The sequence below is a fragment of the Corynebacterium glutamicum ATCC 13032 genome (assembly GCF_000011325.1).
GTDB lineage: Bacteria > Actinomycetota > Actinomycetes > Mycobacteriales > Mycobacteriaceae > Corynebacterium > Corynebacterium glutamicum.
In genome coordinates, this window is record NC_003450.3 from 862746 (window position 1) to 1324118 (window position 461373).

426 protein-coding genes, 3 tRNA genes, 6 pseudogenes and 2 riboswitches (2 of these 437 running past the window's edge) are annotated in these 461373 nt (G+C 54.3%); of the genes and pseudogenes, 252 read left to right on the forward strand and 183 right to left on the reverse strand.

From position 1 onward, the window contains the following. On the forward strand, positions 1–10 hold the end of the coding sequence (locus CGL_RS04095; RefSeq protein WP_011013907.1) for a pyridoxal phosphate-dependent aminotransferase. 1154 nt of this gene lie to the left of the window's left edge; only the last 10 of its 1164 coding nucleotides appear in the window; its start codon lies beyond the left edge, outside the window; it ends in the stop codon at positions 8–10. Here CGL_RS04095 and CGL_RS04100 read toward each other — a convergent pair. From CGL_RS04100 to CGL_RS04110, 3 genes are read right to left on the reverse strand one after another with little or no spacing between them, the layout of a single operon-like run. Then, a complete protein-coding gene (locus tag CGL_RS04100; protein WP_011013908.1) occupies positions 5–646 on the reverse strand; it encodes a DUF3239 domain-containing protein in 642 nt (213 codons plus the stop codon). The two genes, CGL_RS04095 and CGL_RS04100, sit on opposite strands and share 6 nt — an antisense overlap. A 1-nt stretch (position 647) precedes the next feature. Next, on the reverse strand, positions 648–2321 hold the full coding sequence (locus CGL_RS04105) for a DNA repair helicase XPB (protein WP_003858302.1): 1674 nt from the start codon (positions 2319–2321) through the stop codon (positions 648–650). Between the two features lie 49 nt (positions 2322–2370). Then, a complete protein-coding gene (locus tag CGL_RS04110; protein WP_011013909.1) occupies positions 2371–4572 on the reverse strand; it encodes a helicase-associated domain-containing protein in 2202 nt (733 codons plus the stop codon). Between the two features lie 65 nt (positions 4573–4637). Between CGL_RS04110 and CGL_RS04115 the strand changes: the two genes are divergently transcribed. Continuing rightward, the gene (locus tag CGL_RS04115) at positions 4638–4829 is read left to right on the forward strand and encodes a hypothetical protein (RefSeq protein WP_003858306.1); all 192 of its coding nucleotides are present in this window, start codon (positions 4638–4640) and stop codon (positions 4827–4829) included. A gap of 225 nt (positions 4830–5054) precedes the next feature. Here the strand turns inward: CGL_RS04115 and rpf1 are convergent, their stop codons facing one another. Further along, positions 5055–5636 (reverse strand): resuscitation-promoting factor Rpf1, encoded by a 582-nt coding sequence (rpf1, locus tag CGL_RS04120; RefSeq protein WP_003862355.1) that lies wholly within the window; start codon positions 5634–5636, stop codon positions 5055–5057. A 6-nt stretch (positions 5637–5642) separates the two neighbouring features. Next, a riboswitch (cyclic di-AMP (ydaO/yuaA leader) is annotated at positions 5643–5811 on the reverse strand. Between the two features lie 381 nt (positions 5812–6192). Here rpf1 and CGL_RS04125 point away from each other — a divergent pair. Continuing rightward, complete coding sequence (locus tag CGL_RS04125; RefSeq protein WP_003858310.1) at positions 6193–6576, forward strand: cold-shock protein; 384 nt, start codon at positions 6193–6195, stop codon at positions 6574–6576. A 54-nt stretch (positions 6577–6630) separates the two neighbouring features. On the opposite strand, the gene CGL_RS04130 is transcribed toward CGL_RS04125, so the two are convergent. Genes CGL_RS04130 through CGL_RS04140 form a run of 3 tightly spaced genes read right to left on the reverse strand, consistent with a single transcriptional unit; the run spans position 6631 to position 8674 of the window. Continuing rightward, the gene (locus CGL_RS04130; protein ID WP_003858312.1) at positions 6631–7158 is read right to left on the reverse strand and encodes a DUF2771 domain-containing protein; all 528 of its coding nucleotides are present in this window, start codon (positions 7156–7158) and stop codon (positions 6631–6633) included. 11 nt (positions 7159–7169) lie between these two features. Next, positions 7170–7997 (reverse strand): glutaminyl-peptide cyclotransferase, encoded by an 828-nt coding sequence (locus CGL_RS04135; RefSeq protein ID WP_042383007.1) that lies wholly within the window; start codon positions 7995–7997, stop codon positions 7170–7172. Further along, on the reverse strand, positions 7973–8674 hold the full coding sequence (locus CGL_RS04140; protein WP_011265629.1) for an aminotransferase class IV: 702 nt from the start codon (positions 8672–8674) through the stop codon (positions 7973–7975). The genes CGL_RS04135 and CGL_RS04140 overlap by 25 nt, the downstream gene beginning before the upstream one ends. Before the next feature lie 450 nt (positions 8675–9124). Between CGL_RS04140 and CGL_RS04145 the strand changes: the two genes are divergently transcribed. Together CGL_RS04145 and CGL_RS04150 are read left to right on the forward strand one after the other, a co-directional pair. Further along, positions 9125–10468: an NCS2 family permease gene (locus tag CGL_RS04145; protein ID WP_003862359.1), complete on the forward strand. Its 1344-nt coding sequence runs from the start codon at positions 9125–9127 to the stop codon at positions 10466–10468. Then, complete coding sequence (locus CGL_RS04150; RefSeq protein WP_003862361.1) at positions 10468–11298, forward strand: TrmH family RNA methyltransferase; 831 nt, start codon at positions 10468–10470, stop codon at positions 11296–11298. The genes CGL_RS04145 and CGL_RS04150 overlap by 1 nt, the downstream gene beginning before the upstream one ends. 22 nt (positions 11299–11320) lie before the next feature. On the opposite strand, the gene CGL_RS04155 is transcribed toward CGL_RS04150, so the two are convergent. From CGL_RS04155 to serC, 3 genes are all read right to left on the reverse strand, one after another. After that, complete coding sequence (locus CGL_RS04155; protein WP_003858320.1) at positions 11321–12193, reverse strand: DUF6928 family protein; 873 nt, start codon at positions 12191–12193, stop codon at positions 11321–11323. 9 nt (positions 12194–12202) lie between these two features. Further along, on the reverse strand, positions 12203–13138 hold the full coding sequence (sepH, locus tag CGL_RS04160) for a septation protein SepH (protein ID WP_011013912.1): 936 nt from the start codon (positions 13136–13138) through the stop codon (positions 12203–12205). Positions 13139–13236: 98 nt separating this feature from the next. Next, positions 13237–14367 carry a phosphoserine transaminase gene (serC, locus tag CGL_RS04165; protein ID WP_011013913.1) on the reverse strand — a complete coding sequence of 377 codons (1131 nt, stop codon included), beginning with the start codon at positions 14365–14367 and terminating at the stop codon, positions 13237–13239. A 725-nt stretch (positions 14368–15092) separates the two neighbouring features. Here serC and CGL_RS04170 point away from each other — a divergent pair. Both CGL_RS04170 and fkpA read left to right on the forward strand, forming a co-directional pair. After that, complete coding sequence (locus tag CGL_RS04170) at positions 15093–16406, forward strand: citrate synthase (protein WP_011013914.1); 1314 nt, start codon at positions 15093–15095, stop codon at positions 16404–16406. Between the two features lie 124 nt (positions 16407–16530). Further along, entirely contained in the window at positions 16531–16887 is a 357-nt protein-coding gene (fkpA, locus tag CGL_RS04175) for an FKBP-type peptidyl-prolyl cis-trans isomerase FkpA (protein WP_003858324.1), read from the forward strand. Positions 16888–16893: 6 nt separating this feature from the next. Here fkpA and CGL_RS04180 read toward each other — a convergent pair whose 3' ends face one another. Further along, positions 16894–18348 carry an acetyl-coenzyme A carboxylase carboxyl transferase subunits beta/alpha gene (locus CGL_RS04180; protein WP_011013915.1) on the reverse strand — a complete coding sequence of 485 codons (1455 nt, stop codon included), beginning with the start codon at positions 18346–18348 and terminating at the stop codon, positions 16894–16896. 553 nt (positions 18349–18901) lie between these two features. Between CGL_RS04180 and CGL_RS04185 the strand changes: the two genes are divergently transcribed. The 3 genes from CGL_RS04185 (at position 18902) to CGL_RS04195 (ending at position 21799) form a co-directional block, all read left to right on the forward strand. Then, positions 18902–19243, forward strand: a complete 342-nt coding sequence (locus tag CGL_RS04185) for a DUF485 domain-containing protein (RefSeq protein WP_011265632.1) — start codon at positions 18902–18904, stop codon at positions 19241–19243. Positions 19244–19249: 6 nt separating this feature from the next. Continuing rightward, complete coding sequence (locus tag CGL_RS04190; protein WP_011013917.1) at positions 19250–20905, forward strand: solute symporter family protein; 1656 nt, start codon at positions 19250–19252, stop codon at positions 20903–20905. A 117-nt stretch (positions 20906–21022) separates the two neighbouring features. Continuing rightward, complete coding sequence (locus tag CGL_RS04195; protein WP_011013918.1) at positions 21023–21799, forward strand: hypothetical protein; 777 nt, start codon at positions 21023–21025, stop codon at positions 21797–21799. A 1-nt stretch (position 21800) separates the two neighbouring features. Here CGL_RS04195 and CGL_RS04200 read toward each other — a convergent pair whose 3' ends face one another. After that, positions 21801–22643 carry a DUF1906 domain-containing protein gene (locus CGL_RS04200; protein WP_011013919.1) on the reverse strand — a complete coding sequence of 281 codons (843 nt, stop codon included), beginning with the start codon at positions 22641–22643 and terminating at the stop codon, positions 21801–21803. Positions 22644–22926: 283 nt separating this feature from the next. On the opposite strand from CGL_RS04200, the gene CGL_RS04205 reads away from it, so the two are divergent. Both CGL_RS04205 and CGL_RS04210 read left to right on the forward strand, forming a co-directional pair. Then, complete coding sequence (locus tag CGL_RS04205; RefSeq protein ID WP_011013920.1) at positions 22927–31836, forward strand: type I polyketide synthase; 8910 nt, start codon at positions 22927–22929, stop codon at positions 31834–31836. Positions 31837–31957: 121 nt separating this feature from the next. Continuing rightward, the gene (locus tag CGL_RS04210) at positions 31958–32449 is read left to right on the forward strand and encodes a septum formation family protein (protein ID WP_011013921.1); all 492 of its coding nucleotides are present in this window, start codon (positions 31958–31960) and stop codon (positions 32447–32449) included. Positions 32450–32847: 398 nt separating this feature from the next. Here CGL_RS04210 and CGL_RS04215 read toward each other — a convergent pair whose 3' ends face one another. The 3 genes from CGL_RS04215 to CGL_RS04225 form a co-directional block, all read right to left on the reverse strand. After that, positions 32848–33897: an alpha/beta fold hydrolase gene (locus tag CGL_RS04215; RefSeq protein ID WP_003862382.1), complete on the reverse strand. Its 1050-nt coding sequence runs from the start codon at positions 33895–33897 to the stop codon at positions 32848–32850. 73 nt (positions 33898–33970) lie between these two features. Beyond that, on the reverse strand, positions 33971–34399 hold the full coding sequence (locus CGL_RS04220) for a hypothetical protein (RefSeq protein WP_003862384.1): 429 nt from the start codon (positions 34397–34399) through the stop codon (positions 33971–33973). Positions 34400–34484: 85 nt separating this feature from the next. Then, positions 34485–34557: transfer RNA gene (locus tag CGL_RS04225), tRNA-Arg, on the reverse strand. Positions 34558–34677: 120 nt separating this feature from the next. On the opposite strand from CGL_RS04225, the gene CGL_RS04230 reads away from it, so the two are divergent. Next, positions 34678–34947: a hypothetical protein gene (locus CGL_RS04230; protein ID WP_003862386.1), complete on the forward strand. Its 270-nt coding sequence runs from the start codon at positions 34678–34680 to the stop codon at positions 34945–34947. A 31-nt stretch (positions 34948–34978) separates the two neighbouring features. Here CGL_RS04230 and CGL_RS04235 read toward each other — a convergent pair whose 3' ends face one another. Genes CGL_RS04235 through CGL_RS04250 form a run of 4 tightly spaced genes read right to left on the reverse strand, consistent with a single transcriptional unit; the run spans position 34979 to position 37263 of the window. Continuing rightward, the gene (locus CGL_RS04235; RefSeq protein WP_011013923.1) at positions 34979–35218 is read right to left on the reverse strand and encodes a mycoredoxin; all 240 of its coding nucleotides are present in this window, start codon (positions 35216–35218) and stop codon (positions 34979–34981) included. Positions 35219–35230: 12 nt separating this feature from the next. After that, positions 35231–35689: a dihydrofolate reductase gene (locus CGL_RS04240; protein WP_011013924.1), complete on the reverse strand. Its 459-nt coding sequence runs from the start codon at positions 35687–35689 to the stop codon at positions 35231–35233. Further along, positions 35686–36486: a thymidylate synthase gene (locus CGL_RS04245; RefSeq protein WP_003862391.1), complete on the reverse strand. Its 801-nt coding sequence runs from the start codon at positions 36484–36486 to the stop codon at positions 35686–35688. Before CGL_RS04245 ends, CGL_RS04240 begins: the two co-directional genes overlap by 4 nt. Before the next feature lie 18 nt (positions 36487–36504). Beyond that, positions 36505–37263, reverse strand: coding sequence for a 3'(2'),5'-bisphosphate nucleotidase CysQ (locus CGL_RS04250; RefSeq protein WP_003862394.1), 759 nt, complete (start codon positions 37261–37263; stop codon positions 36505–36507). A 34-nt stretch (positions 37264–37297) separates the two neighbouring features. On the opposite strand from CGL_RS04250, the gene CGL_RS04255 reads away from it, so the two are divergent. From CGL_RS04255 to CGL_RS04265, 3 genes are read left to right on the forward strand one after another with little or no spacing between them, the layout of a single operon-like run. Then, entirely contained in the window at positions 37298–41860 is a 4563-nt protein-coding gene (locus CGL_RS04255) for an ATP-dependent helicase (protein WP_011013925.1), read from the forward strand. Between the two features lie 9 nt (positions 41861–41869). Continuing rightward, positions 41870–42640 carry an Fpg/Nei family DNA glycosylase gene (locus CGL_RS04260; RefSeq protein WP_003862398.1) on the forward strand — a complete coding sequence of 257 codons (771 nt, stop codon included), beginning with the start codon at positions 41870–41872 and terminating at the stop codon, positions 42638–42640. A gap of 3 nt (positions 42641–42643) precedes the next feature. Beyond that, on the forward strand, positions 42644–43054 hold the full coding sequence (locus CGL_RS04265) for a YccF domain-containing protein (protein WP_003858364.1): 411 nt from the start codon (positions 42644–42646) through the stop codon (positions 43052–43054). Here the strand turns inward: CGL_RS04265 and CGL_RS04270 are convergent. The 6 genes from CGL_RS04270 to CGL_RS04290 form a co-directional block, all read right to left on the reverse strand. Then, positions 43044–43646 carry a DedA family protein gene (locus CGL_RS04270; RefSeq protein ID WP_011013926.1) on the reverse strand — a complete coding sequence of 201 codons (603 nt, stop codon included), beginning with the start codon at positions 43644–43646 and terminating at the stop codon, positions 43044–43046. The genes CGL_RS04265 and CGL_RS04270 overlap by 11 nt on opposite strands. Next, positions 43643–43801 (reverse strand): hypothetical protein, encoded by a 159-nt coding sequence (locus tag CGL_RS15430; protein WP_165442296.1) that lies wholly within the window; start codon positions 43799–43801, stop codon positions 43643–43645. The genes CGL_RS04270 and CGL_RS15430 overlap by 4 nt, the downstream gene beginning before the upstream one ends. Positions 43802–43810: 9 nt before the next feature. Continuing rightward, positions 43811–44986 (reverse strand): CynX/NimT family MFS transporter, encoded by a 1176-nt coding sequence (locus tag CGL_RS04275; protein WP_011013927.1) that lies wholly within the window; start codon positions 44984–44986, stop codon positions 43811–43813. Between the two features lie 24 nt (positions 44987–45010). Then, a complete protein-coding gene (pgi, locus tag CGL_RS04280) occupies positions 45011–46633 on the reverse strand; it encodes a glucose-6-phosphate isomerase (protein WP_011013928.1) in 1623 nt (540 codons plus the stop codon). A gap of 139 nt (positions 46634–46772) precedes the next feature. Further along, entirely contained in the window at positions 46773–47945 is a 1173-nt protein-coding gene (locus CGL_RS04285) for an HNH endonuclease signature motif containing protein (protein WP_230622908.1), read from the reverse strand. Positions 47946–48106: 161 nt separating this feature from the next. After that, complete coding sequence (locus CGL_RS04290) at positions 48107–48412, reverse strand: chorismate mutase (protein ID WP_003858377.1); 306 nt, start codon at positions 48410–48412, stop codon at positions 48107–48109. Positions 48413–48480: 68 nt separating this feature from the next. Here CGL_RS04290 and pcrA point away from each other — a divergent pair, with 68 nt between their 5' ends. Beyond that, a complete protein-coding gene (gene pcrA / locus CGL_RS04295) occupies positions 48481–50772 on the forward strand; it encodes a DNA helicase PcrA (protein WP_011013929.1) in 2292 nt (763 codons plus the stop codon). Here the strand turns inward: pcrA and CGL_RS04300 are convergent. The 4 genes from CGL_RS04300 to CGL_RS04315 form a co-directional block, all read right to left on the reverse strand. Then, positions 50729–52954, reverse strand: a complete 2226-nt coding sequence (locus CGL_RS04300) for an ABC transporter permease (RefSeq protein ID WP_011013930.1) — start codon at positions 52952–52954, stop codon at positions 50729–50731. The genes pcrA and CGL_RS04300 overlap by 44 nt on opposite strands. Further along, a complete protein-coding gene (locus CGL_RS04305; RefSeq protein WP_011013931.1) occupies positions 52951–53619 on the reverse strand; it encodes an ABC transporter ATP-binding protein in 669 nt (222 codons plus the stop codon). Before CGL_RS04305 ends, CGL_RS04300 begins: the two co-directional genes overlap by 4 nt. Further along, positions 53620–54129 (reverse strand): PadR family transcriptional regulator, encoded by a 510-nt coding sequence (locus CGL_RS04310; RefSeq protein WP_003862411.1) that lies wholly within the window; start codon positions 54127–54129, stop codon positions 53620–53622. A 92-nt stretch (positions 54130–54221) separates the two neighbouring features. Continuing rightward, positions 54222–54935 carry a M23 family metallopeptidase gene (locus CGL_RS04315; protein WP_011013932.1) on the reverse strand — a complete coding sequence of 238 codons (714 nt, stop codon included), beginning with the start codon at positions 54933–54935 and terminating at the stop codon, positions 54222–54224. Positions 54936–55290: 355 nt separating this feature from the next. On the opposite strand from CGL_RS04315, the gene CGL_RS04320 reads away from it, so the two are divergent. From CGL_RS04320 to CGL_RS04335, 4 genes are all read left to right on the forward strand, one after another. Then, on the forward strand, positions 55291–56610 hold the full coding sequence (locus CGL_RS04320; protein ID WP_011013933.1) for a cell division protein PerM: 1320 nt from the start codon (positions 55291–55293) through the stop codon (positions 56608–56610). Further along, positions 56585–57214 (forward strand): phosphoribosylglycinamide formyltransferase, encoded by a 630-nt coding sequence (purN, locus tag CGL_RS04325; protein ID WP_003858391.1) that lies wholly within the window; start codon positions 56585–56587, stop codon positions 57212–57214. The genes CGL_RS04320 and purN overlap by 26 nt, the downstream gene beginning before the upstream one ends. 7 nt (positions 57215–57221) lie before the next feature. After that, complete coding sequence (purH, locus tag CGL_RS04330; protein WP_011013935.1) at positions 57222–58784, forward strand: bifunctional phosphoribosylaminoimidazolecarboxamide formyltransferase/IMP cyclohydrolase; 1563 nt, start codon at positions 57222–57224, stop codon at positions 58782–58784. 64 nt (positions 58785–58848) lie between these two features. Continuing rightward, positions 58849–59670 (forward strand): HpcH/HpaI aldolase/citrate lyase family protein, encoded by an 822-nt coding sequence (locus CGL_RS04335; protein ID WP_011013936.1) that lies wholly within the window; start codon positions 58849–58851, stop codon positions 59668–59670. On the opposite strand, the gene amtR is transcribed toward CGL_RS04335, so the two are convergent. The 8 genes from amtR to CGL_RS04375 all read right to left on the reverse strand — a co-directional run bounded on the left by amtR (position 59648) and on the right by CGL_RS04375 (position 64497). Then, positions 59648–60316: a TetR/AcrR family transcriptional regulator AmtR gene (gene amtR / locus CGL_RS04340; RefSeq protein WP_011013937.1), complete on the reverse strand. Its 669-nt coding sequence runs from the start codon at positions 60314–60316 to the stop codon at positions 59648–59650. The genes CGL_RS04335 and amtR overlap by 23 nt on opposite strands. Positions 60317–60389: 73 nt before the next feature. Next, positions 60390–61244 (reverse strand): putative nucleotidyltransferase substrate binding domain-containing protein, encoded by an 855-nt coding sequence (locus CGL_RS04345; protein ID WP_003862417.1) that lies wholly within the window; start codon positions 61242–61244, stop codon positions 60390–60392. A gap of 166 nt (positions 61245–61410) precedes the next feature. After that, on the reverse strand, positions 61411–61662 hold the full coding sequence (rpsR, locus tag CGL_RS04350) for a 30S ribosomal protein S18 (RefSeq protein WP_003858407.1): 252 nt from the start codon (positions 61660–61662) through the stop codon (positions 61411–61413). 14 nt (positions 61663–61676) lie between these two features. Then, positions 61677–61982, reverse strand: coding sequence for a 30S ribosomal protein S14 (gene rpsN, locus CGL_RS04355; RefSeq protein ID WP_011013938.1), 306 nt, complete (start codon positions 61980–61982; stop codon positions 61677–61679). 3 nt (positions 61983–61985) lie between these two features. Then, positions 61986–62150: a 50S ribosomal protein L33 gene (gene rpmG, locus CGL_RS04360; RefSeq protein WP_003858439.1), complete on the reverse strand. Its 165-nt coding sequence runs from the start codon at positions 62148–62150 to the stop codon at positions 61986–61988. 2 nt (positions 62151–62152) lie between these two features. Next, a complete protein-coding gene (rpmB, locus tag CGL_RS04365; RefSeq protein ID WP_003858441.1) occupies positions 62153–62389 on the reverse strand; it encodes a 50S ribosomal protein L28 in 237 nt (78 codons plus the stop codon). A gap of 187 nt (positions 62390–62576) precedes the next feature. After that, positions 62577–64190 (reverse strand): SulP family inorganic anion transporter, encoded by a 1614-nt coding sequence (locus tag CGL_RS04370; RefSeq protein WP_011265637.1) that lies wholly within the window; start codon positions 64188–64190, stop codon positions 62577–62579. Further along, the gene (locus tag CGL_RS04375) at positions 64183–64497 is read right to left on the reverse strand and encodes an ArsR/SmtB family transcription factor (RefSeq protein WP_003858445.1); all 315 of its coding nucleotides are present in this window, start codon (positions 64495–64497) and stop codon (positions 64183–64185) included. Before CGL_RS04375 ends, CGL_RS04370 begins: the two co-directional genes overlap by 8 nt. A gap of 231 nt (positions 64498–64728) precedes the next feature. On the opposite strand from CGL_RS04375, the gene CGL_RS04380 reads away from it, so the two are divergent. The 7 genes from CGL_RS04380 to CGL_RS04410 all read left to right on the forward strand — a co-directional run bounded on the left by CGL_RS04380 (position 64729) and on the right by CGL_RS04410 (position 69745). Then, positions 64729–64995 carry a type B 50S ribosomal protein L31 gene (locus tag CGL_RS04380; RefSeq protein ID WP_003858446.1) on the forward strand — a complete coding sequence of 89 codons (267 nt, stop codon included), beginning with the start codon at positions 64729–64731 and terminating at the stop codon, positions 64993–64995. 11 nt (positions 64996–65006) lie between these two features. Further along, entirely contained in the window at positions 65007–65180 is a 174-nt protein-coding gene (gene rpmF, locus CGL_RS04385; protein WP_003858448.1) for a 50S ribosomal protein L32, read from the forward strand. A 191-nt stretch (positions 65181–65371) separates the two neighbouring features. Further along, on the forward strand, positions 65372–66070 hold the full coding sequence (locus tag CGL_RS04390) for a response regulator transcription factor (protein WP_011013940.1): 699 nt from the start codon (positions 65372–65374) through the stop codon (positions 66068–66070). A 68-nt stretch (positions 66071–66138) separates the two neighbouring features. Continuing rightward, positions 66139–67506: a sensor histidine kinase gene (locus tag CGL_RS04395; RefSeq protein WP_011013941.1), complete on the forward strand. Its 1368-nt coding sequence runs from the start codon at positions 66139–66141 to the stop codon at positions 67504–67506. Positions 67507–67580: 74 nt separating this feature from the next. Beyond that, on the forward strand, positions 67581–68906 hold the full coding sequence (locus tag CGL_RS04400) for a S1C family serine protease (RefSeq protein WP_011013942.1): 1326 nt from the start codon (positions 67581–67583) through the stop codon (positions 68904–68906). Between the two features lie 54 nt (positions 68907–68960). After that, positions 68961–69548: a MogA/MoaB family molybdenum cofactor biosynthesis protein gene (locus tag CGL_RS04405; protein ID WP_003858456.1), complete on the forward strand. Its 588-nt coding sequence runs from the start codon at positions 68961–68963 to the stop codon at positions 69546–69548. A gap of 11 nt (positions 69549–69559) precedes the next feature. Further along, entirely contained in the window at positions 69560–69745 is a 186-nt protein-coding gene (locus CGL_RS04410) for a hypothetical protein (protein ID WP_374057886.1), read from the forward strand. 76 nt (positions 69746–69821) lie between these two features. On the opposite strand, the gene mscL is transcribed toward CGL_RS04410, so the two are convergent. The 3 genes from mscL to CGL_RS04425 form a co-directional block, all read right to left on the reverse strand. Next, positions 69822–70229, reverse strand: a complete 408-nt coding sequence (mscL, locus tag CGL_RS04415; protein WP_011013943.1) for a large conductance mechanosensitive channel protein MscL — start codon at positions 70227–70229, stop codon at positions 69822–69824. Between the two features lie 82 nt (positions 70230–70311). Further along, positions 70312–70866 carry an SAF domain-containing protein gene (locus CGL_RS04420; RefSeq protein ID WP_011013944.1) on the reverse strand — a complete coding sequence of 185 codons (555 nt, stop codon included), beginning with the start codon at positions 70864–70866 and terminating at the stop codon, positions 70312–70314. 118 nt (positions 70867–70984) lie between these two features. Continuing rightward, complete coding sequence (locus CGL_RS04425) at positions 70985–71557, reverse strand: 5-formyltetrahydrofolate cyclo-ligase (RefSeq protein ID WP_011013945.1); 573 nt, start codon at positions 71555–71557, stop codon at positions 70985–70987. Positions 71558–71629: 72 nt separating this feature from the next. Here CGL_RS04425 and CGL_RS04430 point away from each other — a divergent pair, with 72 nt between their 5' ends. The 8 genes from CGL_RS04430 to CGL_RS04465 all read left to right on the forward strand — a co-directional run bounded on the left by CGL_RS04430 (position 71630) and on the right by CGL_RS04465 (position 79183). Next, positions 71630–72577 carry a UTP--glucose-1-phosphate uridylyltransferase gene (locus CGL_RS04430; RefSeq protein ID WP_003858460.1) on the forward strand — a complete coding sequence of 316 codons (948 nt, stop codon included), beginning with the start codon at positions 71630–71632 and terminating at the stop codon, positions 72575–72577. 28 nt (positions 72578–72605) lie between these two features. Beyond that, complete coding sequence (gene glp, locus CGL_RS04435) at positions 72606–73865, forward strand: molybdotransferase-like divisome protein Glp (RefSeq protein ID WP_003858461.1); 1260 nt, start codon at positions 72606–72608, stop codon at positions 73863–73865. Positions 73866–73869: 4 nt separating this feature from the next. Beyond that, positions 73870–74532 (forward strand): GNAT family N-acetyltransferase, encoded by a 663-nt coding sequence (locus tag CGL_RS04440; protein WP_011265642.1) that lies wholly within the window; start codon positions 73870–73872, stop codon positions 74530–74532. Positions 74533–74645: 113 nt separating this feature from the next. Next, complete coding sequence (glpR, locus tag CGL_RS04445; protein ID WP_003858464.1) at positions 74646–75659, forward strand: divisome protein SepX/GlpR; 1014 nt, start codon at positions 74646–74648, stop codon at positions 75657–75659. A 22-nt stretch (positions 75660–75681) separates the two neighbouring features. Continuing rightward, entirely contained in the window at positions 75682–76884 is a 1203-nt protein-coding gene (locus CGL_RS04450; RefSeq protein ID WP_011013946.1) for a CynX/NimT family MFS transporter, read from the forward strand. A 56-nt stretch (positions 76885–76940) separates the two neighbouring features. Then, a complete protein-coding gene (locus tag CGL_RS04455) occupies positions 76941–77348 on the forward strand; it encodes a DoxX family protein (RefSeq protein WP_011013947.1) in 408 nt (135 codons plus the stop codon). Beyond that, positions 77341–78012: a zf-HC2 domain-containing protein gene (locus CGL_RS04460; protein ID WP_003858471.1), complete on the forward strand. Its 672-nt coding sequence runs from the start codon at positions 77341–77343 to the stop codon at positions 78010–78012. Before CGL_RS04455 ends, CGL_RS04460 begins: the two co-directional genes overlap by 8 nt. A gap of 10 nt (positions 78013–78022) precedes the next feature. Next, on the forward strand, positions 78023–79183 hold the full coding sequence (locus tag CGL_RS04465; protein ID WP_011013948.1) for an alpha-amylase family protein: 1161 nt from the start codon (positions 78023–78025) through the stop codon (positions 79181–79183). A gap of 449 nt (positions 79184–79632) precedes the next feature. Here the strand turns inward: CGL_RS04465 and CGL_RS04470 are convergent, their stop codons facing one another. Then, positions 79633–81195, reverse strand: coding sequence for a dolichyl-phosphate-mannose--protein mannosyltransferase (locus tag CGL_RS04470; RefSeq protein WP_011013949.1), 1563 nt, complete (start codon positions 81193–81195; stop codon positions 79633–79635). Between the two features lie 47 nt (positions 81196–81242). Between CGL_RS04470 and rsmI the strand changes: the two genes are divergently transcribed. The 4 genes from rsmI (at position 81243) to CGL_RS04490 (ending at position 88097) form a co-directional block, all read left to right on the forward strand. Further along, complete coding sequence (gene rsmI, locus CGL_RS04475) at positions 81243–82091, forward strand: 16S rRNA (cytidine(1402)-2'-O)-methyltransferase (protein ID WP_011013950.1); 849 nt, start codon at positions 81243–81245, stop codon at positions 82089–82091. Positions 82092–82250: 159 nt separating this feature from the next. After that, a complete protein-coding gene (betP, locus tag CGL_RS04480) occupies positions 82251–84038 on the forward strand; it encodes a glycine betaine transporter BetP (protein WP_011265645.1) in 1788 nt (595 codons plus the stop codon). Between the two features lie 56 nt (positions 84039–84094). After that, positions 84095–85927 carry a methionine--tRNA ligase gene (metG, locus tag CGL_RS04485; protein WP_011013952.1) on the forward strand — a complete coding sequence of 611 codons (1833 nt, stop codon included), beginning with the start codon at positions 84095–84097 and terminating at the stop codon, positions 85925–85927. A 118-nt stretch (positions 85928–86045) separates the two neighbouring features. Continuing rightward, the gene (locus CGL_RS04490; RefSeq protein WP_011013953.1) at positions 86046–88097 is read left to right on the forward strand and encodes a RecQ family ATP-dependent DNA helicase; all 2052 of its coding nucleotides are present in this window, start codon (positions 86046–86048) and stop codon (positions 88095–88097) included. Here the strand turns inward: CGL_RS04490 and CGL_RS04495 are convergent. Then, a complete protein-coding gene (locus CGL_RS04495; RefSeq protein ID WP_011013954.1) occupies positions 88080–88715 on the reverse strand; it encodes a cyclase family protein in 636 nt (211 codons plus the stop codon). The two genes, CGL_RS04490 and CGL_RS04495, sit on opposite strands and share 18 nt — an antisense overlap. A gap of 95 nt (positions 88716–88810) precedes the next feature. Between CGL_RS04495 and CGL_RS15620 the strand changes: the two genes are divergently transcribed. Further along, positions 88811–88909, forward strand: coding sequence for a hypothetical protein (locus CGL_RS15620; RefSeq protein ID WP_326998608.1), 99 nt, complete (start codon positions 88811–88813; stop codon positions 88907–88909). 176 nt (positions 88910–89085) lie between these two features. Here CGL_RS15620 and CGL_RS04505 read toward each other — a convergent pair whose 3' ends face one another. Both CGL_RS04505 and CGL_RS04510 read right to left on the reverse strand, forming a co-directional pair. Further along, positions 89086–90246, reverse strand: coding sequence for a cupin domain-containing protein (locus CGL_RS04505; protein WP_011013955.1), 1161 nt, complete (start codon positions 90244–90246; stop codon positions 89086–89088). Positions 90247–90294: 48 nt separating this feature from the next. Then, on the reverse strand, positions 90295–90828 hold the full coding sequence (locus CGL_RS04510; RefSeq protein ID WP_011265646.1) for a prolyl oligopeptidase family serine peptidase: 534 nt from the start codon (positions 90826–90828) through the stop codon (positions 90295–90297). Positions 90829–90971: 143 nt separating this feature from the next. Between CGL_RS04510 and CGL_RS04515 the strand changes: the two are divergent. Both CGL_RS04515 and CGL_RS04520 read left to right on the forward strand, forming a co-directional pair. Next, positions 90972–92164, forward strand: a pseudogene (locus CGL_RS04515) (IS3 family transposase). Between the two features lie 40 nt (positions 92165–92204). Continuing rightward, a pseudogene (locus CGL_RS04520) lies at positions 92205–92547 on the forward strand (transposase); the annotation flags it as partial. 390 nt (positions 92548–92937) lie between these two features. Here CGL_RS04520 and dld read toward each other — a convergent pair. Further along, the gene (dld, locus tag CGL_RS04525; protein ID WP_011013960.1) at positions 92938–94653 is read right to left on the reverse strand and encodes a D-lactate dehydrogenase; all 1716 of its coding nucleotides are present in this window, start codon (positions 94651–94653) and stop codon (positions 92938–92940) included. 442 nt (positions 94654–95095) lie between these two features. Beyond that, complete coding sequence (locus tag CGL_RS04530; RefSeq protein ID WP_011013961.1) at positions 95096–96253, reverse strand: DNA methyltransferase; 1158 nt, start codon at positions 96251–96253, stop codon at positions 95096–95098. A gap of 826 nt (positions 96254–97079) precedes the next feature. On the opposite strand from CGL_RS04530, the pseudogene CGL_RS04535 reads away from it, so the two are divergent. From CGL_RS04535 to CGL_RS04575, 9 genes and pseudogenes are all read left to right on the forward strand, one after another. After that, positions 97080–98272, forward strand: a pseudogene (locus CGL_RS04535) (IS3 family transposase). A 279-nt stretch (positions 98273–98551) separates the two neighbouring features. Then, positions 98552–98911, forward strand: a complete 360-nt coding sequence (locus tag CGL_RS04540; RefSeq protein WP_011013963.1) for a Cd(II)/Pb(II)-sensing metalloregulatory transcriptional regulator CmtR — start codon at positions 98552–98554, stop codon at positions 98909–98911. Beyond that, a complete protein-coding gene (locus tag CGL_RS04545) occupies positions 98869–99507 on the forward strand; it encodes a cadmium resistance transporter (RefSeq protein WP_197526092.1) in 639 nt (212 codons plus the stop codon). Before CGL_RS04540 ends, CGL_RS04545 begins: the two co-directional genes overlap by 43 nt. 556 nt (positions 99508–100063) lie before the next feature. Continuing rightward, positions 100064–100897 carry a TatD family hydrolase gene (locus CGL_RS04550; protein ID WP_011013965.1) on the forward strand — a complete coding sequence of 278 codons (834 nt, stop codon included), beginning with the start codon at positions 100064–100066 and terminating at the stop codon, positions 100895–100897. Positions 100898–101067: 170 nt separating this feature from the next. Beyond that, a complete protein-coding gene (rpf2, locus tag CGL_RS04555; protein WP_003858490.1) occupies positions 101068–102192 on the forward strand; it encodes a resuscitation-promoting factor Rpf2 in 1125 nt (374 codons plus the stop codon). A gap of 36 nt (positions 102193–102228) precedes the next feature. Beyond that, the gene (rsmA, locus tag CGL_RS04560; RefSeq protein ID WP_011013966.1) at positions 102229–103110 is read left to right on the forward strand and encodes a 16S rRNA (adenine(1518)-N(6)/adenine(1519)-N(6))-dimethyltransferase RsmA; all 882 of its coding nucleotides are present in this window, start codon (positions 102229–102231) and stop codon (positions 103108–103110) included. After that, a complete protein-coding gene (locus CGL_RS04565; protein ID WP_011013967.1) occupies positions 103107–104042 on the forward strand; it encodes a 4-(cytidine 5'-diphospho)-2-C-methyl-D-erythritol kinase in 936 nt (311 codons plus the stop codon). Before rsmA ends, CGL_RS04565 begins: the two co-directional genes overlap by 4 nt. Positions 104043–104082: 40 nt before the next feature. After that, on the forward strand, positions 104083–105918 hold the full coding sequence (locus tag CGL_RS04570) for an ABC-F family ATP-binding cassette domain-containing protein (protein WP_011013968.1): 1836 nt from the start codon (positions 104083–104085) through the stop codon (positions 105916–105918). Between the two features lie 3 nt (positions 105919–105921). Next, positions 105922–106716: a pyridoxal kinase gene (locus tag CGL_RS04575; RefSeq protein WP_011013969.1), complete on the forward strand. Its 795-nt coding sequence runs from the start codon at positions 105922–105924 to the stop codon at positions 106714–106716. Here the strand turns inward: CGL_RS04575 and CGL_RS04580 are convergent. Beyond that, positions 106713–107195, reverse strand: coding sequence for a peroxiredoxin family protein (locus CGL_RS04580; RefSeq protein ID WP_011013970.1), 483 nt, complete (start codon positions 107193–107195; stop codon positions 106713–106715). The two genes, CGL_RS04575 and CGL_RS04580, sit on opposite strands and share 4 nt — an antisense overlap. Positions 107196–107283: 88 nt before the next feature. Here CGL_RS04580 and CGL_RS04585 point away from each other — a divergent pair, with 88 nt between their 5' ends. The 3 genes from CGL_RS04585 (at position 107284) to ppk2 (ending at position 109081) form a co-directional block, all read left to right on the forward strand. After that, complete coding sequence (locus CGL_RS04585) at positions 107284–107607, forward strand: putative quinol monooxygenase (RefSeq protein WP_020948541.1); 324 nt, start codon at positions 107284–107286, stop codon at positions 107605–107607. A 65-nt stretch (positions 107608–107672) separates the two neighbouring features. Further along, a complete protein-coding gene (locus CGL_RS04590) occupies positions 107673–107996 on the forward strand; it encodes an antibiotic biosynthesis monooxygenase family protein (protein WP_011013971.1) in 324 nt (107 codons plus the stop codon). A 122-nt stretch (positions 107997–108118) separates the two neighbouring features. Beyond that, positions 108119–109081: a polyphosphate kinase 2 gene (gene ppk2 / locus CGL_RS04595; RefSeq protein WP_011013972.1), complete on the forward strand. Its 963-nt coding sequence runs from the start codon at positions 108119–108121 to the stop codon at positions 109079–109081. Positions 109082–109495: 414 nt separating this feature from the next. Here the strand turns inward: ppk2 and CGL_RS04600 are convergent, their stop codons facing one another. Beyond that, a complete protein-coding gene (locus CGL_RS04600) occupies positions 109496–110290 on the reverse strand; it encodes a Cof-type HAD-IIB family hydrolase (protein ID WP_003858506.1) in 795 nt (264 codons plus the stop codon). 103 nt (positions 110291–110393) lie between these two features. On the opposite strand from CGL_RS04600, the gene CGL_RS04605 reads away from it, so the two are divergent. Together CGL_RS04605 and CGL_RS04610 are read left to right on the forward strand one after the other, a co-directional pair. Beyond that, complete coding sequence (locus CGL_RS04605; RefSeq protein ID WP_011013973.1) at positions 110394–111413, forward strand: enoyl-CoA hydratase/isomerase family protein; 1020 nt, start codon at positions 110394–110396, stop codon at positions 111411–111413. An 84-nt stretch (positions 111414–111497) separates the two neighbouring features. After that, on the forward strand, positions 111498–112220 hold the full coding sequence (locus CGL_RS04610; protein WP_003858512.1) for a hypothetical protein: 723 nt from the start codon (positions 111498–111500) through the stop codon (positions 112218–112220). Here the strand turns inward: CGL_RS04610 and CGL_RS04615 are convergent. Continuing rightward, positions 112217–113413 (reverse strand): DUF6882 domain-containing protein, encoded by a 1197-nt coding sequence (locus tag CGL_RS04615; protein WP_011013974.1) that lies wholly within the window; start codon positions 113411–113413, stop codon positions 112217–112219. The two genes, CGL_RS04610 and CGL_RS04615, sit on opposite strands and share 4 nt — an antisense overlap. 127 nt (positions 113414–113540) lie before the next feature. On the opposite strand from CGL_RS04615, the gene CGL_RS04620 reads away from it, so the two are divergent. Beyond that, positions 113541–114992 carry an alpha/beta hydrolase gene (locus CGL_RS04620; protein WP_011013975.1) on the forward strand — a complete coding sequence of 484 codons (1452 nt, stop codon included), beginning with the start codon at positions 113541–113543 and terminating at the stop codon, positions 114990–114992. A 59-nt stretch (positions 114993–115051) separates the two neighbouring features. Here CGL_RS04620 and CGL_RS04625 read toward each other — a convergent pair whose 3' ends face one another. Together CGL_RS04625 and CGL_RS04630 are read right to left on the reverse strand one after the other, a co-directional pair. Beyond that, positions 115052–115633 (reverse strand): TetR/AcrR family transcriptional regulator, encoded by a 582-nt coding sequence (locus CGL_RS04625; RefSeq protein WP_011013976.1) that lies wholly within the window; start codon positions 115631–115633, stop codon positions 115052–115054. Next, positions 115620–117995: an MMPL family transporter gene (locus CGL_RS04630; protein ID WP_011013977.1), complete on the reverse strand. Its 2376-nt coding sequence runs from the start codon at positions 117993–117995 to the stop codon at positions 115620–115622. The genes CGL_RS04625 and CGL_RS04630 overlap by 14 nt, the downstream gene beginning before the upstream one ends. A gap of 246 nt (positions 117996–118241) precedes the next feature. Here CGL_RS04630 and rraA point away from each other — a divergent pair, with 246 nt between their 5' ends. Further along, positions 118242–118748 (forward strand): ribonuclease E activity regulator RraA, encoded by a 507-nt coding sequence (gene rraA / locus CGL_RS04635; RefSeq protein ID WP_011013978.1) that lies wholly within the window; start codon positions 118242–118244, stop codon positions 118746–118748. Positions 118749–118912: 164 nt separating this feature from the next. Continuing rightward, positions 118913–119545 (forward strand): hypothetical protein, encoded by a 633-nt coding sequence (locus CGL_RS04640; RefSeq protein WP_011013979.1) that lies wholly within the window; start codon positions 118913–118915, stop codon positions 119543–119545. Here the strand turns inward: CGL_RS04640 and CGL_RS04645 are convergent. After that, positions 119546–119980 (reverse strand): annotated as a pseudogene (locus CGL_RS04645) (DUF2199 domain-containing protein); the annotation flags it as partial. Between the two features lie 374 nt (positions 119981–120354). Between CGL_RS04645 and CGL_RS04650 the strand changes: the two are divergent. Next, a complete protein-coding gene (locus tag CGL_RS04650) occupies positions 120355–121908 on the forward strand; it encodes an HNH endonuclease signature motif containing protein (RefSeq protein ID WP_011013981.1) in 1554 nt (517 codons plus the stop codon). Between the two features lie 207 nt (positions 121909–122115). Here the strand turns inward: CGL_RS04650 and CGL_RS04655 are convergent, their stop codons facing one another. Then, positions 122116–123765 (reverse strand): peptide chain release factor 3, encoded by a 1650-nt coding sequence (locus tag CGL_RS04655; RefSeq protein ID WP_011013982.1) that lies wholly within the window; start codon positions 123763–123765, stop codon positions 122116–122118. 228 nt (positions 123766–123993) lie between these two features. On the opposite strand from CGL_RS04655, the gene urtA reads away from it, so the two are divergent. Genes urtA through urtE form a run of 5 tightly spaced genes read left to right on the forward strand, consistent with a single transcriptional unit; the run spans position 123994 to position 128672 of the window. After that, positions 123994–125265, forward strand: coding sequence for an urea ABC transporter substrate-binding protein (gene urtA / locus CGL_RS04660; protein ID WP_003860043.1), 1272 nt, complete (start codon positions 123994–123996; stop codon positions 125263–125265). A gap of 12 nt (positions 125266–125277) precedes the next feature. Then, positions 125278–126162 (forward strand): urea ABC transporter permease subunit UrtB, encoded by an 885-nt coding sequence (gene urtB / locus CGL_RS04665; RefSeq protein ID WP_003856680.1) that lies wholly within the window; start codon positions 125278–125280, stop codon positions 126160–126162. Next, positions 126159–127238, forward strand: coding sequence for an urea ABC transporter permease subunit UrtC (urtC, locus tag CGL_RS04670; RefSeq protein ID WP_011013983.1), 1080 nt, complete (start codon positions 126159–126161; stop codon positions 127236–127238). Before urtB ends, urtC begins: the two co-directional genes overlap by 4 nt. Then, positions 127235–127963 (forward strand): urea ABC transporter ATP-binding protein UrtD, encoded by a 729-nt coding sequence (urtD, locus tag CGL_RS04675; RefSeq protein ID WP_011013984.1) that lies wholly within the window; start codon positions 127235–127237, stop codon positions 127961–127963. The genes urtC and urtD overlap by 4 nt, the downstream gene beginning before the upstream one ends. Before the next feature lie 7 nt (positions 127964–127970). Further along, positions 127971–128672, forward strand: a complete 702-nt coding sequence (gene urtE / locus CGL_RS04680; RefSeq protein WP_011013985.1) for an urea ABC transporter ATP-binding subunit UrtE — start codon at positions 127971–127973, stop codon at positions 128670–128672. On the opposite strand, the gene pth (CGL_RS04685) is transcribed toward urtE, so the two are convergent. Further along, the gene (pth, locus tag CGL_RS04685) at positions 128669–129283 is read right to left on the reverse strand and encodes an aminoacyl-tRNA hydrolase (protein ID WP_011013986.1); all 615 of its coding nucleotides are present in this window, start codon (positions 129281–129283) and stop codon (positions 128669–128671) included. The two genes, urtE and pth (CGL_RS04685), sit on opposite strands and share 4 nt — an antisense overlap. A 29-nt stretch (positions 129284–129312) precedes the next feature. Between pth (CGL_RS04685) and CGL_RS04690 the strand changes: the two genes are divergently transcribed. The 3 genes from CGL_RS04690 to CGL_RS04700 all read left to right on the forward strand — a co-directional run bounded on the left by CGL_RS04690 (position 129313) and on the right by CGL_RS04700 (position 132096). Further along, positions 129313–130338: a nitronate monooxygenase gene (locus CGL_RS04690; protein ID WP_011013987.1), complete on the forward strand. Its 1026-nt coding sequence runs from the start codon at positions 129313–129315 to the stop codon at positions 130336–130338. A 90-nt stretch (positions 130339–130428) separates the two neighbouring features. Continuing rightward, positions 130429–131871 carry a glyceraldehyde-3-phosphate dehydrogenase gene (locus tag CGL_RS04695; protein ID WP_011013988.1) on the forward strand — a complete coding sequence of 481 codons (1443 nt, stop codon included), beginning with the start codon at positions 130429–130431 and terminating at the stop codon, positions 131869–131871. 33 nt (positions 131872–131904) lie between these two features. After that, complete coding sequence (locus tag CGL_RS04700; RefSeq protein WP_011265654.1) at positions 131905–132096, forward strand: hypothetical protein; 192 nt, start codon at positions 131905–131907, stop codon at positions 132094–132096. On the opposite strand, the gene pth (CGL_RS04705) is transcribed toward CGL_RS04700, so the two are convergent. Both pth (CGL_RS04705) and CGL_RS04710 read right to left on the reverse strand, forming a co-directional pair. Further along, on the reverse strand, positions 132097–132630 hold the full coding sequence (pth, locus tag CGL_RS04705) for an aminoacyl-tRNA hydrolase (RefSeq protein ID WP_011265655.1): 534 nt from the start codon (positions 132628–132630) through the stop codon (positions 132097–132099). A 148-nt stretch (positions 132631–132778) separates the two neighbouring features. After that, entirely contained in the window at positions 132779–133381 is a 603-nt protein-coding gene (locus CGL_RS04710; protein WP_011013990.1) for a 50S ribosomal protein L25/general stress protein Ctc, read from the reverse strand. Between the two features lie 275 nt (positions 133382–133656). Here CGL_RS04710 and CGL_RS04715 point away from each other — a divergent pair, with 275 nt between their 5' ends. Beyond that, positions 133657–134088 carry a VOC family protein gene (locus CGL_RS04715; protein ID WP_011013991.1) on the forward strand — a complete coding sequence of 144 codons (432 nt, stop codon included), beginning with the start codon at positions 133657–133659 and terminating at the stop codon, positions 134086–134088. Here the strand turns inward: CGL_RS04715 and CGL_RS04720 are convergent. From CGL_RS04720 to CGL_RS04735, 4 genes are all read right to left on the reverse strand, one after another. Beyond that, entirely contained in the window at positions 134085–134711 is a 627-nt protein-coding gene (locus CGL_RS04720; protein ID WP_011013992.1) for a DNA alkylation repair protein, read from the reverse strand. The two genes, CGL_RS04715 and CGL_RS04720, sit on opposite strands and share 4 nt — an antisense overlap. Positions 134712–134717: 6 nt before the next feature. Then, a complete protein-coding gene (locus tag CGL_RS04725; RefSeq protein WP_003860060.1) occupies positions 134718–135695 on the reverse strand; it encodes a ribose-phosphate diphosphokinase in 978 nt (325 codons plus the stop codon). 11 nt (positions 135696–135706) lie between these two features. Beyond that, positions 135707–137164: a bifunctional UDP-N-acetylglucosamine diphosphorylase/glucosamine-1-phosphate N-acetyltransferase GlmU gene (glmU, locus tag CGL_RS04730; RefSeq protein ID WP_011013993.1), complete on the reverse strand. Its 1458-nt coding sequence runs from the start codon at positions 137162–137164 to the stop codon at positions 135707–135709. Between the two features lie 103 nt (positions 137165–137267). Then, entirely contained in the window at positions 137268–138497 is a 1230-nt protein-coding gene (locus CGL_RS04735; protein WP_011013994.1) for an MFS transporter, read from the reverse strand. Positions 138498–138580: 83 nt separating this feature from the next. Between CGL_RS04735 and CGL_RS04740 the strand changes: the two genes are divergently transcribed. From CGL_RS04740 to CGL_RS04760, 5 genes are all read left to right on the forward strand, one after another. Further along, a complete protein-coding gene (locus CGL_RS04740; protein WP_011013995.1) occupies positions 138581–140122 on the forward strand; it encodes a multicopper oxidase family protein in 1542 nt (513 codons plus the stop codon). Positions 140123–140267: 145 nt separating this feature from the next. Then, the gene (locus CGL_RS04745) at positions 140268–141188 is read left to right on the forward strand and encodes an ABC transporter ATP-binding protein (protein WP_011013996.1); all 921 of its coding nucleotides are present in this window, start codon (positions 140268–140270) and stop codon (positions 141186–141188) included. Positions 141189–141207: 19 nt separating this feature from the next. Beyond that, positions 141208–142041, forward strand: a complete 834-nt coding sequence (locus CGL_RS04750; RefSeq protein WP_011013997.1) for an ABC transporter permease — start codon at positions 141208–141210, stop codon at positions 142039–142041. 42 nt (positions 142042–142083) lie between these two features. Continuing rightward, entirely contained in the window at positions 142084–143343 is a 1260-nt protein-coding gene (locus tag CGL_RS04755) for a sensor histidine kinase (RefSeq protein WP_011013998.1), read from the forward strand. Beyond that, positions 143344–143955, forward strand: a complete 612-nt coding sequence (locus tag CGL_RS04760) for a response regulator transcription factor (protein WP_003860075.1) — start codon at positions 143344–143346, stop codon at positions 143953–143955. A 30-nt stretch (positions 143956–143985) separates the two neighbouring features. On the opposite strand, the gene CGL_RS15810 is transcribed toward CGL_RS04760, so the two are convergent. Beyond that, positions 143986–144120, reverse strand: coding sequence for a hypothetical protein (locus CGL_RS15810; RefSeq protein ID WP_003856716.1), 135 nt, complete (start codon positions 144118–144120; stop codon positions 143986–143988). 183 nt (positions 144121–144303) lie between these two features. On the opposite strand from CGL_RS15810, the gene CGL_RS04765 reads away from it, so the two are divergent. The 4 genes from CGL_RS04765 (at position 144304) to CGL_RS04780 (ending at position 149048) form a co-directional block, all read left to right on the forward strand. Beyond that, positions 144304–145410, forward strand: coding sequence for a YihY/virulence factor BrkB family protein (locus tag CGL_RS04765; protein ID WP_011013999.1), 1107 nt, complete (start codon positions 144304–144306; stop codon positions 145408–145410). A gap of 103 nt (positions 145411–145513) precedes the next feature. Further along, positions 145514–145789 (forward strand): hypothetical protein, encoded by a 276-nt coding sequence (locus CGL_RS04770; RefSeq protein WP_011265657.1) that lies wholly within the window; start codon positions 145514–145516, stop codon positions 145787–145789. A 129-nt stretch (positions 145790–145918) separates the two neighbouring features. Further along, positions 145919–147319: an ABC transporter transmembrane domain-containing protein gene (locus tag CGL_RS04775; RefSeq protein WP_011014000.1), complete on the forward strand. Its 1401-nt coding sequence runs from the start codon at positions 145919–145921 to the stop codon at positions 147317–147319. Next, positions 147312–149048, forward strand: a complete 1737-nt coding sequence (locus CGL_RS04780; protein ID WP_011265658.1) for an ABC transporter ATP-binding protein — start codon at positions 147312–147314, stop codon at positions 149046–149048. The genes CGL_RS04775 and CGL_RS04780 overlap by 8 nt, the downstream gene beginning before the upstream one ends. Here the strand turns inward: CGL_RS04780 and ggt are convergent, their stop codons facing one another. Further along, positions 149049–151022, reverse strand: a complete 1974-nt coding sequence (gene ggt, locus CGL_RS04785; protein WP_011014002.1) for a gamma-glutamyltransferase — start codon at positions 151020–151022, stop codon at positions 149049–149051. Between the two features lie 248 nt (positions 151023–151270). Between ggt and CGL_RS04790 the strand changes: the two genes are divergently transcribed. Continuing rightward, on the forward strand, positions 151271–151522 hold the full coding sequence (locus CGL_RS04790; protein WP_011014003.1) for a hypothetical protein: 252 nt from the start codon (positions 151271–151273) through the stop codon (positions 151520–151522). Between the two features lie 72 nt (positions 151523–151594). Here CGL_RS04790 and CGL_RS04795 read toward each other — a convergent pair whose 3' ends face one another. Beyond that, positions 151595–152020: an excalibur calcium-binding domain-containing protein gene (locus CGL_RS04795; RefSeq protein WP_011014004.1), complete on the reverse strand. Its 426-nt coding sequence runs from the start codon at positions 152018–152020 to the stop codon at positions 151595–151597. A gap of 376 nt (positions 152021–152396) precedes the next feature. Then, entirely contained in the window at positions 152397–153107 is a 711-nt protein-coding gene (locus tag CGL_RS04800; RefSeq protein WP_011014005.1) for an IS6-like element IS1628 family transposase, read from the reverse strand. A 129-nt stretch (positions 153108–153236) separates the two neighbouring features. Between CGL_RS04800 and CGL_RS04805 the strand changes: the two genes are divergently transcribed. Beyond that, positions 153237–153818, forward strand: coding sequence for a hypothetical protein (locus CGL_RS04805; RefSeq protein ID WP_174694927.1), 582 nt, complete (start codon positions 153237–153239; stop codon positions 153816–153818). Further along, the gene (locus tag CGL_RS04810; protein WP_003858644.1) at positions 153818–154276 is read left to right on the forward strand and encodes a hypothetical protein; all 459 of its coding nucleotides are present in this window, start codon (positions 153818–153820) and stop codon (positions 154274–154276) included. The genes CGL_RS04805 and CGL_RS04810 overlap by 1 nt, the downstream gene beginning before the upstream one ends. Before the next feature lie 249 nt (positions 154277–154525). Here CGL_RS04810 and CGL_RS04815 read toward each other — a convergent pair whose 3' ends face one another. After that, positions 154526–155125: a hypothetical protein gene (locus CGL_RS04815; protein ID WP_011014008.1), complete on the reverse strand. Its 600-nt coding sequence runs from the start codon at positions 155123–155125 to the stop codon at positions 154526–154528. 545 nt (positions 155126–155670) lie between these two features. Between CGL_RS04815 and CGL_RS04820 the strand changes: the two genes are divergently transcribed. Then, positions 155671–156324 carry a TetR/AcrR family transcriptional regulator gene (locus CGL_RS04820; protein ID WP_011014009.1) on the forward strand — a complete coding sequence of 218 codons (654 nt, stop codon included), beginning with the start codon at positions 155671–155673 and terminating at the stop codon, positions 156322–156324. A gap of 5 nt (positions 156325–156329) precedes the next feature. Next, complete coding sequence (gene mfd / locus CGL_RS04825) at positions 156330–159974, forward strand: transcription-repair coupling factor (RefSeq protein WP_011014010.1); 3645 nt, start codon at positions 156330–156332, stop codon at positions 159972–159974. Here the strand turns inward: mfd and CGL_RS04830 are convergent. The 5 genes from CGL_RS04830 to CGL_RS04850 form a co-directional block, all read right to left on the reverse strand. Next, on the reverse strand, positions 159951–161921 hold the full coding sequence (locus tag CGL_RS04830) for an ABC transporter ATP-binding protein (RefSeq protein ID WP_011014011.1): 1971 nt from the start codon (positions 161919–161921) through the stop codon (positions 159951–159953). The two genes, mfd and CGL_RS04830, sit on opposite strands and share 24 nt — an antisense overlap. Beyond that, positions 161918–163651, reverse strand: a complete 1734-nt coding sequence (locus CGL_RS04835; RefSeq protein WP_011014012.1) for an ABC transporter ATP-binding protein — start codon at positions 163649–163651, stop codon at positions 161918–161920. The genes CGL_RS04830 and CGL_RS04835 overlap by 4 nt, the downstream gene beginning before the upstream one ends. 105 nt (positions 163652–163756) lie before the next feature. Next, positions 163757–166255 carry a bifunctional lysylphosphatidylglycerol flippase/synthetase MprF gene (locus CGL_RS04840; protein ID WP_011265662.1) on the reverse strand — a complete coding sequence of 833 codons (2499 nt, stop codon included), beginning with the start codon at positions 166253–166255 and terminating at the stop codon, positions 163757–163759. Positions 166256–166257: 2 nt separating this feature from the next. Further along, positions 166258–167538 (reverse strand): alpha/beta hydrolase, encoded by a 1281-nt coding sequence (locus CGL_RS04845; RefSeq protein ID WP_011014014.1) that lies wholly within the window; start codon positions 167536–167538, stop codon positions 166258–166260. Positions 167539–167620: 82 nt separating this feature from the next. Beyond that, positions 167621–169126: an amino acid permease gene (locus CGL_RS04850; RefSeq protein WP_011014015.1), complete on the reverse strand. Its 1506-nt coding sequence runs from the start codon at positions 169124–169126 to the stop codon at positions 167621–167623. Between the two features lie 100 nt (positions 169127–169226). Between CGL_RS04850 and CGL_RS04855 the strand changes: the two genes are divergently transcribed. Both CGL_RS04855 and CGL_RS04860 read left to right on the forward strand, forming a co-directional pair. Further along, positions 169227–169439, forward strand: a complete 213-nt coding sequence (locus CGL_RS04855; RefSeq protein WP_003856746.1) for an antitoxin — start codon at positions 169227–169229, stop codon at positions 169437–169439. An 11-nt stretch (positions 169440–169450) separates the two neighbouring features. After that, the gene (locus CGL_RS04860; protein ID WP_011014016.1) at positions 169451–170038 is read left to right on the forward strand and encodes a MazG nucleotide pyrophosphohydrolase domain-containing protein; all 588 of its coding nucleotides are present in this window, start codon (positions 169451–169453) and stop codon (positions 170036–170038) included. On the opposite strand, the gene CGL_RS04865 is transcribed toward CGL_RS04860, so the two are convergent. Continuing rightward, positions 170012–170383 carry a hypothetical protein gene (locus tag CGL_RS04865; protein ID WP_011014017.1) on the reverse strand — a complete coding sequence of 124 codons (372 nt, stop codon included), beginning with the start codon at positions 170381–170383 and terminating at the stop codon, positions 170012–170014. The genes CGL_RS04860 and CGL_RS04865 overlap by 27 nt on opposite strands. A gap of 137 nt (positions 170384–170520) precedes the next feature. After that, complete coding sequence (locus CGL_RS04870; protein ID WP_011014018.1) at positions 170521–170901, reverse strand: porin; 381 nt, start codon at positions 170899–170901, stop codon at positions 170521–170523. Between the two features lie 331 nt (positions 170902–171232). On the opposite strand from CGL_RS04870, the gene CGL_RS04875 reads away from it, so the two are divergent. The 6 genes from CGL_RS04875 to CGL_RS04900 all read left to right on the forward strand — a co-directional run bounded on the left by CGL_RS04875 (position 171233) and on the right by CGL_RS04900 (position 175844). After that, positions 171233–171997, forward strand: a complete 765-nt coding sequence (locus CGL_RS04875; protein ID WP_011014019.1) for a lytic transglycosylase domain-containing protein — start codon at positions 171233–171235, stop codon at positions 171995–171997. A gap of 206 nt (positions 171998–172203) precedes the next feature. Next, positions 172204–173481, forward strand: a complete 1278-nt coding sequence (gene eno / locus CGL_RS04880; RefSeq protein ID WP_003856756.1) for a phosphopyruvate hydratase — start codon at positions 172204–172206, stop codon at positions 173479–173481. An 89-nt stretch (positions 173482–173570) separates the two neighbouring features. After that, positions 173571–174113 (forward strand): FtsB family cell division protein, encoded by a 543-nt coding sequence (locus tag CGL_RS04885; protein WP_011014020.1) that lies wholly within the window; start codon positions 173571–173573, stop codon positions 174111–174113. 35 nt (positions 174114–174148) lie between these two features. After that, positions 174149–174703 carry a DUF501 domain-containing protein gene (locus CGL_RS04890; RefSeq protein ID WP_011014021.1) on the forward strand — a complete coding sequence of 185 codons (555 nt, stop codon included), beginning with the start codon at positions 174149–174151 and terminating at the stop codon, positions 174701–174703. Further along, complete coding sequence (gene ppx2, locus CGL_RS04895; RefSeq protein WP_004568167.1) at positions 174703–175668, forward strand: exopolyphosphatase Ppx2; 966 nt, start codon at positions 174703–174705, stop codon at positions 175666–175668. The genes CGL_RS04890 and ppx2 overlap by 1 nt, the downstream gene beginning before the upstream one ends. A gap of 99 nt (positions 175669–175767) precedes the next feature. Further along, a tRNA-Leu gene (locus tag CGL_RS04900) sits at positions 175768–175844 on the forward strand. Positions 175845–175972: 128 nt separating this feature from the next. Here CGL_RS04900 and CGL_RS04905 read toward each other — a convergent pair. After that, the gene (locus CGL_RS04905; protein ID WP_011014022.1) at positions 175973–176905 is read right to left on the reverse strand and encodes a threonine/serine dehydratase; all 933 of its coding nucleotides are present in this window, start codon (positions 176903–176905) and stop codon (positions 175973–175975) included. Between the two features lie 132 nt (positions 176906–177037). On the opposite strand from CGL_RS04905, the gene CGL_RS04910 reads away from it, so the two are divergent. The 5 genes from CGL_RS04910 (at position 177038) to CGL_RS04930 (ending at position 180100) form a co-directional block, all read left to right on the forward strand. Beyond that, positions 177038–177235 carry a hypothetical protein gene (locus CGL_RS04910; RefSeq protein WP_011014023.1) on the forward strand — a complete coding sequence of 66 codons (198 nt, stop codon included), beginning with the start codon at positions 177038–177040 and terminating at the stop codon, positions 177233–177235. A 21-nt stretch (positions 177236–177256) separates the two neighbouring features. Next, positions 177257–177583, forward strand: coding sequence for a dihydrofolate reductase family protein (locus CGL_RS04915; RefSeq protein WP_231838287.1), 327 nt, complete (start codon positions 177257–177259; stop codon positions 177581–177583). A gap of 165 nt (positions 177584–177748) precedes the next feature. Then, entirely contained in the window at positions 177749–177940 is a 192-nt protein-coding gene (locus CGL_RS04920) for a PspC domain-containing protein (protein WP_011014025.1), read from the forward strand. A 239-nt stretch (positions 177941–178179) separates the two neighbouring features. After that, entirely contained in the window at positions 178180–179175 is a 996-nt protein-coding gene (locus CGL_RS04925; RefSeq protein WP_011014026.1) for an AraC family transcriptional regulator, read from the forward strand. Positions 179176–179281: 106 nt separating this feature from the next. Further along, a complete protein-coding gene (locus CGL_RS04930) occupies positions 179282–180100 on the forward strand; it encodes a Bax inhibitor-1/YccA family protein (RefSeq protein WP_011896994.1) in 819 nt (272 codons plus the stop codon). 449 nt (positions 180101–180549) lie between these two features. On the opposite strand, the gene CGL_RS04935 is transcribed toward CGL_RS04930, so the two are convergent. From CGL_RS04935 to CGL_RS04945, 3 genes are all read right to left on the reverse strand, one after another. Next, positions 180550–181002, reverse strand: a complete 453-nt coding sequence (locus CGL_RS04935; RefSeq protein WP_011014028.1) for a hypothetical protein — start codon at positions 181000–181002, stop codon at positions 180550–180552. A gap of 23 nt (positions 181003–181025) precedes the next feature. Next, positions 181026–181550, reverse strand: a complete 525-nt coding sequence (greA, locus tag CGL_RS04940) for a transcription elongation factor GreA (protein WP_011014029.1) — start codon at positions 181548–181550, stop codon at positions 181026–181028. Between the two features lie 178 nt (positions 181551–181728). After that, complete coding sequence (locus CGL_RS04945; RefSeq protein WP_003856773.1) at positions 181729–182214, reverse strand: DUF4307 domain-containing protein; 486 nt, start codon at positions 182212–182214, stop codon at positions 181729–181731. Positions 182215–182412: 198 nt separating this feature from the next. On the opposite strand from CGL_RS04945, the gene mca reads away from it, so the two are divergent. The 5 genes from mca (at position 182413) to CGL_RS04970 (ending at position 186301) form a co-directional block, all read left to right on the forward strand. Then, a complete protein-coding gene (mca, locus tag CGL_RS04950; protein ID WP_011014030.1) occupies positions 182413–183288 on the forward strand; it encodes a mycothiol conjugate amidase Mca in 876 nt (291 codons plus the stop codon). A 39-nt stretch (positions 183289–183327) separates the two neighbouring features. Continuing rightward, positions 183328–183648, forward strand: a complete 321-nt coding sequence (locus tag CGL_RS04955) for a hypothetical protein (RefSeq protein WP_003856779.1) — start codon at positions 183328–183330, stop codon at positions 183646–183648. Positions 183649–183864: 216 nt separating this feature from the next. After that, the gene (locus tag CGL_RS04960; protein WP_011014031.1) at positions 183865–184965 is read left to right on the forward strand and encodes a 3-deoxy-7-phosphoheptulonate synthase; all 1101 of its coding nucleotides are present in this window, start codon (positions 183865–183867) and stop codon (positions 184963–184965) included. Positions 184966–184988: 23 nt separating this feature from the next. Then, complete coding sequence (locus tag CGL_RS04965; protein ID WP_003856785.1) at positions 184989–185759, forward strand: isoprenyl transferase; 771 nt, start codon at positions 184989–184991, stop codon at positions 185757–185759. A gap of 20 nt (positions 185760–185779) precedes the next feature. Continuing rightward, the gene (locus CGL_RS04970) at positions 185780–186301 is read left to right on the forward strand and encodes a flavodoxin domain-containing protein (RefSeq protein ID WP_011014033.1); all 522 of its coding nucleotides are present in this window, start codon (positions 185780–185782) and stop codon (positions 186299–186301) included. A 377-nt stretch (positions 186302–186678) separates the two neighbouring features. Here CGL_RS04970 and coaA read toward each other — a convergent pair whose 3' ends face one another. After that, complete coding sequence (gene coaA / locus CGL_RS04975) at positions 186679–187650, reverse strand: type I pantothenate kinase (protein WP_011014034.1); 972 nt, start codon at positions 187648–187650, stop codon at positions 186679–186681. Positions 187651–187878: 228 nt separating this feature from the next. On the opposite strand from coaA, the gene glyA reads away from it, so the two are divergent. The 3 genes from glyA to CGL_RS04990 all read left to right on the forward strand — a co-directional run bounded on the left by glyA (position 187879) and on the right by CGL_RS04990 (position 191860). Continuing rightward, entirely contained in the window at positions 187879–189183 is a 1305-nt protein-coding gene (glyA, locus tag CGL_RS04980) for a serine hydroxymethyltransferase (RefSeq protein ID WP_003856790.1), read from the forward strand. Between the two features lie 92 nt (positions 189184–189275). Beyond that, complete coding sequence (pabB, locus tag CGL_RS04985; RefSeq protein ID WP_011265665.1) at positions 189276–191138, forward strand: aminodeoxychorismate synthase component I; 1863 nt, start codon at positions 189276–189278, stop codon at positions 191136–191138. Beyond that, entirely contained in the window at positions 191135–191860 is a 726-nt protein-coding gene (locus CGL_RS04990) for an aminotransferase class IV (protein ID WP_011014036.1), read from the forward strand. The genes pabB and CGL_RS04990 overlap by 4 nt, the downstream gene beginning before the upstream one ends. A gap of 31 nt (positions 191861–191891) precedes the next feature. Here CGL_RS04990 and CGL_RS04995 read toward each other — a convergent pair whose 3' ends face one another. After that, complete coding sequence (locus tag CGL_RS04995; RefSeq protein ID WP_003856795.1) at positions 191892–192287, reverse strand: DUF5997 family protein; 396 nt, start codon at positions 192285–192287, stop codon at positions 191892–191894. An 18-nt stretch (positions 192288–192305) separates the two neighbouring features. Between CGL_RS04995 and CGL_RS05000 the strand changes: the two genes are divergently transcribed. Together CGL_RS05000 and CGL_RS05005 are read left to right on the forward strand one after the other, a co-directional pair. Beyond that, positions 192306–192980: a LysR family transcriptional regulator substrate-binding protein gene (locus CGL_RS05000; RefSeq protein WP_011014037.1), complete on the forward strand. Its 675-nt coding sequence runs from the start codon at positions 192306–192308 to the stop codon at positions 192978–192980. A 57-nt stretch (positions 192981–193037) separates the two neighbouring features. Further along, the gene (locus CGL_RS05005; protein ID WP_011014038.1) at positions 193038–193577 is read left to right on the forward strand and encodes a GNAT family N-acetyltransferase; all 540 of its coding nucleotides are present in this window, start codon (positions 193038–193040) and stop codon (positions 193575–193577) included. Here the strand turns inward: CGL_RS05005 and CGL_RS05010 are convergent. Genes CGL_RS05010 through CGL_RS05025 form a run of 4 tightly spaced genes read right to left on the reverse strand, consistent with a single transcriptional unit; the run spans position 193574 to position 197186 of the window. Then, a complete protein-coding gene (locus CGL_RS05010; RefSeq protein ID WP_011014039.1) occupies positions 193574–194455 on the reverse strand; it encodes a biotin-dependent carboxyltransferase family protein in 882 nt (293 codons plus the stop codon). The two genes, CGL_RS05005 and CGL_RS05010, sit on opposite strands and share 4 nt — an antisense overlap. Continuing rightward, positions 194452–195105 carry a 5-oxoprolinase subunit B family protein gene (locus CGL_RS05015; RefSeq protein WP_011014040.1) on the reverse strand — a complete coding sequence of 218 codons (654 nt, stop codon included), beginning with the start codon at positions 195103–195105 and terminating at the stop codon, positions 194452–194454. The genes CGL_RS05010 and CGL_RS05015 overlap by 4 nt, the downstream gene beginning before the upstream one ends. Next, complete coding sequence (locus tag CGL_RS05020) at positions 195095–195853, reverse strand: 5-oxoprolinase subunit PxpA (protein WP_011014041.1); 759 nt, start codon at positions 195851–195853, stop codon at positions 195095–195097. Before CGL_RS05020 ends, CGL_RS05015 begins: the two co-directional genes overlap by 11 nt. A 22-nt stretch (positions 195854–195875) precedes the next feature. Then, on the reverse strand, positions 195876–197186 hold the full coding sequence (locus CGL_RS05025; RefSeq protein ID WP_011014042.1) for an NRAMP family divalent metal transporter: 1311 nt from the start codon (positions 197184–197186) through the stop codon (positions 195876–195878). A 210-nt stretch (positions 197187–197396) separates the two neighbouring features. Here CGL_RS05025 and CGL_RS05030 point away from each other — a divergent pair, with 210 nt between their 5' ends. Together CGL_RS05030 and CGL_RS05035 are read left to right on the forward strand one after the other, a co-directional pair. After that, a complete protein-coding gene (locus CGL_RS05030; protein WP_011014044.1) occupies positions 197397–198050 on the forward strand; it encodes a GntR family transcriptional regulator in 654 nt (217 codons plus the stop codon). Between the two features lie 109 nt (positions 198051–198159). Then, positions 198160–199404: a hypothetical protein gene (locus CGL_RS05035; RefSeq protein ID WP_004568112.1), complete on the forward strand. Its 1245-nt coding sequence runs from the start codon at positions 198160–198162 to the stop codon at positions 199402–199404. A 58-nt stretch (positions 199405–199462) separates the two neighbouring features. Here the strand turns inward: CGL_RS05035 and CGL_RS05040 are convergent, their stop codons facing one another. Beyond that, positions 199463–200872 (reverse strand): class II fumarate hydratase, encoded by a 1410-nt coding sequence (locus CGL_RS05040; protein ID WP_003856814.1) that lies wholly within the window; start codon positions 200870–200872, stop codon positions 199463–199465. A gap of 318 nt (positions 200873–201190) precedes the next feature. On the opposite strand from CGL_RS05040, the gene CGL_RS05045 reads away from it, so the two are divergent. Beyond that, entirely contained in the window at positions 201191–201682 is a 492-nt protein-coding gene (locus CGL_RS05045) for a flavin reductase family protein (protein WP_011014045.1), read from the forward strand. A gap of 47 nt (positions 201683–201729) precedes the next feature. On the opposite strand, the gene CGL_RS05050 is transcribed toward CGL_RS05045, so the two are convergent. The 3 genes from CGL_RS05050 to CGL_RS05060 form a co-directional block, all read right to left on the reverse strand. After that, entirely contained in the window at positions 201730–201993 is a 264-nt protein-coding gene (locus CGL_RS05050; protein ID WP_011014046.1) for a hypothetical protein, read from the reverse strand. Between the two features lie 12 nt (positions 201994–202005). Continuing rightward, positions 202006–202455 carry a hypothetical protein gene (locus CGL_RS05055; RefSeq protein ID WP_011014047.1) on the reverse strand — a complete coding sequence of 150 codons (450 nt, stop codon included), beginning with the start codon at positions 202453–202455 and terminating at the stop codon, positions 202006–202008. A gap of 100 nt (positions 202456–202555) precedes the next feature. Further along, positions 202556–203122, reverse strand: coding sequence for an NADPH-dependent FMN reductase (locus CGL_RS05060; protein WP_003856821.1), 567 nt, complete (start codon positions 203120–203122; stop codon positions 202556–202558). A gap of 242 nt (positions 203123–203364) precedes the next feature. Here CGL_RS05060 and CGL_RS05065 point away from each other — a divergent pair, with 242 nt between their 5' ends. The 4 genes from CGL_RS05065 (at position 203365) to CGL_RS05080 (ending at position 208392) form a co-directional block, all read left to right on the forward strand. After that, a complete protein-coding gene (locus tag CGL_RS05065; RefSeq protein ID WP_011014048.1) occupies positions 203365–204828 on the forward strand; it encodes an LLM class flavin-dependent oxidoreductase in 1464 nt (487 codons plus the stop codon). Further along, positions 204825–205907 (forward strand): acyl-CoA dehydrogenase family protein, encoded by a 1083-nt coding sequence (locus CGL_RS05070; protein ID WP_011014049.1) that lies wholly within the window; start codon positions 204825–204827, stop codon positions 205905–205907. Before CGL_RS05065 ends, CGL_RS05070 begins: the two co-directional genes overlap by 4 nt. Then, entirely contained in the window at positions 205904–207103 is a 1200-nt protein-coding gene (locus CGL_RS05075; protein ID WP_011014050.1) for an acyl-CoA dehydrogenase family protein, read from the forward strand. Before CGL_RS05070 ends, CGL_RS05075 begins: the two co-directional genes overlap by 4 nt. A gap of 110 nt (positions 207104–207213) precedes the next feature. Continuing rightward, entirely contained in the window at positions 207214–208392 is a 1179-nt protein-coding gene (locus CGL_RS05080) for an LLM class flavin-dependent oxidoreductase (protein WP_011014051.1), read from the forward strand. 338 nt (positions 208393–208730) lie between these two features. Here the strand turns inward: CGL_RS05080 and glpX are convergent, their stop codons facing one another. Next, complete coding sequence (gene glpX, locus CGL_RS05085) at positions 208731–209738, reverse strand: class II fructose-bisphosphatase (RefSeq protein WP_003856830.1); 1008 nt, start codon at positions 209736–209738, stop codon at positions 208731–208733. A 192-nt stretch (positions 209739–209930) separates the two neighbouring features. Here glpX and CGL_RS05090 point away from each other — a divergent pair, with 192 nt between their 5' ends. Further along, positions 209931–210503 (forward strand): DUF4245 domain-containing protein, encoded by a 573-nt coding sequence (locus tag CGL_RS05090; RefSeq protein WP_011265667.1) that lies wholly within the window; start codon positions 209931–209933, stop codon positions 210501–210503. Between the two features lie 88 nt (positions 210504–210591). Here CGL_RS05090 and CGL_RS05095 read toward each other — a convergent pair whose 3' ends face one another. From CGL_RS05095 to xseA, 4 genes are all read right to left on the reverse strand, one after another. Further along, a complete protein-coding gene (locus CGL_RS05095; RefSeq protein WP_020948547.1) occupies positions 210592–212496 on the reverse strand; it encodes a vWA domain-containing protein in 1905 nt (634 codons plus the stop codon). 84 nt (positions 212497–212580) lie between these two features. Then, positions 212581–212808: a hypothetical protein gene (locus tag CGL_RS05100; RefSeq protein WP_011014054.1), complete on the reverse strand. Its 228-nt coding sequence runs from the start codon at positions 212806–212808 to the stop codon at positions 212581–212583. Between the two features lie 110 nt (positions 212809–212918). Then, a complete protein-coding gene (locus tag CGL_RS05110) occupies positions 212919–213164 on the reverse strand; it encodes an exodeoxyribonuclease VII small subunit (protein ID WP_003856839.1) in 246 nt (81 codons plus the stop codon). Between the two features lie 20 nt (positions 213165–213184). Continuing rightward, positions 213185–214438 carry an exodeoxyribonuclease VII large subunit gene (gene xseA / locus CGL_RS05115; protein WP_011014055.1) on the reverse strand — a complete coding sequence of 418 codons (1254 nt, stop codon included), beginning with the start codon at positions 214436–214438 and terminating at the stop codon, positions 213185–213187. A gap of 113 nt (positions 214439–214551) precedes the next feature. Here xseA and CGL_RS05120 point away from each other — a divergent pair, with 113 nt between their 5' ends. After that, a complete protein-coding gene (locus tag CGL_RS05120) occupies positions 214552–215529 on the forward strand; it encodes a 4-hydroxy-3-methylbut-2-enyl diphosphate reductase (RefSeq protein WP_004568094.1) in 978 nt (325 codons plus the stop codon). 41 nt (positions 215530–215570) lie between these two features. On the opposite strand, the gene CGL_RS05125 is transcribed toward CGL_RS05120, so the two are convergent. The 5 genes from CGL_RS05125 to CGL_RS05145 form a co-directional block, all read right to left on the reverse strand. Next, positions 215571–216401: a DUF6542 domain-containing protein gene (locus CGL_RS05125; RefSeq protein ID WP_011265670.1), complete on the reverse strand. Its 831-nt coding sequence runs from the start codon at positions 216399–216401 to the stop codon at positions 215571–215573. A 71-nt stretch (positions 216402–216472) separates the two neighbouring features. Then, the gene (locus CGL_RS05130; protein ID WP_011014057.1) at positions 216473–217945 is read right to left on the reverse strand and encodes an AI-2E family transporter; all 1473 of its coding nucleotides are present in this window, start codon (positions 217943–217945) and stop codon (positions 216473–216475) included. A 92-nt stretch (positions 217946–218037) separates the two neighbouring features. Then, the gene (gene metS / locus CGL_RS05135; RefSeq protein ID WP_011014058.1) at positions 218038–218220 is read right to left on the reverse strand and encodes a methionine/alanine import NSS transporter subunit MetS; all 183 of its coding nucleotides are present in this window, start codon (positions 218218–218220) and stop codon (positions 218038–218040) included. Positions 218221–218223: 3 nt separating this feature from the next. After that, positions 218224–219915: a sodium-dependent transporter gene (locus tag CGL_RS05140; protein WP_011014059.1), complete on the reverse strand. Its 1692-nt coding sequence runs from the start codon at positions 219913–219915 to the stop codon at positions 218224–218226. A 287-nt stretch (positions 219916–220202) separates the two neighbouring features. After that, entirely contained in the window at positions 220203–221438 is a 1236-nt protein-coding gene (locus CGL_RS05145) for an alpha/beta hydrolase (RefSeq protein ID WP_011014060.1), read from the reverse strand. 196 nt (positions 221439–221634) lie between these two features. On the opposite strand from CGL_RS05145, the gene ychF reads away from it, so the two are divergent. The 4 genes from ychF to CGL_RS05165 are packed head-to-tail and all read left to right on the forward strand — an operon-like array spanning position 221635 to position 224175. Continuing rightward, a complete protein-coding gene (gene ychF, locus CGL_RS05150) occupies positions 221635–222720 on the forward strand; it encodes a redox-regulated ATPase YchF (RefSeq protein WP_011014061.1) in 1086 nt (361 codons plus the stop codon). A 33-nt stretch (positions 222721–222753) separates the two neighbouring features. Next, entirely contained in the window at positions 222754–223035 is a 282-nt protein-coding gene (locus tag CGL_RS05155; RefSeq protein ID WP_011265672.1) for a type II toxin-antitoxin system RelE/ParE family toxin, read from the forward strand. A gap of 10 nt (positions 223036–223045) precedes the next feature. Further along, positions 223046–223345, forward strand: a complete 300-nt coding sequence (locus tag CGL_RS05160; RefSeq protein ID WP_011014062.1) for a HigA family addiction module antitoxin — start codon at positions 223046–223048, stop codon at positions 223343–223345. After that, on the forward strand, positions 223342–224175 hold the full coding sequence (locus CGL_RS05165; protein WP_011265673.1) for an ornithine carbamoyltransferase: 834 nt from the start codon (positions 223342–223344) through the stop codon (positions 224173–224175). The genes CGL_RS05160 and CGL_RS05165 overlap by 4 nt, the downstream gene beginning before the upstream one ends. A 120-nt stretch (positions 224176–224295) precedes the next feature. On the opposite strand, the gene CGL_RS05170 is transcribed toward CGL_RS05165, so the two are convergent. The 3 genes from CGL_RS05170 to CGL_RS05180 form a co-directional block, all read right to left on the reverse strand. Then, positions 224296–224799, reverse strand: coding sequence for a GNAT family N-acetyltransferase (locus tag CGL_RS05170; RefSeq protein WP_011014064.1), 504 nt, complete (start codon positions 224797–224799; stop codon positions 224296–224298). 116 nt (positions 224800–224915) lie between these two features. Beyond that, complete coding sequence (locus tag CGL_RS05175; protein WP_011014065.1) at positions 224916–225473, reverse strand: SDR family NAD(P)-dependent oxidoreductase; 558 nt, start codon at positions 225471–225473, stop codon at positions 224916–224918. A gap of 313 nt (positions 225474–225786) precedes the next feature. Further along, entirely contained in the window at positions 225787–226995 is a 1209-nt protein-coding gene (locus CGL_RS05180; RefSeq protein ID WP_011014066.1) for an IS110 family transposase, read from the reverse strand. Positions 226996–227429: 434 nt separating this feature from the next. Here CGL_RS05180 and CGL_RS05185 point away from each other — a divergent pair, with 434 nt between their 5' ends. The 4 genes from CGL_RS05185 to CGL_RS05200 all read left to right on the forward strand — a co-directional run bounded on the left by CGL_RS05185 (position 227430) and on the right by CGL_RS05200 (position 232642). Next, entirely contained in the window at positions 227430–230474 is a 3045-nt protein-coding gene (locus CGL_RS05185; RefSeq protein ID WP_172820732.1) for an EAL domain-containing protein, read from the forward strand. A 7-nt stretch (positions 230475–230481) separates the two neighbouring features. Beyond that, a complete protein-coding gene (locus tag CGL_RS05190; RefSeq protein WP_011014068.1) occupies positions 230482–231951 on the forward strand; it encodes a glycosyltransferase family 2 protein in 1470 nt (489 codons plus the stop codon). Then, positions 231948–232169 (forward strand): hypothetical protein, encoded by a 222-nt coding sequence (locus tag CGL_RS05195; RefSeq protein WP_011014069.1) that lies wholly within the window; start codon positions 231948–231950, stop codon positions 232167–232169. Before CGL_RS05190 ends, CGL_RS05195 begins: the two co-directional genes overlap by 4 nt. Before the next feature lie 137 nt (positions 232170–232306). Further along, the gene (locus CGL_RS05200; protein ID WP_011014070.1) at positions 232307–232642 is read left to right on the forward strand and encodes a hypothetical protein; all 336 of its coding nucleotides are present in this window, start codon (positions 232307–232309) and stop codon (positions 232640–232642) included. Here CGL_RS05200 and CGL_RS05205 read toward each other — a convergent pair. Next, a pseudogene (locus tag CGL_RS05205) lies at positions 232639–233604 on the reverse strand (ISL3 family transposase); the annotation flags it as partial. The gene CGL_RS05200 and the pseudogene CGL_RS05205 overlap by 4 nt on opposite strands. Positions 233605–233651: 47 nt before the next feature. On the opposite strand from CGL_RS05205, the gene CGL_RS05210 reads away from it, so the two are divergent. Next, the gene (locus CGL_RS05210) at positions 233652–233891 is read left to right on the forward strand and encodes a hypothetical protein (RefSeq protein ID WP_041625411.1); all 240 of its coding nucleotides are present in this window, start codon (positions 233652–233654) and stop codon (positions 233889–233891) included. 106 nt (positions 233892–233997) lie between these two features. On the opposite strand, the gene CGL_RS05215 is transcribed toward CGL_RS05210, so the two are convergent. Further along, on the reverse strand, positions 233998–234366 hold the full coding sequence (locus CGL_RS05215) for an SMI1/KNR4 family protein (protein ID WP_011014074.1): 369 nt from the start codon (positions 234364–234366) through the stop codon (positions 233998–234000). Between the two features lie 117 nt (positions 234367–234483). On the opposite strand from CGL_RS05215, the gene CGL_RS05220 reads away from it, so the two are divergent. The 3 genes from CGL_RS05220 (at position 234484) to CGL_RS05230 (ending at position 236187) form a co-directional block, all read left to right on the forward strand. Then, the gene (locus CGL_RS05220) at positions 234484–234984 is read left to right on the forward strand and encodes a 2'-5' RNA ligase family protein (protein ID WP_011014075.1); all 501 of its coding nucleotides are present in this window, start codon (positions 234484–234486) and stop codon (positions 234982–234984) included. A gap of 62 nt (positions 234985–235046) precedes the next feature. Further along, on the forward strand, positions 235047–235850 hold the full coding sequence (locus CGL_RS05225; RefSeq protein WP_011014076.1) for an aldo/keto reductase: 804 nt from the start codon (positions 235047–235049) through the stop codon (positions 235848–235850). A gap of 13 nt (positions 235851–235863) precedes the next feature. Continuing rightward, complete coding sequence (locus tag CGL_RS05230) at positions 235864–236187, forward strand: carboxymuconolactone decarboxylase family protein (protein ID WP_011014077.1); 324 nt, start codon at positions 235864–235866, stop codon at positions 236185–236187. Between the two features lie 179 nt (positions 236188–236366). On the opposite strand, the gene CGL_RS05235 is transcribed toward CGL_RS05230, so the two are convergent. Continuing rightward, the gene (locus CGL_RS05235) at positions 236367–237023 is read right to left on the reverse strand and encodes an SDR family oxidoreductase (RefSeq protein WP_011014078.1); all 657 of its coding nucleotides are present in this window, start codon (positions 237021–237023) and stop codon (positions 236367–236369) included. Positions 237024–237213: 190 nt separating this feature from the next. Between CGL_RS05235 and CGL_RS05240 the strand changes: the two genes are divergently transcribed. The 4 genes from CGL_RS05240 to CGL_RS05255 all read left to right on the forward strand — a co-directional run bounded on the left by CGL_RS05240 (position 237214) and on the right by CGL_RS05255 (position 240782). After that, positions 237214–238911, forward strand: coding sequence for a SulP family inorganic anion transporter (locus CGL_RS05240; protein WP_011265677.1), 1698 nt, complete (start codon positions 237214–237216; stop codon positions 238909–238911). Positions 238912–239417: 506 nt separating this feature from the next. Further along, a complete protein-coding gene (locus CGL_RS05245; RefSeq protein WP_227747745.1) occupies positions 239418–239897 on the forward strand; it encodes a hypothetical protein in 480 nt (159 codons plus the stop codon). 97 nt (positions 239898–239994) lie between these two features. After that, the gene (locus CGL_RS05250) at positions 239995–240450 is read left to right on the forward strand and encodes a hypothetical protein (RefSeq protein WP_227747746.1); all 456 of its coding nucleotides are present in this window, start codon (positions 239995–239997) and stop codon (positions 240448–240450) included. Next, positions 240447–240782 carry a hypothetical protein gene (locus CGL_RS05255; protein ID WP_011014082.1) on the forward strand — a complete coding sequence of 112 codons (336 nt, stop codon included), beginning with the start codon at positions 240447–240449 and terminating at the stop codon, positions 240780–240782. Before CGL_RS05250 ends, CGL_RS05255 begins: the two co-directional genes overlap by 4 nt. Positions 240783–240966: 184 nt before the next feature. Here CGL_RS05255 and CGL_RS05260 read toward each other — a convergent pair whose 3' ends face one another. Next, on the reverse strand, positions 240967–241176 hold the full coding sequence (locus CGL_RS05260) for a hypothetical protein (protein ID WP_041625415.1): 210 nt from the start codon (positions 241174–241176) through the stop codon (positions 240967–240969). Positions 241177–241205: 29 nt separating this feature from the next. Between CGL_RS05260 and CGL_RS15435 the strand changes: the two genes are divergently transcribed. Further along, positions 241206–241361, forward strand: a complete 156-nt coding sequence (locus CGL_RS15435) for a hypothetical protein (RefSeq protein ID WP_011014083.1) — start codon at positions 241206–241208, stop codon at positions 241359–241361. Here the strand turns inward: CGL_RS15435 and CGL_RS05265 are convergent. Beyond that, entirely contained in the window at positions 241355–243313 is a 1959-nt protein-coding gene (locus tag CGL_RS05265) for a VWA domain-containing protein (protein WP_011014084.1), read from the reverse strand. The genes CGL_RS15435 and CGL_RS05265 overlap by 7 nt on opposite strands. A 24-nt stretch (positions 243314–243337) precedes the next feature. Then, complete coding sequence (locus CGL_RS05270; RefSeq protein ID WP_020948549.1) at positions 243338–244702, reverse strand: AAA family ATPase; 1365 nt, start codon at positions 244700–244702, stop codon at positions 243338–243340. Between the two features lie 55 nt (positions 244703–244757). Here CGL_RS05270 and CGL_RS05275 point away from each other — a divergent pair, with 55 nt between their 5' ends. The 4 genes from CGL_RS05275 to abc-f all read left to right on the forward strand — a co-directional run bounded on the left by CGL_RS05275 (position 244758) and on the right by abc-f (position 248690). Continuing rightward, positions 244758–245459 (forward strand): histidine phosphatase family protein, encoded by a 702-nt coding sequence (locus CGL_RS05275; protein WP_011014086.1) that lies wholly within the window; start codon positions 244758–244760, stop codon positions 245457–245459. Continuing rightward, positions 245456–246163 (forward strand): SCO1664 family protein, encoded by a 708-nt coding sequence (locus CGL_RS05280; protein WP_011014087.1) that lies wholly within the window; start codon positions 245456–245458, stop codon positions 246161–246163. The genes CGL_RS05275 and CGL_RS05280 overlap by 4 nt, the downstream gene beginning before the upstream one ends. A gap of 84 nt (positions 246164–246247) precedes the next feature. Further along, positions 246248–247012, forward strand: a complete 765-nt coding sequence (locus CGL_RS05285; RefSeq protein ID WP_011014088.1) for an isocitrate lyase/PEP mutase family protein — start codon at positions 246248–246250, stop codon at positions 247010–247012. A 34-nt stretch (positions 247013–247046) separates the two neighbouring features. Then, entirely contained in the window at positions 247047–248690 is a 1644-nt protein-coding gene (abc-f, locus tag CGL_RS05290) for a ribosomal protection-like ABC-F family protein (RefSeq protein WP_011014089.1), read from the forward strand. Here the strand turns inward: abc-f and CGL_RS05295 are convergent. Then, on the reverse strand, positions 248677–249075 hold the full coding sequence (locus tag CGL_RS05295; protein WP_011014090.1) for an OsmC family protein: 399 nt from the start codon (positions 249073–249075) through the stop codon (positions 248677–248679). The two genes, abc-f and CGL_RS05295, sit on opposite strands and share 14 nt — an antisense overlap. Positions 249076–249143: 68 nt before the next feature. Between CGL_RS05295 and CGL_RS05300 the strand changes: the two genes are divergently transcribed. Beyond that, positions 249144–249488, forward strand: a complete 345-nt coding sequence (locus CGL_RS05300; RefSeq protein ID WP_003856918.1) for a zinc ribbon domain-containing protein YjdM — start codon at positions 249144–249146, stop codon at positions 249486–249488. 247 nt (positions 249489–249735) lie between these two features. Here CGL_RS05300 and CGL_RS05305 read toward each other — a convergent pair whose 3' ends face one another. After that, positions 249736–250212, reverse strand: coding sequence for a MarR family winged helix-turn-helix transcriptional regulator (locus tag CGL_RS05305; RefSeq protein ID WP_011014091.1), 477 nt, complete (start codon positions 250210–250212; stop codon positions 249736–249738). 144 nt (positions 250213–250356) lie between these two features. Between CGL_RS05305 and CGL_RS05310 the strand changes: the two genes are divergently transcribed. Both CGL_RS05310 and CGL_RS05315 read left to right on the forward strand, forming a co-directional pair. Continuing rightward, the gene (locus tag CGL_RS05310; RefSeq protein WP_011014092.1) at positions 250357–251577 is read left to right on the forward strand and encodes an MFS transporter; all 1221 of its coding nucleotides are present in this window, start codon (positions 250357–250359) and stop codon (positions 251575–251577) included. Between the two features lie 163 nt (positions 251578–251740). After that, complete coding sequence (locus CGL_RS05315; RefSeq protein WP_011014093.1) at positions 251741–253051, forward strand: ISL3-like element IS31831 family transposase; 1311 nt, start codon at positions 251741–251743, stop codon at positions 253049–253051. A gap of 32 nt (positions 253052–253083) precedes the next feature. On the opposite strand, the gene CGL_RS05320 is transcribed toward CGL_RS05315, so the two are convergent. From CGL_RS05320 to CGL_RS05335, 4 genes are read right to left on the reverse strand one after another with little or no spacing between them, the layout of a single operon-like run. Further along, on the reverse strand, positions 253084–254160 hold the full coding sequence (locus CGL_RS05320; RefSeq protein WP_011014094.1) for a cysteine desulfurase family protein: 1077 nt from the start codon (positions 254158–254160) through the stop codon (positions 253084–253086). Then, positions 254160–254999, reverse strand: coding sequence for a carboxylating nicotinate-nucleotide diphosphorylase (gene nadC, locus CGL_RS05325; RefSeq protein ID WP_011014095.1), 840 nt, complete (start codon positions 254997–254999; stop codon positions 254160–254162). The genes CGL_RS05320 and nadC overlap by 1 nt, the downstream gene beginning before the upstream one ends. 3 nt (positions 255000–255002) lie before the next feature. Further along, entirely contained in the window at positions 255003–256289 is a 1287-nt protein-coding gene (gene nadA / locus CGL_RS05330) for a quinolinate synthase NadA (RefSeq protein ID WP_011014096.1), read from the reverse strand. A gap of 48 nt (positions 256290–256337) precedes the next feature. Next, a complete protein-coding gene (locus CGL_RS05335; protein ID WP_011014097.1) occupies positions 256338–256982 on the reverse strand; it encodes an NUDIX hydrolase in 645 nt (214 codons plus the stop codon). 156 nt (positions 256983–257138) lie between these two features. Here CGL_RS05335 and CGL_RS05340 point away from each other — a divergent pair, with 156 nt between their 5' ends. Continuing rightward, positions 257139–258062: a DMT family transporter gene (locus CGL_RS05340; RefSeq protein WP_011014098.1), complete on the forward strand. Its 924-nt coding sequence runs from the start codon at positions 257139–257141 to the stop codon at positions 258060–258062. Positions 258063–258084: 22 nt separating this feature from the next. On the opposite strand, the gene CGL_RS05345 is transcribed toward CGL_RS05340, so the two are convergent. Genes CGL_RS05345 through CGL_RS05355 form a run of 3 tightly spaced genes read right to left on the reverse strand, consistent with a single transcriptional unit; the run spans position 258085 to position 260128 of the window. Further along, positions 258085–258687 carry an MBL fold metallo-hydrolase gene (locus CGL_RS05345; protein ID WP_020948551.1) on the reverse strand — a complete coding sequence of 201 codons (603 nt, stop codon included), beginning with the start codon at positions 258685–258687 and terminating at the stop codon, positions 258085–258087. 32 nt (positions 258688–258719) lie between these two features. After that, positions 258720–259064: an MmcQ/YjbR family DNA-binding protein gene (locus CGL_RS05350; RefSeq protein ID WP_011014100.1), complete on the reverse strand. Its 345-nt coding sequence runs from the start codon at positions 259062–259064 to the stop codon at positions 258720–258722. Between the two features lie 5 nt (positions 259065–259069). After that, positions 259070–260128 carry a lipoate--protein ligase family protein gene (locus tag CGL_RS05355; RefSeq protein WP_011014101.1) on the reverse strand — a complete coding sequence of 353 codons (1059 nt, stop codon included), beginning with the start codon at positions 260126–260128 and terminating at the stop codon, positions 259070–259072. On the opposite strand from CGL_RS05355, the gene CGL_RS05360 reads away from it, so the two are divergent. Further along, on the forward strand, positions 260127–260285 hold the full coding sequence (locus CGL_RS05360; RefSeq protein ID WP_157665531.1) for a hypothetical protein: 159 nt from the start codon (positions 260127–260129) through the stop codon (positions 260283–260285). The genes CGL_RS05355 and CGL_RS05360 overlap by 2 nt on opposite strands. 20 nt (positions 260286–260305) lie before the next feature. Further along, positions 260306–260719: a VOC family protein gene (locus CGL_RS05365; protein ID WP_011014102.1), complete on the forward strand. Its 414-nt coding sequence runs from the start codon at positions 260306–260308 to the stop codon at positions 260717–260719. 66 nt (positions 260720–260785) lie between these two features. Here the strand turns inward: CGL_RS05365 and CGL_RS05370 are convergent, their stop codons facing one another. Further along, a complete protein-coding gene (locus CGL_RS05370) occupies positions 260786–262081 on the reverse strand; it encodes an MFS transporter (RefSeq protein ID WP_011014103.1) in 1296 nt (431 codons plus the stop codon). 6 nt (positions 262082–262087) lie between these two features. Beyond that, complete coding sequence (locus CGL_RS05375) at positions 262088–263275, reverse strand: 4-hydroxybenzoate 3-monooxygenase (RefSeq protein WP_011014104.1); 1188 nt, start codon at positions 263273–263275, stop codon at positions 262088–262090. Positions 263276–263560: 285 nt separating this feature from the next. After that, positions 263561–263670: riboswitch (TPP riboswitch) on the forward strand. On the opposite strand from CGL_RS05375, the gene CGL_RS05380 reads away from it, so the two are divergent. The 6 genes from CGL_RS05380 to CGL_RS05405 all read left to right on the forward strand — a co-directional run bounded on the left by CGL_RS05380 (position 263662) and on the right by CGL_RS05405 (position 268686). Then, a complete protein-coding gene (locus CGL_RS05380; protein WP_003858584.1) occupies positions 263662–264267 on the forward strand; it encodes an ECF transporter S component in 606 nt (201 codons plus the stop codon). Its footprint overlaps the riboswitch before it by 9 nt. Then, positions 264268–265608, forward strand: a complete 1341-nt coding sequence (locus tag CGL_RS05385; RefSeq protein WP_003862124.1) for an ABC transporter ATP-binding protein — start codon at positions 264268–264270, stop codon at positions 265606–265608. Beyond that, entirely contained in the window at positions 265605–266360 is a 756-nt protein-coding gene (locus CGL_RS05390) for an energy-coupling factor transporter transmembrane component T family protein (RefSeq protein ID WP_011014105.1), read from the forward strand. Before CGL_RS05385 ends, CGL_RS05390 begins: the two co-directional genes overlap by 4 nt. Continuing rightward, positions 266357–266890, forward strand: a complete 534-nt coding sequence (locus tag CGL_RS05395; RefSeq protein WP_011014106.1) for a hypothetical protein — start codon at positions 266357–266359, stop codon at positions 266888–266890. The genes CGL_RS05390 and CGL_RS05395 overlap by 4 nt, the downstream gene beginning before the upstream one ends. 19 nt (positions 266891–266909) lie before the next feature. After that, positions 266910–267962 (forward strand): calcium:proton antiporter, encoded by a 1053-nt coding sequence (locus CGL_RS05400; RefSeq protein WP_011014107.1) that lies wholly within the window; start codon positions 266910–266912, stop codon positions 267960–267962. 19 nt (positions 267963–267981) lie between these two features. Further along, entirely contained in the window at positions 267982–268686 is a 705-nt protein-coding gene (locus tag CGL_RS05405; RefSeq protein ID WP_011265681.1) for a PIG-L deacetylase family protein, read from the forward strand. On the opposite strand, the gene CGL_RS05410 is transcribed toward CGL_RS05405, so the two are convergent. Further along, a complete protein-coding gene (locus CGL_RS05410; RefSeq protein ID WP_011014109.1) occupies positions 268653–269378 on the reverse strand; it encodes a YwaF family protein in 726 nt (241 codons plus the stop codon). The two genes, CGL_RS05405 and CGL_RS05410, sit on opposite strands and share 34 nt — an antisense overlap. A 6-nt stretch (positions 269379–269384) precedes the next feature. Further along, positions 269385–271727, reverse strand: coding sequence for an ATP-binding cassette domain-containing protein (locus tag CGL_RS05415; RefSeq protein WP_011014110.1), 2343 nt, complete (start codon positions 271725–271727; stop codon positions 269385–269387). A gap of 88 nt (positions 271728–271815) precedes the next feature. Between CGL_RS05415 and tpx the strand changes: the two genes are divergently transcribed. Further along, positions 271816–272313 carry a thiol peroxidase gene (gene tpx, locus CGL_RS05420; protein ID WP_003858595.1) on the forward strand — a complete coding sequence of 166 codons (498 nt, stop codon included), beginning with the start codon at positions 271816–271818 and terminating at the stop codon, positions 272311–272313. Here the strand turns inward: tpx and CGL_RS05425 are convergent. Beyond that, on the reverse strand, positions 272310–274088 hold the full coding sequence (locus tag CGL_RS05425; RefSeq protein ID WP_011014112.1) for a hypothetical protein: 1779 nt from the start codon (positions 274086–274088) through the stop codon (positions 272310–272312). The genes tpx and CGL_RS05425 overlap by 4 nt on opposite strands. Positions 274089–274189: 101 nt before the next feature. Further along, on the reverse strand, positions 274190–275146 hold the full coding sequence (locus tag CGL_RS05430) for a DUF808 domain-containing protein (RefSeq protein WP_011014113.1): 957 nt from the start codon (positions 275144–275146) through the stop codon (positions 274190–274192). Positions 275147–275214: 68 nt separating this feature from the next. On the opposite strand from CGL_RS05430, the gene CGL_RS05435 reads away from it, so the two are divergent. The 3 genes from CGL_RS05435 (at position 275215) to CGL_RS05445 (ending at position 276875) form a co-directional block, all read left to right on the forward strand. Beyond that, positions 275215–276117, forward strand: a complete 903-nt coding sequence (locus CGL_RS05435; protein WP_011014114.1) for a 2-dehydropantoate 2-reductase — start codon at positions 275215–275217, stop codon at positions 276115–276117. A gap of 17 nt (positions 276118–276134) precedes the next feature. Further along, positions 276135–276503: a DUF2218 domain-containing protein gene (locus CGL_RS05440; protein WP_003858604.1), complete on the forward strand. Its 369-nt coding sequence runs from the start codon at positions 276135–276137 to the stop codon at positions 276501–276503. Positions 276504–276611: 108 nt separating this feature from the next. After that, positions 276612–276875 (forward strand): hypothetical protein, encoded by a 264-nt coding sequence (locus tag CGL_RS05445; RefSeq protein ID WP_011265683.1) that lies wholly within the window; start codon positions 276612–276614, stop codon positions 276873–276875. An 11-nt stretch (positions 276876–276886) separates the two neighbouring features. On the opposite strand, the gene CGL_RS05450 is transcribed toward CGL_RS05445, so the two are convergent. Genes CGL_RS05450 through arsC form a run of 3 tightly spaced genes read right to left on the reverse strand, consistent with a single transcriptional unit; the run spans position 276887 to position 278500 of the window. After that, positions 276887–277276: a DUF3592 domain-containing protein gene (locus tag CGL_RS05450; protein WP_011014117.1), complete on the reverse strand. Its 390-nt coding sequence runs from the start codon at positions 277274–277276 to the stop codon at positions 276887–276889. 3 nt (positions 277277–277279) lie between these two features. Continuing rightward, positions 277280–278116 carry a S1 family peptidase gene (locus CGL_RS05455; protein WP_011014118.1) on the reverse strand — a complete coding sequence of 279 codons (837 nt, stop codon included), beginning with the start codon at positions 278114–278116 and terminating at the stop codon, positions 277280–277282. A 36-nt stretch (positions 278117–278152) separates the two neighbouring features. Next, on the reverse strand, positions 278153–278500 hold the full coding sequence (arsC, locus tag CGL_RS05460; protein ID WP_003862103.1) for an arsenate reductase (glutaredoxin): 348 nt from the start codon (positions 278498–278500) through the stop codon (positions 278153–278155). 27 nt (positions 278501–278527) lie between these two features. Here arsC and CGL_RS05465 point away from each other — a divergent pair, with 27 nt between their 5' ends. Further along, a complete protein-coding gene (locus CGL_RS05465) occupies positions 278528–279730 on the forward strand; it encodes a YkvI family membrane protein (RefSeq protein ID WP_011014119.1) in 1203 nt (400 codons plus the stop codon). On the opposite strand, the gene CGL_RS05470 is transcribed toward CGL_RS05465, so the two are convergent. Beyond that, entirely contained in the window at positions 279731–280270 is a 540-nt protein-coding gene (locus CGL_RS05470; protein WP_003858618.1) for a DUF402 domain-containing protein, read from the reverse strand. A 7-nt stretch (positions 280271–280277) separates the two neighbouring features. Further along, entirely contained in the window at positions 280278–280994 is a 717-nt protein-coding gene (locus CGL_RS05475) for an Rv1157c family protein (RefSeq protein WP_011014120.1), read from the reverse strand. Positions 280995–281372: 378 nt separating this feature from the next. Here CGL_RS05475 and typA point away from each other — a divergent pair, with 378 nt between their 5' ends. The 8 genes from typA to CGL_RS05515 all read left to right on the forward strand — a co-directional run bounded on the left by typA (position 281373) and on the right by CGL_RS05515 (position 289628). Further along, positions 281373–283286: a translational GTPase TypA gene (gene typA, locus CGL_RS05480; RefSeq protein WP_011014121.1), complete on the forward strand. Its 1914-nt coding sequence runs from the start codon at positions 281373–281375 to the stop codon at positions 283284–283286. A 122-nt stretch (positions 283287–283408) separates the two neighbouring features. Then, entirely contained in the window at positions 283409–284860 is a 1452-nt protein-coding gene (locus CGL_RS05485; protein WP_162467871.1) for an ABC transporter family substrate-binding protein, read from the forward strand. Continuing rightward, complete coding sequence (gene mshB / locus CGL_RS05490; protein ID WP_003858626.1) at positions 284847–285719, forward strand: N-acetyl-1-D-myo-inositol-2-amino-2-deoxy-alpha-D-glucopyranoside deacetylase; 873 nt, start codon at positions 284847–284849, stop codon at positions 285717–285719. The genes CGL_RS05485 and mshB overlap by 14 nt, the downstream gene beginning before the upstream one ends. Positions 285720–285726: 7 nt before the next feature. Continuing rightward, positions 285727–286140, forward strand: a complete 414-nt coding sequence (locus CGL_RS05495; RefSeq protein ID WP_003858629.1) for a hypothetical protein — start codon at positions 285727–285729, stop codon at positions 286138–286140. Between the two features lie 67 nt (positions 286141–286207). Continuing rightward, a complete protein-coding gene (gene fdxA / locus CGL_RS05500; protein WP_003858631.1) occupies positions 286208–286525 on the forward strand; it encodes a ferredoxin in 318 nt (105 codons plus the stop codon). 8 nt (positions 286526–286533) lie between these two features. Next, positions 286534–287637 (forward strand): succinyldiaminopimelate transaminase, encoded by a 1104-nt coding sequence (dapC, locus tag CGL_RS05505; protein ID WP_011014123.1) that lies wholly within the window; start codon positions 286534–286536, stop codon positions 287635–287637. A 58-nt stretch (positions 287638–287695) separates the two neighbouring features. After that, positions 287696–288286 carry a GtrA family protein gene (locus CGL_RS05510; protein ID WP_003858634.1) on the forward strand — a complete coding sequence of 197 codons (591 nt, stop codon included), beginning with the start codon at positions 287696–287698 and terminating at the stop codon, positions 288284–288286. Between the two features lie 175 nt (positions 288287–288461). Beyond that, the gene (locus CGL_RS05515) at positions 288462–289628 is read left to right on the forward strand and encodes an HNH endonuclease signature motif containing protein (RefSeq protein ID WP_011014124.1); all 1167 of its coding nucleotides are present in this window, start codon (positions 288462–288464) and stop codon (positions 289626–289628) included. Here the strand turns inward: CGL_RS05515 and dapD are convergent. From dapD to CGL_RS05530, 3 genes are read right to left on the reverse strand one after another with little or no spacing between them, the layout of a single operon-like run. Next, entirely contained in the window at positions 289625–290518 is an 894-nt protein-coding gene (gene dapD / locus CGL_RS05520; protein WP_003863790.1) for a 2,3,4,5-tetrahydropyridine-2,6-dicarboxylate N-succinyltransferase, read from the reverse strand. The two genes, CGL_RS05515 and dapD, sit on opposite strands and share 4 nt — an antisense overlap. Before the next feature lie 28 nt (positions 290519–290546). Continuing rightward, positions 290547–291938 (reverse strand): aromatic amino acid transport protein AroP, encoded by a 1392-nt coding sequence (gene aroP / locus CGL_RS05525; protein ID WP_011014125.1) that lies wholly within the window; start codon positions 291936–291938, stop codon positions 290547–290549. 42 nt (positions 291939–291980) lie between these two features. After that, positions 291981–292931 carry a DapH/DapD/GlmU-related protein gene (locus CGL_RS05530; protein WP_011014126.1) on the reverse strand — a complete coding sequence of 317 codons (951 nt, stop codon included), beginning with the start codon at positions 292929–292931 and terminating at the stop codon, positions 291981–291983. Positions 292932–292985: 54 nt separating this feature from the next. On the opposite strand from CGL_RS05530, the gene dapE reads away from it, so the two are divergent. The 7 genes from dapE (at position 292986) to CGL_RS05565 (ending at position 297986) form a co-directional block, all read left to right on the forward strand. Beyond that, positions 292986–294095: a succinyl-diaminopimelate desuccinylase gene (gene dapE / locus CGL_RS05535; RefSeq protein ID WP_011014127.1), complete on the forward strand. Its 1110-nt coding sequence runs from the start codon at positions 292986–292988 to the stop codon at positions 294093–294095. A gap of 61 nt (positions 294096–294156) precedes the next feature. Further along, positions 294157–294927, forward strand: coding sequence for a TIGR00730 family Rossman fold protein (locus CGL_RS05540; protein ID WP_003863794.1), 771 nt, complete (start codon positions 294157–294159; stop codon positions 294925–294927). Positions 294928–294948: 21 nt separating this feature from the next. Beyond that, complete coding sequence (gene folP / locus CGL_RS05545; protein WP_003855021.1) at positions 294949–295782, forward strand: dihydropteroate synthase; 834 nt, start codon at positions 294949–294951, stop codon at positions 295780–295782. An 11-nt stretch (positions 295783–295793) separates the two neighbouring features. Continuing rightward, on the forward strand, positions 295794–296510 hold the full coding sequence (locus tag CGL_RS05550) for a glucosyl-3-phosphoglycerate synthase (protein ID WP_003863795.1): 717 nt from the start codon (positions 295794–295796) through the stop codon (positions 296508–296510). A gap of 11 nt (positions 296511–296521) precedes the next feature. Continuing rightward, positions 296522–296830 carry a hypothetical protein gene (locus CGL_RS05555; protein ID WP_011014129.1) on the forward strand — a complete coding sequence of 103 codons (309 nt, stop codon included), beginning with the start codon at positions 296522–296524 and terminating at the stop codon, positions 296828–296830. 59 nt (positions 296831–296889) lie between these two features. Next, positions 296890–297057 carry a DUF3117 domain-containing protein gene (locus tag CGL_RS05560; protein ID WP_003855015.1) on the forward strand — a complete coding sequence of 56 codons (168 nt, stop codon included), beginning with the start codon at positions 296890–296892 and terminating at the stop codon, positions 297055–297057. A 62-nt stretch (positions 297058–297119) separates the two neighbouring features. Further along, the gene (locus CGL_RS05565) at positions 297120–297986 is read left to right on the forward strand and encodes a methyltransferase domain-containing protein (RefSeq protein WP_011014130.1); all 867 of its coding nucleotides are present in this window, start codon (positions 297120–297122) and stop codon (positions 297984–297986) included. A gap of 3 nt (positions 297987–297989) precedes the next feature. Here the strand turns inward: CGL_RS05565 and CGL_RS05570 are convergent, their stop codons facing one another. Both CGL_RS05570 and glgA read right to left on the reverse strand, forming a co-directional pair. Next, the gene (locus tag CGL_RS05570; RefSeq protein ID WP_011014131.1) at positions 297990–299486 is read right to left on the reverse strand and encodes a glycoside hydrolase family 32 protein; all 1497 of its coding nucleotides are present in this window, start codon (positions 299484–299486) and stop codon (positions 297990–297992) included. Between the two features lie 144 nt (positions 299487–299630). Further along, positions 299631–300803, reverse strand: coding sequence for a glycogen synthase (glgA, locus tag CGL_RS05575; RefSeq protein ID WP_011265689.1), 1173 nt, complete (start codon positions 300801–300803; stop codon positions 299631–299633). A gap of 141 nt (positions 300804–300944) precedes the next feature. Between glgA and glgC the strand changes: the two genes are divergently transcribed. After that, positions 300945–302174 (forward strand): glucose-1-phosphate adenylyltransferase, encoded by a 1230-nt coding sequence (gene glgC / locus CGL_RS05580; protein ID WP_011014133.1) that lies wholly within the window; start codon positions 300945–300947, stop codon positions 302172–302174. Between the two features lie 51 nt (positions 302175–302225). On the opposite strand, the gene CGL_RS05585 is transcribed toward glgC, so the two are convergent. Then, the gene (locus CGL_RS05585) at positions 302226–302867 is read right to left on the reverse strand and encodes an O-methyltransferase (protein WP_003863800.1); all 642 of its coding nucleotides are present in this window, start codon (positions 302865–302867) and stop codon (positions 302226–302228) included. A 133-nt stretch (positions 302868–303000) separates the two neighbouring features. On the opposite strand from CGL_RS05585, the gene sigE reads away from it, so the two are divergent. The 3 genes from sigE to tatB all read left to right on the forward strand — a co-directional run bounded on the left by sigE (position 303001) and on the right by tatB (position 304835). Continuing rightward, positions 303001–303642, forward strand: coding sequence for an RNA polymerase sigma factor SigE (gene sigE, locus CGL_RS05590; protein ID WP_003855001.1), 642 nt, complete (start codon positions 303001–303003; stop codon positions 303640–303642). Positions 303643–303830: 188 nt separating this feature from the next. After that, positions 303831–304325, forward strand: a complete 495-nt coding sequence (locus tag CGL_RS05595) for a hypothetical protein (RefSeq protein WP_003855000.1) — start codon at positions 303831–303833, stop codon at positions 304323–304325. Between the two features lie 39 nt (positions 304326–304364). After that, on the forward strand, positions 304365–304835 hold the full coding sequence (gene tatB, locus CGL_RS05600) for a Sec-independent protein translocase subunit TatB (protein WP_003854998.1): 471 nt from the start codon (positions 304365–304367) through the stop codon (positions 304833–304835). A gap of 3 nt (positions 304836–304838) precedes the next feature. On the opposite strand, the gene CGL_RS05605 is transcribed toward tatB, so the two are convergent. Genes CGL_RS05605 through CGL_RS05615 form a run of 3 tightly spaced genes read right to left on the reverse strand, consistent with a single transcriptional unit; the run spans position 304839 to position 307865 of the window. Next, positions 304839–305963 (reverse strand): Mrp/NBP35 family ATP-binding protein, encoded by a 1125-nt coding sequence (locus CGL_RS05605; protein ID WP_011014134.1) that lies wholly within the window; start codon positions 305961–305963, stop codon positions 304839–304841. A 35-nt stretch (positions 305964–305998) separates the two neighbouring features. Further along, on the reverse strand, positions 305999–306580 hold the full coding sequence (locus CGL_RS05610; RefSeq protein ID WP_003854995.1) for a DUF1003 domain-containing protein: 582 nt from the start codon (positions 306578–306580) through the stop codon (positions 305999–306001). Further along, the gene (locus CGL_RS05615; protein WP_003854992.1) at positions 306573–307865 is read right to left on the reverse strand and encodes a magnesium transporter MgtE N-terminal domain-containing protein; all 1293 of its coding nucleotides are present in this window, start codon (positions 307863–307865) and stop codon (positions 306573–306575) included. Before CGL_RS05615 ends, CGL_RS05610 begins: the two co-directional genes overlap by 8 nt. An 82-nt stretch (positions 307866–307947) precedes the next feature. Between CGL_RS05615 and CGL_RS05620 the strand changes: the two genes are divergently transcribed. After that, positions 307948–308445 (forward strand): general stress protein, encoded by a 498-nt coding sequence (locus tag CGL_RS05620; RefSeq protein WP_011014135.1) that lies wholly within the window; start codon positions 307948–307950, stop codon positions 308443–308445. A 15-nt stretch (positions 308446–308460) separates the two neighbouring features. Beyond that, a complete protein-coding gene (locus CGL_RS05625) occupies positions 308461–309129 on the forward strand; it encodes a hypothetical protein (RefSeq protein WP_011014136.1) in 669 nt (222 codons plus the stop codon). On the opposite strand, the gene CGL_RS05630 is transcribed toward CGL_RS05625, so the two are convergent. The 5 genes from CGL_RS05630 to CGL_RS05650 all read right to left on the reverse strand — a co-directional run bounded on the left by CGL_RS05630 (position 309121) and on the right by CGL_RS05650 (position 318930). After that, entirely contained in the window at positions 309121–309654 is a 534-nt protein-coding gene (locus tag CGL_RS05630) for a CueP family metal-binding protein (RefSeq protein ID WP_011014137.1), read from the reverse strand. The genes CGL_RS05625 and CGL_RS05630 overlap by 9 nt on opposite strands. Positions 309655–309752: 98 nt before the next feature. Next, entirely contained in the window at positions 309753–313418 is a 3666-nt protein-coding gene (locus CGL_RS05635) for a multifunctional oxoglutarate decarboxylase/oxoglutarate dehydrogenase thiamine pyrophosphate-binding subunit/dihydrolipoyllysine-residue succinyltransferase subunit (RefSeq protein WP_011014138.1), read from the reverse strand. A 141-nt stretch (positions 313419–313559) separates the two neighbouring features. Beyond that, positions 313560–317303, reverse strand: a complete 3744-nt coding sequence (locus CGL_RS05640) for an ABC transporter ATP-binding protein (RefSeq protein WP_011014139.1) — start codon at positions 317301–317303, stop codon at positions 313560–313562. Between the two features lie 69 nt (positions 317304–317372). Continuing rightward, a complete protein-coding gene (locus CGL_RS05645) occupies positions 317373–318092 on the reverse strand; it encodes a hypothetical protein (protein ID WP_011014140.1) in 720 nt (239 codons plus the stop codon). 31 nt (positions 318093–318123) lie between these two features. Beyond that, entirely contained in the window at positions 318124–318930 is an 807-nt protein-coding gene (locus CGL_RS05650) for a shikimate 5-dehydrogenase (RefSeq protein WP_011014141.1), read from the reverse strand. A 290-nt stretch (positions 318931–319220) separates the two neighbouring features. Here CGL_RS05650 and CGL_RS05655 point away from each other — a divergent pair, with 290 nt between their 5' ends. The 3 genes from CGL_RS05655 to CGL_RS05665 all read left to right on the forward strand — a co-directional run bounded on the left by CGL_RS05655 (position 319221) and on the right by CGL_RS05665 (position 322413). Then, positions 319221–320861: a carboxylesterase/lipase family protein gene (locus CGL_RS05655; protein WP_041627491.1), complete on the forward strand. Its 1641-nt coding sequence runs from the start codon at positions 319221–319223 to the stop codon at positions 320859–320861. Then, complete coding sequence (locus tag CGL_RS05660) at positions 320862–321515, forward strand: (2Fe-2S)-binding protein (protein ID WP_011014143.1); 654 nt, start codon at positions 320862–320864, stop codon at positions 321513–321515. Between the two features lie 94 nt (positions 321516–321609). Beyond that, entirely contained in the window at positions 321610–322413 is an 804-nt protein-coding gene (locus tag CGL_RS05665) for a hypothetical protein (protein ID WP_011014144.1), read from the forward strand. Positions 322414–322469: 56 nt separating this feature from the next. Here the strand turns inward: CGL_RS05665 and CGL_RS05670 are convergent, their stop codons facing one another. Next, positions 322470–322967: a hypothetical protein gene (locus CGL_RS05670; RefSeq protein ID WP_011014145.1), complete on the reverse strand. Its 498-nt coding sequence runs from the start codon at positions 322965–322967 to the stop codon at positions 322470–322472. 112 nt (positions 322968–323079) lie between these two features. Here CGL_RS05670 and CGL_RS05675 point away from each other — a divergent pair, with 112 nt between their 5' ends. Both CGL_RS05675 and CGL_RS05680 read left to right on the forward strand, forming a co-directional pair. Then, a complete protein-coding gene (locus CGL_RS05675) occupies positions 323080–324297 on the forward strand; it encodes an MFS transporter (RefSeq protein ID WP_011014146.1) in 1218 nt (405 codons plus the stop codon). Then, entirely contained in the window at positions 324298–325647 is a 1350-nt protein-coding gene (locus CGL_RS05680; RefSeq protein WP_011014147.1) for a DHA2 family efflux MFS transporter permease subunit, read from the forward strand. It begins immediately after the preceding gene. On the opposite strand, the gene metE is transcribed toward CGL_RS05680, so the two are convergent. After that, on the reverse strand, positions 325640–327877 hold the full coding sequence (gene metE, locus CGL_RS05685; RefSeq protein ID WP_011014148.1) for a 5-methyltetrahydropteroyltriglutamate--homocysteine S-methyltransferase: 2238 nt from the start codon (positions 327875–327877) through the stop codon (positions 325640–325642). The two genes, CGL_RS05680 and metE, sit on opposite strands and share 8 nt — an antisense overlap. A gap of 575 nt (positions 327878–328452) precedes the next feature. Here metE and CGL_RS05690 point away from each other — a divergent pair. From CGL_RS05690 to CGL_RS05705, 4 genes are all read left to right on the forward strand, one after another. Further along, on the forward strand, positions 328453–328800 hold the full coding sequence (locus CGL_RS05690; protein WP_003863814.1) for a hypothetical protein: 348 nt from the start codon (positions 328453–328455) through the stop codon (positions 328798–328800). Between the two features lie 852 nt (positions 328801–329652). Then, the gene (locus tag CGL_RS05695) at positions 329653–331065 is read left to right on the forward strand and encodes an NAD(P)-binding domain-containing protein (protein WP_011014150.1); all 1413 of its coding nucleotides are present in this window, start codon (positions 329653–329655) and stop codon (positions 331063–331065) included. Positions 331066–331121: 56 nt separating this feature from the next. After that, on the forward strand, positions 331122–331448 hold the full coding sequence (locus CGL_RS05700; protein WP_011014151.1) for a hypothetical protein: 327 nt from the start codon (positions 331122–331124) through the stop codon (positions 331446–331448). Positions 331449–331470: 22 nt separating this feature from the next. Beyond that, positions 331471–332367, forward strand: a complete 897-nt coding sequence (locus CGL_RS05705; protein WP_003854943.1) for a patatin-like phospholipase family protein — start codon at positions 331471–331473, stop codon at positions 332365–332367. Positions 332368–332376: 9 nt separating this feature from the next. On the opposite strand, the gene CGL_RS05710 is transcribed toward CGL_RS05705, so the two are convergent. After that, positions 332377–333171 carry an alpha/beta fold hydrolase gene (locus tag CGL_RS05710; protein ID WP_011014152.1) on the reverse strand — a complete coding sequence of 265 codons (795 nt, stop codon included), beginning with the start codon at positions 333169–333171 and terminating at the stop codon, positions 332377–332379. Positions 333172–333375: 204 nt separating this feature from the next. Between CGL_RS05710 and CGL_RS05715 the strand changes: the two genes are divergently transcribed. After that, on the forward strand, positions 333376–334878 hold the full coding sequence (locus tag CGL_RS05715) for a peptide synthetase (protein WP_165442300.1): 1503 nt from the start codon (positions 333376–333378) through the stop codon (positions 334876–334878). Between the two features lie 363 nt (positions 334879–335241). On the opposite strand, the gene cydC is transcribed toward CGL_RS05715, so the two are convergent. The 6 genes from cydC to CGL_RS05745 all read right to left on the reverse strand — a co-directional run bounded on the left by cydC (position 335242) and on the right by CGL_RS05745 (position 344478). Next, positions 335242–336798 carry a thiol reductant ABC exporter subunit CydC gene (gene cydC / locus CGL_RS05720; RefSeq protein ID WP_011014154.1) on the reverse strand — a complete coding sequence of 519 codons (1557 nt, stop codon included), beginning with the start codon at positions 336796–336798 and terminating at the stop codon, positions 335242–335244. Next, the gene (locus CGL_RS05725; protein ID WP_011265694.1) at positions 336795–338330 is read right to left on the reverse strand and encodes an ABC transporter ATP-binding protein/permease; all 1536 of its coding nucleotides are present in this window, start codon (positions 338328–338330) and stop codon (positions 336795–336797) included. Before CGL_RS05725 ends, cydC begins: the two co-directional genes overlap by 4 nt. A gap of 11 nt (positions 338331–338341) precedes the next feature. Next, positions 338342–339343 (reverse strand): cytochrome d ubiquinol oxidase subunit II, encoded by a 1002-nt coding sequence (gene cydB / locus CGL_RS05730; RefSeq protein ID WP_011014156.1) that lies wholly within the window; start codon positions 339341–339343, stop codon positions 338342–338344. Positions 339344–339345: 2 nt separating this feature from the next. After that, complete coding sequence (locus tag CGL_RS05735) at positions 339346–340887, reverse strand: cytochrome ubiquinol oxidase subunit I (protein ID WP_011014157.1); 1542 nt, start codon at positions 340885–340887, stop codon at positions 339346–339348. Positions 340888–341167: 280 nt separating this feature from the next. Further along, complete coding sequence (locus CGL_RS05740; protein WP_011014158.1) at positions 341168–344083, reverse strand: DUF3427 domain-containing protein; 2916 nt, start codon at positions 344081–344083, stop codon at positions 341168–341170. Next, positions 344083–344478 (reverse strand): (deoxy)nucleoside triphosphate pyrophosphohydrolase, encoded by a 396-nt coding sequence (locus CGL_RS05745; RefSeq protein WP_003854931.1) that lies wholly within the window; start codon positions 344476–344478, stop codon positions 344083–344085. The genes CGL_RS05740 and CGL_RS05745 overlap by 1 nt, the downstream gene beginning before the upstream one ends. Before the next feature lie 228 nt (positions 344479–344706). Between CGL_RS05745 and CGL_RS05750 the strand changes: the two genes are divergently transcribed. After that, positions 344707–345396 (forward strand): hypothetical protein, encoded by a 690-nt coding sequence (locus tag CGL_RS05750; RefSeq protein WP_231838288.1) that lies wholly within the window; start codon positions 344707–344709, stop codon positions 345394–345396. A 67-nt stretch (positions 345397–345463) separates the two neighbouring features. On the opposite strand, the gene CGL_RS05755 is transcribed toward CGL_RS05750, so the two are convergent. Continuing rightward, positions 345464–346870, reverse strand: coding sequence for an amino acid permease (locus CGL_RS05755; protein ID WP_011014160.1), 1407 nt, complete (start codon positions 346868–346870; stop codon positions 345464–345466). A gap of 318 nt (positions 346871–347188) precedes the next feature. Here CGL_RS05755 and CGL_RS05760 point away from each other — a divergent pair, with 318 nt between their 5' ends. Next, on the forward strand, positions 347189–349387 hold the full coding sequence (locus CGL_RS05760) for a DEAD/DEAH box helicase (protein ID WP_011014161.1): 2199 nt from the start codon (positions 347189–347191) through the stop codon (positions 349385–349387). Positions 349388–349680: 293 nt separating this feature from the next. Here the strand turns inward: CGL_RS05760 and CGL_RS05765 are convergent, their stop codons facing one another. Then, a complete protein-coding gene (locus CGL_RS05765) occupies positions 349681–350370 on the reverse strand; it encodes a TetR/AcrR family transcriptional regulator (protein WP_011014162.1) in 690 nt (229 codons plus the stop codon). A gap of 153 nt (positions 350371–350523) precedes the next feature. On the opposite strand from CGL_RS05765, the gene CGL_RS05770 reads away from it, so the two are divergent. The 3 genes from CGL_RS05770 to CGL_RS05780 are packed head-to-tail and all read left to right on the forward strand — an operon-like array spanning position 350524 to position 354094. After that, complete coding sequence (locus CGL_RS05770; RefSeq protein ID WP_011014163.1) at positions 350524–352116, forward strand: bifunctional 3-(3-hydroxy-phenyl)propionate/3-hydroxycinnamic acid hydroxylase; 1593 nt, start codon at positions 350524–350526, stop codon at positions 352114–352116. 9 nt (positions 352117–352125) lie between these two features. Beyond that, positions 352126–353196 (forward strand): maleylacetate reductase, encoded by a 1071-nt coding sequence (locus CGL_RS05775; protein ID WP_011014164.1) that lies wholly within the window; start codon positions 352126–352128, stop codon positions 353194–353196. A 10-nt stretch (positions 353197–353206) separates the two neighbouring features. Further along, positions 353207–354094 (forward strand): protocatechuate 3,4-dioxygenase subunit beta, encoded by an 888-nt coding sequence (locus CGL_RS05780; protein WP_003854925.1) that lies wholly within the window; start codon positions 353207–353209, stop codon positions 354092–354094. A 61-nt stretch (positions 354095–354155) separates the two neighbouring features. Here the strand turns inward: CGL_RS05780 and CGL_RS05785 are convergent, their stop codons facing one another. The 3 genes from CGL_RS05785 to putP form a co-directional block, all read right to left on the reverse strand. Next, positions 354156–354629 carry a hypothetical protein gene (locus CGL_RS05785; protein WP_011014165.1) on the reverse strand — a complete coding sequence of 158 codons (474 nt, stop codon included), beginning with the start codon at positions 354627–354629 and terminating at the stop codon, positions 354156–354158. A gap of 65 nt (positions 354630–354694) precedes the next feature. Further along, positions 354695–355237: an HNH endonuclease family protein gene (locus tag CGL_RS05790; RefSeq protein WP_011014166.1), complete on the reverse strand. Its 543-nt coding sequence runs from the start codon at positions 355235–355237 to the stop codon at positions 354695–354697. A 45-nt stretch (positions 355238–355282) separates the two neighbouring features. Then, entirely contained in the window at positions 355283–356857 is a 1575-nt protein-coding gene (gene putP / locus CGL_RS05795) for a sodium/proline symporter PutP (RefSeq protein ID WP_011014167.1), read from the reverse strand. Between the two features lie 292 nt (positions 356858–357149). Here putP and CGL_RS05800 point away from each other — a divergent pair, with 292 nt between their 5' ends. The 5 genes and pseudogenes from CGL_RS05800 to CGL_RS15630 all read left to right on the forward strand — a co-directional run bounded on the left by CGL_RS05800 (position 357150) and on the right by CGL_RS15630 (position 366353). Further along, positions 357150–360254, forward strand: a complete 3105-nt coding sequence (locus CGL_RS05800) for a DEAD/DEAH box helicase (protein ID WP_011014168.1) — start codon at positions 357150–357152, stop codon at positions 360252–360254. Next, positions 360247–361101, forward strand: a complete 855-nt coding sequence (locus CGL_RS05805; protein WP_003854920.1) for a 2-oxo acid dehydrogenase — start codon at positions 360247–360249, stop codon at positions 361099–361101. The genes CGL_RS05800 and CGL_RS05805 overlap by 8 nt, the downstream gene beginning before the upstream one ends. Positions 361102–361141: 40 nt before the next feature. Next, positions 361142–362317 carry a metallophosphoesterase family protein gene (locus CGL_RS05810; protein WP_011014169.1) on the forward strand — a complete coding sequence of 392 codons (1176 nt, stop codon included), beginning with the start codon at positions 361142–361144 and terminating at the stop codon, positions 362315–362317. A gap of 3 nt (positions 362318–362320) precedes the next feature. Next, positions 362321–364951 (forward strand): AAA family ATPase, encoded by a 2631-nt coding sequence (locus CGL_RS05815; RefSeq protein WP_011014170.1) that lies wholly within the window; start codon positions 362321–362323, stop codon positions 364949–364951. A 193-nt stretch (positions 364952–365144) separates the two neighbouring features. Then, positions 365145–366353: pseudogene (locus CGL_RS15630) on the forward strand (TIGR00366 family protein). Between the two features lie 78 nt (positions 366354–366431). Here the strand turns inward: CGL_RS15630 and CGL_RS05830 are convergent. Then, the gene (locus CGL_RS05830) at positions 366432–366971 is read right to left on the reverse strand and encodes a YceI family protein (protein ID WP_003854913.1); all 540 of its coding nucleotides are present in this window, start codon (positions 366969–366971) and stop codon (positions 366432–366434) included. Between the two features lie 278 nt (positions 366972–367249). On the opposite strand from CGL_RS05830, the gene rosR reads away from it, so the two are divergent. Continuing rightward, complete coding sequence (gene rosR / locus CGL_RS05835; RefSeq protein ID WP_003861276.1) at positions 367250–367738, forward strand: MarR family transcriptional regulator RosR; 489 nt, start codon at positions 367250–367252, stop codon at positions 367736–367738. Between the two features lie 135 nt (positions 367739–367873). Beyond that, entirely contained in the window at positions 367874–368089 is a 216-nt protein-coding gene (locus tag CGL_RS05840; protein WP_011014173.1) for a PspC domain-containing protein, read from the forward strand. Positions 368090–368165: 76 nt separating this feature from the next. Here CGL_RS05840 and CGL_RS05845 read toward each other — a convergent pair whose 3' ends face one another. Next, on the reverse strand, positions 368166–368588 hold the full coding sequence (locus tag CGL_RS05845; RefSeq protein ID WP_011014174.1) for a hypothetical protein: 423 nt from the start codon (positions 368586–368588) through the stop codon (positions 368166–368168). Between the two features lie 477 nt (positions 368589–369065). Between CGL_RS05845 and CGL_RS05850 the strand changes: the two genes are divergently transcribed. The 4 genes from CGL_RS05850 (at position 369066) to CGL_RS05865 (ending at position 372870) form a co-directional block, all read left to right on the forward strand. Further along, entirely contained in the window at positions 369066–369737 is a 672-nt protein-coding gene (locus tag CGL_RS05850; RefSeq protein ID WP_011014175.1) for a Crp/Fnr family transcriptional regulator, read from the forward strand. 120 nt (positions 369738–369857) lie between these two features. Continuing rightward, a complete protein-coding gene (locus CGL_RS05855) occupies positions 369858–370094 on the forward strand; it encodes a heavy-metal-associated domain-containing protein (protein WP_003861284.1) in 237 nt (78 codons plus the stop codon). Between the two features lie 167 nt (positions 370095–370261). Further along, a complete protein-coding gene (locus tag CGL_RS05860) occupies positions 370262–372139 on the forward strand; it encodes a heavy metal translocating P-type ATPase (protein ID WP_011014176.1) in 1878 nt (625 codons plus the stop codon). A 98-nt stretch (positions 372140–372237) separates the two neighbouring features. Further along, complete coding sequence (locus CGL_RS05865) at positions 372238–372870, forward strand: GTP pyrophosphokinase (protein WP_011014177.1); 633 nt, start codon at positions 372238–372240, stop codon at positions 372868–372870. A gap of 780 nt (positions 372871–373650) precedes the next feature. Here CGL_RS05865 and CGL_RS05870 read toward each other — a convergent pair. Together CGL_RS05870 and CGL_RS05875 are read right to left on the reverse strand one after the other, a co-directional pair. Continuing rightward, positions 373651–373723: transfer RNA gene (locus tag CGL_RS05870), tRNA-Arg, on the reverse strand. A gap of 73 nt (positions 373724–373796) precedes the next feature. Next, a complete protein-coding gene (locus CGL_RS05875; RefSeq protein WP_011014178.1) occupies positions 373797–375305 on the reverse strand; it encodes an alpha/beta hydrolase in 1509 nt (502 codons plus the stop codon). Positions 375306–375528: 223 nt separating this feature from the next. Here CGL_RS05875 and argS point away from each other — a divergent pair, with 223 nt between their 5' ends. Both argS and lysA read left to right on the forward strand, forming a co-directional pair. Further along, positions 375529–377181 carry an arginine--tRNA ligase gene (gene argS / locus CGL_RS05880; RefSeq protein WP_011014179.1) on the forward strand — a complete coding sequence of 551 codons (1653 nt, stop codon included), beginning with the start codon at positions 375529–375531 and terminating at the stop codon, positions 377179–377181. Positions 377182–377183: 2 nt separating this feature from the next. Continuing rightward, positions 377184–378521 carry a diaminopimelate decarboxylase gene (lysA, locus tag CGL_RS05885; protein WP_011014180.1) on the forward strand — a complete coding sequence of 446 codons (1338 nt, stop codon included), beginning with the start codon at positions 377184–377186 and terminating at the stop codon, positions 378519–378521. A 284-nt stretch (positions 378522–378805) separates the two neighbouring features. Here lysA and CGL_RS05890 read toward each other — a convergent pair whose 3' ends face one another. Further along, positions 378806–379411 carry a hypothetical protein gene (locus CGL_RS05890; protein ID WP_011014181.1) on the reverse strand — a complete coding sequence of 202 codons (606 nt, stop codon included), beginning with the start codon at positions 379409–379411 and terminating at the stop codon, positions 378806–378808. Positions 379412–379761: 350 nt separating this feature from the next. Here CGL_RS05890 and CGL_RS05895 point away from each other — a divergent pair, with 350 nt between their 5' ends. Together CGL_RS05895 and thrB are read left to right on the forward strand one after the other, a co-directional pair. After that, on the forward strand, positions 379762–381099 hold the full coding sequence (locus CGL_RS05895; protein WP_003854900.1) for a homoserine dehydrogenase: 1338 nt from the start codon (positions 379762–379764) through the stop codon (positions 381097–381099). 10 nt (positions 381100–381109) lie between these two features. Next, positions 381110–382039, forward strand: a complete 930-nt coding sequence (gene thrB / locus CGL_RS05900; RefSeq protein WP_011014183.1) for a homoserine kinase — start codon at positions 381110–381112, stop codon at positions 382037–382039. A gap of 55 nt (positions 382040–382094) precedes the next feature. On the opposite strand, the gene CGL_RS05905 is transcribed toward thrB, so the two are convergent. The 6 genes from CGL_RS05905 to CGL_RS05930 form a co-directional block, all read right to left on the reverse strand. After that, positions 382095–382787, reverse strand: a complete 693-nt coding sequence (locus tag CGL_RS05905; RefSeq protein ID WP_011014184.1) for a helix-turn-helix transcriptional regulator — start codon at positions 382785–382787, stop codon at positions 382095–382097. 184 nt (positions 382788–382971) lie between these two features. Beyond that, complete coding sequence (narI, locus tag CGL_RS05910) at positions 382972–383751, reverse strand: respiratory nitrate reductase subunit gamma (protein ID WP_003854891.1); 780 nt, start codon at positions 383749–383751, stop codon at positions 382972–382974. 8 nt (positions 383752–383759) lie between these two features. Continuing rightward, entirely contained in the window at positions 383760–384446 is a 687-nt protein-coding gene (gene narJ / locus CGL_RS05915; protein ID WP_011014185.1) for a nitrate reductase molybdenum cofactor assembly chaperone, read from the reverse strand. Between the two features lie 4 nt (positions 384447–384450). Then, complete coding sequence (gene narH / locus CGL_RS05920) at positions 384451–386046, reverse strand: nitrate reductase subunit beta (protein WP_011014186.1); 1596 nt, start codon at positions 386044–386046, stop codon at positions 384451–384453. Next, on the reverse strand, positions 386046–389792 hold the full coding sequence (locus CGL_RS05925) for a nitrate reductase subunit alpha (RefSeq protein WP_011014187.1): 3747 nt from the start codon (positions 389790–389792) through the stop codon (positions 386046–386048). The genes narH and CGL_RS05925 overlap by 1 nt, the downstream gene beginning before the upstream one ends. Positions 389793–389808: 16 nt before the next feature. Further along, on the reverse strand, positions 389809–391146 hold the full coding sequence (locus CGL_RS05930; RefSeq protein ID WP_011014188.1) for a nitrate/nitrite transporter: 1338 nt from the start codon (positions 391144–391146) through the stop codon (positions 389809–389811). A 257-nt stretch (positions 391147–391403) separates the two neighbouring features. Here CGL_RS05930 and CGL_RS05935 point away from each other — a divergent pair, with 257 nt between their 5' ends. Next, entirely contained in the window at positions 391404–391892 is a 489-nt protein-coding gene (locus CGL_RS05935) for a MogA/MoaB family molybdenum cofactor biosynthesis protein (RefSeq protein ID WP_011014189.1), read from the forward strand. A 96-nt stretch (positions 391893–391988) separates the two neighbouring features. Here the strand turns inward: CGL_RS05935 and CGL_RS05940 are convergent, their stop codons facing one another. From CGL_RS05940 to CGL_RS05970, 7 genes are all read right to left on the reverse strand, one after another. Next, entirely contained in the window at positions 391989–393857 is a 1869-nt protein-coding gene (locus tag CGL_RS05940; protein ID WP_011265699.1) for an acid phosphatase, read from the reverse strand. A gap of 245 nt (positions 393858–394102) precedes the next feature. Continuing rightward, positions 394103–395113 carry a CNNM domain-containing protein gene (locus tag CGL_RS05945; RefSeq protein WP_011014191.1) on the reverse strand — a complete coding sequence of 337 codons (1011 nt, stop codon included), beginning with the start codon at positions 395111–395113 and terminating at the stop codon, positions 394103–394105. Positions 395114–395116: 3 nt separating this feature from the next. Next, complete coding sequence (locus CGL_RS05950; RefSeq protein ID WP_011014192.1) at positions 395117–396520, reverse strand: hemolysin family protein; 1404 nt, start codon at positions 396518–396520, stop codon at positions 395117–395119. Between the two features lie 160 nt (positions 396521–396680). Beyond that, positions 396681–397244: a molybdenum cofactor guanylyltransferase gene (locus CGL_RS05955; protein ID WP_011014193.1), complete on the reverse strand. Its 564-nt coding sequence runs from the start codon at positions 397242–397244 to the stop codon at positions 396681–396683. Beyond that, positions 397245–398456, reverse strand: a complete 1212-nt coding sequence (locus CGL_RS05960; protein WP_011014194.1) for a molybdopterin molybdotransferase MoeA — start codon at positions 398454–398456, stop codon at positions 397245–397247. Between the two features lie 483 nt (positions 398457–398939). Next, the gene (moaA, locus tag CGL_RS05965) at positions 398940–400073 is read right to left on the reverse strand and encodes a GTP 3',8-cyclase MoaA (protein WP_011014195.1); all 1134 of its coding nucleotides are present in this window, start codon (positions 400071–400073) and stop codon (positions 398940–398942) included. A 64-nt stretch (positions 400074–400137) separates the two neighbouring features. Further along, positions 400138–401865: a long-chain fatty-acid--CoA ligase gene (locus CGL_RS05970; protein WP_011265702.1), complete on the reverse strand. Its 1728-nt coding sequence runs from the start codon at positions 401863–401865 to the stop codon at positions 400138–400140. A gap of 531 nt (positions 401866–402396) precedes the next feature. Here CGL_RS05970 and rho point away from each other — a divergent pair. From rho to CGL_RS15635, 17 genes are all read left to right on the forward strand, one after another. After that, positions 402397–404685 carry a transcription termination factor Rho gene (rho, locus tag CGL_RS05975; protein ID WP_011014197.1) on the forward strand — a complete coding sequence of 763 codons (2289 nt, stop codon included), beginning with the start codon at positions 402397–402399 and terminating at the stop codon, positions 404683–404685. Further along, the gene (gene prfA, locus CGL_RS05980) at positions 404685–405761 is read left to right on the forward strand and encodes a peptide chain release factor 1 (RefSeq protein ID WP_003854866.1); all 1077 of its coding nucleotides are present in this window, start codon (positions 404685–404687) and stop codon (positions 405759–405761) included. The genes rho and prfA overlap by 1 nt, the downstream gene beginning before the upstream one ends. Then, on the forward strand, positions 405762–406601 hold the full coding sequence (gene prmC / locus CGL_RS05985; protein WP_011014198.1) for a peptide chain release factor N(5)-glutamine methyltransferase: 840 nt from the start codon (positions 405762–405764) through the stop codon (positions 406599–406601). Between the two features lie 49 nt (positions 406602–406650). Then, positions 406651–407301: an L-threonylcarbamoyladenylate synthase gene (locus CGL_RS05990; protein ID WP_003861324.1), complete on the forward strand. Its 651-nt coding sequence runs from the start codon at positions 406651–406653 to the stop codon at positions 407299–407301. Continuing rightward, positions 407302–408450, forward strand: a complete 1149-nt coding sequence (locus CGL_RS05995) for an MraY family glycosyltransferase (RefSeq protein WP_011014199.1) — start codon at positions 407302–407304, stop codon at positions 408448–408450. It begins immediately after the preceding gene. A 56-nt stretch (positions 408451–408506) separates the two neighbouring features. After that, positions 408507–408956, forward strand: coding sequence for a hypothetical protein (locus tag CGL_RS06000; protein ID WP_003854858.1), 450 nt, complete (start codon positions 408507–408509; stop codon positions 408954–408956). 638 nt (positions 408957–409594) lie between these two features. Further along, positions 409595–410407 carry a F0F1 ATP synthase subunit A gene (gene atpB / locus CGL_RS06010; protein ID WP_003854856.1) on the forward strand — a complete coding sequence of 271 codons (813 nt, stop codon included), beginning with the start codon at positions 409595–409597 and terminating at the stop codon, positions 410405–410407. Positions 410408–410540: 133 nt separating this feature from the next. Further along, positions 410541–410783 carry an ATP synthase F0 subunit C gene (locus CGL_RS06015; protein WP_003854855.1) on the forward strand — a complete coding sequence of 81 codons (243 nt, stop codon included), beginning with the start codon at positions 410541–410543 and terminating at the stop codon, positions 410781–410783. Between the two features lie 30 nt (positions 410784–410813). Then, positions 410814–411380, forward strand: a complete 567-nt coding sequence (locus CGL_RS06020; RefSeq protein WP_011014201.1) for a F0F1 ATP synthase subunit B — start codon at positions 410814–410816, stop codon at positions 411378–411380. 5 nt (positions 411381–411385) lie between these two features. After that, positions 411386–412201, forward strand: coding sequence for a F0F1 ATP synthase subunit delta (locus CGL_RS06025; protein WP_003854845.1), 816 nt, complete (start codon positions 411386–411388; stop codon positions 412199–412201). A 61-nt stretch (positions 412202–412262) separates the two neighbouring features. After that, positions 412263–413906: a F0F1 ATP synthase subunit alpha gene (gene atpA / locus CGL_RS06030; RefSeq protein ID WP_011014202.1), complete on the forward strand. Its 1644-nt coding sequence runs from the start codon at positions 412263–412265 to the stop codon at positions 413904–413906. A gap of 56 nt (positions 413907–413962) precedes the next feature. Beyond that, positions 413963–414940: a F0F1 ATP synthase subunit gamma gene (locus CGL_RS06035; RefSeq protein ID WP_011014203.1), complete on the forward strand. Its 978-nt coding sequence runs from the start codon at positions 413963–413965 to the stop codon at positions 414938–414940. 2 nt (positions 414941–414942) lie between these two features. Continuing rightward, complete coding sequence (gene atpD / locus CGL_RS06040; RefSeq protein WP_011014204.1) at positions 414943–416394, forward strand: F0F1 ATP synthase subunit beta; 1452 nt, start codon at positions 414943–414945, stop codon at positions 416392–416394. An 11-nt stretch (positions 416395–416405) separates the two neighbouring features. Next, a complete protein-coding gene (locus CGL_RS06045) occupies positions 416406–416780 on the forward strand; it encodes a F0F1 ATP synthase subunit epsilon (RefSeq protein WP_003861337.1) in 375 nt (124 codons plus the stop codon). Between the two features lie 244 nt (positions 416781–417024). Then, positions 417025–417498, forward strand: coding sequence for a DUF2550 domain-containing protein (locus CGL_RS06050; RefSeq protein ID WP_003854831.1), 474 nt, complete (start codon positions 417025–417027; stop codon positions 417496–417498). Positions 417499–417524: 26 nt separating this feature from the next. After that, entirely contained in the window at positions 417525–418217 is a 693-nt protein-coding gene (gene nucS / locus CGL_RS06055; protein WP_011014205.1) for an endonuclease NucS, read from the forward strand. 4 nt (positions 418218–418221) lie between these two features. After that, the gene (locus tag CGL_RS15635) at positions 418222–418509 is read left to right on the forward strand and encodes a hypothetical protein (RefSeq protein ID WP_011014206.1); all 288 of its coding nucleotides are present in this window, start codon (positions 418222–418224) and stop codon (positions 418507–418509) included. Between the two features lie 4 nt (positions 418510–418513). Here CGL_RS15635 and mce read toward each other — a convergent pair whose 3' ends face one another. Next, on the reverse strand, positions 418514–418969 hold the full coding sequence (gene mce, locus CGL_RS06065; protein ID WP_011014207.1) for a methylmalonyl-CoA epimerase: 456 nt from the start codon (positions 418967–418969) through the stop codon (positions 418514–418516). Positions 418970–419057: 88 nt separating this feature from the next. On the opposite strand from mce, the gene CGL_RS06070 reads away from it, so the two are divergent. The 6 genes from CGL_RS06070 to CGL_RS06095 all read left to right on the forward strand — a co-directional run bounded on the left by CGL_RS06070 (position 419058) and on the right by CGL_RS06095 (position 424257). After that, positions 419058–419363 (forward strand): thiamine-binding protein, encoded by a 306-nt coding sequence (locus tag CGL_RS06070; protein WP_003854825.1) that lies wholly within the window; start codon positions 419058–419060, stop codon positions 419361–419363. Positions 419364–419448: 85 nt separating this feature from the next. Further along, positions 419449–420372 carry a thioredoxin family protein gene (locus tag CGL_RS06075; protein ID WP_011014209.1) on the forward strand — a complete coding sequence of 308 codons (924 nt, stop codon included), beginning with the start codon at positions 419449–419451 and terminating at the stop codon, positions 420370–420372. A gap of 206 nt (positions 420373–420578) precedes the next feature. Next, positions 420579–421724 carry an LLM class flavin-dependent oxidoreductase gene (locus CGL_RS06080; protein WP_011014210.1) on the forward strand — a complete coding sequence of 382 codons (1146 nt, stop codon included), beginning with the start codon at positions 420579–420581 and terminating at the stop codon, positions 421722–421724. Positions 421725–421771: 47 nt separating this feature from the next. Then, on the forward strand, positions 421772–422542 hold the full coding sequence (locus CGL_RS06085; RefSeq protein ID WP_011014211.1) for an ABC transporter permease: 771 nt from the start codon (positions 421772–421774) through the stop codon (positions 422540–422542). Between the two features lie 14 nt (positions 422543–422556). Then, positions 422557–423288 (forward strand): ABC transporter ATP-binding protein, encoded by a 732-nt coding sequence (locus tag CGL_RS06090; protein ID WP_011014212.1) that lies wholly within the window; start codon positions 422557–422559, stop codon positions 423286–423288. Between the two features lie 9 nt (positions 423289–423297). Continuing rightward, positions 423298–424257 carry an ABC transporter substrate-binding protein gene (locus CGL_RS06095; RefSeq protein WP_011014213.1) on the forward strand — a complete coding sequence of 320 codons (960 nt, stop codon included), beginning with the start codon at positions 423298–423300 and terminating at the stop codon, positions 424255–424257. A gap of 275 nt (positions 424258–424532) precedes the next feature. On the opposite strand, the gene glgB is transcribed toward CGL_RS06095, so the two are convergent. Then, complete coding sequence (gene glgB / locus CGL_RS06100) at positions 424533–426728, reverse strand: 1,4-alpha-glucan branching protein GlgB (protein ID WP_011014214.1); 2196 nt, start codon at positions 426726–426728, stop codon at positions 424533–424535. 37 nt (positions 426729–426765) lie between these two features. Continuing rightward, positions 426766–428793, reverse strand: a complete 2028-nt coding sequence (locus tag CGL_RS06105) for an alpha-1,4-glucan--maltose-1-phosphate maltosyltransferase (protein WP_011014215.1) — start codon at positions 428791–428793, stop codon at positions 426766–426768. 160 nt (positions 428794–428953) lie between these two features. Here CGL_RS06105 and CGL_RS06110 point away from each other — a divergent pair, with 160 nt between their 5' ends. The 6 genes from CGL_RS06110 to CGL_RS06140 all read left to right on the forward strand — a co-directional run bounded on the left by CGL_RS06110 (position 428954) and on the right by CGL_RS06140 (position 435597). After that, complete coding sequence (locus CGL_RS06110; RefSeq protein ID WP_011014216.1) at positions 428954–429835, forward strand: ABC transporter ATP-binding protein; 882 nt, start codon at positions 428954–428956, stop codon at positions 429833–429835. Positions 429836–430482: 647 nt separating this feature from the next. After that, the gene (locus CGL_RS06120) at positions 430483–431283 is read left to right on the forward strand and encodes an NUDIX hydrolase (protein WP_003854804.1); all 801 of its coding nucleotides are present in this window, start codon (positions 430483–430485) and stop codon (positions 431281–431283) included. A 17-nt stretch (positions 431284–431300) separates the two neighbouring features. Further along, positions 431301–432464 (forward strand): THUMP-like domain-containing protein, encoded by a 1164-nt coding sequence (locus CGL_RS06125; RefSeq protein WP_011014217.1) that lies wholly within the window; start codon positions 431301–431303, stop codon positions 432462–432464. 225 nt (positions 432465–432689) lie between these two features. Beyond that, the gene (locus CGL_RS06130) at positions 432690–433478 is read left to right on the forward strand and encodes an electron transfer flavoprotein subunit beta/FixA family protein (protein ID WP_011014218.1); all 789 of its coding nucleotides are present in this window, start codon (positions 432690–432692) and stop codon (positions 433476–433478) included. Positions 433479–433507: 29 nt separating this feature from the next. Continuing rightward, complete coding sequence (locus CGL_RS06135; protein WP_011014219.1) at positions 433508–434461, forward strand: electron transfer flavoprotein subunit alpha/FixB family protein; 954 nt, start codon at positions 433508–433510, stop codon at positions 434459–434461. Between the two features lie 5 nt (positions 434462–434466). Beyond that, complete coding sequence (locus tag CGL_RS06140; protein WP_011014220.1) at positions 434467–435597, forward strand: cysteine desulfurase family protein; 1131 nt, start codon at positions 434467–434469, stop codon at positions 435595–435597. Here CGL_RS06140 and CGL_RS06145 read toward each other — a convergent pair. From CGL_RS06145 to CGL_RS06155, 3 genes are all read right to left on the reverse strand, one after another. After that, positions 435594–435875 carry a hypothetical protein gene (locus CGL_RS06145; protein ID WP_231107905.1) on the reverse strand — a complete coding sequence of 94 codons (282 nt, stop codon included), beginning with the start codon at positions 435873–435875 and terminating at the stop codon, positions 435594–435596. The two genes, CGL_RS06140 and CGL_RS06145, sit on opposite strands and share 4 nt — an antisense overlap. Before the next feature lie 376 nt (positions 435876–436251). After that, positions 436252–437400, reverse strand: a complete 1149-nt coding sequence (locus CGL_RS06150; protein ID WP_011014221.1) for a type II toxin-antitoxin system HipA family toxin — start codon at positions 437398–437400, stop codon at positions 436252–436254. Further along, positions 437397–437618 carry a helix-turn-helix transcriptional regulator gene (locus CGL_RS06155; protein ID WP_020447892.1) on the reverse strand — a complete coding sequence of 74 codons (222 nt, stop codon included), beginning with the start codon at positions 437616–437618 and terminating at the stop codon, positions 437397–437399. Before CGL_RS06155 ends, CGL_RS06150 begins: the two co-directional genes overlap by 4 nt. A gap of 188 nt (positions 437619–437806) precedes the next feature. Between CGL_RS06155 and CGL_RS06160 the strand changes: the two genes are divergently transcribed. Then, a complete protein-coding gene (locus tag CGL_RS06160) occupies positions 437807–438313 on the forward strand; it encodes a GNAT family N-acetyltransferase (protein WP_011014222.1) in 507 nt (168 codons plus the stop codon). On the opposite strand, the gene CGL_RS06165 is transcribed toward CGL_RS06160, so the two are convergent. Both CGL_RS06165 and CGL_RS06170 read right to left on the reverse strand, forming a co-directional pair. Continuing rightward, complete coding sequence (locus CGL_RS06165; RefSeq protein ID WP_011014223.1) at positions 438240–439184, reverse strand: spermidine synthase; 945 nt, start codon at positions 439182–439184, stop codon at positions 438240–438242. The two genes, CGL_RS06160 and CGL_RS06165, sit on opposite strands and share 74 nt — an antisense overlap. A 42-nt stretch (positions 439185–439226) precedes the next feature. Beyond that, on the reverse strand, positions 439227–440369 hold the full coding sequence (locus CGL_RS06170; RefSeq protein WP_011014224.1) for an AAA family ATPase: 1143 nt from the start codon (positions 440367–440369) through the stop codon (positions 439227–439229). Between the two features lie 184 nt (positions 440370–440553). Between CGL_RS06170 and CGL_RS06175 the strand changes: the two genes are divergently transcribed. From CGL_RS06175 to CGL_RS06185, 3 genes are all read left to right on the forward strand, one after another. After that, a complete protein-coding gene (locus CGL_RS06175) occupies positions 440554–440952 on the forward strand; it encodes a hypothetical protein (RefSeq protein WP_011014225.1) in 399 nt (132 codons plus the stop codon). A gap of 131 nt (positions 440953–441083) precedes the next feature. Next, a complete protein-coding gene (gene mnmA, locus CGL_RS06180; protein WP_003861382.1) occupies positions 441084–442181 on the forward strand; it encodes a tRNA 2-thiouridine(34) synthase MnmA in 1098 nt (365 codons plus the stop codon). 5 nt (positions 442182–442186) lie between these two features. Then, on the forward strand, positions 442187–443179 hold the full coding sequence (locus tag CGL_RS06185) for a hypothetical protein (protein ID WP_011014226.1): 993 nt from the start codon (positions 442187–442189) through the stop codon (positions 443177–443179). Here the strand turns inward: CGL_RS06185 and CGL_RS06190 are convergent. Then, positions 443176–444639, reverse strand: a complete 1464-nt coding sequence (locus CGL_RS06190) for a DHA2 family efflux MFS transporter permease subunit (RefSeq protein ID WP_003854772.1) — start codon at positions 444637–444639, stop codon at positions 443176–443178. The genes CGL_RS06185 and CGL_RS06190 overlap by 4 nt on opposite strands. A gap of 74 nt (positions 444640–444713) precedes the next feature. Then, positions 444714–445427 carry a 3'-5' exonuclease gene (locus tag CGL_RS06195; protein ID WP_003861387.1) on the reverse strand — a complete coding sequence of 238 codons (714 nt, stop codon included), beginning with the start codon at positions 445425–445427 and terminating at the stop codon, positions 444714–444716. A gap of 157 nt (positions 445428–445584) precedes the next feature. Between CGL_RS06195 and ligA the strand changes: the two genes are divergently transcribed. After that, positions 445585–447627: an NAD-dependent DNA ligase LigA gene (gene ligA / locus CGL_RS06200; RefSeq protein ID WP_011014227.1), complete on the forward strand. Its 2043-nt coding sequence runs from the start codon at positions 445585–445587 to the stop codon at positions 447625–447627. A gap of 59 nt (positions 447628–447686) precedes the next feature. Here the strand turns inward: ligA and CGL_RS06205 are convergent, their stop codons facing one another. Continuing rightward, on the reverse strand, positions 447687–448352 hold the full coding sequence (locus tag CGL_RS06205) for a hypothetical protein (RefSeq protein WP_003861389.1): 666 nt from the start codon (positions 448350–448352) through the stop codon (positions 447687–447689). A gap of 222 nt (positions 448353–448574) precedes the next feature. On the opposite strand from CGL_RS06205, the gene gatC reads away from it, so the two are divergent. The 3 genes from gatC to CGL_RS06220 all read left to right on the forward strand — a co-directional run bounded on the left by gatC (position 448575) and on the right by CGL_RS06220 (position 451376). Beyond that, the gene (gene gatC, locus CGL_RS06210; protein WP_003854761.1) at positions 448575–448874 is read left to right on the forward strand and encodes an Asp-tRNA(Asn)/Glu-tRNA(Gln) amidotransferase subunit GatC; all 300 of its coding nucleotides are present in this window, start codon (positions 448575–448577) and stop codon (positions 448872–448874) included. A gap of 5 nt (positions 448875–448879) precedes the next feature. After that, positions 448880–450373, forward strand: a complete 1494-nt coding sequence (gatA, locus tag CGL_RS06215) for an Asp-tRNA(Asn)/Glu-tRNA(Gln) amidotransferase subunit GatA (protein WP_011014228.1) — start codon at positions 448880–448882, stop codon at positions 450371–450373. Between the two features lie 151 nt (positions 450374–450524). After that, the gene (locus CGL_RS06220) at positions 450525–451376 is read left to right on the forward strand and encodes a siderophore-interacting protein (protein ID WP_011014229.1); all 852 of its coding nucleotides are present in this window, start codon (positions 450525–450527) and stop codon (positions 451374–451376) included. A gap of 345 nt (positions 451377–451721) precedes the next feature. Here CGL_RS06220 and CGL_RS06225 read toward each other — a convergent pair whose 3' ends face one another. Continuing rightward, positions 451722–452042, reverse strand: a complete 321-nt coding sequence (locus CGL_RS06225; protein WP_011014230.1) for a hypothetical protein — start codon at positions 452040–452042, stop codon at positions 451722–451724. 267 nt (positions 452043–452309) lie between these two features. On the opposite strand from CGL_RS06225, the gene CGL_RS06230 reads away from it, so the two are divergent. The 9 genes from CGL_RS06230 to CGL_RS06270 all read left to right on the forward strand — a co-directional run. Next, positions 452310–453341: a 6-phosphofructokinase gene (locus CGL_RS06230; protein WP_011265707.1), complete on the forward strand. Its 1032-nt coding sequence runs from the start codon at positions 452310–452312 to the stop codon at positions 453339–453341. Positions 453342–453592: 251 nt separating this feature from the next. After that, on the forward strand, positions 453593–454702 hold the full coding sequence (locus tag CGL_RS06235) for a LacI family DNA-binding transcriptional regulator (protein ID WP_011014232.1): 1110 nt from the start codon (positions 453593–453595) through the stop codon (positions 454700–454702). Then, positions 454689–456263, forward strand: a complete 1575-nt coding sequence (locus CGL_RS06240; RefSeq protein ID WP_011014233.1) for a sugar ABC transporter ATP-binding protein — start codon at positions 454689–454691, stop codon at positions 456261–456263. Before CGL_RS06235 ends, CGL_RS06240 begins: the two co-directional genes overlap by 14 nt. A 56-nt stretch (positions 456264–456319) precedes the next feature. Next, a complete protein-coding gene (locus tag CGL_RS06245) occupies positions 456320–457234 on the forward strand; it encodes an ABC transporter permease (protein WP_011014234.1) in 915 nt (304 codons plus the stop codon). Between the two features lie 21 nt (positions 457235–457255). Next, positions 457256–458200 carry a D-ribose ABC transporter substrate-binding protein gene (locus tag CGL_RS06250; RefSeq protein WP_011014235.1) on the forward strand — a complete coding sequence of 315 codons (945 nt, stop codon included), beginning with the start codon at positions 457256–457258 and terminating at the stop codon, positions 458198–458200. A 6-nt stretch (positions 458201–458206) separates the two neighbouring features. Then, positions 458207–458578 carry a D-ribose pyranase gene (rbsD, locus tag CGL_RS06255; protein ID WP_011014236.1) on the forward strand — a complete coding sequence of 124 codons (372 nt, stop codon included), beginning with the start codon at positions 458207–458209 and terminating at the stop codon, positions 458576–458578. A 152-nt stretch (positions 458579–458730) separates the two neighbouring features. After that, positions 458731–459369: a GNAT family N-acetyltransferase gene (locus CGL_RS06260; protein WP_003854745.1), complete on the forward strand. Its 639-nt coding sequence runs from the start codon at positions 458731–458733 to the stop codon at positions 459367–459369. Between the two features lie 278 nt (positions 459370–459647). Continuing rightward, positions 459648–460664: an iron-siderophore ABC transporter substrate-binding protein gene (locus tag CGL_RS06265; RefSeq protein WP_011014237.1), complete on the forward strand. Its 1017-nt coding sequence runs from the start codon at positions 459648–459650 to the stop codon at positions 460662–460664. A gap of 123 nt (positions 460665–460787) precedes the next feature. Continuing rightward, on the forward strand, positions 460788–461373 hold the 5' portion of the coding sequence (locus CGL_RS06270) for a bile acid:sodium symporter family protein (protein WP_003854741.1). It continues 422 nt past the right edge of the window; 586 of the gene's 1008 nt are visible here — the first part of the coding sequence; it begins with the start codon at positions 460788–460790; the stop codon falls past the right edge of the window.

Sequence of the window (461373 nt, forward strand, 5' to 3'; positions counted from 1 at the left end):
GAAACTATAGTTTGAACAGGTTGTTGGGGGTCTTTTTAACGTCCTCCAACTTGCCGCGGTTCTTTTCTAGTTTGGCCCAGAGTTCGTGGGGGATAGTTTTCTCGGCTTCACGGATGATGTCTTTGTCCGTGGTGCCCCAGGTAATTGGCATGGGGCTGATTTCATCCCAGTGGTCTTGGTCTTTGACGGTGCGTCGGCCGGTGATTGCGACGGATGGGATACGTTCGCCGAGGCGACGTTCGTGTGCTCCGACGCGAACGATCGTGCGGGTGGCCAATGCCCACTCTGGTTTGGCTTCGGGGTTCACATTGCGGTTGACGAGTGCCAGGAGGACCACATCGCGGGGGTTTACTTCTGCGATGATGGCGGGGGCTAGTTCGTAGTCATCGTAGAGCGTTTGTGCGTTGCCCATTTGGCGGGGGATCACAGGAATCATGATGAAGCTCAACAGGGCGAGGAAGACCATGACGATGGCGATCATCCACATCCACACTGCTCCGTTAGAAAACAGGTAGACGGCTACGGCTCCGCCGCCGAGGATGAGTCCAAGGCACAGTGCTGAGATCTGGAGTCGCTTTGCGTCGCGGAGGATTTCGTTGTTCTTCTTGGCGTAGGATTCGTCCACGTCGAAGGAGAAGTTGTGCACGTTATAGCTCTTTCTTGGGTAGTGGGAAGAGGATGTCGTCGGCGTCGAGGATGCGGTATGCGTAGCCTTGTTCGGCGAGGAATCGCTGGCGGTGGGCTGCGTATTCGGTGTCGAGGGTGTCGCGGCTGACGATGGAGTAGAAGTGGGCTTCGCTGCCATCGTGCTTGGGTCGCAGGAGGCGGCCTAAGCGTTGGGCTTCTTCTTGTCGGCTGCCGAATGTTCCAGAGACCTGGATGGCTACGGATGCTTCGGGCAGGTCGATGGAGAAGTTCGCCACTTTGGAGACAACCAGTACGGAAAGCGAGCCGGAACGGAATTGATCAAAGAGGGCTTCACGCTTTTTGTTGGGCGTTTTGCCGTCGATGACTGGTGCGTTGAATTCTGCACCTAGTTCTTCCAACTGATCGAGGTATGCGCCGATGATCAGCGTGGGCTTACCAGCGTGCTCTTCGAGGAGTTTGCGCACCACGGCCACCTTAGTGTGGGCAGTGGCGGCTAGACGGTAACGATCTGCCGACTCGGCAGTCGCGTACACCATGCGCTCAGCATCGGTCATGGTGGATCGGATTTCTACGCAGTCGGCGGTGGCGATGAACCCTTGGGACTCGAGGTCTTTCCATGGTGCGTCGTAACGCTTGGGGCCGATCAGGCTGAAGACATCGCCTTCTCGTCCGTCTTCGCGCACGAGGGTGGCAGTCAGTCCGAGGCGTCGCCTGGATTGCAGGTCGGAGGTCATGCGGAAAACGGGGGCGGGAAGAAGATGGACTTCGTCGTAAATAATTAAGCCCCAGTCGCGGGAATCAAAAAGCTCGAGAGCTTTGTATTCGCCTTTGGTACGCCTGGTGACTACTTGGTAGGTGGCGATGGTGACGGGTCGGATTTCTTTGCGTTCGCCGGAGTACTCACCGATTTCGTCTTCGGTGAGTGTGGTGCGGCGAAGAAGTTCGTCTTTCCACTGTCGGCCGGCCACGGTGTTGGTGACAAGGATCAAGGTGGTTGCCTGTGCGCGAGCCATGGAGGCTGCACCGACCATGGTTTTACCCGCGCCACAAGGCAGCACGACTACGCCGGAACCGCCTTCCCAGAAGGAATCGGCTGCCATTTGCTGATAATCGCGCAGCGACCAGTCTTCAAATTCAGTGGAGAGACCAATGGGGTGGGATTCACCGTCCACATATCCCGCGAGATCTTCCGCTGGCCAACCGACCTTGAGCAGTTCCTGCTTGAGGCGCCCGCGTTCTGACGGATGGACCACGATGGTTTCAGGATCCACTTGTGCGCCCAGCATGGGTTTGATCTTTTTGTGCCGGGAGATTTCCACCAGGATCGCAGGTTCGCCAGATTCAAGGATCAGCCCGTGTGCGGGGTGACGGTGCAGGCGCACACGTCCGTAGCGGGACATCGTCTCTGCGATGTCGATCAGGAGCGCTTGCGGAACGGGGAAGCGTGAAAAACGCTCCAGCATGTCCACGACTTGTTCGGCGTCGTGGCCTGCGGCGCGCGCGTTCCACAACGCCAGAGGGGTGATGCGGTAGGTGTGAATATGCTCGGGTGCACGCTCGAGCTCTGCAAAAGGTGCTAGAGCTATGCGTGCTTCGCCTGCTTGGGGGTGATCTATTTCTAGCAGGACTGTCTTATCGGATTGGACGATTAAAGGTCCATCGCCAAAAGCCACGAAATGCTTCTCCTAACGAGGTTTAAACGTCCATTATGTCACTTCTAGGCTAGTTATCCACTATTACTTCTGTGATCCTGTGCAACATGAAACGATGCACCGCACCTGTGGCTTCATCCACAGCGTCCACCTGCCCGGCGTTGACGGTTAAAGGCTTGACGACGCGGTGCACGGCCACGCCTTGCTTATCGACGAACCCCAACGTCACCGTGCGCTGCCCTCGCACTGCAGCCTGCAGCACCGAAAGAGTTGGCTGTGTGGAAACAGTTCCTTGAGATGCTGAATTTTCCCGTCGGATTGCTTTGACTGCTGCCTGTACCCGGCTTTCATCCAGTGCCGGAACAACTGGTGGTGGGGAAGCTGCGGGCACACGTGCAGGGGATGGCGAGATATTCAGACTTGCGCCTTCGCCGTCTTCTGCCACAGGTTGGAACCCGGCAGCACGCAGCACAGTGATCACCTGAAGCAGGGGTGCTTGAGCAATCGCAACGGTGGGAGCGATCTGCCGAAGCGCCACATCGGCGCCCGCCTCCACTGCGGAATGCAGCAAAGCGGGATCGTCGCTACGGATATAGGACAGTGCAGGGCCGCCTCGGAGGGTGCCGTGCTTTCTGGCGATATCGCTGAGCAAATAGCCCACAGATTGGGGCAGATCTGTCATGGAATGTTCTTTGAGAAACTCCAAGATTTCCGGGGTGGTGAGCCCAAGATCCAGAGCATGCCTGATGGATTTCTCGCTGAGTCGATACACCGAGGCCAAACCAGGTGATTCCAACGATGCGATCGAATCCATGGTTTTTTGCATCGCAGGGGTTAGTGGTCCTGGAACCATGATGGTGAAATCGCCTTGCACGATGAAATTCTCCACCGGCGCAGGAGCCTTGATTACCTCCGTAGGGTTTTCGCCATCAATTAAGGCCTGACCCGCTGCGGTCACGCCTTGAGAATATGCTCCGATCCACTGGGCTTCCTGTACCAGCTGTGTGATGGTGTCAGGATTCATCCGACTCGCCGCAAGGGGATAATGGAATGCTAAATCCGCGTGCAGATTGTCCACTAAAACCCTAGATAAAGAGGACAGGATCTTCGCACGAGCATCAGGAAGCGAATCAATGATGCTTGTTTTACTGAGAACATGGATCGGCTTGTCCTTATCATCAGCCCGACCCACCAACCACGGCGCGTAAGTTTGCTTCCACCAACCAGACATCAACGTGCCCAATTGGTGCGCCAGATCATATTCCATCCATTCGTCAGCCAGCGGGGTGGGAGCGACGTAATCGCCGCCATCATCATCCATGGGCAATGGATCGGGCACGCCTTTACGGATTAGACCGCTGGCCATACCCAAACTCAGTAGACGTGCCAGCTCGGTCTCATCAAGGTCTAATTCCTTGCTCAGGCGAGTCACCACGCGCACACCGAGGGCTCCGACTTTCAGCGTGGGGGCGGGAACGTGGCTGAGGGCGTCGATAAGCAATCGCATGTGCCGCACCACCTCAAGGCCGGCTGCAATGCCGCCATCATTCGAACCTGGCGCCGCCGTGCGCGGAATTGGGCGCACCTGAGCGGGCAGCTGCTCGCGGCCCTCAATCACACGCCGCACCATCGCCGGCAGGCGCACGGTCTGCTCATCCACGCGCGCCAACAACCCCGACGCCAGCAACTGCGGAATCGGCCGCGACGGATCCGCATCAGGCGCCGCATCGCGCGTCAGACCGAAGCCACCCGAGGCCGCAAGCGTGTGCAAAAGTTTGCGGTGCCTATCAGAAAGCTTATCGACGCTTTCCCTCACCTGTTCCTCACTCTGCCCGCGATCACTTACCTCCGGAAGCAACCGCCAATGAACAGGCAACGCAGGCATCGTCTCCTGAGCAATCATCAACTGGTCATCGCCATAAACCAACGCGAAATTTTTCAGCGTGGCAAGAGCCGCACCAATCGTGTCTTGCGCTGGAAGATCCTCTGCCAACGCCACATGCAAATATTCCACCACTTCGGGGGCAGTAACCGGGTGGAGTTCACCACCAAGGTTGGCCACGGCCTCCAACACACCAAGTTCCAACGCATTGAGTTTCAACACCGCGCGAATCGCAGACGCCCTCAGCTGTAAACGCGCAGCAAGAGAGGCCAAATTAGGTGGTAAAGGGAGAACCGTATCGGGTCGATTTCTAAGGATTGTGGAGAGCTGATCATCACTTTGAGTATCCAACCACCCCTTGAGGGTGGGGATGGGGGAGTCTTTTTTCATGATGTTGTTAAGTTTAAGCCTTGTTGAGGTGACTTTTGTTCCCAGAGTTTGAAAGAATGTATGACATGGCAAACGTAGAGAAGAAGCACTTCGTCGATCCGGCATGGCCGGAGCACAATCCAGCTGACGGACACGTCGTTACTGAACTCATCTCCAAGGTCGCAGGCGCGTCCAGCCCATGGGGCGATGACAAGGAATTCCCAGTTTCTGCAGAAGAGACCGGATACGTTCACCCGTACACCCGGATCAACCGCTAAGAAACTTAAAAAAGAGGCAACCCGTTTCGGCGGTGTTGCCTCTTTTTTCATGCGGTTTTTCTACTGGGCGTACTTTCGGCACCAAGGTTTCGGCAAAATGGTGGCCAAAATCAGGAAATCTTGGTGCCCAATTCACAAAAGGATGACTGGCGCGTCGTGAAATGGCATGCAAAAAGGGAGGGAACCCGTTTAAGGTTCCCTCCCTTTTAAAAAGTGCAGCTAGATTTAGCCGACGAAAGCGTTGTAGTAAGACTCAACCTCAGCTGGAACGGTGATGCCGTACTGAGCGAGGGTGCCGGTGACAGCGCCGTAGGTGGACTTGATGGTGTTCAAGTCGGTGGAGCCAACTGCGATGTTGGCTGCAGGAGCGTTGTACTCAGCAACAGCTGGTGCAGCTGCAGCTGGCTCTGGGGTGGAGGTGGTAGCGGAGAGGTCACGCTGGGTTGGAGCGGAGTTCAGTCCAAGGGAAGCGGAGCAAGCAGGCCATGCGCCCCAGCCCTGACCAGCCAAGGTGCGCTCTGCAACAGCGATCTGCTGCTCACGGGTTGCCTGGTATGCGTAGGTAGCGAACTCCTGGCCGCCGTAAGCAGCCCAGGTGCTAGCGGAGAACTGCAGACCACCGTGGTAGCCGTTACCGGTGTTGATTGCCCAGTTACCACCGGACTCGCACTGTGCGAGGCGATCCCAGTCGGAATCAGGTGCAGCAGATGCAGAAGGAGCCATGATGGTTGCAGCAGCACCGAAAGCGATGGTGGAAGCTGCGAGCTTGGTGAACGCGGAGCTAGTCTTAGTGGAGTGACGTCCCATGAAAAGTTTTCCTCTCATTTGTCGCCGTCGAGGTTAGCTGTCGGGTTAGAGCGGAGGAGTTGCTCTGCCAGTGGATGTCTGGCTTCACCCCAAGGAGTTGGCCTCCATGCCTTCTTTTGTGAAAAGATGGTGGGTGGTTTCCCCGTCCCTGTCTGCAATATGGCCCACATGAATGCGGGAGTTTGTGGTTTAAAGTTCTGTTGCACCAAGGAGGTTGTTCAACTTCCGACCCCAGACAGGGTTTGGCGATGAGCCGGACTTGCAGATGAACTGTTGCGGTGCCTGGGATACACGGTAACCCGAAGGTCACGATTGTGTCACGTTATTTACGAAATCTATATCAATCTGACTTTGGTGCGACCTTGAAGTCGCAGGTCATCCCGCCTGAATCATCGGGTGTGATTTATGTTACATATTTGGAATATTTCGGGTAGCGATGTAACTTTCCGGGAAATTTTTACCGCGATGCTTGCGGTGTATAATAATTTCTTCTGGTCAAAAATAGTTGATCAATTTGAATCAGCATATGAATTAGGAATGAAAGTGGTGAGGACAAGTGCCTGTCGGAACAGTGAAGTGGTACGACGCGGAGCGTGGTTTCGGCTTTGTCTCCAATCCAGGTGGTGAAGATTGCTTCGTAGGTAAGCAAGTACTTCCCAAGGGAGTCACCGAATTGCACAAGGGACAGCGAATCGATTTTGACTTCGCCGCAGGCCGTAAGGGCCCTCAAGCACTTCGAATAAAGATTCTTGAAACTCCACGCAGGCGTCCACAGCACAAATACAAGCCAGAAGAGCTCAACGGAATGATCTCTGACCTCATCACGCTTCTAGAAAGTGGAGTGCAACCAGGCCTTGCCAAAGGGCAATACCCGGAGCACAAAGCTGGAGCGCAGGTAGCAGAAATTCTTCGCGTTGTTGCGAAGGAGCTTGAGTCTTAAAACAATAAGGAGAGGATCCGAAAACGGATCCTCTCCTTATTGTTTGTGAGTGAGTTACTCGTTCATCGTGGATAGCGACCACGTGACGGTGTAAGGGCTTTCCTCACCATTTTCATCCTCACCGATCATCACAGCGGACACTTCCACTACGACCAGACGTGGGCGCTCCGCACCCTCTTCGGTTGGATCCACAGAACCAGGAACGGTTGCCTCGGTGGCGTCGTAACTGGTGTGGTAGAACTCGTCATTTGCAGCCGGATCATCATAAATGGTCAACAAGTACCAGTCATGATCATGAATTGCCTCTGGAATCGTCAGGTGCAACTCTTCATCAGCACCAACTTCCAGCGTTGGCACCTCGTTCTCTTCGCATTCAACACCTGGTTCACACATGCTGAATGGGAATACCTCGATTTCACCAGCGGGAGAAGATGCTGAGATAGAGATCTCTTGGGGGAGTGGCTCTGGGCGATTGTTCCACCATTGCTGGAACACCACAGACAAAATCACCACCAATAACACAGCAACGATAAGGCTGAGAATCTGAATGAGGTTTTTACGCTTGGTCTTCCGGCTTGCCATGAGTCTTGATTCTAGTCAGCAGGGACGAATCTAACCTCATAGAGGTCAGGCCAACGCTTACCAGTGATATAAAAACGATCGGAATCCGGAATATGTGCAATGCCGTTGAGCACATTGTTTGTATCTGGTGTGGCGTTGTTAGGAATATTTGAGGCATCGATCACTGCGGTGACTTCGCCGGAGTTCGGATCGATTCGCATGATGTCTGTATCGAGGAAAATATTGGCATATACCTCGCCATCAACGCATTCGAGCTCATTGAGGTTCCCAACCGGAGAGCCGTCTAGTGTCACATCTACAGTGCTGTTCTCTGCAAAGGTTTCCGGATCCCTAAAGGTGAGGGTGGAGCTTCCATCAGAGGTGATGAGGGCATCGTCAGTTGAGCAAATTCCCCACCCCTGGCCATTATATGAAACGCGATCTAACTCCTCGAGAGTATCTGCATCACGCTTGAAAGCGACACCTTCATTCCATGTCAGCTGCCAGATGGCATCACCAGACTTGGTGATGCCTTCACCGAAGAATTCTGGATCAAGCGATTGGGAAACAGATTCCTGGCCATCAACGGAGCTGCGATAGATTCGGGAACCACCGTATTGGCCAGTTCCCACAATCAGCTCGTCGCCATCTAATTCCAACCCCTGAGTAAACGAGGTGGAATCAAAAGAGTGGGTGGAGATAATTTCTGGAACCAGATGCTCAACGACAGCCTCTGAATCTGTTGGAGGAGTGGAACACGAAGCCAAAGGGAGGCTGGAGAGGATCGCTATGGATGCAAGCTTTTTCACAGCCCCGAGAATAACAGTCGAGCGACCTACACTTGCTGTGCAGTGCTCCATAGGTAGTCATTGACTTCAGAAAACGTCGGCACGAAAGCTGCCACAGGTCGCGTTTCTGAGACTGGGAATTTGGAACCGTATTCGAGCCATGCAGCGACGCGACGGATGCCGGACAAAGAATCCACCAGCCACACTTCCGAAGAGCGCAAATCATTGATGTTGAAGCCTTGCTCTCGAGGCTTTGCATTACAGCCTTGTTCCTGCAGGTAGGCAATGACCGTTGATTCCAGAACAGACGGCAGCGACCTGGGGTGCGTGGAATGAAACACGGTGTCGCCCTTAATCGCCAAGAGAGAGGCATTGATAGCCATGATCACCTGGCCGGACTCGTCGACAAGCAATCCATCATCGGCGCCCTGGCGGCGGCTGTTTGCGGTGGCCGTGTTCTGCCACGCGATATCGTGGCCTTTAATCTTTGGATGTAGGCGCTCATCGCGGTGGCCGTGGGTATCAAGGGTGACCAGTGAATTTAACTTGCGGGGCGGGCGCAGCTCGACGTTATAGTGGTTATTTTCAATCGTGACAGCTGCCTGAACACTGCCCGGAGCTTCACGCAATTGAGTGATGATGCGATCATGGAACTGTGAAGCAGTAGGGGCTGCCGCCTCGAGGCGATCGATGTGGCCCTGAAGATTGCGGATGTGTCCGTCAACCATGAGAAAACTTGTGGTCACCACGACGTGTAGTTAGACCTTCCGGAATCGAAAAAGCTGGTGAAAGTGCATTTTATTTGAGATTATCACCCTACTAGCCAAACTGCGGATTTAGCGTGTCCACCCCTTGAGTTACAGTGTGGGCGTAGGTGAAATTGGTTTGGGCCACTGGGGTGGGTTTTTGGTGGGTTCATCACTTTTAGGCGGTGGACTTGCCCCATCTGGTAGGCAGATGGAAAAATTCTGTTGCGCTAAAGGTTTCAGCTAAAAGAAGAATCCTTGCTAGTGGAATCAGCTGAGTTTTCCACGAGTTTTCCAGCTTTCTCACAACTTGAATAGAAATTGAGGTATCCGGCAATGACGTCAGGGAAATCAACGAGTACTAGGGGAGCCCTAGACCGGTATTTCAAAATCTCGGAGCGAGGATCAAGCATTGGCACGGAAATCCGTGCAGGTGTGGTCACATTCTTCGCGATGGCCTACATCATCATCCTCAACCCCTTGATCCTTGGCACCACCCCTGACGTAGAGGGCAACACCCTAGGCATCGCACAGGTTGCAGCGGCAACAGCGCTTGCCGCTGGTGTCATGACCATCGCGTTTGGTTTGATTGCGCGTTATCCATTCGGCATTGCTGCTGGCCTGGGAATTAACACCATGGTCGCCGTGACACTGGTTTCAGGTGAGGGCCTGACCTGGCCGGAAGCAATGGGACTTGTGGTCCTTGACGGTGTGGTCATTGTTATTTTGGCTGTGTCCGGCTTCCGTGTTGCTGTGTTCCGTGCGATCCCAGCATCCATGAAGGCGGCCATCAGCGTGGGTATCGGCCTGTTCATCGCCATGATCGGCCTCGTGGATGCAGGCTTTGTTCGCCGTATTCCAGATGCTGCCGGTACTACTGTGCCAGTGACTTTGGGCATTGATGGTTCCATTGCGTCTTGGCCAACGTTCGTGTTCGTTGTCGGTGTTCTTCTCTGTGGCATCCTTGTTGTCCGTCGAGTTCGCGGTGGACTGTTTATCGGCATTTTGGGAACCACCATTTTGGCGATCATCGCAGAAGCAATCTTTGATTCCGGTGCGTCCTTTGAAAATGGTGAAGCAAACGCAGAAGGCTGGTCACTCGCCGTTCCTGGTCTCCCAGACTCCTTCGGTGGCATCCCGGATCTTTCCATCGTCGGCGCAGTTGATTTGATCGGTGCGTTCAGCCGCATCGGTGTGGTCGCCGCGACCTTGCTGATCTTTACCCTGGTCCTTGCAAACTTCTTCGACGCCATGGGCACCATGACCGCTCTTGGTAAGCAGGGCAACTTGGTTGATGATGAAGGCAACCTTCCAGACATTAAGAAGGCACTGGTTGTGGAAGGCGCAGGTGCCATTGTCGGTGGTGCTTTCTCTGCATCCTCCAACACCGTGTTCGCTGACTCTTCTGCAGGTGTTGCAGACGGCGCACGAACCGGCCTTGCCAACGTGGTCACCGGCTCCTTGTTCTTGGCTGCCATGTTCTTGACCCCACTGTATGAAATCGTCCCCATCGAAGCAGCAGCACCAGTGCTTGTAGTTGTTGGCGCGATGATGATGGGGCAGGTTACCGAGATTGATTTCTCCAAGTTCTACATCGCATTCCCAGCGTTCTTGACCATTGTGATCATGCCTTTCACCTACTCCATTGCAAACGGCATTGGCGTTGGATTCATCATGTACGCCATCATGGCTGCAGCGGCAGGCAAAGCAAAGCAAGTGCACTGGCTGATGTGGCTGGTCGCTGGACTCTTCGTCGTGTTCTTCGCGATTGATCCCATCATGGAAGCTGTCGGCTAATGACAACGCGCACGGTAATTTCTGATCCCGCAGATCCTCGTCTGGATGATGTCCGCGATCTCAACCATTCCGATTCCCGGCCAGACCTACCCGGTGGCAAAGGCCTTGTTGTTGCCGAAGGTCCGTTGGTGGTTGGTCGGCTTCTGGAATCGCGTTACCCAGTGCGTGCGATCGTCGGGTTTAAAAACAAGCTGGATTCTTTCCTCGACAGCATCGATGCATCCCTTGTTGAAGGCATCCCAGTGTATGAGGTATCCCGCGAGCTCCTCGCAGAGGTCGCAGGTTTTGATATGCACCGCGGACTTCTGGCGACAGCCGATCGCACCGAGGAAGCAAGTGTTGCGCAGGTTCTAGAAAACGCCCGCACCGTGGTGGTGCTGGAAGGCGTAGGCGATCACGAAAACATCGGATCCATGTTCCGCAACGCAGCAGGCATGGGCGTTGACGCCATCTTGTTCGGCAACGGTTGTGCCGATCCTTTGTATCGACGTGTCGTTCGAGTCTCAATGGGCCACGTGCTCCGCCTGCCGTTCGCACACTTGGAAGGCACCTACACCACGTGGCAGCGCAGCTTAGAGCAGCTCAAAGAAGCCGGATTCCACCTCGTTTCACTCACCCCAGATCCAGAGGCGGAACACCTCGAAGATGCGCTCGCAGGCAAAGACAAAGTGGCTCTACTCGTGGGCGCTGAAGGCCCAGGCCTGACCGAGCATGCGATGCGCGCCACCGATGTCCGCGCCCGCATCCCGATGGCGCCGGGTACCGATAGCTTGAACCTGGCTACCTCGGCGGCGATTGCGTTTTATGAACGGGATCGCTCACAGCGTTAAGTAACAGCGCTAAGTAGTAGCGCTAGCGGTCAGTGTGGCGGAGTCTTTCCGCCATGTTTGACCCGAATTCGCGGCTGGCTCGCCACAGAGATTTACCAAATTTCTGTGCTGAGCTGGCCGCTTTTTTCGCGTTTGAGGTAATGCGCTTGGACACCACTCGATCGGGTGCCTCGTATTCTTCGTAGTCGTCGTAGAAGGCGGATTCGCGCAGTCCTAGCTTTTCGACGGCGGACCTTGTCACTTCCTCGCTGTTAATTATGCGGGGTGCAGCGATGCGCGGCTCGGGGCGACCATCGGTGGCATAGGCAACGACGTTGATGTCAGGGGAGGTGGTGGCGTCGAATCCGAGCCATGCACGTTGTGCTTCGTGGACTAGTTCGATGGGGTTGAAGGGCAACGACAGCGCAGTTTTCCGGGTGCCTTTTTTGCCTGCCCAGTAGGGGGTTTCAAAGCCGCCGGGGATGCCGTTGTCTTCGAAGACGCGCTCTTCATAGGCGATGAAGGATCGTTTGATCTCACCGTTGTAGATGTGTGCGAAGCCACCAAGGGTGGTTTCTTCATTGACGGCGAAAATGTAGACATCTGTTGCCGGGACGCTGCGCAGTAACCGAGGATTCAGCTTGGATAAAGAGGTGACATCTTCCAACACGGTTTGAATGATGGTGATGCCGGGAAAACCAGCGATGTAGAACTCGTTGGCACTAGCAGGAACGGATCTGTTGAGGGCGAACTGCCCGATGGGGGTAATTGGCCACGTTGGGTTGAGCTGTGCCAACAGTTTTCGGCCATATCCACGATCCGCCCGAGGTTCCGAGCGGATGATGGATTGGGGATCGGATGCGCTAACAAACCAGAGGGTGACGATCGCCGCGTTTTCTCCCAATTGACTTGGCATCAGCACATCCTATTTCTTCGGGCGCTTTGTGTTTGCGCGAACTCCTAAAAGAACATCTTCCCAGTGTGGGGTTACTGCTTTTCGACGCCTGTTGCGTGGGCCTTCCGCATCGACTTCAGGTTCGTTGTCGTTGGTGATTTCAGCAACGGCATCGGATTCTGAGTCTGGTGCGTCGTCAGGGCTTGGTACGGTGTCGAAAACATCGGTTTCGTCGTCGTACTGTTCCTGGGTGGAGTTTACGGACGTCAAGGTACGTACCGGCTGAATGAATTCAGGATCGATCAAATCGGCTGCGACTGGGGTCCGCGGATCAGCGGTGGGATTGCTGGTGTTGTGCAGGTTTAACGTCCACTCCGCGTAGTTGTCGCTGAGTCCTGCTTTCCAATCAACTCGCACGATCCACTGGTTGGTGGCGTCTTTGTAGGCGTCCCAGCGTGCTGTGGTGAGATCGTGGCCGCGAGTGGCAAACGCCGTTGCAAGAATTTCCCAGAGAGTCAGTTTTGCAGGACCATTTTCCCTGATGGGGTGTGATTGCTTAGCCAAGTCGGCAATGCGGGCACGTTCCAGCAAAACGGGGTGGGCATAGGGCTCAACGCGGGCTTCGGTGACGCCGATTTCTTCGGCTAATTCTTCGATGGTGGCGCCTGAGCGAACCCGAATCTGAATTTCGCGGGGTGACATCGTCAGGGGAGCGCTGATACGAGGGTCAATTTCTTTTTCCTCACGGGGCTCTTCTACCGCAGCGACCGGCTCTAGAACAGGAGGTGGGACCTCTTTGTGTTCTTCGGGTTCTGGGGCGCTCTTAATCTCGCTATGACCTGCAAGAATGGCGTGGAGTTCATCTGTTACAGCAATGAAAAATTCCTCAGCGCCGTCCTCTTCGGAGGTCTTGAAAACCAAGGATGATTCGGTGGAATCACCGCTGATCAGGAATATTTCCCGCATGTTGACTCCTTCTAGCTGGGTTAAGTGATCACCCAAGCTTAACTAAAAAACACCCCGTACTGGTGTAACTGTACGGGGTGTTTTTCAAAGTGGGGGTATTACTTCCTTGCAAAACCGCCATCGAGGATGAAGTCGATTGCTCCGGTGAGCTTTTCCACATCGGTGGAATCGATCGCTGGGAACATACCGATGCGCAGCTGGTTGCGTCCCAGCTTGCGGTAAGGCTCGGTGTCCAGGATGCCGTTTGCGCGCAGTATCTTAGCGATCACTGCTGCGTCGATGGAGTCATCGAAGTCGATGGTGCCGACAACGAGGGAGCGCTTAGCTGCATCTGCCACGTATGGGGATGCCTCCTCGCGAGCCTCAGCCCAGTTGTACAGGGCGGAGGAGCTTGCTGTGGTGCGAGCAACCATTCCATCCAGGCCGCCGTTGGAGTTCATCCACTTGACCTGGTTGTCCAGCATCAGCAAGGTAGCAACAGCTGGGGTGTTGTAGGTCTGGTTCTTCAGGGAGTTATCCACTGCGGTCTGCAGGTTGAGGAACTCAGGGATGAAGCGATCGGAAGCGTTGATCTTCTCGATGCGCTCGAGAGCTGCTGGGCTCATCGCTGCAAGCCACAGGCCACCGTCGGATGCGAAGCACTTCTGTGGGGAGAAGTAGTAAACATCGGAGTTCTTGATGTCTACTGGCAGTCCACCAGCGCCGGAGGTTGCGTCAATGGCAACCAGGGAGCCTTCAGAGCCTTCGGGGCGAAGAACTGGAACCATGGCGCCAGTGGAGGTTTCGTTGTGTGCCCATGCAATAACATCGGCGCCTTCGAATGCCTGTGGGGCCGGAGAGTCACCGGTTTCTGCGGTGACGATCTCTGGCTCGTCGAGCCAAGGAGCAAGCTTAGAAGCCTTTGCGAACTTGGAGGAGAACTCACCGAAAGAAAGGTGACCGGACTTCTTTTCAATGAGTCCGAAGGTTGCTGCATCCCAGAATGCGGTCGCACCACCTAGGGAAAGGATGATCTCGTAGCCTTCTGGAAGGGAGAAGAGGTCGGAGAGTCCCTCGCGGATTGAACCCACGACGTTTTTTACTGCCGGCTGACGGTGTGAGGTACCGATGACGGATGCGGATCCGTCGACAATAGCCTGAATCTGTTCTGGTCGAACCTTGGAAGGTCCGCAGCCGAAACGGCCGTCGCCAGGGATGAACTCAGAGGGCAGGGTGGGGAAGTCGGTCATGTCTTCGGGCAACTTTCTGCGCTTGGAAGTAAAAGGGCCAGGGATCGTTAACGATCTGACCCAACAACTATAACCCTGAAGCTGTCAGTTCCTAGCACCCTAGATTCTTCACGCAGTCTCCCAAACGATGAAAAACGCCCAAAACTGGCGACACCGAACTATTGAAAACGCGGGGATTAGTTGACCAGCCACCAATTTGGGGGTAGCTCAAAGTTTTGCAAAGTTTTCAATTTCTAGGTTGTTAATATCCCCTGAGGTTGCGTTATAGGGTGGCGAATTGCATGGGGAAAGCTACTCGGCACCCATCCTTGTCGCGTGCATCACAAACTTTGCTAAACTGTGCACCAGTCCACTTATTGTGGGATTTTTAATGCCTTAAAGGCCAGCATTTTCACCCTCTAGCGGGGTTGAATGCTGGCCTTGAGGGTGCAGAACTAAATAGCAGCACATCGGCACAATTGATCTGAGTTCTATTGGCGTGACCGTGGCTACTGATTACGGTGGCTGTGGGTGGTCGGGAATGATGTAACCAACGTGATTGTGGGGGAATTGGCTCTCACTTCGGATATGGCTAAACCGCATTTATCGGTATAGCGTGTTAACCGGACCAGATTGGGAAAGAAATGTGTCGAGTAACAAAAACTGACATGCGCTTGGCGCATCCCAGTTGGTAAGAATAAACGGGACTACTTCCGTAATCCGGAAGAGTTTTTTTCCGAACAAATATGTTTGAAAGGGATATCGTGGCTACTGATAACAACAAGGCTGTCCTGCACTACCCCGGTGGCGAGTTCGAAATGGACATCATCGAGGCTTCTGAGGGTAACAACGGTGTTGTCCTGGGCAAGATGCTGTCTGAGACTGGACTGATCACTTTTGACCCAGGTTATGTGAGCACTGGCTCCACCGAGTCGAAGATCACCTACATCGATGGCGATGCGGGAATCCTGCGTTACCGCGGCTATGACATCGCTGATCTGGCTGAGAATGCCACCTTCAACGAGGTTTCTTACCTACTTATCAACGGTGAGCTACCAACCCCAGATGAGCTTCACAAGTTTAACGACGAGATTCGCCACCACACCCTTCTGGACGAGGACTTCAAGTCCCAGTTCAACGTGTTCCCACGCGACGCTCACCCAATGGCAACCTTGGCTTCCTCGGTTAACATTTTGTCTACCTACTACCAGGACCAGCTGAACCCACTCGATGAGGCACAGCTTGATAAGGCAACCGTTCGCCTCATGGCAAAGGTTCCAATGCTGGCTGCGTACGCACACCGCGCACGCAAGGGTGCTCCTTACATGTACCCAGACAACTCCCTCAATGCGCGTGAGAACTTCCTGCGCATGATGTTCGGTTACCCAACCGAGCCATACGAGATCGACCCAATCATGGTCAAGGCTCTGGACAAGCTGCTCATCCTGCACGCTGACCACGAGCAGAACTGCTCCACCTCCACCGTTCGTATGATCGGTTCCGCACAGGCCAACATGTTTGTCTCCATCGCTGGTGGCATCAACGCTCTGTCCGGCCCACTGCACGGTGGCGCAAACCAGGCTGTTCTGGAGATGCTCGAAGACATCAAGAGCAACCACGGTGGCGACGCAACCGAGTTCATGAACAAGGTCAAGAACAAGGAAGACGGCGTCCGCCTCATGGGCTTCGGACACCGCGTTTACAAGAACTACGATCCACGTGCAGCAATCGTCAAGGAGACCGCACACGAGATCCTCGAGCACCTCGGTGGCGACGATCTTCTGGATCTGGCAATCAAGCTGGAAGAAATTGCACTGGCTGATGATTACTTCATCTCCCGCAAGCTCTACCCGAACGTAGACTTCTACACCGGCCTGATCTACCGCGCAATGGGCTTCCCAACTGACTTCTTCACCGTATTGTTCGCAATCGGTCGTCTGCCAGGATGGATCGCTCACTACCGCGAGCAGCTCGGTGCAGCAGGCAACAAGATCAACCGCCCACGCCAGGTCTACACCGGCAACGAATCCCGCAAGTTGGTTCCTCGCGAGGAGCGCTAAATTTAGCGGATGATTCTCGTTCAACTTCGGCCGAAGCCACTTCGTCTGTCATAATGACAGGGATGGTTTCGGCCGTTTTTGCATGAAACCAAAAAATACGATTTTCAAGGAGCATGTACAGCACATGGAAAAGCCACAGATTGAGCTACCGGTCGGTCCAGCACCGGAAGATCTCGTAATCTCTGACATCATCGTTGGCGAAGGAGCAGAAGCCCGCCCAGGTGGAGAAGTTGAGGTCCACTATGTGGGCGTTGACTTTGAAACCGGCGAGGAGTTTGACTCTTCCTGGGATCGTGGACAGACCAGCCAGTTCCCACTCAACGGCCTCATTGCAGGTTGGCAAGAGGGAATTCCAGGCATGAAGGTCGGCGGACGTCGTCAGCTGACCATTCCGCCAGAGGCTGCTTACGGCCCTGAGGGTTCCGGCCACCCACTGTCTGGCCGTACCCTGGTGTTCATCATCGATTTGATCAGCGCATAATTTTCTTTACTGCGCTAAACGCTCAAATCGTGTGAAGCGACTGTCGCGTCCCGCCCTCTCCGGATTGTTATCCAATTCGGAGAGGGCGTTGCTGATTGTGCCGAGAATTTCTTCAACAAAGTGCTCGGTTTCGGCGACGATCCCGTCGATAAGCCCTTGGCTTAAAAGTGCGTGCGCCTGCACGCCTTGTCGCTCTATGATTTCCGCGGCGTGGTTGGTGTCGCGGAAGAGGATGGCCGAGGCGCCCTCTGGTGGCAATGCGGACAGCCACGCGTTTTCGGCCGCGTAGACCAGATCGGCGGGCAGCATGGCCAGCGCGCCACCGCCAACGCCCTGACCAATAATGACCGAAACGGTGGGGAGGGGAGCGTCGATAAGCTTGGACAAGGTGCGCGCAATCGAGCTTGCGATGCCGAGCTCCTCAGCCGCCTGCGACAATTCGGCGCCGGAGGTGTCGATGATGGACACGATCGGCAGGTTTAGCTCGCGCGCCAGCGAAATGCCACGACGCGCAAAACGCAGCTCCTGCGGCCCAAGCGTGAAGCGGCGATCCTGCCCAATCAGCACCACGGGCCGGCCCCCGATGCGCGCCAGGGCAACGCGCACAGCCGGGCTCAATGCGCCAGCACGCGCACCAGAAAGCTTGACGACGTCTGCCCCCAACGTTTCCATAATCTCCCCGATTCCAGGCCTCTGCGGGTCACGAGAACGCGCAATCGCCTCCATCACCGGAAGTGCCACGCCAGGAGTTGTTGGAGAAAAACGATCCGTTGCCTCTACCGGCTGAATAACCTTGAGGGTTTTTGCCACCGCTGCACGCAATTGGAGTGGCGACACAATTCCATCAATCACACCAGTTTTCACCAAATTCTCCGCCTGCTGCACACCGTCTGGAAGCGCATGCCCAGTGGTTAACTCCACCACGCGAGGACCCAGGAAACCTATCTGCGCGCCGGGTTCCGCAAAAGTGAGATGCCCAGATGAACCCCACGAGGCCATGGCGCCACCCATCGTGGGATTGCGCAAATACACCAGGAACGGCAAATGCGCCTCGCGGTGACGCTGCACAGCCGCGGTTATGGACACCATCATGACAAAAGCTCGATTGTCTTCCTGCATGCGCGCACCACCGGAAGCAGGGGAGACCAGCAGTGGGAGTTTCAGCTCTGTGGCGCGGTGAATCGCCTTCATGATGCGCACCGACGCGACCGTGCCCAAAGAACCGCCGAGGAAGGAAAAATCGGACAAAATAACGGCTACCGGAATGCCCTCCACGGTGCCTTCTCCAGTAATTACCGATTCATCGCATTTGGCCTTGCTTCGAGCCCGCTCCAAGGTCTCTGCATAGCCTTGATTGAGGTTGTCATATTGGGGAGTTTCATTCCAAGAAATGAAGCTGTCAGGGTCCAAAACCGAGTCTATGAGCGTCAATGCTGAAGTGTGTTCCATGCCCCACACCATAGTCGGAAAACGCTTCTCCACGGCCGAAAAATGGCTTTGTTAATTAATTCGAATGTCTCTGCATACCTATTTAGAGGCGGAAGATCTAAGCCCAATTTAGGCTATCGATTGCGTAAAAAATGACGGATTATGCGTTTCATCTCACAAAACTACTTTTGCCTAGACGTCCCGAACATAGCCTAAAACCGGACAGAATGGTGACGTGTGAAGCCCGTTAACTATTGCACTGTTGTGTTTGCAATCTTTGCAAAAGGGGTATTTCGGGGTAAAGAGGGGGTAGATCGGGAACTTTTATAAATGCAGGTAAAACACTACTTTTAAGTTTAAGTTAAGATATTGGGGGGAGTGAGTTTTCCAAATCGCTATCGCATTGCAATGTGAGTTAGGTAACTTCACATTCACACGTTTAGCTGTGATCGACAACATACTTCGTGGTCGTCGGCCAGATGTGGTGAGAAACATATAAGTTGCTTTATTTTAAAGCCGGCATTGCTTAGAGAGTGGCCGATCACCGACTCCCGCTCGAGGGATATGAAAGCGAGATAAGTTTCCAGTGAATGCAGAACAAATCACCCAGGGGCGTCGCCAGCCGACGGCTCAAGAGTTTCGGGACATGCAGGCGAGCCCAGAATTTGGAGAGCTCCGCAGCAAGTTCCGTTCCTTTGCTTTCCCAATGACCGTTGCCTTCTTCTTGTGGTACGTCGTCTACGTTCTGGTTGCATCCTTTGCATCAGAGTGGATGGCAACCCCAGTTTTCGGCGCAATCAACATTGGCCTAATCTTCGGCTTCCTTCAGTTCGTAACCACATTCGTCATTACTTACATCTATGTCATGTTTGCGAACAAGAACTTGGAGCCTCGTCAGGCTGCTATTCGCCAGAAGATGGAAGGTTAATCAGATATGAATTCCACTATTCTCCTTGCACAAGACGCTGTTTCTGAGGGCGTCGGTAATCCGATTCTTAACATCAGTGTCTTCGTCGTCTTCATTATTGTGACGATGACCGTGGTGCTTCGCGTGGGCAAGAGCACCAGCGAATCCACCGACTTCTACACCGGTGGTGCTTCCTTCTCCGGAACCCAGAACGGTCTGGCTATCGCAGGTGACTACCTGTCTGCAGCGTCCTTCCTCGGAATCGTTGGTGCAATTTCACTCAACGGTTACGACGGATTCCTTTACTCCATCGGCTTCTTCGTCGCATGGCTTGTTGCACTGCTGCTCGTGGCAGAGCCACTTCGTAACGTGGGCCGCTTCACCATGGCTGACGTGCTGTCCTTCCGACTGCGTCAGAAACCAGTCCGCGTCGCTGCGGCCTGCGGTACCCTCGCGGTTACCCTCTTTTACTTGATCGCTCAGATGGCTGGTGCAGGTTCGCTTGTGTCCGTTCTGCTGGACATCCACGAGTTCAAGTGGCAGGCAGTTGTTGTCGGTATCGTTGGCATTGTCATGATCGCCTACGTTCTTCTTGGCGGTATGAAGGGCACCACATACGTTCAGATGATTAAGGCAGTTCTGCTGGTCGGTGGCGTTGCCATTATGACCGTTCTGACCTTCGTCAAGGTGTCTGGTGGCCTGACCACCCTTTTAAATGACGCTGTTGAGAAGCACGCCGCTTCAGATTACGCTGCCACCAAGGGGTACGATCCAACCCAGATCCTGGAGCCTGGTCTGCAGTACGGTGCAACTCTGACCACTCAGCTGGACTTCATTTCCTTGGCTCTCGCTCTGTGTCTTGGAACCGCTGGTCTGCCACACGTTCTGATGCGCTTCTACACCGTTCCTACCGCCAAGGAAGCACGTAAGTCTGTGACCTGGGCTATCGTCCTCATTGGTGCGTTCTACCTGATGACCCTGGTCCTTGGTTACGGCGCTGCGGCACTGGTCGGTCCAGACCGCGTCATTGCCGCACCAGGTGCTGCTAATGCTGCTGCTCCTCTGCTGGCCTTCGAGCTTGGTGGTTCCATCTTCATGGCGCTGATTTCCGCAGTTGCGTTCGCTACCGTTCTCGCCGTGGTCGCAGGTCTTGCAATTACCGCATCCGCTGCTGTTGGTCACGACATCTACAACGCTGTTATCCGCAACGGTCAGTCCACCGAAGCGGAGCAGGTCCGAGTATCCCGCATCACCGTTGTCGTCATTGGCCTGATTTCCATTGTCCTGGGAATTCTTGCAATGACCCAGAACGTTGCGTTCCTCGTGGCCCTGGCCTTCGCAGTTGCAGCATCCGCTAACCTGCCAACCATCCTGTACTCCCTGTACTGGAAGAAGTTCAACACCACCGGCGCTGTGGCCGCTATCTACACCGGTCTCATCTCCGCGCTGCTGCTGATCTTCCTGTCCCCAGCAGTCTCCGGTAATGACAGCGCAATGGTTCCAGGTGCAGACTGGGCAATCTTCCCACTGAAGAACCCAGGCCTCGTCTCCATCCCACTGGCATTCATCGCTGGTTGGATCGGCACTTTGGTTGGCAAGCCAGACAACATGGATGATCTTGCTGCCGAAATGGAAGTTCGTTCCCTCACCGGTGTCGGTGTTGAAAAGGCTGTTGATCACTAAATCTAGTTTCTGAAGTTATTTAAACCGCCCACTCTCCAGTCGGAGGATGGGCGGTTTTCGCATGCAGTACTATTAGTGGACGTGTCAAGAACTTCTAAGGTTCACCCGGGATGGCGGGTGTCTACTGTCCTTTTAGCAGGAGTAGTTATTATTGGCGGAATTTTTACTCTCCCTCAGAAGGAGGAAGTAAAGGTTTCCGAATTGCAGCCACAGGCCAGCGCTGCATCCATCCCGTCTTCATCTTCCACAGCTGGGAAAGCAGTGGAAGAAAGCCCTCTAACGCAGTTTGTGGAAAACTCGACAGGCTCCCAAATTACGTACATGAGCCTGAAAGACGATTTCCATACTGGCACGTCTACGGAACGTTTTGCGCGCCCAGCGTTAAGTTTGTCTAAGCTCTACATCGCTGAATATGTGCTCGAGCACGGCACGAATAATGAGAAGTCTTTGGCGATGGAAATGATCAAAGATTCCTCCGACGTATCCGCCGAAATCTTGTATGAGGCGTACCCAGAATCAATTGAGGAGATTGCGGATCAATACGGATTGCTCTCCACAAGGGGAGACGCGCACTGGGGATACTCGGTGACATCCACTTACGATTTGGTGAAATTTGTCAGCGCTCTCATTATCGATGATCCAGATTCACCGATCCTTGAAGCGATGCGTAATGCCAGCGCAGTCGCGGCTGACGGTTATCCGCAAGACTGGGGGACAGCGGTGCTTGATGAGGCAGAAGGATCCAAATGGGGATGGTCTGATGATCTCATGCTGCACTCCTCTGTGACCTTTGGCGAAGACTATGTTGTGGCAGCTGCTGTGACTGGATCAAAAGAAGACCTCACCCAATTGGTGGAAAACCAATTGGGTGAGGTTGTGAGTCAGCACGGCTAGTTTAGCTAGATAGGGTGCCAAGAATCTTGATTACTTGGTTGATGGTGTCAGCATCAATTCCAGTACCTGTTCCCGTGTTGGAGTTTCCAGGAATGGTGGGGATGGCATCGTCAACCGCGTTGCCTGGGGTCCACTGACCCCAGTCGTCTGCATAGACATTGTTCATGTCGATGCCGACTCCGTCGAGGGTGTCCTTATCAATGCGGATCTGGTGGATGGTGGTGCGTGGGTGGATCTTTCCTTCTGATCCCCAGTTGTGCATCCAGAAGAATTCTCCAAGGCCGTCGGCGATAGCCCAATTAATGACGTTGTAGTTGCCGTAGACACCTAACTGGTAGCCGGCAGCGGACAGCGCAACATTGAATGCCTGGAGGTAGGGGCGAATCTGATTGGTGTATTCAGACCAGCTTGGGTTGTCGTCGATCGCCACGTAGATGGGGCGATTTTTAGGGCCACCAGCTGCCACGTGAAGCGCAATTGCCTGTGGAGCGTGGGTTGCCGCTCCTGCGGCGCCGTTCTTCCAATCGGCGGTCTCTGCCTTTCCGTATTGATAGACGGATGCGGTTTTGAGGCCGTTTTGTTCAAAAGCTCGGGTTTCTGCCAGTGTGACTGGCTTGCCGATCATCCAGGATTCAGTGCCGGGGCGTCGCTGTGACACGTAACGGACAGCTCCAAGGTGCCCTGCATTTTTAATGGATGCTGCGCTGGGGACGCCTGCTGCGTAGTCGATGACGGTGCCCTTGATTGCTCCAAGGGCGTTGGCCTTTGGCATAAACATGCTGGCAGCGCCGATAGTGGCAAGTCCTGTGGTGGCTTTTAAGAAGCCTCGGCGGTTTATTTGCATGTCCAAAAGTTCTCCCAAAAATAAGTATTAATCCCACCAGTAACAGTGGTTAACAATAACAACACTCATTTAAAAGGGCTAGGGGTGGGATTTTTCGACCTTTAACGACACCGTTATCTTGTGATGTTGCTCACGGTGAAAGGTTTGTTTCCTGCAAAAACAAGAAATTGCCAGAAAAACATGAGGGTTTAGTCATCTATTTCGGCTACGCTCACGTAACCTACGCATTCGTAAGTGGTCATGGGTCCAAGAAGCCCATTCCAAGACTTAGGAGCTTTATTTCGTGAGTATTTCTTCACTGACACCGCTGCACTCTTTCAAAGAGCCAGCAATTCTGTACGCCGGTCAGGCTTCTGCCTGGCAGCAGGTGATCGCTGATTCCAGCGAAGACCACATCACCGCAACGCACCTGCGCGAGCTCCTGTCTCGCTCCCGTGCAAAGACTGCACCTTTCGCTCGCCAAATCACCGCCATCGTGCCTGGCTCACTTGCTCGTCTTGAGGAACTGACCCGCGAAGACGCACAAATCGGTGCAGACATCGACGCACAGCCTGCCGTTTCCATTCCAGGCATTCTGCTGGGACAGATCGCTGCAACCCGTCAGCTGCGTGACCTCGGACTCGATGTCGCAGCAGCTTCCCGCCTTGGACACTCCCAGGGCATTTTGGGCGTTGAAGCAGTAGACAATGAAGAAGACGTTTTAGCTTTCGCCATCCTGCTGGGCGCAGCAGCTTCCCAGTTCGCTGGCAAGGGCGCACATATGCTCTCTGTTCGCGGCCTGTCCCGTGAGATCATCCAGGACACCATCGCTGGTGTCGATGGGGTAGAGGTCTCCCTGCGCAACGCTCGTGCACACTTTGTTGTCTCTGGTAAGCCAGAGGCACTGAAGAAGGCTGCTGCTGCTCTACAGCGCGCAGCTGATGTTTACAACGAAGACATCAACGAAAAGCGCAAGGGTGGATCCCTGGCAGAGCCTAAGTTTGACTACTTGGATGTGGCCATTCCTTTCCACCACTCCTCCATGCAGGACGCAGCCGACTTGGCTGTCGAGTGGGCAACCACCTGTGGCCTAAACGTCAACGCGCGCGCGTTGGCAGAAGCAATTCTAGTTAACCCAGCTGACTGGGTTGAGCAGATCGCAAACCTCAAGGCTGATTACGTTCTTTCCCTCGATGCAGGCGTCAGCCGTTTCACCGCTCCATTGCTAGACGGTCGCGGAATCTCTTTGGTTCCTGCGTTCTCCGCTGCAGAGCGCGACAACTTGGCTCGCCCTGGCTTCCACGTTCCTACCGCTGAGGATTGGTCCGAGTTCGCTCCAAAGCTGGTTAAGCTTCCAAACGGTGAGCACAAGGTTCTCACCGGGTTCTCCCGCCTGACTGGTTATTCCCCAATCGTCCTGGCTGGCATGACCCCAACCACCGTTGATCCTGAGATCGTTGCAGCTGCAGCGAACGCTGGACACTGGGCCGAAATGGCCGGTGGCGGACAGTACTCTGAAGAAGTCTTCACCAAGAACAAGGAAAAGCTCGTTTCCCTGCTCAAGGTTGGACGCTCCGCACAGTTCAACTCCATGTTCTTCGACCGCTACATGTGGAACCTGCAGTTCGGTGCACAGCGCATCGTTTCCAAGGCACGTGCAACCGGTACCTCCATCAACGGTGTTGTTGTCTCCGCTGGTATCCCAGAGGTTGAGGAAGCAACTGAGCTGATCAACGATCTGAACGCTGATGGCTTCCCATACGTTGCATTCAAGCCAGGCACCGTGGATCAGATCCGCGCAACCCTGAAGATTGCTGATGCAAACCCAGAGACCAAGATCATCATCCAGATCGAGGACGGACACGCTGGTGGCCACCACTCCTGGGTCAACTTGGACGATCTGCTCCTGACCACCTACGCAGAGCTGCGTTCCCGCAAGAACGTTGTCGTCATGATCGGTGGCGGCATCGGAACCCCTGCAAAGGCTGCTTACTACCTGACCGGTGAATGGTCCACCGATTTGGGCTTCCCAGCAATGCCAGTGGACGGCATCCTCGTGGGTACCGCTGCCATGGCAACCAAGGAAGCAACCACTTCTCCTCAGGTCAAGCAGGCACTGGTCGACACCCCAGGTGTTGATCCACACGACGCTGGCGGCTGGGTTGGCCGTGGCGATGCTCGTGGTGGCGTGACCTCTGGTCTGTCACACCTGCACGCTGACATGTACGAGCTGGACAACGATTCTGCTGCAGCTTCCCGCCTGATCTCTTCCATCGATTCTGATGATTACGCAGATCACCGCGAAGAGCTCATCGAGGCTATCAACAAGACCGCTAAGCCTTTCTTCGGCGAGGTCGAAGAGATGACTTACGCAGAGTGGATCCAGCGTTGGGTTGAGCTTGCTTACCCAACTCAGGACCCAACCTGGGATGATCGTTTCCTCGATTTGGTTCACCGCATTGAAGCTCGTCTCAACGAGGCAGAGCACGGCGCCATCACCACACTGTTCCCAGACCATGCGTCTGTGGAAAATGAGGAAGAGGCCGTCGAAAAGCTTCTTGCTGCTTACCCGCAGGCCCGCGAGATCCAGGTCTCTGCGCGCGACGCCGCGTGGTTTATTGGTCTGTGCCGCAAGCACCACAAGCCTATGCCTTGGGTTCCAGCAATCGATGCTGACCTAGCACGCTGGTGGGGCCTTGACACCCTGTGGCAGTCCCAGAACGAGCGCTACGGCGCGAACTCAGTCCGCGTTATCCCAGGACCAGTCTCCGTCGCCGGCATCGACCGTGTTGACGAGCCAGTTGCAGAGCTGCTCGGCCGCTTCGAAGCTGCCTGCGTTGACGCTCTCGACGGCGAGCCAGAAGAGATCTTCGCTCGCCTCAATGAGTCCAAGAACGAGCGCGAATTCCTGCTGGCTACCCCACACATCGTGTGGCACGGCAACCTGATCGACAACCCAGCTCACGTCCTCAACGAGGGTGCTTTCGAGCTCATCGAGGAGGATGGCTACTGGGTCATCCGTATCCTGGCTGATTCCTACTTCGACGATCTGCCAGTTGAGCAGCGCCCATACCTGGTTCAGCATGTTGACATCCCAGTTGAGCTGGGTGACGCTGTTGCAACCGGTGGCTCCCCAGTTGTTTCCCGTGAGAAGCTGCCTGAGTCTGTCTTCGCACTTCTTGCTGGCGTTGCTGGTGTTGGATCTGTTTCCGCTGCTGGCGATGAGATCAAGGCACTTCCAGAGGCAGTTCAGGACGGCACCCCATTCGGCACCGTCCGCGATTCTTTCACCCTGCCTGCATCCCTGCTGACCGCACACACCGCAGTCACCGGCGCAGCGCTGGAAGCACACAACGTTGGCACCCCAGACGTCCTGATGGGCGCTTGCTGGCCAGCAATCTACGCGGCCCTAGGCACCGGTAAGCTCTCCGATGGCTATCCAGTCATCGAAGGCCTGCTCAACGCAGTCCACCTGGATCACCTTCTTGATCTGCGCATCCCACTCGAGGAGCTGGCAAACGGCCGCACCATCGATGTTGAGGCACGCACCGACTCCATCGAAGAGTCCGCATCCGGCCGTATCGTTACCGTGCGCATCGTGCTCACCACCGAAGGCGAAGTAGCAGCCAAGCTGGTTACCCGCTTCGCAATTCGTGGACGCATCACCACCAACGAAATGGCTGCACCAGCAGATTCCTACGGCGCACGCGACGAAGTTGTCGAGGCAACCCCTCGTTCCTTCATCCGCCAGGCAACTGTTTCTGCACCTGCAGACATGACCCCATTCGCCATGGTTTCTGGTGACTACAACCCAATTCACACCTCTGACAACGCTGCAAAGCTTGTTGGCCTGGACGCAGCTCTTGTCCACGGCATGTGGCTGTCCGCTACCGCACAGCACCTCGCTGGTCTTGGCTCTGAGGTCATTGGTTGGACCTACTCCATGTACGGCATGGTTCAGCTCAACGACGTTGTTGACATCACCGTCGAGCGTGTTGGCCGCGCAGGTCTGAAGCCTGCATACGAGGTCACCTGCCGCATTGATGGCAACGTTGTCTCCCGCGGACAGGCACTGCTCAAGGCTCCTTCCACCGCTTATGTTTACCCAGGCCAGGGCATCCAGGCTAAGGGCATGGGCCAGGGCGATCGCACCGCAAGCGCAGAGGCTCGCGCTGTGTGGGAGCGTGCAGATGCACACACCCGCGCAAACCTGGGCTTCTCCATCCAGCAGGTCATTGATGAAAACCCAACTGAGCTGAAGGTCGGGGACACCACCTTCGTGCACCCAGCTGGCGTTTTGAACCTCACCCAGTTCACGCAGGTCGCGCTCGCCGTGGTTGCCTACGCTCAGACCGAGCGCCTCAAGGCTGCAAACGCAATTGTCGACGGCTCCCTCTACGCAGGCCACTCCCTCGGCGAGTACACCGCACTGGCATCCTTGGGCAACATCTTCGAACTCGAAGGCGTCATCGACGTTGTGTTCTCCCGCGGTTCCGCAATGCACTCCCTGGTTCCACGTGATGAGAAGGGCCGTTCCAACTACGGTCTTGCCGCATTCCGTCCGAACATGATCAACGTTGCAGCCACCGAGGTGGAGAACTGGGTTGACCGTGTCGCTGAAGAATCCGGCGAATTCCTGCAGATCGTTAACTACAACGTTGATGGCCAGCAGTACGCAGTCGCAGGTACCTTGGCTGGCCTGAAGGCCCTCAAGGCTTCTGCATCTGCAAACCCACGTGCTTACGTGAACATTCCAGGCATTGACGTGCCATTCCACTCCAGCGTCCTGCGCCCAGGCGTTCCTGCTTTCGCAGAGAAGCTGGACGAGCTGCTGCCAGAGACCATCGACATTGATGCTCTTCGCGGCCGCTACATCCCGAACCTGGTTGCTCGTCCTTTCGAGCTCACCCAGAGCTTCGTGGATGCCATCCTTGCTGTTGTTCCATCCGAGCGCCTCAAGGGCATCAAGGTGGAGGACACCGACGAGAACACCCTGGCACGTCTGCTCCTCATCGAGCTGCTGTCTTGGCAGTTCGCATCCCCTGTGCGTTGGATCGAAACCCAGGCTCTGATCATCGATACCGTCGATCAGATCATCGAGGTCGGCTTGGCAGCATCGCCAACCCTGACCAACCTGGCACTGCGCACCATGGATGTCATTGGCAAGTCCCGCCCAGTATTCAACGTGGAGCGCGACCAGGACACCGTTATGCTCAACGATGTTCGCCAGGCACCTGTTGCTGAGGTTGAAGAAGAAGCAGTTGAGGAAGCACCTGCAGCAGCCGCAGCTCCAGCAGCTGAGGCACCAGTTGCTGCAGCTCCAGTAGCCGCAGCCGCACCTGCACCTGTTGGAAACGCACCTGAACTGAAGTTCAACGCTGCCAATGCCATCATGGTTCTCTTCGCTGTCCAGAACAAGATCAACATTGATCAGATCACCGCAGCGGATACCTCTGAGACCCTGACCAACGGTGTGTCCTCACGCCGTAACCAGATGCTCATGGACATGTCCACCGAGCTGTCCGTCCCAACCATCGACGGCGCAGCTGACGCTGACGTAGCTACCCTGCAGGGACGTGTTGTCACCGCAGCTCCTGGCTACAAGCCTTTCGGACCAGTTCTTTCCGAGACCGTTCGTGCACGTCTTCGCGCACTGACCGGTGCAGCAGGTCTGAAGACCTCCTACATCGGCGATCGCGTGACCGGCACCTGGGGACTTCCAGAAAGCTGGACCGCACACGTTGAGGTTGAATTGCTGCTGGGCACCCGCGAAGGCGAGTCCGTCCGCGGCGGCAACCTGGGTAGCCTGCCTGCTAACGCATCCAGCAAGGGCGACGTCGATGCGCTTATCGACGCAGCCGTGCAGAATGTTGCTGCAGCCAACGGCACCAGCGTCTCCATGTCCTCCGGCGGTGCAGCTTCAGGTGGCGGAGTTGTTGATTCCGCAGCACTTGATGCCTACGCATCCACCGTCACTGGTGAAGAAGGCGTCCTGGCAAACGTTGCTCGCGGCATCCTGTCTCAGCTTGGTCTCGACACCAAGGACGAGGTTGAAGGCGCAGAGATCGACACCGAACTCTACGACGCTGTCGAAGCAGAACTGGGCACCGGCTGGCTGAAGCTTGTCACCCCAGTGTTCTCCGCTGATCGTGCGATCTTGTTCGACGACCGTTGGGCATCTGCACGTGAAGATCTGGCACGCCTTGCCAACGGCGAGGATATTGCCGTCGAGCGCTTTGCTGGAACGGGGGAGACCGTCGTCAAGCAAGCTGCATGGTGGGCTGAGCACGTTGAAGACACCGCTCTCGCTGCAACCCTGAAGCAGGTTTCCGAGGTGGCTGCGAAGCCAGCCAACGAGCCACACATCGACGATGTTGCGCTGGTTACCGGTGCGGCTCCTGAGTCGATCGCCGGTGCAGTTGCGGCTCGCCTGCTGTCCCAGGGCGCGACCGTCATTCTCACCGCATCGAACGTCTCCCAGGCGCGTAAGGAATACGCACGCAAGCTCTACGCTGCGAACGCAACCCCTAACGCAAAGCTGTGGATTGTTCCTGCGAACATGTCCTCCTACCGCGATGTTGATGCAGTCATCGATTGGATCGGCAACGAGCAGCGCGTCACCGTCGGCAGCACCGTCACCGTGACCAAGCCAGCTCTGACCCCAACCCTTGCGTACCCATTCGCAGCTCCATCCGTATCCGGTACCTTGGCGGATGCAGGCCCACAGGCTGAAAACCAGGCACGCCTGCTCCTCTGGTCCGTGGAGCGCACCATCGCAGGACTTGCAGATCTTGCATCCCGCGGTGTCGATGGACGCGTCCACGTTGTACTCCCAGGTTCCCCGAACCGCGGAATGTTCGGTGGCGACGGCGCTTACGGCGAAGTCAAGGCTGCTTTCGACGCCATCCTTGCCAAGTGGGGCTCCGAGACCGGCTGGCCACAGTTTGTCTCCCTCGCACAGGCACGCATCGGCTGGGTCGCAGGCACCGGCCTCATGGGTCGCAACGACGTGCTCATCCCTGCCGCTGAAAAGCTGGGCATCCACGTCTACACCCCTGAAGAGATCTCTTCCGAACTGCTGGGTCTTGCATCCGCAGAATCCCGCGAAAAGGCTCTGGAAGCACCGATCGATTACGACCTGACCGGTGGACTTTCCGGTGGCGTATCCATCGCAGCACTGGCAGCATCCCTCGAGTCCGACGCAGTAGAGACCACCTCTGCAGCAGAAGACACCATCAAGGCGCTTCCATCACCTAAGCACCCAGAGCAGCCAGTGGGCACGCCAGTTGGAGAGGTCAAGACCGATCTCGAAGACATGGTTGTCATGGTTGGCGTTGGCGAAGTCTCCTCATGGGGCTCCGGACGTACCCGCTTCGAAGCTGAGTACGGCATCCAGCGCGACGGCTCCGTTGACCTCACCGCAGCAGGCGTCCTTGAGCTTGCATGGATGATGGGTCTGATCTCCTGGAGCGAAGATCCAAAGCCAGCCTGGTACGACGCTGACGGCACCGAAGTGCCTGAAGAAGAGATCTACGAGCGCTTCCGCGACGAAGTCATCGCACGATGCGGTGTTCGTGAGCTTGTCGACGACGCATTCCTCGTCGACGGCGGCTCCCTCGACGCAGCTGAAGTCTTCCTCGACCGCGACATCTCCTTCTCCGTAACCTCTGCTGAAGAAGCACAGGCCTACGTCGATGCAGATGCTTCCGTGACCGTTGAAGAAGCAGACGGCGAATGGATCGTGACCAAGAAGAAGGGCTCCACCTCCTTCGTGCCACGCAAGGCAACCCTGACCCGCTCCGTAGCAGGCCAGCTGCCAACCGACTTCGACCCTGCCAAGTGGGGTATCCCAGCCTCCATGATCGATGCACTCGACAACATCGCAGCGTGGAACCTGGTCACTGCAGTCGACGCCTTCCTGTCCTCCGGCTTCAGCCCAGCAGAACTCCTGCAGTCCATCCACCCAGCTGACGTGTCCTCCACCCAGGGCACCGGTATCGGTGGCATGCAGTCCCTACGCAAGCTGTTCGTCAACCGCTTCCTCGGCCAGGATCGTCCATCCGACATCCTCCAGGAGACCCTGCCAAACGTTGTGGCTGCACACACCATGCAGTCCTACGTCGGTGGCTACGGCCAGATGATCCACCCAGTGGCAGCATGTGCAACCGCAGCTGTCTCCGTGGAAGAAGGCGTGGACAAGATCCGCCTCAACAAGGCAGATTTCGTTGTCGCCGGTGGTATCGATGACATCCAGGTTGAATCCCTGACCGGCTTCGGTGACATGAACGCCACCGCAGACACCCAGGCAATGCTGGACAAGGGCATCGACCCACGCTTCATCTCCCGCGCAAACGATCGACGTCGCGCAGGCTTCCTCGAAGCAGCAGGTGGCGGTACCGTCCTCCTGGCACGTGCATCCGTTGCTGCTGAACTGGGACTGCCAGTTCTCGCAGTTGTTGCACACGCACAGTCCTACGCCGATGGTGCTCACACCTCCATCCCAGCACCGGGACTTGGCGCACTGGGTGCAGCACGTGGTGGCAAGAAGTCCGTACTTGCTCGCGAACTGAACAAATTGGGTCTGACCCCAGATGACGTTCGCGTGGTCTCGAAGCACGACACCTCCACCAACGCCAACGATCCAAACGAGTCCGAGCTGCACAACCTGCTGTGGAAGACCATTGGACGCGAAGCCGACAACCCGATGTTCGTCGTCTCCCAGAAGTCCCTTACCGGACACTCAAAGGGCGGTGCAGCACTCTTCCAGATCGGTGGACTTGTCTCCATCCTGGAAACCGGCAAGCTGCCACAGAACGCATCCCTTGACTGCGTTGACCCAGAGATGGAAGCAAAGGGCGAGAACTTCGTCTGGCTGCGCAAGCCACTGGATCTCGGCGCAGGCTCCATTAAGGCCGGCGTACTTACCTCACTGGGCTTCGGCCACGTGGCTGCAGTCGTCGTGCTGGCAACCAGCGGCATCTTCGAGCAGGCAATGCGCAACGCAGGCCTCGACGTCGAAGCATGGCGTGCACGCGCAACCCAGCGCCTGCGCACCGGTGCAAACCGCCTAGAAGCTGGCATGGTTGGCCGAGCACCATTGTTCGAGCAGGTCGACGGACGTCGCCTGCCAGAGCATGGCGCTCACCAAGCAGAGATCAACTTGCTTATCGACGCTGACGCTCGCCTCGGTGCTGACGGCATCTACCAGGGCTAAACGTTAGATAGCTAAGAAAGCTGCATTCCCTAACGGGAATGCAGCTTTTTGTGTTCCTAGTGCAAATCGAAATCTCATGTGATTTACTTAAAACCTAATTAAATCTACTATCGGAGATCTCATGAAACTTCTCAAGTTTGCTGCAGCAGGAACCTTCGCACTAGCCCTGGCTGGCTGCACACAGACTGAGTCTCTCGTAGCAACAATCGAATCTGCAACCTCTGCAGCACAGGCATCCGGAAACGACGTAGAAGGAGACCAAACCTCCGCGTTCGAACTCTCCGTTGGCGAATGCTTCAACGACACCTACGAAGAAGAAATCTCCGAAGTACCCATCGTCGACTGCGCAGAACCTCACGACAACGAGATCTACTACCTCTACGACATCGAAGGCGACGACTTCCCAACCGACATCACCACCACAGGCTACGAAGGCTGCCTCCCAACATTTGAAGGCTTCGTAGGAGCTCCTTACGAAACCTCCATCTACGAGGTCTACCCAATGACCCCAACCTTTGGCTCCTGGACAAACGGCGACCGCGAGGTAGTGTGCTCCGTGTACTTGGCCACCGGTGAGCAGATGACCGGAACCGCAGCAGGAACCGCGCAGTAGATTTTGGATAGGGAATTTTGAGCTACCAAAAATTGTTAGAAGACTTCATCACAGAAGCACGGGATATTACAGATTCCATGATTGCCAATGCGCAGCGTTACGGCATCATCGACAGCAATCCCCGGGGTGAAAAATCCTTGAATTCGGTAGCTTCAAAATTTTGAAGAGGAGGACTTCACCAAAGAATCCTTAGCGTTATTCTTTGGTGAAGGGTTGGTTCGAGTCCACGGCGGTCAATGGAAGATCATGGCCGGTGAAAGAACTGAAAACCTCCAAATCTCACTTGTCTTTTACGTGGACTTCGGAGAAAAGGGAGGAACACTCCCATATGGGACCATCAACTATTTCTCAGATAGCCAGGATCCCACTGGGCTGAAAAGGCTCTTTGACATCAGTGTTTAGCTCTCGAACAGCTCTTTCAGATTTTTGTCGATCTGTGGGATGTAATTCTCAGAGACGTTAAAAAGCCCAAGGTGACCGGCGATGTCTTCGATCACTCGAAGCTCGCTGCCTGGGATGAGTGCTTGTTCTGCGGCACAGTCACGAACAGGAAAGAACATGTCCTCGCTGATGGGCATAACGAAGGTCTTAGCCTTCACTCGGCCAAGAGCCGCTGCCAAGTCGCCGCCGGTGTGGCGAGAGACATCGCCATGCTGCCACTTCCAAGCGTTGTTGAGCAAGGTATTAGGATCCATGGACATGAACAGCGGATCCAGGAAGTCCGCGAGCACTGACTCCTTACTTTCAAGTCCCAGGCGACGCCATGCCTCCTGCTTCCAGAACTCTGTGGAAAATCCCATGGCAGCCCAAAGATGCGATTGACGGCGAAGTCCATCAGCTACCTCTTCATGGGAGGAGTATTCGCCGCCATTGAACCCTGGATCGGCCTCAACGGTCTCATTAAGAGTCTGGGTGAAGATGAAATCATGAGGAGTGTTCTTCGCAGTGCCCGCGATCGGAGCTGCTCGATGAACTTGGTCAGGGAAGCGAACAATCCACTCATAGGTTTGCTGCGCACCCATCGAACCACCAACGACGGCAAAGAGCTCGGTAATACCAAACTCTTGGCGCAAGAGCCGGTCCTGGGCAACGACATCATCACCAATGCGAACATTCGGGAACTTGGACATCGAGATGCTGTCATCAGCCGTGTTGGCAGGGGAGACCGACAAACCATTACCGATTTGGTTGATGGAGATGATGAAATACTTTGATGGATCCAGCGCATGATCAGTGCCGATGTACTGCTGGAACCAGGTCTGATGGGTTCCGGAGTACCACGTCGGAATGAGGATGGCGTTGGACTTGTCCTCGTTGAGCGTTCCAGCTGTAGCGTAAGCCAACCAGCAATCCTCAATCACACCCCCTTCTTCGAGTTCGAGCCGGCCAATGGAAGCGGTTTCGTATGGGCCCTGAACCTCTGCGGTGTAAAAACTATTGTCGAGCATGAAAACTCCTAACAGTATGGGGTGTAGGTCACAATATACGACAAAGTTAATCTACGGAACACTCGGGCTTTGATCAAGGGTGTACAGACTCGAGAATCCAGCCATCGTTAGCGGTGAATTCCAGCGTTGCAGCAGTGGGGAAGAGCGTGAAGTCAATCCTTGGTTCAGAGCAAAAGTCGAGGTTTGACCTGCGATATCGCACCCATTTGTATTCGCCCGTGTCACTTTTTAGGAGAAGAAAATTGGTTTGTTCGTCTGGCCACTTATCTGGCCAGGGGGTATCTCCGACGTCAAGTTCCGCCTTCGCATAGTCACTTGGCGTGTAGGGGCAAACGACTGCAAATTCGGACCATTGATCGTTGTAAATGTCGTTGAGGGAAACTTGAGCTGTAGCTGTCTCAATGGAGGTGAGATAACTGGAAAGCTCGTCGTTTGCCCCACACGCGGTGAGCGTGAGCAATGCGGCGGACAGGCCGATGGCTCTCTTCGGGCTCTGTAGCATGATCTACAGTGTACGTAAGCGTGTATTTTTGCACTTTGGAGGAAATGATGAACCCCCATTGATGCAGTTCAATGGGGGTAAATTGTGCCCTGGAGAGGAATCGAACCTCCGACACCCGCTTTAGGAGAGCGGTGCTCTATCCACTGAGCTACCAAGGCGTACCGAACTAGATTACAACACGCGGGGGTGGGAAGAAAAAGAGGGGGTTGCTTTTGCTTCGACAAGCTGTTTCCACAGGTAAGGTGGGAGTTAATACTTCCCGACCTTAAGGAGCAGAAATGACCAGGTATAAGCCTTCGTTCCATGATGTGCAGCGTCGTCCAATTGTGGTCAATCAGATCACTAAAGATAGTGTTCCAGTGCTGGCGGTTGATGAGATCCAAGATGATGGAACGCCTCGCCGGATTATGCTGCTCAACAAGTATGATGCCAAGCAGTTGAGTGCGGCATGTGACCGTTATTTGCAGGAGATTTTCTCCGCGACATTTGCGGGAGTTAATACGGATTTGTCTCCCGATGATATGGCCAAACTGTTTGGTGATGAATAAGAAAAAAGAGCCGAAAGGCTCTTTTTTGCGTTTAGGCTAATGCTTCGATTTTGGCGATTACTTCCGCAGCTAGGGGATTAGTTGCGTGGGTGCCATCGGAGTAGCGCACGGTTGGGACGATGCGGTTGCCGTCGTTGACTGACTTAACCCACTCGCCGGCTTCCTCATCTTGGTCGACGTCGATGAGGTCGTACTCTTGGCCGTCGAGACCTTTGAGGAGGGATCGGCAGTAAGGGCACCAATCTGTGGCGTAAATGGTTACGTTGCTCATGTTGTTTGCTCCTTAAACCTTGATGTAGCGCTGGAACTTGTAACGATACTCGCCTGAGGTAAACCACTCGGATTCGTCATCGAGGTTGAAGTTCGCCGGGATTTCGGGTGCGTAGACGGGAGTGGAAACATCGAAGGTGGCGTCGATAAGCGTTATTTCTAAAACGTCGGCGCTGCCGACGGTGGCCTTGTAGACCTCGCCGCCGCCCATGATCCAGCCGCTTTTAGGGATTTCGGTGACCACTGTGCCGCCGGCGGACCAGTCGCCGGGCTCGCGTGAGGAGAGAATGAAGTTCTCGCGGCCGGGAAGCGGCTTGAACGGCAAAGACTCCCACGTGCGACGACCCATGATGACCGGCTGGCCCATGGTGGTTTTCTTGAAGTGTTTGAGGTCTTCCGGGATGTGCCAGGGCATGTCGGTGCCGTCGCCGATGATGCCGTCGCGGCCTTGTGCCCAAATCGCACCGATCATACGGCGACCTTGCCGCGGATCAATGGGTGTGGATCGTAGCCGGACACGGTGATGTCATCGAAGCTGTACTCAAACATGGACGCTGCCTTGTTGAGCTCCAAGGTGGGGTAGGGGCGAGCTTCGCGGCTCAGCTGCTCCGCGACCTGTTCCTTGTGGTTGTCATAAATGTGGCAGTCGCCGCCAGTCCAAATGAACTCGCCGACTTCCAAGCCTGCCTGCTGGGCAAACATGTGGGTGAGCAGTGCATAAGATGCGATGTTGAAAGGCACACCCAGGAACATGTCCGCAGAACGCTGGTAGAGCTGGCAAGACAGTTTGCCATCGGCGACATAGAGCTGGAAAAGCAAGTGACAAGGGGGAAGAGCCATGTTTTCAAGCTCGGAAACATTCCACGCCGAGACAATATTGCGACGTGAATCAGGGTTGTTTCGCAGAGTTTCTAAAGCACCTGAGATCTGGTCAATGTGACGACCATCAGGGGTTGGCCAAGAACGCCACTGGACACCATAAACAGGGCCCAGCTCGCCGTCCTCATCTGCCCATTCATTCCAAATGCGGATGTTGTTATCCTGCAGCCATTTGACGTTGGAATCCCCCTGAAGGAACCACAAAAGCTCACCCACAACAGAGTGGAAATGGACCTTCTTGGTGGTCAGAAGGGGAAAACCTTCATTGAGATCAAAGCGGATTTGTTGTCCGAATAAAGAAGTAGTGCCGGTGCCGGTGCGGTCGTCCTTGTGGGACCCTTCTTCAGCAATCTTCCGAAGAAGGTCTTCATAAGGCGTTGGAACAGTCATGCCGTCATCATAACAGCGTTAGTAAGTTCCATTCTCCTCGTAGAACTTCGCGCACATCTCGAGAAGTTCATCTGCAAGTTCAGGGCGACAGATCAAGATGTCTGGCATGTAGGTGTCTTTGTTGTTGTAGGTCAGCTCGGAACCGTCGAGCCTGGAGCAGTGCAAGCCTGCTGCCTTGCAGACGCCGACTGGTGCTGCGGAATCCCACTCGTATTGGCCGCCGGCGTGGATGTAGGCGTCGTAGTCACCGAGGAGAACGTGCATTGCTTTAGCGCCTGCGGATCCAAGGGCCTTGGTTTCAAAGCCGAGCTGCTCTGCGCAAGATAGAGCAACCTTTGGTGGGCGGTTGTGGGAGATGGCGATGACCTTGGAGTAAGGGCCAGTCACGGCGCGGGCATCAGCGGAGTGGAACACCACGCCAAGGTCGGGGAGGCCAACAGCGGCGTGGGTGGGAACACCGTTTTCTACCAGTGCGATGTGTACTGCCCAGTCCTGGCGGCCGGTGGCGAATTCTTTGGTGCCGTCGAGGGGATCGATGATCCACACGCGGTCCTTGGATAGGCGGTCTGGGTTGTCGGCGGCTTCTTCAGACAGGAATCCATCGTTGGGGCGGTGCTGCTCCAACACTCGAGCAATCCAACTTTGTGCGAGTTCGTCGCCGGCATCACCGAGATTCCGACCTCTTAACACCCCAACATTGCGGACACCTTTGAGGATTTCTCCGGTGCCTTGGGCGAGACGATGGGTGAGGATCGAATCATCAATCTGAGCAGTCATGTTCTCAATTCTAGATGTTTGGTTACATTAAGGCATGGCTAAAAGCATTCTTTCCCGATTCCGACCTCAAGTAGCGGAGTGGTTCCGGGATGTCTTTGCATCTCCGACCCCTGTTCAGGAGGGAACGTGGGAGGCGGTATCTAAGGGGAAGAATGCCCTCGTGGTGGCGCCGACCGGTAGTGGTAAAACCTTGGCTGCGTTTTTGTGGGCGTTAGATTCCCTCACTGAACAAACAGGTCAACAGGTTTTAGACACGGGAACACCGGTGCCTGTTCGTGGTGGGAAAGTGAAAGTGCTCTACATTTCCCCACTCAAAGCGCTTGGCGTGGATGTAGAAAATAATCTGCGTGCACCGTTGACCGGTATTGCGAGGACTGCCTCTCGGATGGGTTTGGATGTGCCCAATATCACTGTGGCGGTTCGTTCGGGTGATACGCCATCGGCGGAGCGGGCCCGGCAGGTGCGTAAGCCTCCAGACATTTTGATCACCACTCCGGAGTCGGCGTATTTGATGTTGACCTCAAAAGCGGGGGCGACCCTTTCGGATGTTGATGTGGTGATCATCGATGAAATCCACGCCATGGCCGGAACCAAACGGGGAGTGCATCTGGCGTTGACGCTGGAGCGTTTGGAAAAGCTCGTGGGGCGGCCTGTGCAGCGAGTTGGTTTGTCTGCAACGGTGCGTCCTTTGGAAACGGTGGCGGGTTTCTTGGGCGGTGGCAGACCCGTTGAGATTGTGGCTCCACCTGCGGAGAAAAAGTGGGATCTCACTGTCACTGTGCCGGTGGAAGACATGTCGGATTTGCCGGTTCAGGAGCCGGGATCAACTATTGGTGAACTAGTCATGGATGATCCGTTGGGGATTACTGGCGAATCAGCGCTGCCTACTCAAGGCTCGATTTGGCCACACATTGAGCAGCAGGTGTACAACCAGGTGATGTCGGCGAAATCGACCATCGTGTTTGTAAATTCCAGGCGTTCCGCGGAGCGTTTAACCAGTCGGTTGAATGAAATCTGGGCGATGGAACACGATCCGGAATCGCTGTCGCCGCAGCTGCGAAGAGATCCGGCGCAGATTATGTCGTCAGCGGATGTGGCAGGAAAAGCACCACAGGTGATCGCACGTGCGCACCACGGATCCGTATCCAAAGATGAACGTGCCACCACCGAAACCATGCTGAAGGAAGGTCGGTTGCGCGCAGTTATTTCCACCTCCTCGCTGGAGTTGGGCATTGATATGGGTGCCGTGGACCTGGTGATTCAGGTGGAATCGCCACCGTCCGTGGCAAGTGGCCTGCAGCGCGTGGGGCGTGCGGGGCACACGGTGGGGGCGACGTCGATAGGCTCCTTTTATCCCAAGCACCGCTCCGACTTGGTGCAAACCGCGGTGACCGTGCAGCGGATGAAGGAAGGGCTGATCGAAGAGATCCACGTGCCCAAAAACGCGCTTGATGTACTGGCACAGCAGACGGTGGCGGCTGTCTCGATTAAAGATGTGCAGGTCGATGAGTGGTACGAGACTATTCGCAAGGCGTATCCGTACCGGGATTTGGCGCGCGAAGTCTTCGATTCCGTCATCGACCTGGTCAGCGGTGTGTATCCCTCCACAGATTTTGCCGAGCTGAAGCCACGTGTGGTGTACGACCGGGTTTCAGGCGTGCTGGAGGGCCGGCCAGGATCCCAACGCGTAGCAGTGACCAGTGGCGGAACAATTCCCGATCGAGGAATGTTCGGAGTCTTCCTCGTCGGCGATGGTCCCCGGCGCGTCGGCGAGCTCGATGAGGAAATGGTCTACGAATCCCGCGTGGGCGATGTGTTTACGCTCGGGGCGTCGAGTTGGCGGATTGAAGAGATCACCCGCGACCAGGTACTGGTCACTCCCGCGCCGGGTCACACGGGTCGGCTGCCTTTTTGGACGGGCGATGCCGCAGGCCGGCCCGCTGAGCTGGGTAAAGCTTTAGGCGCTTTTCGACGCTCGACCCTCACCGATCCATCCAGCTCCGGCTTGGAAGGCTGGGCGCACGACAACCTGATCGCCTTTTTACAGGAGCAGGAAGAATCCACCGGTGTGTTGCCGGATGAGAAGACGTTGGTGTTGGAGCGTTTCAAAGATGAACTAGGCGACTGGCGCATTGTCCTGCACACTCCTTATGGACGAGGAGTAAACGCAGCATGGGCTTTGGCCGTCGGGGCGAAAATCGCTGAAGAGACCGGCATGGATGCGCAAGCCGTGGCAGGTGATGATGGCATTGTGCTTCGGTTGCCGGAAGGGGATGAAGATCCCAGCGCAGCGTTGTTTATGTTTGAGGCGGAAGAGATCGAAACGCTAGTGACAGAGCAGGTGGGTAACTCTGCGCTGTTTGCCAGCAGGTTCCGTGAATGCGCCGCGAGGGCCCTATTGCTGCCGAGACGAAACCCCGGCAAGCGCGCACCGCTGTGGCAGCAACGACAACGAGCAGCACAGCTTCTTGATGTGGCCAGAAAGTACCCGAGTTTCCCGATCATTTTGGAAACAGTGCGCGAATGTCTTCAAGATGTTTACGATCTGCCCGCTCTGAAGAATCTCATTGAGGATCTACAGCTGCGGAAGGTAAGAATCGCGGAAGTCACCACCCAGCAGCCCAGTCCTTTTGCCTCCGCATTGCTGTTCAATTACACCGGTGCATTCATGTACGAAGGCGACAGCCCGCTCGCAGAGAAACGTGCCGCAGCGTTGGCCCTGGATCCGGCACTGTTGGCGAAATTGCTGGGTGAGGTGGAGCTTCGACAATTACTGGATCCCGACATCATCGCAGAAGTGCACCAACAATTGCGCAGGCAAGGCGATCGTGCGGCGAGAAACAATGAAGAACTCGCAGATTCTTTGAGGATTTTAGGACCGATTCCTTTGGATGAATTGGGCGAACACATCACCTTTGAAAACCCAGACCTGGAGGATCGAGCAATGACTGTTCGGATCAACGGTCGGGAACATTTAGCGCAGGTCTTGGATGCACCTTTGCTTCGAGATGCCTTAGGTGTTCCCGTACCGCCTGGTGTGCCTGCGCAGGTAGAAACCATTACGGATGCGTTGGAACAGTTAGTCAACAGGTGGGTTCGTACCAGAGGGCCATTTACTGCGAATGATTTGGCAGAAGCCTTTGGACTGGGCATCGCCACGGCGATCACCGCCCTTCAAAGCGCACCTGTGATTGAAGGCCGCTACCGACAAGGCGTGGACGTGCAGGAATACTGTGCGACAGAAGTGTTGTCGATCATAAGGCGACGCAGCCTCGCAGCAGCGAGGAAACAAACCAGGCCGGTATCGCAATCAGCCTTTGCGCGATTCCTGCTTGATTGGCAACAGATCGCACCGGTGGGCGCCACACCTGAACTCCGAGGCGTTGATGGCACCTACACAGTCATTGAACAACTCGCCGGTGTACGTCTTCCCGCCAGTGCGTGGGAAGATCTCGTGTTGCCGCGCCGGGTTGCCGACTATTCACCGATCCATCTCGATGAGCTGACCTCCAATGGGGAAGTCCTCATCGTGGGAGCGGGCCAAGCCGGAAGCCGCGATCCGTGGATTAGCTTGCTGCCCGTGGATTATGCGGCGCAGTTGGTGGGGGAGGCGTCGACAAGCATGAGCCCATTGCAGGACGCCGTGCTTGACCAGCTGCGTGCGGGAGGCGCCTTCCTGTTTTCTGACATTCTCGAAGAGAATTTCGGCTACACCACAGCCCAGCTGCAAGAAGCGATGTGGGGGCTGGTGGAAGCAGGCCTGGTCAGCCCTGATAGCTTCGCGCCGATCCGCGCGCGCCTAGCGTCGGGAACCACGGCGCATCGGGCGAAACGTCGACCAGCGAGATCCCGGCTGCGCACCCGCACCAGCTTCGCGAGCGACGTGCCCCCAGACATGCGCGGACGATGGACGCTGTCCGTGCAACCCGCCGACGCCACCAGCCGCTCCGTCGCACACGGCGAAGGCTGGCTCGACCGCTACGGCGTGCTCACCCGCGGGAGCGTCGTCGCCGAAGACATCGTCGGAGGCTTCGCCCTGGCCTACAAAGTGCTCTCCGGCTTCGAAGAAAGCGGCAAAGCGATGCGCGGCTACTTCATCGAAGGGCTCGGCGCCGCGCAATTCTCCACGCCCGCCATCATCGACCGCCTCCGCGGCCACGACGATTCCCCCGACGTCGAAGGCTGGCCCTCCGGCGCCACCGACCCAGACGTCTACCTCATAGCCGCCGCCGACCCCGCAAACCCCTACGGCGCCGCACTTCCCTGGCCTGAGCAGGGGCCCAGCCGCGCCGCCGGAGCTATGGTCGTGCTTTGCGACGGACTCCTCCTCGCCCACCTCACCCGCGGCGGGCGCACCCTCACCGTGTTCTCCGACAATATCCCCAAAATCGCGACAGCCCTAATCACATACGAAAGGCTCACGGTAGAAAAAATCAACGGCGACAACGTCTTCGACTCCCCACTCCTGGAACAATTCCGCAAACACGGCGCCACCATCACCCCGAAGGGAATGCGATTTCGACCACCAGTGGCACGGGAAACCCCCTCAGATACGCTTCCCACCAGGACTTTTCGTGGAGGCTTCGGACGGCGCTAACCTGATGACATGCCAGAAGGTGATTCCGTATTCCAACTCTCCCGCAAACTTCAATTCATGCGCGGAAGAGAAGTGCTGGAAACCTCCCTGCGTGTGCCATCAGTGGCACTTCACGATTTCACCGGTCAAACCGTCAACCGCGTATGGCCCTACGGAAAACACCTCTTCATGCAATTCGGTGAAGAGATCCTCCACACCCACCTCAAAATGGAAGGGACGTGGGCTGTCCACCGCAAAGGCGATCGCTGGCGCAAACCTGGACACACCGCGAGGGTAGTGCTTGTGCTGTCGGAAAACATCGAGGTGGTGGGGCATTCCCTCGGCTTTGTCAGAGTGTTCCCCGCAAACCGCTACTCCGAAGAGATCGCTTACCTCGGCCCCGACGTCCTTGCCGAAGAATTCGACATCAACACCGCACGGAACAATATTGCATCGAACCCTTCCCGAACAATTGGCGAAGCCCTCCTCGACCAATCCAACCTCGCTGGAGTAGGCAACGAATACCGCGCTGAGATCTGCTTCCTCATGGGCGTCCACCCGGCGACACAAGTAGGATACGTTGACGTCGAAAAGGCTCTGAAGATTACCCGAAGACTCATGTGGGAAAATCGAAATTCGCCGATTCGAGTGACCACCGGGGTTCGACGCGCCGGGGAATCCACCTATGTGTTTGGGCGTAACAATAAACCGTGCAGGAGATGCCGAACCCCAATCGTGAAAGCCGAGTTGGGGGAGCGAATAATCTGGTGGTGTCCGCGCTGCCAACCGCTAAACTCGTGAAGCATGAGACTAATACTCAACCTGATTTGGTTATTCTTCGGTGGCATTTGGCTCGCGTTGGGATACGTATTCTTCGGAATCATCGCATGTATCTTCATCGTGACGATTCCCGCCGGTATCGCAAGCTTCCGCATGGCTAACTACGCGCTGTGGCCGTTTGGTAGGACGGTTGTTCGTAATCCTAAAGCCGGAGGGTTTTCTGCCCTGAGCAACGGACTGTGGTTTATCATTGCTGGACTGTGGCTGGCGATCGGGCACCTCACCACCGCGGCTGCCCAGGCGATCACCATCATCGGAATTCCACTGGCGATCGCAAACATCCGAATGATCCCCGTGACGTGTTTCCCGTTCGGCAAAGAAATCTATGACAGCAACCGCATTCCCTTCGGCTACGAACCGATGGTTAAGTTTTAATTCGGCGACGGACTAAAACAAACAACACATAAGCCACGATGAGCGCGATACCTACGTAAATGATCGTTGAATAGCTCTCAAACCACATCGACACCGTCTCCCATTCCGCCCCCAACCACACACCAGTCCAAATCAGAACCGCATTCCAAATGGTGCTGCCCACCGCAGTGAGCACACCGAAGAGAACCGGATTCATCTTGTCGACGCCCGCCGGAATCGAAATCAAACTTCGGACACCCGGCACCAACCGACCGAAAAACACCGAATACTTCCCGTACTTTTCGAACCACGATAGGGATTTATCCACGTCGGTCGCGTCGACAAGCCACATCCAGTCGGCGACCTGCCGCAACCGTGCCGCCCCGATTGAGCGCCCCAACCCGTAAAGCAAAAACGCTCCGGAAACCGACCCGATCACCGACCACATAAGCGCCGCCCACACATTGAGATCGCCTTGCGTGGTGGTGAAACCCGCGAGCGGAAGCACCACCTCACTTGGAATCGGCGGGAAAACGTTCTCCAAAAACACCGCGACACCCACGCCAACGGCGCCGAGTGCCTCCATGATGGAGATAACCCAATCCAAAATCATCGTTTACTCCGCGCGATCACCGCATGTGAAACAAGCGGATACGCAATGAGCATCCCCCACGCCCACTGCACATTAAACACCCAATTCAACACCGCAAAACCCACCAAAAACAGCAGCGTCGCGATCACACAAGCAGCGTCAGATCTTTGCGGCATAGCGCCATCCTAGCGATTTAAAAGCTTTTCGACGTAAACCTGCCTTGTCGCAAAGTAACCGCCTCTAATAACGAAGAGTGTTGCAACCGCAAAAAGCACAAAGATTGTTCGGAAGCTGCCTGTCGCATCGACAATGAAACCAGTCAACAAGGGACCGAAACACGCAATCGTATAACCCAAACCCTGCCCGAAGGAACTCAACGCAGAAGCACCAGCACTAGTTTCAGCACGAATATTAATGAGCGTCAACGCCATCGGGAACGCAAGGGGACCAAGACCAGACAACGTCGCCCACAACCACGGCGCAACATCCGGAGCCAAACAAAACCCACCATTACCGATGAGAAACATGACACTGGCGATAACAACCATCGGGAAGCAGTTAGTGAAACGCGTCACCAACCACGGTCCCAGAATGTTCAGCGGCAATCCCAAAATTGACCACCAGCCTAACAACACCGCACCGAGCTGAGGATCACCTACCATCTGCGGCATAAAACCCATGAGGATATACGTCGCAAACGAAGTAAACCCAAACATCAACCCGAGCCCCACACCAACCGAAGACTTCCACACAGGAAGAGAAACCTTCGACGGCGCCGCAACAACCCTGGCACCCTGCAAACTCAACAGCGGAATCCACGAAATCGCCGCAACCAACCCCAGCAGCGCCCACGAACCGAGCGACACCCTCCAACCGGTCAACCCCACATGTGTAGCCCACTGAGAAATCGGCACGGCAAGCGTCGGAGCAAGTGCCTGAACAATCTGGAACGACACCAGATAAGTTGTCGACATTCCACCGACGTGACGCGGAAAATACTCCCTAACAGCAATCGGAAGCAACACATTGGTAACTCCGATCGCAAACATCGCGAACACAGTACCGACCATCAACAGCGAAGCAGGTCCAGCGACACGAATAATCTGACCGGCAGCAGTCAACAGCATGGCAAACATCAACAGTTGGGAAGTAGTGAACTTCCTCTTCAACGACGGAAGCGCAAACGCAGCAACCGCGAACATAGCAGTCGGGATCATGCCCAACACACCAATAAGAGAAGCACTAACCCCTAAATCATCCCGAATCTCAGAAACCAGCGGAGCTAAAGCAGTAATAGCTGTTCGCAGATTGAACGAGGTCAGGATGATAGCGGCCAGTGCTATGAGGCGAGGATTCTTCACGCCCCTGACCCTATAAGCAAGCGACTACCTATTTGCGCGGTACCACTTAATCAGTGAATCAGTGGAAGAATCTCCCGAGTCAACATCCTCTTCACCAGAGACAGCCGGAGCGAGGTCATTTGCCTGCTGTTTGCCCAGTTCAACACCCCATTGGTCGAAGGAGTTGATGTCCCAAATCACGCCCTGAACCATCACGATGTGTTCGTACAAAGCGATCAACGCACCGAGAATAGAAGGGGTAAGTTCCTCCGCCAAAATGGTGGTGGTTGGGCGATTACCTGGCATGACCTTGTGGTTGACCAGCTCAGGTGCGACACCTTCCGCAGCGATCTCTTCAGCGTTCTTACCGAAAGCCAAAACCTTGGTCTGTGCGAAGAAGTTGCTCATCAAAAGGTCATGCATGGTGCGCTCACCGGCAGGAAGATCCTGCTTTGGACGAGCGAAACCAATGAAATCAGCTGGAACAAGGCGAGTGCCCTGGTGGATCAGCTGGAAGAAAGCGTGCTGGCCATTTGTGCCAGGCTCACCCCAGTAAATTTCGCCAGTGCCAGTGGAAACAGGGGAGCCGTCGCGGTGGACTGACTTGCCATTTGATTCCATGGTCAGCTGCTGGAGGTAAGCAGCAAAACGGCTGAGATCCTCGGAATAAGGTAGGACAGCGTGGGTTTCTGCACCATAGAAATCGGAGTACCAGACACCGAGCAGAGCCATCAAGATTGGAACGTTCTCTTCGAACTTGGTGGTGCGGAAGTGTTCATCCATCGCGTGGAATCCACCGAGGAAACGCATGAAGTCGCGAGGGCCGATCACTGCCATGAGGGAAAGACCAACTGCGGAGTCCACGGAGTAACGACCTCCGACCCAGTCCCAGAAGCCGAACATGTTGTCCGTGTCGATACCGAACTCTGCGACCTTTTCAGCATTGGTGGACACTGCGACGAAGTGCTTCGCGACAGCCTCTTCACCGAGCTTCTCTACCAGCCAAGCACGAGCTGCACGAGCGTTGGACAGCGTCTCCTGGGTGGTGAAAGTTTTCGAAGCGATCACGAACAATGTGGATTCTGCATCGAGGTCTTCCAACACAGAAACGAGGTCTGCTGGGTCGACGTTGGAGACGAATTCTGCTGAGATACCAGCGGTCGCGTATGCACGCAGAGCCTTCGTAGCCATGGCTGGTCCGAGGTCAGAGCCACCGATACCAATGTTGACGATCTTCTTGATCGTGTGGCCGGTGTGTCCCAACCAGTTGCCTGAGCGCAGCGCAGTAGCGAAGTCACGCATGCGTCCCAAAACTTCGTGGACATCAGCAGCAACATCTTGGCCATCTACTGACAGATCAGCTTCGGCAGGAAGGCGCAGCGCGGTGTGGAGGACAGCGCGGTCTTCGGTGTTGTTGAGGTGTTCACCGGCAAACATCGCGTCAATGCGTTCGCGAAGGCCAGATTCTTCGGTCAGTGCAAGGAGCTTGGTGAGGGTGGCGTCGTCAAGCAGATTCTTCGACAGGTCGACGTGGAGGCCAGCCGCGGAGAAGGTGTACTTCTCGGCGCGGTTTTCTTCCTTGAAAAGTTCACGCAGAGTGGTTGCCTGGAAGTTTGAGTAATGATCGGTCAGGTCTTGCCAAACCTGGGTGGTCGAAATGTCCGCCATGAAAACTCCTTTATTGTCGTTAAATAACATCTTCAGGTTAGCTTGCTTTTGTGGCCAAGCGCATCGAAGAGTGTTCAAAGTGGGAAACACGACAAATTTAGGTGCGTTTATTGGGCTGCTTTTCGACGTGGCCATCCGGCTACTTGGCGTCCTCCTTAACCCAACGCTTGTGGTGGCGTGCCCGGTGTTGGGCGACTGTTTGCGCCCATCTCGCATTTTTGGGATTGAGCGGCCCGTTGGGTTCTGACACTGCCCATGTTCCGTCTCCCATGAGCCAGACGATGATGCCGGAGAAGGGATCGAGAAGGTAGGTGACTCGGCCGTCGGTTTTCATGTTGTGGTGGTGTTGACAGAGGCAGCCGATTCCGCCTAGGCAAGTTTCTCCGCCTTCTTCGTAGGGGATGCGGTGGTCGGCTTGGGTTTTGAGCGCTGGGACTGAACAGCCAGGGAATCGGCAGGTGCCATCACGACCAATGAGTGCGTCACGCAACGCTGGTGGAGGATCGTGTTTGTCGGTGCTGATTTTGGCAGCCGCATCCATGTCTTGTTCTTTGTTGGCTTTCTCTGACCAGAATGTTCCAGTCTTGGCATCCAACCAGCCGATTCCGCTGGCCCACACTGGGGCGTTGGCGAGGTCTTTGGCGGTGTACAAGTTGAGGACTACCTTGACTTGGATATTGTTCCGAAGGATGTCGCTGAAAGCTTCGCCGTAGGTGAGGTCGTTTTTCTTCGCGTGTTGGGTGACGGCGTCGTTGATGATGTGCCCGTCCACAGCATCGACGGAGGCTCCGATTTCGGCGGTTCCGTCTGGGGAGAAGGTCACTCCGAAAGAGCTGTCGTCTTGGGTACCGCGCGAACCGGTGGCTCTTGCGTCGTCAAGCAAATCTCTTATTTCTTTTATCTTGCGTCCTATGGACGCCGGGCTTGGCAGAATCTGGTTGGGGCTGGTGGCGGTGAGGTATTCGGTGAGGATTGCGTCGGCGCCGGCGAGGTTGTCGGGGTTGATGCCGGCGAGTTCGTTGCTAATGGTGATCAGTCGGGAGAGGTCGAGGTGGTACAGCTTTTGTTGCAGGGCTTTGAGTTCGGGCAAGTCGGCGAGCGTGGCAAACGCGATGGATATGCGGGAGACCTGCGCTTTTGTTAGACCTGTGACGATGGCGAGGCTGGAGATTGCGGTGGAATGGTCATCGTCGTCGCCTGGCAGGTGTTCTTGCCAGAAGCGGTGTTCCAGTTCTCTGAGTTTGGTTTTTTGTCGTGCGGGCGGACTGTCTGGGTTGTTGACTGCGAAGAAGTTGGTAAACAAGGAAGGCACCTCCATTCGGGATTCTGCCCTGTAACCTATCCACTATTTTCTTCGTCGGAAACCAGCTCGCTAAAAACCTGTGGATAACTCTGCCCATCAACGGCTAAAACCCTGACCAAAACTAAAAGCCCTGGTCAGGGTATATAAATATTTTTCTACCTGTGGATAACTTATCCGAGTTTTCCGCGTCCCATGCGCAGCAAAATTCCAGCGAGGGCAGGGCCTTCCTCGCCGATCTCTTCACGGAATTGGTTGATGATTGCTACTTCTCGGGTGTGCACGAGACGTGTTCCGCCCGAGCTCATGCGTGTTTTTCCGATGGTTTGGGAAATCTTCGTGCGGCGTTTCACCGCATCGAGGATTTCGCGGTCCAAGCGGTTGATCTCCTCGCGATACTTTTGGATCTCCGCATCGGACAATGGGTCATCCGTGCCAGAAGGCATCCTGATCTCGAAGTTGTCACCTGCATTAGTCATGCACACTATTCTGCCACGTCTGGCTGTCGACTATGCGTGTCCACCCCACCTAGTAGGTTATTGGGGTAATGAATACTTCTCCTTTTACCCCAGGTTCCCCCGATCTCATCGATGGCTTGAATGAGCAACAGCGTGCTGCTGTGGAGCATATCGGTTCTCCGCTGCTGATTGTCGCTGGTGCTGGTTCAGGCAAGACTGCTGTGTTGACCAGGCGTATTGCTTATTTAATGCGTTACCGTGGTGTGCATCCGCAGCAAATTTTGGCCATTACCTTTACCAATAAGGCTGCCGCTGAGATGCGTGAGCGTGTCAGTCAGCTGGTGGGCCCGGTTGCGGAGCGCATGTGGGTGGCTACGTTCCACTCGGTGTGTGTGCGTATTTTGCGTCAGCAGGCGCAGTTGGTGGAGGGGCTGAACACTAACTTCACTATTTATGATTCGGATGATTCGAGGCGTTTGCTCACGATGATCGCCAAGGATCTGGAGTTGGATATTAAGAAGTTCTCGGCGCGTACGTTGCTGGGTGCTATTTCTAATTTGAAAAATGAGTTGGTTACTCCGCAGGAGGCTCTTGCGGATGCTGAACGCACGCACAATCCTTATGAAACAGTCGTGGCCAGGGCGTTTTCGGAGTATCAGAGCAGGCTTCGCCGTGCCAACGCTGTGGATTTTGATGATTTGATTGGGGAGACTGTTCGGATTTTCCGGGAGCATCCACCTGTTGCGGAGTATTACCGCAGACGTTTCCGCCACGTGCTGATCGATGAGTATCAGGACACCAACCACGCTCAGTATGAGCTGATTTCTACGCTCGTCGGCAAGCCTGACCAGGATCCGTCTGAGCTGTGTGTTGTGGGTGATTCGGATCAGTCTATTTATGCTTTCCGTGGCGCCACGATCCGCAACATTGAAGAGTTTGAGCGCGATTTCTCCAACGCCCGCACCATTTTGCTGGAGCAGAATTACCGTTCCACCCAGACGATTCTTTCTGCTGCCAACGCGGTGATTTCTCAAAATGAGAACCGTCGACCTAAAAACCTGTGGACTGCGCTGGGGGAGGGCGAGCAGATCATTGGTTATGTTGCCGACAATGAGCACGATGAAGCCCGTTTTATTGCTAGTGAGATCGACAATTTAGTTGACCACGGCATGAGCTATTCCGACATCGCGATCATGTACCGCACGAACAATTCCTCGCGCGCACTAGAGGATGTCTTCATGCGCACCGGCGTCCCCTACAAAGTAGTCGGCGGCACGAAGTTCTACGAACGCAAAGAAATCCGTGACATCATCGCTTACCTGCGCGTTTTAGAAAACCCCGATGACACCGTCAACCTCCGTCGCATCATCAACACCCCCAAGCGCGGCATCGGCGATCGCGCGCAGGCGTTCATCGCGCTGCACAGCGAGAACAATCAGATCAGCTTCGGGCAAGCGCTTCTCGACGCCGCCCTCGGCAAGGTCGACCTGCTTGGAGCGCGCGGCAAGAATGCGGTGATTAAGTTCAATGAGCTTTTCGACGCCCTCCGCTCCGAACTCCCCACCATGGTCAATGAGGTCACCGGCCTGCCAGACATCGGCCAAGTCATCAGTCGCATCCTCGACATCACTGGCTACAAGGCAGAACTTGAGGCATCCAACGACCCTCAAGATGGCGCACGCCTAGACAACCTGAACGAGCTTGTCTCCGTGGCCCGCGAGTTCTCCTCCGACGCCGCAAACCGCATGGTTAATGAAGTTCCAGAAGGCGAAGCCCAACCGGGCAGCTTACAGGCATTCTTGGAGCGAGTCTCCCTGGTTGCCGACGCCGACCAAATCCCCGATTCCGACAACGGCGTAGTCACCCTCATGACCCTGCATACCGCCAAGGGCCTTGAATTCCCCATCGTGTTCCTCACAGGCTGGGAAGACGGACAGTTCCCACACCTGCGTTCCCTTGGTGATGCCAAAGAACTTGCCGAGGAACGCCGCCTCGCCTACGTGGGTATCACCCGCGCCCGCAAGCGCCTCTACATGACCAGAGCCATGCTGCGTAGCTCCTGGGGCAACCCGGTGACCAACCCACCGTCACGTTTCCTCCAAGAAGTGCCCGCAGAACTCATCGATTGGAGGCGCGAAGAACCCCAGATGTCTTCCGCCTGGGCTCCTCGACCCACCCGAAGCATCCCCACCAAAACTCGCACCAACAATAAGCAGTTGGATCTGTCGGTGGGGGATCGCGTCAATCACGACAAGTACGGCTTGGGAACCGTGCTCTCTTCAGATGGCAGCGGCCCCCGAGCCACCGTCACCATCGATTTCGGTTCCTCCGGCAAGGTTAGATTGATGCTTCTTGGTGGCGTCCCGATGGAGAAGCTATAGCCCCAATCACGGCGCACACCAGCGGCGCCACAACGAGGAGGCTTACCAACAGAGGCCACGGCAGCATCATGTGTTCAAGCGTGCCGTAGTTCAAAATTGCTCCATCAACAATTTCATCAGTGGTGCCTGTCAGCAGCGCTGCAATCCATCCGGAGACAAGGCCCATGATGCCTCCGACAAGGGCAAGCAACGCTGCATTTAAGGCATTGACTTTGTAGATTGTTCCAGGTGTTGCTCCGATGGCAATCAATGCGTGCTGTTGGAGTTTGCGATTAGCCAGCACGATCACAAGGGAAACGACCACAATTGCCACCGCAGTTAGTGCAGCACTGGAAGCAAGTGAAGAATTATGGCCGTCGTGGCTGAAATGCGCATCTCTTGACCGATTGATTGCTTGTACAGTTTGGTCATCTAGTTCTTGGGGAAGCACGATTGTTCCCAAGAATTCTGTTTGTCCTCCGATTTCTTCAAAAGTTTCTGGGCTTAATAAAACATGTGAGTACAGCGGCGGTAAAACAGCAGCGGTGTCTAGCATGTAGGTTTCATCGCCGGGGTATATTGCGTATTCTTGCAGCCCGGAATTATAGGTTGATGGCGCGTAGATGTCGGCTTGTTCGTGGACACCGAACATGTCTAAAATCTTGGGCGTGGCAATAACTGGTCCGCCAAAAAATGAGGTCAGTGCGGGCACATAGTTGGCCGAGTAAAAATCTACATCTAGTTCATAGATACCAAAGCCATGGTTATCACCGTATACATCGATTTTTTGCCCCATGAGTCCAGGGATTTGTGTGTCACCGCGTAAGAATACGGCCTCAGGATACACCGAGGCGGTAGCTTCTCTATCGCTGGCTTGGGTTGCAAGTCCAGTTGTTTGCATAAATGTACCAAGCATAATCACTGCCGCCAGCGCACCAATCGCAGGAATGGAGTGCATTGATCGGCGCAGCATATCGCGCGTAGCTAGTTTGAATGTCAAACCAGGCAGGCGCCCAAGCGCCCACAACACCGCAGGCACTGAGGCCGGCAGGGCGATGACGGCTGCCAGGAAGCATAATTGCTTGACGACGCCTCCCCACTCTCCGTCACCGATAAACAAGGCGATTACCGCAGCTGCAATTAAGACGATTGGCCCGATGAGCATTCGAGGGCTCCACCGGATGATTTTGTCGGAGATTCCTCCGTAGATTCCGTTGATGATGCTTGATCTACTGACAAAAACTGCCGGTAAGAATGCAGCAATCGTTGAAGCGATGATTGCCAGCGCCCAAAAACCTACAAGAACTAGCCAGGGGGTGGTGAGGGAGAATTCAGGATAGGTGTATTTCCACCAGCCGTAGATGCCTATTTGCCCCAGAACTAAACCAATGGATGCCCCAACAAGACCTGCGAAGAGCCCATATGTAAGCACTGCCCACCGAATGTGTCTAGGTGTGGCACCCTGTGAGGCGAGCAGTGCGAAAGTTCTGGTTTGCCTTGAGGCGGAAATTGTAAATACTGGTGAGATCAGCATGAGTGCAACGACGGCGAGAATTGTCGTCGATAAAAATCCCATGATGTAGCTTGGGATCAAATTTGGGTCGACGGATATGGGGCCGCGCCGATATTCATTAACTTCAAAGCCAACTGCTTCTAGTGCTTGTCGGTTTTCTTCGGTGAAATTCGATCCGGGGAAGTACCAGGTGCCGGAAAAAGTTTCTGATTCGGAGAAATTCTCAAGAGAAAACAGAGTACCTTCGGGCAATAAGATATTTGTGGGAGAAATCGACTGAACTTCCACCGGGGTGCCGTGAATGGTCACGGTATCACCGATTGTGGCACCTAAAACATCGAGTGCATCGGCGGGAAATGAGGCTTGTTGTACGTTTGTTGATTGCACAACAAAGAAATTGACTTCCTCATCACCGAAGGAGACTTCTGGATAACCATTGGCAAAGAGTTCCAGGTGGAAGTCTTCTGGAAGGTTTTCTTGGAGGAGTTGGTAGGCTCCTTCTCCGTCATAGTGAGCTTGTACCTGGGAACCAGGATAGCTAGCTGCATTGTTGATTGATTGATCATAGGTAAGAAAGAAACTCACCAGGAACATCGGTACGGCCACCAACAAGATGGCTGCCAGCGATCGCCATGGGTGTTTAAAGGCATCGCGCAGGGTGGGGCGGGTTGCTGCTAGAAGTGTGGTCACTGGATTTCACCATCCCTAAGCATGATTGTTCGGTCTGCCCACGCGGCGAAGCGGGGTTCGTGGGTGACAAGGAGGCCTGCGGCACCGGAATCGATTCTTTGGCGGAGGACGCGGAGGACTGCGTCGCCGGTGGAGGTGTCGAGGGCGCCGGTGGGTTCGTCGGCAAGCAAGATTTTTCGGGGGCCGATGAGGGCTCTCGCGATGGCGACGCGCTGGGCTTGGCCGCCGGAGATCTCTTCGGGGAAGCGGTCGTCGAAGCCTTCGAGGCCGACTTCCGCGAGTGCGATTGCTACTGCCTGGCGGTCGGTTTTGCCGTCGAGTTCTAGGGGCAGACCGACGTTTTCTCCGACGGTGAGGGTGGGGACCAGGTTGTAGTTTTGGAAAATAACTCCGATGTGGCGACGCCTGGTTTCAGCTGCGCGTTTGGCGTTGAGGTCTGAGGCGCTGGCACCGTCGATAAGCACATGGCCAGAGGTTGCGCGCTGCAGGAGGCCGGCGACGTTGAGCAAGGTGGATTTTCCTGAGCCGGACGGGCCCATGATGGCAACGAGTTCGCCGGGATTGACTGCCAGCGAGACGTTGTTGAGCGCGGAGACGTGGCGTGGGCCTTCTCCGAAGGCGCAGGAGATGTTTTGAAGTTCAAGGGGGAAAGGCGTGTTTGTCATTTACTGCTCCAATGCTTCAATTCGGTCGAGCCAACGTGCCTGGGCTTCTAGTTCAAAGATTCGCTTTTCGACGAGGAGCCGCTGGGTGTTTCTGGTTTCGGCGAGATCGCGGCTGGATTTGTTGAGTGCGCGTAGTTCCGCCATGACTGTGTTGCGTTGAATGTCTAAAAGTGGAATCAAATTGAGGCCACGTGATTCTGCGATGGCGATTTTGGTGACTAATTCATCGCGTTCGGACAGTGTGACGGTGACGGGACTTTCGAACCACTGCGCGACAAGTTCGCGACCTAAGTCCGTGGGCTGGAAAGTATCTACGGTGCGGCCGTTGGAACTGACGGTGGTGCCTGCGGTTTCCGCCAGGCCGTCGCGCTGTAGCCGCTGGATGGTTTGGGTGACTTGGCCGATATTGAGCTGCCAGATCCCCATTGTTTCTTCAAACTTGGTTTGCAGCTGACTTGCCGAGGTTGGTTCGTCGAGCATGAGCACCAAGAGTGCATGTTTTATGGACATTGTTCCCCAATCAAGAGTTGGATACCCAGTAACTTACTGGGTATGTTTTGGGAACGCAAGAGGACGACCGTAAAGGGTCGCCCAAAAGTTAATTAAAGAGTAATGCCGCGCTCTGCAAGCCAAGGAGCTGGATCAACAGCGCCACCGCCTGCAGGGTAAACCTCGAAGTGGAGGTGGGAGCCGGTGGAGAATCCTCGGCTACCCATGCCTGCGATGCGCTCGCCAGCCTTAACAGTCTGACCAACGGTCACCTCAACGGTTTCCATGTGGCCGTACACGGTGATGGTGCCATCTTCGTGCTGGAGGCGAACCCAGTTACCGAAACCGGAAGCAGGACCTGCATCGATAACAGTGCCGTCCATGGCAGCGAGGATTGGAGTGCCGATTGCGTTAGCGATATCCACACCGTTGTGGTTGGTGCCCCAACGAGCACCGAAGCCGGAGGTGTAAGAACCTTCAGCAGGGCGAACCACTGAAGGGCCACGAGCGTCCAGGTCAGCCTGAATGCGGTCAGCGTTGTACTGAATGGTCTTAACGATCTGATCGCCCAAGTTCACAACTGGCTTGAACTCAGCGATGGACAGGATCTGAGGGGCGGAGCTTCCAGCCACGAGGTCAGTTGTGTCGTTTGCAGTAAGCTCGAAGTTGACCTCAACGGGCTGATTGGAAGCCTGTGCAGCAACTGCTCCGCCTGCGCCTGCAGTTGACACGGCACCGGTAGCTACTGCAACAAAAGCGACACCACCCTTAGTTACTGGGGAGGTAGTCTGCTTGCGGTGCTTGCCACCTCGAGTGTGCTTCTGCAATTTCGCCTGCTTCCGATTCTTGCCACAAAACTTTTCGAAGCTTATATCACGCTATCGAAGTTTAATTGAGACCATCTTGTTATCTACCGGAAGTAACACTAGCCGGAGATTCCCGATCGGGCAAGTGAAAAGCCAAAGTTTGATTACTTTTTAGCAAATTGTGCAAAAAGTAATACTTTTCTCACAGTGTTACTCTCCGACGTGCCATCGCCAAAACTATCCGTATTAGTGGCACAGTTGTTTATTGATGAGCAAGAAAAATAGTTCGCAGACACGACCCGGTCAGATCCGACGTCGCCGGCCAAAACCGCAAGCACCTGCGCAAACGCCACAGAAGGCAGCTCAGCAATCAAAGTTGCTGCGTTTCCTTCCAACCGTGCTGATTCCGCATGGCGTGGCGGTGCTTTTGGTTATTATTCTCGCCGTAGCCTCCCTAATGTTCACCAATTCTTCAATGGTGAATCTTTCGGCAACGATTGCACAGCTGTGGCTTTCCCTAAATCTCGGTGCGGTGGACGGCAGTGGGGAAGTGATCTCAGTACTGCCCACGCTTCCCGGCTTTATATTCCTCTGGGCCATCGCCGCGCGCATCCACCGCGCAGTCAAAGATCGTGTCAGCATCGCCGACTTAGGCGTCCTCGCAGCACTCGTCCTCGGCATCCCGCTTGCGCTCACCGCCATCGCAGCGTTCATGCTTTTCGACGCCTCCAGCGTCCTCAACGTCGAGGTCCCGCCAATCACGCGCCTCCTACGCGTGATGTTGTTCCACCTCAGCGCCCTCTTCCTCGGCATGGGGCCACGCCTGTGGCAGGCGTTGGCGCGCCGCTACGGTGCTCCAGAATGGCTTATCGACGCCATCACCCAAGCTTTCCGCTTCCTCATCGCATTTGGAACAGTCTCCTTGGTTTCCGTGCTCGTGATGACCGCGATCAACCACAGTGCATTCACCGCGACCATGCAGGGCTACGACGACTCCGCCTCTGTTGTGGCCTTGATCGTCCTGAGCATTCTGTATCTGCCCAACATGATGATCTTTGCGATGGGCAATCTGATCGGCTCACCCCTTTACTTCGGTGACGCCTCCATCAGCGTCTTCAGCGTGCATTCCGTTCCATTGCCACCGCTTCCCATCCTCGCAGCTCTCCCCAGCGAAGCCCTCTCATGGGCAGTGGCCTTACTGGTCATCCCTGCAATTATTGCCACCTGGGTCTGCGTGAGAAACCCCATGCGCCTTGCCGTGAACACAACAGCAGCAGTCATTTCAGCACTGTGTTTCCTCGTCCTGGCAGTTTTCGCCGGCGGAACCTTGGGCGTATACAACTACGTCGGACTCAACCTCCTGGCGTCAGTTGGCCTAGTTTTCGTCTATTTCGCCCTCGTTGGACTCCTCATCGCCGGAATCGACAAGCTGCGCAACCCTGTAGAAGTTAAGTCTGTTAAGGCTGTGGCTGTTGTGGAGCCCGAGCCTGAAGAAGTTGAAGAGGACGAAGAGGAGCATGTTGAAGAAGAAGTAGATGAGGAGGAAGAGGAAGTTGAGGAAGGGGTAGAAGAGGTCGAAGAAGACGACGCAGAGGATCCTGAAGAGAATCCTGAAGAGGAAGAATCCGACGAAGAAATTGAGACAGAAACTGAGGCTGAAGAAACCAATGATGGTTCCGAGGCCGAAGACCGTTAACATATCTGTTGTGAATTCTGACTCTACGACCACCATTGTCGTGCTAGCTTCCGGAACAGGCACCCTCCTTCAGTCACTCATTGAAGCGCAAGGTACCTATTCGATCGTGGGCGTTGTCTCTGACGTCGAATGCCCTGCACTTTCCAGAGCCGCAGATGCAGGTATTGATACTGCAGTTGTTCCGCTTGGAAAAGATCGTGCACAGTGGAACCACGAGCTTGCAGACGCAGTTGCAGTAAGCGACCCAGATTTGGTGGTCTCTGCGGGATTCATGAAAATTTTGGGCGAAGGTTTCCTCTCAAGGTTCCCGTCCCGCATCATCAACACCCACCCAGCTTTATTGCCTTCTTTCCCTGGTGCCCACGCGGTTCGCGATGCTTTGGCATACGGTGTGAAAGTGTCAGGTTCGACAGTTCACCTTGTCGATGCTGGTGTGGATACCGGCCCAATTATTGCTCAACGAGCAGTGCCGGTAGAAGTGAATGATGATGAATCCAGCCTGCATGAAAGAATCAAGCAGGTTGAGCGTAAACTCATTGTAGAAGTCCTGAACAGCGTGGAATTTTCGCGTCAGGGTGGCGTACAACTCAACTGGAGAGGCTAAATCCTTCATGAGCGATGATCGTAAGGCAATTAAACGCGCACTAATTAGCGTGTATGACAAGACTGGCCTGGAGGATCTAGCCCAGGCACTTCACCGCGAGAACGTGGAAATTGTTTCCACCGGATCCACTGCGGCGAAGATTGCTGAGCTTGGTATTCCTGTTACCCCGGTTGAGGAGCTCACCGGTTTCCCTGAGTGCCTTGAGGGCCGTGTGAAGACACTGCACCCTAAGGTTCACGCTGGCATCTTGGCGGACACCCGCAAGGAAGACCACCTGCGTCAGCTCAAGGAACTTGAGGTCGCCCCATTCCAGCTTGTCGTGGTGAACCTGTACCCATTTGCTGAGACCGTTGCGTCCGGCGCCGATTTCGATGCTTGCGTTGAGCAGATCGACATCGGAGGCCCATCCATGGTTCGTGCTGCGGCAAAGAACCACCCATCTGTCGCTGTGGTTGTTTCACCGAACCGCTACGAGGATGTCCAGGAAGCTTTGAAGACCGGTGGATTCTCCCGCGCGGAGCGCACCAAGTTGGCTGCTGAGGCTTTCCGCCACACCGCAACCTACGATGTCACCGTTGCAACCTGGATGAGCGAGCAGCTGGCTGCCGAAGATTCTGAGACTGAGTTCCCAGGTTGGATCGGCACCACCAACACCTTGTCCCGCAGCTTGCGTTACGGTGAGAACCCTCACCAGTCTGCAGCTTTGTACGTGGGCAACACCCGCGGACTTGCACAGGCTAAGCAGTTCCACGGCAAGGAAATGAGCTACAACAACTACACCGATTCTGATGCTGCATGGCGTGCAGCGTGGGATCACGAGCGTCCTTGTGTAGCTATCATCAAGCATGCAAACCCTTGTGGCATTGCTGTTTCTGATGAGTCCATCGCAGCGGCACACCGCGAGGCACACGCATGTGACTCTGTGTCCGCATTCGGTGGCGTCATCGCGTCCAACCGTGAAGTCAGCGTTGAGATGGCTAACCAGGTTGCAGAGATCTTCACTGAGGTCATCATCGCTCCTTCCTATGAAGAGGGCGCTGTGGAGATCCTGAGCCAGAAGAAGAACATCCGTATTCTTCAGGCTGAAGCACCTGTGCGTAAGGGCTTTGAGTCCCGTGAGATCTCCGGCGGTCTGCTTGTTCAGGAACGCGACTTGATCCACGCTGAGGGCGACAACTCCGCAAACTGGACTCTTGCTGCCGGCTCTGCTGTTTCTCCTGAGGTTCTGAAGGACCTGGAGTTCGCGTGGACTGCAGTTCGTTCCGTGAAGTCCAACGCAATTCTGTTGGCTAAGAACGGCGCTACCGTTGGCGTTGGCATGGGACAGGTCAACCGCGTTGACTCTGCTCGCTTGGCTGTCGACCGTGCAGGTGCAGAGCGCGCTACCGGTTCCGTTGCTGCTTCCGATGCGTTCTTCCCATTCGCTGACGGCTTTGAGGTTCTCGCTGAGGCTGGCATCACTGCTGTTGTGCAGCCTGGTGGATCCATTCGCGACAACGAGGTCATTGAGGCAGCCAACAAGGCTGGCGTGACCATGTACCTGACTGGTGCGCGACACTTCGCTCACTAAAGTTTTTAAAGATTTCGCTTGAAGGCAGACCATAAGGTCTGCCTTTTCGCGTATTAATGAGTACATGTCTGAACTTATTTGTGGACCAGCTATTCTCTTCGCACCAGCTGGACGTGCTGAGATCATTCCAAAAGCAGCATCGAAGGCCGATATGGTCATCATTGATTTGGAAGATGGGGCAGGGGAGGTAGACCGTGAGGTCGCCTACAGGAACATTAGAGAATCGGGGTTGGATCCTAAACGAACCATTGTGAGAACCGTAGGGCCGAGCGATCCACACTTTTTGGCTGACGTGGAGATGGTGAAGTCCACGGATTTCACACTTGTTATGGTTCCTAAACTTCTTGGCAGCGTGCCTGAGGAATTAGATGGCCTCAACATTATCGCCATGATTGAAACCCCTCAGGCTGCAACCAGCATTCCTCAGATTGCTGCGGACCCTAAAGTCGTTGGAATGTTCTGGGGCGCGGAGGATCTCACACACCTCTTGGGAGGCACTCATTCTAGGTTCTTGGGTGATGAGTCCAATGAAGGCTCCTACCGAGACACCATGAGGCTTACACGCGCCCTGATGCACCTCCACGCGGCGGCGAATGGGAAGTTCACCATTGATGCCATCCATGCGGATTTCCACGATGAAGAGGGCCTCTATTTAGAAGCGGTCGATGCTGCGCGGACTGGTTTCGCTGGCACCGCATGCATTCACCCCAAGCAGATCGAGATTGTTCGGAGAGCCTATCGGCCAGAGGCTAACCAGTTGGAGTGGGCGAAGAAAGTGGTGGAGGAAGCAGAAAACCATCCAGGTGCGTTCAAACTGGATGGTCAGATGATTGATGCTCCGTTGATTTCGCAGGCGCGGATGGTTATTTCGCGTCAGCCTGCTTGATTAGTTCAAGCGTTTTTTCGACCCGGTCGGCGGGCAGCGGCGCGCCGAGGACGGCGAGGGAGGCGTCGGCAAGCATAATTGCGGTCTCCGGGAGGCTGTCTGCGGAAAGCGGGCTTGGAATCTTGCCGTCGTTGCGACGCATTTCGATCACCGACATGGTGATGTGGAAGGGGAGTTCTGCGCGGGGGTCGTCACCGACGATTTCGGTGGCGAGGTCGCGGAAGACGTTGGTGAGGGCTTCGCGCTGGCTGTGGTACTCGGCGAACTCTTCAGAACCAACGATGGGGAGTTGGTACAGGCGACCGACGTTCCACTTGGTGGACAGCAGCAGACGCACTTCGGAGGCAACGATTGCCCAGAGGCGCATCTCAGGTCCGGCGTCCAGGGTGCTTAAGTCTTCGGCGAGCACAGTGGACGGCTCGACAGTAGATTTCAGCAGGGTGAGGAAGATTTCCGTCTTGGACGGGAAGTGATAATACAGCGAGGCTTGGCGGATTCCCACGGCATCAGCGATTTGATGCGTGGAGGTTGTTGCGAAGCCTTGACGGGTGAAAAGCTCAGCAGAGGCGTCAAGAATCTCCTCGCGAGGATTCTTGCCTGCCCGTCGCGGAGCTGATCTCCGGGGGCGTCCCACTGCTCCTGCCATAGCGTAATTCTACTTCCTTAAAGTTTTGGCCTATTGATCTCAAGAGATTGTAGCCAGTAATTGTGCAGAGTTCCTATTTGGTATCGATTTCACGGGCTTCAACGGACCGCAACACCTCAGAAAGCAACCGAGCCGATGCGCCAAAAGTGGCACGTTGCAGCGCGGGAAGCTCCCAAGCGGTGGTTTCTTGATCATGGATGTGATCCATCCAACGTTTCGACTGCAAGCTCAGTGCGGAAGTCCACACCTGTGTCAGCGCGTCGACTTCATCATTGGTGAGCACACCACGGGCATCCACGAGGCGCTGCGCAGTCGTAGGCGCCAAAGAACCAGCCTTGTGTGCTGCCCAGCGAGCGATCTTCACCGTGGGAATCATGAGGTTCTCACGAATGTTTACCACCATGTCCAACGAAGGAAGACCCTCATAAGTTTCCACCGCAGGCGGCCTAGATGACAACGCATCCTGCAACAGTGCTTTGTCATCTACTTCAGCGATCGCCGCGACCCACGTGCCAGCATCCAAATAGACCTCTGGATCCTCACCAGCGCGCGCACGCTGCTCCCACTCCTCACGAGTTGCCGCACCGATCGGCTCCGCAATGAAGCCCACCTCAGTTAACAGCGCTGAAATCTTTTCATTCGGATCTTCTTGGCTATCGACGACCGCCAGCCACCTCACGGGCGAGGTAGGCAGTGCGTCTCCACGCCCCACGGGGCCGGTGAGCACCACGTGGGCATCCAAGCCAGGGGAGTGCAAAACATCAGTAATAACTTGTGACAGCCACCCTGCAAGCTCCGCGGGCTCTTCACCGTGGTTCAGTGCATTGCCCAACAAATCCAGCGATTCCTTCAGCACACCGCGGACGGTGGCAAAATCCTGTGCAAGTGGGGCAGCATCCGCTAGCTCAGTCAATGAGGGGTGAAGCACGAGTGATTCCTTCCAGTTCTCTAGTAGTTCTAAAACTACACTGCGCATGCGACACCAATAGAATCAGACATAGAATTAGGCATAGAATTAGGCATAGAAAAAACCACCCGCACTCGAAATGAGTGGGGTGGTTCTTTGAGAAGTCGCTGTTACGTTATTCCCAGTCTTAGCGGCTGGTGAACGGCAGGAGAGCCATTTCGCGTGCGTTCTTCACGGCGGTTGCAACCTCGCGCTGCTGCTGCGGGGTCAGACCGGTGACACGACGTGAACGGATCTTGTGGCGGTCGGAGATGAACTGACGAAGGGTGTTGATGTCCTTGTAGTCCACCTTCTCGATGCCCGCTGCCTTCAGCGGGTTCTTCTTTGGGCGGCGAGTCTGCTCAAGGCGGACGCGCTTAGCGTTGTTACGCTGCTTCATTGGTAAAAACTCCCTTACCAGCTGGACTTACGAACGCCCGGCAGCTCACCACGGTGAGCCATCTCGCGCATACGGACACGGGAAAGACCGAACTTACGGAGGTAGCCGCGTGGGCGACCATCGTGTGAGTCGCGGTTACGAACGCGGACAGCAGCAGCATCACGTGGCTGGCTGTTCAGTTCGAACTGTGCATCCAGACGATCCTCGTCAGAGGTGTTTGGGTTACTGATAATTGCCTTGAGCTCAGCGCGACGCTCCGCGTAGCGGGCGACGATTTCCTTGCGCTTCTCGTTCTTGGCGATCTTTGACTTCTTAGCCATTGATTATCGCTCCTCGCGGAATTCGACGTGCTTACGGACTACTGGATCGTACTTCATGAGGGAAATACGGTCCGGGTTGTTGCGCTTGTTCTTACGGGTGACATAGGTGTAACCAGTGCCAGCAGTAGACTTCAGCTTGATGATAGGGCGGATATCATTACGTGCCATCTTTAGATCTTCTCCCCACGTGCGCGAATCTGAGCAACAACGGCTTCGATGCCGTCGCGGTCAATGACCTTCAGACCCTTGGTGGAAACGGTCAGAGTGATGGTGCGTCCCTCGGAAGGGACATAGAACTTGCGACGCTGCACGTTGGGGTTCCAACGGCGGGAAGTGCGTCGGTGCGAGTGTGAGACAGACTTGCCGAAACTCGGCTTGCGTCCCGTTACCTGGCAATGTGCCGACATAACTTACTTTCTCCTAGCCGCCCACATTCAGTTAGAAGACGCGCCGCACCGGGTGACCGGGGCGCGAGCATGCCAGCTGACGGGGCGATAACGAATATTTACGACAACAGCAAGGGACAAGTTTACATACGTTGCCCCAAAACACCTAATCGCCTATTCAATGCGGGTTTAGATCGCCCCGGAAGCCTTAACTGTTGTCGATCTTAACGTGTTTTCGGGCATGTTCAACCGCTGGGGCAAGGTCATCGAAGAGGTGGTTCTCATGCCGCAGTGATCTGATCGCTCCGAGGACGCCGAGAACGTGAATGTGTTCTTTCCGGACGCCCTTAATTAATACAGTGACATTTTTTCTTTCCAGCGCATTGACAAGCTCGGTGAGCTGGTGGGCGCCGGTGGCGTCGATCATTTGGATGTGTGACAGGCGCAGGATCACCACTTCGAGGTCCTCATAATCAAGGATTTGCTGCGAAAGACGTTCAGCTGCGCCAAAGAACAATGCGCCCTCGATACGGAAAAGGCCGATCTTTTCGTCGTTAAGCGTGGCCGGTTCGGGCAAGGTTTCCCGGAAGACGCCGGCGTTCATGCTCATGCGTCGCAGCATGAAGAACGTCGCGACGGCAATGCCGATGCCGACCGCAATGACGAGGTCGACGCTGATGGTGACGATCGCGGTGATGACAAAAACGATCGCATCAGAGCGAGTGGAGCGCATGACGCGCGAGATCACTTCAATGGACACCATGCGGCTCGCGGTGACCATGAGCACGCCCGACAGTGCGGCGAGCGGAATGACCGCAACGATATTCGCCGCCACATACACAACGCCGAGCAGCACAAGCGCGTGAATAATCGACGCTATACGGGTACGCCCGCCGGAGCGCACATTGACCGCCGTACGCGCGATTGCGCCAGTTGCCGGCATGCCGCCAAAAAAGCCAGCGCTTATCGACGCCAACCCCTGACCGACCAATTCGCGGTCAGCATTATAAGGACCCGTATCGGCCATGGAGGCTGCCACACGAGCGGAAAGGAGAGACTCAATAGCAGCGAGCGCGGCGACAGCAAAAGCTGGCCCCAGCAAACTCGTGAACATCTCCAGGTTCACATCAGGCAGGTGAGGGGCAGGAAGGGAATTGGGGAGCTCACCGATCAACTCAACGGGAAGCTTGAGCAGAGCCACGCCAATGGACACCACCAAAATGGCAATGAAGCTGGCAGGGAGCTTTGGGGCGATCTTTCCCAACACAATCATGATCGCAGCGGTGACGATAATAATTAAGAGAGGTAGAATTGCGTCCTTCGTGGCGTGTGAAACAGTGTGAATCGCAGCGAGGAGCGCATTGGTGGGCAAATGGCCCGAATAACCAAACGCAGCTGGCACCTGTTGCAGGAAAATAATCACACCGATGCCTGCCGTAAATCCTTCGATGACCGGCCACGGAATGAAACTCACCGTTCGGCCTAATCGAAGCACTCCGGCGACAAGGACGATAACTCCAGCCATCAGGCTGAGTAATGCAACCGCACCGACACCATATTGGGCGACGATTGGAGCGAGAACAACCACCATCGCTCCTGTTGGTCCTGAAACCTGCACATTGGAACCGCCGAAGATTGCTGCAACCAGGCCAGCAATAATCGCAGTCACTAATCCTGCCTCGGCTCCGACTCCAGAACTCACACCAAAGGCGAGAGCGAGGGGGAGGGCAACAATGCCCACGGTGACGCCAGCAGCAATGTCCATCTTCCAGGAGAAGCGGAGTAGCTGATAGTCGTCTCTAGAGGGTAAAAGGTCACGCATCTTCGCCAGCCATCCTCTTTAATAGTGAGCGGCTCACCTTAAGAAAGTCTGCGACCTCCGGGTAGGTGAGCCGGTAATAAACAACTAAGCCTTCGCGTTGGGAGGAAACCAGTCCAAATTTCCTTAAAACCTTAAGGTGCTGGGACACGTGAGAGGCTTCCAAATCCATCTCTTTGGTTATCTGACCGACTGAAACTTCATTATTCGTGGCAATGATTTCCAGGGCTCTGATGCGGTATGGATGTGCCAAACCCTTGAAAAGGTCAGCTTTGCGCTGATAAATCGGCAAGTCCTTGGAACTCAACATTATTCCTCCGTGACTAGGCTAGATGACGGATCCATCATATAACTCGCGGGAGATTTTGGCCTGGGCTAGACATATTCCATAATCAATTTTTAGTTACAGCGCAACAGGTGTAAGGTATTGGAGGTTCATTGCCAAATCATGGTGATGCATACTTACCGAACCCAACTCGGGCACGATCTGGCATCCGCTGGAACCGACCTGAAGTTTCAATCCTGAGGGAATCGAGAGTAAATGAAAAAGGATATCCACCCTGACTACCATGCGGTAGTCTTCCAGGACGCAGGTACTGGCTTCCAGTTCCTGACCAAGTCCACCGCTTCCAGCGACCGCACCGTGTCCTGGGAAGATGGTAACGAGTACCCACTGATCGTCGTTGACGTCACCAGCGAGTCTCACCCATTCTGGACCGGCGCTCAGCGTGTCATGGACACCGCTGGTCGTGTTGAGAAGTTCGAGCGTCGCTTCGGTGGCATGGCTCGCCGCAAGAAGAAGGCATAGGAGGGAAAACAATGGCAGTTCCAAAGCGCCGTATGTCCCGCGCAAACACCCGCATGCGCCGTTCCCAGTGGAAGGCCGACAATGTCGCCCTTCAGGAGGTCAAGATCGACGGTCAGACCGTTCGCATCCCACGCCGTCTGGTTAAGGCAGCACAGCTCGGTCTCGTGGACGTAGAGCAGTTCTAAACCTTAAATTCATCGCCTACAACCTTTTGTAGGTAAGAATTTAACAAGAGCCAGTTATCTTCTCTTAAAATGAGGAGGTAACTGGCTTCTTTATGCTTAAGAGGTGTTAGCATAAGTGAAATATGTTCCAACGCGTGGACGTCTTAATTGGGAGGAAGTCTGTCACGGACTGGAAGACGAAAAGGGTATCGATGAAAATTTTAGTTGTTGATGACGAGCAAGCTGTACGTGACTCCTTGCGACGTTCCCTTTCGTTCAACGGATACAACGTTGTTCTCGCAGAAGACGGCATCCAAGCACTAGAGATGATTGACAAGGAACAGCCTGCTTTGGTGATCCTCGATGTCATGATGCCTGGTATGGACGGACTTGAGGTCTGTCGCCACCTTCGCAGCGAAGGCGATGATCGGCCAATTCTTATTCTTACTGCCCGCGATAATGTTTCTGATCGTGTTGGTGGCCTCGATGCAGGCGCAGATGACTATTTGGCTAAACCATTTGCTCTTGAAGAGCTGTTGGCGCGCGTCCGTTCACTGGTGCGTCGCTCTGCAGTGGAATCAAATCAGAGTTCCAGCATTGAACAGGCTCTATTATCTTGTGGCGATTTGACGCTTGACCCAGAAAGTCGAGATGTCTACCGCAACGGACGCGCCATCAGCCTTACTCGAACAGAGTTCGCGCTCCTGCAATTGCTCCTCAAAAACCAAAGGAAAGTGCTCACTCGCGCCCAGATTTTGGAAGAGGTATGGGGCTGCGATTTCCCCACTTCAGGCAATGCCCTCGAGGTCTACATTGGATACCTTCGACGCAAGACTGAATTGGAAGGAGAAGACCGCCTGATCCATACAGTACGAGGAGTCGGATACGTCCTGCGAGAGACCGCTCCGTGACATTAAGGCGAATCGGCGCAGGGGAAAATGGGCCTGCCCCTACCGAAAGTGATGACTCCGACGGTTCAATGTCGTTGCGTTGGCGCTTGGCTTTGCTGAGCGCCACTTTGGTAGCTTTCGCCGTTGGTGTTATTACTGTTGCTGCATATTGGTCTGTCTCCAGCTATGTCACCAACTCAATCGATCGTGATCTGGAAAAACAAGCGGATGCAATGCTTGGACGAGCCAGTGAAGCGGGATTCTATGCAACCGCAGAAACCGAAATTGCTCTGTTAGGTGAATATGCCAGTGACACTCGAATCGCCTTAATCCCACCTGGGTGGGAATACGTCATCGGTGAATCCATATCACTGCCTGATTCAGATTTCCTTAAGAGTAAAGAAGCGGGGAAACAGATCCTCGTAACAAGTGCTGAGCGCATTCTCATGAAACGAGATAGCTCGGGCACAGTGGTGGTTTTTGCTAAAGATATGGTGGATACCGATCGGCAGCTCACGGTGCTTGGCGTCATTCTCTTGATCATTGGCGGCAGTGGTGTTTTGGCGTCGATTCTGCTTGGTTTCATCATTGCGAAGGAGGGGCTGAAACCACTGTCAAAGCTGCAGCGTGCCGTCGAAGAGATCGAACGAACTGATGAGCTTCGTGCGATTCCCGTGGTGGGAAATGATGAGTTCGCTAAGTTGACTCGTAGTTTCAATGACATGCTCAAGGCACTGCGGGAGTCTCGTACCCGGCAATCTCAGTTGGTGGCAGATGCAGGACACGAGCTGAAAACTCCACTGACCTCAATGCGGACAAATATTGAATTGCTGTTGATGGCAACCAACAGTGGAGGATCGGGAATCCCCAAGGAAGAATTGGATGGCCTTCAGCGTGATGTATTGGCGCAGATGACCGAAATGTCTGATTTGATTGGTGATCTTGTTGATCTTGCGCGTGAAGAAACCGCCGAAACGTCAAGCATTGTAGATCTCAACCAAGTGTTGGAAATTGCGCTTGACCGAATGGAAAGCCGTCGCATGACGGTGCGGATAGATGTTTCCGAGACTGTGGATTGGAAACTGCTGGGCGATGATTTTTCCTTAACCAGGGCATTAGTAAATGTTTTGGATAATGCCATTAAATGGTCGCCTGAGAATGGCATTGTTCGAGTGTCGATGTCACAGATCGACAAAGCAACGGTCCGCATTGTTATTGATGATTCAGGGCCTGGAATTGCTGAAAAAGAACGAGGATTAGTTTTGGAACGGTTCTATCGCGCCGTCAGCTCCCGTTCCATGCCGGGATCGGGATTAGGTCTTGCCATCGTGAATCAGGTTGTGAATCGGCATGGTGGCCAACTCGTTGTGGGTGAATCAGATGATGGCGGAACGAGAATCACTATTGATTTGCCAGGGGAACCCATTCGCAGCGGGTTCGAAAATGTCGATGATTAAACCACTAAAGAGCTCACAGGAAGTGTTCAGACTACTTAGAGTGACGCCCCAGCCACAGGGTTCATAATCAAATCATGACAAATCAATTCCCCACAAACAACGGTGAGAACCCGGACCGTGCATCGGAAACTCCATCAGAAACCAACTCCTTCGAACATGTGCGTAGTTCATATCCGCAGTGGGGTAACACTGCTTCCAATCAAAACCCCTATCCTGGTGCGGGCTTCGGCTCTGAACAAAACACTCAACAAGGAAATGAGCAACAAGCTCCAGCCTGGACCAGTTGGGATAATCAGCCTCTAAGCACAGATGTAAAGCCAGCTAAAGAAAAGCGAAAAGTTGGCATCGGAACGGCACTCGCGTTAATGCTTGTTGGTTCTATTGCTACCGGTAGCGTTGTGGGTGTTGCAGCAACCCAGCTTGGTTCGGACTCTTCAACCCCAGTTAATGCTCTTGAGCAGCCCAGCGTGCAGCGCACCACTAATGCTGAACCAGGTTCAGCGGAACAGGTTGCTGCCGCAGTTTTGCCTTCTGTCGTCTCTATTCAGGCCATTACTAGGACGTCTGCTTCTGAGGGCTCTGGATCCATTATTTCCTCTGATGGTTACGTCATGACCAATAATCACGTCGTGGCAGGCATTGAACAATCTGGTGTGTTAGAAGTAAGTTTCTCCGATGGAACTACAGCGCAAGCTGATTTTATTGCTGGTGATCCTTCCACAGATATTGCTGTGATCAAGATTAGGGATGTGTCCAACCTTCCAGTTATGAGCTTTGGAGATTCGGACGCATTAGGCGTTGGACAAAGTGTGATGGCTGTTGGTTCTCCACTGGGTCTGAGCTCCACTGTGACCACCGGTATTGTGTCGGCCGTGAACCGTCCTGTGCGAGCTTCTGGTGATGGCGGAGAGTCGTCCCTCATCGATGCTATCCAGACCGATGCTGCGATCAACCCTGGTAACTCTGGTGGTCCGCTGGTTGATATGGATGGCAACCTCATTGGCATGAATTCGGTAATTGCATCGATTTCGAGCACCAGCGATTCCGCAGGTTCCATTGGTCTTGGTTTTTCTATCCCATCCAACTTTGCCAAGCGCGTGGCCGATCAATTGATCAGCACCGGCCAGGTAACTCAGCCGATGATCGGTGTGCAGGTTGGCACTGACAACTCAGTGACAGGCGCTGTGATTGCCAGTGTTCAAGATGGTGGACCGGCCGCAGATGCTGGACTTCAGCCAGGCGATATCGTGACCAAGCTCAATGATCGAGTTATTGATAGCCCAGACTCCTTGATCGCTGCTGTTCGTTCGCATGATTTTGGCGAAACCGTCACTTTAACAATTACACAGCCAGATACCTCGCAGAGCCGGGAGGTAGAGGTTACTCTGACGAGTGAGTAGGTTTAAAAGAGTTAATCTGCATCTAATCAAGTAGCCAAGTATGAGTGAGGAACAATGAGCAAGGATCCATTGGGAAGTCTTACCGATGTTGTAGACACACGAGTTCCGCTTCCGGATGTTGAACCGGATCCGGAGTTCCTGAAGGCTACGGAAAAAGAATTCCACATGGCATCCCAGAAGCGCGCTCTTGTTGTCCTGGTGGGCGATCATGTCGCTGAGGCAGATGGGACTGGCCGTTTGGTTACGGAGCTGCTCTTAGAGTCTGGCTTCAACGTGGACGCTGTGGTCAGCGTGAAGTCTAAGAAGTCTCAGATTAGGCAAGCTATTGAAACCGCAGTTGTTGGCGGCGCTGACCTTGTGCTGACCATCGGCGGAGTGGGCGTTGGTCCTCGGGATAAAACTCCTGAGGCAACCAGCGCTGTGTTGGACCAGGACGTCCCAGGAATCGCGCAGGCGCTTCGTTCCTCCGGTTTGGCCTGTGGCGCGGTGGATGCAAGTGTTTCCCGAGGCGTAGCGGGCGTATCCGGCTCAACCGTGGTGGTCAACCTCGCTGAGTCTCGTTCGGCAATTCGTGATGGCATGGCAACTCTGACACCGTTGGTTGATTTTGTTGTAGATCAGCTTCGCACTTCCGTGGTTTGAGTTGGTCGGGTGTGAGTAGACAACGTAGACGAGCGTTCCGTGCGTCAGATGCAAAGGACTATGATCGCACGGCAGATTCTCCTCTGGAATCAACAACTAACGATGATGTCCGGGAAGTTTCTTTAGATCCAGAACAAGATGACCAACCAACAGGTGAGGAATTCTGGAAAGAACAGCAACCACCGCATCATGGTTAGCAGCATAATTTAGGCAACAAAAAGTGCGTCTGAGTGAAATACTCAGACGCACTTTTGTGCTTTTAGGGCCTTTTAACTACTGAAGGCGCTTTTGCTCCTGCAGGAGATCGCGGATCTCGGTGAGGAGTTCTGCTTCGATGGAAGCTGGGGTCTCGTCTTCTTCAACACCCTTGCGCTTTGCGAGGGTTTCGCTGAGCTTGTTCATTGGAGCAACGAGGACGAAGTAGACAATTGCTGCGATGATGAGGAAGTTGATCGCTGCGGTGATGACAGCACCAAAATCCACGAATGTTGCGGCATTGCCGGCGCGGATGTGGAAGCCGAGGCCTTCAACCTCTGTGCTGCCGATGGAAGCGATCAATGGGTTGATGATGCTCTCGGAGAATGCTGTCACGATAGCGGTGAAGGCAGTACCGATGACCACGGCAACTGCGAGTTCAATGACATTTCCGCGAAGGACGAAATCTCTAAAACCTTTAAGCATGGTTGTTACCCCTGACGATAGTGTGGACAGTAAGAACGACAAATGAACTGTAGCGGAAAGTACCTTTTTTTTGAATAGGGAACTATTCTTCGGTTGTGTAATTATCTGCTCTGTCTCCGGTCAGGACTACCGCCAGAGGGGTATTGAGCGATTGTGCTGCAACCTTTTCAGCGATTGATTGTGGAAGCGCAATCAAGATGGTTGAGGGGTCTGTACCACCCGCCAGAATTACTGTTCCACCTGCAGCAATGTTCTCTGGGAGACCGGTGTCTGGGTCTTGGGAAACAACCGAAATGGTGTCCCCATGCTGCAGTAGGGGGATGACGGAAGGTTCAGCCAAACTGAGTGGAACCATGTTAATTTCTTCCACCAAAGAGCTATCAGTGACGTTTGTCGCAATGGAGTTTATCAATTCGGTGCCCACGAATCGAGGCTTTGTGGCTATTTCCCCGGAACTTAATGTGGAGGCCGCAACGAGCCCAACTACATCGTCAATCGAATCGTAGGAGGTGCTGGGCAGTAGGGAAGTAGGGATTGCCTGAAGTCCAAGGTCAGAGGCCTCAACCTTGGTGCCAGCAGGAATTTCTTGCACTATGACAACGGCAGTTGGATCCTTCTTGAGCCAAGAATGTGCCATCAGCAGTCCTGCAATCCCGATCAGGATGAAGGCGATTATTCTTCTTAAAACTAGGGTGCGGTGCCAACTCGGGGTGGTGAATGTCTTTTTTAAGTCCATATAGTGGTTGGACTGTTTTTTAGGCTCCTAGGTTCCGAACACCTGCGGGGGTAATTATGACGTTGACGGGAAGATCATGTTCTTCCACTTCGATATCGTCGCGGATTTCTCCGTTGAAGAGCAAAGTAATCACGTCAGCCTTGACTCCGGTGGCTAGAGCGCGGTCGTAGAAACCGCCACCTTTACCTAGCCTGATTCCACTGGGGGTGCATGCCAGTGCGGGGGCGATGACAAGGTCGCAGAAGTTGAGAGCTTCAGGTCCAAGGCGAGTGCCACCGGGTTCCTGGATGCCAAATGCGCCAGGAACAAGGCTGGTTGGGCCTTCATAAAGAGCCCAGTCGAGGCGTCGATCCTCGAGGGAGACTGGCAAAATAAGCGCGGAAGTTTCGGCGTGGAGGGCGTCGAGAAGCAATCGCCCACCAGGTTCGGTACGCACCGGCACGTAAGCGGCAATCCTTTTTGGCTGCTTTGAGCGGATGTAATAAGAAACGTTGGCAATGATGGCTGCGTTTTCTCGCGTGCGAGAAGCCTCATCCATATTGGTGCGCGCTTCCCGAAGCTTCGTGCGCAGTTCCTGCTTAGTTTGGCTCATAAATCTAAGGATAACCGTTATTTTCGGAGGGGTACGACGATTGGGGTTGCGGGGGCAGGTACTCTTGGTTCCATGAGTTTGCCTATCGATGAGCACGTGAACGCGGTTAAAACCGTCGTAGTGCCTGCTGCAGGACTGGGAACCCGATTCCTTCCGGCCACCAAAACCGTACCCAAGGAGTTGCTGCCGGTTGTCGATACCCCAGGTATTGAGCTGATTGCTGCTGAGGCTGCCGAACTTGGTGCGACCAGGCTGGCGATCATCACTGCGCCAAACAAAGCTGGGGTACTTGCACACTTTGAGCGTTCTTCTGAATTGGAAGAAACGCTGATGGAGCGTGGCAAGACTGACCAGGTGGAGATAATCCGCCGCGCCGCCGATTTAATCAAGGCAGTTCCAGTAACCCAGGACAAGCCGCTGGGGCTAGGTCATGCTGTTGGTTTGGCTGAGTCTGTGTTGGATGATGATGAAGATGTCGTAGCGGTGATGTTGCCGGACGATCTCGTGTTGCCAACCGGTGTTATGGAGCGCATGGCTCAGGTCCGAGCAGAGTTCGGTGGATCTGTCCTTTGTGCAGTTGAGGTTTCTGAAGCTGACGTTTCTAAGTATGGCATCTTTGAAATCGAAGCTGACACCAAAGATTCCGATGTCAAAAAGGTCAAGGGCATGGTGGAAAAACCAGCCATCGAAGACGCGCCATCACGCCTCGCCGCGACTGGCCGCTACCTGCTTGACCGAAAAATCTTTGACGCCCTGCGCCGCATCACACCAGGCGCTGGCGGCGAGTTGCAGCTCACCGACGCGATTGATTTGCTTATCGACGAAGGCCATCCGGTCCATATCGTCATTCACCAGGGCAAACGCCACGATCTTGGCAACCCTGGCGGGTACATTCCGGCGTGTGTTGATTTCGGTCTGTCCCACCCTGTTTATGGTGCGCAGCTAAAAGATGCAATCAAACAGATTTTGGCTGAACATGAAGCTGCGGAACGTATTGCAGACGATTCTCAAGTAAAATAGCTGCCTGGTTCCGATTAGGAGGTCCGTAGTGCGATCAGTCGAGCAACAGCTATCCATTGTCACCGAGGCAGCGGTAGCTCCAGAGCCAGTGCGTATTGCTATTGCAGAGGCACTGGGTTTGATGTGCGCGGAAGAGGTTCAAGCTAGTCGTGCTTTGCCGGGTTTCGCGCAAGCAGCGATTGATGGTTATGCGGTTCGAGCAGTCGATGTCGGCGGCGAGAAGTCGCTTAGCCAGCAACTGCCGGTTGCTCCTCCGGAAAAATCCCTGCCCGTGGTGGGTGAAGTAGCTGCGGGTTCTCAGCAGCCGTTGCGCCTGCAGCCTAAACAAGCAGTCATGGTCCACACCGGTGCGCCACTGCCGATGCTTGCGGATGCGGTGCTGCCCATGGCGTGGTCAGATCGTGGCCGCAAACGAGTAACCGCGCAGCGACCTGTGCGCTCTGGCGAGTTTGTGCGCAAAGAAGGCGATGACATCCAACCGGGAGACATCGCAGTCAGCGCCGGCGCGGTCTTAGGCCCTGCCCAAATTGGTTTGCTCGCAGCTGTTGGTCGCTCCAAAGTGTTGGTGTACCCACGCCCACGCATGTCGGTTATCTCCGTAGGCGCTGAACTTGTTGATATTGATCGCCAGCCAGGCCTCGGCCAGGTTTATGATGTCAATTCCTATTCTCTGGCTGCCGCCGGTAGGGAAGCGGGCGCAGATGTGTACCGCTACGGCATTGCTGCCGGTGAACCTCGTCGCATCAAAGAGATCATTGAATCCCAGATGCTGCGCTCGGAAATCATCGTCATCACCGGAGCTGTTGGCGGTGCTGGTTCAGCTGGCGTGCGCCAGGTTCTCAACGAGCTAGGCGATATCGACACCGAACGCGTCGCAATGCACCCCGGTTCTGTCCAAGGATTCGGTCTGCTCGGCGAGAACAAGATTCCATGCTTCCTTCTGCCTTCCAATCCGGTGGCGTCGTTAGTTATTTTTGAAACCTTCGTCCGCCCGGTCGTGCGCATGAGCCTGGGCAAGAGCAATGCGGCGCGCCGGGTTGTTCGAGCTCGAGCGCTCAACCACGTTGTGTCTGTGGCGGGTCGAAAAGGTTTCATCAGGTCCAGGCTCATGCGCGATGCAGAAACCCAGGACTACCTCGTGGAGGCTTTGGGTGGTGCAACGGGCGCACCATCGCACCTATTGGCAGGATTGTCCGAAGCAAACGGTATGATCCGCATTCCAGAAGATGTCACAGAAATCCGACCGGGAGATGTCGTGGACGTGATCTTCCTTGCCCAAGGTCGATAGTTCGATGCGTAATGCACCGTCAGGTCCGACGCATTTTCGACACCCCGGCTGGCCAGAGTCAACGCAAACGGTCATTTTGCCGGATGGCGGCAGGCTACGTTTGAGGCCCTTGAAGCGCCGTGATTTCCGCGCATGGTCGGATTTACGCATGCGCGATAAGGAATTCCTCAAGCCCGTGGAGCCCACGGTTCCCACGTCCTGGAGTGAAGCGCATTCGCGGTTGTCCTGGTGGGATAACATCACCTATTTGATGCGCGCTGCGCGAAAAGGCACCGTGGTTCCCATGGTCATCGAGTTGGATGGCCGGTTCGTGGGGCAGTTGACTATCGGCAACATCCAGCACGGCGGCATCTCCGATGCCTGGATTGGCTATTGGGTTTCCAGCGCGGTGACGGGGCGCGGTATCGCTACGGCCGCCTGCGCGCTCGGCGTGGATCATGCTTTTCGACGCATAGGTCTGCATCGCCTCACCGCCACCTATCTACCCAGCAACCCAGCATCCGGGAAGGTGCTCGGACACAGCGGTTTCCGCCCAGAAGGCTATCTCATTAGAAATCTGCATATTGATGGACAATGGATGGATCACCATTTTGTGGCATTGCTGGCGGATGAGTATTCAATAACCGCGGTGGAACGTCTCACTAGAGAGGGACGATTGCGCCGATGATTACTAATGCGAAGAAATTTTTCGGCGTGGCACCCAAGAGGGGTGTGAGATTGCCGATACCCTCAAGTTCAGATTTAAATTTTGCACCCGTACGGGAAGGTTAGGTGCTCCACGTGTCCGGAATCCTTGTGATCGGCCTGATTGTGGTGGTGTGGCTTGTTGTGCTCGCACCGCTACTTCTTCGAGGCCAAAAGCCCATTGCTAAGGCTGGAGAAGCATTCGACGACACCCGCGTTATCTCTGAAGGCGGAAGCAACATTCCGTCTCCTCGTCGCCCTGGCTTGAGTTCTGCTCAGCTAGACGATGAGGAAGATACAGATGATGTGGATGATGATTATGAGATCGTCGATTCTCCCAGCATTTTCCGACCACGCAAAGAGGAACCCGTCGAGGAAGATCTCGACACCGATGTAGAGCTTGAAGAAGACATCGAAGTTTCTCTAGAAACTGATGACTACGTTGAGCCTGCTCCCGTCGTAGAAGTTTCACAAGAGTGGAATGTGGAAGATCATTACGAGCTAGATGATTCCTACGACACCCCGCTTGATCACTTGCACCCAGCTGCAAGGGCTCGTGCATATGAGGACTTCCAGGAACACCAGCCTGAGCAGCAGCCTGAGGTCGAAGAATTTGATGCAGACGATGAGCTGACTGAAGAAGATGTTGCCTTTGCACAGCGTCGACGTGGCCGTGGCTACTACGACCCAGAGGCTGACCGTGAGTTCGCTGCCTCCCAGTATGTTCGCCGCCAGCGCACCCTGTTGGGTCTTGCAGCCACAGTCGTTATCTCTGTAATTCTCGGATTCGTCTTTGGCGGTTGGGTCTGGGGACTGCCAGCAGTAGCATTGGCTGCGACCGCATTGTACCTGATGGCTCTGCGCAGTCAGGTTCGTGAGGAGAATGCTCTTCGCGCTCGTCGAATCCGCAGGCTCCGCCGCTCCCGGATGGGTGTACGAAACTCTGAAGACCTTCCTTCCCGTTTGCGTCGTCCAGGTGCAGTTGTCCTCGAGCTTGATGATGAATCGCCAGATTTCGAAGGCCTCCCAACGGTGGCAATGCCGGAGGAACCTTACTACGAGGAGCCACGTCGAAACATTCGACACCTGGGTCAGCGTCGCGTGAGCTAGCCACAGGGTAAGGTTTCGGACTATGTCCGGAACCTCCCCAAAACTAAAAGTCTTTACCTTTCTAGCTGTCCTCGTGGCAGCTTTTAATTTGCGCTCAGCCATCGTGTCGGTCGGCGCAGTGCTTGATGATCTCGTCCATGATTTTGGGGCGTCCGGATCAACCGCAGGAATTATCACAGCCATACCAGGAATCGCCTTCGGCATTTTTGGTGTGGCTGCTGTGCCTTTAGCGAAGAAAATCGGACTCAGTGGTGCACTTACATCCGGAATGATCGTTGGACTCATCGGGTTGTCAATCCGCCCATGGGTCGGCAACATTTGGGCATTTATCTTCCTCACCGGCTTCGTGGTGATGGGAATTGCGGTCGCCAACATTTTGCTTCCGGCGTGGATCAAACTCCACGGTGGCAAAAGCACTGTCGCATTGATGACGGTGTACACCACCGTGCTTGGTGTTGGATCTACCTTGGGGCCGTTGTCCACATTGCTGTTTAGCGGATCGAATGCGTGGCGCTGGGCAATCTTTATTTGGGCACTTCCTGCCGTTTTGCAGGTGGCAATCTGGCTGCCCATGTGGTGGGACAAGAAGTATGACTTCCCAGCCGAGACTGTGAAATCTGGTTCGACTGGAAAGATCTGGACATCGCCAACAGCATTCTTCATCATGCTGTTCTTCGGTTTGCAGTCCATGAACGCATATATCCAAATGGGATGGCTGCCCAAAATCTTTATCGATGCAGGTGTAAGTCCCGCACATGCCTCTATCGGATTGTCGATTGTGGGCATCATGGGCATTGTTGGTGGATTCACCATGCCTGTCGCAATCGCTAGGACCAGGGATAAGAACCTCGTGTGGTTCCCCGTGGTCTTTGGTGCATCGATGTTCCTCGGTTATGTGGGAACGTGGCTGTGGCCGTCCCAAGGCTGGTACCTGTGGTCATTCCTTCTTGGTTTAGGTGGACTCTGCTTCCCGATGGCTATCGCCCTGATTCCAGCGCGTACGAAAGATCCGAGAATTACCGCAAGCTTGTCTGGATTTGTGCAGCCGGTGGGTTACATTCTTGCAGCCCTTGGGCCATTGGCAGTGGGAGCGATCTACCAGGCGATTGGCTCCTGGTCAGAGATCCTCGTTGGTTTGGCCTTGGGCACAGTAGTGTTGTCGATTGTGGGATTCAGAGCAGCACGCAATGTGACGGTTGATGATGAATTGAGGAGATCAAAGTAGCCTCAACTAAGCGTCACGATAAGAACGAGGGGCAAGGCTGATGTACTCTGTCAACCATGGATAAACCGGTCGTGAGGGATGCAGCTCTGCTGATTTTTCGCGCTGTGCTCGGAGTGATCTTTGTGGCACACGGGTGGGAAAAGCTGTTCATCTCCGGAGTTACCAAGACAACAGGACAATTTTCAGCCTGGGGAGTGCCTCAACCCAAGCTCTCGGTGTGGATCACATCGATCTCTGAGCTGCTCGGTGGTGCCTTCCTAGTGGTTGGTTTGCTCACCACCTTTGTTGCTGGTGCATTAGCGCTGTTGATCGCCGCTGCTATTTACTTTGTGCACTTGAGTTCGGGCTTTTTCACAGTTGAGAACGGCATCGAATTCCCCTTGCTCATCATTGTTTCTTTGCTCGTGATCGTTGTGTTTGGTTCTGGTAGAGCCAGCGTTGATGGGGTGCTCACGCGTGGTTGACTGTAGTGCCATTCAAGCCGCGCTGTCCGCCAAATTAGATGGTGAGCCGACAGGCTTGGATGATGCAGTAATTGAAGCGCACCTCGCTAATTGTGAAGAGTGCAGAAATTACTACAACCGTGCTGCTGAGTTGAATCGGATGCTCAATTTTTGCGCCGCGGAACCTCGCACCCTGACCCCGCCTGATCTATCAGAGATCATTCTGGCAGAGGTGGAACCAGAATGGCGCAGGCATGCCAACGCCAAGGTTGTGGGATCCCTGCTATCGCGGGTGTTGTTGGTGATCCTGGGTGTGGTTTACCTCGCCTGGGGTATCACAATGTTGGGGGATTCGGCGTCGATAAGCGTCCAAGAAGACCCGCTCACCTCGCGCCTGCTCGCGGAGGCCGTTGCCTACCGCATTGCTCTTTCTGTGGGGCTGTTATTTGCGGCGTGGAAGCCGCGGATTATCGCGGGCATGCTCCCGATTTTTGGAACGTTGTGGACATTTAGTGCTGGTTTTGCTGCGCGCGATCTCGTGTTTGGCGTCGCCGATTCACAGACGGGACTGTCCATTGGTCTGCTGTTGATTTCTACGATTGTGCTGTCGTTTGCGTTGGTGAATAGTTCTGGACCGGGTATTTTGCGGCGCACATGGAACTCATTGAACGCCGCGCCCGGCTAAGGTGGGAGGCATGAGTTTTGCTGAACATGCGATCATCTGGCACGTCTACCCCCTGGGCGCTTTGGGTGCTCCCATCCGGCCTGAAGCCCCCGCACCTGTCACACATCGGCTCCCCAATCTAATTGGGTGGCTGGATTATGTTGTCGAACTAGGCTGCAACGCCCTCATGCTGGGACCGGTATTCGAGTCCGTCAGCCACGGCTACGACACCCTCGATTTCTACCGCATCGACCCGCGCCTCGGCACCGAGGAAGACATGGACGCGCTGCTGGAGGCTGCGAATCAGCGGGGCATTGGAGTGCTTTTCGACGGCGTCTTCAATCATGTTTCCAGTTCCTCTAAATATCTCGACCTGACCACCGGGGCGTCATTTGAAGGCCACGACATCCTGGCGGAACTCGACCACACGAATCCCGCCGTAGTGGATCTGGTTGTCGATGTCATGAACCACTGGCTCGACCGCGGAATCGCAGGCTGGCGACTCGACGCTGTCTACGCCATCGCCCCTGAATTTTGGGAAAAAGTCCTGCCAGAAGTGCGACGAAAACACCCACACGCATGGATCGTGGGGGAGATGATCCATGGAGATTACTCCGACTACGTGAAAAGCTCCGGCATTGATTCCGTTACCGAATACGAACTGTGGAAAGCCATTTGGAGCAGCATCAAAGAGCGCAATTTCTTTGAACTCGAATGGACTTTGAGTCGCCACAATGAATTCCTCGATACTTTCGTACCGCAGACATTCATTGGTAACCATGACGTCACCCGCATTGCCACCCGAATCGGTCAATCAAATGCGATCCTGGCCGCAGCGATCCTCTTCACGGTCGGAGGAACCCCAAGCATTTACTACGGCGATGAGCAGGGCTTTACGGGATTGAAAGAGGATAACGTTTTCGGTGACGATGCCATTAGGCCACCTCTTCCTGCCGAGTTTTCTCCACTGGGCACCTGGATTGAAAACATTTATAAGGCTCTGATCGCGCTGCGCAGGCAACACCCGTGGTTGTATCAGGCGCACACCGAAGTCCTTGAGATTGCTAATGAAGCGATGACCTATAAGTCCGTCGGTCTTGGAGGTGAAGAGCTGACAGTGCATCTTGATTTGGAAGAGGTGTCTGTTCGGATCCTTGATGGCGAGAAGGTGCTGTTTCAGTACAGCGCTTAGTTGTCGGTTCAAGGGTAGGGGAACAAAATTGCGAAAATACACCACAAATCACTTGATAATGGTGACGTGTGGTGTATTTTTGCGCTTCTGGTTCGATTCGATGCAAAAATCTGTTCGATTTTAAGGTCTGGCCACAGGTTTGTGGTGAGTTCTTGATCAGCAAGCTCGCAGGAATCACACCTGACCCACTGGCCTCAAAATGAGGGGCTCCCAGAATCGCTTGTAAGCGCCCAAATACGCTCGACCCATGCCCAAACCTGCTTTGAGGAAGTCCAACCCCTTAAATCGCCTTCTCCAGTCAAGGCGCATGCCAAACCAGGTGACCGAAAAACCTCCGGCCGATCAATTTCGGCCATATGGGACGGTTATCCGCTCTCAAAACCAAACCAGGTGACCAGTCGCTCTAGGAAATGAGCTGCGTCGGTCACCTGGTGCGGTAAAAGGGGAGGTTAGCGCCAGCTTGGGAACCACATCAAGGATTCGTAGACATAATCTGGGATGACAAATCCGTAAAACAGTGGCGAAAACGCGAGAAACATCATCACCACGAGGGAAATGTAGGTGACCACTGCCATTGATCCGCGGGTTAAGCCAGTGGGGGTCATTTTTCCACGGCCCCACAGTTCACCGCAGGCGAGTGCCAACATGATGATGGTGAATGGAACTAGGGCGGTGGCGTAGAAGAAGTACATTTGGCGGTCGTATGCTGCAAGCCACGGTAAAAATCCTGCGGCGAAAGCAACCAGCGGGACAACATAGCCACGACTCCGACGTGCGAAGAAAGACCACAGCGCCCACAGAATGACTGGGACTGTCAGCCACCAAATGGCGGGCGTGCCGAAGAGGTAGATCATGCGTCGGCAGGTGCCGCCAACGTCGCAGGAGATGTCGGTGGAGGAGAAGTAGAGGATGGGTCGACCGGAGACAAGCCAGGCCCACGGCTTGGAATCCCAGGGGTGGCTGTGACCTGAGGATGTGGTCAGTGAGCCGTGGAATTCCAGGACGCTGATGTGATAGTGGATCCAGCCCGCAATTGACTCAGGGAAGAGCTGCAGGATGGAGTCTTCTGTGATGGTGCCGTCTGTTTTGGCGTGGCGGTAGACGGAGGTTTCGGAGGCGAACCAGGCTCGCCAGCTCCAGATATAAAGCAGGGCAGGGATGATCACCAAGGAGCCGAGCGCTGGGATGACGTCATTTTTTAGGGTGCCGGTGACGTAGCGTCGGACGCCGTAGCGTTTGCGCAGCCACAAGTCTAGGAACACGCTGGTCAGGCCGAAGAATGCGATGTAGTACAGTCCGGACCATTTGACGGAGAGCGCGAGACCAAGGAATACACCTGTGGTGAAACGCCACCATCGGAAGCCGAATCGGGGGCCAAAGTCTTTGGTGATTTGGCCGTTGGTGAGGAGTAAATCGTTGAGGCGTTGGTGCATTTGTTGGTGGTCTCGGATCAATGCCCATGCTGCTGCGGTGATGAAGAAAACAAGGAAGATGTCCAGCATGCCGAAGCGTGATGAGACGAGGAGGACGCCGTCGGCAAGCGCGAGAATTCCGGCGATGAAAGTCACCATGGTGGATCCGCTGAGGCGCCGCGCGATTGCCATGATGGCGAAAATGGTGAGTGTTCCGAAAATGGCGACCATGATGCGCCAGCCGAGGGGGGTGTATCCGAAGACCCATTCACCGAGTGCTTCAAGTTGTTTGGCCAACGGTGGGTGAACGACGAGTCCGTAGCCGGGGTTGGATTCAATGCCGCCGGTGATGGGGTTGATCCAGGAGCGGACCATGTCCCAGGCTTGTGGGACGTAGTGTTTTTCATCAAAAACTGGGGTGCCTGAGGCGGTTGCACTGCTCAAACCTGTAAAACGCGTGACTAAAGCAAACACCGCGATGATCGCCCAGGTATAGGTATCCAGGCGGGTCCACTTGAACTTTGGCGGTGCGGGCGGGAGAGTACCAGCGAAAATCCCCTGGTCCCGCCCCTGGTCACGAACAGGTAGGGCTTGGCTCACTCGGTTGATTGTAGAGCCTTGGCGCGCATTTGTGGGAAGCTAGATGCATGCATGTTGCTGAATTATCTTTGCCCACTGGAATTATTATCGCGGCGACTCCGCTCGGCAACATTGGGGATGCGTCTCCGCGCCTGGTCCACGCGCTTGCCAACGCCACTGTGGTAGCTGCGGAGGATACCCGCAGGACGGCGTCCTTGGCTGCTGCGTTGGGGGTGGAAATTAAGGGGCAGTTGGTCTCGAACTTTGACCATAATGAACAGGCGCGCGTCGGCAAGCTTATTGAAGCAGCGCGCACGGGCACGGTGCTGGTGGTCAGCGATGCCGGCATGCCTGTGGTTTCTGATCCGGGTTTTGCGCTTATCGACGCCGCCCACGACGCGAACATTCCGGTCACCTGCTTCCCCGGGCCGTCAGCTGTGCCAACTGCGTTGGCATTGTCGGGCCTTCACGTGGGCCGCTTTGCCTTCGACGGTTTCGCGCCGCGCAAACAAGGTGCGCGCACCACGTGGTTGGAGTCGTTGAAAACCGAAAAGCGCGCGGTATGTTTCTTCGAATCTCCTCACCGCATCGCAGAAACCCTGGCTCACGCTGCCGAAGTTTTAGGTGAACGACGCGTAGCAGTGTGCCGTGAACTGTCCAAAACCTACGAACAGGTAAAGCGTGGAACCTTGCCAGAGTTGGCAGAATGGGCACAAGATGGGGTGCGTGGCGAGATCACCGTTGTCATCGAAGGCGCGGGCGATATCGCGGCCGACGTCGATTCGCTTATCGACGCCGCCCAGCAGCGCGTCGATTCCGGCGAGCGGTTGAAAGCGGTGTGCGCAGACCTCGCGAAAATCCATGGCGTGAGCAAAAATGAACTCTACGATGCGGTTATTTCTGCCAGGGAAAATTAATCGTTATGTCATTGTGATGCTCCCGTGAACATAAACGGGACTTACTGGCTTTACTTAAGTAACAGCTATGTAAAAGACCAGGTCAGGTTCGGGTCGGTTTAGGTACGAAACCCATTTTTCGGTTTGCTTTCCAGGTTTCCCCAAGTAAAGGTGAGTTTTATGACTACATCTGACCCAAATCCGAAACCGATAGTGGAGGATGCTCAGCCAGAGCAAATTACCGCAACCGAAGAACTGGCGGGCTTGCTTGAGAATCCAACTAACCTGGAAGGGAAACTGGCCGACGCCGAAGAGGAAATTATCCTCGAAGGCGAAGACACCCAGGCCTCACTTAACTGGTCAGTCATCGTTCCAGCCCTAGTCATTGTCCTAGCGACAGTGGTGTGGGGTATCGGATTCAAAGATAGCTTTACCAACTTTGCTAGTTCTGCGTTGTCAGCAGTAGTTGACAATCTCGGCTGGGCCTTCATTTTGTTTGGCACAGTCTTTGTATTTTTTATCGTTGTTATCGCCGCTAGTAAATTCGGCACGATTCGCTTAGGCCGCATTGATGAAGCACCAGAGTTTCGCACGGTGTCATGGATTTCCATGATGTTTGCTGCAGGTATGGGTATTGGTTTGATGTTCTACGGAACCACAGAACCTTTAACCTTCTACCGCAATGGTGTACCTGGACATGATGAACACAATGTTGGCGTTGCTATGTCCACGACAATGTTCCACTGGACCTTGCATCCATGGGCTATCTACGCAATTGTGGGCCTAGCCATTGCCTATTCGACCTTCCGAGTGGGCCGTAAACAGCTTCTAAGCTCTGCATTCGTGCCACTCATTGGTGAAAAAGGTGCAGAAGGATGGTTGGGCAAGCTCATCGACATCCTGGCGATTATCGCCACCGTATTCGGCACGGCATGTTCCCTTGGCCTTGGTGCCCTGCAGATTGGTGCAGGCCTGTCCGCAGCAAACATCATTGAAGATCCAAGCGATTGGACCATCGTTGGCATTGTTTCTGTTTTGACCCTGGCATTTATCTTCTCCGCTATTTCTGGTGTGGGCAAGGGAATCCAGTACCTCTCCAACGCCAACATGGTTCTGGCAGCTCTGCTCGCGATTTTCGTGTTCGTTGTCGGACCAACCGTGTCGATTTTGAACCTGCTGCCAGGTTCTATTGGCAACTACCTGTCCAACTTCTTCCAAATGGCAGGCCGCACTGCCATGAGTGCCGACGGCACAGCAGGTGAGTGGCTAGGTAGCTGGACCATCTTCTACTGGGCATGGTGGATCTCTTGGTCACCATTCGTAGGAATGTTCTTGGCACGTATTTCCCGTGGCCGCTCCATCCGTGAGTTCATCCTGGGCGTGTTGCTCGTCCCAGCAGGTGTGTCCACCGTATGGTTCTCCATTTTTGGTGGCACTGCGATTGTCTTCGAACAAAATGGGGAATCCATTTGGGGTGATGGTGCAGCAGAAGAGCAGCTTTTTGGATTGCTTCATGCACTTCCAGGTGGGCAAATCATGGGCATCATCGCCATGATTTTGCTGGGTACTTTCTTCATTACCTCTGCTGACTCTGCTTCCACCGTCATGGGCACCATGAGTCAGCACGGCCAGCTGGAAGCCAACAAGTGGGTGACAGCTGCCTGGGGTGTTGCTACCGCAGCTATTGGACTAACGCTATTGCTTTCTGGTGGTGACAATGCCTTGAGCAACTTGCAAAACGTCACCATCGTGGCTGCAACACCATTCTTGTTTGTGGTTATTGGATTGATGTTTGCGTTAGTCAAGGACTTAAGCAATGATGTGATCTACCTCGAGTACCGTGAGCAGCAACGCTTCAACGCGCGCCTTGCCCGTGAACGTCGTGTTCACAATGAACACCGCAAGCGTGAACTGGCTGCAAAGCGACGCAGGGAGCGTAAGGCGAGTGGCGCGGGGAAGCGTCGATAGGCAATTTTTAACCCCTGATACCCCTTTCCGGCCGGGCATAAATTAAGGTGGTACGCATGACGAAGAACGTGCTCGTATCTGTTGCCTGGCCGTATGCCAACGGACCCCGTCACATTGGACATGTGGCGGGGTTTGGTGTCCCCTCCGATGTGTTCGCAAGGTTCCAGCGAATGTCTGGCAACAACGTGCTCATGGTGTCCGGCACCGATGAGCACGGCACGCCACTTCTGGTTCAAGCAGACAAAGAAGGCGTCACCGTTCAAGACCTAGCGGATAAGTACAACCGCCAGATCGTCGAAGACCTCACCGGCCTGGGCCTGTCCTATGACCTTTTCACCCGCACCACCACCTCCAACCACTACGCAGTAGTGCAGGAACTGTTCCGTGGTCTGTACGACAACGGTTACATGATCAAGGAAACCACCCTCGGTGCGATTTCCCCATCCACTGGCCGTACCCTGCCAGACCGCTACATTGAAGGCACCTGCCCAATCTGTGGCACCGACGGCGCTCGTGGCGACCAGTGCGACAACTGCGGAAACCAGCTCGATCCAGCGGACCTGATCAACCCGGTGTCCAAGATCAACGGCGAAACCCCAGAGTTCGTTGAGACCGAACACTTCCTGCTCGACCTGCCAGCACTGGCTGAAGCACTAACCGAGTGGCTGAAGGGACGCGAAGACTGGCGTCCAAACGTGTTGAAGTTCTCGCTCAACCTGCTGGACGATATCCGCCCACGCGCAATGTCGCGCGATATCGACTGGGGCATCCCAATCCCAGTTGAAGGATGGCAAGACAACAACGCCAAGAAGCTCTACGTCTGGTTCGACGCTGTCGTGGGCTACTTGTCCGCATCCATCGAATGGGCCTACCGCTCCGGCGACCCAGAAGCATGGCGCACCTTCTGGAATGATCCAGAAACCAAGTCCTACTACTTCATGGGCAAAGACAACATCACCTTCCACTCCCAGATCTGGCCAGCGGAGCTTCTCGGCTACGCAGGCAAGGGCTCCCGCGGTGGAGAAATCGGTGACCTGGGTGTTCTGAACCTGCCTACTGAGGTTGTTTCCTCTGAGTTCCTGACTATGTCTGGATCCAAGTTCTCCTCATCCAAGGGCGTTGTCATCTACGTGAAGGACTTCCTCAAGGAGTTCGGCCCAGATGCGCTGCGATACTTCATCGCTGTCGCAGGCCCAGAAAACAACGACACCGACTTCACCTGGGATGAATTTGTCCGCCGCGTAAATAACGAGCTGGCAAACGGCTGGGGCAACCTGGTCAACCGCACTGTATCCATGGCGCACAAGAACTTCGGTGAAGTACCAGTACCTGGCGCACTGGAAGAATCTGACAAGAAGATCCTTGATCTTGCTACCGCTGCCTTTGAATCCGTTGCTGCGAACCTGGATCAGTCCAAGTTCAAGGCCGGTATCTCTGAAATCATGCACGTTGTCGGTGAGGCCAACGCCTACATCGCAGAGCAAGAACCATGGAAGCTTGCCAAGGATGACACCAAGCGCGAGCGTCTTGCCACCGTGCTGTGGACTGCGCTGCAGGTTGTTTCTGACTGCAACACCATGCTGACCCCATACCTGCCACACACCGCCCAAAAGGTGCATGAGACCTTGGGCCGTGATGGAATCTGGGCTGCAACACCACAGATCGTGGAAGTCACCAACGAATCACCACGCCAGCCAATCGGCGTGGGGCTACCAGATCCAGAGCACACCTACCCAGTAATCATGGGCGACTACAAGACCCAGCTGGCTAAGTGGCAGCGCATCGACGTTGTGCCAGGCACCACCTTGGAGAAGCCAGCACCGCTGATTGCTAAGCTCGATCCAGAACTTGGTGAAACCGGCCCAGAATGGGCACCAGTGCAGAACTAAAGCATCTTTAGCATGAACCGAGCAGGTTGATCAGAAACATCTGATTGACCTGCTCTTATTAGTTGGCGGGGGTGGGGCGGGGGAGTGTGTGTCCACCCCGTGGTGTTAGGTGGAAGGCATGAACGCAACGAGGGAAGAAGCCAACAACTTACTAGCTGGAATCGCCGGACCTGGCGCACAGCTCCGCGATGATCAATGGGTAGCAATTGATGCATTGGTAAACCAACGCAAACGCATGCTGGTGGTGCAAAGGACCGGTTGGGGTAAATCAGCCGTCTACTTCATCGCCGCCAAACTGTTAAGAGCACGCGGTGCGGGCGCAGCCGTGATTATTTCTCCACTACTAGCCCTCATGCGTAACCAGGTGGCGTCCGCCGAACGCGCCGGGATTAAGGCAGCGACACTCAACAGTGCCAATATGACGGAATGGGAAACCATCCAGCAACAAGTCGTTTCAGGCGACGCCGATGTGCTGTTAATTTCACCTGAACGCCTCAACAACCCAGACTTTAGAGACACCATTTTGCCTCGACTAGCAGCTGAAACAGGCCTAGTGGTGGTCGATGAAGCCCACTGTATTTCCGACTGGGGTCACGATTTCCGCCCCGATTATCGCCGCATCCGCGACCTGTTAGCGGGACTTGCGCCCAATATTCCCGTGCTAGCAACCACAGCCACCGCCAATGACCGCGTGGTTGAAGATGTCCGTGCCCAACTAGGAGATGGCACAGGTTTGCTTCGTGGTGGGCTAGACCGTGAATCCCTTTACCTATCAGTGGTGAACCTGCTCAACCCCACCGAACGCCCAGCTTGGCTTGCCACCCACCTCAAAGAACTGACGGGTTCGGGCATCATTTACTGCCTCACTGTGTCAGCTGCACATGATCTTGCCGATGCACTTAATTCTGTTGGATGGAATGTTGCCGCGTACACCGGTCGAACCGAAGCAGGAGAGCGCGAACGTTTAGAACATGCCTTGATCAACAACGAGATCAAAGCACTAGTAGCAACCTCTGCACTGGGAATGGGCTTTGACAAACCTGACCTTGGATTTGTTGTGCACATGGGCAGCCCCAGCTCACCGGTGTCTTATTACCAGCAGATTGGTCGCGCCGGGCGCGGCACCGCTCGTGCCGATGTCATCCTGCTGCCAGGAACTGAAGACAAAGAGATCTGGGAGTACTTTGCATCAGTATCGTTCCCACGCGAAGAGGTAGTCCGCCAACTGCTTGCGGTGTTAACCGATGAGGCGCAATCCACTGTCAAATTGGAATCACAAGTAGATCTTTCCCGATCACGCCTTGAACAAGTACTTAAAGTGCTAGACGTAGATGGCGCAGTCAAACGTGTACGTGGCGGATGGGTCTCCACCGGGCAAGAGTGGATCTACGATGCGGAACGCTACGCAGGACTTGAACAAGCAAGGAAAATTGAACAGCAAAGCATGGTGAACTACCAGAACACCACTGAGTGCCGCATGCTGTACCTCCGCAAAGAACTAGACGATGTGGAGGCAACTACTCCGTGCGGGCGCTGCGACAATTGCACGGGCAAAACGTGGGGGCTCGACACCGATGCCTCGATCACTTTGAAAGTGGACCAACAGCTTCAAACACCCGGAGTGAAAATAGCCCCACGAAAAATGTGGCCGACTGGCATTAGTGTCAGAGGAAAAATCGCAGGGCTAGAAGAAGGACGAGCACTGGGACGACTCAATGACATTGCCCGTGGACCTGCACTAAAGGCCCTGCTGGACAGCGGAGCTTATTCTGATGATCCATGGATGGCACGCATCATCGAAGTGCTGAAAAACTGGGATTGGACCAACCGGCCTGCCAACGTGGTCGCTCTCGGCAATACCAACTTTGGATCAACTGAGATGATCATCCAGGTAGCTCAATCAATCGCAGCGGTGGGACGAATGAACTTTGCGGGTGTACTTCCCGCCGCGCCGGGTGCTGAAGAAGTCATGGCTCAGAATTCCGCATACCGAGTAGAAGCCCTATTGAAACAATGGGACTGGTCGCAAGGCTTGCAACTAGTTCCCGGTCCCATTTTGCTGGTGACAGACCTTATTGATACTGGCTGGTCGGTGACAGTTGCAGGAAATGGCATTGCGCAGCGGACCTCAGAGAAGGTGCTGCCGTTCGCTTTAGCGAGTAGGGGATAGGTGCTCTGGGACGAGAGCAATTGGACGCACTGGGAAACTAGCACCATCTTTTGGAACTGGCCAAGGACAAGCAATCATCGCACCCGTTGCAGGAACCTTGTCCAAATTGGTGAGGTTTTCAATCTGCCAATGGTCACGGCACAGCCACCAGCGCTGTGCCTCCAGTGAAGGATCTGTATCGGGAAGATCGTGGCCAATGGCAATGACTCCACGGGCATGGAGGATTTCTAAAGCCTCGATAGACCAGCCGGGTGCGATCCCTTGTTTACCCCATTCCCATCCAGTGTGGAGTGCGACGAAGGATCCTGGTTCGATTTTCCCGTGTGTATGTTCAAACGCTTCTATATCAGCAGCAGTACATAGATCGGGGCGAGAAAACCTCAGGCAATAAAGGGGTAAATGCGTTTCCTCCACAGGGATCTGATCAAGCGTCCGACCTTGTGGATCGAAATGTGCAGGTGCATCTACATGCGTTCCCCAGGGACCAACAAGTCTGTATTGATGCATTAAAAAGCCATCGTTTTCAATCGTGGAGACCGTCTTAATTTCTTGATCTGGATCCCCAGGGTAGTGGGGTTGTCCGGGCGCGAACGCATGAGAGAGATCAATGATCTGCATGGGTTAAAGATATCGGAAACTTAGTGAATTCTAGGGCGGCGACTTTTCAGGAAGTTGAGGAAAAGTAAAAAGAGTTTATTGCCTTATTTGGTACGATCCTTCGCTTACAAAATATTTTGATGTCGTTTGATGACTTCCAAGGCAATTCGGCGGTTCTTTACCTACCCAGCGGTGAGATTGACGAAGAGTGGTAGGCGTTTATCACAGATCGAAAAGAATCAGAGCTTGTGACGATTATCAATGATGAGAATCTGAAAAACCTGAAGAGTCTAAGGCGTTTGTCGAGACCGCCTTCCGCGATGGTGGAATCCAGTATCAGTCCACACGATGGTTAATGGTGTTGTTACAAACAGGGATTTCGGCTCACTCACTATTGGTTAGCGTCCAGCGCACGATAGGTGATAGTTCTGTTAATTGGTTCGAAACGCGAGTTTGTAACAACATCCAGGGTACTAATTCGTGGGGGGCCGACCACCACGACATCGAGTTCAGCTTGGACTTTCGCGAATGCTTCAGCAGGAAAAAATGGCTTCCCCCCGTCCTCCAGCTGAACTCGAGCATTAGTCGGAGTGTTTATGTAGTCAAAGAACTTCTCGAATACCTCTGTGGTGAGCACTCCCAGCATCTGGGTATTGTGCCCTGCGAAGGCGAAAGAGTGGATGGTTCCGGCTGGGGCATGAACGTAATCCCCACGGGAGAGGATGATCTCTTGACCGTTGACGTGCAGTTTGACGCGCCCGTCCAGACAGATGAAGTTTTCGGTGTGAAGGCGGTGGAAATGACGAGGTATATAAGGCGTCTTGGCACCCTTGGTCTGCATAGCGAGGAACTGATTTCCGGTGTGTCTCGGACGGCAGACGAAGCTGTTGATCTGCTCGAACTGCTCAAGCCGGTCCCCCTCACCATCGTTCAGGGCAAACGCCTTCATATCTTCTGGGAGGCGATCGAAATGCGGCCCGAGCTCGGCAAGGTGGTCCCGCTCATAGAATGTGAATCCGCAATCCTCCAGTTCCTCGTAGGGAATCCCTGTGACCTCGCCACTGACGCGGAAGGTGTGGGAGAACGAGGACGTGCCAAGTTTCTCTGCCGCGTGTAGGAATGCATTCGAGGATGAGTAGTACACTAGAGCTGAATTTACTAGGCCCTCACAGGCGAAGGACCAGGGCGTATTCGTAGGAATGGTGGCACTGCCGCCAGCGATGATCTCTTGACGTCCATCAGCGAACCAGAGAGTCAACCGCCCCTCCATCATGTAGAGGAACGTCGGTCCTGCGACAGAGAAGAACCGGGTGGCGGGAGTCTTGCCTGCGCTCACACGAGCCAGCGAAAATATTCCACCGTTGTCTTCGGGACGGGACATAACTGTGAGATGGTAGGGGCCAAGCTGGTGTTGTTGTCCCTCACCTGCAGCCAGAGCATAGGGAACTGACTCGCAGGGAAGTGAATCCAGGATCGGGGTCAGGGAGTGACGCTTTTCTACGGTCTCCTCGGAATCCGGTGTAATCGTCGTGGGGAGGCTGGTGGTAGCCATAGCAGAAGCCTTCTTTCAGTAGATGATGAGTTGGGTGAAGGTAGAGTCTTAGCGAAGGTGCAGGGTGAAAAAGCGCTTGATCATCTCATGGTCGGCGGCAAGTCCCTGTAGTTCAAAGGGGTTTCCCGGACTCTGCTGCGCGCTGAAATTTGTCTGAGGCTCCCGCTCGAGCCGACCATTGTCTAGTCGAACGTTTGGCCCCAGCTCCGCGACTTCCCCGGGATTGAGGAAACCGTGGCCAAAGCCCTCAATGAGTACCAGGGTGGACTGCCGACCAGCCTGCACAAGATGGGTGTGCAGCGCAGCCGATTGCTCCGGAGGGACCATCCGGTCACCAGTGCCGTGCATGATCAGGAAGGGCGGTGCCTGTGCCGCATTCTGATGCACCGGACTGGCGTCGACTGCGTACTGCAGCTGGTGGTCGTAGTTTTCCGGCGAGGTTGCAGCTCCGCCGAGGAGATCTTGCTCAGGCGTCGTCGCTGGATTATTCCCGGCTGTGTTGACCTGTGTGTATGCAGGTAAGAGCTTTTCGATCTGGGTAGGTCCGTAGCCTTCCATAACGCAGCGGACATGGGAGGACACCCCTGGTAATCGGTGGGGAGCTCTTCTAGGTCAGTGTGCTTGAGGTTGCCCAGCAAGGCTGCCATGGCAGCGATATGCCCTGCGCCCGTATGGTGATTTGAGACAGGGTTTAGGAGAATTAGTTCCATGTCGAATCGCACGTCATCTTCACCGAAGAATTCAAAGCAGGAGCTGTGCAACTCGTCGTATCCTCAGGGCGCTCGGTCAAGGAAGTGGCCACCGAGTTGGGTATCAAAGAAGGAACACTGAGCGCGTGGGTAAGAACCTGGAGGGCCGAGCATCCAGACGCCGGTGTGGATGAACCAGGCCCAGTCGAATGGGCGAAATACAAGGCCCTGCAGGCTGAGAACGCCGCGTTGAAACGGGAAAACGAGTTTTGGGGAAAAGCCAGCGCCTTCTTTGGAAGCCGAAGCACCTGTAGAGGATCTCTCAGCGTTCATCGAGCAAGAGAAGGCGTCGTTTCCCATTACATGGATGTGCAGAAAGTTGGGTGTGTCCAGAGCGTCGTATTACCGGTGGGCCAAGCCTGCGGGTCTGACTCCGACAGCCATAAGGCATTTAGAACTCAGGGCTGAGGTTGCCCAGGAGTTTGAAAAAAGCAACCAGATGGCTGGCAGGGATCAGCTGACCACGTTGCTCAACCAGCGTGGTGTCAAAGTTTCTACTGGGACTGTGGGATCAATTATGAACGAATGAGGAGTGCGTGTCAGACGAATGCGGGCCTGGAAGAACACCACGGTCAGTGACCCTTTCTGCCCGGACCGAGCATATTAAAAATCATATGCTCGATAGCCACGGGAAACGAGACTTTACCGCTACCGTGCCTGGGACCAGGCTCGTTGGTGACATTACGTACTTAAAGACGGGTTCCGGGTGGCTGTATGTGGCTACCGTGATCGATTTGGCTACGCGGATGGTGGTGGGGTGGTCTATGGATTCTAATATGCGCACACCGTTGGTGATCAATGCGCTGGCTATGGCGCGTGATCATGGGTGTCTTCATCCTGAAGGCGCAATTTTTCACTCCGATAGAGGATCGCAATACACCTCCGAGCAGTTCCAGACATGGTGCGCCGGCAACAAGATCACCCAATCCATGGGATTGACCGGGGTGTGTTGGGATAACGGAAGTCGCGGAGAATTTTTTCTCACATTTGAAGACCGAAATGTATCACCACTATGATTTTGAGAATCACCTGTCGGACCGAACCGCGGTGATGGAGTACATCGAGGGGCAGGTCACAACCGGCGCCGCCCGCATAGCAATAACCAGGGGCTCTCACCGGCTAGTGCTTTGACCGCATATCAGCAGCAGTATGGATTAGCAGCAGCGTAAGAAGAAAAATCAATCAAGCTGTCTCAAAAACTTGACGAGCGCAACCTGGGGGATCTACCAGCGGATGATCGCGGCCTACCGCGAGAAGGACCGATCCCTCGGCCGCGCGGCGATGGAGGCGCTCATCGACGCCGTCAGCCAAGACGTCCCCGCCGGGCTGGACGAGTTGCGCAAGCTCGGTCGGACCCTGAAGGCTCGCGCCACCGACGTGCTGGCCTACTTCGAGCGGCCTGGCACCAGCAATGGCCCCACAGAGGCGATCAACGGACGCCTGGAGCACCTGCGCGGCTCGGCCCTGGGCTTCCGCAACCTGACCAACTACATCGCCAGATCCCTGCTCGAGTTCCGGCGGATTCAGACCTCAACTACACCCTCATCTGTGAAGAGCCGCTTTAGACATCCCTCATCGTCACGGACCACTATGAACGATGTCCCGACTCACCTATGAACGATGTCCTGAACCTACACACCTTCAGCTCCACCAATATGTTCAGGCAATGTGTTTCAGCAATAGCCTCCGGGCTCGTCGATGTGGCCGGTGGCGAGGATTTCGCCGGTGTGCCGGCCGTCGCGGGTCAGCTGACGGCGTGAGGCGATGACCCGTTCTCGGACCGGGCGTGGCCCTCGCCGCCACGCGATTCTATGGCCTGCCCAGCCTCTGACCGATGTCTCGACTCATCCGTCCCGGTGGACCTAGGGAGTCGAGCCCTAGGTCCACCCGAGATGGATAAGACATCGCTCAGGCTCTCACGGCGTCGCGCTACCTTGGGGACTTAGGCCCAGTCCTTGTGCGGCGACGTGCCGCCGATACCGGCGTTGAACGTATTCGTCGGATCGAGCTCCTTGAAGTGCTCTTCCATGGACTCCGGCAGCTTGTAGATGCGACCGTAGTTGTGCTCGGCGGGCAGCTTCGCGCCGCGCTCCTCCAGCAGGTGCTGGATGCGGTCGTGCAGCGCCTCGAGATCCACGCCCTGCTTGGCGACATAGTCCTGGTGCATCACATGGCAGAAGAAGTGCCCGTAATACGCCTTGACCTCAAGCTGGTCGTCGATCTCCTCCGGCAGCACCTCGAGCCAGTTCCAATCGTCGCGACGCAGGGCCACATCGATGGGGATGAGCCCTGCGATGTGCCGGCGCTTCAACGCGGCGTAGCGAGTGGCGGCACTGGCCGCGCCGAACCGGTTGAGCGACGCGCTCTTTTCTTCATCAGACGTGCAGATGAAGAACTCACCAGTGTGCTCGGGCTCTGCGAAGAACTCCTTGAGCATCTTCTCGCTCGCGGCCTTCTGCGACTCGCTGACGGTGAGCAGCAGGTGATGCTCGAAACGGTTGCGGTACTCCATCATGCGCTTGGGCAGCTGGTTGGGCAGCACGCTGAACATGGCTTGCGATACCGTGTCGGCGAAGGTCGGACCAATGCCGGGAATCTTCGAGAACAAGCCGTTGGCCCACGTCTTGAACGAGAACATGCGCGTCTGCAGCGCTGGACTCATGAACTTCAGGAAGACGAAGGTGTCTTTGCCGTACTTCTCGGCCAAGTCGAAGGCACTGCGGCCCATGTACTCACCAGAGATAGGCAGCGGCATGTCGGCTTCGAGGAACAACCGACGGATCTCTTCGAGCTCGTGCGTGTTGTTCGTGCCGATGTAAAACACGGTCGGGTGCACTTCGCGAGGGAAGGTGCGGGTGCGCACCGCGAACACCATCAGCTTGCCGGCCGAGCCGGAAGCCTCGAACAGGTACTCGGGGTTCGCATTGTAGCGAGCAGGCGAAGGCACGATCTTGCGCAAGTGCTCGGCGTACTCGGTCTCGTTCGAGTCTTCGGGAGCTGGGGTGACATCCTCGGGAGACCACTCGCCGCGCTGTAGACGGTCGAGTGCGACCTCAGGGTCGTCTCCGAGCGAGATGCCCAGGTGATTGACCAGCTCGACCTTGCCGTCGTCGTTGACGCGGGCGAAGATCGCTTCGCGCGTGAATGCCGGACCCTTGCGAATCTGGCTGCCGCCCGAGTTGTTCGCGATGCCGCCGATGACCGAGGCGCCGATTGATGTCGACCCGATCACCGAGTGCGGCTCGCGCTGGTGCTTGGCGAGCGCGTCGGTCAGGTGTGTCAGCGGGGTGCCCGCGAGCGAGATCGCCTCGCGCGCGTCGTTGATGAGGTGCACCTCATCGATGCGGTGAGTCGAGATGATCACAATGGGGCGATCGTAGTCTTGGAAGCCGGGGCCGGATCCACCAGTCAGGCCCGTGTTCGATGCCTGCGGGATGACGATGAGGTTGTTGTCGACGGATACCTGCAGCGCCCGCCACATCTCGACCAGCGTGCCGGGGCGCACCACGGCGAAGACTGGTCCTCCGCCGAATCGATAGCCTTTGCTGAATGGCATCGTGGCACGCTCAGAGGTCAGTACATGTTCGTCGCCGACGATTCTCTTGAACGCATCGATCGCTTCGTGCGAAGTCGTGGTGGTCTGTCCTGGTTGCGTCATCTCTAAGCTTCCTATATTCAGTTGCATCACAAGCGCGTCATGATGCTGAGGGGATGTCGCCTTGATCCGAGCTAGTCCGCGGTCGTTCATTTTTTGATGGGCGGGGAAACGAGCCAGGGGGACGACGTCTGCGACCGTCTGCCCGGAAGCTCGCTACGGCGTCCAAGGAGTGTGCGTGTGCGTATGCATGTGCATACGCGCATCCTCATTGTACAAGATGCGCATCAGATAGTTTCGGACCGCGGTACTTTCGGACTCCGGTAGGTTCGGACCGCGGTACTTTCGGACTCCGGTAGGTTCGGACCGCGGTACTTTCGGACTCCGGTAGGTTCGGACCGCGATAGTTCGGACCGCGATGTCGGCCACTGCCCTCACCCCATAGATCGACGCAGCAATCAGACTCGCCTAGCGCCGCTTGAACCGTCCCAGGTTTGGTGGCTCTTCACAGATGAGGGTGTAGCGCGTAGTCAAGGATCGAACGGCGTGGCGCTGCCCGGGTAGGCCCCTCCTTCATGTCCCGCCTAATAGGCCAGATCGGCGTCAGGCCATCCTGCGGACTGAAGTCAGGAGTTTCGTCAAGTGGCAATGCTTCGCCCGCGTGGCTGAGTCGCCCAGTCGACTCATCGAACCACACCGGATAGAACATATCTTTACGGTCAGCTCGAAGCGAGTCGTCGCCCGACCGCAAGAGCCCCTTCCATCGAGGCCTCTGCAGTTCCCCTTCAGCATCGGCCATGTCTCGATGCGTCAGAAGGTCGTCATCGACCGAACCGATTCGCGCGTCAGGACCAAATACAAAGAACGCATACTCTTCGACCCTCGAAAGATATCCCTGAGTAACGCCTTTAGGGTTGTTGACAATTGTGACGAGTTGCCGCGTAGATTCCGGGAAGAGCTGATCTAGCAACACGCCCAAACGGTTTACTTCATGCTCATCGATAGTTGCCACAAGAGTAGCATCGCTACGCATGAGCTCCCGACAGATCTTCAACCGTCGCTCCATGAACGCCAGCCATTTCGAGTGTCGATAGTCGTCATCACTCGCGACGTAATCGTTGTCGTACTTCCAGTCCCTCGCCCCGGTGTTGTACGGCGGGTCGATGTAGATGGCGTCGATGGAATGCCGGTGCGTATAGGTCAGCATCTCCAGCGCGTGGTAGTTCTCAGCGTTGACGACCGTGTGGAACGGCTTGTCGCCGCCCCGCTCAACCCTGCCTGTCTCCACCAGGCCGGGGTAGATGCGATCCCGGAACTCCGCGACGACCACCACGTCGTCGGCAAGCACTGCCCGAGTCTCGGGTTCTTCGACGTCGAGCTCCGCGAGATGAGCCACACGCTGCCCGTCGACGCACTCGATCCGAGTTGTCCGCCACAGCCGTTGGTCACCTGCCTTTGTCCCCCCTCGCGGAGGCAGCACCCGCACCTTGTCGCCGCGACGGACGACCCTGCCGGGCAGCTCGACAGCCTCAGGCTGATGCTGCTCAAAGACGAGCCCGAAGGTGCGACGCTTGGTCAGCGCAGCGACCTCGGCTTCCAGGTCAGTACCAAGTTGCGCGTCCGCCTTGCGCACCTGCCGCAGCAGTTCCGTCAGTCTCGACACGGATAGGGCTCCTTCGTCATCATCCGTAGCGCGTCCGGGCTATTTCTTACTTCCAGACGTAAGTCCCGTCCGGAACTCCACCACGTGATCCTTCAACCTGTATGCAACTAATCTAGCCAGTTTAGGACTAACAAGAATTTCTCTCTTGATTTACAAATACACATATATTTGTGTATTTGTAAATCAATCTTCGCACTCGTTAAGGTATCTGACTACTGATTGCTCTACGATTTCTTTCATCGTGCGATGTTCTTTAAATGCCTGTAGTTTCAACCGTCTATGCACACTGGTGGTCATGCGGACATTGAACATAGTGCTTTCCTCAGTCTTGGAGGCGGAATTGGTATCGACAAACGCTTCAACAATGGAGCGGCGCTGGTGGGGTTTCCCCGGCCCAAGACTCAACTTTGCAACAGCACCTTATTAAGTGCCCTAGAGTTATTCAGCCTTAGGGCACCGCTCTATTTCTTACGGCATTTCCCACTTTTCTCAATGGCTTAAAGAGCATGAAACCGCAGGAAACCGTTGTATTTCTGACGTGCGACCACATTATGTAAAAGACTCACCTGTCAGGGATCTATCTCCTTGTAGAGGAACTATTCCAGTCTTCTTTAAAAACACTTATGATCGCTGTGATCAGGTAATTTAATGAAAAAACTTATAGCGTTAAAACGTGATGATTTTTTGACGTCAAAAAGTTTTAGCACTATAACGTTATGACGTTTTAGTGCTAAAGTGTGGCTTGTCAGATTCGTGTTGGTCGTGCGCCCGTATGGTGATTTGAGACAGGGTTTAGGAGAATTAGTTCCATGTCGAATCGCACGTCATCTTCACCGAAGAATTCAAAGCAGGAGCTGTGCAACTCGTCGTATCCTCAGGGCGCTCGGTCAAGGAAGTGGCCACCGAGTTGGGTATCAAAGAAGGAACACTGAGCGCGTGGGTAAGAACCTGGAGGGCCGAGCATCCAGACGCCGGTGTGGATGAACCAGGCCCAGTCGAATGGGCGAAATACAAGGCCCTGCAGGCTGAGAACGCCGCGTTGAAACGGGAAAACGAGTTTTGGGGAAAAGCCAGCGCCTTCTTTGGAAGCCGAAGCACCTGTAGAGGATCTCTCAGCGTTCATCGAGCAAGAGAAGGCGTCGTTTCCCATTACATGGATGTGCAGAAAGTTGGGTGTGTCCAGAGCGTCGTATTACCGGTGGGCCAAGCCTGCGGGTCTGACTCCGACAGCCATAAGGCATTTAGAACTCAGGGCTGAGGTTGCCCAGGAGTTTGAAAAAAGCAACCAGATGGCTGGCAGGGATCAGCTGACCACGTTGCTCAACCAGCGTGGTGTCAAAGTTTCTACTGGGACTGTGGGATCAATTATGAACGAATGAGGAGTGCGTGTCAGACGAATGCGGGCCTGGAAGAACACCACGGTCAGTGACCCTTTCTGCCCGGACCGAGCATATTAAAAATCATATGCTCGATAGCCACGGGAAACGAGACTTTACCGCTACCGTGCCTGGGACCAGGCTCGTTGGTGACATTACGTACTTAAAGACGGGTTCCGGGTGGCTGTATGTGGCTACCGTGATCGATTTGGCTACGCGGATGGTGGTGGGGTGGTCTATGGATTCTAATATGCGCACACCGTTGGTGATCAATGCGCTGGCTATGGCGCGTGATCATGGGTGTCTTCATCCTGAAGGCGCAATTTTTCACTCCGATAGAGGATCGCAATACACCTCCGAGCAGTTCCAGACATGGTGCGCCGGCAACAAGATCACCCAATCCATGGGATTGACCGGGGTGTGTTGGGATAACGGAAGTCGCGGAGAATTTTTTCTCACATTTGAAGACCGAAATGTATCACCACTATGATTTTGAGAATCACCTGTCGGACCGAACCGCGGTGATGGAGTACATCGAGGGGCAGGTCACAACCGGCGCCGCCCGCATAGCAATAACCAGGGGCTCTCACCGGCTAGTGCTTTGACCGCATATCAGCAGCAGTATGGATTAGCAGCAGCGTAAGAAGAAAAATCAATCAAGCTGTCTCAAAAACTTGACGAGCGCAGGGTGTCCCACTTCCTAGGAAGTGGGACACCCTGATCGGTACGTGGGCCGCCGCTGGTCTGGGCCGGAAGCTGCCGGCAATAGCCCTCACCTTTAAATCACGTCGGGAACACCGCCAACTAGGCAGCCGCTTCCTTCCTGCGCAGTGAAGGCCTCAGCCTGAAAGTGCAGACGACCTCTGGCAACGACGCCACCCCATGTTGAAGTTAGTTCAGCAACAGCTGTATAGTTCAGCGCATGCTGACTATTGCTTCTCGTCTAGACGTGATGAACCGGTTGGGTCGGGCCATGGCGGATCCGACTCGTTCCCGCATTCTCCTGGCGCTGCTGGAGGGGCCGGCCTACCCGGCCGCTCTCGCCCAGGATCTGGAACTGACGCGCTCGAACGTGTCGAACCATCTCGCCTGCCTGAGGGACTGCGGAATTGTTGTTGCCGAACCGCAGGGGCGACAGACCCGCTACGAGATCGTTGATGCTCATCTGGCGCAGGCGTTGAACGCGTTGCTGGATATCACCCTGGCCGTCGATGACAACGCCGAATGCATCGACGCCGGATGCGCCGTACCTGGGTGTGTCACTGGACAGGAGAGTGCGTAGTGGCAACCGGTCTACTGTCGGCGATTGGTCTGTTTATCGCCACCAATATCGACGACATCATCGTGCTCTCGCTGTTTTTTGCCCGCGGGGCGGGGCAAAAAGGGACCACGCTTCGGATTCTGGCTGGTCAGTACCTCGGCTTCATGGGCATCCTCGCGGCCGCAGTCCTGGTCACGCTGGGGGCAGGAGCATTCCTACCTGCTGAGGCGATCCCGTACTTCGGACTAATTCCCCTGGCCCTGGGACTATGGGCGGCCTGGCAGGCCTGGCGAAGCGATGATGACGACGATGATGATGCGGAGATCGCCGGGAAAAAGGTGGGTGTGCTGACCGTCGCCGGTGTGACGTTTGCCAACGGTGGCGACAATATCGGCGTCTACGTCCCGGTCTTCCTCAACGTGGACACTGCCGCCGTCATCATCTACTGCATCGTTTTCCTCGTCCTGGTGGCAGGCCTGGTCCTGCTGGCAAAGTTCGTGGCCACCCGCCCGCCCATCGCAGAAGTCCTTGAGCGCTGGGAGCACGTGCTGTTCCCGATCGTCCTGATCGGCCTGGGCATCTTCATCCTCGTCAGCGGCGGCGCCTTCGGCCTCTAATAAGCCCATCCCGAGCGCCCGGGTGGCCTATCCAGGTGTTGCCATCGGCGTCGACTGAACCGCCATTCGAAGCCGCGGAAAAACCGCCAAACGAAGCTGCAAGTCACAATTTCCGCTGTTTCATTAAGCACCAAACCATTAGTTTTGATCCCCGATTGGAATAGCTAATAACCCTATTAAGACAGAGAACGGGCATGCCATGCTGTGGCATCTACAAAGTTCTGTGCTGTGAATGCAAGGTCAGGTCCGTCTGTTTTTCATTGGGTGTACAAGCTCAATCACTATTCGCATGAAACTTCCTTACTTCGGATAAGCTGGGTTTAGTGCTGATGTGACACGTGTGAAATGCAGTTATGTCACAAAGCAGTTATGTCACAAAGCAGTTATGTCACAAACTATCGAGTTGCAACGCCATCTTCTTGTTGCCCAACGAAACGGATCTTAACTAGAAGAGCCAGGTCTTGTTTATTTCGGCTACTGATTCAGTAGCTGCGCTCCGATAGGATTCTTAGTTTTCAGTTCAGTATCTTTGAGCCACGGCTAGAATGTGAATCCTATGTCTAAGAAGAAGCCTCGCCCCATTCCGGTTCCTGCCCAATTTATCCCTGGTCTCATTGATGCGCATACACATTTGGCATCGTGTGGAGGAGATCTTGCAGGGTTGGTGGAAAGGGCCAAGGAGGCGGGCGTCGAAAAGCTTTGTACCGTCGGTGATGGTTTGGCTGAGGCCGAGCTTGCGCTGGAGGCCGCGCAACAGTTTGGCAATGTGTTTGCTGCGTGTGCGATTCATCCGACGAAGGCTGATCAGTTGGATGGGGCTGCGCGTGCGCGGCTGACGCAGATGGCGGCGGATCCGAATTGTGTGGCCATTGGTGAGACTGGTTTGGATTCGTATTGGATCAAGCACGATCCAGAGGACACGGCGGCGTTGGATGTGCAAGAGGAGGCGCTGCGCTGGCATATTGATTTGGCAATTAGTGCGGATAAGCCGTTGATGATTCACAATCGTGAGGCGGATGCTGATTTGATGCGAGTGTTGGCGGATGCTCCACCTCCAAAAGATACGATTCTGCATTGTTTTTCTTCGCCGTTGGACGTGGCGAAGGAAGCGTTGGATCGTGGATATGTGTTGAGTTTTGCGGGCAATGTGACGTTTAAGCGTAATGAGGAGTTGCGGGAGGCTGCTCGTATTGCGCCGATTTCCCAGATTTTGATTGAAACCGATGCGCCGTATATGACGCCGGAGCCGTTTCGGGGGAGTAGGAATGAGCCGTCGTTGATTGGTCATACGGCGCTATGCATTGCGGAGGTTCGGGGGATGGCTGTGGAGGATGTTGCGGCGGCTTTGAATGAGAATTTTGATCGCGTTTATGGGGTCACAAATCTATAACGTGAGGTAGCTCACAGTCAATCTGTTGGCCGTGGTCAGCTGTGGGGGTTGTGGTGGGTGTGACTGAAGTTTATGAAGTTGCACGCCACGGCGTTTTGGTGATGGACGGGGGTAGTTTGTTACCGTATTGTGACTAATTGTTAATTCCCCCGAGAGCGAAGAAGTTTTACATGGCGCCCCATCAGAAGTCACGGATCAACCGGATCAACAGCACCCGCTCGGTGCCGTTGCGTTTGGCTACCGGTGGCGTGCTCGCCACCTTGCTTATCGGCGGAGTCACCGCTGCAGCTACCAAAAAGGACATCATTGTTGATGTCAACGGCGAGCAGATGTCCCTAGTGACTATGTCCGGCACTGTTGAAGGTGTGCTGGCGCAAGCTGGTGTGGAACTTGGTGACCAGGACATTGTTTCCCCTTCACTGGATTCATCCATCAGTGATGAAGACACTGTGACTGTTCGTACTGCCAAGCAGGTGGCGCTCGTGGTGGAAGGTCAAATCCAAAACGTGACCACCACTGCGGTTTCCGTGGAGGACCTCCTGCAGGAAGTCGGTGGCATTACCGGTGCTGATGCGGTGGACGCTGATCTTTCAGAGACCATCCCAGAATCTGGTTTGAAGGTGAGTGTTACCAAGCCGAAGATTATTTCCATCAATGATGGTGGCAAGGTCACTTACGTTTCTTTGGCAGCTCAGAACGTACAGGAAGCCCTAGAGCTGCGGGATATTGAGCTGGGTGCTCAGGACCGCATTAATGTGCCTCTGGATCAGCAGCTGAAGAACAACGCTGCGATCCAGATCGACCGCGTTGACAACACCGAAATCACTGAAACTGTGTCTTTCGATGCTGAGCCAACCTACGTGGATGATCCAGAAGCTCCAGCTGGCGATGAAACTGTGGTCGAAGAAGGCGCTCCTGGAACCAAGGAAGTTACTCGCACCGTAACAACCGTTAATGGTCAGGAAGAATCTTCCACGGTGATCAATGAAGTTGAAATCACCGCAGCAAAGCCAGCAACCATTAGCCGTGGCACCAAAACTGTCGCTGCAAACTCCGTGTGGGATCAGCTGGCACAGTGTGAATCCGGCGGAAACTGGGCAATCAACACAGGTAATGGCTTCTCCGGCGGCCTACAGTTCCACCCACAGACCTGGCTCGCATACGGTGGTGGAGCTTTCTCCGGTGACGCTTCCGGTGCAAGCCGTGAACAGCAAATCTCCATCGCAGAAAAGGTTCAGGCTGCACAAGGTTGGGGAGCATGGCCTGCTTGCACCGCAAGCTTGGGCATCCGATAGTAGAAATCTGGCATCCAATAGGTAGATTGGGATGCTATGGAAGAACCCTCAGGTGCACAGCTGCTCGGCCCGGTAGAAATCCGTGCGCTGGCAGAAAAGCTCGACGTCACACCAACTAAGAAGTTGGGGCAGAACTTTGTTCACGATCCCAACACGGTGCGTCGCATTGTTGCTGCGGCAGAGCTCACCCCAGACGACCACGTGGTGGAAGTTGGCCCTGGTCTGGGCTCTCTGACCCTTGCCCTGGTGGAATCTGCTGCTTCAGTAACTGCGGTGGAAATTGATCCCCGTTTGGCTGCGGAATTGCCGGAGACTTTTCAGTGGCGCGCGCCGGCCCTTGCTCACAAGTTGAGCATCGTGCTGAAAGACGCCCTGAAGGTTCAACAATCCGATATGGCTGTTCAACCCACCGCCTTGGTGGCTAACTTGCCGTACAACGTCTCTGTCCCTGTCTTGTTGCACATGATGGAGGAGTTTCCCACCATCAACAAGGTGCTTGTCATGGTGCAGGCAGAGGTTGCTGATCGTTTGGCTGCGGATCCAGGATCGAAGATTTATGGTGTGCCTAGCGTGAAGGCGTCCTTCTACGGTCCAGTTACTCGCGCCGGGTCGATTGGTAAGAATGTCTTTTGGCCAGCTCCAAAGATCGAATCCGGTTTGGTGAAGATCGTGCGCGAAGACACCGCGTGGAAGCAGGACGATGAGACGCGTAAGAAGGTGTGGCCGATCATTGATGCTGCTTTCTTGCAGCGCCGTAAAACCCTAAGAGCTGCGCTTTCTGGACACTACGGTTCTGGCCAGGCAGCTGAGGAAGCTTTGCGGGCCGCTGATATTGATCCAACGCTTCGTGGCGAAAAGCTTGATGTCACTGACTATGTGCGCCTAGCTGGGGTGTTGCAGCAAAAGGATGAGAAGTGAAAATTACCGCTAAGGCGTGGGCGAAAACCAACCTGCATTTAGGTGTGGGACCGGCTCACGACGATGGATTTCACGAGCTCATGACGGTGTTTCAAACCATTGATCTGTTTGACACCGTCACCTTAACCACCCTCGATGAGGAGTTGGTGGAGGAGGGGAGCGTCGTCAAGCAATTATCTGTGACCGGTGCCCGTGGCGTGCCTGAGGACGCCAGCAATCTTGCGTGGCGCGCTGTGGATGCGTTGGTTAAGCGGCGCGCGGAAAAGACGCCGCTGTCTGCAGTTTCGCTGCATATTTCCAAGGGGATTCCGGTGGCTGGCGGCATGGCTGGCGGCTCTGCGGATGCGGCTGCGACACTGCGCGCAGTGGATGCCTGGATTGGGCCTTTCGGCGAGGACACATTGCTGGAGGTTGCCGCGGAGCTCGGCTCAGATGTGCCGTTTTGCCTGCTTGGTGGCACCATGCGCGGTACCGGTCGCGGCGAGCAGCTGGTAGATATGTTGACGCGCGGCAAGCTACATTGGGTGGTGGCCGCGATGGCGCATGGCCTGTCCACGCCTGAGGTATTCAAAAAGCATGATGAGCTGAATCCGGAATCGCATATGGATATCAGCGACCTCAGCGCCGCACTTCTCACCGGCAACACCGCCGAGGTGGGGCAGTGGCTGCACAATGATCTGACCAGCGCCGCACTCAGTTTGCGCCCTGAACTGCGCAGCGTCCTCCAAGAAGGCATCCGCTCCGGCGCGCATGCAGGAATTGTCTCCGGCTCCGGCCCGACCACGGTATTCTTGTGCGAATCGGAGCACAAAGCGCAAGACGTTAAAGAGGCGCTAATCGACGCCGGCCAGGTGTACGCTGCTTACACCGCCACCGGCCCTGCGGCCTCAACCGCCGACCAGCGCGGCGCACACATTTTGACTGTTTCATAATAAAGACAAACTTAAGTATCGGAGTCGAAGAAAAACCACAATGGCCAATCTGATTAATCTCGAGAACGTCTCCAAAACCTGGGGATTAAAAACGCTTCTCGACGGTGTCTCCTTAGGTGTTCAAACCGGCGACCGCATTGGCGTCGTCGGCCTCAATGGTGGCGGAAAAACCACCCTGCTGGAAGTACTTACTGGCATCGAAAAGCCGGATCAGGGCCGTGTGTCTCACAACTCTGACCTGCGCATGGCTGTGGTGACGCAGCGTGCTGAACTCAATGATGACGACACCGTCGCTGACGTGGTGCTTGGACCTTTGGGTTTGGAAGTTTTCGAATGGGCATCAAACGCCACGGTGCGCGACGTCCTCGGTGGCTTGGGCATTGTCGATCTTGGCCTTGACACCAAAGTGGGCAACCTTTCCGGTGGCGAGCGCCGACGCACCAACCTGGCCGCCGCGCTGGTTCGCGACCTTGACCTGATCGTGCTCGACGAGCCCACCAACCACCTCGACGTGGAAGGCGTGCAATGGTTGGCGTCCTACCTGCTGTCACGCCGCATCGCCATTGTTGTGGTCACACACGATCGCTGGTTCCTCGACACAATTGCCACCACCACCTGGGAAGTTCACGACGGCGTGGTGGACTCCTACGAAGGCGGCTACAACGACTGGACCTTCGCCCGCGCCGAACGCGCCCGCCAAGCAGATGCCATTGAGCAGCGCCGTCAAAACCTCGCGCGTAAAGAACTCGCATGGCTGCGCCGCGGTGCACCAGCACGAACCTCAAAGCCTCGATACCGCATCGAAGCCGCCGAAGCTTTGATCGCAGACGTGCCAGCACCACGCGACAAAGTCGAGCTCATGGCATTTTCCAAGTCCAGGCAAGGCCGCGTTGTCATTGAACTTGAAGACGCCACAGTAGCCACCCCTGATGATCGCATCCTGGTAGAAGACCTCACCTGGCGTTTGGCTCCAGGAGAGCGCATCGGTCTTGTCGGCGTCAACGGCTCCGGCAAAACCACCCTGCTGCGCACCCTTGCCGGCGAGCAGCCACTTCAGGCAGGCAAACGCATCGAAGGCCAAACCGTCAAACTGGGATGGCTCCGCCAGGAACTCGATGACCTAGACCTCAGCCGCCGACTCATCGACTGCGTTGAAGATGTCGCTTCCTACGTGATGATGGGCGACAAGCAGGTCTCCGCTTCCCAATTGGCAGAACGCCTCGGATTCTCACCCAAGAGGCAACGCACCCCAGTTGGTGACCTGTCCGGTGGTGAACGCCGCCGACTCCAACTCACCCGCGTGCTCATGGCCGAACCAAACGTGCTGCTCCTCGACGAGCCCACCAACGACCTGGACATTGACACCCTCCAAGAGCTGGAATCCCTTCTCGACGGATGGCCAGGCACCATGGTGGTTATCTCCCACGACCGTTACCTCATCGAACGCGTCACCGACTCCACCTGGGCACTCTTCGGCGATGGCAAGCTCACCAACCTGCCAGGCGGAATTGAAGAGTACCTGCAGCGACGAGCAGCGATGGCCGCGGCCGAAGACAGTGGAGTGCTGAACTTGGGTGCGGCCACGCAGGCTGGAACCTTTTCTGCTGCAACAGAGCAGGCTGCCACTTCTGTGGAAAGTTCCGGAATTTCTTCCCAAGAACGCCACCGCATCACCAAGGAAATGAACGCCCTGGAGCGCAAAATGGGCAAGCTTGACCAGCAAATGGACAAGCTTAATCAGCAGCTCGCTGATGCAGCGGAGGCCATGGACACCATAAAGCTCACCGAGCTGGACACCAAGCTCCGCGCAGTGCAGGAAGAACACGGCGAGCTGGAAATGCAGTGGCTGGAACTCGGCGAGGAAATCGAGGGCTAGTTCATGCCGTCGGCAGGCGAGGAGATTTTAGAGCAGCGCGCACAGCTGGAGTTTGATCAGCGCCGCGCCGATGTGGTGATGATCGGCAGCCAGGTGGTTTATGGTTCCGTGGGGCTCAGTGCTGCCATTCCGGTGATGCACAACGAAGGCCTCCGCGTGGTCGCTGTCCCCACCGTGGTGTTAAGTTCCATGCCGCGTTATGCAAGTTCTCACCGCCAGCCGATGTCGGACCAATGGCTCGCCGACGCGCTGCAAGACCTGGTGGATCTGGGGATTATCGATGAGGTTTCCACCATTTCCACCGGCTATTTTACCTCCGCTTCTCAGGTGCGTGTGGTCGCTGCGTGGCTGCAGAAAATCCGCGAAACCCATCCGCATGTGCGCATCGTGGTGGATCCCATCATGGGGGACAGTGACGTGGGAATTTATGTCGCCGACGAGATCGCAACCGCCATCTGCCAGGACTTATGCCCTCTGGCTACCGGAATCATTCCCAATGCTTTCGAGCTCTCCCACATGGTTGGCTCCGGCGATCCGCGCTCGCTGCTCGGCCCGTTTGGCGAGTGGATCATCATCACCAGCGCCACTGAAACTGTGGGCACCACCGTCACCCGCATCGTCACCCGTGACAGCGTCCAGGAAATCGCCTCCGCCACCGTCGATACCACGGCCAAAGGGGCAGGCGACGTCTACGCCGCAGCATTAATCGCCGCCCTGCATAAAGATTTTTCGCTTATCGACGCCGCCAGCCACGCATCCAACACCGTCTGCGCCGGCCTGCAGACCAAAGCGCTTTAGGTTTCGTCCGTCTCTGACAGCAAACTGCCGAGCAGCAATCCCAGCACGAAATCATCAACCTGCCCGAACTGCACCTGACGAATCCGTCCTTTTCGATCAGCCAAAATGATGCTGGGCGTTCCTTCCAAACGATACTTTTTCATCGTCGAAGGAATCCGCTGGCCTTCCCTCGGCATATCCACTGCCACGGGGAACTTGATCCCAAACTCATCGATGAACACTTTCAAAGCCTCAGGTGTCATCACATCATGGTGCTCAAACACGCTGTGCAGCCCGATGACTTGCACTTGGGATTCATCAATCATGCGGTGGATTTTTTGAGCCTGAGGGACACCGTGATTCACGCATCCAGGGCATAGCATCTGAAACACCTCCACCACCACAACCTTGCCGCGCAGGTCCTCATTGCTCAAGCCTTCGTGGTTTACCCATTCCTGAACATCCAATTCCAGCAGCGGGGCATTGTCGAGCGAACTCATGGTTTAACTCCCTTCATGAAATGTGTGCGGGGTCACTGGTTCCCAGCCTAGTCTGAACTGGCTAAACAAGATCGGTACAGTGGTGGTCGTGATTTTGATTAATGTGAAATTCAAGCCATTGCCAGAATATGTAGACACCTTCCGCGAGCAGGTAGCGGAGTTTACAGAAAAGACCCGTGCGGAAGAAGGAAACATCTTCTTCGATTGGTCAATTAACACCGACAACCCAAACGAGTTCATCCTCATCGAAGCATTCCAGGACGACGCTGCCGAAGCTCACGTCAACAGCGACCACTTCAAGGCGGCCTGTGAGCTGTTCCCAACCATCCTGTCTGAGACCCCAGAGATCATCAACACCCTTATCGAGGGCAAGACTGAGTGGGACCGCATGGCAGAGTTCGCAGTCAACTAAAATATGACCTTTGCTGGTTGGCTAATTTTGGGTCAAAGTTTTGTGAAACGAAGTAAGCTTAAGTTATGCATATCGTCAACATTCGCTTCAAGCCCAAGGCTAAGTACGTGGATACATTCCGCTACACAGTCGACAAATTCACTGAGTCAACCAGGACAGAGGAAGGCTGTCTCTACTTTGATTGGTTCCGCAACACCGATTACCCAGGCGAGTACCTTGTAATTGGTGTGTGGACGGATGAAGGTGCGACGGAACATAAGAAGAGCGAGCACTTCTTGCGAGCTCAAGAAACACTTCCACCGTTGCTGCAACAAACTCCAATGATTATTCAGAGTGAGTTTTCCAAGAAGAAGGGTTGGGAACGTTTCAGCGATTTCACCGTCTACTAAGGAGCCCGCAAAAGCTTTGTTGCTAGCGGAAAGGCTTTAGCGACAAGGCTTTTTGCATGTTTTAATGCAGGGAATATTAACTTTTTGTTAATCTCTGACCATTGACCTTGTACGCTTAAAACATGCGAAAGAAAAAAGACGGTCAAAATCTCCCAGACTTCCGGAAAAATCCGCCAAAGCTGGATAAAAAGGCTTATGAAAAAGAACTAAAAAGACTTCAAGCCGAACTCGTCGATTTGCAACAATGGGTTGTGGAAACCGGTGCGCGCGTGGTCATCGTCATGGAAGGCCGCGACGCCGCTGGTAAAGGTTCTGCGATCAAGCGCATTACGCAGTACCTCAACCCCCGGTCCGCAAGGATCGAAGCGCTGCCCACCCCAAACTCTCGGGAAAAAGGGCAGTGGTATTTCCAGCGCTACATCGAAAAATTGCCGACTGCTGGTGAGATCGTTATCTTTGACCGCTCCTGGTACAACCGTGCAGGAGTCGAGCGCGTCATGGGATTTTGCACCTCCCAGGAGTACCGCCGATTCCTTCACCAGGCACCAATCTTTGAACGCCTGTTGGTGGAAGATGGCATTCACCTGCGTAAATACTGGTTCTCTGTATCTGATGAAGAGCAGATTGAGCGTTTCGAAGACCGCCTGAGCGATCCGCTGCGCCGGTGGAAGTTGTCGCCAATGGATTTACAATCGATCACCCGCTGGGAAGATTACTCACGCGCAAAAGATGAGATGTTCATCCACACGGACATCCCGTCAGCACCGTGGTACACGGTGGAATCTGAGGACAAGAAGCGTTCCCGCATCAACGTCATTTCGCATCTGCTCTCGACGATTCCTTATGAGAAGATCGATCGTCCATTGCCGGAAATCCCTCATCGCCCAGATTCTGAATCTGATTATGTACGTCCCCCTCGCGATGAGTTCCGTTATGTTCCAGATGTGGCAGCACACTTGGAAGAAGAGCGCATCAAGAAAGAAGAAAAAGCCAAGAAGGCAAAGAAGCCAGCTAAGGCTGCAGGAAAGAACTCGGATAAGCAGAAGTCTTCCGGAGGAAAAGGCAAGAAGAAGTCCAAGAAATAGAACGCCTTTTAAGGGGTTGAAAAGCCCCAAATAGGACTCAGTGTGGGTGGGGCTCGTTCAGGCGCTTAAAAGTGATTCTGGAAGGGCTCCATTTTGAGGCTGGTGGGGCACAAGTGATTCTTGAACAGTTGCTACAGGATTACTGATCAACTTCTCGTCACGAATCGCTGGCGAGTCCTAAAATCGAACGAATATTTGCATAATAGGGATCTATTAGAGCGAATTTTCGATCGAAATTGGACATTTGCTGCGGTCCGGGGGCGGATTTTGCGGTTCGCCAGGCCTTAAGCCTCAAAAGCTACTTTCTGAAAGTCTCCTGCAAGGCTCCAGGGCAAGGACTCACCACACCGCCTAAGAATCGACGGATCTGTGGTGGATCCTAACCATTTCGCCTGAACCTGCTGCCTGCAATCGTTAACCGTTAAGCAACTTCTCCAGCACCACAATAACGCCCTCTTCAATGTTGGATGGTGCAATTTCGTCGGCCAATTCCAAAATGTCCGGGTGGGCATTGGACATGGCGTAAGACTTGCCGGCGGCCTTGATCAATTCAGTGTCGTTGAGGTAGTCGCCAAACACGAGAGTTTGGGATTCTTCCAATCCGAGGGCATCGCGGAGAGCAGCCAAAGCTTGGCCCTTGTTGGCTGAAGGATCCATGACATCGACCCAGTGCTGGCCGGAGACAACAACGTTGGCGTTGGGGGAGGCTGCGCGGATGATGGGGGCACAGTCCTTTTCGGCATCTTGGAATGTAAAGATCGCTACCTTGATTACTTCATTGTTGACTGCTTCGTGGAGGTCTTGGACTTCCTCGATGGAGACGTAGTATTTCAGGCCTTCGGCGCGGAAAGCTTCGTCGTTGCGTTCGACGTAGGCGCGTTCTGGTCGGCAGACCACTACTCCCATATCGATGTCGGATGCGCGCACGGCATCGATGATGGAGTGTACGGTGTCGGAGTCGATGGTGGTCAGGGAGATAATTTCGCCGTCGTGGACTACCACGGTGCCGTTTTCTGCGATGTAAGAAATGGGTTCACCCGCGTGCCCGAATTGTTTTTGCAAGGTGGCTAATTGACGGCCGCTGGCTGGTGCGAAGGCGATTCCTTTGGCACGCATTTGTTCCAGGATGTCCCAAAATTTCTCTGGGACTTCGTGGTGGGTGTTTAAAAGTGTGCCGTCCATGTCTGTCGCGACGAGGCGAAAGTCCATTTGTTTGGATTCCTTTCCGATTATGTCTTGATCGCCCATTCTGTCACATCCGGGTTGTCTAAACACCCGCGAAGATTTCCTGTGATGTGCCACACTGGTTCTCATGTCTAACGTAGTGAACACTTTTGTCCAGAATTCCACCGGTATGGTGGAGCTTAATCGTCCCAAAGCGCTCAATTCTCTTAATCAGGAAATGATCGATCTCGTTCAGGAAGCTCTAACCACTTGGGCTGATGATGATCAGGTGCAGCAGGTTCTCATTTACTCATCCTCGGAGCGTGCATTTTGTGCCGGCGGTGATGTGCGCGCGGTCCGTGAGAGCGTGTTGGAGGGCGATGTTGCGGCCGGCGATAAGTATTTCATCGATGAGTTCGCGATGAACAACACGTTGGGAACCTATCCGAAGCCGGTCATTTCTGTGATCAACGGCGTCGCGATGGGTGGCGGAATGGGAATTTCCATGCATGGATCGCACCGGATCGTCACGGAAAAAGCGTTCGCGTCGATGCCTGAGATGGCGATCGGCTATGTTCCCGATGTGGGCTTTACTTATTTCGGTCAGCGTGCATCGTCGCTGGCCATCGCCACATTTTTGGCGGTGACCGGGTGGCGCATGAGCCCTGCCGATATGCTGTGGGCTGGCGTCGCAACGCATTTTGTTGAGGATGCGCAGGGGTTCATTGATGCGGTCTTGAACGAGTCGCTTGATGGCGCGCTGGAGAAATTCTCCACGCAACCTACGGGCAGCAGCGAGCTGGCCGGCGTCGCCAGCCAGATTGAGGAGACCTTTGGGCACAGCTCTTGGGCGCTTATCGACGCCTCCCTCCGGTCTCACCCCGATGCTGAATTTGTTGCCAAGGTGGATGGGCTGATGGCGTCGGCAGCACCGGCATCGGTGGTGGCTACCGTGAAGCTGATGCATCAAAACAGTGAGGCGACCACTCTGCGTGAAGGCTTGGACAATGAATTGGCGATGTCTCTTTATATGATCCGCCAGCCTGATTTTGCTGAAGGTGTGCGTGCAGTGTTGGTTGATAAAGACCGCAATGCAGCCTTCTCCCCAGCCAACTACGAAGATGTTGATGAGTCACATTTTGTGACCTTGTTCCAGCGCAGTTCATAAAACCGCCAAACTTTTGATAGCGTAGCAATGGCCCTTTCGGTGGATGGGGCCATGTTTGCACAATGCTTGAAGAAGGGTAGGGCAGTGAAGCCGCTGGGCAAGATCGCCGTTCCTTGGACTTGGTACCTGGGAATTGTTGGGGTCATCATATTTGATGTGGTGGCAGCAATAACGATGCTCACCCTCGTGCCCAACAAAATGCCCGAAAGAGTCAACAGTGGGCTTGTCGCGCTGGGTGGATCGTATGCACCCCCGATGAGCCGGGAAACACTCATTGCCAGAGTCATTGCCGGTGCAGTGCTGGTTCTGGTGATTTCTTTAGGTATTTCGCTGCTGATTTCCGCGCAGTCCAAGAACCTCGCGTCCGATCACCCGGATGCATCTGCCATTCAGATTGCTCGGCGTTGGGCGTTTTTGAACAATATTCAAAGCTGTATCGGCTGGTTTAGTTTCTTCCTCGCAGCGATTTTGAGCATCTCATCGCTAAGACTCAACGGCCCAGGTGCCACCACGCATCTTGAGATGGCCGTTTACATCATCGCTGTGTCGGTGTTGGCTTGGGCGTTGATGATTTCCTTGCGACGCGGCCAGGTGGCGATTGATCGTGCCATTCCAATTCGGGAAGATGATTCCGAACTGAAATGGGGCATGATCTACCACGATGCTTCAGACAAACGAGTTTTCGTGGAACTCGATGATGGCCACACGACCGTCATCAACATGGCGCGCGGGGGAGCGTGGCTGCTCATCGCAGTGATGGTGCTGCCTGCGCTGGCCATCGTCGGTTGGGTTTTGCTAGAAAACTAGCCCACCTTTGTTAAATGCTCGCCGTCAAAAGTCACGCCGACTTGTTGGCCCTCAACGGTGAGTGCGTAGCCATCAAAAGGAAGCTGTCGGTGAGCTGCATAGGACGCCACCGCGCGGCGGGCATCAATATCGCCTGGTAGCTGGTGATACAGCGTGGCCTCAACAGCTGCATGTGATGCTGGCGGAAGCTGCAGCCGAGGATGATCCAGCAGCAGGACAATTCCGGTGCCATCAGGTTGCTGCACGATGGTGTGCGTCCAAGTGTTGAGCACCTGTTTAGCCACATCAATCAGGTTGAATGCGGTGGCTTCCTCAGCAAGGATCTCTGCATTGGTGAGCAGTAGTAGGCCGTTATCGAAACCAAAGCGGGCAAGGCCTTCAGTTGCTTGACCATTGAGTTCTTTTAAAGACCATGTCCATACCCAACGCGTGCCGTCGATAACAGCAAGGGGGATGGCGTGAACTTGGTGTTCGTTTGCCACGGTCGCCACGTTGGTGTGTGGGTCAAAGGTGACGTTGTGAGACGAGGAGATGGCGTCGAAAAGCAATTGATGCTCAGCGGACATGAACGCCGCATCCGCGCGTACGTCGCGCAAGCTCAGCCCGCCTGCGATTTCGATGACTTTGCCGCCACGAAGCAACAGCGAGGTGCCATCGCTGAAGGAGATGCGGTTGTCATCGAATCGGATGCCCAGTTCGCAGAATGCAGCAAATGAAGTCAATGCCCGTTTGAGGTCAGTTCCAGGCTTCAGCGCCTGCAGGCCTTCGATGAGCGTGCGACGGATACCAACCAGTTTTGGCGTGTGATTGATCGCAACCAACGCCCTGCGACCATCGCGCAACGGGGCGATGAACGCCGGCGCATTGCTATACAGCGTGCGTGCGGCGGTGATCAGATCATCGTCGAGCGGCTGAATGCCCTGCAATTCAGGCAGTCCCAAATCCTCACCGCGCGTGCTGACCCACTCAAATTCCTGATTATTAATCCACGCAATGACTTCACCGGTGGTATCAAAAGGACTCCCCGACGCCTTATTGATCCTCACTTCAGCCGCGGTTTTATCGTCAGAAAGGTTGAATTCGACTCCAGTAACTCGCCCCAATTGGGCAGCAAATGCCTGATCAATGCAGGTTTGGCCGAGGGCACCATCAGTGATGACATCGATAAGGGATGTGGGCAGCGGAATTTCCATACCTTTAAGGATATGCACCGGGGGAAACTATGGGGATTTTGGGGGAGGTTGTTACAAAACCATACGTCTGTGAAGATATGACGAGTGCATGCCCAAAATAATGCATAGGAAAAAGGAAGAGTTAACAATGCGTAAAGGAATTTCCCGCGTCCTCTCGGTAGCGGTTGCTAGTTCTATTGGATTCGGTTCGGTGTTGTCTGGAACCGGCATCGCAGCAGCTCAAGACTCTGCATTTGACTACGGTATGGATCCGAGCATGAACTACAACCCGATCGACGACATCAAGGATCGTCCCCAAGGGTTATCCAACCTTCCCTACTTCGGAAGCAAACTAACCAGCTGGGGCTCATCAGATGCCACCGCCTCATCCGGCATCGTCACCTCCGCACTCCCGCAATACACCGACCCACGCTACCCCCTCGGCAAAGACGACCTGCCCAAAGCAACCATCGACATGGAGCCAGAAGCTCTTGCGCGCCTTGAGCGATTCGTCGGCGTTGACGGTGATCGCATCCGCCAAATCAACGCGTACTCGCCATCAATGGGACGCACCATTCCTCTAGTCTGGGTCGTGCCAGAAGACAACACCGTGCCTGGCCCAACGGTCTACGCACTCGGCGGCGGCGACGGTGGCCAAGGCGGCCAAAACTGGGTCACCCGCACCGACCTTGATGAGTTGACCAGTGAAAACAACATCAACCTCATCATGCCCATGCTCGGATCTTTTAGTTTCTACGCTGACTGGGCAGGCGAAAGCGAATCCATGGGTGGTGCGCAACAGTGGGAAACATTCCTCATGCACGAACTACCCGAGCCGCTAGAAGCGGCCATCGGCGCAGACGGGCAACGCAGCATCGTCGGCATGTCCATGTCCGGGGGATCGGTGCTGAACTTTGCGACGCATGACCCCAACTTTTATTCCTCTGTCGGCTCATTTTCTGGATGTGCCGAAACCAACTCCTGGATGGGGCGCCGTGGCATCGCAGCCACTGCCTACAACGGCAATGTCGTGCCTGAGCAAATCTTTGGTGAAGTAGACAGTGATTACTCTCGCTATAACGATCCTTTGCTCAACGCTGCGAAGCTCGAAGAACAAGACAACCTCTACATCTTCGCCGGTTCCGGTGTGTTCTCTGAACTAGATGTCATCGGTGACAACGCACCGATTGATGAGGATGCGTTCAAAAACCGCGTCTTGGTTGGGTTTGAAATCGAAGCTATGTCCAACACCTGCACCCATAACCTCAAGGCTGCGACCGATCAAATGGGCATCGACAACATCAACTACGATTTCCGACCAACCGGAACCCACGCCTGGGATTACTGGAACGAAGCGCTCCACCGCTTCTTCCCGTTGATGATGCAGGGCTTCGGCCTCGACGGTGGTCCCATCCCGATCTATAACCCTAACGGTGTGACCTCCAGCGAGTCTTCCTCAGAACTGTCTTCTGATGTGAGCCTTGGCACCGTGATCGGTAGTGTGGCGGGAAGCTCCGGATCAAGTGCAGGCAGCAGCGTCCGAGAGTTCATTGCAGGAAGTTCCGGATCAAGCCAATCAGCAGGAAGCTTCTACGAATAAAAAATTGTGGTGTGTGAATCTTGGGGGGAGGTTTGGGGGAGGTTCACACGCCACAATTTTTATTTCTTAATCCAGGCGCATGCCCGACGGATCAATGCGACTCCATCTTCTATGTCCCGGGGCTCGGAAGCTTGGTAAAACGTATGCAGCGAGGTTGCAATTGCCGCTGCATGCAAATGGATCAGAGTTGCCGCATCGAACTTGTCAAGGTCTTTGTCACGTTCAACCATGAACTCAAGCAACGGAGCAATGAGTCGCTCCTTATCGATAACACACTTGATGGGGTCAAGATTTTCAAGGATCTCACCGATTCGAAACATTGCGCTGAAAGAATCCATAGCGTCATCGCCATCCCGCAATTGGTTTATCACCAATTGTTCAATGGCATCTCGTGGGGGCACGCTTGTAGGAAACTCGTATAGCTGATCCGTGAGTTCCTGAACGCGAATGACCACAAATTGCACCAATGCGTCTTCCCGAGAAGGGAAGTAGTTATGAAAAGTCCTGGGGGAGACCCCGGCTGCAGCTGCAATGGCCGCAACCGTGAACGCCTCAGGGCCTTCCATCAAGGCGATCTCCGCAGCAGCACGTGACAATGCTGTCCGCGTAGCAGCCTTTTTTGTTTCTCTAAGCCCCGACACCTACATTTTCCTTCAGTTCCTCGGTGCGAGCCTCATGTAGTTCACTAAGACCCTCACCTTCAACATCAACGTTGGGAAGAATCTTATCCAACCACTTAGGTAGCCACCAAGCCTTGTCATCAAGCAGGAACATTGTTGCAGGGATAATCATCATGCGAACAACGAAGGCATCGAAGAACACAGCAACGGCCAGAGCAAAGCCCATGGTCTTAATAAACGCCATGTCCTGCGCTATGAATGCCGCGAACACAGACACCATGATCAGCGCCGCAGCAGTGACCACGCGGGCACCGTGCTTGAAACCATTCGACGTTGCGTTGCCCGCAGTCTTGCCCTTGGTGAAGCCCTCACGCATACGAGTAACGAGGAAGATCTGGTAATCCATGGCCAGACCAAATACCAGGCCGATGAGCATGATCGGCAAGAAGGACAGCAGTGGCTGAGGATCGTCGATGATGCCGAAAGCACCTTCTTGGAAGATCGCCACGGTAGCACCAAAGGTAGCCAGAACTGACAAGCCAAAGCCCAGAGCCGCGATCAATGGGACCCAAATGGACCGGAACACGAGCAACAGCACGAGGAACGCTAGAACCAAAACGATCAGAACGTAAGGAACCAGGACGTCGCCGAGGCGAGCAGAGATGTCATCGTAAATTGGGGTGACGCCAGTAATGCCATACGTCGCGCCGGTGTCATCAGCGAAGGTCTCAGCATCTGCACGAAGAGTTGCGAGAGTCTCAGAGGTGCGCTCATCGATCGCATCAAATTCTGGGGTAATCAGGATCTGCGCGGTATCGAAATTCTCCGTGGTCTGAGTGATCTGAGCATTCTTCACACCATCAGTGTTCAAGAATTGCTCCACCGCCTGTCCAAACACCAATGGGCGTTCTTCCTCAGGGACGTCGGTTGCGTCGATAAGCGCAATCATGGGCGCGTTGCGGCCCGGGCCGAACGCATCTGCCGTCATGTCATACGCCGTGCGCGGCGCGGTGCCCAGCGTGGAGGTGCCATCAGTCGGCATGGCCAGGCGCATATTGGTCGCAGGAATTGCGATTGCACCAAGCAAAACGACGCCAACCAGCAGGTAAGCCACCGGCATCTTGCGCACAAGGCGGACCCACTTCAGACCCATCGTTGGCTTCTCGTCCTCAGGATCCGGAACCTTAGGTCCAGGCACGCGTGCTGCGAAGATGCGAGTGCCAAGCAGGCCAAGCAGAGCTGGGAGGAAGGACAGAGCAACCAGAACTGCGATGGCAACGGTGATTGCGGCAGCAATGGCCATCACGGTTAGAAATGGAATATTAATGATCGACAGAGCAACCAGAGCGATCAGCACCGTGGTACCCGCGAATACAACCGCAGAACCCGCAGTGCCCACAGCCATTCCCATCGCATGCGCACGAGCAGCCAACGGCATGGTGCGCAGACGCTCAGCCAATTCCTTTGGCTCCAGATCATTAGCGCCAGTCTGAGAAATCAACTCATTGCGGAAACGGGACACGATAAATAGCGCGTAGTCGATACCGACAGCCAGACCAATCATCGACGCCAGGGTAGGAGTCATGTCATTGACCGAATCAGTAAACGCCGTGGCTAACTGAATGCCCATGATGCCGATTCCGACACCAATGATTGCAGAGATCAGCGGCATACCGGCAGCGATGAACGAACCGAAGGTCACGATAAGAACGACCGCAGCCACCAGCAGGCCGATGAGCTCAGAGGTCATGTCCAAGCTGGTTGCAGCTGCGCCAAACACGTTGCCGTTGTAGACAACAGTCAGATCGCCGTCATCGTATTCATCAAGAATATTGGTGACCTTCTCACGATCCTCTGCGGATATATCCATGGCAGAATCTGCATCAAAAGTCATCGAGATGATGCCGGTAGTCTCATCTGCACTCAGTGGACTAATCGACTCAATATCTGCGGCGATCTTCTCCGCAGGTACACCCTGAGCCTCCAGGGCTGGGGTCATCTGAGCAGCCACACCCTGCGCAGCCAACACAGGATCCACAACGGAATCAGCATCCTTCAGCACACCAGTCGCCCGAACCTCATCAAGCATCTGGTTTACTTCAGCCCCAACCTCAGGATCAGTGAGGGTCTTGCCTTCCGGTGCCTGAATGACGACAGAACCAGTGGGAGCCGATGTTGCATCATCCGAACCAGGGAAACGCTCCTGCATCTTCTCCATGGTCGTGACAGAATCAAGACCAGGGATAGAGAAGCTACTCGACGTTGGCTTGGCATACAGCCCCGCCAGCGTCGTGATACCTATGAGAATCACGAGCCAGACCGCAAGAAACGGCCATTTCTTTTGATAGGCCGTGGAGCCTAACTTATACAGGAATTTCGCCACGATTATCCTTTAATCTAGGAGTTGACTGTTCTTCTGGGCTTTCCAATTATTCGGACGGAGTCCCTTTAGGAATTTTTCAGCCTGAATGCAATTTTGCACAACGAGCGCAAGTTTAGCTTTGGGTGTGGTGTTGATTAAAGTTCGAAGACTAATTTGTGGGCAATCTGGTTTTTTCGTAATTGTGTGGGATGAATCTCTTAAAAATTCACATTTAGCAGGACAAGCATACTGTTTTAGTTCTATGCTGTGGGCATGACTCAAAGTGCTCCAGAATTCATTGCCACCGCAGACCTCGTAGACATCATCGGCGACAACGCGCAATCATGCGACACTCAGTTTCAAAACCTTGGAGGTGCCACAGAATTCCACGGAATAATAACCACCGTGAAATGCTTCCAAGACAACGCCCTCCTGAAATCCATCCTGAGCGAGGATAATCCTGGGGGAGTGCTGGTTATCGATGGCGACGCATCCGTGCACACCGCGCTAGTTGGCGACATCATTGCAGGACTTGGAAAAGATCATGGTTGGTCCGGAGTAATTGTCAACGGAGCAATTCGAGACTCCGCAGTCATCGGCACCATGACCTTTGGTTGTAAAGCCCTTGGAACCAACCCGCGGAAATCCACTAAAACTGGTTCCGGCGAACGAGACGTAGTGGTATCGATTGGTGGCATTGACTTCATTCCTGGTCATTACGTCTACGCGGACTCTGACGGAATTATCGTCACCGAGGCGCCAATTAAGCAGTAATTTGTTTTGACGACGCAGTAACGCAATCGGGGATTGTGGTCGATTCTTTAAGCAAGGGTAATGTCGAAACATCTAGGCAACCCGACTTTTATGTCCCTGCTTGAGTTGAAAACTGCTGTCGATCAAAGGTGCCCCAATTGTTTCATGCCGTGAGTTTTGCATTAATGGACTCCGTAAATGTCCTGCTCATTGGCATAATCGTCGCGATTGCTGCTTTGCTGCCTCGCAAGGGTAAATATGGGCCAATCGCCACGCTACTGGTTGCCGGCGATTGGCTTGGCGTTTTCCTCCTCAGTATTTTGGTGATGCTCGTTTTTGATGGACTAGAGGATTTAGTTCAGGGCTTTTTGGATTCAATCTGGTTCGGAGTCATCCTTCTTGTAACTGGCATCGTTTCCTTCGTTGCGACACTGGTTTCTAAAACCGACAGCACTAGAAAGCTTGATGGATTCCTAGCGCCAGTAAAAACTCCTAGTTGGAAAACTGTTGGAGCCGGATTGATCCTTGGAATCGTTCAGTCAGCGACATCTGTACCTTTTTATGCAGGGCTTGGATATTTGAGCGTTGGCAATTTCAGTCCAGAAATTAGGTATGGCGGACTTGTGGTCTATGCGACCTTGGCTCTGAGTCTGCCGATTATCGTGGCAATTCTCGTTGGAATGGTTCGCAAATACCCTGAAAGTCCTGTTGGTAGGTTGTTTGAACTGATTGGTCAAAATAAAGAGAGAGTCACCAAATGGTCGGGCTATCTCGTGTCACTGGTTCTGTGCATAATGGGCATTACTTCGATCCTGTAACTAGCGCATGTACTCATGAGTCACTAGTAGCCAACTATTGATTCGAAGGTCAGCTTCCCTCGAGGAAATTCCTTTGTGGAAGTCTTGATACATGCTCGAGGATTCTTCGAGTGGCTGGAAATGCGGGTAATAGTCTTCATGCTTCACAGTTAAAAGAACTGGCGTCCCATAAGAGTCTTCGAGGCCTGGGAATTTGCTTGCCAAGAATCCTGGGATGCGAACCTTTTTCATCACATTGCGATAATTCAGATATGTCATGAGGTCAGAGTGTTCCACCTCAACCCAACCTCCATAATCGAGCTTCTTCTTACCTCCATCGATGGGGATTTCGATGTTTGATTTGATGAAATGACGCTTCGGTTTCGGGTTCAAAATTTGGCACACCGATGATCCTGTAGAAACTCGATGTCCGCGCGATTGAGCCTCTATAACGGGGTCGGGGAGCTTGAGGTTAAGTGCAGGTGCTCCGAAGTGTGCAACGCCGCAGTGTTCGCACTAGAAATGGCCAGGTTTCATGATTTCTCCTTAAATTTAGAGTGTGAGACACCCATAGGCTAGGAGAGAATGGGGGAGAGTGGCGCTTTGAGGTGCCTGCCGTTGTGGATAACCATTTTGAGGTACGCGTTACCTGTGGATAACTCTCTTTGACCTGGAAGATTGGAGAGATTTAGGGAAGGATTGGGCGTAACTCTAGTGTGATCAGCTTTTGAATAAGTGTTTGAATATCACCCTTGCGTTCGAAAGTGTGAGCGGGTAAGGTGGGTGATAACAACGCGGGGAATAGATCAACGGGAAAGGGGGAAGACACCATGAGCATCACCACACACGTCCAAGCACTCACCACAGCACTCAACGCCATCGACAACCATTTGGCCAGCATGCTTGACCATGGTGTCACCCCAGACCAATACAAGGCCATCGAGCCCGACCTCATCGCCCTAGAACACACCATCAACCACCACGCCACCATCGCCGCCCAAACCACCGCCCTCGCCGAACGCACCAATGCTGCGCAGTCGATTGGCTCCACCCACCTCATCGACTACCTCACCACCACCTTCGGCCTATCTAAAGCACGCGCCCACCACCGCATCAATCTCGCCCACTCCCTCTACCCCATACCGAAGCCAAACTCTGGATCTGGCAACGGCGGTAATGGTGGCAATCCCGACGGTGGTCCTGATGGTGGCGACTCGGGTGATGACGACTCCGGCGATGATGACCCCGACCCCGAACCGGACAAGCCTGAAGACGGCAAACCTGATAGTGATAAGCCCCGTAGGCCACGGATCAGCGCGGAAAAACACGCCATCATCACCGACGAACTCGCCCGCCTCAACCCGAATACCACACCCAGCGCCGAGGAACTGCGCAACCAAGCCCTGAGTCAGGCGATCTGGCGCACCCCAGAAGACCTCCGCACGTGGCTACGCCACCAGGTCACCACCGCGAACAAAAACAACCCCAACCCCATCACCGCCATGAAAAGGCGCTACCTCTCAGTAGGTAAACCCGATGCCGACAACATGGTCCGCATCAGCGGCCTCGTGCCCGCAGCCACCGCAGCACTGATCACCGCGAACACCGCACCGTTAACCAAACGCGGCAACCTCGTGGATCTACCAGCAGCAGAAGATATGCGCACCCGAGGGCAACGCCATGCGGACGCGTTGCATCACATCATGGAGATCTACAACCACGGTATTGTCACCCCAGCTCGTGGTGGAACAGCCAGCATCATCATCTCCATGACCACCGATGATCTTGACGAGATCAACCACGCCAACAGCAGTGGTGAAAGTCTGCTTAACAACCTGTACCCCACCAATACGGGTTACTCATTGAACTTGGCGGAGATCATGAACCTCATCGCTGCGAAATACGACTTCGCTGTGCTCCTCGATGGTGAGACGGGGCAGCCGTTGAACGTCAATCGGATGCAGCGCTCAGCGAACCTGACTCAACGCATCGCGTTGTTTGCTTCTGAGTTGGTGTGCTCGGCACCCAATTGTGATCGGCCGCAGTTAGAGTGCGAGGTTCATCATTTAGATCCCTGGATGAGAGGTGGGCTGACCAACCTGGTCAATCTCACGCATCAGTGCTTTAATCACCACCCACGCAACGATGATTCCAGGAGTGGGGTCAATGGTAAAGGGTTTATGGACCGCGATCCTGCTACTGGAAGAGTGGGGCACTACCCAGTGGGTGGTGAGGGGCCGGTGTTTAACCGGTCGGCTGCTGCTGATCGTTCCGGTGGTGCGTGGGCGAGGCGTAAGCATCATGGCCCGCCACCCACACCGCCGGACCCGCCGGATCCGCCTGGTCCTGAGCCGGATCCTGGTGATGAGGGCAGATTGTTCTAGCTCTTGTTATTGCTGAGTTGTTGTCATGTTGCTGTGCCTGTTGTCAGTCGCCCCAGTGTGTCTAATACCGGGCACACCCATGCCTTGCATCAACATACCGACAAGCCAGCACACCCCGAACTGGCCAGCCGGGCCCGGGCCACCTGGAACCTGACGTCGACAAGCAAAAATCCCAAGCAGCCCAAGCCACCAAAGCCGCCCAGTTAATTACTCAGCTACCAGCGACTCCAGCACGAAATCAGGGTGCTCCTTCTCGATGAAGGATAGGCGCCACTTGTCGCTGAACAGTGCAATCAGTTCGCCGTCGGTGCGGGTGAAGATTTCCACGCCGCGCTGCTTCGCCAGTTCCGGTGCGGTTTCGGCGGTGGTGCGGCGGGCGACGGAGTATGGAATCGGATCGGCGACGGTTTCGACGTTGTATTCGACTTCCATGCGGGCTTGCATCACTTCGAACTGCATTGGGCCGACAGCGGCCATGACTGGGTTGGCGTCGCCACGCAGGTCGTTCTTGAGGATCTGGACGACACCTTCGGAGTCCAGCTGCTCGAGGGCTTTGCGGAACTGTTTGTATTTGCCGAGTGATTTGGCGCGCAGGATGCGGAAGTGTTCTGGCGCGAATTTTGGCATTGGTGGGTATTGGATTTTTCGGCCTTCGAAGATGGTGTCGCCTGGTGCGAGGGCGCCGGCGTTGACGAGGCCGACGATGTCGCCGGGGAAGGCGGTTTCGACGGTAGAGCGGGTGCGGCCGAAGACGGTGAGGGCGTATTTGGTGGAGAAGCTGCGGCCGGATTGGGAGTGGGTGACTTGCATGCCGCGGTCGAATTCGCCGGAGACGACGCGCATGAAGGCGAGGGTATCGCGGTGGTTTTTGTCCATGCCGGCTTGGACTTTGAAGACGACGCCGGAGAAGTCGTCGGTGGTGTCGCGGTGGTCGTCCATTGCGGAGGTGGCGGCTTCGAGGGCTTTGGGGTCTGCGTCGCGGCCGGCGGGGGATGGTGCGAGTTGGCAGAGGGTGTCCAGGATTTGGTGGACGCCGAAGTTGAGCATCGCGGAGGCGAAGATCAGTGGGGAGGTGGTGCAGTTGAGGAAGAGTTCCTGGTCGTGGACGGCGCCGTCGGCTGCGAGGAGTTCTGCTTCTTCGGTGGCGTTTTCCCAGACGTCGCCTTCGCGTTCGATGGCTTCTTCTGGGGTGTAGAAGTCTTCGGGGGCAATGGTGGAGCCGCCGGCGGTGCGGGTGAAGTGGATGTATTCTTCGACTTCGCCGTCGTTGTTGATGCGGGCTAGGCCGCGGAAGTCGCCGGCTTCACCGACTGGCCAGAACAGTGGGGTCGGTTGGAGTTCGATTTCTTTGACGATTTCGTCGACGAGCTCGAGTGGGGTGCGGCCGACGCGGTCCCATTTGTTGATCACGGTGATGATTGGCAGGCCGCGGGCTTTGCAGACGCGGAAGAGCTGGAGGGTTTGGGGTTCGAGGCCTTTGGCGGCGTCGATAAGCATGACTGCTGCGTCGACGGCCATGAGGACGCGGTAGGTGTCTTCGGAGAAGTCGGCGTGGCCTGGGGTGTCCACGAGGTTGATCATGAAGGGCTCGCCTGCGTGGCCTTCTGGTGCGTACTCGAATTGGAGTGCGGAGGAGGCGATGGAGATGCCGCGGTCTTTTTCCATTTCCATCCAGTCGGAAACGGTGGCTTTGCGGCCTGCTTTGCCGTGGGTGGCGCCGGCTTCGGAGATGATGTGTGCATGCAGCGCCAATGCCTCGGTGAGGGTGGATTTACCGGCGTCGGGGTGTGCGATTACGGCGAATGTTCTGCGGCGATGTGCCTCGGCGGCGGTGGTGTCGGGATTGGCGTTGCTCATGGGTATTAAGAATAGCGGGTTGTGGGCGCTGGGCCATAGTCGCCCCAGCTCAGCGAAGTTGTACGCCGGCGTTGCCTGCTTGTCGACGTTTTTTGCCACTTCCCTTAATTCGGGGGTGGCTGAAATGTAAGACACGTCACTACATTTAAGCTCAAAAACAACTACCTATAGGCTGACAGAAACTCTAAAAACTATAGAGCTATAGAAACTTTAACTTCGGAGGTATTCATGTCCCGTCCAATCGTTAAACAAGCATTCACCGTCACCGCAGTCACCGCGATGGCTTTTGCCCTGGCATCATGCACCCGCGCAGTGGATGCAACCTCCGCAGATGGAACCGCGAGCAACACCGCAGCTTCCTGTGTGGATACATCCGGCGACTCCATCAAAATCGGCTTCATCAACTCCCTGTCCGGCACGATGGCTATCTCTGAAACCACGGTGAACCAATCCCTGCACATGGCAGCCGATGAAATCAACGCAGCCGGCGGCGTTTTGGGCAAGCAGTTGGAGATCTCTGAAGAAGACGGCGCCAGCGAACCCGCCACCTTCGCCGAACGCTCCCAACGCCTCATCCAGCAGGAATGCGTTGCAGCCGTGTTTGGTGGATGGACCTCCGCCTCCCGCAAAGCAATGCTCCCCGTCTTTGAGGGCAATAACTCCCTGCTGTTCTACCCGGTGCAGTACGAGGGCATGGAATCCTCGCCGAATATTTTCTACACCGGCGCCACCACCAACCAGCAGATCATCCCGGCTCTTGATTACCTGCGTGAAAACGGCCTGAACCGCCTTTTCCTTGTCGGTTCCGATTATGTTTTCCCACGCACTGCAAATTCCATCATCAAGGACTACGCCGAAGCCAATGGTATGGAAATCGTCGGCGAAGACTACGCGCCGTTGGGATCCACCGACTTCACCACCATCGCCAACCGCATGCGTGACTCCAACGCAGATGCCGTGTTCAACACTTTGAATGGCGATTCCAACGTGGCGTTCTTCCGCCAGTACAACAGCCTCGGCTTCAATGCAGACACCCTTCCGGTGATGTCAGTATCCATTGCGGAAGAAGAAGTCGGAGGCATCGGCACCGCAAATATTGAGGGCCAGCTGGTGGCGTGGGACTACTACCAAACCATCGACACCCCAGAAAACGAGACCTTCGTGGAGAATTTCAAGGACCTCTACGGCCAGGACAAAGTGACCTCCGATCCGATGGAAGCTGCTTACACTAGCCTCTACCTCTGGAAAGAAATGGTAGAGAAGGCCGATTCCTTTGATGTCGCCGCAATTCAAGCAGCCGCCGACGGAACCACTTTTGATGCACCAGAAGGAACCGTGGTGGTTGACGGCGATAACCACCACATCTCCAAAACACCGCGCATCGGTCGAATCCGCCCGGATGGATTGATCGACACCATTTGGGAAACCGATTCCCCAGTTGATCCGGACCCATACTTGTCTTCCTATGACTGGGCCAAGACCACCGCTGCGACTTCCTAAGAGATAAAAATCATGGACATTTTACTCAATCAGCTCGTAGCCGGGCTTTCAGTTGGATCGGTCCTTCTATTGGTCGCAGTGGGATTGTCACTGACCTTTGGACAGATGGGCGTTATTAATATGGCGCACGGAGAGTTCATCATGGTCGGCGCATACACCGCATATGTGGTGCAGCTGGTCGTCGGTTCTGCCGGTTTATCCCTACTGATCAGCATTCCGCTGGCCTTTATTATCGGTGGGCTTTTCGGAGTTCTCCTCGAACAATTCCTGCTGAAGTATCTTTATCACAGGCCACTAGACACGCTGCTGGCCACATTCGGTGTCGGTTTGATCCTTCAGCAGCTGGCCCGAAACATTTTCGGAGCTCCCGCAGTGGATGTCAGGGCACCGGAATTTCTCCGCGGAAACGTCGAAGTTCTAGGCGTCTTGGTGCCGACCGCGCGACTATTCATCCTGGCGCTGGCCATCGCATCAGTGACTGCACTAGCTGTGTTCCTAAATCGCACTGCCTGGGGCCGACGCATCCGCGCCGTGGTTCTGAACCGCGACCTCGCGGAAACCGCAGGTATTGATACCCGAGCTACTGACCGAATGACGTTCTTTGTGGGCTCCGGTCTTGCCGGAATCGCCGGGGTAGCTATCACATTGATTGGCGCGACCGGCCCCACCATCGGTCAGAACTACATCGTGGATGCCTTCCTTGTTGTTGCCGCCGGTGGCATCGGCCGGGTGAAGGGCGCTGTGATCATGGCTTTCGTGCTGGGAATTACTCAAGCATTCGTGGAATATACGACAGGTGCGAGCATCGCGAAGTTCATCGTACTCATCGCTGTTGTTGCCTTCCTGCAGTTTAGGCCTCAAGGACTCTTCCAAACCCAAACTAGGAGCCTCGTATGAGCACTCAACTCAAGCTGAAGAAGCCCGCAAAGAAGAAAACTACGCCGAAACTTAGCGTCGTAAATGCTCCCACGCTGCGCACTGCGGCGTTGGGCCTGGCCGCGCTCGCTGCGGTATTGCTGTGCGCCCCGCTCTTTTTATCCACATTCCAGCTGACGTTGATGTCGCGCTTGGTGTGTTATGCGATCGTCGCAGTCGGCATCGGGCTGGCGTGGGGCAGAGGCGGCATGCTCACGCTGGGGCAAGGCGTGTTCTTTGGAATCGGCGCGTACATCATGGCCATGCACATGCTGTACAGCGATTCGCAGATTTTTGGGACCACAGTTCCGCAATGGTGGTCCATTTTTGCCAACCCGGCAGTCGCACTCATCGCAGTTGTGGCGCTTCCCGGCATCGTGGCTTTTGTGCTCGGCTTCTCCATTTTCAAACGACGCATCAAAGGCGCCTACTTTGCCATCGTGAACCAAGCGCTCGCCGCAGCTGTTGTGGTGTTGCTGGTCGGACAACAAGATTCCCTTGGAGGTTCCAATGGTCTTTCCGGATTTCGATCGTTCATGGGTTTTGCCGTCTACGACCCCATCAACCGCATCATGTTTTACTTCACCGCAGTGGGAGTTCTCTTGGCTTTGGTGGCTATCTCATATTGGCTCATGCGCAGCCGCTATGGAGAACTGCTCGTGGCCACCAGAGATGCAGAAGAACGCGTCCGATTCCTCGGATATGATCCCGCATTGATCAAAACCGCCGCATATGTCATTGCTGCGATGATTGCCGGAATCGCCGGAGCGCTGTTCGTGCCGATCGTGGGCATCATTTCACCCGCAGAAATCGGCGTGGTGCCATCAATCGTGTTCGTGATCGCCGTCGCCGCTGGTGGCAGGGCATCCCTATTCGGTCCCGTAGTTGGCGCGCTGGTGCTGGGCTGGGTGGAATCCACACTTGCTCAAACTTTCCCCAGCATGTGGTCCTATTTCCAGGGTGCGATCCTGGTTCTCGTGATCGTGTTGCTGCCGGGCGGAATTGCTTCAATTAAACTTTCCGCGCTCAAAAATAAGGCCAGGAAGGCCACCTCATGAGCCTTAAAATCACCAACCTCAAAGTCGCTTTCGGGTCGTTCATCGCCGTGAATGAGATTAGTTTTCAGGTGCTGCCCGGTCACGTCCACTTCCTCATCGGTGCCAACGGTGCAGGTAAAACCACCTGCATTGACGCGATCAGCGGATTGGCGCCGGGGCAGGGATCAGTGCAGTTGGATGGCACTGAGATTCTGGGAACCCCTGTGCACCGCATTGCTCGGATGGGTGTGGGGCGAACGTTTCAGACCGCCAGCGTGTTTGAAGAATTGTCTGTGTTGCAGAATCTGGATATTGCGTGCGGGATTCATCGTCCGTTGCGGGCGCTTCTCGGGGTGCGTCATCGGATTGATCCCCGAATTGAACACGCCCTGGAGGTCACGGGTCTTGCTGATCTGGTGAATGCTCAGGCGGGAACCTTGTCGCATGGGCAGAAACAGTGGCTGGAAATTGCAATGTTGCTGGTGCAGGATGCGCAGGTGCTCATGCTGGATGAGCCGGTGGCGGGCATGAGTGAGGAGGAGCGTGTCGCAACGGGTGAGCTTTTGCAGAGGGTTGCGCGGGGACGGGTGGTGTTGGTGGTGGAGCACGATATGGAGTTCATGCGTCGTTTTGCCACTCGCGTCACTGTGATGAATCGCGGCACGATCTTGTGTGAGGGGTCGGTCGATGAGATTCAGGCGAATCCGGATGTGCAGTCCATTTATTTAGGTACGGCAGGGAAGTGAGTTAGTCATGTTGGAAATCACTAATTTGTGTGCAGGTTATGGCCGCACGCAGGTACTTCATTCTCTTTCAATCTCCACGAGCAGCAACGGCATCCTGTCGATCCTCGGCCACAATGGCGCTGGTAAATCCACCTTGCTGCGAACCGCGGTGGGGTTGATTAAGCCGACTTCCGGAGAGGTCAAACTTTTCGGCCAGGATGTCACCTCGTTGTCCACGCATGAGCGAGTAAAGCGCGGAATGGCTTATGTGCCGCAGGGCCAGCAGTCTTTTACGCAGCTTAGTTGCATGGAAAATTTGCAGGTGGTAGCGGATCTGCAGGGACGTGTGGGCAAGGCACGCATCGCGGAGGCGCTTGATCGCTTTCCGGCGCTGACCCAGGTGCTGGACCGCCAAGCCGGCCTGTTGTCGGGTGGTCAGCGTCAGCAGCTTGCCATCGCCCGCGCGCTGATCACGGCGCCAAAGCTTTTGCTTCTCGACGAACCCACCGAGGGTATTCAGCCTTCGGTGGTTGCTGAAATTCAGCAGACCATCATCGATTTGGCTAAGGACGGCATGAGCATTGTCCTGGTGGAGCAAAACATTGGTTTTGCATTGGATGCTGCAACAAGCTACGCCATTGTGGCGCGTGGTCAGGTCGTGGAATCGGGACAAGGCGCTGAAACCACCGCAGAGAAGCAGACTAAAGTGCGGGAATCTCTAGCAATCTAGCGGCTGTGGATAGCGTTTTGCGCAGCAGATAATCCCTGGGCCAGCAGCAAATCCACTGCCTCGGCGGCAAGTTCAATGCCTGGTTGGTCGTGATCGACTGGTTCCAAAACGTAGTCGGGCACGGCCATTCCTGCTGGTGGTCGTGAAATGCCGATGCGGACGCGCAGGTAGTCTCTGGTGCCGAGCTCTTCCGTGAGGGATTTCAGGCCGTTGTGACCGTTTTCGTTTCCGCCCTTTTTCAGGCGTACTTTTCCAGCGGGCAGATCGAGCTCGTCGTGGATCACGATGATGCGCTCTGCTGGGATACCCAACGCTGCGGCGATCGGTGCGACACCTTGGCCGGAGTGGTTCATAAAAGTGGTGGATCGAACGGCGAGCACCCCTGGTGCGAGCTGCGTTGTGAGGGCCTTGTAGCCCGTGGCGGGGGTGAGGGGCTGCTGCTGGTGGGCGTCGATAAGCATGTCTTGGCACATGTAACCGACGTTGTGTCGGGTGGATTCGTACTTGGCGCCGGGGTTGCCCAGGCCCACGACCAGCCATTTGGCGGCGGGAAGTTCAGGCTTGGGGGCAAACAGTGCTTGGATTTTAGACAAAAAACTCACGGAAGTCATCCTATGGCAGGCGCGCCTAGGATGGTGCCATGAGCATCCTTGACACGTTGAAAACTCCCGTGATTGTCGCCCCGATGGCTGGCGGCCCGTCCACTCCCGCGTTGGTCAATGCAGCAGCAGAGGCAGGTTCCCTCGGGTTCTTGGCTGGTGGCGTCATGCCTCTTGAGCAGCTGAAACAGGAATTGTCAGAGGTAAAAGGCGTCTTTGGCGTCAACCTGTTTCGCCCGCAGACGGATGCGCCTAAGCCTTCAGACATTGATGAGCTGGCGGGATTGTTGTCCTCGGCGTTTCGGCAATTTGGCCTCGATGAGCCGACGGTGCCTACGCCGGATTTGAGCAATGGGTGGGAGGCTAAATTTGAGGCCGTTCTTGCCGCTAAGCCCGCCGTTTTTTCCTGCACCTTTGGTATTTTTAGCGCTGAAGAATTCGCCCGGATCAAAGCCACCGGAATTGAGGCGTGGGTGACGGTGACCAATCCGGAGGACGCGCTGGCTGCGCAGAAAGCTGGCGCCAACGCGCTTGTCGTGCAAGGCCCCGAGGCGGGTGGGCACCGCTCTACCTGGTCCATTGAAGTGGAGCCGGACGAGCGCGACCTGAAAACCCTCCTCGCAGCTGTCAAACAAGCGGGCGTTTACCTCCCGCTCATCGCAGCCGGCGGCCTTTCAACCTCCGCAGACGTGGCAGCAATTTTAGAAGCCGGCGCCAGCGCTGCCTCCTGTGGTTCCGCCTTTTTGCTTAGCGACGAAGCCGGCACCAGCTCACTTAACCGCGAGATCTTGGACGCCGCCCCAGCACTTGGTTTGGAATCGGTGTCATCTCGCGCATTTTCGGGCCGTTATGCCAGGGGAGTGGAAACCAGGTTCACCCGTTCGAACGAGGGGTTACCCCCGTTGTACCCATACCTCAACCCAATGATCACATCTTTACGTAAGGTGGCGGGAAGTGCAGGGAACTGGGATTACGCCTACTGCCTGGTAGGAGTCGGCCTGGAATCGATTGCGAAGGGTAGTGCAAAGCAGATACTGGAATCATTAACACCTTCCGCTTTGGGCTAATGTTGGGGGGAGTGCTTTCAACTATCCACGAGAGCTGCCCAGTGATAAACCCCGGGTTAACCCCACGCCTAAGTCAGTGAAGGACTTTTTATGACGCACAACCACAAGGACTGGAACGATCGCATTGCAGTTGCGGAGGAAATGGTGCCGTTGATCGGGCGCCTGCACCGCAACAACAACGTGGTGGTTTCCGTATTCGGTCGTCTCCTTGTGAATGTCTCAGACATCGATATCATCAAGTCTCACCGCTACGCCCGCCACATCATATCCAAGGAACTTCCACTGGAAAGCTCCTTGGATATTTTGCGCGAACTGGTAGATATGAACCTTGGTACCGCATCGATCGACCTGGGACAGCTGGCCTACAGCTTCGAAGAATCCGAAAGCACCGACCTGCGTGCCTTCCTGGAGGACGCTCTCGCGCCGGTCATTGGTGCGGAAACCGACATCAACCCAACTGATATCGTGCTGTACGGTTTCGGCCGCATCGGTCGCCTGCTGGCCCGCATCCTGGTTTCCCGCGAGGCACTGTATGACGGTGCTCGTCTGCGCGCCATCGTGGTCCGCAAAAATGGTGAAGAAGACCTGGTCAAGCGCGCATCCTTGCTGCGTCGTGATTCTGTCCACGGTGGATTCGATGGCACCATCACCACCGATTATGACAACAACATCATCTGGGCCAACGGCACCCCAATCAAGGTCATCTACTCCAATGACCCAGCCACCATTGATTACACCGAATACGGCATCAATGACGCCGTCGTGGTAGACAACACCGGCCGCTGGCGTGACCGCGAAGGCCTGTCCCAGCACCTCAAGTCCAAGGGCGTTGCCAAGGTTGTACTCACCGCGCCGGGCAAGGGCGATCTGAAGAACATCGTGTACGGCATCAACCACACCGACATCACCGCAGATGATCAGATCGTTTCCGCAGCATCATGCACCACCAATGCCATTACCCCAGTGCTCAAGGTGATCAATGATCGCTACGGCGTGGAATTCGGCCACGTAGAAACCGTTCACTCCTTCACCAATGACCAGAACCTGATCGACAACTTCCACAAGGGTTCTCGCCGTGGTCGCGCAGCAGGTCTGAATATGGTTCTCACCGAAACCGGCGCTGCAAAGGCTGTATCCAAGGCGCTTCCAGAGCTGGAAGGCAAGCTCACCGGCAATGCCATCCGCGTTCCTACCCCTGACGTGTCCATGGCTGTGCTCAACTTGACCCTGAACACGGAGGTGGACCGCGATGAGGTCAACGAGTTCCTCCGCCGTGTGTCCCTGCACTCTGACTTGCGCCAGCAAATCGACTGGATCCGTTCCCCAGAGGTTGTTTCCACTGACTTCGTGGGCACCACCCACGCGGGCATCGTTGATGGTCTAGCCACCATCGCAACCGGTCGCCACCTGGTGCTTTACGTGTGGTACGACAACGAGTTCGGCTACTCCAACCAGGTCATTCGCATCGTCGAGGAGATCGCCGGCGTGCGTCCTCGCGTGTACCCGGAGCGCAGGCAGCCAGCCGTACTATAGGTTATCCAAGCCTAATACACTACGATTAGGCATATGAGTAAGCGTAAGTCACGGGTGAAAGTTACCCACAATCCATTGGGCATGAAAGTCAAAGACACGTGCTGTCGCAAAACGCCGCGCTGCACCAACTGCCCAGTGGTGTACACACGCTTACTCAAATCCGGGGTCTTAGAAAACGACGACGCCGACCTGCCGCGCCGCCTCAAAGAGGCGCGGCGCAAGTAGCTAGCCCTGCTGCAAATGCTTTTCGACGAGATCTGCAGCGTCAGCCGCCATGATGGGAATATCCGCCAGTTCTTGCTTGCCAAAAGGCTTCAACACAAAACTTGCCGGATCCATCCGACCCGGTGGCCTACCGATACCCATGCTGAGCTTCCAATAGTCCTTAGTTCCCAAAGATTTGGACGTGGATTTCAGACCATTGTGCCCATGATCCCCGCCACCCTGACGTAGCTTCACTGAGCCGAAATCAAGCTCCAATTCATCATGCACCACGATGACATTGGCTGGGGAAATCTTAAAGAAGTCACACAGCGCCCGAATCGGAGTTCCCGACAGGTTCATAAAGCTGCGCGGCTTGGCCACAATTAGCCCAGGAAGCTGCGCGATATCGGTGTTGGAGCGCTTGTGCACACTAAATGATCCAAAGCTGCGCGACACTAGTTCTTCTGCAACCTCAAAGCCAATATTGTGGCGGGTGCCAACGTATTTCGGGCCGGGATTTCCCAGGCCAACAACTAAAAGGGGAGAGTTATTCACATCCCCCATCCAACCATGAGTCCACCACAAGCAAAAACAGGCCCCGCCACCATGTGAGGAAACCTCCATGATGATCGTGCACTGTCATCACTTTAAATTTCCCCGCACGGCAACGAGGCCCGCGAAAGATAAAGCTATCTAAAAAAGCTTACTCAGTAGCTGCTTCTTCAGCTGCTTCGTCCTCTTCGGTGTCTTCTTCCTCGACAGCTGGGAGAACGATGTTGACGATGAGGGTCTCAGGATCCTCAACCAGGGTGGTGTCGCCCTCGAGCTTGATGTCAGCTGCGGTGATCTGTGCGCCGAGCTCAAGGCCTTCGATGGAAACGGTGAACTCTTCAGGGATGGACAGAACGTCAGCCTCAACCTTGATGGTGTCAGCATCCTGAACCCACATGGTGCCTGGAGCTGGCTCGCCCTCGACGATAACTGGAACGTCAACCTCAACCTTTTCGCCGCGCTTAATGGCAAGCAGGTCCAAGTGGTCGATGTGGAAGGTCAGCACGTTCTGGTCGATGTGCTTGATCATGGTGAGCTGCTTCTGGCCCTCGATGTCGAGCTCAAGAACAGCGTTTACGCCTTCCTGGCGAACCAGCGCAGCGAAGGTGCGGTGGTCGATGGTGACGTGCAGGTTGGACTCAACATCTGCGCCGTAAACAACAGCAGGGATCTGGCCAGCAACGCGTGCACGACGTGCAGAGCCCTTGCCGAACTCAGAGCGGACAGCAGCCTCAATGGTTTGGTACTTTGCCATAGTGATTTCTCCTCATGGATGAAGGTGGACACTCGGCCGCGAAAATAAAAAATGCCCGCGACCGACTCGAATGTCTTGGTCGAGTCTTCGCAGGCAGCGCACAAAAGTGCACTTTAGAAGTCTAGATCGCGTCGATAACGGTTGAGCACTAGAAGTACTTGACCCTCGCCGAGACCTAAATATGCTAGCACGATGGCCAAACCTAATCCAAAAACCGGCAGTATACTGATTGGGGTCACATTAGCCAAAAGGCACTTTGAGGAAGTGGAACTCCTATGGCACGACTTCAGCACGACATGATTTTCATCAACCTACCAGTATCTGACCTTGCAGCATCTAAGCGTTTTTATGCAGGTCTTGGCTTCAAAGAAAACACCGTCTTCAGTGATGAGCACACTGCATCTTTTGAGGTCAGTGACGCCATCGTGGTGATGCTTCTGGAAACCGCGCGCTTCAGTGATTTCACTAAGCGCCCCATCGTGGAGAAGAACGGCTCCCGCGAAGTGCTCAACTGCCTGTCTGTATGTTCCACCGAGGATGCGGATGAGTTCGTGCGTCGCGCCCAGGAATTCGGAGGCACGATCACCCGTGAGCTTGCAGCGGAAGGCCCCATGTACGGCGGAGCTTTTGATGATCCAGATGGACACGGTTGGGAGCTGATGTACTTCGATCCAGAGGCACTCGCTCAGATGATGCCTGAGGGCTAAATATTCTTCAGGGCTTCTCGCCGGCTCAGTGGGGAAAGGTCCGTGGCGTCGACAAAAGCCCGGACCCAGCTGGGGTCGTGGCGGGCGAAATCCCGCAGTGCCCAGCCGATCGCTTTGTTGATGAAGAACTCGCTGGAGCCGAGGTTCTGCTCGATGATCCAGGCCAGCAGGGCAGCGTCGGTGTTTTTCTTGCGGCCCAGTTGGTGGATGATCGCGATGCGGCGCACCCAGAAGTCCTCATCAAGCGCCCACGTTTTCATCAGATCATCATCGTGTTTGGCGCCGATCGGTTTTGCTAGGGAATCGACGGTGTCCCACCAGGATTTGGTCTGCACTAATGCTTTGGCAAAACCTAGATCGGTGATGCCGACGCGATTGATGTGATCGCAGGCGACATACTGGTATTCCCGTTCAGCTGCGCCAAAGCAGTCTGAGACAAAGTCAGTGTCCAACTCTTTTAGCGCGGACAGCACGGGTTTGCAGGCTTCTTTTCTGGGGGTGGATGGGATGCCGAGAAAAGAAAACTGATCCCGCATGTAGCTTGCCATTCCGGTGGCACGTGCGGGATCAGCTAGAGGTTCCAATGCCAACCGGACGCGGTTGAAGACGTCCGTGGTGGGCATGGGTGTTTAGGCCTCGCCCTCGAAGAGGGTGGTGACGGAACCGTTTTCGAAGATCTCGTTGATGGTGCGAGCCAGCAGCGGTGCGATCGACAAAACGGTCAGGTTGCTCCAGCCCTCGGTGGACTGTGGCAGGGTGTCGGTGGTGATGACTTCTTCAGCACCGCATGCAGACAGGCGCTCGCGGGCTGGGTCAGAGAACACACCGTGGGTGCAGGCGATGACGACTGACTTTGCGCCAGCCTTCTTCAGGACGCCCACAGCGCCGGCGATGGTGCCGCCAGTGTCGATCATGTCGTCGAGAAGCACGCAGTCCTTGCCGTCGACGTCACCGACGACGCGGTTGGCGACAACCTGGTTTGCTACCTCGGTGGAGCGGGTCTTGTGCACGAACGCCATTGGGGCATCGCCCAAGGTGTTAGCCCACTTCTCTGCAACCTTCACGCGACCTGCGTCAGGGGAGACCACGCAGATGTTGTCCAGGTTGTAGTTTTCCTTGATGTGATCGGTGAGGATCGGCATGGCGTGCATGTGATCGACTGGGCCGTCGAAGAAGCCCTGGATCTGATCGGTGTGCAAGTCCACGGACACGATACGGTCCGCGCCAGCGGTGAGCATGAGGTCGGCGATGAGGCGAGCAGAAATTGGCTCGCGGCCGCGGTGCTTCTTGTCCTGGCGGGCATATGGGTAGAACGGCAGGATCGCGGTGATGCGCTTTGCGGAACCACGCTTCAAAGCGTCGATCATCAGCAGCTGTTCCATGAGCCACTTGTTGAGAGGCTGGGTGTGGGACTGCAGGACGAAGCAGTCGGAGCCACGAACTGATTCCTCGAAGCGGACGTAGATTTCACCGTTGGCGAAATCGCGTGCCGTCATTGGGGTGACGTTGACGTCGAGCTCTTTAGCTACAGCTTCTGCCAGTTCTGGGTGCGCACGACCCGAAAACAGCATGAGGTTCTTTTGGTTTTGTTTCCAGTGAGCAGTCATGAGGATCCTGCTTAGCCTTCCTGGTTGTGGACGTTTTGGGCGGCTTCTGCGGCTTGTGCTGCAGCGGTTCCAGGGCGCTTCTTTTGCACCCAGCCTTCGATGTTTCGTTGGCGTCCGCCGGACACGGCAAGGGCTCCTGGCGGAACATCGTCTTTAATTACTGTACCGGCTCCGGAATACGCTCCGTCACCCACGGTCACTGGAGCGATAAACATGGTGTCAGAACCAGTGCGAACGTGGCTGCCGATGGTGGTGTGGTGCTTGTTTTCACCGTCGTAGTTCACGAAGACAGAGGAGGCTCCGATGTTGGATTCCTCGCCGATGGTGGCGTCGCCGACATAGGTGAGGTGTGGAACCTTGGAGCCACGGCCGATTGTGGCCTTCTTGGTTTCTACGAAGCCACCGAGCTTGCCTTCTGGTCCCAGTGTGGTTCCTGGGCGGATGTAGGTGAAGGGGCCAACGGTGGCGTTTTCACCGATGGTGGAGTCGAAACCGTGGGTGCGGATTACGGATGCGCCGTCGCCGATGGTCATGTTGGTCAAGGTGGTGTCTGGACCAACTTCAACGCGGTCTCCGATGACAGTTTCGCCCTTGAGCTGGGTGCCAGGGTGGATGATCACGTCGCGGCCGATAGAAACCTCCACATCGATCCAGGTGGTTGCTGGATCAACGATGGTTGCGCCACCACGCATAGCGGCGATGACGGTGCGACGGTTTAGTTCGGCGCCGGCTTCTGCGAGCTGCACACGATCGTTGACACCGGCGAGTTCACGAGCATCGGCGGCGGTGTGGGCGCGCACTGGGTGGCCCTCGCCACGAGCAATGCCCAATACGTCGGTCAGGTACAGCTCGCCCTGAGCGTTGTCGGACTTCAGTTCAGCCAGTGCGGAACGCAAGATGGCGGCGTCGAAAGCAAAGACACCGGAGTTGACCTCATCGATGGCTTGGACTTCTGCTGAAGCATCTTTTTGCTCAACGATGGCGGTGACTTCGCCTTCTTCGTTGCGCACGATGCGGCCGTAGCCGGTGGGGTCATCCAGACGCATGGTCAACACGGTGACAGCGGTTGGAACTTCCACGTGTGCATCCAGCAGTGCAGACAGAGTGTGGTCGGTGAGCAGGGGAACATCGCCGTTGGTGACAATGATCGTGCCTTCAAAGCCCTCGAGCTGATCCATGGCGCACTGCACAGCGTGTCCCGTGCCATTTTGTTCCTCTTGGATAGCGATGAGGACTTCCCGGTCCAGTTCTTCTGCAACCTGGGCAACGGCTGGACCCACCTGGTCGCGTCCATGTCCAATTACTGCAACAATGTGCTCGGGATTAAGCCCGGCAGCTGCATGCAAGCTATGTGAAATGAGACTGCGTCCACCGATGCTATGCAACGTTTTTTGTAAGTCTGATTTCATTCGGGTTCCGGCACCAGCTGCCAAAACGACAACTGCGCTCGAGAAATCGCTTGCGCTCAAGATTATCTCAAATCCTTAAAAGTTCTTGCGGGGCACTTATACCCAAGCAAGCATAATGCCCCGAACCCCAAAACCTGCCTATTTGGGTGGAAAAGTTGTAAAACTATCCGGCGGATACTTCCTTGAGGCCACGGGCGCTAATGGTTCCAAGCAGGCCAATTGCCGCCAAGAAGAGCAGTGCGGCTTCGTTTCCGAAAATTGCAATGAAGCCAGATAATGCGCCAACAATGAGCAAAACTACACCCATTAGTGTGTTGGCGTCGGCAACATAGCGGGTGCGCTGATCACCTTCAGCCATGTCCATTACATAAGTTTTGCGGGCCACGCGGATGGCGGTGTGGGCCAAGGTGATGAGGAAGAAACTCAACGGGAACACCAGCGTGTTGATCTGCGCGGGTGCAAACGCGGAGCTGAGCACCACGAGGATTAACACGATGGAACCGAATAGGGCACCGCCCGCCATGACGTTTTTGGAGGAATGATCCGACCAGATTCCAGAGATTCGGCCACCAACCATGGACGCCAAGCCGGAGGCGATGAGGAAGAATCCCAAGGAGTCGATGCTGTTTCCGGATTCAGCGGCGAGTGCGACGATGAAAGCCGTGGAGAGTGCTGTCACCAGCATCATTGAGCGAACCAGAACGAAACGTCGAAAAGCTTTATCATCTTTTAATGCGGCGATGCAGCGACGCACCCACGGGTTTGCGGAAGGCGCGTTTTTTGGAGTCGCTGGCTTCGCGTATTCGATGCGCGCGAAAACAATGGAGGCAAACAGCCAGCTAAACGAGCTCGCGATCACCACTGCGGCCAGCACCCTCGTCGGGGAATGCGAGCCCAAGAAAATAGCGATCGCCAGGCCTGCAACCAGGCCCATCACACCGCCAATCACCGTCGCGCGGCCCGTTACCAGCCCACGCTTGCCCTTGGAAATCACCTTGCCCTGAACATCCTTCGATGCAATCGAACACATCGATCGAAACAGCGACAGCGCCGCAAGCAGCACGATCACCGTGATGCCCAGCGCCCACCCACGCAAAAACAGCGCAGCCACGCCGATACCCAGCGCCGAGACGAACTGGCCGTTCGAGCCAATCACCCAGACTTTGCTTCTCGACGTCTGCCTCAGCACCCAGCCAGTAATGGCAGCTTGCGGCAGCATCGATCCGGCTTCGCGGATTGGAACCAGAAGCGCCAGCAAAAAGCCCGGCGCGCCAGCGGCTTGCAGCAACCAGGGCAGGACTGTTTTGGCGGCAACGATTTGATCGCCGATGTTTTGCAGGCCGTTGGCCCAAATGAGGCGGCGTGCGTTGCGCTCCTCTGTGGGATTTGTCATGGGTGAAAGCTTAGAAGAACTACACCGTTTGGTTGATATGATGTGGGGTGTTTATGAAAATTTGTTTGAGGGAGTGAAGGCGCATGTTGTTGCCAGAGTTGAATCGTCGGACTTTTTTCAAAGGGGCCGGGGTGCTGGCAGCAACGGTGGTGGGTGCGCAGGTGCTGGTGGCGTGTTCCTCAGATGATGTGCGTGGTTATGGGGGAGAGCCGCGGACGTTGCCTATTCCACCAGCAGATTTAGGTACGCGTGAGGGATCTAGCGTGCACTTTGCCCTGGAGGCTCAGACTGGGGAGAGTCAGATTTTGCCGGATGTCACAACGAAGACGTGGGGTTTCAATGGCACTCATTTGGGGCCGACGTTGGTGGTGAAGAAAGGTGATGACGTCCACGTTGATGTGATAAACAATTTGGATGAAATGACCACTGTGCACTGGCATGGCATGAAGTTGCCGGCGATTGCTGATGGTGGTCCGCACTCACCGATCGGGCCTGGGCAGACGTGGTCACCAACGTGGACTGTGGCCAATGATGCAGCCACTTTGTGGTACCACCCGCACACTCATGGCCTGACAGGTTTGCATGCGTACCGTGGTTTGGCGGGGATGATCATTGTGGAAGATGAAGCAACAGACAAGCTGGATCTGCCACGCGAGTACGGTGTGGACGATATTCCGCTGGTTTTAATGGATCACCGCTTCTTAGAAGACGGTTCCCTTGATGAGGAAGACCTCCCCGATCTTGGGCTGTTGGGCGATACCCCCACTGCCAATGGCATTACCAATGCGCACTTTGATGCCACCACGCGCCGGGTTCGGTTCCGCGTGCTCAACGGCTCCAATATGCGGTTCTATAACTTGGCGTTTTCAGACACGCGCACCTTCCAAGTCATTGCCAGCGATTCCGGTTTGCTGGATGAACCTCAAGACCGCACCACCTTGGCTATTGGCCCAGGCGAGCGGTGGGAAATCGTCGTGGAGCTAGAGCCCGGCGAGGACGTCACCTTGGAATCTGTAGGTTTTGAGGACAACTACGGCGTCCCTGATGATGAGTTCGTGCCCGATTTCGGCATGTCAGATTCCTTCCAGCTGCTCACCATCACCGGCCCTTCCGATGATGCTGCGCAAGCACCTGCTTTGCCGGGCGTGCTGGTGAAATCCACCGAACCTGACGTCATCGATGCCACTGAACGCACCTTCATCATGAACACCTTCTCCATCAACGATCTACAGATGGACATGCAGCGCGTTGACGTGGTGATTGACCATGACCAGCCAGAAGTGTGGATTGTCACCAACGACAACTCCGACTGGCCCCACAACTTCCATGTCCACGACGCCCGGTTTAAGGTGCTGAAATTTGAAGGCACCGACGTAGAGCTCTTCAACGACGGCTGGAAAGACACCGTCGGCCTGCCACCGGGAGCAACCGCAACTTTAGCCGTGGAATTTGGCCACTACCCAGACCCGCAATGGCCCTACATGTATCACTGCCACATGCTCTACCACGAGGATCAAGGCATGATGGGGCAGTTCGTCATCGTGGAGCCAGGCGACGAGCCGGCGGCGGTGCTGGGGTCGGGCACGGGCTCCAGCATTGACTCCGCCGGCGGACATGCGCACTAGGGGCGTGGGGCGGCGTCGATAAGCGAGATTTTTTAGCCCTTTAGAAGCCACATGACATATGTCATGAAAATTATGTGCAAAGTGCAGTAATACTCCTGACATATGGCTCTACCAGCGCCAATGCGAAGTAGGAAGAATTATGCCTATGACAACGACACCAGCAATCGACGTAACAGACCTCGTGAGAACCTACGGCGACTACACCGCAGTCAAGGGCCTGAATTTCCATGTACAGCGCGGTGAAGTATTTGGTCTGCTCGGCACCAACGGGGCCGGCAAAACCTCCACCTTGGAAGTCATCGAAGGACTTTCCGCACCCAGCTCCGGCACCGTGCGCATCTCCGGGCTTGACCCCGTTGCCGACCGCGCGATCCTGCGCCCCGAGCTCGGCATCATGCTGCAATCAGGCGGCCTGCCATCACAGCTCACCGTCGCCGAAACCATGGACATGTGGCACGGCACCTGCACGTATCCGCGCGCCATTAAAGATGTGCTTGCCGACGTCGACCTCCTACACCGCGAAAACGTCAAGGTCGGCGCGCTTTCCGGAGGCGAACAACGACGCCTTGATTTGGCCTGCGCACTGCTTGGCGACCCCTCAATTTTGTTCCTCGACGAACCCACCACCGGCCTCGACCCAGAATCTAGGCGCCACACCTGGCAACTCCTGCTGGACCTGAAACAGCGCGGCGTCACCATGATGCTGACCACCCACTACCTGGAGGAAGCCGAATTCCTCTGCGACCGGATTGCCATCATGAACGCCGGTGAGATCGCAGTGGAAGGCACCTTGGATGAACTGGTGGCCCGCGAGAAGTCGATCATCAGTTTCGTGCTGCGTGGCGGGCAGGTGGAGTTGCCGGTCTTGAGTGGGGCTGAAATCATCCGCGACAACAACCACGTCCGCATCGCCACCACCACCCTGCAGCAGCACACCTTAGAAATACTTACCTGGGCTGCAGAGACCGGGATCGCGCTGGAAGGCTTCGCTGCAAAACCCGCCACCTTGGAATCCGTATTCATGGACATCGCCTCACTCGAGAACACCTCGCTGCAAACCGCCTAGAATCTTTAAGGAGACCACAATGACCACGTCACACACCGCCCGCGGCCTGCAACATGCAACCCCGGAGCGCCGCAAGACTTCATTTTTCAAAACCTCTCTGTTTAAGGCCGAATGGCTCCAGTTCCGCAGAAATAAAACCCTGTTGTTCATGGCCACCGTATTCCCAGTCGGAATCCCTTTGTTGCTCTTTCTCATCGGAAATGGTGGGGCAGCAGAGTCCGCGAACTCCTTCGACTACTTCGTCATGTACACCCTGCTATTTGTGCAGTTCTACACGGTGCTGTCCATGGCAACCACCCGCCGTGATGAACGTGTGCTGAAAAGGCTGCGCACGGGAGAAGCCCGCGACATCGATATCATCGGTGCCATCTGTTTCCCCGGCGCGCTCCTCACACTGATCTTCACCGTGGTGATCATTCCATTGCTCATGGTTTTGGGAGCTCCCGCGCCCATCAACCTTGTGCCCATTGTGTTTGCCGTACTGATCGGACTACTTCTTTGTAGTGCTCTTGCCTTGATGACCAGCGGTTTCACCCGAAACGCCGAAGCCGCACAGATGACCTCCATGCCCGTGTTCATGCTTGCGATGGGTGGACTTGGATCAATCCGCTTCGTATTCGGCGACAGCATTGTGGCTGATATCTTGGCCTACACCCCATTCGCCGCGATCAGTGACCTTGTCCAAATCGGCTGGGCTGGCGCCACCTTCGCCGACAGCGTTGGTGGAGTAGAGGCAGCAAACTTCGCTGGAATTTTCCAAGACATGCTCATACCACTTGGAATTCTGGCAGCGTGGACAGCTGCAGCGGTGTGGGCGGCGAACCGCTACATGCGCTGGGACTCGTACCGCTAAGCCTGCAGCCGACGGGATTAAGGCAGCTAACATTGAGACACGATGAATAAAGATTTCTGGACCGCAGGCTGGACCGCCCGCTGGTTTTCGCGCGGGGTTTCCCTTTTGGCCAGCCCAGTTACCGCCCCACTGAACTCTTGGCGGAGATTGCCTAACTTGGCCAAGTACACCCTCTACACCAGGGTGTCGTTGCAAGCGATCCCCGTGGTGTTGCTGTCGGCGTATTTCCTGGGCATCGTAGCTAATGCAGGCACCCTGAATCCCTCATTTGTGTGGCTGCTGGGTTTCTCGGTCATCCTTTTAATAGTGACGGTATTGGTTTATGAATATCAGCCATCGCTGAATTCTCATCCTAGGCGCAGCGTACAGCCGTTCTTCTTCACCGGGTTGGTGCTCAACGTTTTAGGCGTTGTGGTGTCTGTGGTGCTTCAAATTCCGGGCTTAAACATGTCGGACAACACCCGAGCAACTGCCCTTATTTTCACTCTTACCTGCGTATTTCTGCTTTCGATCGCCTACATTCCGTGGATGAATTACCGATGGGTTTGGCTGATCGCAATGTCTGCAGTGTTGTGGTGGACCAGCACAACGACTGATTATTTAAGTGCATTGTGGGTGGTTATCCCGCCACTCATGGCAGGAACCGTCCGACTTTCCGTATGGACCGTCGATGTCATGAAAGAGGTTGAGCGTTCCCGCGAATTGGAAGCCTCCCTCCGCGTCACCGAAGAACGCCTTCGTTTCGCCCAGGAACTCCACGACACTTTAGGACAACACCTGGCGGCAATGTCCGTGAAATCAGAACTGGCGCTTGCCCTGGCGAAACGCGGCGACGACCGCCTCGAAAACGAGCTGCGTGAGCTCCAAAAACTCACCCGCACCTCCATGTCGGAAATGCGCGACGTCGTCTCCGGCTACCGCACCGTCAACCTCGCCACGGAAATCGAGGGCGCTAAAAGTTTGCTTGCCGACGCCCACATCCACCTTTCCGTCATCGGCACCACGTCCCAGGTGTCACCCGCTCACCGAGAACTGTGCGCGTGGCTTGTCCGGGAAGCCACCACAAACATTCTGCGCCACTCTGATGCAACGGATGCCACCCTCACGTTGAGCAGCACAGAGGTGCGCATGGACAACAATGGTGTGAACAAGGACATCGGCAGACTCTCTGGTCTCAGCGCCCTGCGCTCACGAGCGGAATCAGCCGGAATGACGCTCATTGTGTCCCGCGAAGACGACCAGTTCAGCGTCCGCATGCTCATTAATGCACCTGCAAATACACCTGCAGAAAAGGAAGCTTAAATGATTTCCATTTCCATCGCCGACGACGAAGCCCTGATCGCAAGCTCCCTGGCAACCTTGCTCAGCTTGGAACCCGATTTAGACGTCCGACCTACCGCAGGATCCGGTGAAGAACTCATTGAAACGTGGGCGGATCCAAGCAACCGAACCGATGTATGCGTCCTTGACCTTCAACTCGGAGGCATCGACGGCATCGACACCGCCACCCGGCTCATGGAAACCACCCCAGATTTGGCCGTGCTCATCGTGACCAGCCACGCCAGGCCCCGACAACTCAAACGCGCGCTTGCAGCAGGTGTTTTAGGATTCTTGCCCAAAACATCCACCGCAGATGAATTCGCCACCGCAATCCGCACCGTTCACGCTGGACGACGCTACATCGACCCCGAACTAGCCGCCATGACGATCAGCGCCGGTGAATCCCCATTAACCAACCGTGAAGAAGAAGTCCTCGAACTAGCAGGCCAAGGACTAAGCGCCGAAGAAATTGCGGTGGCAGCGCACCTCGCGCCGGGAACCACCCGCAACTATTTATCCCAAGCTATGACAAAAGTAGGCGCGCAGAATCGCTTTGAAGCGTTCACGCGCGCCAGGGAATTGGGCTGGTTGTAGCTTGTGGCTTATCTCCTATTAAAGCTGGAGCTAGAAGGAGAGAACTGCCAGAACTGTGGAGCCTACGAAAGCTGGTACGAAAGTCTCACGTGGGAGACCAGTCATGTTTACCCAGTTGTTGGTGCTCCACTCAAACCAGTGGTTAACGATAGATACGATGTCCATGAACCAAACTTCCTTTGTGTGAGGTGTATTCAGAGGGCCAGCCCCAAAATACATTGACCAGTAGTGCTTCACATCACACTATAAAACAGTTAGAAGCACCTAAACAGTTTTTCCGATAACTGTTGTCATTTTGTGACCGCCTGGCTTTGTAGTTTTCCCTCCGGTGTCCAAGATGAATATGACATGATGAATGGCGTGGTACAGCCTCAGGAACATCTCGATGCAACGTTGATTGCTGCAGACTTCCACGGCAACCCCGAAAACTCTGGTGACCGCAAAGAGCGCCTGAATTTTCAAGGTTGGAAGTATGCCCTTAATCGCACGGTCAGGGATGTTTTTCCAGATGGCCTGCTCGATTTGGCGGCCTTGTTGACGTTCTTTTCCATTCTGTCGATCGCCCCTGCAGTGCTGCTGGGCTATTCGGTGATCACGATTTTTCTGGCCAGTGACTCCACCGAAATCCTCAACCTTGTCCGCGATGAGGTAAATCAGTACGTTCCGGAAGATCAATCCCATGTTGTCAACGGCGTGATTGATTCGATCGCAGGCTCGGCAGCTGCAGGTCAGGTCGGTGTCGCGGTCGGTGTGATCACGGCATTGTGGACATCTTCGGCATATGTGCGCGCTTTTTCCAGATGTGCCAACGCTGTTTATGGCCGAAGCGAAGGCCGCACATTGATCAAACGCTGGGCAATGCTGCTTTTCCTCAACCTTGCGTTGCTGCTTGGAATCATCATCATTTTGGTCTCCTGGGTGCTCAACGAGACCTTGGTGATGGGAATTTTCGCCCCCATCGCGGAACCACTTCATCTCACGAATGTGCTCAGCTTCCTCACGGACCGGTTCATGCCGATCTGGATCTGGGTGCGGTTCCCAGTGATTGTGGGGGTGCTCATCATGTTCGTGGCCACGCTGTATTACTGGGCCCCGAACGCCCGCCCGTGGAAGTTTCGCTGGCTCAGCCTCGGATCATTCTTGGCGATCGTTGGCATCCTGCTCGCAGGCGTGGGCTTGAATTTCTACTTCACGCTGTTCGCCGCTTTTAGTTCCTACGGCGCGGTGGGTTCGCTGCTCGCGGTTTTTATTGCGCTGTGGGTGTTCAACATTTGCTTAATCATCGGCCTGAAAATCGACGTGGAGATCAGCCGCGCCAAGCAACTGCAGGCAGGAATGCCGGCGGAGGATTACAGTTTAGTGCCACCACGCTCTATCGAGAAGGTGGCGAAAATGAAGCAGCGCCAGCAGCGCTTGATGGATCAGGCTGCGGCGATCCGGGAGGAAAGCAATTAAAAAATTGCTTATCGACGTCCCCCTCCACACACTTTTGCCCCTTTAAATACTTACACCTTTCCTATAGTGTGAAAGCTATCACAGTAATAGGGAAGGATTAACCATGAAGACTCGTCATCGGGCCCTCTTTGCGTGTATCGCGGCGGTTTCATTAGTGGCATCTCCCGGTCTTGCACCTACTGCTAACGCGCAGGATCGAGCACCAACTTCGACCGAAATCGCTGTCAACTCCACATATGGACTGCTTGATAACCCCATCACGGCACCGATTGGATTGTTTATTCTGCTGTCGTCCATGACCTGGCACTTCCTCATTTGGTGTCCCATTGGCCAGAGTTCAGGATTCATTGATCCGTACTCAGGAGAGTGTACGTTCTAGCCTTTGTTGTTCTTATCAAACAATTGTTTTAAGTCAGTGTTACCTAAGTTAGGCTGTTGGGAATTGAACTGACACATAGACAGGGTTTTGATGAGAACAACACACACCGCTTCAAGCATTCTGCGAAGAATGATCAGGCGGCAGCGGGGCAAGGTTGCGTTTGGCGCATTCTTTTTGGGGATGTGGCAGCTGTCGGAAGCATTGGTGCCGATTGCGATTGGTTTGATCGTTGATCATGCGGTTCTCACAAAAGATCTCCGCCGATTAGTGGTCGGGCTTGTCGCTTTTGTTGTGCTGTTTGTGGTGTTGAGTTTTTCTTATCGTTTCGGTTCGCGCGCGTTGAATAGGGCCGTGAACTTTGAATCCCATGCGCTCCGCGTAGAGGTAGCCGATCATGCGTTGAAGAATCTGGATCCGCGCAATTTGGTGCCTGGCGAGGTGATGTCGCGGTCCACCGCAGATGCGGATTCTTCGACGCGTATTTTCGGGCAGATCGGAACCGGTGTTTCGGCTGCGACGGGATTTCTTGGTGCAGCGACCTACCTGTTGATCAGTGACTGGCTGGTCGGGTTGTTGGTGCTTGTGCTGGTACCGATCATTTCGGGAGTGGTTGCACTGGCTAGCAAGGGCATTTCTAAAAGGAGTGTCACCCAGCAGGAGAAGTTGGCGGAGTCTGGTGCGCAGGCAAGTGACATCATGATGGGGCTGCGCGTGATCAAGGCGATCGGTGGCGAGCGTTGGGCCGTGAAGACTTTTGAAAAGGCGTCGCAGGCATCAGCGAGAGCGGCGGTTGATACTGCAGTTGCTTCGGGCAAAGTCGCTGGTATTGGTGAGTTGTCCATTGCGGTGAATTTGGCTGCGGTGTTGTTGCTTGCTGGTTGGCGGGTCACCACGGGGGAGTTGGGGCCTGGCCAGTTGATCGCAATTGTGGGTGTGGCGGTGTATTTGTCAGAGCCGATTCGCTTGCTGAGCAACTCGATTAATGCCTCAGCTATTGCGCACGGTGCAGCGGAGCGGGTGGCTAATTTCTTAAACCTCGACGAATCTCAGGCACAGTACGAAAGCAGCGAAACAATCAATGACGGCGAATTCCTCGTCATCGTGCCCCCAGCCAGCACGCTTCCACACGGCGACAATATCTTGGCTACACCTCATGCTGCCGACATTTTCGAAGGTACCTTGCGGTCAAATATTTCCATGAATCATGAGGACAACGTGCCAATTGATCCGCAGGTAATTCGCGCTTCTGGTCTGACTGACATCATTGAGGTGGACGGACTTGATGCGCCGGTGCGCGATACGGGAAGCAATTTATCGGGTGGGCAGCGTCAGCGAGTGGCTTTGGCCAGGGCGTTGCATGCAGACGCGGAAGTACTGGTGCTGATGGATCCAACCAGCGCGGTGGATTCAGTGACGGAGGTGTCTATCGCGCAGGGGATTAAGCAGCTGCGAGCAGGCAAAACCACCATTGTGGTGAGTTCTTCGCCCGCGTTTTACAACTTGGCGGATCGGGTGATTTCACATGTCTAATTTGATGGCATCATCGACACCGAAACAGGCGTTCAGCGCTGCTTTCACGCAACTGAAACCGCACCGGATCAAGTTATTTGGGGTTGTTCTTTGTGGCGTGTTGGTGGCCGTCGCGGGGTTGGTAGGGCCCTGGGCGGTGGGTGGACTCGTCGATAAGCTCCTTGCAACCCCGAGCATGCGCGACGTTGTAGTGTTCGCGCTGCTTATCGTGGCTGGCGGCGTTGTTTCGAGCCTGGGCACGTGGTGGGGCAGCGCGCTGATGGCGCGCGCGTTGGAGCCGGCGATCGCGGGGCTGCGCGAGGATGTGTTGCGCGCGGCGGTGAGTTTGGATGCGAACACGATTGAAACGGCGGGGCGCGGCGACGTGATTTCGCGTATCGCGGATGATTCGCGGGAGGTGTCCACTGCGGCGAGCACCGTGGTGCCGCTGATGGTGCAGGCGGGCTTTACCGTGGTGATTTCCGCGTTTGGCATGGCGGCGGTTGATTGGCGCCTCGGCCTTGTCGGTTTGGTCGCGATCCCGCTGTATTGGACCACGTTGCGCGTCTATTTACCCCGCTCAGGTCCGCTTTATACGCGTGAGCGCGAGGCCTTTGGGGTGCGCACGCAGCGGCTTGTCGGCGCAGTCGAAGGCGCGGAAACCTTGCGCGCTTTCCGCGCAGAAGATACAGAATTAAAGCGTATCGACGCAGCCTCCGGCGAAGCCCGCGACATTTCCATTTCTGTTTTCAGGTTCCTCACATGGGCATTTTCCCGCAACAACCGCGCGGAATGCATCACCCTCGTGCTCATCTTGGGCACCGGCTTTTACCTGGTCAACATCGATCTGGTCACCGTCGGCGCAGTCTCAACCGCCGCACTGATCTTCCACCGACTCTTCGGTCCAATCGGCACGCTCGTGGGCATGTTCTCCGACATCCAATCCGCCAGCGCATCGCTGATCCGCATGGTGGGCGTTATTAACGCGGCATCGAACCAGGTCAGCGGCACCTCGCCGGCGTCTGCCAGCACCGCTTTAACGCTTTTCGACGTCTCCCACCACTATCACACTGCACCCGTCATCAAGAATGCATCCGTGCAGCTGGAACCAGGGGAACACATCGCCATTGTGGGTGCGACCGGCGCTGGTAAAAGCACGCTCGCCCTCATTGCGGCAGGCCTGCTCAGCCCAACTTCCGGGCAGGTGGCTCTCGGCGGATCGAGTTTTTCTAACGTCGAACCGGAAGCATTGCGCCAGAAGATCGCGATGGTCAGCCAAGAAATCCACTGCTTCCGAGGATCTGTTTTAGATAATCTTCGTATCGCACGCCCCGAAGCCACCGATGCGGACATCCACGCCGTTCTCGCCGATATTGGTGATTCCTGGTTGGAGCGCTTACCGCAAGGCATAGACACCATCGTGGGTGATGGCGCTTTCCGTTTAACCTCTGTGGAAAACCAGATCATGGCGCTTGCTCGCGTACATTTGGCCGACCTAGCAATCGTCATCCTTGATGAAGCAACGGCTGAATCAGGCTCTGATCATGCAAAACAGCTTGAAGATGCAGCCCTTAAAGTCACTGAAAACAGATCAGCCATCATCGTGGCTCACCGCCTCAACCAAGCGAAAACCGCCGATCGCATCATCGTCATGGACTCCGGAGAAATCATAGAATCTGGAACCCATGAAGAGCTTCGAGCGATCGGCGGCCGATATGAACAACTGTGGACTGCGTGGTCTGCGCGCTAATTAGCCACCCAAGACCACGCCTTCTCTACGTGGATCGGCGCCACCGACAATGGTGTCGCCGTTTTTCACCAACGCCGATAGGCCACTGGATTGCTCGCCCACATTAACTTCGTGGCCTTTGCTTTCCAGTTCAGATACAAGCTCTGCTGAATCATTGGCGATCAGCGGATGCTCGCTTCCCAGTCCAGTCTTAGGCTGGTTCATCGCACCAAAGTTGGGCGCAGACACTGCCTGCTGTGGATCCATATCCCAGTCGATGATGTTGACCAGGGTTTTCACCACGTACTGAATAATCAAGGATCCGCCAGGGGAGCCCAGCACCATATTCAGATCCGCGATTTCACCATCGCCACTGGCGTTGAACACTAGCATTGGCGACATGGAAGACCGTGGGCGCTTTGCTGACTCGACACGATTGGCCACGGGCTCGCCGTCCTCATCAAGTGGTTCAGCGGAGAAATCTGTCAGCTGATTATTCAAAATGAAACCACGGGTGAAGTGGAAGGAACCGAAAGCAGCTTCCACACTGGTGGTCAACGATGCTGCGTTGCCATAGGAATCGATGATGGAAATATGGCTGGTGCCACTTTCCGGCAGGGCAGCCATGACTGGTTCCTGGCTCAGACCAGCAGTTGCCTGACCCATTGAATGCTCTGGATCAATAAGTTCTGAGCGTTCACCCGTGTAGACATCGCTGATCAACTCTTCGACACCACCTGCTGGAACTTCCACGAAAGCAGGATCACCGATGTAAGCATCGCGATCAGCATAAGCCAGGCGCTCAGCCTCTGAAATCAGGTGAACAGCTTCCGCATTTGGCAATCCGCCATCCAAACCAACCTCAGTGGGTGGGTATTGGGCGAGATCAAAGTTGTTCAAGATACCCAGGGTTTCCATCACTGTGACGCCACCCGATGATGACGGTGGCATGCCACAAACAATCTTGTCGCGGTAGGGAGCACACAAAGCTTCACGAGTTTCCGGAGTGTAGGCAGCCAAATCTGCCGTGCTCATCAGTGATGGTGTGAAACCGTCAACCTCACGGGTGGCGCGTTCCACGATGTCTGCTGCAATCTCACCCGTGTAGAACGCATCGGGGCCACCTTCAGAGATGAGACGAATCGTTTCTGCATAGTCAGGGTTTTGTAAAAGTGTGCCGGGTGCCTTCGCATCACCGTTTTCATCAAGGAAATATGCGGCAGCTTCCGGATCGTGGGAGAGATCCTCAGCGGAGTTAGCAATTGATGCTGACATGCGAGGGCTGATGGAAAAACCATCAGTTGCGAGCTGCTGCGGAGTTGTCAGCACGTCCTGCCAGGAGGTCTTTCCGAATGAATCATGCAGCTGTCCAAGGGCTGCCACGATTCCTGGCACACCAATTGACCTGCCGGAACGTCGGGCATCAGGAACAGGTGCCGTTTGATCCTCTGCAGAAACATGAATGAGATAGTTTTCATCAGCAGCAACTGGCGCTGTTTCACGGCCATCAATGGCTGTCACCGCATTGGCTTCGGCGTCGTAGTACAGAATGTATCCGCCACCACCAAGGCCAGACGACTGCGGTTCCGTCAGTCCCAAAACAAACTGCGCGGTGACAAGAGCATCAGCTGCAGTGCCGCCTTCTCTTAACACCGCGCAGGCTGCTTCAGAAGCGATGGGGTTTGCAGTTGCCACCGCATAACCTTGGGTTTGAACAGGGGTCATGCCCTCGCGGTAGCCGGTACCGATTTCCGGGGCAACAGAAATATCTTCACCTGTGTGAGTGCCTTCTACTTCCTCTTCAGCAGAAGCGTCGGCGGGAAGTTCACAAGGCGCAAGTGGGGGAGACGCTGCTGCTTGGGTTGAGGAGTTTTCAGTATCCGTGGAGCTTGCGGAGGTGTCTTCACCGCTGGAACACGAAGAGATGGTCAGGGTTAAGGCTGCGACAGTGAACGCAGCTACCGATTTAAGGAATGTGCTTTGGGTCACTTTCATCTCTCGAGCCTATCAAGGAACTTTTATGTGGGGAGATATTTTCTGAAAGAAAATTTAATTGGTAGAAACCCATGATTGGGGGCTTGCATTTGTTTCGTTGTTCACCTAAAGTTAACTCTAGGTTAACAAAAAGAGTTCTCAAGGTGAACTCAAGCGATCGGTGGAACATCCACTAACGGGGTTACCAAAAATCCTTCGCGGACACTCCCGAAGGAACACTTCTTGCGAGAAGGAAAGGAAGAAGCACTGTGAAGGGCATTCATCAGGAAATTAGCCGTATCGAGCGTAGCCACGATTATCTGTGGAGCGTCCGAGAAGACCTGCATGCACGATTCGACAACCAACTGAAGGCACACTTTGTAGACAGTGTCCTGGATAGCATTGCAGAAGGATATGAAGGCCGAATCAACCGATTCCGCAAAATCTTCATTGAAATGAAAGCGGTTGAAGAGCTGCGCACCATCGCCGCCACCCGCCCAAGCCACCTCTTGGCTGCATAAGACACTTAAAAGTTAAATAAAACACCCCGCTACCTTATTAATTGGTAGCGGGGTGTTTTTAACTATTCCTATTTATTCGCAGGCAATTCCGTCGCCATCGCGATCAAGCTTGGAACTATATCCAGGTGATCCCGCATAAAGGGGAGCTGCACCCGCCGCACGAACTGCCGCGCAGTTGGCGTAATACGTTTGAGCTGGTGCAACCGCCGGTGCAGGTTCCGGGATGGCCGCAAACTGCTGTGGCGTATTTACCTGAGGCTCTGAATATTCCTCCACGGCCGCTGGCTTCACAATTTCTTGGGCAAGATCTTCCGCGGAGGTAGTTTCCGTCACTGTCGAGGTGATCGTGCTGGCTTTAGCTGTGGTTGTCACCGTGGCTGTTACAGTTTCGGTAACTGTTGGTGCAGGGGCTTCGGGTTCTGCAGCGGCCGAACCGCACGCAGTAATAAGTCCCATGGAAATAATGAGCGAGGAGCCGATAAGGGCCATTCGTTTCATGCGGCCTGAACTGCCTTTGGTGGAATGTGTAGGGGTGGGGAGAGTCATGATGCCTCGAGCTGGTAGAGAATTCGATATGGTCAAGTATGCTATCACTCGGTTCGCGAGGCTGAAGATTTCTGTGTCTGTCGTCTCTAACTACATACCCTAATCGGGTTTGTGAATAACTTGGATCCTGAAGTTGAAGAGCCGAATATTTCTCAGTGGGAAAGTCTTGATGATGACATTATCCCTGGAAATTGCACTAAAGTGTTTCTATCTGAACCCCAGCTAATGCATGGTCCTCTCCTTAGAGCGTTTGGTGCTGTTGCAACTTGGGGCGGGAGCCAAGAAGGCTCCGTTTTTATTGTGTGATCAACGCTATGTGCCTGTGTTGTCAGGCCGTCTCGAATACCCGGCTAACAATCACTGCATCCGGATTCGGGTGACCATAGGCAAACATCGTGCCCTGCCCCTTCCGCAATGAGTGCATCGCCTCCATCCCTTTCAACGTCCGGTAGGCAGACGTTCGGTTTTTGAATGCGCCTTTCGGCCCCAGGATCCGCTTTAACCGACCATGGTCGCCTTCAATGACGTTGTTGAGGTATTTCACCCGACGATGCTCGACCGTCGATGGACAGACGCCTTCCGCCTTCAGCTCAGAGATTGCCCTGGCGAGTGAGGGGGCCTTGTCGGTGCTGATCACCCGCGGATAGCCTGCCGATTTATTCGACCGCAGCGTCTTCGCCAGGAAACGCTTCGCCGCCGCGACGTTTCTCTTCGGGGAGAGGTAGAAGTCCAGGGTCTGGCTACCGGCGGTGATTGCCCGATAGAGGTAGCACCACTTTCCCCCGACCCGGATATAGGTCTCATCCACCCGCCAGGACCTGGCCTGCCAGTCAGGAACTTGCCGATACCACCGGGTCTTCTTATCCAGCTCAGGAGCATATTTCTGGACCCAGCGGTAGATCGTGGTGTGATCGACCGGCACTCCCCGCTCGGTCATCATCTCTTCGAGGTCGCGATAGCTCACGCCGTAGCGGCAGTACCACCGCACCGCCCACAGGATGATTTCACGAGGGAACTGCCGACCGGAGAAGATGCCCATGGACCTGATTATTCCACGCCGGTCTTCCTACTGCCCCAACTTTGCAACAGCACCGTTTTAGGTTATCCTGCAGGTGACCCTGAACTCCAAGATGATGGTTGGTATAGACAAGCCTTTGCAGATGGTTTCTTGCATGGAAAACAACTGAGTACATTTTTTCCCGCATGGGACGAGTTTGCATGGGACGATTCCGCTGGTGGCGAACCGGGGGTACTAATGTCAAGGCAGGCGGCGAACTATGATAAAGGACCAGCTGGTGGAAATAAATACACTGATCAGGTCGTTCTTGAAACTGAGGATATGTGTGGCAATGAAATAATCCTCCGTAGAGGGTGGTACAACTCGGATGCCTCCAGAAAAGATAAGCCGTGGGGGTACGATAAAATTCGGCACAAACATGGTGTTTTTAGTTTGTGGTCAGTTAGTATAGTATTTGAAAATTCGTGTATCAACAGGATTGAAGGTACACAGCAGGTTTATGAAGAAGAAGTTTATCAAGTGAAATGTGATCGACTCTTCTTAAATTGTGAACAAACCGGGCAGTCTTTTGTATATCGCGGTATTTATGAAAGAAATATATATAAGCCTGGTGCTACAGAGCCACTTGGTTTGAGGACATTTTTTCCTGTACACAATGAGGGAACGCATGGTTCAAGTGATGTAACCCCAACATGGTTTAGTACAGACATTCCAACATTGGACTTATGGTAATGACGTACAAAGCAGATTATGATCTTGACTTGGAAAAAGTAGTTTTTCGTATGTCGCAGCTGTTCGAGGATCTTATTCCGTCAGAAAACGCTTTTGATTATTATGACAAGTCAACGTGGCCTACCCTGACTATGGCTGCGACATGGGTTCAGGATGATTGTCTCCTTATTGTTTTTAGGGTTGAGGAAAGCAGAGGTGAGACGTTCGTGGGTTATTTTTCTCGGATCTCGCCTCGATATAATCCCGACAACATCGAATTTGGTGCAGTAGAGCTAATGTATGCTGACTCAATTGCAGGTGATTGGTTTATAGAGAAGGTCGATCTGAAAGCTCCGCAAAAGATACATTGGAGAAATACCCACCATAGCCTCAATACTCCGGCGGATATAGAAGAATTATTGGACTATGCTAATGAGATACCAATGTGGTTGAGTCCAGACCTTGAGAAGTGGATGTGATGCACAACAAGACCATGGTCATCCAGCTTTATCTGGCTGAGCTGGGTATGTAATCACTTCTGAACGTAGTAGCCTCCTTGAGATTGTATTTAAGGAGGCTATTGTGTTTTTTCGGTAAAGGTCTCCGACTGAGCTATAGTCGGAGACTATTTCAATATCACCCCAGAGGGTGCTGTTGCAACTTGGCTCCCGCCCCAAGTTGCAACAGCACCGAGCGTTTACTGTATCTCTGATGCAGAAAAGTGGAATTTAGAGCCATTTGAAATAGATGATCATTTCACCGCAGTATCTGGTGTCTTGATCAGTCCACACCTCGACCAAATCTTGTGAGTCGTCGTCATTTTCTGGTCGGTTAATAAAAATCTCTGCGGAGAAATCTCCATCCTCCTTAATATGTTCTGGAGTAAAATAGAATTTGCTAACGATTTCTCTATTCTGAAATTTCGTGATGCGGTTTCTAATATCGGCTGACCAAAGACCATCCACATAGGAAACCAAGAAGTCGGGGCCACTTTCCGGATCGAAGCCCTTCGACCAGACCGTCACAGTCGCGTCAATGCCATGTTCAGTTTCTGTGAAATGTTGTTTATGCACGTCCGGTTGTGGAAAGAGGCTTTTCTTGATCAAGCGTTCATTCCATCCCAGTTTGATGTTTTTCACAAAGGCATCAGTATCGATATCAGTGAGGTCGTAGAATTTTTCTTCGTGAACAGCAGTGATATCCTTCGCGACGTCTCTAAGCTGCAAACGTGCAATCATTAATGGCACCTCTAGCGTGAGGTTTTGCTCGTCGATCCACTCCTGAATGCACACCTCTACAGCAAGGACTCTGTCAAACTTGTCAGTCATATCCTATTTTCCTTAAATTGCGGGGATAGCTGAGGCTGAAGTTATTTCAGTTTTGCTTCTCTCTGAGAGGATAGTGGGACTAACCAGCCTTGGGGAGGCTTGGTGAATTTAGGGTTTAGCGGCAGAGCGTGAAATCTCTGAGATCAAGTTACTTCGGGAACAAACTGCGCGGCAGCATCGATACATTGTTGAAGTCACTCAGCAGATCCGTGTGTGGGAAATTGACGCTACAGATCGTGGACACGATTTTCCACCACCGAAATTTGAAACGTTTTCTGAATTGAGTACGCGAATCTACGGCAGCAGGTTAAGGCAGTATCAAAGAAAACGAAAACCCCCGCTCATTAGCACTGAAAGTGCTGGTGAACGGGGGGTTCTACTTGCTTCCCCACCAGGACTCGAACCTAGAATGACGGTACCAAAAACCGTAGTGTTGCCGATTACACCATGGGGAACTGCAGTAATTAACTGCACCGCTAGAGTTTACATCATTGTCTTAGAAAACCAATTATTGGGGTCCGCTTAGCTGAGATACTCTGGATGACATGGTTCGACAGCGGATGACCGGCAAGGAACGTCGGGAGCAATTAATCTCTATTGGGCGTGCGGTTTTCGCTGAGCGCGGTTTCGACGGCGCGAGTGTGGAGGAGATTGCGGCGCGTGCGAATGTGTCTAAGCCGGTGGTGTATGAGCATTTCGGTGGCAAAGAGGGCTTGTATGCGGTGGTGATTGATCGTGAGATGGTCAAGCTGGAGGCGATGATCACGGGGTCGTTGCAGCATGGTCGTTCGCGTTATCGCATTGAGCAGGCGGTTCTTGCGTTGTTGACGTATGTCGAAGATGAGACGGATGGCTTTTTGATTTTGGTGCGCGATATGCGGCCCGGTGAGCGCCGGTCGTATGGCACTTTGCTTAACGACGCCACGACGCAGGTGTCGCACATCCTCGGCAATGCCTTCACCCGATCTGGGCTCAACGCTGAGTACGCGAATCTTTATGGTCAGGCGTTGGTGGGCATGGTGTCGATGACGGCGCAATGGTGGTTGGATGAGCGCACTCCGCCGAAGGAAGAAGTTGCCGCACATATTGTTAATCTTTGTTGGAATGGTTTGACGGGGATGGAAGCCGATCCGAAGTTAACTCCCATCAGTTCTGCTGAGGGTGCGATTTTTGGTCAAGAAAAGGAGAGTGAAGCGTGACACCTATGCTCGCGGGGCTGTTGAAGGTCGCTGCAACCGACCCCAAGTTGAAGGGGTTGATGTCGAATGTGGGGCAGCAGCATCTGCATATCACTGGCATTGATCAGGCTCGTCCGTGGGCGATTGGTGCGTTGGCGCATCATGCTCCGGTGTTGGTGGTGACTGCTACTGGCCGTGAGGCTGAGGATCTCACGGCTGAGTTGAAGGCGATGATGGGCGATAAGGTGGCGTGGCTTCCGTCGTGGGAGACTCTGCCACATGAGCGATTGAGTCCGGGTGTGGACATTGTGGGCAAGCGTGCTCAGGTGCTCAATCATCTAGGCGACCTCAAAGTCGTGGTGGCTGCTGCGCGTGCGTTTTGCCAGCCGGTACTCAAAGATGCTGAAGGTCGTGCACCCCTCACTCTTAAAGAAGGCGCGGAGTTTGATTTCTCTGCCCTGACCACTGAGCTGGTTTTCCGTGCGTACAAGCATGTCGATATGGTGGCCAAGCGCGGTGAGTTTGCTACCCGCGGTGGCATTTTGGATATTTTCCCCACCACATTGGATTATCCGGTGCGTGTGGAGTTCTGGGGCGATGAAGTCTCTGACATTAGGCAGTTCTCTGTCGCCGATCAGCGCACCATTCCAGAAATCACCATCAAGAGCATTGAGATTTTCCCGGCACGGGAATTGCTCATTACTGAAGAAGTGGCATCGCGTGCGGAGTCTCTTATTTCTAAGCACCCGGGCAACCCGACGCTTGTGGAGATGCTGTCGAGGATTGCGGATTCCCAAGATGTTGATGGCATGGAGGCGTTGATTCCGGCGCTGACGGATACGCCGATGGTTCCGATGCTGGAGCTCATGCCGGAAAACACCCATGTGTTGGTGATTGCTCCGGAGAAGGTGCGCCGACGCATTGCGGATCTGGAAGCAACCGATGCTGAGTTTTTGATGGCTGGTTGGGAAGCAGCTGCGATGGGTGCTGATGGTCCAGTGGCTGCGGAAGGCCTGGACTTGGAAGCTTCTAGCTATCGCAGTTATGAAAGTTTGGAGGTTTCTGCGTCGAAAAGCGATGTGCGTTGGTGGACTTTCGCGCCGCCGGGCATGTTTGAGGCCTCGGAGGAGGCGACGCTGCCGCTTGATTTTGAAGCCGGGCCGGCGCCGCGCGGTGAGCTGCCGAAGATCGATGCGATGATGGCGCAGCTGCTTGCGCACACAACCGGCGGTGGGCGGGCTGCGTTTATCGCGCCGACCCAAGGTGCGATTAAGCGCATGGTCGATCGTTTCGCGGAAAAGGGCATTCCCACCCATGTGGCGACCCCGGGTTGGGAGCCAACGCCTGGTCAAGTGACTCTTTATCATGCGCTGAGCCATGCTGGCCTGGTGTTTCCGAAGGTGCGTAAACACCGCGATGGCGCTGCAATGCCGTTGGTGGTTATTACAGAAACCGATCTGACTGGTAACCGTGTTGGCGATATTGCAGGGGCGAAACGTCGACCTGCAAAACGCCGCAACAAGGTGGATCCTTTGGCGCTGGAGCCAGGGGATTTGGTGGTTCATGAAACCCACGGCATTGGTCGTTTTGTGAAGATGACTGAACGAACCATTTCTGCGGGTGATGAGACCTCGCGCCGTGAATACATTGTGCTGGAGTACGCGCCATCTAAGCGCGGACAGCCCGGCGATCAGCTGTATGTGCCGATGGATGCGCTGGATATGCTCAGCCGCTACGTCGGTGGCGAGAAGCCGACGCTGTCCAAAATGGGTGGTTCTGACTGGAAGAACGCCAAGAAGAAGGCTCGCGCTGCCGTGCGTGAAATCGCCGGTGAGCTGGTAGAACTCTACGCTAAGCGCCAATCCGCGCCGGGTCACCCGTTTGCGCCGGATACGCCGTGGCAAAAAGAGATGGAAGATAACTTCCCCTACGTTGAGACCGAAGACCAGATGTTGGCGATCGATGCGGTCAAGGAGGACATGGAGAAAAGTGTCCCCATGGACCGCGTCATCATCGGCGATGTGGGTTATGGCAAGACGGAAGTGGCGGTGCGCGCGGCGTTCAAGGCTGTGCAAGACGGCAAGCAGGTAGCCGTTCTGGTGCCCACCACGTTGCTTGCGCAGCAGCACCAGTCCACGTTTGAAGAGCGTATGACTGGTTTCCCTGTCACCATCAAGGGATTGTCACGCTTTACTTCGCCTGCGGAATCGCGGGAGATTCTCTCCGGTTTGGCTGCAGGATCGGTGGATATCGTCATCGGTACTCACCGTTTGCTGCAGACTGGCGTGCAGTGGAAAAACCTAGGGCTTGTCATTGTGGATGAGGAGCAGCGTTTCGGCGTGGAACATAAGGAGCACATCAAGGCTCTGCGTACTCACGTGGATGTGCTGACCATGTCCGCGACCCCGATTCCGCGCACCCTGGAAATGTCCATGGCCGGTATCCGTGAGATGACCACCATGCTCACCCCGCCGGAAGATCGCCACCCAATTCTTACCTATGTGGGACCGTATGAAGACAAGCAGGTCGCGGCATCAATTCGCCGTGAGCTGCTGCGCGATGGCCAGGTCTTTTTCATCCACAACAAGGTGGCAGATATTGAGAAGAAGGCCCGCGAGATCCGCGATCTAGTTCCCGAAGCCCGAGTGGTCGTTGCCCACGGCCAGATGAGTGAAGAGCTGCTGGAACAAACCGTTCAAGGTTTCTGGGACCGCGAATACGATGTGCTGGTGTGTACCACCATCGTGGAAACTGGTCTGGATATTTCCAACGCCAACACGCTTATCGTGGAAAATGCCCACCACATGGGCTTGTCTCAGCTGCACCAGCTGCGTGGCCGCGTGGGTCGTTCCCGTGAGCGCGGTTACGCCTACTTCCTGTATCCAAAGGGCGCGACACTGACTGAAATGTCCTACGACCGCCTGGCAACGATTGCCCAAAACAATGATTTGGGTGCCGGTATGGCGGTTGCCATGAAGGATTTGGAAATGCGTGGCGCCGGCAACGTGCTGGGTGCAGAACAATCAGGCCATATCGCTGGCGTGGGCTTTGACCTGTACGTTCGCCTCGTCGGCGAAGCAGTGGAAGCCTACCGCGCGCTGGCTGATGGCAAAGTTGTTGATGGCACCGTCAAGGGACCAAAGGAAATCCGCGTGGACCTTCCCGTGGATGCCCACATTCCCGAAAAGTACATCAACGCCGAGCGTCTGCGTCTGGAAATCTACCGCAAGCTCGCGCAGTCCGAATCGGAAGTGGATCTGCGCCTTGCGGTGGAAGAAATGGAAGACCGCTACGGTCCCATTCCAGAAGAAGTGGAGCGCCTGCTGGCTGTGTCCAGATTGCGCCACCTCATGCGCGAAGCCCACCTCACCGACATTGCGGTGCAGGGCACGCGCATCAAGGTCCACCCCGTTGACCTCGCCGATTCGCAGCAAGTGCGCCTAAAGCGCCTGTTCCCAGGCGCCACCTACCGCGCAGCCGCTAAAGCAATCCAGCTGTCTTTCCCGAAGACAGGCAACAAGGTCACAGATCCTTTGCTTCGCGACGTCGACCTCCTCCAGTGGGTAGCGAACTTCATTTCCAACATGTTCAACTTGGAGGAAATCGATGTTCGCGGACCACAACCAGGAAAGCCTAAGAAGAAATCATCAGTGATCTCCGTCAGCCTGTAATTCTTCTTTCGCGGGGGCGTTGAATTGGGAGTTATACAACTCCCAATATGCGCCCTCCAGGGCCATCAACTCACGGTGATTGCCCTGCTCCACGATCTCGCCGTCTTTCATCATCAAAATCAGGTTGGCATCACGAATCGTGGACAACCGGTGCGCGATGACGAAGGCGGTGCGGTCTTGGCGCAGCTTGGACATGGCGCGCTGAATCAACAATTCGGTACGCGTATCCACCGATGAGGTGGCTTCATCCAGAATCAGCAGTCGGGGATTAGCCAAGAATGCACGCGCGATGGTGATCAGCTGGCGTTCACCCACCGATAGGTTCATGGCTTCATCATCAAGTACGGTGTCGTAGCCTTCTGGCAGGGAACGGACAAAACGATCCACGTAGGCGGCCTTGGACGCAGCAAGCATTTCTTCCTCAGTTGCTTCAGGTCTACCGTAAAGAATGTTATCCCTGATGGTTCCGGCAAACAGCCACGTATCCTGCAACACCATGCCGGTTCGTGATCGCAGATCTTCTCTAGCCATGGTGCGGATATCCACGGCGTCTTGTGCTGTTTCACCAAGAGTGATGGAACCGCTGTTGATGTCGTAGAAACGCATGATCAAATTCACCAATGTGGTCTTGCCCGCACCGGTGGGACCCACGATGGCAATGGTGCTGCCGGAACGAACTTCCAGATCCAAGTTGTTGATCAGTGGACGATCCTCCGAGTAGCCGAAGGACACATCTTTGAATTCCAGACGGTTCGCGCCAGCAGCAACGGTGTTGGGCTGCGCAGGATCACTGTCCTGTTCGTCTTCGTCGATAAGCTCAAAAACGCGCTCGGCGCTGGCCACGCCGGACTGCAGCAAGTTGGCCATGGAACCCAATTGCGACAGCGGTTGGGTGAATTGGCGTGAGTATTGGATAAAGGATTGCACGCCACCGATGGATAGTGATCCAGAGGCAACCTGTAAGCCGCCAACGACTGCGATGGCCACGTAGCTCAAGTTACCCACAAACATCATGGTGGGCATGATGATGCCAGAGATGAACTGGGCACCAAAGCTGGCCTTATACACAGCCTGATTTTCTTCCTCGAATGCTTCTTGAACATCCTTTTGGTGTCCGAAAACCTTAACCACGGCGTGGCCAGAGTAGGTTTCCTCCACGCGCGCATTCAAAATACCGGTCTGCTTCCACTGTTCCGCAAAGAGTTTCTGGGAACGGCTCGCAACCACCACAGTGACCACGATGGTGACCGGAATGGATACCAGCGCCACGAGTGCGAGCAGTGGGGAGATGATAAACATCATCACCAACACACCGATGACGGTCAGTAGGGAAGTGATCGCCTGTGACAAGGTTTGTTGCAGGGATTGACCGATATTATCCACATCGTTGGTCACACGGCTAAGCAGATCACCACGTTTGATGGAATCGAAATAGCTCAGCGGTAGGCGGTGGATTTTTTCCTCCACCTCCATGCGCAGCCGGTGCATGGCACTTTGCACGATGCGGTTGAGCATCCGCGCCTGGAACAACGACAACAGGCTACCGATGAGATAAGCACCGATCACCAGTCCGAGGATCATGGCTAATTTTTCAAAATCAATGCCTGAGCCTGGAACAAGGTTCATGTCTTCCATCATGGAAGCCTGATTATGTTTACCTGCAGCCTGCAACTGCGCGATGATATCTTCCTTTGACGCACCAGCCGGCATGCGCTTAGATAGGAATCCTTCAAACACCACGTTGGTGGCTTTACCCAGCAACCATGGGCCCAAGACGGTAAGTCCAACGCTCAGGACGGCTAGGAAGATAACAAAAATTAAGGTGTTACGGTCATGGCCTAGAATTCCGAAAAGCCTTTTGGCAGATGGTCCGAAATTCTGTGCCTTTTGATTCGGCGCGGCGTCTGCCTGATGGGAACGCCCGCGGGGGCCTGCAGTATTACTCATGATTGCGCCTGCGCAGTCTCTTGGGATTCAACAATTTCACGGTAGGTACCGCACGTGTTCAGCAAATTCGTGTGCGTTCCAATACCGACAACCTCGCCGTTATCAAGCACCACAATCTGATCGGCATCTCGAATCGTGCTGACACGCTGGGCGACAATCAACTTGGTTGCATCCGGCAGGTTGGTGCTCAGCGCTCGGCGAAGAGCGGCGTCTGTGCTCACATCGAGGGCGGAGAAAGAATCGTCGAAAATATAGATCTCAGGTTGCTTCAACAACGCCCTGGCAATGGCTAGTCGCTGGCGCTGACCACCAGAAACATTGGTTCCACCCTGAGCAATCTCAGAATCAAGACCCTCTGGCATCTCACGCACAAAGTCCGCCGCCTGAGCAATTGCAAGCGCCTGCCACAGCTGCGTTTCCGTGGCATCTTCATTGCCATAACGCAGGTTGCTGGCGATCGTTCCAGAAAACAGGAACGACTTCTGCGGAACAAGACCGATCCGATCCCACAGCTTCAGCGGCTCAAATTCACGAACATCGGTGCCATCGACGGTAACGTCGCCTTCGGTGACGTCGAAAAGCCTAGGAACCAGCCCGATCAACGTCGTCTTACCCGAACCCGTCGAGCCGATGATCGCCGTCGTGCTACCAGGCGCAACGCGGAAGCTCACATTATTTAACACGGGGTCATCCGCGCCGGGGTAGGCAAAAGTCGCGTTGTTGAACACGATTTCGCCAGCGCTTGTCGACGGCTGCGCCGGTGTTTCTGGCGCCTGCACAGACGGTGTGGTTTCCAGAACCTCACCGATGCGATCAGCGGAAACGGCAGCGCGCGGAACCATGACAAACATGAACGCTGCCATCATGACGCCCATGAGGATCTGCATGATGTACTGCAAGAATGCAAAGAGCGTACCGATCTGCGTCTCGCCGGATTCCACCTGGAAAGCACCAAACCAAATCACAGCAACGGCAGAAAGGTTCATGATCAGCATCACGGCAGGGAACATCAACGCCATCAGGTTACCGGTGCGCACGCCGATATCAGCGACATCTTTACTAGCAGTGGTGAATCGTTCGCGTTCCACATCTTCACGCACGAACGCGCGGATCACGCGGATACCGGTGAGCTGCTCGCGTATAATCTGATTGATGCGGTCAATGCGCTTTTGCATGGTTTGGAACAACGGAACCATGCGCACAATGATCAGCGCCACCACGATGATGAGCACCGGAATACTGACCACCATCAGCCAAGACAAACCAAGATCCTGACGCACCGCCATGATGATGCCACCAATGGCCAGCATCGGGGCGGAAATCATCAAAGTGGAGGTCATCTGCACCAGCATCTGAACCTGCTGCACATCGTTGGTGTTTCGGGTGATCAGCGACGGTGCGCCAAACTGACCCATCTCACGCTCAGAGAAGTTCACTACCTTGCCAAAGATCGCCGAACGCAGATCGCGGCCCACTCTCATGGATAGTTTGGAACCGAAATAAACACCGGCGATAGCGCAGGCAACCTGGACTAATGTCAGGGCCAGCATGATTCCACCGGTGTGCCAAATATAGCCGATATCACCTGTGACCACACCATTGTCAATGATGTCTGCGTTTAGCGTGGGGAGTAGGAGGGAGGTGATTGATTGCGCCAATTGGAAAATGATGACGGTTAAAATTAGGGGCCATGCGGGTTTTAAAAACCTCACCAATATCGACCACAGCATGAATGTATTCCTTTTGGGGAGAGTCACCCGGTGGATGTCCGGGTTTTAAGCTGGCCACGAACTGATTTTTCAGTTCATGGTTTCTCACCAAGGTTACGCGTTTTTCTAGCTGTGGCTTGGGGCGGAAGTGGCGGTCTTTTTCAGCCAATTCGGCAGCGGAAACTCGTTGAGGTAGCAGGCAGCAACGGCAAGGCCAATGCTTGGTAACGATAATTCATCGCGGTAACACAAGTACCAACCGTGGTGTTCTGGGTGGAATTTGTTCTTGGACGCAGCGAGGGAACGGAAACCGTAGAACGGCTCCATTGCTCGGCCCAAAAGCTCCAAAATTTGTCCGATGGTGCCGTCGTCGGCCACACCTGGGGGCGTACTCAAAGGAGCGCCGGACATCGACATCCATTCCAGATCGTGATCCCTTGCGATAACGACGGCCTCGGAAATGAGAAACTCGATGACAGATTTAAAGCCTTGCGGATCACGGCGCATCACATCAAGTGTGTAGCCGACGATGCGTCCTTTTTCATAGACCGGCAACCAACTGGTCACACCGTGCAGATGCTCTTCCTCATCAATCGCGAGAAGAAGATAGGTATCTGGATCTGAGAGCTCGTTGACAGTGCCAAGCGTGAAGCCCATCTCCGGCAGAGCTTTATCAGAGACCCATTCTTCCGACAGCGTGATGATCTTGTGCTGCATTTCGGCACTCAAATCAGCCCAGGTTGTCCAGATGGAACTTACGCCCTCTTTGGCCGCGCGGTTTCGGGCGGTGCGGACATTTTGGAAGTGCTTACCTTTGAAATCCGCATTAGCTGAGCTTAAGACTGCTTCCTCAGCCACACGAAGTGTGTGGTGGCCAGCGTTGATGCGTTCCTTTGAGAATTCTTCACAAACGGAATACCACGCAACAATCCAGCCTTGGTTGCTGGCAAATTCTTCAAACTGTGCGGCCAGCTCTGCTTTAGAGACGGATGAATCCGGACCCAGAATAGGCTCACCCAATGTAATTGCGATGCCCCTTTTCACGCGGTAGGCCACATATCCTGCATTTTCTGGTGCCCACCAATACGTATTGCCACCCCAAATGGTCATCCAGGACAAGTGATCGCCGCTGCCAGAGCGCAGGAGAGTCGCTGCGTTTTCTTGGTCCTCGTGCGCTTTGTTGCTGGGCACACCCATGAGCAGATGATAAAGAGTTGCTGCTACGACCAGCCAGAATAGCGTTCCAGTCCATTCAAACACTGCCCACCCAGCAGGGCTTCTGGGGAAGAGTTGATGGCTTAACACCGTTTCGATAGTTGGTGGGAGATAGCGGAAGGGGAGTTCTTTGAAAGCCAGCCCCAATGTTGGATGTGGGTGGAATGCGTGTGGCAGGAACAATGTGGCAAGGATCCACAATGCTGCCGTTGCCAACCATGTAACCATGAGAGCGCCTAAGGATTTAGAAATCCGGGTGGTATCAATCTTCACCTGGAATGCACGGCGGGAAAACACCAAGACGGCGAGCGCCACCAGCCAAGGAACGATCACGCTAAAGGCATTGACTGACCATAGAAGATCGGTGGAATCAGCCGATAGTTTGGTCAGCTGGAACATCAACACTGCGATGGAAATGAGCTGGGCCAAAACCGCCAAAATCCATGCAAGTCGACGTCCGCGGCTAAGCCCCATCGCAAGGACCACGGTGAGGATCAGTGGAATCAGGTTGGCAACGGAAGGGCCAACACCGTGCTGTTGGAGCTGATCAAGCGCACCTTGGCATGCATCAGAGGTGCTGTCTGTGTGGCAGAGGTGATGCATGTGTTCTTCAGTGACAAGGGGCTGCCAGATCAATTTCGTTGCACTGGAAAAAGGGCCGTGGGTGAGTGGATTAAGCGCAGCAAGCACTGGACCTGCTGCTACGGCAGTGACCAAAATGGCCGTCATAATGCGCGCTTCACGCACGGTGAGGGAACCGGGAAGCCAGCGGCCACCTGGGGTTTTCCGATGCCTGTTCAACTCGCCGGCAACGGTGCCGATGATGGTCGCGGTGAGCATGGTGACGTCGGCAAGCGTGCCCGTATAAAGCAGCAGCGTCAAGGTGATAGTAAAGAGGAACAATCGGGTGCGCCGTCGCCAGAGCAGTGGCATGGAGGCGGATGCGAAAGCGGCGACGCCGAAGACCCAGAAATCTGGGGTGAGCAGCACATCGGCCAACATGTTGTTGCCCCAGCGGTTGAGATCGGCTTCTTCGATGAGGTGGGCGATGCCGATGCCCAGCGGAATGGAAGTGATGTGGATAAGCGCTGCTGTGATCGCGAATTTGAGGCTGCCCAGAATCCGTTCAGAGGGCACCGCAAACACGATGATCCACAACGTGGACATGAGCGCTGCTGTGGTGGTGGAAGCGCTAAACCCTGCGGTGAGAAAATGCGGATCATTAAGAGACCACGGCAGGGTGAGCCCAAGGTTGTCTACCAAAGAGCTATTTGCGGGATCTTCGGCGCCAAACACTTCCCTCAAACCCCGCATGACAACGATCATGAGCAGGCTTAACGGTGCGAAACGCAGGGACCTGCCCAGCCATCTCAGACCGAATAATAAGTAGGACTGTGAAGCGTCTTTCATTGTTAAACCTGCAATCCGCCGCGCTTGGCAACCCAATCAAAAGTATTCGCTAAAGCCACGCGCCACACCTGGAAGGAATGTCCACCGGCCACGGTATCAAAGGTGGTGGACATGCCCGCCTGATTGCTCAAATTATCAAGATGAGACAGCGCGCTCACTGCACTTTTATCGTTGCTACCAGCAATAAACCTGCCCGAAATCCCGCTGTAGGTATGCGCTCCTGAGCTGATTGCTTGATTGAGCAGATCTTCCGGATTAACGGCTTTGAATGCGTCTTCATCGCCGCCGAAAAGCTGATCAACAGTTTGCTGGCGTGTGCCAAGTGTTGGTTCTTCCTGGCCCGAGAAGTCAAGGAAAGAACCATACGCTTCGGGGTGATTGGTCATGATCTGCAAAGCACAGGTGCCGCCGTAACTTAAACCACCAATTGTCCAGGTGCGCTGATCCTGATTGACTCGGAATTTCTGTTTGATCAACATGGGGACATCGTGGGATAGATATGTCATCACGCTTTGGGCATCAGAATCCACGCAAGCAGGGTTTCCGCTGAATGATCCTGTGCCATCCACGCTGATGACAATGGGGCTGATGCCATCGTGGGTTGCTTGGAAATTATCTGCTGTTTGATCGGCATTTCCACTGCTAAACCACTGATCTGGCTGGCCGGGGTTTCCGGGCATGAGAACCAAAACTGGCAGTTGTAGGGAAGGATTATCCCAATACGCAGGCGGAATATAGGCGTAGGCATCGCGCGCATCAAAGCCGGAGGTGGAATCATCTGTTGTTCCAGCTAGCGGCACCTGCACAAGGGCACCGACTTCACGGTCATCCATCGTCGGGGCAGTGGTCTGAGATTCAAAATCTGCATACGACATGGACACAGCCGTTGGCACGGGATTGAAAGAACCCAACGTCGGGTATGGCTGGTAGATGACATTGATGACTGCGGCCGTATTAACCAGTGCAATCACGGTGAGTGTAGCCATCAGTATTCTTGTACGACCAGTGCGGAACAAGATGCTCAACAGAGGAAAAACCGCCAAACCAGCGGAAAGATAGATGGTCCACGGATTGGGGTCGGGGAAAGGCTTCCACAGCTTTTCAATAACCACCCATGCGCCACTGGTGAGAACTGCTGAGGAGATGAGAGCTCCGAGAACCCGCCACCGAGAGCGCTTTTTCACAACTCCGAGCAGAGCCACAGCAGAAGTAAACACGGCCACACTGATGATCACGGTCAGCGCCGTGGAATCTACAAGCGAGACTGTTCGCCATTCATTCACACCGCCATTATCCTCCCAAAGCTCTCAAGAAATTGCGGTAAAACTTAAAAATCTTGGTGAACTAGCAGGAAGGTTTCGGTGTTTAAAGCGATAGTGATCCGTTGACCAAACCAATAACGCCCGCGCTGGCAGCAACGACCAGGACAACAACCACGCCGATTTCAAAGCGGTTAAACACCTGTTCGCCACGATAAATCCTTGTCCACACATAGGGGATTAAGCCGGGAAGCATCGCCATGGCTCCGAAGAGGACAAACTGCGGTTCTGCAGCGTAAAACAGCCACACTGAATACACCGTTGCTACTAAACCGACGATGAGGTGTTTGCGGTTTTCTCGGCGGGATATCTCTGGACCGGAATCATCAAAACGTGTGCCGGCATGTGGGTGGGTGATTCCTTTTCCACGTGTTGCCAGCATGACCAGATAAAAGGCAGAGAACAGGTAAGGCACCAAGTATAGGTTGGTAGCCAATTGCACCATGGAGACGTAGGTGGTCTCGTTGAGGAAGAAAATGATGATGAAAATCTGAATCACGATGGTGGAGATCAGCTGAGCCATCCAGGCAGCACCGCGGCTGTTGATGGCCCCGATTTTGCTTGGAATGAGGCCATCCATTGCCATCAACGCCAGTGGTTCTGCGCAGAGCATCTGCCAGGACACATAGGCCCCAAGAACCGAAAGACACAGACCCAACGAAATCAATGCGGCACCCCATGGACCAACAACAGCTTCGAGCACCGACGCCATGGAATTATCTGGTAACGCAGCGAGCTCTTGTTGGGTCAGTACACCGAAGCTCAGCGAAGAAATCGACACCAGCAAAAGGAGAACAGCCACAAAACCAATCACGGTAGCTCGGCTGACATCACTGCGTGAGCGTGCCTGGCGGGAATATACCGATGCACCTTCGATACCGATGAACACCCACACGGTGTACACCATGATGCCGCGCACCTGATCAAAAATGCTGCCCACGCCACCATCACGCGCCCATAAATCAACAGTGAACTTCTCCCAGCTAAAGCCCAAGAATGCAACAAGGATGATGAAGCACAACAGAGGCAGAATTTTGGCCACGGTGGTGACCGTTGTCAAGAAAGCAGCTTGGCTAATTCCTCGGGAAACAACTCCAAACACCAGCCAGGTCAAAGCGCTAACTGCCAACGCTGACACAAATGGATGATCTTGGGAAAACAGCGGTACGTAGTGGCCCAACGTGGAGAAAAATAACGTTGCGTAGCCAACTTGGGCGATGACTGAACCCAGCCAATAACCCCAAGCGGAGGAGAAACCTACATAATCGCCCAATCCAACACGCGCATATGCGTAGACGCCAGAATCGAGGTGAGGTTTACGGCGGGCAAGAACATGGAACACGAACGCTACGGACAACATGCCCACACCGGCGATCAGCCAGCCGATGAGCATCGCGCCGGGACCTGCGACTGAGCCGATGTTTTGAGGGATGGAGAAAATTCCCGCGCCGACGGTCGATCCGATGATCAGCGCGATGAGGGTTCTAATAGATACAGTACGACTTGTGGCCGCTGCACCTTGAGACCCCGCAGAATCTGATTGAGTATTCACTCATTTAACGTAGTTGACGTACGGCGAAGTCGCTAAACTTCGCGTAATCTTGGGGCCAATTAATCAAGTGCAGATGAATTGTTTAGAAAGGCTGGAGACCATGGGTATTTTTGACGAAGCTAAGAAGAAGGCAACCGAATTCCTCGACTCTGATTCAGGCGAGCAGAAGTCCGATGGACTGCTGGATAAGGCCGCAGACAAAGCTAAGGGTCTCCTCGGTGAAGACAAAGCGGATCAGATTAACAAGGTCCGTGACGCTGTCGATGAGCGCATTGGCAAAAACAACGGCGGCGAAGAGAATCCAGCCAACTAGTATTAGGCGTCATGCGCGTCGTAGTTGTTGATCCTAAACACCCCGTCCTTCCAGTCTCTTTCCTCGAGGCTGTTCTTGGGCGGGGTGAACCTGTTTCTATCGATCCCGATTTTCCATTTGATATTGAAAAATGGGGGATCAAGACGTCGACAAGCGCCTCCTGGTTTATCATCGCAAAACCGCAAAGCACGCTGCTTATCGACGCGCCCCTCAACCCTTTGCATGAGGCCGTCGGCGTCATGCGGGCGGCCGTGGGCCGCGGCGAGTGGGAACGCACGCAAACCCATGAGAGTTTGATTCCGTATCTGGAAGAAGAATCGCAGGAGTTTATTGAAGCGATTCATGGTGGCGATGATGAGCACATGAAAAGCGAACTGGGGGATGTTTTGCTGCAGGTGCTTTTTCATGCAGAAATCGCCGCCCGTCAGGGTCGATTCGACATTTTTGACGTGGCGGCGAGTTTCGTAGCCAAGATGCAATCTCGTTCGCCGTACCTGTTCGACGGCTCTACCGGAATTGTGGACACCGACGAGCAGCAGCGGCTGTGGGCTCAAGGAAAAGCCCAAGAGAAACTAAGCAGTGAAGAAGGAAGAAGATAGGTTAGAGGACAGAAGCTGCAGCTGGGAGAGGAAGTCCTGTGGATCTTCCTTCACGATTCCGCAGGTCAGTGCGCGGTTAGCGATGCGCTCGGAGTAGCCGGTAGCCGCGATATTCAATGGGAAGTCTAGTTGGCCGACAGCTGCGGAGTTGCGCAGATTAGCGGCGAGCTCTGAGCGAGTGGAGTTCTCGTGAGCCAGGCCGGTGGTGTAGATAGCGGTCTGAAGGATGCCGCAATCAAAGTTGTCGATGATTTGGTTGAAATCCTGTGCGGAAGCTGAGGGGGTAAGGCTCGCAGTCAGGGCAACGGTAGCGGCAGCGATGGTGGCGAAACGTAGTTTCTTCATGGGTTTCCTTAAGAGATCACTGAGATGGAAATGAAATAAATATGGCAAAAGCCACAACAGTCCAAAATCATACGTTACTGAAGTGATTTATGTGACTGTTGTGACTTAAGTGATTTTTGGGGTTACCCCCGAACCTTTTAGGAAGAGAAGTTGGAGGACAGCTCAGAAAGGTAGGTGTCAGCCTTAACTAGGCCACAGGTTTGTGCGCGGTCGGCAAGTGCTGCTGCCTGATCTTCGTTCCAATCACCGATTTGTGGGAACTGAGTGGTCCAGAAGCCTTCACCCTTTGCGGCGATTGCTTCTGCGAGCTCGCGGTTGTACTGGCCTTCTTCAAGGACGCCAGCTGCTTTGAGGCCACCCTCAAGGATGCCGCAAGCAACCCAGTTGTACTGAGGGGACAGTTCTTTGTTGGTGGAGGATAGGTTTGCGAAGTCGGATGCGGAAGCAGGTGCTGCGAATGCTGCCACTGTGATGCCTGCGGTTGCTGCCATTGCTGCGATGCGGTGTGAAAGCTTCATGATTTTTAGGGCTCCTTTTAAGGTTTAAGTCCTTGGGTAATATGAATAACTCACCACACATTGTAAATTTGTGATGTAGATCATCAAAGCTTCTACCAGTGGATTTAATGAAGTTTCAGTCGTGGAAATCAGGTCTTGGCACGGTGTATGTGAATGCTCTACTAATTGCATAGGAGGCTGATTTAGCGTGTCTTTTTGGGTCTTTTGGTTAGAAAGACACAGGATTTTTTACTTAAAGAGGCGTGAAGTAATCAGGTTTTTCTAGCCAATGCGAGAGTTCTAAAACGAGCCGGTAACATCGACCCCCATGAGTTCAGGGGTTAGAAAAGCAATGGGATTTGGATGCGGTTCGGTTTTGGCCGTCATCATGGTGATCTCATTTGTTGGATGGGCGCTCAGCTTCATGGATGGAACGGCACCTATTCGCCAACTCCAGCAAATCCCTGAAGATGTTCCGCCGGCGCGTGGTGTAGAAGTTCCGCAAATTGATACAGAGGCAGATGGACGCACATCCAACCATTTGCGTTTTTGGGCGGAACCAATTGCTCAAGATACTGGTGTGTCCGCTCAAGCGATTGCGGCTTATGGAAACGCAGAGCTCATCGCGAGTACTGCGTGGCCTGGCTGCAATCTGGGGTGGAATACCTTGGCAGGTATCGGCCAGGTGGAAACCCGTCACGGTACCTACAACGGCAAAATGTTCGGGGGCAGTTCCCTGGATGAAAATGGAGTTGCAACCCCTCCAATCATCGGCGTTCCACTTGATGGTTCACCGGGGTTTGCGGAAATTCCCGACACTGATGGTGGGGAATTAGATGGCGATACTGAATATGATCGCGCGGTAGGTCCCATGCAGTTCATTCCGGAAACGTGGCGACTTATGGGATTGGATGCAAACGGTGATGGGGTAGCGGACCCCAACCAAATTGATGACGCAGCATTGAGTGCCGCAAACCTGTTGTGTTCCAACGATCGTGACTTGTCCACTCCTGAAGGATGGACCGCAGCTGTTCATTCTTACAACATGTCTAATCAGTATTTGATGGACGTTCGAGATGCTGCCGCGTCCTACGCTTTACGACAGCCGGCGATCTAAAACTTAACAAGCGCAACCCCCGAAAATGTGAGATTATGTCTGATCGGACACGTGCGGGCTGGGGATATGGGTAGTTTTCGCCACTAATTTCAACTGATTGCCTCATCGAAACAAGATTCGTGCAACAATTGGGTGTAGACGTGATTGAAGACATTTGATCACGTGAATAATTCTAGTTAGCTCCCAAGTTGGCATAGGAGGCCACAGTGGCTGAAATCATGCACGTATTCGCTCGCGAAATTCTCGACTCCCGCGGTAACCCAACCGTCGAGGCAGAGGTTTTCCTGGATGACGGTTCCCACGGTGTCGCAGGTGTTCCATCCGGCGCATCCACCGGCGTCCACGAGGCTCATGAGCTGCGTGACGGTGGCGATCGCTACCTGGGCAAGGGCGTTTTGAAGGCAGTTGAAAACGTCAACGAAGAAATCGGCGACGAGCTCGCTGGCCTAGAGGCTGACGATCAGCGCCTCATCGACGAAGCAATGATCAAGCTTGATGGCACCGCCAACAAGTCCCGCCTGGGTGCAAACGCAATCCTTGGTGTTTCCATGGCTGTTGCAAAGGCTGCTGCTGATTCCGCAGGCCTCCCACTGTTCCGCTACATCGGTGGACCAAACGCACACGTTCTTCCAGTTCCAATGATGAACATCATCAACGGTGGCGCTCACGCTGACTCCGGTGTTGACGTTCAGGAATTCATGATCGCTCCAATCGGTGCAGAGACCTTCTCTGAGGCTCTCCGCAACGGCGCGGAGGTCTACCACGCACTGAAGTCCGTCATCAAGGAAAAGGGCCTGTCCACCGGACTTGGCGATGAGGGCGGCTTCGCTCCTTCCGTCGGCTCCACCCGTGAGGCTCTTGACCTTATCGTTGAGGCAATCGAGAAGGCTGGCTTCACCCCAGGCAAGGACATCGCTCTTGCTCTGGACGTTGCTTCCTCTGAGTTCTTCAAGGACGGCACCTACCACTTCGAAGGTGGCCAGCACTCCGCAGCTGAGATGGCAAACGTTTACGCTGAGCTCGTTGACGCGTACCCAATCGTCTCCATCGAGGACCCACTGCAGGAAGATGACTGGGAGGGTTACACCAACCTCACCGCAACCATCGGCGACAAGGTTCAGATCGTTGGCGACGACTTCTTCGTCACCAACCCTGAGCGCCTGAAGGAGGGCATCGCTAAGAAGGCTGCCAACTCCATCCTGGTTAAGGTGAACCAGATCGGTACCCTCACCGAGACCTTCGACGCTGTCGACATGGCTCACCGCGCAGGCTACACCTCCATGATGTCCCACCGTTCCGGTGAGACCGAGGACACCACCATTGCTGACCTCGCAGTTGCACTCAACTGTGGCCAGATCAAGACTGGTGCTCCAGCACGTTCCGACCGTGTCGCAAAGTACAACCAGCTTCTCCGCATCGAGCAGCTGCTTGGCGACGCCGGCGTCTACGCAGGTCGCAGCGCATTCCCACGCTTTCAGGGCTAAATAAAAGCGCTTTTCGACGCCCGGTAACCTCAAGGTTGCCGGGCGTCGTTGCCTTACTACTGTTACTGGTGTGACTATGATCGAGGATTATGGCAAAGCAGAAGAAAACTCATAAAGGCCTTGTTCCTGTCTCAAGCAGGGAACGTGCTTCAGAGTCAGTTTCTGCTACCCGCGCCCCATTTAGATTGGGTGCCGTCGGCATCGGTGCAATCGCACTCGTAGTTCTTCTCATCCTGTTTGTCATCGCGATTCCTGTGCGTAACTATTTTCAGCTGCGCTCCGACATCGCCCAAACAGAGGCTTCCATTGAAGCCAAAGAACAACAGATCAAACAACTGGAATCTGACCTCAACAGGTACCAATCAGAGGCGTACATCCGCGAACAAGCACGCCTGCGCCTAGGCGTCATTGAACCTGGAGAAACCGCGTTCAGAATCGTGGACCCAGCACTAGATACCGACACCTCAGTCACCTCTGACGGCAACGAAGAGAAACCACTGGGAGCTTGGTATGAAAACCTCTGGGACTCAGTCACCAAGCCAGAAGCACTCGGCGAAGAGGAAATTGCGCCTCCAGCAGTTGAGGGAGAAGTTCCAACACTTGCACCAACTGAGGAAGCAACTGTGCAATAGCGCTTTAGACACAGACTCATGACAGAATAGAAGACATGAGTGTGAATGAAGCAGATCTGAACGCTGTCGAAGAGCAATTGGGAAGGGCCCCACGAGGTGTCCTCGATATTTCTTACCGCAGCCCTGATGGAGTACCCGGTGTGGTGATGACCGCACCAAAACTGGATGACGGAACCCCATTCCCAACCCTGTACTACTTGACAGATCCACGCCTGACCACCGAGGCATCCCGCCTCGAGGTCGCATTGGTAATGAAGTGGATGACTGATCGCCTTTCCACCGACGAAGAGCTTCGTGCCGACTACCAGCGCGCCCACGAGCACTTCCTGGCAAAGCGCAACGCAATTGAAGATCTCGGCACGGATTTCTCCGGCGGTGGCATGCCTGACCGAGTGAAGTGCCTCCACGTCCTCATCGCCTATGCACTGGCAGAAGGCCCAGACCATTTCCGTCTCGGCACCGAAGCAGTAGCAATGGCTGCCGAACACGGCGACCTCCGCGGTACCGCCATCCCAGAGGACTGGCCAACAGTACAAGACCTGGGCATCAACATGGAGGACTTTGATTTCTCCCGAGCAGGTGGGGCTTAATGACCCGTTACGCGGCCATCGATTGCGGAACAAACTCCATCCGCCTCCTGATCACTGAAGTCACTCCTGAGGGATTCAAAGAGATCACCCGTGAAAACACCATCGTTCGCCTGGGCAAAGGCGTCGACGCCACCGGTCAGCTAGACCCCGAGGCAATCGAGCGCACTCGTGTCGCTTTGGAAAACTACGTTGAACTCATGGAAACCCATGGGGTAGAGGCCGTACGAATGGTTGCCACCTCCGCAACCCGCGATGCGTCCAACCGCGATGAATTCTTTTCGATGACCCGCCAGCTTCTGTCCAAGATCCGTCCTGGATACCAAGCTGAAGTAATTTCCGGCGAAGAGGAAGCTCTGCTGTCCTTCCGAGGTGCAATCGTTGACCTGCCTGAAGACCAAGGTCCTTTCTGTGTTATCGACCTTGGCGGTGGATCCACTGAGTTCATCGTTGGCACCTACGACGGTGAAATCCTAGGCTCCCACTCAACCCAAATGGGATGCGTGCGCCTGACCGAACGAATCATGCGCAGCGACCCACCGACTGAAACCGAAGTGGAAATCGCCCGCGACTACGTTGCAGAACGCATCCAGGAAGTAAAAGCCATCGTCCCAATTTCAAAGGCAAAAACCTTTGTGGGATGCGCAGGCACCTTCACCACAATCTCCGCCTGGGTGCAAGGCCTAGAAAGCTACGACCGCGACGCGATCCACCTCTCTGCACTCAACTTCGATGCACTGCGAGTTGTCACCGATGAGATCATTTCAGAATCATCATCACAGCGCGCCAGCAACCCAGTTGTTGATCCAGGTCGCGCCGACGTCATCGGTGGCGGATCCGTTGTTGTCCAAGCAGCGATCGACTTAGCCTCCAAAGAAGCCGGTGTAGACTACATCATTATTTCCGAAAAAGACATCCTCGACGGCCTCATCCTTGGCCTGGTAGAAGCCGACTCTTTGAAGAAATAGGACCCTAGTTTTAAACCACTGGGTCATCATGTTCTATGATGTGTAAGCACCAAGTAAATGGCATTGGAAGCATACATATGTATCCTGACAATGCTGCTTGCCCCCATAGCCCAATCGGCAGAGGCGGTTGACTTAAAATCAATACAGTGTGGGTTCGAGTCCCACTGGGGGCACCATAACCAGCGGAAACGCTAAAAATATGGAGCTGTCTTAGACTTAAGTGTCTAGAGAGTGTCCAAAAAAGAAATCTCCACGGCGAAGATAGCTGTGGAGATTCTTCGTCGTGTGATCGTTTGAAATCACATCACAGTGTTGTGAGGTCAGTGTTCGCTCCGCACACAATGACTGCCACTTTTTCATCTGCTGCAGGTTTGTATGCTCCACTGGTAAGAGAGGCGAGTGCTGCGGCAGCGCCATGCTCGGCAGGGATGCGGTAGTTGTCCCAGAGGTGGCGTCGAGCTGCGATGATTGCTTCATCGTCCACTAGGACGCCTATTGGGGGATGGGCAGTTGCGATGTCAAAGGCTTCTCGTCCAATTTGGCGAGCCCCCAAAGAATCTGCCGCGATACCAGAAACGTTCACATCGACTGGTTGGCCGGCAATGAGTGAGTTGTGCAGGGTTGGAATTTTGGAGGGTTCAACGGCCACCACTTTGATGTCGTGGGCTGCTACGACGGCTGCGATTCCTGCATAGAGTCCACCGCCACCGACAGCAACCACGATGGTGTCAACGTCGGGAAGATCTTCGACAATTTCTAGCCCAATGACGCCTGCTCCAGCTGCGATGTCGGGCTGGTCGTAGGCGTGGCAAAACAGAGCACCAGTTTCCGACTCAAAGGTTTGAGCTGCCTCAAATGCTTCCGCATATTCAGATCCGATTTGTTGCACGGTTGCACCGTATTGCTTGAGGCGATCAACTTTTACTTGTGGGGCAGTTTCGGGCACCAATACCGTGGCGGGAACGCTTAAGGATGCTGCGGCAAAAGCATTTGCGAGTCCTGCGTTTCCGCCTGATGCCGCGACGATGCCAACCGTTGGGTCGAGTAGTCCGTTTTCCGAAGCTGCGAGCTGGCGGTTGAATGCTCCACGCGTTTTGAACACGCCGCACTTTTGGAGGAACTCTGCTTTGATCCAGATTTGTGTGCCGTCGATGGGGTCTGCTTCGAAAAGTGGCGTTCGTCGAACATGAGGGGCGGTTCGTTGTTGGGCGGTGATGACATCGTTGAGGGTGAGCATGCCTGTGTTTTCTAGAACTCGATGAAAATGAACATTATTATGAACGTGAGGTTCAATTTGCTAAACGGCTTGGGTGAGTGCAAGCAGAATTTCTGGGCACAGATGAATTGGCGGAAAGGAACGTAGACTGTCATGCCTGCAATTGAACTTCCAGAACCTAACGAACCGGTTCCAGCTGGTGATTTCATTGCCGATCCAGATGCCACAATGCATTACTTTGCAGTGGACCGTTCCGGATCCCTTCAATGGGAGCAAGGCTCATTTAGCTACTTCGACGTGGAAGCGCACATCGTTGAGTTGATTCCTGCATCAGTAAGCGATGCGTTTTAGGCACATCTGCGATCCGTGGGCGTGTCCTACATCATCGCCGGCGATGAGCAGCTGGATATGGCAGAAGCCGTTCGCAAAATTGGGGAGACCTTTAAAACTGAGGAAATTATCCTTGGTGGCGGAGGAACCCTGAACTGGTCCATGCTCCGCGACGGTTTGTGCGACGAGGTTAGCATCGTGATGATGCCAATCGCCGATGGTGAAAAGCACACCCACTCTTTGTTCGAAGCCGATGAAAAATACTCAGCACCGTTGCCGATCGGTTTTTCACTCGCCAGCGTTGAACCACTAGAAGATGGAAGCGTTTGGATGCGTTACGGGGTCAATGGCCCAGTGGACGCGAACTAGGTAGCAAATACTCGCTCTTTAGGTGAGAGAGCTAGGCGAGTTAAGGCCCGACCCCTATTTTCCAGGGATCGGGCCTTTTCTAAGTTTGAGTAGCCTGGGGGTATTTTCGGTAGCGTATAAGTCCCACGACATATTTAAATACGGAGTCTTTAGGAGATTAAGAAGATGGATAAGGTCAAATTCTTTCGCTCCCGGGACAACAAAAATATTGCGGGCGTGTGCGCGGGAGTCGCGAAGTATTACGACCTCGACGCGGATACAGTGCGCTACTGGTACGTTTTTGCTCATTTCTTTGGTGTTCCGATGTTCTCGGTTTATCTAATTCAATGGCTAATTTATCCCCAGGAGGAGAGTTAGCGCAGCGACCTGCTCGCAAAGTTGCTGAACCGATGGGGGAGATCCCAGAGGCATAGAAGGGTTTAGGCGCGCCGACGCGCTGAGGTCCGGAGGTGGGCGTCGAAAAGCAAAATGCTTTCAAAAGGCCTATGGCTGAATTAGTCTCTTGCAATACTTCGCATCTGGAATGTAACATCATTTCGAAGATATGAGGTTAGCGTAACCTACATTGTGAAATTTGCTTGTAGTGAGGATGAGATATGAGTTCTGCCAGCTTGTTGTGGTGCCATTCCGGTGTGTCAACAGTTCGTTTTGGCGAGAGAATTTTCACTCTCGTCGCAGGCGACCTGCTGTTCGCGCCTGAGGAAGCCCAGGTTGCCGATGATTCTCAAGGACTTGTTCTCAACATCCGCTTTGAGACCCTCAACATCATGGGACCTGCGCGTCGCATCCACCTGGGTCACGTGTGGAATGATCGCCTGACCTTTGAATACAGTCGCTCGCTGTTCGGTAAAGAGACCCTGTCGCCAGACATCGCGCGCCTGTTCACCGACCGCGTTCCCACCCCTCCGCTGCCAGCTCCGCGTAAAGCGCGCGCAGTGGCGCAGGTGCTGGTGTCCAACCCTGCGGATCAGACCAGTTTGGAAGAATTTGCGGAGATCCAAGGCGTTTCGGCGCGTACTTTGCAGCGCCAGTTCCTCAAATCCACGGGCTATTCATTCAGCGAATGGCGTGCTGCGCAGCGCGTCTGCGTCGCCGCGAGCCTGCTGGCCCACGACTTCAGCATTTCAGTGGTTGCGAACCTCGTCGGGTTCGCCGCGACCAGCAGCTTGACCAGAGCTTTTCGACGCCACACCGGTGCAACTCCGTCCACCTTTACTACTGGACAGATCGGCATGGGCTCCGCAGGTCACCCACCACGCATCCCAGCAACCACCACGTTTGCCGAAGCGCATCAGGACCAGCAGCTGTGGATTTACAGCGGAACCGCAACCGTCACCACCCCCGGCTACTGCCGATTCATGGGACAAGGTGACATGGTGACCATCCCTGCCGGCACCCAAACCCGCATTGACGTGGCAGCCGGATCCATCGCATTCCCAGTCCCAGTTGGACTCGACGAATGGGGAATGGACCTAACCCGCGTCGTGGCTGTTAATAACCAGCAGCCAAAGCCACTGACCATTTTGGAACAGTCTGAATGGTCCAAGCTCAGCGAAGAACTTCTGAACACTCCTGTACCTGTACAAATGTGAAGGTAGTAAAGGTGTGAAAATAGTTCCTCACGTGGGGAACTATACTGATCCTTGATGCGTTAACTTGATTGACGACGAAAAATCAATTGAAAGGATCGGGGACTCCGTGCGAAGCAGCAATCCCGTTTTTAGTTCCCTTAAGGAAACTCAACGTCCACAAGGCCAGAACCCATACGGTGGTTACGACAACTTCGGTGGTGTCTACCAGCAAAACGTAGCTCCACAGAAGGCGGAGCGCCCAATGACTGTGGATGATGTGATCACCAAGACTGGTATCACTCTCGCGGTTATTATCGTTTTTGCATTGGTCACCTTTGGCGTGTGGTTGGTTAGCCCCGGCCTCGGAATGATCTTGACCCTTGTTGGTGCCATCGGTGGTTTCATCACCGTTCTGGTCAGCACCTTCGGCAAGAAGTACGGATCTGCGGCAGTCACTTTGATTTACGCAGTATTCGAAGGCCTCTTCGTCGGCGGAATTTCCCTTCTGCTGTCCGGCTTCACAGTTGGTAACGCCAACGCAGGTGGCCTCATTGGCCAGGCAGTCCTTGGCACCATCGGTGTATTCATTGGCATGCTGTTTGTATACAAGACTGGCGCTATCAAGGTCACTCCTAAGTTCAACCGCATCCTCACCGGCATGATGGTTGGCGTCCTGGTTCTTGTCCTGGGCAACGTTGTATGGGCACTGTTCACTGGTGGCGCAAGCCCACTGCGTGACGGTGGAATCATCGCGATTATCTTCTCCCTCTTCTGCATCGGCCTGGCAGCATTCAGCTTCCTCTCCGACTTCGATGCAGCTGACCGCCTCGTCCGCGAAGGTGCACCTTCCAAGATGGCATGGGGCGTTGCGCTTGGTCTTGCAGTGACCTTGGTCTGGCTCTACACCGAAATCCTACGTCTGCTTAGCTACTTCCAAAACCGCTAGTTTACGCAGCACAAGACCCCTTCATCCTGTTCTTCTTGGGCAGGGAAGGGGTCTTTTGGCTTCTGATGGGGGCTCTGTGAGCATGGGGCGGGGTGAGTTCTTGGGCACCTGTCATATCCAAACCAAAGACGTGCGTTGTGGAGGGCTCTTTGGTCTCAAACGCACACTTCAACGCGCGATAAATGTGCGTTTGAGACCAAAGCGAGCTCGATTTTTGAGGCTCCTTGGTTCGAATATGCAGTTCGGCGGTGGGACCCAATAAAAACTGCCACGGCGCCCAAAGAAAATGGCTTCTCAGAATCGCCTGTGGCCGTCTCAAACTGTCATTGCCATACGCGAACTCATGGACACAATTTAAACTTCTTAAATAGCCTCCAGGAGAAGACAACAAAAGGCCCCTATTTCCTAAAACAGGAAGTAGGGGCCTTACGCTCTCTAATTATGGAGGATTAGAGGAAGAGAACCTGTCCATCGACGGTGACCTGAGTGAACACTAGGCCTTGGGAAGACTCGGTGGGGAAGGAAAGCTTCACCTCAATATCTTCGGTTTCGGTCTCTTGACCATTTGCAGCGGTTACGATGCGGGTACCGGTTCCAGTTGCGGAATCAGTATCCCATTCGCTCCAAGAAATATCCGTGAGCCGATCAATATCCATTGCACAGTTTAGTGAGATTTCAGCAGGTTGCTGAGTTGGTGCGGCTACGCAATCAATGTAGCCAGGCGCATCCTCATCTGTAGTAGCAGTTGAGGTCGCGGAAACGTTCTTCGAAGGTAAAGAAACGCCAGTTGCCGTTGGCACCTTCAGTTCAGAATCAATCTCATTAGGGGAACACGCAACCAGTGCGACTGCCGCCAGGGCTGTGGTAGCAGAAACGAAGAACTTACGTGAAAGAGTTGTCATTTTGAAGACTTTTAAATCCTTGGTTAGTTTTTGCCGCGGAGTGTCGCGGCTTTTGCTGAGTTGTATGGTTCTGCAGAAACAACAGTTACGGAGATAACGGAACCATTTGGAGCGGTGTACTGACGGGTGTCGCCTTCCTGAGCTCCGAGAATTGCAGCGCCGAGTGGGGACTGCTCAGAGTAGGTCTCAAGATCTGGGTTCTCGGAAGCGCCAGCACGGGTACCGATGAGGAAGGTTTCCTTGTCGTTCTCGTCGCCGTCGTAGTAGACGTGAACAACGGAGCCAACGTTTGCGACACCTTCGATGATGCCTTCGCGCTCAGTGGTGGAGTTGGCCAGCAGCTCAGAGATCTGCTTGATGCGGGCCTCTTCCTGGTCCTGCATTTCACGAGCGGCGTCATAGCCAGCGTTTTCCTTGAGGTCGCCTTCTTCACGGCGCTCATTGATTTCCGCAGCAACTGCAGGGCGGTGTGCGATGAGGGCGTTGAGCTCTTCCTCCAGCTTGGCCTTGGTTTCTGGGGTGATGTATTGCTTATCTACACTTGCCATAATTACTTACCCTCCTGGGGAACAGTAGAGGTGGATCATCGGCTAACTAGCGACTTGAGCCATAAGATTGGCCCCGGTTTTCCGGGGCCAAGATGTATGAGCTTTTGCGTTAACTATTAACCGACAATGTCAACGTACGTTTCTGCTGCAGATTTTAGCACAGCAAAATTTTCTAGTTTTACAGGTTCATATGTGATGGGATCACGGTTGAACAACCGTAAACACCACCGGAAACTGCTGGTTCGCGGGTGGGGATCAGCGTGGAGATACGCACCGTTGAGTGGTCGCTGGGCTCCACAAGCACTTCTCGACGCCCGACTTCTGCGTGCGAGTAGTCCTTTGCGGTCACGATGCAGTAGGCGACTTGGCTTGGGTCATCGCGGGTGACGTCAACTTCAAAGCGGAAGGTGTCGTCGTCGATGCGTTCAAATGAACCCATTTGGCCGGACACTGTTTGTGCATCGCGGTTTTTGAGGAAGTTTGCGCCAACAATCACAATGGCGATCACCAGCAGCACGCCAATGACTGCGATGATTTTTCCGCTGATGTTCCTGCCTGCAGCAGCTTCCGGGCGAGGCGAATTGTATCGGCTAGCCGGACGTTGGGTGTTTGGAATGTTCGAAGCGCCTGATGCGTTGGATGGAGAGTTGGAATTTGTACTCATGATGGAAGTCTGTCTGCATCCTCTTCAAAGCCGAATCGAGTTGGTCACCTATACATCTTAGTCACCTCAGGAAAAACTGTTAACCGAGGTCATCCAAGGGGTAAATAGGTATGACGGCGGAAACGACTATCATGAATGCAATACACATCAACTAAACCCTGCGGAAGCATATAAAGCTTCAAGGAAAGGATGAAACACGTGAGTGGTCTACGCCTAATGGCGATCCACGCCCACCCTGACGACGAGTCAAGCAAGGGCGCAGCAACCATGGCGCGCTATGCAGCTGAGGGCAATCAAGTAATGGTTGTTACCTGCACTGGTGGTGAGCGTGGAGACATTCTCAACCCTGCTATGGATAAGCCAGGAATCCTGGACAATATTTTTGCTGTGCGTCAGGAAGAGATGGCGAAGGCCATGGAAATTCTTGGCACTGAGCACAGATGGCTAGGTTATGAGGACTCTGGGCTGCCCCAAGGTGATCCTTTGCCTCCTCTGCCTGAGGGCTGTTTTGCTTTAGAAGACTCGGATAAAGTCACCCAAGATTTAGTGAAGATTCTGCGCGAGTTCCGCCCACACGTCATCATTACCTATGATGAGAACGGCGGTTACCCACACCCGGATCACCTCAAGGTTCATGAGGTGTCGATGCTTGCATGGGAGAAGTCCGGCGATGCAGCGTATGCACCTGAGTTGGGCGCACCGTGGGAGCCACTGAAGCTTTATTACACCCACGGCTTTATCCGTCAGCGCATGGAAATGTTCCATGATCTGCTCATTGAACAGGGCAAGCCCAGCCCATACACCCCGATGCTTGAGCGTTGGAAGGCAAATGAGGCTGATGTGATGGCTCGAGTTACCACTCAGGTTCCTTGTGAGCGCTTCTTTGATCAGCGTGATGACGCCCTGCGTGCGCACGCAACTCAGATTGATCCTGCGGGTGCTTTCTTTGGAACTCCCGTTGAGGTGCAGCGTCGCCTGTGGCCGACTGAAGAGTTCGAATTAGCTAAAACTCGTGTGAAGACGTCGATCCCAGAAGATGACCTGTTTGCCGGAATCACACCCGATGCAGAATAATGCAGTTAGACCACATCCTTTAGGAAGGACCTTTTCGGCGTGATTGACCTCAGCCCTGTATTCAATACAGCTGCCGGCGTATACAACGACACCAACGCAATCATCTTGGCTCAGCAGCAGCAAGGTGGACCACTTGGACCTGAGTTTGGAAAGGCCTCGCCGGTTGGTTTGCTACTGATCGTCGCGATGCTCGTTGCCATTCTTGTTCTCGGCTGGGCGTTCCACCGACGCTGGTCACGGATGAATCGTCGTCGTATTTTCGCAGAGCGCAACGGCCTTGATCCCTTCGATATTGAGGGTGTTCGCAAGGCAATGGCTGAGGCCGGCTTGAATGAAAAGTCCAAAAAGGGCTTCCTTTAAAAAGAAAGTGTGTTAAGGTTCCAAACTATGTTCGCAGCACGATTTTATTTTATGTCCGGCTCCGGGGCCTCCCCGCGTCAGCTGGCCATTAGTTGTGCCACCTAAAACGCGAACAGAACCGGAGTCGAGCAGCACCTCCCCGCAAGGGTAGAGGGGCTGCTTTTTTGTTTCCTAAATTCACCCCATCCCATGCATAGCCCTGAAAGGCAAGAAAAAATGAGTTCTCCAGTCTCACTCGAAAACGCGGCGTCAACCAGCAACAAGCGCGTCGTGGCTTTCCACGAGCTGCCTAGCCCTACAGATCTCATCGCCGCAAACCCACTGACACCAAAGCAGGCTTCCAAGGTGGAGCAGGATCGCCAGGACATCGCTGATATCTTCGCTGGCGACGATGACCGCCTCGTTGTCGTTGTGGGACCTTGCTCAGTTCACGATCCTGAAGCAGCCATCGATTACGCAAACCGCCTGGCTCCGCTGGCAAAGCGCCTTGATCAGGACCTCAAGATTGTCATGCGCGTGTACTTCGAGAAGCCTCGCACCATCGTCGGATGGAAGGGATTGATCAATGATCCTCACCTCAACGAAACCTACGACATCCCAGAGGGCTTGCGCATTGCGCGCAAAGTGCTTATCGACGTTGTGAACCTTGATCTCCCAGTCGGCTGCGAATTCCTCGAACCAAACAGCCCTCAGTACTACGCCGACACTGTCGCATGGGGAGCAATCGGCGCTCGTACCACCGAATCTCAGGTGCACCGCCAGCTGGCTTCTGGGATGTCTATGCCAATTGGTTTCAAGAACGGAACTGACGGAAACATCCAGGTTGCAGTCGACGCGGTACAGGCTGCCCAGAACCCACACTTCTTCTTCGGAACCTCCGACGACGGCGCGCTGAGCGTCGTGGAGACCGCAGGCAACAGCAACTCCCACATCATTTTGCGCGGCGGTACCTCCGGCCCGAATCATGATGCAGCTTCGGTGGAGGCCGTCGTCGAGAAGCTTGGTGAAAACGCTCGTCTCATGATCGATGCTTCCCATGCTAACTCCGGCAAGGATCATATCCGACAGGTTGAGGTTGTTCGTGAAATCGCAGAGCAGATTTCTGGCGGTTCTGAAGCTGTGGCTGGAATCATGATTGAGTCCTTCCTCGTTGGTGGCGCACAGAACCTTGATCCTGCGAAATTGCGCATCAATGGCGGTGAAGGCCTGGTGTACGGACAGTCTGTGACCGATAAGTGCATCGATATTGACACCACCATCGATTTGCTCGCTGAGCTGGCCGCAGCAGTAAGGGAACGCCGAGCAGCAGCCAAGTAATTAAGGGCGCTAGACTGTTAAATGTGTTAAACCTGCCCAGACTGCTGTACCCGGTGTATGAGCGCCGTCTTTTAAGAGAACTAGACGGCGCCAAACAGCCCGGTCACGTTGCCATCATGTGTGATGGCAACCGACGCTGGGCCCGGGAAGCGGGCTTCACTGATGTCAGCCATGGGCACCGAGTGGGTGCCAAAAAGATCGGCGAGATGGTCCGCTGGTGTGATGATGTAGACGTCAATCTCGTGACCGTTTATTTGCTGTCTATGGAAAACCTTGGGCGATCCTCCGAAGAGCTGCAATTGCTGTTCGATATCATCGCCGATGTCGCTGATGAACTCGCGCGTCCTGAAACCAACTGTCGAGTCCGCCTCGTTGGTCATTTAGATCTGCTCCCAGACCCAGTTGCTTGTCGTTTACGCAAAGCTGAAGAAGCTACCGTTAACAACACAGGCATCGCAGTCAACATGGCTGTCGGTTATGGCGGACGCCAGGAAATCGTTGATGCCGTGCAAAAACTTCTGACCATCGGCAAGGACGAGGGCCTAAGCGTTGATGAACTGATCGAATCCGTCAAGGTAGATGCGATCTCCACTCACCTGTACACCTCTGGCCAACCAGACCCAGACCTGGTGATCCGCACCTCTGGTGAGCAGCGACTTTCCGGATTCATGCTGTGGCAATCTGCCTACTCCGAAATCTGGTTCACAGACACCTACTGGCCAGCCTTCCGACGCATCGACTTCCTCCGCGCCATTCGCGACTACTCGCAGCGCAGCAGAAGATTCGGTAAATAACTTATTCTCCAAGGAGAGACATGTCTGACTACATCGTCGCATTTGAATCCGCATACGGCTCTACCAAGCAGTACGCAGAATCTCTGGCGCAACGCCTCGGCGTAGATGCCTTAAATTTTGAACAAGCGTGTGCGGAACTCGCGGCGAACCCGACCGCAGCAATCGTGGTTTTGAGCTTTGTTCACGGCCCATCCCATCCAGGTGCGAAATTCATTACCGATACCGATCTCTCCGGCCACCGCGTCGCACTGTGCACCGTCGGCATGACGCTTGATGATGTCGTGCAAAAGAAGGACGGCGCAGCTCGATCACTGGGAAACAAGGCAGACGATGTCACCCGTTTCTACCTTCCGGGACGCCTTAATTACTCAGAGCTCTCGACCGCGCACCGCACCACCATGTGGACGATCGTCAACATGCTGAAAGCGAAGCCGTTGAAGAATGACAACGACAAAATGATGATCAACACTTTTGATACCGATGTTGACCGCGTCGATGAGTCCCGCCTGGACGCAGTGGAGGAGTGGGCGAGGGGCCTCTAGAGTGGGCGTTGCAAAAACTCACTGTGAGGCGTTTTGAGCAGTCGGAATTTTCGAAGGTGTGTGCGTCTGGATATGCTGACGCCAAGCCTTTAGAAGCGAATTTAGACCTATGTATTTTTGGGCACATCTGCGCTGGATACAGTGGGTTTTGAGCTCGACTGCATTTTGAGGCCAAAAGCCACAGTGCGGCTCAACCCCTTGGTTTAACATGACACTTAATCGTCGGGATAAGTGCAGATTTAGGCCAAAGGAGCCCTCAATCAGCGCGGCTTTGGTCTCAATTTCAACTTGGCGCGGACGAACAGGGTCAAACACGGCCGAACCGTAGAAATCTGCCACTTAGCAAGGGATTCCCTACTCAAAACCAGCAAGAACCCCTAGATCTTGCGCATCCTCACCCGTTCCACCAAGTGATCGCTACCTTTTTTCAGTACCAACGACGCGCGAACTCGGGTGGGAAGAATATTCTCCACCAAGTTGGGCAGGTTGATCGATTGCCACAGTTCTCGAGCGACGGCGATGGACTCTGGATCAGCCATGTCGGCGTAATGGGAGAAGTGGGCACCGGGGCGACGGAATGCAGTGTCGCGGAGTTTGAGGAAGCGGTCGATGTACCATTTTTCGATATCTTCGGTGCGGGCATCTACGTAGACGCTGAAGTCGAAAAGGTCACTGACCATCAATGTTGGGCCAGTTTGGAGGACGTTTAAGCCTTCGACGATCAAAATGTCGGGTTGGCGGACTGTGGTGAATTCGCCTGGAACTCGGTCGTACGCGGTGTGGGAGTAGACAGGTGCGTTGACTTCGAGTTTTCCGGATTTTACGTCGGTGACAAAGCGGAGGAGTGCACGTTGGTCGTAGCTTTCGGGGAATCCTTTTCGGGACATTAATCCGCGGCGGATTAGTTCCGCGCCGGGATAGAGGAATCCGTCGGTGGTGACGAGGTCCACGCGGGGGTGGGAATTCCAGCGCTGAAGCAGAACTTGGAGGAGTCGGGCGGTGGTTGATTTACCGACGGCGACGGATCCCGCGACACCAATGACAAACGGCACAGAGATAGAGGGGGAAGTTCCGAGGAAGGTTTCGGTGGCTGCAGTAAGTTGCTGTCGGGCCGCTACCTGGAGGTGAATCAGACGGGACAGCGGAAGGTAGACTTCTGCCACTTCAGCGAGGTCAATGTTTTCTCCGATGCCTCGAAGTTCAATGACTTCTTTTTGGGTCAGCACCTGAGGCATTGAGTTTCTCAGCTCGCGCCATTGTGCGCGGTCGAAATCAAGGTAGGGGCTGAAATCTGGTGTGCGTGGGGAAGGTTTCACACCAGTTGTGCTTGCAGCGTTTTGCTCTGCCATGAATCCATTGTGCACCTTAGCTACTCCACTAGTGTGATCGGGGTTATTTTTTCACTTCAATGGGTGGCTAAAAGACGTGGGCACGTGAGTAAACTCATGCGCGCGAAACGATGGGAGTGAACCCATACTTTTATATATGGGTATCGGCGGTCTATGCTTGTGGGCGTACCTGTCCCGCGAGTGAGGTCTTACGCGCGGGATTCGTCTTGTGAAAGGTTAGCTGACCTGATGACCGATGCCCACCAAGCGGACGATGTCCGTTACCAGCCACTGAACGAGCTTGATCCTGAGGTGGCTGCTGCCATCGCTGGGGAACTTGCCCGTCAACGCGATACATTAGAGATGATCGCGTCTGAGAACTTCGTTCCCCGTTCTGTTTTGCAGGCGCAGGGTTCTGTTCTTACCAATAAGTATGCCGAGGGTTACCCTGGCCGCCGTTACTACGGTGGTTGCGAACAAGTTGACATCATTGAGGATCTTGCACGTGATCGTGCGAAGGCTCTCTTCGGTGCAGAGTTCGCCAATGTTCAGCCTCACTCTGGCGCACAGGCTAATGCTGCTGTGCTGATGACTTTGGCTGAGCCAGGCGACAAGATCATGGGTCTGTCTTTGGCTCATGGTGGTCACTTGACCCACGGAATGAAGTTGAACTTCTCCGGAAAGCTGTACGAGGTTGTTGCGTACGGTGTTGATCCTGAGACCATGCGTGTTGATATGGATCAGGTTCGTGAGATTGCTCTGAAGGAGCAGCCAAAGGTAATTATCGCTGGCTGGTCTGCATACCCTCGCCACCTTGATTTCGAGGCTTTCCAGTCTATTGCTGCGGAAGTTGGCGCGAAGCTGTGGGTCGATATGGCTCACTTCGCTGGTCTTGTTGCTGCTGGTTTGCACCCAAGCCCAGTTCCTTACTCTGATGTTGTTTCTTCCACTGTCCACAAGACTTTGGGTGGACCTCGTTCCGGCATCATTCTGGCTAAGCAGGAGTACGCGAAGAAGCTGAACTCTTCCGTATTCCCAGGTCAGCAGGGTGGTCCTTTGATGCACGCAGTTGCTGCGAAGGCTACTTCTTTGAAGATTGCTGGCACTGAGCAGTTCCGTGACCGTCAGGCTCGCACGTTGGAGGGTGCTCGCATTCTTGCTGAGCGTCTGACTGCTTCTGATGCGAAGGCCGCTGGCGTGGATGTCTTGACCGGTGGCACTGATGTGCACTTGGTTTTGGCTGATCTGCGTAACTCCCAGATGGATGGCCAGCAGGCGGAAGATCTGCTGCACGAGGTTGGTATCACTGTGAACCGTAACGCGGTTCCTTTCGATCCTCGTCCACCAATGGTTACTTCTGGTCTGCGTATTGGTACTCCTGCGCTGGCTACCCGTGGTTTCGATATTCCTGCATTCACTGAGGTTGCAGACATCATTGGTACTGCTTTGGCTAATGGTAAGTCCGCAGACATTGAGTCTCTGCGTGGCCGTGTAGCAAAGCTTGCTGCAGATTACCCACTGTATGAGGGCTTGGAAGACTGGACCATCGTCTAAGTTTTTCTTTGAGTTTTCATATGTAGAAGGCATCGTCGGCTTCGGCCTGGCGGTGCTTTTCTCGTTGTTTTGTGGTTTTGTCAGAGGATGTCATGCGCGTTTTAATTATTGATAATTATGATTCTTTCACGTTTAATCTCGCCACCTATGTGGAAGAGGTTACGGGTCAGGCACCTGTGGTGGTGCCTAATGATCAAGAAATAGATGAGATGCTTTTCGACGCCGTCATCCTCTCACCTGGCCCGGGCCACGCCGGCGTTGCGGCTGATTTTGGTATCTGTGCAGGCGTCATTGAGCGTGCACGCGTTCCGATTTTGGGTGTGTGTTTAGGCCACCAGGGCATTGCGTTGGCCTATGGCGGTGATGTTGATTTGGCGCCCAGGCCGGTCCACGGTGAGGTTTCGCAGATCACCCATGATGGTTCAGGTTTATTTGCAGGCATCCCTGAAACGTTTGAGGCGGTGCGTTATCACTCGATGGTGGCAACCCGCTTGCCGGAGTCATTGAAAGCTACAGCTACCAGCGATGATGGTTTGATCATGGCATTGGCACATGAAGTGCTTCCGCAGTGGGGTGTGCAATTTCATCCGGAATCTATTGGTGGACAATTCGGCCATCAGATCATTAAGAACTTCCTTAATTTAGCGCGCACATATCGCTGGCAACTCACGGAGAAAACTATTCCGCTCAGCGTTGATTCAGCAGCGGTTTTTGAAACATTCTTTGCCCATTCCTCCCATGCTTTTTGGCTCGATGATGCCCAAGGAACCAGCTATCTTGGTGATGCCAGCGGTCCTCTCGCACGCACAAAAACCCATAATGTCGGCGAGGGGGATTTCTTCACCTGGCTAAAGGAGGATCTCGCCGCCAACTCAGTTGCGCCCGGTCAAGGTTTTCGTCTTGGCTGGGTTGGTTACGTTGGTTATGAGCTTAAAGCGGAAGCTGGCGCACGGGCTGCGCACACTTCGAGTCTTCCGGATGCGCACCTCATTTTTGCCGATCGCGCCATCGCAGTGGAATCGGATCAGGTTCGGTTGCTGGCGTTGGGGGAGCAGGACGAGTGGTTTGAAGAAACCATCAAGAAGCTGCATAATCTTGTCGCCCCGCGGATACCTGCGTCCGGACACCTCGCTTTGCAGGTTCGAGATTCCAAAGATGAGTATCTCGACAAAATTCGCAGAGCCCAGGAGCTGATTACTCGCGGCGAATCGTATGAAATCTGCCTGACCACAAAACTTCAGGGCACCACTGATGTGGCCCCTCTGGCTGCCTATCTAGCACTGCGTGGGGCCAATCCCACCGCATATGGTGCGTATCTTCAGCTGGGGGATACCTCTATTTTGAGTTCCTCGCCGGAGCGGTTCATCACCATTGATTCGGCAGGGTATGTGGAATCAAAGCCCATTAAAGGCACCAGGCCGCGTGGGCGAACAGCGCAAGAAGACCAAGAAATCATTGCTGAGCTGCGCAGTAATCCTAAAGATCGTGCAGAAAACTTGATGATCGTGGATTTGGTCCGCAACGACTTAGCCCGCGGCGCTTTGCCCACCACAGTTAAAACATCCAAGCTTTTCGACGTCGAAACCTACGCCACAGTCCACCAACTTGTCAGCACCGTCTCTGCAGAGTTGGGGCCACGCAGTCCGATTGAGTGCGTGCGCGCAGCATTCCCCGGTGGTTCGATGACTGGTGCCCCAAAGCTGCGCACCATGGAGATCATCGATGAGCTGGAGGCAGCTCCTCGCGGTATTTACTCAGGTGGCTTGGGATATTTTTCCCTCGACGGCGCAGTTGATCTCTCCATGGTGATCAGAACTCTCGTCATCCAGAACAATCACGTGGAGTACGGAGTGGGCGGTGCACTTCTTGCTCTGTCTGATCCGGAGGCTGAGTGGGAGGAAATCCGCGTTAAATCACGGCCTCTGCTGAATTTGTTTGGGGTTGAATTCCCATGACGTACCTCGTGTGGGACGGTGCAACACTCGTAGAAGGCGCGCTGGAATCAACACCCACAGTTGTTGATTCCTACCTAGCCAAAGACCACCGCGTGGTGCGCTGGGATCTTCATGAACAGCGCTTCGCCACTAGCGTGGACGTGGACCCGTGGGATTTTCTCCACGCAGTAAGGGAAGCAATTCCACGCCAGGGCTCATGGTTTCCCAAAGTTGAATGGCATGGCGATGATCTTTTCGCAGTCAATATTCGCCCGGCACCAACACTGCGAAAGGCCACATCATTGTGGCTTTCCGAAGACCCAGATCCACGCACACAGCCAACCATTAAAGGCCCAGACCTAGATGTGCTTGCTCACCTTCGCAGTCGCGCCAACGATAACGGCTGCGATGATGCGCTGTTGATCAGCGCGGATGGGTTCATTCTGGAAGCTGCCAACGCCACCGTGGTGTTTTGGGCGGATCCACAGACGGTCATCGTGCCCAGGGGAGATGTGCTCCCATCGGTGACACTCGCCGCAACCATTCCGCTGTGGGAAAAAGCCGGAATCACATTGCGCTATCAAAACATTCGGCACATTGGTTTTCCCGCGTGGTGCGGTAGTTCGCTGCATGGTTGGACACCTGTGGTCAGTTGGGGCAGGGGATTGGGCAAAATTGCAGCAGCGAAAGCTCCATCGGTGAAGCCCTGGAATGAAAAATTGCGCCCAACCATTTTTCTGTGAGGAAAAGGTTGAGCGCAGTCTTTGTGAAGATTTAGTCTTCGGTAGTTTCTTCAGTTTCTTTCTTTGCGGTTTCGCGACCTTCAGCAAGCTGTGTGCGTGCGGTGCGCAACCATTCTGGCTGGTTTTCCAGAAGTGCCTTGATCTCGGCGGTGGTCAGTGGTTTGTCCATGTCGTTCTTTTTCAGAGCCGCGATGGTGATGCCCAATTTTTGGGCGACCACTGGACGAGGGTGTGGGCCCTCGCGGCGTAGGGTTTGGAGCCACTCCGGTGGGTTTTCCTGCAGGTTCTTGAACTCTTGGTGAGTCAATGCACCTGTTTGGAACTCCTCTGGCGTGGCGGGCAAAAACAGTCCGAGCTTCTTAGCGGCGGTCTGTGGCTTCATAGCCCTGCCCGATGGCTGGCGTACAGATTCTTCGTTCACGCCCACAACGGTAGCATTGTTTTCATGCTGACCTTAAGTTTCATCACTGGCACGGAGCCAGGAAAGTGGTTTACCCGATTCCGAGATCGGACTCATCACGGTGGACTTGAGACCCTTGATTCGGACGACGCCCTAGGCCTCATGCTCGCTGGCCAGGCACAACTCGCCTTAACCAGGCTTCCAGATGCGCGTATCGACGCCTCCCTCCACGTGGTCACTCTTTATCAGGAACAACCCGGAGTCGCTTTTCCAAAAGACTTTTTCCTCAGTGCCGAAGAAGGCGCGGTGGACCTTGCGGACTTAGATGGGGAGATCATCAACTGGTCCATGCCCGATAGTGGGGAAGTCGATGCCGCTGCTGTTCGCGATGCTCTGCAAATCGTGGCAGCGAACGTCGGTGTGGTGATCGCCCCCAGGCCACTTCTCAAGGTGTTGAGCAAGAAATTGGTGGAGCACCGGGACATCAAGGGTGGAACTGAAACATCTATCGCCCTGGTATGGAAGAAAGATGAGGATTCTGAAGAGATTCAAGACTTCGTCGGTATTGCTCGCGGTCGAACGCGGAATTCCAGCAGGCAGCAAACGGTAAAGCTCAGTGCTCGTGAAAAAACACTGGCAAAACAAGCCCGCAGGCAGGGGGAGAAACCAAAAACTCCGAAGCGTCCGCAGGCAAGAAAACGTCCCGGAAAACGGCGATAGGGGTCACCCGCGCATGTCCGGTTGCCGATCTATTTAAATACCAGGACAATTGCGTGCATGGTTGAAAGAGACTTCACTATCCGACCAATCCGCGAGGGTGATTTCCCTCAGGTGAGGGACATCTACGAATTGGGCCTGGAGACGGGACATGCGACTTATGAGACTTCTGGTCCCACGTGGGACCAGTTCTCCCAATCTAAAATCATGGATACCGTCATGGTGGCGGTAGAAAACAACGACCCGGACTTCATCCTCGGATGGGTGTCTGCTGCTCCAATTTCAAGCCGACAGGTTTTCCATGGAGTGGTGGAAGATTCCATCTATATCCACCCCCAGGGCCAAGGCCGAGGAATCGGCGGCGCTTTGCTCGACGCCCTTATCACCTACTGCGAAAGCAACGGCATCTGGTCGATCCACTCCTGGATCTTCCCGGAAAACCTCGGTTCTGCGAAACTGCATGAATCGAAGGGCTTCGTGAAGGTGGGCACCATGCACCAAATGGCAAGGATGCCCTACGGCGAGATGGAAGGACAATGGCGCGATTGTGATCTGTGGGAGTGCCTCTTATCCGTTCCAGAGCAAGCTCAAAGTTCCTAAAGCAATTTAAATCTGACTTTATCGCCCGGCAACAGCTGGGCCGAACGATCACACGACCTTGATGTAAGTACTGCTATTACTGGATAGCCACCGGTCACAGGATGATCGGGACCAAACACCACGGGGTTTCCACCAGGCGGAATCTGGATGGACCCCCGGACCATTCCTTCACTTTTCAGCTCGCCTTCCACACGATGTTGGATCGGCTCGCTTGAGTGCATGCGCAAACCAATCCGGTTGGAGTCATTGCTCACCGTAAACACCTGAGTAAAAAAGTTGTTGAGGGATTCTTGCGTGAACCATTTGTCACGTGGACCTCGGATGACGGTAAGCGTTTCTGTTGGCATGCGTTTCCATAAGGTGGGCAGTTGCCGAAGTTTTGGCCACCACTGAGAATCTGCAATGTCTGTTGCTACGTCAATGACATCCCCGGGCTCGATCGGGCGAGGGCCCATGTGGGAGATCAGATCGGTTGAAGCAGATCCCAAAGTTTTTTCTACTGCAAATCCACCGCGAGCAGCAAAGTAGGCACGCATGCCATAGGTTGCGGGCTCGACGCGGATACGTTCACCAGCTGCAACATCGATGATGGTGTTGGTGGTGGCATTTTTGGATTGTCCACCAGCCGTTCGAACCATCACTTCAGCTTCAGTTCCCGTGAACACGATCGAGGTGGTGTGCAACGCCTCCACCTCAAAGCCACCGAGCAGAATCTCTACCACGGTTGCATTGGGATCATTACCTAAAGCGTGATTCGCGCGAGCAGCGGATAAACGATCAAAGGATCCTGAGGTTCCAACACCAGCGCTGGCAAAACCGAAGCGACCTCGGTCTTGGAAGATGGCTTGGGGGCCAGTGGAAATTACTTTGAAGCTCATTTCTTCACCTGCACAAATCGAACTGAATCACCGGGCTTGAGAAGCGATGGTTGCCACCGGTCCACATCCCACATGGGAATCTCAGTAGTGCCCAGCAGTTGCCAACCACCAGGGGACTGCTGCGGGTACACAGCGCTGAATTCACCGGCCACTGCGACAGAACCTGCAGGAATCTTGGTGCGTGGCGATTCCAAGCGGGGAATATCCCACAGGGGAGTCTGGGGGATCAGATAGTAAAAACCTGGTGCAAATCCACCGAAAGCAGCAGTCCACACGGTGCCAGAATGCGTGGCGATAACTTCCTCCACGCTCAGACCTGTGTGTTGAGCTACGGTTTCTAGATCAGGGCCGTCGTAGACCACGGGAATCTCAATGGTGTCGGTAAGCTCTGCTGCGCCCTTTGCGGCTGGGGTCAGCGCAATTGAATCAACGATCTCTGCGAAACGATTCGGGGTGATCTGCTTGGTGTCAAACGTCACTAACAGTGTTTGCGCAGCGGGAATAGTATCGATGATTCCAGGGACCTGCATGCCCACCAAAGAGCGGTTGAGTGCAAGAACAGCATCCAAGATGCTGCCTTGGACGGCTTCGGCATCTTCAGCAAGCAAATCGATGATGACTGCTTGCTCACCACATGGCCTAACGAGCATGGGAAACCTGAACCTCATGAGCTGCAAGGGTGGTCACGATTTTCTCCACCAATGCGAGAGCTTGCGGATTATCCCCATGAACACAGATGGAGTTGGCGTCGACAAGCACGCTCTCCCCGGTGATCGCGGTGATGGGCTGGCCGGTGGCAAACGCCAAGGCCTGCCTGGCTGCGGTTTCGGGGTCGTGCAGTACCGCGCCGGGAAGCTTGCGGGAAACCAGCTGGCCATCGGCGGTGTAGGCGCGGTCGGCGAAAGTTTCCTGCTCAACTTGAAGCCCCACGGCGCGGGCCTGCTCGACGATTTGGGAGCCAGCCAGGGCCATGAGGGAGAGCTCAGGATTGACCAGCTTGATGCCCTCGATGACTGCTGCGGCCTGGGCTTCGTCAACCGCAATGGTGTTGTACAGCGCGCCGTGTGGTTTTACATATTCCACAACCGCACCGCTGGCTTTAGCCGCAGCTTGAATGGCGCCGATCTGGTAGATCGTTTCGGCGACGAGGTCATCGTGAGCGATGTCGAGGTTGCGGCGACCAAAACCTGCGATGTCGTTGTAACCAATGTGTGCGCCGATGCGGACGTGGCGTGCATGGGCTGCGCGCACAGTTTTGAACAACACAGTGGCGTCGCCGGCATGGAAACCGCAGGCAATATTGGCGCTGGACACCAAGTCAAGAACAGCTACGTCGTTGCCCATGACCCAGCTGCCGTAGCTTTCGCCGAGGTCGCTGTTGAGATCGATGGTGGTCATGAAAAAATCCTTTCAAAAAACGTTAACTGCTAAGAAGATCGAAGACTCCACCGAAGGAGACATAAGCCAAGAACCATGCGATAACCAGGCCGATGACTCCCACTACGATCAGCCACACTGGGTATTTGTAACCCTTGAGGAGATCTTTTTGGCGGAAGATCGCTACGTAGATCATCAGGGTAAAGCCTACGGGGAGGACCAAACCGTTGAATGCTCCGGCGAAGACCAAGAGGATTGCTGGTGCCGTGCCGAGCACGATGAACACGGAGCAAGAAATCAGGATGAAGATGATGGTCACCCAGTTTTGCAGACGCTTCTTCTCTGGCTTGTTTTCCACCAGGAAGGTTGCAGAGGTGTAGCTGGCGCCGATGACTGAGGAAATGGACGCTGCCCACAGCACGGCGCCGAAGATGCGTAGTCCGATATCGCCTGCAGCGTGCTGGAATGCTTCCGCGGCTGGGTTGCCCGTGGTGGATAGGGTGACGCCACCTGCGACAACACCGAGAACCGCGAGGAAGAGCACCACGCGCATGAGGCCAGTGATCAGGATGCCGGTGATAGAGGAATTGGAAACAGCTTTGACGTTGTTGGGGCCGGTTCGTCCGGAGTCCAGCATGCGGTGTGCGCCAGCGTAAGTGATGTATCCACCGACGGTTCCACCCACAAGTGTGGTGATGACAAGCCAGTCGATGGTGTCAGGAAGTACTGCATTCTTCAGCGCCGAGCCAACTGGAGGTTGGGAGACGAAAGCCACGTAGACGGTGAGCAGGATCATCACGACGCCGAGGACCACGAGGAATTTGTCCAGAGCAGCACCAAGTCGCTTGAACAAGAAGATCGCAATCGCGATGGCCGCGGTGATCACGCCACCAACTTTGACGTCCCAGCCAAGCAGCGCGTTAAGCCCAAGGCCACCACCGGCGATGTTGCCGATGTTGAATACTACGCCGCCAATACAGACCAGTACGGCCAGCACCCAACCAAAACCTGGGATAACCGTGTTGCCGAGTTCTTGGGCGCGCATTTCAGAGACGCCGATGATGCGCCACACATTCAGCTGCACCGCGATGTCAATGAGGATCGACACCAGGATCGCAAATGCGAAAGCTGCGCCGAGCTGGTTGGTGAAGACAGCGGTTTGGGTGAGGAACCCTGGGCCGATGGCAGAAGTTGCCATGAGGAAGATGGCACCCATCAGAGCGCTTCGGCCAGAGGCGGTTACTGCAGCTTGCTTGAGGGATGGCGCATTGGCTTTTGCAATGTCGCCAGGCCCAGGGGTTCCAGTGCTGGCTGAGACTAGCTGGCTGTCATCGGCATTTTTGTTGTCGGCCATTGTCGCGCTCCTTTCGTGGGGGCTTTCAAAATGATTGGGGTAGATTGCACACCAATCGCAGATTGTTGAACAATCTTGGTGAGTTGAGAGTGAGTTTAGACCCAATGTGTCCTATAGCACAATCCCGCGTGGGGATTAATGGTCATCGAATATGGTCAGAGCACCCCCGCAAGTGCCTAGGTGTGTCCCCAGTCCTTTAAGATCAGTCACATGACGCAGGCAATAGCAGCATCCCTTGATTTAGCGGCTCGAATCACCGCCAAAATTGATCAAGGAGTGCTCACTCCAGGTACTCGACTACCCGAGGTTGCTTTGGCAGAAGAACTTGGCGTTTCACGGAACACGCTGCGTGAAGCTTTTCGGGTACTCATGCAAGACGGACTGGTGGATCATATTCCCAACCGTGGGGTTTTCGTGCACACGTTCACCAAGTCGGATGTGGAAGATATCTATGCTTACCGCACATTTATCGAGGTTGCTGCGATTAGGTCGGCGCGGAAAAATCCTCAGTTGCTGGAGCAGTCTTTGGGGGTAATGCGAGAGGCCTACGAAAGGGGTGCTGCAGCCAATGCCGTGGGTGATTGGCAAACTGTCGGTTCTGCCAACAGTGCTTTTCACTTGGCGATTGTGGACCTAGCAGGAGTGGCTAGGTTGTCAGCAGACGCTCGAAAAGTGTTGGCGCTGGCTCGCATCGGATTCATGGCCACCTACAACGTGGAGACATTCCATAGCATTTACGTGGAAAAGAACCATCAAATCTTGAAGTATTTGGCTGCCGGTGAATTCGAAGAGGCGGAACAATACCTCCAGAAATACTTCGAAGATTCGCGCGATGATTTGTCTGCGCACCTACCGGAATTTTGAAATTGCGATAGCATAGATGACTTGACACTGTTGCAGCAGGCGGTTTTCACCTGGCCTCTTAGGATTTGGTCAAATGGTTGCAACGACGCCAGGGAAGGAGGCGCACCCCATGGCATTTGGATTTTTTAGTAGACGTAAGAAAAAGAACAAAGACAAAAACCCGAATGAAAATTCAGCAGTGCCCGCACACTCTGAAGATTCACCTCAGGAGGTTTTTGAGGGTAATGGTCGTCAGGTAGGCGACCCCATTGAACAGCAGGTTGATCGAGATGCTAAAGGTCGTCTCACAGCGGCGGATTTCTTGCCGGACGCTGATCTGCCACAGCTGAATCGTTCGCGTGCAAATATGCTGCGCCGTGAATTGGAGTACCGTTTTTCACTCCAGAATGCCCACATTAATATCGATGGAAACACGGCCATGATTCAGCGTTCAGATGGCGGGGCAGCACATGTCTCGTTGCGCACCCTCGCGATGAATGCAGCTGGCCTTGATAACTTTGATCAACTCCCTGAACTGGTGGAAAGCTTCGTTCACGGCACGCTGGCCGATGCAACATTAAACGATCTTTCTACTGCTGACCTGTATAAAGCACTGCGCCTTCGCCTGCTGCCAACACCTGGCGAAGGCGACGATCTAGTTGAGCATGGACTCGACCGGGAAAGCCAGATCCGCGACGATTCAATCCTGCGCACCTTCACCTCTGACATGTCGATCGCGCTGGTGCTCGATACCGAGCATGCCATCCGCATCCAGCCACTCAAAGAGCTCGAGGAGTTCGATGACCTCAGCGCCCTAGAGCGGGCTGCGGACCGCAATACCTGGCAAGAGCTTTACGACGCAAACGTTGACGCTTCCTTCGTCGACGCTGAATCAGACAGCGAAGGGTCATCATTTTGGGCTTTCGAATCTAACTCGTACTACTTGGGTAGTGCACCACTGTTCCTCAACGATCTGTTGGCAAAGTGGGCACCTGACCTGGACCAAAGTGATGGCGTCATCTTTGCTGTCCCTGATCGTGATCTGTTGATTGCGCGTCCTGTGACCACCGGCGAAGATCTGATGAACGGAATCACCGCGATGGTGAGGATCGCGATGCGCTTTGGCCTCGGGAACCCGACGTCGATAAGCCCGCGCCTGCACCTGCTGCGCGACAACCAGGTGACCACCTTCACCGACTTCCGCGTCGTCTCTCCTGAAATGGAAGCTGAATGGGAAGACAGCGCGTTTGACGCGCCACCGGCCGGCGCGATCGGCATTGAGGTGCGCCCAGATCCGTATCTGATGGAGCGCCTCCAACAGGGCGGCTTTGGTGATTTCGGAGATTTCGGCAAGCCCCGCGATCTAGATATGTAGCGAAAAAGGGACCTTCACTTCTTAAGAAGTGAAGGTCCTTATTTATCGGGTTCTAGTTTTAGAACTTGTTCTCGCGCTCGGTGTGAGCCATAGCAAGAACGTCGAGGCGCTTGTCCAGCTCTTCCTCGGTGAGCTTCTCGCCATCAACCAAGCCCAAATCGATGACAGTCTGGCGGATGGTCTTGCCCTCAGCCAAAGCAGTCTTAGCCACCTTTGCAGCAGCTTCGTAGCCGATTGCAGAGTTCAGTGGGGTAACGATGGAAGGTGAAGACTCAGCGAGCTCCTTCATGTGTGCCTCGTTTGGCTCAATGCCATCAACGAGACGGGTTGCGAACACGCGGGAAGTGTTAGCCAGCAGGCGAGCGGACTCAAGCACGTTGCGAGCCATCACTGGGATGAACACGTTGAGCTCGAACTGGCCCTGGGTGCCGGAGAACGCAACAGCTGCGTCATTGCCGATAACCTGAGCGGAAACCTGGGTAGCGGTCTCACAGAGAACTGGGTTGACCTTGCCTGGCATGATGGAGGAACCTGGCTGCAGGTCTGGGAGACGGATCTCGCCAAGACCGGTCAGTGGGCCGGAGCCCATGAGGCGGATATCGTTAGCGATCTTGTACAAGGAGACAGCGATAACGCGCATTGCGCCGGAGAACTCAACAAGAGCGTCGCGTGCAGCCTGAGCCTCGAAGTGGTTCTCAGCTTCCTTGAGCTCCTTGACGTCGGTCAAGTTGATCAGTTCAGCAACAACCTTGCCGCCGAAATCAGCGGAGGTGTTGATACCGGTACCAGCAGCGGTGCCACCAATAGCCAGCTCACCAAGGCGAGGAAGAGTAGCCTCAACGCGCTCGATGCCGAGCTGGATCTGGCGAGCGTAGCCACCGAACTCCTGGCCCAGGGTTACTGGAACAGCGTCCATCAGGTGGGTGCGGCCGGACTTAACAACCTCAGACCACTCGTTAGCCTTCTTCGCCAAAGACTCGTGCAGAACCTTCAGGCCTGGGATGAGGTCATTGACAGCAGCTTCGGTTGCAGCAACGTGAGTTGCAGTAGGGAAGGTGTCATTGGAGGACTGACCCATGTTGACGTGGTCATTTGGGTGAACCTCAACGCCGTTAGCCTTCGCGATGGAAGCGATAACCTCATTGGTGTTCATGTTGGAGGAAGTACCGGAACCAGTCTGGAACACATCAATTGGGAACTCAGCGTCATGCTTACCGGACGCGATCTCCTTACCAGCTGCAATGATGGCATCTGCCTTCTCTGCATCCAGCGCACCGGAGTCCTTGTTTACCTGCGCACAAGCTGCCTTCAGCAGACCCATTGCGCGGATCTGTGCGGATTCCAGACCACGACCAGAGATAGGGAAGTTCTCAACAGCGCGCTGGGTCTGTGCCTGCCACAGAGCCTTTGCTGGAACCTTCACTTCACCCATGGTGTCGTGCTCAATACGGAATTCCTGCTCGGTCATGAAATCACTCATTTCTTACTGAGAATTAAATACGGCTGTCACAAGCTTACTCATTGTGTTGTCGCGAAACACTGGAGTCCACCCCTAGAGTGAGGTGGGTAATAGAAAGTGTGAGAAATAAGGCACAATCCACTCCTAAATGTGGGGGTGCAGGCTTGTTTAACGTCCAAAATTCGGCGGTAGGTGTACCTAAAAACAGGGGTGGGAAATACTTGGGGATTGCTCTCATCGGTTCGATATAGACTGAATTGTCTAGGTTAATATCCAATATGGAAGAAAAACTAGACAGTTAAGTAGACTGAATGGCCTACTAGGTGCATGACTTCAGCAATCACCACCGCAACTGATCTTCGCTCCGTACTGCGAAACGTACCAACCCCAATTAGCTTCATTGCAACCCACACCGATCAGCCTCTGGGCATGATCGTTGGTTCATTCGTCAGCATTAGCGCCGAACCACCATTGGTAGGCATCTTCTTGCAGAAGAGCTCTTCTTCATGGCCAGCTATCGAGCAGGCATTAGTTACCGGCCAAGAGCTAGGCATTTCTATCCTCGGCGGGGCACACGCAGACCATGTGCGTAAGCTTTCTGGCCCATCCGACCAGCGCTTTGAAAACCTTGGGTGGGCATCCACCGAAAACGGTGCGATTCACCTTGAAGGCGCTGATGCACAACTAACCACGAAACTTCATGATCTCCAGGAAATCGGCGATCACTTCTTTGCAGTTCTAGAAGTTATTGACGCTTCCGCTGACCAAGACTTCAGCTCAGCGCTGGTGTACCACCGCTCACAGGTGTCCTCGCTGTAGGACACTAAATTTTAAGAGGGCGCGTCGAATCTTCGACGTGCCCTCTTTTAAAATTCGTGGAACGCTTTGTGGTGAGTGTGGAGACTTTCCTCTTGTTCGGTGTTAAGTGGTTCGCGTCCTCTTTTCTCGCGAATGATTCTCACGTGATTGATAAAGGCAGCGGAGTCAGGGTTTTCGATTGCGGTTTTAAGCTCCATTCCGTACAGTTTTTGCTCTTCTGTTGTGAAATAATCTGTTCTGTTGCGGAAGTCCAGTCCCATAAGTTCAACCAGTGCGTCATCGGATAGGAAACCGTTAAAAGCCCAACTCATGGATTCGTCGGTCTAGGGTCTGTGGGGATCGAGGGTGTCCCATTGCTTCTTTCTTTCCCCGGAAACGTGCCAGATTCCATCCTCAAACCAGGTCACAGATGACGGTGCATCGCCAATAACGGAACCGCGGTAAGGATAGAAATCCTCTAGAGAAACAAGACCCGTCCATTCTGGGGCTGCGGGAGAAATGTGGAGATGTCCTTTTTCTTTGCTTTGAAAAGGGCTGATATCCTCCCAATCTGAACCAATGATCAGCCAGCGTTCACTAGTTGTGCTGCTCGGAAATTTTCGGATAATTACGCCCGAAAATGCCTCATCGTCGTAAGTGAATAAGCCTGGTGTTGTGGGTGTCCATGCAGGGCTTGGAGTAGAGCGATGGGCGTGTTCTGCAAGGAGTTGGATGCGCAAACGGGTGAGGATTTGGTGAAATTCTTCCAAAGGGGTGTGCGCAGAAAGCTCCAAGGGGTGGTGGGCAAGGTCTCTCGGGTGATCTTAGTGAGAATACGAAAAGAGGCGAGTCCCAATCGGGGAGCTCGCCACTTTTGTGAGGGGTTTTTAAGTTTTAGACGTTCGCAGACTCGCGAATGGTGGACATTGCCTTGGTCCAGACAACAAGCTGCTCAAGCATAGCGTCCACAGAGGAGATGCCCTGCTCGGAAGGCTTGAAGTTAGGGTATTCGAAGTCGGTGAAGATGCTCAGCAGGCCGGTCTTTTGAACGTGTGCGATCTGAAGCTCGGAAAGGATGCCGCGGAGGTGCTCAGCTGCGCGAACGCCCATTGCGGAGCCGTAGGAGACGATGCCTGCAGCCTTGTTGTTCCACTCTGCGGAGAGGTAGGAAAGGGCGTTGGTTAGTGCTGCTGGGACGGAGTGGTTGTATTCGCCGGTAACAAAGATGAAGCCATCAAATTCTGCGATCTTTGCTGCCCATGCCTTGGTGTGCTCGTTTGCATACTGGCCGTAGCCGGCTGGCATTGCTTCGTCGAGGACGGGGAAGTTGAAATCGGCGATATCAACGAGCTCGTACTGTGCATCGTTGCGCTCTTGTGCGCGCTCGAGAACCCAGTTGGCTACGTCAATGTTGACGCGGCCTGGACGGGTGGAACCGGTGATGATGGCGATCTTGCTCATGGTGTACTCCTCTAAAAGTTAATTAAGTTGATGTATCAACAACTTGACGTACCTAGCCTATGTTAACTTTCCGCGTCATGCAAGCGCTTTGGGATTCCAGTCTATTTCTCAAGGTCAACAGGGTGGGGGAGTCGTCGAGGTTTTCATTCAGGGTGAATGCTCTCCTTGTTTCAGATGTTCAACGCTCCATAAAGTAGACCGCAATCTAGACAAAGATGTCTATTTTAATTAAGGAGCAGAACATGGCCACGGCCGAGAACACAACACAGGAGAATCGGAAAATCCTGTTCAACGCATTTGATATGAACTGCGTTGCGCATCAGTCCCCAGGACTGTGGACACACCCGAAGGATAAGGCGCGAGACTACAACACTCTTGATTACTGGGTGCACCTTGCCAAGACTTTGGAGAAGGGCCTTTTCGACGGCCTTTTCATCGCAGATGTGCTTGGAACTTACGATGTTTATGGTTCTAGTAATGAAGCGGCGTTGAGCAGTGGTGCGCAGGTGCCTGTCAATGATCCGATCCTTCTTGTTTCTGCGATGGCCTATGCCACAAAGAACCTCGGGTTTGGCATTACTGCAGGTACTGCCTATGAGCACCCGTATCCTTTTGCGCGGCGTCTGGCCACACTTGATCACCTGACTAATGGGCGTGTGGGGTGGAATGTGGTTACTGGCTATCTTCCCTCTGCTGCTCAAAACATGGGTGACACCGATCAGCTGCCACATGATGAGCGCTATGACAAAGCAGATGAATACCTGGAAGTGATCTACAAGCTTCTCGAGGGCTCCTGGGAAGACGATGCTGTTCAAAACAATACGGAGACGAGTGTCTTTACGGACTCCTCCAAAGTGCACGCCATTAATCATCATGGCAAGTACTTTGATGTGCCGGGCATTGCCATCACTGAGCCGAGTGTGCAGCGTACGCCGGTGATCTACCAGGCGGGTGCATCGCCGCGCGGATTGAAATTCGCTGGTGAGAATGCAGAAGCAGTGTTTATCAATTCCAGCACCGTGGAGGCAATCACCAAGACTGTCGCAAAAATTCGCGCTGCTGCGGTCGCTGCGGGACGTGATCCACATGCGGTGAAGATCTTTGCGATGCAAACCATCATCACTGGTGAAACAGAAGCAGATGCGCAGGCAAAGCTGGAGGAATACAGTCGCTATATCGATCCTGTCGGTGGTCTGACCTTGATGTCTGGATGGACCGGCGCGGATCTGTCGCAGTATGACCTGGATGAACCGATCACCAATATTGAGTCAAACGCTATTCAGTCCACTGCAGCCACCATTAGCAACGGCACCGGTGAAGGTGCGTGGACGGTACGCAAACTGGGTGAGGCAACCGGCATCGGCGGCTTCGGACCAGTGCTTGTGGGATCTGGCGCTAACGTTGCCGCGGAACTTGCACGCATCCAGGATCTCAGCGATGTTGATGGTTTCAACCTTGCTTATGCCATCACCCCAGGAACTTTTGAAGATGTCGTGGACTTTGTGGTGCCTGAGCTGCAAAAACTTAGCCGCTACAAGACGGAATACGCGCCGGGTTCCTTGCGCAACAAATTGCTCGGTAAAGGTGATCGCCTGGACGATACCCACCGCGGCGCAAGCTACCGCCTAGGCGCTCGGAACTCCACCGCCACTATTGATCTCAGTTCCATATCCGCCCAACTAGTTTCCCAGGGAGCCCACTCATGATCTCACCGCAAACAATCATCGACAATCTTGCTCCAGTCCTCGCGGAGATCGCAGCAACGGCTGCGCAGCGCGAACAGGATCGAGAATTCAGCCGTGATTTGGCAAAGCAGCTTAGTGCCGGTGGGTTCACTAAACTCCGCATTCCAGTTGAATTTGGCGGTTTGGGTTTTAGCCTTCCAGAAGCATTTGAGGTGCTGGTGGCAGCGGCCGCTGCAGATTCAAATATCGCGCAGGGATTGCGGCCTCACTTCTTGGCAGTGGAGAGCTTATTGATCGCTCCTTATTCAGAGCACCGCACCAAGTGGCTGCGAAAAATCGCTGAGAAAGGCGTGGTCATTGGCAATGCGTTGACTGAAGTGGGAAACAAGCCAGGTGAGCTGAAAACCAAGATCCGAAAGGAAGGCGAGTCTTACGTTCTCAGCGACACCAAGTTCTATTCCACGGGCAGTCTTTACGCCGACTGGATTCAAGTACATGCGAAAGATGAGGAAGATCAAGATGTTTTCGCCTTTGTTGATCGCGACGCATCAGGCGTTGTTTTGGTGGATTACTGGGACGAATTTGGGCAACAACTATTTGCCTCCGGAACCAGCTTCTTTGAAAAAGTCGTGGTAGATCCACTGGACATTGTCACCCGTGATTACACCGCACCCAGCGCTTTCCAGGCGCTGGCGCAGTCACATCATTTGTCTACGTTGACTGGTATTTCGCAGGCAATCACCCGTGACATTGTTACCTATGTACAAAACCGCACCCGTATTTTCAGCCACGGAAGTGGTGACCTTCCACGCTTTGATCCGCAGGTGCAACAGGTGGTGGGTGAGGTGAAAGCCAAGTCGTATGCAGTCGAGAAAATCTTTCAGGGTTTCGCACAAGAACTGGATCTTGTCGTCGATAAGGCAAAAGCCGGCACTGCTACGGAGGTCGATCTGGCCGCTGTCGACCTGAGCGCCTACCAAGCCCAGTTAGCGGTGGCACCTTTGGTGCTGAGCCAGGCCACCCAGGCCTTTGAGGTTGGCGCAGATGCCTTAAACGGCGGCCACGTGGCTGCCCAATACACGATCGGATCCTTGTCATGAGCCAAGAAATTTTGAGCCATTTTGCACCCGCATTAGAGCGCATTCGAAGCGGCGCCGTCGAGCGCGAACAGCAGCGCGCCTTGCCAGTGGAAGAGATTAAAGAGCTGGTAGAGCTAGGTTTTACTGGGCTTCGAGTGCCCGAAGAACTAGGCGGTGCGGGCGCTTCCCTGGAAAGCGTAGTTGAGTTACTGATCGAGATCGCGGGCGCCGATTCCAATATCGCCCAAGCCCTGCGCGGACATTTTGCCTTCGTGGAACTACTCCTGGAAGCGCCGGAGAGCGAATTCCGCACCCATTGGCTGCGCGAAGTCGCCACCGGAAGACTTGTGGGCAACGCCGAAAGTGAGAAACGCGGCGTTTACGGCGATCCGCAGACCTTCATCGATGAGGTGGAGACTGAAAACGGACCGATTTTCGTGCTCAACGGCACTAAGTTTTATACCACCGGCACCTATTTTGCGGACTACACCTGGACCACCGCGCTGCTGCGCAACCTCAACGGCCAAGAAACTTTGGTCAGTTTGCCGGTCGATCTGCACGCGCCGGGCGTGGATGTTGTTGATGATTGGAGCGGGTTTGGGCAAAAGCTCACCGCCTCTGGAACGACCACGTTTAAAGACCTGGAGGTGGATCCGCGGTGGATCATTCCACGCACTGATGCGCCCACGCTGGTGTGGACGTATCTGCAGCTGAGCCTGCTGACCGTGCTGGTTGGCAGTGCCGCAGCAGCTGTCGATGAGGTGGTTGCCCGCGCCCAATCCTCCACCAGAAATGCGTGGAACCCTGGCGTCGAGCGCCGCAGCGATCCGGCCGCAACCATAGCGATCGGCGACGCACGCAGCCGAGTCACCGTTATTCGTGGAGCGCTTCTCGACGCCACCCGCCACGTTTCCAACGCCGCCACGATCGTAACCCCCGAAGCCTTCAACGAGGCGGACGCTATTGTTGCAGCGCTCTGGCCCATCGTCTCCGGACAAGCTTTGGTGGTGACATCCAACGTTTTCGATGCGGTGGGTGCATCTGCAGTGCTTGGTGAGCATTCCATTGATCGCCACTGGCGCAATGTGCGTACCGTGTCCTCAAACAACCCGGTGTTCCTGGCCAAGAATGCAGTGGGGGAGTATGCCCTCAACGGCACTCCTGTGGGTACCAACATTGGTAAAGCACTGAGCCGTCCGGTGAGCCTAAGCAGCTAGACGTGTGATTTCGCTGGTTTTTAGATGGTTTTCAAGCCAGCGAGACCACATTAGTTTCACGCTGGTTGAAACCTTTGAGATCAATATAGACCGTGTGGTCTACTCGAGGAATGAGTGAAAACAATCCCACTACCTTGCACTGGTTCCTACCCACCTATGGCGATTCTCGCGGAATCACAGCCGGCGGGCATGGCTTCGGCTTCCACTCCGGAAGCCGGACAGCAGACCTCGATTACCTCTCCCAAATTGCCCTGGCCGCTGAACGAAACGGTTTTGAATCCGTCCTGACTCCCACTGGATTGTGGTGCGAAGATGCGTGGATCACCACCGCAGCGCTGCTGTCTAGGACATCAAAACTGAAATTCCTCGTTGCTATTCGACCAGGCCAAGTTAGCCCCACCATCATCGCGCAGCAGGGTGCTGCCTTCCAGAAATTCTCAAATAACCGCCTGCTCATCAACGTCGTGGTGGGTGGCGAAGACCATGAACAGCGCGCTTTCGCTGATTATTCTTCCAAAGAGGAGCGCTACCACAAGGCTGATGAAACCTTAGAGATCATCGATCACCTATGGAACAGCGCAGAACCTCTAAATTTCCAGGGTGAATTCCTCAGTGTGGAAAACGCGGTATTGAAGGAACAGCCCGAGGTTTCCCCACCGATTTACTTTGGCGGATCCTCACAACTCGGCATCGAAATCGCAGCCCAACATTCCGATGTTTATCTCACCTGGGGTGAACCTGCGGAAAAGGTAGAGGAGAAGCTTGCCCGGGTGCGCGCCGAAGCAGATAAGCGAAACCGCGAACTAGACTATGGCATCCGCCTGCATGTCATTGCTCGACCAACTGAGGATGAAGCCTGGTCAGTGGCTCAAAATCTTCTTGACCAACTTGATCAGGAAGAGGTTGCCCGCATTCAGGAAGGGCTTGCGCGTTCTCAATCGGAAGGTCAGCGTCGCATGACGGAACTTCATGGACAAGGGGCAGCATTCACAGCAGGAGCAGATGCTCGCTCCCTTGAAATTGCACCGAATCTCTGGGCAGGTGTTGGGCTAGTCCGCGGTGGCGCCGGCACAGCGTTGGTGGGTTCCTATGAGCAAGTCGCGCAAGCAATTTTGCGATACCGCGATATTGGTCTGAGCCACTTCATTTTCTCCGGCTATCCACATTTGGAGGAAACCTATCACGTGGGCGAAGGAGTGGTACCTGAGCTCCTCAAATTGGGTGTTCCGGTGAACAACCATGAAGAACAACGCAACGACGTGGTAGCGACTCCGTTTATTTCCAGATAGATCACGGATCGGCTGCTTTAGCAGAGGCAAAAGCCGGGATTCAGTTGGTGCGGCTTCCAGAGGTTGTCACAAACCGTCTTATATGACCAACGGCCAGGAGATGTGAGGTTGGTCGGTCACCTAGTTTGGTCGGTGCTTGGACGCCAGAAAAACTGGCCGGGCCCCACCAAAAGTGACCTCTCAGATTCGCCTCTAAGCGCCCAAAGCCCTGAACCATACAAATACTCAATCTTGATCTTCGACCTCTTAAATCGCATTTGCACTGGCATCCCTCGTAGGGATCCCCAAGCAAAAAACCGCCGACCACAATGGCCGGCGGTTTTTCGAACTAAGAGCTCTTAGGTCGCGGTGGTGTAGTCAACCACGGAGTATTCCTGCAGCTTGGACAGCTGGTGGACAGACTCGATGTGGCGGATGGTGCCTGACTTTGCGCGCATAACCAGGGAACGGGTGGTTGCGCCGTTTGCGCGGTAGGAAACGCCACGGAGCATGTCACCGTTGGTCACACCGGTTGCCACGAAGTAGCAGTTGTCGGAGCTCACCAGATCGTTGGTGTGCAGAACCTGATCAAGAACCAGACCAGCGTCGTGTGCCTTCTGGCGCTCGAAATCGTTCATTGGGGCCAGGATGCCCTGGATTTCGCCACCCATGCACTTCATGGCGCACGCAGTGATGATGCCTTCTGGGGTTCCGCCGGTGCCCATCATGATGTCCACGGAGTTGGAATCCTGAGCTGCTGCAACTGCACCTGCAACGTCGCCGTCGGAGATGAGACGAACCTTTGCGCCTGCACGACGAATGTCTGCGATCAGTTCGATGTGGCGAGGACGGTCAAGCACGACAACGGTGACGTCGGAAGGGTTGATTCCCTTGGACTTTGCCACCGCGTTGATGTTGTGGGCAACTGGAGCTTCGATGTCGATCTTGCCTGCGGCCTCAGGTCCCACGGCGATCTTCTTCATGTAGAAGACGGAGGATGGATCGTACATGGTGCCACGCTCTGCAGCTGCGAGAATGGAAATTGCGTTGGGGCGACCCTCAGCCATCAGGGTGGTGCCGTCAACTGGGTCAACTGCGATATCAACCTCAGGTCCAAAGCCGGTTCCGACCTCTTCGCCGTTGTACAGCATTGGAGCTTCGTCTTTTTCGCCCTCGCCGATAACAACGACGCCCTTCATGGTCACTGAGTTGATGAGCTGGCGCATGGCGTCAACAGCGGCACCGTCGCCTTCATTCTTCATGCCACGTCCAACCCAACGTCCAGAAGCCAGTGCAGCTGCTTCCGTAACTCGCACCAGCTCCATAGCAAGGTTACGGTCTGGCGTTTCGGGGTTCTTTAGGTTCATCTGAAGGGCCTCCTGGGGCACTTGATCTGACCTGGTTACGTGGGTTGCACGTATCTAGGCGCATTATAAATGTATCGGCGCTTGGGCTGTATCAACCCGCACGTCATCTATTGTTGCACTTTTGTGCCCGGAATTTTGGATTCTGGACACCCAAAAGGGGGTTTCGTACCAAACTCGTGACATACTAGGCGGGTGGCTGAGAAACGACCGAAAATTTTTGATGGCAGTCGAGACATGATTATCTCGTTGGTAGTCTCCGCGATCATCATGTTGGTAGCGGTGGGATTCACGGGAATGTGTTCTTTCAATACAGGATCCCCTGAAAATGGGCAGGTACCTGAAGTTGATGCTTCCACTTTTATGTCAATGGAAGCGCGCGCAATGACTGATCATGCAACTAGGTTGCCGGAAACTCCTGAAGGCTGGACCACAAATTCAGCTCGACGCACCATGGTGGATGACACCCCGGCATCTGTAGTTGGATATGTCACCGCAGATGAGGGCTATATTCAGCTCACTCAAACTGGTGAAACCGTTGAGGATGCTGTGGCTGGTTATGATACTCGCTGGCGTGATCTTTCTGAGTCTTATGATCTTGATGGCCACGACGTGGGAATTTACACCTCACAGGAATCTGATGTGCGTGATCTGCGTGTGATGGATCTGGGCGATGCCCGCGTCATGGTCTCGGGTGCTGCTACCGATGAAGAATTCAATGATCTGCTTCGCGCAGTTGCGAATTCGGAGCCACTGCCTACCAATTAAGAATTGGTCGAACCACCAAAGGTTTGTGAATTAAATATAGAAAGTCCGGTGACTCTACACAGTCACCGGACTCTTTATCTTTTAGGGCTTAATTCTTTCTTCTCAGCGCAAAGATCAAACCAATGATTATGCCTAAGCCAATGACACCCAGCCCAATCCACACGATGGGGAAACTGCTTGAGTCTTCTTCTGTTGCCTCGGAGATTTGTTCATCTTCCGCAACATCTGATGGGGGGGTGGAGGTGCTTGGGGTTGCTCCCGTCAATGAAGCGAAAACCGGTGGGTCAACAGGGTCTCCAAACGCTTCTGCCACGAGTTCATATTCCAATGTGGGCAGCTGATCAGTTGCGGATACATCTTCATCTTGACCACTTGGTAGGTATGTCACTGCGAGGTATTGGGTGCCACCTTGCCATGGGCTCCTTAGCGATATGCCTTGAGAACTTTTCTCGAACAAATTTGCTGCACTCACTGGGGTGAAGAATCCAAAAGTTTTGAGCCCGTTGTCGTCCGCATATGACGTATCTCTATTGGTGAGCTCTATCTCTGCCCGGTTTGGGCTGAACGCTTGGATATAAAGATGCGTGCCAAGCGCGGAACTGTCGATTTGGTCAAAAGTTGTTTCTACAGCTGCGCGCAGTTCTTGGCCGTAGTCGACAGGCAGCGCATAGAAGTGGGTTTCTCCTGGAACGATGATGGAGGAGACTTTCTCACCTGCGGGATCTAGATCAGCGGCCGATGTGAACCACTGGCCAGGTGTGACAGGGTGTGCCTCTGATGCTGCAGCCTCGGTAAGATCGACGGAGCTATGTTCCTCTGTGACATTTCCGATTGTTGATTCATCTACTTTTCCGAAGCGCTCGATGGTGATTTCCGTTGGAATGTCCTGCCCGTTGAGGTAATCTCCGCTTCTAGAAATTTCGAGGTAGATGGCATCGGTGTCACAGTTGTTGGTGCCCACTTCTTTTGATGCAACGGACGCGTTTTGGATTCCGCGTACACCAAGGCCGGGCTTGAAATTATCAAATGAGACCCGAGTGCACCGACCACGCAGGCCGTATTGTGGAGCCTCTTCAGTATGGAGTTGGGCTTCAAGCTTGATTCCGCCTTGCCCCATGGTGAGTACTGTTGGGTCGGTAACTGTGTTGGCAGAAACTGAGATGGTTTCACCTGGCTCTACAGGGATTTTCCAAAAGCGGGATTCTTGTGGCAGGTCGGTGAGGAATAGTTCTGTATCCTCATCAATTTCTACGGCTGCGCTTTGTTCCGATGCCCCATCAATTTTTGTCACATCGGAGGTGTAAGAGTTGTATTGCCTACTGGCGGCTCGTGTCAGCGCATCGGTAAGGCTCTGCGCGTCGGAAGCATCCGCGTAAGTGCCACCACCGACTCCAGCGATGCACTCCAGTTCTTCGCGCGCTGCTGGATCAACATTTAGTCCGATGGTGTTGATAACCAGGTTGATTCCACTTTGAGCCAGTTCTTGGGCTACTTCGCAGACATCCGGTGGGGTGCAGTTGGCGATGCCATCGGAGACCAACACAATGTTTCCGCCTTCGGGGAGCTCGGCGGCGGTATCGGTGAGTGCTTTGCCGATGGGGGTGAAGCCTCGAGGCTGCAGGCTGTTGATCGTGTCAATTAAGGTGTCTGCATTTCCTCGGGAGGGGCCGCCAAGGATGGTGACGTCTTGGCATCCCATCTCAACGTCTGCTTCTGTTTCGCCGGTGTTTCCGCCGTAGTAGGTCAGACCTACGTCGGTGCGGTCGGAGATGTCATTAATTAACTGAGTGGAGGCTTGTTTTGCTGCATCGATACGGGTCTGTCCGCCGGCATCTTGAGCTGTCATGGAGCCTGAATTGTCCAACACGATCATCGTCGGAGTTTCATTGGCTTGGGCTTTGGCTACTGGGGAAAGCGAAAACGCCAGCGCAACTATGAAGGCGCTGGCGAGTGCTTTTCGTATGCTGAGACGCTTGCTGAGAGGCTGAGACACTGTGGCTCCTAAAAAGGGGGCTGAAGGTGTTTCAAAATACCGTACTCAATATATGAGGCTCCGCAATTAGAAGAGAGAAATTATTTATTGGGCGGGCTGGTGCTCCACAACGCTGATGGTCGCTTGGGTGCCTTGCGCTTTTCGACGCAAAACCACAGCCACGATGGCCAACACTAGTCCGAGGGACGTCATCAAACCGCCAACTAATCCGGCTGATGTGAGTCCAAGGGAAGTGGTGATGGTTGCACCAGCAAGCCAGGCAGCAACAGCATTTCCAAGGTTGAACACTCCGATGTTGATGGAGGAGGCCATGCCAACTAATGAGGCCTCACTGCAAGCAGTGCTGGATCAATTGCGCAATGAACCGGAGTTAGCGCCGTTCATTGAGGTGATGGAAAACTAGAGGGATGCGTCGAAAAGCATTATTCTGCCTGGTTTAATGCTTGCTCGACGCGCGCTGAGGCGCCGGCCAGGTGCTCTTCGCAGCGCTTTGCTAGGGCTTCGCCGCGCTCCCAGTATTTGAGGGATTCGTCGAGGCCCATTTGGCCGAGCTCCAAAATTTTTACAATTTCAACGAGTTCATCGCGTGCACGCTCGTAGGATAATTGGGCGACTGGCTCGAAGGAATCGTTGCCTTGGCCGGAACCGACGATATCTGGATTGGTCATTTCTTCATTCTCCTAAGTTTTTAGTTTGCTTGCTGGGTGCCCATGGATGCCGCAGTGATGGAGCCGTCGGCAACGCGGATGCGCAGCTGGCTGCCGGGCGGTGATTGCTCGATGGTGGTGACCACTTCCGGGGCGCTGCCGTCGCGAGGAATAACCTGCACCACGGAATAACCGCGCGCCAAGGTTGCGGACGGGCCGAGCGCGGAAACCTGTGCGCGCAACGACGCCACCAGTGCTTGCTCGGTGCGGACGAGATGGGTGACATCGCGCCTAATCAAGCCCACAGCCTGGGCAATCTCATCACGTCGGCGGTTAATCGGGGTCATCGGATCAGCCAGCACCGGCCTGGTGCGAATCGCTGCCAACGCCTGCTGCTCGCGCTGCACCCAACCGCGCAACGCCGCGGCACTACGACTGCGAAGCTGATTGATCAACATGCGTTCTTCTGCCACATCAGGCACCACGCGCTTTGCTGCATCGGTCGGGGTCGCCGCGCGAAGGTCGGCGACATTGTCCAACACCGGCGTATCTGGTTCGTGGCCAATCGCGGACACCACGGGCGTCTGCGCTGCCGCGACTGCGCGCTGCAAGGCCTCCTCAGAGAAGGGGAGCAGATCCTCCACAGAACCGCCGCCGCGGGCAATGATGATGACATCCACGCGAGGGTCCTGATCTAAAACCCGCAACGCTTCGATGATTTCAGGAACAGCTGAAGCGCCCTGAACTGCCGTGTTGATCACCTCAAACTGCACTTCCGGCCAGCGATCCTTAGCCACGCTCAGCACATCGCGCTCAGCCGCTGAACCACGTCCCGTGATCAAACCAACGCGGTTGGGCAGAAATGGCAGTCGCTTCTTCCGAGCTGGATCAAAAAGACCCTCCGCGGCAAGCCTTTTACGCAGCTCCTCAATGCGCGCCAGCAACTCACCAATACCCACGGGACGGATATCAGTCACCCACAGCGAAAAAGTGCCGCGGCCTGCATAAAACGCGGGCTTGCCGTACACAATCACGCGGTCGCCATCCTTGAGCGGTGTGGGGCGATTGCGGATAATGTCCGTCGGGCAGGTCAGCTGCACAGACATTTCTTGCTCCACATCACGAAGCGTCAAATACGACAGCTTCCAATTGGGCTTCACATTAATCTGAGCGAGCTGGCCCTCCACCCACAAATGGCCAAGCCGTTCAATCCACTGCTTGACTTGAGTATTTACTTCCCGGACTGGCCACGGTGCCTCAGGGGTTGATTTTGATGAAGCTTTCTCAGACGACACAGGCGTGTGATTCTCCTTCTTCCACCAGCTAAAAGTGAATTACCCCGCCTTTGTCGGGGTGGTTGCATTCCCAGTCTAGGTGTTTAGCCTCAACGTTGGATACGCTGGGAGGCATGAGCTCACCTGTTATCAGCCCCGAAACCAAAACCGGAAAGAAGATCCTGCTTGCAGCCCCTCGCGGATACTGTGCCGGCGTAGACCGTGCAGTGGAAACCGTCGAGCGCGCGCTCGAGGAATACGGCGCCCCAATTTATGTCCGTAAAGAAATCGTGCACAACCGTTACGTTGTGGACACCCTGGCAGAAAAGGGCGCGATTTTTGTCAACGAAGCATCTGAAGCACCAGAAGGTGCCAACATGGTGTTCTCTGCACACGGCGTGAGCCCAATGGTCCACGAAGAAGCTGCAGCTAAAAACATCAAGGCTATTGACGCGGCCTGCCCGCTGGTCACCAAAGTGCACAAGGAAGTCCAGCGCTTTGATAAGCAGGGATTCCACATTCTCTTCATCGGTCACGAAGGCCATGAAGAAGTAGAGGGCACCATGGGTCATTCCGTTGAGAAAACCCACCTGGTTGACGGCGTTGCTGGCATTGCCACCCTGCCTGAATTCTTAAACGATGAACCAAACCTGATCTGGCTGTCTCAGACCACGCTTTCTGTGGACGAGACCATGGAGATCGTCCGCGAGCTGAAGGTGAAGTTCCCTCAGCTGCAGGATCCACCGTCAGATGATATTTGCTACGCCACGCAGAACCGCCAGGTTGCCGTCAAGGCTATCGCTGAGCGCTGCGAGCTGATGATTGTGGTCGGTTCCCGCAACTCCTCCAACTCGGTTCGTCTGGTTGAGGTCGCTAAGCAAAACGGTGCCGATAACGCCTACCTGGTGGATTACGCCCGCGAAATCGACCCAGCATGGTTCGAAGGCGTAGAGACCATCGGTATCTCCTCCGGCGCTTCCGTGCCTGAGATCCTCGTCCAGGGCGTCATTGAGCGCCTGGCTGAGTTCGGCTACGACGACGTCGAGGAAGTCACCTCCGCCGCTGAGAAGATTGTTTTCGCGCTGCCTCGCGTGCTGCGCCACAAGAATTAATTGCAAGAATGAAAAATCCCCGCCACATGAGCGGGGATTTTTTAGCTGTACAGATCATCGTCGAGCGAGGTGCGGCGTTTAGGGGCTGCTTGTCGACGCTCACCCACATCCGTAGGAGCCGGCGCCTCAGGGGCGCTCGGGCGCGGCTTGGGGGCCACCACAGGACCCGGAGTTGGAGTAAACGGCACACCGCGCTCAGTTTGGCGCTGCGCAACAGTTTGCCGGCGCTCCTGGCTACGCCTGATCAACTCATCAACCGTGACTTGTGAACCGGTATCGCCGGTTGGTTGCGCGCGACGGTTACGTGTTTTAGAACTTTGTACCCTCGTGCTCTGTGCGCGAGCACGACGAGCAGCATTCTGATTAGCTTCCTCAGCCTCACGCTGCGCGCGCCGGGTAAGTTCCCCAGAAACCTGACGAGATTCCTGGTTCCTGCGCAGCAGAATAATCCGCACCACAGCGATCAATGCCGCCACCAAAGTGACCATGATCAGGGTGGGGAACAACTGCGCCAAAGGATAAACAGCCGTGAGGATTTCCGTGACGGAAACACCAGGGGACACATTCGCAGCCACGCCTTGTTGGGACACAAACCACGAAGTCAGTGGTGTGAAAATACCAAACAGAATGGGAATGGACGCAACCGTCAAGAATAATCCGCGGGCCTCAACCAGCAAGGTCACACCGAGAGTAGCGATGATGAAAATCAGCTGATAGGGCAGCCCGATCACGCCTAACATCAGGCTGACGAGCATTCCCGTAATGAGGGATGCCAAAACAACTGAAGGTCCAGACCACGTTGGCAAACCGACAAAAGCGGTCTGCTGGGGCGGCCTAGAGCTTCTCCTCGACGATGCTGATCCATGTGACACGAGTGATTACTTTACCGATCTAACTGCTATTTACTAATTACACTTGCAGTTTCTGCAGCTTTTATGGAGCCTCAGTTTCTCTTGCGTATTTTATCGAATGCTTGCGAAGTTGCCGTCCTTGCCGAGGTAAACCGTCGTTTCAATTCTTTACGACGAACCTCATTAGGATCTACCGATTCACGATCCTCACCTAAAAACTCAGGAATTTTCAGTTCGTTGGTCTCAGCGTCGCCACCAAGCAAGTCTTGGTAGTAGCGCCTGCGGAAGATTTCACCATCGGCTTCCATGGCACGGCCAGCGAACTCGCCGTATTCGCTTTCAAACTTCAGATCAGAAGCCACCTTCTCGCCAGCACGTAGTGAAGTCATGTCCTGGAAATAGCGGAAGAATACAGCAATCATCGCAGCCACTGGTACTGCCAAGAATGCACCGACAATGCCGAAGAGCGTGCCACCGACAGTTACCGACAGCAACACGATGACAGGGTGCAAATTCATAGCCTTTGACTGCAACAGTGGTGACAAAATATTGCCCTCCAGCTGCTGCACTGCCACGACGATAACCAGCACGATGACCGCTTCGGTAAAGCCCAGCGAGACTAATGCCACGAGCACTGCCAACGCACCTGCGGTGAACGCACCAATGATGGGAATGAAACCAGCAACAAAGGTAATCACCGACAGCGCCAACGCCATGGGAACGCCCACAATAAGTAGACCGATGCCAATGAACACAGCATCAACCGCAGAGACCAGTGCCTGCGCACGGACGAATCCAGACAAGGTGGTCCACGCACGGGTGAGCAGCTCGGTGACGTGCCAGCCAGCTTGCTTTCCACCAATCTTCCTGGTCCACGGGAGGAACCGGTGCCCGTCTTTGAGGAAGAAGAATGTGAGCACCAACACCACACCAAGCGTCACGATCACACTGGTTGCAGCGCCCAGGCCCGAGAAGATTTCTCCAGCAATGGCACCTGCCTGGTTTTGCAGCCACGCGGCGGCCTCGTTGAAGTAGCGGCTCAAATCACCCGAATCCAAGTTCAACGGTGGACCCTGCAGCCAGAGCTGAATGCTCAAAATGCCCTCAAATGCCTGGAAGTACAACACCTGGGATTGTTGGGCGATACTCGGCGCAATTAACCACAAAATAGCACCCACGACGGCAAAAAACGTGCCGATGGTGATAAACGCCGACACCACACTGGGAACTCCATGCTTCCGCAACCATGAGTTTGGTGAGGACAGCACAGTACAGATGATGATTGCCAAGGTGACCGGCAAAACGCCCTGCCAGAACCGACCAATGACCCACCATAAAATAAAGACAGCGGCGGCGACGAACACCAACCGCAAACTCCACATGGACACCCTCTTGAAGTAATCACCTATGACCACCGAGCGGTCTACGCGATCAATTGCATCCCGGTGCCGAGCAGAAGTTTTGCTTGGAGTCGGCTCTGCACTGGCAGACTTAACGGGTTCGCCATTTTTGTCGTCTCTGATGCCATGTTGGTCACCGTCAGGGACCTGAGAGAATTCATCCATTGTTGCCACAGTTCTCCATTTTGCATGGTTCTTGGTTTTAAAGCACGAAACACTCCCAGCGACTGTGGCGGGAGTGTTTCCTACAGAGATCTTTAGGCCGTTGCAGGTCGTTCAGACTCTTGCTCAATAAGAACAGAGTCGGTGGCATATGGAGAGGTTCCAAACAGTCCAACCTTCTCATCTGGTTCGCGTCGAAGTGCGATGGTGGCATAAACCAGGCCACCCCAAATGATGACCATGAACAACACCATCATGATGATTGCAGTAGTTCCCATGATTTAGGACTCCTTAGCTTCAGGATTGGTGATTGCCACGGTAGGGAAGCGTGATGCATCCTCATTGGCATCAAAAGGACTGATCGGGTCATTGGACGCCCAGCGACGCGGGCGGTGCAGCGTACGCTTGAACTCCGGCAGAACGCCGAAGTCGGAGCCGGGTGGGCCGTCGACAAGCGTGCCCTTTGGCCAAGAAACCATGGGCAAAAGGAATGCAGCCACCAGGATGACAGCCAGCACGCCCCAGCCAAAGAGGCCATTTTGCAGCACGGTATAACCGCCGTAAGGCTCATTGATCAGGGAGGTGAGCTCAAGAGCAAGGGTGGAGCCCAGAACCAAGGTGGTGATGTTGACAACGGAGATGCGCCAAATGGTGTTCACCTTGAATGCGGAGATCGCGTTGAGGTGGGTGGAGAATTCATCGATGCGACGCAGGACCCAGTCGATGGAAACCACTGCGATCAACGCAACGGCAACAATGCCGATGTTGTTGGTGAACTTGTCCATGATGTCCAGCGTTGCCAGACCAGAGGTGGTGGAGAACAGACCCAGGGACAGCAGAGCCATGACAACGCCCACGCCAATCGCAGTGGCTTTACGATTCAGACCGAACTTATCCTTCACTGCGGAAACAACCACTTCCAACAGAGAGAACAGGGAAGTAAAGCCCGCGATGGTCAATGAGCTGAAGAAGAGGAATCCGAACAGTCCGCCCAGAGGCATTTCGTTGATGATCGCAGGGAAAGCAACGAAGGCAAGGCCAATGCCGGAGGTCGCGACTTCATCCACACCAACGCCAGCATTTGCAGCCATGAAGCCCAGCGCTGCGAAAACACCGATACCGGCCAGCACCTCGAAAGAGGAGTTCGCAAAACCAGTAACCAAACCAGTGCTGGTGAGGTTGGTGCGAGGCTTCAGGTACGAGGAGTAGGTAAGCATGATGCCGAATCCCACAGACAGTGAAAAGAAGATCTGGCCGTAAGCAGCGATCCACACGGTCGGGTTCTTCAGAGCTTCCCAGTTAGGAGTAAACAGCGCATCCAAACCAATTTCAGCACCAGGAAGCAGGACCGCTTGGATAACCACAATGAGGAAGATGATCACCAGCAACGGCATGAACACCATGCTCACACGACCAATGCCCTTATCCACACCGATCGCAAGAACCACAATAGCGGCGATCCACACAATAAACAGTGCAATGGCGATCTGCGGAACGATATCCATGGACACAACTGCTTCAGAATCAAAGTTCAAGAAGTCAGAGAAGAAATAGGTGTCAGGATCAGCACCCCACGCCTTATTCAAGGACTTGAAAGCATAAAGCCCAGCCCAGCCAATGATCGCGGCGTAATAAATGGTAATGAAGAAAGCGATTCCGACCTGAATCCAGCCGATGGTTTCGGTTTGTTTCTTGAAACGTCGGAAAGCAAGAGGCGCCGAACCCCTATAGCGGTGACCGATCGCGAAATCGAGAAACAACAGCGGAATACCCGCGGTGAGCAACGCGATCGCATAAGGAATAAGGAAGGCACCGCCACCATTGTCATAAGCGACATAAGGGAAGCGCCAAATATTGCCCAAACCAACCGCAGAACCAATAGCGGCGAGAATAAAGACAGAACGGGATGAGAAAACTTCGCGGCGTTCGCCCTTCTGAGGGGACGTCGGAGGCGTATGTTGTGGAGCTGACATCTTAACGAGTCTCCAGTCATGCACAAAGGACCAATAAGAATTCCCCAAGCAAAGGAACAGTCCTGTGTGTGGTCCGAACCTGATGCTCTCCTCGTTCTCAGCCTGATGTGGCCGCAATCTGGAAAATGGGGTGACTAAAATACAACTGAAATGATCTTAACAGTGATATAGGGAAGAATTCGCATGGATTTCCATGCTGTGTACGAAATGATGCAAAAACCGCAAAAACGCGCTGTCACTGCAAGGAGTGATAGCGCGTTTGTTATCAAACGAATAAGGCCAGTGCTCTAGTAAAGAGCGTGCTTGATCGCATCCCAGCCAGGCTGTAACTGTGGATTAAAGTTGCGCCAATTGTGCGTTCCGGAATCTTTGTAGTCCACCACTTGATGGTTCATGCCGGCCCTGCTCATCGACTCATCCAATGCCTCTGTGCAGCTCAGCGAACCACGCTCAAGCACTACGCCAGCCAGCAAATTGTAGAAAGGCTCTTTCTCGGAATCCGCCAAATCGATGTCATCTACAACTCCGTTCGCAGCTGACAAATAGACAGCCATGTCGCGCAGCCCCTCAGGATTTGATGTGACATCGTGAGCTTTCCAAGTTTCAGAACCAGTGGGACCCCACATATTTTCTACATTGCCACCGCGAGAATTAACAATTAGTGACACCGTGGTTTGTCCAATGGGATCAAGCGTGGAGTAGCAACCAGAGATGCCAATGACTCCATCAAAGAGATCAGGGTTCGAGTTAGCTAAATGAACCGCACCAGTAGCACCCATGGATAATCCGCCGATGCCACGGTGACCATTGAAGTTCAGCTCTTCCTCAGCCTCAAGCAGGGGCGCGAGCTCCTCGACGATAAAAGTTTCCCACTTGATGCGCCCTAGCGCAGGGTCCTCTTCCAACCAATCCGAGTACATGGATGAAGCAGCACCCAACGGCATTACTACAGTCACATTTTCATCCGCGAAAACCTTCGGACCCTCGCCACCATTGATCCAACCAGAAGAATTCTTATTTCCGCCGATTCCATCAAGCATGTACAGCATCGGAGCAGGGGAGTCCGCCTCCGCGGACTTCATGATCTGCACATCCACATTGCGCTGCATCGAAGGCGACGCAACAGACCATTTTTCCAGTCGAAGACCATTTAAAACACGCTTTTCGACGATTCTTGCCTCAGTAATCGAGGGGTCTGTCTCGAGCGGATAGTTGGAATCACTACTCAAGAGCGGGCCTCCAAGAGGCAACTGGGACGAACCAATCAGCGACATCGAACTCAGCAAGCCTTCAACAGAACCGCCAGTGAGATCTGGGTTGGCAGTAGAAAGCGCGATGAAATCCTGGGCGGAAGATCCGGATTCGGAGCTTTTCTCAAAGTCCTGCTCTGAATTAGTTGCTGAGCTGTCTTCGGAACTTAGTACTGAACTGAGTCCCGAGCTCTGTGCGGAAGCGAGCGGTGAAGAGAAAAGAGTCAAAGAAACAGTACCGGCGATGAGTGCGCGGGATATGAAGAGCTTCAAGGAAATGATGCCTCCGGCAACAATATTAATGAATAAAATATGATAGATAATGTAGCAGTTGTTCGTGCAAGGGTGTAATGGCCGCCAGTTATGTGAAGCGAAATTTCACCTTTTTGGAGGCAGTCGACAATGCTCTGGGCACTGTTTTGTGCCTCCTGATTAGGTTCTTACCCAACGATTGCTAGGATATGTGCCTGTGACCCTTACTCTTGGAATCGTCGGCCTGCCCAACGTTGGCAAGTCCACCCTGTTCAACGCCCTGACTCGCAATGACGTGCTCGCAGCGAACTACCCGTTCGCCACCATCGAGCCAAACGTGGGCCTTGTCGAGCTTCCAGACGCTCGCCTTGAACGCCTTTCTGAAATCTTCGGCTCTGAGCGCATCCTGCCAGCAACCGTGTCTTTCGTTGACATCGCCGGAATCGTTAAGGGAGCTTCCGAAGGCGAAGGAATGGGCAACGCTTTCCTTGCCAACATCCGCGAAGCAGACGCTATCTGTCAGGTTGTGCGCGCATTCGCTGACGAAAACGTCATTCACGTCGATGGTGAAGTTAACCCAGCAACCGATATCTCTGTGATCAACACCGAGCTGATCCTCGCCGACCTGCAGACCGTGGAAAAAGCACTCCCACGCCTCGAAAAGGATGCACGCAAAGACAAGGGACTTGGCGAAGTCGTAGATGAGACCAAAAAAGCCCTTGCGATCTTGAGCGATGACCGCACCTTGTTCTCTGCAGCAAAAGCTGGCGACATTGATCTGGCCCTCCTGCGCGATCTCCACCTGATGACAGCAAAGCCTTTCCTCTACGTCTTCAACTCCGACGAAAAAGTGCTCACCGACGACGCCAAGAAGGACGAACTCCGCGCACTAGTCGCGCCAGCAGACTGCGTATTCCTTGACGCACAAACTGAAACCGAACTTCTTGAACTCGAAGAAGACGAAGCAGCAGAACTCCTCGAAGCTGTAGGCCAAACGGAACCAGGCCTACACTCCCTCGCACGTGCAGGATTTGAAACCCTCGGACTACAGACCTACCTCACCGCGGGTCCTAAGGAATCACGCGCCTGGACCATCCACAAGGGCGACACCGCTCCACAGGCAGCAGGCGTTATCCATTCTGACTTCGAACGCGGCTTCATCAAGGCTGAAATCGTCTCCTTCGAAGATCTTGACGCTGCTGGTTCCATGGCGGAAGCCAAGGCCCAGGGCAAAGTCCGCCAAGAAGGTAAGGACTACGTGATGGTCGATGGCGACGTTGTGGAGTTCCGGTTTAACGTCTAGCGTTATTGACGCTCCTCGTTATACGCTGGTCTCGTGATCAGATCGTTCGCCGACCGCGACACCGAGTTGGTCTGGTTGCGTGAAGGTGCGAAACGCGTCGATCCGCGAATACACAAAGTGGCGAATCGGAAGCTGCATCTGCTGGACGCGGCGACGACCCTCGATGCTCTGCGTGTGACTCCGGGGAATCGCCTGGAAACGCTCGAGGGTGATCGAGTCGGTCAGTACAGCATTCGAGTCAACGACCAGTGGCGGATCTGCTTCCGTTGGAACGACTCGGGCCCCGAAAACGTCGAGATCGTGGATTATCACTGAGGAGGAGACGATGGCTCAGAAGCTCTACCCGCCGATTCACCCTGGTGAGATTCTCATGGAGGACTTCATCAAGGGCTTCGGCCTCACACAGAACAAGGTCGCCGTATCGATCGGGGTGCCTCCGCGACGCATCAACGAGATCGTGCACGGCAAGCGATCCATCACGGCCGATACGGCTCTGCGTCTCGGGCGGTACTTCGGTATCGACCCGCAGTTCTGGCTGAGCCTTCAGACTCAGTACGAGTTGGAGCTCGATCGCGACGCCGGTGCAGCGACTTACGCACAGATCACGCCGCTGAAGGTCGCGTGAGCTCGGTGGCCAGAAAACATCTGCTCTCCCTGGCAGACTGGAACAGAGGCGAGCTTGAGGCATTATTCGAGCTCGCGGAGCAGTATGAAGCTGGCGGTGGGCCACGATTCGATGGTGCCGCGGCGATGTTCTTCCCGCCGACGAGTTTGCGTACACGGCTCTCATTCGAGCGTGGGGCAACGGCAATGGGACTCCAGCCGATCACGTTCCCGTCAGACAGCCTGGACAAGGACGAAGATCTCGTCGACGTCGTCGGCTATCTCTCGCAGTGGGCTGATGTCGTTGTCGTCCGACACCCGCAATTGACGGCGCTTCAGCGGTTGGCGTCAGCGGATGCAGCGCCCGTGATCAACGCGATGACGAGTGAGAACCATCCGTGCGAAGTCCTCTCGGACTTGTATGCGCTGTCTCGTCACCATGACATTTCGGCCCTGCGGTACCTGTTTGTCGGTGGCGATGGCAACATCGCCAGGGCCTGGTGGGAGGCGGCCCAAGCGTTCGGCCTCGAGATGCGGCAGAGTTGTCCTGAAGAGCTGCGTGTCGTCGGGATGCCGTGGGAGGAGAACCTGCCGCATGCAATTGCATCAGCGGATGTCGTGCTGACGGATGGGCCAGGTAGACATGCGGAGTTACTCGAGCCGTATCGTGTGACCGCTGCGTTGTTGGATCGCGCGCCCCGTGGAGTGCGGCTCGCGCCCTGCCCGCCGTTCATCCGCGGGCGCGAAGTGAGCGCCGATGCGATCGAGCATCCGGCGTTCGTCGGGTACTCGTTCAAGCGTCATCTCATGCCGGTTCAGCAGGCGATTCTGGCTCGGTCGATCAATGCGTAGCGGTTTTCGGTGTCGGAACTCGGTGGAGTTTCGGTTTAACGTCTAGTCGCGTTCCGGTTCAACCTCTTGCACAAGCGTCGGCCCCTGAAAGGAGCCGGCGCTGGTGTTCTCAGTTCGCTACTACTCAAACGTCATCCCGAGAACCGTCCGGACGGGAATGTTTCCGCCATGGTCGTCTGCCAGTCGATGCATACCGAGCTTTCGGGCGACGCGTTCCGAAGCTTCGTTCTCGGGGTGGATGATGGCGACCAACTCGGGTGAGCCTACAACGTCGCGTGCGTAGTCGCGGCATGCAATGGCGGCTTCGGTCGCGTAACCGAGGCCCTGCCTTGCGGTGACGACGTGGTAGCCGACCTCGAGCTTGGGTGCGCCATTCACCTCTTGCCACGTGAGGCCGCAGTCGCCAACGAACTCGCCGTGGATCGTCTCGACGATCCATAGGCCGTAGCCGTGCTCCGCGTAGTTCTCTTCATTCCAAGTGATCCACCTGGCTGCCTGCTCGCGTGTTTTCGCGGAGGGGTAGAAACGCATCACTTCAGGATCCCCGAGCATGTCGGCCATGAGATCGATGTCAGCAGGCCGCTTGCGGCGGAAGCGGCGGCGTTGGGTATTTGGCGGAGTCACTGGTTCAGCGTAGTTGCGGGGAGGCCTCGGTCCAAAAGTTGGCTGAGGTTAGAGGTTGGTATCCGCCGGAACTCGGTGGAGTTCAAGTTCAACGTGTGACGGGCGCAGAAGAGTGGTCAGTCGCGGGGGACGCCAGTCGCTCGAGTGATCACTGGGTCGAACTGGCGATCGGTGAGGATGTTGCGCGAGGCAATCAGCGGTTTGGCACCGAAGCCGATGGCATAGCGGGTCTTGGGGTGACGTGCCGTCACGGCCTTTCCAATCGCATCGGCGACAACCGACGGTGGTGAGTTGCGGTTGCTGTTCGCCTCAGATCGCAACGACTTCGATACTGCGTCAGCCTGGCGCTTGTATGCGCTGTCTTTCGACACTGCGTCGAGATTGTCGGCAGCGATTCCTCCCCACTCGGTGGCGATGCCGCCCGGTTCGATGACAACAACGTCGATGCCGAATGGGGCGACCTCCAGGCGGAGGGCGTCCGAGAGGGCCTCGAGGGCGAACTTGGTGCCGTGATACCAGCCGCCGAGAGGCGTGTAGATCTTCCCGCCCATCGATGTGATGTTCACGATCGTCCCCCACTTTTGTTTCTGCATGTGGGGCAGGACGAGTCGGGTGAGGGCCATCGCGCCGAATACATTGACCTCGAACTGGCGACGGCCTTCATCGATTGTCATCGGTGACGTCCATCTCGAGGGGGTGGATCCCGTCTGAAGCGAGCTTTTGGGGGCGCTCTGTCCTGCGGGCAGCACCGTAGACGGTGAAGCCGAGTGATGGCTCTTCCGGTTTTAGAGTGCACTCTAAAACCGGAAGAGCCACTAAAACCCCTGTGTCCACTTTCCGGGGGGTGTTCCTATATAGGTTGTCAACTCCGTGGGTGAGGTTGCTGGGGGTGTGAAGGGGTTCTGCTTCACGCTGCGGATGTTGTTTTCGGGCATGCTGAAGAGCCGATTGGGCTTCCTGCACAATCGGCTTCGGGGCTTGTAGGGGCTAGGCCGCTGCGGCCTCCTGGGCTGTGGGGATGTCTCTGTAGAGCTCTCCGCTGCGCATCATGGCGAAGAGGACGTTGAGGCGTCGGCGTGCGAGCGCGACGACTGCGGCGTTGTGTCTTTTGCCTTCGTTGCGTTTTCGTTCATAGAATTGCCGGGAACGCTCGTGGAATCTGATCGATGCAAAAGACGACTGCCATAGGGCGTTCTTCAATTTCTTGTTGCCGGCCCGGTTGGGCGAATTCGACATGATCGACGTTCCCGACTGATTTGTCTGCGGCGACAGGCCTGCATAGGACGCCAGGTGCGCTGCATCGGGAAAGTCGGACATATCGCCGACGGTCATAAGGATTTGCGCGGCGCTACGTGGGCCGATGCCGGGCATGGACAAGAGAATCTCGGTCTGAGGAATGTCCTGGATCAGCTCGAGTACCTGGCCTTCAATCTCTTTGCGGTGCTCCAGCTTGGCTAGTGCATCTTTGGCGGACATTGCTACGCCAAGTTCCGCGTATTCTGCGCCGGCGATGGATACCGTCTGGCCGTGGATCGCAGCAAGCATGGCATCGATAACTGGCTCAGGATTACGTGCCCTGTGACCACGTGCGAAAGCTGCCAGCCGTGCTTTGCCGACGCGTCGAATCTTGGTGGGGCCACCGTATTTCGCCAGAAGGTGGAGAATCCACTTGCGGTGAATCATCTGCCCACGCAGGACATGTTCGAATGCGGGGTAGGTGCCCACGAGCGCGGATTGCATCTGGTTGATCAGGCGTGTGTAGGCGCGGGCGAGGTCTTCGTCGATACCGTTGAGGACTTTCAGCTGGAGGAAGACTTCCTCAACGCGGTCGACGCTACGCAGGGCATCCGGAAGGTTGAGGCCGGCATGGGCGATGACATAAGCGTCCCGTACATCGGTCTTGGAGTTGCCGACGTGGATACGTGAAAGTTGTCGCATGGCAAGCCCGGGGAGGTAGCGAACGTCGGCTCCCATTGCTTGGGCGACTGCGACGGTTAGCCTGCCGATGTTGTTGGGCTGATCGACGACGACAAGGACCTCGGCGTCATTGGCCAGGAATTTGTCGAAGAGCTTGCGTAGCGAGCCTTCGTGTTGGTTGATGCGTTTGGATAGGACTTGTCTGCCCTGGGGATCGAGGACGCAGGCGTGGTGGAAGTATTTGCCGACGTCCATTCCAATGACGAAGTCATAGGCCATGAGTCTGTGCCTCCTAGCGATGAGTAGGGAGTTGGATTATTTACGCTTCATCGCTGGGGTGGTCGGACATACTTGTGCTGGCATCCACATTACTGTGAGACCTCGTGCCTCCTGGGCCGGGTCAGGTTCCTATTAGCAGTTTGAGTATGTCACTGTCTTCGGCGGCATCACCCCCCGGATCATTTTCAGACAGGGACAGGAATAAACCATACCGAAGCCAGCGACTAGTTCCACTGTCCTTTCGGACGGCGGGAACGGACATAAACATAGTCCGCCCTCTCGGGTGGACGGACTATGAATCTTCGGTGCCCTGGGGTGGAACTGCTAACAACGTAATGGGCAGGCCCAAAAGAATACTTTAAAAGGATAAGATTTATATGACAGCCTGATTCACATTGTAAAAGCCCTATTCTCCGTGAAGGATGACGATTGCTGTGAATACGACCAGTCGTTGGCTACTTGCCAATTCCAGTGACCCCTTGTTGTATCGAGACAGTTCACTGCTGGTTGCTTTGTTGCGTCAGATTGTCTTTGCGTTCGCGTATTTGATTGCTGTAATTGGCTCATACTCACTGGTATACGGCGATTCGTTAGTCGCAATTGTGTGGCCATCAGTGGGAATCGCTGTGTGGTGGGCCGTGACCTGCAGAAGCTGGAAAAACTTCGCCCTGATTTGTGGATACGTGTTTCTAGTCCCAGCCATATACCTGCACTTTTTTGCGGAAACCTCCCTCAGGGGAGTGATTCTGGCAGGAATTGCGCACGCTATCGCAGGTCCTGGCGTTGCACTGGTTATGGCATTCATGGAAAATGCGCAATTGCCAGAACTGTTGCGTAAACGGCATGCATTCGCACCCTTCTCCCATATTCGCCTTCCAGGCGATGTATTCCGGCTCCTCGTCGCGGGCATTGTCATGGTCGCAATATCCAAATTGATTGTGATTCTTGCTTATGCACTGGCAGATTTGCCGTATTCATTCACCCTTTATCTGACGATGGCCCTTCGTGACTTGACTGGCATTATTGTGGTTGCCGGGCCCGGAATTGCACTTTCGACGCCGCTGGTACTAAATATTCACCGATCAGCATGGCGCGAGTTCGCAGTTGTTATCATAGCTACGGTCGGAGTGCTGGCGCTCATTTTCGGATTTGCTGTGGATCTTCCGACGGTCTACTTGGCAATGTTGCCATTGTATTGGAGTGCAACCCGTCTTCCAGTGCTTTTAGCCGTTCTTCATGCGGTGTTTACTTCAGCAATAGTCGTAATTCTGTATTTCCTATTAGGTACCGGATCTTTTGCGATTACGGATGAATCCATACTGGTGCAGGCAACGACAATTCAGCTTTTTGTTCTGATGTGTATCTTGTTGTCGCTAGTTGTGTCAACGACAGTCCAGCAGACATCAGCACTGGTTGAAGAGCTAGAGGTGGTAGCGAAGACCCTTCCTGATGCGCTTTTTATCGTAAACAAAAATGGAACAGCATTTCCTGTTAACGCAGGCGCGAAAAATTTCGTCAAGCAATCACCGGATGGGCATTATTCCATGCCGAAACTACAGAATATAGACGGTGAACCCATGGATGAGAAAGAAAGTCCGAGCAGTATGGCCTTGCGTGGACAAGGTGTCGAAGGAGTATTAGCCAAGTTAGGTGAAGTACTGGGAGAAGATCCGGACTTGGCGCGTCGAATCTTCGAAATTAGTGCCTCACCGATGTATCTGCGTGGAGAAACTGAACCGGGTCATGCGCTCGTGATTTGGCATGACAGTACTAATGAGTATTACACGATGCAACAATTGACGCTTGCATATGAAGAATCGCGGCTGCTATTTGAAAAAGCCCCTCAAGGGATTGCCATGCTGGACCCTTCGGGAGAAATCGTAATGGCGAATCGATCCTTTGGTGACTTGGTGGGAACGACTCCTGTTCGACTCCTAGGACGAAATCTAGAGGATTTCGGAGTAGAGGAGGGAACCATGGAATACGTGACCCCTGTTCTGTCGGACCCAGAAGCCGTTGTGCACTTAGATCGTTCGCTCGAAACATTGAGAGGTAAACAGAAAAACGTTGCTATGTCATTTAGCTCGATGGGCAATGTTGGAGGCAGAATCGGAACTTTACTCGTTAATGTTGTCGATGTAACCGAGCGCCAAGAACTCATCGAGCTTGTGGAGCATTTGGCGGATCATGACTCCCTGACAGGATTGGTCAATCGCAGGCGGCTGGAATCTGATATCGAAGAGCTTATCCTCAAGAATGAACGCGATTCGACCGATAGTGCATTGTTGCTTTTGGATCTGGATTACTTCAAGGAAGTTAATGATTCCCTCGGCCATGAGGCTGGTGACCAGTTGCTTATTGAGTTTGCTGAGATCCTCAAAGACAGCGTGAGGGATTCCGACATTGTCGGACGCATCGGCGGCGATGAATTCGTTATTGTTTTGCCTGACACAGACAGGGATGGCGCTGAAGCAATCGGTATAAGAATTATTGAGTTGGTCAATCAGCACTTCAAAGGCCGAGGAAAAGTGTTATCGCGGGTGTCAGTAAGTATCGGCGGGACGCTCTTTTCTGATGCTCGTGCCCAAGGTGTGAATCCATTCATTCTTGCTGATCAGCTGCTTTACGATGCTAAGCACGCAGGTAGAAATCGGGTTGCGGTGCGCAGAGCTGAAAACACCATTGTCCGCTCAGCTAAGCCCGCATTCTCAGTTGAGGAACTTTCGGAGATCCTGGAGTCACATTCTATTCGCCTCGAGCTGCAGCCGATCCTAGAACTTGAAACAGGTCGGGTGGGTGCAGCCGAAGGTCTGCTCCGAATCAACTTGGATGGCACCGATGTTCCTACGGGGCAGTTTGTTCAGTCGGTTGAACAGGCCGGGCTAGCCCCGAAGCTTGATATCGCAGTCATGAGAGAAGGAATTAATCATATTGAGAGGCTGAGAGCTGTGTGTCCGACTTTCAGCCTCGCTTTGAATCTGTCGGGCTATTCTCTGAGCTCGGCGAAAATACGGGAGGAACTAAGAGCCGAATTTAGAGCTCGCGATCTGCCAAGGGGATCAATTAGGTTTGAGATTACTGAGACCGCTCCGATTGAAGACATTGACGCGGCAAAAGAGTTTGTGCAGATGTTGAAAGATTTTGGCTTCCACATCGTAATCGATGACTTTGGCGCAGGACATGAGCCTTATCAATATCTAAAGAAGTTCGACTTTAGCGTGCTGAAGATTGCAGGTGAATTCATAGAAGGTATGGTCACCAACCGCGTGGACCGAAGCATCGTCGAATCTATTGCTCAACTTGCTAAGGATGAGGAGATGGAAACTGTCGCCGAGTTTGTTTCAAGCAAGGAGATTTTGGAGGCGGTACGAGAGATAGGCGTAACGTACGCCCAGGGTTTCCATATTGGTAAATCTAAGCCGATTGATGAATTTATAGCTACTTATCTCGAGACGAACCAAACCGCTACCTGGGGGTAGGAAGAATATGAAAAAGAAGAGCTTTCCAATCGCAAGAGTCATCGGTATCGGCGTCCTTGGCATCGCCGGGATGGGAATATTGTTGCTATGGCTTGCAGTTACCCTGTCTGATCCAGCATCACCGGGTGCCAAAGAAACCGAAGTCTTTGATAGGTGGAAAGTGCTCTTTGATGACTATATTCCACCAGTCAGGGTATTGGTTGCTGCGATTATCGTTGCATTAATTTTCGTCTTTATCGCTGCCACAGTGGAACGAACCGTAACCAACCGCTACCGAAGCTCCGTAGACGGCGAAAGAGTGCCATTAGCGCCGAAGATTGTGATGGCAGAAACCCGAGGGGTATTTCATGGACCGATTACCATTAACGTGCTCGTGCCAGCACACAATGAGGCGGAAAGAATTACTGGAACAATTCAGGCATTGAAATCACAACATGAGCCTCCAGAACGCATCGTTGTAGTTGCCGATAATTGCACTGATGAAACTACGGAATTAGCCCGTGCTGAGGGAGTGGAGGTCTTGGAAACAGTCAATAATAAGTTTAAGAAGGCCGGAGGACTCAATCAGGCTTTGAGCCGGATGCTTCCCACATTGGGGGAGAATGACATTGTGATGATCGTTGACGCTGATACAGCACTTGATCAAGGTTTCCTCAAGGAAGCACGGCGCCGCTTTGAGTCTGATCGCGCTCTAATGGCCGTGGGCGGATTGTTCTACGGTGAGTCAGGCTCCGGATGGCTTGGCCAATATCAGCGCAACGAATACACCCGTTATAGCCGTGACATCTATCGACGCCGCGGACGTGTGTTTGTTTTGACTGGAACAGCGTCGGCTTTTCGGCCACGCGGCCTGCGGACAGTAGCGGAATCACGCGGGACATTGATCCCCGGACGTAAAGGCGATGTTTATGACACCGCGGCGTTGACCGAAGATAATGAGTTGACCCTGGCTTTGAAATCACTCGGAGGGCTTATGGTGTCACCCAATGAGTGCTCAGTAGTGACAGAAGTGATGCCGACTTGGAGAGAATTATGGCATCAAAGGCTTCGATGGCAACGCGGTGCGCTGGAAAACCTCGGTGCTTATGGCATCACACCACAAACGACACGGTATTGGTTCCAGCAGCTGGGAATCGGTTACGGCGCATTAGCCTTGGTCGCCTATTTCGCAGTCATTATCATTACGTTTCTCGCCCGCGATCAATGGATCTGGTATCCATTCTGGATGCTGCTGGGACTGTTGTTCATGATTGAACGCGTGCTAACGGTGTGGAGATCCACATGGTTTGCCAGGTTTGTTGCTGCGTTATTAATCCCAGAGCTCATCTACGCCAGCTATCTCAACCTGGTATTTCTCAAAGGCGTTGTGGATATTCTATTGGCCAAGCAAGCTCACTGGGGTGAGCATGGTGACAAGACAATGCAGGTAGCCGATGCAGCTGCCGAAATTAACGATGAAGGGGAGGAACGCCGATGATCTTTTCAGAAGAGATTCTCCATACCGACTGGTTCGCAGCACTTGCTGCTTTCGTCGCGATTAACACAACAATCTATGTGGTTCTTGCTATTGCCAAGACGCTGCCGAAGATTTATGTCACTGACTACTTACCGCGGAATTATGAGCGTGCTGAGACACGCAGCATTTATCCAGACGTTGAAGAACCGAAAAGGAAGAAGTCTGAGAAGAAGGATTAGGGCGGATAACGAATGCGCACGGCTTCAACCATTGTTTAGGCAACTCCCGACGATAATTCAGGTACCTCGTTCCTTCAATTTGAGGTCGTCGTTCGACTAGGTAGCAAGCAGTAGATTGAGTCCATTAGAGGGTTGAGATGGCTACTTCGGCACTGAAATTTTTGCTGCTTGGGTTTGGCGCGATTGGTCGCCAACTTGTTACGCTCTTCGACGAGGGAGAGTTTGGAGTCGAGGCGTTTACCCGTGCTGTCTCCCCACACATTGCGCATGGGACTTTGGGAATTGAGCTGTATGACGACCAACTGCCCAAGCTCATCGCAGACAGCGGCAGTGTGGTCGAAGTAGCACACGGCAAGGATCTCGTTCTGACGTCGGTGGGCGCGCTAGCTGAGCAGGTCGTGCGACAAGCGCTACTTGTAGGTTCCGGGAAAGTGCACGTGACTTCGGGCGCAATCGGGCTCTTCCGGTTTTAGAGTGCGTTGATTTTGTGGGTGAGTTGTCCGGAGTGGATGAGACAGTGCAGGATGTAGTGGTTGAGGTTGCGAAATCCTAGGGCGATTCCGCGGAGGTGTTCGAGTCGTCCGTTGATTGCTTCTACGGGTCCGTTAGAGATTCCGACATCGAAATACGCCAGGATGTCACCGAGGCGTTTGTGTAGGCTGCGGCCTAGTTGTGCAAGTTCTCGATTCGCTTGTCCTTTCAGTAGCCGCATCTGGTCAACAATCTCGCGCATCATGGTCTTTGCGCGGCGTTTATCGGCCATGTTGTATCAGTCAATAATGCCTTGATACGCCTGCCACATCAGTTGCAGTGCCGCGTAGTCTTTATCAAAGCTAAACAACTCATCAAGACGCTTTGCTTTTTCTTACTCAACCATTTTTGCGTGGTCAGCAAGGTTTTCCGGTTCTTATACAACGGGTCATCATGCAAACCCCGCCGGTGGTATTTTTCCTGCTGCAAACGTTGTCGGCATCGGGTGAGTTTATCGCCGGCGAGGAGTACCACGTGGAAAGGATCCATGACTCGGCGTGCGGCGGGCAGAAGTTGTTTGCTGGTTGTGGCATAGCCTTGGAATCCATCCATAGTTACAATGCGTACTTGGTGTCGAAATGCTGGGCTTCGGCGTGCAAGCCACGCCCGCAACGCATCAGCACTGCGGCCTTCGACTACATCAAGCAACCTCGCTGGGGACGTGGCATCGCGGTGGAAGGCTGGTCATATTAACAATGACGGTGACATAGCCATCACCATGTTTTAATCGGTTATGAGATCATTTGTGCTCATCGACGCCAATAACGTGCACAATTTCTAGGTGGGTGGGGTCGTAGTAGATGAGTTCGTGGCACATATCTAGGGCTAGTTGGCAGGTGAGATCCCAGCCTAGACCGAGGGCTTTCGCGGTTGCTGCGATACTCATACGGTCGATGTCGAGGCGTTACAATCGATGTTGTCGAATAAGGCGATTTCGAGTTTGAAAACTGTGTGACCATTGCGTTCGTAGAGGATATTTGGATTTCTGGCATCAAGCATTGCTTGGTCATGTTCATCGACGAACATGTTGTCGTAGCCGTGTTTCCCGCCGTCGAAAACCGTGATTTCTTCGTCGGTGTCAGTCGCCTTCGCGATGACAATGATCGGCTCGTCATCTGTGCGGACAAGAAGCTCGTAATGTTCGAAGATAGTGCCGTTGTGCTACAGCTCGAACTTCGTGCCGCTGTTTGAAGAATGCAAGGTTAGCGTGCGACCGAAATCTTGGGTGGTTAATGTGGCGTGACCTCCAAGGTGTGATGGAATTGGCTCGTTCCAAGTCGAATTCTGTCCAGCTGTTTTAGGCATCCTCAAGTTCAGTTTCGATCAGGGGTTCATCTTCGTGCGACCAGATGTAGAAAGCATCATCGTCGGGAAGCAGAATTATTAAGTCGCCCGTTCCGTCATTTGCAATTGCGATCGCATTTTCGGGGAAATTGTCCCATTCACGTGCAGATTCGGTCTCGCGGATGATGTCGTTGGCAGTTCGGACAAGCCTTTTTCGGTCGCTGTCATCACGAACTGGATGGAGAATCCAGTCGTTGTTTTCATTGTCGATGACTTCGCCACCATTGTTTTGAAGTAGTCGTTCGCGCAAAGTTTCGGGGAGGCGCCTGCCAAGGGTTTCCTCAGCTGCCAGGATTTTGTCTTCTGTCACGGGGAAAGCCATGCCACCATAATACGGGCCAAAAGCGTTAAAAGATGTTTGCTTTTCGACGCCACGACCCTCCCATTTCTACAATAAGTAGAGTGTAAGCAGCCTCAAGGACAAGGAAGTGATCAGAAGGTGGCGTCGCCAGAGAATATTCTCTTGTATCTTCCCGAAAAGGAAGAACAGCAGGTGCGGGAGGTGTTTGCTGGTCTGGAGGAGCAAGGGTTTCCCGTCCAGAATCAAAAACCACACATCACTATTACTTTTTCTCCCTCGATGCCAGACGATGTTGTGCAGCGAGCCTCGGAGCTGCTTCCACCTGTGATGCCAGCCAGATTCGCGCGCGTTGGAACAGTGGTATTTGGAACCAAGCGAAAACAAACCGTGGCGTGGCTGTTGGAAACATCTGAAGAACTAGAGGAAGTTGCGAGGAATATTAGCGCACTTAATCCGAACGGGCGTGGGCAACGTTGGGTTCCTCACTTAACTATGGGGTTGCGGCTTCCGAGGGAGATTGTTCCCGATTACATTCGAGCCTTGGATGAGGTGACGTCGCCGCATTTCAAAGAGTTCACCGCAACAACGGCTGCATATTGGCGACCTAAAATTCATCACCTCACCGTTTTTAAGGCTTAGAAAAATAGCAGTGTTGGGATGTGAATATCCATTTATGCTGCTGTAGTCGGCTATGTGGACGCATGGTGGCAACCTCTCAGTTTATCGATGACAGCGAGGCTGCCCAGGCGGTACGCGCAGCTATTGTTGCAGGATACCGAAACATTGATACTGCCCTAGCGTATGGAAACGAGCGCGGCGTTGGCGAAGGCATTCGCACCGCTGGAGTGCCCCGCGAGGAGCTCTTTATTTCCACCAAGCTAGCTGCAGAAATCAAAGATTACGATGGAGCAGTCGCCGCGATTGATGAGTCTTTGGCGAAAATTGGCTTGGATTATGTCGATCTGATGCTCATTCACTCCCCACAACCATGGAGTGATTTCCGTGGTGGGGACTATTCAGAGGGAAACCGTGAAGCGTGGCGCGCGCTGGAAGATGCCTACAAAGCCGGAAAGATTCGATCCATTGGTGTCTCGAACTTCCTGGAGGCCGATCTGGAGAATATCTTAGACTCCGCGACGGTTGCTCCTCACGTTAATCAGCTTCTTGTGCATGTTGGAAACACCCCAAGCGAGTTAATCAGTTTCTGCGATTCCAAGGGCATTCTGGTCGAAGCATATTCACCCATCGCCCACGGAGAGATGCTGAAGAACCAGCAGGTCAAGGCGATTGCTGACAAGTACAACGTGAGCATTCCGCAGCTATGCATTCGGTACACAATTCAACTGGGAACGGTGTCTTTGCCAAAGACTGCCAACCCAGATCATATGAGCTCCAATGCGCAGATCGACTTTGAAATTTCCGAGGAAGACATGGCGGCACTTCAAGAAGTGACCGCCCGCGATTATGGCGAGCACAGCGGTTTTCCTGTGTATTCCGGCAAGTAGAAAGATTTTTATCATGGGACAAAAAGTAACCGCAGGTCGTGACATCCTAGGAGAGTTTGCACCTAAGTCCGCTGAACTCAACGATGATGTCCTCTTTGGCCAGGTGTGGTCGAGGGAATCAGAGCTTTCCCCACGTGACCGAAGCATCGTGATCGTGACAATGTTGATGGCAAGTGGCGTGCTGGATAGTGCTTTTGAAAGCCACGTTCAGCGAGCCAAAGACAACGGTGTCACTGCTGAAGAAATCGCAGAGATCATCACCCACGTGGCCTTTTATGCAGGTTGGCCAAAGGCTTGGGCTGCGTTCCGCATCGCAAAGGACATTTACACCAAGTAATAGCGAGGCAGAAAACACATGAAGGTGGGCGTCGAAAAGCATGCTTCTCGACGCCACCTTCAGCTGCAGGGCCTAGGCGCTAGGCAGAAACGCTGGCTAGATCTGTTTGGAATAGTGGGGCAGTGGATTCCACAGGAACGATATTGGAATCGAGGATGCCGTCAATATCATCGGTATCGTCAGCCCGAAGTGCTGCAAAAGTTGCGGTCAGGCTTTCCTTGGGCAGGTCCATAAGTGGCAGAAAGCTCGAAGGTTTTGTTTCGTGCTTTTGCATCATTCAAACTGCTAACCAAAACTCGCGCGATTTGATCACGCGCAATCACGCCATCGGCTGGGCCACCCGACTGATTGGTGTCGCCTTGAAGCATGACGATCTGACGCTCGTCATCGTTGTTGTAATCAAACCAACCAGGGCGAACAATGGTGTAACCGTGTCCGCTAGCTCGAACAAGTTGCTCGCCATGTCGCTTCCACTCGGCATAAGCCACACCTGGGCGGGTCGTTCCAACGGCGGTCATCAGCACAATTTTTACATCTTTTCCCTTGACTGCCTTCAACGTGTTGGCAACGCCGGTGTAATCAACATCCCGCACATCGCTTTTACGAGTGGAGGTGCCGTGAGTGAAAATGATTCCCTCGACGCCTTTTACAGCTTTCTCAATCGAGGAAGGATCAAGCAGGTCTCCTACGATAATCTCTGCCTCAGCTGGAAGCACCCGTGCACGGGACTTGCTACGGACAAATGCCTTAACTTGGTATCCCTGGTTAAGTGCTTCCGAGACAACATGTCGGCCTATGCTTCCTGTTGCTCCTATGACTAAAACTGTCTCACTCATAATGTTCTCCTAGGTTCTTTGGGTTTGGGATGTTCCCTCAATCCATCTAATCCGTGTTTCAATTGCCCTGGGAGTGGCTGTTTACCCTGGTATTAGCAAAACTTCTTAAAGAGCCTTTTTGTGCCTTTATCCGAGTATCTTTAAAAGCATGAGTATTAAGTGGGCGCGCTTTGTACCGGGGATAACCGCGATGCGGGGCTATCAACGATCCTGGTTGAAGGGTGATGTCATCGCGGGTATAACCGTGGCCGCGTACTTGGTTCCACAAGTCATGGCTTATGCCGTCATTGCGGGGCTGCCAGCTGTCGTTGGTCTGTGGGGAGTTCTGGCTCCCATGGCGCTGTACTTTTTCTTGGGCACGTCTCGAAATCTCTCGGTTGGTCCTGAATCAACCACCGCTCTGATGACGGCTGCAGGTGTGGGAGCTTTAGTCGGGGCAGCTGGCGGGCCTGAACGATACGCAGAAGTAGCGGCACTATTGGCTATTGCAGTGGGCATTGTATGCGCTGTTGGTTTTATTGGCCGATTGGGATTTCTTACCAGGCTGTTGTCTCGACCGGTGCTCGTTGGATATTTGATCGGTATTGCAGTCTTGATGATCGTCAGTCAGCTGTCCAAAGTCACCCAGGTGAATGTGGAGAGCGGTCAGACGTGGCAGGAAATAATATCGTTTATCAAAGTAGCTGGCCAGGCACATATTCCTACAGTGATTTTGGCAGTCGTGGTGTTGAGCTTGCTGTATCTGGCAAATTGGTTGACGCCTAAATTTCCCAGCACACTCATGGTTCTTCTGCTTTCGGCAGCCGCGGTGGGGTTTTTTCATCTGGATAGGTTTGGTCTTGAGGTCATTGGTGAGGTGCCCCGTGGCCTGCCTCAACCAAGTATTCCCTCGATTGGCGATCTAGAGATCTGGTCGTTGTTGCCCTATGCCGTGGGTATTGCCATCGTTGGTTTTTCAGACAATGTGTTGACTGCTCGTGCATTCGCGTCGGGAAAAGATGAGGTGATTGATTCCAACCAGGAGCTGCTCGCACTGGGAACCGCAAACCTGGCGAATGGGTTCTTCCAGGGATTTCCTGTGTCATCGAGTGGCTCCCGAACTGTTCTTGGAGACACGGCAGGTGCTCGCACTCAGGTGCATTCACTTGTCGTGGTGGCGCTGGTGATCATGGTGCTGTTGTTTGCTGGTCCTGTGCTCGAGTCTTTCCCAGATGCGGCACTTGGCGCCTTAGTTATTTATGCAGCAACGCAGTTGATTGATATCGCAGAGATCAAAAGGATCGCACGTTTCCGCAAGAGCGAGTTGGTCATCACAGCGGCTACTGCTGCATCCGTTGTGGCTTCTGGCGTGCTCGCGGGGATCGGCGTTGCGGTTACGTTGTCCATCTTGGATCTCATCAGACGTATTACCCGACCTTATGCCGATGTCCTAGGATATACGCCGGGCATGGCTGGAATGCACAGCTTGGAGGATTATCCTGAGTCGACAGCAGTCGAAGGGCTCGTGGTTTTTAGATACGATTCCCCACTGTTTTTCGCCAACGCTGATGATTTTTCCAAACGTGCCATCGAAGCCGTTGATGAAGCAACTCAACCCGTGCATTGGTTTTTACTGAATGCTGAAGCGAATACGGAAGTTGATCTCACGGCCGTCGATGCCATGGAAGCACTTCGCAAAACCCTGGAGGAACGGGGTATCCGATTTGCGATGGCCCGGGTGAAGCAAGATCTACGCCGAAGCCTCGAGCCTGCAGGTTTCATTGAATCCGTGGGGGAGGAGTACATTTTCGCCACACTCCCCACTGCAGTCAAGGGGTATTCCGTGGAGTTTCGCGATCGTTTTGGAAACTATCCAGAAGGCGTTCCGAAAGAAATTTTGGAACTTTAAGCTGCCTGGTTGGCGGACTTAGTCATGAATCAACTTGTTGGATTTCATCTCTTTAATGAGGATTACAACGTCAATGATCATCTGCGAAATACGGCCTTCAGCCATGTTTAGTTTCCCTTCGAAATGAATCAATAGATTTTCACAGTATTCTGAACTCTAGGTTCAAATCACTCCATCCCAGCCACCGGAATCTAAAATCTCAAGCATCTTGACCTTCGAGAGATTCAAGTTCTGCAGTAGCTAACCAGCGGGAGAACTCTTCAATCAGATAACAGAGTCTGGCCAGCTCTGCACACGTTTTATTGATTGTGCAGCAATAAATCGAGGTTCAAAACATAGGACCGCATTAGCGATTAGCGCGCGCTGAGCTTTAGTTTACAGCTAACATGAGGTGCATAAACAAAACGGTAGATCAGCAAATCGCACTGTTTGGGCAATCGGGAAGCGGAAAAACTGCATTATTGTGCTCTTTTTATGGTACCGCACGGGAATCCTCGCAAGAGGACGTGAAATTATTCGAGATCTCTGCCGAAGATGATCGACACACAGAATTGATGAGACTGTATCTGGGAATGAGAGATGATTCGCTTTTCCCACCTGCGAATCGATTTGAGTCAAAAAATACAGTCTTTTCTCTGAAACAAAAAGGTGTTCCGATTAAAGAAGCACGGAAGGCAGATCAGGTCCGGGTGACCTGGAATGATTATCCTGGCGAGTGGTTCGAGGGAGGGGCCACGACGGAATCAGAAAAACAGGACAAGATCAATACTTTTAGAAACCTGTTGGGTTCAGACGTAGCACTCTTTTTGGTTGATGGGCAAAGGCTTCATGACTATGCCGATGATGAGGAGCGCTATCTTACGTACCTTTTTGATAGCTTCACTGAATCCTTGAGCCAAATCAAAGAGGCGATTTTGGAGGATGGTACACCGCTCCAACAGTTCCCTCGCATCTGGGTGATTGCTTTGTCTAAAGCTGATTTATAGCCGGATCTCACGGTTACAGAATTCGAAAATCTGCTAATTAAAAAGGCAGGCAATGAAATCAATGAACTGCGTTCAAAGCTGCTCGAATTTATCGATAATGATGAAGCCTTCTCATTTGGAAAAGACTTCCTACTTTTATCATCAGCGAAATTCACTCCCGGGACATACTGATCTCAGCCAGCGCAAGGGCGTCGATGTGCTCCTACCTCTGGCTTGTGTTCTGCCGATCCAGCACCAGCTCTGGTGGCAGGAGCTGAGAGTTTTGCCAATTAACTTGGCGAACAGACTTGTTGGAAATGAATTTGTCAAGAATGGCATGAAGATCATCTTCAAAATGGCTAGTAACAAGTTCATCGACAACAAAAAGGGGCTGGCTATGCTAGTTTTTGCCGAACTTGTGATGGAAATGCTTGATCAGCCTGAAGAACAACTTCATAATGTGCGTGGAGTGGCTATTGAGAAGCGGGAGTTCCTCAAAGCTCTCACCGCTGATTTCACCAGCAGACTTAAACAAGCTCAAACCGATAAGATTCTTGTTTGGGATTTCGCATGACTATTATGTGGGCGACCCGTGGAAAAAATTGGGGTTTCCGATTCCTCGCCGACGGTGCCGAAAGTGATCCACTTCCTACCTATACGAAAGCTTTTGAAAATCGGGAGTGGGAAAGAGAATTTATTCGGACGAGTCCAGAATTCACAGCTGCTCGCATTGACGACCCGCTCGATCGCACCGACAACGTCGGTCGGACCATACCGCATGATTTTGTTCTTCGTGGGCAGTTTGCGGAGGGTATCAACACACTAGAGGATGTCCGCGAGATCATTTGGCCACTAGTCGCGCAACAGTATGAAGACATATGGGATCAACCAATTAACTCTGATTAATCCTGACGCCACTAGAGATAAACATTCGGATTTTTAGACACTTTCAACACAGTTGCTGTTGTCATCAACCTCACCACGGAATCTATTTTGTTCCCGTGTTGCTCGTTTTTTGATTCGCAGATACCTGTGAGCAAAGCGTGAAAATCCAGAGTCGTAGTCCTACATAGTAACGGTTAAAGTCTCGTTAGCATGGCCTTTCCTCCTTCGGAACGGTAACTCCGGAGTAGATCAGCCAGATAAACAGAACCACTTCGCCCACGAATGTGAACTCAGAAATGCCAGGATTTGGGGAGCCTAGGAGCACTGCCACTGCATCGACTAAATATCCTATGCCTGTGATGACCGCTAGGGTGCCGATGATCGTAGGAACCTTAAGGGATAGGCACAGCAGCACGCCTATGAGGATGAGATGGACTCCAAATATTGCCAGGTTTAACCGTTGATTGGGACACTTTGTTAGACCCCTATGATTCTGAGCAGAGTGTTGTTGTGTGGACTGGTAAGCCAGGCAGCAATACCCACAAATCACTCATGGTTCTTGCTGGCCTGGCTAAGGCGAAAACGTCCAATGCTCAGTAGCGGTGTCGTAAATACTCGCCCACGACTGCGGCGCCGAGTCCGTCCAGATCGGGAGCCACCACGGTGCCGCCAACACGGTCGGCTAGTTGGTTGAGAAAGTGCTCTAATCCTTGATCATGTCCCAGTCGGAAGAGTGTGGTGTGGGTTCCTCGCTTGGTTACTTTATCTAGTTGGGTGACGGTCTTGAACATGGTTTCTGGGTCAGTGGGCCAGTTGAACCAGGCGTGTCCATCGGCTTCGAGGTGAGCTGTGGGTTCGCCATCTGTGACAATGAGCAGGCTTGCTTTCATGGAGGGATGGCGAGCAAAGAACCGTTCTGCCAGCAGTAATGCGTGGTGGAGATTAGTTCCTTGTTCGTGAACCGGTGGCAGTGCAGTCAGTTCCTCGATGTCCATGTTTTGGGCATGTCGACCAAAAGTGATTAGTGCTAGTTCATCTCCTCTAAACCGGGTGGATACCAGGTGGTGGAGGGCAAGCGCTGTTTGCTTCATGGGCACCCAGCGGCCTTCGGCAGCCATGGAATAACTGGTGTCTACTAGCAGTGCCACGGCGTTGAGGGTGCGGGCTTCAGTTTCAATGACTTCCACATCATCTAAGTTGATGCGCAGCGGACCTTCCGTATCTGTTCCGGCTGTTCGCTGCAGAGCATTGGTGATGGTGCGGGTGACATCCCATGGTTGGGTGTCTCCGAAAACATAAGGTCGGGATGCTCCCGTCGCTTCACCGTTTGCTCCTGCCAACCGGGAGTCTCGCGAGCCTGGGCGGGACGATAATTGTTCGCTGGCGGCGTCGAGAAGCGCTTTCCCTAGACGGCGCATGGCCTGGGGGCTGAGCTTCAATGAGCCATCGGGGTTGCGGCGAAGAAGGCCGCTGTCGCGGAGCGCGCGCTCCAGTTTGGCCAAAGTTTCGGCAGAGACAGCGGCGTCATCGCCGAGTTGGCGGCGAATCGCATCAATGTCGAGGTCGGTGTGGGAGTTGCTCAGTTGTTCAGCAAGGTTGTCGAGTTCGGCGAGGTCCTGCATGGCGCCGGTGCCATCACCAAGTCCCATGCCTTCGTCGCCGGAGAATTGTTCGGAGCCATCCCAGTTGAGGTCGGGGCGCAGACCTTGGAGGTTTCCAGCCAGGTCACCGAGCAATTCCTGCAGCTCTGGGGATCCGAAAGCTTGGGCAGATAGTTTCATGAGTTCGCGGCGTTGTTCCTCTGATATGGAGTTGAACATGCGACTGGCTGCGGCGGAACGGGCTGCGAGGGCATCGATGAGCTCATTGATGTCGCGCGGCTGCTCGGGGAAGTGCTCGCCGTGTTTGGCCATAAAATTGGCGAAATCGGTGGGAGTGTCCGTTCCCTCGCGGTGTTTGGAGAGCAGGTCGTTGAGATCGCGCAGCATTTCGGCGATGGCTGCTTTGTCCTCGTCGGAGGCACCTTCCATGGCTTGTTTCATGCCGGAGAATTGCTGATCTAACATTTCACGGCCAAGCAGGTCACGGATTTGTTCAAACTTTTGGCGTGCTTCTTGGGATTGCCAATCGTAGGAATTTAGCTCGGAAACGGCAGCGGCGGTGGATTCAGGGAGGTTGCTGATCTGCATTTCGCGGAATGCTCGATCGGTGTCATCCATATCGATATCGCGGGCCAGTTGAGCGCGTTCCAGCTTGAGGCCTTCATCGAGAAGCTTGCGAACCTCAGCGAGTGTGCCACCGAGGTTGTTTCGGCTAAGTAATTCTCGGCGGCGTTCGGCTGCACGCCAGGCTAGATCATCGAGGCCTTCCTGTCCTCGGGCGCCTCTGCGCAGGTATTCACGTAGTGCCTGCTCAGGGGAATAACCAGCCATGACATCATCAGCAATATCGCGCAGGGCATCGCTGAGATCCACTGGAGGTGCCAGCGGATCTGGGCCTCCGGTGTAGCGTCCGTAACGGCTGCGGCGGGGTCGTGAATGTGAAGTGGCCATGGCTGTGGTGCTCCTTAAAACCAGTTAACCGTAAATGGTTTCACCTTCGCCAGAATCCTTGGCAATTTTTCGGGAAAGGTAAAGACCTTCCAAAGCAAGCTCAATGGCCATCGCGCGAGTACTTGGTGTGGTGGCACCAAAAGCTTGAGCGATGTCGTCATATAGCGTGCTTTCGCCGAGTTCGGGGAGCGAAGCCAAAAATTCTGACGCGGTGATGTTCGTGCCAGTGGAAACGGTGATGCTGCCGTCTAATGCTGCGATGAGCGGGGTGAGATCCAGCGAGCGCAGAGTGGAACGCAGCGCTTCTGCGGTTGCGGTGCGCAGGAGATAATCAAGGATTTCCCATTCGCGTCCTTCTTCGCCGGATTCAAATTCAATCTTGCCGCCGAGGACTTCCACGGCTGCTTCCAAATCAACCAGGCGGGCAACGGCCTCATCTTCGCCGAACACTGCTGCGCGTCGAAGAGCTGCTGCGGCCACAGTTTCTGCACCTGCAATGGAGAAACGAGCAGACACACCAGAACGCTGATTCACCGATGAGGATTCACGAAGCGCTCGGGTGTAGCGGGCAAGAATTTCAACCAAGATATCAGGGACTTGCGCAACAAGCTCTGCTTCCTGGCGGATAATTGCCACTTCATCGTCCAACTCAAGTGGGTAGTGGGTGCGGATTTCTGCACCGAAGCGGTCTTTGAGCGGAGTGATAATTCGGCCACGGTTGGTGTAATCCTCAGGGTTGGCTGAGGCAACAACCAGCACATCCAAGTCCAAACGAATGTTGTAGCCACGAATCTGCACATCACGTTCCTCCATGACGTTGAGCATGGCAACCTGGATGCGTTCAGCGAGGTCAGGAAGCTCGTTGATCGCCACGATGCCACGGTTGGCGCGAGGAATCAGACCGTAGTGAATGGTTTCTAGATCACCGAGGCTGCGGCCTTCAGCAACACGCATTGGGTCAACATCACCGATAAGATCAGCCACGGAAGTATCTGGGGTGGCAAGTTTCTCGGTATAGCGCGCATCGCGGTGTACCCATTCAATGGGCTGATCATCGGAGATCTCTACGTTTGGCGCAAGAGGGTGTTCTGGAACGTCGCGCCCGGGAATGATCGGGGACCACTCGTCGAGAAGCGTTATTAACGTGCGGAGCAGGCGGGTTTTACCCTGGCCGCGTTCGCCGAGCAGCACGATGTCGTGGCCGGCGATGAGCGCGCGTTCAAGCTGCGGGATGACCGTGTAGTTCAGGCCGTGCAGGCCTGGCCACGGATCTTCGCCGCTGCGAAGTTTGGCTAGGAGGTTGTCGCGGATTTCTACGCGCAAAGGTCGGTAGATGTGGCCGGCGGCCTTCAGCTCACCGACAGTTTGTACATTTGGTGGAAGACTCACACCCCACACCCTAGACCTTTTTTTAAGTGGGCGGTCAGGAATTTTTCGCACAGGTATGCTGCATGTCATGAAGCCGGGTTCACACGCAGCTGCCGAAAAGACTCAATCCACTGTGGTTTTACTCATTCGGCATGGGCAAACCCCAACAACTGGTCAGGTTCTGCCTGGTCAGACGCCGGGTTTACACCTGTCTGATAAGGGTGAAGAGCAGGCGCGGGAGGTGGCACAGCGTCTGGCGGAGGTGCCGATTACCGCTGTGTATTCATCGCCGATGGAGCGTGCGCAGGAAACAGCAGCACCGACGGTCAGCGCTCATGGCCTCGAGTTGACGGTGGAACCTGGGCTTATTGAATGCGATTTCGGCGAGTGGACGGGCCGGAAACTAACTGAGCTCAATGCCCTAGAGGAGTGGAAAGCGGTGCAGAAGACACCGTCTACCTTCAGGTTTCCAGGTGGTGAGAGTTTCGTGGAAATGCAGGATCGGATGGTGGAGGCTATCGGCAACATTGCGCAGCAGCATCCGGGAGAAATCGTTGCTGCGTTTAGTCATGCCGACACGATCAAGGCTGCGGTGGCTCATTTTGTAGGCACTCCACTGGATTCTTTTCAGCGCATTTTCATCGACACGGCGTCAATTTCCGCAGTGGAATTTACCGGGAAATCTTCAGGCGTCTCCTCCCATATGCTGCTGACAAATTCCAGAACAGGATCGTTGGGATACCTTCGAGACAAACTTCCGAAAGCTCCGCAACCATGATCACCTCACCATTTGAGCGCGAGCTGAAGCTGCTCAACGAGGGGGAACTGGGTATTGTCCAGCAGTTGGTGGAATCAAGCAACATCGGATTCATCGTCGATCTTGAATTAGATGGCGATTATGGGTGGGCGGTCTACAAACCGGAATTGGGGGAGCAACCCCTGTGGGATTTCCCTCCTGGCCTGTACAAACGTGAACGTGCAGCCTTTGTGATCAGTGAGTTTTTGGGTTGGAACATCGTGCCTCCAACGGTGATCATGCACGATGCCCCGGCTGGTGTGGGCTCGGTGCAGTGGTTTATTGAAAACAATGGCGAACACTATTTTCCACTGTTTGACACCCGCGCTGACCTGCATCCGCAGTTTGTCCGCATGGCTGTGTTTGATCTGTTGTGCAACAACACTGACCGGAAAGCGGGCCATGTGTTGTTAGACGGCGATCATATTTGGGGCATCGATCACGGGTTGTGTTTTTCCGTCGAACCGAAGCTGCGCACGGTGATTTGGGATTTCGCAGGCTGCACCATTCCAGATGACTTGGTGACAGATGTTGAGCAGCTTTTGGAGGACGTCCCGGAAGAACTTCATCAGCTTCTTCATCCCGCAGAAATTGATGCGCTGCAGCGCCGTGCCTCAAGAATCAGCAGGTTACCGTTCCTTCCGCAGGCGAAATCGCATCGTCAATTCCCTTGGCCACTTGTTTGAGTAGGCTGGCGGGCAGGTGCTTGAAATACTCTGATTAGTTCCAAGCAAATTAGCACAACTTCACACTTTATTTAGGAGCATGTTATGTCTGACCTGAAGTCACTTGCCACGAAATTTGCTAGCGATCATGAATCCGGAAAGCTGCTGGTCCTGCCTACCGTCTGGGATACCTGGAGCGCGGGGCTCGTAGAAGAAGCAGGATTTAGTGGCCTGACCATTGGTAGCCACCCAGTCGCGGATGCGACAGGAAGCTCCGATGGTGAAAACATGAATTTTGCAGATTATATGGCGGTGGTCAAGAAGATCACCTCGGCGGTATCCATCCCCGTAAGCGTTGATGTGGAATCCGGTTATGGTCTCTCGCCTGCGGATTTGATCGCACAGATTTTGGAAGCTGGCGCAGTGGGCATCAATGTGGAAGATGTTGTGCACAGCGAGGGTAAGCGTGTTCGTGAGGCGCAGGAGCACGCTGATTACATCGCTGCGGCACGTCAAGCTGCCGATGTGGCAGGTGTAGATGTGGTGATCAACGGTCGCACGGATGCCGTCAAACTTGGTGCAGACGTTTTTGAAGATCCGATGGTGGAGGCCATCAAGCGCATCAAGCTCATGGAACAGGCAGGCGCGCGTTCGGTGTACCCCGTGGGTCTGAGCACCGCCGAGCAGGTTGAGCGCCTGGTGGACGCTGTGTCAGTGCCGGTCAACATCACCGCGCACCCGGTTGATGGGCACGGCGCAGGCGATCTGGCCACCCTCGCAGGCCTTGGCGTGCGCCGCGTGACCTTCGGTCCGCTCTGGCAAAAATGGCTGGCTGCCACCTCGGCGCAGCAGCTTAAGGGCTGGGCTTAAATTGCTTGTCGACGCCTAGTGCCACAATGGAGACATGACCGAAACACTTGTGGTGAATGGCCTTGCAGGCGGCTATGGGCACCGCACATTATTTAACGATGTGAATCTCACCGTAGCTGCCGGCGATGTCGTGGGCGTTGTCGGCGTCAATGGCGCTGGTAAATCCACATTTCTAAAAATTCTGGCGGGCGTGGAAAAGCCACTGGCTGGAACTATCGCGCTTTCGCCAGCCGATGCTTTTGTGGGCTACTTGCCACAGGAACACACCCGCACGTCTGGAGAGACGATCGCAGTTTACATTGCTCGTCGAACCGGCTGCCAAGCTGCAACAACTGCCATGGATGACACCGCCGAAGCGTTTGGTGCGGATCCAGACAACGCTGCCTTGGCCGATGCATACGCCGAGGCGCTGGATCGGTGGATGGCCAGTGGCGCAGCCGATTTGGATGAACGCATCCCCATCGTGCTCGCTGATTTGGGCTTTGAGCTTCCCACCTCGACGCTGATGGAAGGACTTTCAGGCGGGCAGGCAGCCCGGGTCGGGCTGGCGGCGTTACTGTTGTCACGTTTTGACATTGTGCTTCTCGACGAGCCCACCAACGATTTGGATCTCGACGGTCTTGAGCAACTGGAGAATTTTGTTCAGGGGCTTCGCGGGGGAGTCGTACTGGTCAGCCATGATCGTGAGTTTCTTTCCAGGTGTGTGACCACTGTGCTGGAACTCGATCTGCACCAAAATTCCCACCATGTTTATGGCGGTGGATATGATTCCTACCTTGAGGAACGCGCAGTGCTACGCCAGCACGCCCGTGACCAATATGAGGAATTTGCGGAAAAGAAGAAGGACCTTGTGGCACGTGCTCGAACGCAGCGTGAATGGTCTAGTCACGGTGTCCGCAATGCTATTAAACGTGCACCTGACAACGACAAACTTCGGAAGAAAGCCGCTGCGGAATCCAGTGAAAAGCAGGCTCAAAAAGTCCGCCAGATGGAAAGCCGCATCGCTCGGTTAGAAGAAGTTGAAGAGCCACGTAAAGAATGGAAACTGCAGTTCAGCGTCGGTAAGGCGTCGCGGTCAAGTTCTGTTGTTTCCACGTTGAATGATGCAAGCTTCACCCAAGGCGATTTCACCTTGGGACCAGTATCCATCCAAGTAAATGCTGGCGATCGCATTGGCATCACAGGACCCAACGGTGCTGGTAAATCCACATTGCTGCGCGGACTATTGGGAAACCAAGAACCCACCAGCGGTACTGCCACGATGGGCACGAGCGTGGCGATCGGAGAAATCGATCAGGCACGAGCGTTACTTGATCCACAGTTGCCACTGATTTCTGCGTTTGAAAAGCATGTTCCAGACTTACCGATCAGTGAGGTGCGCACACTGCTCGCGAAATTTGGGCTGAATGATAATCATGTGGAACGGGACGTCGAAAAGCTATCTCCTGGCGAGCGCACGCGCGCCGGACTTGCGCTGCTACAGGTGCGGGGCGTCAACGTGCTTGTTCTTGATGAGCCCACCAACCACCTTGACCTGGAGGCCATCGAGCAATTGGAGCAAGCGTTGGCCTCGTATGATGGTGTGTTGCTGCTGGTCACGCACGATCGTCGCATGTTGGACGCTGTGCAGACCAATCGTCGTTGGCATGTCGAGGCTGGCGAAGTTAGGGAGCTATAACCGTTTCCGTATTGATGCCATGGTGAATTGATCGCTTCACAGAACACAGGCGATCAATTTTCTTCGCGGCGCTGGCAATAAGTTTGTCCTGCGCCTGCTGATCGAGGCCTGCCATATCAACTTGCAACGTGTACAGCAGATCAGTGATCAGCCCTGTGGTCTCCGTGGATTCGACAGTCGCGCTCGCAGTGAAATCCTGGCCCAACTGGTGCGCGAGCTGAGCCTCTGCCGACAAAGAAGCGCAGCCAACAACAGCGGCCTGCAATAATTCACCCGGGGAAAACGTCCCAGGAACTCCCGGCGCGCTGACTTTAAGTTCGGCTCCGAAATCATTAACCACAGTGTAAGTGTTTGGGCTGGTGCGGGTTGCTTTAATGGAGGTCATGCTCGCAGGCTAACAGAATTGGTGGTTTTAGTGCTGTTACCAGGGACATCGGCTAGAATCTGCTGAATATGTCTGATCAATTAGCTCCCTGCCCTGAGTGCAGCAGTGAATATACCTACGAAAACGGCGGCGTTCTGGTCTGCCCAATGTGTGCCCACGAATGGGTCGAAGGTGAAGTAGCGGAAGAAACCGCGACTGTCATCAAAGACTCTGTGGGAAATATCCTCAATGATGGCGATTCCGTATCGATTGTGAAGAGCCTCAAAGTCAAGGGTGGCGGTGCCATCAAGATTGGCACCAAAGTCAGCGGAATTCGTCTTCTTGAAGAGCCAGTTGACGGCCACGACATCGACGCTAAGGTCCCTGGATTTGGTCAAATGCGACTCAAGTCCAGTGTTGTAAAGAAGGCCTAAACCCTTTTAAGGAGCTTTAGGGCAACTTGCGCCAGCGGCGGCGATGGTTAAAGCTGAAAGGGCTAAAATCGCTGCAAGAGTCGTTGGTACAGCAGTCATCACAATCCCCTTTGCTTAAAATTTATTAAGGCCTCTTGTATTGGGGCCTTTAATGCTAGATCTTTTATATCATTAGGCTGTGAAGTGGGGAAGTGATCCACAGAAATAAATTCTGTGGATATGGTTTTAGAGGTGCGTTTATGGGCACTTAGGGGCGGGGCCACTTCATATCGAGGTATTCTTCCAAGCTTTCATTGTGCTTCCGCAATAGCTTGGCATGCGTTTTAATGTCTTCCTCATCCCAATCATGAAGAATGCGGGTGAGATCCTGCTGGCGGGCAAGAAGCTCCTGCTGCAGTTTTTCTTTACCCAACTCAGTTGGACGATGAAGTTTAGCGGGGCATGCTTGATCATCGACGACTTCAATTAAGCCATTGGCAATGGCTGCTTTGAGTTGGCGGTGCACGGTAGAAACGTTAAGTCCAAAGCTTTCAGCTAGCTCATTAACTGTCATAGGTCCTTGAGCGTCAAGGCGGGTGAGCAAGATGAGGGCGCTGCGATCCATGATGGCTTCGCGCTTGTTGGTCGGTGTGTTTTGGACACCATACCGGGTGAGCAGGATGATCTCATACGCGAGTTGATCGAGGGTTTCAGCTTGGTCGAACTCTTCTGGATCTGTAGACACTATGGTAATTCGCTCCCTTTAAAAACGTCTGGACTCATAGAGTATTTTATATCCTAGCAAGGGTGTTGCATGATGCAATAAACGTGGTAGTTTGTGTTCATAACAAAATTGCATGATGCAATAATTTCGATTTAAAGGAGAACAGTGTCCGTAGCTGAAGAAGGGAAACTTTTTACACCAACGTTTGTCATGGGATGGTTTGCCAACCTTTTCCAGTTCCTGGTGTTCTACTTCCTCATCACCACCATGGCTTTGTACGCCATCAAGGAATTTCAAGCCTCTGAAGTAGAAGCTGGCTTCGCATCCAGCTCAATTGTTATCGGCGCAGTCTTTTCCAGGTTTTTCTCCGGCTATATTATTGACCGTTTTGGTCGACGCAAGATTGTGCTCATCTCAGTCCTAGTCACTACCATTGCGTGTGCCTTGTACCTTCCCATCGAATCATTGCCATTGCTATACGCAAACAGGTTCCTCCACGGTGTTGGATACGCTTTTGCTGCCACCGCGATCATGGCAATGGTCCAGGAGCTCATTCCAGCGTCACGACGTTCCGAAGGTACTGGTTACCTGGCATTGGGCACTACCGTTTCTGCAGCACTTGGACCAGCCCTAGCACTTTTTGTCCTAGGAACATTTGATTACGACATGCTGTTTATCGTGGTCTTGGCAACCTCGGTCATCTCTTTGATCGCCGTCGTGTTCATGTACTTTAAGACCAGCGACCCTGAGCCTTCTGGGGAACCAGCCAAGTTCAGCTTCAAATCTATTATGAACCCAAAGATCATCCCCATCGGCATCTTTATCTTGCTTATTTGCTTTGCTTACTCTGGCGTCATTGCCTACATCAACGCATTTGCTGAAGAACGCGATCTGATTACGGGTGCTGGATTGTTCTTCATTGCCTACGCAGTATCAATGTTTGTGATGCGCAGCTTCCTTGGCAAACTGCAGGACCGTCGCGGAGACAACGTCGTTATTTACTTTGGATTGTTCTTCTTCGTTATTTCCTTGACGATTTTGTCCTTTGCCACTTCCAACTGGCACGTTGTGTTGTCCGGAGTCATTGCAGGTCTGGGATACGGCACTTTGATGCCAGCAGTGCAGTCCATCGCTGTTGGTGTAGTAGACAAAACCGAATTCGGTACGGCCTTCTCCACTTTGTTCCTGTTTGTGGACTTAGGTTTTGGCTTTGGACCTATTATCCTGGGAGCAGTTTCTGCGGCAATTGGTTTCGGACCTATGTATGCAGCACTGGCAGGTGTGGGTGTGATTGCCGGAATCTTCTACCTGTTCACACACGCTCGCACCGATCGAGCTAAGAATGGCTTTGTTAAACACCCAGAGCCTGTCGCTTTAGTTAGCTAGTTCTTTCAGCTTTCCCTCCCGATCAGCGTAAACCGGCCCTTCCGGTTTTGGGGTACATCACAGAACCTGGGCTAGCGGTGTAGACCCGAAAATAAACGAGCCTTTTGTCAGGGTTAAGGTTTAGGTATCTAAGCTAACCAAACACCAACAAAAGGCTCTACCCATGAAGTCTACCGGCAACATCATCGCTGACACCATCTGCCGCACTGCGGAACTAGGACTCACCATCACCGGCGCTTCCGATGCAGGTGATTACACCCTGATCGAAGCAGACGCACTCGACTACACCTCCACCTGCCCAGAATGCTCCCAACCTGGGGTGTTTCGTCATCACACCCACCGGATGCTCATTGATTTACCCATCGTCGGGTTTCCCACCAAACTGTTTATCCGTCTACCTCGCTACCGCTGCACCAACCCCACATGTAAGCAAAAGTATTTCCAAGCAGAACTAAGCTGCGCTGACCACGGTAAAAAGGTCACCCACCGGGTCACCCGCTGGATTTTACAACGCCTTGCTATTGACCGGATGAGTGTTCACGCAACCGCGAAAGCACTTGGGCTAGGGTGGGATTTAACCTGCCAACTAGCCCTCGATATGTGCCGTGAGCTGGTCTATAACGATCCTCACCATCTTGATGGAGTGTATGTCATTGGGGTGGATGAGCATAAGTGGTCACATAATAGGGCTAAGCATGGTGATGGGTTTGTCACCGTGATTGTCGATATGACCGGGCATCGGTATGACTCACGGTGTCCTGCCCGGTTATTAGATGTCGTCCCAGGTCGTAGTGCTGATGCTTTACGGTCCTGGCTTGGCTCCCGCGGTGAACAGTTCCGCAATCAGATACGGATCGTGTCCATGGATGGATTCCAAGGCTACGCCACAGCAAGTAAAGAACTCATTCCTTCTGCTCGTCGCGTGATGGATCCATTCCATGTTGTGCGGCTTGCTGGTGACAAGCTCACCGCCTGCCGGCAACGCCTCCAGCGGGAGAAATACCAGCGTCGTGGTTTAAGCCAGGATCCGTTGTATAAAAACCGGAAGACCTTGTTGACCACGCACAAGTGGTTGAGTCCTCGTCAGCAAGAAAGCTTGGAGCAGTTGTGGGCGTATGACAAAGACTACGGGGCGTTAAAGCTTGCGTGGCTTGCGTATCAGGCGATTATTGATTGTTATCAGATGGGTAATAAGCGTGAAGCGAAGAAGAAAATGCGGACCATTATTGATCAGCTTCGGGTGTTGAAGGGGCCGAATAAGGAACTCGCGCAGTTGGGTCGTAGTTTGTTTAAACGACTTGGTGATGTGTTGGCGTATTTCGATGTTGGTGTCTCCAACGGTCCGGTCGAAGCGATCAACGGACGGTTGGAGCATTTGCGTGGGATTGCTCTAGGTTTCCGTAATTTGAACCACTACATTCTGCGGTGCCTTATCCATTCAGGGCAGTTGGTCCATAAGATCAATGCACTCTAAAACAGGAAGAGCCCGTAAACCTCTGACTAGCGTCACCCTCTGATTAAGGCGACCGCGGATTTAAGAGCAGAGGCTGCCACGAGCGCATCTTCACGGCTGTGTGTTGTACTAAAAGTACAGCGCACAGCCGTTCGTGCTTGATCCTCCTCAAGCCCCAACGCCAGCAACACATGGGATACCTCTCCGGAACCACAGGCAGAACCAGGGGAGCACACAATGCCTTGGCGTTCCAATTCCAGAAGAACAGTTTCAGATCCTATGCTGTCGAAGAGAAAAGATGCGTGTCCATCAATGCGCATCCTAGGATGTCCAGTCAGGTGTGCTCCCGGGATAGTGAGAACTTCCTCGATGAATTCGCCAAGATCTGGATAGGATTCCGCCCTGGCCAATTCCAAGGCAGTGGCAAAGGCGATAGCCCCCGCAACGTTTTCCGTGCCACTACGCCGCCCTTTTTCCTGGCCGCCGCCATGGATTACCGGCTCCAGGGGAAGCTTTGACCATAACACTCCAATCCCTTTAGGCGCACCGAATTTATGACCCGACAAACTTAACGCGTCAACTCCCAAGTCAAAGGTTAAATGTGCAGCTTGCACTGCATCGGTGTGAAAAGGCGTACTGCTTACCGCCGCCAACTCAGCTATCGGCTGAATGGTTCCCACCTCATTGTTGGCATAACCAATGCTGATCAATGTGGTGTCCGGCCTGACTGCTTTGCGGAGACCCTCCGGGGAGATCAGCCCAGTGTGATCGGGGGATAGGTAGGTGATCTCGAAATCATGAAACCTTTCAAGATAAGCAGCAGTTTCTAGGACACTGTCATGCTCGATCGGGGTGGTGATGAGGTGCCGGCCACGAGGATTAGCTAAGCACGCTCCTTTGATAGCGAGGTTGTTGGCTTCTGATCCACCCGACGTAAACGTCACCTGTGTGGGGCGTCCTCCGATAATGCGGGCCACCCGAGTTCGAGCATCCTCCAGCCCCGCAGAGGCGAGTCTTCCCACCTCATGGGGACTTGACGGATTGCCAAACGCTCCGGTGAGATAAGGCCACATGGCCTCAAGTGCTTCATTGCGCACACTGGTGGTGGCTGCATTATCAAGGTAGAGCATTAGAAAATATCGAGTCCTAGGTCAAGTGCATGCACAGAATGGGTAAGCGCTCCAACGGAAATGACGTCGACACCGGTTGATGCAATCTTTCCCGCGGTGTTGAGGTTGACTCCGCCAGATGCTTCCACCAGTGCACGTCCACCAATGAGATCAACGCCTTCGATGAGCTGATCAATGGTGAAATTATCCAACATGATGGTGTCCACACCAGCAGCAAGAACTGGTTCGATCTGCTCTATATGATCAACTTCGACTTCCACATGGGTGGTGTGGGGGAGTTTAGCTTTCATATTCGACAGCGCTTCAGTGATGCTGAGCCCCTGGGATGCGATGGCTGCGAGATGGTTATCTTTCACCATGACAGCATCGGACAAGGTGGCTCGGTGATTAAATCCGCCACCGTCACGGACAGCTTGGCGTTCAATGATGCGCAGGCCGGGTGTGGTTTTCCGGGTATCAACAATGCGGGCTTTGGTGCCTTTAACCTCTGCAACATAGCACGATGTCAATGTAGCGATGCCGGACGTCCTCTGAATGAAGTTGAGAGCAATGCGCTCTGAACGGAGGATGCTTCTAGCACTGCCGGTAATTGTTCCTAGGATGTCCCCGGTTTCAAAGCTGTCACCATCAGCCACCTTAAGGGATGCGTTTATCCTAGGATCGACGAGCCGGAAGGAGGCGTCGAAAAGCGCCTGCCCGCTGAACACACCTGGCTCCCGGGCAACAACCTTGGCGCTCAGCTGCGCCGATCCTGGGATAAAAGTGTCGGAGGTAATGTCGCCCCATGGCGCATCCTCGGATAACGCTGCGCCAACGATGCGGTCAATATGGGTAGTCATAAATTACGCATCCTTCGAGGAGCTAGGAGTAACAGGAGCTGCTGGAACAACAGATAGCATCCTTTCCAAAGCGACTCGCGCCGGTGCCGCCACGGATTCAGAGACAGAAATCTGGTTAATCACGTTTCCAGCCACCAACTCCTCAAGTGCCCAGGCCAGGTAACCAGGGTGAATGCGATACATGGTGGAGCATGGGCAGATGACAGGGTCGAGGCAGAAGATGGTGTGCTGCGGGTACTGGGCTGCCAGGCGCTGAACCAAGTTGATTTCGGTGCCGATCGCAAAGGTAGATCCTGCCGGTGCTGCTTGAATGGCTTTCACAATGAAGTCAGTGGATCCGGATGAGTCGGCGGCGTCAACAACTGGCATGGGGGATTCAGGGTGCACGATGACGTGAACGTCGGGGTACTCGGCGCGGGCTTTGTTGATCTGCTCGACAGTAAAGCGCTTGTGTACAGAGCAGAAACCATGCCAGAGCAGTACCTTTGCGTTTTCTAGCTCGGAAACGGTGTTGCCACCCAGTGGTTTGTTGGGATTCCACAGGGGCATTTGATCGATCCCAATGCCCATGGCTTTCGCGGTGTTTCGACCCAAGTGCTGATCGGGGAAGAACAGGACTCGTTGGCCGCGTTCAAACGCCCACTCCAATACGGAACGTGCATTTGAGGAGGTGCATACAATTCCGCCGTGCTCACCCACGAAACCTTTGAGCGCTGCAGAGGAATTCATGTAGGTCACAGGGATCAGGGTGTCATCGCCATAAATTGAGGTGAGTTGCTCCCAGCAGTCTTCGACGGAATCAAGGTCAGCCATGTCTGCCATGGAGCAACCTGCGGCAAGGTTGGGGAGGATCACTGATTGTTCATCCGTGGATAACAGATCAGCGGTTTCAGCCATGAAGTGCACACCGCAGAACACAATCGCTTCCGCCTCGGGTCGGGTTTTGGCAGCGCGGGCAAGTTGGAAAGAGTCACCAACAAAATCTGCGTGTTGGATAACTTCATCGCGCTGGTAGAAGTGTCCTAGGATAACCACTTTGTCACCCAGGGTGTCTTTCGCTTCCCGGATCCTACGATGCAGTTCGTCATCACTTGCGCGCTGGTACTCCTCGGGGAGAACCTGCTGGCGCGGAGCATGCGCAGGGATCGGATCGTTTTGTGACGCGCCGGGGCCGTAGACATCCGGCATTCCGGGCTGGTCGAGGAACCAGGGTCCGTCTTTGAGTTCACTGTTGCAGCTATTGGCATTTTTCAATGCAAGGTTGACAGATGGGGTGATTGAGGTGGTCATGATTGGGGTCTTTTCTTCTAAACGGTGGGCTGGAATGAGCGTCAGAATTTATCTTTGGAATCTGAACAGTTTGGGTGGGCGGTGCGGTGTTCCCGCAAGCACTTCGCCGGTGTCGATCAGATCGGGCGAGGTGGCCACGGATCTTCGGAAGTTGGCGGCATCGAGTTTGTGTCCAAGGACTGCCTCATGCACGGATCGAAGCTGGGCGATGGTGAAGGTTTCTCCGAGGAAGGAGTGGGCGATTTCGGAGTATTCCACCTTGGTGCGAAGTCGTTCTAGTGCATATTTGACGATGTTATTGTGGTCAAATGCCAGCTCAGGGAGATGATCGGCGGGAAACCACTGGACGTTTTCTCCTGGGATGGCTTTCAACGCTTCATCGGCTCGGACAAGTGCCCAATACACCACAGAGATCACGCGTCCGGTTGGGGAGCGGTCGACTTTTCCGAAAGTGTAGAGCTGTTCTAGATAGCTGGGGTGCAGGCCGGTGGTTTCTGCGAGTGTGCGGGCAGCAGCATCTTCAAGTTCTTCATGTGGTGGCAGCCAACCGCCGGGCAGTGCCCATTTATTTAAATGTGGTTCGCGGGTGCGCGGAACGAAGGGGGCCCACAGGCTGGGGAGATCCTGGGGGCCGGGGCGCAGCGCGAAGATGATCGTGGATACGGCCATCTGGATTTCAGGTGAAGCGGGCAAGAAACCACCTTAGGGTCAATCTGACTTTAACTGTTGAGCTATCTTACAGTCACTTTGACTCTAAGGGAAGTGTTTCGCTTCAACCCGTACAGGTCTAATATGTCGGGAGTCTTGTTTTAAGCTCTTATATAACCTGTATAGGAAAGCGAAAACCTCATGCTTGCAGTGCTATTCGGGGTGGTGGCCGGTGCCATCATGCCTTTCCAAACTTCGGTGAATAATAGATTGCGTCAGTCCGTGGGAGCACCACTGCTGGCGTCTTTTATTTCCTTTTTGGTAGGAACTTTTTCACTCCTGGTTGCAACGTGGATCACCAGTGGGCACCCGTATCCTGCTCTAGGAAATACAACTGGCCAACCGTGGTGGATTTTCACCGGTGGCATGTTGGGTGTTGTGCTGCTGACGGGAAACATTTTGCTGTTTCCCCGAGTCGGCAGCGTGCAGACCGTTATTTTGCCCATCTCCGGACAGATCATCATGGGCCTAATTATCGATACAACTGGCCTGGCACATTCGCCTCAAGCACCGTTAACCCTGTTCAGAGTATTGGGTGCTGCTGCGGTACTTGTTGGATCGCTGGCCGCAGTGGGAGTGTTCTCTAAGAAAAACATCGGACAGACCCAATCCCAAGGTGCCTCCATTTGGTTGTGGCGCCTCTTCGGAGTGGTGATGGGCATGTGCCAAGCAACCCAGGTTGCAGTCAATGGTTACTTGGGAACTGTCCTAGGATCCCCCATTGAGTCAGCACTGGTGTCTTTCGCTGTTGGCACCACCGCGCTGTTTATTCTGCTGTTGGTCACCCGAACCAAGTGGCGTGGAATCAACGGCGCTGGGAAGAAAAACCCATGGTGGATGTGGATCGGTGGCGTCATCGGCGCGACTGTTATTTTCAGTACTGCTTACCTGGGACCGATCATTGGCACTGGTGTTACCGTGGTGGTTATGTTGCTGGGCATGATGTTGGCCAGCCTGATGATCGACGCTTTTGGAATCCTTGGCAGCCCGCGCCGCCACATTCACATCGCGCAGCTTCTCGGGCTCGTGGTGATCATCCTCGGCGTAACAATGATCAGAATCTAAACCAAGAATCTAAACCAAGAATCTAAATTTCCAACGACTCTCCCTCTTCAAGCGGCGAGTATTCCGAGCCATAGGTTTCACCAAGATGCGTTAAGAACTTCTTGTTGATCGCCAAACCGCGATCATTAACAATGCCATCGTGAATGCCGATGAAACGCTTTGGTGGAAATTTCTTCAAATAGCCTTCCACATCCAGCATTTTCACCCAGGGGCCGTTGACAGGAACCAGGGCGAGTTCGACATCTTTAATGGGTTGGAAGGTATCGCCGGGGTGGAGCACTCGGCCGTTGATTAAGTATCCAACGTTTTCCGCGATCGGCATGGAATGGGTGAGCATCGCATGTTCAGAACCAAGAACCTCAACGGATAGGGACCCAACGGTAAAGTTTCGGCCGTGTTCCACGATGTGGCATTCTACTGGAATTGAATGTGCTACTGATCGAGGCGCGTAAATCGTCATGCCGGGCTTGAGCAACTCGGGATCAACGTGATCGGCATGATTGTGGGTGACCAGGATGGTCGCGCCACATAAATCTGGGGCGCCAAAAGTACCGGGATCAATAATGATTCGATCGTTTCCCTGTGAGATCTCAACGCATGCATGGATGTGGCGGGTAATTTTCATATCACCCATCTTGCCACCCGCAAGCAACCAAGTTAAGGCCTTTTATACTTCGGCAAGGTGGAAATTACCAGTTCATAGGACTCTTCCACGAGACCTTCGATGAAGTCTTTCGTGATCCGTTCACCATCGCTAATGCTCAGCCAGTGCACTTTGTTCATGTGATATCCAGCCTGGATGGTGGGGAAGCCACTGCGTAGTGAAGCGCCAATCTCGGGGTCTGATTTCAGCGTGATAATCGGCTCATCATTTAGTATCGTGAGCAGCAAAAATACCTTGCCCCGCACTTTGTACACTTCGTGCTCGGGTCCGAAAGGAAACTCTTTGGTGCTCAGGGGAAGAGTCGCCGCGTGCGCTGCAGCTACCTTGTGCAGATCCATAGAAACTATTGAACTCGCTTAGTCCACTCCTCGGTGGCGTATTTGGTTTTTACTAGGTCGTGGCCTGCCGCGAAATCTTCATCGCTGAGCTCTACTTCTTGCGCGCCGTACCTAGCACTGAATGTGGACTTTAGGGTGTCGATGATTTGCTCACGTGATGCACCTGTTTGGCGGCGCAGAGGATCAACGCGCTTCTTTGCGCTGCGAAGACCCTTGTCGGAAATCTTCACCTTTCCAATGCGCAACACCTGGGTCATCATGTCCGCATCGATGTCATAGGACATGGTCACGTGGTGGAGGACTGCGCCACTGCGACGTTTCTGTGCAGCGCCACCGATTTTTCCGCCGGTGGAGGTGATGTCATTGATAGGCACGTACCAAGCGTCAACATCGTGTGTCTTCAGCGCAGCAATCACCCAACGATCCAAATATTCATAGGACTGCTCATAGCTCAAACCAGCAACGAGAGATTCCGGTGCATACAGGGAATAGGTGATGCAGTTGCCGCCCTCCATAAACATTGCACCGCCACCAGACATGCGTCGTACCACGGTCACACCATGTTCATTAACGCCTTCTTGGTTGATTTCATTGACATATGACTGGAAACTACCGATCACTGTGGCGCGATCATCCCAATCCCAAATGCGCATCGTCGGGCCACGCTGACCACTGGCAACTTGGTCCAAAAGGAGCTCATCCAACGCAACGTTAAGTGGGGTAGGAAGCACCCCTGGGTGCAGGATTTCCCATTCATAATCGGTGAAATCTTGCGCGCCGGTGACTGCCCGACGCACAGCTAAAGCAATATCCGCAGTGCTAAAGCCGTGTAGCTCAACGTCATCATATTCCGCCAACGCTGCATCCAACTTTGCCTGCAAACGATCAGTGTTATCACCCACCGACGCCCCCTGCAGCGCCCGGCCAAGGGCGAAGAATGCCTCATCGGGTTCGAGGAAGAAATCGCCGGAAATCTTCACGTCAGCAATGGAATCCAGATCGGTGGTCACATCAACGACGACAAGCTTTCCACCAGGTACTTTGAGCTCAAAATGGTTATTCATGCGCCCCACAGTAACCGAATTTGCTAAAGAGATTTTGCTTGTCGACGCGCCCCTCCATCACAGTCATCCCGCCGCAGGCGGGCGTCGAAAAGCGGCGACCTGCGGATCTGTGACCCGCGCCATAAATGGGTACGATGGCGGTTGGAAAATTCCGTAACTTCTTTGAGGGAGAAACCCATGGTCGGCACGATTTCCACCTACATCGCATTCAATGGAAACACCACGGAAGCTCTGAAACATTGGCAAGAGGTTTTTGGTGGTGAACTTAATCTTTTAACCTACGGTCAGCTCACCTTGGAAGGTATGCCGTTTGATCCTCCAGCGGATGCGTTGGCGCACGGCGTCCTCACGTTGGACAATGGTGGTTTGATTTCTGGCAGTGATTCTTTTGAGGGAGAAATGCTCGTCAAAGACACCGCGTACTCCATGTTGTATAACGCGGAGTCAGTGGAAGATGGTCGCGCGCGGATCGACAAGATTGTGGCGGCTGGCGGTGAGGAAGCCATGAAGTTTGAACAGGCTCCGTGGGGCGGTTTCTTTGGCCAGGTTTTTGATAAATTTGGTGTGATGTGGAATATTTCCTCAGACTAAAAGCATAAAAAGATCGTTGCATTTTCAACCTCAAGAAAATGCAACGACCTTTTTCAGTGTTAAAACTTAAGCGTTCTCGCGATGCCTCAGAGTCTTCGATGCGGAGAAAATCAGCGCGCCCAGCAGACCGACGCCAGCGAAAGCGAAGAAGCCCCATGGGTAAGCAAGGTTGGCACTGACAAGCAGACCACCAAGCAACGGGCCAGAGATGGCGCCGAGGCGACCAATTCCTGCGGAGAATCCCATGGCGGTTGCGCGCATCTTGGCAGGGTGATTCTCACCAACGAAGGCGTAGATGAGTACCTGGGAGCTGAACACAAAGATGCCGGTGAGCAGCACGATGCCATACAGACCGATCAGTGGCATCCGGACAGCAAGCAACGCGAGGGAAAATGCAGAGAACACGAACCATACGAGTGCTGTTTTGCGAGGGGAGTTCTTATCGGCAATTCGCCCTGCAATATAAAGGCCGATCACTGCGCCGATGTTGAGCACCATGAGGAATCCAAGCGAGTTACCCATGTCGTAGTCTGCTTGGCGCATGATTTGTGGCAGCCATGTGTTCAGGCCGTAGACCAGGAGGAGTCCCATGAATGAGGTGCCCCAAATCGCCAGGGTGTTGCGGCGGAACGAGGGCTTGAACAGGGAGGAAAGTGAGGAGGACTCGCCGAGTTCTTCTTCGTGTTCGCGATCAAGATCATCATCCAGGGAAAGTCCATAAGATGCTGCAACTGCCTGCGCCTCATCCAACTTGCCGGAGATTTTGAGGTACTGCGGGGATTCTGGAAGGAAGAAGTACAGCAGTGGTAGCAGGATCAGTCCTGGTACGGCACCTGCGATGAACATGGAGTGCCAACCAAAGCCGTCGATAAGGAAGAGGCCAAGGAAGGCGGTTGCTACTGCGCCGACGTGGTAGCCGGTCATCAAGGTGGTGGATGCAGAGCCCGCTTTGGTGCCGGGGCGGAACTCGGTCACCATGGCAATTGCGGTGGGGAGTGCTCCACCAAGGCCAACACCTGCGAGGAAACGCCACAGGCTGAAGAGCTGGACGTTGGTGGTGAATGCCAGCAGGAGAGTGAATACAGAAAATACTGCCACAGAGAACAGCATGACACGGCGTCGACCCAGACGGTCCGTTAAGAAACCGATGGTCAGTGCGCCAATGGTCATGCCGACGAGGCCGATGGTGGAAATCTGTGTGGCCTGTCCAGCAGTGAGATCCCACGCGGGATCCTCCAGCATGGACGGGATTGTTGCACCCAGGACGACTAGGTCAAAGCCGTCGAGGACAATTGCGAACCACAGGAGTGCGAGAACTGTTCCGACACTTTTGGTTGCGCGGGTTGGGGTGGTCGTTGACACGAGCGTTTATACCTCGAAGCGTGGTAGGTCGCGCCCAACGTACTGCTCTGCGAGGTAGCGTTGGCCGGATTGGGATTCTAGGACGGAGCGCAATTCAGCGAATCGGCGCTGGGTGGCAAAGTGATCTTCGCCGGGTACTGCGTGGAGCATGGAGCTCATCCAGTAGGAGAAGTGCTGTGCTTTCCAGATGCGGGGGACTGCCAGGGAGGTGTAGCTATCGAGCAAGCCGGTGTCCTTCTTCTTCAGGGCACGAACCAGTGCTGGCGCGAGTACTGAGACATCGGCAACAGCCAAGTTGAGGCCCTTAGCTCCGGTTGGCGGCACGGTGTGTGCAGCATCGCCAGCAAGGAAGAGGCGTCCCTTTTGCATTGGTTCGGTGACCGCGGAGCGGAAACGCAGCACGGCCTTGTCAAAGATGCGCCCTTCAGACACGGTGATGCCAGGGGAGTCCGCACGCAGGTGCAGCTGTTCCCAAATGCGGTCATCGGGCCACATGTCTGGGGTGTCGTCAGGGTTGCACTGCAGGTAGTAGCGCTGGATTTCATCGGTACGGGTGGAGATCAGCGCAAAGCCCTCAGGGTGGGTTGCGTAGATGAGTTCCTTTTGGGTTTTTGGTGCTTCCACCAAAATGCCGAACCATGCGTAAGGGTATTCATGGCGGGCGCGCACGCCACCGTCTTCGGTGATCAGCTTGCGGTAAGGGGAGTTGGAGCCGTCAGCTGCGATGACGTAGTCGGCGGTGATGGTGGTGGAGGAACCATCGGCTTCGGTGTAGGTCACCTTGGCGAGGTCGCCTTCGTAGTTTTCTACGGAATCAACAGTGGTGGTGAAAAGGAGTTCGCCGCCATCTTCGATGCGCTTGGCAATGAAATCTTTGAGGTATTCGTGCTGCGGGTAGATCGCAACCTTGTGGCCGGTGAGTTCGGTCAGCGGAATGCGGGTGCGCTCATTGTTGATGGAGATGTCGATTGCTTCATCGTGATCGGCTTCTGCTTCCATGCGTGCGCCGACTCCGGTTTCGCGCATCAGATTCAGGGTGCCTTGTTCCAGGATGCCTGCTCGGACGGTTTCTTCGACGTCCTTGCGGGTGCGGGATTCAAAGACGATTGATTCCACACCTTGAAGGTGGAGGAGGTGGGCGAGGGTTAGTCCTGCTGGTCCTGCGCCAATAATTGCCACTGGTACGTGGTTCATGGGGAACTCCTTTCATTGACCCACTGGAGGTGAAGTCCATTAAATGGTGCACCTCACAGTGATTTGGGACTCAATGTAAGTGAAAGTGCATTCCGTGACAACCTGTTCGCCTTGCGAACCAGGCATTTTCTGAGGTTGAAGTCACAGCCAGCGGAAAAGCGTTTCAGCTCATGCTGCCAGGGTGTAATTAGGGGTGTGTGTCAGGGGTTGGGGTGGTTATGTATTAATCTAGGTCAGTTTCTAGGATTTCCAATTGGTTTAAGCTACTGTGAACGCGTACTTAAATTTCATAGACACGGGTGCTCGGTGAAAATCCGGGCTGAGATCTGGCATAGCCACGACCGTCGAACCTGATCCGGATAATGCCGGCGATAGGGAGGAAAAATATGGCTAGTCCTGCCATGCAAAAAACTAATCAACCAAAGTCTTCCTGGCGTGTTATTGACATCGTCATCGCATCCGTTTTGGGTGTCGCCTGCGGATTGATTTTCATCGTGTGGAATTCCATCGGCTACGCCTGGACCACCGCATTTCACGCACTCACACCAGGCCTTGGCGGCATCGCCATTGGTATTTGGCTGCTCGGTGGTGTGCTCGGTGGGTTGGTTATCCGCAAGCCGGGTGCCGCAATTTTCGTTGAAGTAGTGGCCGCATGTGTCTCTGCAGCGCTTGCTTCACAGTTTGGTATCTCCACCATTTACTCCGGCTTGGCGCAGGGAATCGGCGCTGAAATCATCTTCGCGCTGTTCCTCTACCGTCGCTACAGCCTGCCCACCACCATGCTTGCAGGTATGGGCGCAGGTGGCGGCGCAATTTTCCTGGAAATGTTCTTCTACGGAAACCTCGCAAAGACGATGTCCTTCAACATCATCTATTCCACCACTGTCCTTATTTCCGGTGCGATCCTTGCCGGCCTGCTCAGCTGGTACCTGGTCCGCGCGTTGGCGAGGACTGGTGCACTTGATCGTTTCGCCGCTGGCCGCGAGGTATAAATGACCACCGCACTTGGAACGCGCGTTGTTGCGCGCAACTTTGGCTACCGCCATGCTTCCCGGGAAAACCCCGCGCTCAAAGACATCAACTTCGAGATCGCACCTGGTGAACGCATCCTGCTCACCGGCGCTTCCGGCGCCGGAAAATCCACGCTACTCGCCGCGCTCGCTGGCGTTTTAGGCGGTTCTGATGAGGGCGTTTCTACGGGCGAATTGCTTGTCGACGCCCCCTCCATCGGTTTGGTTCTCCAAGATCCAGATTCCCAAGTCATCGCCTCCCGCATCGGCGATGATGTGGCGTTTGGCTGCGAAAACCTCCAAATTCCGCGCGAGGAAATCTGGCCACGGGTGGAACGAGCACTTGAATTGGTGGGCTTGGATCTACCACTGAGCCACCCCACGAAATATCTTTCCGGTGGCCAAAAACAACGCCTCGCTCTTGCCGGTGTGATCGCCATGGGTGCTCGTCTGATTCTGCTTGATGAACCCACCGCAAACCTTGATCCTCAAGGCCAAAAAGATGTGGTCGCAGCAGTGGATCGCGTTGTTCAGGAAACTGGAGCAACACTCATCGTGGTGGAACACCGCCATGAGCTGTGGGTCAACATCATTGACCGGATCATCAGTATTACTGACGGCGAAGATGTCCAACCTGCAGAGTTGATCAAGGTGGGCCAGTTGCCTGGGGCGCAGCCGTCGACAAGCAAACCGATCTTGTGGGCGAATGATTTGCTGTGCACCTGGGGCGGCCTGCGTAGTTTTGAGGTGCCGGAAGGCGCCTCGACGGTGATCACCGGGCCGAATGGCGCTGGAAAATCCACACTTGCGCTGACCATGGGTGGATTGCTTCCGCCGAAAAGTGGGCAGCTGGAACTCTCTGACACGGTGCGCGGCGGCCTTAACACGCCCCCGCACAAGTGGCGTTCAGCTGATCTAGCTGCACGTATTGGCACTGTCTTTCAGGATCCAGAGCACCAATTTGTGGCGCGCACTGTGCGTGATGAGCTAGAAATTGGGCCGAAAATCATGAAAGTCGATGCAAGCGAGCGCATCGAGGAGCTGCTTGATCGTTTGCGCCTCCGCCACTTGGAAAACGCCAATCCGTTTACCTTGAGTGGTGGAGAAAAGCGCCGCCTATCTGTGGCGACAGCCTTGGTGGCAGCACCGAAACTTCTCATTTTGGATGAGCCTACGTTTGGCCAAGATCCCGAGACCTTCACAGAGCTGGTGACGATGTTGCGTGAATTAACAGACAACGGAATCAGCATTGTGTCGGTAACCCATGATCCTGATTTCATCGCAGCGCTGGGCGATCACCACATTGAGGTGAGCGCGAAGTGAACCTGCTGATCAAAATTAATCCCGTCACCCGCATCATCGCGTTGATGGTACTGACCACGCCGTTGCTGCTGAGTTTGGATGTGATGTCGGCAGCGATCGCGCTGGTGGCAACCATTATTCTGGCACCATTTGCCGGCGTGACCTGGAAGATGCTGCTGAAACGTGGCTGGATGCTGTTCCTCATGGCACCGGTGGCTGCATTATCCATGGCGCTTTATGGCAGGCCGGATGGAAAAGAGTACTTTAGCTTCCTGCTCATTCACGTCACTGATAATTCACTGGCTTTGGCTGCTGCCATTGGGCTGCGTGTTCTGGCGATTGGTCTGCCCGTTGTGGTGCTGATTGCTCGCATTGATCCCACCGACCTGGGCGATGGTTTGGCGCAGCTGCTCAAACTGCCTGAAAGGTTTGTCATCGGTGCTGTGGCAGGAAGCCGACTGATGACGCTTTTTCGGGAAGATTGGTACTCCATGTCCAGGGCAAGGCGTGCCCGCGGAATTGCTGATCAGGGCAAGATCAAGCACTTTTTCACCATGACTTTTGGTTTGTTGGTGCTCTCGCTTCGCCGTGGATCCAAGCTTGCAACGGCGATGGAAGCACGCGGTTTTGGTCGCACGACTGGCCGCACCTGGGCAAGGGAATCCACCGTCGGCGCGCGCGATCTGGTGCTCATCTTGGTGTGTGCTGCCATTTCCGCGATCGCTCTAACCGTGTCCATTCAGACTGGTTTCTTTAAGTTCTTGGGCACATGATCACAGTTTTAATTGATGGACAATCCGGTGCGGGCAAAACCACCTTGGCGGGTGAGTTAGCTGCCCGCACCGGGTTTCAGTTGGTTCATTTGGATGACTTTTATCCTGGTTGGACTGGCCTTGAAGCGGCATCGGAGATTGTTGCACGCCATGTTTTGGACGCGGACAACCCCGGTTTCTTCACGTGGGATTGGCACAACAATTGCCAAGGCGATTGGATCAAGTTGGAGCCTGGTCGAAGTCTCATTATCGAAGGCTCTGGATCAATCACTGCTGCAACAAAACGCAAGGCATCGCTGTTGGGCGAGCTGGTGACCGTTCGTATCACTGGTCCTGAGGCTTTAAGAAAACAGCGCGCCCTCAACCGCGATCCTGATTACGCACCATTTTGGAAAGTGTGGGCGCAGCAGGAGCAACGCCATTTCTCTTTAGGCGTTGAGGTGGATCATGAGATTGTGCTAGGTTCTGATGAGGCTTCGGGACGACCCGAAGAAATCTATGACAGCCTGGGAACGGCCCAGAGTTCTTAAGAAAGTTTGACTAGAGAACATGCCGTTTTCTTGGCTAAAACCAATTGATTATGCCCGCATCTTTGTCGGCTGGGCATCGATTTTTATCATCCCCCTCATCACACTGCCATCAATTATTGAGTTGGCGCTGATCGTGGCAGTCATCCTATTCTGCGCATTTGGCGTGGTGAAGATGGCGGAGCGTTTGGCTCATATTTTGGGTGATCCTTTTGGATCGTTGATCCTTACCTTGTCGATCGTGATCATTGAAGTGATTTTGATCTGTGCGGTGATGCTGGGGCCTGCTGATTCAACCACTGCTGGTCGGGATTCCGTGATGGCAGTGTCCATGATCATCATGGGTTTGGTCGTGGGATTGTGCCTACTCATTGGTGGTTTAAGGCATGGAAGCATGCCACACAATGGGGTGGGAACTCCGACCTACTTGGTGCTGATCGCAACTTTTTCCGTAATCGCCTTTGCGGTTCCAGCTTTCAGGGGAGAATACTCCACTGGGCAGGCACTTGTTATTTCAACACTGACAGCAGTGGTGTACGGGTTCTTCCTGTTTCGCCAAATGGGTGCCCAAGCTGGTGAATTTCAAGAGGTCGAGGTCGCAGAAAAGGCAGACGACGCAGCAAAATGGGAGGTCCCATTTAGAGGCTTAATCTTGATTATCACTGTGCTCCCCATCGTGTTGCTGTCCCATGACATGGCCACGGTGATGGATGAAGTCCTGGCAAGCCTTGGTGCACCCGTAGCAATGGCTGGATTAATTATTGCCACCATTGTCTTCTTGCCAGAGACCATCACCTCCTTGAAAGCTGCGTGGACAGGAGAGATTCAGCGAGTAAGCAACCTCGCGCATGGAGCCCAAGTATCAACGGTGGGGCTGACAATCCCAGCTGTTCTAGTGATCGGCGTGATCACAGGTCAAGATGTAGTTTTGGGGGAGACCCCGATCAACTTGTTGCTGCTGGGAACCACCATTGCGGTGACAGCCATTGCGTTTAGCTCCAAGAAAGTCAGTGCTGTGCATGGCTCGGTGCTGCTCATGCTTTTCGGTGTTTACATGATGAGCATGTTCGCCTGATTTAGGTAGCCTGGTGGGAATGAGTGCACTTGAGACATTGCAATGGCAGGACTGGTCAAGCGTCTTAATTGTGGTAGCTCACCCAGATGATCCGGAGTATGGGCTTTCCGCGGCTGTTAAAGAATGGACAGACGCCGGGGTGGAGGTGTCTTACCTGCTGCTCACCCACGGGGAGGCAGGTATCCAAGGTTTAGACCCTAAAGAAACCGGGTCATTGCGCGCAGCGGAACAGCGGGCTGCATGTGATGTGGTAGGAGTTAGAAATCTCACCATTTTGAATCACCCAGATTCCATGTTGGTGTACAATCTGGTACTGCGCAAAGATATTGCTCGGGAAATCCGGATCCGTAAACCAAATGCTGTGGTGGTATCCAATTTTGATGTAGAGGCCTACGGTGGTTTGAACCAGGCGGATCACCGCGTGGCGGGATTAGCCGCAATTGATGCGACCCGCGATGCCGCTAATCCGTGGGCGCAGCCAGAGCTGTTGCAGGAGGATCTGCAGCCGTGGGGAGCTGAAGTCATCATCATTGCCGGACACCCAGAGCCCACCCACACCATGGATCTGGCTAAAGATTCTGTTGATGCCGGAGTTGCATCCCTTCAAGCTCACAAGGAATACTTGGCCGCTCTTCCAGATCCCCCGAAGCCGGAGGAGTTCATTCCGGCGTTTCTCGAGGTAGAGGGCGGTTACGCAGCGGCCTTCCGAGTTTTCGGACGGTAAGCAGGGCGATACGTGATAGGCAGCTTATCAATCAGATAAGACCACAAAGCCCACACTGCACACAGGAGTAATACTTCCGCGACGATGTAGAACGGCCATCCTCCCAACAAATCCAGAATTGACGCTGATTCTGGTTCTGTGGAGAGGTACCCGTAGTTGGTTCCCAAAAATGCGTTGACCATGAGGCACATGATGCCCCAGCTAATCGCCACTGCAACGGACATAACCACTCCGGACAGCCCTGGCTTTTCTCCAAAAGCGAAAATGAGAATTATAGCTGCTAGGAACACAGAAATGTGCATAAACCAGTACATTAAAAACTCCAGCCAGGGAACCTGTAAATACTGAACATCTGGAGTGAGCAGTGACATCAGGTTGATCGTGGTGCCCCACAAAATAGTCACTGAAACTGCCCACCGCGCGCGATTAATCAATGCGATGGCAGCAATAATGCGCAATGCATCTGAGAAGTGGAATGGCCAAGATTGGTCCAGCGTGTAATAGCCGGGCATAAAATTCCACAGGTTCGACAGAAGTGTTGCGATGAGTAGCACCCAGCCAAATGCCGGTGCGAAGTTGAATCGACGAGCAATGGGGACGACAAGAATCGCTAAAACCACAGCGGTGATGAGCATCGAAATATGCTCAAAACCGTACTGTGGCATAGCGCCGAGATCACCAGGGTTTTCCATAAGAAACTAATCTACATAAGCTTTAAGGTGGCGTCCTGTTGGAGTATCAGTTTTGATGAGTTCCGCGGGGCTGCCCTCGAATACAATCGAGCCACCATCAGAACCTGCACCAGGGCCGACATCAATGATGTGGTCAGCGTGAGCGAGCACGCCGAGGTGGTGTTCGATGACGATGACAGACTTGCCGTCATCAACCAGTTGATCAAAAAGATCCAGCAAGGTTTTCACATCAGCGAGGTGCAGGCCTGTGGTGGGCTCATCCAAAATAAAGGTGGTGGCCTTGTCTGCCATGTGGGTGGCGAGCTTCAAACGCTGGCGTTCACCGCCGGACAACGTGGTGAGCGGCTGGCCGAGGGTGATGTAGCCGAGGCCGACGTCGACAAGCCTCTTTGCGATCTTTGCCGCAGGCAAAATCTTTGAATCTTTCGCCGCGAAAAACTCATACGCATTGGCAGCCGACAGCCCCAACACGTCTGCGATGTCCTTGCCACCAAAGTGGTAGTCCAACACGGACTCATCAAAACGCTTGCCCTCGCACACCTCACACGGCGAAGATACCCCAGCCATCATGCCCAAATCGACATAGACCGAGCCGGCGCCCTTACAGTTTGGGCACGCGCCTTCAGAATTGGGGGAGAACAGCGCCGGTTTCACATCATTGGCCTTGGCAAAAGCCTTGCGAATCGAATCCAGCATGCCTGTATATGTCGCAGGATTGGAACGATTAGAACCGTGGATTGCGGTTTGATCGACAAACACAACCGACTCATCACGCGGAATCTCATGAATCAACGAGGACTTACCCGAACCTGCAACGCCGGAAATCGCCGTGAACACGCCGAGCGGAATATCGACATCCACATTGTTCAAATTATTTCGATCGGCCCCGCGGATCTCCAGGGCGCCATGCGGCGCACGCACGGATTCCTTCAATGACGCCCGGTCATTAAAATGGAGGCCAGTCACGGTGTCGCTGTCTTTAAGCTTGTCGACGCTCCCCTCAAACCGAATTTCACCTCCACCCGCGCCTGCACCTGGCCCAAGGTCCACCACATGATCTGCAATGGCGATGGTTTCCGGCTTGTGCTCCACGACTAAAACGGTATTGCCTTTATCGCGAAGATCGAGCAGCAACTTGTTCATGCGTTCAATGTCGTAGGCGTGCAAACCGGCGGTGGGTTCATCAAAAACATAGGTGACGTCAGTCAATGCAGAGCCCAAATGGCGGATCATCTTGGTGCGCTGTGCCTCACCACCAGACAACGTGCCAGCGGGGCGATCGAGTTGGATATAGCCCAAACCGATCTCCACGAAGTTATCCAGGGTTTCAGTCAGTGCGGTGAGCAGGGGAGCAACCGAGGGGGCTTCCACCGTTTTGATCCACTTGGCCAAATCACGGACCTCCATCGCGCACAACTCAGCGATGTTTTTGCCATTGATCTTGGACTCCAAGGCATGTGGCGCTAATCGAGTTCCACCACACGCAGGGCAAGGAATGAAGGTAACCGCTCGATCCACGAACGCACGAATATGCTTCTGCATGCCTTCGCGATCCTTAGACAACATGGATTTCTGAATGCGGGGGATAAGACCCTCATAGGTCATGTTGATGCCAGCGATCTTCATCTTGGTGGGCTCAAGATAAAGGAAGTTGTGGCGTTCTTCGTCGGTGAAATCCTTAATAGGCTTGGCAGCATCAAAAAGGCCCGATTCTGAATACATCCGATAACTCCATCCACCTGGGGTGTAACCGGGGATGGTCAGGGCGCCGTCGTTGAGGGAGAGGGAGGCGTCGAAAAGCTCTTTGAGGTCGATGTCTGAGGCCCTGCCCATGCCCTCGCACGCTGGGCACATGCCACCCGTGCGTTTGAAGGTAGCTTTCTCCCGCTTGGTGTTTCCGCCCTTTTCCACCGTGATGGCGCCGGATGCGGAAACAGAGGGGACGTTGAAGGAATAAGCTCCCGGGCCACCCGCGTTAGGTTCCGCGATTCGGGAAAACAAAATGCGCAACATCGCGGTGGCATCAGTTGCGGTACCCACCGTAGACCGTGGGTTTGCGCCCATCTGCTCCTGATCGACGATGATCGCCGTGGTGATGCCTTCCAAATGGTCAACATCGGGCCTTGCCATCGACGGCATGAAACCTTGCACAAAAGTGCTATAGGTTTCGTTGATCAACCGGCGTGATTCCGCAGCAATTGTGCCGAACACCAGCGAGGACTTGCCAGATCCCGACACACCCGTGAACACGGTGAGACGCCTTTTAGGGATGCGCACCGACACATTTTTGAGGTTGTTTTCATTCGCACCGTGGACCGAAATCCAATCATGGGAATCAGCTTTTTGCATGTGTCATATCGTACCGTTTGCATAGGCCTGTTCGCGCTTGGTGAACCTTTTCTAGCACCAAAACAAAACTCTCCCTAGTATGGGGTCCATGGCTAAAACACATTTTCAAGGCAACGAAACTGCTACCTCCGGCGAACTGCCACAGGTCGGCGACAACCTCGCAGAGTTCAACCTCGTCAACACCGAACTGGGCGAGGTCTCCTCAAAGGACTTCCAGGGCCGCAAGCTTGTCCTGAACATCTTCCCATCCGTTGACACCGGCGTTTGTGCAACATCAGTCCGCAAGTTCAACGAGGCAGCAGCAAGCCTGGAAAACACCACCGTGCTGTGCATCTCCAAGGATCTTCCATTCGCACTGGGCCGTTTCTGCTCCGCAGAAGGCATCGAGAACGTCACCCCAGTATCCGCATTCCGTTCCACCTTCGGTGAAGACAACGGCATCGTGCTCGAAGGCTCACCACTTAAGGGTCTTCTTGCACGCAGCGTCATCGTCGTCGATGAAAACGGCAAGGTTGCTTACACCCAGTTGGTTGATGAGATCTCCACTGAACCTGATTACGACGCTGCACTTGCTGCGCTGAACTAATTTACTTCGCTCACGGTAATTTCTGATGAAGCTTCGGTGGTCTCCACCGGAGCTTCAGTTGTTTCCGGTTCAGTTTCGGGGGTGGTCGACGGAGCTAAGAGAGGTGAAGTTTGTTCAGAGGTCTCTGAGGGTTCGTCGGTTGCTACAGGTTCGCTTGGCTCGGTGGGCTCGGTTGGTGCTGTAGGGTCGGTGGATTCTGGATCTTCCGGCCCGATAATCCACGTTGGGGGAAGAGCAATGATCGGCGAGTTAGTAGTGGGAGCTGGTCTTCCCGTTGAGGTTTTACTGTCGTCACCATCGTCAATTGCGTGGCGACTTTGCGACGTTTGAGCTGGAGTTGTAATCGATTCAGATGCAGGCTGCACTATCGACGGTCCAAGAGCTGTCACTGCGCTTTCTGAAGCGGAATTTTCTCGTGTGAGTGGCAGAATGGATCGATCTAGCCATGAGCGGAACGTCGAAACCGGTGACTGCCCAGAGGCGATCGGTGGTGAGGCGAACATTTCAGAGTTTTGCAGCATTGATGAGCTCGGGGAATTCGGCGAACTTGGTGAATTCAGTGCGCCTAGTGAGTCCAGTGAGGTAGGTGAACTTGGCCGCCTGTTAGCTAACGTTGTTACCTGTACGTCGGGTTGAGCATGGTTTTCCAGGCTGCCCTGAGGAATCAATGTATCAGCAACCAGGAATATGATAATCGGAAGTGTCGCGAGTAATCCGACTGACGAGGCCAAGTTCCAACGCTGAGTATTAGTTGACTGAATTCTCTTGAAAAGAATTACTAATGCCAGCACAAAAAGCATCAAGCTAATGACTGCGAGCAGCATCGCACTATGATCACTCAACTTGTCAAAGGGAATAACGGCGAAAAGACTAAACATCCCCACGCCACAAGCAACATGAGGGCTGTACTTAACTGCGGTGTCCGACAAAGACAGTGCCTTTTTGGACAGCGTTTGTGGTCGCAGAATCTCGTCTGAAAGGAGCGCTGTCGCCTTCACATAATTTTGGGAATCTGCCTCTTTAGGTATCAACCGAGGGATTTTTAAAACCTCAAGGCGATGCTGCTTCTTCGACCACAACTCCAGTGGGAGAACGTCAATCTCGAAGGATGTTTCACCGTTCTCCCGGACTACGTGGCCGAGCACCGTGGGGGTGAGACCATTTGCATTTGAGAATTTCACAGCAGAGCTTAGTGCTGAGGCGTCATCAAAGTTTAAGATGCCACATTCTATTCCGTTATAGGAGACAATTAGGGCTTCTAAATCAAGCCTCAGCCCAAAAAGAATCGTGGAGCCAAGTGAGAAATCCTCAAACAGAGCATGAACGGTGGGCTCAACGCGCCACATTCTGCCTAGCGGTAAGAGGTGGGAATCAGCTCGTGGAGGATCATTGCTGATGAGCCCGAATTTTAGGTTTGGAAGAAGAACTGAAGCGAGAGATCCTTTACTCGGTGTGAGAAGTAGTTGGCTGGAAATCAGGTGGCCAGAGGCAAAAATTCGAGACAATTGAGAATTCAACAGGAACTGGGACTCTGCAATCACCCCGAGAAATTCATCTTGAACCCAAACACCGATTTTTGTTGCGGATTCTATTGGTGCGAGAAGCGCTTCGACGATGAGTTCGCCTTGCTCAGGTTTCACAATAGCGCGTAAGACATGCCAATTGACGCGCTCGAGAGCGAAATGTTGGGCAGTCTGTGCAGAGAAGAAGAGGTGAAGGGGATAGATGTCACCGTCGAAATCAAGCTGAGGAGTGCCTGTTGAATGGGTATACATTGGGCACTCCTTTCCTTAAATTTCGTGCAAACTTGTGAATTGATTGAGACAGTAAAAAGTCATATTAACTGTACAGCGAAATTACAGCGAACAACTCTCCACTAATGAGACGAGTTTTGCGCACGCTGTGGAATGAACTTCTTGATCACACTGACCACAACGGTGATAATCGCGCCCCAAATGAGGCCGAACACAAGTGACCCGAAAGTATTGCCAACCCATCCCAGAGCACTGCCTCCGATACCGTTAGCCCAGGACTCTAGTCCGTGAACAAGGTGGTAGGGAAGTTCCCATCCTAACTCTTCAGTTCCAACGACCATGATGTGGCCACCAACCCACAGCATGGCAAAAACGCCGACAACAGAAATAACTTGAAGAACGATGGGCATCGCTTTGACCAAGCCGCGGCCAAATTTCTGGATACCTGCGGAGTCACGCTTTGAAAGTGTAAGTCCGACGTCATCCATTTTCACAAGAACACCGACTACGCCGTACACGAGCGCGGTGATGCCAATACCTACGACGAAAAGAACCGCAGCCTGCATCCAGATAGTTTGATCTGCAATCTGATTGAGTGAAATAACCATGATCTCTGCGGAAAGGATGAGGTCAGTTGTGATGGCACTTTTGACCAGCTGATCCTCTGACTTTGGGCTTTCCTGCGACTTGGGTTCGGTGCTGTGCTGTTCACCTTTGATGCGCCTGTGGAGGGAGTGCCAGATCTTTTCTGCACCTTCGAAGCACAGGTAGGAGCCGCCCAGCATCAAAATTGGTGTGAGAGCCCACGGAGCAAACGCGGAAAGAAGCAACGCGATGGGCAAAATGATGATGATCTTGTTTACCAAAGAGCCCTTAGCGATCCGCCAAATCATGGGCAGTTCGCGTGCAGGTTTGACACCTTGAACATATTGCGGGGTAACTGCCGTGTCATCTACAACCACGCCTGCGGCTTTAACGCTGGTTTTTCCAGCCATCGCCGTGACATCATCGAGGCTGGCTGCAGCCGCTCGAGTAATTGCTGCGACATCGTCTAATAGTGCTGCCAATCCACCGGCCATTGATGACTCCTTTGTAGAGAAGGGGTAGTGCTTACAAATCTTATCTGTGCTCAGGCAAGATAGCAGGTATGAAAATTGCGATCGTTGGCGCTGGTGCAGTTGGTGGATATTTCGGAGCGTTGTTACAAGAATCTGGTGCAGATATCACGATGGTTGCACGTGGACGAACATTAGAAGCCTTGAAGTCTAAAGGACTCCACATCAACGATGCAAGAGGCGAACGCTACGTACCAATTCCTGCAGTTGCGAGCGTGCAAGAACTAAAAGATGCAGATGTAGTGATGATTGCTACTAAAGCATTATCGCGGTCTTTAGATCTCGCTGAACTTTTGGGTGGGATACCTGCGAATTCGGTGGTCGCGATTACTCAGAATTCGATTGAATCTGCTGATCTAGCAGCGAAGAGTATCGGTGCTGATCGTGTGTGGCCTGGTGTGGTTCGTGGGTTCTTTGTTCATGAGGGGCCAGCCTCAGTGTCATACAAGGGAGGCCCACTGTCCTACACGTTTGGTGATTCTGGTGAACTTTCTAGGCAATTCGCAAGCACTCTTGAACAGGCCGGTATTGACGGAGTTCTGCATCCCGATATTTTGGTGGATGTGTGGGAGAAAGCCATGTTCGTAGAGGTTTTCGGCGGGTTGGGGGCTTTCGTCGAAAAGCAATTAGGTACCTTGCGTACGCATTTTAGGGCTTCCCTGGAAGCCTTGATGGAAGAGGTGGCTGAGGTGGCTCGCGCGGCAGGTGTTGCGTTGCCGAGCGATGCGGTGGAGCGCACCATGAATTTTGCGGATCGGATGCCTGAGAATTCGACGAGTTCGATGCAGCGTGATTTGGCCGCGGGAGTGGCTAGTGAGCTTGAGGCTCAGACAGGTGCAATTGTGCGGGCAGCGCACAAAGTGGGTGTGAAAACTCCGCTTCATGACCTTATTTATGCTGGTCTTAAGCTGAAAGAAGAGGAAAATTCACTTTAGGGATAGAATCAAGATCCATGATCGTTACATCCACCGCGCGCGTTTCTATAGATCGTCCCTCGCGCTATGCCAAACAGTTAACTAGCCATTTGGGTGAAAAACTGAGCACAAGCTGGGACCCGGAGGCAGAACGGGGGTCTGTTGTCTTGGTGGGAAAGGGCCCAGACCACGAAGACCAGCGGTTTGCTTTTGATGGATCTGCTACCTGTGATCTGGTTGCCGGCGACGGCGTGCTGTTGCTCCACATTGAATCGCCCGCCAGCCTGGTTGAGCGTTTTGAAAATGTCATCGGCGGCCATCTGGTCGGCTTCGCTCGGCGCGACGAGATGAAGATTGCTTTTCGACGTGGTGATGGATCAGAAGGGCTGTCTTTTGAGTCCGTCTAACATAATCCGCATCGCAGCTGTTCTAATCCCCAATGATCAGGATCAGATTCTCTGCGTCCGCAAAGAGGGAACTGAATTGTTCATGTTTCCCGGAGGCAAGCAGGAGTTGTGGGAGACTCCTGCACAGGCAGCCGCGAACTCGAGGAAGAAGACCTCGATCTTTATGGGCGTTTTCAGGCACCGGCAGCAAACGAACCTGGCTTCTATGTGGACTGCCATGTGTTTAGCACATTTGATGTGTTCTTGAACTACACACCGGATGTGTACGAAGAACTCGCTGAGGCGAAGTACTTCTCGCCTAAACCACGATCGAAGAAGCTCGCGCCACTAACTCGTGACGTATTTGAGGCTATCTCAAGTGAAGTGCGTTAAGCACTATCGTTTTAGGCAACGAAAAATAGCAGTGGCACAGCAGTACAGACCATGAGGCCCCCGATCAAAATGAGGAAGAACCTCAAGGTGACGTCCTTGCGTGCAGTGAGGCGCCGAACCTGAGTGGAATCGTCTCTGTTCACCAGCAAGGGAATCACGGCGCCTTTGGTGGTGATGGGTCGGGGAGTGGACTTCGGTAGAACTCCGAACACCTCGTGGTGGTCAAGCTCGAAGCGGTACTGCGTCAGATAGCGTTCGTCTTCGAGCTCAACAAATCCAGTTACTTCTGCCTCGACTTCGACCGCATTAGATTGAAAATGCCGATCTTTTCCGATGAAGTGAATTCCTATACCGATGCAGACTACTCCCAGGATAAGGACTATCAGCAGGGAGATCAGCATATTCTAGGAGCTGCCCAGCGCCCAACCACCGATGGATGAACCGGTGAAAGGCTGTGGAGCAGGGATGAAGGTGGGGTTGGCGGTGGCGTCAACAAGTTCTGCGGGCGCACCAGCAATGGGGGCAATGTGCTTGCCGGTGTAGTAGGCGATCCACTCGGCGTGTTCAGCAACGGGGATGTACCAGCCGACGGTGCCGTCTAGTGCATCGTTTTCTACGTCAGTGGACATGCTGAGCACACCAGCCAGTTGACCATTGATGTACAAAGGTCCGCCGGAATCGCCTGGTACGAGACGACCGTTAGAAACAGTGCCTTCAAGCAGCACAGCGGTGCGGTCGGGGCTTGGCACATTGACTACCCTGCGTTGAATTTGCACATCGGCTTGCTGTGCAACATTTTGGCCAAAGGCAGAGTACCCACCCCAGCCGGCTGCTTGACCATTTTCACCAGGCTGCACGTGTGCACCGTAGAGATCAACCGTGTTGGAACTTGCCTGATTGGGAAGCTCAACGAGAGCTAAGTCCGCAGTAGGGTGCAAGATCGCTTGGGACACCTGCTGAAATTGGCTCAAAGTGCTTGAACCAATAGCTGCACCGGCAATACCGCCCTCAGGGATACAGTGGCGGGCGGTGATCGCCCACGTTGGGGTGATCATGGTTCCTGTACATGCAGTGTTACCGATGTGCAGACGAACAATTGAATCTGAAGTGGTGCTTGAACCCGTAACGTTGCGAGCATTTGCCAAAGCATGTGCAGGTGACGCCGCCACTAAGGGGGCAGACGCAGCCGTTAAAGCTGCGAGTACGGACAGTGCTTTGGTGGTAAATGACGCAGAAGACATAAAGAACAGTCTAGATGGTTGCTCTACAAAATGTTGTCACAAGATGCTGTCAATGACGTCGATTTTGGGGCGCGCAATGCGCGCGCCTTTGGCCGTCACCACGATCGGACGCTGAAGGAGCCTGGGATGGGCAACGATGGCGTCGATAAGCTCAGTTTCAGGTGTTTCTGGTGACAGGCCCAGTTCTGTGTACTCAGCTTCGCGGGTTCTGATGCCGTCGTGGACTGGAATTCCCAGCGTATTGAATAGTTCTTTGAGCTCGGAAGCGGTGGGCGTGTCTTTGAGATACTGAACAATTTCAGGCTCAATGTCCTTGTCGCGGAGGTAAGCGAGGGTATTTCTGGATGTGGAACAACGCGGATTATGGAAAATCGTGACTTTCATAACGTTGAGCCTACTAAGGTTTGTTCCATGATTATTCAAATCCTAAGAGTGGCATTTGCCTTCGTCGGCATCATTGTTGGCGCCGGTTTCGCATCAGGGCAAGAGGTCATGCAATATTTTGTGGCCTTCGGCATAGACGGAATTTGGGGAGTCATTGTTTCTGCAGTGATCATGTCGGTGATGGCGTTGATCATTTTGCAGCTCGGAAGCTATTTCAATGCAGGTGAACACGGTGAAGTGTTCCGCCGAGTAAGTCACCCCGTTTTCTCCAAAATTTTGGACATCGGCGTTGTGGTGACGTTGTTCTCCACCGGTTTCGTCATGTTTGCAGGCGCGGGATCAAATCTGAATCAGCAGTGGGGGCTTCCGCTCTGGATCGGTTCTGTGATCATGGTTCTTCTGGTGCTGGCTGCGGGCATGTTGGACGTGGATAAAGTAACCACAGTCATTGGTGCAATTACTCCGTTCATCATCATTTTCATCACTGCCGCCTCGATCTACACGCTGGTAGGTAATTTCAGCTCAGTGGAGCAGCTTGATTCTGCTGCTTTAGAAGTCGGCACGACGTTGCCTCACTGGGCTGTTGCAGCGGTGAACTATGTGGGATTCAACCTGATGGTTGCGGTGTCCATGGCTGTGGTCATTGGTGGATCAATGTTTAACCCGCGGGTCGCAGGTCGGGGCGGTTTGCTGGGCGGATTGATCCTGGGATTCTTGATCATCATCAGTGCGCTAACACTGTTCGCCACCGTGGAAGAAGTTGGCCAAGATGATATGCCTATGCTGACGATCATCAACAATTTGAACCCGCTGGCTGGCCAAGTAATGGCAGTGGTTATCTACGGAATGATCTTCAACACGGCACTGGGTATGTTCTACGCATTGGGCCGTCGTCTCACTGCGAAAAACCCACAGCGATTCCGTCCGGTTTATGTGGTCACAGTGCTGATTGGTTTTGTGTTGAGCTTTGTGGGATTCAAGAACTTGGTGGGCTATGTGTACCCAGTCTTGGGATACATTGGCCTGCTGCTGATTGCAGTGATGATGGTGGCGTGGGTGAGGGGACGCGTACGCATCTACAAGGAATCCGAACGCCGCATGCGGATCGCAGACTTGTTGCAGATCGGCCATGACGGAGCGTTGAGTGGAGCAGAGCTGGCGGTGCTCAACCAGGAAATCCAAGATTCAAACTTGGATGAGGAACAAATTAAAGCAGCGGTTAGGAAGTAGTTACTCTGCAGGGACGAGCTCTACCTGGCTGGCGTCAGCCCAGGTGAGTTCGATTCCCTTGGAGCGCAGCCACTGCATAGGATCGTCGCCGTGGCGGGTGATTCCTTCAACAGCATTCAAGGTGGCATCAATTGCGCGCTCAGCGTCATCTGCAGTGATAAGCCCTGCTGAGGTTGCTGCAGCTAGTTCGTCGATGTCCATGACTGTTACTGGTTCTCCGCAGACAGAGATGAGATCCACGTAGAGGTCGCGGGTGGTCCAGATGTTGTCTTCGACGCGAATTTCAGCGACATCGATGTAGTAATCCTGACGTTCATCCACGCCTTTGCGGAAGTGGAAAATGTTGGCACGCAATCCAAGTTCTGGGAGGAGCCAGCTTTCCAAGTATCCGAACTTGGGGTGGTTTGCACCACGAGCCATGTACAGGCCGAAGTCGGTTACTTTGAAGGTGTCTACCTCGCGGAGAAACCCCTTGGGATCTGTGTTTATGGATTCAGCAGTGTTGAAAATTTCCTGCTTTACGGGATGAAGATCAGTCATTGTTTTCTTACCTCACATCGAATACGACGGCAGTCGGGATGAAATTACAGTTCGCTGAACCGTTTTCGGTGGATGTGGTGAGGCCGCCTGACATGGAGGCGACGATGATGCCGCGTCCTGTGTCTGCCACACCGGAAATCGTTGAGGGGCCATCGGGGTTGATTCCGGTGTTGCTCAACGTCGTGGTGCCATGGGTGAAGTTGCTTAAGTTTGCCCATTGAACAGTCATTGCGGTGCTTTGCTGTTCTGCGAGGGGGCCAGTTCCCAGTGCGGTGAACACGAAGGAGGTTTGGCCGACACCTGCGCCGGGGAGGGGGAGATCTGCTGGTCCTGGAACTGCGAAGGCAGATCCTACGGCTGCAGAATTTCCGTTGATGCAGTTTTCTGATCGGGTGGGCCAGAAGAACTGCGCGATGCGTGGTGCGTTGTCGGGGATTTCAATGTCCCCACCTTCGCTGCCGTCACCGGTGATAAAACCCATGGCCTGAGAAACGATGTTCTTGATTTCCTGCGGGACCCACGGTTGGTTTACTGCCTGTTCGATTTGTTGGCGGAACTGCTCGTTGGGGCGTCCCCATTGGTCTACGGGGAGACCGCTGGAGAGATTCGATGAGGCGTTGAAAGCTTGTTCAACTGGTGTGACAGCCGATGCTACCGGGGTTGCCGGGAGTGCAATGGCTAGAGCGGCAGCGACTGTAAGCAGTCGGGGGAGTGTCTTTGTCACTTGAGTTTTACTTACCTTTCAACGAGACAATGCGGAGGGAACAACTTTAGTCACATTAGTAACTTCAGTTAACTTCTTTTCCTCCTGTCACATTAATCGCAGAATATTTACTGTCAATAAGGATCTAAGTGAATTTCTGGGTTTCCCTAAAGATTCACCAAAGATCCGAGACACATTAGAACAACGTTTTCTTGTTTTGTTTGTCGTACATCGATGCAGTTCCGTTACAAAATTCTGAAAAAACCAGCAAAATCTTTAGAGATTTGCCTCACAATGTGCGGAACGGGCGATAATGCGAGTACAGTGATACCGTTCTAAAACAATGGACTCGTTTTACAAGTCCTCCATACTTCTTTATCCGGCAGGAGAATGCCCCCAGTGACCCACCCAGAGTTTCGTAACGTAGCGATTGTCGCGCACGTTGACCACGGAAAGACCACACTCGTTAATGCCATGCTTGAACAGTCTGGCGTATTCAGTGACCACGGTGAAGTAGCCGACCGTGTGATGGACTCCGGTGACCTGGAAAAGGAAAAGGGCATCACCATCCTTGCCAAGAACACCGCGATTCGTCGTAAAGGCGCTGGCAAGGACGGCAATGACCTGATTATCAACGTCATTGACACCCCAGGCCACGCTGACTTCGGTGGCGAAGTTGAGCGCGCACTGTCCATGGTTGACGGCGTTGTCCTTCTGGTTGACGCATCTGAAGGCCCACTGCCTCAGACCCGATTCGTGCTTGGCAAGGCTCTTGCTGCGAAGATGCCAGTCATCATTGCTGTGAACAAGACTGACCGCCCTGACGCTCGTATTGACGAGGTTGTTGAAGAGGCACAGGATCTGCTTCTTGAGCTCGCATCTGCACTTGATGATGAAGAAGCAGCACAGGCAGCTGAGCAGCTTCTTGATCTGCCAGTTCTGTACACCTCCGGTCGTGAGGGCAAGGCTTCCACTGAGAACCCAGGCAACGGCAACGTTCCTAATTCCCCAGATCTGATGCCTTTGTTTGAGACCCTCTACGAGGTTCTCCCAGAGCCAACCGCTGACATTGATGGCCCTCTGCAGGCTCACGTCACCAACCTTGACTCTTCCTCCTTCCTTGGTCGTATCGGCCTGGTTCGCGTTCACGCAGGTACCTTGCGTAAGGGCCAGCAGGTTGCATGGATTCACTACGATGAAGAAGGTAACCAGCACACCAAGACCGCTAAGATCGCAGAGCTTCTGGCTACCGTTGGCGTTGCCCGCGTTCCTGCTACCGAAGTTGTTGCAGGTGACATCGCTGCTATCTCCGGCATCGAAGACATCATGATTGGCGATACCCTCGCGGATCCTGAGAACCCAGTTGCACTGCCTCGCATCACCGTTGATGAGCCAGCACTGTCCATGACCATCGGTGTGAACACCTCACCAATGGCTGGTCGTGGCGGCGGAGACAAGCTGACCGCACGTGTGGTCAAGGCTCGTCTTGAGAACGAACTGATCGGTAACGTGTCCCTGAAGGTCAACCCAACTGAGCGCCCAGATACCTGGGAAGTTCAGGGTCGTGGCGAAATGGCTCTGTCCATCCTCGTTGAGACCATGCGTCGCGAAGGCTTCGAGCTCACCGTTGGTAAGCCACAGGTTGTTACCCAGACCATCGACGGCAAGCTGCACGAGCCTTACGAGATCATCGTCATCGACGTTCCTTCCGAGTACCAGGGCAACGTGACCCAGCTGCTGGCTACCCGCAAGGGCCTCATGCAGTCCATGTCCACCACCCCAGGTTCCGACTGGATCCGCATGGAATTCCGTATTCCTGCTCGTGGCCTGATTGGTTTCCGTACCCAGTTCATGACTGAAACCCGTGGTACCGGTATCGCTAACTCCTACTCTGACGGCATGGATGTTTGGGCTGGCGAAATCAAGGGCCGCGCACACGGTTCCTTGGTTGCTGACCGTTCCGGCCAGATCACCGCTTACGCTCTGACCCAGCTGGCAGACCGTGGTAGCTTCTTCGTTGAGCCAGGCACTGAGACCTACGAAGGTGTCGTTGTTGGTCTGAACAACCGTGAAGAAGACATGGACATCAACCCAACCAAGGAAAAGAAGCTCACCAACATGCGTGCAGCTTCCGCAGACACCACTGTCACCTTGGCTAAGGCTCGGTCTCTCTCCTTGGATGAGGCACTGGAGTTCTGTGGCGTCGACGAGTGCGTCGAGGTTACCCCTGATGTTCTGCGCATCCGCAAGGTCATCCTGAACGCTACTGAGCGTGGCCGTGCACGTTCCCGTGCGAAGAGCCTGAACAAGTAATTCTCTTTTAGTTAAGAGTTGCTCTGGCCCGCTGTGTCCTCTGGACGCAGCGGGCCAGTAGTATTTTGGGGGTGAGAATAAGGTTTGGAATTCTAAGTGTTGTCGCCTGCACGGTTTCGTTGGTGGCATGTCAGGCTAATCCGGGTCCTGCGCCCGTTGAGGAGCCAACTACAGCCACTGCGACGACCACGGCAACTGAGACGACCACCGTAGAGACTGAAGCCCCCAAACAAGATCGGGAAACCATCAGTATTGGTATCGATCCGATCCGCAACGGTTTCAATCCACATTTGTTGTCTGATGATTCTCCACTGGTGCGCGATACTGCATCGTTGGTGTTGCCGAGTGCTTTTGAGGGCAATCAGCTGAACACTGACTTGTTGGACAATGTTGAGCAGGTGGATGAAACCACGGTGAGGTACACGATTGCTCAGGAAGCGCAGTGGAGTGATGGCACTCCGATTACTGGGTCTGATTTTGAGTACTTGCGCAGGTCCATTGTGGCGGGGACAGGAACGCTGAACGATTCTGCATATTCGGCGATTTCAGAGATTAGGACCTCAGGCGGTGGAAAAACTGTCGACGTTATTTTTGAACATCCTGTCGCTGATTGGCATTTGCTGTTTAACAATTTGTTGCCGAGTCATTTGATCACTGGCAATTCCACATTCCAGACAGCGTTTTATGATTCCATCCCGGCCTCTGCGGGGCGCTACATGGTGCGTTCCATTGATCGTCAGCGCGGCGTGATTACGTTGTCGCGCAATGATCGTTTCTGGGGTGCAAATCCGGCACACGTGGAAGTACTCCAATTCAACACCGTTGCCTCTGCATCCCGGGCGGGGGAGTACCTGCGCACCGGGCAGAGTTCGTTTATGAATCTGTCACCGCAGGAAACCCTGGTGGACACGTTGAATTTGGTGCCGGACACGGAAGTGCGGGTGTCTGACACGACGCGCACGCTGGAGCTGGTATTCAACGCCGAAGCGCTGGCACCGGCGCAGCGCGCCTACCTGACATCGCTTATCGACGTCCCCCTCACCGCCAAGTTAGCTGGCGGTCGCAGTGCAAACCTGGGTGTGCCCCAAACGGTGGAGGCGAGCGTCGATAAGCAAGAAATTCCTGCGTTGCGCCTGGCGGCGGACCCCGCCGACGATGCTGGTTTGGCAGCTGCGCGGGGCATCGTCGATATGCTGGCTGCGGATGGAATCAAGGCTCAGGTCGTGACAACCGATTTGAATTCGGCGATTGCGGGTAATTTTGATGCGATCGTGGCGTGGACCAGAACTGCCACGGATTCGATTGCGTTGGCGGACCGAGTGGGTTGTGGCGTGAACTTGGCAAAGTGGTGCGCTGAGGGAACCACGGAATATATCAACGGTGTTTTGGCGGGTGAGATTGATTTCGATCCTGCGTGGGAGCAGCAGTTTAACACCGAGAATCACTTGCGGGTTCCGATCCTGCGGGAGACTCGGGTAGAAGCGAAAAATAACGGTATCCTCGGGGCTGCGGATGGCTGGCCTGGGGGAATTTCAAGTGCTGCAAGTTGGAGGAAAAACGATGTTGAAGAATGATCTGTCTGGTGCTCGAGTTGTAGCTGTGCATGCGCACCCTGACGATGAGGCGATTACCACCGGTGGTGTGCTTGCGGATCTTGCTGCTCGTGGCGCCGATGTCACGGTAATTACCTGCACGTTGGGCGAGCAGGGTGAGGTTATCGGTGAGACATTCGCGCAGCTAGTCAACGGTGATGCGGATCAGCTTGGCGGGTTTAGGATCCATGAGCTTTACGCCTCGCTGGAGATTCTGGGCGTGCGTGGCATTCATCTGGGTGGCGCTGGCTGCTGGAGGGATTCCGGTATGGTTGGTGATCCTGCAAATGAGCATCCGCGTGCGTTTATTCACTCTGGTGACCGTGCAGTGGAGCAATTGAAAGAACTTCTTGCGGAATTGAAGCCACATCTTTTGATCACCTATGGCCCTGACGGCGGCTATGGGCACCCCGATCACATTCGTGCGCATGAAATCACCCACGCAGCAGCCGGCGAGCAACGCATTCTGTGGGCTGTGAGCGACCGTGAGGAGCTCGAGGACGGTCTAAAGGCAATCACTGGGCTTCCTGAAGGTTGGGGCAGGGGAGAGCTCTCTGCGGTCGATTCCGTGGACCTCTCTGTTGAGCTGAACGATGAAGTGTATGCCACCAAGGTGGAATCCATGCGCGCGCATGCGACACAATTGTGGATCGCTGACGGTTCCGTATCTCGCACCAACCCGGTTGCCGCACACGCAGTGACACAGCAGGACAATGTGAAGGTGTGGGCGCTATCTAATTTGATTGCACAACCCATCATGCGCCACGAGCACTACCAACTCGGCGCCGGAACACCACTGCCTGAAGGTGCAACTGGAGTGCTTGACGGACTGGAGTTCTGACACGGTTATGGCAGAATCTAAGCAGGTTCGGAACAAGAGTTTCATTCACCGAAACCTCGGCAAAGGGGAGGTGTTTGGAGGTCTATTTTGGCTCAGTCTAGGGGCACTTATTTCGGTGCTTTTGGAGGTCATTTACCTGGGCACCCGGATCACTTTGCCTGGCGGAACATCGCTGGCGTTTCCCTACACAATCGCCATTGCATTCTTGTTCAATATGGTTTTGACCAGGACTTCCATGCTGTGGACCGATCATTGGCTTGCAAAATTCACTCCACTGACAGTGTGGATTTTAGGGTTCATGGCGCTGCTGGTGTGGACCGTGGTTGCAGGGGATCAATTAATTCCGAATAATATTCGCACAGTGCTGCTACTTTTTGCTGGTTTTTCCGGTGGAATTTGGCCTGCGGTCAAGGGGAAGTAGCATAATAAGCCTAAAGCTTTCCCATATTTATTAGCCTCTTAGAGTTCTCAGGAGAAAACGAAATCCCATGACATACACAATCGCACAGCCCTGCGTTGACGTCTTGGATCGTGCCTGCGTTGAAGAATGCCCAGTAGATTGCATCTACGAAGGTAAGCGCATGCTGTACATCCACCCGGATGAGTGCGTTGACTGTGGTGCATGTGAGCCTGCTTGCCCAGTTGAGGCAATCTTCTACGAGGACGATGTCCCAGACGAATGGCTTGACTACAACGATGCCAACGCTGCATTCTTCGATGATCTGGGCTCCCCAGGTGGTGCGGCTAAGCTTGGACCACAAGATTTTGATCACCCAATGATCGCTGCGCTGCCGCCTCAGGCATAATCTAACGCATGACCTCTCGCACCCCGCTTGTTTCTGTTCTTCCTGATTTTCCGTGGGATTCGCTCGCTTCCGCAAAAGCCAAAGCTGCGTCTCACCCGGATGGGATCGTGAATCTTTCTGTTGGCACTCCGGTTGATCCGGTCGCGCCCAGCATTCAGATCGCGTTGGCAGAAGCAGCGGGGTTTTCGGGTTACCCTCAAACCATCGGCACCCCGGAACTCCGCGCAGCCATCAGGGGCGCGCTTGAGCGGCGCTACAACATGACAAAGCTTGTCGACGCCTCCCTCCTCCCCGTCGTGGGTACCAAGGAGGCAATTGCCCTTCTTCCATTCGCGTTGGGTATTTCCGGCACCGTTGTCATCCCAGAGATTGCGTACCCAACCTACGAAGTCGCTGTCGTGGCCGCAGGATGCACCGTGTTGCGTTCTGATTCGCTGTTTAAGCTCGGCCCGCAGATCCCGTCGATGATGTTTATCAACTCACCATCCAACCCCACAGGCAAGGTTCTGGGCATCCCACACTTGCGCAAGGTTGTGAAGTGGGCGCAGGAAAACAACGTGATCCTCGCAGCTGATGAATGCTACTTGGGTCTTGGCTGGGACGATGAAAACCCACCGATCTCAATTTTGGATCCACGTGTCTGCGATGGCGACCACACCAACTTGATCGCCATTCACTCGCTGTCTAAAACCTCAAACCTCGCTTCTTACCGCGCAGGTTACCTCGTTGGCGATCCAGCGCTGATTGGTGAACTCACGGAAGTCCGTAAGAACTTGGGTCTCATGGTTCCTTTCCCAATCCAGCAGGCCATGATCGCAGCCCTCAACGACGATGACCAAGAGGCAGGGCAGAAGCTCACCTACGCGATTCGTCGAGCAAAACTCATGCGCGCCCTGTTGGAATCCGGCTTTCAGGTAGATAATTCTGAAGCGGGTCTGTACCTCTGGGCGACGCGTGAAGAACCTTGCCGTGACACTGTCGATTGGTTCGCTGAGCGTGGCATTCTCGTTGCCCCAGGAGACTTCTATGGCCCTCGCGGAGCGCAGCATGTGCGTGTGGCGATGACCGAAACCGACGAGCGCGTCGACGCCTTTGTTTCTCGCCTGAGCTAAACACGACTAAGCTTATTTTGTTTAATTGAGTTTGAAGTTTTCCGTCGAAAGAGGCCATTTGAGTTCCGAGTCCAGTCCTGAGTCGAGTACCGAGCAAAAAACCTGGGGTAGTCGATTTCTTCGCGCTTCCCGGCAGTTCATCAAGTTCGGAATCGTTGGAGGCTCTGGCACTTTGGTTAACTTGGCGGTGGCAGCACTGTCCAAGAAGATCGCGGGATGGACGGCAGGGATTCATGAAAGCGATGCGTTCATGAATTTGCTTGGATCGGCTTTCCATATCCGTTGGTACCACGTGTTCATGACCATCGCATTCCTCGTGGCCAATACCTGGAACTATCAGCTCAACCGCATGTGGACCTTCAAGACAGCGACAATCGTGTCCTGGTGGAGGGGTTTCTTCCCATTCCTGGCTACAGGTCTTGTCGCGTTTATTGCGAGCCAGGTGGTCGCAACCTTGCTGATGAACGAGACATCTCCGATTGCCTTGTCCTCTGAAATTTTCGACGACTCCACCGGCTTCCGCACAAAGTTCTATTGGGCACTGGTGATTTCCATTCTGGTTTCCATGCCGGTGAACTTCATTGTGAACAAGTACTGGACATTCAAGAAGCCGAAGTCCAAGGTCGTCGTGGAAACGGACCCTGTCTAAACTTCGTTCAAACTCTAGGCCCGCATTAGAACAAGGATTTGCCTACATCTTCTTGTTCTGGTGTGGGTTTTCCTCACATCTAACAATCGAATAAATGTTCGAATAAAAGGTTGAAGGTGTCCCACCCCCACGGCACAATGGATGGCAAGAACACGTGAATCCAGGGGGGATACTCATGACCACTGACATCTACTTCAGCCACAACAACCCACACGACCCATACGCCCACCACACCACCGAACTCAACCGCGACACCCATCACCTCTGGGTCGTCTTAACCACCGACTCCGACGACTTCGACGCAGACTCCTTTACCACCGAAGTCATCCGGATCACCGGCTACTCCCGCCACGAAGTCAACAACGGCCTTAACGCCATGGCCGCGATGACCAACCTCCCACACCTGCGCGCCATCCAAGAACGCTACTACTTCCTGAGCATCCGCTACCTCGCCTCCATCATGATCGCCGTGGCCAAAGCAGACCCCACCCTGTGGGAAGAACTCGACCTGCGCATCACCGACGCCTTAACACCAGTCACCGCAGGGGAAGTGATGATCCAATCCTCCACCCTGTCCAAACGCATCGCCGCCTGGATCAAAGAACTCGACCCCGAACCCACACCAGAGCCCATACCGAAAGAGGACTATGTTCACGTCCACACCACTGATGAGGCGACCTATGTCCGCATCAAAATCAGCGGCCCCAACCGCCTGATCCTCAATGACATCATCACCCAACTCAAAGACACAGACACCGAGGACAGCCTGCCTGAAGCGCTCATGGCGTTCCTGATGGAGAAAATCCAGTTAAAGATCACCAAGTACCTTTTCACCCCACATAAGCACCCTGAGCAGGTGTGGTCACCGGACTACGGTGACATTGGTCCCGAAGCCTATGCCAATGCCACCCTCGTGTGCGCCAAGGACTTAGATGAGGTCGCTGGAGCCACGGAGAAGAGCTACACCCCGAGTGAGAAGATGAAAGCCCTGATCAGAGCTCGGGATGGGCATTGCCGCTTCCCAGGGTGTTGCGTCCCGGCGAGTAAATGCCAGGTCGATCACATTATCCCGTGGGCGGAGGGCGGCCCGACAGCGGCGTGGAACCTGCAGTTGTTGTGCCAGCGGCATCACAATATGAAAACCGATGGTCGCTTTACTGCTGATGCTAATGGATTGGCGGAGATTAGATGGATTGGGCCGATGGATGTGCCGGCGGTGACCAGGCCGACGGGTCCGTTGGTGAAAGCGATGCCGCGGGGGATTTGGGGTCAGGTGTTGAGGGATCGGATCCAGGCTAGGTTTGAGCGGATCCGCGTCCGCGCCCTCAACAAAGAAGACTAGTTGGAGTGCAAAGCTGTGTTGAGTTCGACAACTTTGGTATTGGGCACTGCGACAACTTGTCCGCTGACGGAGTCACGCCTAAAAATGAGGCCGTTTGAGCCCGCGAGGGTGGAGGCTTTGTGGAGGGAGCCGTCGAAAAGCACTTTGGTGCCTGCAGTGATGTAGAGGCCGGCCTCGATGATGCAGTCGTCGCCCAGCGGGATGCCGCAGCCGGAATTGGCGCCGAGCAGGCAGCGCTTGCCCAGCGAGATGACGTGCTGGCCGCCGCCGGACAGGGTGCCCATGATAGATGCGCCGCCACCGACATCGGTGCCGTCATCAACGGTGACGCCAGCGGAAATGCGGCCCTCAACCATGGAAGCGCCGAGCGTGCCAGCGTTGAAGTTCACGAAGCCCTCATGCATCACGGTGGTGCCATCTGCCAGGTACGCGCCAAGTCGGACGCGGTCGGCGTCACCGATGCGCACGCCCGAGGGAACCACATAGTCGACCATGCGTGGGAACTTGTCGACGCTATAAACCGTAACTTGGCCTCGGCGTGACAGGCGCGCGCGGGTGAGTGCGAAACCGTCAACTGCGCACGGTCCGAAGTTGGTCCACACGACATTGTTGAGGAGGCCGAAAATGCCGTCTAGGTTGATGGTGTGAGGGCGGAAAACGCGGTGGGAGAGGAGGTGAAGGCGCAGCCATGCATCGTAGGTGTCGGTGGGGGCTGCGTCGGTGTCGATAGTTGTCGTCACGATTTTGCGGGTGACGTTTCGATCTTCATCGACGCCTTCTAGAGGTGTGAGCGCGGACTGGTCGGTGGACCCGATTTCTGGATACCACACGTCCAGGACGTCGCCGGTGGAGGTCAGTGTTGCAATTCCGGTTGCGGAAGCAGTAGTCATGACGTCCAGAATAATTTCTATCGGCCTATCAGTTCAAGTCGGAAGGGGTGCGACCTCCGCGCAATGGGCTGTTAACTGTGACGAAGGACAAAAGAACCAAGAATCCGTACACAATTGCCACTGAGTAAACCTGGCTGCGGGAGGCTGCGTCGCCGAGCATGAGAGCAACGAGTCCTGCCAACAAAACCAAGGTGAGGATGCCTAACCATGGGTGCGCCCACATGCGAACCGTGGAGATTTCATCGTTTGCTTGCAGTTCTTTGCGGAGTTTCAACTGTGACAAAGTGATCATTGCCCACACCACAATCAAACAACCGCCAACAGCGTTGAGGAGGAAATCAAGCAGACCGGCTGGATTCCAGTACTGCAAACCAACTGAAACGAAGGCGAAGAACATGGACAACAGCACCGCATTGGTGGGGACGTGGCTGGTGCTGAGCTTACTGAAAACTCGCGGAGCGTCTTGTCGATTCGCCATGGAAAATACCAAACGAGAAGTGGCATAGATTTGGGCGTTGAAAGCGGAAAGCAGTGCTAGAACGATGATCGCTTCCATGAAACCAACCGTGCCAGGGATGTTTGCCATCGCCAGGATTTGGGTGAAGGGGGATTCCGCAGCGGTGTCGGCACCATTGATCGACTCATAAGGCATGAGGAAAGTGATGACCAAAACAGAGCCCAAGTAAAAGACTGAAATACGCCAAATCACGGCACGCACCGCCAGGGAAATAGCTTCACGTGGCTTATCGGACTCTGCAGCTGCAATGGTGACAATTTCAATGCCACCAAAGGCAAAAGCCACCGCGAGCAAACCAGCAGCAACACCAGAAATACCATTGGGCATGAATCCGTGATCACCGATGAAGTTTGAGGTTCCAACAAAGGTGGATCCGGGAAGCCATCCGAAAATAAGAGCAATACCAATGATGAGGAAAGCGATGATCACCGCGACCTTAATGAATGCGAACCAGTACTCGAATTCACCGAAACCGCGAACCGCGACGAGGTTCACCACAGCGAAGAAGACCACGCAGACAAGCGAAGGAATCCACGGTTCGACGCCGAACCATGCACCCATGATGGCAGCAGCGCCAGTCATTTCGGCGCCCATCACCATAATCAGCATGAACCAGTACAACCAACCGAGGGAGAAACCAGCCCAGTGGCCGAAAGCATCCTCGCCGTAACGTGAAAACGATCCGGAGGCGGGACGGGCAGCAGCCATCTCGCCGAGCATTTGCATAACAAGCACAACGATGGCTCCGGCGATGATGTACGCCAGGAGCACTGCGGGGCCGGCTGCGCGGATACCAACGCCGGTGCCGAGGAACAGTCCGGCACCAATTGCGGAGCCGAGTCCCATCATTGTGAGGTGGCGGGTCCGAAGTCCGGTTCCCAGCCCTTCATTAGATTTAGCCATGTATCAACCGTAAACCCACATGGCACTGGTTATGAAAATGGGTCAAGCTTTGAGGCGGGCAACTGGCTCATGGAAGCCGGATTCACGCTTGATTGACCAATTTGCTTGGCCTTCGATGGAGTCGATAGTGCGTAACTCCTCATCGGCTGCGAACCAAATGGGGGTATCTCCATCCAAGACAATGTTATTTCCGATGTCGCAATTGTCTCCCAGACTGACTCCGATGATTCCGGAGCTGACACCAAAGTTGCAGTTTTGGCCGATGCTCAACGGCAAACGGCGGCGCTGTTCATCTCTCGGGGACTGAATAGTAGAAGACAGTCCAATCTCGGAACCTTCACCGATGACCACACCGGAACTCAGGCGGCCTTCCACCTTTGCGGCACCCAAGGTGCCGGAGTTGAAAGACACGAAACCTTCACGCAGCACAGAGGTACCCGGAGCAAGGTATGCACCTAGGCGCACGCGTTCTGCTTCGGAGATGCGGACTCCAGGGGGAACCACATAGTCGACCATGCGGGGAAGACGGTCCACACAGTAGACGTGGATGAGTCCGCGGGACCGCAGAGCACCACGCACCCACTCAAAGTTTTCAGGAAGGCAAGGGCCCTTGTTTGTCCACACCACGTCGGACAGCAGCTCCAAGGTGTTTTGCATGTGCATTTCGTGGGGGCGGACCAGGCGGTGGGAAAGCAGGTGGAGGCGCAGGTAAACATCGTGCGCGTCTACTGGAGGTTGAGACAGATCGGGGATAACGGTGCGGACTGCTACCTGTTCGACGAGGCGATCTTGGTCCAGTTTTACCAACTGCAGCATCCGTGGGGTGAGTTCGTTTGCTCCGAGGCGTGTGGTGCCCACTTCCAATGGGTAGCGTTCAGCCCACTGATCCGGGTTGAAAATTTGGGGTTCTGGGTACCACGTGTCCAGGATGGTCCCGTCCATGGCGATATTTGCGATTCCAACTGCTTGGGCTCCGCGAATGTTTTCACTCATTTTTTAATCGACCGCTTCCATCATGTTTTAACTAAGGTTTGTAGGCTTAAACCTGTGAACTCTGAACTCAAACCAGGATTAGATCTCCTCGGCGACCCAATTGTCCTTACTCAACGTTTGGTAGATATACCGAGTCCGTCGGGTCAGGAAAAGCAGATTGCTGATGAAATTGAAGATGCCCTTCGGAACCTTAATCTACCTGGTGTAGAGGTCTTCCGCTTCAACAACAACGTTCTTGCTCGCACGAACAGGGGATTGGCCTCGAGGGTCATGCTTGCTGGTCATATCGATACAGTGCCGATCGCGGACAATCTGCCAAGCCGTGTGGAAGACGGCATCATGTATGGCTGTGGCACCGTCGATATGAAATCTGGGTTGGCGGTGTATTTGCATACTTTTGCCACCTTGGCCACGTCGACTGAGCTTAAACATGATCTGACGCTGATTGCGTATGAGTGCGAGGAAGTTGCTGATCACCTCAATGGTTTGGGCCACATTCGCGATGAGCATCCGGAGTGGTTGGCGGCTGATTTGGCGTTGTTGGGTGAGCCTACTGGCGGCTGGATTGAGGCGGGCTGCCAGGGCAATCTGCGCATCAAGGTGACGGCGCATGGTGTGCGTGCCCATTCGGCGAGAAGCTGGTTGGGTGATAATGCGATGCATAAGTTGTCGCCGATCATTTCGAAGGTTGCTGCGTATAAGGCCGCAGAAGTCAACATTGATGGCTTGACCTACCGTGAAGGCCTCAACATCGTTTTCTGCGAATCGGGCGTGGCAAACAACGTCATTCCAGACCTCGCGTGGATGAACCTCAACTTCCGTTTCGCGCCGAATCGCGATCTCAACGAGGCGATCGAGCATGTCGTCGAAACGCTTGAGCTTGACGGTCAAGACGGCATCGAATGGGCCGTAGAAGACGGGGCAGGCGGTGCCCTTCCAGGCTTGGGGCAGCAGGTGACAAGCGGGCTTATCGACGCCGTCGGCCGCGAAAAAATCCGCGCAAAATTCGGCTGGACCGATGTCTCACGTTTTTCAGCCATGGGAATTCCAGCCCTAAACTTTGGCGCTGGTGATCCAAGTTTCGCGCATAAACGCGACGAGCAGTGCCCAGTGGAGCAAATCACGGATGTGGCAGCAATTTTGAAGCAGTACCTGAGCGAGTAACCGCATTCGGGGTTATCGTGGGACTTCCGAAATGTAACTAGAGACTAGAGGAGGAAACACGATGGCTCCTAAACAAACTCCCAGCCCAGAGAAGAATCGAAACCTGGTGGGACCAGTTCTGCAACGTCGGCAGACAGAGGGTACTTTTGATCAACGCTTGCTAGAAATGCGCGCTGATCACAATTGGAAGCACGCCGATCCATGGCGTGTACTGCGTATTCAGTCTGAGTTTGTGGCGGGTTTTGATGCCCTCCACGAGATGCCAAAGGCCGTAACCGTCTTTGGTTCCGCACGCATTAAAGAGGATCACCCGTACTACAAGGCGGGTGTAGAACTTGGTGAAAAGCTCGTTGCAGCGGACTACGCAGTTGTCACCGGTGGCGGTCCAGGTCTGATGGAAGCCCCCAATAAGGGGGCAAGCGAGGCCAATGGTTTATCAGTTGGTCTGGGCATTGAGTTGCCACATGAACAGCATCTGAACCCTTATGTGGATTTGGGTCTGAACTTCCGGTACTTCTTCGCACGCAAGACCATGTTCCTGAAATACTCCCAGGCTTTTGTGTGTCTGCCTGGTGGTTTCGGCACGCTCGATGAGCTTTTCGAGGTCCTCTGCATGGTACAAACCGGCAAGGTAACCAACTTTCCCATCGTGCTGATCGGCACTGAGTTCTGGGCAGGTTTGGTGGATTGGATCCGTCACCGCCTGGTAGAGGAAGGCATGATCGATGAGAAGGATGTTGACCGGATGTTGGTCACTGATGACCTGGATCAGGCCGTCAAATTCATCGTCGATGCACACGCTGGATTGGACGTAGCGCGTCGCCACAATTAAGCAGTGGCTACATTAGGTGTTATGAGTTCTTTGCCGGTCATCATGGCCATCGTCAATCGCACCCCGGATTCTTTCTATGACAAGGGTGCGACATTTGAGGACACCGCTGCGCTAAACAGGGCAGCGGAGGTCATTGAACAAGGCGCCGGCATTGTCGATATCGGTGGGGTGAAAGCCGGCCCGGGGGATTTCGTGTCGGCGGAGGAAGAGATCGACCGCGTGGTGCCAATCATCGCTGCGGTGCGAGAACGTTTTCCTGACATTGATATTTCTGTTGATACCTGGCGGGCGTCGGTGGCTGATGTCGCAGTGGCGCATGGAGCAACGCTGATCAATGACACTTGGGCCGGCCATGATCATGAGTTGGTGCAGGTAGCAGGGCAGCACAAGGTGGGTTATGTCTGCTCGCACACCGGCGGGGTGATTCCAAGAACGCGACCATATCGGGTGCATTTCGATGACATCGTGGCCGATGTAATTACGGAGACCACCAAATTGGCAGAGCAAGCTGTTCGTGCCGGGGTGCCAGAGGAACGGGTGTTTATTGATCCCACCCATGATTTCGGGAAAAACACCTTCCACGGACTGGAGCTTTTACGACGGATCGATGAGGTGGTTGCCACGGGCTGGCCGGTGCTGATGGCCTTGAGTAATAAGGATTTCATTGGGGAAACTTTGGAAAGGGGCGTCGATAAGCGTGTTGCTGGCACGCTTGCTGCCACTGCCTGGGCGGCGGCGCGCGGCGTTGCGGCTTTTCGCGTGCATGAAGTTGCGGAAACCTTTGACGTTTTGCAGATGACGGCGGCGATTATGGGCGATGTGGCGCCACTTAACACCATTCGGGGGCTTGCGTGAGCAGCGTAAGCGTGGTGATTCCTGCGCTCAACGAAGCTCCAACCGTGGCCAAAGTCGTGGAGGCGGTCCTCGCTGACAACCCACTGGAAGTGCTGGTCATCGACGCCGATTCCACCGACGCAACCGCCGCCGAAGCCCGATCCGCCGGTGCGACGGTGCTGAATTGGCGCGAAATCCTTGATACCGAACCGATTCCAGGCAAGGGCGAATCACTCTGGCGAGGTGTTGCAGCAGCGCGCGGAGACATCGTCGTATTTGTCGATGCCGACCTCACCAGCTTCCGCCCCGGCATGGTGAACAGCCTTGTTGCCCCCTTCCTAAACGATGACATTCACCTGGTCAAAGCCGATTATGTGCGTACATTCGGTGATCATACAACAGGGGGTGGACGCGTCACGGAACTCACCGCAAAACCCCTCCTCCGCGCGCTTTTCCCCGAGCTAAGCCACATCCGCCAGCCGCTCGGAGGCGAGTACGCGATCCGCCGCAGCACCGCGCTTGCCATGCCTTTTGTGTCCGGCTACGGCGTCGAAGTGGGCTTGCTTATCGACGTCGCCACCCAATTTGGCACCTCGTCTATCGCCCAAGTAGACCTCGGAAGCAGAAGCCACAACCATCAATCTTTGGAAGCGCTTGGCTCGATGGCTGACGTGGTGGCAACAACTATTTTGCAGCGTTTCGGACATGATCTCCCGGTCGTGCAGCGTGAACCCTTGGGTATCCACTAAACTGGGCAACCATGCTGACCTGGATAATCATGATCATTGTGTTGATCGCGCTCATCGTGATTTTCACCTGGGTGTTCGCCAAACTTTTTGGTCGGGGAGAACAAACCCAACCATTGCCGGAAAACAATGAGATCGTTGAGCACAACCGGCAGGCGGTGGGCGAGGGGAATATCGATAAGATCATGTTCGATACCGTGATCAGAGGCTACCGCCAAGACCAAGTCGATGATGTGATCGAGCATCTAAAATGGCAGGTAGATTCTTTAAATGCTCAGCTTGAGCAGGCTCACCTTCGGGCAAAAACTTTCGAAACGGGCTAAAATAGGAAGTTAGCCGCGTTGAATCGCGGATTTTATCGTTGTGAGGAGATGGAATCAATATGGCAGCTATGAAGCCTAGGACCGGAAGCGGACCAATGGAAGCGGTTGAGGAAAGTCGCAAGATTGTCATGAGGATTCCATCAGACGGCGGCGGACGTCTCGTTGTGGAATTGAATAAGGAAGAAGCAGCCGAACTTGGAGCTTTGCTGTTGGAGGCAGCCAAATAGTCCCAATGTAAACGCACTGGGTAGTATTTGTTTAACCATCCACCTCAAGGAGTAAAACGCACGTGCTTTCCCACATCATTGATGTCCTCGCCGACCCGATCGATGGCACCCCACTTGTAGGCGCCGAAGATTTCTCACGGTTGGTGTCTGAATCTGGGCATTCCTACGATGTTGCTCGTCAAGGGTATGTCACCCTGGCTGGTGGCGCAGGTCTGCGCTATTCAGGCGATGATGCACAGATGATCGCGGATCGGGAAACCTTCCTTTCTGGCGGTCACTTCGCGCCCTTCGTGGAAGCTGTCACCGAGCATGTTCAAGATGTCGTTGACCAGGCAGGCCTTAGCGATGACGCACAGCCAGTGGTCTGCGAAATCGGCGCGGGAACCGGCTACTACTTGTCCCATACCCTTGATTCTGTTGCAGGATCTCGCGGAATTGGCATTGACGTTTCCGTGCACGCCGCAAAGCGTTTGGCAAAGTGTCACCCTCGCGTCGGCGCAGTCATCGCGGACGCATGGGCACGCCTGCCGATTGCAGATAACTCTGTCGATGCCATCACGGTGATTTTCGCACCACGCAACGCTGCGGAATTTGCCCGCATTTTGAAGCCAAAGGGACAGGTCATCGTGCTTACCGCAGATACCGGCCACTTGGCTGAGCTTCGTGAACCACTGGGCATCATTGATGTGGAGGCCGGCAAAGTTGATCGCATGATCGAACAAGCGGCAGGCCACCTCAAGCCAGTTGGCGAAAGAGACTTGGTGGAATTTGAAATGCTGCTGGATCAAAAATCCATTGCATCTCAGATCGGTATGAGCCCTTCTGCACGCCACATTAAGCCTGAGGCTTTGGCGGAACGCATCGCCGCTCTACCAGAACAAATGAAGGTTACAGCCCGGGCCAAGATCACCAGGCTGGAACGCATCTAACTCTTATCTCACTGGGCCTTCATGCGGTTCGTTTTCATCGAACTGCATGAGCGCAGTGAGATCATCTATATCTAGGGACACCGAACTGAAATCAACAGGGAAGTGACTTTCCTGGCGAATAATGCTTGCGTCACCGGTGGTGGTGACCTCAAATTCGCTGAATGGTCCGTTGTTGAAATACACACGGCTTGCCATTGATACATAACCGCCATCAGCAAAAACTTCTACTGTAGAGCCGTCAACGACAATGAACAGTGAATCTGTTTCATCATCAGTCAATGGTGCAATCGCGTGTGGATCACCCGCGTGGTTGGGGTTCATGGACCGATCAACGACTAGCTGATTGTGGCGGTGAGTGATTGTTGCAGCGATTTCACCTTCTTGGTCCTTCAACGCCACTTCAACTGCGCTGTTTGATGGGATTTCGCACAGTCCGGTCCAACCTGCCGCTGCCTCGGATTCATGAATGGCATCAAGCAATCCTTCTGGAGGGGTCTGGAAGACCGTACCGTCCTGGAGCGTGACAATACGTGGGAAAGAAATAGCGTTTGCCCAGCCTTCTTCCTTCCAACTGAGATGCTCAGTGGGGGAGTCCAAACGACCTACGCCATTCATGAGACCAAAGATGTGGGCGAAGTCGTAGCCGATGGTGGTTTCGGCGTAGTTGGTGTTGCGGGGGCGAGAGAAATCATGGCCAAAATCGATGCGGGTAAATGGAGTCTTCACATCGAATTCTGAGCCGTTGAGCTGGCCTACCAGGTATCCCGAAATGTCAATCCCGTCTTGTTCAATGGTGACAATGAGGACATCGTAGATTTCATGATCCACTTCATCGCGCAGACGAATCATGCGAGGAGCAACTAGAACTTCGTCTGACTCTAATCCAGAGAGGCCGTTGAGAGACAGGGGACCTGTAATGGACCATTCTCTTCCATCTGGCGAGTCGAGGACCACTACTGTTGGGGCTTCAACTGGGCCAGTAACTGCGAGCATCAACCATCCTGAGTGGCCTTCATCGCGGTTTCCTTGGTCTTCCCAACCTGGGATAACGCACGGTGAGCGGAACTTTACATAACCATCAGTGTTGCCAACCACTTCGCCGATTCGGGAGACATCTGGATCGAGCCCCAGCTCGTCCTCATTGATCAGTTCGGTGGTGCCACGGATGTTGTTGATGTGTGCCAACTGGATAGTGGAAGTGGGGCCAACAACCGAGGTGAAGTACAGATCAACGCCACCGTTGTTGGACACCACTGAGCCAGCGCGAACCTGGGTTTCATCGCCTTCAGGGGCTAGCACGTCATCGCAGATATCCCACACAAATGGAGTGCGCTCTGCGAATTGGTGCGCCCACCTGGGGCCGTGATCTGGTGAGGGACGGTACTGGTGGAAGAAATGCCACGTGTCGTCATCCAACAGAACGCCTGCAGGTGCAAACAAAACACCACTTTCAGCGGTGATGTGCAGCTCTGGTCGGTGATACCCGGAAACGTTCGTCATCTCTTTATTGTCCTGCCTTCACTCAATTACGCCAGTGTCTTTGATTCAGGGTAGCGATTTCATCACACATGGGTGGATAATCCCAGGTGAAGGCAGGTTAACCCCGATGAGAAAAGCCGGGGAGAGGTTCCCCGGCTTTCGGTTTTACATCAAGGATTTGTACACATCAATGGTCTGCTGAGCAATCGTTGCCCAGGAGAAATCATTGATAGCACGTTCGCGCCCTGCGAGACCAAATTTGGCTGCGGTCTCTCGATCAGCGACCATTTTATTCACCGCTTCGGCGATATCGCGCTCGAAGGTTTCGACATCATTTTCGTCGTAGTGAACGAGGGCGCCGGTGGTGCCGTCGACAACAACCTCAGGGATGCCTCCAACGTCGGATGCGACAACTGCGGTGTTGCAGGCCATTGCTTCCAAGTTCACGATGCCCAGTGGCTCGTAAATGGATGGGCACACGAAGGTGTCAGCAGCGGTGAGAATCTCTTGGATTTTGTCCTTGCCCAGCATGTCCTGAACCCAGAAAATGCCTTCGCGCTTTGCCTGGAGTTCTTCCACCAGGGCGGTGGTGCGAGCTGCGATTTCGGGGGTGTCTGGCGCGCCGGCACAGAGCACAAGCTGCACGGACTCGTCGAAAAGCGCTGCTGCCTTGATGAGGTGCTCGACGCCTTTTTGGCGGGTGATGCGGCCGACAAATGCGACGATGGGCCGCTGTGGGTCAACGCCTAGGGAGCGGAGTACGGAATCTTCCGCGTCATCGAAAGTCGGGCGAGGCTGCCACAACTCAGTGTCGATGCCGTTGAGGACAACACGCACGTTGTCCGGCTCGATGCGAGGGTACGCAGCGAGGATGGAATCTTTCATGCGAGCCGACACAGCGATGACCGCGTCAGCGTATTCCATGGCATTTTTTTCAGACCAGGAGGACACGTCGTATCCACCGCCAAGCTGCTCACGCTTCCATGGGCGATCTGGCTCCAAAGAGTGCGCGGTAGCCACGTGAGGAATGCCGTGGAGACGAGCTGCAAGGTGGCCGCCAAGACCTGCATACCAAGTGTGTGAGTGCACGACATCCACGTTGTTTGCAGCTTCTGCCATGCGTAAACCGGTGGACAGTGTCTTAATCGCAGGGTTCGCGCTTTCCAAGGCAGGATCGACGCCGTGGACGAAAACTCCCTCCATATCGCGAGGTGCACCCATGCAGTGAACATCAACTTCAGCGATCTCACGCATGAATCGGGTCAATTCGGTGACGTGCACGCCAGCGCCGCCGTAAACCTCTGGTGGATACTCTCTTGTCATCATTCCGACTCTCATAATTTCAAAGATTAGCCATCTAAAAACAGTTGCGCAGCGATACCGAAATGGGGGCATTAAAAGGGGCTATCATTCGGACCCCAAAACGATGTTTAGACAATTTGTTACCCAGCTTTCATGCGGGATAGTTATTTTGCCTTTATGGTTAAGGGTGTGAAGGGTAGACCAAATGTTCTAGCAATCGTTCTCGCAGGTGGCGAGGGCAAACGACTTTTTCCGTTGACGGAGGACCGAGCTAAGCCTGCGGTCCCATTCGGCGGAACTTACAGATTGATCGACTTTGTTTTGTCGAACCTGGTGAACTCCGGATTCCTCAAGATCGCGGTACTGACTCAGTACAAGTCGCATTCATTGGATAGGCATATTTCATTGTCGTGGAACGTGTCTGGTCCAACGGGGCAGTACATTGCTTCTGTTCCTGCGCAGCAGCGCCTGGGCAAGCGATGGTTCACTGGTTCCGCGGATGCAATTTTGCAGTCTCTGAACTTGATCTCTGATGAGAAACCGGATTATGTCATCGTTTTCGGCGCGGACCACGTGTATCGCATGGACCCAAGCCAGATGCTAGATGAGCACATTGCATCTGGTCGCGCGGTGTCTGTGGCAGGTATTCGCGTTCCACGTGAGGAAGCAACTGCGTTTGGTTGCATCCAGTCCGATGTCGACGGCAACATAACCGAGTTCTTGGAAAAGCCAGCTGACCCTCCGGGAACCCCTGATGATCCTGACATGACTTACGCGTCGATGGGTAACTACATTTTCACCACTGAAGCCCTGATCCAGGCGCTGAAAGATGATGAAAATAACGAGAACAGTGATCATGACATGGGCGGAGACATCATTCCGTACTTCGTCTCTCGCAATGATGCGCATGTTTATGATTTCTCCGGAAACATTGTTCCTGGCGCAACTGAGCGTGACAAGGGCTACTGGCGCGACGTCGGTACCATTGATGCGTTCTACGAGTGCCACATGGACCTGATTTCCGTGCACCCAATCTTCAATCTGTATAACTCTGAGTGGCCAATCCACACGACCTCTGAAGGTAACTTGCCTCCGGCTAAGTTCGTTCGGGGCGGTATCGCGCAGTCGTCGATGGTGTCTTCAGGTTCCATCATTTCTGCTGGGACTGTTCGCAACTCCGTGCTGTCCAACAACGTTGTCGTCGAAGAGGGCGCAACGGTGGAAGGTGCAGTGCTGATGCCAGGCGTGCGCATCGGTAAGGGTGCTGTTGTCCGCCATGCGATTCTGGACAAGAACGTGGTTGTCCGCGACGGAGAGCTCATCGGTGTCGACCAAGTGCGCGATGCGCAGCGCTTCAAGGTGAGCGCCGGCGGCGTCGTGGTTGTCGGTAAGAACCAGGTAGTCTAAACGGGAAAGGGACCTTAAAAGGTCCCTTTTTTCGCTTCTCGACGTCCCCCTCTAGGCTTTAGTCACCACGGTTAAGCCTGCACCAAGGGGCAGGCGAGCAACGTGTGCGCCTTCAATGGAACGAATATATTCATCGGCGTCACGTGCTGCTTGGGTGTCACGATCCTTGCGGGTTTGATCCGCAATGGTGCCGTCAAGGAGCGCATCGGCGAGCACCAGCGCACCGCCTCGTCGAAGAAGCGGCCAGGCGGCGTCGACAAGCGCCTTTAAATCCATGGGGGAGACTTGGCCGAAGACAAGCTGATAGCTGTCGTTGGCAAGGCGACTCATCACGTCGAGCGGGCGCGAGAGCAAGAAGCGTACGCGGCTGGGGGAATAGCCGGCCTCGCGGAAGAGTGCTTTGGCCTGGCGCTGATGCTCTGATTCAGGATCAATGCAGGTCAGTGTGGTGTTATCGGCCAGTCCGTTCAGGATATACAGACCCACCAACCCGGCAGCCGGGGTAATCGCGATGGCACCAGTGGAGCCGTTGCCATTGGTGGTGGCAGCCAAAGTGGTTAGCAGCTGGCCAGTCATTTCATCCGGGGCGGGGAGACCGAACTCGGCGGCGTCTTCACGAGCGCGCGCTACAGCAGCGTCGGTTTCAGTAGTGGACTCGACATAAGTGCGAAGATACTCGAAGGCGTTACTCACGCGTTATAGTCTAGAGCGAGCAGGCGAGATGTGAAGTACCTACACGCATTAAGTGCAAATGAATTCACAATTGCCAGAAGATGCACAGGATGTAATCTAGATTTCCCAAGTTCAGTGGGGCAAAATGACTTATATGAAAAAGAAGTCCCGAGATGACGCACCCGTCGTAATCGAAACCGTTCAAGCAGAACATGCTGAAGAACTCACGGGCACTGCAGCATTCGATGCTGGACAGGCAGACATGCCAACATGGGGCGAGCTAGTCGCAGAACATGCAGATAGCGTTTACCGCCTCGCGTACCGTCTTTCCGGCAACCAGCACGATGCTGAAGACCTGACCCAAGAAACATTCATGCGTGTCTTCCGCTCGTTGAAGAGCTACCAGCCAGGCACCTTTGAGGGCTGGCTGCACCGCATCACCACCAACTTGTTCCTTGATATGGTTCGCCACCGCGGCAAGATCCGCATGGAGGCGCTGCCTGAAGATTATGAGCGCGTTCCGGGCAATGACATCACCCCAGAGCAGGCATACACCGAAGCTAACCTTGACCCAGCTCTGCAGGCAGCCCTCGATGAGTTGAGCCCAGACTTCCGCGTGGCAGTGATCCTCTGTGATGTTGTTGGTATGAGCTATGACGAAATCGCAGAGACCCTCGGAGTGAAAATGGGTACCGTGCGTTCCCGTATTCACCGTGGACGCAGCCAGCTTCGTGCAAGTTTGGAAGCTGCAGCAATGACCAGCGAGGAAGTTTCTTTGTTGGTTCCAACCCACTAAAGTTGGTGTGTTTTCTGACACGACAAACGCAAATGTCGTGTCATTTTTGCAGCTCAGTGCATTATTTTGGGGTTCGTGGTGCGGACAGGGAACTTATCACAGGCGACATCCGTTTTGAGTAGTAGGTATCTTGGATAAGAAGTTACCCACATCCTTGAAAGTCGAGACACAGGAGGTCATCGGAAGATATGTTCAATTCCGACACCACCGCGAATCTCCAAGCTAAAAGTCGAGATCGTGCAGGATCTAAAGCAAAGCGCAGCAGGCCAAGTTTTGATTCAGTAGCGCGGGATGTTTTGGATGTTCGAACAAAAACAGCACAAGTTAAAAACAAGGCTAAAGAGTTTTCCTCTGTTGATCACCTTTCAGCAGACGCCGCAGCCATGTTTGTAGACAATGAACTGTCCCGTGGCGCCATGCATCGCGCCAGGCTGCACATTGTGCACTGCGCTGAATGTAGGGAAGAGATTAACCGTCAGCGGGAAACCGTTGATTATCTCCGCTCAGAGTGCAAAAACGAAGAAGTGTCCGCCCCAATGGACCTCAAAGCACGGCTTGCCAGCCTCGCCACTGAGTGCATGCCTGGCCCTGGCGCAGAGAATTTAGCAATGCAGCGCCCAGAGTCTTTTGTGGCTAAAGTTGAGTCCGTAGTGCGCGCAGTTCGTAAGAACCAAGGCCGCTAATTTTTAATCCTTATTTACATTTTCTGAAAGACCGGTCTGATGTTTTCTAGCGTGGGTTGGGGAGAGATCTTCCTCTTAGTCGTTGTGGGCCTTGTTGTCATCGGCCCGGAACGGTTGCCTCGTTTGATCCAGGACGCACGCGCTGCGCTGCTCGCTGCACGTACCGCTATCGACAATGCAAAGCAGTCGTTGGACAGTGATTTTGGTTCGGAATTTGATGAAATCCGAAAGCCACTAACCCAGGTTGCACAGTACAGCCGGATGAGCCCCAAGACGGCCATCACTAAGGCGTTATTTGATAATGATTCCTCGTTCCTGGATGACTTTGATCCAAAGAAGATCATGGCCGAAGGAACAGAAGGCGAAGCTCAGCGCAACAAGCAGGCAGCTGACAACAATGCGAATGTGGTGGAACGTCCAGCTGATGGTTCCACCGCACGCCCAACGCAAAACGATCCAAAAGACGGCCCGAATTACTCAGGTGGCGTCTCTTGGACCGATATTATTTAGCTTTTATTTAACGCCAAGCCCAAGCGTTTTACCCACCAGCGATACCTTGCGGTGAGCTAGGTGTTCAGCGATCTCATTGATCGCTGCAGCGGTTGGGGAGTGTGGTTCAGAAATCGCAATAGGATTTCCCACATCGCCACCGATACGCAGGTTCGGATCCAATGGAACAGATCCGATAACCTTGACCTCTTCACCTGTCACAGCGGTAAGACGATCAGCAATCTTTTGACCGCCGCCGGTGCCGAAAACATCCATGGTGGTGCCATCAGGAAGCACCATGGCAGACATGTTTTCAATCACGCCAGCAACCTTCTGGTTGGTCTGCACAGAGATCGTTCCTGCTCGCTCGGCAACCTCAGCTGCGGCAGCCTGAGGAGTGGTCACAATGAGCAACTCAGCATTCGGGATCAATTGGGCAACGGTGATGGCGATGTCACCAGTTCCTGGAGGAAGATCCAGCAGCAAAATATCCAGGTCGCCCCAGAACACGTCAGTGAGGAATTGCTGGATGGCACGGTGCAGCATTGGTCCACGCCACACCACAGGAGCATTTCCTTCGGTGAAGTGAGCAATGGATATCATCTTCACGCCGTGCGCCTGGGGAGGCATGATCATGTCATCGACCTGGTGTGGGCGTTGGTCCGAGCCGAGCATTCCGGGCACTGAGTGTCCGTAAATATCGGCATCCAAAATTCCCACAGACAGCCCGCGCTTGGCTAGGGCTGCAGCCAAGTTCACCGTCATGGAGGATTTTCCTACGCCACCTTTGCCGGAAGCAACAGCGTAAACGCGGGTAGTGGAACCAGGCTGAGCGAATGGAATCACTGGCTCAGAAGTTTCACCGCGCAGGGAGACGCGGAGCGCACGGCGCTGTTCATCACTCATGACATCGGTGGTGACATGAACTTGGCCAACCCCGTCGATGTCTTTGAGAGCTGCTTCAGTGTTGGTGACAATGGTGGTTTTCATCGGGCAAGCCGCGATCGTCAGGTAGACCTCCACCTGGACATCAGAGCCGTCGATGGACACTGATTTGACCATGCCGAGCTCTGTGATGGGCTTACCGATCTCTGGATCCTCTACGCGGGATAGCGCGCTGCGGACAGCGGATTCGGTTACTTGAGTCATCACGTATCGATAGTAGTCCCAAGTTTTGATACTCCCTAAAATTCGTCTGCAACATCACCCTGAGTGGGGTCAGACAAATCTTGAGGTCCTGATCCGTGCTGTTCGTGGCGGTCTGCAATACGGGACGCTGCCTCGTCGTCGAGCTTGGCTTCAATGCGGTCAAGAAGTCCGCGGAGATCTTCTAACTCATGGCGCAAATAGTCACGTGTGACAGTATCTCCCAAGGCTAAGCGAACGCCTGCGAGTTCCCGTGCGAGGAATTCAGTATCGGCTTTTGTCTCTTCAGCACGCCGACGATCCGCCAAAATGGTGTGCTTATCGCGGTCTTCTTGACGGTTTTGCGCCAACAGGATCAGCGGAGCAGCATAAGCAGCCTGCGTGGAGAATGCCAGGTTGAGCAGGATGAAAGGGTAGGGGTCCCAACTCCAGGCCCAACCACCGATGTTGAGGAAAATCCACACCACCACGAAAATGGTTTGCCAAAACAGGTACTGTCCCGTGCCAAAGAACCGGGCTACTTTTTCGGCGTAGGCACCAATGGTGTCATCGTCGAATTTAAATCGTTTGCGGGATCCAAAAAGTGGGCTGTCTAATTCAGAGCGGTTGAAATCAGCCATGGGTGTGCTCCTTTCCTGGTCGGATTCCGGCGTCGCGCCAGTCTTCTGGCAGCATGTGGTCGAGCAAGTCATCGACAGCTACGGCACCAAGCAGATGGCGGTTTTCATCCAAGACGGGGCCGCACACCAAGTTGTAGGTGGCAAAGAATCGAGCTGCGGTTTCTTGAGAATCATCAGCGTAGAGCGGTGGCAGATCGGGGTCGAGGATGCCACCAATCAAACTTGATGGAGGCTCCCGAAGCAGTTTCTGCAGATGCACGCAGCCGAGGTATTTTCCAGTAGGCGTGGCCGTGGGTGGGCGCACCACAAAGATCAACGATGCCAAAGAAGTAGGAAGGTCGGGGTTTCTGGCCATCGCCAACGCTTCAGCGACTGTGGTGGAAGGATCCATAATTAATGGCTCAGGAGTCATCAGCGCACCAACGGTGTCCGGGGAGAAATCCATCAAACGACGCACCGGCGCAGATTCCTCAGGGTCCATCAGATCCAACAACACATCAGCTTTGTCATCAGGCAGCTCACCCAACAAGTCTGCAGCATCATCTGGATCCATTTCCTCCAGAATGTCCGCGGCACGTTCGATGTCTAATTCTTCAATCAACTCGGCTTGGCGGTCCTCGGACAATTCCTGCAGGATATCCGCCAGCTTTTCGTCGTCAAGCTCTTCCGTCACTTCGGTACGCTGAGCCGTAGGCAGCTGATAAAGCTGCTTTGCGACGTCCGCAGGCCTCATATCCTCAAACCCTGCGATGAGTTCGGCGGTGTGATTGGACTCGCCGACACCACCTGCGGTGATGCCGTGGATATGACTCCACGGCACTGTGTGCAGCACTGGGCGCCGGCCAAATTTAGGGCGCTCACCCAGCACCGCCACGCGCGTGATGATCCAATCGCGAGTGCGCGATAACTCCAGCTCCACATCGGCGATTTCTACCGCGCGACCGTGGAATTGTTGCAGCTCTGGATCATCGGTATGTACTTTTGCACCCACAATATCGCCCATGACCTGCAATTCACCGGTGCGCACGCGAAAGGTTCGAAGTGATACAGAACCGGTAACCAAAGTAATGTCTTTCGGTTCAATGGCAGCGATACGCAACATGGGGACAAAAATACGGCGTTTATTATTAACTAGCTCAACCACTAATCCCAATGCGCGGGAATCATGCCCATAAGGGCGAATATTCACCACGACATCGCGGACGCGACCAATAGCATCCGTATCGGGGCCTCGGACCACCATCCCAGCGAGGCGGCCCACGTAAAGTCGGGAAATTCCACTCATGAACGCCTAGTCTACGGGAACCATTTCACCAGCGTGTACGTTGTAAATGTGAACTGAAAAAGTGAAAAGGAAGATGATAAAGATGACTCAACCACGGCCCGATGCCGCATCTGTGTCGCTGGAAAAGAAGCGCCCAGAAGGATGGCCAGTGGGAAGCTTTGAAACATACCCAGAAGCCCAAGCAGCAGTGGATTTGCTCAGTGATAATGCATTCCCCGTCACCGAATTGACCATTGTTGGTGTGGACCTGATTGAAGTGGAACGCGTTACAGGTCGTCTCACGTGGGGTCGTGTGATTGCCGGAGGAATGGCATCTGGCGCATGGTTGGGTCTGTTCTTTGGCATTGTCATGGCCTTGATGTCTGGATTCTGGTTCTCTTCCATCGCAGCGGGAATAGGTATGGGTTTGGTGTTTGGCATTGTCGGTGCAGCAGTTCCTTATGCTGCTTCCAAAGGCAAGCGGGACTTTACCTCTTCAACTCAAATTGTGGCGGGGCGCTATGATGTGATTTGTTCCCCAGAACGTGCTCGGGAAGCTCGAGACATGATTGCCCTGAAAACTCGAGATCTCCGCCAATAAGTTAAACTAACGCCTATGAAAAATGTGGGGAAGCGGATTTTAGTCCTTGCGCTTGGTGCCTCGGTAGCGGGATGCTCAACGCTTTCCCAAGAACCTTCACCACCTGTTCCGTTGGGAAACGTTGATACTGTGCAGATTGTCTCTCCCAATGGGGAGATTGAGTCTTTTGTGCTGGGGAAGCTGTATGAGACCGCATTAGTGGAACGTGGCAGATCTGCATCAGTTCAGCTGATTGACGGCGACTTGGATGAGCAACTATCTATGCTGCGAGATGACAGCACTGATTTGGTGATTGCTTGCTCAGGACAATTACTGGAATATTACAACCCAGATTTAGCCTCCGAGTTTGCCGTCGAATACGCTAATCAGACAGCCTTTGATAAAAACTCTGGTGAATGGCGCGAAAAAGTCTACGATGCTCTCCAAGGATCGCTGCCGGACTCCATCGTGGCCACCGATCCTTCCAATGCTATTGGTTGTAAGGACGATACGTCGCTGCCTCAAAACATCGTGCCAATTTATAGAAAGCCCAATCTGGATAGGGACAATCGGGACACCCTGAACTTTGTGAGCGGTTCTTTGGGTACAAGCGATTTGGAAGCATTGGTCAAGGACGCCCAAACAACAGGCACAACCTCTGAAACTGCGCTGGATTTCTTATTGTCTAAAGGATTTTCACGCTAGTTCAGCCGTGGTGATGCACGTGGGGGCGTCATCACCCGTAGAGATCGGCTGGGTGGATTTCAGGCCGTCATGTTCGATGGTGAGTGTGGCATCAATGTTGCGGGGGAGCCACATCCCAACAAATCCATTATCGTAGGTGATGGTGTCCTCTTCGAGGATGGTTTCTCCATTATCTGCCACCACCGTTACTTTCACTGGGGTGTTGGCGAGTTCACCAGTACATGTGGTGAGGCTGTGATAGAAGCACTCGTGGGTTGTGGTGGTGTACGGGGCTGCGGAGATATAGAACTCATCTGCAGGCATGTCAATGCTGAGCTGTCCGCTTTGATCCGACAGAATTAACTCATCTGCCCGAATGGAGGCCATGAGGTTAGTTGCTCTGTCTGCGACTGGGGTTTGATCAAGTTCTGTGATGATCTCCTGCGCTGAGCGTCCATCGAATCCCTCGAGCTGCGTTGTGGAAGTGGAGGAGCAGCCACTTAACAAAAGTACTGAAGAGATCGCGACCGCACAGATTCGTTTCATACCTTCCACCTTAGGCAACCACGGCAGCAAAAAGGGCCGTATGCTGTGTGATTCACACGGCATAAGGCCCTTCTAGGCTAGTGCAGGACTATAAAGACTTAAGCCTCGAAAGCCTCGTCGATAAGCTGCTTCTCCTCCAGCTGGTGCACCTTGGCAACACCAGTTGCGGTGGAGGACTGAGCGCGGCGGGAAACGCGGCGCATCTTTGGCATGTTCGGGATCAGCTCTGGGAGGTGCTCCTGGTAGAACGGCCATGGGCCCTGGTTTGCTGGCTCATCCTGAACGAAGAGGACTTCCTCAGCGTTAGGGTAGCCGGCAAGAGCCTCGGAGATGCGGTTGAACGGAATTGGGTGGAGCATTTCGATACGAACGATCGCGATGTCGTCGCGTCCGTCCTTCTCCTTGCGCTTTGCCAATTCGTAGTACAGCTTGCCGGAGACCAGCATGACCTTCTTCACCTTGGCTGCATCTGCAACGTTTGGATCGTTGATCACGGACTGGAACTTGGTGACCTCAGTGAAGTCTTCTGGTGCGGAGGCAGCAGCCTTGTTACGCAGCATGGACTTCGGGGTGAAGATAACCAGTGGACGCTTCAGGTCGGACAGAGCGTGACGACGCAGTAGGTGGAAGTGGTTTGCTGGGGTGGATGGCTGAGCAACAGTCATGGAACCCTCAGCGCACAGCTGCAGGAAGCGCTCGATACGTGCGGAAGAGTGGTCTGGGCCCTGGCCTTCGTAGCCGTGAGGCAGCAGAAGGATCAGCTTGGAGGTCTGGCCCCACTTAGCTTCGCCTGAGGAGACGTACTCATCGATGATGGTCTGAGCGCCGTTGGCGAAGTCGCCGAACTGTGCTTCCCATGCAACGATGGAGTCTTCGTTTCCTACGGAGTAGCCGTACTCGAAGCCCATGCCTGCGTACTCGGTCAGTGCGGAGTTGTAGACCAGGAACTTACCGTTGTTGCCCTTGGACTGTGCAAGCTCGTGGAGTGGGTTGAACTCTTCAGCGGTCGCTGGGTCGATGGCAACTGCGTGGCGCTGGGTGAAGGTACCGCGGCGGGAATCTTCACCTGCAAGGCGAACCAAGCGGCCGGAGTTAGCCAGGGAACCGAAGGCGAGGAGCTCGCCCCATGCCCAGTCGATGCCACCTTCGGTGACAGAGGAGACGCGCTTCTTAGCAACGGGAGCCACACGTGGGTGGTAGTTGAAGCCTTCTGGGGTGTTGGCGAAAGCCTGTCCCAGTTCCAGGAGCTCTTCACGGGAGATGTTGGTCTCAAGGCCGTGTGGAAGCTTCTGGGAGCCGGTGATGCCGGTCTGTGCCTCAGCCTGCTTCTTGCCGCCTTCCTTGACTTCGTTGAACACAGATTCCATCTGGTCGTGGAAGTCGCGGACGACTGCTTCTGCATCTTCGTTGGAGAGGTCTCCACGTCCGAGCAGGTCTTCGGTGTACTGAGCACGAACGGTCTCGCGGCCGGTGATGAGCTCATACATCTTTGGCTGGGTCATGGAAGGATCATCAGCTTCGTTGTGGCCGCGGAGGCGGTAGCAGACGAGGTCGATGAAGACGTCCTTGCCGAAGCGACGACGGTACTCGGTGGCCAGCTGGCCAACCCAGACAACTGCCTCTGGGTCGTCGCCGTTGACGTGGAAGACTGGGCAGCCGAATGCCTTGGCGTAGTCGGTTGCGTAGTGCATGGAGCGGCTGGAGTCTGGGGTGGTGGTGAAGCCGATCTGGTTGTTCACCACGATGTGGATGGTGCCGCCGACGTCGTAGCCACGCAGCTTAGCCAGGTTGATGGTTTCTGGCACGATGCCCAGGCCTGCGAATGCAGCGTCACCGTGGAGCAGCAGTGGCACAACAGTCTTGCCGTCTACGCCCTTGTCCAGGTAGTCCTGCTTTGCGCGGACGATACCTTCCATCACTGGGTTAACAGCTTCCAGGTGGGACGGGTTAGCAGTCAGGGAGACCTTGATCTCGCCGTCGCCGAACATCTGCAGGTGCTGGCCTTCGGAACCGAGGTGGTACTTCACGTCACCGGAGCCACCGATCTGGCCCTGCTCCATTTGGCCTTCAAACTCGTTGAAGATGGATGCCAGTGGCTTGCCCACGATGTTGAACAGCACGTTGAGGCGACCACGGTGTGGCATACCGATGACAACTTCGTCGAGGCCTTGGCCTGCGGCGGTGTCGATGGCGGAGTCCATCAGTGGGATAAGTGCTTCTGCACCTTCGAGGGAGAAGCGCTTCTGGCCGACGTACTTGGTCTGCAGGAAGTTCTCGAAAGCCTCCGCGGCGTTCAGCTTCTGCAGGATGTACTTCTGCTCTGCCTGGGTTGGCTTTGGCATTCCGGCCTCGAGGCGGTCCTGCAGCCAGGTGCGCTCGTCGCGGTCCAGGATGTGGGTGTATTCGGAGCCGACCTTGAGGGTGTACGCAGCGCGGAGGCGGGACAGTACCTCGCGCAGGGTCATGGTCTCCTTGCCGCCGAAGCCACCGACGTTGAAGGTACGGTCCAGATCCCAGATGGTCAGGTTGTGGGTCTCGATGTCGAGGTCGCGGTGGTCTGGAACTGGCATGCCAGGCTGAACCCATGAAAGTGGGTTGGTGTCAGCGATGAGGTGTCCACGGGAGCGGTATGCCTCAATGAGCTGCATGACGCGGGTGTTCTTATCAACACCGGTGTTTGGAACGTCCTGTGCCCAACGCATTGGGGTGTAAGGAACGTTCATTGCGTCGAAGATCTCATCCCAGAAGGAATCATCGGTGAGCAGGCGAGACATGGTGCGCAGGAATTCACCGGACACAGCACCCTGGATCACGCGGTGATCGTAGGTGGAGGTGATGGTGACAAGTTTGCCAACGCCGAGCTCTGCAAGGCGGTCTTCTGAAGCGCCCTGGAACTCTGCTGGGTAATCCATGGAACCGACACCGATGATGGTGCCCTGGCCCTTGGTTAGACGTGGAACAGAGTGGCGGGTACCGATGCCACCTGGGTTGGTCAAGGAAACGGTAACGCCCTGGTAGTCATCCATGGTGAGCTTGCCCTTGCGGGAGCGTGCCACGATGTCTTCGTAGGCTGCGAGGAACTCGGAGAAGTTCATCTTCTCGGTTTCCTTGATGGCTGCTACGACAAGTGCGCGGGAGCCGTCCTTCTGAGGAAGGTCGATAGCAAGGCCCAGGTTGATGTGCTCAGGCACGATCAGGGTTGGCTTGCCGTCGATGACGTCGTAGGAGTTGTTCATGTCCGGGTGAGCCATGACTGCCTTCACCATGGCGTAGCCAATGATGTGGGTGAAGGAGATCTTGCCACCGCGGGTGCGCTTGAGCTGATCGTTGACCATCGCGCGGTTTTCGAACATGAGGCGAGCTGGCATATCGCGAACCGAGGTTGCGGTTGGGATTTCCAGGGAGATATCCATGTTCTTCGCGATGGACTTGAAAATACCCCTGATTGGGGTTTGTCCTGGCTCCGGAAGCTTAGGTTGCTGTGGCACTGAGGACTCCTTGGCCTTAGGGGCGGTCTTGTCGGCCGGCTTGGTTTCTACGCGCGGTGCTGCCTTGGCTGCAGGGGCAGCCTTTGGTGCTGGTTTCGCAGACTCCTTGGGCGCTGAAGGCTGTGCTTCTGTTGTAGCGGGGGTAGTATTTGGTCCCCCCTGCGCCTCAAAGAGTTCTCTCCATTCCTTGTCCACGGACTTGGGGTCCTTCTGGAACTGCTGGAACATCTCGTCTACCAGCCACGCATTCTGGCCGAAAGTACTAGCGCTGCTCACGGCAGGTACTCGCCTCTTTTCCTTGCTTCTTGAGGGTTTATTGAGCTTTGTTTTATCCACTGTAACGTTGGTCGTTGGCTGATTATGCCTAAGCCCCAGTTGTAGCATTAATTTGTTGACAGTTCTCCTAAAAATAACGTGTCAGGCCATTAAATGCCACATGCGGGCGTAGGTGCCGTTAGCAGACAACAACGCGTCGTGAGATCCGTCCTCAATGATACGTCCTTGTTCAACAACAAGAATACGGTCGGCCCTTTTAGCGGTTGCCAAGCGGTGCGCGACGATGATGCTGGTGCGTCCCTTAGTGACTCGATCGGAGGCGTTGAGGATAACGGCTTCGGTGGCGGGGTCGAGGGTGGAGGTGGCTTCGTCGAGAAGCATGATGGAAGGCTCGATAAGTTCGGCGCGCGCCAGCGCGATCAGTTGGCGCTGTCCGGATGACAGGTTGCGCCCGCGTTCACCGACTTGATGGTTGAAACCATCAGGGATGGCGGCGATGGCGTTTAAGGCTCCGACGCGGCGTGCTGCCGCTTCGATTTTGCTTGTCGACGCCTCCCTGCATCCGTAGCCAATGTTGTCGGCGATGCTTCCACTAAACAAGTGTGCTTCTTGTGGCACGGTACCGATTGTGCGGCGCCAATCAGCGGTGGGGAAGTCCTTGATATCGATCTCGCCAGCTTTCACGGCACCTTCATTGGGGTCGTAGAGGCGGGAAAGGAGTTTCACCACGGTGGATTTTCCAGCGCCGGTTGGTCCCACCACAGCGACGGTGGTTCCCGGTTCGATCTGGACGGTGACGTTGTCTAGGATCGGATCGTCTGAATAGCCGAAGGTGACGTCGTCAAGCAATAAAGGCTGCGTGGCAGCCTGCCTAGCGTGCCTGTTGGTGCCCAGATCTGGGACGCTGGGCTGCGTTGCGAGCAGTTCGGTGATGCGACGGAAGCCGACGGCGGCTTGTTGGTAGGAGTCGAAGATTTGGCTTAGTTGTTGGATGGGGCCGAACATCAGGCCCATGTACAGCACGAATGCCACGAGTACGCCGGTGGAGATGTCGCCGCGCGTTACTTGCAGTGCGCCGAAACCGAGGACGAGTGCCTGGGCGATTTCAGAGAGCGCGCCAAGGCCGGGGAAGTAGATGGCGATGGCCGTCTGGGATTTCACACGCAGGCGTCGGAATTCCTCTGCTTCGCCCGCATAATTGTCAAAGACTTGGTCTTCCATGCGGTGCATCTGCGCGGTGCGTAAACCGGCGATGGACTCGTGGAATACCGCGTTGACCTGGCTGGCTTGCTCGCGTGAAGCGGTGTACAGCCTGGAGCTGATGCGTCGGAAAATGAGAGTGAGCACGATGATGATCGGCACCACGGACAGCGCAACGAGTGCTAGTTGTGCGTCGGTGATGGCGAGCATGGTGACCACACCGATGAGCGTGCCCACAGAGACAACTGTTTGCGCCAGACCTGATTGGAGGAAGGACGAGAGGTTGTCGATGTCGGTGGTCATGCGCGTCATGATGCGGCCGGACATGGTGCGTTCGAAATAGCTCATGGACAGGCGCAATAGATGCACAAATGAGCGCAGACGCAAGCCGTAAAGCAGCCGTTCACCGGTGCGTGCCGTGATAATCGTGTTGATCGCGGCGGCGGCCCAGGACAGAAGGACTACTACGCTGCCTGCGATGGCGATCCACCACAACGTGGAGGTGCTTTGTGCTTGCACACCGTTGTCGATGGCTGCGCGCATCAGTGTTGGAAATGCTAGATCGGCGGCTACGCCCACCAGCAACAACGCGATGACCGCGACGACGAGCCAACGGACCTGCTTGAATAAACTGAGCAATTTGAAACCGGAGGTACTGGTGCGTAGCCTCCCGGCATCAACTCGTGTTTCTTCCGTTGCTGCTGGCAGCGCCTCAATCTGGGCGAGCAGCTCAGGGGTTGCTGGCATGGACATGCCACGGCCTCGACCAGGGGCAGGCGCAAGAATCTTGTACTGCTTTTCTGTGGAGACCTCCGGCCACAATTGCTCTTGGCTGGGTAGTGAACCGTTGTCGAGGGTGAATTCCGGATCGTGAGAATCCTGGAAATCAAGAGCCATCAGATGCGAGAAACGAGCGTGATCACGCATCTCACTCAACGGTCCCAGTGCTGTTACCCGTCCATCTTCGACCAGACCAACCCGATCGCCGAGCTCCAAAGTGGAGTGGCGGTGCGCGATGATCAAAATGGTGACATCGTGCAGTTCTTCGCGCAAGGCCTGGAAAATGCGGTCCTCAGTGGAGGCATCAATGGCAGAGGTGGCATCATCAAGCACCAACACTTTGGGATGCGCCAGGAAAGCCCGTGCGAGGGCGATGCGTTGGCGTTGACCACCAGAAAGCGTCAGGCCGCGTTCGCCAATGACTTCCTCGTATTTGTTTGGAAGGCGATCGATAAAATCATGAGCCTGGGCAAGCCTGGCTGCGTGTTCGATCTGCTCATCACTGACATCCAAACCCATCGAGATGTTCTCGCGGATGGAGGAGGAGTACAAGAACGGCTCATCAAAAACCGCGATGAGATTCCTGCGGATATCGCTGTGGGTGAGGTCGTCGAAGCGAGTGCGATGGCCGTTGCTATCAAAGGCGATGTGGCCGCTGTCTGGTTGATAAAAGTTTCCAGCAAGCTGCACAGCCATGGTCTTGCCTGAACCTGGAGGGCCCACCAACACAACGGTTTCACCGGCCTGAACACCCAGCTCAAAACCGTTGAGAATCCCACGGAAATCTACGTTGTTGAACGACAGACCCAGGGGAGTGTCGGGAAGTGACAGGGGGTGTGCAGGATCGGTGCGTTCAGGCTGAAGATCAATGACTTCAAAGATGCGCTCCACAGAAGACAGCGCCAACTGCACGCGCATGAGCATGCCCGACAGGGACCTAGCCACCGCCGACAAGCTAGTGAGATAGGAAGAAAACGCCACAAACGTGCCCACCGTGATGTGACCAGTCATGGCCAAATAGCCACCGCCAACAATGTTGACCACCAAAGCAAGCTGCGGAAGCTGCTCAACCATGGGGATGAACTTTGCCGTCAGACGTGCAGTGCGCATGCGCTGGGCAAATAACTCACGTGCGGTGAGATCCAATTTGTCGGTCTCGCGGTCTTCCTGCGCAAATGCCTTGACCACGCGGATACCCGTGACAGTTTCTTCCACATGAGTGGTCAGATCCGCAGCCTTTTGCTGGGCCGACCACGTGGACGCAAAAAGCGCTTTTCGCGAATAGGCCACGGCCCACAACAGCAAAGGCACCAACACTGCAGCGATGATGGTCAGCGGCGGGGAAATAGCCAGCATGATCACCAAAGTGAGCACAAGCTTGACCACATTTCCGATCAACATCGGCAACATCGCCACAAGGCTTTGCACCATGTTGATATCCGAAATGGACCGACTGACTACTTGGCCTGTGCGAATAGAGTCCTGACCTGGCCCATCGAGGTTCTGCAATGAGCGCATCGTTTTAAGCCGGACATCATGCTGTACCCCCATGCTGAGCTTGCCTGCGGTGTATCGCCGTCCAAATTGACTGGCATAGCGAAGCAACGCGAGAAGCACGATAAGGGCAATGACGCTGGTCAACACGCTTAATCCACTCGGAGTGAACCGGTCCAGCAGGTCAGTGGTTAAAGTATCTCCGGTATTTCCGAGCGCGATATCGATGGCGCCACCGGTCAAAAGAGGAAGTGTAAGTTCAAACAACGTTGCAGCTAAAGCGCTGATTACGGTGAATGAGGTGAGCCAAGGTCGCTGCCACGCCACGGAAATAAGTTGGCGGATGCGTTGTGGCTTTTCAGGTGCTTTCTTAGGGGCTAATTGTGCTTTTTGGGATTGCTCAGTTTTCATGCGTGAGCCTTTCAGTATTTTTGAGCCTGTTGGGGGAGTAATCCTTTCTGTTGGAAGGGTCTTGAGTACTTAAAAATGGGTGGGGAGAGGACCAAGAGAGTCGTATGCGTTTCCGACAGTCCTCTTGGCAATTTTGCGGTTGGCCATCGTGCCCAGCACCGCACCGATACCAAACGGCAGAATTTTGCCAATCAATGCCGAACGGAAACGCTTGCTTACTTCCTTCACTGCGTAGCGCATCAGTCGGCCGTTGACTTCCATCAAGCCACCGATATTAAACCGGGAAATCGCAATGCCCGGCGCGTGGTTTTTCTTGGATAAATCACCGACGCCTGCGTCAACAATGGCTTTGCCTGCGGTGCCCAGCAGAACCACCAAAATCAAACCACGTCGGCGTTCAGGATGGCGGATGTCGATGCCACGCAGGTGCGCGGATGCCATGGTGTAAAACGCAGCAGCATCCAAAAACACCAACGATTCAGCACCAACGGCAAGAGCACCCGTGACAAAGCCAATGCCTGGCACGGCCGCAGCCATGCCCACACCAGCGCCAGAGCCGGTGGCAAGGCGCATAAAATGCTTGTCGACGAGTACCTGCAGCTGCGCCGGTGTTTTCTCAGGATTGTGCTTCCGAAGCCAAGAAATGTATCCCTCGATGGCACCTGTTTGCATATGAGCTGCCTTGTCCAGGGCACGGATTAGGTACTTTCCGCTGAACCCGGCGTTGTCTTCTAAAACAGCGGGGTCGGAATGTACTGCATCCGTGATGATGGCGTTGTGTTCAGCCATGTGGTGCCTCCTAAAAATAGGGGAGAGAAATTTACTTGGAGAACTCCTCCGCAGCAATGATCTGGTCGTTGGTTGGAAGAACTCCGGTGTAGAGGTGGAACTGCTCTGCTGCCTGAAGAGCGGCAACTTCTCCGCCGTCGATGGTTTGCTTACCCTTTTCCTTGGCCAACTTAATCAGTGGGGTCTCGACGGGGAATGCTACGCAGTCAAAGATTACGTCGGCTCGGTCTACTTCATCCTCACCAAAAGATACAACGTCTTGGTCAGGTCCATTCATTCCCATTGGGGTTACATTAACCAAAATTTTTGCGTCTTCCGGAACAGTTGCGGAGTATTCCCAACCGTAACGGGAAGCTAGCGCAGAACCGGTGGTGTGGTTGCGGGCAACGACGGTGCCACTCAGACCATACTCAGCAAGAGCTGCAACAACAGCATTGGCCATGCCGCCGGATCCCTTGATAGCTACTCGTGCATTGGGGTTCACGCGGTGTTCTTCAAGGAGGTGGTACACCGCAGTGTAGTCGGTGTTGTATCCGACAAGGTGTCCGTCATTGTTGACGATGGTGTTAACAGAACGTATGCGCTCTGCGGAAGGATGCAACTCATCGATGAGTGGGATGACATCGCTCTTGTATGGCATGGAGACACCTGCGCCGCGAATGTTCAGACCACGGATACCTGCGACTGCAGCGGTGATATCTGCTGGGGCAACAGCCTTGTACAGGTAGTTCAATCCAAGTTCAGCGTAAAGCCAGTTGTGGAAACGAACACCATGGTTGGATGGACGAGCAGCGAGAGAGATGCACAGGGTTGTTTCCCTGTCGACGTAGTTGACCATGACAGTGATTTTATACTCATGCGGAGCAAAGGAAGAGCAAATGCCTGATTGTGTGGGATATGGCTTGATTATTGGTGGAAGTTTTCGGGAAATTCCTGCCCATTTGTGTGCGGTTGGTTTTTGAAAATCCTGTACATGTCCGGATAGCTGTGGATTTGCCGAGCCGACAGATTGGTGACGATCCTTGCGCGCATAACTGCATATTCATCAAAGCGTTGCCGGTCACCTGCTTCGTGCCTAGCCTGGGAGGCATGAATAGTTCGACGTGGACACCTCGGTACTCACCGCATATGGCTAACAGTGCAGCGGGTTCGGTGTTGGCGGATGAGATGGTGGTTCCCACCTCAACAGGGTTTGTTAAAGGCGTCAAAGGACCAGGGCTTAAAACCTGGAGGGGAATTCCCTACGGCCGAAACACTGGCGGAAAATATCGCTTCCGGGCACCCCGGCCCGCCAAGAAATGGGACGGCGTGCGCGATTGCTCAATGTTCGGTGAAGTAGCTTCTCAGCCAACGTACTCCTGGACAGATAAGATTCGCGGTTCAGAAGACTGCCTTAACCTCGATGTCGTGCGGCCTGATTCCGAAGAAAAGCTTCCTGTTGTGGTGTATCTCCACGGCGGTTCCTTCATCATGGGCTCATCAAGCGAAAAAGCGCTGCGCGGATATAACCTCGTCACAAACATGAATGTGGTCTACGTGTCCGTTAATTTCCGCCTCGGCGCTTTGGGCTATCTAGATCTGCGTTCCGTGGGGGAGGATTGCGTAGCCAACCCCGCGCTCCACGATCAGCTCCTGGCCCTGCAGTGGGTCAGCCGTAATATCGAAGCATTCGGTGGGGATCCTGACAACGTCACCCTCATGGGCGAATCCGCGGGCGCTGCAGCAGTGGTTGCACTCATGTGTGTGCCCGCTGCAGGAGGACTATTCCACCGCGCCATCGCCCAATCCGCGCCGGTCATCTCTGTGCACTCATCTACCCAAGCAAAATTCTGGGCACGTGAACTGATCTACCGCATGGCATTGCCCAGGGAAACCACCTTGGATGAACTGCGCCAAGAATCCGCCGATGATCTAGTGCGCGCCGGGCAGTCGATGATGTGGCGCTCCGGCGAACTGCTCCAACTCAACTCTTGTTACGGGCCCACGGTGGATGGTTCCTTGCTACCTGAGCACCCGCTCACCATGTTTGAACAGGGAAGACAACACCGCATTCCCTTCATGATCGGTACTAATAACGGAGAAACTTCTTTCTCCAAAGCCTTTTATTTAAGAAGCTCTGCCCGACGTCGCTCTGCCTTACGCATGCTGTCTGTGTATGATCCCCACAATGCAGAACGCGTGGTTAGCGCCTATGGCGGAGGCGAGGCACGCACAGACTTTTCTGAACTACTCGCTGACGCGCTGTTCTGGGCACCGTCGGTTAGATTGGCGCAGTCGCACGCCTCCCAAGATGAAGATACCTGGATGTACCGCTTCGATTACGCCCCACAATCCATGCGGAAACTTGGCCTCGGCGCGATTCACTCTTTCGAACTCAACGCTGTCTTTGGCGATCATGAATCTTCTCGCTCCATGAACCTTGCGAAAATTGCCGGCGGCATGGATCATTTGGATAAAGTCACCGAACTTGTCCAAGAGCATTGGAAGCAATTCATCTACTTCGGCAGGCCCGGTGAAGAGTGGAAGGCTTACCGCGGCCGCAGCGATACCGAACCGGGCCGTGCTACATTTGTCATCGATATCAACTCCCGAATCGCGTGGGATCCACGCCAGGACAAACGCACGGCGTGGGAAAATTACGACATGCTCGAATGGGGCACAGGCCGCCCAGATCTAGCCAACGAACTTGATTTCATCGAGCCGGAAGAGACAGAAGAAGAGCAGCAATTGAAGTGGCTTAGCCTTATGCAGTTTTTTGGAAGTAGATAAATGAGCATCTGGAAACGTCTGTTAGTGCAGTACCCGCGCTTCGCCGACACCCTCACAGCCGGCCAACCCATCACGCTCGAGGAATTAGCAACCCCGGAAGTGATCTTGGAAGCTGTTGCCAAAGGCCAAGAAATTTTCGGCATTGAGCAGCCAAAACATGCAGCACAACTCTGGTTTCACTCCCTGTGCACCGCAATTGTCGGCCCCGCCGTCACCGCCATGGTGGAATTCGATGTCATCCCCAGCCTCGACATACGTCGAGGTCAGCTGCATAACATCGACGGTTACTGGTTCGGCTTCAGGCCGGAGGAGATGCTTGTCGACGCCTCCCTCCACCTGTCGGGCACCCAATTCGGCGAGAGTATCCGCGTGGTGATTGATGCATTATGCGCTGCCACGGATCTGCGACCGGCACCCCTGTGGGCGGTTGCCTCAGATGCGTTGGGAATCGCAGCTAGCGGCGCAGGTGTCGAGGCCTTTGAAGAAGAACATGCCCGCGAGGTGGCGGAAGCCCTCATTGAAGGAATGAATAGTGTGAACTCAGTTCCATCGCCGCGGTTTAACGACGACGATTATTTCATTCGAGCTGGATGCTGCATGATTTTCCACTCACCACGAGCTGATTTTTGCACGTCGTGCCCACAGAAGAGGTGAAAGGCTAGGCGCGGATTCGTTGTGGACGCTAGGCTTGTCGGCAGTGTCTTTGGGGGACGTCCCCAGCACAAACCAGATGGAAGGTCATCAGAACATGAGCTTTTTTGAGGACATCGCGGCTGGACTTGATAGTGACGGTATCGAGTCCCGCGTAAACGGCGACACAATGTTCGTTCCGATCACCTCTGACTTGGAAATCCAGTTCGTGGAGATCGATTCCCTCCTACCTGCAGCAAACGTTTATATCGCTGCAGCCAATGTTGATGAAGACGATGATGAGTTCGAGGCAGTTCTCGTTTCGGTGGTGTTCTCTGTTGAGGATGCTGTCGCTGCTGTCGCAAAGCATGTTGCTACTGATCAGGTGGTGACTGTGCTGCGTGATCTACTTGAAGGAACTGATGAACGCATCCAGGATTTGGAGTTTTTCCAGGATGCAGTGAATGCAAATTTGGTTCGTGCGGAAGTCGGCCAGAATTCTGAGCTTCAGGTTTTGGTCGAGGTTGAAGACGGCGTCCCAACCGCAACGGTCAATTTCATCGCGATCGGTGAGTCCTTTGAAGATCTGATTGATCAGGCCATTGAAGAATTGTGGGAATCCGACGGCGACGCAGTTCTATCGGATGAAGATCGCCAACGCATGTTCGCTGATTTGACCTCCGAGTTGGAATTTGTCACTGATGAAGTCCTCGACTTGGGTACCTTCACTGATTTTGATCGACTTTTCGATATCCTTTCCCTCGCCGATGACCAGGCTGAGGATTGGGAAGCACAGCTCGTTCCTTTTGAGGACGAGGAATTTGATGAGCCGGATGTTTATGACCTTTTCGTCGATGACTCTGAAGAAGATGACGACGACCTCGATGATGACGAGGACGATGAGGATGATGACGAAGACTAGATTTTAGCCTTTGTCGCGGTGCCCTGGATTCTTGGAATCCAGGGTTTCGTCATTTTCTAGGCTGCACTTTTGGAATATTCGAAAAGGAAGGAAGGGGAACGCACCGGATCAAAGTGGGCGTCGACAAGCCAGCAAAACGTCGGTGCCGGCTCATCGGTGAGCTGGTGGACAGTGCCGCTGTGCGCGGTGCTGAGAATTGCGCGGATCCAGCCTTCGGCGAGGCGGGTGGATACTTTGAAGCCCTCTGGGCTGGTGATGCGGATGGTGATGAGATAGGCGGGTTCACGTTGCTCACCGAACTCGCGGATGATTTGGCGGGCGGCGGGGCCTGCGCGGTGACGTGACAAGGTGAGGGTGAGGGGATCTTCGCCGGGAAGTGACGGTAGCGGGATGCTCGGCGGGCGCCACGTGGGTATGGCTCTGGCCAGTGATCGAGGGTGGCGCATCATGGATTGAATGTCATCCAGGGCGGTGGGGAAGACGCTTTTGAAGTGGGCGGCGTAGCGAGTTGCGGAGTAGATGGAAGACATTAGGCGGTTTCGGTGTTTGATCATAGTGGGAAGTGTAGAGCACCCAAGCGACATTGTTCGATAATATGTTCTATTATTGGTATTAATACTGGTCAGCTAGATATAAAAGGGGCGCAGGGCTAGCCTTGGGTGTGAAATGTTAACTCAAAAAATAGAATTAGAGGCTAAACCAAAAATCCCAGAGGAGATCTGGGTGCTGGTTGTGGCTGCGTTTATTATTGCGCTGGGCTATGGCCTGATTGCGCCGATTTTGCCACAGTTTGTGGTCGGTTTTGATGTAAGTTTTGCAGCTGCCAGTGCGGTGGTGTCCATCTTTGCGGGCGCCCGGTTGTTGTTTGCGCCGATGTCGGGGAGTTTGATCGATAAGATCGGTTCCCGTCGTGTGTATCTCACTGGTTTACTCACCGTGGCTATCACCACGGGGCTTGTTGCGTTGGCGCAGGAATACTGGCAGATTCTGCTGCTTCGTGGCATCGCAGGTATTGGTTCCACCATGTTTACGGTCTCTGCCATGGGCCTGATCGTGAAGATGGCGCCGGTGGAGATCCGCGGGCGGTGTTCGTCGGTATATGCCAGTTCGTTCCTGTTTGGCAATATTATTGGCCCGGTTGTGGGTGCTGCGATGTCCGGTTTGGGCATGCGGTGGCCGTTCGCGATTTATGGTGCTTCCGTTGGCTTAGCTGCACTTGTTGTGTGGTGGCGGATGCCGAAAACCAACGATTCACTTCGGAAGGCTGATAGCAATAGTGTGCCGGCGTTGCGCTTTGCTGAGGCAATTAAGGATTCTGCCTACCGCTCGGCGTTGTTTAGTGCTTTTGCCAATGGTTGGTCGAACTTTGGTGTGCGTGTGGCGGTTCTTCCACTGTTTGCCGCAGCTGCATTTAGCAATGGCGGAGCTATTGCGGGTTTTGCCATGGCTGCGTTCGCCGCTGGAAATGCTTTGTGTCTGCAATTCGCGGGCGATCTCTCAGATCGCATTGGCCGTAAACCGATGATTATTTCCGGGCTGATCGTCAATGCAGTGTTCACGGCAATGATCGGATTCGGCACAGAAGTGTGGATCCTGATCACGGTATCTGCGTTGGCAGGTGCTGGTGCGGGCTTGCTTAATCCAAGTCAGCAGGCGGTGCTCGCTGATGTTATAGATTCCCGCCCCGGCGGAAAAGTCTTAGCGAATTTCCAAATGGCGCAGGATTTCGGTGCGATTGTTGGCCCGATTCTCGTAGGCATGATCGCAGAACAGGCAGGCTTCCAAATCGGATTCATGCTGTGTGGTGTGATCAGTTTGCTGGCTGCGGTCGCATGGATCTTCGGCCGGGAGACGCTGCCAACGGCGAAAGTCGAGCAGGTATAAATGACGCCAATTGTGGAGTCCAGGGCGTGGAAAGCTCTGGGCGCTTTAAGTGTTGGGCTGTTTCTCACACTGCTTGACCAATCGTTGGTGGCTGTCGCGCTGCCAAAGATTCAAGAGGATTTGGGTGCGAGCCTGAACCAAGCGGTGTGGGTGTCAGCGGTTTATTTGCTCACTTTTGCGGTGCCACTGTTGATTACTGGGCGCTTGGGTGATCGTTATGGACAGCGAAATATTTATCTTGCCGGCATGGCTGTGTTTACCCTCGCGGCGTTGGCCTGTGTATTTGCACCAAGCATCGAATGGTTGATTGCTGCTCGCGCGGTGCAGGGCCTGGGCGGATCTCTTCTTAATCCGCAGCCCCTGAGCATCATTCACAAGATTTTCGCGCATGATCGTAGGGGAGCCGCCACCGGGGTGTGGAGTGCTGTTGCCTCATCAGCTGGACTTTTCGGGCCAGTTATCGGTGGTGTTCTGGTGGGGTGGATCAGCTGGCGTGCTGTGTTCTTGGTTTATGTGCCGCTCGGATTGATCTCCCTATTTATGGTGGCGCGTTATGTGCCTAAACTTCCCACGGGAACCTCGAAGATCGATTGGCTCTCGGGTGCGGTCTCACTTGTTGCTGTACTTGGTGTGGTTCTTGCCTTGCAGCAGGGGCCAGAACTTGGGTGGGGAACACTGATTTGGGTGTCCCTTGCCGTTGGTATTGCTGCAGCTGTGCTCTTTATATGGATGCAAACAAGATCCAAGGCGCCACTGATGCCGTTGAGGATTTTCAAGACGCGCAACTTCGCGATCGGTGCATTTTCGATCTTCAGCCTGGGCTTTACGGTGTATTCCGTTAATTTGCCCATCATGTTGTATCTGCAAACGGCTCAGGGAATGTCGTCGCAGTTGGCCGGTTTGATGTTGGTTCCGATGGGCATCATCTCTGTGGTGATGTCACCAGTAATTGGACGATTGGTGGATCGCCTGGCACCAGGAATGATCTCCAAGATCGGATTCGGCGCGCTGATTTTCTCGATGGCGTTGATGGCTGTCTTTATGATCGCCAACCTATCGCCGTGGTGGCTACTCATCCCGATTATTTTGTTCGGTAGCTCCAACGCGATGAGTTTTGCACCGAACTCTGTGATTGCTCTGCGTGATGTTCCGCAGGATTTAGTGGGCTCTGCTTCTGGTTTTTACAACACCTCACGCCAGGTGGGCGCTGTTTTGGGCGCCGCTACCTTGGGCGCTGTGATGCAAATAGGAGTGGGCACGGTGTCCTTCGGTGTTGCCATGGGTGCGGCAATCCTGGTGACACTCGTGCCCTTAATCTTTGGGTTCCTAGCGGTAACCCAATTTAGATAGTTGCTCCGATTTTCTCACGAGCCTGCTTAGCGGACTCAACGAGAACCTTTAGGGAAGCTTCCACTTCTGGCCATCCACGGGTCTTCAGACCACAGTCTGGGTTGACCCACAGCTGGCGAGGATCCACGGACTGCAGTGCAGCCTCGAGGAGACCGTCCACTTCCTGCGCGGAAGGAACGCGCGGGGAGTGGATATCCCACACACCAGGTCCGACGCCGAGCTCGAAGCCGGAAGATTTCAGAGCAGCGAGGACCTGCATGTCGGAACGTGCTGCTTCGATGGTGGTGACATCGGCATCCAACGCGATGACCGAGGAGATCACTTCGTTGAACTCGGAGTAGCACATGTGGGTGTGGATTTGGACGTCGTCGGGTGCGCCGGCAGTCGCCAGGCGGAAGGAGTCCACGGACCACTGCAGGTAGGCAGGCTTATCGACGTCTCGTAGCGGCAACAGTTCACGAATCGCAGGCTCATCCACCTGGATGATCTTCGCGCCAGCCTCGATGAGATCGTTAATTTCATCGCGCAGTGCCAGTGCAACCTGGTCAGCAGTGGTAGCCAGCGGCTGATCATCGCGAACGAAGGACCATGCAAGGATGGTGACTGGACCGGTGAGCATTCCCTTGACATGCTTCTGGGTCAGGCTCTGTGCGTACTGGAACCACTTGACAGTCATTGGCGCTGGGCGGGAAACGTTTCCGAACAACACTGGAGGACGAACACAGCGGGAGCCGTAGCTTTGGACCCAGCCGTTGGCGGTTGAGAGGAAACCGTCGAGAAGTTCAGAGAAGTACTGAACCATGTCGTTGCGCTCTGGCTCACCGTGAACCAACACATCAAGACCAAGTTCTTCCTGCTTGGCGATGACCAGATCGATTTCTTCGCGCATTGCCTCTTCGTACTGCTCCAAAGTGATGGATTCCTTGCGCAGACGAGCGCGAGCAGAACGAATGGATGGGGTCTGTGGGAAAGAACCAATGGTGGTGGTTGGCAGAGCTGGAAGCTCCAGTGACTTCTCCTGCAGCGTAACACGAGTGTCGAAGGATCCACGGCTACGGCCAGGGAGTTCCTGCGTGATTGGTGCGGTGCGTGGGGAGGTGCGTCGAGAAGCAATTGCTGCGGACGCCGCATCGAACGCAGCCGCGTCGATGTTGCCGGCTAGGGCGTCGGCAAGCAGCTTGACCTCGGTGATCTTCTCCGAGCCGAAGGCAAGCCAGTCGCGGACCTCAGGCTCAATGTTCTCAGCCTCGAGGGTGTAAGGAACGTGCAGCAGTGAACAAGAGGTAGACACTGCGATTGGGCCGCGAGCTGCCAGGCGCTTCAGGGAAGCAAGAGCAGCACACAGGTCGGTGCGCCAAATGTTACGACCATCAACGATGCCCGCAACCAGCAGCTCCTCACCCTTCCACGCAGCAAGCTCAGTGACGCCATGGGTGACCAAGTCAACGCCAATCGCGCCAAGGCCGATGCCCGCAAGAGTGTTCAGCGCCTGATCGCCAGAGCCGAAGTAAGTATTGACAAACACGCCATCGCGCTTAGCCAAAGTGGTGTAACCAGCGCGGACCTGCTCCAAAACCTCAGGAGCAACATCGGTGACCAACGCAGGCTCATCGATCTGAACCCACTCAGTATCGAAAGACTTGATGAGGCGCTCGTAGACCTCAAACAGTGCAGGCAGGTGATCCAAAGGATTGGAACCATCAGTGGTGCGAGCAAGGGAAAGGAAAGTCAGTGGACCAACCAGAACAGGGCGGGCATTAACGCCACGAACCTGCTGGCAACGGAGATCCTCAATCAGCGCGGACGCATCCAAAACGAAACGTGTATCCGCAGACAACTCCGGCACGAGGTAGTGGTAGTTGGTATCAAACCACTTGGTCATTGCCTGTGCAGGCAGGGTCTCAGTACCGCGAGCAGCGCCAAAGTAGCGGTCAATCCACAGTGGGAGACCATCGTTTTCATGATCAGCGATGTCATCAAAACGCTCCGGCAGCACACCCAAAATAGCGGCGGTATCGAGCATTGCGTCGTAGTAGGAACGTCCTGCAAACGGAACGGAATCCAATCCAGACAAAGAATCCGATGCAGTGTTGACCAATTGGCGGGCGGTCTGCGCAAGTTCGCGACCTTCAATTGATCCATTCCAGTAGCCTTCGAGCGCGAACTTCAGTTCACGCTTCGCTCCGATGCGAGGAAGACCAGCGACAGTGGAAGAAAAGTTGGAAGTCATGTGAGTTAAAGACTTTCTGCTTGAGCCGAACGTGCGGATCCCGGCTAGGACGCACGGCAATCTTCTGACGATGTTTCAAGGTTCGCGAAATCACCGGGTGGCAGAAAGCTGCCCCGGGGGTTTCCTCGCCTTTTTGTAATCGAGGTCGTCCCACTTAACGCTTAAAATTTCCATTCAGAAAGCTTTGGCGTTCCTCATCATCCGGGGCTCCAGGGAGAGGATTAAAAGTGAACCGATTGCGTTTTCAACCAAACCCTAGACTGCTCGGTCTGTCAAGAAGTTCCGGGGATTTAAATTCATGGTGCCGTTTTGGGCTCCTGTTGTCTGCGTCGGGTGGGGAAGTGGCGTAAAGGTGTGCAACCTCATAGTCAAGTTGACGGAAAAGGGGAGATCGCATTTTACCCCCGCAGATTTTGGGGAACCTGTTTTGAACTGGGGTTTTGCAAAATGCAACGCGGTGACGTGTGGTTACACCCGTTGATGGTTGGGTGGTGGGTCACAGTTTAGAAAAAGTGACTTCAAATCACGTCGAAAAGAAATTGAAAGTACTTAAGAAACATGTCACGCTAGGAGACGTGATAATCATTGCAAGCGTTGTTTTCCTCCTCGTTGGCGCAATGTTGGCGAATGCTGCCGCTGCGCTCTTTAGTGCCAGCGAGCCATTCGGACGAATTTCCTACCTCATTGGCCTACCTAACGAAGACGACTTCGTGCCGTACTCACTACGGTTCGTGGCCTTTTTCCCACTGATGCTCTCCGCATCGATGGCAGCATCCTTCTTCGGGGTGTGGGCAGTACTAATCATTCCTTTCGGTTACTTCCCATCACTGATGATGGTTCATAAGCACAACAAGCAGGTACAGCGAACCTGGGATTCCGTCACCGTTGCTGACTTCTACGAGGATTCCACCCCTCTGGTCTAATTTCGATTTCTAAATGTCATATTGGCCGCTTTCCACTCATGTTTTTGAGCAGGAGGCGGCTTTTTGATGTCTTAGGGGTGGGTTTCTGGGGTTTTACCTAGTTTTTGGAAGGGTGAAATCTCTATCGCTGGGTGGATTGGTAGGAAATGTCGTGATGCGAGTGGTCTTGGGTGCGCGACTCCATCAAAACCAGACAAGCGTGACAACGGAGCTCAATTTTCTGAGTTTCTGTCACGCCTGTCTGGTTTGCCTCGAAAAGGCTGATTTCACGACCAAGATCCCCAAAAGTTCGACCTCTCAGAATCGCTTATAAGGGCCTTTCGTGGCCCCGTCCATACAAACGCACATTCGGAAAAATGAAGCCCTTAAATCGCCATACAGCACCTCTCTCGAAATGCGCAACCACGGCAATTCAGCCAATCTGCAATAAAAAAGTAAAACTTATTTAGCGGCCCGTGAAGATCCCCGAAAGGTCACAATGACCAGCCATTTTGCCTAAACCGTGTGCTGGATTAAATAGGTGTTAAATATTAAAAACTAGCGAGCCCTGAATTAATCTGTTAAGGTCCTACATGGACTTCAGTTAGTTGAGGCTGAAGTTTTTGACATGTATGTCTCGTCCGAGTTCGCCGCCATCCAGGTGGTGCACCGAGGTGGATTCATGGTGAATCCTTAATCGAGTGAGGCCCCAGTCCAGGGAAGCCCGCCGCATTAAGTGAGTTCCTGATGGCTTCGGGTGGAGGATGTAGAACTTTTTGTACATGGTCTGTGGCACGCATTGTTTCGTTTGCCCTGCCATGTTGGTGTTTTAAGTGAAGGCCGCCTTTTGCGGAATGGGTATAGGAGGCATTCATGGAGATGGTTATGAAGAATAAGCGCGTTGCGATTATTGGTGCAGGTCCGAGTGGTATCGCTCAGTTGAGGGCGTTTGAGTCTGCTGAAAAGCAGGGGCATGAGATCCCTGAGCTGGTGTGTTTTGAAAAGCAGGATACCTGGGGTGGGCAGTGGAATTACTCTTGGCGCACGGGAACAGACTCTTATGGTGAGCCTGTGCACTCAAGTATGTACCGAAACCTGTGGTCAAACGGTCCGAAGGAAGTTCTCGAATTTGCTGAGTACAGCTTCGATGAGCACTTCGGAAAGCCAATTTCTTCTTACCCTCCACGTGAAGTGTTGTGGGATTACATTGCAGGTCGTGCAAAGAAGTCGAACGTTGAGAAGTACATCAAGTTCGCGCATGTTGTTCGCTGGGTGAGTTTTGATGAGGCCACCAAGCTGTTCACCGTGACGGTGGAGAACCTCCGCACCGGTGAGACCAGCAGTGATACTTATGACAACGTGATTGTTGGCGCTGGACACTTCAGCTTCCCGAACGTCCCTCACTTTGATGGTGTGGAGACTTTCCCAGGTCAGATCATGCATGCTCACGAGTTCCGTGGTGCAGAGGCTGTTGCTGACAAGGATATTTTGCTGATTGGTGCAAGTTATTCTGCGGAAGATATCGGTACCCAGGCGTACAAGATGGGTGCTCGTTCGGTGACTTTCTCTTACCGCTCAAACCCAATGGGGTATGAGTGGCCTGAAGAGATGACTGAGCTTCCTTTGGTTGAGCGTTTCGACGGCTCCGAGGTTCACTTTGTCAATGGTGAAAAGCGCAAGGTCGACATCGTGGTGTTCTGTACTGGTTACTTACACCATTACCCATTTATGCCGTCTGAGCTGACTTTAAGCTCACCAAACAACCTGTACCCGGATACGCTTTATCGTGGCGTGGTGTCCGAGGCTAATAACCAGCTGTTCTGGTTGGGTGCTCAGGATCAGTGGCTGACGTTCAACATGTTTGATGCTCAGGCTTGGTATGTTCGCGATGTCATTTTGGGCCGCGTGGCTCTTCCTTCCAAGGAAGCGCAGCGCAATCATATGGATAAGTGGCTGTCACGTTTCGAAGGCTTGAAGTCTGAGAATGATCAGATTGATTTCCAGTGCGATTACGTCGAGGATCTTATCGATCAGACCGATTATCCTTCGTTTGATCTGAAGGAAGTCGCGAATATCTTGAAGGGCTGGGTGAAGTCGAAGGAGGAGGATATCCTCAACTACCGTGATTACACCTATACTTCCGTGATGACGGGCACCACCTCTGTTGAACACCACACTCCGTGGATGATTGAGTTGGATGATTCTTTGGAGCGTTACCTCAGTGAGCCACAGGAAGATGAAGCTCGTCAGGTTTACCGTGGCAAGAAAGTCCGCGATAAAGCCTAAGGAAAAGGCCTAAGCAGCCCTTGCATAAAATAGCGGTGTGCTGTCAGAATTAGCGCATGGCAATCATAGCGAGTGTTGTGTTCCTCATTGCGGGGACTATTCTCGCAGCCATCGCCACCGCCCGTTGGAGCATGCTCGAACCCTATGGATTGATTCCGTATTTCATAGGTCACGATATTGATTTCGAGCAAAAAGGCCAGTTCTTGGTCTATTTTCTCCGCGCGGCGGGCTTTTTCGTTTTGATTGTCGCAGCGGCGTTTGCGCAGCCTTTCTTTGGGCTGTGGGCACTGTTGCTTCTGGTGGTGGGTGGGTTTCCTTCGGGGATGATGGTGCGTCAACACAATCGTCGGGTGCGTGCGATGTGGCGGCCCCGCGAGACATAGATTAAGGACTACTCTCGAACACATGCCTCAAATCCCTGCCCAGAATTTTGATGATGTTGCGTTGATCATTGAGGGCGGTGGAACCCGAAATTCTTATACTGCTGCGGTGATTGATCAGTTGATCGCCAACAATATTCATTTCGGTTGGGTCGGAGGAGTCTCAGCGGGTGCGTCGCATACGGTGAATTATCTTTCGGCGGATCGTTTCCGCACGGTGTCGAGTTTCGTAGAGTTTGCGGCCGATCGGCGGTATTCAGGAATTCAGCCATTGGTGCGCGGTCGGGGCTATTTCAATGCGGTGGATATTTATGAGACCTCCACGCAACCTGACCAGGAATTTCCTTTCGATTTTGACACTTTTTCAGCCGACCCCACGCCGTTTCAACTCTCTGCGGTGCGTGCCGATACCGGCGAGACCGTTTTTTGGGGCAGGGAAGACACCCCGGATTTGAGCGCTCTGATGAAGCGGGTTCGCGCGTCGTCGACCATGCCTGGTTTCATGCCGATCACCTACATCGACGGCCATCCATATGTCGATGGCGCGGTCGGGGAGACCGGCGGTTTGATGCTACAGCCGGCCATCGATGCGGGCTTCACCCGCTTTTTCGTTATCGCCTCCCGTCCGCGCGATTATTGGCGCAAGGAGATCGGGCGCCCGGGTTTCATCAAAGCTGCTTTACGACGTTTCCCCACAATCGCCGACCTCACCATCGCGCGTCCTGCACTGTATAACTCGGTAAAGCAACAGATCCTCGACCTAGAGAAACAAGGCAGCGCCTATGTGTTCTTTGCGGACAACATGAACATCCAGAACACGGAAATCAATCTGAAGAAACTCCGTGCATCTTTCGATGCAGGCATGCAGCAGACCCGCAAAGATTGGCCGGAGATCATGAGCTTCCTGAACCAAACCAGATAATGAAGGTTTTTAGTCCAACTGCAGGTCATCGCGAAGGTGTTGTGGCCACCGCGCGACTTCCGCTGGGGTAGTGGCAATGCGCAGTTGGGCGTTTGGCATGAGGCGGGTTAGCTCGATTGCCGTGGATACGGGGTGTCCGGGATCGTCGGTCCAGCTCAGAATAGTGGTGGGGGCTGTTATTTTGGCGATTTCTTTCTTTGAGGGGAGGTCGCTTTGGGCGGCGCCTCGGTAAGCCCAGGGGAGGAGTTCGGCGGAAATGTCGGGGACTGTGTCGGGGGTTCCTACGGTTGCTGGTGGTTGGGCGTGGAGTTTTTCGGCGTTGAGGAAGGCGTCCATGCCGTGGGTTTCTAGGAATTCTGCTCGGGATAGGTATTCGGAGGCTTGGGCTTTTCGGGATTCCCAGGCGGTGGGTGGGAGCATGAGTGTGAATCCACTGAAGCGGTCGGGGTTTAACACCGCGGCTTTGAGGAGGGTGGCGCAACCCATGGAGGGGCCGACGCCGTGGACTTGTTCGTGGGGGAAGTGGGCGTCGAGAAGCATTAAAAGGTCACCCGCTAGGGTGTCCCACTGATAATCGGTGGAGGCAGCGCGGCCGGTGGAGGTGCCGTGGCCGCGGGCGTCGTAACGCAAAAGGCGCGTGCCGGAAAGGCCACGGCCGAGGTCGAGGTCGAGGAGGCGGTCGCGTTGGCGGGAGGAGGTGAGGCCGTGAAGTTGGATGACGGCTTGGCCGTGTTCGTCGCTGTATGAGGTGGAGAGTTGCGCGCCGGGGACGGGGAAGGCGCTGTGTTGTAGGGGAGAGTTCATGGAAACTTCCTAAATTATTTTCTATCAATCTATAGATACTAGGTCTATTATAGTGCCATGAGACTGACACATGTAGACCAATTAAACCTTCCGTTTGGCACGTTGAGCAGCTATCACCCTTATGCATCGGCTCCGGGTGAGGCGGTGCCGGTGTCCTTTGATCAGCAACGACATGTGGGTGCCGGCGAGCGACCGGGTAGTTGGATGGCGATTAGTGTTTCTATGCCTAAGGCGATCAGCCGTGAGGAATTGGAGCGCGCGTGGCTTGAAGTGATTGAACGGCACGGCACCTTGCGCACAGTATTTAGCACGGGAATGGGTGGGGAAGTGCAGCAACACCGCATTGATGTGGGCCCGGGAAAATGGATTGACCACGCCGTTGCGCCTGGTGAGAGCATTAATGAGGCGTTGCGGGCGGTGTTGAATCGGCAGTGTTCGCCGTACTCGAGGCCATCGCATAGTTTGTGCATTATTGATGCGCATCCGCGTCCCACGGTGATTATTGGTAGTGATCATTCGCATGTGGATATGTGGTCCATGCTGGTGATTGTGCGCGATTTGTTGGCTGCGCTCGATATGGAACTTCCCGTTGAGCCGCCGTTGGCGTTTGAATCGCACACCGCGGAACTCCTCGCGGCTCCACCTGCACCGGAGCGGATTCACCAGCGGTGGCGTGAAATTTTGGAAGCTGGTGGTGGAAAAATGCCTCAGTTCCCGCTTCCGCTTGGCGATGCCATCTCCATGCCTGAACGCGTTGAAGTCCGCGACATTTTCGGGGTCAATGGCTTGGCGATTTACTCGGCACGCGCCCGCGCACAACAGGTAAGCTCCCTGGCCTTGACTATTTCAGTGATGGCTGATGTTACGGCGGCGCTGGCGGACCTTCCGTTGCGTGCTGTATTCCCAGTCCATAGCCGTTTCGATCAGCGCTGGCACGATAGTGTCGGGTGGTTTATCTCCAATTCGGTCATTGAGGTGCCAGATTCCGATCCTCACACTGCAGCCCAAGCTGTTCGCGAGGCTGTTTCTTTGGGAAGCTACCCGCTGGCTGAGCTGCTTGAACCGTGGGGTGGCATGCCGGAAACGCCAGGAATGTTTGCTATTTCTTGGCTTGACCTGCGCCGACTCCCAGTGAGCATTGACGATATTGGCCTCCAAGCCCAGTATGTCAGCGCTTCACTGCGCACCGATGGTGTGATGCTGTGGTTTATTTTGGATCGCTCCGGCGCGCACCTTCGCTGTCGTTATCCTGACTCTTTGGTGGCGCGGGAAAATGTAGGCCGCTGGATTGATGCGATTGTTGCTCAGATGCGCGCCGAAGCTGGGACGGTGAATCTGCAGGCCGGCGGGGAACAGCTGACACTTCGGCATGGAACTCGCGCCGATATTTCCGAGATCGCCCCGCTACTTGCCCGAAACGCAGCTGACCCTTGTGAGCTGGTGGATCTTGAACATGCCCTTGACCTGCTGACACACGAGTCTTCGCATTTCCTGGCGGTGGTTCGAAACGCTCGTGGCAAGATAATCGCAGCGATGCAGTTGACTATTGTTCCGGAGTTTTCCCGCGGTGGTGCGCTTCATCTTCACATCGAGGGGCCGTTCATTATTCCGGAATATCGCACCACCGATTTGGATAAAAAGCTGCGCGCCTGGGCTGTGGAGCATGGGCGTGCGCGAGGGGTGAAGGTTGAGGAGGTGGTGGGATAGTTGGTTTATTGGCGCCTCGTTGTGGAAGGCGATTTAAGGGGTCAAGGTGTTCCGGAGTGGTCCAGAGTGTCGGTTGAGGTTGTTTGGGTCCTTAAACGCGATTCTAGGAGGGTGACATTTTGGGGCAAGTGGGGTAGATGTGAAACCTGGGTGTTTGCTGATCAAGGACTCACCACAAACAGGCCTGGAAAGTAAAAATCGAACAGATTTTTGCATATTCCGGGAGCTAAGTTGCAAAAATCCACCACAGAAGGCTGGAAACCTCGAATCTGTGGTGGATATTCGCACATTCTTTCCCCTATGAACTAAGTCGACAACGACCACCAACTAACATCATTCTGGTCAGAAGACAGCGGGGCAAAATTACCTCACATGCCTCACAATCACTACGGTTCTCCTAGCTCTTTTACCAGGGAGTTCATCGGAGGCCAGCATAGACAAGATTTCAGAGGAGCCTGCAGTGTCGAGGTGCTCGGTGGGTTCATCCAAAAGCAGAATTGGTGCATCACTTAGTAGTACGCGGGCAAGGAGCAGGCGGCGGCGCTGACCTCCCGAGAGACTATCGGCACCTGAATCAAGGACAGTGCCAAGACCATCGGGTAAACCTTGAACCCACTCTGACAAACCAACATGTTCCAGGATCGATGTCATTTCCGCGTCGGTTGCTTCCGGTGCTCCGAGTGCTAAGTTATCTCGGACAGTGGTGGCAAAAATGTGGGCATCTTCTGGACTGAACAGCACGGCGTTTTTCAACTCGGAAGGATTGGTGCCGTCGATAAGCACTTGGCCTCCACGAGGTTCCAACAGCCCCGCAAGTGTGAGCAGCAGGGTCGTTTTGCCAGTTCCAGAGGGTGCGATGATTTCATGTCGTGAACCAAAGGTGAGATCCAGGTTGCTCGTGCCTAGGTCGCTGTCCCATCCATAAACTAGATTCTCGGCGCGTAATACGGGCTGGTCAGAGGCCGTGCGAAGCTCAAGAGAGACAGATTCTGGCAGCGCCGAGATTTCCGCAAGCCTCCTGGTGGCATCTGCGGCGCGGGTACGAGCAATCGCAGCATCGGGGAGAACAGAGACAGCCTCGAAAGCTGCGAGTGAAAGCAGCACCAACACACCAAACCACTGCGGTGAATGGCTTCCATCTGCATACAGTGACGCGGAAACCATGAGCACACCAATGACAGTGAAACCGTGAATCCACAGGGAACTCGCTGCGCCAATGGCAGTGTCTTTCGCGCCTGCCTCCAGTGAAGAAGAATAGGAACGCGCAGCCACATCCGCCTTGGACAGAGCGGCCGGCATTTCACCACGAACACGAAGCGCCGCCTGGTTGGACAGCACCTGATCCAAGGAACTCAAGTAGGCTTCGCTGGATTCAGCGCGCCGGGCTTCGGCTGTTTTAACTCCGCGAGCAGCAAGCAGGGGAGGGATAATTGCAGCAGCAATCAATCCAATCGCCAGGACAAGTGCGGTTGCGGGGCTGAGAATCGCGGTGAAGATGATCGCGACAACTCCGGTGAGCAGGGCAACTCCGGCGGGAATGACGGCGCGGACGATGACATCGGCAACCGAATCGATATCCACACCAAGGCGGCTAAGCAGTTCGCCGCGGCGCATCGTCAACGCAGAGTTTGGCGACGAAGCCAGGCGTTGATATGCACTCGAACGGGCTCGGCTGGCTGCCTTCAACGCCAAGTCATGTGAAACGATTCTCTCTATATAACGGAACATCGCACGGCTAATGCCCAGGGCTCGCACAGCGGTGACCGCCACGGTCAGATCCATCACTGGCGGCATTTCCCAAGCTTTGGTGATCAGCCAGGCCGACACCACCGTCAGGGTGATGGAGGCGATCATCGTGACGCTACCTGCAACAACGGCGGGAATTAGCTCGCGGAAACGAAGTTTTACCAGGGTGTTCATTTGACCTCCACCACTTCATCGGCAGCCGCACGCAGCAAAGGATCATGCGAAACCGCCAGTACTGTGGTGCCTCGGCGGGCTTCAGCCTGCAATTGCTGGATCATGATCGCAGCGTTGTCTGGATCCAGGTGCGCGGTCGGCTCATCCAACAGGAGCAATTGCGCCCCAAGCTCACGTTTCAGCGCAAGCCGTTGGCGCTGCCCAAGCGACAGTTCCGCATAATCACTGACACTTTCCGGATCAATGACCGGCCGCTGCGGCAAATATGCGCAGTGCTCCCACAATGCGCTGTCCTTAAATTCCTGGCCCGAGGCATCCTTGACGGAAACCTCTCCAGTGATGCCTTCCGTCGCCAAGCCCAACACCGCTAGCAAGGCCGTGGATTTGCCGCTGCCGTTTGGCCCCCACAGCACCGTCAACTGCCCAGGCTTTGCGGTGAACGACAAATCAGCAGGCCTCGGCCCATCGCGTCCATCAGCGCGAAGCTTTTCGACGCTCACCTCCAGCCCGCCTGCAACGTCGCGGGGTGTGTGGGTAGGCGCGTCGACAAGCGAAGAAACGCTGAGTAATTTTAGGATCTCATCGGTGGCAACCAGGCCGTCTTGGGCGTCGTGGAAGCGGGTGCCGACTTCGCGGATCGGCGCGTAGACCTCTGGGATGATGATCAGTACGGTCAGGCCGATGGCGAGGGTGAGATCGCCCGCGAGCAGGCGAAATCCGATGCCAACCGCTACCAATGCGACCGATAGTGTGGCCAAAAATTCCAACACAAAGCTGGAAAGGAACGCGATTTTCAGCACGCTCAACGTGGAGCTTGCATGTTGGGAGGATAGTCGCGTGACCTGAGCTGCCATGTCTTGGTGGCGCCTGAATGCTCGCAAGGTGGGCAAGCCTGCGATGAGATCAAGCAGCTGACCTCCCAAAATGGCTAGGTCGCTGAGGCGTTGTTCGGTGCGACCTGCGGTGAGTGTTCCCACCAGCCACATGAACACCGGAATGAGGGGGAGCGTGATGATCGCGATGACCATGGACCCAACATCCAGCCAACCCACCACCGCGAGCATGACCGGGGTGGCAATGATCGTGGCGGCTAGAGCTGGCAAAAATCCGGTGAGGTAAGGCCCCAAACCATCAAGGCCAGAGGTCAAACGGGTGCGCCACAAGGCTTGATCGATGGTGCGGGGATCGCTTTGTGCCAGGTGCCGCAGGGTTTTCTCCCGAAGATCCACAGTCACCTGGGACGATGCGCGTTGCGCGAACCGATCCTGTGCCCACGCAAGAAGTCCGCGCACAACCACCGTGATGGCGAGCGCGATGAGTTCCATTCGGGGCAAAGAACTTCCCGAAACCTCAATGATGCCCGCTGCCATCTGGCCGATGAGCAAGCCCATTGCGACTGTCGCGAGGGTTTTCAACGCGGTGAGAACACCTGCGATTATCACCCAACGGCGGGTAGCGGGGGATAGGCGCAAAAGCCGCGGATCGACGGGGCCGGCGCGCCTTTTTGCAGGAGCTGAAGATTTAGTACTCAATTTTTCCAACTTTAAGCAGACACTGGCTCGGCGTGAAGTCGTTTGCGGAACACCCAGTAGGTCCAGCCTTGGTAGAGGACAACCAGCGGTGCGATCACAGCGGCGGTCCAAGTCAGGATAGTAAATGCGTAGGCGCTTGCGGAGGCGTTCCAGATATCCAGGCTCACGCCATCAGCAAGCGTTGTTGGCATGACGTTGGGGAAAAGCGAACTAAACAGCAGTGCAACGACACCGATGACAGCGACGGAAGTGGACAGGAAGCTTAATCCATCGCGGTCTTTGATCAGTGCGAAAGCTCCACCGAGAACCGCTGCGATGATCAGCACTGCGAGGATCCAGGACCAGGAACGGCCGTATGCGATGGCAGCCCACAACACGAAAGGTCCACCAGTCACCGCAGCAAGAAGTGCGACTACTGGAGCTGCCTTCGCCGCATCGGTGCGCACCCGACCAGCAGTTTTCAGGCGGATGAATGCGAGACCATGAAGGGCGAACAGTGCGGTGAACGCAAGTGCACCCAGAATGGCGAAGACGTTGACCATGCCAGGAAGGGCTGCCGCAGCATCGATGGTGTGATCCGCCTTGAGGGGCATGCCACGCAAAATATTGGCGAAGATGAATCCCCACATCAGCGGTGGAGTCCAAGAACCAATAAAGATGGCCCGGTCAGACCACTTTTGCCAACGAGGATCATCGACTTTCTTGCGCCATTCAAGGCCCACCACGCGCATGATCAACGACACAAGCACGAGGAACAGCGGCAGATACATTCCGGAGAACATCGTTGCGTACCACTCAGGGAAGGCAGCAAACAAAGCGCCACCTGCCACGATCAGCCACACTTCATTTCCGTCCCAGACAGGGCCAATCGTACGGATCACTGTGTTCCTAGCCGCTGAATCTTTACCGATGATGGGTGCCAAAATTCCGACGCCGAAGTCGAATCCTTCGAGGAGAAAGTATCCCGCAAACAAAAATGCGATGAGAATAAACCAAAAGGTATTGAGATCCATGGTTATTCCTTTTCACCTGTGGTTGGGGCAGCGGCAGTAAATTGCAGCGGTGTCATGGGCATATCTGAACCAATCGGGGTTGCCGGTCCAGTCTTTGCCTCCACGGATGGAGCGCCTTCCTCTGGTGGTCCGATCAGAACTGCGCGGCGAATCAGCCACACCCACACCACGAACAAAATGAGATAGAGAATCGTGAAGCCAATGAGAGTCAGCCAGACTTGCCATGGCGCATGATCAGATACACCCATATCAACAGTCATCCGGATCATCTCTGTTCGGGCATCGCCGGCAGATTCAGGGTTCGGGTGCACCACCCAAGGCTGGCGGCCCATCTCGGTGAAGATCCAACCAGCAGAGTTGGCCAAGAATGGGAACGGGATAGCAATGAGGCTGCCGATCTGGAACAGACGAGCAATCTTTCCAGTTGGTGTGCGCTTCTTACGCAGCAACAGCCACGCAATCGCAGCGATAGCCAAAGAACCAAGCATCAGGCCGATCATTGCGCGGAATGACCAGTAGGTGACAAACAAGTTAGGGGAGTAGTTGCCAGGACCGTATGCTTGCTCCGCTGCAGCTTGGAGCTGGTTTACACCCTGCAAAGTCACACCGGTGAATTTTCCTTCAGCCAAGAATGGAAGCACAAACGGAACATCGATCAGGTGGGTTACCGTATCGCAGTTGTTGTGCGTACCAATTGTCAGAATGGAGAAGTTTGGATCTGTGGCGGTTTCACACAAGGATTCCGCCGACGCCATCTTCATTGGCTGCTGCACGAACATGAGCTTCGCCTGGATATCGCCAGTGATGAACAGCGCCACGGAAGAGACAACTGTGGTCCACCAACCAACCCACAACGCGGGCCTGTGCATCGAATGCTTCGACTCGATTTCCGACTCAGCCTTCTTGGCCTGACGGTGCGCACGAATAATCCACCAACCCGAAATTCCGAGAACGAAAGTTCCAGCTGTTAAAAAACCACCGGCAACAGCATGCGGGAACGCAGCCAGCGCGGTGGAGTTTGTGAGAAGAGCCCAAAAATCAGTAAGCTCCGCACGACCAGTCTCAGGGTTATACTCAGCACCCACCGGATGCTGCATAAACGAGTTGGCCACGATGATGAAATAGGCAGAAATATTCGTCGCAATAGCAACGATCCAAATGGATGCAGTGTGCAACCAACCAGGAATCTTCCCCCATCCGAAAATCCACAGTCCCAGGAATACAGACTCAAGGAAGAACGCGATAAGACCCTCCAAAGCCAGCGGTCCGCCGAAAACATCACCGACGAAACGCGAATATTCCGACCAGTTCATACCGAACTGGAACTCCTGCACAATGCCCGTTGCTACACCAACCGCGAAGTTGATGAGCAGCACAGTGCCAAAAAATCTTGTGGCCCGATACCAGTGCTCTTTGCCGGTAACTTGCCAAAACGTTTGCATGATTGCGACCAGCGGCGCTAAGCCAATGGTCAGTGGGACAAAAATGAAGTGATAGACGGTGGTAATTCCGAATTGCCACCGTGCGATGTCGACGACATCCACGCTAGGTACACTTCCTCTTCCATTGCAGGTTGACAGGAACAGCCTTATTAAGCCAGGAAACCGATTGTATTTATCGATACAAAACGAAGAACCAATAAGAGCTTCTTAAAGGTTGTCGTTGAAGTTTATTCCTAAGTTCCCGCTCACAGCTTAACTTTATAAAGGTTAACCCCGATTGTGGTCAACCTTTTCCTGTCAATGACTGATTTCGCTCCCCCTTGTTGACAAGTCACCAAAAAGCGTCGAAAAGATTTTGCTTTTCGACGCTTGGTTGCGGTGGTTACTCCGTTACGGCGAGATTTGTGCTCAGGTACTCAAACAGGCTTTGTTCGACGGGTGTGTCGAACTGTAGATCCATTGTGACCACCGGTTGCACAACTCCTTTGTTTCCGGGCATCGATGACTGTTTGCTGTTTTCTGAATGCGCTTGACCAAGGTAGAAGAAATCAAGGCCTTCGGCATCGTCCTTCTTCACAAAAACATGAAGATCCACAGCATTCGCAGCGATGGGCTTGATCTCATTAGACGTGATCTTTCGGTTGCCGCGGGAATACCAATGAAGGGTATTCGGATCGACGAGTTCATCCTGGTAACGAGTACTTTCGGATACATCATCAGCCTTGTGATAGGTCACAAAGATTGGGCAAGTAGATGTGTAACTGTCCACTTTGTATCCATAAATCGTGCTCTCGTTGTTTCGTTCCCAATTGAGAATTCGGCAGACATCTCGTCGGGAGTATCTCTCGCCAACAACGAGGTTTCCTTGCCAAAATCCATTGTTTCTGGCGATAAACAAACCAGTGTCGATGATGTCTTGGACGTGAAACTTAAAATTCTGAGCAGCCTCATCTCGGTCCGTCACTTCTAGGCTTTCGTCGAGGGCACGTCGGAACTCGGGAGTAAAAGAGTAGGTGCGGTTTTGAACAGAGAGGATCGGATGTTCGCCAAACTTCTTGCGGTTTGGTCCCGTATAGAATTCTTGGCTCAAAATCCTTTCAACCGAGTTGATTGTTTGCTCATCTGAACTAGTCGATTGGGCCTGCAAGAGCTTACGGAATTCTTCAGTAGAAGTTTCAGGCTGTTTCATTAGTTCCTGGATCAGCAACAGCTCATGAGGTCGCTTGCCGTTAAGAAGCTCTCCGGTAAGGAAATCCAGAAAGTACTTCTCCGATTCGCTGGGAGCGTGATCGACAAACTTCACTGAACTGAGCAGCGACCAGTAGTTGCCAGAATGCGTGGCAAGGATAAACGGATCAACAGTATTGAAGCGAGCGAAGTCTAACAGTGCTGGCACATGATTGAGTCGATCTTGAAGCTGAACAATATCCTGCTTGAATTGTGCTTTTGAGTCCAACTTCGCAGCCTTCAACGCAGCAAAAATTCTCTCCTGCGCGATGGGATCAAAGTTAACACTTGAAACACCTGAGATTGTTCCATCAATATCGCTCTCAATCAGGCGGCGTCTGATGCTGTTCTTATTGCGAGAATTATCGCCAAACAATGCGATGGGAATGAGATAGTTGTTCGCGTAGTTGCCAATGAAATCAATAACGCGCAGATGGTCTTTGCCAGCAGCTTTTCGGAGTCCACGCCCGAGCTGCTGCGTAAACACAATGCTTGATTGAGTACTACGAATCATTACGATTTGATTCACCGAAGGAATATCAATGCCTTCATTGAAGATGTCAACCGTCAAGATGTAGTCCAGGTCGCCGGACTCCAGCTCAGCTACAACCTCTTCGCGGTAGGGAATTGAGTCCTTCGCAGAGAGCGCCTTGGTTTTAAGCAAGCTGCCATTAAACAACGACTGGTCGAGAAGTTTTGACAGCTCCTCAGCCTCTTCAGTCTTGGAACAGAAGATCAGTCCACGAACATTTTCTGGATGACCATAAGTTTTGAGGGCCTCCAGAATGTGATGGACTCTCTCTTCGCTCACCAAGGCACTTAGTTTGGAGGTATCAGTCACCGTTGTTTCAGAATCAAGCGTGAAGTCTGTGACACCGTAATAGTGAAACGGTACGAGCATGTTGGATTCTAAAGCAGCTTGAAGTCGGATCTCATATGGCACGTTGAAATCGAACAACTCATAAATATTGAATCCATCAGTTCGCTCTGGGGTAGCAGTCAGGCCCAATAAAAACTGTGGCTGCAGATGATTGAGCAATGCCAAATAGGATTCGGCACCGGCGCGATGGACTTCATCGACGATGACTAAATCAAAGTCAGTAGGGGAGATCTGGGAAAGTGTAGCTTCCTTTGTCAGCGTTTGGATGGTGCCAAACACAAACGGCTTATCTAGCTCCTTGGTCGAGCCAGACATTTTTCCGAAATCAACAGCGGGACGTTCAAGAACTTTGATGAACTCGGATCGCGCCTTATCCAGAATTTGTTCGCGGTGCACGACAAACAAAACTCGTTCAGGCTTGAGCATTCTTGTAGCTAGAGCAGCCAGGATAGTCTTGCCAGTTCCTGTCGCAGAAATAATGACACCACGTTTCTCTCCCTTCTCCGTCAAAGAAAGTAGAGCGTCGAGGGCCTCTTCCTGCATGACGTTTGGAACAATTGTTCCGGCGTTACTTTGATCCTCGAGAGGAATATTCTGAGACACCAAACGCTCAGGTACACGTCTGGTTGCCTCATACTCTGAGATCCATTCAGGCGTCAGTGGCGTGGATCGTTCAATTTGGCGATTAATCGCATCATCAAGTTGAAAAGCAATGTCGCCATTCTTGCTGGCAGAGAACTTCAGATTCCATTCCCGGTTTACCAACAGAGCATTATCTGTGAGGTTGGAACTACCCACTACTGCGGTGATTCCCACGTCGTGATGGAAAACGTAGCCCTTGGAGTGGAAACCATCGCCTTGATGTATGAGGACTTCCACGTTCTCCAAAGTAAGAAGCTCACGAAACATCGTTGGATCATTGAAATCCAGGTAGCGGGACGTGATAATTCGTCCTTTACCCTTGAAGTCCAACAATGCCTGTTTCAACAACGCGATACCGCGACTGGAAATAAAAGCGACTGAAAATGTAAAAGACTGTGCGGTACGAAGCTCTAACTTGATCGCCTGCAACATGGTGTGCGGATCCTCATTAGAAATCAATGAAGGATTCAGCAGTTGTTGCGAAGCAGTGGTCTTATCGAGGAATCCAAAATGGGTATCGCGACCAAGCTTTGAATCGAATGGGCTCATTAAGCAAGCTGCTCGACGAGAAGTTTCACCGCAGGAATATCAGCAGGTGCCCACTCCAAAGATTCCAATTCGTGTGGTGCCACCCAGCGGATCTCAGCATGCTCGGTCAATTGAGGCTCTGCATCATTTAGTGTGCAGAAGTAGGTGGAAAGCACGACGATTCCAAAGTCGTACTCGTGCTCTGTAGTGGTGAGGTGTTCGCCTACGGTGGCGTCGCAAAGCAATTCTTCTTTGAGCTCTCGTGCAAGTGAAGCTTCTGGAGTTTCGCCCTGCTCGATCTTTCCTCCCGGAAACTCCCAATATCCGGGAAGTGACATCTCTGGACCACGTTGTGCTGCAAGGATACGGTTTTCCTTGACTAGGACGGCGCCGGTTACATTGATGCGTTTCTTCACGATTCTCCTCAGAACTACTGGTCAGAAACCCAATGCTAACAGTAATGAAGTGCCCCTTTGTGTTGCACCCCGCAGGGGTAGATTGATTTTCTGTTGCCTTCATAAGCTAAAGTTCTAATTTCCTAAATTGGTAAAGATCGGAACTCAAAAATGTCGCTTCGAAAGCTCACAAGCTTAATTGGCATACTGGCTGTTGTTGGCCTAGTGGCGTTTATCCTTTTCAACTTCGTGAAAACAAACGACGAAACATCGAATGTCTCTCAGAGCGAGTCAACTGCAGAGACAGTCAGCGAAACAAATGGCGTGCTCTCCGACGGCGCAGAAAACATCGCTTCTCAATCTGATGAGAGTAAATCGGGTGTAGAGATTATTGATTCTGGATTTGGGCAGAGCTCAAATTCGGCGATGGCAATTGTTATTGCCAAAACTTCTGGTGGAAGCCTCGCAGGGGAATTTGTTACGGCGACGGTGAATTTCCTCGATGAAAGTGGCGCCGTTGTAGCGACTGAAGATCAAGTAGAAACACTCAGTTGGGAAGACCAGGAATTGGTATTGCCAGTATCTCACTACAAGGAGGATTCAAGCCGCCCAGAAATTACAAGCATTGAGGCTTTTCTTTCAGTAACGGATTACGGTTCAGGACAACCAGATGAAACTGCATTGCCGGTGTTGGAAACCACCGATATTTCCAACCCATACGCTGGTAGTTACAATGCCTCATTTGCGTTGAAAAATGACTCCTCAGATGATTTTAAGAACCTGAGAGTTGGTATTGTTTGCTACAACGAGCAAACTGACATCATTGGTGGTGGTTTCAAATTTCCGAACCTGGTTCCAGCGGGTGGGAGTATTCGAATGGACGCTAGTGTGACGGTCTCCGAAATGCCAGCTTCTTGTAAGGCATATTTAAATCACTAATAGATTCTTAAAAGGCAGCATCTCCTCCATATTGGAAAAGATGCTGCCTTTTTCGTGCGAGTCTAGATTAATCGCGTCGCGGATCTAGCTCTTCATAATCGATCGGAGCGATCGCCTTTGGTCGGCCTGTGGCGTAGTAAAGGATTGTCATCAGGACAAGGAATCCAACGCCGACGGCGAGTGGCAGGTGGTAGTTGTCGTACCAGACCATGATGCCGAAGGTGAAGGCGATAAATAGGATCGCGAAGTATTGTCCGAAGGGGTAGAAGGGGACAGGGAACTTCAGGGACTTGACCTCGTCGGCAGGCATGTTTCGGCGGGATCCCACCTGTGCGAGCAGGATCATCAGCCAGACGTAAACTGTGGCGAAGGTTGCTAGGGAAGCGACGATCTCGAAGACGCGCTCGGGAAGCACTGCGTTGAGGATTACTCCCACGATCAAGACGATGATCATGATGGTGGTGGTCATGACTGGAACGCCGTTCTTGGCGATCTTGCCCATGGCCTTTGGTGCGAGGTTTTCCTTCGCAAGACCAGTGAGAACGCGGCCAGCGCCGAAGAGGTCAGCGTTGATGGCAGACAGTGCAGCGGTGATGACCACGGCGTTGAGGAGACCAGCAGCCCAGTTGACGCCGAGGGTGTCGAAGATCTGGACGAATGGGGATTCTTCGCCGGTGATGGAAGGCCAAGGATTAAGGGCAAGGATCACCAGGATGGCACCCACATAGAAGAGGAGGATGCGTACTGGGACAGTATTAACAGCCTTGGGGATGGACTTCTCAGGATCTTCAGCTTCAGAGCCTGCAACACCGATGATTTCGGTGCCACCGAATGCGAAGAGAACAAGGATGAAGGCTGCGATCATGCCTTCAACACCGTTGGGGAAGAATCCGCCGTGCTCCCAGAGGTTGGATACGCCGGCAACTTCAGCGTTGGCGCCGAGACCGAATGCGAGGATGGCTGCGCCGCCGACGATCATGGCGACAACTGCGGTGACCTTAATGATGGTGAAGATGAACTCGAGCTCACCGAACCAACGCACTGATGCGAGGTTTGCGCCACCGACAATAAGAAGGGTGGCTACCACCCAAGTCCATTGTGGGGTGCCGGGGAACCAGAAGTTCATATAGATGCCGATGGCTGTGAGGTCAGCCAGGCAGACGATGAGCATCTCAAACGCGAACATCCAGCCGGTGATGTAGCCTGCCCATCCGCCAAGGTGTGCGCGGGTGTAGACCGCGAAGGAACCACGGACTGGGTGATGCACAGCCATCTCGCCGAGTGCGCGCAGCATGAAGTACACGACGGCGCCACCGAGAAGGTAGACCAAGAGTACAGATGGACCAGCTGCTTGGATTGCGCCAGCGGAACCGTAGAACAAGCCGGTGCCGATCGCGGAACCCAGCGCGATGAAGTGAATGTGTCGAGCCCGCAATCCTTTAAAAGATCGGGTTGGGGCAGGGGAGGCATTCATCGAGATGCTGACCTCGTTTCGGGTGAATAGCGGACATTTTTTGACGCAGATCACCTTACTCTGAAGGATAAGGATTCTTAGTGTCGGTGCACTTTTACTGATGTTTCACTGTGGAGGTCAACGACTCAAAGTCGAGAATTGGTGGCGCGTGTCACTGGAATTGACGCGTGAATGGGGTGGAAGTGGACGTCGAAAAGCATTTTTGAGACGTTTATGTGAGCAATGTCCCATTTTCCCTGCTCACCTGTATGGGCACCCGCGGCGGAAGTGGAATTGCATATGGAGTTTTGATGATATTTAGCGTAACTTAAAGGAACAATGAGTAATACCGAGAACGTCAACGGCGACGTAGAACAGCCGAATAACGTCATTTCGTCGGAATCTCAGGAAACCCCGCAGGGTGACTCAGCATCAGCTGACTTCGCTCTCGAAACCCCAACCAACACTGTTGAAGATGCACCAGCATCTGAGGGTAGCGAAGAGATCACCAGGGTTGCGGATACTTCTGAGGACGCCGACTCTGCAGATGCAGACAACGCGAGCAATGTAATCAATGAGAATGAGGACTCCTCGGAAGGTGCTAACCAGCCTTCAAACGAGTCATCCTCTACGGAAGCCAAATCCGGCTTCGATGCACTCGGACTGCCAGAGCGTGTTCTTGACGCTGTGCGCAAGGTGGGTTACGAAACTCCTTCCCCAATTCAGGCACAAACCATCCCAATCCTCATGGAGGGCCAGGATGTTGTTGGTCTAGCACAGACCGGTACCGGTAAGACTGCAGCTTTCGCGCTGCCAATCCTTGCCCGTATTGACAAGTCCGTGCGCAGCCCACAGGCACTTGTGCTTGCCCCTACCCGTGAGCTGGCACTTCAGGTTGCTGACTCCTTCCAATCCTTCGCTGACCACGTCGGTGGCCTGAACGTTCTGCCAATCTATGGTGGACAGGCTTACGGCATTCAGCTCTCTGGCCTGCGTCGTGGCGCTCACATCGTCGTGGGTACCCCAGGCCGAATCATCGATCACCTCGAAAAGGGCTCCCTGGATATCTCCGGACTGCGCTTCCTCGTGCTCGATGAAGCAGACGAGATGCTGAACATGGGCTTCCAGGAAGATGTCGAGCGCATCCTCGAGGACACCCCAGACGAGAAGCAGGTTGCACTATTCTCCGCAACGATGCCAAACGGCATTCGTCGCCTGTCCAAGCAGTACCTGAACAACCCTGCTGAAATCACCGTTAAGTCCGAGACCAGGACTAACACCAACATCACCCAGCGCTTCCTCAACGTTGCACACCGCAACAAGATGGATGCACTGACCCGTATTCTCGAGGTCACCGAGTTTGAAGCAATGATCATGTTCGTGCGCACCAAGCACGAAACTGAAGAAGTTGCTGAAAAGCTCCGTGCACGCGGATTCTCCGCAGCAGCCATCAACGGCGACATTGCTCAGGCACAGCGTGAGCGCACCGTCGACCAGCTGAAGGACGGCCGCCTGGACATCCTCGTTGCAACCGACGTTGCAGCCCGTGGTCTTGACGTTGAGCGCATCTCCCACGTGCTTAACTTCGACATTCCAAACGACACCGAGTCCTACGTTCACCGCATCGGCCGCACCGGCCGTGCAGGACGTACCGGCGAGGCAATCCTGTTCGTGACCCCACGTGAGCGTCGTATGCTTCGCTCCATCGAGCGCGCAACCAACGCACCACTGCACGAAATGGAACTGCCAACCGTCGATCAGGTCAACGACTTCCGCAAGGTCAAGTTCGCTGACTCCATCACCAAGTCCCTCGAGGACAAGCAGATGGACCTGTTCCGCACCCTGGTCAAGGAATACTCCCAGGCCAACGACGTTCCTCTAGAGGACATCGCAGCGGCACTGGCAACCCAGGCACAGTCCGGCGACTTCCTGCTCAAGGAGCTCCCACCAGAGCGCCGTGAGCGCAACGACCGCCGTCGTGACCGTGACTTCGACGACCGTGGTGGACGTGGACGCGACCGTGACCGTGGCGACCGCGGAGATCGTGGCTCACGCTTCGACCGCGACGACGAGAACCTGGCAACCTACCGCCTCGCAGTGGGCAAGCGCCAGCACATCCGCCCAGGCGCAATCGTTGGTGCACTTGCCAACGAAGGTGGCCTGAACTCCAAGGACTTCGGCCGCATCACCATCGCAGCCGACCACACCCTGGTTGAACTGCCAAAGGATCTCCCACAGAGCGTTCTTGACAACCTGCGCGACACCCGCATCTCCGGCCAGCTCATCAACATAGAACGCGACTCCGGTGGACGCCCACCACGCCGCTTCGAGCGCGATGACCGTGGCGGACGCGGCGGATTCCGCGGCGACCGTGATGACCGCGGTGGACGTGGACGTGACCGTGACGATCGTGGAAGCCGTGGAGGTTTCCGCGGTGGACGTGACCGTGATGATCGTGGCGGACGCGGTGGATTCCGCGGACGCGACGACCGCGGAGACCGTGGTGGCCGTGGCGGTTACCGTGGCGGACGCGACTAAGAGTTCGTTTTAGCTTCAGCTCAGGTTTTCGCCTGAGTCTGGTGCTTAGCTAGAAAAATCCGTTGCTCTCTCTTTACTGAGAGGGCAACGGATTTTTTCTGTTTTCTTAGGCTTTGGTTCTTGGGGGATCTTGGGGGAGGAATTCTAGGAACTTAGAGAAGTAAATGATGGTGCTTCGACCGCAGCACCATCGTTAAGATTCTGACCAAAGAAGAGAGCATTGCGTTGCTCTCTAGTCAGAGTGCGAGGTATTGAACTCGGCTTATTGCCGAAGTTTATTTGAGGCCCGATCACTACTGCGGTTTGACTGGGGATATTTCGGGGAGTGGACGCGAAGCGATCTCCCGGGCTTCTGCTGCTTGAACACCCACCATCCGGAGCATCGCGGCTGCGAAAATCTGATCTTTGTCATCGTTGGAATCTTGATCTGCAGAAAGCGCCATTTGGATCGCTGCGATGAGTGAACCAAAAGTGCATGTGGTTGCTAGGTCCAGATCTTCGATGGTGAATCGGCCAGTTTCTAAACCATGAAGTAGATCTCGGCGTGCGCGGGGTCCTAGGATGCGCATGAGTACGGGATGAGCAGCACCCATTTGTATGAAAAATCCGCCCCAAATCCGATCTTCTAACGAGTGCCGTACTAGATGTCGAAGCGACCCTGCAAATACTTCAGCCGGATCGTCTAATTTGGTTAGCACCTGGTCGAGGGCAATTCCCACGGATTCAAAGGCATCTTCTGCGACAGCTTGGAGTAGTTGTTCACGGTCTGGGAAGTAGTTGTAGAAGGTTCCCGTTCCGATGTTTGCGCCTTCGGTGATTTCAGCTATTCCTACATTGTCGACACCCCGTTCTGCCATGAGTGTGCGAGCGGAAGTGATCAGGCGCGCGCGGGTTTGTTCGCGTTTTTGTGCACGGCGGCCAGTTGGTACCTGGTTGTCGGTTTGTGCTGTTGAAGCGTCCTTGTGCTGCGAAGGCGTGGGCATAGGGAAAACCTTAGCTGATCTGCGGTGACTTAAATATAAGGGGGTGGAATGGGGGTATTGTAAAATCTGAACCCTTGTTCATTTATGAATCATGATTCAGAATGTGATCTAGATAATGTTGTTCAGTTCACTATTCAAGAAGGGTTAGATCCCATGTCACCCAATAACTTCGATACCGATGTCTGCATCGTCGGTGGAGGTCCTACCGGAACGCTCCTTGCAGTACTGCTCGGCCAAAAAGGTCACCGCGTCACCATCCTGGAAAAGTGGCCAACATTCTACGAACGACCTCGTGCAGTCACCTTTGACCACGAAATCGCACGGATCCTTGGATACATTGGCATTGATTCTGAAAACGACGAAGCCATCGATTACCACTCCGACAGCTACGACTGGAAGAACGCAGCGGGGGAGACGCTTTTGGAAGTCGATTGGACCTCCATGACAGATTCCGGATGGCGCACCCGATACTGGTTCTACCAGCCAGAACTTGAAAAGCGTCTGCGCGATCTGGCCCTGACCATGGATTTTGTAGATATTCGCTGTGGCTTCACCGCTGTCGGATTGTCCCAAGATGAAAACTCCGCCATCATTCACGGCATTGTCACTGATACCCCAGAGAACATTCCAGCAGATGCTCAGCGCGAAGATATCCGAGCGAAGTATGTCATCGGTGCAGACGGAGCTAACAGTTTCGTGCGTAACTCCCTTGGCTTAGAGATGAATGATCTTGGATACTTCTTCGACTGGCTGATCCTGGACCTCAAGCCAACTCAGGACATTGACTACGGAACAGATCACTGGCAACTGTGTGATCCCAAGCGCCCAACCACCATCGTTCCTGGAGGCCCCGGCCGCCGACGTTGGGAATTCATGGCGCTGCCTGGTGAAGATCTCAAGGAACTCGCTTCTGAAGAAAGCGCGTGGAATCTACTTGAGCCATGGGATGTCACACCTGGCAAGGCCATTCTCGAGCGCTCCGCAGTGTATCGATTCCAAGCTCGCTGGGCCCAGGAATGGCGCTCCGGAAGAGCTCTCATCGCAGGCGATGCCGCTCACCTCATGCCACCTTTCGCAGGTGAAGGCATGTGCGCTGGCCTGAGAGACTCACTGGCGTTGGCATGGCGTCTTGATTTGGTGCTGAGCGGAAAATCAGATGATGCATTGCTAGACACCTACGGAGAAGAACGCCGCGAACACGTCCACTACTACATTGATTTCTCCATGGACCTGGGCAATGTCATCTGCATTACTGATGAAGATGAAGCACGTTTGCGCGATGAGCGCATGATTAAAGAGCTTGAAGCACAAGACGGGGTCCCTGTTAATACCGATGTCGCACACTTGGGACCGGGAATTTGGGATAAAGATTCTTCCCATGGTGGCGAGCTAGCGAAGCAGGGCATAGTGGAATACCAAGGTCGAAAGGCGCGTTTCGACGACGCAGTCGGCCGTGGCTGGGCAGTTTTAGGCCTCAACACTGATCCACGAGAAGTGCTTGATGAGGATTCGCTTGTGGCACTTGACGCCATCGGTGCAATCGTCGAATCAGTAGGTGATGCAACTTCCGCAGTTTTAGATGTTGAAGGTCTTTACACTCGCTGGCTCAAGGAAGCCGGGGCAACATTTATTATTACCCGCCCCGATTTCTACGTCTATTCCACAGCAGTGGACGCTGAACAACTTCAAACACAGATTAAGCAGCTATCGGATCTACTTCACCTCAACTCAGTTGTCGGAGCATAGGAGCTAAAAATGTCTTTACAGTTCGATCATGAAACCCTCGGTCAACGAGTTCTGTTCGGTTCAGGTGAGGCGGCGCAAAATCTCGCCGCTGAAATTAGCCGACTCGATGCCAAAAACGTCATGGTGGTTGCCGGTGATTTCGAGCTTCCCATGGCACGGCAAGTAGCAGCAGATATTGATGTCAAGGTGTGGCATTCAAATGTCGTGATGCATGTGCCCATCGAAACAGCAGAAGAAGCACGCAGTGTTGCGAAAGAAAACGACATTGATGTTGTGGTGTGTGTGGGCGGTGGATCCACAACAGGTCTAGCTAAAGCGATTGCCATGACCACCGCATTGCCGATCATTGCGGTACCCACTACTTATGCAGGTTCTGAAGCAACAAATGTGTGGGGATTGACCGAAGCCGCGCGCAAAACAACTGGTGTTGATAACAAAGTGCTGCCAGTGACAGTTATCTACGATTCAGCGTTAACCATGTCTTTGCCGGTAGAAATGTCGGTTGCTTCTGGTCTCAATGGTTTGGCTCACTGCATTGATTCTTTGTGGGGACCGAAGGCGGATCCCATCAATGCGGCTATGGCTGCTGAGGGAATTCGAGCACTTTCTGCTGGCCTTCCCAAGATTGTGGCAGATGCTCAGGACGTAGATGGTCGCGATGAAGCGCTCTACGGTGCCTACCTGGCTGCGGTGTCTTTTGCCTCTGCTGGCTCTGGTCTCCACCACAAGATCTGCCACGTGTTGGGTGGAACTTTTAACCTTCCACACGCGCAAACCCATGCAACAGTACTGCCTTATGTTCTTGCCTTCAACGCGCCATATGCGCCACAGGCAGAACAACGCGCAGCGGCAGCTTTCGGTTCTGCGACAGCACTTGAAGGATTGCAACAGCTGCGTGCCCAAGTGGGAGCACCACAGCGACTATCCGATTACGGATTCACCGCAGCAGGAATCCCAGAGGCAGTGGAAATCATCTTGGAGAAAGTACCGGCGAATAATCCACGGACGGTCACAGAAGAAAACCTCACTGCGCTGCTTACCACAGCGCTCAACGGCGACGATCCAGCAACTTTGAATTAAGGAGACCAACATGACTATTTCAGCACAACAGCAAGCAGTGGAAGAAGACCTTGTAGAGCGCGTACTCGCATCTTTTGATTCGTGTGAAAACCCTCGCCTCAAACTAGTGATGAAATCCCTGACTGTGCATCTCCATGATTTCATCCGCGATGTTCGACTCACTGAAGAAGAGTGGAACTACGCCATTGATTTCCTCACCAAGGTTGGGCATATCACCGACGATAAGCGCCAAGAATTCGTGTTGCTCTCTGACACCTTGGGTGCATCCATGCAGACCATCGCTGTTAATAACGAAGCATATGAAGACGCTACCGAAGCAACAGTCTTTGGCCCCTTCTTTGTCGATGATGCGCCACTGGTCCAAAACGGAGATGACATTGCCTTTGGCGCAGTCGGCCAGCCGGCATGGGTGGAGGGAACGGTCAAAGACACTGAAGGAAACCCCATTCCCAATGCACGCATTGAAGTATGGGAATGCGATGAAGATGGACTTTATGATGTGCAATACGCCGATGAGCGCAGTGCTGGACGCGCACACCTGTATTCAGATGAAAACGGCGAATACCACTTCTGGGGACTAACTCCCGTGCCATATCCCATCCCACACGATGGTCCAGTAGGACAAATGCTCCAAGCAGTTGGTCGTTCCCCCGTTCGTTGCGCGCACCTACACTTCATGGTGACTGCGCCAGAGAAGCGAACCTTGGTAACCCATATCTTCGTTGAGGGCGATCCGCAGCTAGAGATCGGCGATTCCGTGTTTGGCGTGAAGGACTCACTGATTAAGAAATTCGTTGAGCAACCTGCAGGAACCGCAACTCCAGATGGTCGCGATGTGGGTGATCAAACCTGGGCACGCACACGTTTTGATATTGTGCTCGCCCCCGGCAATGTCTAAGTAGAAGCAGCAAAAAACCACCAAGAAAAAGTTCTTGGTGGTTTTGGCAATTTGAGATGTGTTAGATGAACATCAGCACAGCGATGATGACCCACAGCAGAGCCCAGATGCCGCCGAACATGGACAGCTGGCTCTTCGCCTTGTCCCAGTTTTCGATCTCGTAAGTCTTTGCAGCCTGCTCATCGTCCTCCAGAAGGTCAAGAGCACCCATCATCTTCTTCTGGCGTGGGAAGATAACGAAGAGAAGCAGCGCCCAGGTGATAACACTGAGAGCGATTGCTGCGTGGAACTGGCCTTCAGACTTGTAGAAAGACCAATCGAGAAGCATGATGGCGATACCCAGCAAAGGCACGAGCAGGGACAGCATGCCGTAGGACTGGGAAATCTTGAAAAGGGTTTTTGCGGAGCCAGCGGCTTGGGTGTTGCCGTTGTGTGCATCGTACGCGCGGACGTGGAACTGAGAGTTAGCTACTGTTGCTGGTCCTAGGAACAGGATTGCTGCAATAGCGTGAATAGCGATCATGATGGTGGTCACGGGCTGGTGGACCTTTCAATTATGGTTGGGCAAAAAGAAAATGCTTGATACATACACTAACGAGATCACCAAGGTTTGGCGAACCCGCACTGTTTTCGTCCAACCCGAATGTCGTTTTCTGGTAACGGAAGTTCGTATGCGTTGGCCACGGCGAAAAGGCGTTCCACGTACCAACATCGTGCACTTCGATCAGAGGGGAGCCACTCGCTGGGAAGTTGATCGGATTTTTCTTGGTTCTCAGCTTTTGAGACGAGCACGAGGTTGAGGGGGTCGTTGGCAAAGCTGATTCTCTCGCCAGCGCTCCACCGGTGTGCGCCTAGATCCCAGGCGGCGCTGAGCGGGAGAATATGATCCACCTCGGCACTAGAGAGGTCTAATCGATTCCCGGAGTATGGATCAGTGTCGCCGGCTTCATCCACGATGCCTTCCCGCACGCCACCCAACCATCCGCCAAACATGGAGGCTCTGTCATAGCCTAGGACTGTGGCTCGTTGGGGGATTGCTGTAACTGGTGCGAGGTCTCCAGGACCTCGGCCAATGTGGGGAGCAACGGTATATATACAGAGGAAAACACTAAAGGCGATGAGTACCCGAATAAAGTTCTTCATACTCGGGTTAGACTCATCGCCTTGGCGTTTGGTTCCCTCTAAGGCTTAACTTTCTTTCGAAAGCTTCTGAGCTGCGTCAGCGAAATCAACATCCTCGTTTGATTCCACAGCGGCAGCAAGATCCTTGGCGGTTTCAAACTCGTTGAGGATTTCTTCGGAGGGTTCCTTTGTCAGGAGGGAAACAACGACCATCACGATGGTTGCCAAGGCGAAACCTGGGATGATTTCATACAACGTATCGCTTAGTGGGGACATACCCCACGCGATGGAGACAATAGCACCAGTAATCATGCCGGAGATAGCGCCGGCGGCGTTGAGACGCTTCCAATAAAGGCTAGCAAGTATGATCGGACCAAATGCAGAGCCGAATCCTGCCCACGCAAATCCCACCAATCCGAGGATGGAATCAGACGGGTTAATAGCCATGGCTGCTGCAATGATCGCCAGAATGATGACTGTGGCACGAGACAGCATGATCAGGGTGCGTTCGCTCAGCGAGTCCTTTTTAACTACCTTCAGCAGGTCCTCAATCAGGGAAGATGCGGTGACCAGCAGCTGTGACGACATGGTAGACATGATGGCCGCGAGAACAGCAGTCAGAATAAGTCCAGCGATCAATGGGTGGAACAGCATCCGGGCAAGATCTAGGAAGATGGACTCATAAGCCCTTGTGTCAGTGATGTTGGCGTCGGGGTTTTGTGCAAAGAAAACTGTGGAGATAATTGCGGTAAAGGTTGCACCAATCAGGCAGATTATCATCCAGGAAATACCGATGCGACGACCTTGCTTTGCTTCAGCTGGTGTGCGAAGTGCCATGAAACGAACCACAATGTGTGGCTGGCCGAAGTATCCAAGACCCCAACCTAAGTTACCAATGATTGCTGCTGCAGAAATGCCACTGATCATGGAGAAGTAGGTGGGATTGCCAATTCCATCGGTGTGCGGGCCGTAATCATTAGAGTTTGCAAAGCTCCAAATATCCATGGGGTTCGCCAGTGCGAAATATGCCATGACTGGCACGATGATCAACGAGAAGAACATGATAGTCCCCTGAACTGCGTCTGTATAAGACACAGCAAGGAATCCTCCAATGAAGGTATACAGCACTGTCACACCTGCGACAATGGCCATACCGAGTAGATAATCTCCACCAAACGTGGACTCCCAATACACTCCACCAGCAACCATGCCTGAAGAAATGTAGAAGGTGAAGAACACAATGATAATTAGTGCTGCAATGATGCGAAGCGCGCGAGATTTATCGCGAAGTCGGTTCTCAAAGAATGAAGGCAGGGTGATTGAGTTGGCCGAGATTTCGGAATAAGAACGAAGACGAGGTGCCACCCACATCCAGTTCGCCCATGCACCAATGGTGAGTCCGACTGCGATCCACAACTCGGACATGCCGGTGACAAACAGCGCGCCGGGCAGACCCATGAGCAGCCAACCTGACATATCTGAGGCACCTGCGGACATTGCGGCAACAAAAGGGTTGAGCCCGCGGCCGGCGAGCATGTAGTCGTCGTATTTTTCTGTCTTGCGGTAACTCCAATAGCCGATGAGCACCATCACCAACATATAGATAACGATGGCTATGATGAACCAGGTGTTATCGCTCATGAGGTTTCTCCTTTTGGGTAGGGGACAAACGTGCAAAGATACAAATAAAAAATAAGCACTGTGAACTACAACACTAATCGACGTGGGTGTCTGAATATACATAGGCATGAAAATCACCCCTATCTGCGCGGGGGGCGCGCAACCCGGGCCGGGGCGGGTGAGGGGTGGCGTCGACAAGCAAAATCTTTTAAGCAGTGGTGATTTTTCAAATAACCGGTAGGCTGGAGTACTTGTCCAATGGTTTCGCACAAGGTTACGAGAAACCACTCTTCAACATAGGTGAAATGAATTCATGACTTCTCACTTGCTTCACGGTCTCTGGATCAAAGATCGCGGTCTGCAACTGTGGATTGAGCAGGTCGAAGGGCACCGAATTGTGCTTCCAGAGGCGGTGGAAAAAGGCACGTTCCCGCCGGTAGTGGAGCAAATCCTCGACGGGAAAACCTTCCGCGCGCGCATGAATGTGCATCTGCGCACTCCGAAAGGGCGCCATGTTGAGCTGCCCACGCCAACAGCAGCTTTTACCCCTGAAGAAGCAGTCACGGTTTTCTCACAATTAAGTTTTTTGAAAGCAGAAACCCCTGCCGCCACCCGAGCGCAACGTGACTCCATTGCGCCCGATCTGTGGTGGCTGATTGTCATGTATCAAGGCCTGGCGCGTTTTGTGCAGGCCGGCCGCGTCACGCTTCGCACGGTGATGATGGATAATGCCTGGTGGCCCCAGTGGCAACTATCTGCCAGCCTGTCGGAGCGTGGGTGGCTCGCGGAAATGAACCATGCCGCGCCGGGTATTTTGCGGATTAATGGTGGCCGAGATTTGGCCGGAAGCATGTCCAATGAGCTTCCGCACTGGATCGCCAACGCCATTTTGCGTGATTACCGCGATGAAACCATGCCGTATGCGCGCCATGAGTTTGTTGAGGCGTTGCTGTTTAACCATTCGCTGCGCAAGGGCTCGACCATGCTCACCCATGCGCTGAATCAGTGGAAAAACACCATTACATCTGCGTCTTTGCAGCTGGTGATTTTGGTGGAGGAGCCCCCTGCGGAATCGGATTATGAAGATCCGATGGATTCCGTGTGGCCGGTGCGTTTGATGGTGCGCACGGGCGTGGATGCGCCGCAGGCGATTCAAAAAGGATCGATCGATAGCGGGGGAATGGAGCAACTGCGCTCCCAATACGAAACCGCAAAAACCACCTCCATGCTGCTGGATCCTGCGCGCGAAGACGCGATGCTGGGGCATATGGTGGACATCGCCCAAAACGGTGACTGGGATATTTTCTTAACCACCGAGGAGATCGTCAACTTTATCTCCCACGATGTAGCCAAGCTGCGCAAAGCCGGCATTCCCGTCATGCTGCCCAAAGCCTGGAGCACCTATGAAACCCGCGCGCAGGTGGAAGCGCGCACGCCGAATGATGCCGCGGACTCTTCAACCAAGGCAATCATTGGTCTTGACCAGCTCGTGGAATACAACTGGCGCATCAGCGTCGGCGATATTCAGCTGTCCGACGAAGAGATGCGCGAACTCATCGATTCCAAAACAGGCCTCATCCGCCTGCGCGGCGATTGGGTCATGGCGGACCAAGACGCGTTGCGACGCATCACCAGCTACATGGAGGAACTATCAAAGTCCTCCGAAAAACGCGCGCGCACCGAAATGGAAAAAGTGGCCATGCAGGCCAAACTCGCCGAAGCAAACGGCGAAGAAGGTTGGCAACTCCTGGCTGCCAAGGCTGAAACTCTCCGCAAGGAATTCAATGAGAAATTCAGTGGCGATGGACAAGGCGAAGTAACCCTTGCTGAACTGCGCGAAATCGCACTGAAAGCCGCCGAAAACGAACCAGTGGAATTCACCGGCTCGCAATGGTTCAACTCCTTGCTCGGCGGCACCGAAACACCCGCGCCGGTGCGCGTCGACATCCCCGACACGGTCCTTGCTGACCTGCGCGAATACCAGCGACGCGGCGTGGACTGGCTGTACTGGATGTCCGCAAATAATTTAGGTGCAGTGCTTGCCGACGACATGGGCTTGGGAAAAACCCTCCAGTTGTTGTCCCTTTTGGCAGTCGAGCGCGCAGAAAACCCAGAGTTGGAACGCGGCCCGACGCTCGTGGTGTGCCCAACATCTGTGGTGGGAAACTGGGCAGCCGAGGCGGCTAAATTTGTGCCTTCACTAAAGGTATTGATGCATCACGGCCCGCAGCGTTTGAATGATGCCGATTTCCTGAGTCAATCCAAGGGCATGGACTTGATTATCACCTCATACGGTGTGATCACCCGCGATTTCAAACTCATGGGCCAGGTAGGTTTTGAACGCGTCGTGCTCGATGAAGCGCAGGCAATTAAAAACTCTTCCACACGCGTATCAAAGGCAGTGCGCTCGTTGCCTTCCCGCCACCGCGTTGCACTGACTGGCACGCCCGTGGAAAACCGCCTGTCTGAAATGCGCTCCATCTTGGACTTCTGCAACCCCGGCGTGCTGGGTTCTGCATCGTTTTTCCGCAACCACTTTGCCAAGGCCATTGAGCGTGAACAAGACGACACCATGACTGAGCGCCTCCGCCAGCTCACCGCACCGTTTATTTTGCGACGCCTCAAAACCGACCCGAATATCATCGACGATCTGCCTGAGAAAACCGAACAGATCATCCGCGTGGATATGACCACCGAACAGGCATCTCTGTACAAAGCGCTGGTTGAAGATGTGCAGAAACAACTCGATGAACGCCAAGGAATGTCACGTAAAGGCCTGGTCCTGGCGACCATCACGCGCATCAAGCAGATCTGTAACCACCCAGCGCACTTCCTTGGCGACGGCTCAGAGGTGACACTGAAAGGTAAACACCGTTCCGGCAAGGTGGAAGCGCTCATGGAACTGATCGATACGGCAGTAAAAGAAGAGCGCCGCATGCTGATCTTCACCCAGTACGCAGCCTTTGGCCGTATTTTGGCGCCGTACCTGTCTGATCGATTGGGCACGAATATCCCATTCCTGCACGGCGGCGTGACCAAACCAGGACGCGACCGCATGGTGGCGGAATTCCAATCCGAAGACGGACCACCGGCAATGATCCTGTCTTTGAAAGCCGGCGGTACTGGCTTGAACCTGACAGCTGCATCCATCGTGGTCCACATGGATAGATGGTGGAACCCAGCCGTGGAAAACCAAGCAACTGACCGTGCCTTCCGCATCGGCCAGCGCAAAAACGTGGATGTATACAAGATGATCACAGTCGGAACCATGGAGGAATCCATCCAAGATATCCTCGATGGAAAAACACACCTGGCCAGCGCCATCGTGGGCGAGGGCGAAGGCTGGATCACCGAACTCAACCCAGAAGAATTGGCTATGCTGATGAGTTACCGCGAAAAGGAGGGTGCAGATGACTGAATCACGCCGCGTGAAAATGGATAACGTTATTTACGCCAATTTTGGCAGCAAACAGCGCGTATCTACTCCTGATGACCGCACCCAGGTGATTAATAAATCACGACACAAACAATTCAGCCCAGCGGGTACTCGTACCGTGATGTTGACGGAGAAAAACGCCGACAGCGGACGACGGTCCCGCGGTGAGCAGTACTACCGAAACGGCAATGTCACCGGCATGACTGTGCTGGAAGGCCGCGTGGAATGCACTGTCGCGGGCTCCCAAAACGAGCCGTTTGTTACCACAGTGACCTTCCCATACCGAAGCTCGGAAAAACTCCGCGAAGCCTACGCAGCTATTGCGGATACTCCCAATGGCCTGCGGCTTGTGCGTGATGGCCATCTGACCTCCTCCATGCTGGATCACTTGGTGGGAAGTCCTGATGAGTCGATTTATTTTGACTGCACCTGCCCCGACCGATCGCTTGTGTGTAAACATGCCGTTGCCAGCGCGTATCACGTTGCCGAGAAGATGACCGCGAACCCCGGTCTGATCTTGGATATTCGTGGTCAAGGGATGGCTGGATTAGAAGCACTGATTCGGACCTATCACACCAAGGTTGAAACTGAACCTGAAGACAATGACAGTTTTTGGAACGGCAGGGAACTTCCTGCTTTGCCTGATCCAAAGATTGCCCCTGCTATCGACGATTCCGATATCAACTACCTCCACAAGGCTTTAAGGATGGTCTCATACACCTCCCTGGAGCAGCTTCGTGCGGTCAGTGATATTGAAGATATGTACGAGATTTTGGTAGCCAACCACCCTGATAACCAGCAAGTGTATGAGGAAGAAGACACTGATTAACCAGGGCTTATGGTTGTGGTCTACCCCCGAATAGGAAACCATGTCCACCGTGCATGATGAGATGGGCGTTATGAATACAACAGTGAAGTTTTTACACTCCTCGGACCTACAAATAGGCATGACACGGTGGTTCTTATCCGATGAAGCCCAGGCCCGTTTTGACGATGACCGGATTAGGGCCATCGAAAAGATGGGCAAGATCGCACGGAAAAATCAGTGCGAGTTCATTGTGCTCGCCGGCGACGTCTTCGAGCACAACTCTTTAGAACAACGCACCACTGGACGTGCCTTAGAAGCCTTACGATCCTTAAAGCTGCCGGTTTATCTGCTGCCGGGTAACCATGATCCTTTAACAGCGGATTCGTTGTTTTACCGCGCCAAAGATATTGATGGCGTGACAATCTTGTCGGACACCACCGTGCATGGGGTGGCCCCTGGGGTGGAAATTATTGGAGCACCCTTGCTGCACAAGATGGCTACTTCAGATCTAGTGGCAGAAGCATTGAAAGATTTGGAACCAACCTCCAACGTCCGTATCGCTGTGGGGCACGGCCAAGCAGAAGCTCGCACCACTGACCACCGGGCTGACTTAATCGATCTGAACACTGTTGAAGCCAAATTGGCTGACGGTACGATTGACTACCTCGCTCTCGGCGATACCCACTCGGCTCAGCCAGTAGGTACCAGTGGAAAAGTCTGGTTTTCTGGAGCTCCAGAGACCACAGACTTCCATGACTTAGATCCAGACCGTGTGGGCGGTGAGGTGAACTCTGGCAAAGTTCTCATTGTCAGCGCCTCAAAGGGTGACGTTTCAGTCGAAGAAGTCGAGGTGGGGAAGTGGACCTTCCACGCTTTATCTAAAGAAATCACCTCGGGTACCGATGTGGAAGATTTCTTGGATACCTTGCAGGCATACCCTGATAAATCTCGAACAGTCATCAAATATGGTCTCCGCGGAACCATCACCCTGGAACAAAACAGGCGTTTGGAAGAAGGCATCGCTGGGTTAGAAGATGTCTTTGCTTCACTCAAGCCTCGGGAACGCACCACTGACCTCGTGCTGGAGCCAGGGGAGGAAGAATTAGCCAATCTCGATGCCACAGGTTACGCCGCTGAAGTATTGCGAGAGCTCGCTGACTCTGTGGTCAATGGTGCAGCGCCGGAAGAAGACCGCGATGCGCTCAACCTATTGTTCCGACTAAGCCGGGAGGTCTAAGACATGCGTATTCATGAAATCATCATTGACAATTTCCGAGCCATCGAACATCTAGAACTTCGTGACATTCCTGACCAGGGCGTTATCGTGATCCACGGTGACAATGAGCAAGGCAAATCTTCAATCCTTGAAGCCATAAAAACAGTTCTGAATAGTAAACACAGAACCACCAGCAAGACGATCAAGGCCATTCAGCCTGTTGACCGTGATGTTCCCATCAGCATCACCCTCGAGGCAACCGTAGGCACGGTTCGATTCCGCATACACAAACGCTTCCTAAAATCCACAGCCGCAGAACTGCAAGTCATCGAGCCACGTCCATCCAACCACCGTGGACTAGAAGCCGAAGCTGCACTGGCAGAAATACTGGAAAGCCATTTGGACACCTCTTTGCTTGACGCATTGTTTATGAAACAGGGTGAAGTAGAAGCAGGTATCAGCGCTGTAGGAATTCCTACCCTGACCAGCGCTTTGAACGCTCAAAATGGCAATACCGAAGATGCCACCGAAGACACCGCACTCATGGAGGCTGTAGAAAAGGAATACCTAAAGTTCTACACCAACTCCGGAAAGGCGAATACGAGGTTCCTACAGTTTTCCAAACAGGTGGAAACCCTTCGTACTGATTTGGATGAGGCTAACGCTGAAGTAGCAAAGCTCTCCTCCCATGTTGACCGAGTTAAACGATTGGAAATTGATCGGGATCAGGCCACAGCACAGTTACCCAAGGCAGAGGAAGAACTCGCAGGGAGGAAAGCAGAACTGGAGGAAGCCCAAAAGGTTAAGGCTCAAGCCACGGAAATCCTTGCGCAGTTTTCCCGGGCGGAAGAACAGTTAGAGCAGGCAACAGGAGCTCAGAAACGACGTAAAGAACTCCGCAATAAGCTGGAATTAGCACAGACAGAAGTCGAAAAGGCTGAAGCAGGGCAAGAGAACCTGGCGCAAGAAGCTTCCCGTGAAGCAGAAGAATTCCTAGCCTTAAGTGAAAAGTTCGAGGCAGCGCGCGCAGCTGAAACTCTGGCCGTTGAAAAGGTGAAAGCAGCACGTCAATCGGTTGCTGGAATCAAAAACCGTGACCGTAAAGAACACCTCACGGTTATGCTTGGTGAACTTGATCGAATTGGGCAGCGCCTCTACGAATTGCGCAGCGTCCAGCACTCATCGGTGCGTGTGAGCCAGCGTGATATTGATGCTCTGCAAAAGGCGATCACCGAGGTCGATATCCAAAGGACGCTCGTTGAAGCGCAGCAGGGAAGTATTACCCTCAGTGCTTCCACACCCACCGACATTCAACTAGGTGATGACACCGTTTCAGCTACCGACGCTGGAACCACAGTTGCCCTCGACCGAGAACTCACCGTCGTGGTCGGCGATGTCACCTTGGTGATTAACCCAGGAAAAACAGCAGCGGAAAGTCGCACCGATTTTGAATCCGCCGAGGCAGCATTGGCGGAGCTGCTTGATCAACTCGACGTCTCAGACTTGGACCAGCTCAGGGAACGTTTCACTGCCCAAGAGCAACGAGACGCGGATATTGCAGAACTGGTTCGCGAACAACAGCGCATGAGCGGTGGGACAGAAACAACAGTTTTACGTGCCGAGCTAGAAGGCCTGCACGTCCCAGAGGATCTAGACCCATCAATTTCTGTGGATGATGCGCAAACTCAGTTGAATGAGGCAGAAGAGTCCAGAGAGCTCGCTGCGGAGGCGCATAAACACGCAAATGCAGCACTTGATGGATTGCGTTCGCGTCCCGTAGATAAAGCTCTGACAGTTTTCAACGCTCAGCTCGCAGCACTGCAGAGAAACCTCTCTTCCGCACAAGTTGAATTAGACCGTGCAGTGGCAGAAACCTCGGATGACGAAGTTGATGCTGCTGTACAGCGGTGCGCTGAAGCTCTAGCTGGGGTGCGGGTACAGAAGCAGGAGATTGAACAGGTCTTGGCAAAAACCAACCCAGACATGGCTCAACGCTTATGTGATGCTGCTGAAGCAAATGTGCGATCGTATAAAACGGCAGTGTCTGATGCCACCACAGAGTTGGTGCGCCTGGAAGGCCTCATCGGTGTAGCTGCAGGTGCGAAAGAACGACTAGATAAAGTTAAGTCTGCGCTGACAGCAGCTGAAAACCGGTTTGAATCAGAACAACGTCGCGCCCACGCTGCACGTCGCCTCTATGCCCTCATGGTGTTCTACCGTGATGAATCCCGAAAGCGCTACGCAGCACCCTTCGCGGACAAACTATCCAGGCTGGCAGCATCCGTATTTGGAGAATCAGCAGACTTTGATCTTGATGATGAGCTGAAGATCTCCAGTCGTTCCATAGGACCACGAACAGTGGACCTTGCCAATCTTTCTGGCGGCGCAAAGGAACAGCTGGCAATCCTCACCCGCTTTGCTATCGCAGAATTGGTAGCAGAATCCTCCGCGCAAGGTGCTGTGCCTGTGTTTATTGATGATGCATTGGGGAGCACAGACCCAGAGCGACTGACCCGCATATCTACTCTGTTTAGTGATGCAGGCAAGGACTCTCAGGTGTTTGTTCTCACCTGTGTTCCAGACCGGTACAACTATGTAGAGGTCACCCAAAAGCACAGCATCGAGTCATTGAAAACTGCCAACGCTCTGCTGTAGCTGAGCAAAAAGCCAAGCAAGTAGCTGATCAAGTAACCAACCCCTGCAGCCACTCATGCAGCGAAACGGAGCATTTCCCATGAGTCTTCATCCAGAAGCCCAGCATTTTGTTTAGCTCACCTCTAAAGCTCCTGATCTGGATACGAGGACTCCTGCGGAAAACCGTGTGGCTAGTGAAGCTACCCGGCATCTCATGGGGGAGAAGACTTCTGTCGCGTATGTTCACGATGTTCTGATCAAGGGCGTGCCAGTGCGGATATACAATCCGCACCCCAACGACGGGCCGCTTCCTGTCTTTATCTACTTCCATGGTGGCGGATGGGTTTTGGGGGACCTTGAATCAGTGGATTCCACCGTGCGCGATATTGCCGTTGCTTCAGGCGCCCTGTGTATCAGTGTGGATTATCGCCGTGCACCGGAACATCCTTTTCTCGCTGCATTGGATGATTGCCAAGTGGTCACGGAAGCTGTCCTCAATGGTGAACTCGCCAGTGCTAACCAGCATCTAGTGGCAGTCGGCGGGGACAGCGCCGGTGGCAATATTGCGGCGGTCATCGCTCAACAGCTGCGCGATCAGATCACCCACCAAGTTCTTGTGTATCCGGTGATGGACGTAATCTTGCTGGTGATTTGTTCTATCATTACCACTGGTTTTGCGCTGCTCATGCATCCAAAGAGCAAGGACAAGACGGAGACGATTTCTGATGAATTCCTCGCAGAGATCCAAGCGGGAAGTGAAAAGATCTCCATTCTGCGTTCGACCCCTGCTGAAAAAGCCAATGCGAGCCGCTGGATCATGTACTTCGTTGGCGGAATTGGCCTGCTCTACAGCGTGTTCAGCCTGTGGACAGGTGGCGTAACCGGACTGACGTTGAACTCCTTCAACTTCCTGTTCCTGTCACTCGGCATGGTGCTCACCGCTAATTACGGGCCAGAGTATTAAGCAAAGCTTATTCGCGAAGGCATCCAAGGAACGTGGGGATTCATTCTTCAATTCCCGTTCTACGCAGGCATTTTCGGGTTGATTTCCTTCACCGGTCTGGGTGTTGTGATCTCCGGATTTTTCACCTCGATTTCCACGGCAACCACGTGGCCTGTCATCGCGTTCCTCTACTCTGGACTGCTCAACATCGCGGTGCCTTCAGGTGGCTCGAAATTCATCATCGAAGCCCCGTACATCATCCCAACCCCAGTGGATCTTGGCGCTGACATGGGCCTTGTCCTGCAGGCTTATCAAATGAGTGATGGCGCGACCAACCTGCTCATTCCGTTCTTCGCGCTGCCATATTTGGCCAATTTCAAGATCAAATTCAGCCAAGTGGTGGGCTATACAGTTCCGCCTGTCCTCGTTGTTATCGCCGTGATCTGCATTTACCTGTTCCTGCGAGCATCAATCATTTAAAAAGATGCTTCTCGACGCCAAAAGCCGCGGCACCTTCAGCAATTACTGAAGGTGCCGCGGCTTTTTGTTTGTGGGCGCTTAAGCAGCCTTGATTGCGGAGCCGTCGATCTCGATCTTGATCTTCTCAGAAACCAGAACGCCACCGGTGGAGAGTGGAGCCTGGAAATCTACGCCGAAGTCCTTGCGGTTGATTTCGGTGGAGGCTTCGAAGCCAAGGCGGGTGTTGCCGAATGGATCCTCAGCAACGCCACCAACCTCAACGTCCAGGGTGACGGACTTGGTGGTGTCACGAATTGTGAGGTCGCCGGTAACGGTGCCTTCGTTTTCGTTCTTGATAACAAAGGAAGTAGCTTCGAAAGTCATTTCAGGGAACTTGTCTACTGCGAAGAAGTCGTCGCCCTTAACGTGTGCATCGCGGTCTGCGTTGCCGGTGGTAACGGAAGCGGTCTTGATAACAACCTTTGCAGAGGAGTTCTCTGGGTTTTCAGCATCTACGACAATGGAGTCGGTGTACTCGGTGAATTCACCGCGAACCTTGGTAACCATTGCGTGGCGAGCCACGAACTTGATTTCGGTGTGTGCAGGGTCGAGGGTCCAGGTGCCAGTCAACTTGCTCATTGTGAAGTCCTTTTCGGTGAAAGTGTGTTTCGTTTTTTAACGGTACCGACACTCTTGCATCTGTGCAGTTTGTGTCGCTGCCGTTGTTCGTGTTCTATACTAGCCAAGATTGATGATGTGTCAACAATATTTCTAAAAAACTTGATGTGGAAACTAAAACCCGCAGGTGGAGGCGTGAATAAAATTGTTTGTTGGGCCGGAGAGTGGGCTGCTGTGTATTGAGCTTGTAACAGGGGGTTCTTTGAATAAATCTTCAGGAGCAGGCTAGGGTAGGTGATATGACAACACCACGATGGCTCTCCACTGAAGAGCAACAACTCTGGCGCATGATCTTGTCTGCAACCCGCAAAATGGAACGCACACTAGATGAGACCCTCGTGGAAAACCACAACCTGACCACTTCAGAATTTGCAGTACTAGTTACTCTTTCTGAGGCAACGGGTCAGCAAATGCGCCTGCGAGACATGTGCCAAGAACTAGATTGGGACCGCAGTAGAACCTCTCACCAAGTCACCCGCATGGACAAAAAGGGCTTAGTGGCCAAGGTTAAATGCGCAGGTGACGCACGAGGTGTGAACGTAGAAATCACCCCGGAAGGTGAACGACGCCTCAAGGATGCCGTACCTGCTCATGTAGAAACAGTCCGCCAACTAGTTTTCGACCCCATGGAAGAACGCCACATGGAAGGACTTCGTTCCTACCTCACCGCAGTGTTGAACTCCAACACCTGCATTGAGATCAACAACCAACGCGCGGCAGAGCTGTAAGGGTTTACTTGGAGCGTTTTCTCAGGGGTTTTTAGGGGTTAGGAGAGGGGAAATCCCCGATGTGCTCTAGGTTCTTATTGGCGATGATTGAAGAAGAAAGAAAAACTCAATCAGCCATAAAGGAGCTTGATCCCGATGACTTTCCCAGCACAATCTCGACGACTCGCCCGAAGCACCACCGACAAATGGATCGGCGGCGTCGCTGGTGGCCTCGCAGAGACCTACGGTTGGAATCCGGCCTATGTGCGTCTCGCGTTCGTGGCGTCGGTTCTGTTTCCACTGCCAGGTTCACAGATCCTGTTCTACGCCCTAGCGTGGCTGATCATCCCATCCCGAGAAAATCGCTTCTAACGTGCGTTGCATAACGCAGAAGGCCTGCACCAGAAGTTGGGGCAGGCTTTTTTAATATGCAATTGGTGGGGTGGGACTAGCCAACAAGGCGGGCGAAGCAGCGCGACACCTGAGCCAAACCCTCATTGTCATCAATATAAAGCTCGGAAAGAGGCCAGCTGCGCTTCGGGGTATGAATTTCCAGAAGGGAGTGAACTGCTTGTCCTTCGGAATGGCCCAGTGCGTCAACCTCTTCATTGCCCAGGGCAACTACTGACAAGGTCAGGTTGGAAGGTGAAATGACGGGGATCATCACCTGGGTTGCACCATTGTCGAGGTGCTCGCGGGCGTCAGCATAAAGCTCGGCAACTGAGGTGCCCGTGGTGATGGGAACGACTGGAGTTAGTGGGTCGATCATCTGCATGACGTTGTGGACTTCATTGAGTGCTTTGAAGTACACGGTGGCTGTCAGGAGTCGAAGCTCGGTGGTCTGCTTGGCGGAAGCCGGGTGCGTCTTCATGTTCATCTTTCTCAACAATCTATAAATATTCGCAACAACTAGGGGCAGTCGGTGGGAACTTACGCAAAGTACTTTCAAGCGGTACCGACTCGAATCCAATTCTTAAATCTTGCTTAAGGGAATTGTAATCTAACTCTTATTATTTGGCGTCGCTGTCCAAAAGCTTAGAAAAAGATGTTTTCATTAGTTTAGATTCTCTATCAGTTTAGAATAGCCTGTCACAAGCGCTGAACCAATTAAGCGGACAGCGTGTTGGCTTTCTCAATTAAATACACGTAGAAGTACCGATGTGATTGAATTCGCTAATCTTTAAGTGACCAAATTCGCCCCCATACAGGGTTTCGTTGAAACTGAAGTTTATGGGGCAAATGAAAATATCCTGGGTAGCATGGGCTTATGAGCACTGATAGCCAAAACCCTGTAAGAAAATCCTGCGCACAGCCACATTCTTGTTCCCAAGAGGTGCGATTGAAAGCGATGTCCAGGTCACCGCTTACTAAAGGTCTAAATCAACTTGAACACCTCGAGTTAGATAAGTCACTAACTGCGTGGTCGTGGGCAGAAGATGATCCTTTGTACCTCGCAGGTGAGAACTTAAACGGCAGTTACCTCATTGTCGCAGGACGAGTGCGGGTCTCTCGCGACACCATCGACGGGAAAGAACTCACCGTTGATATTGCAACGCCCGGCGATGTTATTGGTGCGATAGATACAGAACCTCAGCCGGCAGTAGATTCCGCTTGGGCAATAGAAACCACCTGTGCGCTGTTTCTTCCAGCAACCGCGTTGGCAACTGTGATTGAACAGCATCCAAGTTTTGCTTTGGCGATGATTCGGATGCAGCAGCAACGTTTGGCTACAGCCAGAGATCATGAAATTAACCTGACTACGACCACAGTTGAGCAACGAGTAGCTATTGCAGTGAGAACTCTGGGACGAAAAATCGGGCAACGACGACCCGATGGAATCTTGCTCATTCAAGTTCGAATCCGGCGGGAAGATGTTGCGGGTTTAGCAGGCACCACCGTGGAATCTACTTCTAGAGTTTTGGCGCGATTACGTAAAGAAGGGGTCATTGATAGCGGTAGGGAATGGATTGCCGTGGTCGATGAACGGCAGCTAGATGCCATAATCGGGGAGGACTTTTAGTACTTTCCGCTTGTTTGATCTAGGTCAAGGAACTTCACTCGGCTAGTCCTTAGACTCAAATGTGTTCAGACAAACACTGGCACCGTAAGGCACCGAAAGTTACCGAAAGGACTGGTTCCCATGACCGCCCCAAACACTCTCAAGCAAACAACTCTTCGCTCTGATGAGTTCTCTTGCCCATCCTGTGTCTCCAAGATTGAAAACAAATTGAATGGATTGGATGGCGTCGACAATGCAGAGGTGAAGTTCTCCTCCGGAAGAATCCTTGTTGATCACGACCCCAGCAAGGTCTCTATCAAGGATCTAGTCGCTGCAGTCGCAGAGGTTGGCTACACCGCAAAGCCATCAGCAATCTAAAACTCTCAGTTAGACCATTACAAGCCACCGGAGCCACAAGTTGGACCGGTGGCTTTGTCGTCTATTCGGGGAGTGGCTGTTTTTGGAGCTCTTTGACGCAGGTCAAGGAAGTTCAGAGAGCGCAACCATAACGTTAAAAGTAAGGAAAAGAGAGAAAGGGAGAAATCATGAAAACGTGGAAGACCTGGGGGGTCGTCGGAGCTTCAGGCCTCTTGATTATTTTGTCGTGGTTGAGTTCATCGAGCCCGATGCTGGCAGATGCATTCATGATCGCGGCTGCAATTGTTGCAGGTTGGCCGATCGCGCAGTCTGCATATCAAGCACTTCGCATTCGAATGGTGTCGATTGACTTACTGGTCGTTGTGGCTGCCGTTGGTGCCATGTTCATCAACAACTATTGGGAGTCTGCGGCGGTGACGTTCCTCTTTGCCCTTGGCAAGGCACTGGAACGCGCGACAATGAACCGCACACGAAAAGCACTATCGGATCTGGTGGATGCAGCTCCAGAAACTGCAACAAGGCTCAACGCGGATGACTCAACAGAGGTAGTTGAGCTGTGGGAGCTTGAGCCCGGTGACATCGTCTTGGTACGCAATGGCGAACAAATTCCCGTCGATGGAAACGTGATTGCGGGTGTCGGTGGAATTGATGAATCCAACATCACGGGTGAATCAATGCCGGCTGAAAAGGGTCAAGGCTCTGATGTGTATGCAGGAACCTGGCTGCGATCTGGTGTTTTGAGAGTCGAGGCAACAGGAATTGGTTCAGACTCAACTTTGGCAAAAATCATTCACCGCGTTGAAGACGCCCAGGATGACAAAGCCCGCACACAAACATTCTTAGAGAAATTCTCTAAGTGGTACACCCCGGGCGTCATGATCGCCGCCGCAGTGGTGGGACTTATCACCTGGGACGTAGAACTAGCACTGACGCTCTTAGTGATCGGCTGCCCCGGCGCGTTGGTTATCTCCATCCCGGTGTCCATCGTCGCAGGCATCGGCCGTGCTGCACGCGATGGCGTGCTGATCAAGGGTGGAGAATACCTAGAAACCGCCGCGAAAGTCGACGTCGTTGTCGTGGACAAAACTGGAACGCTGACCACCGGCCGCCCAGAACTCACAGACGTAGAAGTCATCGAGCCCGCCTACAGCCAGGGCGAGGTGCTGGAGCTCGCCGCGCGCGCCGAGACGGCTTCAGAACATCCGCTTGCCGACGCCATCATCCGTGGTGCCCAGGATCGGGGGCTGTCCACAACATTGGTGGAAGCAGCTGAAAACATCACCGGCCGAGGCATTATCGCAAATGTTGATGGACAGGCAGTTGCTGTTGGATCTGCTGAGTTACTTGATCATGAACCAGACTCGACCAGGATCCTGGAGCTAAATGCCGAAGGAAAGACCGCGATGTTTGTCGGAGTGAACGGACACGCCATTGGAATCGTGGCCGTCGCCGACGCCGTTCGTTCAGATTCTGCCTCAGCAATCGAATCGCTGCATAAGGCGGGCATTCAAGTTGTCATGGCGACTGGCGACGCTCACCGCGTTGCACAAAACGTGGCCTCCAAGCTGGGAGTGGATGAAGTCTACTCAGAGCTACTCCCTGAACAGAAATTAGAACTGGTGCGTGATCTGCAAGCTGCCGGCAAAACGGTCGCGATGGTGGGTGACGGAGTCAACGACACCCCAGCATTGGCAGCTGCTGATATCGGAGTAGCGATGGGCGTGGCAGGTTCCCCTGCAGCCATTGAAACCGCTGATATCGCACTCATGGCGGATCGTCTCCCACGGCTGGCACATGCAGTGACCTTGGCAAAACGCACCGTAAGAACCATGCGCATCAATATTCTGATTGCGTTGGCTACCGTGATGGTGTTACTAGCTGGCGTCCTATTTGGCGGAGTTACCATGTCGGTTGGCATGCTCGTTCACGAAGCAAGCGTGCTGCTTGTTATCAGCATCGCCATGCTGTTGCTGCGTCCAACACTTAAAGAAGATGCTGCGCAAGCAAGTGATATTAAACGCTCGGAAATACAACAGATCGCATAACCAATGGCTGGGTACTGATGTGGTGATCAGTGCCCAGTTTCTTCTTTCTACTAGTGTCGGATAGAAGTACCCCCAGTCCAGAATGAAGGTCACCACCAATGTCAGAGAATTTGCCAGCGCCCGAGAATCTCCTGGACGCCGAGAGAATTCAGATGATCAAGAACTTCCGCAACGAATTAACGGGGTTCATGCTCAACTACCAATTTGGCATTGATGAGATCCTGACCAAGATCAACATCCTGAAAACTGAATTCAGCCAGCTGCACGAATACGCACCTATCGAGCACGTATCTTCACGATTGAAGACACCAGAAAGCATCGTCAAAAAGGTCATCCGAAAAGGAGACGAGCTCTCCCTCGCAGCTATCAAAGACACAGTGTTTGATATCGCAGGCATTCGAATCGTCTGCAGTTTCCTCAAAGATGCCTACGCAATCGCCGATATGCTGACCAACCAAAAAGACGTCACGGTCATCGAGGCCAAAGACTACATCGCTAACCCAAAGCCGAACGGCTACAAGAGTTTGCACCTTATCCTCCAAGTGCCTGTCTTCCTGTCTAACTCCGTGGAAAAGGTCAATGTTGAAGTCCAGATCCGCACCATTGCCATGGACTTCTGGGCAAGCCTCGAGCACAAAATCTACTACAAATTTGAACAAGAAGTTCCTCAGTCAATCCTTGATGAGCTCAGTGAAGATGGAAAGAATCCACGGGGAAGTGAAGTCACTTAAACCTCCAGTTGAAACCACTGACAGCGGAGAGGCGAAGTTACCCTCTGCGATAACTTTCAACGAGATTTTTGGTCGAGACTTCAGCGCTTGAAAGAGAATTTGATGCACAAGGATTTTGAGAGAGACACTGCGAAATATAGTAGAGACGTCTTTTGAATCCCAGTTCTGGGGTAGATCCAAGATTATCGATTTCCTCGTTCGCCTAGAAGCGTTGAAAAGCCCCTTAAAAGTGGCATTAGAGGTAAATAGTCTCCATCACTGTGTGATGGGGACTATTTATTACGTCTATTTGCGGTTTGTTCTGTTTTTAAGTTTGGCTTCAGAAGTGACAAAACCAAAGTTGATTCGACGCTTATTTGCTAAGTATAGATCCGGGTCCTCTTGAAGAAGCAGAATGCGATCGACTCGGTGAGCTCAGCCATTCTCTTGCTTCAAACTCATTAATATGCCCTTTTAGAGGGGAGTCGACGGTTAGCAATCCAGAAAATACATTGTCGGAACTGACCGGCATATTTGCGTAGGTTTGATACTCGTCATTCGTTGTTGATCCATCAGGGTGGGCATCTTCTACGAATCTTCCTTGGTTCTTTGCAAGATATTGAGTCAGAAAGACTATGAATTAGTTAGACTGCAGAGCCGTCGAAAAGGTTTCCTGCGAGGTCAAAATTGACCACGACAATTCCATGACAAGCGGGATTACTTTGCCCTACTTCGGGTTCCCTCGTGGAATAGTAAAACCTCCAACATACTGTGCAAACAGCATGTTGGAGGTATTTAATGTGCCCCCGATAGGAGTCGAACCTACGACCTTCGGTACCGGAAACCGGTGCTCTATCCACTGAGCTACGGAGGCGAACCGTCACCATCTCCTTTAGTGGGTGATGACAACGGTGTGATTCTATCACCATCTACTAAGTGGAAAGCAATTAGCCAGCCGTAATTGGGGTGGGTGTGTTGCCTTCGACCCAGGTGGCGTCGGTGTGTCCGGTGCGGAGGTAGTCCACAACAATGTCGTTGATTGCTTGGTTGGTGCCGCCGATGGATTGGCCGTGTCCTGGTCCGTTGACGGTGACCACGTGGGCGTTCATGGCGTCGGCAAGCTCGTTGTGGGTCCAGTATGGGGTTTGTGGGTCGCTGGTTCCCTGGAGGAGTAGTGGTTGGACTGCTAGTTGAGATCCGTCGGTTGGCTGGCGGCCGCTTGTTGGGGTGATGCCGGAGCAGGCTTGTCCGGAGCTGAATTTAACGGAGTAAATGTCAAAGACGTCGCCGGTGACCATGCTTGTCCAGGCCATGCGTGCCATTGCTACTGGGTCTGGTGCGACGGTGTTTTCGTTGCACATGACCATGCGCTGCATGTTGACGCTGGCGTTGATGCTTTCGATGACGTATGGGTCGTCGCCGGTGTCAGTTACGTCAGGGATGGGTGTTTGCCCTGAGATGGCGCCTGCGAGCATGGGCCAGGTTGATGGCTGTGGGATGTAGGCGCGGGTGACGTTGAGCAGAGGGCTCAGTGACTGGTTGGATCCAGGGTTTAGGAGCTGGGTGGCAAGGCCCTGGAGTTGCACGGAGGTTGGGTTGGTGGCGGTCATCATGTCTGCGCCTGCTTGGCCGGCCCATGCGAATGCTGGTGGGACATCGCCAACTTGTGCTGGTGGTGGAGCAACGGTTGGGTTGGTTCCGGTTTCGGCGACGATCTTGTTTGACCAGTTTTGGTACACGGCTAGTGGGGTAGTGCCGAGGCCATACGTGTCGTTGTTTTCTGCAACCCAGGTGAAGAAGTCGTTGAGGGAGTTTTTGTAGCCCTGTTCTTGGGAGGCCATGATGCCGTTCCATGCCAGGCTGGGCGCCATTGCGGAATCGAGGACAACCTTGTCGGTGTGCTGTGGGTAGCGGGTGGCGTAGACCGATCCGAGGTAGGTTCCGTAGGACAGTCCGAAGATGGAGATCTTGTCATCGCCAAGTGCTTGGCGGACGCGCTCCCAGTCGTTGGCGGTGTTGTCGGTGGTCAGGCTGGAGGTGTAGCCGGGGGTGCCGATCTCGCAGGATTCTTTAACGAAAGCGCCTTCGCGGGTGAGCAGCGAGAGGAAATCGTATCCTGGTGCGATGTTGTCGCAGTTAACCGGTGTGGAGCCGACCATTCCGCGAGGCTGCACTGCAACGAGGTCGTAGTTTTGGTACATGGCTTCTGGCCAGTTCATGGATTGGCTGCCGAAGAAGCTATAGGCATCGCCACCAGGGCCACCGGAGTTACCGAAGATGGTGCCGTGCTTTTCGCCTTGGGCAGGGACCTTGACAAAGCCCACGCTGATATCGCCAAGTGAGGGATCAGAATAGTGCATGGGCACGTCGATGCTGCCACATTGAGCGGAGGCAATATCTACCTGAGGTGGGCATTCTTCCCAGCGGATGTTTTCTTGCGCTGCTGCAGTGGGCATTGATACCAAAAAGGGGCTAAGCGCAGTCGAGGCGGCAAGAACTGCTACTACCCTTTTTATTGTCGAACGGGGCATTACGGCTCCAAGGACGTTTGTTTTCTGGGTCAGTTACCCCAAAAAGCATATACAGAGACCAATGATTTTTCATTAAAAAGGCAGGGATTTGTTATAAGTATGGGTCGTATTCTGTGCGACGGGTGTACCTCGGCTAGAATTTCTCCCCATGACACCAGCTGATCTCGCAACATTGATTAAAGAGACCGCGGTAGAGGTTTTGACCTCCCGCGAGCTCGATACTTCTGTTCTTCCGGAGCAGGTAGTTGTGGAGCGTCCGCGTAACCCAGAGCACGGCGATTACGCCACCAACATTGCATTGCAGGTGGCTAAAAAGGTCGGTCAGAACCCTCGGGATTTGGCTACCTGGCTGGCAGAGGCATTGGCTGCAGATGACGCCATTGATTCTGCTGAAATTGCTGGCCCAGGCTTTTTGAACATTCGCCTTGCTGCAGCAGCACAGGGTGAAATTGTGGCCAAGATTCTGGCACAGGGCGAGACTTTCGGAAACTCCGATCACCTTTCCCACTTGGACGTGAACCTCGAGTTCGTTTCTGCAAACCCAACCGGACCTATTCACCTTGGCGGAACCCGCTGGGCTGCCGTGGGTGACTCTTTGGGTCGTGTGCTGGAGGCTTCCGGCGCGAAAGTGACCCGCGAATACTACTTCAACGATCACGGTCGCCAGATCGATCGTTTCGCTTTGTCCCTTCTTGCAGCGGCGAAGGGCGAGCCAACGCCAGAAGACGGTTATGGCGGCGAATACATTAAGGAAATTGCGGAGGCAATCGTCGAAAAGCATCCTGAAGCGTTGGCTTTGGAGCCTGCCGCAACCCAGGAGCTTTTCCGCGCTGAAGGCGTGGAGATGATGTTCGAGCACATCAAATCTTCCCTGCATGAGTTCGGCACCGATTTCGATGTCTACTACCACGAGAACTCCCTGTTCGAGTCCGGTGCGGTGGACAAGGCCGTGCAGGTGCTGAAGGACAACGGCAACCTGTACGAAAACGAGGGCGCTTGGTGGCTGCGTTCCACCGAATTCGGCGATGACAAAGACCGCGTGGTGATCAAGTCTGACGGCGACGCAGCCTACATCGCTGGCGATATCGCGTACGTGGCTGATAAGTTCTCCCGCGGACACAACCTAAACATCTACATGTTGGGTGCTGACCACCATGGTTACATCGCGCGCCTGAAGGCAGCGGCGGCGGCACTTGGCTACAAGCCAGAAGGCGTTGAAGTCCTGATTGGCCAGATGGTGAACCTGCTTCGCGACGGCAAGGCAGTGCGTATGTCCAAGCGTGCAGGCACCGTGGTCACCCTAGATGACCTCGTTGAAGCAATCGGCATCGATGCGGCGCGTTACTCCCTGATCCGTTCCTCCGTGGATTCTTCCCTGGATATCGATCTCGGCCTGTGGGAATCCCAGTCCTCCGACAACCCTGTGTACTACGTGCAGTACGGACACGCTCGTCTGTGCTCCATCGCGCGCAAGGCAGAGACCTTGGGTGTCACCGAGGAAGGCGCAGACCTATCTCTACTGACCCACGACCGCGAAGGCGATCTCATCCGCACACTCGGAGAGTTCCCAGCAGTGGTGAAGGCTGCCGCTGACCTACGTGAACCACACCGCATTGCCCGCTATGCTGAGGAATTAGCTGGAACTTTCCACCGCTTCTACGATTCCTGCCACATCCTTCCAAAGGTTGATGAGGATACGGCACCAATCCACACAGCACGTCTGGCACTTGCAGCAGCAACCCGCCAGACCCTCGCTAACGCCCTGCACCTGGTTGGCGTTTCCGCACCGGAGAAGATGTAACAATGGCTACAGTTGAAAATTTCAATGAACTTCCCGCACACGTATGGCCACGCAATGCCGTGCGCCAAGAAGACGGCGTTGTCACCGTCGCTGGTGTGCCTCTGCCTGACCTCGCTGAAGAATACGGAACCCCACTGTTCGTAGTCGACGAGGACGATTTCCGTTCCCGCTGTCGCGACATGGCTACCGCATTCGGTGGACCAGGCAATGTGCACTACGCATCTAAAGCGTTCCTGACCAAGACCATTGCACGTTGGGTTGATGAAGAGGGGCTGGCACTGGACATTGCATCCATCAACGAACTGGGCATTGCCCTGGCCGCTGGTTTCCCCGCCAGCCGTATCACCGCGCACGGCAACAACAAAGGCGTAGAGTTCCTGCGCGCGTTGGTTCAAAACGGTGTGGGACACGTGGTGCTGGACTCCGCACAGGAACTAGAACTGTTGGATTACGTTGCCGCTGGTGAAGGCAAGATTCAGGACGTGTTGATCCGCGTAAAGCCAGGCATCGAAGCACACACCCACGAGTTCATCGCCACTAGCCACGAAGACCAGAAGTTCGGATTCTCCCTGGCATCCGGTTCCGCATTCGAAGCAGCAAAAGCCGCCAACAACGCAGAAAACCTGAACCTGGTTGGCCTGCACTGCCACGTTGGTTCCCAGGTGTTCGACGCCGAAGGCTTCAAGCTGGCAGCAGAACGCGTGTTGGGCCTGTACTCACAGATCCACAGCGAACTGGGCGTTGCCCTTCCTGAACTGGATCTCGGTGGCGGATACGGCATTGCCTATACCGCAGCTGAAGAACCACTCAACGTCGCAGAAGTTGCCTCCGACCTGCTCACCGCAGTCGGAAAAATGGCAGCGGAACTAGGCATCGACGCACCAACCGTGCTTGTTGAGCCCGGCCGCGCTATCGCAGGCCCCTCCACCGTGACCATCTACGAAGTCGGCACCACCAAAGACGTCCACGTAGACGACGACAAAACCCGCCGTTACATCGCCGTGGACGGAGGCATGTCCGACAACATCCGCCCAGCACTCTACGGCTCCGAATACGACGCCCGCGTAGTATCCCGCTTCGCCGAAGGAGACCCAGTAAGCACCCGCATCGTGGGCTCCCACTGCGAATCCGGCGATATCCTGATCAACGATGAAATCTACCCATCTGACATCACCAGCGGCGACTTCCTTGCACTCGCAGCCACCGGCGCATACTGCTACGCCATGAGCTCCCGCTACAACGCCTTCACACGGCCCGCCGTCGTGTCCGTCCGCGCTGGCAGCTCCCGCCTCATGCTGCGCCGCGAAACGCTCGACGACATCCTCTCACTAGAGGCATAACGCTTTTCGACGCCTGACCCCGCCCTTCACCTTCGCCGTGGAGGGCGGTTTTGGGTTTCTGGGTTTCTTTGCGAACTTAAGGTGTCTAGGGGTCTGCAGTCGAGGCTTCAGAGGTTTTATTGCTCGACTTCACGTGTGCTGACTTCGCGTGCTCAACTTCTCATGAGGCGACATCAGTCGAAAAGCCGGTCATTGTCGTATGAAGTCTGCGCACGAGAAGTTGAGCGGAAGAAGTCGGTGTTAAGAAGTCGACCGCGTGAAGTCGCCCTTTAGGAGAATTCTGACTAACTGGAGCCAAAACTTGATCCACTCGAGAGCTGTGCAGTCTCTTTTTCCTTCAATTCTGCCTGCTCGAGCTCGTAGAAGTAGAGGTCTACTTCAGTTGGTTCACCTTGCACACAAGCATGAAGTAGTGGGTAGGTCGAGTTGTTAAATGCGGTGTAGAAGGGGAGTAGTTCGCTAGCAAAGGTTAATTTGGAGTCGCTGTACTGCGGGTTCTCGGGTGGAGTATTCCCGGAGGATTCAAGAAATCTTGACGCATCTTTGATGAGGTATGTTTGGAATTCGTCGGCACCTTCCTCGCCGGAGAGGTAGTAGGAGTTGTCGTAATTTGGAACCCAGATGGCAAATCGTGCGTTTTCGATTGCGTCCAGGAGTTCCTCTACGTTGTATCTCGCACTTGTTGCAGCGGAAGCGACTCGGTTGCCGATGTCTCCGTATGCAGTGAGCGTGGCGTTTCCGAGGGGAACTTGATCAGAGGAATACACCATGGAGCCGATGTCAGAGGCGACTGCGGGCAGATCCTTTTGAAGCTGTTTCACAATTTCTTTGCCCAGTTCGCGGCGGATCTGGAACCACTTTTGCATGCGATCGTCGTCAGAGTGGTTCATGTGAAAAATACACTCACCATCTCAATGGTCATGGTGAAGGCCTGTACTGGCTGCGACAGCATGGAACTCAGTGCAATGGCTGTAAGGCCTGCACCAACAATGATTGAGCGAAGCTCCAAAATGTCCTCCCCGGGTTGATATTAGATTTCATAAATATACTAAAAATCTTGAGAGTTTTTCCGTTGAAAACTAAAAAGCTGGGAAGGTGAATCGAATTTCGGGGCTTTAAAGCAAAAATGAACAGCTTGGTCTATAGTGGCTAGGTACCCTTTTTGTTTTGGACACATGTAGGGTGGCCGAAACAAAGTAATAGGACAACAACGCTCGACCGCGATTATTTTTGGAGAATCATGACCTCAGCATCTGCCCCAAGCTTTAACCCCGGCAAGGGTCCCGGCTCAGCAGTCGGAATTGCCCTTTTAGGATTCGGAACAGTCGGCACTGAGGTGATGCGTCTGATGACCGAGTACGGTGATGAACTTGCGCACCGCATTGGTGGCCCACTGGAGGTTCGTGGCATTGCTGTTTCTGATATCTCAAAGCCACGTGAAGGCGTTGCACCTGAGCTGCTCACTGAGGACGCTTTTGCACTCATCGAGCGCGAGGATGTTGACATCGTCGTTGAGGTTATCGGCGGCATTGAGTACCCACGTGAGGTAGTTCTCGCAGCTCTGAAGGCCGGCAAGTCTGTTGTTACCGCCAATAAGGCTCTTGTTGCAGCTCACTCTGCTGAGCTTGCTGATGCAGCGGAAGCCGCAAACGTTGACCTGTACTTCGAGGCTGCTGTTGCAGGCGCAATTCCAGTGGTTGGCCCACTGCGTCGCTCCCTGGCTGGCGATCAGATCCAGTCTGTGATGGGCATCGTTAACGGCACCACCAACTTCATCTTGGACGCCATGGATTCCACCGGCGCTGACTATGCAGATTCTTTGGCTGAGGCAACTCGTTTGGGTTACGCCGAAGCTGATCCAACTGCAGACGTCGAAGGCCATGACGCCGCATCCAAGGCTGCAATTTTGGCATCCATCGCTTTCCACACCCGTGTTACCGCGGATGATGTGTACTGCGAAGGTATCAGCAACATCAGCGCTGCCGACATTGAGGCAGCACAGCAGGCAGGCCACACCATCAAGTTGTTGGCCATCTGTGAGAAGTTCACCAACAAGGAAGGAAAGTCGGCTATTTCTGCTCGCGTGCACCCGACTCTATTACCTGTGTCCCACCCACTGGCGTCGGTAAACAAGTCCTTTAATGCAATCTTTGTTGAAGCAGAAGCAGCTGGTCGCCTGATGTTCTACGGAAACGGTGCAGGTGGCGCGCCAACCGCGTCTGCTGTGCTTGGCGACGTCGTTGGTGCCGCACGAAACAAGGTGCACGGTGGCCGTGCTCCAGGTGAGTCCACCTACGCTAACCTGCCGATCGCTGATTTCGGTGAGACCACCACTCGTTACCACCTCGACATGGATGTGGAAGATCGCGTGGGGGTTTTGGCTGAATTGGCTAGCCTGTTCTCTGAGCAAGGAATCTCCCTGCGTACAATCCGACAGGAAGAGCGCGATGATGATGCACGTCTGATCGTGGTCACCCACTCTGCGCTGGAATCTGATCTTTCCCGCACCGTTGAACTGCTGAAGGCTAAGCCTGTTGTTAAGGCAATCAACAGTGTGATCCGCCTCGAAAGGGACTAATTTTACTGACATGGCAATTGAACTGAACGTCGGTCGTAAGGTTACCGTCACGGTACCTGGATCTTCTGCAAACCTCGGACCTGGCTTTGACACTTTAGGTTTGGCACTGTCGGTATACGACACTGTCGAAGTGGAAATTATTCCATCTGGCTTGGAAGTGGAAGTTTTTGGCGAAGGCCAAGGCGAAGTCCCTCTTGATGGCTCCCACCTGGTGGTTAAAGCTATTCGTGCTGGCCTGAAGGCAGCTGACGCTGAAGTTCCTGGATTGCGAGTGGTGTGCCACAACAACATTCCGCAGTCTCGTGGTCTTGGCTCCTCTGCTGCAGCGGCGGTTGCTGGTGTTGCTGCAGCTAATGGTTTGGCGGATTTCCCGCTGACTCAAGAGCAGATTGTTCAGTTGTCCTCTGCCTTTGAAGGCCACCCAGATAATGCTGCGGCTTCTGTGCTGGGTGGAGCAGTGGTGTCGTGGACAAATCTGTCTATCGACGGCAAGAGCCAGCCACAGTATGCTGCTGTACCACTTGAGGTGCAGGACAATATTCGTGCGACTGCGCTGGTTCCTAATTTCCACGCATCCACCGAAGCTGTGCGCCGAGTCCTTCCCACTGAAGTCACTCACATCGATGCGCGATTTAACGTGTCCCGCGTTGCAGTGATGATCGTTGCGTTGCAGCAGCGTCCTGATTTGCTGTGGGAGGGTACTCGTGACCGTCTGCACCAGCCTTATCGTGCAGAAGTGTTGCCTATTACCTCTGAGTGGGTAAACCGCCTGCGCAACCGTGGCTACGCGGCATACCTTTCCGGTGCCGGCCCAACCGCCATGGTGCTGTCCACTGAGCCAATTCCAGACAAGGTTTTGGAAGATGCTCGTGAGTCTGGCATTAAGGTGCTTGAGCTTGAGGTTGCGGGACCAGTCAAGGTTGAAGTTAACCAACCTTAGGCCCAACAAGGAAGGCCCCCTTCGAATCAAGAAGGGGGCCTTATTAGTGCAGCAATTATTCGCTGAACACGTGAACCTTACAGGTGCCCGGCGCGTTGAGTGGTTTGAGTTCCAGCTGGATGCGGTTGTTTTCACCGAGGCTTTCTTGGATGAATCCGGCGTGGATGGCGCAGACGAAGGCTGATGGGCGTTTGTCGTTGACCACAAATGGGCAGCTGTGTAGAGCGAGGGAGTTTGCTTCTTCGGTTTCGGTGGGGTCAAAGCCCATTTCGCGGAGGCGGTTAATGAGCGGGGAGAGGGCTTCGTCGAGTTCTTCGGCTTCGGCGTGGTTAATGCCCATGACGTGTGCCCACTGGGTTCCGATGGAAAGTGCTTTGGCGCGGAGGTCGGGGTTGTGCATTGCGTCATCGTCGACATCGCCGAGCATGTTGGCCATGAGTTCGATCAGGGTGATGTATTCTTTGGCGACAGCGCGGTTGTCGGGGACGCGTGTTTGGAAGATGAGGGAGGGGCGTCCGCGACCTTTGGCTGCTGCGGTGACTACTCGGATGGCTTCTTTTGCTACGAGTTCTTCGAGGTGGCCGCGGGCGGTGTTGACGTGAAGGTCGAGTTTTTTGGCGACATCGATCGCGCGGGCACCGTCAGGGAAGGTTTGTAGGGCATCTAAAACTTCGCGCTGCTTTGGGCTGAGTTTGTAGGACTCGGCAAAAAGATCGGAGGCTGCGGTAGGGGCGGTTTGTGTGGTCACGTCGGGCTCGCTCTGGTGGGGTTCTCCTCGTATCGGTGCTTAGCAGATGTTATGGAGAAAAGTGTATTAATTGATTAATTAAATATAGGGAATCATACCATATTTAATACTGTAAAACCCTAAACAATGTTTTGTTTACCAAGCAACAAGCCCCCTGAGATTAACTAGGGGGCTTGTGAGGAATTTAGGCGCCGTGCCATTTCGAGTCATTGTCGAGCTGATTTTTGACCGAGCGGATCGGTTCCCAGGCGACGTTTTGGCGTGCCGGTTCAGAGGTGGTGTCGCGGGTGCGATAGACCACGTAGGGGCGGGTGACGTATCCAACTGGTGCGGAGAACGCGTGGACTAGGCGGGTGAATGGCCACAGTGCGATGAGGGTGAATCCAGCGACGATGTGGACCTTGAATTCCCAAGGGACATCAGCCATGAGCTCTGGTTGAGCGTTGAAGATGAGCAGTTGGCGCAGCCATGGGGAGATGGTTTCGCGGTAGTCGTAGCCGTGTGCGCCGCCGAAGACCTGGGTGGAGACGGTGGCGATGAAACCGGACAAAATTGCAGCGCCGAGTAGCACATACATCACTTTGTCGGAGCGTGAGGTGGACAGGAAGACGGTTTTGTTGATCACGCGACGGATAATCAAGCCGATGAGTCCAAGGACTGCAGCGATGCCGGCAATGGTGCCTGGGATGGTGGCGATGAGGTGGTAAGCGGCGTCAGAAATTCCTACAGCTTGGGTCCAGCTCTTGGGGATGGCAAGTCCCATGAGGTGGCCGATCACCACGAACACCATGCCCCAGTGGAAGAGTGGGGAGGCGATGCGGAGGAGTTTGGATTCGTAGATTTGGGAGGAGTGGGTGGTCCAACCGAATTGGTCGGCGCGCCAGCGCCAAGAAATGCCGATGATGTAGGCGGCGATACACAGCCAGGGGTAGGCAACCCAGAGGAACGTTTCAAAGTTTGACATAGTGTGTCCTAGTGAATGTCCGGTTGTGAGGTGGGGAACGGTAGAGGCGTGCCGATGCCCACCATTTCTGCTGGTGGACCGCTGCGGATGAGCTCCATGTAGCTGTTGGCGGTTTCTTCATCGATTTCTGGCAATGCCTGGCACAAAGACATGATCAGGTATCTGTAGGGCGAGTCGAGGTTGTCGAGGGCTGCGCGCAACACTTCGATGCCGTCGCGGTGAGCTGATAACACCTGGGTGGCGGCGTCGAAAAGCGAAGAATCAGCAAGCGCTGCGGCCTCAAGCACGACGCAGAGGTGGTCGGGCAATTCGTCGCGCTCGGATTCAAATCCGAGCTGTTGCAGCGTTTGACGGAAGGTGAGGATCGCCGTGCCGCGCTGCCGGGTGTCGCCCACAGCGTAGTAGGTGAGAAACAGTGAGCAGCGTCGGCGCTGGTCAAAGGTCTCAACGTAGGCTTCCTGCATGGCGCGTAGCCCAGCGACGCGTGCCGCGTCAAGGAACTCGACCACGTGCGCCGCGACGGGGAGCGGAAGGACATCAAGCTGCGCCTCGACGGCATTTAGCTTGTCGACGAATCCCTCCTCTGGATAATCCAACAGCAAACTATTCAGCATGAACACCACGCGCCGCTGCTCCTCCGTCATGGAGATGCGAGGCACAAAGTGATCCGGAATTTTGCCAGTATGGGTGCGCATCCGCCTAGTCCTTCCTTGGTGGGAACATCGCAGCGGGGCGTTCGCCAACGTTCCACGAGGTCAGACTCACCTTGCCGCTGGGAGCTCCCGTGCCACAGGCCTCTGGAGCGCCTTCGCCCAAACCGATGTTGAGCTGCTCGGTGGCTCGGGCTGGATCGACATCGCCGAAAGGATCCAGGGAAGAAATTCCGCGCGGGGTCTCAGGGGAGGCGGTGGGGATGACATAGCGATCGTCATACTTGGCAATGGCCAGGATGCGATACATTTCCTGCACCACCTTGCCGGTCATTCCGACAGCCTCTGCGATTTCTTCCTGAGGTTCGCGGCCCAAACTGATATCGCGCATATATGATCGCATGGCGGCTAGGCGTCGGAGGGATTTTTCCACCGGCCTGGTATCACCGGCAGTGAACAATCCAGCCAGGTATTCCAGCGGGATGCGCATGGTGGACAGCGCGGTGAGCAGGATCTTGTGGTCTTCGCCGTCGTTGCCGGACGCGGTCACCTCATCAACGATGGGGCTTAGTGGCGGAATGTACCAAACCATCGGCAAGGTGCGGTATTCAGGGTGAAGCGGGAGGGCAACCTCGTATTTGAAGATGAGATCGTAAATTGGAGAGTTCTGCGCAGCTTCGAGCCAGGAGTGCGGGATGCCGTTGCGTTGGGCGTCGGCGATCACCTGTGGGTCGTGGGGATCTAGGAAGAGGGTCTTTTGGGCTTCGAAAAGATCCTTTTCGTCTGGCGTGGCGGCGACTTCAGCGACACGGTCGGCGTCGTAAAGCAAAACGCCCAAGTAGCGCAAGCGACCCACGCACGTCTCGGAGCACACGGTCGGCTGGCCGACCTCGAGGCGCGGATAGCACAGCGTACACTTTTCGGCCTTGCCCGATTTGTGATTGAAGTAGACCTTTTTGTAGGGGCAGCCGGAAACACACATGCGCCAGCCACGGCATTGATCCTGGTCAACCAGCACGATGCCGTCTTCGGCGCGTTTGTACATAGCACCGGATGGGCAGGAGGACACACAGGTGGGGTTGAGGCAGTGCTCGCAGATGCGGGGCAAATAGAACATGAAGGAATCTTCGATTTCTTTTTGCACCGTGAGGTTCATCTTCTCCAGGACGGGATCCTGATCAAGCGTGGTGGTGGATCCGCCCAGGTTGTCATCCCAGTTGGATGACCACTCAATTTTATCGATGGGACGGCCATCCAACTGACTGACCGGACGCGCAGTGGGCTGTGTTTTCTGACCCGCTGGCGCCGAGAGCAACTTGTCGTACTCATAGGTCCACGGCTCGTAGTAATCATCGATGGTGGGCAGCTTCGGGTTGTGGAAGATGGTCGCCAGCTTCTTCAACCGACCACCGGCCTTCGGCTTCAATTTGCCGGAGTTGGTGCGGACCCAACCGCCTTCCCACTTATCCTGATCCTCCCAGCCGCGGGGATAACCCACGCCCGGACGGGTTTCCACGTTGTTGAACCAAATGTATTCCGTACCTTGACGGTTGGTCCAGGCCTGCTTACACGTGACAGAACACGTGTGGCAGCCAATGCACTTATCCAAGTTCATGATCATTGCGATCTGAGCCATGACCTTCATTAGTACTGCACCTCCTGGGAGCGGCGACGAATTCTGGTGACCTCATCGCGGTTATTTCCGGTTGGGCCGATGTAGTTGAAGCCATAGGTTAAGTGGCCGTAGCCACCGGCAACATGGACCGGCTTAATCATGATTCGAGTAAGAGAGTTGTGAGTTCCGCCGCGCCTGCCAGACTTCTCGTTCAGCGGGGTGCCAGCGGTGCGTTCCTGCGCGTGGTTCATAAACACGGTGCCTTCAGGAATGCGGTGGGAGACAATCGCACGAGCAGAAACAACGCCGTTGCGGTTATAAGCCTCGATCCAATCGTTGTCAGCGATACCGAGTTTCTCTGCATCCTTGTTGGACATCCAGATCACCTGGCCGCCACGAGAAATAGAAAGCACATGCAGATTGTCGTAGTACTGCGAGTGAATCGACCACTTGTTGTGGGTGGTCAGATAACGCACGGTTACTTCTGGTTCGCCGTCGGTGCCTGTGACCGACTGGCCAGGGCCGACCTCACCATTGATGTGGATCTTGTCCAACGGTGGCCTAAAGATTGGCAACTGCTCGCCGTAATCAATAAACCAATCGTGGTCGAGGTAGTAGTGCATGCGACCAGACAGGGTGTGCCACGGCTTGTCGTATTCAATGTTGATGGAAAACGCGGTGTAGCGACGTCCGTCCTTCTTGGAACCAGTCCACTCCGGTGAGGTGATCACCTCGGCGGGACGTTCTTTGACCATGTCCCAATTGATGTGGGTACCTTCGTGGTCTGCAATCAGATCCATCATGTCGGTGCCCACGCGTGCACCCTGATTCTTGAAACCTTCGGCGGCAACCTCACCATTAGACACGCCACTTAAGTGCAGAATCATCTCAATGGCCTTGACTGCGGAATCAAGTCGGGGGCGTTCACCAGCAGACTCCGTGATGGAGGTGCCGTTGATCAGCGCCAGCTCCTCGGTTTGCTTGGTCACGTTAAACGCAGTGCCGTGGGTTCCGGTACCCGCTTTGGCGGTGAGTGGTCCCAAGTGTGTCCACTTTTCATACACCTTGGAGTAATCACGTTCCACCGGGATGATCTTGGCCATCGTCTTGCCAGGGATCAGCCCGACCTCATCAATATCTGGCACGATACCGCCAGGCATATTGAGCTCATCCGGGGAGTCATGGGCAATCGGTGCGGTGATCACATCGGTTTGGGTGCCCAACCAGGTTGCTGCCTGTGAGGAGAATTCTTTGGTGAGATCGTGGAAGACCTCCCAGTCAGTACGCGTCTCCCACGGTGGGTTGATCGCAGCATTGAACGAGTGGATGAAGGGGTGCATATCCGTGGTGGACAAATCATGCTTCTCATACCAGGTGGCTGCCGGCAGCACGATATCCGAGACCAAGGTGGTGGAAGTGTTGCGGAAATCCGTGGTCAGCATCAAATCGAGCTTTCCTTCCGGAGCCTCATCCCTCCACACAATGGAACTTGGACGATCCTCCGGCGCGTTTTCTTCAGCAGATGCATCAGAATCCACACCCAACATATGGCGCAAGAAAAACTCCGTGCCCTTAGCTGAAGAGCCCATTAGGTTTGTGCGCCAGTTAAGCAGAATGCGTGGCCAGTTTTCCGGTGCATCCGGATCCTCGCAGGCGAACTGCAAGTCACCATCGGTGAGCTGCTGAACAATATGGTCAGAAACAGACACGCCCTTTTCTTCCGCCTCCTGGCTCAAGATGAGGGGATTGCGGTTGAATTGCGGGAATGACGGCATCCATCCACGTTTCATGGATTCCACCAAGGTATCCGCCGTCATTTTGTCACCCACGGTGCCACGATTAGCCAGTGGGGAAGCCAGACGATTAGCACGAGTGTTGTCATACCTCCACTGATCCGTGGTGAGGTAGTAGAAACCAGTGGTGATCATCTGACGTGGTGGACGCTGCCAGTCTGTAGCAAAGGCATACTGTGCCCAACCATTCATTGGACGGAGTTTCTCCTGACCAACGTAGTGAGCCCAACCGCCACCGTTAACACCTTGGGTGCCACACATAGAGGTCAGCGCCAAGAATGTGCGATAAATAGAATCCGCATGGAAGTAGTGGTTCACACCAGCACCCATGATGATCTGGGAACGGCCCTTGGAATCATCAGCATTCTGAGCAAATTCCCGACCCAAACGAATCGCCTGATTAGCAGGAACACCCGTGAGCTCTTCCTGCCACGCAGGAGTACCCATGACTGGATCCTGGAAATCCTTAGGCCACTCACCAGGAAGGTTGAGCTCTTCGCGGTTCACACCGTAGTGTGCGAGCAACACATCAAAGACAGTGGTGTACTTTCGGCCATTCAACGTGATGGTGGGAACGCCCCGGCTGATGGTGCCAGCACCAATGGGGCCTTCTTGGGTGGCAGTTGCTGGGAGATCGAAGCGGGGGAAGAGGACTTCCGCAGTTTCGGTGTCAGTCTGTACATCTGCAATAGTCATCACTGGATCTACGCCGTCTAAGCGCAGATTCCACTTACCCATGCCTTCTTCACCCCAACGGTCCGCGACAGTGCCACCGGGATCTACAACTGAGCCATCTTTTTGCAGCACAAGGAGACGGTGGGTGGCATTTGGAGTGGCGGCAAGCGCTGGGGAGATATCAGCTGCGCGGTCTGCAGTGAGGAATTTACCTGGGGTGTAGGTGCCATCGCCGTGCTCATCTAATTCCACGAGGAAAGGAGAGTCCGTGTATTTGCGCATGTAGTCCATGAAGTACGGCGTCTTCTTGTCAACATGGAATTCCTTCAAGATCACATGGCCCATGGCAAAGGCGAGTGCGCCGTCAGTACCAGGGTGGATGCGTGCCCATTCATCAGCAAATTTGGTGGAGTCAGCGAAATCCGGGGAAACCACAACAACCTTGGTGCCCTTGTAGCGGGCTTCCACCATGAAGTGGGAGTCAGGCGTGCGGGTCACCGGAATGTTGGAACCCCACATCATGAGGTAGCTGGAGTTGTACCAGTCGCCAGATTCCGGAACGTCAGTTTGATCGCCGAAAGTTTGTGGTGATGCTGGTGGGAGGTCGGCGTACCAATCGTAGAAGGACAGCGCCACTCCGCCGATCATCTGCAAGAAGCGAGTACCAGCACCGTAAGACACCTGCGACATTGCGGGAATAACGGTGAATCCATGAATGCGGTCGGGGCCGTATTGGCGGATGGTGTACACATGGGCTGCCGCAGCAATCTCCATGGCTTCCTCATACTGAACGCGGATGAGGCCACCTTTGCCCCGCTGGGATACATATGCTTTGCGCTTTTCTGGGGTTTCTACAATGTCGCGCCACGCCAGCACCGGATCGCCCAGGCGTTCCTTGGCTTCGCGGTACATATCAACTAGCACGCCACGGATGTATGGGTAGCGGATGCGGGTTGGGGAGTAGGTGTACCAGGAAAATGATGCACCACGAGGGCAGCCACGTGGTTCATAGTCGGGCATATCCGCACCGGTAGTTGGGTAATCCACTGCCTGGGATTCCCAGGTGATCACACCGTCTTTTACATACACTTTCCACGAGCAGGAGCCCGTGCAGTTCACGCCATGTGTGGAGCGCACGACTTTATCGAAAGCCCATCGGTTGCGATAAAACACATCGGCTTGGCGTCCGCCCTGAAGGAAAATCTGCTGGCCTTCAGAACCGACGGTGCCTTTTCTTAGGAAACTGCCGAGCTTGAAGAGGGGGTTGATCTTTTCAGAAGACTTCCCAGAAGAAGTAGTTGTAGTCATGGATTGGCCTTTCGGTTTATCCCGGGAATGGAGCGTTCGGGCGGGCGTAGTAGATCCAGGTCAAAGCGGTGGCGATGATGAAGAACACCACGCAGCCCCAGAAGAACGCGACAGTTGGAGTGAAGGAGAGCAAGACACCGACAATGAAGGGGCCGAAGGCACCAATGGCACCGGTCCAGCCGATCACGCCACCTGCTTGGCGTTTAGGCAAAATCATGGGCATTTGTTTGAAGGTGCCAGCATTGCCCAGACCGGTGAAGAAGAACAGGGCAAGCATGGACCACAGGAATGGCCAGAAATCATCAGGTGTCTCCGCTCTGCTTAGGAAGATTGCGGCAGCTGCAGTGGCGATAGTCATTCCGATGCCACCGACAAAGGTCCAGATAGCTCCACCGAATCTGTCACACAGTGGACCCCATGCAGCACGCACCAAAGCACCAATCAAAGGTCCAAGAAACGCGAACGTAGCACCGGCGTGAAGCATCTCAGCTGGATAAGTCTCTGCCATCGGGGAAGCGATGCCGAAGTTGTTGTTGATGATCAGACCGAACTGCGCGGCGAAACCGGCGAAGGCACCGAATGTCATCAAGTAGATAATGGACAAAATCCATGTGTTCTTGTTGCCAAAGATATCGATCTGTTGCCGGAAATTTGCGGTGACTGGGACATCTTTAAGAAACAGGAAGGATAAAACGGCCGCGAGAATAGTCCACGGGACCAACACAATCGCAGCATTGTGCACAAACACCGTGGTGCCTTCAATGGTGCGCTGCGGGGTGAGGAAACCAATGCCCAGCAGACCGAAACCCATGACCCATGGGCCCATGAACTGAATTATCGAGACGCCGAGGTTGCCGATACCTGCCTGAATGCCCAGCGCAGTGCCCGATTTTGCCTTGGGGAAGAAGTATCCCGTGGACGGCATATATCCAGAGAACACGCCACCACCAATGCCAGTGAGTGCAGCGAGTGTGAGAAGCCACCAGTAGGGAGTGCTTGAATCTTGGACAGCCAGGAACCACCCAAACATGGGGATCAAAAATAGACCGGAGGAAATTCCGACCAATTTGCGGGTTCCAAGAATCGGTGGAAGGAACATGTAAATCAATCGGATTAATCCGCCGGCCAAACCGGGGATAGATGCGAGCCAATAAAGCTGACCTGCTGAGAGATCAAATCCAATTCGATTGAGTAGGGGAGCGATGGCAGAAACCAAATACCACACGCAGAACCCAATAATCATGGAGAAGGTGGTAATCCACAGGGTTCGCCATGCAATTTTCGAGTCCCAATGTTCAGGATCTTCTGGATCCCACCCTTGCAGAACAACGCCTTTGGTGTTGAGTTGTGTCACGTGATGCCTCTTCATGGTTACGCGGAAAGGCTTTCCGTCAAGCCCGCCCTATGGCTGTGATAAGTACTAAGATAACAGCTCTGACCTGCGCCCGCATGTTTTTCAACGGGGTTTTCCGTATTTAATTAGGCAACATATTTGTGTCGTAATTCACTTTATGCAGGTAAACGAATTTGTGCTTATATCAACATTCGTGATTCGGCAAAATTAATTAAACTGAAAAAGGGGATTAATTACCCCCACTTGAGGAGAAATTGATGCCCGCACAGAACAAAAACCTCCCAGGATCCGTCATCGTTGTGTCTGATCGGATTAAATCGGGAGAAAGAATTGATAAAGCAGGACCCGTAGCAGTAGACCTTCTTCAGGAATCAGGCGTGGAGATTTCCACATTCACCGTCGTGGAGGAGGGCTTTGAACCTGTCCATCAAGAATTGGTTAAGGCGTTGGCGCGCCGGGATCGCGTCATCATCACCATCGGCGGAACGGGCGTGGGGCCTAGAAATCGGACGCCGGAGGCCACAGAACCGCACATCGATACGCTACTGCCGGGTCTGATGACGCAGATTTTGTTCTCTGGACTGTCCAATACCGCGCAGGCGGGGTTATCTCGGGGGCTGGTGGGCTTGAGTGCTCGCGATTCCACGGCCGCGCTCATCGTCAACGCGCCGAGTTCTTCCGGGGGCGTGCGCGACGCGCTCGGGGTGGTCTGCCCGCTTTTCGGTTCCATTTTTGAGCGTCTTTAAAAGATTTTTGCTTATCGACGCCTCCCTCCACTTCAACAATGTTTAGGCGCGCAAAAACCCGACGGCGATAAAGCACGCCGTGGGGTTGGCGAAGGCTTAAAGGTCGAACATTTCCTTGATTGCTGGTGGGAAACCAAACTGGGTGAATGCACCGAAGATCAGTGCTGCAATGCCACCCAGGGCTGCCACGATGGCAAGAATTCCGCCAGCAGAAGAGCCAGTTTCCTTTACGTCATCAGAAGGTGCGCCTGTAGTAATCACGACAGAGCCGTTGTCGTAGCTCACCTGAGCGTCAACTGCGCCATCAACAATAACCTCATCAAATTCACCGGAAATTGATGCAGCATCGATCACGGTGACGTGGTTGGTGCCAACAGGAAGGGCAACGTGCAGAGTTCCTCCCAGGTTTGCGGTTCCATCCACGGTGACAGGCTGGGTGATCTTCAAGGTTGCACCATCGTTGATGGTGAGATCGCCTGCTCCCAGAGCTGACTCAGTTGCAGCAACCAAGGTGCCCGCGGTGATGGTGGTTCCACCGGTGTAGGAGTTGTCACCTGACAGGGTGAGTTCACCGGAACCGTTCTTGGTCAGGGATCCTGCGCCCTCGATGTCGTTTTGCCAGTTGTCTTTGGCGTTGTAGCCACCGTCGATGGCATTCATGGTGACGTCAACGTTGGTATCGAATGCACTGTAGCCAGCCTGGGCAGCGTAGAGGTTGAGACGGCCCCAACCTTCGGCATCATCAAGTACTGGGAAACCGGACTCGAGGCCAGTGGAATGTAGAACCCAACGGCGCTGTTCGTCATCAAGGTACGGAAGGCGGGTTTCCAGCAGAGCCTCAGCTCCCTTTGGCACGCGCATGTCTTGGGTGGTGTCGCCGGACTGCTCGAAGCCGAAGGTGAGGAAGTTGGTGTACTCGGCGAGTTGCTCATCAAAATCGCGAGTGTTGGTGGTGATGTCGCTCTGGTTACTGATCCATGCCTGAGCATCATCGAAGGCTTCAGCCTTCACCGAGTCGAGATTCGGATCATTAAGTGCACCTGCAGTAATCGCGGTGGATAGAACACGGCCGCCAATAACATCAAGCGGAGAGTGCATGCCCAGCTGGATGCGGCTTTCGCCGATTTCCGCTGCAGTCATGAGCAGTTTATCGTATTGCTGTGGGAAAGCGTAAGCCAGGCCGTTGGTTGCCATGCCGCCTGCGGAGGTGTGTCCGGAAGGGAAACCGCCATCGCTGGCAGCTTCGGATTCATCCTTGCGCAGTGGGTTTGCATACTCTGGCATGTCAACGCCCTCGCCCCAGGCTTCTGGTTCGATGGATTCAGTCCAGCGGTAGGGGCGTGGGTATTGGTAGTACGCCTTGGCATTGTTGCTGGTTGCGGCATGCTGACGGATAGCTTCAATTAGATCAACAGTGGATCCGAGTTCTCCACCGGTCTCTGCCCAATTGCCATTCACATTGCCGCCATCGTTGTACTTCACGGTGGTGGCATCAGCTGGAACAACGTCAGGGATGGTGGTGCCCACCTGTGCGGTCTCGCGGTAACTATCTGCGTATGCGCCAAGACCGTCGGTTGCGGTGTAGTTCTGGTTGCGGCGATCAATAACCCAAGCACGTTCTTGCTGAGCATCGGTCGCCTGCTGGGAGATTGCCACAGACTGTGCGATGTTGGAATCCAGCACGGTGGGGTCAACCTTGACGCCGGTGTTCCATTCTTCGCCTGGGGTCCACAGCTCAAGCATTTCCTCCAGTACGCCAACAGCTGCATTACTTGATGGATTCAGATCAGTGGAAACGTTGGTGTCCCATGCATCAACGTAGTAGCCGTAGCTGGCGGTATGTGGGGCGATGGCGGAGGCATCGAGAAGCGCTGGCTCCTGGGCGGACGCTGCGGGAACGGTGATGATCGTTGATGCCAGTGCGGTGCATAGGACGAGGCCAAGTGGCCGGGAAGAGGGGCGCATGATGTCTTTCAAAGTGAAGGGGTCCCACAGTGCCTGTTGAGTTTTTATGAAAAAAGCTGGCGCTGGGGCCACGAACTTAAAGGAGAGGGAGCCTTGAGAAAAGGGCCCGGCGGATTAAGTTAGGCTTCCCACGTGTCCATTAAGTTAACTTTGCAATACTTGTTAATTAACTTGTAAACATAGTTTTGTGGAGCGTGTTATTTCTCTTTAAAAACTTGTTGTACGTTCAGCGCACCTCAAATTAGCTACACCGATGCAGGCCACAGGTATTTCAAGATGTGATCCCAAGTTATTACACCAAGCACCGTTTTCCCATCAGCGGAAAGCACCGCACTGATCTGCTCGTTATGCTCCCGCATGTATTCCAGCGCTTGGTGTAACGTGTCGGTCTCAGCAACGGTGAGGATTGGGCGAGACCACTTCGAAGCCTTCTCGTCTGGCGAGGCACCAAGGGTGTCTCGCACATGAATGACGTGTGGGAAAAGGTGGGAGGGGGCGTCGATAAGCACACGCAAGCTGCCACTGCGCTGAGCTGCGGCTTGCACCTCAGCAACCGTGGCGCTGGCGCTGTGCGTAAATGGAGATGCGGTCAGGGTTTGACCGACCGTGATTTTATCCAGCTTGATAATTCCGCTGATTTGGGCGGCGGATTGCTGATCCAGAGCGCCAGTTTCTCGGGAATGCTCAATGAGGGCATGGAGGGTATCGGTGTCATAGCCACCAGCTGCAGCTCGATCAACGGGAGTTTCACCAACTTTGCGGACCAAATCGTTCGCCATTTTGTTGATCCACTGCAGCAATGGACGAAACAGGTTAATGAAGCCCCGTGCGGGAATCGCGATAGTTCGAAGTGCCGTCTCCGGATGCGCGATTGCCCAGGATTTCGGAGCCATTTCGCCGATGACCAAGTGCAGAAACGTTACGATAAACAGCGACAAAATAAACGCAATGACATCTGCCATAACCAGCGGTATACGCGCCCATTCGAAGAGCGGCATCAAAGCATAATGAACCCACGGCTTCGTGATAGCACCCAACGCGAAAGTCACCATGGTGATTCCCAACTGCGCGCCCGCGAGCATGAGAGTAAGTTCATTGAGGCTTCGCAACGCAGCGCGGGAAGACCGCGAGGTTTCCACAGTCTCCTCTAACCGGTTCCGCCTAGCTGCAAGCAAAGCGAACTCAATGATGACGAAAAACGCAGACAGCGCGATGAGTAGAATAGTGGCGGGTAAAACGACATACCATTCAGTCATGGCTTAGCGATTCTCCTTCGGAGCGGGGTGATTGTCTGGGTGGTCTTCGAGCAGAGCGAGCGCCAGTTTTACAGGCACGTTTCGCTCTACCTCTAAAACAGTGATGCGCAAAATACGCTGCGTAGGGGAGGTGTTGTTCAGGTAATCCTCTGGCTCAAAATCCAGAGGTATTTCTATGACATCCCCAGTCTTTAGAAGGGCATTCGCATGGTCAAAGAGCAGTCCAGAAATCGTCTCGTAATCGCCTTCAGGTAGCTCGTACCCGATGGCGCGCTCAACCTCGTCAAGAGGGGTATCGCCATCAATTAGCCATTTGTCAGGGCTCGTTTCCGTAATATCTTCAGAGCTGAAAACATCGTGCTCATCGTTGATATCGCCGAGGACTTCCTCAGCTAAATCTTCTAATGTCACAATGCCAATGAATCCACCGTATTCATCAATCACGCAAGCAAGCCTGTCTTCACGATTGTGCAGTTCGGTCACCACGTCAGGCAAAGACATAAACTCTGGAACGATCACAGGCTGATGCATGAACTCAGTGACTTTCGCGGAATCTGAAATTTCGGCGCCGTGAATATCGGTTCCAAGAATATCAATCAGATTGATCACCCCAATGGGCACATGGTTGTCATCGATGATGGGGTAACGCGTATGCGCTTTCCTCATGAGGGCCTTAACCTCAGCGATGGTTGTCTCCGGATCAACCACACCCACACGCGAACGCGGAATCATTGCATGACCCACATCATGCGACGGGAAATCCAACAATCGATCAAGCGACAAAGACATCGAATTATTTAAAACGCCACTATCCCTAGATGACGCCACAATATGCGGAAGGTCTTGTGCAGTGGCAGACGAATCAACATCTTCCACCGGCTCTATTCGAAAGAGTCGAAGCAATGCGTTGGATGCAAAATCAAAGAATGTGATCAACCAACCAGCGAGTTTCAAATACCACGTGGTCGAAGGCGCAAGCGCCAGCGCAGACTTCAACGGCGTGGCAAGGGTGTAGTTCTTAGGGAAGAGTTCACCAAAAATCATTTGGACAACCGTGGAGATCGCTAGCGCCAACACAGTGCCCACAGAGATTGACACCGCAGCGGGAACCCCCACCCCTCCTAGCAGAACACCTAACGCGTTACCCACCAGAGGTTCGGCCACAAAACCCACCAAAAGTCCGGTGACGGTGATACCCAATTGCGCACCAGAAAGCATAAAGGATGTGCGCTTAGTGATGCTGAGAGCGCGACGAGCCTTCTTATCTCCAGAGTCAGCGAGAGCTCGCAGCTCATTTCGATCAACGGACATGTAGGCAAATTCCTGAGCCACAAAATATCCGTTGAGGACGATGATCACCCCAATGACCACCAAACCAGCAATTAAAGACAAAACAGCTGTTAACAAGATTCCACCTGCCTCAACACAAATAGATTAGTGTGGACAGGCCAGATAGATCGTGCGGGAGGCTCCATGCGGAGTCTAAACCTCATTCATTCAAGTCGGTGATGCCCCGTGTTCGGGAATATGAAAGAGTGTACAGAAAAAGCAGAGCTCACGTTTCTCATCAGTGGGCTTTAGGGAGCGTTACGTTGCCCAATACCTCCAGTTCAGCCACCGTATCGTAGTCTTTTTCAGTGCCATCGCCACCCACTTCCACAATGTGTCCCGCTTGCTTCAGTAACGCTTTTGCCGGTCGATTTCTAGTCTCGCCCAGGCTGTGAATCACCGCTTCTAGGCTGCCACTTCTCCACAGCGCGCACAACGGTTGTACCCAGCCATCGGCAGCAAGGGTTACGGCCACATCGGCTTTGCCAATCTGTGCCTGAAGTAGGGGCAGCATCGCTGCAGAATAAGGCGCGTCCACGGCAAGAATCGCAGTGAATTCATGGGCGTGCTCAAAAGAATTCAGCCCTGCCTCGATTCCCGCGACCGGCCCGCCAAGCGGAGGTTCCTCGCAGACAGTCGTGATTCCGTCGATGATCGCGGGGGAAACCACCACGACGTCATCTTCTGGATCCAGCTGTGAAAGCAGGATATCCAGCAGCGTGCGACCATCCACCGCCACAGCAGCCTTATCCACCCCACCCATGCGTTTACCCTCGCCACCAGCAAGAATGATGATATTCATTTACATTCTCCCCAGCACAACATCAACCAGACCGTCCTCGGCAATCGACGAAGTCACCAGTGCAATACCGCCACTTCCAGCCAGTGCACCGACCATATGGGATCGATGTGCCTGAGAATTTGCCATTCTTTTCTCCCAATCAATCGCCACCGGTATCGCCAATACGGCGCCCTCCCGCGCCTTCAGCGCCCGGTTCGAGCGCAGCGCCACCACAGGGAGTTCGCTTATCGACGCCAGCCTCTTTCCACCCCCTAATCTCTCAATTACCGGAACAACAAAGAGCCTAAAACTAACCCACGCCGCCACCGGGTTTCCCGGCAGACACACCACTTTTGCGTCGCCCCACTGCCCATGACCTTGCGGTTTACCCGGCTTCATCGCAATGGGGAAGAATTCAAAACCACCAGTCTTAGTTCCCACGGCTTTGACCACATCGAACGCGCCCGCCGAGATCCCACCCACAGTGATGATCACATCCGCAACCTCTGCAGCCTTATCGAGCGTCTCCCTCAATGCAGTCTCAGAATCATCGGAATGGAAATGCTGCGGATCCTTAATCCCCACGCGTTTTAGCTCCGCAACCAGCATCGGCCCATTGGAATTAGGGATACCCCAGGGATTTCCCTGGTTTAGCTCATCACCGGTAGTGATCACCGCAACCCGAGGGCAAGGATGGGCTTTTACAGTGTCATGGCCAACTGAAATCACCGTCGACACAGTACCCGCATCAAATGCCGTCCCCGCAGCAACCGCAATTTCGCCTTCTTTAAGATGCTCACCAGCATGGCGAATATTATTCCTCTCACCTGGTAGCTCATTGATCGTGATTTCTGTAGGAAGCGAGTGATCCACCGGAGCATTGGTGAGCTCCACTGGAACCACGATCATGTCCTTGTTGGTGGATGGGACGGGTCCACCTGTCATCACACGGATGGCTTTTCCATTATTAATGCTCGCCGGCGCAGAACCCGCCGGAGTATCACCGCCCACAAGAAATGTCCACGGCCCGCTGCCATGGATGTCTTCTTTCAAAATGGCGTAACCATCAACAGCAGAATTAGTAAATTTCGGGATAGGAATTGTCGCGACAACATCCTCTGCAAGGTGACTTAACGGATGCGCGCCGAGGATAGGGGTTTTTACTGGCGGAAGCGGTGCGACGCTGTCTATCAAAATGGAAAGATAGTCATCGACGCTGCGTTGCTGTGCCACTTGAAACCCCTTTTTCGACAATAAACACTCAAATATATAGGGTAGTTGCCAAATCAATAGTTCGCGCTGTTTTAAGAGGTTGAGATTCTCAAACGGGTGTTTGTATAGATCACATTGCGATCATGCCTTAGACGCGATTCTGAGAGGGCAAGTTTTTTGAGTTCCGGTTCCAATTTTAAGCTCGACCAAACCACAGTGCCCACGAACTGGAAATTCGACAACTCTGGGCATTTGTGTCTGGTTTCAAGCCGTCGAAACCAGACCACGCTGCCCATGAACCGGGAAAACCTGAGCCGTGGGCAGTGTGGTTTGGTCATGGCGTTCGAATGCTGATTCGGGCCAGACAGGCGTGACAAGATTGGCGAAAAGTCTATGATTTTGGCACACCTGTCCGGTTATCGGGACCAAAAACCAGACACACGTGCCAAAAGCTGTGGAAATTCTCGAATCTTGTCACGCCTGTCTGGTTGGGGCTGGTATGGGCTAGCCACCGATGGCAGACATGGGGCGATCTGGTTGGAGGAAGCCTTCATCGTCGATGCCATGGCCGGGTTTCTTCTCCCACATGGCGCCTGCCCACAGTTGCGCGAGCTCATCGTCGGAGGCGCCGTCGCGAAGCGCGTCACGTAGGGGAGTTTCAGTGCGGGAGAAAAGGCAGTTTCGGATGGTGCCGTCGGTGGTGAGGCGGGAGCGATCGCAATCTCCGCAAAATGGGTGCGTCACCGAGGCGATGATGCCGATTTGTCCAGTGATATCAGGGTTGGATTTATCTACCACATTCCACAGCGCAGCAGGTGCAGCTCCTCGGGGTTCCTTGGCGGGGGATAAGGTGAATTTTTCTTCCAGGCGCGCCAGGATTTCTTCGGCTGTGACCATATCGCCGCGTTTCCACTGCTCGCGCGGGCCAAGTGGCATTTGTTCGATGAATCGCAGTTGGGAGCCTTTGGAAATGCAGTATTCCGCAAGGGGGACGATATCTACTTCATTGACCCCAGGCATGACCACGGCGTTGATCTTCACTGGGTGAAGGCCAGCGGCAACAGCGGCATCGATGGACGCCAACACACCGGACAATCGATCACGCCTGGTTAGCGAGACGTAGCGTTCGGCGTCGATGGTGTCGAGTGAAATATTGACCCGGTCAAGACCAGCTTCTTTCAGTCCTGCGATGCGTTTGTCTAGGCCAAGGCCGTTGGTGGTGAGAGCGATGTGAACTTTTTCGCCTTCGTCGGTGCGCAGGGCTGCGGTGCCGGCGATGATGTCTTCCAAATTTTTCCGCAGTAAAGGCTCGCCGCCGGTGAATCGAATTTGACGAATGCCCAGCTTAACCACCGCAATGCGGATGAGTCGCAGCACCTCGGCGTCGTTAAGCGTCTGCTCGGTGGGCAGCCACTCTAAACCCTCCGCGGGCATGCAATAGGTGCAGCGGAGGTTGCATCGGTCGGTCAGTGACACCCGCAGGTCACGCGCGATGCGTCCGAATCTGTCCACAAGCACGCGATTGCCGTCTGCGGGTGGCAGGTACGCATCATGTTTGATGCTCGCAGAAGTGCTTTTCGACGCCCCCTCCCGATCATTTCGGGGCGGCGTTGGCGAAAGATAAAGGCGAGTAGTCATCTTCTTGCCCATCCTAGAAAGAGCTGCGGAATAAAGCCAGTAAAAGCCGGAATAAATAGGGAAGTTATTTTTCACCTGGCCCTTTAAGCTTAATTACTTCGAAATCGCCGTTGCGCAGGTGGTTGCGGAGGTCCTTCTTGTCATATTTACCGACGGAGGTTTTATCCACCTCATCAACAAATGTCCAATATTCTGGCAGCATCCAGTTGGGTAGGCGGTCGCGAAGTTGATCGCGGAGGCGCTCGGCGGTTTCCCGGGTGCGTTCAATGCCGGGGTAGAGCATGGTGACTGCGAGGGGACGTTCCACCCACTTGTCATCGGGGAAGCCAATGACGGCGCATTCGACAACCTCTTCCGTAGCCACGATGAGGTTTTCCAGCTGAGCGGAGTAAATCCACTCGCCGCCAGAACGGATGACATCGCGGGCGCGGTCTTGGATGGTGAGGAATCCATCGCTGGTGACAGATCCAACGTCCCCGGTGCGCAGCCAGCCGTCGGCGGTGAAGAGCTCATCGTTTTCCTCTTCAACGTCATGGTCGCGGAATGTTGAGGCGGTGCCACCTTCTTTTTCCACATCGGGGTGGAAGTAACTTGCAGTCACCCACGGACCGCGGACCTGAATCTCGCCCTCGTTGCGGTCGGTGGACGCCATGACCTGGCCGTCGTTGACAATGCGGTACTGCAGGGAGGCGGGGAATCGGCCCTGGGAGACTCGATAATTCCACCGGCTTTCACCAGAAACACCTGATGGTGGGCGAGACACAGTACCCACGGTGGAGGTTTCCGTCATACCCCACACGTGGACAACATCCACGCCATAGCGCTGCTCCCACATGGTGATCACGATTGGAGGCACCGCAGAACCGCCCACGTATAGCTCACGCAGAGACATACGCTCTGGGGGATTTTTCAGGTAGTGAACCATCAGCTGAATCCAGAGAGTAGGCACGCCATGCGCCACGCGAGGCAGCGTGGTGGAAATGATCTTTGCCAATGTCGGCGCAGAAAGATCCGGTCCAGGAAGCACCAGGGGAGTGCCGGACATAAACGCTGCGATCGGCACGCCCCAGCTGAGGACGTGGTAAATCGGCACACAGCACAGGAACGTTTCGCCGTGTTCCACTGCGAGGGAATCCGTGGTGCGCAAGCTCAACGACTGTAAATAAAGCGAGCGGTGGGAATACACCACACCCTTCGGCGGTCCCGATGTACCGGTGGAATAGCAAATTGCAGCAGCAGTGCGTTCATCCTGCTCGGGCCAGTTGTAAACAGTGGAACGGCCGTCAAGGAGCGCTTCATAGGAATACAGCTTCATTCCCTCCGGCATGTGGGCCGCCGCGCTAGAGAAATCATTCGGTCCAATAAACACCACGGCACGAACTTTTGGTGTTTCTTTTAAGATCTCACCCAATTGTTCAGCCATGCGCGGATCAGCGATAACCACTTCAGCTTCAGAGTGATTGAGAATGAACACAATCTGATCATTCATCAACTGCTTGTTCAGCGGATTAAACACGGCACCCATGCATGCGACTGCAAACATAGTTTCCATGTGTTCCGCGCAGTTATAGAGCATCGACGCCACTCGCTGATCCCCAGTAATACCTAAAGAATCATGCAGCGCATGAGCCAAAGCCGCAGCTCTAGCCCCCACAGCACTAAAAGTTTGCTGTGCTTGTTCAATGCCATCGGCACCGCCCCACGTGGTGATCAAAGTATCACCGTGAACAGTGGACCCGTACTCGAGGATTCTGGTTAATGACAGTGGGACGTCCTGCATCGTGCTGAGCATGCAATCAACAATAGCCGGGGCATGCGACACGCAACGACAGTGCAAGCAATCAACTTTGAAAACGTCGAAACTTTATGCAGCTTTTAGCGAGGGGAATGAGACATAGGGCAATACCATGCGCTAGAATTATCGACCAAGGCCGGGAACAGCTTCCCGGTGCACACAAATTCCCAGGCAAAACGCACAAATTAGCGTGCAGCGGAAGCAATAGAAAATTCCGTGTGACTGAGAATTGCTGAAGGGGCACCCGGAGGGTGTGAAACTTAAAACCCATTAGTTTTTAAGATCACATCTCGGCCTGGAAGAAAACACACAGTTGCGCGGTTCCTGCGTTACAGGTGAGTCAACTTCTAATATTTGTGTCATCCTGCGCGATCGCTTTCAACGTGCGTAGACAACTCGCATGTGCGACCACCATTTGGGTGCCACGTTCAATTACACAGAAGCCGAGTTCAGCCATATTTTTCGCCCGTCATATGAAAAACGGGTACATCACCGCAGCTTGGTCTGAACTGCAATGAAAGGAAATCTGTGACAACCACAGACAACACCGCAGCGAATCAGGGTGAACTGACCGCCCTCCGACTGCCGGATCTGCGCAAAATTGCCGCCGACCTTGGGCTCAAGGGAACCTCGGCATTGCGTAAGGGCGATCTGATCAACGCCATCTCTGCAGCCCGCGAGGGTAAGCCAACCGCAGCTGCGAAGAAGACTTCCCCACGCAAGGCCCCATCACGCACCCGTGCGACACAGCCTTCCGCACCGGTTGAGCAAGCACAAGAAGCTCCCGCGCAAACTTCAACTGCACCTGCTTCAGCACCATCTGAAGAGACTCCCGCAGCTCCCGCTCGTCGTGGACGTCGCCGTGTAACCACCACCGCGACCACCCCAGAGCCAGCAGCGCCTGCACAATCCCAGCCTGCAGAAGCTCAACCAGCACAGACTCAGGCTGCACAGCAAGAAGAACTTCCTGTTGCAGCGAAGGAGTCCGCACCAGCTACAGAAAACACTCAGGGCCAAGCTCAGGGCCAAGCTCAGGGCCAAGCTCAGGGCGATGAGCACGATGATCGTTTTGAGTCCCGTTCTGCTGCACGCCGAGCACGCCGCAACCGTCAGCGCCAGATCCACCGCGATGGCGATGACAATGCGAATGCAAACACAGAGTCTGAGCAGAACACCCCTGCCCAGAACGCAACCGCACAGGCTGAGTCTGAGCAGACTGCAGCTCCTGCACAGGCTGAAGCAGCTGAGCAGAACCAGAACGATAACAGCGAGTCCTCCGAGAACCGCAGCGATAACTACCGCAACAACAATCGTCGTTCCCGCAACAACCGGAACAATCGCAATTACCGCGATAACAACGAGTCCTCTGATAATGCAGGACAGTCCAGCAATGATGATGCCGACAACAATCAGGCACGGTCTGAGGACAATAACGACGATCGCCGTTCTCGTAATAACCGTAACAACGACCGCAATGATCGTAACGATCGCAATGACCGCGACAACGACGACAACGATGATCGCCGCAACCGTCGCGGACGCCGCAATCGCCGTGGACGCAACGACCGTAACGATCGCGACAACCGAGATAACCGGGATAACCGCGACAACAGCAACGATGGCGACAACAACCAGCAAGATGAGCTGCAGCAGGTAGCAGGCATCCTGGACATCGTGGACCATAACGTCGCATTCGTGCGCACCACCGGTTACCACGCTGCACCTTCTGACGTGTTTGTCAGCAACCAGCTGATCCGCCGTATGGGTCTTCGTTCCGGTGACGCCATTGAAGGTCAGGTTCGTATGAACCAGGGTGGTGGCAACCACAACAACCATGGTCGCAACCGTCAGAAGTACAACAACTTGGTGCGCGTGGAGATGGTTAACGGTCTTCCTGCTGAAGAGACTCGCAACCGTCCTGAGTTCGGCAAGCTGACTCCTCTGTACCCGAACCAGCGTCTGCGTTTGGAAACTGAGCAGAAGATTCTTACCACTCGTGTGATCGACTTGATCATGCCTATTGGTAAGGGACAGCGTGCTTTGATTGTGTCGCCACCTAAGGCTGGTAAGACCACGATCCTGCAGAACATTGCGAACGCTATTTCCACCAACAACCCAGAGTGCTACCTCATGGTTGTTTTGGTTGATGAGCGTCCGGAAGAAGTTACTGATATGCAGCGCTCCGTCAACGGCGAAGTGATTTCTTCTACTTTCGATCGTCCACCATCAGAGCACACTGCGGTTGCTGAGCTGGCGATTGAGCGTGCGAAGCGCCTGGTGGAGCAGGGCCAGGACGTCGTTGTTCTGCTTGACTCCATTACTCGTTTGGGCCGTGCGTACAACAACAGCTCACCTGCATCGGGACGTATTTTGTCCGGTGGTGTGGATTCCAATGCACTGTACCCGCCGAAGCGTTTCTTGGGTGCTGCTCGAAACATCGAAAATGGTGGATCTTTGACCATCATCGCAACTGCCATGGTGGAAACCGGCTCTGCTGGTGACACCGTGATCTTCGAGGAGTTCAAGGGCACTGGTAACGCTGAGCTGAAGCTGGATCGTAAGATCTCTGAGCGCCGCGTTTTCCCAGCTGTGGATGTTAATCCTTCTGGTACTCGTAAGGACGAGCTGTTGCTCAACCCGGACGAGGCTCGCATTATGCACAAGCTGCGTCGTATTCTGTCTGCACTTGATAATCAGCAAGCCATTGATCTGTTGATCAAGCAGCTGAAGAAGACCAAGTCCAATGCGGAATTCCTCATGCAGGTTGCTTCCAGCGCTCCAATGGCAGGCACAGAAAAAGAGGAGGATTACTCCTAATGGCATCGCAGGTTTCTGCAGTTGACGATATTTTGTCGGAGTACCACGGTCTGGAACAGCAGATGGCTGATCCGGAGTTGCACAATGATGCGGCAGCAGCGCGCCGGGTAGGTAAGCGCTACTCGGAGTTGCAGCCGATCATTAACGTGCACCGTGATTTGGTGTCTGCCCAGGAAGATCTTGAGGCAGCCCGTGAAATGGCACATGAGGACCATGAGTTCCAGGCCGAGGCTGAGCGCCTTGAGGTGGAAGTTGTGGAGTTGGAAGAAAAGCTCGCTGATCTTCTTGCACCTCGTGATCCTCATGATGGCGAAGACATCGTGATGGAAATCAAGGCTGGCGCAGGCGGCGAAGAGGCAGCGTTGTTCGCTGGCGATTTGTTGCGCATGTACCAAAAGTTTGCGGATAAGCACGGCTTTGTCGTGGAGGTTTTGGACTCTGCAGAATCTGACCTCGGTGGTGTCAAGGACATCACCTTGTCTATTCGTTCCCGTCAGCCATCCCGCGATGGTGCGTGGAGCCAGTTCAAGTTTGAAGGTGGCGTGCACCGTGTTCAGCGTGTGCCTGTTACTGAATCTCAGGGACGCATCCAGACCTCTGCTGCTGGTGTCTTGGTTTACCCAGAACCAGATGAGGTGGAAAACGTTGAGATCGATGAGAAGGATATTCGCGTCGATGTGTACCGTTCCTCAGGTAAGGGTGGTCAGGGCGTTAACACCACTGACTCCGCTGTGCGTATTACCCACTTGCCAACTGGTTTGGTGGTGACCTGTCAGAAGGAGCGCTCCCAGATTCAGAACCGTGCGCGTGCGATGCAGGTTTTGGCTGCCCGTTTACAGGCGATGAAGGAAGAGGAAGCGGCGGCTGAGGCTGCTACGGGACGTGCTGCGCAGATTCGCACCATGGACCGCTCTGAGCGCATCCGTACCTACAACTGGCCGGAAAACCGCATCAGCGATCACCGTATTGGTTTTAAGGCGAACAACCTTGATTCGGTTCTCGATGGTGAATTGGATGATCTGTTCACCGCGTTGCAGGCTGCTGAGCGTGCAGAACGTCTTGAGGCCGAGGGCTAAATGCTGACCCTTGGGGAAGCTTTGCGCGACGCCACCGCCACCCTGGAAAGGGCGGGGGTGGCGTCGCCACTTGTGGACGCTCGTTTGATTGCGGCTCATTTGCTGGGTTGCGGTCCGCTCGATATTGCATTGCGCATGCGTGATGAGGTGCCGGCTGGGTTTGCGGCGGCGGTTGAGCGTCGTGCGCGACGCGAACCGCTGCAGCACATCTTGGGCACGGCACCCATGGGCCCGTTGGATTTGCATGTGGGACCGGGCGTGTTCATTCCGCGCCCGGAAACCGAGGTGCTCGCGGACTGGGCCGTGCGGCAGGTGGCTGGCGACGTCGAAAAGCGAAAAATCGTTGACCTGTGCACCGGATCCGGCGCGCTTGCGGCCTACATCGGGCATGCGCTTATCGACGCGACCCTCTACGCTGTCGAACTCGATCCGGGGGCAGCGACCTGGGCGCAGCGAAACTTTGATGAATTTGCCCCGCAGGTGAAGCTCATCCACGGTGATGTAACAGATCCGACATTGTTGGCTGAGGTGCATGGCACGATCGATCTCGTTGTGTCAAATCCGCCGTATGTGCCTGAATCTGATGATTTGGATCCAGAGGTCTACCAAGATCCACACATGGCGGTATTTAGTGGCGCTGATGGCATGGATGTCATCAACAAGATGGTGCACCTGATCTTCAATTTGCTGAAATCTGGTGGGGCAGTGGGCATCGAACATGATGACACCACTTCTGACGCCGTCCGCCAAGTTTTTTCTCAGCACGGGGGATTTGGCACTATTGAAGTGCTTCATGATCTCACCGGCAGAGCGCGTTTTGTTACAGCGCGTAAACTGTGACTTTGAAAAATTTTTGAACAATCCGTACACCAACTTCAGGAGAAAAACAGTGAGCAGAATCTATGACTGTGCCGACCAAGACTCCCGTGCAGCAGGCCTAAAGGCGGCTGTCGATGCAGTCAAAGCCGGTCAGCTCGTTGTCCTTCCCACGGATACCCTTTATGGACTCGGCTGCGACGCTTTCAACAACGAGGCAGTAGCCAACCTTCTGGCCACCAAACACCGTGGCCCCGATATGCCCGTTCCAGTGCTCGTCGGCAGCTGGGACACCATTCAAGGACTTGTGCACTCCTATTCTGCGCAGGCAAAAGCGCTTGTGGAGGCGTTCTGGCCTGGTGGACTGTCCATCATCGTTCCGCAGGCACCAAGCCTTCCGTGGAACCTTGGCGATACCCGTGGCACCGTAATGCTGCGCATGCCACTGCACCCAGTTGCCATTGAATTGCTGCGCCAAACCGGACCAATGGCTGTCTCCTCCGCCAACATCTCCGGACATACTCCTCCAACCACCGTGCTGGAGGCTCGTCAGCAGCTCAACCAAAATGTCGCTGTCTACCTCGATGGTGGCGAATGCGCGCTGGCCACCCCTTCAACCATCGTGGATATTTCAGGCCCCGCACCAAAGATTTTGCGTGAGGGTGCCATCAGCGCAGAACGCGTTGGCGAAGTACTTGGAGTGTCGGCAGAAAGCCTGCGCTAAATGGGAGTCGGTTTCGCGGGAATCCCGCTGCGCGAATTGGGATTGGTTATCCTCGTTGCAGCGGCCATCACGTATCTCAGCACGGGCATCATCCGCACCGTCATGGTGAAAAGTGGTCGCCTCAATGAGATTCGTGAACGAGACGTCCATGTCATCCCCAAACCACGGCTTGGTGGCGTGGCGATGTTCAGTGGATTTCTCGGCGCAGTATTCCTTGCGGACCAGCTTCCCGCCTTGACTCGCGGGTTCATGCCCATCACCCCGGAGATGAATGCCGTCATTTGGGCAGGCTTTGTCATCGTGGTGGTGGGCGCACTGGATGACCTTTTTGATCTTGATGCCATCACTAAATTGGTGGGTCAAGTAATTGGTGCGGTGACTATGAGTTTGCTTGGTCTCACGTGGTCCATCCTCTATGTTCCCTTCGGTGGGGGCACCACATTGCTTCTCGACCAAGTCCAGTCAACAATCTTGACATCCCTGTTCACCGTGGCGTTGATTAATGCTCTGAACTTCGTTGACGGTCTTGACGGCTTGAGTGCCGGCGTAGGAATGATCGCGGGTGCAGCCATCCTGCTGTTCTCCCTGACGATTCTCTTCGACCAAAACGGCGCCGTATCGGCCTATCCGCCGGCCATCATCGCAGCGGCTCTCGTAGGAATTTGCGCGGGAGTTTTGCCCCATAATTTTGAACCCTCGCGAATATTTATGGGCGATTCCGGCTCCATGCTCATCGGCCTGCTGTTGGCTGCAGCATCGACCTCAGCGTCAGGAAAAATCAACATGAGCCTGTATGGCGCAGCTGATTTTATCGCATTGATCTCACCCATCATCGTTGTTCTCGCCGCCGTGGCCATCCCACTGCTCGACCTCGTGATGGCAGTGGTTAGGCGCGTGGGCAGGGGAGCATCACCCTTTTCCCCGGACAAAATGCATCTGCACCACCGACTGCTGTCCATCGGACACACCCATAGGCGCGTGGTCCTAGTGCTCTACACCTGGGCGAGCGCCGTGGCATTCGGCGCAGTGAGCTTCTCCGTCGTTCCGCCACTGTTTGCCACCGGATCGAGCATCTGTGGCATCCTCATCGCCGTCGCTGTCACAGCCGTGCCAGTGATGAAAAGCCGGCGAGCCGCCAAACTTGATTAAGTGATTGTCACTTTGGATTGTCATATTGGGCGAATAAACCGGTAGGATTCCCCTTCGTGAGCGCCGAAAATACCGAGAACACAGATTCCCCATTTGAAATCTCCGAGTTTGATGATCACCGACGCCCCCTCCAGCGGGCCCTCAAATTCGGTTCCATCGCCCTAATTGTCTTCACCCTGATCTCCCTAGCGATCTGGGGTGCTACTCGCGGCGTACCCGGCGTATGGGGAGTTGTTATCGGCGCAGCAGTTGGCGGAGGCTTTGTCCTCTTAACGGCTCTCAGCGTCCTGTTTACAGCTAATTCCAACGTCACCACCACCGGTGCGGTGGTGCTCGGTGGCTGGCTGCTGAAGATCGTTATTCTGATCATCGTGCTTGCAGTCATCAAAGACATGACCTTCTACGACAACACCGCCCTTTTTGTCACAGTGGTGATTGCCTTAGTAGTTGTCCTGCTGACTGAAGTCTGGGGAGTCGTGACCTCTAGGGTTACATACGTCGGATAAGCAATCGGTCATTTCAACGCCCCCACACCCCTTGAAACAGGGGAGTGGGGGCGTTTTAATACCTGCCCCCGCTACCCATTGTTGACTAGGTGAGTGGGCTTAGGTGTCTCAGAGCACAGTAGTCGGACATTAGAGAGCTGCACCGCAGTAAAAGGCCACGATGTAGGAGGTGGGCGGAGTGTCCGTGCTGGGAAACTGGCGGGGAACTTTTAGAGATAACCCTCCGAATTGCTGGCAAATTTCTGATGAAATTTCTCCGCGAAGCCCACATGAACTACCCCCGTTTACCCTCAAAATAAGCCCTGTGACACACATAACACCCCCTAATCGTACCCGCTCACACGCTATTTTCGAGGTGTGGTTCGCCTTCGGAAACGAATGCCCCCGCCCCACTTGGATAAAAGACGAATTCACCTGTTAGTCTATAACGCGGGTTGAACCGAGAAACCCCTCAAGGCAGCAGACAATAGCCGCAAGGGGTTTTGCGGAGCACGTCCCCTGTGATCGTTGCGCTGATGTGCGACGGAGTCCGTAGCGATTACAGCGAGTTTTTCAGACGTCCATCGCACCGTGCACAACAACATTTCAGGTGCACGGCCCGAACACGGGAGAGAACGCTGAGCGTTACAACACTGTCCATGAAGGGCGAATTCCACGCCCCCGATTTGGACAAAGAATTTTTCCCGGGGCACGTAACCGATAGTGGTGAAGTCGTGAACATGCTGTTCACCGATTTCGCTAATGGTTGGTTCGCAATGGACCGCATCGTATTGATCCGTCTTCTTATGACGGCAGTCGTTGTGGTCTTCTTCCTTTGGGCTATGCGCAAGCCAAAGCTTGTTCCGCATGGCGTCCAGAATTTTGCAGAGTACGCACTCGATTTCGTTCGTATTCACATCGCTGAAGACATCCTCGGAAAGAAGGAAGGTCGTCGGTTCCTGCCGATCCTGGCCACCATCTTCTTCGCGGCTCTGTTGATGAACCTTGCAACGATCATCCCGGGACTAAACATCTCCTCCAACTCACGTATTGCATTCCCAATCGTGATGGCGGTAGCTGGTTACATCGCGTTTATCTACGCAGGCTCTAAGCGTTACGGATTCTTCAAATATGTGAAGTCTTCTGTTGTGATTCCGAACATTCCACCAGCACTTCACGTCTTGGTGGTTCCAATTGAGTTCTTCTCTACATTCATCTTGAGGCCAGTCACCCTGGCACTGCGTTTGATGGCCAACTTCCTTGCTGGCCACATCATCCTGGTTCTGCTTTTCTCCGCAACGAACTTCTTCTTCTTCCAGTTCAACGGATGGACAGCAATGTCCGGCGTAACCATCTTGATGGCAGTACTCTTCACGGTTTACGAGATCATTGTTATCTTCCTGCAGGCATACATCTTCGCTCTGCTGGTCGCTGTATACATTGAGCTTTCACTTCACGCGGATTCTCACTAGATGAAAAAGGTCGCTATTAAAAGCTTCTTGCACAAGTCGCCCAGATAGCGAGCGGACCACTCGGTCAACTGAATAACCCCACTAAACACTTCACAGCCCGAACACACGGGCACCAGAAAGGGAACGACACCTCATGAACGAGATCATCCTGGCACAGGACGCAACCGAGTCCACCATCACCGGACTTGGCGCTGTCGGCTACGGCATCGCAACCATCGGACCTGGCCTCGGCATCGGCATCCTGGTTGGTAAGGCTCTCGAGGGTATGGCACGTCAGCCTGAGATGGCTGGACAGCTCCGTACCACCATGTTCCTGGGCATCGCCTTCGTTGAGGCCCTGGCACTGATCGGCCTTGTTGCTGGCTTCCTGTTCTAATCAGCTAACTTAACCGAAAGCTGGTAAACCATGGCGAATTCGATTTACAATTTGGCGCAAGCAGATGCGCTGCCTTTGGAGAGCGGAAACTCAATTCTGTTCCCTCCTCTGTATGACATCGTCTGGTCCCTCATCCCGTTTTTGATCATCCTGATCGTATTTTGGAAGCTTGTTCTTCCGAAGTTCCAGGAGGTCCTGACCGAGCGTGAGGACCGGATCAAGGGAGGCATTCAGCGTGCCGAAGCCGCTCAGGCTGAGGCCAAGGCTGCCCTTGAAAAGTACAACGCACAGCTCGCTGAGGCCCGTACTGAAGCTGCTGAGATCCGTGAGCAGGCGCGCGAGCGCGGCAAGCAGATCGAAGCAGAACTGAAGGACAAGGCTAACGAAGAGAGCAACCGCATCATCGAGTCCGGTAGCAAGCAGCTTCTGGCACAGCGCGAGCAGGTCGTTAACGAACTGCGCCGCGAAATGGGCCAGAACTCCATCAACCTTGCCGAGCACCTTCTTGGAGATCAGCTCTCCGATAACGTGAAGCGCTCTGGCACGATTGATCGCTTCCTCGCTGACCTCGATACCGTGGCACCGAACGGAAAGTAGGCGACATGCACGCAGCAAGCCGCGAGGCACTGGCAAAGGTTTCGTCCGATCTGGACGCTGCTCTAGCAGCAGACAACACCATGGCAGTTGCCGCCCAGGCTGGAACTGAGCTTTTCGACGTCGTCGACATTCTCGACGGCGACCGAGCTCTGCGTGTTGCTGTTGCCGACTCTTCTAAGGACGCACACAGCCGAGTCGGCCTCATTGAGGCTGTCTTCGGTGGAAAAGTGAGCCCATCTGTTCTCGAAGTCCTCAAGGACGCCGCAGAGCAGACCTGGTCCACTCCACGCGAGTTCCGCGCTGGACTAGTCCAACTTGGCCGTCGCGCCCTTCTTCGCTCTGCGGAGAAACAGGGTCAGCTTGGTCAGGTGGAAGATGAACTGTTCCGACTCAGCCGAATCCTGGATCGCGAAAGCAAGCTGACTCAGCTTCTTTCAGATCGCACTCAGGAAATTGGCGGTCGACGTGACCTCCTGGCTAAGGTGCTCTACGGCAAGGTAACTGCTGTTACCGAAGCCCTCGCACTGCAGGCTATTGGTCGCCCTGAGCACAACCCAATTGACGATATCGCAGCTTTGGCTGGCGCTGTAGCAGAGCTACAGGGTCGTTCCGTTGCACATGTCGTTACCGCAGTTGAACTCAACGAGGGACAGCAACAAGCGCTAGCTGAAAAGCTGGGACGTATTTATGGTCGTGCGATGAGCATCCACTCCGAGGTTGATACCAGCCTCCTCGGTGGAATGATCATCCGCGTCGGAGACGAAGTAATTGACGGCAGCACCTCGGGCAAACTCGAGCGTCTGCGGGCAAGCTTCGCATAAAGACACGACGAATTAGACAACATTAGTAATGCTGGAAGAAACAACCGAGAGCAGGAAGAACATGGCGGAGCTGACGATCTCCTCCGATGAGATCCGTAGCGCGATTGCGAACTACACCTCGAGCTACTCCGCGGAGGCCTCCCGTGAGGAGGTCGGCGTGGTTATTTCGGCCGCTGACGGTATCGCCCAGGTTTCGGGCCTCCCGTCAGTAATGGCGAATGAGCTCCTCGAATTCCCGGGCGGCGTCATCGGCGTCGCACAGAACCTTGAAGCTGACCGAGTCGGCGTCGTGGTCCTGGGTAACTACGAGCTACTTAAAGAAGGCGACCAAGTTCGTCGTACTGGAGACGTTCTGTCTATCCCAGTCGGCGAGGCATTCCTTGGCCGCGTTATCAACCCCCTTGGCCAGCCAATTGACGGCCTGGGCGAAATTGCATCCGAAGAGGACCGCGTCCTCGAGCTTCAGGCACCAACCGTGCTTGAGCGCCAGCCTGTCGAGGAGCCTTTGGCAACCGGCATCAAGGCTATCGATGCAATGACCCCAATCGGCCGCGGTCAGCGTCAGCTGATCATTGGTGACCGTAAGACTGGCAAGACCGCAGTCTGTGTCGATACCATCCTTAACCAGAAGGCCAACTGGGAGACCGGCGACAAGACCAAGCAGGTTCGCTGCATCTACGTCGCAATCGGTCAGAAGGGCTCCACCATTGCAGCCCTGCGTAAGACCCTCGAGGAGCAGGGCGCTCTCGAGTACACCACCATCGTGGCTGCACCCGCTTCCGATGCTGCAGGCTTCAAGTGGCTTGCACCATTCGCTGGCGCTGCTCTCGCCCAGCACTGGATGTACCAGGGCAACCACGTCCTGGTCATCTACGATGATCTGACCAAGCAGGCTGAGGCATACCGTGCTATCTCCCTGCTGCTGCGTCGCCCACCGGGCCGCGAAGCATACCCAGGTGACGTCTTCTACCTGCACTCCCGTCTGCTGGAGCGCGCTGCGAAGCTGTCCGATGAACTAGGCGCAGGTTCTATTACAGCACTGCCAATCATTGAGACCAAGGCTAATGACGTTTCCGCCTTCATTCCTACCAACGTGATTTCCATCACCGACGGTCAGGTATTCCTTGAGTCCGACCTGTTCAACCGTGGCGTTCGCCCGGCGATCAACGTCGGTGTATCCGTCTCCCGTGTCGGTGGCGCAGCTCAGACCAAGGGTATGAAGAAGGTTGCCGGTTCTCTCCGTCTGGATCTGGCTGCATTCCGCGACCTGGAAGCATTCGCTACCTTCGCATCTGACTTGGATGCTGCATCCAAGTCTCAGCTTGAGCGTGGCCAGCGCCTCGTTCAGCTGTTGATTCAGTCTGAGAACGCACCTCAGGCTGTTGAGTACCAGATCATTTCTCTCTGGCTTGCAGGCGAAGGCGCATTCGACAACGTTCCTGTTGAAGATGTTCGTCGCTTCGAGTCCGAACTGCACGAGTACTTAGGCTCCAACGCTGCACAGGTCTACGAGCAGATCGCTGGTGGAGCTCAGCTTTCCGACGAGTCCAAGGAAACCTTGCTCAAGGCAACCGAAGATTTCAAGAGCGCTTTCCAGACCACCGATGGCACCCCTGTCATCAACGAGCCTGAGGTTGAAGCACTCGATGCAGGCCAGGTCAAGAAAGACCAGCTCACCGTTTCCCGCAAGGTCAGCAAGAAGTAAGGCAGCGAGCCTACACTAAATGACTGTCCAAGCAACTGAAGGGAGGCGTGTGAACCATGGCAACAATTCGTGAATTGCGTGACCGAATTCGTTCGGTTAACTCAACCAAGAAGATCACCAAGGCTCAAGAGCTCATCGCCACCTCTCGCATCACCAAGGCACAGGGTCGCGTCGCGGCAGCTGCGCCGTACGCCGAGGAAATCCAGCGCGTGCTGGAGCGCCTCGCGTCGGCAAGCTCCCTAGACCACCCAATGCTGCGTGAGCGTGAAGGCGGCAAGCGAGCCGCCGTGCTCGTGGTTACTTCTGACCGCGGCATGGCTGGTGGCTACAACCACAACGTTCTGAAAAAGGCAGCGGAGCTGGAAAAGCTTCTTGCTGAAAGTGGATACGAAGTGGTTCGTTATGTCACCGGCAAAAAGGGCGTCGACTACTACAAGTTCCGCGCTGAAGATGTGGCTGGCACCTGGACTGGATTCTCACAGGATCCAGACTGGGCAGCTACCCACAACGTGCGCCGTCACCTCATTGATGGTTTCACCGCCAGCTCTGAAGGTGAAGCTGCATGGCGCGAGGGACTGAACCTACCAGAAGGCCAGGATATCCAGGGCTTCGACCAGGTTCACGTGGTCTACACCGAGTTCATCTCCATGCTGACTCAAAACCCAGTAGTGCACCAACTGCTGCCTGTTGAGCCAGTCATCGAAGATGAAATTTTCGAAAAAGGCGAGGATCTGCTGTCCTCTTCCGGCGAAGTCGAACCCGACTACGAGTTCGAGCCGGATGCAGACACTCTGCTTGAGGCACTGCTTCCGCAGTACGTCTCTCGTAGGCTGTTCTCCATCTTCTTGGAGGCTGCAGCTGCAGAGTCCGCTTCACGTCGAAACGCGATGAAGTCTGCGACTGACAACGCTACGGAACTGGTCAAGGACCTGTCCCGTGTGGCCAACCAGGCACGTCAGGCACAGATCACCCAGGAAATCACAGAGATTGTTGGTGGCGCAGGCGCGCTCGCCGACAGCGGAGAAAGTGACTAATTATGACTACAGCTCTTGAAGAGCAGAACGCACAGCAGGCAGCCACTGCCGGCCGTGTCGTGCGTGTCATTGGTGCGGTCGTCGACGTGGAGTTTCCCCGCGGCGAGCTGCCAGCACTGTACAACGCACTTACTGTAGAGGTAACCCTCGAATCAGTTAAGAAGACCGTTGTTCTCGAGGTTGCTCAGCACCTCGGCGACAACCTCATCCGCACCATCGCTATGGCACCAACCGACGGACTTGTCCGCGGTGCTGCTGTAACCGATACTGCACGCCCAATTTCCGTACCAGTGGGCGATGTTGTTAAGGGCCACGTATTCAACGCTTTGGGCGACTGCCTAGACGACGTTTCCCTGAACAACAACCCAGAGATCGAGCGTTGGGGCATCCACCGCGAGCCACCATCATTCGATCAGCTTGAGGGTAAGACCGAGATCCTGGAAACAGGCATCAAGGTTATCGACCTTCTCACCCCTTACGTTAAGGGTGGAAAGATCGGCCTCTTCGGTGGTGCAGGTGTGGGTAAGACCGTTCTTATCCAGGAAATGATCACCCGTATTGCACGTGAGTTCTCCGGTACTTCCGTGTTCGCAGGTGTTGGTGAGCGTACCCGTGAGGGCACCGACCTCTTCCTCGAAATGGAAGAAATGGGCGTTCTCCAGGACACCGCCCTGGTGTTCGGTCAGATGGATGAGCCACCAGGAGTCCGTATGCGCGTGGCTCTGTCCGGCCTGACCATGGCGGAGTACTTCCGCGATGTTCAGAACCAGGACGTGCTGCTGTTCATCGACAACATCTTCCGTTTCACCCAGGCAGGTTCTGAGGTTTCCACCCTTCTGGGTCGTATGCCTTCCGCCGTGGGTTACCAGCCAACCCTGGCTGACGAGATGGGTGTTCTCCAGGAGCGCATTACCTCCACCAAGGGCCGTTCGATTACCTCTCTGCAGGCCGTTTACGTTCCTGCCGATGACTACACCGACCCGGCTCCAGCGACCACCTTCGCTCACTTGGATGCAACCACCGAGCTTGACCGCTCCATTGCTTCCAAGGGTATTTACCCAGCAGTGAACCCACTGACCTCCACCTCTCGTATTCTCGAGCCAGCAATCGTTGGTGAGCGTCACTACGAGGTTTCTCAGCGTGTCATCGGCATTCTGCAGAAGAACAAGGAACTTCAGGACATCATCGCCATCCTTGGTATGGACGAGCTTTCTGAAGAGGACAAGATCACCGTTGCACGTGCGCGTCGCATCGAGCGCTTCCTGGGTCAGAACTTCTTCGTTGCAGAGAAGTTCACCGGTCTTCCTGGCTCCTACGTGCCACTGACCGACACCGTCGACGCTTTCGAGCGTATTTGCAACGGCGACTTCGACCACTACCCAGATCAGGCTTTCAACGGCCTCGGTGGTTTGGACGATGTCGAAGCTGCATACAAGAAGCTGACCGGAAAGTAAGGTAGAGACACATGGCTGAAATCACCGTTGAACTGGTGTCTGTAGAGCGCATGCTGTGGGCCGGCCAGGCCTCCATCGTGACTGCACAGACCACCGAGGGTGAGATCGGCGTGCTGCCCGATCACGAGCCTCTTCTCGGCCAATTGGTTGAGAACGGTGTCGTGACCATCCAGCCGATCGACGGCGAAAAGCTTATCGCCGGCGTTTCGGATGGATTCCTCTCCGTATCTAAGGAAAAGGTGACGATCCTCGCGGACTTCGCCGTCTGGGCGAATGAGGTTGATACCGCATCCGCCGAGGCTGACCTTAATTCGGACGACGAGCTGGCCAAGGCACACGCCGAGGCTGGGCTGCGCGCGGTCCGCCGCAGCAGCGAAGGTCTCTAAACCTCCGTTTAGCTGAAGTAGTAAAACCCGCTGATATTTCTAAATGAAGTATCAGCGGGTTTTGGTATTTCTGGGTGTCGCATTAGCCCCGCTGTGGGGGTGATTTATTGGGAGTACCTAGGGTCCTGACAACCTATGATCCTTGACCTCGGCAGGATCAACGACGGCGGTTTCGCGCCAGGCGACATTGTGAGTAGGATCGTCTAAAATCGTTTTCTTATCGCAGGAAGGACTCAAAAAGGCCGTGGAATATTTGACCTGGGGTTTGGTGATTGTTGCAGTGTCGGCAGTTCTTCTTGCTGCCTGGCGGTTTTTCACCTTACGTTCTCGGGGAACCACTGTGATTCTGCGTGAGTTGCCACAAAGCGGTGTGCATGGCTGGCGCCATGGATCATTTCGCTACAACGGCAACGACTTGGAGTACTTCAAGCTGCGCTCTTTGTCTCCCATGGCTGACCTTATTTTGAACCGCCTTTCAGTAACTTTGCTTGATCGTAGAGATCCAGCTGCTGATGAGGCGGTTTTTATGTCTCAAGGCTTAAAAATTCTGCACATTAAATCCAAAAATGATCAGATTGAATTAGCTTTGGACGCCCACGGGGAGATGGCGTTTACTGCCTGGTTGGAAGCAGCACCAGATGCGCGGGCGGAGCATTCATTGAATCCACGTGATTTCAACCGCTTTCGAGCCAGCAAAGACACCCGCAAAAACCGCTAAGTAGACGTCATTGTTATGGTGGGTGCATGCGTTTAGTCATCGCCCGTTGCTCAGTTGATTATGTTGGCCGTTTGGAAGCTCATCTTCCGTCCGCCGATCGCCTTTTGATGGTTAAGGCGGATGGTTCTGTATCCATCCATGCCGATGACCGTGCCTATAAGCCACTGAACTGGATGACACCTCCATGTTCTTTAGTTGAAACTCCCATCACTGATGAAGATGGTGAAGCAACAGGGGAAAGCCTGTGGGTGGTGGAAAACAAAAAGGGCGAGCAGCTTCGAATTACTGTGGAAGAAATTCATTCGGAACAAAACTTCGATCTAGGCCAAGACCCAGGTTTGGTGAAAGACGGAGTGGAAGATCATCTCCAAGAGCTTCTTGCAGAGCACATCACTACGTTGGGTGATGGGTACACATTGATTCGTCGGGAGTATCCAACAGCTATTGGGCCTGTCGATATTTTGTGTCGCAACTCTGACGGCGAGACTGTCGCTGTGGAGATCAAGCGTCGTGGTGGCATCGACGGCGTTGAGCAGTTGACCAGGTATTTGGAATTGCTCAACCGTGATGAATTGCTCAAGCCTGTTCATGGAGTGTTTGCAGCCCAGGAGATTAAGCCTCAGGCAAAGACTCTCGCGGAGGATCGTGGCATCAAGTGCGTGACGTTGGATTATCAAGCGCTTCGTGGCATTGAGTCCAATGAGCTGACATTGTTCTAAGAACATGGGCCGAAAAAATAGAAGAACCAATATTCAGCCAGCTAGGGACCTGCCGGTCGATGGTACCTCCTATTGGGGAACTCAAACTCAGGAGGGCCCTAGCTGGACGTTTGGTGAGCCGTATTTGGTGAGACAGATTGGTTCATCGGCGGCGAAGAAGTTTTATATTTGCCCCGGATGTAACCAGAACATTCCGCCGGGTGTAGCTCATATCGTGGCGTGGCCGAAGGAAGCCGGCGGGCGCGCTGATGATCGCCGACACTGGCACAAACCTTGCTGGGAGCGTCGATAAGCAATTAGCTTTGAGGCTGCGTGATCTCGAGCAGCACGCCGCCCGCGTCTTTGGGGTGCAGGAAGTTGATGCGGGCACCGCCGGTGCCGTTTTTGGGTTCGGGGTAGAGCAGGCGCACGCCTTGGCGGCGCAGGTGCTCGGAGAGCGCATCGATGTTGTTGGTGCGCAGGCACATTTGCTGGATGCCGGGACCTTTCTTTTCGAGGAATTTGGCGATTGTGGAGTCCTCGTTGAGCGGCGCGATGAGCTGAATCATGCCTTCTGTGCTTTTAATGTCTTTGGGGCCGATCATGGCCTCTGAAATGCCTTGTTCCTCATTGATTTCTTGGTGGTGGTTTACCCAGCCGAATGCGGAACGGTAAAATTCGATGGCTTCCTCGAGGTCAGGGACGGCGATGCCAACATGATCGAGGCAGATGACGTATTCGTGGGGGATATTCAAAGACTGTTCGGTAGACATGGCTTAATTTTAGGCATAGCAGGTGGGGGAATATTGAGGATTGGGCAAGCTAGTCATCACATGCCAACCCCAAGGTAGGGTGGCAGATATGATTGTTGCTTTTTCTGTAGCCCCGACTGTTACTGATAATCCAGATGCTGAGATGGCCGATGCGGTCACGGAGGCGATTCGAATCGTCCGCGCATCGGGTCTGCCTAATGAAACTAACGCGATGTTCACGCTCATTGAGGGGGAGTGGGATGAGGTGATGGCGGTGATTAAGGAGGCCACTGAGGCGATCTCTAGGGTATCTCCGCGTACATCGTTGGTAATTAAGGCTGATATTCGTCCGGGACACACTGGCCAATTGACGAGGAAGGTGGAGGCGGTGGAGGAACGCCTAGCTAGGGATTAGCTTTGTACTTAAACTTGTTGTTTTTAAGTGGATTTCCACAAAGTGTTAGAAAAAGTCATTCGAGAAGAAGGCGTGAGTTTTAATCGTGACGTCCCCGCATAATTTTGTCAGTGGTGCTATTGATCTGGGTGAGGTGAAAGCGCGTGCGGATGCGCGCCAGAAGGCCCATGAGCAGGGGCCGGTAACTCAGGGCATTGCTAGTTCCCTTGATGTGACCATGGAGAACCTGGAGAATGAGGTGCTGCGTCGTTCCACGCAGGTTCCGGTGATTGTTCTCGTGGGTACCCCGCGCAGCCCTGATTCGGAGCAGTTGAAGTCGGATCTGACCACGCTTGCTGCTGAAAGTGGCAGGAAGTTCATTTTCGGTTATGTCAATGCTGATACCGATGCTGATGTGGCCCAGGTGTTTGGGGTGCAGGGCTTGCCGTCGGTGATTGCTGTGGCAGCGGGACGCCCTCTGGCTGATTTCCAGGGCGGACAGCCAGCGGATGCACTAAAGCAGTGGACTGATCAGGTGGTTCAGGCTGTGGGTGGACAGCTGGAAGGACTGCCAGAGGAGGCCACAGACGGCGAACAAGAAGACGCTCCTGTGGAAGACCCCCGCTTCGATGCTGCCACTGATGCTCTAAACCGTGGCGCTTTCGATGAGGCGATTGCGGTTTATGAGTCCATTTTGGCGCAGGAGCCAAACAACGCTGATGCGAAGCAGGCACGCGATACCGCAAAGCTGTTGGGCCGGCTTGCCACGGTGGATCCTTCGGTGGATGTTGTCGCTGCTGCAGATGCTGATCCAACAAACGTTGATCTGGCCTACACAGCAGCTGACGCGGCTGTTGTTGCGGGTGATCCTGAGGCTGCCTTTGATCGTTTAATTGCTCTGCTGACCATCAGCGCTGGCGATCAGAAGAATCAGGTGAAGGAACGTTTGCTGGAGCTGTTTGGCATGTTTGAGACCGCCGATCCCCGTGTGCTGCAGGCGCGAGGAAAGATGGCCAGCGCGCTGTTCTAAAACCACTCTCTATCCAGAAAAATATAGACCGCTTAGTCTTTTCCAGGACTAAGTGGTCTACATTTTTACCCAAAATGCAGCTCACGCAATAGACATCTCGGTCTATATACTTGCCACCTTCGCGCCCTGCAAATCCCCACACTACTTATATCCAGCCCGAAAATAATACTTCTCTCTAGACGAAGCGGTCTGTTTAAGTATGTGCCATGACATTAACTTTCCATTGGTTCCTATCCACTTCAGGCGATTCCCGCGGCATCATCGGCGGCGGTCACGGTGCAGAAAAATCCGGCACCTCCCGCGAATTGAGCCACAGCTACCTCAAGCAGTTGGCGCTAGCTGCCGAGACCAACGGTTTTGAATCTGTCCTGACACCAACGGGCACGTGGTGCGAAGATGCGTGGATTACTGACGCTTCTTTGATTGAGGCGACAAAACGCTTGAAGTTCCTCGTTGCGCTTCGCCCTGGGCAGATTGGACCTACGCTGTCTGCTCAAATGGCTTCTACTTTCCAGCGTCTGTCTGGCAACCGTTTGCTGATCAATGTGGTCACCGGTGGGGAAGATGCGGAGCAGCGTGCGTTTGGTGATTTCTTGAACAAGGAGGAGCGCTACGCCCGTACCGGAGAATTCTTGGATATCGTGAGCCGCTTGTGGCGAGGCGAAACCGTCACGCACCACGGTGAACACCTGCAGGTGGAGCAAGCTAGCCTTGCGCATCCGCCAGAGATTATTCCGGAGATTCTTTTTGGTGGATCGTCGCCAGCTGCAGGTGAGGTGGCTGCACGTTATGCGGACACCTATCTCACGTGGGGTGAAACTCCCGATCAGGTGGCGCAGAAAATCAACTGGATCAACGAGCTAGCAGCACAGCGCGGCCGGGAACTGCGCCATGGAATCCGCTTCCATGTGATCACCCGCGATACGTCTGAAGAAGCATGGGTGGTGGCAGAGAAGTTGATTAGCGGGGTCACTCCAGAACAGGTCGCTAAGGCTCAAGCCGGGTTTGCAACGTCTAAGTCGGAGGGGCAGCGCCGGATGGCTGAGCTGCACAGCAAGGGTCGTGCCTTTACTAGTGGCTCAACTGCTCGTGATCTGGAGGTGTATCCCAATGTGTGGGCAGGCGTCGGTTTGCTTCGCGGAGGTGCAGGAACAGCCCTTGTGGGCTCGCATGAAGAGGTCGCCGATCGCATCGAAGAATACGCAGCACTCGGCTTGGATCAGTTTGTACTGTCGGGTTATCCAAACTTGGAGGAGGCCTTCCACTTCGGTGAGGGTGTGATTCCGGAGCTGCTGCGCCGCGGTGTGGATATCAAAAATCAAGAATCACGAGTTTTGGAACCTGTTGGGTAAACGGGAAGAACGAGACGTCGATAAGCAAATTTCTTAAGGAACCTGACATGACTACAACCTTGACTCGCCCCAAAATCGCGCTGCCCGCGCGCATCTATTCACCGCTTGCGGTGCTTGTTTTCTGGCAGCTCGGCTCGAGCCTGGGCGCCATCCCGGAGCGGATTCTGCCGGCACCAACCACGATCTTGGCCGCCAGCTGGGAGGTCGCCACAAATGGCACGCTTCTCGACGCCCTCCTCGTCTCAAGCCAACGCGTCCTTCTAGGCTTCGCCCTCGGTGCTGTCCTAGGCATTTCCCTAGGTGTATTGACAGGCATGTCCAGATTTGCAGACACCGCCGTTGATCCGCTCATTCAAGCTGCCCGCGCGCTGCCTCACCTGGGTCTTGTGCCGCTGTTTATCATCTGGTTCGGTATCGGTGAGCTGCCGAAAGTACTGATTATTAGCCTCGGCGTGCTGTATCCGCTGTACCTCAACACCGCCAGCGGGTTCAGGCAAATTGATCCAAAGCTTCTGGAAGCCGGCCACGTGATGGGCTTCGGATTTTTCCAGAGGTTGCGGACCATCATCATTCCTTCTGCCGCGCCGCAACTTTTTGTCGGCCTGCGCCAAGCAAGTGCGGCCGCCTGGCTCTCACTGATCGTGGCGGAACAGGTCAACGCCCGCGAAGGACTCGGCTTCCTCATCAACAATGCGCGCGATTTTTACCGCACCGACCTCGTTATTTTCGGCCTCATTGTCTACGCCAGCCTCGGTCTGCTGTCTGAAGCGCTGATCAGAGCTTGGGAACGTCACACCTTCCGCTACCGAAACGCATAAGAAAGTTGCTCGCCATGACTGCCACATTGTCACTCAAACCCGCAGCCACTGTCCGTGGATTGCGCAAATCATACGGAACTAAAGAAGTCCTCCAAGGAATCGACCTCACCATCAACTGCGGCGAAGTAACCGCGCTGATCGGACGCTCAGGTTCAGGAAAATCCACCATCCTGCGCGTGTTGGCGGGCCTATCTAAAGAGCATTCCGGCTCTGTAGAAATTTCCGGAAACCCGGCCGTTGCCTTCCAAGAGCCTCGCCTGTTGCCGTGGAAAACGGTGCTCGATAATGTGACCTTTGGCCTCAACCGCACTGATATTTCCTGGTCAGAAGCACAAGAACGCGCCTCGGCACTGCTTGCAGAAGTCAAACTTCCCGACTCCGACGCCGCCTGGCCCCTCACGCTCTCCGGCGGCCAAGCCCAGCGCGTCTCCCTTGCGCGAGCGCTCATCTCCGAGCCAGAGCTTTTGCTTCTCGACGAACCCTTCGGCGCCCTCGATGCTCTGACAAGACTGACAGCCCAAGACCTGCTGCTCAAAACCGTGAACACCCGAAACTTGGGAGTTCTGCTGGTCACCCATGATGTTTCCGAGGCCATCGCCCTGGCCGACCACGTCCTTCTTCTTGACGACGGCGCCATCACACACAGTTTGACTGTAGATATCCCCGGCGATCGCCGCACCCACCCCTCCTTTGCCTCCTACACCGCTCAACTCCTTGAGTGGCTCGAAATCACCACACCTGCCTAGAAAGAAATCATGAAATTTAAGAAAATCGCCCTCGTTCTCGCCTTCGGTCTAGGCCTTGCATCCTGCTCATCAGCTTCTGGCGATCCCGCCACCAACGCCGATGGATCCATCGATCTGAGCAAAGTAACCCTTAACATCGGTGATCAAATCGCCGGAACAGAACAAGTGCTCCAAGCTTCAGGGGAGCTAGATGATGTCCCTTATAAAATCGAATGGTCATCATTTACCTCTGGACCACCCCAAATCGAAGCATTAAACGCAGGTCAAATTGATTTCGCGATCACCGGAAACACCCCACCGATCATCGGCGGCCCCACCAACACCAAAGTGGTCTCCGCCTACAACAACGATGCTTTAGGTGATGTCATCTTGGTCGCCCCGGATTCTTCAATAACCTCGGTGGCTGACCTTGCTGGAAAGAAAGTGGCTGTCGCCCGCGGATCCAGCGCCCACGGACACCTCATCCAACAACTAGAAAAAGCAGGCGTGAGCGTTGACGACGTAGAAATCAACCTCCTCCAACCCTCCGACGCCAAAGCCGCTTTCCAAAACGGCCAGGTAGATGCGTGGGCAGTGTGGGATCCCTACAGCTCACAGGCGGAACTGGAAGGAGCTCAAGTTTTGGTCAGGGGAGCGGGACTGGTCAGTGGGCATGGATTTGGTGTCGCAAGTGATGAAGCGCTCGATGACCCCGCAAAGGAAGCCGCCTTGGCAGATTTCCTCGATCGCGTGGCCGACTCTTATGAATGGGCTGAAGACAACACCGATGAATGGGCGACGATTTTCAGCCAAGAATCCGGCTTTGATCCGGAGGCCTCTCAACTGAACACCCGCAGCCTGCGCCATCAGGTGCCGCTCGACGAGTCCGTCAACACCTATCAGAACGCGCTTATCGACGCTTTCGTCTCCGCGGGTCTCGTTGAGGACTTTAATTTCGAGGACACCGTAGACACCCGATTTGAGGGCTAAGTATGTCTGAGTATGGCAAAGGGGCGTTGAGGTGCTCAGACGGCCATACAAAGCATCGTAGTTTGTGCATATGAGGGCTGCTTTTTGCCGCTGTGAGTTGGCTGTTCAGGAATCCGTCCTCGGGTTGGGGAGAGGGGCTGAAACCGAACGAATATTCGCATAAATCTTTCGAATTGGCGCGAATATTCGATCCCGCTGGCCTCCGAACTAGCCATTTTGGTAGAAAATTTGCATCCTTGAGCCGGTATTGGCCCAAGGATGCATTTTCCTGTGTCCTACTTCTGCAGTGAGTAGAACTGAGCACTCATCGCTGGGACATGCAGTGAGAGTGAGTAGGCGAAATTATCGCGTGGTGTCGCTGCTGCTTGAACGGAAGTAGCGATATCGTTTTCTGCACCGAGGAATTCAGCATCATCAGTGTTGAGAACGAGCTTCCATTCGCCACCCGCTGCAACACCGAGCTGGTACTCAGGCTGGGAGGTTCCAGACAGGTTGAATACACACAGCATCTGGGAGCCGTCGCTGCCGAAACGAGTGAACGCCAAAATGTTGTTGGTGGCGTCGTCGCCCTTATTCCATGTGAAGCCTTCTCCGGTGAAATCCTGAGTGTGCAGCGCAGGGGAGTCTGAGTAGACACCGTTGAGGGAGCGGGTCAGAGTGCGGATGGCTTCGTGGTACTCGCCTTGCCAGCCGTCGACAATATCCCATGGCAGTCCCTGGCCTTCAGCCCACTCTTCACGCTGACCAAACTCCTGACCCATGAAAAGCAGCTTCTTGCCTGGGTGTGACCACATGTACGCAAGGAAGGTGCGAAGACCAGCGGCCTTGTTCCACGTATCGCCAGGCATACGGTCCCACAGGGAACCCTTGCCGTGGACGACTTCATCGTGAGAGATCGGAAGTACAAAACGCTCAGAGAATGCGTACACCAAGGAGAAAGTGAGCTCACTGTGGTGGAATGCGCGGTGCACAGGGTTTTTGGAGAAGTACTCTAAGGTGTCGTGCATCCAGCCCATGTTCCACTTGAGGGAGAATCCCAAGCCGCCGTCCCACGTTGGTGCGGTCACGCCAGGCCATGAAGTTGATTCCTCAGCGATGGTGAGCGCACCAGGGTGCAGTCGCAGCACCGTGGCGTTCATTTCCTGCAGGAACTGCACTGCCTCGAGGTTCTCGCGACCACCGTAGATGTTTGGTTCCCATTCGCCGTGCTCACGGGAGTAATCGAGGTACAGCATGGAGGCCACGGCGTCGACGCGCAGACCATCGATGTGGAATTCTTCAATCCAGTACAACGCATTAGCGACGAGGAAGTTGCGGACTTCGTTGCGACCGAAGTCAAAGACCAGGGTGCCCCAATCCTTTTGTTCGCCGCGCCTCCAGTCAGGGTGTTCATAGAGGGCTTCGCCATCAAAGCGGGCAAGAGCCCAATCATCCTTAGGGAAGTGGGCAGGAACCCAGTCCATGATCACGCCAATACCGCGGGCGTGGAAAGCGTCGACTAGCGCACGGAACTGATCTGGAGTACCCCAACGAGAGGTCGGTGCGTAGTAGCCGGTGACCTGGTAACCCCAGGAACCACCGAAGGGGTGCTCTGCGACAGGGAGGAATTCCACGTGGGTGTAGCCAAGATCTGCGACGTAATCAACCAGCTCAGTAGCCAAATCCTCATAGTTCTTACCCCAGCGCCAAGAACCGAGGTGGACCTCGTAGACACTCATTGGCTTGGATGCGAGATCAGTTTGGGAACGCTCGCGCAGCCACTCGGAATCCTGCCACTGGTACTCAGAGGAAGCGACAATAGATCCGGTTGCCGGCGCCAGTTCTGCGCGACGAGCCATCGGATCGGCCTTATCACGACGTTGGCCTTCCCTGGTTTGGACGGCGAATTTGTACACTTCGCCTTCCTCTATGCCTGGGATGAACAGCTCCCACAGACCCGAACCACCCATAGAACGCATCGGATGCTGGGATGCATTCCAACCGTTGAAGCCACCGACCACTGCGCAGCCAATTGCGTTTGGAGCCCACACAGTAAATGCGGTGCCACGAACTGTTCCGAGCGCAGTTTGGTAGGTCTTGATGTTGGCACCGAGAATCTCCCACAAACGCTCATGGCGTCCCTCAGAGAAGAGGTAAATATCCATCTCGCCTACGGTGGGGAGGAAGTAGTATGGATCAGCCTTGACCTGCGGTTCTTGATCAGGCCAGGTGACTTCCAAGCGATAGTCAGCGCGCTCGCGGTGACCTAAGTCAATTGCGAAAATGTCGTCGCCGATAGGGGTCATGACGTGGGAGGTGTCGTCGATAAGCAAATTAACCTGCGTCGCGCCGACCTGGCGCGTGCGGATAACCGAACCAGCTTCGGTCTCATGCCAACCATAAAATCCATGAGGATCGTGATGGTTGCAGTGGCGCAGGCGGGCCAGATCTGCTTCAGGGATGGTGATGTGGCTCGCGGGGTCAACGGTCATGATGATAATCCTTGATAGAAGGTACAGAGATGGGAAATTACGCGCGGTAGGTCTTGATTTCGCGCCACGCGAGACGCTCACGGCGAGACGCTGGAAGTTCAGGAAGAACAAAGATGTGGGCGACATCGCGTAGGGGCTCGAGGCGGACAAAGTTCGTCTCTGACCACAGGTAACGGGAGCCGGTGATCGCATCGCGCACCTCAAACTGTGCACCCGCTTCTAAGCCAAGCGCTCCAAGATCAAGGCGAACAGTAGCCTCACGAGCACTACGTGGATCCAAGTTGACCACAATCAACACGGTATTTCCGGTCAAAGCATCAACCTTGGAGTAGGCGATGATCTGATCATTGTCCGCTTCGTGGAAGTGGATGTTGCGTAGTTGCTGCAAGGCAGGGTTCGCGCGACGGATCTGGTTGAGCAGAGCGATGTAATCCTCGAGAGAATCGCCACGTTCCAGAGCACCCTCGAAATCGCGGGGACGCAGCTCGTACTTCTCAGAATCCAAGTACTCTTCCGAACCAGGCTTGACGGCCTCGTGCTCAAAGAGCTCATATCCGGAATATACGCCCCACACAGGAGACATCGTGGCGGCCAATGCGGCGCGGATAGCGAACATGGCGCGTCCACCATGCTGCAGAGACGCATGCAAAATGTCGGGAGTGTTCACAAACAGGTTCGGACGAGAAATATCCGCCATGCGGGCGATCTCAGTAGCGAACTCGGTGAGCTCCTCCTTGGTGACCTTCCACGTGAAGTAGGTGTAAGACTGGGAGAAACCAATCTTGGCCAAGCCATACAGACGTGCCGGGCGAGTAAACGCCTCCGCTAGGAAAATGACCTCAGGGTTTGATTTATGGATGGCAGAAATAAGCCACTGCCAGAAATTAGCGGGCTTAGTGTGCGGGTTATCCACGCGGAATGTGGTCACACCCAAATCCACCCAGAACTTCACCACACGATAGACCTCTTCGTAGATCTTCGGAGCATCATTATCAAAGTTGATGGGATAAATATCCTGGTACTTCTTCGGTGGGTTTTCTGCATACGCAATGGTGCCATCAGCCAACACCGTGAAAAACTCGCGGTGTTCCTGCGCCCATGGATGATCAGGGGCAGCCTGCAGAGCTAGATCGAGTGCAACTTCCAAATTGAGTTCCCGTGCGCGAGCCAACAACGCCTGGAAATCTTCAATGGTGCCCAACCGCGGATGCGTTGCATCATGCCCACCATCTTTAGAACCAATAGCCCACGGCGAACCCACATCATGAGGTTCCGGGGTCAGCGTATTATTGCGGCCCTTGCGGTTGACCTCGCCAATCGGATGGATCGGCGGGAAGTAAACAGTATCGAAGCCCATCTTCGCGACACGCTCCAACGCCTGAGCAGTGGTAGCGAAAGTGCCATGAACGGGGGTGCCGGACTCATCCCAACCACCTGTGGAACGAGGGAAAAGCTCATACCAAGAGTTGACCAAAGCGGCACGACGCTCGACACGAACCTGCAGGTTTTCACCCATCGTGACCAACTCACGCAACGGGTTAAGTTCTAAAAGATGAGTGACACTCGCGGTGAGCGCTGGGGCGAGACGTGCGCGTACATCGCCGCCGCGCCGCAGAGAGGAGGCGACGTCGAAAAGCGCAGTCCTATCCTCTTTAGACAAATTCTCCGCAGCACGCTCAAACAGCTGAGCCCCGTGCTCAAAGTCGTTATACAACTCATCCGAACCCTGACCGGCCTCAATCTTAGTGGTAATCGCATGACGCCACGTAGCCATAGGATCCGACCACGCATCTACACGAAATGTCCAATTACCAGGGACATCAGGAACGAAAAATGCATTCGACTGATCCTGATTATCAGGAGTGGGGCGCATATGAATCTGAATAGGCTCAGCCGCCACTGAAGAATCCTCCGGACCGGACACATTCAACGTCGCGGCAATTGCATCATGGCCTTCACGCCACACAATAGCCGAGACAGGAACAATCTCACCCACTACTGCTTTCGCTGGATTTCCATCCAAAATGCGGGGACGAACATCATCGATACCGAGACGGCCAGTCACAGTTTTCTCCTCAACATGCAGTGTGAAGTGCGAACAAACGCACACAAGCTTAAAAGTTCGATCAAGCAGACACATCGGCAATTAGCCGGGGGTATGTCTCCATTATGAAAGCTTAACGGAGCTGTGTCACTTCCACACGGAACCGGAGAAATCAGTCAAGATGGGAGATGTGACTAACTCTATAAATAACTCTGCAGCTGCATCTTTTCCCTCTGATGAAGAAGAATCCAATGAAGACCTCCTCATCGATTTCCAAGGAGTCTTCTTTAAGAGGGATGGTCGAAACCTCGTCGGCCCCGTCGACTGGCAAGTAGAACTAGATGAACGCTGGGTAATTATCGGACCAAACGGAGCCGGCAAAACCACACTCATCCGCATGGCATCCGCCGAAGAATTCCCCTCCGGAGGAATGGCACGCCTCATGGGAGAACGCATCGGCAAAACTGACATGCGCGACCTCCGCTCCATGATCGGCGTCAGCTCCTCCGCATTAGGCAACCGAATCCCCTCCGAAGAAAAAGTCTCTGACCTAGTCATCTCCGCAGGCTACGCAATCCTCGGCCGCTGGCGCGAAGACTACGACGAAATGGACTTCGGACAAGCCACCGAAATCCTCGAACAAGTCGGAGCCATGCACCTAGCCGACCGCACCTGGGGAACCCTCTCCGAAGGCGAACGCAAACGAGTCCTGGTCGCACGCGCACTCATGACCAACCCGGAACTCCTCATCCTTGACGAACCAACCGCAGGAATGGACCTCGGCGGACGCGAAGACCTCGTCGGCTACCTCGGAGAACTCGCCATGGACCCAGACGCACCTGCCATCGTCATGATCACCCACCACGTCGAAGAAATCCCCGCCGGATTCACCCACGCAATGCTCCTCGACGAAGGTGAAATCGTAGCCCAAGGCCTGATCAACACCGTCATGACAAACGAGAACCTATCCAAAGCATTCCACCAGCCAATCCAAGTAGACCGCATCGGGGAACGCTACTTTGCCCGCCGTGTGAGAACCGCCAGGAGTCATAGGGCTCAGTAGGTTTTTTGGAGTTGTGGGCCGGTGTTGGAGGGGTGGTTGTTTAATAGGCGACTTCACGTATGCGGACTTCATGTGCGCTGACTTCTTGCGCTCAACTTCTCATGTGCTGACTTCACTCCGGATTGCTGGCATTTAGTAGTGATGTCGTGTGATGAGAAGTTGAGTATGCGAAGTCGGTACCGAGAAGTCGACCTTTAGGACATTTTTAGAGGAGTCCACGCAGAGACTCTGTCTCCGTAAGTTCGATTTCACGGTTACGACTTCGAACTGTCGATATCCCGGGTGCGGTTTCTCAATTACAATTTCGCACTTCCAATTTCTCAAGAGCGATACCACTAGGAAAAGTGCCATTTTCCGACTGAAATCGCCGTTGAGAAATTGAGCGCAAGGTATCGAGTTTGCGAAATCGGTAATAAGAAATCGTAACCGTGAAATCGAACTTTAAACCCAAATGACCGAAAAAGTTCAAACCAACAAGCATCAAGTGACACATTCTCGTGCGGACTGCGCACGGAATCCATAGACTGGTCTGCAGAAGTTTTACGTGTGGGTTTGCTTCGGATGGGGCTTTAACAAGCTTCACAGATGTTGGTTTTTCATAGGCAAGCTATCCAGAAGTAGGCTTTACAGAAAGTCAGGGTGTGGCAATGGTGATGCAGGGCATTGGTGGTAGGAAGCTGGCGGCGACGGTGCTGTTGGTTCGGGATGGGATCATCAATGGGCGTCCTGATGTGGAGGTTTACATTCAGGAGCGTGTGTCTACTATGGCTAATTTTCCTCGGGCGACGGTGTTTCCGGGTGGGGGTGTTGATTCTCGGGATTTTGCGGATGGTCACGGTAAGGAAGTGTGGAGGGGACCTAGCGCGGAGGAGTGGGGTGTGCGTTTAGGCGTGGAGCCTCATGTTGCGTATGCGTTGGTTTTTGCTGCGGTTCGTGAGTTGTTTGAAGAGGCCGGTACGTTGCTTGCGGAGCATACGGATGGTTCTGGTTTGGTGAAGAATGCTGGTCAGTATCACGGATATCGGGAGTTGTTGGAGACTCATGAGATGTCGCTGACGGATATGTTGCAGAGTGAGAATTTGGCGATTCGTAGTGATTTGATTGTGCCTTTTGCCAGGTGGGCGAGCCCTGAGGGTAATAGGGAGCAGTTTGATACGTTTTCTTTTGTTGCTGTGGAGCCGGAGGGGCAGTGTGCGGATGGTAATACGTCGGAGGCGTCTTCGACGGGGTATTTTCCTGCACGGCTGATTTTGGATGGTTGGCGCGCCGGGTTGTTGAGGTTGGTTATTCCGACGTGGGCGTCGTTGTTTGAGTTGTCGCAGTTTAAGACTGTGGAGGAATTGCTGGAGTACAGCGCGCAGGTTGATATGTCTCCTGTGTTGGATGATGCGGTGGATAATCCGAGGTATGCGGAGTTTTATCAGGCGATGCGCACGGAACGGTTTTGATCATTTAAGGTTCATTCATGAGCTTTAGTGCGGATGAGGTGCGTTTCCTGGCGCAGTCGGAGCGGGAAATCGCGGAGATGACTGCGGATCTTGACTTGAGTAAGAAGTCGATGATTTCGGATGTGGCGACGCTTCGGAAGCACTTCGGTGACTTCGGGAGGGCTGTTGCAGAACTAGCGGGGGCGAGGCGCAGCGCGGTGGGGAAGCTTCCGCAAGATTGGCTGATGTGTCAAGAATCTGCGCAGCAAACCACTCCGCCTGCGGTGTCAGCGGAGCGCGCCCGGCGTCTGAAAACTGCACTTGGTGAGAACGTGATTGTTCATGATGTCACCTGTTCCATCGGTACGGAGGGGCATGAACTTATCGATGCCGGCCTTCGCTACCTGGGTTCTGATCTAGATTTCTCACGCACCCTCATGGCAGCCCACAATCTCCAGGGCAAAAACGCCCTGATTTTCCGCGCCGACGCGCTCCAGCCCGCAAGCAGGGGAGCCGACGTCATCATCGCGGACCCTGCCAGACGCGCCGGGGGCAAGCGCATTACAAATCCGGCACAGCTCCTGCCACCTCTGCCTTCGCTTCTCGACGCCTGGATCAACCAACCACTCGCCGTTAAATGTGCCCCCGGCCTTGATTTTTCGGAATGGCCAGGTCTCGTCAGTATTGCCAGCGTTGATGGAGGCGTGAAAGAAGCATGCCTCTACACTACGGATCTGGCAGATGGGGAAACTCGCGAAGCTATCGTGATCAAAGATGGGCTCATTGACCGCATCACCAACTTTGAAGACGATGCCACGGGACAAGACCTTGCGGCTGCACCTGGTGAGTTCATCATCGACCCAGACGGTGCCATCGTGCGCGCCGGGTTGGTTCGCCACTATGCAGTGCGTGAGCAGCTGTGGATGTTGGATGAGCGGATCGCATACCTTACGGGCAATCGGATTCCAGAGGGTACCAGCGGTTTTAGGTTTATTGAAGAGGTTCCGCTGAAGAAGCTGAAATCGGCGATGGCAGCACATGATGCGGGGGCGGTTGAAATTTTAGTGCGTGGTGTTGATGTTGATCCTGATCAGTTGCGGAAAAGATTGCAGCTGAAGGGTACCAAGGCGATGTCTGTGGTGATCACTCGAATTGGCAGCCGAGGGGTTGCATTGATTTGTGGTCCTCGCGAGCGCGCCTAAAGCCGATGCAAATAAAATTGCCCTGGAAATTGTGCACATCGCGCTGGATTGCTTAGTCTGTTCTATATAGACTGGTTTGTCTGTCAGCGCGTGTGTTTATAAAGTTGCGTGAAAACCGACGGTAGGTAGGCGTCGAAAAGCAATGGGCGAAGCCCGCGTAGTATGGGCGGGCAACGCTAAAAGCGCCAAAAACGCCAAAAATCGTGAATTGAAAGGTGAGTGTGGATGTCCACAATCGTGGTTCTGGTTAAAAATGTTCCAGACACCTGGTCTAAGAGGACTCTGGAAGCTGATTTCACCCTTGACCGTGAGGGTGTAGATCGAGTCTTGGATGAGATCAATGAGTTTGCTCTGGAGCAGGCACTGCGCTTGCGGGAGTCCAACCCGGATGCTGGTTACCGCGTTGTTGCGCTGAGCGCCGGCCCTGCCGGTGGGGAAGAGGCGCTGCGTAAGGCGCTGTCCATGGGTGCTGATGAAGCAATCCAGCTCAGTGATGATGCCTTGGCTGGTTCTGATCTTTTGGGAACCGCTTGGGCGCTGAACAACGCTATCAACACCATCGCGGGTGTTGCTCTCATCGTGACGGGTTCGGCTTCTTCCGATGGTTCCATGGGTGCGCTTCCTGGCGTGTTAGCTGAGTACCGCCAGGTCCCAGCGTTGACTAACTTGTCTGCGCTGAAGGTCGAGGGTGCATCTATTACTGCCACTCGCATTGATAACCACGGCACCTATGAGTTGCAGGCTGCACTTCCTGCGGTTGTGTCGATTTCCGATAAGGCTGACAAGCCACGTTTCCCTAACTTCAAGGGCATCATGGCTGCTAAGAAGGCTGAGATCAAGAAGCTTTCCTTGGCTGAAATCGGCGTGGCTCCAGAGCAGGTTGGTCTGTCTCACGCGGCAACTGCTGTTACTGCTGCAGCTGATCGTCCTGAGCGCTCCCAAGGTGATGTCATTGGTGCATCGGGTGCTGCTGAAAAGATTGCTGAGTACCTCGCTTCAGAGAACCTCATCTAGCCACTATCTTCACAAAGGAGAACATTTAAATGTCTATTTCTTATGTGCTGGTTGAGCAGCTAGATGGCCGCCCAGAACCAGTTACCCTTGAATTGATCACTGCTGCTCGCGCACTCGGTGACGTCGTTGCCGTTGTCGTTGGCGAGCCAGGTGCCGGCGTAAACCTTGCTGCTGAGCTCGGCAATTGGGGTGCAGCACAGGTTGTTTCCGCTGAAATCTCTGGCGCTTCCAACCGTTTGATCTTGCCTGCTGTTGATGCGCTGCACATTTTGGCTGCGAACAACCCAGGTCCAATTGTTATCGCTGCAACTGCAAGCGGTAATGAGATCGCTGGTCGTTTGGCTGCCCGTTTGGCTTCTGGTGTGCTCACCGATGTCGTCGGAATCAATGCCGACCGCACCGCACAGCAGTCCATTTTCGGCGACACCATTCAGGTGTCCGCTGCAGTTGGTGGCGCTTCACCGCTGTACACCCTGCGTCCAGGTGCCCTTGATGGCGTGGCCGTTCCTGCAACCGGTGAATTGGCAACCATTGAGATCCCAGGCGCAACCGCCAAGGATGTCACCATCACCTCCTTCACGCCAAGCACCCAGAGCGATCGCCCTGAGCTGCCACAGGCAAAGGTCGTTATCGCAGGTGGACGTGGTGTCGGAAGCGAAGAAAACTTCCGCAGCATCGTTGAACCACTGGCAGATGCATTGGGCGGTGCCGTTGGCGCAACCCGCGACGCCGTTGATCTGGGCTACTACCCAGGCGAGTACCAGGTTGGTCAGACCGGTGTCACCGTGTCCCCAGACCTCTACATCGGCCTCGGCATTTCCGGTGCAATTCAGCACACTTCTGGTATGCAGACCGCAAAGAAGGTTATTGTGATCAACAACGATGAGGACGCGCCGATCTTCCAGATTGCGGACCTCGGTGTCGTTGGCGACCTCTTTGACATCGCCCCTGCGCTCATCGAAGAGATCAACAAGCGCAAGTAGGAGTTTTGAACACTTTTTATCTGGACCATGCAGCCACCACACCAATGCGTGAGGTGGCCGCAGCTGCGTGGATGGAAAACGCGCAGGCATTGAATCCCGCGAGTCAGTACGGTTCGGGGCGTAAGGCGCGCAGCGTTGCGGATTCGGCTCGTGAAGAAATTGCTTCTTTGCTGGGCTGTGAACCTATCGAGGTTGTGTTTACCGCGTCCGGCACGGAGGCAGATAACCTCGCTGTGCAGGGGTTATTCCACGCATCGCCTCTCAATCGGATTATTTCTACGCCGATCGAGCACCCCGGGATTCTGGAAACCGTCAAGGCTCTAGAACTTGGCGGGGCAGAGGCGGAGCTCATGCCGATCGGTCCAGATGGACGAGTGTCTTCCTTCGAAGCGCTGGACAAGCCTGCCGCGGTTGCCACTATGATGTGGGCGAACAATGAGACCGGCGCGATTCAGCCGGTTTCTGAGTTCATCGCCGCCGCGCAGGCGTCCGGCACGCCAACACACATCGATGCGGTTCAGGTCGTTGGCCATCTGCCGGTCAATTTTGATGAGCTCGGCGCCACCACTTTGGCTGCCTCCGCGCACAAATTCGGTGGACCACGTGGCGTCGGCCTGCTGTTGGTGAGGCGCTCACCAGCACCTTCAGCCGTATTGCACGGAGGTGGTCAGGAGCGCGGCATCCGTCCAGGCACCCTTGATGTCGCCGGCGCAGCTGCCACCGCAGCCGCATTACGCGAAGCAGTGGCCGAGCTTGACGGCGAAGCCACCCGCCTGCGCGGACTTAAAAAGATGCTTCTCGACGCCATCCTCCACACCATCCCCAACGTACTGGTCCACACCACCGAACCATCCCTGCCAGGACACCTGCATCTCTCCTTCCCAGGAGCAGAAGGCGATAGTTTGATCATGCTGCTCGACTCCTTGCGGATCGAAGCCTCCACAGGTTCGGCCTGCTCCAACGGTGTAAACCGTGCCAGCCACGTCCTTTTGGCCATGGGAATTTCCGAAACCGACGCCCGTGGTGCCATCCGATTCACCCTCGGAAGAACCACCACTGAAGAATCCATCAAGGCAGTGATCGCCGTGATCGAAGACGTAGTGACCAGGGCTCGTACTGCGGGAATGGCTTTTTAGCGACCGTAAATCGCATAGTGCAGTTCCGTTGCCAGCGGGCAGATCACCTGCTGGTGCGACAGCGGAACATTTTGGCAGTCGCCAACAACGGGAGATCCTGTTGACAGCACGATCGCACCAAAAAGTCCGTGAAACATCACGGTTTCTTGGGAACGATTCAACCCAGTCGATGTCATGGTTGGTCCATAGGGATCCACCATGTCGTGTTCTGGAAAGTGCGAGGAAATCGTGTTGGCCTGGGCACTTGGAGCGAACAGCACAGCGCTAGCGATAGTCACAGCAGCGATTGTTGATAAGTATTTCTTGATCATTGTTCAAACATTAATGGTTTATGCTGATTGATTCTCCGCAAGGCGAGACAAAAGTAACTCTAGTTTCGGCTTGCGTTCCAATACCGTCCTATTTGACCAGAAATCAGTTCCGCGAAGATTTCTGGTCATATGGTCTGGTTTTGACCCCAACTAACCGTCCCAGGTGACCAATGCGCGCTGAGGTGGAGAGTTTTCGGTCACCTGGTTTGGTCCGTGGCGGGACAATAGAAAAACTACCCCAGTGCCTACAAAAAGTGGCCTCTCAGAATCGTCTCTGAGCGCTTAAAACTACCACTGTCATGCCTTTACTCATTTAAGTTTTTCGACCTCTTAAACAGGCGAATTAAGCTCCCCATGCGCTTCGTCGATGTTTGAGAACCCTGGCCAGATCTCGATTCATCCGTGTATCAAAATTTCCCGAAGCAAGAATTGTCTCTGCGGCATTTTCTGTTGCCAACAGTGCAGCGTTCGCAACCGACATGGCTGTTTTTTCTGGTAGTCCGATGGATGTACAGAATTTTAGGAATTTCTTTTGGCTGAGATCCTTTTTGGATCCCTGGATTTCTAATGCCATCGTGGTGTCGCCATATACTGCGGTGGCAGGGATGTCATAGATGGGGCTGATCTCAAATCCGCGGCCTTTGTTGATAATGGAGATGTTCTTGGCATGAAGATCACCATTGCCGCTGAGCCACGCGACTGCGATTTGGAAGGCGAGATTGCGCATCGCCAAGATGGGGGAGGCGCACACTTTAGTGAGGGCTTGTGCGATGTCCTCGTAGCTCACTAAGTATTTATCTGCAGGCCAGATTCCCAAGACCTGTCCTGCATCCTCGACGGGGATTTTGCCTTTGGGTGTGCGGTCAAAGCGGTGAACTAAGAGTCCGGACCTGCCGTGTTTGTCATGGAGAACTTCTACTTTGGACAGTTCAATGCGAAGCTTATTTTTGGTCAGCAACTGGTAACAAGCTGCTTCGTTTTCCACCAAGTAAGGGTATTCAGGCGGGGAGAGTTTCAAGATGGCATCGCTTGCAACGGGGACCGCGATGGTGCGTGCAGAGGCTTTGTCTTGGACACCGGCCAGTGCAACGGGATCCGCAATCCCGGACTCGGTTAGTGCAGCCGAGAAATCAAGTTCATCGTCAAAATCAACTGTGGGTGGTGCAGGTTGTGGATTTTCACCATGGGGGAAGATAGCGACTGCACCAACAGGATCAGCTCCCACTGCTAGAAGGAGTGAAAGTTCATCATCGGCAGAGGCTTTAATGTTTCTCCGAAGTGAACTTAAGCGACGACCTTCGGGGAGTAATCCCGCGAAAAATGGTGGGATCGCTCCAGAGCGCGTAATCACGGGTTCAGAATTGATGGGCAGGGACGTGGCAATCGGTGGACCTGCGTAATCAGCTGTGTAGGAGAATGTGGTCTGGTCGCCGTCGCGTGTGAAATGAGCAGCCAAAGTATCTTTAAACCAGATATCGGCAGTGGGGGTCATTGATTAACCTTGAGGGGATCGTGAATTCCAACAGAAAGCTCGAGTCCAAGGACGCGGAGTACATCGATGACTTTGTCCAGGCGGACGGTAGTTTTTCCCTTTTCGACATCGCGGATGAATCGTTCAGAAACTCCAGCTAAGTCTGCGAGCTCTCCTTGTCTAAGGCCTAGCTCTTTGCGTCCGTTGAGCAGCGCCATTCCGATTTCTTCTGCGTTCATGTGCATCCTTTGGATCCAACTTTCGGCATGATCGTGCCGTTCTTTGCAGTATACATCCGTTTCGGAGCCTAAACAAGGAAAACCGGCAAGATCGTGCCGAGTTTCCGGTTTGGATGGGGTTTGGGATGTTAATGGGAGAGGATCGGCGTGATCGTGCCGGTTTTTCTTGCGTTGGTAGTCTTGGGGCTATGAGCGCATTCCACATCCGAGCGGAACAATCGCGCGATATCAGCGCGATTCATGATGTTACTGAAGCGGCCTTTACAGGAATTGAGCATTCAGATGGAACAGAGCAAGATCTCGTCGATAAGCTTCGTGCTGCAAAGGCGCTGAGCCTTTCGCTCGTCGCTGAGGCGGATGGCGAGGTCATTGGGCATATCGCAGCCTCTGAGGTACTGATCGGCGGTGGGGTGCAGGGCTGGTTTGGCATTGGGCCTGTCAGTGTTCGGCCCGATAAGCAGCAGCAAGGCGTGGGTATTGCGCTGATGGGCAGCGCGCTTGATCAGTTGCGTGCGGAGGGTGCTGGCGGCATCGTGTTGCTGGGGGATCCGGGCTATTATCGACGCTTCGGTTTTGAGGTCGTGCCCGGGCTGGTCTATCCGGACGCGCCAGCGGAATTTTTTATGGCTGTGTGTTTGAATGCTCCGGCGTTTCCGCAGGGTGTTGTGGAGTATCACTCGGCATTTGGAGGGTAGAGACCCCATCGTGGCGGGCCTGGGCTCCCGAGGCGAATTTCCGCACCCAGGATTCATCCTTGTACTGCGCTGGAACGCCGCCGCCAAGAAGCTCACGGGTAATCGCGGACGCTTCCGTGCTGTTGGAGCTAAAGAACTCGGTGTCTGAACCCATCAAAATGATGTTGCCGTAACGGCGCCCTTTAAGCATCGGGGGATCGGCGATGACCGCGACGTGCTCGAACACCTCCATCATTCCCGCGAGCTCAGATTTAGCTCCGCGCAGATCCGAATGATCGCCACAGTTGGCAACGTACAATCCGCCGGGAGCAAGGCCACGGTGACAGTGCTCAAAGAACTCCACGGTGGTGAAGTTCTGCGGCGTGATAGCTCCGGCAAAAACGTCACGGATGATCACATCGCGGCTTGCGGGAGTGAAAGATTCTGCCACCATTCGGGCATCATCCACACGAATCTTTACCCGTGGCGCGCGCGGAATGTCGAACCATTCACGCGACAGGCGGGCAAGCTCTGCATCCAATTCCACGACAGTGTTGCGTGACTGCGGGTAAACATCCGCGAAATACCTGGCCATCGTGCACGCACCGCCGCCGAGGTGAGTAATCCGCAGCTTGGATGCATCCTGATGCGCATCGATGAACGCCCGAGCGCCGGTAGCGATCCACCGCATGTACTCAAATTCCAGTGCCTGCGGTTGCCCCAGGACAATATGAGAGCTGGGCACGCCATTAATGCTGATCAACCAGCCATCGGTGGTGTAGGAATCGGCCTCCAACTCGATGACGGAATATTCACCCTCATAGGTGCCAGCAATGGGCGTGTTGGCAGCTTGGGAGCGGGATTGATCGGACGTGTTTTTCTTACGGGCCACGAAAAAGCTTTCTTTCTTTAATGCTGTTTTAGTGCTTGTGTCTTATGTGATTGGTCGGTGGTGCGGGCTGTTGAGGAGGTGCTCGCGCATGTACGGCAAAGTGAAATTGAGGAAACCGTACTTGGGAACCTCTACGAGACCTCTGCTGAGAAGTTGCTTTCTCTGCATCGACAAGGCGTTGGGCTTGACGCCCATGAGGTGTGCGATATCTCCAGTAGACACCATCTCGCCGTTTTTTGACAGTTGGGCAATCGCGTACAAAATGGTCAGCTCACCATCAGGGACCTGGTGCAGGCTTGGCTCGTGGACTTGCATGCCCATGCGGCGCACAACCTCGTCGCGGACAGCATCTACTTGTTCGGCCTGGATGGTATCGGAGTTGTCAAGAGTACTTCGCGCCCATGCCAGAGAACCAGTCAGCTGCATGGAGTAGGGGTAGCCCTTGCTGATCTGCGCCGCGAGTTCGGCGGCCTCGGAAGTCATGTGGCGTTGGCCTTCCGCAGCGGTATCCAGGAACATCTCCACCGAATCTTCATGGTTGACAGGATTGAGCAGGATTCTTTCGGCTCGGCGGATAAAGGTTGTGCCCTCATGCTGGAGAAGACGATCGATTCCCTCTGGCAGACCCGCTGCTACCAATGCGATATCGAAATCATCCCGTAGGAGATCCTGGACCGCAGTGGCCAACACATGCAAAAGATCCACATTGGCGCTTTGGAGTTCATCAAGGGTGATCAAAATTCCGGAGCCGTGCTTTTGCAAACGAGTAGCCAACTCGCGGAGCCTGGAAATCAGCGTGGGAGTGGGATCCTTCTTGGTTGGATCAGCAATGGCCGTCACCGTAGCGATACCAGGAATGGCCACACCACTGAGCATTCTTTTGGACTGCGGTCCGTCAAGATTCTGTAGCGCCTCCGGGATGGCGGAATTAACTAAGCCATCCACCATGGAATTATCCGGATAGGCGCGCAGCGTGATCCACCCTTGAGACGCAGCTGCATCTTCAAATTCATTGAGCAACACAGTTTTACCCATGCCACGAGATCCCGAAATCAGCAATGCTCTAAAGGGGCTTCCGGGGCCTTCCGCGAGACCAAGTTTGAAAGACTGTAGAAGTGAGTCTCGGCCTGCAAGTACGGTGGGGGAAACTCCGAAAGTGGGGCGGAACGGATTGCGAGCTGACATAGAAGACACCTTGGATGGTCTAGTCGGGTTTGCGGAATGCAGTGCTGGCTTGTGTTGGAACTGAACTTTAGATCTTTTAGAAGTCTAGCGTGAGTTTAGATCTTTTAGAACCCCTGTGAGGGGTTAGATCCTTTAGAACTTTCCCTGTTGTGGGATAAGCAACGCAATAGTAGAGGCGGAAGCAATGAGATTTGAAACAGAATATGTCGAGCGGCTTTATGTATTTTCTACAACCCAACAGGCTCAAGAGATTTCCGAAGAACTAGCAGTTGAATTTTTGAAAGAAAACCCCGATATCTCACACCATGAAATATTGGTCCAACACTCAGCGGAAGACACATTTGAAGTTGAAAAGGTCTGGGTGGAAATGTTCGGAGACAGCACAGACATCCAAGACCGCACAATTTCGCTCATTGAATATAGGTTCACTATCAATTCAAATGCGGATGAAGACATGGATGAACTCAGCATGGGTATTTACGCGGTCATCCGGGCTCTAATAAAAAAGCACTCAAAGGTGGAGTATTTCAGCATGTTTTCGCTTGCATCAGATTTACTTGCGTCAGATTTAGAGGAAGAGTGAATGCTCAACCGCGAAAGCTTGAAAATCCTCCCCAAATAAAAGAAATTCGGGATTTCGGGAACATGCGGATACGCTACGTTGTTGAGATTAATTAAGTAAACGTAGGCAGAAAGCTTTGTAGAGGGGAGATCATGCGGGTTCTTGCAGCAATGAGTGGAGGCGTTGATTCCGCCGTCGCGGCGTCACGCGCGGTCGCAGCTGGTCATGAAGTGGTTGGCGTGCATTTGGCGTTGTCGCAAGATCCGCAAACGGTGCGTGAGTCTTCGCGCGGTTGCTGCTCTCTGGAAGATTCCGCTGATGCTCGTCGCGTGTGTGACAAGTTGGGTATCCCGTTTTATGTCTGGGATTTCTCGGATCGTTTCAAGGAAGATGTGATCGACAACTTCATTGATTCTTACGCGATCGGTGAGACTCCAAACCCTTGCCTGCGTTGTAATGAGAAAATCAAGTTTGCCGCCTTGCTTGAGCGTGGCATCGCGCTTGGTTTCGATGCAGTGGTTACCGGCCACTACGCGCGCTTGACCCAGCCTGCTGATGGTGGCGATGGCTACTTGCGTCGCGGAGTTGATCCCAACAAGGATCAGTCTTACGTGCTTGGTGTGCTTGGCGCTCATGAGATCGAGCACTGCATGTTCCCAGTCGGCGATACCATCAAGCCTGAAATCCGTGAAGAAGCCAGTGCTGCAGGTTTCTCTGTGGCAAAGAAGCCAGACTCCTACGACATTTGCTTCATTCCGGATGGCAACACCCAGGCGTTCTTGGGCAAGCACATCGGTATGCGTCCGGGCATGATCGTGGATCAGGAAGGCACGCAGCTCCGTGAGCACGCTGGTGTCCATGAATTCACCATTGGTCAGCGCAAGGGCCTTGACATTAAGGCTCCAGCAGCCGATGGTCGTCCACGTTACGTCACCGATATTGATGCCAAGACCGGCACCGTCACCGTTGGTACTCGCGAAAACCTAAAGATCAGCACCATCCACGCCGATCGTTTGAAGTTCCTCCATCCAGCGATGGACGGACAGATCGATTGCGAAGTCCAGGTCCGCGCACACGGTGGAGTAGTTTCCTGCTCTGCGACGATTGATCGTGACGCTGATTTCATGGTGCTCAACCTCAATGAACCTCTTCAGGGTGTTGCTCGCGGCCAGGCAGCAGTGCTGTACCTGCCTGACGCGGATGGTGACATCGTTCTTGGATCAGGCACCATCTGCCACACGGAGTCTTAAGAAAATTGGGCGCTTATGGTTTAGGTGAGCTTCCTGGAAAATCCGCCGCGGAAGCCGCCGACATTATTCAGGGTGAAACGGGCGATCTTCTCCATATTCCTCAGCTTCCGGCGCGAGGTTTGGGTGCTGATCTGATCGGTCGAACCGTCGGTCTGCTGGACATGATCAACGTTGATCGCGGGGCCCGATCTTGGGTGATGAGCACACGCCCCAGCAGATTGACGCACCTGACCGGCGATTTCCTTGACATGGATTTGGATGCGTGCGAGGAAACCTGGGGAACGGGCGTCGACAAGCTAAAAATCCAAGTTGCTGGTCCCTGGACTTTAGGTGCGCGCATTGAGTTGGCCAATGGCCATCGCGTTTTGTCTGATCGCGGTGCGATGCGTGATCTCACGCAGGCGCTGATCGCCGGCATCGATGCGCATGCACGCAAGGTTGCTGGGCGATTTCGCGCCGAAGTGCAGGTGCAAATTGATGAGCCGGAGCTGAAATCGCTTATCGACGGCTCCCTCCCTGGCACTTCCACCTTTGACATTATTCCTGCGGTGAATGTCGCTGATGCCAGTGAACGTTTGCAGCAGGTCTTTAGCTCGATTGAGGGGCCGACATATCTCAACCTCACCGGCCAGATTCCTACTTGGGATGTGGCTCGGGGTGCGGGCGCCGATACTGTGCAGATTTCCATGGATCAAGTCCGTGGAAATGAACATTTGGATGGTTTTGGTGAAACCATCACCAGTGGAATTCGTCTTGGTTTGGGCATTACGACAGGAAAAGATGTCGTAGATGAACTGCTCGAGCGACCGCGGCAAAAGGCCGTTGAGGTAGCACGCTTTTTTGATCGTTTAGGTGTGGGCCGAAACTATCTCGTGGATGCTGTTGATATTCATCCGGGTGAGGATTTGGTGCAGGGGACCATCACCGAGGCCGCGCAGGCTTATCGCATGGCCCGGGTGATGTCGGAGATGTTGTCGAAGGATTCAGGCGACCTTTAAGGCTTTACCGGCGCTGGGTGTGCATTTTTTCCTGCCATCGTTGATGCCACAATGCCGATAACCAGCACCGCAGCGGCAAGTAGAAGTGCTTGACCAAAAGCTGCGCCCTCATCGCCTGCTGCCAGTCGAATCTGCATTACCGCGCCGATGGCAGCGGCGCCGATGACTGAACCTAATTGGCGGGTTGTATTGAACACGCCAGAGCCCGCTCCCATGAACTTGTGTGGCAGGTCGCGCATAGTGGAGGTCGAGTTCGGTGCCCACACAAAGGCGTTTCCGATGCCGAGCAAAGTCATCGAAACAAGTGCCCAGACTAGACCCGTATCGAAAATCATTACCATTGACAGCAGTACAATGGACACAGCCACTGTGCTAAAACCGAGGGCTGCCATGAGTCCAGGGTTGGATCGATCAACCAGCTTTCCAACAAATGGTGACAGTACTGCTGCCATGAGAGCTTGAGGCACCATCATGAAACCCGCTTCCATGGCGTTCATTCCGTGTGCTTGCTGGAAGTACAACATGATGGGCAGAGGAGTACCAGCCACGGTGAATCCCATGGCCATGATGCAGATATTGCCGAGGCTGAAGTTTCTAAACTTGAAAATCTCCAGTGGGACGAGAGGATCGTTTCCGGATTTCTCGGCCCTGCTTTGTTGGTAGATAAACCACGCAAAGAGCGCAAAGGCGGCTACGATCATGATCCACACCCATGCCGCCCAGCCAGCGCCTTCGCCTTCCTGGAAAGCAAACACCAGGAAGAACACGGCCACGATGGACAACACGATAGAAAGCGGATCAAGCGGTCGGGTCAGCGGTGGGAATTCAGGAACGTACTTCATTACTGCGATCACCGAGATCACGCCGATGGGCACGTTGATGTAGAAGACCCATTGCCAACCCCAGTTTTCGGTGATGACACCACCCAGGATCGGTCCTGCTAGGGATGCAAGGCCAGCTGTAGAACCCCACACTCCAAGAGCTGCACCGCGGCGCTCAAAAGCAAAGATGCGGTTGATTGTTGCCATGGTTTGTGGAGTCAAAAGGGCTGCGCCCAAACCTTGAACGCCACGAGCGATAATCAACGTGAACATGTCTGGGGCCAAACCACAGGCCAAAGAGCTCACTGTGAAGATAACCATGCCTGCGACATAGACATTTTTCGGACCGTACTTGTCGCCCAAACGGCCAGTAACAAGCAGTGGCACCGCGAAAGTGAGGAGATACACCGAGGTTACCCAGATGACCTCGTTGTAGGACGCGCCCATGTCTGCCTGTAACGCTGGGGTAGAGACGGCCACGATGGTTTGATCCAACAGGATCATGAAAAACCCAATGCACAAGGCAATTAGAGCTGGCCAAGCTTGCTTTTCAGGCAAGGGCATGGCGGGGTAGGCCTTGGTTTGGGGTGCAGCACTACCTGCTGCGGAGGATGTTAGATCCTGCTTTTTGTCAGACACGTTGAGTTATTCTTTCACGCACGAGGGCGCCTGGAAAAGGCCTTCAATTCTTTGAGGTAGAAATCTGGCGCGGTTTAGGATGCGGGGTCAGTTTGCACTGGCCATGAAGTGTTCACATCGCTGGCATCGCGGCCTTGCCCGATGAGATAGCTACGGAAGCTCTTTTGTTGCTCGTAATAGTTGACTGCTTGGAACTCCATGAGTTCTTCGCCTGTCATCTTGGTGAGTTCTGGCCACAGGCGGACCTGCTTCCAGGCGATGCGTGCGGCTGCGAGCGCATCTGAGGTGGCTTCGTGGGCGTTGCCTAATTGAACGTCGTAGTGAGCACACATATCAGTGAGTGTGCGCTTGCCTTTGCGGTAACGGTCTTTGACTTTGTCGATAACGAAGGGGTCATAAACTAGGCCGTCGATGGTGAAGCTTGGATCATGGTTTCTTAATACGGTCAGGTCATAGGATGCGTTGAAGACAATGACCGACAGTCCTGCCTGCCAGCCGGCGCGCAGCCTGGAGATGGTTTCGGCTAACACCTCATCGTGCGGACGGCCGTTGGCGCGGGCATGTTCGGTGGTGATGCCGTGGACTGCAGTGGCGGCCTCGGGGATTTCGATGCCGGGGTCAGCCAATAGCTCAATAGGCTCAGCGCCTTTGCTGGTGATCGTAACCATTGCGGAGGTGACGATGCGGGTGTCAAAGGGATTGACGCCCGTTGTTTCCAGGTCGAAGGAGAGCATCTTGGTGGTGTCGAAGCTTGGGACGGTGGGAGATGGATTGCTTGGTGAGTTCATGGTTCCTAACCCTAATAGTCGCATGGGACACCGGGTGCCCCCGGTACGGTTTTAAGCAGGTCTGCACCCATTCATACGCGAATTTTGACGTGAGTTTTAGCTTTCCGAGCACCTGTGCGAATGGCCGTGTCCACCCTTAGGGTTAGAATCGGGAACCGTGACTGAAGATAATGCTCAACTGCGTAGAACGTGGAACGACTTAGCCGAGAAGGTTCGTTATCACCGAGATCGTTATTACAACGAACAGCCAGAGATCCCTGATGCTGATTTTGATGCGCTTTTTAAGCAGCTTCAGCAGTTGGAAGAAGACCACCCGGAGCTCGCCGTCCCTGATAGCCCCACCATGGTTGTGGGCGCTCCGGTGGCAGAGCAATCAAGCTTTGACAATGTTGAGCACTTGGAGCGAATGCTCAGCTTGGACAATGTTTTTGATGAGCAGGAGTTGCGTGATTGGTTGGGCAGGACGCCAGCCAAGCAGTATTTGACGGAGTTGAAAATTGATGGCTTGTCCATCGACTTGGTGTATCGCAATGGCCAGTTAGAGCGTGCCGCTACTCGTGGTGATGGTCGCGTGGGCGAGGACATCACGGCCAATGCTCGCGTGATCGAAGATATCCCGCACCAGCTTCAGGGCACTGATGAATATCCTGTGCCTGCTGTGCTGGAAATTCGCGGTGAGGTGTTCATCACTGTGGAGGATTTCCCAGAGGTCAACGCGCAGCGCATTGCTGATGGTGGCAAGCCGTTTGCCAACCCGCGTAATGCTGCGGCTGGTTCTCTGCGTCAGAAAAATATTGAGGACGTGAAGAAGCGCCGCCTGCGGATGATCAGCCATGGCATCGGTTTCACTGAAGGCTTTAGCCCTGCGTCTCAGCATGATGCGTATCTGGCATTGGCTGCCTGGGGTTTGCCCACCTCGCCGTACACAGAGGCTGTGACTGATCCAGAAGATGTGGTGAAAAAGGTCAGCTACTGGGCTGATCACCGCCACGACGCACTCCATGAGATGGATGGCCTGGTGATTAAGGTCGATGACATCGCATCTCAGCGTGCTTTGGGTTCCACCAGCCGCGCGCCTCGCTGGGCCATTGCGTACAAGTACCCTCCGGAGGAGGTCACCACCAAGCTGCTTGATATTCAGGTTGGCGTTGGTCGCACCGGCCGTGTCACCCCATTCGCGGTCATGGAGCCGGTTCTTGTTGCAGGATCAACGGTGTCTATGGCGACGCTGCATAACCAGAGCGAAGTCAAGCGTAAAGGCGTGCTCATCGGTGACACCGTGGTTATCCGCAAGGCGGGCGAGGTTATCCCAGAGGTGCTTGGCCCTGTCGTAGAGCTTCGTGACGGCACAGAGCGCGAGTACATCTTCCCAACGCTGTGCCCTGAATGCGGTACCCGTCTGGCGCCCGCGAAGGCCGATGACGTGGATTGGCGTTGCCCCAACATGCAAAGCTGTCCAGGTCAGCTGTCCACGCGTTTGACCTACCTTGCTGGTCGTGGCGCTTTTGATATTGAAGCATTGGGCGAAAAGGGCGCTGAAGACCTCATTCGCACCGGCATTTTGCTTGACGAGTCTGGCCTGTTCGACCTCACAGAGGACGATCTGCTGAGCTCCAATGTCTACACCACCAACGCCGGCAAAGTAAATGCCAGCGGCAAGAAACTGCTGGACAACCTGCAAAAATCCAAGCAGACCGACCTCTGGCGAGTCCTCGTGGCATTATCTATCAGGCACGTAGGCCCCACCGCAGCGCGCGCCCTTGCAGGTCGCTACCACTCCATCCAGGCGCTTATCGACGCCCCCCTCGAGGAACTCTCCGAAACCGATGGAGTAGGTACCATCATTGCCCAATCCTTCAAGGACTGGTTCGAGGTTGATTGGCACAAGGCCATCGTGGACAAGTGGGCAGCCGCTGGTGTGACTATGGAGGAAGAAGTAGGGGAGGTCGCTGAACAAACCCTTGAAGGCCTAACCATCGTGGTCACCGGAGGGTTGGAAGGCTTCACCAGAGATTCGGTGAAGGAAGCCATCATCTCCCGTGGCGGAAAAGCCTCTGGATCTGTCTCGAAGAAAACTGACTACGTGGTGATTGGTGAAAACGCAGGTTCCAAGGCCACCAAGGCAGAAGAACTAGGGCTGCGCATTCTGGATGAGGCAGGATTCGTCCGTTTGCTCAATACCGGCTCAGCTGACGAATAGTCGCACATGAAAATGCCCCAAGGAACATCTTCCTTGGGGCATTTTTTAAACAGCTCAGATTATTTTTGAAGCATTGCTCCGATAATGTCACCGACTTGGCCTAAGTGCTCCACTTCGCTGGCCAAGAAATCAGGGCCACCAGGGCGACCGATAATCAGAGCCAGGCCGTGCTTGCCGATCGGAGCGATGGCAAGGGAAGAATCAAGCAGTGTCCAGGACTCTGGAATCCACGGATCGTTTTCCGGGTTGAGCATGCGAGCTTCTTTGAGAACGATGTTCTCCGGAACGGTGCCGTCATCTTCGGGCGCTGCTAGGGAACCAGCGATGCGAGTGATGGGTCCTTTTAGATCAATGACCAAAGCCCAACCAGAGGTCATGGTGCGGGGGATGACATCGACCATTTCTTCCATCGCTGCGGTGATATCGCGGCGTTGGTGAGCAACAGCAGCCAGCATTTGGATCTGTCCGCGGCGGTCAACAGTCCCGGAGAATGGGCGGATGGAATCAATCTCCACGCCGTCGACTTCTTCAGCTGCGGTGATGATGGTGTCTGCCATGACATCGCGAGGGATGGAGATCACCAGATCGTCCATGACCGTGCCATTGGGGAAGCGTTCCACCACGTCCACGGATTGAATATTGGCCTCTACAATCCCAAGGGCTTCAGCGAGTAACGCGAGGCTGCCTGGGGTGTCGGACAACAGGACGCGGATCAGGAATGACATTGGCTCGCTTCCTTCTTTTCAAAACTAGGGGATGATTGGTTTCGACAGTACCACCGTATTTTTACCTCAGGCTGAAAAACACCTTATTGATTTTGGCTCATGGTTATACCCTCGCCGATGCGTGTCCACCTCGTGCAGTAAGATAAACCAACAGTTGCGCATGCGTGCGCAAGTTAAATTTTCTTGTACCCATTGTGACTAGCGAAGAGGATCAGAAACCAAGTGCCTGAGATTTCGCGCGACCAGGTCGCTCACCTTGCCAAACTTTCCAGACTGGCGCTCACTGAGGAAGAACTCGAGCAGTTTGCTGGACAGATCGATGACATTGTCGGATATGTTTCCGCAGTTCAAAACGTCGACGCCGCAGGTGTTGAGCCTATGAGCCACCCGCACAGCATCGCCACCACCATGCGTGAAGATGTCGTGCACAAGACCCTCGATGCTGCGGCTGCGTTGGACCAAGCGCCCGCTGTCGAGGATGGACGTTTTATGGTTCCGCAGATTCTGGGTGAGGGCGACTAATAATTATGACCAACAAGTACCTGGTTGAAGGCTCTGAAAACGAGCTGACCACAAAGACCGCAGCAGAGCTGGCAGGTCTTATTCATTCCCGCGAGGTAACTTCCCGCGAGGTTACTCAAGCGCACCTAGATCGCATTGCTGCGGTTGACGGCGATATTCATGCATTTCTCCACGTTGGCCAGGAGGAGGCCCTGAACGCGGCGGATGACGTCGATAAGCGTCTAGACGCTGGAGAGGCACCTGCCTCGGCTTTGGCTGGCGTGCCGCTTGCGCTGAAGGATGTCTTTACCACCACTGATGCGCCGACCACGGCGGCATCGAAGATGCTTGAGGGCTACATGAGCCCTTATGACGCGACTGTGACCCGCAAGATCCGTGAGGCTGGCATCCCAATTTTGGGTAAGACCAACATGGATGAGTTTGCGATGGGTTCCTCCACTGAGAACTCCGCATACGGCCCAACCCACAATCCGTGGGATCTGGAGCGCACCGCAGGTGGTTCTGGTGGTGGCTCTTCAGCTGCTCTTGCTGCAGGTCAGGCGCCACTTGCGATTGGTACTGACACTGGTGGATCCATCCGTCAGCCAGCTGCGCTGACCAACACTGTCGGTGTGAAGCCAACCTACGGAACCGTATCCCGTTACGGTCTGATTGCGTGTGCGTCCTCCCTGGATCAGGGTGGCCCAACCGCTCGTACTGTTCTGGATACCGCGCTTTTGCACGAGGTTATCGCAGGCCACGACGCTTTTGATGCGACCTCCGTGAATCGTCCGGTTGCTCCTGTTGTGCAGGCTGCCCGTGAAGGCGCGAACGGTGACCTGAAAGGCGTGAAGGTCGGTGTGGTCAAGCAGTTCGACCGCGACGGCTACCAGCCTGGCGTGCTTGAGGCATTCCACGCTTCTGTTGAGCAGATGCGCTCCCAGGGTGCGGAAATCGTCGAGGTTGATTGCCCTCACTTTGATGACGCTCTTGGCGCGTACTACCTGATTCTTCCTTGTGAAGTTTCCTCCAACCTCGCGCGTTTTGACGGCATGCGTTACGGTTTGCGCGCTGGTGATGACGGAACTCGTTCCGCCGATGAGGTCATGGCGTACACCCGTGCGCAGGGATTCGGCCCTGAGGTTAAGCGCCGTATCATCCTCGGCACTTACGCGTTGTCTGTTGGTTACTACGACGCGTACTACCTGCAGGCTCAGCGCGTTCGTACCCTCATTGCACAGGACTTCGCCAAGGCTTACGAGCAGGTCGACATCTTGGTGTCCCCAACCACTCCAACCACCGCGTTCAAGCTGGGGGAGAAGGTCACCGATCCGCTGGAGATGTACAACTTCGACTTGTGCACCCTGCCACTGAACCTGGCTGGTCTCGCGGGCATGTCCCTGCCTTCCGGCTTGGCATCAGATACTGGTCTGCCTGTTGGTTTGCAGCTGATGGCTCCTGCTTTCCAGGACGATCGTCTCTACCGCGTCGGCGCTGCTTTTGAAGCTGGACGCAAGTAGGTTCTAAACCCTTTTTAAGAAATTGGCTGCCCTCGCATGACTGTGCGCGGGCGGCCAATTTTTTCTTTTGTGGGGGTGCCTCTTACGCATTTCCTGAATTTTTGTTAGGCTTGCCTAGGTCAGTTAAAGATATATCGATAAGAGGTTTTCCATGAACACTCCAGCGCCCCGCAAACGACGCGAAATGAAAATCAAGACAGCAACCGTCACTGGTGTGCGTCAAATTTCCCCCGATCTCATCCGCTTCAGCTTCGACTGCCCAGAAATCGTTGGCGCCGACCTGGGGTTCACGGACCATTACATCAAGATCCTCTTCGTGCCAGCAGGTGCGGATTACTCCTGGCCTTTCGACATGGCAGAAATTGCGGAAACCCAGCCCCGTGAGCTGCAACCAGTGCGCCGCACCTACACTTTCCGCACGGTTGACACTGTCGCAGGCACATTTGACATAGATTTCGTTGCGCACGGCACCGATGGCCTTGCCGGTCCTTGGGCGCAGCAGGCACAGGTAGGTGATGTCATCGCGTTCGGCGGCCCAGGTGGCGCATGGAAGCCAGAAACCACCTATGAGCACTACGTTCTCGCAGGCGATGAAGCCGCAGCACCCGCAATTTTCGCAGCCTTAGAACACCTACCCGCCGGCACCACCGCCAAAGCCTTCATTGAAATCTCCTCCAACGAAGCGCGTTTCAACGCCCCAGCCAGCGACAACATCGAGGTTGTCTGGGTGCCCCGCGACGGCGCCACCCACGGTACATTGCTTATCGACGCCCTCCGCCAGGACGGCTACCCAACCAAGAAAACTTCCTGGTTCATCCACGGAGTCGCCGAAATGGTGAAGGAAACCCGCAAATTCCTCTTCGTGGAAGGCAACGTAGACAAAGCTGATGCATCCATTTCCGGATACTGGCGCCTTGGCATGACCGAAGACCAGTGGCAGGCCTCCAAGCGGGAGTTCAATGAGCAAAATGAGGCAGAAGAACTCGCGCTCAGCAAGGCATAAGGGCAAGGGGTTCTAGAAAGACCAACGGACGTGTTTTCCCAGCTCCCATTGGTTTAAAAAGCTCATTTCGAGGCCTGAAAAACGTGCGAATCAGGCCAAAACTCGAGTAGCCCGGAATGATTTTGGTTTCCTTCTGCGAGTTCGCCATGTGACTGCGGTAAAACTGCCCCGGAACCGGAATATCTCGACGCCACAGAACGCCATTTGCGGGCCTTAACACCCCGTGGGCATACCTTTTACCCATTCCAGATATTCGGTCGCTTAAATTGCCTAGTGTGATTCCAAACAGAAATCTGGGGCGACCTCTAATAAGAGTCGCCCCGATAAGTTTTTTTACCGTAATTATTACTGGGAGTCAGATACTGCGTAAGCAATCGCAGCAGCGCCAGCGGTCACAGTAAGAACTGCAGGCCACGCGCCAATCTTCTTGGCAAGTGGGTGGGACAGGCCAAATGCACCAACGTAGGTTGCCAGCAGGCCAGTAGCTACTGCAGGACCCTTCTTTTCATTCCAGCTTCGTGCAGCAAGCGCTCCGGATGCTGCCAATGGAATGGTGCCCAGTGGGCGAATGCCGGATTCACGGGCAGTCAACCAACCGCCGATCAAACCTGCTGCGACGACGGTGGCAGTGCTGACCTGGGATGCCTTTTTCAATTTCATTTCCATGGTGAGCCAGTCTAGAGACAAAATTTTTCCGCGGGGGTTTTCTTGATCTGATCCGACAACCCAATGGGGGCAAAAATGTGTCCGACCAAAAATTGTGCAGCACACCACATGCCCGCTCGGACAATGTCGATTTGTTAATGAAACTGCAGCTCTGGCGATTAAATAAGATGGTCAGAGACAGTTTTTTGGCCTGTCAACCCCTGTGATTCTCTTATTTTTGGGTGATTGTTCCGGCGCGGGTGTTGTGATGGGTTTAATATGGAAGACATGCGAATTGCTACTCTCACGTCAGGCGGCGACTGCCCCGGACTAAACGCCGTCATCCGAGGAATCGTCCGCACAGCCAGCAATGAATTTGGCTCCACCGTCGTTGGTTATCAAGACGGTTGGGAAGGACTGTTAGGCGATCGTCGCGTACAGCTGTATGACGATGAAGATATTGACCGAATCCTCCTTCGAGGCGGCACCATTTTGGGCACTGGTCGCCTCCATCCGGACAAGTTTAAGGCCGGAATTGATCAGATTAAGGCCAACTTAGAAGACGCCGGCATCGATGCCCTTATCCCAATCGGTGGCGAAGGAACCCTGAAGGGTGCCAAGTGGCTGTCTGATAACGGTATCCCTGTTGTCGGTGTCCCAAAGACCATTGACAATGACGTGAATGGCACTGACTTCACCTTCGGTTTCGATACTGCTGTGGCAGTGGCTACCGACGCTGTTGACCGCCTGCACACCACCGCTGAATCTCACAACCGTGTGATGATCGTGGAGGTCATGGGCCGCCACGTGGGTTGGATTGCTCTGCACGCAGGTATGGCCGGCGGTGCTCACTACACCGTTATTCCAGAAGTACCTTTCGATATTGCAGAGATCTGCAAGGCGATGGAACGTCGCTTCCAGATGGGCGAGAAGTACGGCATTATCGTCGTTGCGGAAGGTGCGTTGCCACGCGAAGGCACCATGGAGCTTCGTGAAGGCCACATTGACCAGTTCGGTCACAAGACCTTCACGGGAATTGGACAGCAGATCGCTGATGAGATCCACGTGCGCCTCGGCCACGATGTTCGTACGACCGTTCTTGGCCACATTCAACGTGGTGGAACCCCAACTGCTTTCGACCGTGTTCTGGCCACTCGTTATGGTGTTCGTGCAGCTCGTGCGTGCCATGAGGGAAGCTTTGACAAGGTTGTTGCTTTGAAGGGTGAGAGCATTGAGATGATCACCTTTGAAGAAGCAGTCGGAACCTTGAAGGAAGTTCCATTCGAACGCTGGGTTACTGCCCAGGCAATGTTTGGATAGTTTTTCGGGCTTTTATCAACAGCCAATAACAGCTCTTTCGCCCATTGAGGTGGAGGGGCTGTTTTTTCATGCCGTAAGGAAAGTGCAAGTAAGTGAAATCAAGTGGCCTAGATCCATTGACACTTAGACTGTGACCTAGGCTTGACTTTCGTGGGGGAGTGGGGATAAGTTCATCTTAAACACAATGCAATCGATTGCATTTACGTTCCTTATCCCACAATAGGGGTACCTTCCAGAAAGTTGGTGAGGAGATGGCTTCCGAAACCTCCAGCCCGAAGAAGCGGGCCACCACGCTCAAAGACATCGCGCAAGCAACACAGCTTTCAGTCAGCACGGTGTCCCGGGCATTGGCCAACAACGCGAGCATTCCGGAATCCACACGCATCCGAGTGGTTGAAGCCGCTCAAAAGCTGAACTACCGTCCCAATGCCCAAGCTCGTGCATTGCGGAAGTCGAGGACAGACACCATCGGTGTCATCATTCCAAACATTGAGAACCCATATTTCTCCTCACTAGCAGCATCGATTCAAAAAGCTGCTCGTGAAGCTGGGGTGTCCACCATTTTGTCCAACTCTGAAGAAAACCCAGAGCTGCTTGGTCAGACTTTGGCGATCATGGATGACCAACGCCTCGATGGAATCATCGTGGTGCCACACATTCAGTCAGAGGAACAAGTCACTGACTTGGTTAACAGGGGAGTGCCAGTAGTGCTGGCAGACCGTAGTTTTGTTAACTCGTCTATTCCTTCGGTTACCTCAGATCCAGTTCCGGGCATGACTGAAGCTGTGGACTTACTCCTGGCAGCTGACGTGCAATTGGGCTACCTTGCCGGCCCGCAGGATACTTCCACTGGTCAGCTGCGTCTTAACACTTTTGAAAGACTATGCGTGGACCGCGGCATCGTCGGAGCATCTGTCTATTACGGTGGCTACCGCCAAGAATCTGGATATGACGGCATCAAGGTGCTGATCAAGCAGGGAGCCAATGCGATTATCGCTGGTGACTCCATGATGACCATCGGTGCGTTGTTGGCTCTTCATGAGATGAATTTGAAGATCGGTGAGGATGTGCAGCTCATTGGGTTTGATAACAACCCAATTTTCCGGCTGCAGAATCCACCGCTGAGCATCATTGACCAGCACGTACAAGAGATCGGTAAGCGTGCGTTTGAGATTCTGCAGAAGCTGATCAATGGGGACACCGCGCAAAAATCTGTGGTGATTCCAACGCAGCTCAGCATCAATGGATCAACGGCGGTTTCCCAAAAGGCGGCCGCAAAGGCAGCAAAAGCAGCCCAAAAAGCAGCCGCGAAAGCCGCACAGAACACGCAACACGAGGTGAGCCTAGATGGTGAACTCTGAACAAGCGCTTCATCAGCATGATCCTGCACCAATCCTTCAGTTGGATAAAGTCTCCAAGTCGTTTGGCCCAGTCAACGTCATTAATCAAGTGAGCATCGATGTTCGCCCTGGCAGGGTGCTTGCGCTGTTGGGTGAAAATGGTGCGGGTAAATCTACGCTGATCAAGATGATGTCGGGTGTGTATCAGCCTGATGGCGGGCAGATTTTGGTGGATGGAAAGCCCACGACTTTGCCTGATACGAAAACTGCTGAGTCTTTTGGCATCGCTACGATTCACCAGGAATTGAATCTGGTGCCCACGATGACGGTGGCGGAAAACGTCATGCTGGGCCGCACTCCTCGGAAGTGGGGTTTGGTCAATTTCAAACATTTGCGCAGGCAGGCACAGGCGGCGCTGGATCTCATCGGCGTGGATGTGGATCTGAATGCTCAGGTGGGTTCTTTAGGAATCGCTAGGCAGCAGATGGTGGAGATCGCCAAGGCGTTGTCCATGAATGCGCGGATATTGATTTTGGATGAGCCCACTGCAGCGTTGACTGGTCGTGAAATTGATCAGTTATTCAAAGTGGTGGATCAGCTGAAAGAAAAAGGCGTGGCCATGGTGTTTATTTCGCACCACTTGGATGAGATCGCGCGCATCGGCGATACCGTCTCTGTGCTGCGTGATGGCCAGTTCATCGCGGAGCTGCCAGCGGATACTGATGAAGATGAGCTGGTGCGGCTGATGGTGGGTCGTAGCATTGAAAACCAGTATCCGCGTAGTGCGCCAGAGATCGGGCAGCCACTGTTGGAGGTGAAAAACCTCAACGCGGAGGGCCGGTTCACGGATATTTCCTTGACTGTTCGCGCTGGTGAAGTCGTAGGCCTTGCCGGTCTTGTGGGTGCTGGTCGCACGGAAGTGGTTCGCTCGATTGCTGGCGTGGACAAAGTTGATTCCGGTGAGGTGATCGTTGCTGGCAAGAAATTGCGCGGCGGCGATATTTCCGAGGCTATTAAAAACGGCATCGGGCACATTCCGGAAGATCGAAAAGCCCAGGGCCTGGTGCTGGGGTCGTCTGTGGAGGACAACCTGGGATTGGCGACTTTGGCGTCGACAGCCCGCGCAGGTTTGGTCGATCGATCAGGACAGCACAAACGAGCCGCCGAGGTCGCGGAAAAACTCCGCATCCGGATGGCAAGCCTCAAACAACCGATTAGCGATTTATCGGGCGGCAATCAGCAAAAGGCCGTGTTCGGCCGCTGGGTGCTTGCCGGGTCAAACGTGCTGCTTCTCGACGAACCGACCCGTGGCGTTGACGTCGGCGCGAAGGTGGAAATTTACAACATCATTAATGAGATGACGGAAAAAGGTGGCGCTGTGCTCATGGTGTCATCGGAGCTTCCCGAAGTCTTGGGCATGGCTGATCGCATTTTGGTCATGTCTGGTGGACGCATCGCAGGCGAACTGCCAGCGAAGGGAACAACCCAGGACGATGTCATGGCTCTAGCTGTTTCCCAGGTGGATGATTCCATCACCGAGGAAGCTGCTGCAGAAATCGAAAACACAAAGGAGGACCGTTGAGCACCGCCGTAGTTTCACAGAAGAAGTCCACAACGGCATCCAAAATTGGACATTGGATGCTCAATAACGGTGCGTTGGTGGGGCTGATTGCACTGTGTGTTGGACTTTTTATTGCAACACCCCACTTTCTCACCATTCCTAACCTGATCAACATCGGTATCCAATCGGCGACGGTGGCGATCCTGGCGTTCGGCATGACCTTCGTCATCGTTACCGCAGGCATTGATTTGTCTGTGGGATCAGTGGCTGCGTTGGGTGCGATGACCTCGGCGTATTTCTTCGCGGAAGTTGGTTTGCCGGGCTGGATCACGCTGCTGATTGGCCTGTTCATCGGATTGTTGGCGGGTGCGATCTCTGGCATTTCTATTGCTTATGGCAAGTTGCCTGCGTTTATTGCCACCTTGGCCATGATGTCGATCGCCAGGGGAATCACCTTGGTCATTTCCCAAGGCTCACCAATTCCCAGTGCACCAGCTGTGAACGCTTTGGGGCGCACCTACTTTGGCATCCCGATGCCGATTCTGATGATGGCACTGGCTGGCATTGTGTGTTGGTTTATTTTGAGCCGCACCGTGCTGGGACGGTCCATGTACGCCATTGGCGGAAACATGGAAGCAGCCCGACTATCTGGTCTGCCAGTGAAGAAAATCCTGGTCATGGTCTATGCACTGGCTGGTGTGTATGCAGCACTTGCGGGTCTGGTCATGACGGGACGCTTGTCGTCCGCGCAGCCGCAGGCAGGCGTGGGATACGAACTCGATGCGATTGCCGCCGTGGTCATTGGTGGTGCGTCACTTGCTGGCGGAACCGGAAAAGCAACGGGCACTTTGATTGGTGCCATCTTGTTGGCCGTGATCCGCAATGGCTTGAACATTTTGAACGTGTCCTCGTTCTGGCAGCAGATTGTCATCGGTTGTGTCATCGCGCTTGCGGTGGGCTTCGATGTCATCCGAAACAAAACCTCTAAGTAATTCCTGAAAGGAAATTTTCACATGTACGCTCGTAAACTTATTGCTCTGTCCGCTTCTGTCGTTTTGGCTTTCAGCTTGTCTGCTTGCAACCGTGAATCTTCTGGCACCAGCGCAGACGGCGGTTCTGCGGATGGGTCGATCACCTTGGCTCTGTCTACCCAGACCAACCCGTTCTTTGTGCAGCTTCGTGATGGTGCCCAGGAAAAGGCTGATGAATTGGGCGTGACCCTCAATGTTCAGGATGCTTCCGATGACGCTGCAACGCAGGCCAACCAGCTCAACAACGCTGTCACCACCGGTGCTGGCGTGGTGATTGTCAACCCAACTGATTCTGATGCTGTGGTGCCGTCGGTGGAAGCTCTCAACCAGGCTGACATTCCTGTTGTGGCTGTCGACCGTTCCTCCAATGGTGGCGAGGTGGCGTCCTTCGTGGCATCTGACAACGTTGCTGGCGGCGCGCAGGCTGCTGCAGCCCTGGCAGAGGCGATCGGTGGCGAAGGTGAAATCCTCATGCTGCAAGGCATTGCGGGATCCTCTGCATCACGTGATCGTGGACAGGGATTTGAAGAGGAGATCGCTAAGCATGAGGGCATTTCCATTGTGGCTAAGCAGACCGCCAACTTTGACCGCGGTGAGGGCCTGGACGTGGCAACTAACCTGCTGCAGGCACACCCCAATGTGAAGGCGATCTTCGCGGAAAACGATGAGATGGCGTTGGGCGCAATCGAAGCCCTGGGTGCTCGTGCTGGTGAAGATGTCATCGTTGTCGGTTTCGATGGCACCAATGATGGTCTGGCAGCGGTTGAAGATGGACGCATGTTGGCCACCGTTGCTCAGCAGCCAGAAGAGCTGGGAGCAAAGGCTGTGGAAGAAGCAGCTAAGCTCCTGCGCGGTGAGGACGCTGAAACAGAGGTACCAGTTGAGGTTGTCACTGTGAAGCTCGACAACGTCGCGGACTTCAAGTAGTCGGCGATGAAAAAGTCCGGTTTACTAAACCCCGATCTGTGTTACGCCATCGCGCGGCTCGGGCACACCGATACCTGGGCAGTGGCAGATTGCGGATTACCCATCCCAGAACACGTAGAGATCATCGATTTGGCACTCGTGTTTGGGATCCCCACCTTTGAACAAGTACTGAATGCTCTCAAGCCGGAAGTAGTTGTGGAAGGCGCGGTGATTGCCGAAGGGGCACCCGAACGTATCCGCGAAATGGTGGATACGGATGTGGAAGTTGTCACGCATGAAGAGCTGAAAGCCCAGCTCGCGGAATGTGCCTTTGTCATTCGAACAGGGGAGACCACTGCGTATGCGAATGTGATCTTCAAATCAGGCGTAGCTTTCTAAGAAAGTGTCGTTTTTTGTGCACCTGTTTTGCGGCGCCCCAAGCGCTGCAAAACGGGTGCATTTTGACGTCGAAAAGCAATGAATTTAATGCTTTTAACCTGGATTTTCTCTAGAAATAGGACAAAACGCGATTCTATGACTATATTCATCTCATGCAATTCGCACAAAACCCGCGTCTGACGAACGACGCGGTGATCTTAGAACCACTGTCACATCAGTGGACTCAGGATCTCCAGGAAGCTGTCGCCTCACAAGAATTGTGGCGCCATTGGTTCGTCGCTCTACCCACCCCAGAGGGCATGGCGGAGGAAATTGACCGCCGCCTAGCCGAACATGCAGACGGACTGTGTGCGCCTTGGGCAATCATTTCCGCTGCAACAGGCCGTGCCGTTGGCATGACCTCATTTCATACCCTTGACCACGCGAATAAACGGCTGGAAATTGGACGCACATGGATGGCTGCCCATGTCCAAGGAACCGGCATCAACCCCTCGGTGAAATTCCTGCAGTTGCAGCGCGCTTTTGAAGACCTCGGTGTCAATGCCGTGGAATTCCGAACGAACTGGCACAACCACCGCTCCCGCGCCGCAATCGAACGACTCGGAGCAAAACAAGACGGCGTACTACGCAAACATCGCATCCACCCTGACGGCACCGTCCGCGACACCGTCATCTATTCCATCACCAACGATGAATGGCCTGCCGTCAAACTGACGCTCATGGAGCGACTGTACCGTCACATGCAGGTTCCCATCATTCCCAACGAGGCATCGCTTTTCGACGCCAGCTAGCCCCTTTGTTCACCCAAACCGGCGCTTACTGTGAATTCATCATTCACAATGGGCGCCGGTTTTTTCTATTTGGGATCGGTGGTTTGCGTTTTAGGAGGCGACTTCAGTAGGGAATCGGGACTTTGTTGACTGAAGTCGTGTGATGAGAAGTTGAGCGCGCGAAGTTGAGGGGGAGAAGTCGCCTATTGGGGGTTATTTTCGATGCCCGATCACAGTAATCTCGAACAGGTTAGGTAAGGTTTGCATACTTTATTTTTATCCTGAAGGGACGGGCGCCAATGAAAAAGCGTGTCAGTTTATTTAAGTCAGCTGCATCGATTGTGGTGGTTGCGGGAATGGCGTTGGGTATGGTGGGTTGCTCATCGACCGAATCGGAGAGTGAATCTAGCGCTGACGTGACATCATCTGCCGATGGGGCATATCCAGTGTCCATCGCGACCAAATTCGGTGATGTCACTGTGGAAAGCCAACCAGAACGCGTCGTTGCCCTGGGTTGGGGAGATGCTGAGGCTGCGCTGGAATTCGGTGTGCAGCCTGTGGGTGCATCAGATTGGCTCGCATTCGGTGGTGAAGGCGTGGGACCGTGGATTGAGGATTCTGCCTACGATGAAGCGCCAGAAATAATCGGAACCATGGAACCGGAGTATGAAAAGATTGCAGCGCTTGAACCGGATCTGATTTTGGACGTGCGCAGCTCTGGCGACCAGGAACGCTATGACAAGTTGTCTTCAATCGCACTGACCATCGGCGTTCCAGAAGGTGGCGATAGCTACCTCACCCCACGCGCTGAGCAGGTAACCATGATCGCCACTGCTCTGGGGCAGGCTGAACGTGGTGAAGAAGTGAACGCTGAATACGAGCAGCTCACTGCTGATATTCGTGCAGCTCACCCGGGCTGGCCTGAGAAGACCGCGGCTGCTGTATCTGCAACGGCAACCAGCTGGGGTGCATACATCAAGGGCTCCAACCGTGTAGATACTTTGCTGGACCTGGGCTTCCAGGAAAACCCTGAGCTGGCTAAACAGCAACCTGGCGATACGGGTTTCTCCATCAAATTCAGTGAAGAGACTTTCGGCGTTGTGGATTCCGACCTGGTTGTCGGCTTTGCCATCGGTATGACTCCTGAGGAAATGGCAGAGCAGGTTCCATGGCAGATGTTGACCGCCACTCGTGACGGCCGTTCCTTTGTGATGCCCCGTGAGATTTCCAATGCGTTTTCTTTGGGTTCCCCGCAGTCCACTCGGTTCGCGTTAGACGCCTTGGTGCCACTTCTGGAGGAGCATGCAGGGGAGTAGTGGTCCGGTGGTGCGGGCAGGGGGTAGCGGTCGAATTATTTGCCTGTGGGCATAATTTTGAGACAAAATAATAGAAACGTCTCAGATGTTGGGAAGTTCTTCACGCTATCAGTTAGGGAGCACATGAGTACTCAAGTTGAACTCAAAACACCGAAATCGGAAGACCGGGCAGCATATATCGCTGCATTGGGATTCCCGGTCTTGGTCATCATTGGCGGCATCATCGGATTCACAGCCTCGGATGTTGTGCTCAATATTTCTTCGTGGGTCAATCCTTTGCTGGGCATCATCATGTTCTCCATGGGCCTGACCTTGAAGCCAGTTGACTTCGCCCTTGTTGCTAAACGCCCACTCCCAGTTCTTATCGGCGTGATCGCCCAGTTTGTCATCATGCCCCTGATCGCATTGCTGGTGGTCTGGGTTTTGCAGCTGCCTGCGGAAATTGCGGCCGGTGTCATCTTGGTTGGTTGTGCACCTGGCGGAACTTCCTCCAACGTGGTGTCTTACCTGTCCCGTGGTGATGTTGCGCTGTCTGTCACCATGACTTCCATCTCCACGCTGCTTGCTCCAATTTTCACTCCACTGCTTACCCTGTGGCTGGCGGGGCAATACATGCCACTTAATGCCGCTGATATGGCTGTATCCATCGTCCAAGTTGTGCTGATCCCAGTCGTGGGCGGACTTGTTGTGCGGTTGATCTTCCCGACAC

What these genes read in the sequence shown, in the direction of transcription:
- CGL_RS04580 (WP_011013970.1), bottom strand. Translation starts at nt 107,195, where the DNA reads ATGAGTTCGCTCGACAATGCCCCGCTGCTGGAATTGGATGTTCAGGAA.
- CGL_RS04110 (WP_011013909.1), bottom strand. Translation starts at nt 4,572, where the DNA reads ATGAAAAAAGACTCCCCCATCCCCACCCTCAAGGGGTGGTTGGATACT.
- CGL_RS05940 (WP_011265699.1), bottom strand. Translation starts at nt 393,857, where the DNA reads ATGCGCCCCTCTTCCCGGCCACTTGGCCTCGTCCTATGCACCGCACTG.
- rpf2 (WP_003858490.1), top strand. Translation starts at nt 101,068, where the DNA reads ATGGCGCCCCATCAGAAGTCACGGATCAACCGGATCAACAGCACCCGC.
- rbsD (WP_011014236.1), top strand. Translation starts at nt 458,207, where the DNA reads ATGAAAAAGTCCGGTTTACTAAACCCCGATCTGTGTTACGCCATCGCG.
- CGL_RS05160 (WP_011014062.1), top strand. Translation starts at nt 223,046, where the DNA reads ATGGCTCAGAAGCTCTACCCGCCGATTCACCCTGGTGAGATTCTCATG.
- CGL_RS05645 (WP_011014140.1), bottom strand. Translation starts at nt 318,092, where the DNA reads ATGGCTGAACACAACGCCATCATCACGGATGCAGTACATTCCGACCCC.
- CGL_RS06260 (WP_003854745.1), top strand. Translation starts at nt 458,731, where the DNA reads ATGCAATTCGCACAAAACCCGCGTCTGACGAACGACGCGGTGATCTTA.
- rpmB (WP_003858441.1), bottom strand. Translation starts at nt 62,389, where the DNA reads ATGTCGGCACATTGCCAGGTAACGGGACGCAAGCCGAGTTTCGGCAAG.
- CGL_RS04640 (WP_011013979.1), top strand. Translation starts at nt 118,913, where the DNA reads ATGGACTCCGTAAATGTCCTGCTCATTGGCATAATCGTCGCGATTGCT.
- CGL_RS05895 (WP_003854900.1), top strand. Translation starts at nt 379,762, where the DNA reads ATGACCTCAGCATCTGCCCCAAGCTTTAACCCCGGCAAGGGTCCCGGC.
- putP (WP_011014167.1), bottom strand. Translation starts at nt 356,857, where the DNA reads ATGAGCGATAACACCTGGTTCATCATAGCCATCGTTATCTATATGTTG.
- CGL_RS04615 (WP_011013974.1), bottom strand. Translation starts at nt 113,413, where the DNA reads ATGGAAATTCCGCTGCCCACATCCCTTATCGATGTCATCACTGATGGT.
- CGL_RS05515 (WP_011014124.1), top strand. Translation starts at nt 288,462, where the DNA reads ATGACCACTGACATCTACTTCAGCCACAACAACCCACACGACCCATAC.
- glpX (WP_003856830.1), bottom strand. Translation starts at nt 209,738, where the DNA reads ATGAACCTAAAGAACCCCGAAACGCCAGACCGTAACCTTGCTATGGAG.
- CGL_RS05175 (WP_011014065.1), bottom strand. Translation starts at nt 225,473, where the DNA reads ATGACAATCGATGAAGGCCGTCGCCAGTTCGAGGTCAATGTATTCGGC.
- CGL_RS06205 (WP_003861389.1), bottom strand. Translation starts at nt 448,352, where the DNA reads ATGTCATTCCTGATCCGCGTCCTGTTGTCCGACACCCCAGGCAGCCTC.
- CGL_RS04590 (WP_011013971.1), top strand. Translation starts at nt 107,673, where the DNA reads ATGCATATCGTCAACATTCGCTTCAAGCCCAAGGCTAAGTACGTGGAT.
- argS (WP_011014179.1), top strand. Translation starts at nt 375,529, where the DNA reads ATGACACCAGCTGATCTCGCAACATTGATTAAAGAGACCGCGGTAGAG.
- CGL_RS04545 (WP_197526092.1), top strand. Translation starts at nt 98,869, where the DNA reads ATGCGCCGTACCTGGGTGTGTCACTGGACAGGAGAGTGCGTAGTGGCA.
- CGL_RS04495 (WP_011013954.1), bottom strand. Translation starts at nt 88,715, where the DNA reads ATGCAGATCATTGATCTCTCTCATGCGTTCGCGCCCGGACAACCCCAC.
- CGL_RS05710 (WP_011014152.1), bottom strand. Translation starts at nt 333,171, where the DNA reads ATGAACTCTCCCCTACAACACAGCGCCTTCCCCGTCCCCGGCGCGCAA.
- CGL_RS04760 (WP_003860075.1), top strand. Translation starts at nt 143,344, where the DNA reads ATGATTTCCATTTCCATCGCCGACGACGAAGCCCTGATCGCAAGCTCC.
- CGL_RS05240 (WP_011265677.1), top strand. Translation starts at nt 237,214, where the DNA reads ATGCGGGGCTATCAACGATCCTGGTTGAAGGGTGATGTCATCGCGGGT.
- CGL_RS05830 (WP_003854913.1), bottom strand. Translation starts at nt 366,971, where the DNA reads ATGAGCAAGTTGACTGGCACCTGGACCCTCGACCCTGCACACACCGAA.
- CGL_RS05255 (WP_011014082.1), top strand. Translation starts at nt 240,447, where the DNA reads ATGACTATTATGTGGGCGACCCGTGGAAAAAATTGGGGTTTCCGATTC.
- CGL_RS04150 (WP_003862361.1), top strand. Translation starts at nt 10,468, where the DNA reads ATGACAACGCGCACGGTAATTTCTGATCCCGCAGATCCTCGTCTGGAT.
- CGL_RS05530 (WP_011014126.1), bottom strand. Translation starts at nt 292,931, where the DNA reads ATGAGTGAAAACATTCGCGGAGCCCAAGCAGTTGGAATCGCAAATATC.
- CGL_RS05410 (WP_011014109.1), bottom strand. Translation starts at nt 269,378, where the DNA reads ATGGAAAACCCTGGTGATCTCGGCGCTATGCCACAGTACGGTTTTGAG.
- CGL_RS05855 (WP_003861284.1), top strand. Translation starts at nt 369,858, where the DNA reads ATGACCGCCCCAAACACTCTCAAGCAAACAACTCTTCGCTCTGATGAG.
- CGL_RS05860 (WP_011014176.1), top strand. Translation starts at nt 370,262, where the DNA reads ATGAAAACGTGGAAGACCTGGGGGGTCGTCGGAGCTTCAGGCCTCTTG.
- CGL_RS06265 (WP_011014237.1), top strand. Translation starts at nt 459,648, where the DNA reads ATGAAAAAGCGTGTCAGTTTATTTAAGTCAGCTGCATCGATTGTGGTG.
- CGL_RS05360 (WP_157665531.1), top strand. Translation starts at nt 260,127, where the DNA reads ATGCGCCCCACAGTAACCGAATTTGCTAAAGAGATTTTGCTTGTCGAC.
- CGL_RS04450 (WP_011013946.1), top strand. Translation starts at nt 75,682, where the DNA reads ATGTCCGGAACCTCCCCAAAACTAAAAGTCTTTACCTTTCTAGCTGTC.
- purH (WP_011013935.1), top strand. Translation starts at nt 57,222, where the DNA reads ATGAGCGATGATCGTAAGGCAATTAAACGCGCACTAATTAGCGTGTAT.
- glgB (WP_011014214.1), bottom strand. Translation starts at nt 426,728, where the DNA reads ATGACCGTTGACCCCGCGAGCCACATCACCATCCCTGAAGCAGATCTG.
- CGL_RS04250 (WP_003862394.1), bottom strand. Translation starts at nt 37,263, where the DNA reads ATGACTGCTCAGATTGATGATTCGATCCTCACCCATCGTCTCGCCCAA.
- urtE (WP_011013985.1), top strand. Translation starts at nt 127,971, where the DNA reads ATGTTGGAAATCACTAATTTGTGTGCAGGTTATGGCCGCACGCAGGTA.
- CGL_RS04920 (WP_011014025.1), top strand. Translation starts at nt 177,749, where the DNA reads ATGGATAAGGTCAAATTCTTTCGCTCCCGGGACAACAAAAATATTGCG.
- CGL_RS04725 (WP_003860060.1), bottom strand. Translation starts at nt 135,695, where the DNA reads ATGACTGCTCACTGGAAACAAAACCAAAAGAACCTCATGCTGTTTTCG.
- aroP (WP_011014125.1), bottom strand. Translation starts at nt 291,938, where the DNA reads ATGGCTAAATCTAATGAAGGGCTGGGAACCGGACTTCGGACCCGCCAC.
- CGL_RS04935 (WP_011014028.1), bottom strand. Translation starts at nt 181,002, where the DNA reads ATGACAACTCTTTCACGTAAGTTCTTCGTTTCTGCTACCACAGCCCTG.
- CGL_RS06110 (WP_011014216.1), top strand. Translation starts at nt 428,954, where the DNA reads ATGGGAGATGTGACTAACTCTATAAATAACTCTGCAGCTGCATCTTTT.
- CGL_RS05080 (WP_011014051.1), top strand. Translation starts at nt 207,214, where the DNA reads ATGAGTGAAAACAATCCCACTACCTTGCACTGGTTCCTACCCACCTAT.
- CGL_RS04155 (WP_003858320.1), bottom strand. Translation starts at nt 12,193, where the DNA reads ATGCCAAGTCAATTGGGAGAAAACGCGGCGATCGTCACCCTCTGGTTT.
- CGL_RS06150 (WP_011014221.1), bottom strand. Translation starts at nt 437,400, where the DNA reads ATGACCCCCACTGCCGATATCTGGTTTAAAGATACTTTGGCTGCTCAT.
- nadC (WP_011014095.1), bottom strand. Translation starts at nt 254,999, where the DNA reads ATGACTACCCATATTGACCGCATCGTTGGCGCAGCGTTATCCGAGGAT.
- CGL_RS05355 (WP_011014101.1), bottom strand. Translation starts at nt 260,128, where the DNA reads ATGAATAACCATTTTGAGCTCAAAGTACCTGGTGGAAAGCTTGTCGTC.
- pabB (WP_011265665.1), top strand. Translation starts at nt 189,276, where the DNA reads ATGCGCGTTTTAATTATTGATAATTATGATTCTTTCACGTTTAATCTC.
- CGL_RS04115 (WP_003858306.1), top strand. Translation starts at nt 4,638, where the DNA reads ATGGCAAACGTAGAGAAGAAGCACTTCGTCGATCCGGCATGGCCGGAG.
- narI (WP_003854891.1), bottom strand. Translation starts at nt 383,751, where the DNA reads ATGTCAAACTTTGAAACGTTCCTCTGGGTTGCCTACCCCTGGCTGTGT.
- CGL_RS05320 (WP_011014094.1), bottom strand. Translation starts at nt 254,160, where the DNA reads ATGCTCTACCTTGATAATGCAGCCACCACCAGTGTGCGCAATGAAGCA.
- CGL_RS04240 (WP_011013924.1), bottom strand. Translation starts at nt 35,689, where the DNA reads ATGATCGGTGCGATTTGGGCACAAGGCCGCGACGGCATCATCGGCGAC.
- mscL (WP_011013943.1), bottom strand. Translation starts at nt 70,229, where the DNA reads ATGCTTAAAGGTTTTAGAGATTTCGTCCTTCGCGGAAATGTCATTGAA.
- CGL_RS05620 (WP_011014135.1), top strand. Translation starts at nt 307,948, where the DNA reads ATGACTCAACCACGGCCCGATGCCGCATCTGTGTCGCTGGAAAAGAAG.
- metE (WP_011014148.1), bottom strand. Translation starts at nt 327,877, where the DNA reads ATGACTTCCAACTTTTCTTCCACTGTCGCTGGTCTTCCTCGCATCGGA.
- CGL_RS04715 (WP_011013991.1), top strand. Translation starts at nt 133,657, where the DNA reads ATGGCACGACTTCAGCACGACATGATTTTCATCAACCTACCAGTATCT.
- CGL_RS04620 (WP_011013975.1), top strand. Translation starts at nt 113,541, where the DNA reads ATGCGTAAAGGAATTTCCCGCGTCCTCTCGGTAGCGGTTGCTAGTTCT.
- CGL_RS05570 (WP_011014131.1), bottom strand. Translation starts at nt 299,486, where the DNA reads ATGACGAACGTTTCCGGGTATCACCGACCAGAGCTGCACATCACCGCT.
- CGL_RS06120 (WP_003854804.1), top strand. Translation starts at nt 430,483, where the DNA reads ATGGTGATGCAGGGCATTGGTGGTAGGAAGCTGGCGGCGACGGTGCTG.
- CGL_RS04465 (WP_011013948.1), top strand. Translation starts at nt 78,023, where the DNA reads ATGAGTTTTGCTGAACATGCGATCATCTGGCACGTCTACCCCCTGGGC.
- tatB (WP_003854998.1), top strand. Translation starts at nt 304,365, where the DNA reads ATGTTTTCTAGCGTGGGTTGGGGAGAGATCTTCCTCTTAGTCGTTGTG.
- CGL_RS05375 (WP_011014104.1), bottom strand. Translation starts at nt 263,275, where the DNA reads ATGAACCACGTACCAGTGGCAATTATTGGCGCAGGACCAGCAGGACTA.
- tpx (WP_003858595.1), top strand. Translation starts at nt 271,816, where the DNA reads ATGGCTAAAACACATTTTCAAGGCAACGAAACTGCTACCTCCGGCGAA.
- CGL_RS05705 (WP_003854943.1), top strand. Translation starts at nt 331,471, where the DNA reads ATGCCTCAAATCCCTGCCCAGAATTTTGATGATGTTGCGTTGATCATT.
- CGL_RS05455 (WP_011014118.1), bottom strand. Translation starts at nt 278,116, where the DNA reads ATGTCTTCTGCGTCATTTACCACCAAAGCACTGTCCGTACTCGCAGCT.
- CGL_RS04720 (WP_011013992.1), bottom strand. Translation starts at nt 134,711, where the DNA reads ATGCCCACCACGGACGTCTTCAACCGCGTCCGGTTGGCATTGGAACCT.
- CGL_RS05415 (WP_011014110.1), bottom strand. Translation starts at nt 271,727, where the DNA reads ATGCAAAAAGCTGATTCCCATGATTGGATTTCGGTCCACGGTGCGAAT.
- CGL_RS05995 (WP_011014199.1), top strand. Translation starts at nt 407,302, where the DNA reads ATGGGAGTCGGTTTCGCGGGAATCCCGCTGCGCGAATTGGGATTGGTT.
- CGL_RS05215 (WP_011014074.1), bottom strand. Translation starts at nt 234,366, where the DNA reads ATGGCTTTCCCCGTGACAGAAGACAAAATCCTGGCAGCTGAGGAAACC.
- CGL_RS04440 (WP_011265642.1), top strand. Translation starts at nt 73,870, where the DNA reads ATGCGTAATGCACCGTCAGGTCCGACGCATTTTCGACACCCCGGCTGG.
- CGL_RS05760 (WP_011014161.1), top strand. Translation starts at nt 347,189, where the DNA reads ATGAGTAATACCGAGAACGTCAACGGCGACGTAGAACAGCCGAATAAC.
- CGL_RS04840 (WP_011265662.1), bottom strand. Translation starts at nt 166,255, where the DNA reads ATGAAAGACGCTTCACAGTCCTACTTATTATTCGGTCTGAGATGGCTG.
- CGL_RS05800 (WP_011014168.1), top strand. Translation starts at nt 357,150, where the DNA reads ATGACTTCTCACTTGCTTCACGGTCTCTGGATCAAAGATCGCGGTCTG.
- CGL_RS15635 (WP_011014206.1), top strand. Translation starts at nt 418,222, where the DNA reads ATGGGCCGAAAAAATAGAAGAACCAATATTCAGCCAGCTAGGGACCTG.
- CGL_RS05630 (WP_011014137.1), bottom strand. Translation starts at nt 309,654, where the DNA reads ATGAAACGAATCTGTGCGGTCGCGATCTCTTCAGTACTTTTGTTAAGT.
- CGL_RS04425 (WP_011013945.1), bottom strand. Translation starts at nt 71,557, where the DNA reads ATGAGCCAAACTAAGCAGGAACTGCGCACGAAGCTTCGGGAAGCGCGC.
- CGL_RS04770 (WP_011265657.1), top strand. Translation starts at nt 145,514, where the DNA reads ATGAAGACTCGTCATCGGGCCCTCTTTGCGTGTATCGCGGCGGTTTCA.
- CGL_RS04455 (WP_011013947.1), top strand. Translation starts at nt 76,941, where the DNA reads ATGGATAAACCGGTCGTGAGGGATGCAGCTCTGCTGATTTTTCGCGCT.
- CGL_RS04230 (WP_003862386.1), top strand. Translation starts at nt 34,678, where the DNA reads ATGACCAGGTATAAGCCTTCGTTCCATGATGTGCAGCGTCGTCCAATT.
- CGL_RS05100 (WP_011014054.1), bottom strand. Translation starts at nt 212,808, where the DNA reads ATGGCCTCCTCCATCAACATCGGAGTGTTCAACCTTGGAAATGCTGTT.
- ppx2 (WP_004568167.1), top strand. Translation starts at nt 174,703, where the DNA reads ATGACCCGTTACGCGGCCATCGATTGCGGAACAAACTCCATCCGCCTC.
- CGL_RS04750 (WP_011013997.1), top strand. Translation starts at nt 141,208, where the DNA reads ATGACCACGTCACACACCGCCCGCGGCCTGCAACATGCAACCCCGGAG.
- CGL_RS04695 (WP_011013988.1), top strand. Translation starts at nt 130,429, where the DNA reads ATGACGCACAACCACAAGGACTGGAACGATCGCATTGCAGTTGCGGAG.
- CGL_RS06245 (WP_011014234.1), top strand. Translation starts at nt 456,320, where the DNA reads ATGCTCAATAACGGTGCGTTGGTGGGGCTGATTGCACTGTGTGTTGGA.
- CGL_RS05035 (WP_004568112.1), top strand. Translation starts at nt 198,160, where the DNA reads ATGGCATTTGGATTTTTTAGTAGACGTAAGAAAAAGAACAAAGACAAA.
- CGL_RS04290 (WP_003858377.1), bottom strand. Translation starts at nt 48,412, where the DNA reads ATGACTAATGCAGGTGACAACTTCGAGATCAGGATGCCTTCTGGCACG.
- CGL_RS04815 (WP_011014008.1), bottom strand. Translation starts at nt 155,125, where the DNA reads ATGACTGACAAGTTTGACAGAGTCCTTGCTGTAGAGGTGTGCATTCAG.
- folP (WP_003855021.1), top strand. Translation starts at nt 294,949, where the DNA reads ATGAGTTCTTTGCCGGTCATCATGGCCATCGTCAATCGCACCCCGGAT.
- CGL_RS05935 (WP_011014189.1), top strand. Translation starts at nt 391,404, where the DNA reads ATGCCCGCACAGAACAAAAACCTCCCAGGATCCGTCATCGTTGTGTCT.
- CGL_RS04190 (WP_011013917.1), top strand. Translation starts at nt 19,250, where the DNA reads ATGAATTCCACTATTCTCCTTGCACAAGACGCTGTTTCTGAGGGCGTC.
- CGL_RS05700 (WP_011014151.1), top strand. Translation starts at nt 331,122, where the DNA reads ATGGCAATCATAGCGAGTGTTGTGTTCCTCATTGCGGGGACTATTCTC.
- CGL_RS04310 (WP_003862411.1), bottom strand. Translation starts at nt 54,129, where the DNA reads ATGTCCATAAAACATGCACTCTTGGTGCTCATGCTCGACGAACCAACC.
- CGL_RS05250 (WP_227747746.1), top strand. Translation starts at nt 239,995, where the DNA reads ATGATGAAGCCTTCTCATTTGGAAAAGACTTCCTACTTTTATCATCAG.
- CGL_RS15810 (WP_003856716.1), bottom strand. Translation starts at nt 144,120, where the DNA reads ATGGACATCGTATCTATCGTTAACCACTGGTTTGAGTGGAGCACCAAC.
- CGL_RS05130 (WP_011014057.1), bottom strand. Translation starts at nt 217,945, where the DNA reads ATGGATGAATTCTCTCAGGTCCCTGACGGTGACCAACATGGCATCAGA.
- mshB (WP_003858626.1), top strand. Translation starts at nt 284,847, where the DNA reads ATGTTGAAGAATGATCTGTCTGGTGCTCGAGTTGTAGCTGTGCATGCG.
- atpA (WP_011014202.1), top strand. Translation starts at nt 412,263, where the DNA reads ATGGCGGAGCTGACGATCTCCTCCGATGAGATCCGTAGCGCGATTGCG.
- urtC (WP_011013983.1), top strand. Translation starts at nt 126,159, where the DNA reads ATGAGCACTCAACTCAAGCTGAAGAAGCCCGCAAAGAAGAAAACTACG.
- rpmG (WP_003858439.1), bottom strand. Translation starts at nt 62,150, where the DNA reads ATGGCACGTAATGATATCCGCCCTATCATCAAGCTGAAGTCTACTGCT.
- CGL_RS04600 (WP_003858506.1), bottom strand. Translation starts at nt 110,290, where the DNA reads ATGGACTTTCGCCTCGTCGCGACAGACATGGACGGCACACTTTTAAAC.
- CGL_RS04135 (WP_042383007.1), bottom strand. Translation starts at nt 7,997, where the DNA reads ATGGAGCACTGCACAGCAAGTGTAGGTCGCTCGACTGTTATTCTCGGG.
- CGL_RS04375 (WP_003858445.1), bottom strand. Translation starts at nt 64,497, where the DNA reads ATGTTGAGTTCCAAGGACTTGCCGATTTATCAGCGCAAAGCTGACCTT.
- CGL_RS04885 (WP_011014020.1), top strand. Translation starts at nt 173,571, where the DNA reads ATGGCAAAGCAGAAGAAAACTCATAAAGGCCTTGTTCCTGTCTCAAGC.
- rpmF (WP_003858448.1), top strand. Translation starts at nt 65,007, where the DNA reads ATGGCAGTTCCAAAGCGCCGTATGTCCCGCGCAAACACCCGCATGCGC.
- CGL_RS05740 (WP_011014158.1), bottom strand. Translation starts at nt 344,083, where the DNA reads ATGAGCCCATTCGATTCAAAGCTTGGTCGCGATACCCATTTTGGATTC.
- CGL_RS05180 (WP_011014066.1), bottom strand. Translation starts at nt 226,995, where the DNA reads ATGGCCTATGACTTCGTCATTGGAATGGACGTCGGCAAATACTTCCAC.
- CGL_RS04380 (WP_003858446.1), top strand. Translation starts at nt 64,729, where the DNA reads ATGAAAAAGGATATCCACCCTGACTACCATGCGGTAGTCTTCCAGGAC.
- CGL_RS05850 (WP_011014175.1), top strand. Translation starts at nt 369,066, where the DNA reads ATGTCCAGGTCACCGCTTACTAAAGGTCTAAATCAACTTGAACACCTC.
- CGL_RS05650 (WP_011014141.1), bottom strand. Translation starts at nt 318,930, where the DNA reads ATGGTCAACTACGTCGACAGGGAAACAACCCTGTGCATCTCTCTCGCT.
- prmC (WP_011014198.1), top strand. Translation starts at nt 405,762, where the DNA reads ATGCTGACCCTTGGGGAAGCTTTGCGCGACGCCACCGCCACCCTGGAA.
- CGL_RS05110 (WP_003856839.1), bottom strand. Translation starts at nt 213,164, where the DNA reads ATGACCAATCCAGATATCGTCGGTTCCGGCCAAGGCAACGATTCCTTC.
- CGL_RS05295 (WP_011014090.1), bottom strand. Translation starts at nt 249,075, where the DNA reads ATGACCTCCATTAAAGCAACCCGCACCAGCCCAAACACTTACACTGTG.
- CGL_RS05365 (WP_011014102.1), top strand. Translation starts at nt 260,306, where the DNA reads ATGGTCGGCACGATTTCCACCTACATCGCATTCAATGGAAACACCACG.
- CGL_RS05195 (WP_011014069.1), top strand. Translation starts at nt 231,948, where the DNA reads ATGATCTTTTCAGAAGAGATTCTCCATACCGACTGGTTCGCAGCACTT.
- narJ (WP_011014185.1), bottom strand. Translation starts at nt 384,446, where the DNA reads ATGCGCACCCATACTGGCAAAATTCCGGATCACTTTGTGCCTCGCATC.
- CGL_RS06070 (WP_003854825.1), top strand. Translation starts at nt 419,058, where the DNA reads ATGATTGTTGCTTTTTCTGTAGCCCCGACTGTTACTGATAATCCAGAT.
- CGL_RS05675 (WP_011014146.1), top strand. Translation starts at nt 323,080, where the DNA reads ATGTTAACTCAAAAAATAGAATTAGAGGCTAAACCAAAAATCCCAGAG.
- CGL_RS04690 (WP_011013987.1), top strand. Translation starts at nt 129,313, where the DNA reads ATGAGCATCCTTGACACGTTGAAAACTCCCGTGATTGTCGCCCCGATG.
- CGL_RS04870 (WP_011014018.1), bottom strand. Translation starts at nt 170,901, where the DNA reads ATGAAGCTTTCACACCGCATCGCAGCAATGGCAGCAACCGCAGGCATC.
- CGL_RS05955 (WP_011014193.1), bottom strand. Translation starts at nt 397,244, where the DNA reads ATGAATATCATCATTCTTGCTGGTGGCGAGGGTAAACGCATGGGTGGG.
- CGL_RS04970 (WP_011014033.1), top strand. Translation starts at nt 185,780, where the DNA reads ATGTCTGACTACATCGTCGCATTTGAATCCGCATACGGCTCTACCAAG.
- CGL_RS05060 (WP_003856821.1), bottom strand. Translation starts at nt 203,122, where the DNA reads ATGAGCAAGATCGCCATCATCACCGGTTCCACCCGTCCAGGCCGCGTC.
- CGL_RS05050 (WP_011014046.1), bottom strand. Translation starts at nt 201,993, where the DNA reads ATGAGTTGGGCTTTTAACGGTTTCCTATCCGATGACGCACTGGTTGAA.
- CGL_RS06095 (WP_011014213.1), top strand. Translation starts at nt 423,298, where the DNA reads ATGAAATTTAAGAAAATCGCCCTCGTTCTCGCCTTCGGTCTAGGCCTT.
- rsmA (WP_011013966.1), top strand. Translation starts at nt 102,229, where the DNA reads ATGGAAGAACCCTCAGGTGCACAGCTGCTCGGCCCGGTAGAAATCCGT.
- CGL_RS04650 (WP_011013981.1), top strand. Translation starts at nt 120,355, where the DNA reads ATGAGCATCACCACACACGTCCAAGCACTCACCACAGCACTCAACGCC.
- glyA (WP_003856790.1), top strand. Translation starts at nt 187,879, where the DNA reads ATGACCGATGCCCACCAAGCGGACGATGTCCGTTACCAGCCACTGAAC.
- CGL_RS06225 (WP_011014230.1), bottom strand. Translation starts at nt 452,042, where the DNA reads ATGGAAATGAAATTGAAAAAGGCATCCCAGGTCAGCACTGCCACCGTC.
- CGL_RS05925 (WP_011014187.1), bottom strand. Translation starts at nt 389,792, where the DNA reads ATGACTACAACTACTTCTTCTGGGAAGTCTTCTGAAAAGATCAACCCC.
- cydC (WP_011014154.1), bottom strand. Translation starts at nt 336,798, where the DNA reads ATGAACACCCTGGTAAAACTTCGTTTCCGCGAGCTAATTCCCGCCGTT.
- CGL_RS04235 (WP_011013923.1), bottom strand. Translation starts at nt 35,218, where the DNA reads ATGAGCAACGTAACCATTTACGCCACAGATTGGTGCCCTTACTGCCGA.
- CGL_RS05435 (WP_011014114.1), top strand. Translation starts at nt 275,215, where the DNA reads ATGAAAATTGCGATCGTTGGCGCTGGTGCAGTTGGTGGATATTTCGGA.
- mnmA (WP_003861382.1), top strand. Translation starts at nt 441,084, where the DNA reads ATGCGGGTTCTTGCAGCAATGAGTGGAGGCGTTGATTCCGCCGTCGCG.
- CGL_RS05065 (WP_011014048.1), top strand. Translation starts at nt 203,365, where the DNA reads ATGGCCACGGCCGAGAACACAACACAGGAGAATCGGAAAATCCTGTTC.
- CGL_RS05805 (WP_003854920.1), top strand. Translation starts at nt 360,247, where the DNA reads ATGACTGAATCACGCCGCGTGAAAATGGATAACGTTATTTACGCCAAT.
- CGL_RS05890 (WP_011014181.1), bottom strand. Translation starts at nt 379,411, where the DNA reads ATGAACCACTCTGACGACGATCGCATGCAAAAGTGGTTCCAGATCCGC.
- CGL_RS15430 (WP_165442296.1), bottom strand. Translation starts at nt 43,801, where the DNA reads ATGCCGCAAAGATCTGACGCTGCTTGTGTGATCGCGACGCTGCTGTTT.
- CGL_RS05385 (WP_003862124.1), top strand. Translation starts at nt 264,268, where the DNA reads ATGACCACCGCACTTGGAACGCGCGTTGTTGCGCGCAACTTTGGCTAC.
- pcrA (WP_011013929.1), top strand. Translation starts at nt 48,481, where the DNA reads ATGAATACTTCTCCTTTTACCCCAGGTTCCCCCGATCTCATCGATGGC.
- CGL_RS05395 (WP_011014106.1), top strand. Translation starts at nt 266,357, where the DNA reads ATGATCACAGTTTTAATTGATGGACAATCCGGTGCGGGCAAAACCACC.
- CGL_RS06020 (WP_011014201.1), top strand. Translation starts at nt 410,814, where the DNA reads ATGGCGAATTCGATTTACAATTTGGCGCAAGCAGATGCGCTGCCTTTG.
- CGL_RS06250 (WP_011014235.1), top strand. Translation starts at nt 457,256, where the DNA reads ATGTACGCTCGTAAACTTATTGCTCTGTCCGCTTCTGTCGTTTTGGCT.
- narH (WP_011014186.1), bottom strand. Translation starts at nt 386,046, where the DNA reads ATGAAGGTCATGGCTCAGATCGCAATGATCATGAACTTGGATAAGTGC.
- CGL_RS04795 (WP_011014004.1), bottom strand. Translation starts at nt 152,020, where the DNA reads ATGAAACGAATGGCCCTTATCGGCTCCTCGCTCATTATTTCCATGGGA.
- CGL_RS05000 (WP_011014037.1), top strand. Translation starts at nt 192,306, where the DNA reads ATGCTGACCTTAAGTTTCATCACTGGCACGGAGCCAGGAAAGTGGTTT.
- CGL_RS04540 (WP_011013963.1), top strand. Translation starts at nt 98,552, where the DNA reads ATGCTGACTATTGCTTCTCGTCTAGACGTGATGAACCGGTTGGGTCGG.
- CGL_RS06015 (WP_003854855.1), top strand. Translation starts at nt 410,541, where the DNA reads ATGAACGAGATCATCCTGGCACAGGACGCAACCGAGTCCACCATCACC.
- CGL_RS06025 (WP_003854845.1), top strand. Translation starts at nt 411,386, where the DNA reads ATGCACGCAGCAAGCCGCGAGGCACTGGCAAAGGTTTCGTCCGATCTG.
- CGL_RS05625 (WP_011014136.1), top strand. Translation starts at nt 308,461, where the DNA reads ATGAAAAATGTGGGGAAGCGGATTTTAGTCCTTGCGCTTGGTGCCTCG.
- CGL_RS04820 (WP_011014009.1), top strand. Translation starts at nt 155,671, where the DNA reads ATGGTTCGACAGCGGATGACCGGCAAGGAACGTCGGGAGCAATTAATC.
- CGL_RS05655 (WP_041627491.1), top strand. Translation starts at nt 319,221, where the DNA reads ATGGCTAACAGTGCAGCGGGTTCGGTGTTGGCGGATGAGATGGTGGTT.
- CGL_RS05285 (WP_011014088.1), top strand. Translation starts at nt 246,248, where the DNA reads ATGTCTGACCTGAAGTCACTTGCCACGAAATTTGCTAGCGATCATGAA.
- CGL_RS04570 (WP_011013968.1), top strand. Translation starts at nt 104,083, where the DNA reads ATGGCCAATCTGATTAATCTCGAGAACGTCTCCAAAACCTGGGGATTA.
- CGL_RS04305 (WP_011013931.1), bottom strand. Translation starts at nt 53,619, where the DNA reads ATGACAAACACGCCTTTCCCCCTTGAACTTCAAAACATCTCCTGCGCC.
- sepH (WP_011013912.1), bottom strand. Translation starts at nt 13,138, where the DNA reads ATGCGGGAAATATTCCTGATCAGCGGTGATTCCACCGAATCATCCTTG.
- mce (WP_011014207.1), bottom strand. Translation starts at nt 418,969, where the DNA reads ATGTCTACCGAACAGTCTTTGAATATCCCCCACGAATACGTCATCTGC.
- CGL_RS04775 (WP_011014000.1), top strand. Translation starts at nt 145,919, where the DNA reads ATGATCAGGCGGCAGCGGGGCAAGGTTGCGTTTGGCGCATTCTTTTTG.
- CGL_RS04990 (WP_011014036.1), top strand. Translation starts at nt 191,135, where the DNA reads ATGACGTACCTCGTGTGGGACGGTGCAACACTCGTAGAAGGCGCGCTG.
- CGL_RS05450 (WP_011014117.1), bottom strand. Translation starts at nt 277,276, where the DNA reads ATGCTGATCTCCCTGCTGATAGTCCTTATCCTGGGAGTAGTCTGCATC.
- CGL_RS05555 (WP_011014129.1), top strand. Translation starts at nt 296,522, where the DNA reads ATGCTGACCTGGATAATCATGATCATTGTGTTGATCGCGCTCATCGTG.
- CGL_RS05665 (WP_011014144.1), top strand. Translation starts at nt 321,610, where the DNA reads ATGAGCTTTTTTGAGGACATCGCGGCTGGACTTGATAGTGACGGTATC.
- CGL_RS05765 (WP_011014162.1), bottom strand. Translation starts at nt 350,370, where the DNA reads ATGCCCACGCCTTCGCAGCACAAGGACGCTTCAACAGCACAAACCGAC.
- CGL_RS04210 (WP_011013921.1), top strand. Translation starts at nt 31,958, where the DNA reads ATGAAACTTCTCAAGTTTGCTGCAGCAGGAACCTTCGCACTAGCCCTG.
- CGL_RS04865 (WP_011014017.1), bottom strand. Translation starts at nt 170,383, where the DNA reads ATGAAGAAACTACGTTTCGCCACCATCGCTGCCGCTACCGTTGCCCTG.
- CGL_RS04605 (WP_011013973.1), top strand. Translation starts at nt 110,394, where the DNA reads ATGTCTAACGTAGTGAACACTTTTGTCCAGAATTCCACCGGTATGGTG.
- urtB (WP_003856680.1), top strand. Translation starts at nt 125,278, where the DNA reads ATGGACATTTTACTCAATCAGCTCGTAGCCGGGCTTTCAGTTGGATCG.
- CGL_RS04245 (WP_003862391.1), bottom strand. Translation starts at nt 36,486, where the DNA reads ATGACTGTTCCAACGCCTTATGAAGACCTTCTTCGGAAGATTGCTGAA.
- CGL_RS05495 (WP_003858629.1), top strand. Translation starts at nt 285,727, where the DNA reads ATGGCAGAATCTAAGCAGGTTCGGAACAAGAGTTTCATTCACCGAAAC.
- CGL_RS05640 (WP_011014139.1), bottom strand. Translation starts at nt 317,303, where the DNA reads ATGAAAACTGAGCAATCCCAAAAAGCACAATTAGCCCCTAAGAAAGCA.
- CGL_RS04490 (WP_011013953.1), top strand. Translation starts at nt 86,046, where the DNA reads ATGAACGCAACGAGGGAAGAAGCCAACAACTTACTAGCTGGAATCGCC.
- serC (WP_011013913.1), bottom strand. Translation starts at nt 14,367, where the DNA reads ATGACCGACTTCCCCACCCTGCCCTCTGAGTTCATCCCTGGCGACGGC.
- CGL_RS06170 (WP_011014224.1), bottom strand. Translation starts at nt 440,369, where the DNA reads ATGTCAGCTCGCAATCCGTTCCGCCCCACTTTCGGAGTTTCCCCCACC.
- CGL_RS06085 (WP_011014211.1), top strand. Translation starts at nt 421,772, where the DNA reads ATGACTACAACCTTGACTCGCCCCAAAATCGCGCTGCCCGCGCGCATC.
- CGL_RS04945 (WP_003856773.1), bottom strand. Translation starts at nt 182,214, where the DNA reads ATGAGTACAAATTCCAACTCTCCATCCAACGCATCAGGCGCTTCGAAC.
- CGL_RS05045 (WP_011014045.1), top strand. Translation starts at nt 201,191, where the DNA reads ATGACTTCAGCAATCACCACCGCAACTGATCTTCGCTCCGTACTGCGA.
- CGL_RS04390 (WP_011013940.1), top strand. Translation starts at nt 65,372, where the DNA reads ATGAAAATTTTAGTTGTTGATGACGAGCAAGCTGTACGTGACTCCTTG.
- CGL_RS04400 (WP_011013942.1), top strand. Translation starts at nt 67,581, where the DNA reads ATGACAAATCAATTCCCCACAAACAACGGTGAGAACCCGGACCGTGCA.
- CGL_RS05430 (WP_011014113.1), bottom strand. Translation starts at nt 275,146, where the DNA reads ATGGCCGGTGGATTGGCAGCACTATTAGACGATGTCGCAGCAATTACT.
- CGL_RS05015 (WP_011014040.1), bottom strand. Translation starts at nt 195,105, where the DNA reads ATGCTCGTTAGGCCATGTGGTGAGCAAGCAGTCATCATCGATTTGCTT.
- abc-f (WP_011014089.1), top strand. Translation starts at nt 247,047, where the DNA reads ATGACCGAAACACTTGTGGTGAATGGCCTTGCAGGCGGCTATGGGCAC.
- CGL_RS05200 (WP_011014070.1), top strand. Translation starts at nt 232,307, where the DNA reads ATGGCTACTTCGGCACTGAAATTTTTGCTGCTTGGGTTTGGCGCGATT.
- CGL_RS05540 (WP_003863794.1), top strand. Translation starts at nt 294,157, where the DNA reads ATGGCTCCTAAACAAACTCCCAGCCCAGAGAAGAATCGAAACCTGGTG.
- CGL_RS06135 (WP_011014219.1), top strand. Translation starts at nt 433,508, where the DNA reads ATGTCTATTTCTTATGTGCTGGTTGAGCAGCTAGATGGCCGCCCAGAA.
- betP (WP_011265645.1), top strand. Translation starts at nt 82,251, where the DNA reads ATGACTACATCTGACCCAAATCCGAAACCGATAGTGGAGGATGCTCAG.
- CGL_RS05670 (WP_011014145.1), bottom strand. Translation starts at nt 322,967, where the DNA reads ATGATCAAACACCGAAACCGCCTAATGTCTTCCATCTACTCCGCAACT.
- CGL_RS04910 (WP_011014023.1), top strand. Translation starts at nt 177,038, where the DNA reads ATGCCTGCAATTGAACTTCCAGAACCTAACGAACCGGTTCCAGCTGGT.
- CGL_RS05840 (WP_011014173.1), top strand. Translation starts at nt 367,874, where the DNA reads ATGACTTTCCCAGCACAATCTCGACGACTCGCCCGAAGCACCACCGAC.
- CGL_RS05560 (WP_003855015.1), top strand. Translation starts at nt 296,890, where the DNA reads ATGGCAGCTATGAAGCCTAGGACCGGAAGCGGACCAATGGAAGCGGTT.
- CGL_RS05680 (WP_011014147.1), top strand. Translation starts at nt 324,298, where the DNA reads ATGACGCCAATTGTGGAGTCCAGGGCGTGGAAAGCTCTGGGCGCTTTA.
- CGL_RS05815 (WP_011014170.1), top strand. Translation starts at nt 362,321, where the DNA reads ATGCGTATTCATGAAATCATCATTGACAATTTCCGAGCCATCGAACAT.
- CGL_RS06195 (WP_003861387.1), bottom strand. Translation starts at nt 445,427, where the DNA reads ATGAACTCACCAAGCAATCCATCTCCCACCGTCCCAAGCTTCGACACC.
- CGL_RS05275 (WP_011014086.1), top strand. Translation starts at nt 244,758, where the DNA reads ATGCTGCATGTCATGAAGCCGGGTTCACACGCAGCTGCCGAAAAGACT.
- cydB (WP_011014156.1), bottom strand. Translation starts at nt 339,343, where the DNA reads ATGGATCTCAATACCTTTTGGTTTATTCTCATCGCATTTTTGTTTGCG.
- CGL_RS04270 (WP_011013926.1), bottom strand. Translation starts at nt 43,646, where the DNA reads ATGATTTTGGATTGGGTTATCTCCATCATGGAGGCACTCGGCGCCGTT.
- glgA (WP_011265689.1), bottom strand. Translation starts at nt 300,803, where the DNA reads ATGAGAGTCGGAATGATGACAAGAGAGTATCCACCAGAGGTTTACGGC.
- CGL_RS05715 (WP_165442300.1), top strand. Translation starts at nt 333,376, where the DNA reads ATGGCGATTAGTGTTTCTATGCCTAAGGCGATCAGCCGTGAGGAATTG.
- fkpA (WP_003858324.1), top strand. Translation starts at nt 16,531, where the DNA reads ATGGAAAAGCCACAGATTGAGCTACCGGTCGGTCCAGCACCGGAAGAT.
- CGL_RS06090 (WP_011014212.1), top strand. Translation starts at nt 422,557, where the DNA reads ATGACTGCCACATTGTCACTCAAACCCGCAGCCACTGTCCGTGGATTG.
- CGL_RS04745 (WP_011013996.1), top strand. Translation starts at nt 140,268, where the DNA reads ATGACAACGACACCAGCAATCGACGTAACAGACCTCGTGAGAACCTAC.
- CGL_RS04255 (WP_011013925.1), top strand. Translation starts at nt 37,298, where the DNA reads ATGGCTAAAAGCATTCTTTCCCGATTCCGACCTCAAGTAGCGGAGTGG.
- CGL_RS05790 (WP_011014166.1), bottom strand. Translation starts at nt 355,237, where the DNA reads ATGAAGAACTTTATTCGGGTACTCATCGCCTTTAGTGTTTTCCTCTGT.
- CGL_RS06240 (WP_011014233.1), top strand. Translation starts at nt 454,689, where the DNA reads ATGGTGAACTCTGAACAAGCGCTTCATCAGCATGATCCTGCACCAATC.
- CGL_RS06220 (WP_011014229.1), top strand. Translation starts at nt 450,525, where the DNA reads ATGAACACTCCAGCGCCCCGCAAACGACGCGAAATGAAAATCAAGACA.
- CGL_RS05775 (WP_011014164.1), top strand. Translation starts at nt 352,126, where the DNA reads ATGTCTTTACAGTTCGATCATGAAACCCTCGGTCAACGAGTTCTGTTC.
- CGL_RS05030 (WP_011014044.1), top strand. Translation starts at nt 197,397, where the DNA reads ATGACGCAGGCAATAGCAGCATCCCTTGATTTAGCGGCTCGAATCACC.
- CGL_RS04925 (WP_011014026.1), top strand. Translation starts at nt 178,180, where the DNA reads ATGAGTTCTGCCAGCTTGTTGTGGTGCCATTCCGGTGTGTCAACAGTT.
- CGL_RS04220 (WP_003862384.1), bottom strand. Translation starts at nt 34,399, where the DNA reads ATGCTACAGAGCCCGAAGAGAGCCATCGGCCTGTCCGCCGCATTGCTC.
- fdxA (WP_003858631.1), top strand. Translation starts at nt 286,208, where the DNA reads ATGACATACACAATCGCACAGCCCTGCGTTGACGTCTTGGATCGTGCC.
- dapC (WP_011014123.1), top strand. Translation starts at nt 286,534, where the DNA reads ATGACCTCTCGCACCCCGCTTGTTTCTGTTCTTCCTGATTTTCCGTGG.
- CGL_RS05225 (WP_011014076.1), top strand. Translation starts at nt 235,047, where the DNA reads ATGGTGGCAACCTCTCAGTTTATCGATGACAGCGAGGCTGCCCAGGCG.
- amtR (WP_011013937.1), bottom strand. Translation starts at nt 60,316, where the DNA reads ATGGCAGGAGCAGTGGGACGCCCCCGGAGATCAGCTCCGCGACGGGCA.
- CGL_RS06045 (WP_003861337.1), top strand. Translation starts at nt 416,406, where the DNA reads ATGGCTGAAATCACCGTTGAACTGGTGTCTGTAGAGCGCATGCTGTGG.
- dld (WP_011013960.1), bottom strand. Translation starts at nt 94,653, where the DNA reads ATGACGCAACCAGGACAGACCACCACGACTTCGCACGAAGCGATCGAT.
- CGL_RS05875 (WP_011014178.1), bottom strand. Translation starts at nt 375,305, where the DNA reads ATGCCCACTGCAGCAGCGCAAGAAAACATCCGCTGGGAAGAATGCCCA.
- CGL_RS05865 (WP_011014177.1), top strand. Translation starts at nt 372,238, where the DNA reads ATGTCAGAGAATTTGCCAGCGCCCGAGAATCTCCTGGACGCCGAGAGA.
- urtD (WP_011013984.1), top strand. Translation starts at nt 127,235, where the DNA reads ATGAGCCTTAAAATCACCAACCTCAAAGTCGCTTTCGGGTCGTTCATC.
- coaA (WP_011014034.1), bottom strand. Translation starts at nt 187,650, where the DNA reads ATGGCAGAGCAAAACGCTGCAAGCACAACTGGTGTGAAACCTTCCCCA.
- greA (WP_011014029.1), bottom strand. Translation starts at nt 181,550, where the DNA reads ATGGCAAGTGTAGATAAGCAATACATCACCCCAGAAACCAAGGCCAAG.
- pgi (WP_011013928.1), bottom strand. Translation starts at nt 46,633, where the DNA reads ATGGCGGACATTTCGACCACCCAGGTTTGGCAAGACCTGACCGATCAT.
- CGL_RS04800 (WP_011014005.1), bottom strand. Translation starts at nt 153,107, where the DNA reads ATGGGCATCTTCTCCGGTCGGCAGTTCCCTCGTGAAATCATCCTGTGG.
- CGL_RS05780 (WP_003854925.1), top strand. Translation starts at nt 353,207, where the DNA reads ATGACTATTTCAGCACAACAGCAAGCAGTGGAAGAAGACCTTGTAGAG.
- CGL_RS06230 (WP_011265707.1), top strand. Translation starts at nt 452,310, where the DNA reads ATGCGAATTGCTACTCTCACGTCAGGCGGCGACTGCCCCGGACTAAAC.
- mfd (WP_011014010.1), top strand. Translation starts at nt 156,330, where the DNA reads ATGCTCGCGGGGCTGTTGAAGGTCGCTGCAACCGACCCCAAGTTGAAG.
- lysA (WP_011014180.1), top strand. Translation starts at nt 377,184, where the DNA reads ATGGCTACAGTTGAAAATTTCAATGAACTTCCCGCACACGTATGGCCA.
- CGL_RS05010 (WP_011014039.1), bottom strand. Translation starts at nt 194,455, where the DNA reads ATGAGCTTCAAAGTAATTTCCACTGGCCCCCAAGCCATCTTCCAAGAC.
- CGL_RS04655 (WP_011013982.1), bottom strand. Translation starts at nt 123,765, where the DNA reads ATGAGCAACGCCAATCCCGACACCACCGCCGCCGAGGCACATCGCCGC.
- CGL_RS04550 (WP_011013965.1), top strand. Translation starts at nt 100,064, where the DNA reads ATGTCTAAGAAGAAGCCTCGCCCCATTCCGGTTCCTGCCCAATTTATC.
- CGL_RS04860 (WP_011014016.1), top strand. Translation starts at nt 169,451, where the DNA reads ATGCGCGTCGTAGTTGTTGATCCTAAACACCCCGTCCTTCCAGTCTCT.
- CGL_RS06080 (WP_011014210.1), top strand. Translation starts at nt 420,579, where the DNA reads ATGACATTAACTTTCCATTGGTTCCTATCCACTTCAGGCGATTCCCGC.
- CGL_RS04265 (WP_003858364.1), top strand. Translation starts at nt 42,644, where the DNA reads ATGAGACTAATACTCAACCTGATTTGGTTATTCTTCGGTGGCATTTGG.
- CGL_RS05845 (WP_011014174.1), bottom strand. Translation starts at nt 368,588, where the DNA reads ATGAAGACGCACCCGGCTTCCGCCAAGCAGACCACCGAGCTTCGACTC.
- CGL_RS05300 (WP_003856918.1), top strand. Translation starts at nt 249,144, where the DNA reads ATGTCTGATCAATTAGCTCCCTGCCCTGAGTGCAGCAGTGAATATACC.
- CGL_RS04260 (WP_003862398.1), top strand. Translation starts at nt 41,870, where the DNA reads ATGCCAGAAGGTGATTCCGTATTCCAACTCTCCCGCAAACTTCAATTC.
- glgC (WP_011014133.1), top strand. Translation starts at nt 300,945, where the DNA reads ATGGTTAAGGGTGTGAAGGGTAGACCAAATGTTCTAGCAATCGTTCTC.
- CGL_RS06235 (WP_011014232.1), top strand. Translation starts at nt 453,593, where the DNA reads ATGGCTTCCGAAACCTCCAGCCCGAAGAAGCGGGCCACCACGCTCAAA.
- CGL_RS04420 (WP_011013944.1), bottom strand. Translation starts at nt 70,866, where the DNA reads ATGGCACATTCTTGGCTCAAGAAGGATCCAACTGCCGTTGTCATAGTG.
- CGL_RS05615 (WP_003854992.1), bottom strand. Translation starts at nt 307,865, where the DNA reads ATGAGTGGAATTTCCCGACTTTACGTGGGCCGCCTCGCTGGGATGGTG.
- CGL_RS05465 (WP_011014119.1), top strand. Translation starts at nt 278,528, where the DNA reads ATGATTATTCAAATCCTAAGAGTGGCATTTGCCTTCGTCGGCATCATT.
- CGL_RS04145 (WP_003862359.1), top strand. Translation starts at nt 9,125, where the DNA reads ATGGCCTACATCATCATCCTCAACCCCTTGATCCTTGGCACCACCCCT.
- atpB (WP_003854856.1), top strand. Translation starts at nt 409,595, where the DNA reads ATGAAGGGCGAATTCCACGCCCCCGATTTGGACAAAGAATTTTTCCCG.
- rpf1 (WP_003862355.1), bottom strand. Translation starts at nt 5,636, where the DNA reads ATGGGACGTCACTCCACTAAGACTAGCTCCGCGTTCACCAAGCTCGCA.
- dapD (WP_003863790.1), bottom strand. Translation starts at nt 290,518, where the DNA reads ATGACTACTGCTTCCGCAACCGGAATTGCAACACTGACCTCCACCGGC.
- metS (WP_011014058.1), bottom strand. Translation starts at nt 218,220, where the DNA reads ATGGGAACTACTGCAATCATCATGATGGTGTTGTTCATGGTCATCATT.
- CGL_RS04335 (WP_011013936.1), top strand. Translation starts at nt 58,849, where the DNA reads ATGTCTGAACTTATTTGTGGACCAGCTATTCTCTTCGCACCAGCTGGA.
- CGL_RS05770 (WP_011014163.1), top strand. Translation starts at nt 350,524, where the DNA reads ATGTCACCCAATAACTTCGATACCGATGTCTGCATCGTCGGTGGAGGT.
- CGL_RS06160 (WP_011014222.1), top strand. Translation starts at nt 437,807, where the DNA reads ATGAGCGCATTCCACATCCGAGCGGAACAATCGCGCGATATCAGCGCG.
- CGL_RS05005 (WP_011014038.1), top strand. Translation starts at nt 193,038, where the DNA reads ATGGTTGAAAGAGACTTCACTATCCGACCAATCCGCGAGGGTGATTTC.
- rsmI (WP_011013950.1), top strand. Translation starts at nt 81,243, where the DNA reads ATGCATGTTGCTGAATTATCTTTGCCCACTGGAATTATTATCGCGGCG.
- CGL_RS05025 (WP_011014042.1), bottom strand. Translation starts at nt 197,186, where the DNA reads ATGGCCGACAACAAAAATGCCGATGACAGCCAGCTAGTCTCAGCCAGC.
- CGL_RS04740 (WP_011013995.1), top strand. Translation starts at nt 138,581, where the DNA reads ATGTTGTTGCCAGAGTTGAATCGTCGGACTTTTTTCAAAGGGGCCGGG.
- CGL_RS04765 (WP_011013999.1), top strand. Translation starts at nt 144,304, where the DNA reads ATGATGAATGGCGTGGTACAGCCTCAGGAACATCTCGATGCAACGTTG.
- CGL_RS05040 (WP_003856814.1), bottom strand. Translation starts at nt 200,872, where the DNA reads ATGACCGAGCAGGAATTCCGTATTGAGCACGACACCATGGGTGAAGTG.
- CGL_RS04370 (WP_011265637.1), bottom strand. Translation starts at nt 64,190, where the DNA reads ATGCGTGACCTTTTACCCTCTAGAGACGACTATCAGCTACTCCGCTTC.
- CGL_RS04215 (WP_003862382.1), bottom strand. Translation starts at nt 33,897, where the DNA reads ATGCTCGACAATAGTTTTTACACCGCAGAGGTTCAGGGCCCATACGAA.
- CGL_RS04755 (WP_011013998.1), top strand. Translation starts at nt 142,084, where the DNA reads ATGAATAAAGATTTCTGGACCGCAGGCTGGACCGCCCGCTGGTTTTCG.
- CGL_RS04405 (WP_003858456.1), top strand. Translation starts at nt 68,961, where the DNA reads ATGAGCAAGGATCCATTGGGAAGTCTTACCGATGTTGTAGACACACGA.
- CGL_RS05120 (WP_004568094.1), top strand. Translation starts at nt 214,552, where the DNA reads ATGAGCTCACCTGTTATCAGCCCCGAAACCAAAACCGGAAAGAAGATC.
- ppk2 (WP_011013972.1), top strand. Translation starts at nt 108,119, where the DNA reads ATGCGAAAGAAAAAAGACGGTCAAAATCTCCCAGACTTCCGGAAAAAT.
- CGL_RS05020 (WP_011014041.1), bottom strand. Translation starts at nt 195,853, where the DNA reads ATGACCACCATCGATCTCAACAGCGACCTCGGCGAAAGCTACGGCAGC.
- CGL_RS06130 (WP_011014218.1), top strand. Translation starts at nt 432,690, where the DNA reads ATGTCCACAATCGTGGTTCTGGTTAAAAATGTTCCAGACACCTGGTCT.
- CGL_RS04810 (WP_003858644.1), top strand. Translation starts at nt 153,818, where the DNA reads ATGACGTACAAAGCAGATTATGATCTTGACTTGGAAAAAGTAGTTTTT.
- CGL_RS05595 (WP_003855000.1), top strand. Translation starts at nt 303,831, where the DNA reads ATGTTCAATTCCGACACCACCGCGAATCTCCAAGCTAAAAGTCGAGAT.
- CGL_RS04130 (WP_003858312.1), bottom strand. Translation starts at nt 7,158, where the DNA reads ATGGCAAGCCGGAAGACCAAGCGTAAAAACCTCATTCAGATTCTCAGC.
- CGL_RS05345 (WP_020948551.1), bottom strand. Translation starts at nt 258,687, where the DNA reads ATGAAAATTACCCGCCACATCCATGCATGCGTTGAGATCTCACAGGGA.
- ggt (WP_011014002.1), bottom strand. Translation starts at nt 151,022, where the DNA reads ATGAAAGTGACCCAAAGCACATTCCTTAAATCGGTAGCTGCGTTCACT.
- CGL_RS05280 (WP_011014087.1), top strand. Translation starts at nt 245,456, where the DNA reads ATGATCACCTCACCATTTGAGCGCGAGCTGAAGCTGCTCAACGAGGGG.
- CGL_RS05425 (WP_011014112.1), bottom strand. Translation starts at nt 274,088, where the DNA reads ATGTATACCCATTCAACAGGCACTCCTCAGCTTGATTTCGACGGTGAC.
- CGL_RS04395 (WP_011013941.1), top strand. Translation starts at nt 66,139, where the DNA reads ATGTCGTTGCGTTGGCGCTTGGCTTTGCTGAGCGCCACTTTGGTAGCT.
- gatA (WP_011014228.1), top strand. Translation starts at nt 448,880, where the DNA reads ATGACCAACAAGTACCTGGTTGAAGGCTCTGAAAACGAGCTGACCACA.
- purN (WP_003858391.1), top strand. Translation starts at nt 56,585, where the DNA reads ATGGTTCCGAGGCCGAAGACCGTTAACATATCTGTTGTGAATTCTGAC.
- CGL_RS05610 (WP_003854995.1), bottom strand. Translation starts at nt 306,580, where the DNA reads ATGGCTGATTTCAACCGCTCTGAATTAGACAGCCCACTTTTTGGATCC.
- CGL_RS05405 (WP_011265681.1), top strand. Translation starts at nt 267,982, where the DNA reads ATGAGTGCACTTGAGACATTGCAATGGCAGGACTGGTCAAGCGTCTTA.
- CGL_RS05695 (WP_011014150.1), top strand. Translation starts at nt 329,653, where the DNA reads ATGGAGATGGTTATGAAGAATAAGCGCGTTGCGATTATTGGTGCAGGT.
- CGL_RS06175 (WP_011014225.1), top strand. Translation starts at nt 440,554, where the DNA reads ATGAGATTTGAAACAGAATATGTCGAGCGGCTTTATGTATTTTCTACA.
- CGL_RS04170 (WP_011013914.1), top strand. Translation starts at nt 15,093, where the DNA reads ATGTTTGAAAGGGATATCGTGGCTACTGATAACAACAAGGCTGTCCTG.
- urtA (WP_003860043.1), top strand. Translation starts at nt 123,994, where the DNA reads ATGTCCCGTCCAATCGTTAAACAAGCATTCACCGTCACCGCAGTCACC.
- CGL_RS05315 (WP_011014093.1), top strand. Translation starts at nt 251,741, where the DNA reads ATGAAGTCTACCGGCAACATCATCGCTGACACCATCTGCCGCACTGCG.
- CGL_RS04905 (WP_011014022.1), bottom strand. Translation starts at nt 176,905, where the DNA reads ATGCTCACCCTCAACGATGTCATCACCGCCCAACAACGAACCGCCCCT.
- CGL_RS05755 (WP_011014160.1), bottom strand. Translation starts at nt 346,870, where the DNA reads ATGAATGCCTCCCCTGCCCCAACCCGATCTTTTAAAGGATTGCGGGCT.
- CGL_RS05945 (WP_011014191.1), bottom strand. Translation starts at nt 395,113, where the DNA reads ATGACTGAATGGTATGTCGTTTTACCCGCCACTATTCTACTCATCGCG.
- CGL_RS04960 (WP_011014031.1), top strand. Translation starts at nt 183,865, where the DNA reads ATGAGTTCTCCAGTCTCACTCGAAAACGCGGCGTCAACCAGCAACAAG.
- CGL_RS04780 (WP_011265658.1), top strand. Translation starts at nt 147,312, where the DNA reads ATGTCTAATTTGATGGCATCATCGACACCGAAACAGGCGTTCAGCGCT.
- nadA (WP_011014096.1), bottom strand. Translation starts at nt 256,289, where the DNA reads ATGACCACCTCAATCACCCCATCTGTCAACCTTGCATTGAAAAATGCC.
- thrB (WP_011014183.1), top strand. Translation starts at nt 381,110, where the DNA reads ATGGCAATTGAACTGAACGTCGGTCGTAAGGTTACCGTCACGGTACCT.
- CGL_RS04575 (WP_011013969.1), top strand. Translation starts at nt 105,922, where the DNA reads ATGCCGTCGGCAGGCGAGGAGATTTTAGAGCAGCGCGCACAGCTGGAG.
- CGL_RS05440 (WP_003858604.1), top strand. Translation starts at nt 276,135, where the DNA reads ATGATCGTTACATCCACCGCGCGCGTTTCTATAGATCGTCCCTCGCGC.
- CGL_RS05810 (WP_011014169.1), top strand. Translation starts at nt 361,142, where the DNA reads ATGTCCACCGTGCATGATGAGATGGGCGTTATGAATACAACAGTGAAG.
- CGL_RS05400 (WP_011014107.1), top strand. Translation starts at nt 266,910, where the DNA reads ATGCCGTTTTCTTGGCTAAAACCAATTGATTATGCCCGCATCTTTGTC.
- CGL_RS05660 (WP_011014143.1), top strand. Translation starts at nt 320,862, where the DNA reads ATGAGCATCTGGAAACGTCTGTTAGTGCAGTACCCGCGCTTCGCCGAC.
- CGL_RS05070 (WP_011014049.1), top strand. Translation starts at nt 204,825, where the DNA reads ATGATCTCACCGCAAACAATCATCGACAATCTTGCTCCAGTCCTCGCG.
- prfA (WP_003854866.1), top strand. Translation starts at nt 404,685, where the DNA reads ATGGCATCGCAGGTTTCTGCAGTTGACGATATTTTGTCGGAGTACCAC.
- rpsR (WP_003858407.1), bottom strand. Translation starts at nt 61,662, where the DNA reads ATGAAGCAGCGTAACAACGCTAAGCGCGTCCGCCTTGAGCAGACTCGC.
- CGL_RS05380 (WP_003858584.1), top strand. Translation starts at nt 263,662, where the DNA reads ATGGCTAGTCCTGCCATGCAAAAAACTAATCAACCAAAGTCTTCCTGG.
- arsC (WP_003862103.1), bottom strand. Translation starts at nt 278,500, where the DNA reads ATGAAAGTCACGATTTTCCATAATCCGCGTTGTTCCACATCCAGAAAT.
- CGL_RS05470 (WP_003858618.1), bottom strand. Translation starts at nt 280,270, where the DNA reads ATGACTGATCTTCATCCCGTAAAGCAGGAAATTTTCAACACTGCTGAA.
- pth (WP_011013986.1), bottom strand. Translation starts at nt 129,283, where the DNA reads ATGACTTCCGTGAGTTTTTTGTCTAAAATCCAAGCACTGTTTGCCCCC.
- CGL_RS04200 (WP_011013919.1), bottom strand. Translation starts at nt 22,643, where the DNA reads ATGCAAATAAACCGCCGAGGCTTCTTAAAAGCCACCACAGGACTTGCC.
- CGL_RS04735 (WP_011013994.1), bottom strand. Translation starts at nt 138,497, where the DNA reads ATGACAAATCCCACAGAGGAGCGCAACGCACGCCGCCTCATTTGGGCC.
- CGL_RS04710 (WP_011013990.1), bottom strand. Translation starts at nt 133,381, where the DNA reads ATGGCAAAGTACCAAACCATTGAGGCTGCTGTCCGCTCTGAGTTCGGC.
- CGL_RS06125 (WP_011014217.1), top strand. Translation starts at nt 431,301, where the DNA reads ATGAGCTTTAGTGCGGATGAGGTGCGTTTCCTGGCGCAGTCGGAGCGG.
- CGL_RS05235 (WP_011014078.1), bottom strand. Translation starts at nt 237,023, where the DNA reads ATGAGTGAGACAGTTTTAGTCATAGGAGCAACAGGAAGCATAGGCCGA.
- CGL_RS04835 (WP_011014012.1), bottom strand. Translation starts at nt 163,651, where the DNA reads ATGCTGTGGTCGATATTGGTGAGGTTTTTAAAACCCGCATGGCCCCTA.
- CGL_RS06035 (WP_011014203.1), top strand. Translation starts at nt 413,963, where the DNA reads ATGGCAACAATTCGTGAATTGCGTGACCGAATTCGTTCGGTTAACTCA.
- CGL_RS05605 (WP_011014134.1), bottom strand. Translation starts at nt 305,963, where the DNA reads ATGACTCAAGTAACCGAATCCGCTGTCCGCAGCGCGCTATCCCGCGTA.
- metG (WP_011013952.1), top strand. Translation starts at nt 84,095, where the DNA reads ATGACGAAGAACGTGCTCGTATCTGTTGCCTGGCCGTATGCCAACGGA.
- CGL_RS05140 (WP_011014059.1), bottom strand. Translation starts at nt 219,915, where the DNA reads ATGTCAGCTCCACAACATACGCCTCCGACGTCCCCTCAGAAGGGCGAA.
- CGL_RS04180 (WP_011013915.1), bottom strand. Translation starts at nt 18,348, where the DNA reads ATGGTGTGGGGCATGGAACACACTTCAGCATTGACGCTCATAGACTCG.
- CGL_RS05075 (WP_011014050.1), top strand. Translation starts at nt 205,904, where the DNA reads ATGAGCCAAGAAATTTTGAGCCATTTTGCACCCGCATTAGAGCGCATT.
- CGL_RS04430 (WP_003858460.1), top strand. Translation starts at nt 71,630, where the DNA reads ATGAGTTTGCCTATCGATGAGCACGTGAACGCGGTTAAAACCGTCGTA.
- CGL_RS06155 (WP_020447892.1), bottom strand. Translation starts at nt 437,618, where the DNA reads ATGAACGCAGAAGAAATCGGAATGGCGCTGCTCAACGGACGCAAAGAG.
- CGL_RS04700 (WP_011265654.1), top strand. Translation starts at nt 131,905, where the DNA reads ATGAGTAAGCGTAAGTCACGGGTGAAAGTTACCCACAATCCATTGGGC.
- CGL_RS05230 (WP_011014077.1), top strand. Translation starts at nt 235,864, where the DNA reads ATGGGACAAAAAGTAACCGCAGGTCGTGACATCCTAGGAGAGTTTGCA.
- CGL_RS04505 (WP_011013955.1), bottom strand. Translation starts at nt 90,246, where the DNA reads ATGGCTACCACCAGCCTCCCCACGACGATTACACCGGATTCCGAGGAG.
- CGL_RS05350 (WP_011014100.1), bottom strand. Translation starts at nt 259,064, where the DNA reads ATGGATCTGCACAAGGTAGCTGCAGCGCACGCGGCGACTCTTCCCCTG.
- CGL_RS04855 (WP_003856746.1), top strand. Translation starts at nt 169,227, where the DNA reads ATGGGTATTTTTGACGAAGCTAAGAAGAAGGCAACCGAATTCCTCGAC.
- sigE (WP_003855001.1), top strand. Translation starts at nt 303,001, where the DNA reads ATGAAAAAGAAGTCCCGAGATGACGCACCCGTCGTAATCGAAACCGTT.
- CGL_RS05340 (WP_011014098.1), top strand. Translation starts at nt 257,139, where the DNA reads ATGCTTGCAGTGCTATTCGGGGTGGTGGCCGGTGCCATCATGCCTTTC.
- CGL_RS04890 (WP_011014021.1), top strand. Translation starts at nt 174,149, where the DNA reads ATGAGTGTGAATGAAGCAGATCTGAACGCTGTCGAAGAGCAATTGGGA.
- CGL_RS05190 (WP_011014068.1), top strand. Translation starts at nt 230,482, where the DNA reads ATGAAAAAGAAGAGCTTTCCAATCGCAAGAGTCATCGGTATCGGCGTC.
- CGL_RS05265 (WP_011014084.1), bottom strand. Translation starts at nt 243,313, where the DNA reads ATGGCCACTTCACATTCACGACCCCGCCGCAGCCGTTACGGACGCTAC.
- CGL_RS05970 (WP_011265702.1), bottom strand. Translation starts at nt 401,865, where the DNA reads ATGCTCAGCACGATGCAGGACGTCCCACTGTCATTAACCAGAATCCTC.
- rosR (WP_003861276.1), top strand. Translation starts at nt 367,250, where the DNA reads ATGACAACACCACGATGGCTCTCCACTGAAGAGCAACAACTCTGGCGC.
- moaA (WP_011014195.1), bottom strand. Translation starts at nt 400,073, where the DNA reads ATGACTACTCGCCTTTATCTTTCGCCAACGCCGCCCCGAAATGATCGG.
- rpsN (WP_011013938.1), bottom strand. Translation starts at nt 61,982, where the DNA reads ATGGCTAAGAAGTCAAAGATCGCCAAGAACGAGAAGCGCAAGGAAATC.
- CGL_RS04830 (WP_011014011.1), bottom strand. Translation starts at nt 161,921, where the DNA reads ATGAGTAATACTGCAGGCCCCCGCGGGCGTTCCCATCAGGCAGACGCC.
- nucS (WP_011014205.1), top strand. Translation starts at nt 417,525, where the DNA reads ATGCGTTTAGTCATCGCCCGTTGCTCAGTTGATTATGTTGGCCGTTTG.
- CGL_RS04875 (WP_011014019.1), top strand. Translation starts at nt 171,233, where the DNA reads ATGGGATTTGGATGCGGTTCGGTTTTGGCCGTCATCATGGTGATCTCA.
- atpD (WP_011014204.1), top strand. Translation starts at nt 414,943, where the DNA reads ATGACTACAGCTCTTGAAGAGCAGAACGCACAGCAGGCAGCCACTGCC.